Here is a 461,373-nt window from a genome sequence, read left to right as displayed (position 1 = left end):
GGATCCGGTGAGAGGTCCTGTTCCGGATTCCGGATGTGATTTGGATCATATGGATTGCTACTGATCTGGAACCAATTCTGGAAGTCCTCTTATAGTTCGCCCATGATGATGAATCGGGGCATCGTCGCAGGCGTTCTGGGGGCAGGTCTGCTCCTCGGGGCGACAGCGTGTAGCCAGCCCGCCGCAGATGACAGCAGCCTCTCCACCTCCATGCCGACCCTTCAGCTGGCCGCCCAGGGGGATCAGATCCGTTGGTGTGCAATCAATCCGGTGTACAGCGCCACCTACTACGTGATGGTCACCGGTGTTCCCACCGGCAGTGTGTGCGGCCAGGGGTCGGAGATCACGCAGGCCGAGTTCGATGACCTCGACCTCCAGGAGATCTGCACTGTGACCCTGCCCGGCGGCGGGACCGTCGAGGCCTTCGCCAACGAGCGCAAGGCGAGTGCCCGCCTGGCCCAGATCTACTGCGACAACGCCTGACATCCTGTGATCACCACGGCCACAGCCTGATCGGCGATCATCGAGCTGTGGCTGTGGTGATCAGATACTCCCATTCCATGGTGCCGTCGACGATGGCCTCGTCGGCGAGACCGGCCATCGCGGCATCGAGTGCGGCCACCTGCTCGGCGTCGTCGGCGATCCTGCGGTAGGCCGTGACGGTGGGCCCGTAGGCGGCCTTGAAGAAGTCGCGGAATGCCGCGCCATCGGCGAACGCCGACACCGTCAGGGACTCGGCGTGGCTCTCCAGATCCGCTTTGTCGCCGAAAAGTGTTGCGATGTAATCGGGATCGCCCCATCGGATGCCGGGCTGCGTGCCGGGAGGAAGAGGTGGAGCGTAGGGCTTCATCACCGCGAAGAGTCGGCCGATGAAGCCGGCAGGCGTCCAGTTGATCAGTCCGATCCGTCCGCCGGGGCGTGACACGCGCACCAGTTCGCGCGCACTGCGCAGATGGTCCGGGGTGAACATCACTCCCACGCAGGAGGTCACCACGTCGAACGAGTCGTCGTCGAACGGGAGATCCTCGGCATCGGCGGTGCGCCAGATGATCCCGAGATCGGGGTGACGCGTGCGGCCGGTCTCGAGGAGTTCGGGGGTCAGGTCGCTCGCCACGACATGTGCACCGGTGCGGGCCGCGGGTACCGCGACGTTGCCGGCACCGGCCGCCACGTCGAGCACCCGGTCCCCGGAACCGATGGCGGTGGCCTCGACCAGCCGTTCGCCGAGTGCGGCGATGACGTCGGCGACCGCCGGATAGTCGCCGGACACCCACAGTGCGCGATGGCGTGCCTTCACCCCGGTGTCGAATGCGGCGGTGGATGGTGTGGACATGGTGGTCACCTTCTGAGATCGATGATCGTTGGGACCCCTTCAGCATCCGTTCGCCGGCCCTCGGGTTGCCAGACCATGATCTGTAGTGGTGGCGGTACAGAATCTGTACTGGTCCTACCGCCGAGTCGGGTGTGTACTGAGACGCATCGACGGAGGTGGTCGTATGACCTCATATGGACAGTTCTGCCCGGTCGCCAAGGCGATGGAACTGCTCGACGAACGCTGGACGATCCTGATCGTCCGCGAACTCCTTTTGGGCAGTAGACATTTCAACGATCTGCGTCGCGGTGTCCCCAAGATGTCGCCGGCTCTGCTGACCAAACGGCTCCGCGGATTGGAGCGGGCCGGGGTGATCTGCCGGACCGAGATGGGCGGTCGCGTGACCTACACCCTCACCGGGATGGGACGGGAGCTGTCCGACGTGGTCGACGCCCTCGGAACGTGGGGCACCCGATGGATCGGCGAACTCGGTGACGCCGATCTCGACCCCCACCTGCTCATGTGGGACATGCACCGCACCATCCCGATCGAACAGTGGCCGCGGCGGCGCACCATGATCGCGTTCCGCTTCCCCGACATCCTCGGCAAGGCGGGTATGTGGTGGCTCGTCGTCGACGAGGGGCGTGCGCAGGTGTGCGACTTCGACCCCGGCTACGAGTTGGACGCCACCGTGGTCACCGACCTGCGCACGCTGACCGAGGTGTGGCGCGGCGACACCGATTGGCACACCGCGCTGCGTGAACAACGTATCGAGATCCAGGCACCACCGGCTGTCGGCCGCGACGTCCCCCGATGGATCGGACAGGGCAGCTCGGCCGCCATCCCGCGACCTGCCTGATCGGTGTGCAGAGGTGACCCAACCCTGCCAGATGCGCACGTCCTGGCAGGGCTGGGTCCCATCTGTGGGAACGGGGCCGTCGGTGTCCGGTTACACGTCGAAGCTGGCGTCGGTCTTCCCGGTGACGTTCATCCCTGAGGTGATCGTCGGATACCTGCTTCCGGCACCCTCCTGCACACAGGTCGGCAACGTCTCGATCAGGGTGTCGTAGTTCGGCTGGCAGAAGAACGGTAACGAGATCCGACGGCTCTCGGGTCCTTGCGTGGTCGGCAACTGGACGCGATGGAGCGTCGATATCCACCGATCGTTGGTCCACCGCGCCATCAGGTCACCGATGTTGACCACGAACGAACCGGGGATCGGGTCGACCGCTTCCCACCGGCCGTCGACACACACCTCGAGTCCGCCCACCGCATCGGGTTGGTAGAGCAGGGTGAGGCTGCCGTAGTCGGTGTGTTCGCCGACCCGGATCTGTCCCGGCTCAGGGGTTTCGGTGATCGGGGGGTAGTGATTGGCGAAGAGATTGCTGATCGGCCGGTCCACCATGGCGTCGAAGTGGTGCTCGTCGAGTCGCAGGGCCAGCGCGAACAGCTGCATCATCTCGAAGGCGAGGGACTCGATCTCGTGGTAGTACTCCTCCCAGGTCTCCCTGAACCCCGCGGGGGAGGCAGGCCAGATGTTCTCGGCAAAGTAGCCGAACGTCTGTGCCTGCGTGAACCATTCGTCGTCAGTGGGTACGTCGGGTAGGCCGATCGAGAAGAACTCCACCAGATCGCCCGGAGTCATCACCCCACGGGTACGGGCCAGGGCCCGCTTCTTGGGTGGGATGTAGCCGCGACTCGAATGCCGGTCCCCGAGGACCAGCATCTTCTGCTCCTCGGAGAGATCGAAGAACTCGGCGGTGACGTCATACATGCGTTGCAACAACGACGCCGGGATGCCGTGGTTGACCACGGCGAGGAATCCGATGTGCTGGTTGGCGTGGTCGATCTCGGCTGCCACGTCGAGTTTCTCGGTGTGGCCGGATCGGGCGCGTGCGAGGTCGACGACGGGGATGGAACTGGTGATCATGGGAGGTACTCCTCGGTCGAGATGGGCCATCCGGTACGGAGTTTCGAACGTGGATGTGCATAGGACAAGGTCTTCGATGTGGTCAGCCCCAAGTGGACCAGGGCTTCTGCTTGTGCCACCGCGGCGGCAACACCGTCGACGACGGGCACCCCGAGCTCCTCCGACACGGTGGCGTCGAGGCCGGCCATCCCGGCGCATCCGAGCACCAGTGCTTCGGCGCCGCGGTCGATTGCTCGTATACCGGCCTGGCACAGTGCTTTCACCGTCGTGTCATGTTCGGCTTCCAGGGCGAGCACCGGGATGTCGGCGGCCTCGATCGTTGTGCACCGCTCGAGGAGGCCGGCCGTTCGGAGGCTGTCACGGATCTGTGCGCAGGCCCGTGGCAGGGTGGTCACCACGCCGTAGGTCGGTGCGAGGAACTGCGCGAAGGTGGCGCCGGCCTCGGTGACGTCGACCACCGGGATGTCGAGGAGTTCCCGTGCGCCCTCCCTGCCGTGCTCGCCGAATCCCGCCATGACCACGGCGTCCACACGGGCGGGCAGCGTGTGCATCCGGTCCAGCACGGCGGCCGCCGTCACGAAGCTGTCGTAGTAGCCTTCGGCGGACTCCGGACCCCACAGTGGATGGAGTGCGATGATCTCGGTGTCGGGGCGGGCGCTCCGTTGCGCCTGTGCTCCGATCGCCGCGGTCATCGGTTCCGATGTGTTGCAGTTCATCACGACGATCCGCCGGCTCATGCGGCGTTCTCGCTGTTCGTTGCGGCCGGAGCGGGTGTGCGCTGCGGCCAGGAGATCGCGGTGTGGACCACGGCGGCGATGCCGGCACCGATCGCCCATGAGAATGCCGCCCAGCCACTGAATGCCGGGACCAGGGCGAGGATGGCCGCCGGTACGGTCGCCACCACAGTGGCGATGAGTGCGCGAGGGTTGAATCCACGCAGGTAGTGGTACTTACCCGTCGGGCTCTCCGTGTACAGCTCGTCGACGTCGACGTGGCCGCGCTTGATGATCCAGAAGTCGGTGATCAGCACTCCGAACAGCGGACCGAGGAATGCGCCCAGGCCACCCACGAAGTAGGCGATCGACTCGGGGTTGTTGTACAGGTGCCAGGGCAGCGGCAGCACCGAGAGGACCGCCGCGATCAGTCCGCCGCGGAAGAAGGTGATCTGCTTGGGAGCGAGGTTGGCGAAATCGTATGCACACGAGATGAAGTCGGCGACGATGTTGATCCCGATGGTGGCGATCACGAACACGAGCGCCCCGATCAGGATGGCGGTGGTGCTGTCGGTCTTCTGGATCAGCTCCACCGGATCGGTGATGGCCTCGCCGAAGACGGTGATGCTGGCCGACGTCACGGTGACCGACACGATCGCGAACAGGATGAAATTGACCGGGAGACCGAAGAAGTTGCCGCGCACCACGGTCTTCGCATCCGGTGCGAGACGACCGAAATCGGCGAAGTTGACCAGGAACGTCGCGAAGAAGGAGACGTTCAGGGCGATCGCGGCCACCATGCCGTGGGTGAGTGCCCAACCGTGGGCCTGATGGGGACTGAGGTCGAACGAGATGTTGCCACCGGCCTTGATGATCATCCACACCATGAGCACGAACATGACGATCCACACCGCGGGCCCGGCCCAGTCCTGGAACTTGCGGATCGCCTCCATACCGCGTCGGACGACGAGAAGCTGGATCGTCCACATCAACGCGAAACAGATCCAGCCGAGCGCATGCAACCCCAGGAACTGCGGTTTGGTCAGCGGTTCGAAGAACCCGAAGTTCAGTCGTAGCAGGGCGATCTGGATACCCGTCGACCCGAGATAGGTGAGGATTCCGTAGTAGATGACGGCGATCGTGGCCCGGATGAGGGCCGGGACGTTGGCGCCCCAGATACCGAAGCTCGACCGGGCGAGCACCGGGAACGGAACTCCGGTGCGCTGACCGGCGAGGCCACTGAGGTTCATCAGACCCCAGATGATGAGGACACTCACTGCCAATGCGATGAAGACCTGAATGCCGTTGAGCCCCATGAAGAACAGGGATGCGGCAAAGGTGTAGACGGTGATCGAGTGGATGTCCTGCATCCACATCGCGAAGATGTCGTAGACCTTCCAGGTGCGCTTTGCCACCGGCGCGAGGTCGGCGTTGTGGAGACGGGGTGAATAGTCGGCGTGTGCGATCTCGATATCACCAGATGCGGCGGCCGACTGTGCTGGTCCGGCGTCCGATGTCGGGGACGTCGAGGACCGAGGTGTTTCGATGGACATGGGAATTCTCCATGGCGGTACGACCCGCAGAGTGCGGGCGACAGGATGAGGGCGGTCGACGAGACGACCGGGAAACGTCCCACAGGACAAGGTGGGACGTCGACGAGTGCACCGTCGGAGGCCGGCAGCGCCGATCCGACCGTGAACAGAATTACCTGCGGTGAGGCCAGAGAATTGCAGAACGCGCCCGACCCAGATCCAGCGAGAGCATCGCGAGTCGCGGGCGCTGGAACGCTGTCGCGCGTAGACAGTCCTCAACGGTGAACGTGATGCCACGTATCGCCATCGGGACCTCCGCGCGGATGTGTCAGGGACAGTGCACCGACGGTAGCGGCCGTGCGCTACGGCCCGGTTGCCCATTGTGTCGGGCATGTGAACGCCCGGGTGGCGCGACCATCCCTACCTGCCGATAAGGGTTTCTCGTATTTCGTCGTCACCGGCACCGCCCTAGCGTGGAGCTATCCCGGCGGCCGACCAGTCCACGGCCACCTCGGGCCGCACGTACCGCAGAGGAGAAGCCATGACGACGCCGACCATCGAGGAACTCGCCGCACGAGTCGAGGTGCTCGAGGCCGAAGCCGACATCCGGCGCCTGCAGGCCCGCTACATGTTCCTCTGCGACACCCCGTGCCCCGAGTACGGCATCACCGACGACGCCGACCGCATCGAGCTGATCCTCGCGCTCTATACCGAGGACGCGATCTGGGAAGGTGTCGGCGAGTACTACACCGACCAGTTCGGCCGGCTCGAGGGCAAGCAGGCGCTGCGTGAGCACTTCCAGCGGTTCTGGGGCGAGAAGCAGGATCCGGCGCTGCTGCTCAACGCCCACTACCTGACCAGCGAGCAGATCCACGTCGACGGTGACACCGCCGAGGCCCAGTGGATTCACATGCAGCCGTGGCTGTTCTCCGACGGCACCGGCCTGCTGCGGTCGAGCCGCCTCAACAACGCCTTCCGCAAGGTCGACGGGCGATGGCTCATCTCCCGGACCCGCACCGAGAACGTCTTCGTCGCACCGCTGCCCGACAAGTTCGCCGACGCCTACCCGAGCTCGTCGGTCCTGCTGAAGCCGTGACCGCCGTGGCGTTGCCGGTGGTGCACGTCGTCGACGACGACGACGACCTACGGCAATCGGTGACCTTTCTGCTCCGAACCGTCGGCATCACCGCACTGACCTACCCGGACGCGTCGGCGTTCCTCGACGAGTTCGATCCGGAGGAACCCGGTGTGGTGGTGGTCGACGTCCGCATGCCCGGGATCAGCGGATTCCAGTTGCAGGAGATCCTCAACGAGCGCGACTACCCGGCGCCGGTGATCTTCTGCTCTGCACACGGCGACATCGCCATGTCGGTGCGCGCGATCCGCGCCGGGGCCGTCGACTTCCTCGAGAAGCCTTATGGCTCACAGCGAATGCTCGAGGTGGTGCAGATGCACCTGGCGAAGGCCAACCAGCTCTTCGTCCAACGTGCCGAACGTCGTCTGGTGGAGGAGCGGGTCGGTCGACTCACGCCCCGCGAGCGGGACGTGCTGCGGCTGGTGGTCGGCGGACTGTCGAGCCGGATGATCGCCCGGGATCTGGGTACCACGGTGAAAACCGTTGACGTCCATCGGGTCCGGATCAAGTCCAAGACCGAATCGGACAGCCTGTCGACGCTGGTGCACGACGTCCTGGTGCATCGCGTCGCATTGTGAGCGCGGGGTCACCCGATTGTCGCGACCCGTGATCGCCATGGATGGTCGAGCCGGGACCGAGCCCCTGGGCGAGGACCCGTGTCGAGGCCCCGCGAGCCGACGGTGTTCGCAGCCGCGTCTGACGTGATCGCCAGAGCCGGAGCCGCGCCTACTGGGACGGCAACCCGAACCCGAACACCGTGCCGCCCCCGGCGCGTGGTCGGTTCCAGATGGTGCCGTGCTGGCGCGTGATGATCCGATAGCTCAACGCCAATCCGATTCCGCTCCCGTGTGCCTTCTCGGTGAACGATTCGTGGAACGGGTCGCGGTTGAGGCCCCGACCCTGGTCGTCGACGGTGAAGATGCCCTCCCCGCCGGTATTCGACGTCGTGATCACCACGGGTGTGGCGGTGTCACCGCACGCGACCATCTCGTCGACGGCGTTGAAGCACAGGTTGAGCATCACCTGGCCCACCAGGACCCGTTCGCAACGCACCCACACGGGCTGCTCGGAGAGCCGCACCTCGATCGGGACGCCGGTGGGCCCCGACCGTAACTGCATGAACGGCAGGCACTCCCGCACCACGTCGTTGAGGTCGACGACCTGCTCGACGTGTTCGAGGTGTCCGACGTAGGCCCGCACGGTGTTCACGATGGTGGCGGCGCGGGCGATCTGTTTGCTCGCCAGCTCGAGGCCGCTGTCGATGTCACTGCAGGTGTCGGCGTCGAGGCGTTCGGTGCCGGCGAGGGAGCGGGAGAATCCGCGGACTCCGGTGATGAAGTTGTCGGCGGCGGCGAGTGGTTGGCCGAGTTCGTGGGCGATGGCCATCGCCATGTCGCCCATGGCGTTGTAGCGCGCCAGGTAGTTCTCCTGGTGCAGCGCGAGCTCTCGCACCTCCTCCTCGCGGATGCGGTCGGTGATGTCGTGCAGGATGATCAGATACCGCTGTGCGGCGAGCTCGGGAAGCCGTTCGACGCTGCCCTCCAGCCAGATCGGGGTGCCGTCGCGGTCGATGAGCAGCTGCAACGGATGCAGCGGACTGGTCGCCGCCACCACCTCCGACCAGGTCGACGGTTGACCGTTGACCCGGATCTGGGTGCACGACATGAGGGTTCGCCCGATGGGGGAGACCGTGGTGCGGTCGGGGAACAGATAGCCCAGTGCGGTGTCGGTGGCCGCCTGGATCGAGCCGTCCTGGGCGACGGTCAGCGCGATGGTCGACGTGTGCTGGGTGAGCATCCCGACATGGGTCTCGGTGAGCCGCTCGGCGCGCTCGGTGGACAGCTCGCGCTCGATGTCGCGGTACTGGACCATCACCGCGGGGCCCTGGGACAACTCGACCCGGGTGGCGAAGGCATCGCACCGGAAGACCCGGCCGGACTTGGACCGTAGATGCCACTCCACCCGCGCGGCGCCTCTGTCCAGGGCCTGGTTGAGCAGGGCGCGGGCCACCACCCTGTCGTATTCGCGGGCCGGTTTGCTGATGTGGTTGGCCCGCAACTGGAGCAGCTCGGCCAGTTCCACCTCCAGCATCCGGCACGCGGCCGGGTTCGCCCACACGATCTGCAACGACTCCGCATCGTGCAGCAGGATGCAGGTGTCGCCGGCCTCGAGCAGTGCGAGATGGTCGTCTGCGGTCAGCGCAGCACACGGCACCACGTCGGTCATGGAGTCAGCCTAGATCGGCCCCGCGCACCACGCAGTCCGCAAAACGACTAGGCGTGGTTAGGAAATCACCTACGCGAAAGGCCGACTTTGCTGATCGACACCGCGCCGGGTGAGTTCGTAGCCTCGCAGTGGTACAGCCACGACGAGCAGGAGATCCAACCCATGACCGCGACACTCGAACCATCCACCGTCACCTGGGATTCGGTGCTCGCCGAACTGGCGCAACGCCGCTCGGAGTTCCACGCCCAGCACTATGTGCCGCGTGATTTCGTGGAGAAGTTCATCCCGCTCGGCGTGTTCCGGGCGGCCGCACCGATCCGCTTCGGTGGTGAACCGATCCCGCCGGCGCAGTTCCTGCAGCTGATCGAGCGGGTGGCCCGGGTCGACGGGTCGACCGGATGGATCATCGCGTTCGCGTCGTCGTTGACCTATCTGGGTGCACTCCCGCTCGACACCCAGGCCGAGATCTACCGGGACGGCCCCGACATCGTCTGGGCCGGAGGTCTTTTCCCGATGCAGCCGGCTCCGCTGCGAGACGGTCGCTATGTGATCAACGGTCGCTGGAAGTACGCCAGCGGCTGTATGGGTGCCGACTACGTCGGCGTCGGCCTGCGCGATGAGAGCGCCGGTGGCAAGCCGCGTGCGGCGGTCCTGCGACCCGATCAGGTCACCTTCGTCGACGACTGGGACGTCACCGGGATGGCCGCGTCGGGATCGTTCGACGTGATCGTCGAGAACGTCGAGGTGCCACAGGAATGGACCTTTGTGCGCGGCGGCGGTGAGACATTCATCGACGATCCGCTCTACCGGTACCCGCTGATCGCCTACCAGGCGCAGGCCCACGCCGCGGTGGGCCTCGGTGTGGCCCAGGCGGCACTCGACCAGGTGCGTGCGGCCGGATCGCGCACCGGTGTCACCGGCGCGCCGCCGCTCGCCGCACGTGCGTACTACCGCACAGAGTTCGCGAAAGCGTATGTGGCGCTGAACTCCGCGCGTTCGTTCTACCTCGATGTGGCCGACGAGGTGTGGCAGACCGTCGTCGCCGGTGATCCGGCGAGCGACGAGCAGATCGCCCGGATGCGGTTGTCGGCGGCCAACATCGCCGATACCGCCGCCGACGTGGTGGGACGCCTGTGTGCGGTGTCGGGGGCGGCGATCATCAACAACGGCCATCCCATGCAGCTGCTCCGGCAGGATGCGATCGTCCCGCAGTTGCACGCCACCCTCGGCCAGGCGATGTACGACGGTGCGGGATCGGTACTGCTCGGTCAGGAGCCGGTGATCCCCGGATTCCTGTGACGGTTCTCGCCCTGCACGACCCCGGGAGTGCCCGTACCGTTGGTACGGGCACTCCCGTCGTTCTGGGCGCCACCGACACCGACTCCCGGATCCCCCTGCCGGCACACGGACGGCTGCTAGGAATCCCTGTACGCGGGGTACGGGAAAGTTATGTTTCCGCCGACTCGCACAGTGAAGTGCCCCGGGTTGCGTAACGATGGACACGACATGAAGTCGACGGCAACGACGCCGCGGCATCACTTGTGAAGATCAGAGGAAACAGTCAGTGTCAGAACACAGCCCGGTGTCCACAGGGGTTCCCGCGAGTGCGGCACCAAAGTCCAGCTTCAGGCGCCTGGCCTTCGCCAGCGGCGTCGGAACATCCCTCGAGTTCTACGATTTCGCGATCTACGGCACCGCCACCGCGCTGGTCTTCAGCGACACCTTCTTCAAGACCAACGACGCCTGGTTCAGCACCTTCATGGGTCTGGCCACCTTCGGCATCGGATTCCTGATGGCGCCGATCGGCGCTATCCTGTTCGGGTGGGTCGGTGACACCTACGGTCGCAAGAAGGCCCTCACCCTGACCTTCATCGGAATGGGTGCGGCCACCGTCCTGATCGGTCTGCTGCCGACCTACGCGCAGATCGGGGTGGCGGCACCGCTGCTGCTTGTCCTGTGCCGCATGGTGCACGGGCTCTGTCGTGGTGGTGAGACCGGCGGTTCGGCGGTGCTCGCCATCGAGCACGCCCCCGACGGGAAGCGCGCCCAGTACGGCGTCTTCACCGCACTGGGCAGCCCCGTGGGCACCATCCTCGCCAACATCGCGTTCGCGCTGGTCCTGCTGATGCCGGCGACCATGGTCGACGACTGGGCCTGGCGTCTGCCGTTCCTGGTCGGCGGTCTGGTCCTGGTGCTGGGCATCTGGATTCGTAAGGGCGTTGCCGAGAGCCCGGTGTTCAAGGCGATGGTCGCCGAGCACGGCGAGGAAGAGCTGCGCAAGCGGGTTCCCGCACTCACCGTCATCCGCACCAACTGGCGTCGGCTGGCGCTGGCCGCAGGTGTCAACGTCGGCCTGAACTCCACCACCTTCGCCCTGTCGATCTTCATGCTCTCCTACGCCACCGCCAAAGCCCCTGACGGACTGGATCTCCCGCGTACCGCGATCGTGTACGGCAGTATCGCCGCGCTGGTGATGCACGGTGTCGCCAACGTCATCGGTGCGCTCCTGTCCGACCGCATCGGACGACGTCCGGTGATGATCGCCGGCGCCGCATCGTCGGTGGTCGCGGCATTGTTCATCTTCCGGCTGGCCCAGACCGGCACCGTGGCCGCCGTGGTCACCGCGCTGGTCATCGGATTCTTCTGCACCGGCTTCCTGTTCGGCCCGATGTACACCTACTTCACCGAACTGTTCCCGCGGGAGCAGCGGCAGACCGGTATGGGCATCGCCTTCCACGTGGGTGCCGTGCTCGGTGGCGGTATCTCGCCGCTGATCGCCAACCGGATCATCGCCGGTACCGGTGACGCCGCCAACATCGGCTACTACCTGGCCGTCATGCTGACCATCTCGCTGCTGTGTCTGCTCGCCCTTCCCGAGACCGCACCGGCGCGACTGGCCGCCAAGGCCCGCCGGGCGGGTGCCACCGAGAAGGAGTCGGTGACCGCATAGCCACCACCTTCCGGTCTGACGCTCGCGTCGGCGGTCGGCAAACGGAAACGGACCCTGCAGAGGCACATCGGTGCCTCTGCAGGGTCCGTTTCCGTTTGTGAGTGTTCCCCCCCTGCGATCGGTCGGTTGCGCTAGATCCCGTACTCCGCAACCCAATCGACGAACATCTGCCCGGTGGGGAAGGTGAGTCCGCCGAAGTTGTCGAGCTGCAGCGCCAGGTGCATCGACCGCGGTGGCAGCCGGTTCACGTCGGTGCTCCGCGCCCACTGCACACCGTCGCGGTACACCGCGATGTACTGCGGGGTCCATTCGACGGCCCAGGCATGCCAGTTGGTGGCGTCGCCCCAGGTGGTGTGGGATTCGACGTTGTTGGCCGCGCCGTAGTGCAGGTTGTACTGCACGGTGCTGCGGGTGGCGTCGGCGATCTCCATGAAGTCCACCTCGCCGCCGACCGGCCAGTCCTCGGCGTCGGGCCACAGCAGTGCGACCGCATGCCAGGTGGGGGAGGCGACGGTGGCCCGTGAGCAGATCTCCCACCGGCCGTACTTGCGTCCACCCCACTTGGGGGTCACCCCACCGGACGTGCCGTCGATGGTGGACGTGATGGTCAGCGCCCCATCGGAAATGGAGACCGCCGACGGGCTCCGGCGGCCGTTGCCGTCGTGACCGGCGCCGTCGTAGGCGCTCCAGTTCGACAACGACGAGAAGCCGTCGTAGTGCTCGGCGGTTCCCCATCCGTGGGTGGAGGCTGCGGTGGTGGTGCAGCCCGCAGTCGACGACGACGACCCGAGGTCGAGGGCCTCGGCGTCGGGGGTGTTGACGTAGGTGAGTGCGGCGGCGGCGATTCCGGCGGCGAGCAGCGGCCGGAGTGCGGTCGTGAGAGTGGCGAACACAACTGCGAATCTAGCAGAAACGGATGAACCGGAAAAGGCGTCCGACCTCACGACAATGCATGTGCCGCAACATCATTCGGTATCCGACATATCTGTGGAATCGCGGTCGGCAGACTTCTGCCCGGCGGCCTCGTCGACGACCGGTGTCTCGGTGGCGTCGTCTGCGGTGCCCGACTCGGCTGCCGAAGAATCGCCTTCGGTGTCGGCCTCTTCACCGGTGGCCGGCTCGGTCTCCGCGGCGGGTGACTCGGTCTCGGTGGTCTCGGTCTCGGGTGTCTCGGTCCCGGTGGTCTCGGTCTCGGGTGTCTCGGTATCGGTCGACCCCGCGGCCGGCGTCTCGGTGTCAGGTGTCTCGGCTTCGGGGGTCGCGACGACCGGTGTTGCGACAGTGGAGGACTCGACCGCGGTGGACTCCGCGGCAGCGCTCACGCGGGCCACGTTGGTGGCGGTGGTGGTGGTCGGCGAGGTCACATAGCCACTCAGTGCGTCCTCGAGCTTGTCGACCTCTTCCTCGTCGGTGCGGATCCACCGGTTCCAGGTGTGTGCGCCGTCGGTGTAGATGAACTGCACCGGGAGGTCGAAGATCTCGGCCTGGATGTTGAGTAGCACCGTCGACGCGAAGGAGATCACCTCGAGTCCCACGCCGATCGCGACGTGCAGGATGCCGCCCTGGGCCATCATCTCGTCCCATTCGGCCTGCGAGGCCGGCAGACCGTTGCCGGTGGAGACGATGATGGTCTGGCCGTTGGCCTTGGCCTGCATGATCTGGGCGGCGACGTCGTTGGCGGCCCATGAGTTACCGGGCAGCAGCGGGTTGCCCCACATGCCGTCGAATCCGTTGCCGACGCCCTGACGGCTGGACAGGATGAACGGCACCGCGAAGTACCCGAAGATGTTGTCGGTGTGGTAGTACCCCGAGCGTGACACCGCCACCGAGAACACCTCGGGGTACTTCAGTGCCAGGTTGATCGCCTGCCCGCCCGAGATGGACAGTCCGGAGATCGCGTTGCCGGAGGTGTCGACATCGAAGTTCTGGTTCAGGAACACCGGGAGTTCTTCACCCACAAAGGTTTCCCACTGCGGGTTGAAGTCGCCGTTGCCTTCGTAGTTGCTCAGCGGGTTGCCGTTGTTGTCGACCGGCGTGGACTCCCAGTTCGCCGACCACGTGGTGGCCGAATCGGGGATCGACACCAGGGTGTAGCCCGTGTCGTAGAGGTCGCCGCGACCGTTGGCGATCGGATCGCTGAGCTGGCCCAGGAAGTAGACGGCCTGCTCGGGCTGTCCGGCCTGCTGATCGGACGGCCGGACCTTGACCGTCACGGTGGTCTGCATGGACTCCGACCAGACGTAGCAGGTCTGCACGTTCTGGGCGCGATCGGTGTCACTGGTGAAGTAGCAGCTCGCCGAGGTGCGCTCGACGGTGGGATCCACCGCGAACGCCGGCCCGATTCCGCTGCCGAGTCCGATCGCTGCGGCCACGACCGCTGCGGCCACCGATCGCCGACGACGGCGGGCGGAGCGGGATCGGAGGGCGACCGGCGCGGTCGTCTCACTCGACAGGGTCATGGCAATGTCACCTCAGGTCGTTCGGGCACCTCGATTTCGGACAAACCCTACATGGTGTTGGTTAGGCAAACCTAACTGAGGTCCTGTATGGGCTGCTGCCGTCGCACCCGCGCGAGAGTCCACAGTGAGATTCCGGCCGCCCCCACCGACAGCAGATCCGACTCGGTCAGGCCGTTGGTCCTGGTGAACGTGACGAGCGTCGCACCCTCGATCGGGCCGTTCCAGATCACCCACGCCACCGCGACGACGAGCAGCGTGACCGCCGCGCGCACACTCGGGCGCAGCAGGGTCCACAGCCCGCAGGCGAACAGCAGGTTGAGCAGGACCAGGGCATGGAAGATATCTGGTGAACGCATCGTGAACAATCATGCCCGGTTCGGCGATGCGCCGCCGTGTGCGCCGGCGCGCGCGGCACCGGTCGCCGGCGGTCCGGACCGGAGCGGTGGCGGCCCCGACAGCGACCAGTTCTGCCGAGGGGTACTTCCCACTGCTAACGTGCTGAGGTCTGAGTAGACGAATCCCATTGGGATACCACAATCTTCGGGGAGATTGAGATGAAGACCAGCTATGCAGTCCGGATCGCCGGGGTCGGCCTGGCCGCCGCGATCGGGACCACCATCGTGGCCGCACCGGCGCCCGCCGCACCGTCGAGTGCACCGGGCGCGGTCCAGGTGGCCGCCGCGAAAGTGAACTGGACCGACGTCAGCAAGGGCGCGTCGGCCGTCGGTGACAAGCGCAACGCCCAGGCGGCCCAGTGGGTGCTCGCCAAGCATGCGGCCACCCCGGTTGCCGCCGACAAGAGCAACGTCAAGCAGTCGGTGCTGGCCGCCAGCGCCTACGGTGACGTCGCCGAGCCGATCGTCACCGACGCCGCCAACCCGTCGGTGGGCACCGCCGCCGGTTCCACCGGATCGTCGGACTCCGGTTCGGGCTCGTCGGGCTCGAGCACCGGCTCATCGACCGGATCGCTCGACCTCGGGTCGTCGAACGGTTCGGCGGAGGTCTCCTACAACGATCTGAAGGCGATCCTCGAGACCTACTTCGCGAGCTTCGACTGGTCGGTGGTGACCATTCCGCTGATCGCCACGGTGTTGCAGGCCCAGGGTGTCCCGTCGGTCATCGCCACCCCGTTGGCCACGCTGATCTGGCAGGTCATCGAGACCACGTTCCCGGCATACGCGAACTGATCTGTGTCTATCCGTCGGTAGACGACCCGCCCGCGGACGCCGCGAGCCCGTCGATGAGTGCCGCGAGATACTTCTCGATCCGATAACCGTGGGTGTAGTCGTCCCAGTTGTCGAACAGCTGCCGGACCGCCGGATAGTCGGTGAGTTCGTCAGGATCGGGGGTGTAGATCGCCACCTCGTCGCCGCGGCGTTCGCGGGCGGTGATGTTCCACTGGAGTTCGGTGGTGATCAGGAACCACGACGTGCGCCACAGACCGAAGGCGGTCTCGTGGTCGAGGCCGAGTTCCATTCCCGCAGACAGATAGATCTCGGCCTGCTCGAACTCCGGCATCCCCACCACGGTCCCGGTCCGCAGCACATCCGACACCCACGGGATGGCATCGAGCTTGGTGTACATGTCCATCGCCTGCGCCAGCAGCCGGTCGCGGGGCGACCCGGTGTAGGTGTCCCAGACGATCCGGTGACCCATCTCGCCGATCACCATCGACAACAGGACCGTCTTGTTGGGGACGTGGTAGTACAGCGTCATCGGCCGCAGCCCGACGTCGGCGGCCAGACGTCGCATGTTGAGTGCCTCGACGCCGCCGGCATCGAGGATTCGAATGGCGGCGTCGACGATGGCGTCCCGGCGAAAATCCGGTGGGGGAAATGCCATGTTCAACATCCTCACCCCTGGCGGTCGTGACGTCCACACCCAGATGGGGTGGTTCTGCGAAAACTCCGCTCCGGCAGTGCTTGACCGACAACCCACCGCTGTCGGTTGTCCCGGTCTCCTGGATGATCAGCGTGTATCCGATTGTTCTGCGGGCATTCGTTGTGGTTTGAACCTCGACGTGCGACCCTGCGCAGAGATCAATCCGACAAACAGGACCAGACCACGCGAGGAGTGTCATGACGTATCCACCGACCGGTTCGGGGGAGCCACAGAACCCGGGGGACCAGCCACAGTACGGGGGCCAGCCACAGTACGGGGATCCAGCCCAGTACGGGCAGCCCACACCTCCGCCCGGCGGGTACAACTCACCGCCCCCGTCCGGTTCGTACCCTCCGCCGTCGTACGGTGCCGGCCAGCAGCCGCCGCCGTATCCGTCGCCGGCCACGGGCATCCCGACGCCGACGACGCTCGATCTCGGCGAGGCCCTGAGCTACGGCTGGAACAAGTACAAGGCCAACGCGCTCAACTGGATCCTGTTCGCCGTCATCTCTTATCTGATCCTGGGCCTGATCACCGCTGCCATCAACGGATTCTCGTCGTCGCCGAGCCTCGGCCAGAACATCGTCTCCAGCCTGGTGTCGGGCATCCTGGGCGTGCTGATCCAGGCCGGGTTCACCCGCGGCGCCCTCGACGAGCTCGACGGCCGCAAGCCCGCGCTCGGCGACTTCGTCAAGTGGAACAACCTCACCGCGGTGTTCATCGCCGCGATCCTGGTGTGGCTGATCACCACGGTCGGCTACTTCCTGCTGGTGATCCCGGGCCTGATCGCCACGTTCTTGCTCTGGTACACCATCGCTTTCGTGATCGACCGCAACCTGGCGCCGGGTGATGCGCTCAAGGCCAGCTTCGATCTGACGAGCAAGAACGTCGGCTCGCTGCTGCTGCTCGCGGTCGTGGTTGTCCTGCTGAACATCGTCGGCGCCCTGCTGTGCCTGGTGGGTCTGCTCGTCTCCGGGCCGGTCACGCTGATCGCCTCGACCTATGCCTACCGGGTGCTCTCGGGTGGGGCCGTGAGTCCCGCGCAGTAGGCCGCGCCGGCAGGCTCTCACGTCGACGGCACCGACCGATGAGGTCGGTGCCGTCGACGATTCCGGACCAGGCTAGCGGTCCCCGCGTGACCGCGCGTTCCGTGCACCGGGATTCGTTCGTTCGCCCCACAAACGCCCCGTGAGATTCCTCCGTTCGTGCGACTGATCCGAGCCCTGTGCGCTGGATACGCTGGCGTCTCGACTCAGACGGTCCAAGGAGCGCGAGACATGACGTGGCAGTCCCCGTCCGGCATTCGCCGCATCCACATCGACGGCAACGAACGTCCGGCGACGCCGCCGGCCGGCCCCGGCGTGACCCCCGCTGCCCCGTTCCCTCCTGCCTCGTTCCCTCCTGCACCGGTCCCACCCGGCCCGCCGCCCAACTCGCCTCCGCCCGAGTCGCATGGCGACATGCGAGAGGCGGATCGGATTGCGGCCCAGGCACGTCGGGATGTTGCCGAGCTCTCCGCCCAGATGGCTGCGGTCGGTGACGCCATCGGGGGACTGCTGTCCGGGGCCGATGCGCAGTGGGCGGAACGGGCTCGGGCTGCCCGGGCCGATGCCGACGCGCACCGCGCGTCCGCCCATGCCGACATCGATTCCGCCGCCGATCGTGACAGCAACCGCGCGCGGGGCCTGCTCGCGGCGGCTGTGGCCGAGCTCGCGCCCTCGGCCGCCGGCGCCGGGTGGTCCGATGACTGGTCGGCTGTCGCCGCCACCTTGCCGCGGTACCTGCGGGTGGGGCGTTTCGCCACTTCTGGTGGCGCCACGGACCGTGATGCGGGTTCGGTACCCGAGGACGTTCCGGCACTGGCCCCGTTCCTGCTGTCCACCGGCTGGTACCTGAAGGGCGACAGATCCGACACCGCGGCCCTGACACAGAGTGCCCTCCTGCGACTGGCCGCGATGGTTCCCCTGCGGCACTTACGATTTCACGTTTTCGATCCGAGGATCACCGGAGTCACCAGCGGGTTGGCGCCCCTACGGTCGGTGAGCCCGGGTACCCTGCCGACACCCCTGCACTCGGTGGGGGAGTTCCGCGAGGTGCTCGCTGCGGTGGCCCGGCAGTCCACTGGGAATGCCGAGCTCATCGCCTCCCATCACCTCGGTGACCTCGGCACGCTGTGGGAGTCGGAGGGGCTACCCACCGGTGACGTCGCGGTGATCGTGGTGCTCGACTATCCCACGGGTATCGACGACGTCACCCACGATCTCCTCGTGCGGCTCGCCGAGACCGGGCCCGCGCGCGGGGTGTCGCTGCTGGTCGTCGCCGATCCGACGGGAAACGCCGCTCGGGGCGTCAAGCCCAAGGAACTCGCCCGCGCCCTCACCGTGCTCGACCACCGAACCGGGCACTGGGCAGTCCCCGGACTACCTGCCGCCGTACCCGTCGTCGACGAGGGGCCGCCGCCGGCGAGTGTGGTGCAACCGGTGCTCGCCGAGGTCATTCGTCGTACCTCCGACACCAAGGGGCCGGTCATCGGACTCGGCGAGCTCATCGACCGCTTCGTCGACGATCCATGGCGTGAGACCGCCGACGACGAGATCGAGGCCGTCATCGGCCGCAGCGGCCGTGAGCCGCTGACGATCTCGCTGCGGTCGGAGAACCCGCCGCATCCCAATGTGCTGATCGGCGGTGCGGTCGGTCAGGGCAAGTCCAACCTGCTGCTCGACATCGTGTACTCACTCGCCGCCCGATACGGCCCGGATCAGCTGGAGATGCTGCTCCTCGACTTCAAGCAGGGCCTCGAGTTCAAACGTTTCGACCGCGACGAGAACGGCGAGAACTGGCTCCCGCACGCCCGCATCCTGTGTCTGGAATCCAACAAGGCGTTCGGGCTGGCCGTGCTGAACTTCGTCAACGACGAGATGGTGCGCCGCGCCGAGCTGTTCACCCGCACCCGCACCAACGGCTTCAGCCGCTACCGTGCCACCACCGGGGAACCGATGCGCCGCATGCTGCTGATGATCGACGAGTTCCAGGTGCTCTTCGACGGGCACGACGACATGACCACCGAGGCGGTCCGGCTGTTCGAGAACATCGTCAAGCAGGGGCGCGCCTTCGGCATCCACGTGCTGTTGTCGTCGCAGACCGTGTCCGGTATCTCCGGATTCCAGGTCAAGGGCGACTCGATCTTCGCGCAGTTCCCGATCCGGGTGTCGCTCAAGAACACCCGCGAGGAGTCCGAGGCCATCCTGTCGCGGCACAACACCGCTGCCGCCGAGCTGACCTACCGCGGTGAGGTGATCGTCAACCGTAACCTCGGCATGGCCGCCGACGGGGCCAACGAGCGGGGCATCGCCGCCTACGCCGATCCGGACCTCCTCACGCGGGTCCAGTCCCGACTGTGGCGCCGGGCGGCCGAGGACGGCCCGGTGGCGGAGCCATGGGTCTTCCTGGGACGCAGTCACGCCCAGTGGCCGCAGCGTGTCCCGGCCGGCCATCCGGGCACCAGCATCGGCTGGCTGGGACGGCCGCTGGCGGTCACCGACCAGCCCGCCGTCACCGACTTCGATGCCGACGGTGACAGTTCGGTGGTCCTGCTCGGTAGCGGTGACGACGTCGCCGCGACGGTCATCACCTCGCTGGTGCTCACCGCCACGTCGGCGTGGGAACGGGGAAGCCGGGTGGTGGTTCTCAACGGCCACCCCGATTCGGTGACCGCGCCGACCGGATTTCTGGAGTTGCTGCGACCGACCATCGAAAGTCGTGGACACACACTGGAGATCGTCGAGCGCGATCAGATCGTTGCCGCATTGCCGGACCTCGTGGACGTCACCACTCGGGTGATGGTGGTGGGTCTCGGTCTGCACCGGGTGGACCTGACCACCGAGCTCGGTACCGATCCGGTCACCTACGAGACCACCACCGCCGCCGATCTCCTCAAACGGATCACCGGCGGGCACGGGCGATCCCGCGCGTCCTTCATCGGTTGGTGGCCGCAGCTTCGGGCACTCACCGACGCCCTCGGCTACGACCACGCCGGCGTGGGCACCTATGTCCTGCTGCGGGTGGGCATCGACGATCTGCGGTCGGTGGCGGGTCCGCACGCCATCCCGCCGGAGGGGGCACCACGGATCGGTGTGTTCCACCGCAACGACGACCACGGTCTGCTCGAAGTGATCCCCTTCGGGCCGGTCGATCCCACGATCACCTTCGAGGCGACCCGATGACGCGAGCCGGTGACGACTACCTCGCCGCACTCACCACGCTGGTGGAGATGCCCACCCGGGTACAGGAACAGAAGGCAGAAGTCGATCGGATTGCCGCAGAGCGGATCTCGGTGGTCGATGCCGATGGGCGGCGGACACGATCGCAGTACGAGGCCCTCGATTCCCGGCGCAACCAGGTCCAGCGCGACGTCGCGGCCCTGAGCCGGGATGTGGGAGGGGGTGCCCCACCGGCGGGTGGATCGCCTGCGCCGGTGCGGTTGTCGACGACGCGCGAGATCGAGGCCGCATTGTCGGACATGGCCGCGCGCACGCGACAGGTCCGGCAGAACTGGGACTGGGCCCAACGCTATCGGCAACGCGCGGCACAGCAACCCGCTCCGCCACCGCCTCCCCGGGTGGTCGCGCCGCCACCGCCGCCGCCCGCTCCGGTACCGCCGCCGGTGCCGGCACGCCGGCAGCTACCACCATGGGCCATCGCCGCCCTGGCGGCGGCCCTGCTCGCCATCCTTGTCCTCATCGTCGTTCTCGTGCTCTAGCCGGAGGAGTTCCGTTGCTCAACAAGACGTTCCGACGTGTGGCCGCCACCAGTGGGGCCGATGTCACCCAGATGATGGCCGCACGCAAGACCACGACGGCCGGACCGGCGGTGTCGCCGATGCTGCGACAGCAACGGCTACGGCCACGTACCGCCGCCCTCCTCGACGTCGTCCGGCAACTCGACGCCACCGCCGACCCGCACGTCTACCGCGAGATCATGCAGTGGATCACGCAGGAGTACGAGGCGCGACAGGGTGGCTCGCTGATGGGGCTGTTCGCGAAATGTCACCTCGGTCCGCCCTACGTCGACCATCGCCTGGACCTGTTCGGTTCGATCTGTGAACACTTCTCGCGCGCCGACCCGGTGCCCATGCCCTACGCGCAGGCCCGCGGGCTGGCGCAGTCGGGTGCCTACGCCTACATCGAGCTGTACTCCGACAGCGCGATGGTCCCGATCCTGCCCGACGGAACCGCGGTGGAATTGTGACCGCGTGCACCCACACCTGTTCCAGCTCTACCGAACCCAAGGAGCACCATGTCTGACCTCGATGCGTCGAGGGTGGCCGGCGCCATCCAGTCCCTGAGTCGCGACCTGTCCCGCGTGAACGACAACATCCTGCAGGTCGCCGGCGCCGTCGACGGAGTGCATGCGGAGGTGGGAACGGTCAAGGCCGACCTCAACTCCACCCGCGGTGATCTCATCGAACTGCGAAAGCGGTTCGAGGAGTACGTGGTTCAAGCAGAGCGCACCGCCGCCGTGCAGCGATCGGAAACGGTGCTGGGCAATGTCGAGGCCGAACTCGACCGGGAGTACGGCCATTACAGCCTCGTGCGCCGTACCTCCATCGGCACGCTGCAGGCCTTCGACATCGGCAACGTCACCAACCGCACCGTGCAGCAGGTCAGCGAGGAGCTGATGATCCAGACGCCCCGGTACTGGCTGGCCCCGGCGCTGGTGGCGCTGGCCGCGTGGTCGCGTGACGATCAGGAGCTGTGCAAGAAGTCGGTGGACGCGGCGTTTGCTCGCGACCCGGCGAAGGTGGGGTTGTTCTTCGCGCTGGTCCTTCGTCGGCAGGGCCGCATGGAGTCGGCGACGCGCTGGCTCAAGCACTTCCTGGCCTCCCTCGATCCACGATCGTTGGGCCGCGAGTTCGCCGTCATCCTGGAGGCGACCGCACAGGATGCCTTCGGTTCACATGGCCGACAGCTGGTGAGCGACACCCTGATCGAATGGAATGCGGTGTTGCGTACCGATCCTGAGGTCACCCGGAAGCAGATCTCGATGTGGCGCGACGAGATCGCCATCCATCGTGGCATCCTCGACGTGAAGCTGTATCCCCATCTGTCGCAGACCAGCCCGCAGTGGCCCGCACTGAAGGATCTCCTCGAGCACGCCTCGGCGCACGGCAACATGATCGACAAGTACCAGGCGGTGCGCGACGCCTCGGTGCAGCTGACCGCCGACATGGCCGACCGTCTCGACGACATCCTCGAGACCTTGGTGACCGAGTACGACGCAGAGGAACTGCCGTATGCGCGGGAGGTGATCTACCACAAGGCGGTGATCGAGCACGACGGTGACCTCGAGCGCGCCAAGGAGGCCGCCGATGCGCTGAACACCGCACTCGAGGAGACCATGGACCTGGTGAGCCTGCAGACCGAGACCGCCATCCGCCCAGAGCTTCTCGGCGCCACGGTGAGCACGCAGCAGGTGGCCGTCGGGGTGGGTAGGGACGACCTGAAGCAGGCCATCAACGTCTACTCCGTCGAGTACCGGCGCGGATACGTCGACAATGTCGACATCGAACTGAACTCCACCCACTCCAACTTTGCCGTGAACTTCGGGTTCCCCGGGTGGGCGTCGAACTCCGCGGTACCGCAGCAGCAGGCCGAGCAGGATCTCGCCGCCCGGTGGGACGCGACGCTGGCCACGTACATGGCGGGTGTGCGGTTCAAGGAGCTCAACTATCTGATCGGTGCGGTGATCTTCCTGGTGGCTACGCTGGTCGGCTTCCTGATCGGCGCAGCCGCAGGTGTGGTGTTGCTGCTCCTGTCCGGGATCGGTGTGGGCGCATGGCTGTTCCTGAAGAAACGGGCTGCCGACCAGAAGTATCAGGAGGCCCAGAACATGCGTGATCAGGCGGTGCGGTTCTCCATCGACGTCTACCGGGCGGCGATGGCGGAGTTTGTGGACGTCAAGATCGCCTACCACGAAGAAGACGCCAAGCAGGCCCAGCTGAGCCGACTGGTGGAGACCTGGCCGACCACGGTGGGCCGTCGTGACGAAGCAGGAGCGGTCGCAGGATGAACACCCCGAACTGGAACAACAACGGACCCGTCGGACCGCGTTCACCGCAGCCGGGTGTGCCACGACGGCCGGGCCCGGCGCCGCAGAGCGGGTGGCCGGGCCCGACCTCGGGTCAGGGGCCCGGTGGCCAGGCCCCGCCGGCCGGCTGGACGCCCCCTGCCACCCCGCCTCCTGCCACCCCGTCCCCGGCCTCACCGCCTCCTGTCACCCCGCCCCGTGCTGCCTCGCCGACCCCGGCGGCGCCACCTCCCGCGGCGGCGGCACCGCGGCCGGCGCCACCTGTCGTACCGGGAGGGGTGGGCGGTGAACCCGTGGTCCGCCGTCCCGGTCGTCGATTCCTGCCGCCGGCACCACCGGAACAGCAGTCCACCCCGGTGGTGTCGCGCGACTTCACGCGGACGCGGCGCAGCACCAATGCCGATGCGCAGAAGCTCAGCCGCAAACGCAAGATCGCCGGTGACCTCCCCGCGTGGGATCCGATGCCGCCCGGTGAGACGCTGGTGTCGCGACCGGTCCGGTCATGACCACCTCGCAGTACGAGATGTGGGTCGAGACACTGCGTCGCTGGCGCACCGATCCGTCCACCGACCTGTCGCGGCTGCCGCTCCTACAGGCCGATTCGTTGCCGGTGCAGGCATACCAGCGACTGTTCGTGCACCTCGGTGACGCAATCCAGACGATGATGAACGACTTCGCGGAGAAGTTCGCCCGCGACCTGGGTGCGGCGCGTTCAGAACACGACATCGCCCGGACACTGGTGAACGCCCGGCCGCAGCTGGCGCGCCGCATCCAGCTGGCCCGCCACCCCGGTTTGCCGCCGGAGGTCCAGCGGCCTCTGCTCGAGGCGGCCGAACGTGACCTGCGTGCGTTGCAGCAGGAGCTCGAACAGGGTTTCACCGGACCGTCGAGCCGTTACGGCAGCGATCGGGGCGCCGCGGAGCGGCTCTTGCACCTGGCCCGGCAGAACAGCTTCACCGCGATCCTCGCGCCCGGATTCCCGCTCGAATCGTTGTTCAACGCCTCCGGGGCGGTGCCGGCGGCCCCGGCCCCGGGTCGGGCTCCCTCCCCGCCATCGCCGCCATCGCAGTCGTCCCCGCGGGTCCCGATCCCGACGCGTCCAGGACCGGTCCGTCGCCGCGTCTTCTTCGGTGACGCCGCACCCGGCGCGCACCCGAGTCAGTAGAGGAAGTCATGCCCAACGGTTACGAAACCGCCGAGCAGATCCGCAGACTGCTCAAGGCCCGGGTCCCGCTGATCGTCGTCCGGACCTCGGAGAGCACTCGCGGACTCGACCTGATCTTCGCCGTCGCCGGCGAGTTCCGGTCGATGTCGTTCCACGCGCACTCACGGGCCAAGGGCCTCTACGAGGTGGGCTCGATGATGCCGGTGAGTGACGATCGGTCGTTTGTCGGCGCACTCGACTTCGCCACGTCGACCTTCGCCGCTCGCAGCCACGCGAACTTCGTGTTCTCCGATGTCGACGAGCTCGACGCCGACTCGGGCACCGCCCGCCACATGGCCGAGATGGTGCGGCTCGCCGAAGAGCGCCAGGGCTCGCTGATCGTGTTGTCGTCCGGCCCGGTGTGGTCGGGGCTGGCACGGTTGGGGATGACGGTGACCCTCGACCTGCCCGACGTCGACGAGCTCTCGCAGGTGGTCGACGCGATCGTCGAAGACCACCGTGCGGTGATGGCCGTCGAATGGCATCACGACGAGATCCGGCGTGCCGCAGAGATCCTGGTCGGCGTGACCCAGACGGAGGCGATCAACGCGCTGACCAGTCTGCTGGCCAAGGGGTCGCTGATGCGCGACGACGTCGAGGAGCTCTCGCAGTTCAAGGACCAGATCTTCGGCGACCTCAACGGAATCGAACGCATCCAGCTGCGAGAGAACGACTATCAGGTGGGTGGTCTGACCAAACTGCGTGAGTGGCTCCAGATTCGGGAAGCGCTGATCAAGGCCGACCTCACCAACTCGCCGCTGCGACCCCCACGCGGGGTGCTGCTGGTGGGGGTTCCGGGTTGTGGAAAGTCACTGAGCGCCAAGGCCATCGCCCACCAGTGGCGGATGCCGCTCTACCGCCTGGACATGGCGTCGATCCTCGGCATGTACGTGGGTATGTCGGAGAATCGGTTCGCCGAGGCACTTGCCGCGGCCGATCGCGTCGCACCCTGTGTGCTGTGGGTCGACGAGATCGAGAAGGCACTGGCCAGCGGGTCGGGTGACTCGGGTACATCGCGCCGTCTGATCGGTCAGTTCCTGTTCTGGCTGCAGGAGTCGCACTCCAAGGTCTTCTTGGTCGCCACGGCCAACGACGTGACCAGCCTGCCGCCGGAACTGTTGCGCAAGGGCCGATTCGACGAGCTGTTCTTCGTCGACCTCCCCGACGCCGAGGACCGCCGCGACATCCTGACGCTGTACTTCCGCAAGTACCTGTCGATGGACCCGTCCCCGTATCTGCTCGACGAGCTGGTCGGTGTGAGTGAGGGATTCGCCGGTTCAGACCTCGACGCCGCGGTCCACGAGATCGCCACCAGCGCATTCATCACGGGCGCCCAGCCCACCGAGGCCCTGATCATCCAGGTCTTCGCCAACGTGGTGCCGTTCAGTCGCACCAATCCCGAAGAGGTGGAGCTGATCCGGGCGTGGGGCCGTGACCGCGCCCTGCCTGCGGGACGTCCGCGCGACGACCTCAATCACGAGCCCGGACGCGGTCCCGGCCGTCGGGTCATCGTCTTCAACTGAGGAGTGTGCACGTGTCGGAACTACAGAAACTGAAGGCCACCATCGACGGCCTGGCCAACGGGGCCAAGCAGACCGGTGGCAGCCTCGGACAGTTCAGGTCCAAGTTCACCTCGCAGATGTCGCAGGTGCGGGCTGCGATCGGGGGGAGTGCCCAACGCAAGGACCAGGAGGTCATCAACGCCCTCGAGGCCGCCAACAAACAGGTGGCCACCGCGATTGCGGCGCTGGAGAACGCGGCAAAGGTCGCGAGCAACTACGGCAAGTCGCTCTGAGGCGCGCGTGACCCATCCCGACCCCGACGCGCTGGACCGGGCGGCGGCCGAGCTCGAGGCCCTTGCGGCCGAGGCACTCCGGTGTGCCGGACGGGCGCGTGAGGTGGCCCCACACGTCGACCGGATGGCGGATCGGACCGTCGCTGCCATCAGCGGCAGCGCCACCGGAAAGGACCGTCAGATGGTGGCACATCTGACGGCCGCAGACGGTCTCGGCAAGAATGCCGCGGCCGGGTTCGCCCAGGCGAACAAGATGGCCGCGGCGCTGGCCGCCCAGGCCCGCAGGCAGGCCAGGCAGGCGCGAGTGGACGCCGAGGCGAACCGGCGACAGGGGACGCGTCGGTGAGTTCCCATCTGGAGCAAGTGGCCGAGTCGGTGCGCCAGATCGCCGCGAGCACTGCGCAGCCGCAGGACATGCTGCGTGAGGTCGCACGCTCCGGCCACCGTCTTCGTGACCAGGCGGCGGCGCTGCAGAAGACGATCGACACCCGGGCCCTGGCCGCGCAACTGGACGCCGCGAGCGCCGACGTACGCAAGGCGTCCAACGCGATTCACGTCTTCACCGGCGACGCCACGGCCTTCGCCGATCGGCTCGCGCGCAATTCCGGTGCCGGTGCCTTGTCGGTCACCGCGCACGCACTCGGCGACATCGCCGCGGGGGCGCTGTTCGCCACCGTTGCGATGGCCGGTGCGCTGCAACCCTACTGGGACGTGGTCAGCACCATGGCCGACATGAATGCGGGCGATCGGGGTGCCGCCACCGAACTGATCCAGAAGAAGGCGGCCGGCGACATCCTCGACGCCGCGCCGGACAACGATCCGCCGCGGCGTCGCCGGATCCCCTGATCGAGGCACGCCCACACGGGCCGAGATACCTCGTCTCAGGGGATCTGTTCGGTCCCGCTGTGACCGGATCAGCGGAAGTGGATGACGCCGCGGATGTTTCGTCCGGCGCGCATGTCGTCGTAGGCGTCGTTGATCTGGTCCAAACTGTATGTCTTGGTGACCAGTTCATCGAGTTTGAGCTTGCCTGCACGGTACATGTCGAGCAGCATCGGCATGGCCTCGCGAGGGGACTTCATGCCGTACAGCGCGCCCTGGATACGTTTCTGCATCATGGCCAGGTTGTTGGCGTTGAATCCCGGGATGGGTCCGGCCTCGTTCTCCGGGCTGATCCCGGTGACCACCACGGTGCCTGCCTTGCGCGTCGCGGCAAGCCCTTCACCGACGAGTTCGTTGGTGACCAGACCGGCGGTCAGGATCACCACGTCGGCACCCTGCCCGTTGGTCAGGTGGGCGACACGCTCGGCGGAGTCGGCAAAGGAACCGAACGACTCGTCGGCGCCGAAGTCGAGCGCCCACTTCTGCTTGTCGGCAACCGGATCGATCGCGATGACGTGGGCGGCGCCGCTCTCGCGTGCACCCTGGACGGCGTTCATCCCGACACCGCCGACGAGCACCACGTCACCGCGTTGCACGTTGCCTGCGGTGGTCGCCGATCCGAAGCCCGTCTGCACCCCGCAGGCGACCAGACATGCGATCTCCAGGGGGACGTCCTTGGCGATCTTGATCAGTGAGAGCTGGTCGTAGACCTGCTACTCGGAGAAGGTGCCGAGCAGCCCCATGGTCGCGACGTCGAGGCCGTCGTCGCTGTGGATGCGGAACGTGCCGTCGAGTTGGTGACCGATCATGATCAATGCGCCGTTGTCGCACAGGTTCTGCATCCCCGATGCGCACCAACGACATTTGCCGCACGACGGGATGAACGAGGTCAGGACGTGATCGCCGACCTCGAAATCGGTGACGCCGGGGCCCAGCTTGCGGACGATGCCCGCCCCCTCGTGGCCGCCGATGGTCGGCAGGTGTGCGGCGCTGATGTCGCCGTGGGAGACGTGATCGTCGGAGTGGCACAGACCGGTGGCCACCATCTCGACGAGCACCTCCCCGGTCTTCGGCTCGTCGAGTTCGACCTCTTCGACCGACCAGGTGCCCGGTGCTTCCCGAAGCAACGCTGCTTTGGTTCTCATGGATCCGCTCCTATCGTGTGCCGGCGACGTACCGCTATGACCTATGGCCGGTTCGCCATATGAATGTGATCCACACCAGATGTCACACTGTGACAAAACCGCCTCCCCTTGCGTGAAGTGCCGCCGGAGGTGCGTGTGGGGGCACGAGTGGGTGATGATGGCCCGATGGGTTCGGGTGAGGGTGAGGTCGATGGGGGTGACCCTGTCGATCAGGGGACAGGGGCGGCCGTCCCCTGCATGCCAGGGTGAGTTGAGTCCAGCACTTCACAGCAACTCCGCAGCAGGGCGAGATACGGATCAACCCCACCATGACGATCTCCACCATCATTCCGGTCGAGGACAATGACCACATGGTCTCCACCCACCCTCGAGCCGACGGCCCCCGCCGCCGACGCGTGTTCAGCCCCTCCGACAAGCTCGCGCACCTGGCCGCGTACGAGCAGGCATGCGAAGACGGCCGCGGCGGGGCCTACCTGCGACGCGAAGGCCTCTACTCGTCGTTGATCAGCGAGTGGCGCAAGCAACGCGACGCCGGGGTCCTCGCCGGCAAACCCGCCGGCACGAAGGTCGGCAAGCTCACCGCCGAACAGGCCGAGATCGCCCGCCTCACACGGGAGCTCGCCCAGGCAAACAAACGGCTCACCACCACCGAAGCTGCCCTGGATATCATGGGAAAAGCACACGCTCTCTTGGAATCACTTTCCGAGAGAGCGGACTCGGACGACAAGCCGACCACGCGTTGACAGCGGCGTGGAACGAATTGACCGAGGCAGGGGTGTCGACGAGAACGGCCAGCGCGTTGACCGGTGTGGTCCGTTCAACGGCGGTCCGGCACCGCACTGCCGCGACCGCACCGACACCGCCGGCGACGCCCACACCCACACCCGCAGTCGAGCCGCCGAACAAGCTCACCGCACTCGAACGCCTGCGCATCCTCGAGGTGCTCAACAGTGATCGGTTCGTCGACCAGGCGCCGCTCGAGATCTACGCCCAGCTACTCGACGACGGCATCTACCTGTGCTCGGTGTCGACGATGTACCGCATCCTGCGTGAGAATGCCCAGGTCAACGAACGTCGCAGGGTTGCCGGGCATCCAGCGAAGGCGTGCCCCGAACTGGTCGCGACCGCGCCCCGGCAGGTGTACTCGTGGGACATCACGAAACTCGCCGGGCCGGTGAAGGGCCAGTACTTCGACGCGTACGTGATGATCGACATCTACTCGCGTTACATCGTCGGCGTGCACGTTCACGCGCACGAATCAGGTGTACTGGCAAGAGAACTGATGGAACAGATCTTCGCGGTACACGGCATCCCGCAGGTGGTGCACGCCGACCGCGGTACGTCGATGACCAGCAAGTCCGTCGCGACGTTGCTCGCGGACCTCGAGATCACCCGATCGCATTCACGGCCACGGGTCTCGAACGACAACCCGTATTCGGAGGCGGTGTTCAAGACCCTCGAGTACGGTCCCGGTTTCCCGGAACGGTTCGGATCACTCGGTGCGGCAAGGGAATTCATGATGCAGTTCGCCGAATGGTACAACCACGAGCATCGCCACAGCGGTATCGGGCTGCATACCCCAGCCGACGTCCATTTCGGTCTGGCGGCCGGCAAGGCCGCTGATCGCCGGCAGGTGCTCGATGCCGCCCGTGTGCGGTACCCGCACCGCTTCGGCACCACGGCGCTGCCGAAGATCCTGGCCCTGCCCGATGCAGTGTGGATCAATCAGCCGGCCGATGGATTCTCTGGCCGCTGTGGAGGCTGAAATGACAGTCGCGTAACACCTGCTGGACTCAACTCCCTTGACAAGTTCCGGTCCGGCGTTGACCAACGCGCATGCGCTCGCCGCATGTGCTCAGGAACTGTTTCTGCGCGACGGCTTCGAGCAGACCACGGTGGCCGACATCGCGCGTGCGGCCGGGGTCAGCTCACGCACCTTCTTCCGGTACTTCCCCGCCAAGGCCGACGTGGTGTGGGTCGAGTCCGACGCCGAGATCGCGGTCTTCCGTGAGGCGATGCACGCGGCGCCCGAGGGTGCCGACGTCTGGCGGGCGGTCGCCGACGCCATTGCCGCCGCCCTCGACCACGGCGACGCGGAGGAGACCTGGGCGCGTCACCGTGCCGAACTCATCCTGCGCGAGCCCTCGGTGCAGGCCCAGGCGGCGGTGATCTGCGCGCAGTGGCAGTCATCGATCGCCGAGTTCGTCGCTGCCCGGATGGGGATCGAGCAGTCGTCGGCACCCGCGGTGGCGATCGCCTACGCGGGGGTCGCGGCCTCCCGCGGGGCGCACGAGCTGTGGCTGTCGCAGACGGGACTCTCGTTGAGCGAGTGTGTCTTCCGCATGTTCGAGCTGATGCGTCCGGCGATCTCGACGGGCATCGGCTGACTCCTCGGGCCCCTCCACCGAACAGCAGACACAGAATCGGGAGAAATCGGACACACGCTTCTCCGGGCCGATCGGTGTCCGTAGCATCGGAACCGCTTGACCTGGAGGTTTGCGATGTCCTCAGCCTGGGAATCGGGTCGGAGGCCACCATCGGATGCCGAGATCGTCGCGGCCCTGCTCGACGGTGACACGGAAGCACTCGGTGTGGTCTACGACCGTTATGCATCGGCGCTGCACACCTTTGCCTACTCGATGGTGCGCAGCCGCGATCGTGCCGCCGACGTGACGCACGACAGCTTCGTCGTGGCCGCCGCGCGCATCCATCAACTCCGGGACCCGGACCGGTTGCGGCCCTGGCTGTATGCGATCGTCCGGTCGGAGTGTCTGCGCAGCCTGCGTGGGTCCAAACGCGAAGTGGCATTCCAGGACTGGCACGACACCGGCGTCGACGACGAGGCCGACGCCGATCTGCGCCGCGACGAGATCCGGGAACTGGTGCGCGATGCACTCGGTGGGCTCTCACCCAAGGGCCGCGAGATCGTGGAGCTGAGTCTGCGCCACGACCTCGACAATGCCGAGATCGCCGCCGTCCTCGGGGCGAAGCCGACCCACGTGACGGCGTTGACCTCCCGTGCCCGCCGATCGTTGGAACGCAGCCTGGGCGCGCTGCTCGTCGCGCAGGCGGGCGGGGTGGGCTGTGACGATCTCACCGACGTCCTCTCGTCCTGGGATGGGGAATGGACACCGTTGTGGCGCAAGCGGATCAGCAAACACATCGACGACTGTCCGGTCTGCCTCGGGGAGCGCCGCCGACGCTTCCACCCCGCCGCCATCCTGATCGCACTGCCGCTGCTGGCGGTTCCGGTGGGACTCAAGGTGCGCACCGTCTCCGACGCCGAACCGCAACTCGTTGCGGCCGTCCGGCATCCGGGAACGGCGCAGGCCGCCACCCCCGAGGCCCCGATACCGGATGCGCTCGATTCCCGGATCGCGCCGCCGCCGGTCACGATGAGCGGCAACGATCCACGGCCCGATCGCAGACACCGATCGCCGACCGACATCGCCGGTCGCGCGGCGTGGACCTATCCCGTCGCAGACCCGCCGCGTCGTCGGTGGATGATCCTGTCCGGTGTCGCGGCGCTGCTCATCGTCGTGATCGTGGGATCGGCGCTGTTGCTCACCGTCCCCGGCGATCCGCCCAGCCCCGTACCCGCGGTGGATGTCGACGCCCCGGCCACCGCGACGGTGGGGGAGCCGCGCACCTCACCGCCCGGGGGCCACACCGCACGACACGGGGTCCCCGTCGCCGGCGGGACCGAACTCGTCGCGACCGGATGCCGGGCCACCCGGATCGCAGCCGGCGACGTCTCCTCCACCGGTCTCGGCGCAGTCCGCACCGCCGCCTCCGGTATCCCAGCCGCCTGCACCTCAGCCGCCGGTGTCGGTGCCGCCCGAGGTGGCGCCTGCCGTCCCCGACCCCGCGCCGGTGGTGCCCGACGAGCAGGAGCCCGACCCCGGTCGGATACCCGACGGAGGGGGACCCGCCTTCGATCCACGCATCCAGTGCACGGTGTGCGGTTCGCTGGTGTCGCCGCCGGGTATCTCCGGGAACCAGCCGCCGGTGGTCAACTGATCGAGAAAACTTCTCCGGAAAAAGTTGTTGCATCCCGCCGGGGTGCCGACTCCCACCTCTGACGGTCGAACCAGTCGGCCGCAGAACGAGGAGTCTCCGATGACCACCACCCTCACCACCACCGGCCGTGTCTTCCTCGGTGTCGCCGCCACCGCCGCCCTGATCGGCGGAGGAGCCGGGATCGCCACAGCCGAGGGCCCCCTGGGGCCGGACGTACAGATCGACGATCGCGGAACACTCGTCGCCCCGGCCGACCCCGAACCGCCGACACCGGACCTGCCGGATCTGCGGGTCGAGTGCCCGAGCTTCGGATGCCCGCAGGCCGGCGGAAACGGAACGGGCGGCGACACCGACGAGGACGATCCCGATGACGGCCCGGTCGACGGCGGTCGGGTCACCGATGGCTCGGACGGTGGAGGTACCACCGGCAACTCGGGCTCGGGCGGCACCCACAACGGCACCGACACCGACACCGGCAACTCCGGCACCGGCAACAATGGCACCGGCACCGGGACGGGCAGCACTGGGGGCACCGGCAGTGGGGGCGCCGGCAACGGGGGCGCCGGCACCAACCCGAATGCCCCGCGGCCACCGGCTCAGCGGGCGCCACGCCCGTCGGTGCCCACGGCTACCGCACCCGCGGTCACCGTGCCCGTCACCCGGGCGCCCGAGACCACCGGGAAGGCCGGTCGGGTCCGCTTCGACACCGGCGGCGGACACGAACTCCCGGTGGCCGTCTTCGCCGGTGGCGCAGTGATCTTGGTGGGCGCGGGTGCGGCATACGCGGCTTCTCGTCGGCGTCGGCACTGAATCCGTGCCTCGGCGAGGAGAACGTCATGACCACGAGATCACTGTCGTCGATGATCGCGGCCACCACCGTCGTGATCGGCGCGCTGCTGGTGATGATCGCCTGCGCGTCAGGCACATCCACAGAAGCCGTGCGAACCGGAACGGTGGTGGCGGGGAGCCTGGCCGGCGCATCACCGATCACCGCGCCACAAGGAGATCCGGTACACGTCGGTGTCCCGGCGGTCGGTATCGACGCCGCCGTCCGGCCGATCATCGGCACCTCGGGTGAGGTGGACCCGCCGACCAATGGCGACGCGTGGTGGTGGACCGAGCGAGGACGACCCGGCTCCCGCGACACCGTCTTCATCGCCGGACACACCCTCGACGGCGGGGGCGGAGTGTTCGGGCGGCTGCGCGGCGTGCACCCCGGCGCGCAGATCCGCGTCGACACCACCGCCGGATCGAGGATCTACCGGGTGGATGCCACCGCTGTGTACAGCAAGAGTCAGCTCGAGCAGTATGACGAAGTGTGGCAGGCGGTTCCGGGACGCCTGATCCTGGTGACATGCCGGCTCGACGCGGCCGGCGGATCCACCGACGACAACCTGCTCGTGTACGCGAGTCTGACCCGGTGATCGACGAAGAGAATTCGAGAACAACATCGGGTTCGTGATCGGGTCAGTGCGTCACGGCACGCCGACCGTCGCAACACCGGGAAGCGACGGCTGTCCGGCATTCGGGTAGGCCGCCGATCCGGTCACCTGGATCGACAACAGTGCCTGACCGCCGCCGGGGTGGATGACCGCAGCGGTGGGCGCCGCATCGAGGAAGTACGGGCAGGGTTTCACGGTGACACCACCGGAGCGTCCCGTGGCCAGGCTGACATAGCCGATCCGGACCAGGGCGCCGCCTGCCGAACTCGAGCAGATCGACGGGGAGGCGGGTGCGGAGACGCGTAGTTCGCCGGCCTTGCCAGTCGTCTGTGCGGTGACCGAGGCAAAGTACGGTCCGGGGACCACCAGGCCGCTGACCGCCAGCGCCGAGGCCGGGATCTGGTAGACGGTGACCGGTGCGGCGTGCGCGGTACCTGCGGCGGGGACGGCGATCGCGGCCGCGGTGGCGGCTACGGCCGCTCCGGTGACGAGCCGACGTGTGGTGAGCATGGGCGGACTCCTCCGAGGTGCGGTGACAAGGACTCACCCGGTTTGTCGGCCATGTCGTGATCTGCGTTACACCGTCGCGCTCCAGCGGGCACCGCGGGTGTCGCCGATCCGGACTACCAGAAGTGGTTGCCGAGGGTTGAGGCGACATCCGGCGAAGTGGTATCACTGCGCGCAATCCGACGGCCTCGGCGAGCGGAAACCACGTTCTGCGGCGTCGGGACCTACGAAGCAGCCGTCGACAACGCGGGCTGCTCTGCGGCACTGCTACATCGGAGCTGAGAGGTAGGTGGACTTCTCCGATGATGCGCGTTGAGCGTGCGAGACCGCATCGCCGATGGTATCGGTCAGATATTGGGAGATAGGTTCGACGGCTGCGCGAAAGCGTTCCAACTGTGGTTCATTCAAGCGCTCGCCTCCGAAGACGCTGACGACGATCCGGTCGACCTCGGCGAGAGCCGCATCGATCTTCTCATCGGGCATCGGAGGACGGTCGCCGGCAACCCCCTGTTCTGCCAGATCGCCAATGAGGCGGATGGCTTCATCACGCAACAGACCCGATGACCCACGTCGATGGGTCCCGGCTACCACGTCATTCAAGAACCCGAGTGCACCGACGCGCAATTCCCGGGCATTCATCGGGAGGCCCTCGATCAGGCGAGTCAGCTCCGGCTCGACGTTTGCGGGGGCTGACTTGTCGGCGTCAAGGATCTCGGCCAGATGTAGGAGATAGCGCGCCACACTGAGCTGGCCCACTACTCCAAAGCTGGTCGCGCGCAGTAGATCAACCGGGGTGGGGGGCACGTGGGACCATTGTTGCCCGAACCGAACCACGGCCAACAGCGAGGTGGCCGACCGATAGATGTCCGAGTGTGGTTTGGGGAACAGAGTAATCAGGACGTCCTGGTCGTCTCGGAGCTCGACATCGCCGCGGTCTGGGTATGCCACTTGGACAGCAAGAATCCGTGCAAGCACGGATGCGAGGGCGTCATCGGGAATCGTGCGTCCGGCTTCTCCGTGGTCGCGTAGTGCCCGCACGACGGTGTGTATGGCACTCACCTCTTCGTCTGCGGAGTTCATCAACAGAGCATGGGCGCGGTTCGCATGGAACTGTGCCATTGATTCTGCTGGCCAATCAGCTAGTGCGGCAGCATACTTGGATTCCTGGAGTTTGAAGTCGTGTACCCGCATCAGGTTTGCAACCTCGGCATCTGGTTCCGGTGATTGACGCACGAGAAAGCGTGCTGCGGTGGCGGCGAGCCGCGCACTCTGCAATGCCGCAGGTATCAGCGCGGCGTCGGTCGAAGAGTGCTTGCACGTTTCCAGAGCTTCCTCAGCGAACATGAGTGCATCTCGCGCACCGCCGGGAATCGTCAGGTGGGACTGCGCAACCGCACACGCTGCTTCGGCGTGCTGAATCGGGGTGCTCTGAGCCATCTTCTCGTAGAGCCGCATTCGGCCGGCCAAGTCTGCAGGCTTGGTTTGGGCGAGTTCACGCCGTAGTCGTCGACCCGGGTCCCCAGTGCGCGCAGCGTGCTCAGTATGTGCGCGGGCCCGATTGGCAACCTCGGTTGGGACAGGTGTCTCGGTGGAGCGAAGGCGTTCGCTGAGAGCCGCATACATGGCGTTGACTGACCCACCGAACGCATTGGACACCGTTGTCGGCGACTTGTGAGCCGCAGCCGCTACTGCGCGGAAGCTGATGGACTCCAGGCTGGTCCCGTTGTCGAGGTGGTCGAAGACCAGCTTCTCGACGGTGTCGATGATCTCAGTTCTGGTGCGCTGTCGTCTGAGAGCACCGGTTCGGACCCGCCAGTCTTGAGTCATACGTCCACCCTTTACGTTCATTTTGAGTCCAATTTGGACGATGAAACTATTAGACCGGACATCTACCGAGGCGTCCACAGTGCGCATAGCTTGGGTTACGTCAGATCGAGTCACCAATGATGAGGAGTTGGACATGGACACAACGATGCGATCCCGTCGCGGTGAACTGCGTACCGCGAGTGCACGGGTCGTGGTGGTCGTCGCGATGCTCTTGGCCGTGATGGTCGGTAGTTGCTTCGTGGTGAGCAGTTCGGCGCATGCTGCTTCTCCACACAACCTGGGGCAGCCGACTTGGACGGACTGCGGACCTGACGTGTGCACGAAGTATTGGAGCGTCGAGCGGACCAAGAATCTCTATCAATCGATCGACACCTGGCAATGGTCCACCGCACGCGTGCTCGAAACCGGTGTGAACCTGGTTCTGGCGATAGTGACACAGCGATCCCAAGCGAGCACTGACGGGTTCGAGTCGTCGCTGCGTGAGGCCAACGTCCGTGACGGGTGCCTGCAGTTCGCGTGGCGCAAGGACGGCGCGGGCAGCGGTGTCTATGGGTGGACAGGCCACCCCGACTACTGCGGCTCGGAGAATGCGCGGTACGACAGCGTCAGCCGAGTGGCCTGACGGGCATCCCCTGCGTTGCCATCGGCGCTCAAAGTGATGTGGCTGTCGCTGAGAAGGCGACAGCCACATCGCCACGAGAGCGCAGGGGGCGTGGACGTGATGATGGTTCGTCTCGGACCTGACTAGACTCGGTCGCGCGGTGACTTCGAGGATCGAGAGGTGAGGGGAAGTGCGTGTATCCCATATCAGGGCGAGTAACTGGCGGAACTTCAAACAACTCGACGTAGCGATTGGTGACCGTCTCTTCGTAGTGGGCCCGAATGCTTCCGGCAAGTCGAATTTCCTGGACCTTTTTAGGTTCCTGGGCGATGTGGCAGCCGGGTCTGGTGGCGGGTTGACATCCGCCGTTGAGAAAAGGGGGGGACTCAGCAAGGTCCGCAGCCTTTTCGCCCGCAATCATCAGGGGGGGAGACTGGTCGTCGATGTCGAGTTGCAGGATGGTGACGTCACGTGGCGATATCTCCTCAAGGTTCGTGGAGAGAAAGGCGGACGGAATCGTCCAGTCGTCGACGAGGAGATCGTCGAACGCAATGGTTTGGTGATTCTCAAACGCCCTGACGAGGATGACCAGCAGGATCGCGAACGACTGACCCAGACCCATCTGGAGCAGATCGGAGCGAACCAACAGTTTCGTGCGTTGGCCGAGTATTTCGGCCGGGTTCGGTACTTCAACCTCGTTCCGCAGGTGATTCGTGATCAGCTGACACTTGGCTCGGCTGGCACCGATCTGTATGGCAGCGCGTTCATCGCCGAGATCAATGCGCTGCCATCCAAGACACAAGCAGCACGATTGCGACGTATCCAAGAGGCGCTTCAGTCGGCGGTGCCATACTTCGAGTCATTGAAGCTCGAGGTCGATCCTGCAGGCCGACCACATTTGGTTGCCGGATACCGAAATTGGCGAGACACACTCGCGCGACAGAGTGAGGCGGAGTTCTCTGATGGCACATTGAGGCTCATCGGCTTGTTGTGGACGTTGGTGAGTGCGCCGACGACAGGTGGGATTCTTCTGCTCGAAGAGCCAGAGCTCTCATTGAACTCGGCGATCGTCAGGACCCTGCCGTCCGTACTGGCAATGGCCCAGCGCGACAGGTCGACGCAGATGGTGCTGTCTACGCACGCTCCCGAGCTCCTTGACGATGAAGGGGTGTTGCCCAACGAGATACTGGTGCTGCGAGTGACCAAGGACGGCACCAGTGCCACGCTATTGTCGGAGATCGCAGACGTTGCCGACGAGCTGGCCGCAGAGCTCCCCACCTCGGAGATCGTAGACGGATTGATCTCGCCGCAGGATTTGTCAGGGTTGGTCAAGACTGTGGCGGCTCGCTGACAGTGGTGGTCAACGTTGCAGTTGAAGGGGAATCTGATCGGGAGGCGGCCAAAGCTGTCATCAAGTGTGTAGGCCACCAGGTTGGCAAAGTCGTGGTGGCAGGCGGCAAGACAAAGCTCGACCCGAAGATTCCTGGTTATTGTGCGGCAGCCCGCAACGACAACTGGGTCGTCTTCCGTGATTCCGACGGTAAGTGTCCCGTTGAGCTCAGAGCGACGCTCGGCGACGCGCTGCCCACGCCACCGAACTCCCGGTTTGCGTTGCGCATTGCTCATTCGATGACTGAAGCCTGGCTACTTGCGGACACGGTCGGCTTCTCGGAGTTCTTTCATGTCAAAGCGAGTCAGATTCCGCGTGAACCGGAGAAGTTGGCACACGCCAAACAGACTGTCCTCGATCTTTGTCGTAACTCGAGGTCACGGGGGATTCGGGGTGACCTCGTCGCGGCGGGTACAAAGACAGGTCCGCTGTATGTTCCTCGCATCAACGAGTTTGCCGGGACACGTTGGGATGTCCGGGCCGCTGCCGAACGTAGCCCCAGCCTGGCGCGGGCGCTCATCGCGATCGCTGACCTGCCGAGATAGCGCAGATCGGCAATGCGCGGTTGAGTCTGGCCTCACGCGGTTGGTGCGGTGGTACACGGTCACCTGTTCATGACCACTCCTGATGATCGGCGATCGGTATCGGCCGTTCGTATGCTTGATGGTCCTCCGAATGAGGGAATCACGGCGGGCCGAATGTGACGGTGCCGCAGATGGATTCATACCTTCAGACGATTGAGGTTTGTCTGATGCGCCGGAAGTATTGGCGCCATGCTCTCGCATCGGAGCGAGTTTCCATCTTCTCAGTTCGTCTATCGGGCAGGATTCTTCATGATTGACACTCGACGTTGTGTTGTCCCGCAAGTAGATCCCGTAGTGCTGCGATCGGGGGTTGGTGTGCGCAGGCGCATCGAGCCACGGGTCTGGCTGGGTTCCGGTGCACTCGCCCTGGGGATCGGGGCAGCGGCGTTCGTCGGCGCCGGCGATGCGCACGCCGCGGACGATACTGCCTCGGAGTCGTCAACCTCGGTGGAGGAGGCCGTCGACAGTACCGGAAGCGAGCCCGCCGGGAACGCCACCTCGGATACCCCGTTCGGTGCCGTCGAAGGCGACGGCGAGACTGCGCCGGTGGAGTCGGTGGACGTGCCTGCGGAGGATGCTGCGACCGCAGAGGACGCGACGGATGACTCCGCTCCTACTCCTGTCTCGGATGACGTACCCGAGCTTCTCGCCGAGCCCGAGGCTCCGCAGATGGAGATTCCCGCCATCCCGCCCACAGCTGACGCGCCGGCCGACGACGCCGATGGTTCGGTTCCCGCGTCAGCGACCGTGCCCAGCGACACCGTACGTGGGCCGGGTGCCGAGACCGGTCGGGCGTTGGAGGTGACACCTTGGGAGGCAAATGGGTTCGCGTGGACCAATAGTGGTTCCTACCGGGTTCCGGCGATCAGTGGACTGTCCTCTGCGCTCGGAACGGGCTGGATCAGTGCGATGTCGGAGGGCGCCGATGTCCCGTTGCCTGCACCGGTGACCCCGACTCTGCTCGCATCCCCGGTCGCCACAACAACCACATCTCGACCACGGCACACCGGCTCCAACGGTGCGGTGTTCCTGGGTGGAACCTATCTCGAGCTGGGTGTCAGTGCCTTGGGGTCGTTCGGCAGCTCCGGCCGGCCCGCCGGCTTCTATGGCCCCGGCTCCTCGATCGGGTTGGTCGCCGACCTCGATGGATTCGGGACCGGTGACGGGAATGTGCTCGACTTCGCCGTACCCGATACGCCGGAGGAACGATGGTCGGTGGGCTACAACGGAAGTCGCTACGGTGGCTTCAGTGCGTTGAACGGCAACGCGGGGAATGCGGGGTTGACCGGGTCCACCACCACCGATCTCTCGACCGACACCACGCTGAGCGCCCAGACCGTGAGTGTGGTCGACGGTGTACTGCAGGTGACGCAGACGCACTCGTTCGAACCCGATGACACCGCAGTCAAGACCACGGTCACCATCACCAATACGTCAGATCAGACCCTGACCGATGTGACCTACATGCGCTCGATCGATCCGGACAACACCCGGGCCGTGGGCGGCAGCAACTCCACGATCAACACCATTGGCGGGCAGTACGCGACCGACCGGTTCTCGATGGTGAGCGCAAGCAGCTTGCCCGGGGACGGCTATGCGACCGCTACCGGCCATCCGGCAGTGATGTACTACTACTCCACCGACGGGCGCGCCAAGGTCTACACGGGTGGCTTCAGGAACTACAACCCGTATGAGTATGCGTCGGGAAGTCAGGGAACCGGATACACGACCACATCCGACGACGCGATCGGCATCGTGTTCCAGGTTGGCGATCTTGCTCCCGGAGAGTCGGTGACTTTCACGTACTACACCGGTGTGTCGGCAGGTGTCGATCCCGAGACGATCATCGATGAAGTCGGCGTGGAACCAAAGCGGTCGCCGATCCGTGATTTCGGATTCTCAGCCGGTGACGGTCCGATGCAGCAGGTCAACGCCATTCTGCGCGGCAGCGCCTTCAATGACATGATCAATGGCGTAGGCAACCTTGCCGCGATCTTCGGATGGGGAAAGATCGGCAACGCAGCCGATGCCATCGCGATCGGACTGAACCTCGCCGACGGCAATGTTGCCGGGGCATTCTGGCAAGGCCTACAGGCAGGCGGTGACCTGGTGATGAACGCGGGGTCGACGCTGGTCAAGTCCGGTACGGCAATCGGTAGGTTCATCGGAGTCCCGGTGTTCCTGGGTGGTGCCGCAGTCACGACATGGAGCTACGTGGCCGAGCAGGCGACGTACACCGACTGGAGTTCTGCCGACGACACCTTCGCGTACGCGCAGGACCATCCCGGCGAGGCTGCGCTGGCCGCAGCTCAGGCGGTCGGGACTGTCACTGCCGATCTCGGGTCGGCAATTCTCGGCTCGTGGATTCGGTGGTAGCGACCACCCGGTCACTCGTCAGCCTGTGATGAGACGCTGATGTGCGTGAGTGTTCCGCGGAACACTTCTGTCGGTGCTCGCTCGTAGGATTGCGCACATCAGTTCGACAACTGGGGGTGCGGGTTCATGTTCACATCATCTGCCGACGTCGAGGTGCTGTTCGACGGAACGCCACCGGAGGATCTGTCGCGGACCGAACTCGGCGATCGGCTGGTCGGGTACGCCTCGCAGATCACCGCGATGACGGCGCAGTTCCTGGCGTATCTGGCCGAGTTCGACAAACGTCGTGCGTGGGCTGATGCGGTGGGCGTGACGTCGTGTGTGCACTGGTTGTCGTGGCGGACCGGTATCTCCAGGCGGACGGCGCACGAGTATCTGCGGGTGGCGCGGGCGTTGGCGGAGTTGCCGTTGGTGACCGAAGCCTTTGGGCAGGGGAGGCTCTCGTACTCCAAGGTTCGTGCCATCACGCGGGTCGCGACACCGATTCGGGAACGCGAGCTGGTCAACATCGCGATGGCCTCGACCGCCAAGCAGGTCGAAGACCTGGTCCGGGCGACACGCACGATCGACCGGCGGCGTTCCGGGGAACGCTCCGAGTTCACTCAGTCGACCGGCTCGTGGAAGTGGCACGACGATGGCAGCCTCTCGGTCTCGATGCATCTCACGGCTGGTGATGCGGCACAGTTCCTTGCCGGCGTGACGCGCGCCGAGTACGAGCGCACCCGGGTCGATGGTGACCCGGACCTACCCTTGGATCTGGAGGACCCCGAGACCGCAGCCGCGTACGAGCAGGTCGCCGAGACCGTCACCGAACCGACGAATCGCTATGAGCGCATCCAGCGCGACAAACAGCTGTGGCGCAACGTTCCGTCGGAGATCGCACCGGCGGTGTTGGTGATGGCCGGTATCGCGCAGAGCTCCATCGAGGTTCCGGAGCTCGCGCCGACTGCCGAGGTGATCGTGCACATGGGCGACGATCACCTCACCCCGACACTGGCCAAAGGCGACGGCACCGACACGGGTCTCGTCGACCCACACCTGGAGCACGGTCCCGCGCTGTCCGAGGCGGAGGCCGCAGAACTTGCGTGTTCGGCTGCAGTGCGCGAGGTGACCCACGACAGAAACGGTGCGGTTCTGAACTTCGGGCGGAAGCGGAGGCGGCCGACGCTGACCCAGATCAAGGCGATCGTTCAGCGCGATCACACGTGTCAGACCCCGGGCTGTGAGCGTACCGGGCACTTGCACATTCACCATGTCGTCGCGTGGGCGCTCGGGGGCCGTACCGATCTCGACAACCTGATCCTGTTGTGCTCCGAGCATCATCGTGCGTTGCATCGTGGCGAGTTCGGTATCGAGGCGCTCGGTATGCAGCAGTTCGTCTTTCGTGCACCGGATGGCACCGAGATGTCGGCGACACCACCACCCACCGCGGCGCCTCCGGGATGGAGGCCGAACCCCCGGATATCGGCGGACGCCGTATCCCCGCGTGGTGGTGGCCGCCGACTCGACCTCGTGCACGCCACCGACGTCATCTATGCCAACTGGGCGTTGCGGGCAGCGCGCCAACGTGCCGTGGAACAAGAAGAACAACGGACTGTGGCGGCGTGAGTGTTCCGCGGAACACACAAGACCGTCACGTCGGCGTCCCGTACGAGTAGCTCGCCGACCTCGTTCCCATCGGCGGCGGAGTGACGCGCTCGGCAGCAAGGGATTACATTGCTGCCGGAGTTGACAGTGCCATCGAGTGGATAGGTGGAGCCAGATGATGGGTGATCATCAGAAGCCATATCCCCTCCACCTCAGGATCACTTAGTCTCATCCGATGACCATCGACGAGCCGTACTCCGATCGCCGCCGGGTGCTCGCTCGGCAGTGGGATGAGCTGGTCGACGAGATCCGGTCGCTCGACGGCTTCGAGACGTTCTTCGATCCGCCTGATGTTGACGATCTGCTGACTGCGGGTGTCAACGGGCCGGTGATCGTCGTGAACGTGAGTCGATGGCGATGTGACGCGTTGGTGGTCGCCGACGGCGCCATCGACGTCGTACCACTTGCCGACATGACTCTCGAGGATGCGCAGCGGCGCACTGCCCGCCATTTCGAGAATCTTGTATGGCATACCGCGACGCTGAATGGCATTGATTCTGCGCGAAGGGAATTCAACACATCGCGCTCACCCGCTGCTGCGCGTGGCGTCCGCGACGCGACGGAGGCGCAGTACCAGGCTCGGATCAAGCTGAACGAGGATCTCGCGGACACTCTTTCGTGGCTGTGGGACGTGCTCGTCGAGCCTCTGGGGAAGTACCTGGTCGACAGGACATCGCGCGTGTGGTGGAGCCCCACGGGACCGCTCGCGGTGCTCCCGATTCACGCCGCCGGATCGCCGTCATCGGGATGGCTCGTCGATCGGGTTGTCTCGTCGTATGCGCCGAGCCTTCGGTCACTGATCGCCTCACGTGGCGCACAGCCAACCGGCAACCCGACGGGATCGCGGTTCGGGATCATCTCGACTCTGGGGGACACCGATCACCTCCTCGGCGTTGCTGGTCCCCTCCGTGAGCTCGTGGGCCCGGAGCTGCTCGTATCGTCAGGGTCTGCCACCGTCGCCGAGGCGCATCGTGTTCTCGCCGAGTGCACCAGCGTCCACTTCGACTGCCATGCGATCCAGAATCTGTCCGCCCCTGGTGACGGTGGGTTCATCCTGAAGGACGGCATGCTGCGGGTGTTCGAACTCGCACGGACGGTCGCAAGCCGCGAACTTGCCGGTCTGGCGGCCTGCGACACCGCAGCCGGTGGATCAGAACTCTTCAACGAGTCGATCACATTGGCAACTGCGCTGCACTACAGCGGATTCCGACACGTGGTCGGTGCATTGTGGGAACTGCGCGATGACGTGGCCCGCACCGTCTTCGCGGATCTCTACCGAGACCTTGTCACCGCGGATGGGCTCGTCACCGCGCACACCGGCGCGGCAGTCAGCAGGATCGTGCGCGCCTTGCGATCTGCCAAACCCGACGACCCCTACACTTGGGCGTCGTTGATCCACCTCGGCCCGTAGGGGAGCAGACGATGACCGAACTCGAGTACATCCAGACCCCCGGGGATCCTCACGGATGGTCGGTGACCGCAGCCCGGAACTTCACGGGCATCACAAATCCGAACGCGGACGGCGTCACCGCGACGGGCAGCTGCCCCCGCTGCTGCCATCAGATGCAGACACTTCTCACCGACACGGTCTACCGCAACGTGGCCCCCGGTGGTGGCACGGCAGACAGGGGGGTCGCGATGGTCTGCGACTGTCGGGTCGACCATCCCGGACATCCAGAAGGAGAGTCCGGTTGTGGAGCATTGTGGTCACTCCGGTACGAGATCTCCGAAACCGGCGTTGCCTTCCACAGTGTCAGCATCGCTGAATCGGACGCCGGCGCAGTACGTGCGGATGCGCACGCGTTGCGAAGCGCCGGCGAGGGTGAGCTCGCCGCGGTGCGGTCGGCGGCGTCGTCGTGGTCCAAGGGCATCGGGGCGGCGGTCATCGCGCTACTCGGTTTCGGACTCGTCACCGGACCGTCGGACATCAGCGATCTGACACGCGTCGCCTCGATCGCGGTCGGGGTCCTACTCGCGGTTGCTTTGGTGGCCGGGGTGGTATCGGTCGGCTTTCTCTTCCGGTCCGCCTACGGTGCGCTCAAGCCAGTATCCACGCCGCAGGATTCGCCGCCCGGACAGAACGCCGTCGCACTCTCTGACCACACCGAAGCCGTGGGGCGCCTTGGGCGGCTGCGTTGGGGATTGTTTGCCGCCGGTGTCGGTGTGACGATGCTGGTCGCGGCGGTGGGTGTCACGTGGTACGGGCCCGCGCCGTCGGAACCGGTCCTGCGGATCGTGGATCGAACCGGTGTTGCGTGGTGTGGTGCAGTCCAGGCCACCCACGACGGAACGGTGGCTCTCGACGCCGGTGGCACCACGGTGACCGTGAATCTCGACGGCGCCACACAGATCCAGGTCCTGGGCGAGTGCCCGGCAACCGGATAGCTCACAGATCCCGGCGTGCGGCGGCCAGCGATGCCAGCCGTCTGGCCATTCCCGGATGCGACCGACGCAGCCGATGCACGTCGCCTCGCGTGTCGAGATCGGACCTGAGCACCAATGATCTGCCGCGCTCGAGCATCGCGAGCGCCTCCTGAGCGTCGTCGTGGTGGAGCGCCGCGGCCGCGCCGTCGGCGGCGGTGTCGGCGTGGTCAGTGAGTCGGAGGAGTCGACTCAGCGGATCGATCCCGTGCCAGGCGAGCTCGGCAGTGTCAGCTATCGCTGCCGAGTACGCCGCCATCGATGTGTTCCAGTCGGCGCGCTGTGCCGCGTGGACAGCGACCTGTAGTCGAGCCTCGGCGCGCAACGGGATGGGGGTCGACTCCGCATCCGCCACCGTCCGCCATCGGGTTTCGGCATCATCGCCTTCGCTATCGGCGATCCGGGCAAGGATGGCCACGAACGCCTGATACTCGGAGCGACCGGGATCGGTTGCCACCAACGCCTTCTCGGCGATGTTGCGAGCCTGCTCGCCGTGCGTATCCGTCCACAGGCACTGGGCGAGGTTGGCGAGGAACGGTGCCTCGTCGATGTGCGATCTGTGGGCAGCCGCCAGCGCACGCTCGGCGTATCCGACGCTTGCCGACCGCCGCTCGGGATCGGAGGCCACGTCTGCGCGCAATCGCGACAGCAGCGCCACATTCGACAACACGTTGGGATCGTCCGGGAGGTGCCGGCACGCGAGTTCGGCGTAGCGCAAGGCTTCTGACAACTGCCCGGCATCGTCGGTGGCCTCGGCATAGGTGAGCAGGTGCATGGCGTGATTGGTCAGTGCCGACCCATACCGATGCGGTGTGGAATCGTCGAGGGCGTCGCATGCCCATCGCCCGAGCGTCACGCCGGTCGTCAGGGCGGGCAGGTCGCCCGACCAGTCGAACCAGGTCATGGCGCTGTTGGCGGCCTCGCTCAGTAGATCAGGACGGTCGAGATGATCGATCGGGACCGCCGTTGCAGCGCGCAGCGCGATCCGAAACGCCTCCTCGATCCGATCCTGGTCACCGCGAGCCACGCCATGCTCTCGCAGGATTGATGCCAGGTTGGCGAGTCGGGCCGGAGTGTCGTCGACTGCGTCGCGGGCGAGTTGTTCTGCTTCAGCAAGGAGCTCGACGGAGCCGACCGAGCTGAACCGTGTGGCCAGGGTGATCGCGAGGTTGGTTGCACGACCGGCGTAGTGCGGGCTGTCGAGGGCCGTGGCAACCACCGCACGTCGGCCAGTGGCCTCGGCTTCGGTGAGAAGCTCGGGGCGCGGCACGCGGCTGCGGAGATAGGCGGTGCACAGGATGGCGCCGCGCAGCGACAACCAGCCGGCCTGTGCATGAGTAGGTGGGGTGACCGCCTTGGCTGAGTATTCCAGTGCTGCCTCAAGATCGGCGGGCTGCTCGTGGCTTTCGAATCGGGTGTACAGCGCCGAGGCGAGATTGGCGTGATGATCTGCAGTGGGGGCGAGGTCGGCTGCCTCGCGCAAGAGCGTGACCGCACGGTCGAGATGATCGTCACTGCCGGTGTGCTCGGCGAGATGTAGGTGAGCGATGGCAAGATTGGCGGCTACCGGCGCAAGCACCCGGGCCGGCAGAGCTGGTGTGAGGTAGGCGGCGGTTCCGTGGTGGATCGCGAGGTGAAGATCGCGGACATCCTGTGACACCTCGAATCGGTCGTCGAGCATCCCGCACAGGGTACCGGCCGCCGACGCGAACTCGACTCCCTCGGTGTTCTTGGTGCGGGCAGAAAACCGATCGATATCGGTATTCGGATCCACCTCCTCTGGTTGAAGGAACTGTGGGGGAACGAGTTCGGGATGGTCGGGCAGCACACTCTGGTACCACTCACTGCACGCAGTGAGGGCGGCTTCGTCTGGTCCTTCCGGGAGGCGCATGTACCGCAGGAGGTGGTAGCTACCCAATAACGCCCGCTCATGCGGTGTCAACGATGGTGTGTTCACATGAAATCGGGATGATCTGGCGAGCAGGTCGGGATCGAGGACGGCATCGTCGTGCTCATCGGCCGAGGCGCTCACCGCAGCCGCGATGTCGCGGAGGACCGGGTCATATCGGGACGCTGTCATCGGCCGGCTCGCCGGTGGGTCCGCACCAGTCTGTGGAGAACAGCATCGTCGGTGGCGGTCCAATCGAGAGCCGTGAGGATCTGGCGTAGTTGCTCGGCCCGGGCCCAATGGTCGGGTGCGGCATGGCGCAGAGCGTCCGTTCTTCCGAGTCCGGTTGCGTTGTCGAGCACGATGATTCGTGCTTGATCGATTGCCGTGAGCGCGCCGCGAGGATCACCGGCGTTCAAGGCTGCCGCGGCGGCATCTTCCAAGAGCGTGTCGGCTTCCGAGATCGACGAGTGGTTGTCGCGAGGAGGACGCCAGGGACGTGTCGAAGCGACGGTGAGCGTGAGTGCCTGGTGATAGTCGGCAGCAGCGGTGTTCCAGTCGCCGAGTGAGGCCGAGACATGCGCGGCCATGGCTGCTGCGTTGATGCGCCAGAAGTCAGGACCGACACCCTCTTGCATCGCAGTCTGAAAGGCCTTGCGTGCAAGTAGTCTCCGCGACGGGGGCGCATCGTCGTCAAACAGTCCACAGCCGAGCTCGTAGAACATACGGGCACGGTCGGGATGGTCGGTGCCGATCACGGCTATCGCCGAACGGGTTCGGGCGGCGGCATCGTAGATGTCTGCCTCAGTGGTTGCGGTCTCGAACAGTGCGGTCGCAAGCGCGGCCACAGTGAAGGCGTATGTGAGCGGATCATCATCTCGTGCGGAGGTTTCGATCATCTCGTCGAGGATGGTCGCGGCCTGCGTGGCGTCGTCGGTCTCGAAACGATCGGCGCGTTCGAGCAGTGCGTGGGCGAGGTTCGCCGTGACGTCAGGGTCCGGATCGGGGATCTGTTCGAAGAGGTCCACGGCTCGGTCGAGGTCTGCTCGACGCCGGGTGCGTCGTGACAGACGGACCAGGGCAATCGCGAACGCATTGCGGCGTCGGTTGAGTTCGTGGCGGTCGAACGTGGGATCGGTGATCGATTTCTCATGGAGGTCAACGCTTTCCACGATGTCGTCCAGAGACTCTCCGGCGAGGTCGTAGCGCACCGCCAATCCCGACGCGAGTGCACTCTGTGCCTCGCCCACGCCCGTCCCAAGACGCTCGGCAATGCTTCGCGCAGTGCGGAACTCGGTGATGGCGTCATCCACGTCCTGCGAATCGCCGGACAGACGGTGGAGTTGAAGGTAGGCCGAACCCAGGTTGGCGTGATGGCGGGAACTCACGATATCCCCGGAGGAGCGATCTGCGCCGAGGGCAGTGCGGTAGTTGTGCACCAGAGATTGGAGTTCGGTGGGGTCCTGCCGGTGCCGCCGATGCAGGGCCAAGGATGTCAACGCCGCGAGCCCGGGGAGGTCACGCTCATCCTTGGTGCGTCCGTCCATCTCCGCTTGGACCTCTTTGGCGACGATTGTTGCCTTGTGCAGAACCTGCGACGACCCGGTCGTCTCGTGCAGCCTGAGCAGCGCGGTGAGCAGATTGGACGCACACGTGGCCCGGTCTGCGCTGCCTTGGGAGGCGAGTGCCAGCGCCCTGGTATGCAGTCGAATCGCCACCAGCAGGTGGGGTCGCGACGGCTCGAGCGGTGAGAGCTCCTCGAGCGCGCCGCCAAGATGGGACAGCACCGCGACCTTGTGCTTGTCTCGATCTTCGAGTAGCAAATTCGCGCCCGCGAGAATCCGGGCCGTATGGCGCAACCGCGCTACATCCTCGGACGTCGCAATGGATGTGGGCCAATGGCGGCAAGCGGTCCAGACGAGCCATTCCACTCGCACTCGCTTGATCACGCCGCCCACGTGTTGACAGTAGTGGTTCTGGAAGCAGCCGGGTGACAGGAACTGGCGCCACGTCGGGGAAATGCATGACCCGATCGGATGGGTGTGTGTTCAGCGGAACGCTGTGGGCTACGGAGCGTCGCTGTCCGACGCAGCTTCATCCACGGGCTCCGGGGGAGCGGGGTTCGCGTCTGGGTCGACCACCGTGGCAAGAGATCCTGCATTGGGTTCTGGTGCATCCTGGGTAGCCGGCATGTCTGGTGCGACAGGGCTATCGGGTGTGGCGGAGGCATCGACCTCGGGTGTTTCACCAGCGGTACCTGACTCCGGTAGCGCGTCCGGCTCTGGAGCCAGTGCTTCTTCCGAAGTAGGTGATTCGGCCGTGGTGGCCGCGATTGTGTCAGGCTCGTCCGGTGCCGTCGTATCGTCAGTTGTCGGAACCTCGGTGAGAGAGCTGAGAATAGTCGGCTCATTGGCGACGAGGGAAGCGGCACTGGCTGAGTCGGCGCTCGTGGTGGTGGTGGTCGGCAATTGGTATTTCTTCAGTGCGTCCTGAACCTTTTGCGCTTCTTCTTCATTGGTTCGTCCCCACCGTTGCCAGGTGTGGGCGCCGTTGGTGTAGATGAAGTCGACCGGCAGGCCGAGGATCGCGGCCTGAGCGTTCAAGATGACCGCGGACACGAAGGACACGAACTCGAGGACGCTGCCCATCACCGCCTCGCTGATTCCACCGAGGGCCATGAGTTCATCCCACTCGGCCTGGGAGGCGATCAGTCCGTTGCCGGTGGAGACGATGATGGTCTGTCCGTTGGCTTTGGTCTGCCAGATCCGGTCGAACACGTCGTTGGATGCCCAGGTGTTGCCGGCGCTGAACGGGTTGCCCCACATTCCGTCCAGACCGTTCGAAATGCCCTGACGTGACGACAAGATGAACGGGATGAGAATCCATCCGATCGGATTGTTTGTCTGGTAGTAACCCGACGTCGACAATGCGACCTTGAACAGATCGGGGTACTTCAGGGCGAGGTTCACCGCTTGTCCGCCGGAGATGGACAGGCCGACGATCGCGTTGCCGGTCTGGTCAATCGCGAAGTTCTCGTTCAGGTAGTCGGGGAGTTCTTCGCCGATGAAGGTTTCCCACTGCGGGTCGTAGGTATCTCCGCTGGAAGTGGTGAGAGGGCTTCCGTCAGAGTCGAGTGGGGGTGACTGCCAATTGGAGGACCAGGTACTCGTCGACCCGTTGATCATCACCAAGTTGTATTGCGTGCTGTATAGCGAACTTCCGGCACTGCCGCTGGGATCGTTGATCCCGCCGAGGAAGTAGACGGCTTGTTCTTGTTCGCCGGTGGGTTGATCGGATGGGCGGACCTTGACGGTCACATAGGTCTGCATCGACTCGGACCAGACCTTGCATGTCTGCACGTTGTTGGTGCGATCGGACGTGGACGCGAACGAGCACCCGGCCGAGGTTCTCGCGACCGTGGGGTCGACCGCGAAAGCCGGGCTGATCCCGGTGGCTAGTCCGATGGCGGTTGCGATGGTCACCGTTGCCAGCGTGAGTCGACGACTGGCGCGGCGGGGCGGCCGGGTTGCGAGCTGGGCCATGAGTGGATCGCCTTGTCTGGGTCGGGGATTCGAGCCGACACCGATGTCAGGTCCGGTCGGTGCGTGGCGTGATGCCGAACACGAATCCTAACCGGTCGTACGCGGAGACCGAAATAGTTCGTTCATGCGAACGGTGGAATGCAGTGAGGCAAGCGGTTCGGCGAGAAACACCTGCAATTCCGGAAATGTGTTTGGCAAGCAAAACCCTTATCCTCTGACGCATGCGTGGAATCATCCTTACCGGCGGAACCGGCGCATGGCTCCATCCATTACCCAAGGTGTCAGCAAGTAGACGGTGACCGTCTACGACGCGCCGATGATCTACTACCCGCTATCCGCGCTGATGCTTGCCAGTACCCAGGACGTTGGTCATCACTACCCCGAAGGACGCCCCGGCACTTCAGGGCTCCAGGGCAAGAGCGATCAGGTTGGTGTGAAAATCAGTTACGTGTAGCAGTCTGCGCTGGATGGCCTGCCCAAACGATCGCGCTGGGACAGACACATCGGGAATGATTCCGTGTCACTTGTCCTGGCCGACCAACATCTTCTACGGGCTCGGTCTGGGGACGTAGCTCGGAGGATTCGATACGAGATGACCGACGTGAACGCCCATTACCTCGACCATGATCCGGGCAACTTCGTCCGCACCGTTGAGCGGCGGCAGGGTCTCAAGATCGCCGTACCGGAAGAGGTGGCGTGGCGCTGCGGGTTTATCAGCGACGAGGAGCTGGTTGCGCGCGCGGAGAAGCTCACCAAGTCCGGCTATGGCACCTACCTTCTCAACCTGCTCGAACACCGCTGACGGTCGGAGCTTTCACCTCGGGAGTGGCGGCGATCATGCCGTCGATGAGCGCTGTGATGTAGACAGTGAGATCCGCATCCTCCGGTGCGGCGGACCCAGGGCTGTGAGCGCCAACTTCGGGGTCATCTCTCGTTTGCAATTGCGACGAGATGAGGAACCAGCACGCTCGCCAAAGCCCAGACGCTCGCTCTTCCGCGAACCCCATCGCAGTTGCGGTCGTCAGAAATGGGTCAGCCACGACGCAGGGGCGCGCACCCGCCTGTGTGCCCGCGCGGAGGACGTCGGGCATCCAGGTGATCGCTGCATACGTTCGGTACACCTCTGAGGCGTGTGCGATGAGTTGGTCTCGCGGCGACTCGTGGTCGTACGACCAGCGAATATGGCTGGCAGTGTCGGTGACGATCAGCGCCAAGAGCATTGCTTTGTTGGGTACGTAGTAGTACAAGGTCATCGGCCGCACGTTGAGGTCGGCGGCTAGTGCCCGCATGTTGAGTGCTGCGACGCCGCCGGTGTCGAGGAGGCCAATGGCTGCGGCGATGATCCGCGCACGTCGCGCGAGCGGGGGACCTGACACAGACGAACCACCATTTCCTGAGTGTGAACGTGGCCGCCCGCGGGCGAGCGTCGCCCGGTGTGCCGAGGGTTGTACGAATAGTGAATCAAATTCGACAGCAATCTTGCGCGATATCTGAATCAATCGATCCGGTCCGTATAGTGACGCGGGTCACGTTTCTACGAAACGTCGCCGGTGATTGAGTGTTGATCCACAACGATAGCTATCGCGAACCGCCGGGTCTGTCCTCCGGACGGACGAATCCACAATCTGATCCGGTCAGGATTAACCAACTGTTCACGTTCTTTGCTACAGTCCAGGGCTTCCGGGGTTCGGGATCGAAGGAGATATCGTGCGGACGTCGTCGCACCAAAAGCGTTGACATGCAACGCGAATCGTCACCTCTAGTGGTTTCCTCCTCGATCTGATCAGGTGAAACACGCTGTCATCTGAATCATTTGATTCGAAGACTCTGGATTGCCTGATTGCGCGCTGGGGCTTATCTTTTTCGTACACGTGCGAGTCGTTCGACTCACTTCGTATTCCGAACGATCAACCAGCCCACGGGCAGCAGGTTGCCTGAACCCCGGTTCAGGTCCCTGTAGGACTGAAAGGTGCCGCGCCGATGTCGCTTGGTGATCGACCGATGCAGACTGTTTGGGGGCAGTTGTGACCGCAGACCGGGATATCGACTTCAGTCAGGACATGCTTGCGACGTGCGCGGATGGGGCTCCCCGTCCCCGCGGCCGAACATGGGTAGGTGGGTACCTGCGGTCACTGGCTTGGACGGACGTATTCGTCGTGGTGGTCGCTGTGGGCGTCGCGCAGGCCGTGCGGTTCGGCGCGGGTTCACCGCTCGAACCGAACGGTGCCATCGGTGTGCCGGCGGTGCTCGTCTCGGCGGCGCTGATCGCAGCGTGGGTTCTCGCCTTACGGGCGTTCCAGACATATGACCGGCGGGTAATTGGATCCGGTCCGGAAGAGTACAGCCGCGTGATCACCGCCTGCTTGGCGGTCTTTGGAGTCCTGGCGATGGTCGATCTTCTCTTCCGGCTCAACATCGCACGTGGATTCCTCCTGATCGCCCTACCGATAGGGACCGTAGGGCTGGTGCTGTCCCGATGGGGCTGGCGACAGCGCTTGACGCAACAACGAGTGAACGAACGCAACCTCGAGCGGCTCCTCGTGGTGGGAGCGGTCGGGCAGTCGGCGCCGCTTGTGAAACGTTTCCTCGGGAATCCAGGACTTGGATACCGGGTAGTCGGTGTCTGCCTGCCGCCGAGCTGGAAGGGAACACCCGAGGAGATGCGTGTTGGCGACACGATGGTCCCAGTGTTCGGTGACTTCGACGACGTTCGAGATGCTGTCGCTCACACGGGGGCAACAACAGTGGCGATCACCTGCACGGAAGCTCTCGGACATCAGGCAATGCAGGATCTTATGTGGGATCTCGAAGGCATGTCCGTGGAGATGATGGTTTCGCCGGGTGTGACCGATGTCGCTGGCCCTCGGATGCTGGTCCGTCCTGTTGCGGGACTTCCCTTGCTACATATCGACAAACCGCGGTACGAGGGTGCCAATCGGTTCCGAAAGGCGGCCGTTGATAGGGCCGGCGCCATTTTCGGCCTCCTCTGTATCTCACCTGTCTTGATCGCCTTAGCAATCGCGGTCAAGCTGGATTCTCGCGGCCCGGTATTCTATCGCGCAACTCGGATAGGCCTGAACAACCAACCGTTCAAGATGTGGAAGTTCCGCTCGATGGTTCAGGACGCGGATCGGCTCAAGCTCAACCTCACACATCTGGATGAGGGCGCAGGTGTCCTGTTCAAAATGCGCGACGATCCACGCGTCACCAAGGTCGGGAGATTCATCCGTAGGTACAGCTTGGATGAGCTACCTCAGCTATTCAATGTGCTGGGCGGCTCGATGAGTTTGGTAGGTCCCCGACCCCCGCTGCCCGATGAGGTAGAGAAATACGACGGTCGAGTTGCACGGCGAATGCTGGTTAAGCCCGGTATTACCGGATTGTGGCAGGTGTCTGGTCGATCGGACCTGTCATGGGAGGAGTCGGTGCGGCTAGACCTTTCTTACGTGGAGAACTGGTCGATCATGCAAGACATCGTGATTCTGTGGCGCACCGCGCGGGCGGTCGTTGCGAAGGAAGGAGCATACTGACATGCGGATGGTTGTGCTTGGACTCGGCTATCTTGGAGCTACCCATGCCGCGTGCATGGCGGAGCTCGGCCACGAAGTTCTCGGCGTTGAGGTGATTCCAGAAAAGCGGGATTCTTTAGCTCGTGGTGAGGTGCCATTCTATGAGCCCGGGCTGCCTGAACTGCTGAAGAAGCACATCGACTCCGGCCAGTTACAGGTCTCCGGATCATACGCAGAAGCGGCAGATTTCGCCGACGTATTTTTTATTGCGGTTGGAACACCGCAGAAAAAGGGAGAGTACAGCGCTGATCTACAGTACGTAGATGCCGCGTTAGAAGAGCTCGTGCCACTCCTGACTCACGATGCGCTGATCTTGGGCAAATCGACGGTACCCGTCGGAACTGCTGCGAGACTAGCCGATCGCGCCGATGAACTGGCTAAGGACGTTTCCATCGAGATTGCCTGGAATCCGGAATTCCTGCGTGAGGGTTTCGCTATTCAAGACACCCTGCATCCCGACCGACTGGTTCTGGGAGCATTTCAGGGCGGCGTAGCGGAGACAGTGAGTCGCGAGATCTACAGCAGCCTTCTGGACGCGGGAATCCCGTTCATCGTGACAGACCCACCCACGGCAGAGCTTGTGAAGACATCTGCGAACGCGTTTCTTGCGACCAAGATTTCATTCATCAACGCCATCGCAGAGGTTTGTGATGCAGCCGGAGCCGACGTACGGGCGATCGCAAATGCTATTGGCTACGACGCCCGGATCGGGCGTCGTTTCCTCAATGCAGGACTGGGATTCGGTGGCGGCTGTTTGCCAAAGGATATCCGCGCGTTTATGGCTAGGGCGGGAGAGCTCGGTGCAGCTGAGGCTCTTTCATTCCTTCGAGAGGTCGATAGCGTCAACATGCGCCGGCGTACCCGAATGGTGGAACTTGCACGCGAGGTGTGTGGTGGCTCGCTCCTTGGCAAACGTGCTGCCATCCTGGGCGCGGCATTCAAACCCGAATCGGATGACGTCCGGGATTCTCCCGCACTAAACGTGGCCGGTCAAATTCAGCTCCAGGGCGCATCGGTGTCTGTGTACGACCCGAAGGCCATGGAAAACTCGCGTAGGATATTTCCCACTCTGGATTACGCAACGGGGGCGTTGAAGGCATGCGAAGGTGCAGATGTTGTACTAATTCTTACAGAATGGCAAGAGTTCATAGAACTTGACCCGGTGAAAACTGGGCAGGTCGTCAGGAAACCCAACATTATCGACGGTCGCATGTGCCTCGAAGCTGAGCGATGGGAAGATGCTGGGTGGGCCTACCGCACTTAGGCGGGCGGAAACCGTCCGTATCGAAAAAATGCGAATACCTTACGAACTAAGTAGAGAAGCATTTCCGGCGGAGTCACGTTCTCTGGACCAATTCAATCAATGACGAAGGAAATTTAGCTAATGCCAGGGCTGATTGTCCATGAATGGATCGAGAACTTCGGAGGTGCCGAAAAGGTACTTGACGAGATTCTCGACATTTATCCTGAGGACGATGCCTACTGCCTATGGAATGACGACCCAGATCGGTACGTGGGCTCCAGGATTCGCCAGTCACCTTTAGCGAAACTGCCGGCTAGCGGCCGAAAATCGGCTGCGGTTGTACTATCGCCGATGGTCTGGCGGACTTTGGCCAGATCCAACTATAATCGAATTATAGTTTCATCCCATCTCTTCGCGCACCATGCACGACTAGTTCCGAAACGTGATGTACCCAAGTATGTATTTGTCCATTCCCCAGCGCGTTATATCTGGGAGCCAAGCCTCGACCAGCGCGCGAGTCATCCCCTGTTTCGACTACCGGTCGCCTTCGCGCGGAAATTAGACAAATCAGCAGCGCAACTGGGCTATAAACTCTGCGCAAATAGTAATTTCGTGCGCAGCAGAATAAACCGCTGCTGGGATCGTGATGCTAGGGTAATATATCCGCCAGTAGACACCGAGCGCATAAGTGCTCGAGATTGGCGAGGCGACCTGCAAGGCGAGGACGAACGAAGGTTTGCCAGCCTACCAAGCCAGTTCGTCCTGGGGGCTTCAAGGGCGGTTCACTATAAGGGCTTGGACAAGGTACTCGAAGTTGCGAGAATTGCCGGTATCCCCGCGGTTATCGCCGGTGACGGGCCCGATCTTCCGAGAATACGAAGTTTGGCAAAGAACAGCCCTGTACCCGTGATATTCCTAGGGAGGGTCAGCGACGCTCTTTTGTATTCGCTGTATCAGCAGACAGCGTTGTATGTATTTCCTCCGGTCGAGGACTTCGGAATAATGCCAGTGGAGGCGATGGCTGCGGGCGCCAGAGTGCTCGTGAACATCGAGGGCGGTGCACGTGAGACCGTCCAAAATGGACTCACTGGTGCGGTCGCTGATTTCTCGGATACGGACTCGGTAAGGGACTCAGTCGAGATAGCGCTGGGTTGCGATCCAGATAGGAGCCGAGCACGCGCTGGCCAATATAGCAGGAATAGATTTCGACAGGAGTTTGCTGAGTGGACAAGCTCCTGACCGGCACATCAGCCACAGTACGCAGGTCTCGGAAGAATGCATTACGACTCTCGGGAATCGATTTGTATGGGGCCATCTGGTACATCGCTGGTCCCATCGTCATTGTCGCCTATTGCCTCCCGACGGCCCTCAAAATCTCTGATGCAGCACATGCTGTATTGATACTCCTATACGTCACGGTGTGTGCAGTCGGTGTGATCGACGGATTCGTCTCTGGGGCACGTATAGTCCAGATAACATACTTTGGTTTCAGTTTGGTCTGGTCAGGGATTCCTGTGGTGTACCAACTTGCTTCGGACACCCCGGCCTGGCGTGACTATTCCCTGTACAGCTACCGTGGAGTAGTTACGCAGGCCTTGTTGATTCACCTGCTGTCGGCGTGTGCGGTACTGTTAGCGATACGCTTGGCGCGCTTGTGGCGCCGGCCAATCTTTGTTGCTCCAGTACGTCGACTTCGCCGTCCGATAATGCCGGCATCTGTTCTGTACGTCGGAATAGCGATTGCGATTACTCCCGTAGTTCTGAGCGTGAGCGGCGGGATATCCGCAATGTTCACTTCTCGGGACACCCTTAAGGATGAGCTTCGCAACTCGGGTGTGATCGCGGCTGACTCGAGCCAGGCAATGCTGGGGTTCCTCAAGATTCTTCCTGGATCACTGGCATTGAGCGCAGCAATCCTAGTAATTGCTCATATGCAGATGAAGGACCGGGCTCGCGGTCGACGAGCCTGGTGGAAGAGCGAAGGCGCGATTCTGACACTTGGCCTATCGCTCGGACTCTGCGTGCTATACCTAAATCCTCTGACCAATACACGCTTCGTATCTGCAGGAGCGGTAATCTGTTTGTTGCTTGCGGCTATACGACCTCGGGGGCGTAAGGGAGGTCTAATTCTCGGCGCGTTTATTGTTCTTGGTTTTCAAGCGCTATACCCCCTCGCGAATATGTTCCGATCTTCCGAGTCGCTACGAGCAGGTCCCCAGTTCGACCCACGAGGGTTCTCTGGTCCTGACTATGATGGGTTTCAGCAGATTGTCAACACTCTTCTCTATACCCAGGATTACGGGCATACATACGGAGCGCACCTACTCTCTGGAGTTTTGTTCTTTGTACCACGGTCAATCTGGACTGGGAAAATGTACCCGGCATCGCTAGACATTGCAGAGGCACGTGGATACGATTTTACAAACTTGTCTGAGCCTCTTCATGCCGAGCTGTATCTAGAATTCGGGTTGGTTCCAATGCTCGCGCTAATGGCGATTGTAGGCGTGATCATTAGCCGAATCGACATCGGTTGGCTAGGCTCTCCAGGAAGCGCGTTGGCGATTATAGCGCCGTATGTAGCAGTCGCACAATACGGTTTGCTTAGAGGCCCGTTTGGCTCGCTAGCCCCGGTCTATCTGAGTACCATGATTCTTCTAGTTCTCGGGTTGGCGCTCACACAAAGAAGCCGGACTGGTAGATCATGAACGTCCAGTCGGTGGATACGAAAGTTCGGATGGGGAAGACCCATCGAATCCTTCGAGTGGGTCGGCGAGGGGGCGCCTTCCTGATTGTGCCACTAATCTCCACGGTGAGTGCACTTGTGGTGTTGCCAATCGTGAGCTCAAGATTTGGCGCAGACGGGTGGTCCGCACTGGGCGTGGGCCAGGCTGTGGGCGCGCTAGCGGGCGTCGCTATTGCTCTCGCGTGGCCAATAGTCGGTGCTCAACTGACTGCCGTCAGTACTCGCAAGGATGAACAAATCGAGATTGCTAGGTCAAGCTTCTCTTCTCGATTTGGTGTGCTCGTCGTGATAGCCCCAGTCGCTGTGTTGATTTCGATGATGATCGTGCCAAATTATCAGATCAGTGCAGGCATGTATTCCGTCTTCTTTGCGGCGAACGGATTGACATTTTCCTGGTATTACGCAGGGTCGGAGCAGCCATTTCTATTATTGCGAAATGAAGCGATTCCGCGTTTAATCGGATATCTCGCGGGGGCGGGAATAATTATCGCAGGTGGCGCGCTATGGTGTTTTTCTGCTTGTATGGTGGCGGTTTCGATAGTGATCATCATCCTAAACGTATCTTCCACGGTGGGTATATCCCACGTCAGGACGATCTTGCCCAATCGTGAAGACTTCAAGGTGGTCCGCCGGCAGTCGTTTGGCGGGATTTCCAGAACGATTGGTGCTCTAGGAATGTATTCCGGCGCGGTTGTGGTGGGAATCGCTAACCCGGCTGTTCTCCCTCTGTATACGGCCACGGATCAGCTCCAACGCGCGGTTGTCAACTTGGGAAGTGCTGGTCCGCAGGCGCTGGCTGGGTGGGCTGGGCGACGGAGTCGATCCCAGTTCACGCTAGTAGTGGCAGTCCGAAACGCTTGGGCAATCTCCTTCGCTATGGCATTGTTACTCATCTGCGGCTGGGTTCTGGCAGGAAACTTAGTTCTCACTCTTCTTTTTTCAGGGAAGGTAGAGCTTACGCTACTCGAGTTGTTTTGTTCGGGAATTTGTTTCGCGGTTATCTGTTCGAGTCAGTCTGTGGCGCTACTCTGTATGGTCCCGTTGAAGCTTCAAAGAGTTGTTTACCTGGCCTCGGCGGTATGTGCGGTACTATCCGTAATTGGCGCCCTGTTTGGGGCGGTATTCTGGGACTATATCGGAGCGGTCTCTGGGCTTTCTTCTGGATTCGTTGTTCTTTTGATCTGGTACTCGGTTGTCATATTTTTGAGTATTCGATCCGTTCGAAGAGAAGGAGCGAAAACTTGATCAAGGTTGCACACCTCAGTCATAGCCTGGAAATTGGCGGAGCAGAATTAGCGCTGCGTCGTGTCCTTGAGAACTCCAGATTGCTCTGGAGACCGTTTCTATTTGTTCCTGCATCGAATGCTACTGGTGATCCGTTTTCCGGTATGGGTTCAGATATCCGGGTGGTTAAGTGTGGCCCAACTCAAGCACCAGGCGGTTCGAAATCGATCTTTCTGGGGCTGGCACTATTGTGGAATGCGGTCAGGATGGCCATGGCCCTTCGCGGTAGTGCCGAATTTCGCGATGCTGACGTGGTCTTCGCTAACACTACTAGAGCGTCGGTGTATGGGAGGATTGCTGTTCTTTTTGCCCGCTCCCGCGTCTTTGGCGTACATATGCGCGACACGTGTACGCGAGATTCAATGGGTCGATTTGGATTCGCAATCTTCTCACGATTTGTGCTCCCGCGCGCAGACTTTGTTATTTCGAATTCGAGATATACGGAGCGTTCGGTGCTTCCATTCATTCGTTCCAGTTGTAAGTCCACGGTAGTGCCGAGTCCATCAGGGGTTCCCCGGGTTCCCGCGGCGCCGGAAGTGTCATCGGACGTTCGGCGGATCGGGATGGTTGCCCGGTTGGATGACTGGAAGGGGCAGGATCTCCTGCTGACTGCTTTTGCTGACACGGGGTTAGCCGCTAGCGGTTGCGTCCTGCTGTTCGCCGGAGCTCCTGCCTTCGGGCAGCAGACCTGGCGGGATCACTTGGAGGAGATGGTGTTAGAGCTGGGCCTGGACGGCTCGGTTAGGTTTGAAGGCCACGTAGATGATGTGACCGAGTTTATTGACTCGCTCGATATCTGTATCCAAGCATCGACTCGCCCTGAACCGCTGGGACAGAATGTCCTGCAGTATCTCTCGCGTGGAAAGCCCACGGTTGTTGCGGATATTGGTGGGCCGGCTGAGTGGGTGTTGGATGATGTGAATGGTTTGACCTTCGCTGCTGGGAGTTCGGCAGATCTGGCGGCCAAACTGCTGCGTCTATCAGACGGTGGCCTTAGGTACCGGCTGGGTTACAGTGCCCGCGAGACTGCTGGTCTCAGGACGGACTTAGAAGTGGCTTCAGAAATTGGCAGTCAATTGGTTTCTGTGTTCTTGAATTCAGGCGCTAGTTTGGAGGCCTCCTAGGTATGGAAAGGGCAGTGATGGTCGAGCGGGAACAAGGTGATGATTCGGAGGAGGGAGTGGTCTTGAGGCGCCCTTTCTCATACATTATTCGATCTTGTTGGTACATCGTCCTGGCGTCAATCTTGGTTTGTGCGTGTTTGGGATTGATTCTTAGTTTCGTAAAGAGCCCAACGTATGAGTCGTCGTCGGTTTTGTACGTGACATCGGGTGCGGATGATAATGCGCAGTCTGCCTACCAAGGCTCCTTGGCGTCGCAACAGCGTGTGAGCTCGTACGTCAAGCTCGTAGGATCGGACTCGATTCTGAGTCTTGCGGTTGGTCGAGCAGGTTCAGGTCTCGCGGTTGACGAAGCTAGGGAGTCGATTCGAGCGACCACGGAGCCGGGAACTGTCTTGTTGACGGTCATTGGTTCTGGCAAATCCCCGGAGGCCGCCGCTGCGCTTTCCAACGGTGTGGCGAACGCAATGGTGGAGTATGTATCGGAGTTGGAGCGTCCGAGCGATGACGGCTCGCCACTGGCAAAACTGACGGTTGTTTCAGAAGCGGTCCCGAACGGTGATCCAGTGAGTCCAAATACTCGGCTCTATTGTGTTATCGGTGCGGCGATTGGTCTGGTTCTGGGCGGAGCAGTTGTCGTGGTTCGCAATCGGTTGGATAACAAGCTGCGCGATCGTTCGCAGGCTACGGATGTAACTGGGGTTCCTGTTTTGGTTGAGGTCCCAGAGGATATTTCAGTTTCCGATGGCCTCGGTGTTGACTTCTCGACGGGATCGAGTTTGGTCTCGGAGAGTTATCGAAAGCTTAGGGCGAGCCTTGATTTCTTGGGGTTTGATGGGTCTGCTCGTTCAATTCTGATAACCAGTGCGGTGCCCGGCGAAGGTAAAACGTCGACGGCAGTCAATTTGGCAAAAGTGATCGCGGAGTCTGGTAGTTCGGTGGTCCTAGTCGATGCAGACATGAGGCGGCCAGCTGTTGCGCGTCGTCTTGGGCTGACATCGGAGATTGGGCTATCGGATTGTCTGCGTGGCGAGATTGATTGGGATCATGCACTTCAGAAACCTTTGCCCGGCTCGTCGCTGCAGGTCATCGCTGGGGGGCAATGTCCTCCGAACCCATCTGAATTGCTGGCGTCGGAACGAGCGCGTGGATTTTTCACGAAGCTAGAGGAACGTTTTGAATATGTCATTGTTGATTCTCCTCCCGTGATACCTGTTGTGGACGCTGCGTTGTTGAGTAGAATCTGCGATTCTGTTCTACTGGTTGCGCGAGTTGGCAAGGTCAAGATTGCTGAGCTTGATGCTGCGATAGAAGAGTTGGCGGCTGCCGATTCGCAGCCTCGTGGTTTGGTTCTTAACGGCGTGATGCCGGGTGAGGGTGCCTATTCATATGAGTACGGTAGTCCCTCAAAAGTCAGGGCGTGAATTCTCGTGAGGGTTATTCGTGTCTCCTTCCGTTATTGAAGACTGCTGGGCGTGTTCGTAGGCTGTTTATTCGAGGGAGAGGGTGCCGCTGGCAATCTGGTGGACGTTTGTTTGATCAGGATGTTTACCTTTGGCGTGCGGATTGGCTGGTCCGTCAATGACGAGTTTTGAACGTGAGTTGTCAGGTGAGTGAACCAACTTCGTTTGTGGTGAATAGTTCTCAGCGTGCTGTTTGGACTGCCCAGTCTGGGGATTGGTTGGTTCCGCTCAACGTGGTGCAAGTAGCAGAGCTTGTGGGGCCGATTTGCATCGCGGACTTCGTGAGATTTACTGGTGACGCAGTTAGAGCTGCTCTCTTCATGCAGGTGCGGTTCGAGGAGTCGGTGGATGGAGTGTCGGGCGTTTATGACCGGTATCTTCACTACCAGCCAGAGATAGTTGACCTTCGCGGAAACGCTGATCCGCGGGGGATATCGGTACTGGCCATGCGAGAGGACTATTCGCGCCCAGTCGATCCTCGCGTCGATCGAACAGCACGAGGCATCCTGTTCCAGCTCGCCGACGAACACTTCCTGCTCTACAACCGTGTCCACCATCTGATCACAGACGGGTACGGCGGCAAGGAGCGGATGAGTGAGGCCCTCCGCGCGTACTCGGCGGGGGTTGCCGGCGAGCCGTTGCCGGAGATCGAACCGGTGGACTTGGACCTTCCGGCTCGCGCTGATGCCGAGTACCGGGCCTCCCGGCGGTATGGCACCGATCGGGCGTACTGGCGTGAGGTGATGGAGGGCGTTGGGCTTCCACGATCGTTGGCACGGCGGGTTGCTCGGCCTGAGGCGGTAGCTCGGCGTGTCGCCGAACCGGTTCCCGACCGGACGATGGCTCTGTTGCGGCAGGTGGCCGAACAGCACTCGGCGATTCCGCCGGCCGTGATCGTGGCGGCCTGCTCGGCATACATGGCCCGGGTGGCCAGTGGCGACGAGGTGATCTTCCAGTTCCCGGTGGCCGCACGCACCACTGCTGCGTTGCGGCGGACGCCGTTGCCTGTCTCGAACGTGGTTCCCCTGCGGACCGGCGTCACCTCCGAGAAGACCGTCGCGGACGCTCTGGTGAGTGTCCGGACCGCGCTGATGGGCGCGTTGCGCCATCAGCGTTTCCGAGGTGAAGAGATCTGGGCCGACGTTGCGGCGGATGAAGAGAGCGGTCGCACCCCGCGCACCGATGCCCAGCTGCGGTCGGGACCGATGCTCAATCTGATGCTGTTCGAGCGTCAGATCCAATGCGGCGAGGCCATCGCCACCTACCATGTCCTCTCGACCGGCCCCGTCGAAGACATCGCCATCAACATCTACAACCAGGCCGGCGACGGAGACCCCGACGGCCTGATGCTCTGCCTCGACGCCAACCCCAACCGGTATGACGAGGCAGAGGTCGCCGAGCATCATCGCCAGTTCATGGCTATGCTCGACACCTTCGCCCAAGCCGTCCTCGACGCACCCGAAACGCTGGTCGACGACCTGCCACTGGTGGTCGACGAGCCGCGCGTCGTGGATCCCGTGGCTGTTGACGAGACCGCGTCGTCGGAGAGTGTCGATGAGTCGCTGCAGACGAAGCGGTGGTTCCGGCGGCGCAAGCGCAAGAACGAGAGTGAGGGCGGCCCGCATGGCGCGGACAGTCTCTCGCTCACTTGCGGTGTGTCCGGAACCCGGGTGGAGATGCCGGCCACGGCCGTCGAGATCATCATCGCCTCGATGGCGGAAGCCTTCGAGGACGTCGCCGACGGCGGCACGCTTGCGATCGACGTGGTGCCCGAACTGGGCCGAGTCCTGTCCACGGCGTACGGCGTTCGGGTGGTCGCGGATCGGGCGGAAGCCACCCACTGGATCACCACCCCGACCCGGCTGGCGAATGCGGCGTCGGAGACCCTCCCGCACACCGTGATCACGCTGGGCGAGCGGCTCTCCCCGGCACTCGCCGCGCATGTGGCCCGCGACCATCGACTCTACGACCTCGGCGGCCACCCCGAACTCCTCGGCGCCACCAACGCATCGCGGGTGGACGCCGACATTCCACTCGACCGGCCGCTGCCCTGGGGAGCCACCACCACGGCGTGCACACCGGTGGTACTCGACCACCGACTCCGCCCCGTACCACCCGGAATCACCGGAGAGCTGTACGTCATCGGCGCACCGGTGCTGGGCTATGCCGACGAATCAGGGATCACCACAGGATCATTCGTCGACTGCCCGTGGAGCCCCGCGCACCGAATGTGGCGCACCGGCGATCGCGGCCACCTCGAGGCGGGCACCGGGACCGTCGTGGTGGACCATCGGCCCGGAGAGATCGTGTTCCCGCAAGGCATCCGCGTGGACACCGCCGAACTCGCCCGCACCGCAGCACCCACAGACGGCGTCGTCGACGTGGTGATCGTCGACCGTGGCGATGAGCTGGCCGTGGGAATCGTGGCGCAGCGCGACGCCGACCGTTCCCGGGTACGCGCGGCAGTACGCCGACGCGTGAACGGTGCACTCCCGCAAGTACTGTGGCCCCGCCACGTCGCCGTGCTCGACACGCTGCCGGTCGATGACGCCGGCACACTGGACCGACCCGCCGTCGCCGAACGGATCGCGGCAACCCCCGAACCCGCGGCGCCCTACCGCGCCCCCGCGACCGACACCGAACGACTCGTCGCCGACGCCGTGACCGACATCCTCGGCGTCACCAACCCATCCATGGACGACGAACTGGTCAAACTCGGCGCCACCTCGCTGGCGTTCATGCAACTGGCCGTGCAACTCGGGCCCGCGCTCGGCGTCGTGGTCAGCATGCGCGACCTGGTGGACGTCACCACCCTCGGCGAACTCGCCACCGCGATCGACGCCGCCACACCGCGTCGGACCTCCGCCGACGGACAACCCGAATACCGGCCCACCCGCACCCAACACGAGATCTGGCTGCTCAACCGCGCCGACCCGCACGCCATCGTCTACCACCTCCCACTGCACCTCACCGTGGCGGCCGGCGTGGAGGTGTCGGCCGTACGGGCCGCACTGATCGACGTCGCCATCCGACACGAAGCACTCCGGACGATCCACCCCGACGTCGACGGCGAACCCGTTGCGCGCATCCGCGATACCGACGGACTCCGGGCGACCGCACCGATCAGCGAAGGCATCCTCGACGTCGCCGGTACCGAACGCGCCGTCGCCGCACCCTTCGACCTCACCGTCGACCTCCCATGGCGGGCGGTGATCGACACATCCGGCGACACCGTCGAGCTGGTGCTGGTGGCCCACCACATCGCCATCGATGAATGGTCGGTGCCGATCGTGCTCGGCGACTTCACCATCGCCCTCGACGCCCGCACCGCCGGACGCGCCCCGGAATGGGCAGACGAACCGATCGGATTCGGCGCCACCCTCGAAGCGCGCGCATCGTCGGACACCGGCGCCAGCGGACTGTATTGGATGCGTGCCCTGCGCGGTGCGCCGGAACGGCTCTCGCTGCCGGAACCGGCCCAGCGCACAGAGAACGGACTCACCTACGGTCCCGCCACCTATCTGACCCGGCACATCGACCCCGAGGTACGGCGCCGCGCCGAAGCACGCGCGCAGCAGGCAGGCACCACCCTCAACACGCTGCTCAGTGTGGCCCTCGCACAGACACTCTCGGTGTTCTGTGACACCGACGACGTCGTCTTCGGCATGCCCGTCGCCGACCGGCGCTCATCGGACGAACTGCAACAGGTCGGCATGTATGTGCAGACCGTTCCAGTACGGGTCACCGGGGTGCGGGAGATGGACGTCGACACCGCACTGCGCCGCGTCGGGGGAGTGGTCGGCAAGGCCGTACAACGCGCCGCGACCGCACCGAGCGGGCTACCCGATGTGGTGTTCGCCTATCACGGCGTAGACGTGGCACCCCCATCTGGTGGTGCCGGTGCGGTGCGCGCATTCGAGGGATTGCGGACATACCATGCGCGCGTTCCGCTGGAACTTGTTGTCGACGACGGGGAATCGCCGCTGGTGACGCTGGTTGTTGCCGGTGGAGTTGTCGACGCTGCTGCTGGACGCGCGATGGTTGAATACTTCGTGTCGTGTGTGGGTGGGTTGGGTTTGTCGTGTGGGTTGGGTGCCTCGGGTGACGGAGGTTTCGACACGGTCTCGGCTAGCGCCTCGTCCGGCTCAACCATCAATGGCTGTGCCTCGGGTGGCGGAGGTTTCGACACGGTCTCGGCTAGCGCCTCGACCGGCTCAACCATCAATAGCTGCGCCTCGTCCGGCTCAACCATCAATAGCTGTGCCTCGGGTGACGGAGGTTTCGACACGGTCTCGGCTAGCGCCTCGTCCGGCTCAACCATCAATGGCTGCGCCTCGGGCGCCTCGACCGTCAATGGCGGCGCCTCGACCATCGACAGCGGGGCCTCGACCGTCAATGGTGGCGTGGGCGTGGTGGCCGCGATCCGCTCGCATCCGGTTGGGGCTGCGGCCGTCGTCGGCGATGGGGAACACCTGACGTATGGGGAACTCGTCGGGCGGGCCGACGAGTTCGCGGCACGTCTGCGTGCGGGCGGGGTCCGTGACGGCGACCGCGTCGCCCTGATCATGGGGCGCTCCGCCGACACCATCGTCGCGATCCTCGGCACCCTGATCGCCGGCGCCGCCTACGTACCCATCGACCCCGACCACCCGACGACGCGGATCGAACACCTCCTCGCGGCCACGCAGCCGGCCGCGATCGTGCGCGACGGACTGCAGATCACCGACGGCCCGGGCCTGGGGACCGCCGAACGCATGCCGGGTGCGGCGTACATCATCCACACCTCCGGGTCGACCGGTGTGCCCAAGGGCGTGGTGGTCACCCTCGACAACCTTGCGGCACTGCTCGATGCGGAGCTCGGCCGACTCGGTGCGCGCGCCGACGACGTGTGGACGTGGGCGCACAACCACATCTTCGACTTCTCCGTGTGGGAGATCTTCGGCGCGTTGACCTCCGGCGGCTCCGTGCTGGTGTTGTCCACCGAGGTGCTGCGCGACCCGCGCCGCCTGGCCGCCACCCTCGACCGCCACGGCGCCACCCTGCTGTCGCAGACCCCGACGGCATTCGCCGCACTCACCGACCCGGCCGTCGTCGGTGCTGCTGCACTGAGCACGCTCCGCGTCGTCACCCTCGGTGGCGAGGCCCTCGCACCCGCCACCCTGCGGCATTGGGCCGCAACGCATCCCGACTGCCGGCTGGTCAACCTGTACGGTCCCACCGAGACCACCGTCGGTCTCACCACCGCCGAGGTCGACCTGACCGACGAACGCAGCGTCATCGGCACCCCGCTCGACCACGTCGAGTGGGCCGTGCTCGACGCCCGGCTGTGCCCGGTCCCGATGGGGGCGATCGGCGAACTGTACGTGTCGGGAGCCCACGTCTCCCACGGCTACCTCAACGCCCCCGCACTCACCGCCGCGCGCTTCGTCGCCGGACCCGACGGCACCCGCCGCTACCGCACCGGCGACCGTGTCCGCGAGATCGCCCCCGGCGTGCTCGCCTACCTCGGCCGCTCCGACGACCAGATCCAATTGCGCGGGCACCGCATCGAACTCGGCGAAGTGGCTGCCGCGCTGCGCGGCGTCGACGGGGTCGGTGACGTCCGCGTCCTCGTCCAGCCCGGTGCGCGCCCCGGCGACGAGCGGCTCGTCGCGTTTGCGACCGCCGACGGATTCGCCGAGCGCGACGCACTCGACGGACTCACCGAACCGGCCCTGCTCGCCGCCTGCGCCACACGGCTTCCCGCCCATGCCGTCCCCGCACGGATCGGCGTCGTCGAGGGCTGGCCGGTCACCCCCACCGGCAAGGTGGACAAGACCGCGCTGCTCGCCCAGCTCACCCACACCGAGACCACCCACACCGAGACCGCGCGGGCCCTCACCGACGACGAGCAGAGCATCGCCGACGCGGTACGCGAGATCGTCGGCGAGATGGCCGGCGAGCTCACCCCGCACACCAACTTCTTTGCCGCAGGCGGAACCTCGCTCTCGGCGGCACGACTGGCCGCCGCCCTCAACCGTGACGGACATGCCGTCGGTGTGGCCGACATCTTTGCCGACGCCACCATCGAAGGCCTCGCCCGCCTGATCGGCACCACCCCCGAGCAGCCGCTCCCGGCCCTCGCCGAGCACCGCGTCGAGCCCGACCGGCTACCGCTGACCCCCGAACAACTCGACCTGTGGCTGCGGTGGCGCGCCGAACCCGACTTCACCGGCTACCTGCTGCCCATCGCCCTGCCCACCACCGCCGACGCCACCACCCTCGGCGCCGCCCTGCGCGAGGTGTTGGGCCGCCACGACGCGCTGCACACCAGCTACCCCAGCCACGACGGCGTTCCCTACCAACAGCGCTGGGGCACCGAAGAACTCGACACCTTCATCGCGACGCACTGCACCGTCACCCGGGTGCACGACGAGGCCGAGCTGGGGGCCGTGTTCACCGAGGTCGCCACCCCGCTCGACCTGGCCGCGGCGCTCCCGTGGCGCATCCGGATCGTCGAGATCACCGATGCCGGCACCGGTCCGCGCGCCTGGATTCTCGGCGTCGTCCACCACATCGCCGCCGACGGCGAGACCCTCGCACTCCTGCGCGCCGACCTGCAGGCCGCACTCGCCGGGACACTGCCGCCCGCACCGCCCGTCGGCTACCGGCAGTACAGCCTGTGGCGTGCTGCGACCCTCGCCGCCCGCCACGACGAGCTCCTCGCACACTGGACCGCAGCCTTCGCCGAACCCGTGACGTCCCTGCGGCTCCCGGACATGAACCTGCAGGCCGTCGGGGGTGCCGCCACCACCGTGCACCGCGCCCGCCACACCCTCGACGCCGAGCTCACCGCCACCCTCGACCGCCTCGCCGTCGACCATCACACCAGCGGTTTCATCGTGGTGCACACCGCCCTCGCCGCCGTCCTCGCGCGGCAGAGCGGGGCCGGGGTGATCACCGTCGGTACCGCGGTGTCCGGGCGGATCGACCCGCTGCTGGCCGAACTGCCCGGACTGTTCGCCCGCGGCGTCCCGCTGCACACCCCGATCGACCTCGACGCCACCTTCGGGGCACTCCTGCGCGAGATCACCGGCATCGACGTCGGGGCCTTCGCGCACGCCGACCTGCCGCTCACCGAGATCACCGCCCTGGCCGACCCGGGTCGAGCCCGCGCCGGCACCCCGCTGTTCGAGGTGTCCCTCGGCGCGGTACCCGACGACCTGTTCGCGAACGACGCAGGCCCCGGCGGACTCTCGGCCGATGACCTCGCCGCCCTCGCCGTCCCGCTCTACGGGGTGGACGTGTCGGTGCACCGCAGCGGCGGTGCCCTGCACCTCACCATGACCTGCCGCGACACCGTCGCCACCGCCGCCCGCCTGGACGCACTGTGCGCGGCGGTGGTGGAACTGCTGTCTCGCGGTGTGGCACAGCCGGATCGGGTGGTCGGTGAGCTGCTGACCGGGACAGAGAGCGTTGTCCCCGAGGCGGCGGCGCCGGACATGCTTGCCGCACTGCTGGAGAGCGGACTACGGACGGCTCCCGATGCCCTCGCCGTGGTGGACACGCGTCACCCGGTGCCCGGATACGGTCCGCAACTGACCAACGCCCAACTCGATGCGGCATCGGCCGGGCTGGCACGCCTGCTGATCGCCCGGGGAATCGGCCCCGGTGATGTGGTGGTGCAACACCTTCGGCGGTCGGCGGTCGCCGTGGTCACCTCACTGGCGGTGGCCCGCACCGGAGCGGCCTTCGTCAACGTCGACCCGACCGACCCCGACGACCGGCGTCGGATGATCATCACCCGCGCCCGCCCGGCCGCCGTACTGACCCTCGACGCTGCCACGGTGCCCGCAGACGCCCCGGTGATCGTGGTGGACGAGACGGTGTGGGCGTCGTCGGAGATGCCGTTCGATGCGCGCGAACGTGTGCGACCGCTGACGGCCGACGACCTGGCCTATCTCACCTTCACCTCGGGAACCACCGGAACCCCGAAGGGGGTGCAGGTCACCCAGCGGGGGCTCGCCGGATTCGCGCGGAGCACCGTCGAACGCCTCGGCCTGCAGGCCGACGATCGTGTACTACACACCTACGCACCAGGATTCGATGCGCAGTTGATGGGGCTGCTGCCGGTCCGGGTGGCCGGCGCGACCATCGTGGTCTGCCCGCCCGAGGTGATCGCCGGCGACGACCTCACCCACCTGATCACCGACACTGCCGTGAGCATGCTGTTCACCACCCCGTCGGTGCTCGCCACCCTCGACCCGGCCGAGGTTCCCGGTGTGCGCCACGTCGCCGTCGGCGGTGAACCGCTCGGTGCGGGCCTGGTGCGCGACTGGACGCAGGGACGCTCGATCACCAATGAGTACGGGCCCACCGAGACCACCGTGGCCGTCACCTCCATCCGCTTCGACACCGCCGAAACCGGGGCCGACGGCATCGGGGGCATCGGGATCGGCGGCATCGGGATCGGGGCGGCACTGCCCGGCATCGGACTCCACGTACTCGACGCGGCGCTGCGCCCGGTGGGCGATCACACCATCGGCGAACTGTACGTCTCCGGGCCGGCCGTGGCGCGCGGGTACCTCGACGACCCGGCGCGCACCGCAACCACATTCGTCGCCGGCCCCGACGGCCGACGCCGCTACCGCACCGGCGATCTCGTCCACCGGCGCACCGACGGCACCCTGGTGATCCACGGGCGCAGCGACGACCAGGTCAAGGTCCGCGGAATCCGGCTGGAACCGGCCGAGATCGACGCCGCGGTGTCGGCGCAGGACGGCGTGGCCACCTCGGTCACCGCGGTCCGCGCCAACGGCGGCGGCGAGAAGGTCCTCGTCAGCTGGCTGGTGCCCGACCCCGGCCACACCGTCGACCTCACCGCGGTACGGACCGGCCTAGCGCAAGTGCTGCCGCGCAGCATCATTCCCACCCACCTCGTGGTGGTGGACGAACTGCCCGTCGGCCTCAACGGCAAGGTGGACATGACCCGGCTGCCCGAGCCGGTGGCCGATGGCGCGGCGTCGGAACTCGTCGGCGCCGCGCAAGAACTCGTGGCCGCGGTGTGGGCCGAGGTGCTCGACGTGGAACCCGCCGGGATCGGTTCCGGCACGGACTTCTTCGGGATCGGCGGGACATCGTTGTCGGCGACGCAGGTGACCTCGCGGCTGTCGGCGGCGACCGGCATCGACGTCGGGGTGCGAGTGCTGTTCGAGGCACGCACCGTCGCCGGGGTGGCCGCGCGACTCACGGTGTCCGGCGGTGCCGACGACGAAGCGGCCTCCGACGGAGTCGATCTGATCGTGCACCGCGAGATCGACGGGCCGGTACCCCTGGCATATCCGCAGCAGCGCATGTGGATTCACCATCGCTACGATCCCGACTCGACGGCCTACCATGTGCCACTGGTGCTTCGGCTCGGTGACGCGGTGGATGCCGAGCGGCTCACCACCGCGGTGGATGCGCTCGTCGCCCGGCATGCCGTGCTGCGCACCGTCTACCCGGACGTGTCCGGGGAACCGATGCAGCGGGTGCTCGCCGCCGGACCGCAGATGGCGGTGCGGGAAGTGGCCACGGCCGACGTCGACGACGCGATCGAGGAGTTCCTGGCGGCACCGTTCGACCTGGCCGTCGAACCCGGATTCCGGGTGGCGCTGTTCGTGGTTCGGGACGGCGACGGGGAGACCGATCGGGTGCTCGCGGCGTCGTTGCATCACATCGCCGTCGACGGCTGGTCCATGCGTCTGCTGTTCGAGGATCTGCTGCGTGGCTACGCTACGGGTTCCATCGAGGCGACAACCGCGTTGACGTATGCCGACTTCACGCTGTGGCAGGCGCAGCGGCTCGGTGACCCCGCAGATCCGGACAGCCGGTATGCGCGGGAGATCGGCTACTGGCGTGCGGTACTCGACGGTGTCGGGGAGCCGGTGCGGTTGCCGGGACTGCTCGAGATGTCGGGGCCTGCGGCCGGGCGGGCCGGACGGATCGTCGAACATCTCGATGCCGACGTCGCATCGAAGCTCGCCGAACGTGCGGATGAGCTGTCGGCGAGCATGTTTCACGTGGCACATGCCGCGCTGGTATCGGTGATCGGTGGATGGACCGGCCGACGGGATGTTGTTGTCGGCGTACCGGTGCACGGGCGCAGCGCTCCCGAATGGGAATCGGTGGCCGGCATGTTCGTGAACACCGTCGCGATCCGGACCGTCGTCGCCGACGATGCGCCGTTCGACGACGTCGTCGGCGTGGTGCGCGAAGCGGCGCTGGGTGCCGCCGCCCACGCGGAGGTGCCGTACGAGGCCGTCGCGCGCGCCGTCCGCCCCGATGCCGCCGGTGGCGACCCGCTGATCTCGGTACTTCTCGTCAACCAGGACGTGGTGCCCGAGGTGTCGGCGGGTGTCGGGGAGCTGGTGTCGGTGGTGGATTCGGCTGTCGACGTCGTCGATGCGAAATACGACATCGAGGTCGTGTTGTCGGCGTCGGGTGGATCTCCGGCGGGGCTCGACGTTCGAGTCGTGCACTCGGGTCGAGTGCCTGCCGTGGTGGCGTCGCGGTTCCTGCGCGTATTTGTGGAGGTCTTGGAGCGGGTTGCCTCGGGGGATGTCGGGGTGAGGCGTGCTTTTGGTGCGTTGGGTGCGTTGGGTGCCTCGGGTGGCGGAGGTTTCGACACGGCCTCGGCTGGCGCCTCGACCGGCTCAACCATCAATGACTGCGCCTCGGATGGCTCAAGTAGCAATGACAGTGCGTTGGGTGCCTCGGGTGGCGGAGGTTTCGACACGGTCTCGGCTGGCGCCTCGACCGGCTCAACCATCAATGACAGTGCCTCGACCGGCTCAACCATCAAGAACTACGCCTCGGGTGGCAATGACAGTGCCTCGGGTGGGGCGACCAGCAGGGGCTGCGCCTCGGGAGGCAATGGCGATGAGCTGGTTGCCGCGATCATGGCCGAGGTGCTCGGCGTCGATGCCGTTGGTGCCGATGATGACTTCTTCTCGATCGGCGGGTCGTCGCTGTCGGCGACGCGGGTGACCTCGGCGCTCGGCCGCGAACTCGGTGTCCGCGTCCCGACCCGCCTGTTGTTCGAGAATCCCAGCCCGGCGCTGCTCGCGGTGGCCGTCGACGGCCTGGCGGCCGAACCGGAGATCTCCACCCCGGTGGTGGCGGCCGGCGTCGACCTTCCGCTCGCGCCGACACAGCGTCGGATGTGGGTCACCGCGCAGATGCTCGGGCCGCTGTCGATCTATGCCGTGCCCGTGGTGGTTCCGGTGCCCGACGGCGTCGACGACCAGCGTGTGGCCGCGGCGATCGCGCACGTCGTCGACCGTCATCCCGCGCTGCGCACCCACTACCCGTCGAGTGCCGACGGGCCGCGGCAGCGCGTCATACCCGGCTGGCTCCCCGAGCTGCGGCGGGTGGCGATCGCGCACTTCGGGGCGGGGACCACCGACCCGGAGGCGTTGCTGTCGGTGTTCGGCCGGCCCTTCGACCTCGAGGCGGAACCACCGGTACGGGCCTGGATTCTGGTCGATGGCACCTCCTCGGCGGTGGTGATCGTGGCCCACCACATCGCCTTCGACGGAGAATCGGCGGCGGTGGTGGCCACCGAGCTGGGCATCCTGCTCAACGGTGGCGACCTGGGCCCGGCACCGCTGGGATTCGATGCGGTGTCGGCACGGATGATCGACGAGCAGGCGCGCACCCACACCGCCGACCTCGCGTTCTGGCGGCAGACCCTCGACGGCTACAGCGGCCGGCTCGACCTGGTGCCGCACCGTCCGGCGGCCCGCGACCTGCTCACCGCAAGCGTGGACATAGCGCTCGGCGGGGATCGCTCACAACGGATCGGGGAGACCTCACAAACCCTGCGCGCCACCGACTTCCACGTGCTGCACGCCGCGCTCGCGCTGGCACTCGGTGCGCAGGCCGGTGTCGACGACGTGGCGGTGGCCACCCCGGCGTCGATGCGCCGCGACACCGATGCCGCCGACGTCGTCGGCATGCTGGTCTCCACCGTGGTGTTGCGCAACCGGATTCCCGGTCGCGTCAGCATCGGCGACTGGGTGACCGCGGTGCGCGACGCCGACCTGGCCGCCTTCGATCACGCGCTCACCGCCTTCGACGACGTCGTGGCGGCGGTGGACCCGGTCCGCGAACCCGGACGGCACCCGCTGGTACAGGTGGCGTTCTCCAGCATCACCGCAGGACCGGACACTGTGACGCCCGGCGCCTTCGACGACGTGATCGCCGCCCGCAGCGAGTTCGACCTGCACGTGATCGCCGTCGACGACCGCGGACGCCGACGCCTTCGCCTGGAGTACGCACGAGACCTGTTCGACGAGAACATGATCGATGCCCTCGGTGCGCGGATACTGGCCGCCGTCGACGCCGTGGTGGGCGACACCGGGCGCACCCTGGCGAGCCTGGATCTGCTCGGCGACGACGAACGGGCCACCGTACGCGCCCACGCCACCGCCACCGATGCCGATCGGCCGCTGTTGCTCGCCGATCTGCTCGCCGATGCCGTGGCGCGGTATCCGCGCCGGGTCGCCGTCGACGACGGAGAACGGGTACTGACCTATCGGGGCCTCGACGACTGGGTGTCGGTGACTGCGCGAGCGCTGCGCGACAAGGGATTCGGTGCCGGTGATGCGGTGGCCGTCGGGGTGGCGCGCTCGATCGAATCGGTGGTGGCGATCTGGGCGATCAGCCGCATCGGTGCGGTGTGTGTCCCACTGGATGTGAGCTATCCGGCGTCGCGGCTCGCCCAGATCGTGTCGGCGTCGGGTGCCCGGGTGATCCACGCCGACGACATCCCCCGACGACCCGTCGACCGGGTTGTGCCGGAACCGATCACGCGGGTGTCGCCAGATGCGTTGGCCTACATCATCACGACGTCGGGGACCACCGGCGCACCGAATCCGGTGGGCGTCAGCCATCGGGGCGTGCACCGCATCGCCGGGCTCGGGGACGTGCGCGACCGCGATCGCGTAGGCATGACGATCAGCCCCGGATTCGATGCGACCTTCCACGACATGCTGCTGCCGCTGGCGACGGGGGCGACGCTTGCCGTGGTGCCCGCACAGATCATCGGCGGCCCGGAGCTGACCGCGTGGCTGCGGGATCAGCGGGTCAGCGTCTTCACCGCCACGCCGTCGGTGATCCGCACGCTCGATCCGGCGGCCATCACCTCGTTGCGTCTGGTGTACATGGGCGGTGAGGCGCTGACCACCGACCTCGCCGATCTGTGGTCGCCGTATGCGCAGGTGATCGACATCTACGGGCCCACCGAGACCACCGTGACCGTATCCACCGGGCACTACCGCCCGGGTGATCCGGTGCGGATCGGACGGCCGGTGCCCGGCGTCGGGTGCATCGTGCTCGACCCGTGGCTGCGCCCCGTACCGCCCGGCGTGGTGGGTGAACTGTATGTCTCGGGAAGCGGCGTCGCCCGTGGCTACCTCGGTGACCCGGCACTCACCGCAACACACTTCGTCGCCGGACCCGATGGACGTCGGATGTACCGGACGGGCGACCTCGTGCGGTGGGAGAGCGTCGCCGGTGCCCGGTCGACGGAAACGGGCGCCCGGTCAACGGAATCGAGCGCCCGGTCGACGGGATCTGGGGCCCGGTCAACGGAAACGGGTGCCCGGTCAACGGAAGCGAGCGCCCGGTCAACGGAAGCGAGCGCCCGGTCAACGGGGGTCGGGGAGCCGGCGATGGAGCTGGTGTACGTCGGGCGCGCGGATCGGCAGATCAAGATCCGTGGGCAGCGCGTCGAACCGGCCGAGATCGACGCCGTGCTGACCGGTGCCGGGGCAACCGGATCGGCCACCGTGCTGCGGGACGGCCCGGCCGGACCCGCCCTGGTGTCGTATGTGACTGCGCCGACCGTGTCGACCGTGGCCCTACGGGCCGCATGCCGTGCGGGCCTGCCGCGGCACATGGTGCCCGCGCAGATCGTCGTGGTGGACGAGCTACCCCGTACCGGCGCAGGCAAACTCGACGAACGCTCCCTGCCCGAACCGCAATGGGCGCAGTCCCGTCGCGCCCCCGCACCGGGTCCCGAGACCGAGCTGGTGGCGTCGTTCGAGGCCGTCCTGGAGGTGCCGGTGGGCGTCGACGACGACTTCTTCGCCGCCGGCGGCAACTCCCTGGCCATGCTGCTGCTGCGTGACGAGATCACCCGGCGGACGGGCGTGCAGCTGTCGGCGACCGATCTGTTCGCCCGCCCGACACCGGCCGAACTCGCCGCACTGATCGTCGACCCCACCCGGATGAGCAACGACCGCGTCGTCGAGCTGTCCGGTCCGGCAACCGAATCCGACGATGCGCCGATCGTGTGGTGTGTGCACACCGCGGCCGGGATAGTCGAACCGTTCCGGCCGCTCGCCGACGCGATGGAACATACGCGGGTGCTGGGGCTGCAACTGCCCGAACTGGTCGACCCGACGCTCGACCTCCCGGCCACCCTGCCCGAACTCGCCGCACGGCATGTCGCGGCCCTACGGTCGGCGCAACCGAGCGGACCGTACCGGCTGGTGGGCTGGTCGCTGGGCGGACTCATCGCCCACGAGGTGGCCCGACAGCTCGTCGACGCCGGTGAGCAGGTCACCCACCTCGCGCTACTCGACGCGCGTACCCCCGCCGAACTGCAGAGCGCTCCCGACGACGAGCTGCACGGGGAATCGCCGCTGCGGCAGGCGGCATTGCAGTGTGACCCCGACGCGGTGCGGCGCTTCGACGAACGATCCGAGGCGCTGGCTGCCGCCGCCCGAGGCTACGCGCTGGTAACCGCGGGAGTGGGTAAGGTTCTGTATCTCGCGGCCGCGGAGAATCCCGACCCGGACGCGTGGGCACGGGAGGTCGGAGACGGGGTCGAGGTGGTCCGTGTGGACGCCCGCCACGCCGAGCTGGGTGACCCAGGGGTACTGAAAACACTTGCGCGACTACTCGAGGAGGAGCAGCTGTGAGCGCACCGGAGGACCGTCCGACGTCGATCCTGTTCGTGTGCACCGGCAACATCTGCCGGTCACCGATCGGTGAGCGGGTGCTGCGCGACCTCGCCGCCTGGAGTGGCGCGCAGGTGACGGTCACCAGCGCCGGAGTGGGTGCGGCCAACGGGCAGCCGATGCACCCGTCGTCGGTGGAGGTACTCACCGAACACGGCTATGACGCAGCGGGATTCGAGTCGCGGTACCTGCGTCCGCAGATCCTCGAAGAATCCGACCTGGTGCTCACCATGACCCGCGAACACCGTGCCGCCTGCCAGCGTGCACTCCCGGCCAGGTGGCGCCGGATGTTCACCCTCGCCGAGTTCGTCAAACTGCTCGGCGATGCGCCCGCCGACGCGGAGGGACTCTCGGAGCTGGTCGCCGACCGCGGCCGGGTCGACACCAACGCCGACGACCTCGACATCGCCGACCCCATGGGCAAACCCACAGCCGAGTTCGAACGCTGCTTTGCCGAGATCGAACCGCTTGTCGGGTCGGTTGCCGCGTGGCTGGGCGGAGATGGGGAAGTGCTCGGGCGGGTGGGGGCGTTGGGTGCGTTAGGTGCCTCGGGTGACGGAGGTTTCGACACGGCCTCGGCTAGCGCCTCGACCGGCTCAACCATCAATGACAGTGCCTCGGGTGGGGCGACCACCAACAGCGGCGCCTCGGGTGGGGCGACCACCAATGACAGTGCCTCGGGTGGGGCGACCGGCAACAGCAGCGCCTCGGGTGGGGCAACCACCAACAGCGGCGCCTCGGGTGGGTCGACCACCAATGACAGTGCCTCGGGTGGGGCGACCGGCAACAGCGGTGCCTCGGGTGGGGCGACCGCCAACAGCAGTGCTTCAGGCGGGGAAGACACCAAGGATGGCGCCGTGGGCGGGAGTCACCGTCGTCGCAGGATTCTGATCGGTAGCGGCATCGTGGTGGCGCTGATCGTCGTCGTGGTGGGCTGGCTGGCGTACTCGGCGTTCGGGATCAAGTCCGATCTCGAGGCTGCGCGGGTCGACGCCAATGCCGCACGCAAGGCGGTGCTCAGCGGTGATCAGGATGCGGCGACGAGTCGTGCGCAGGCGGCGGCGTCGTCGGCGAAGAGTGCCTCCGATCGGGCGCACGGTGTGGTGTGGGCGGCGGCGGCGTCGGTGCCGTTGCTCGGCTCTCCGCTGAAGTCGGTGCAGGAGATGAGCGACACCGTCGCCGACTTCGCCACCGAGGTGCTGGTGCCCACCGCGGATCTCGGTGCGGCCCTGGACCCGTCGGAGCTGCGTCGGGGTGACACCATCGACACCGCTCCACTCGCCGCCGCCCAGCCGCAGCTGGCGAAGCTGGCCGCCGCATCCGACGTCTACGTCACCCGGGTGGAGGGGATCGATCCGAGCTGGCTGGGGCAGGTCGCCGACGCCCGCGACGAACTGTACGGCCTGGTCCACGACGCATCCGGCACCCTGAACGGGTCCAATGTTGCGGCGCAACTGCTTCCGGCGATGACCGGCGCGGACGGACCTCGCAACTACTTCGTCGCATTGCAGACACCGTCGGAGTCCCGCGGTACCGGTGGTCTGGTCGGTGGTTTCGCCATCCTCAATGCCACCAACGGGCGGCTGACCGCCCCGGAACTCGGCGCCAACAACGACTTCCGGTATCCCACCACCCCGCAGACCGATCTGGGCTCCGACTTCAACAGTCTGTATGCCACCTTCCGTCCGTACACAGACTTCCGGAATGCCAACATGTCGCCGAGTTTCCCTGATGCGGCACAGATCTGGATCGCGAACTGGCACGAGGTGACCGGCGAGCAGCTCGACGGTGCGATCGCGCTGGACCCCATCGCGCTCAGCTATGTGCTGAAGGTGACCGGCCCGCTGACCCTGCCGGGCGGGGAGAAGATCACCGCCGACAACGTCGTACCGATCACGCTGTCGACGTCGTATGAGCGCTTCGCCGACAACAACCAGGCCCGCAAGGACTACCTGCAGTCGATCTCCAAGGCCGCGGTGAAGCAGCTGTCGACGTTCAAGGGCGACACGTCGGCGCTGCTCGAAGCGCTCGGGCGCGGGGTACACGAACGACGGATCATGGTGTACAGCACCGATCCCGACGAAGAGAAGATCCTGCAGACCACCAACCTCGGCCACGAGATCGGCGACGTCGACGCACCGTATGCGTCGGTGACGATCCAGAATGCCGGCGGCAACAAGCTCGACTACTACCTGCGGCGCAAGCTCGAGTACGTGGCGGCCGGATGCAGCAGCGACAAGCGGGATTCGGTGATCACCATGCAGCTCACCAACACCCTCGACGACCTGTCACTGCCCGACTACGTGATCGCCCCCAACGGCACTGCCTTCCCGATCGACAAGGGCACCGCGCTGAGCAACGTGGAGTTCCTGCTCAGCAAGGGCGCCACCGTCAAGGGCGTGTTCGTCGACGACCAGGAGGTCCTCTACCAGGACGGCACCCTCGGCGGGCATCCCTATGTGGGTGCGATGGTGCAGGTGCCGCCCGGCAAGACGGTCACGGTGAAGGTCTTCGCCACCGAACCCACCTGGCCCGGTGAGGCCGTCGTACCGGTGCAACCGCTGGTGGACAACCCGGAGGTCACCGTCCGCGTCCCGGATTGTGGGTCATAGGTTTCGCCAGAAGGTGGTGGCGGAACGCGGGGCGTGTGGATCATCCACACGCCCCGCGTCAGCTCGCCAGGTTCTGGACGGGCTTGCGCTGACGCGGGCCACGATGGTGGCCGGCGCGAACGGTCGCGATGATCGTTTCCTCCGTCCGTGCCCAGTTGAACACCACGTCGGAGTAGGTGAGTCGCATCCGCAGATACCCGAGCCGGGCCGCGACCTGGTCACGGCGACGATCTTCGGCATAGTTCTCGGCGCCGGTGTGGTGGGCGACGCTGTCGACCTCGATGATGAGCCGGTCGCCGACGAGGAGATCGACCCGGCCGAGATCGGGGATGAAGACCTGCGGACGCACCTTGATCCCACGCCTGCGCAGGCGGAGCCGCACCAGTGTCTCGGTTCCGGACTGGGCCCGCCCGTCGGACAGATCCAGACAGCGTCGTACACGCTGTGGGGCACCGGTGAAGGCAGCGGTGACCTGGGCTGGTGTCAGAACTCGGGTGGACGGTTCGCGTGACAGGTCGAGCAGGGAGTCGACGACGATGACGATCCCCTCGTCGTCGAGGCATCGCAGTGCGTGGCGAAGGGCGGTCTGGGCGTCGTCGACGGCCGCGGTCACCGCGAACGGACGGTCATAGCTGCGGCAAAAACGGCGGGGATGCTCGGCATGGGCGCTGCGACCGCCCCGGATGTGGATCTCGCGCGGGTGGTCAGGAATCCACACGCCGTGTCGGGCGAGGGCCGTCAGGCAGGTGAGCGCACCGCCGAGCCGCACGGCCTCGACGAGTTGGATGTCGGCATCGGGAGTCGAGTACCAGCCGTGCCGGAGCTTGGTCAGCGTCTTGTCGGCGAGATGGTGCCTGATCGCGGTCTGGTCCAGGCCGAGACCGAGGAGCTGGGCCCAGGTGTACACGCCGTCGGAGAGCATGGGTCGAGTGTGGGGGAGTCCGAGGTCTGCACCGATCGTGCATACACAGGCTGTGGATCGCGGTTCGGTGGCGGTGCCGACTTCTGGTAGCTGCCAGAAGCCGGCGGTATCTCGTGAACCGTGCGGATAGTCCCATCGGCCCTCCGAACCCGTCCAGTTTGTGACAGAAGTGAATTCAATACGCCAAATAATCTGTACTGCTAAAGAAATGATGCGGTAACGAAAGGTCTTGCCGTACAGTCCTGTCCGGGTCGGGCCCAAAATACTTGTGAGGCGTTTCGTATGCGTGTGGGTGGACTGCGGTCGACGGTTGCCATGATGACGGCGGCAGCGGTGAGTGCATTGGCGCTCGGAATGGCCGGACCGGCCCATGCCGTCGACCCCGACCGGCTGCGGGACGGCTGCATCTGGCTGTCCGACGCCGACGAGGCCAACCATGTGCAGACGTGCACCATCCACTCCGAGGCGTTGGGCCGAGACGTCGTGGTGCAGATCCGCGCCTCCGACAATGCGGCCGGCTCGACCGAACACGCCGTGTACTTCCTCGACGGCCTGGGTTCCAACGACGAGTACTCGACGTGGTCGAAAGACGAGGCCGGGGCGCTCACCTCCTACAGCAGCGCCACCAACCTGGTGATGCCCGCCGGTGGCGCCGGCGAATGGATGACCAACTGGCAGGATGCGCCCACCGGCAGCGAGACCGCGCCGCAGTGGGACACCTTCATCGGCGACGAACTGCCCGCCTACCTGGACGAGAACTTCGACGTCGAGCAGACCGGCAATGCGATTGTCGGGGTGTCGATGTCGGGGGCGCCGGCGGTGATCATCGGGCTCAACCACTCGGACACGTTCATCGTGATGCGCTCCTACTCCGGCTACTACGAGACCAACAATCCGCTCGGCTGGATCCTGATCCCCTACATCCAGGGGGAGCGCGCCGACATCGACAACGGGTTGTCGGCGATGTGGGGACTGCCGTGGAGCTCCGGTAACCAGTGGGCTGCCAACGACGTCTTGACGCGCATCGCCGAGGCGAAGGCCAACGGCCAGACCGTGATCATCTCCACCGGCAACGGCCTGCTCACACCGAAGGAACTGGAGATCGCGTGGACGGTGCTCCAGGAGGCCGTCCGCGACACCCCCGAGCAGCTCCCCACCCTGCTGGCGGCCGCGGCATCGGGCATGGTGCTGGGCGTGACCCTGGAACTCGGGGCGCTGGTGTCGACGGCCATCCTCAACGTGGGCGCCGTCGCCCTGGATCTGCCGGTGGAGTTCCGATACTCCAACGGCGGGCACAACTGGTTCGCCTGGGCCCAGGGCGAGGACGAGGACGCCGCCCACATCGAGGATCTGCTCGGCATCACCTCGACCACCCAGACCGCCACGACCCAGACCGCCCCGACCCAGACGACGGCTGCGCGCTCATTGGCCGCTTCGGTGACGAGTGATCCTGCGGAGGCGAATGATCCGCCTGGTTCGAATGATGATGCGGAGCCATCCACTTCGGCGGTGGAGACCCCCGAGGTGACCGCGAGCCCGGCCACGGCGAACTCCGGGATCCCCGGGGCCGAGAATCCCGAGACAAGCGATAGGTCAGACGAGGGTTCTGAATCCGGCACGGTTACTGCTGGAACCGAGGAAACAGGGTCTTCGGAGACTGTTACGCCTGGGCCGACCGAGTCCACGGACGGCGAGATCTCTCGGGCGCCGTCCGACGCCGGCGTGACCTCGACCGCCACGTCATCAGTTCCGGACGCCGAATAGCCTGTGGTAGTGGAAATCTTGGGGCAAGAAAGAGGTGGCTGTCGTATCAGGCCTTGGGAATGACGCTGCCCAGTGAACTCGGTATCTCGCCGTTCACGATGTATTCGCCAATGGATCTTGCCTTGTAGATCGCTGGATTGTGGGACGAGATGGTGCGAGCGTTGCGCCAGTGCCGATCGAGTCCAAGATCTAGGTCGGTGGCAGTAGCGCTGGCAGCGTCGAAAAGCCGCCACGTTGCCTCGCCTGCGAGTCGGGTGTTGAGCACCTGGGTGGCAGCAGATCCAAGGACTACCGCCTGCAAGGAACTATCGGTGTGGGCGTGGTTGTGCGCGTCGAATGCTCGGGCCGTGGATTCGACGGCAGTACGCGCCGCAAACGCTGCCGTGCCGACCTCGCCGACGGTCTGTAGGACTTGGGGATCGTGGCGGGGCGAGTCGGACGTCGCCAATGGATATGTCCTGCGACGGCCACGGACCGTCTCGCCGAGATCATCGACGGCACGCCGCAGAATCCCGGCTTGCGTACTCGAATGCACCAGCTGGTAGAACGAGTTCAGGTATTCGGCGACGTCTGCAGAACTGCGGTCGAAGATATGGCCCTCCCTGACCTCGACCCGTTCGAAATAGGTAGTCCCGCTTGCGGTGAGGCGTTGCCCGAAGCCGTTCCAGTCGTCCACCACCGTGACCCCGGGATCATCGCGGCTCACGACCACCTCTGAGATACCGTCATCTCCGATGACGAGGACGTTGATCCAGTCCGAGTAGAGACTGCCCGTTGTGTAGAACTTGGTCCCGGACAAGAACACTCGATCGCCTTCTCGGTCGAGTGCTGTCGACGAGTCGATGATGGTGGTGGGTGCTGGGCGATCGGCGGTCCCGGTAGCGCTCACCGACGCGGCCGGGCCGAAAAGCTCTCCTCGGCCGGCGGCACGGAGGAGATCGTCGCGGACCGAACCGGATGGCAGGCCGATCAGGAACTCGACGAAGCCGAGGTGCCCGCGAAAGATCTGGACGAAGTTCGAGTCGGCAGATGCAAGACGAATCAGCTGCTCGGTCAACGTCGCGATCGAGGCTCCTCCGCCACCGAACTCGACGGGCACACGGAGTCGGCCGAGTCCCGCCGTTGCGAGCGCGCGTACATCCGGCTCCGGAGAGCGAGATGTACGCTCACGATCTGGTGCATCGACGTGGATCTGCGCGATCAACGGGTCCAGGGCCGACACGATGCGCGTCGAGGCGTCGCCGATGAAACCCTCTGTCGTGGTAACAATTTCATTGTTCGTTGCGGTCATGCGCGCTGTGTCACCTTGCGTAGTCGGGCATACTCGAGCCGCGGAAGGGACTCGAGGAGCTTCTGGGTATAGGGATGTCGAGGATTGTTGAAGACGTCGTCGGAGTCGCCTTGTTCGACCCCGCGTCCGTTCTGCATCACCAGGACACGGTCGCTCATGTGGTGAATGACACCGAGGTCGTGTGAGATGAACAGATAGCTGACATTCAACTGATCCTGGAGGTCAGTCAGGAGATCGAGGATCTGGGCCTGGATCGATACGTCGAGCGCTGAGACGGCCTCATCGAGGACCACCACCTCCGGATTGGTGGCCAAGGCGCGTGCGATCGCCACTCGTTGGCGTTGACCACCGGACATCCTCAGTGGCCACGATCGCACATGATGTTCGCTCAGCCCGACCATCTCAAGGAGTTCGACGACACGATCCTCCACACGAGTGGACTGTGTGGGGTCACCCAGGCGTACTGCGTCCGAGAGCACCCGTGAGACGTTCCACCGGGGGTCGAAGGAACTCAAAGGATCCTGATAGACGACCGAGATGCGGCGTCGAATGGCGCGCTGCGCCGCGCGATGGGCATCGCTCCACGCCTGCCCGCGGAAGAGTACAGACCCTGAGTCGGGTTGCACCAGCGATAGAGCGATTCGGGCGACCGTACTCTTTCCCGATCCGGATTCCCCGACGATTCCCAGGGTTTCGGCCTGGTCGAGGTGGAATGACACATCGTCGACCACGCGCCGTCGGACGCGGTCGGGTCCGCGATAGGACTTCACGACATTGCGAACTTCCAGCAGTGGTGTCGTAGCGTCAGCGAGAGTTTCGCGGGACCCGAAAAGCGCTGCAGCCGTTCGGCTCGGTGGTGTATTGCTCGACAGTCGGACACCTTTGGTGTGCTCGCTGGGTACTGCATCGATCAGCTGTCGGGTGTAGGGATGGCGAGGATCTCCCAACACGTCCTCGGCGGGGCCTCGCTCCACGATTTGTCCTCCCTGCATCACCAGGATCTCGTCGGCCATCCGCGCCACCACCGCGAGATCATGACTGATCAGGATCACTGTGGTACCGGCCTCGATCATGGTTTGCAGCACGTCGAGAACCTGCGCCTGGACAGTGACATCGAGCGCGGTGGTCGGCTCATCGGCGATTACCAACGACGGGTTGAGCGCGATCGCCGATGCAATCAGTGCGCGTTGTCGAAGTCCGCCAGACAGTTCGCCAGGCCGTTGACGCGCGCGGATCTCCGGCTCGGGCACACCGACCCGCTCGAGAACCTCGGCGACGTCCTGCGTGCGGTCGGCTCGGGTGCCGACACCGTGCAACGAGAAGGACTCCGCGATCTCCTTGCCGACAGGCCGGAGGGGATCCAATGAGACGAGGGCATCCTGCAGGATGAAGCCGATCTCCGAACCTCGGACCGCTCGCCACCACGAGTCGGAACGATCCAGGATGTTCTGCCCCTGGAACTCGAGAGTGCGGGCGTCGACGCTGGCCCCTTCACCCGACAGTCCCACGAGGGTTCGCGCGGTCACCGACTTGCCGGATCCGGACTCGCCGACAAGAGCGACGCACTGGCCCCGCCGGACCGTAAAGGAAACGTCCTTGACGACGTGAATCGGTGAAGATCCATTGCCGCCGAATGACACGTTGAGTCCTTCGACCCGAACTAGAGGTGTCTCGCCGTCTGTGGGGGTGTTGCCGGTGCCTTCGGGGCCGGTGATGGTGGCGGTCATCAGTGCGTAATCCCTTCGGAACGATCCTGGAAGTAGCGGCCGACTTGGGTGAACGCCAGCGCAGTGAACACGATGGCGATTCCGGGCATGACCTCCAGCCACCAAGCGGTGGTGATATCAGCCCGTCCGGAGTTGAGAAGTGCACCCCACTCCGGGGAGGGAGGCGCCACTCCGAGGCCGAGGAACGACAGCCCGGACGCCCACACGATGCTCTGGCCGACTCCGAGTGCCACCAGCGCCACCAGCGGGCGAAACGAGTTGGGAAAGATGTGCTGGGTGAAGATGGTCCGACGGTCGTGGCCCAATGCTTGTGCGGCCTCGACATAGGCAGAATCCCGCACTCCGAGTGCCTGCGCCCGGATCAACCGTGCATAGCCGGGAGCAGAACCGATACCGACCGCGATGATGAGACTCGCCTCAGAGGGGCCGAGGAGAGCCACGAATAGCAACGACAAGAGCAGCACGGGAAATGCCAGAAGGATGTCGAGTAGACGGTTGGTGGGTCCGGCAAGCCAGCGAGGGGTCAACGCGGCGACAAATCCGAGTAGCAGGCCAATCAGCAAGGAGAGCGCCATGGCGCCCAACCCGATCAGCAGGGAACTGCGGGTACCCCAGATGATTCGGCTGTACAGATCTCGCCCGACGCTGTCGGTACCAAACCAGTGCTGGCTCGACGGCGGGGCCAGCGTCTGTCCGAGGTCGACGGAGTACGCGGAATCGGTTGCCAAGAACTGAGGTGCGACCGCCGCGACCAGGATCAGAACGACCACGACGCCGGCCCCGACGGTCGAGAGTGGAACGGTTGCGACCACTGCGCGCAGGCGACTACGCGACTTCTGGATGACCGCGGCTGGAGCGTTCATCGACTGCCTCCCAGTCTGGGATCGATCACGGTGTAGATGACGTCGACGAGCAGGTTCACCGTCACGTATACCGCGCTGATCAGGATCACGATTCCCATGACGAGTTCAAAGTCCTTGTCCGACACTGATTTCACAAGCACTGCGCCGATTCCTGGTCGAGCGAACACCGATTCGACGAGTACCGCTCCGGACAACAATGCGCCCATTGCCCAACCAGACAGGGTGATCCCAGGGATCAACGCGTGCCGAAGCACATGCCGCAGCCTGACACCGTTGTCGCTCATGCCACGTGTCCGCGCCGACAACACGAACGGTTGACGAATGGCCCTGTCGAATTCGGTGCGGGTGGCCTGACCGATGAAGCCGGCGAGTGGTATGGCGAGAGTGAACGCCGGCAACACCGTGCCCACGAAACCGACACCGCCGATCACCGGGAACAGCCGAAGGTTCACGGCGAAGACGAGTAGAAGGATGACCCCCAACCAGTACTGCGGCAGTCCGGCGGTGATGGTCTCGACTGCCGAGCCGACGGTCTTGGTCCGGCGGCTACGTCCGGCAGTGAGCAACGTCCATGGAATCGAAATCAACCAGGCGAGCAGCAGAGCCGACACAGTGAGAGTGAGCGTGGGGCCGATCTGTTCACCGATGATTGCGGTCACCGGTCGTCGCAGCTCCCATGACGTTCCGAAGTCGCCGCGCAAGACGTTTGCCAGGTACGAGAAGTACTGAACGACAAGTGGTCGATCCCAACCATATTGGGCATCGACAGCGGCGATCTCTGCGGCACTCCGAGTGGTCGTCTGTCCGGACTGGATGTTGAGCACAATGGCGGCACGGTCACCTGGTAGCACCGACAGAACCACGAACGTGAGCGTGATCGCGCCCCACAGGACGAAGACCGCCGACCCCAACTTGGCGGCGACAACGGCAACCACCCGTCGCCCCTGCACTCGGGGCCCTGGCAGTTGTTCTGCGTCCACCACCTTCACGGTGCTGACGTCGGCGGCCGTCATCTATTGACTCCCATCCAGCTGGACGTCGGAGAACACTGGCAGGCCGTTACTGCCTTGGTCCTGCCAGAATCCCTTGAGATTCTTGGCGGTGACCACATTGTTGGTGAAGTCGTAGAATCCGATCGCGATCGCCTGGTCGTTGAAGTAACGTTGCAGATCCTGATACTGAGCCGCGCGGGCCGCTGGATCCGGATTGACCTGTGCTGCCATGATCTGCGCCTCGACCTGCGGGTTGTCGAAGAACGTCTTGTTATTGCCATTCGGATGTCCGGGAGTGCCTGCGCTGTAGACGATATCGAGGATATTCGGCGCGGGCCATACCCAATATCCGAAGTACAGCTCCAGATCGTCTACGCTCTGACCCTCACCCGCGAAGAGTTGAGTCATCGTCAGCGGAACCAGATCGAGCTTGAACCCGACCTTGCTGACCTGTTCCTGGACTGCTTGGAGTGCGGCGGTTCCGTCCTGGCTGACGATCGGACCGGCCCCGTAAGGCAGACGGACCACGAGCGGCTTACCATCCTTCTCGCGGACGCCGTCGGCGTTGAGCTTCCATCCTGCCTCGTCGAGAAGTTTTGCGGCCCTGGCTGGGTCGTATGCGTAGGTATCGTTGACGTCGAGGTAGAACGGGTTGGTATGGCTCATGGACCCGTTGGCATCGTAGTCCGCCGAGCCCTTGAACACCGCCTGGGCGATCTGCTTGCGATCGGATGCGTAGGCAAATGCCTGGCGTACCTTTACATCGGTGAACGGGCCACGGGCGACGTTGAACGAGAACGCCTGCTGCCGCCCACCGGTGACGTAATTGAAGGCCTGATAGTCCTTTTCTGCGGTGGCCCACTGATTGGCCGGCGGGTTGTAGACGGCTTGTGCCTGACCAGTGGTCAGCGCGCTCCACCGGGTGGTGGCGTCCGGAGCGAACTTCCACTCCAGGTACTTCGCGTACGCCGGACCCTGATGCTTGGCGTTCTGTGGAGCGGAGGCATAGGAGTCGTTCCGTTCGAACAGAATGGACTGGCCCTGCGACCACTTGCCGACCTTCCACGGTCCGGAACCGACCGGATACTGGCAGTTCTGGGCTTCCGAGTTGTGGCTCAACGCGGTCGGCGACTGAATTCCATAGTGTCCGTTGGCCAACACGCGCAAGATCTCCGGGTTGGGCTCGGAGAGGTGAAGGGTCACCTTGTCGGCGGAGTCTGCAGTGGCACTGGTCAGATAGGAGAAGCTGTTCCAGCCTAGGTTCTTGACCCAATAGTTCACGTTGGCGACCACGGCTTCGGCGTTCAACGGGGTGCCGTCGGTGAATGTGACCCCGTCCTTGAGTACGAACGTGACGTCCTTCCGGTCCGCCGAGGTACTCCACTCGGTGGCCAGCCAGGGAACGGGCTTGTCGCCATCCCAGCTGACGAGGGAATCGAACACCTGGCGTGACAGGTACGCCTGCTGAACCCAGCCACCCCAGATGCATGGTGGTTCTTGTTCGTGAACGTAAGTGATGGTCTCGGACTTGTCGGTGCCGGCGTCGGTGGTTGTCGACGCCGAGCAAGAGGCCAACGTGAGCGCTGCGGTCAACGCCGCGCTCGCGGTCAGTCCGACCTTCCAACGGGATTTCACCGTGGTGGTTCCTTTCCGGGTGCACGTACGTTGTCGTGCAATAGATCCTGATGTGCCGATGAGTAGTCGTGACGTAAGTCGTCGTCGGGTGTGCGAAGTCTGCGACTCAGGCGCGATCTCGTAGATCAGTGCCACTGAGCCACGCGCGGAACGGTGAGGTTCCGTTGAGGTCGTGATCCCCGATACTCACGAGTCGGTGGGGGACCGGATTGTGGCTGGCCAAAGTCCTGGCATTGCGCCAGTGGCGATCCAAGGAAATCTCCGCATCGAGCGCTGAAGCACCACCGACGTCGAAGAGACGCGTGGTGGCTGTCAAAACGAGATTGACGGCGACGACCTGAGCTCGGTACACCTCGACCTCGACCTCGTCGAGGAACTGATCGTTAGCGTCGTCGACGGAGATCGCGTGGTCGAGTTCATCGAGGCGGTAGGCGAGCTGACGGGTGAGCGAGGCTGCCGTGAACGCCGCGGCGCTGATCTCACCTACCACCGACTGCACTACTGGATCATGGGCTGGGACCGATCCAGATCCCTGCGCAAAGTAGCGACGCCGGCGGCGGACGTACTCGACGACGTCACGATGGGCCGCTCGGGCAACCCCCGCGAGAGTGGCGATATGCCAGTATTGCGCGAGCGACGTGCCATAGCTACCCGGCCCCTGGCTGTCGGGAAGTGGGGGAGTTGCTGTGGCATCGACAGCCCGGAACCGGGTGGTCCCGCTGACTGAGAGGCGCTGGCCGAATCCGTTCCAGTCGTCGAGCAACTCGACGCCGGGAGCACCGCGGGCAACCACTGCCTGGGTGATCCCATCGGTCCCTTCACCGGTGGTGACGATCCAATCGGCGTACCAGGACCCTGTGCTGTAGAACTTCTCACCGGACACCAGTCGGCGGCCGTCATCCGTGCGCGTGACCGTTGTCGAGAAGTGGCTGCGATTCTCCGCCGAGCGTTCCGTGTAGGCACCGCCGATCAGGTCTCCGTTCCCGATCCGACGAAGCCAGTCGTCCCGCTCAGGACTCTTTGGTGCCTGGCGCAGCATGTCCGTGTAAAGGAAATGCGCCCGTAGGATCTGGACGATGTTCGAGTCTGCTGCGGCCAGATCCACCAGCAGCTCAGAGAGTTCGACGAGGCTCACTGCACTGCCGCCAAATTCGACTGGAACCCGTAACGCGGTGAACCCGGCATCGGCGAGGTCGCGGACGAGACGGGTGGGGAGTTCGTGCGCCCGTTCGCGGGCAACCGCAGTGTCGGAGATCGTCGTGAACAAGGCATCGAAACGGGTGCGAAGCCTTCCTTGGACCCGGGAGGGTTGCTCGACCTTCGAGGTCATCCCTTGGCCCCGATGACATCAGCCAGTCGGATCTGCCGTCCGCGGTGCGTCGGGTCGAGCGCATCTCCCGAGCGAAACAGCTTGTTGCGCAGGGTTCCCTGATGGTACTCACGCTGTGCTAATCCGCGGTCCTGCAGCACAGGTACAACGTGGTCGACCCACTCGTCCCACCAACCGAGCGTGGTGATGGGTACAACGTTGAAACCGTCGACGCCGGATTCGACCCATTCGGCTACGTGGTCGGCGATCTGTTCCGGTGTACCGGCAAATCGACCGGGCAGGAGTCCCTGCGCGAGTAGATAGTCACGCCACGAGACTGACTCTGGTTCGTCCTGCGATTGCGCGGCTGCTCGGAAGATGGACCGGACGTGGTCGCCGAGTTGCGCCCTCTGAGCGAGCTCGGCAAGCGGCGTCTCCGGGTCGACCGACGTCAGGTCGACGCCGCTGCCACCACTCCAGAATGCCTGCAACGCTTCGAAATCGATGTTGTCTCGGAAATACTGTTGCTTACGCTTCGCTTCTTCCTCGGTGGATCCGATCACCGTGGACAAGGTGACGATCTTCTTGAGTGAAGCCGGATTGCGGCCCTTCTCGCGAGCCAGGGCGTCGAGTACAGCGATATCTTCGCGTGCGGTTGCGGGGGTCTGCGAGGGAAGGAAGGTTACCTCGGCGTTGTTGACCGCGAATTCGCGTCCTGCGGAGGAGTTTCCGGCTTGGAACAGAACCGGTGTGCGCTGCGGTGAAGGTTCGACGATGTGGGGTCCCTGGACCTGGTAGCGCGGCCCGACGTGATCGATTGTGCGGATCTTGTCGGGGTCGAAGAACCGGTTGGTGGCCGGATCGTGGATCACTGCACCGTCCTGCCAAGAGTGTTCCCAGAGTTTGTAAGTCACGTCTGCGTACTCCTGCGCCCACGCGTATCGCTCGTCGTGTCCGACGATCGAGTCGTAGCCGTAGTTGCGGAACCCGTTGGACAGGTAGGAGGTGACGATGTTCCAGGCGACGCGCCCGTCAGTGAAGTGATCCAACGATGAGAGTTGACGCGCAAAAGTGAACGGGTGACTTTGAATGATATTGCTGGTCACCGCGATTCCGAGATGCTCGGTTGCGTGTCCGAGCGCGGAGACAATGGTGACGGGATCTGGTTCGGGAAACTGTGATCCTGCGCGAATGGTGGTGGTGCCGTCACCGAAATCCAGGTCGTAGACCCCGACGACGTCGGCGATGAAGAGCGTATCGAACAATCCTCGTTCGAGTGTCTGAACGACATCGACGTAGGGATCGAGTTTGCTGTACCCGTATTGGACCGCGCCCTCCGGGGTACGCCAGAAGCCGTGGCTGTGATGGTTGGGCGTCAGGTGCAGGAACCCGTTGTAGATGGGCGGTCGGGACATGAGAAGGACCTTTACAGCTTGGGGGGTGACGAGGTGTAGGTGACAACGGGACGCGTCGCACCAGCACCGAGGCTCGGGGAAGCCGTGTGGACCAGTATCGACCGATTCCAGTGATACTTACAAAGGTTTCAATCAGGCGGAGAATTATGAATCATCACTTCATGTGAGACTGGGTCAATCGCTTCGGGTGCCTTTGGCGAGGTGCGTCACGCCAGGAATACGGTCGCAGTCGTCTCGCCGATGTTGCTGATCGTCGATCCTTGGGCGTGTTGGACCAGGACTGTGTCGCCGGTTCGGGCGAGTGATCGACTCGTGGGGTGCTCGACGCTCAGTGCCCCGGAACCGACGAGGATGGTCAGAGTGCCAGTTGGGCCGACTGGTGGTGTGAGAGTTGCGCGCGGGGCGAGTTGCAGGCTGCGTAGTCCCGCACGGGAAAGTGTGGTGGTCTCCATGTCGGTGGGTGCGAGTTCCTCGGGGATGCCCAACCGTCGTTCGATCCGGATGCAGTCGCGGGATGCGCCGCGGGCAAGCATATCCAGCGTCATTCCGAGTTGTTCGGCGACGTCGATTGCGGTGTCGAGCGATATGCCCAAGAGGCCTCGCTCTAGTTGGGATATCGCGCTGGCGCTCACACCCACGCGACGGCCCAGTTCGGTTTGGCTCCATCCACGTTCGAGTCGCGCTTTCCGGACCCCCTGGCCGAGCGTCCGTGCGCCGAGACTGGATCGTCGCGAGCCGCCAACTGTGAGGCCGGCATCGAGTGGTACGCGGGCGCGCCCGATGGATCGGCCATCCGCCCGGGTTGTGGTGACGGTTCCGTCGGCGACTTCGAGGACCACCTGCATGGTCCAGATCCATTCGGCTTGAGCCAGGCTGCCCGGATCGACCAGCCAGTGGCAGACCGTGTCGGATGAGCAGAACACGGCGTGGGCGACTCGGACGATCTCCGCGCTCAATGGTGATTCGGCGATCTCCGATCCCGATGCGGTGAGGTCGACGATGATCGCGGCGTCGGAAGGGAGTTCAGCTCTCAGTGATCCCAAATCTTGTGCATGGACAATGGTCGCGAGCCGGTGAGAGGCGGCACGAATGCGGGTGCGGATTCCCGTCACGTCGCCGTCGATCGACCATAGGATGTTTTCGCCGCCCACCAGCCGGCCGATGACCGAATCTAGCTGTGGGGTCCCGGTGCTGAAGGAGGCGGGAGCAGAGGGGCCGGTTCCGAGGCTGACCGTGTCCGCCATCGCTTGCTCCCTCGTGCGCTTCGATGTTGACATGTCGAGCACGAGACTAGCCCACCGCAATGGAGTGGGACTGCGTCCGCGACTATTGTCGGCCCAATGAGTGAAGGGTCTCTGCCGGCGTCAGATTCGGTGGTGGGCGCCGGAGAGGTCGGCTCCATCAACGGAATCGAAGTAGCGGCACGCGGGGAACTGTCCGCACGAATGGCCGATGTCTCCAGCGTCTCCCGGTTCAGTGGTCCGTGGACAGCATCCACTCAGTGGCTGGGTGGGTTTCGCGTGGCGGCAACAGCACGAGGCCACACGATAGACTTCGACGAGCCGGCGGACCTGACCGGACGCGACTCTGCGCCGACACCGCACGAGTATCTGTTGTCCGCAGTGGCCGCGTGCATCACTGACGGAATGGTCCTGCATGCGACCCTCGCAGGAGTGCAGCTGTCGGATCTTCGCGTGACGGTGCAAGCACGGTTCGACAACATCTTGCGGTGGGCTGGGTTGGTGGACCAGGGCAACCCAGGTTTCCACAGCCTCGAGATCAAGGGAGTTGTCGTCGCCGAGGCTGATGCCGATGTCCTCGACGCACTGTGGAGCAGGGCTGTATCTGGGTCGCCGGTGGCGCAGACCGTAGCGCGTCCCACCTCGCTGGTAACGAAACTCGAAGTGGTCGACGAGGTGTGATCGGAGAGTTCTAATCGAACTGTGTCCGCAACGCCCGCCGGTCGATCTTGCCCGGTCCACGGAGGGGGAGGGCGGCCACCGTCACCACCTCCCGGGGTGTGGCATACCTGCCGAGCCGGTCGGTGACGGCGTCCTGGATGCGGTGGGCATCCACCGTCATTCCCGGCGCCGGAACCACCACGGCCACAACCTTTTCCCCGAGCCGTTCGTCTGCGACGCCCACCACGGCACACTCGGCGACGGCCGGGTCGTCGGCGATGACGGCCTCCACCACCTGCGGGACGACGGTCAGTCCGCCGGTGGAGATGGCCTCGTCGGCGCGGCCGGTGATCTGCAGGACACCGTCGACGACGCGACCGAGATCGTCGGTGCGGAAGCTCCGGGCGTGTGCGAAGGCGGGATGGTCGGGCAGCAGCCGATAACCGTGCGCCACCATCGGTCCCGACAGCGACACCCGCCCCACGCCGTCGGGGCCGGCGTCGACGATCTCGATCTGCACACCGTCGAGCGGGATGCCGTCGTAGACACATCCGCCGGCGGTCTCGCTCATCCCGTAGGTCCGCACGAGCGGGATGCCGGCGTCGATCGCCTTGTGCAGCAGGGCCGGTGGGGTGGCGGCACCGCCGACCAGCAGGGCGTCGACGCCGGTGAGGGCGGCGACGGCGCGCGGCGAGTCGAGTGCCTTGCGCAACTGGGTGGGAACCAGCGAGGTGTAGCGGCGCGGACCGTCGAGCGCCTCGAGGGCGTCGGCGAAGGCGTCGGGGTGGAATCCCGCTGCCAGGTCGAGCACCGCCGGGGTGAAACCGGCTGCCAGCGAACGCAACAGCACCTGCAGCCCGGCGATGTGGTGTGGGGGCAGGGCCAGCAGCCAGGCACCCGGACCGCCGAGATGTGTTGCGGTGGCCTGCGCCGACGCGGTGAGGGTGGCCGCGGTGTGTTGTGAACCCTTGGGGGTGCCGGTGCTGCCCGACGTGGCGATCACCAGCACCACGTCGTCGTCGATCCCGGTCCCGATCCCGAACGCCCCGGTGAGCAGCTCCTGCTCACGGGGGTCGTCGGGGACCGGTGCGAACGATGCCTCACCGGCCAGCATGGCGCGCAGGTCGTCGAGCCGGTCGAGGACGGCAGGACCGGACGGAAGGAGAAGTGGCCGTAGGACTCTCAGGACTCGTCCTCGTCCGTGTCGGGTCGGTCCCCACCGTCCTCGGTGGTGTCGGTGTCGGTGTCGGCAGCCGGGTCACCGGGGGTGGCGGGCGGCGCCAGCGGCGAATCGTCGAACGGCCAGCCCTGGTCCTCCAGATAGGTGCGGACGCGCGAGATGTCGGTCTCGTGCGGCAGTTCCTGGGTGACCTCGGTGATCTTGACGCCCGCGTCGATCTTGGAGATCGGCTCGGGTGGGGGAGCCGACTCGGCGATCAGCTCGGACGACACCTGCTGGACCTCGTCCTCGGTCAGCTGGCGGCGCAGGATCGCCAGGAGTGGAACGTAATCGTGCTCGGGAACACCGTTGGGATATCCGGCGCGCAGCCATTCGATGATCCTGCTCACGAGGGATCGCTCGGCCATACGTCAAACCCCCTCTCCGTGGTGGACGGTGGCTATTGGGTGATTGTACGAAAGAACCCGGCCGCACTCCGAGGGGTGCGGCCGGGTGCTCGTCGTCTGTCGGGCTGTCACACCGCCGTGGTCGCGAGCGGCCAGCCGGCGGAGGCCAGCCGGCCTGCGACCTGGTTGATCTCGTCGTCGGTGGGCAGTTCGGAGGTGACATGCGCGATGGCGTCGCGGATGGCCTCCTCGGGCACCGGCACGTTGACGTCGTTGTCGCGGGCCAGGCGCAGTGCGACCTGGGTGACCTCGGTCTCGTCGAGTTCGGACCGGATCAGCAGGGCGAGCAGGGGCGGGAAGTCGGTGGACGGGATGCCCTCCGGGTAGCCCTTGCGAATCCAGCCGACCGCGGACTCGAACAGCGAGGGGTTGCTCATCGGTACCTTCTCAACAGTCTCTCGGGGGGCTACTTGTAGGCCCAGCTCGGGAAGATCTTGACGTCGGTGTAGTACAGGATCGTCTGGCGGGTGATCCACAGGATGCCGAACACGATGGCCGCCAGGACCAGGGCGTAGAGCACGTAGGCGGCGAACTTCAGTGCCGGGTTGGGGGCGGTGACGGTGCCGTCGGCGTTCGCGTCACCGGAGCCGGCGGCCTGCAGGCGCAACCCCACCGCGAAGATGGCCGGCAGACCCGCACCGAACAGCAGCCCCACGATCAGCACCTTGCCGATTGCTTCGAGAGTGTGCATCGTCGAAATCCTTTCGGGCCGGCGCTCAGGCGACCGGGGTGGACTTGGGCGAGTCGTTCAGCTCGGCCGGGATGAGGCCGGACTCCTCGTCCCATTCGGCGTTGACGTTGTTGGCGTCGATCTTGTTCTGCTGTGCACGCCAGTACATGAAGGCGGAGAGCGCCACGAGGATCGCGAAGATGACGATCGCGCCGAGGACGTTGCCGAGCAGGTGGGCGATACCGAAGCAGATCGCGCCGACGATGCCGGCGGCCGGCAGGGTGGTGACCCAGGCGATGGCCATGCGGCCGGCGACGCTCCAGCGGACCTGGGCGCCCTTCTTGCCGACACCCGAACCGAGGATCGAACCGGTGGCGACCTGGGTGGTGGACAGCGCCATACCGGCGGCCGACGAGGTGAGGATGATGGCGGCGGAGCTGGCCTCGGCGGCCATGCCCTGCGGCGAGGAGATCTCGACCAGACCCTTGCCGAGGGTGCGGATGATGCGCCAGCCACCGAGGTAGGTGCCCAGGGCGATGGCACCGGCACAGGAGAACACGATCCAGAACGGGAGACCGTGGCTGACGCTCGAGGCCTCGAGGTGGCCGGAGGCGATCAGCGCCATCGCGATGACACCCATCGTCTTCTGTGCGTCACCGGTGCCGTGTGCCAGCGAGACCAGTGAGGCGGTCGCGATCTGCCCGTAGCGGAAGCCGGCCTCCTTCTTGGACTCCATGATCTTCTTGGTGATCGCGAAGACCAGCCAGGTACCGCAGGCGGCGACGATGCACGCGATCACCGGCGCCAGCAGGGCGGGCACGATGATCTTGGAGATGATGCCCTCCCAGTTGAGGCCGGAGAGACCGAGAGCGGCGATACCCGAACCGATGAGGCCACCGAACAGGGCGTGGGAGGAGCTCGACGGCAGGCCGAACAGCCAGGTGAAGAGGTTCCAGAGGATGCCGCCGATGAGGCCGGCGAAGATGATCAACAGTGCTGTGGTGGCACTCAACCCGGCGATCAGCTCGCCTTTGTTGTCGCCGCTGGTCTGTTGGATTTTCAGGACGTCTTTGGTGATGGTGGCAGCGACCTCGACCGAGAGGAACGCACCCACCAGGTTCAGGATTGCCGACAGCCCGACGGCGACCTTCGGCTTGAGTGCGCCGGTGGCGATCGAGGTCGCCATGGCATTGCCGGTGTCGTGGAAGCCGTTGGTGAAGTCGAACCCGAGTGCTGTGATGACGAGCAGCACAAGGATCAGCATCTCTCCGCTCATGGGGACAATCATGCTTGCCCGGAGGTCGATTTTCCTAAACTTCGGAGCCCCGAAATCGCAGATGAATCAGTCCGTGACCTCGCCGTTTTCCTCCCCGTGAGTCAAGTTCACCAAGTGTTCACCTCGGTGACTCTCGGTGTCTATCGAGGAGGGAGTGGAACGAGCGCTCGGAAAGTCCTGCCCAGGGGGTGATTTCGTGTGGAAGAATCCGCGTCCATGACATCGATGACGTTGGGCATGCCGATCAACTACGCGGGCGACTTCCGCGAGACCATCGACAATCTCGCCGATTTCGAGGCTGCGGGTGTGGGGAGAGTCACGGTGCCCGAGGCCTACAGCTTCGACGCGGTGAGCCAGCTCGGCTACATCGCCGCCCGCACCGAGAAGATGGAACTGCAGACCGGCATCCTGCCGATGTACTCACGCACCCCCACGAATCTGGCGATGACCGCCGCCGGGCTCGACTACATCTCCGGCGGCCGCTTCATCCTCGGCATCGGCGCCTCGGGCCCGCAGGTCATCGAGGGCTTCCACGGCGTCAAGTACGACTACCCGGTGGGCCGTGCCCGCGAGAACGCCGACATCTGCCGCAAGATCTGGCGCCGTGAGAAGAGCGAGTACCAGGGGCGTCACTACACCCTGCCGCTCACCGAGGAGAACGGCGGCACCGGCCTGGGCAAGGCCCTCAAGATCATCAATCACCCGGTGCGCGACCGTATCCCGATGCTGCTGGCCGCGATCGGCCCCAAGAACACTGAGCTCGCCGCGGAGATGTTCGAGGAGTTCCAGCCGTTCCTGTTCCATCCCGAGTACGTCGACACCGCCTTCGGTCCGGCACTGGCCGCGGGCCGCGCCAAGCGTGATCCGGCACTCGGCGAGCTGGGCATCGTCGTGCAGGCGTCGGCGCTGATCACCGAGGACGCCGACCAGATCGAGAACGCCCTGCAGCTGGTCCGCCACCACGCGGCGCTCTACATCGGCGGCATGGGTGCGCGCGGCAAGAACTTCTACAACACCCTCGCCGTCCGCTACGGCTACGCCGACGAGGCCAAGCTGATCCAGGACCTCTACCTCGACGGCAAGAAGGCCGAGGCCGCCGCCGCGGTGCCCGAGGACCTGGTGCGGGCGATGAGCCTGATCGGACCGGTGTCCCTGGTGGCCGAACGCGTCGAGGCATTCCGCGGCGCCGGCGTCACCGTGATGCTCGCCTCGCCGGTGGCACCCACCCACGCCGAACGTGTCGAGGACATGGGTCAGCTGGCCGAGCTTGTGTGAGAGCCACGCGGACCCTGCCGTCGTCCTCGCGCTCGCATTCGACCCGTACCGGCAGGCCACCGTCGCCTACGAGCGGTCGGAGACGATCGGACGGGCCGAAGCCCTGATCGCCCTGGTCGGTGCGTGCCCCGATGTCCGGGTACGACGCCGTGGTGATCTGGACTGGCTGGTGTTCCTCGACAGCGACACCGGTCTGGACGACCAGCCGGTGTCGTCGTACGTCAGGAGACCGAGAGTCCTTGCCCGCCTGGGGGCGTCGACCGCCTCCTTGCCGGTCGCGGCCGGGGTGGCGCGGGACGCCGACCTTCCCGGGCTGCCGGTCGACCGGCTGATCCGCCTGGCCGACGCCGCGCTGGGTGAGGCGATCGGTGCGCATCACAGCACAGTGTTCGCCGATGTGCAGACCCTCGAGCGGGTGGCGGCCGCGGTGACGGTGGCGAGCCGCCTGGCCGCCGCCGGCGAGGACGAGTTCGTCGTCCACCATCAGCCGATCGTCGAGCTCGGGGATCGGCGCATCGTCGGGTTCGAGTCGTTGATGCGGTGGTCCACCGACGACGGTCTGCGGATGCCCGCGGACTTTCTGGAGGTGGCCGAACAGACGTCGATGATCGTGCCGATCGGACGCCACACCACCGAACGCGCGATCGCCGACCTCGCCGAGATCATCATCCCGCGGTACGGCGACGACGCCTTCGTCACGATCAACATGTCGATCCAAGAACTCGTCGCGGAGGGGAACGACCCGCACCTGGCCGGTGTGCTCCGGCGGCACGGGGTGAACCCGGCGAATGTCTGGATCGAGCTGGGCGAGACCCAGGTGATCACCGCCGACGGGCAGACGGCGGCGGTCATCGGCGATCTCCACGATCTCGGCTGCACGATCTGCGTCGATGATCTCGGTGCGGGATTCTCTGCGCTGCGTTACGTGTTCGACCTGCCGGTGGATGTACTCAAGGTGGACCGGTCGCTGATCTCGGCGCTCGGCGCCGGTGGCACCGCGAACGCGGTGGTGCGGGCGATCTGCGGCATCGCACGCGGCGTCGGCGCGACGCTGGTCGCCGAGGGGATCGAGAACGAGGAGACGCTCACACGTGTCGATGCGCTCGGCTTCGACCTGGGGCAGGGGTATCTGCTCGGCAGGCCCGCCCCGCTGACCGGCGCTACCGGCTGACCGGCGAGAACCGTTACGCCGCCTCCATGTCCGGGTCGCTCACTTGTCGCATCCGAGGACCGCGGCCTTGACCAGGCCACCGTACTGATAGGCGTAGACGTGTGACCAGAACGCGAACGACGACGGGTAGGTCCGCGGGACGGCCCGCATGACGACGTCGCCGTCGAAGCACTGACCGAAGATGTAGCGCGCGCGAACCAGGTGGTAGCGCCAGCTGATCACGATCACCGATGTCCAGCCGCGCTCCTCGGCCAGCTGCTGGACCTTCATCGCCTCACCGCGGGTGGTCGATGGGTCGGGGTCGAAGCAGATCACCTCGATGGTGTCGGTGCCCGCCGAGCAGACCCGTTGCATCAGTTGGGTGTTCGACTTGCTGTGATCGTCGAGATAGGGGTTGGAGATGACCACGGTGCTCGCATAGCCCTCCCGGGCGAGCTGCAGGCCGTAGTCCTCGCGCCCGTCGTGCTCTCCGCCGAGGACCACGATGGCGTCGGCGTGACGCAACGGATCGGAGTGGTCACGGTAGAACAGCTGGTAGCCGAGGCCGTAGAAGGCGGCGGTGGCCACGAGTGCGGCCACCGCGACGATCAGTCCGGCCCGCCGCCATCGTCGGCGGGCCGTCGACGGACCGGGCACGTCAGTAGTAGTAGGGATAGGCGTCCCAGTCGGGATCGCGCTTCTGCAGGAAGGCGTCACGGCCCTCGACGGCCTCGTCGGTCATGTACGCCAGGCGGGTGGCCTCCCCGGCGAACACCTGCTGACCCATCAGCCCGTCGTCGGTGAGGTTGAAGGCGAACTTCAGCATCCGTTGTGCGGTAGGCGATTTGCCGTTGATCTTGCGGGCCCACTCGATCGCGGTCTGCTCCAGCTGGGCATGGTCGACGACCCGGTTGACCGCACCCATCCGGTGCATCGTCTCGGCGTCGTAGGCCTCGCCGAGGAAGAAGATCTCGCGGGCGAACTTCTGGCCGACCTGCTTGGCGAGGTAGGCGCTGCCGTAGCCGGCGTCGAAGGAACCCACATCGGCGTCGGTCTGCTTGAAACGTGCATGCTCCCGCGAGGCGAGGGTGAGGTCGCAGACCGCGTGCAGGGAGTGTCCGCCACCGGCCGCCCAGCCGTTGACCACGGCGATGACCACCTTGGGCATGGTGCGGATCAGGCGCTGTACCTCGAGGATGTGCAGCCGGCCGCCCTCGGCCTTCGCGCGGGCCTCGTCCACGCCGCCGGCGCCGGCGGCGGTCACGTCGGAGTCGTGGGAGGTGGCGTACTGGTAGCCGGAACGTCCGCGGATGCGCTGGTCGCCGCCGCTGCAGAAGGCCCAGCCGCCGTCCTTGGGGCTCGGTCCGTTACCGGTCAGCAGGATGGTGCCGATGTCGGGGGAACGGCGCGCGTGGTCGAGGGTGCGGTACAGCTCGTCGACCGAATGCGGACGGAAGGCGTTACGGATCTCGGGGCGGTCGAAGGCGATGCGCACGATGCCATTGGCCCGACCCTCGCCGACGTGCCGGTGATAGGTGATGTCGGTGAGGTCTGCGAACCCGGGAACCGGGGCCCATTGGGCGGGATCGAACGGCTGCTCAGTCGCTGCGGAACTCATGGGTCAGAGCCTAGTCGGGCCGGCCGGTTGTATCCTCCAACGCATGGGAGAGGAGGGTCCCGCCCGGGGGACCAGACGACGGGGACAGACGCGTCGCCGCCTCCTCGATGCCTCGTTCGAGGTGTTTGCCGAACTCGGCTACGGATCGGCCTCGGTGGAGAAGATCGTCGAGCGTGCGGGCTTCACCCGAGGCGCCTTCTACTCCAACTTCGGGTCGCTCGAGGAGCTGTTCCTGGCGATGTGGGAGGACCGGTCGGCGGCGATGATCGGGGCCATCGGCACCGCGCTCGAACAGGCGGCGGTGTCCGAACCCGCCGGTGTCGACGACGTCGTCGAGCAGATCCTGGCGATGGTGCCGATCGATGCCCGCTGGTTCGGGATCAGCGCCGAGTTCACCGCGCATGCGCTCCGCGACCCGGCGTTGCGGACGGTGATCGCGCAGCGCGAGGCGGCGATCGCCGACGCCCTGCTGCCGATGGTGGTGGAGTTGCTCGGCTATCTCGGCCGGGTCATCCCGGACCCGGATGCCTTCGTACAGGCCATCATCGCCGTCCACGACGGCACCATGATGCAGGTCCTGCTCGACGACGATCTCGGCCCGGCGCTGCGTCGGCGGGCCGATCTGTTCCGGCATGTGGTGCTCGCCTACAGCGACGTCGCCGAGCGCGGGTCGCCTGCGGCCATGCGAGAAACCGACAGAAAATAGCCCTCGACCTCTGGCGATACACCAATGTATCCGATACGGTTTTGTATCCGTATAGGGGAGGAAGGCGATGCGGTGCGGGGGTCTCCCGTGCCGATCGCTGCGATCGAGGGGTTCGACGTGCGTGAAGACCGGCATTTCTCTGTCACCCGCCGCCAGGCGCTGCTGGCCGGCGGTGTCACCGCGGCGGCGGCCGGTGCCCTGCTGGGGACATCCGGGACCGGACCGGCATCGGCCGCGCCGGTGACGGGCGGGTCGAGGCACGACGCCGACGTCATCGTCGTCGGCCACGGATTGTCGGGCCTGGTGGCCGCCTGCGAGCTCGCCGACGCCCGCAAGAAGGTGATCATCGTCGACCAGGAGTCGGGCGAGAACCTTGGCGGACAGGCACATTGGAGCCTGGGTGGTCTGTTCTTCGTGGACTCGCCGGAACAGCGGCTGATGGGTGTGCGCGACAGCCATGACCGCGCCCGCCGCGACTGGTTCGCCACCGCAGGATTCGATCGCGGACCGAATCAGCCAGGCGGAGAGGACTTCTGGGCGCGACAGTGGGCCGAGGCGTACCTGCACTTCGCCGCCGGGGAGAAACGCGCTTGGCTGGCGGGGATGGGGATGGCGTGGATTCCGGTGGTGGGCTGGGCCGAACGCGGCGACGGCCGGGTGGGGCGTCCGGGTAACACGGTGCCGCGCTTCCACATGACGCTCGGCACCGGACCCGGGGTGGTCGAACCCTTCGTCCGTCGCATCCGTGAGGCGCAGGCCAAGGGGCTGGTGCGATTTCGGTACCGGCATCAGGTGGACGAGCTGATCACCTCCGGCGGTGCGGTCACCGGTGTGCGCGGTACCGTGCTGGCCGCCGACGACGCGCCGCGGGGCCACCGCAGCAATCGCACCCCCGCCGGCGACTTCGAACTGCATGCGCCGCTGGTGATCGTGGCCTCCGGCGGGATCGGCGGCAACCAGGCCACGGTCCGCAAGAACTGGCCCGCCCGGCTCGGCACACCGCCGGAGTTCATGGTGACCGGCGTACCCGCCCACGTCGACGGCCGGATGCTCGACATCTCCGAACAGGCCGGTGCACGGCTGGTGAACCGGGATCGCATGTGGCACTACACCGAAGGTCTGCGCAACCATTCACCGATCTGGCCGGCCCACGGCATCCGGGTGCTCGCCGCACCGTCGTCGATGTGGTTCGACGCGGCCGGGAAACGGTTCCCGTCGCCGGGGATCCCGAGCTATGACACCCTCGGCACGCTCGAACTGATCCAGAAATCCGGATACGGCTATTCCTGGTTCGTGCTCAACAAGCGGATCATCGAGAAAGAATTCGTGTTGTCGGGGTCGGAGCAGAATCCCGAACTCACGGCAAAGAATCTGCCGCTGTATCTGGCGAAACGGGCCACCGACGACGTGCCCGCACCGGTACAGGCCTTCCTCGACCGTGGACCCGATTTCGTGACCGCCCGCAGCGTGCCGGAGCTGGCGGGCAAGATGAATCGTCTCGCCGGATCGTCGCTCGTCGACGTCGGTGAACTCGAACGCCAGATCCGTCATCGGGATCGGGAGGCGGCCGATCCCCGCTCGAACGATCCGCAGATCCGAGGGATCCGCCGGTCGCTGGACTATCTGGGCGACAGCCTGATCCGGACCGTGCCGCTGCATCCGATCCTCGACCCGCAGGCCGGGCCGCTGATCGCGGTCAAGATGAACATCCTCACCCGAAAGACACTGGGCGGCTTGCAGACCGACCTGTCGGGACGGGTCATGGGGACCGACGGCAAGGTGATCGACGGGCTGCTCGCGGTGGGCGAGGCATCGGGTTTCGGCGGTGGTGGCGTGCACGGCTACCGCGCCCTGGAGGGGACCTTCCTCGGCGGATGCCTGTTCTCGGGCCGGCAGGCGGGACGGGCCGCGGCACGCATGGTGTGACGTTTGACTGCCATCGGATCGTCGGTGCCCGCCGGCAGCCGGCTGTGCAAGATCTGGGGAGGTTCTGACGCGTCGGAGTCAAGAGTCCGTTTGTTTGGCATCCTGGATGGGTGAGCACTTGGGCAACGGTTGCGGTCATCCTCGTGGTGTGGGTGGCGCTGTCGGTGGTCGTTGCGCTTGTGTTCGGTCGGATGATCGCCCTACGGGACCGTAAGGAGAGGCCGCGCCGACCACGTCGGGGGCATCCCGCGACGTCGGGCACCCACAATGGATCGCCGCATCGACACAGCAGCTGAACATCGGCTTCCAGCAGGTCGAGGACCGGCCCAAGTGGGCCTCGCCCGGTCGGTGCCGTCGAGGTGCCGATAGCGTAGCGGACATGAGTCCAGTCTCGCATTCAGAATGGGATCGCCCCGCGGACGCGTCGTCGCCGCATGAGGGCGGGTTCCGGGCGCAGATCGACATCTCGACCACGCGCGGTGGCCCACGCTATGGCGAGCTCAACGAGGAACTGCGGCGCCTGATGGATCTGGCGCGCTACGCCTGCCCGCCCGAGGAACTCACCGAGGCGATGATCGCGCAGGTCCGGGCGCTCAACGAGAACCTCGCGAAGGTTCAGGTGGACGAGTGGGAGACGCCCTCGGGGACGCGGATCGACCTGCCGTCGCGGGGCAACCTGACGTTGCCGCCCTATGTGGTCACCGACGGCGGACCGGACGGCGTGATCGCCGACGTCACCTTCCGGCCGTTCCATCTCGGCGGCAACAAGGCCGCGCACGGTGGACACATCGCCGTCGCCTTCGACGACCTGGGCGGTCTGGCGTCGGCGCTGAAGGTGGAGGGTGTGACACGCACGGCCTACCTCACCGTCGGCTATCGGTCACTGACCCCGCTGGACACGCCGCTACAGATGCGCACCTGGGTCGAGACCCTGGACGGCCGCAAGGCGTTCGTGAAGGGCACGTTGCACGACGGAGACCGGTTGTGTGCCGACGTCGATGCACTGTTCATCGCGCTGAAGCCCGGACAGCCGTGATCGGTTGACCATCTGATCGGTTCACGAGGCCGGTGCGAGTGGAATCCACTCGCACCGGCCTCTGTCGTATGAACGTGCGAAGGAAAGCGTTCTGGGTGTCCCCCAAAAAGATTACGACGGCGCCGAATTCGTATCTTCGGACGACGATTTGGCGCTGTGCGCCGTACATGTCCGGTGCTAGTTTGTGTCGGATTCGTCAGGTGTCCGGGATCACGGATTCCGGTGACTTCCTCCGCATTTGCGACATGACAAGGAACGGACAATGACAAAGTCCTCGGTCAAGAAACTCGGTCTCACACGGCGCGTCGTCGCCTCCTCGGGTATCGCAGCGGCATTGTTCGCGGCGAGTCCCGTCGCTGTCGCACTGGCCGACGACGGCGGGGCCGGTTCCGGTACGAGCGTCGAGAAAACGGATGACGGTACCGATTCCGTTGATGTGGAGGATGATTCCGGGTCGGGTGGGCCGGAGTCCGCGGATTCCGGCGCGTCGGGCTCCGGGACCGGCGATGCAGGTGCCTCGGATGGCGGGACGTCCGAGGCGGGGGCCGAGGGGTCGCCGGCCTCGACCGGTGTGCCCGGTGATTCCACGGCCGATGACACCGGGGAGACGGAAACGGCTGTCGCCGAACCGGTGTCGGGTGACCCATCCGAACCCGGTGCGACCGGTCCGGAACCGTCGACGACGACCAGCGTCCCGACCCAGGGTGCACCGGTCACCGGATCACAACTCGGATCGCCTGTCGTGGCGGACTCCGACGCCCACGACGCGCCCACCACGCCACCGCGGCATCGGCTCCCGGGCGGACGGCATACCGCCACACCCGCCCCGGCGGCCGCCGGGCAGCCCCGTACCGGTCAGGGGGCCGGGACCGTTGCCGGCGGGTCGGAGCTGATCGAGATCCCGGTGGGGGCGATCGAGTCGCCGGAGGAGCCGGAAGGGCTGATCGGCAAGCTGTTCTACCGGCTGACCGGCGGCAGTGGCACCGAAGGGCTGATCCTGGTCAACCAGGCCGCCGTGGTCGCCGGGGTGCTCAACCGGCGCAGCCGTCACGACGGATCGGACTACCTCGGACTGGTCGGACCGGGTGAGAAGCAGTTTATCCCCAAGGCCACCATCGCCGAACTGGTCCTCGGTCGGCACGCCCCGAAATCCGACCTCGAATCCTTCGACCTGACCGCGTCGAGTGTGCCGAATGCATTGGCGCGCAGCCTGATCGCGGTGGCCGCGCAGGTCGCACCGGATGACCGGTTCTGGCAGACCGACGATCCGGCCACGACCGGATACTGGCCTGCAGATGGTGTCGGCATACACGACGAGAACGTGTACTACACCGTTGACGACGGCGCGATCGTCGTGCACAACGACTCCGACCACGACATCGCGGTCAGCGTCTACTCGACCGCGGACGGCTCGACCCTGCAATTCGACGAGATCGTGGTGATCGGTGCAGGTCAGACCCACTCGTCGAGCGCCACCGACGATCGGTCCCGGGTCATCGTCGTCCAGGCACCCAAGGAGACCACGGGGCCGAATGCCGGTAAGGCGCAGATCTACGGTGCCATCCTCCGGGTCGCTCCGTCGGCAGGATCACCCGGGTACGTGCTCCCATACGACGCGTACTTCGGCGATGGTGTTCCGGGGTTGTCCGACCCGGTCTGGGGCCCGCTGGACCCCGATGATCACTTCTGGTCGCCCAACGAGGCCCTGACCGCGGCAGTGGCCGGCGACAACCACGGCGTGCACTACGGGTATTCCGCCGAGGACGGCACGATCACGTTCACCAACGACTCCGACGAGACGGTCGCGGTGGTCGCCTATGACGCGTTCCTGCAGCCGGTCGGCCCCGGGATGGCCATTCTGGCCCCCGGCCAATCGGCGACCCTCCAGGTGCCGCCCACCGGGCAGGTCGCGTACATGGTGCAGCAGGAACGGGATGCGTCGGGCGCCATCCGAATCATCGGCGCGCTCACCTCGGTCGACGGTCAGGTGTCGCCGGCGAGCGGTCAGTACCCGCTCAAGACCGATGCCGAGTATGCCCTCGATCCCGACGATCGCTTCTGGGATGTCAAGGAGGGTACGTCCAGCGTGAGCAACGGCGTGCTGCCGAGCACCATGGTGGGTGCCAACGGTGTCGCCGAAGGCATCTACTACACGCGCGATGGCGATATCGTCACGATCCACAACGACAGTGACCACGACATCGCCGTGAGCTGGATGGCGTACGACCACAGCCACTCGGAGTTCGTCGTCATCGCCCCGGGGGGGAACCTACGACGCCCCGGCCGCCGGTTCCGGGGGCACCGGCTTCGCCGTGGTCCAAGGTCCCAAGGCCACGACCGGCACCCATGCCGGTGTTCCGGTCGTCTACGGTGTCATCGCCCATTCGCCCGGCACGGTGCAGTCACTCGATCCGATCGCCGGGGACGGGAATCCCGCACTGACCCTGGGGGACTGGCGTGGTGTCGACCCGGGCGACCGGTACTGGACGCCGGCGGACTCCGACGAGACCAAGCTCGTCGCGAGCAACACGACGATCCCGCGTTTCGGCGATCGCACCACGCTGACCGGAGCAGGGGTGGCCTATGCCCTCGACGATGCCGGTCAGGTCGTGATCACCAACAACGGAACCGCACCGATCAGCGTGATCGAGTACGACTCCACGCATCAGCCCGTCGCCTTCCACCTGATCGAGGCCGGAGGTAGCCAGACCTTCACCCCCGACAGCGACGGCTACAACTACCGCACGACCGCGTATGTGGTTCAAGGGGAACGGAATGCGGCCGGTCAGCCGGTGCTGGCCGGGATCATCACGGCAGTTTCCAGCGGAGGCGATACGTGGTTGGACGGTGCGGACGGGACCGACTTCCCGACGAATGAGAGTCCATGGGTCCAGATCGCCCAGACGGGCACCACCACCGGCGTCCTGTACGGGTTCGATCCCGACGCCGACGTCATCACCTACTCGGTGTCCACCGAGCCCGAGCACGGCACGGTCACCTTGGCGCCGTATCTGGGCGGCAACTTCGCGGGGACCACTCTGTACGTGTACACCTATACGCCGAGTGCCGAGGCGGCCCATGCCGCGGCGGCCGGCGGTGCGACGCAGGACTTCTTCGAGGTGAGCTACACCGACGGGTACGGACAGGCCCAGACGATCCGGGTGGACGTCGGCATCGTCGGACAGAATGCCGGACCGGCGGGGCCGTCGGCGGTGTCCGGCGGCGAGACCGGCTCGCTGGGTGTGACCGATCCGGACGGCGACACCCTCACCTACGAGGTCACCACGCAACCGGGATCGGGTGGTGCGGTGGTCGATTCCTCCGGCACGTACACCTACATTCCGGCGACCGCACCGGTACACGGTGAGACACTGCAGGATTCGTTCGAGGTCACGGTGCGCGACGGACACGGTGGTGTCCTGGTGGTGCCGGTGTCGGTGTCGATCACGGCCAACCAGGCGCCCACGGTCACCGAGTTGGTGCAGGACGGGTACACCGGCACGATCGTAGCCGCCGATGCCGACGACGACGAGTTGCAGTTCGACGTCACTTCCGATCCCACGCACGGCAAGGTGGTCGTGGGGCCGGATGGGTCGTTCGTCTACACCCCGGATGCGGGGGTGGAACATGCCGCAGCCGGTGGTGGTGTGACGTCGGATTCGTTTGTGGTGACGGTCTCGGATGGGCATGGTGGGCTGACGCCGGTGACGGTGAACGTGGGTATCGACCCGGCCAACGAGTCGCCGAGCGTCGCCACCAGCCAGGGTGCGCCGTCGGCCGAGACCGGGGCGGTGGTGGTCTCGGTGGTCACCGCCGACGCCGACGCCGACGCAGTGACCGTCACGACGACCGATCCCGCACACGGCACCCTGACCGACAACGGCGACGGAACCCTCACCTACACACCGGATCCGGTCAAGCGTGCCGCGGGCGACTTCACCGACAGCTTCACCGTCACCGTCGACGACGGGCACGGCGGAACGACCACTAAGACGGTGACCGTCACGGTGACCAAGCCGGTCGTCGTGGAGCCGGAGCAGCCGACCCGGTCGGTGTTCGACCAGTTGGTGTCGGCGATCCGGTCCGGGTTCTCGTCGGCGGTGTCGCAGGCATGGCAGAGTTTCCTCACCTGGCTGCAGTCGCTGTTCGCGAACAACAACACCACCCGGGTGTGAGTGGGGCGGTGGCCGGGCGTTCGGGCCCGGTCACCGAATCCGTCTGTGTTCTAGGTGAGTTCCTGCGCGTCGATCCGGAAACCGGCGGCCCGCAGACGGTCCACCAGTGCCTCGCCCATCGCCGCAGCCGGCGTGAGCACACCGGTCCGGGCAGGCAGGGCGGCACGGTCGAGGGCCAGGGTCAGCGCGCTCTCGCCCAGCATCACCGCGGTGGCCTTGTAACCGGGATCGCCCTGGGCGCGCATCTGCGAACGGTAGCGGCGGCCGCTGCTGGTGCGGGTGAACGTCTGGGTGACGAAATGGCCCTTGTCCCTGCTCTTCTCGCTCGGTCCCTGCCCGGGGTCGGGGAGAACCTTGTCGAGGAGCCGACGGGTGGGGCCGAAGCTCATCGCCCCCAGGAAGGCCCCGGTACCCACGCCCACCACACCGGCGATCAGCGTCGAGAGTCCGGGCACGCCACCGACGTTCATCGTCTCGGAGTAGTGGAAGTCCGGGCCGTAGGCGCCGTCGAGCAGCGCATCGGACCGGCGGACGACGCGAGTGTTGTACGAGGACATGAAGAACGGGGCGAGCGTCCCCGACAACGACGGGTCGACCTTCTTGCCGCGGACGATCGCGATGTCGCTCGGCTCGCTCGACATCGACACCTTCGGGGTGTCGGCGGGTGTGCCCGAGAGTGCTTGCGGATTGAGCAGCAGCCGGCGGACCTGCGGGTCCTTGGCCTGCTCGGCGATCACGCGCATCGAATCGATGGTGCCGCCGGAGAGGCCACCGCGCATCGACCGCACCACCATGGTGGTGTCGGTGAGGGTGCCGGCGTCGTCGTCGGACACCTTGCGGTAGAGCACATAGGTGCCGAGATCGGACGGGACGGAGTCGAAGCCACAGGAATGGACGATGCGTGCGCCGGTCGCGACGGCCGTGTCGTGGGCCTTGGCGATGGAGAAGTGGACGAACGGCACCTCGCCGGTGAGGTCGACGTAGTCGGTGCCGGCCGATGCTGCGGCCACCACCAGGGCCTCGCCGTAGCGCAGGTACGGGCCGACGGTCGTGCAGATCACGCGGGTGCGGGCGACCATCGCATCCAGTGAGCTCGGTGAGTCGGCGTCGGCGACCACCAGCGGCCACGACGCCGCGGTGGCCGGGAGCCGGCGGCGCACCTCGGCGAGTTTGGTCTCGGTGCGCCCGGCCAGTGCGATCCGTGTCCCGGCGGGGGCGTGCTCGGCCAGGTAGCGGGCGGTCAGCTCGCCGACGAAGCCGGTGGCGCCGAAGACGATGACGTCGAACTCACGGTCGGACGATGAAGCTGTGGATTCCCCGTTCATGGTGCCGAGAGTAACCGTTACGCGACGTAGGTCACAGTTGCGCTAGGTACTCATCCGGCGGGCGGCCCATCGTGCCGCGAACGGCGCGACGAACAACATGAGCAGAACCCGCAGGATCTGCGCCGCGACCACGAATGCGACGTTCCCGCCGGCTGCGGTCGCCGCCGCCAGCACCGCATAGATGCCACCCGGGGTGGTGGCGAGATAGCAGTCGAACATGGACTCGTGCGTCCACACGGACAACAGCACGCCCAGTGCGGCACAGCCCACGCCGATCCCGACGATCAGGACGACTGCCAGGGGCAGCACCCGGCCGATCGCGCGCAGTCGGGGCATGGTGAAACCGAGCCCGGCCTGCCAGCCGATCACCGCATACGCCACGGCCAGCAGCACGGGGGAGACCTCGGCGTTCGCGGCGATGCCGGTCAGTTCGGCGACGGTGGTCAAGGCCATCGGGCCGAGCAGACCCGCGGCCGGCAGATGCAGCCGGCGCCCGAGCGGGGCGCCGATCCCGATGCACACGGCGAGCAGGAGCAGACCCCACGCCTGGTCGACGAGGCCCGGGCCCGCCGCGCTGACCGGTGCCGACGACGCACCGAACACCCACGACGAGATGATCGGGATGGTCACCGTGACCAGGGCGACCCGCAGATACTGGATGACCGCGACCATCCGCTCGTCGCCGCCGAGTTCGCGGGTCAGCGCGACCAGACCGGACGCCCCGCCGGCCACCAGTGCGAGCGCACCGGTCAGGGTGTCGACCTGTTTGTGCAGGCCCAGCAGGGTGCCGCCGGCCACCGACAACACCAGCGTGCCCAAACCCATGACCAGCACCGGGAACCACGACGACCCCAGGCCCGACAGTGTGTCCGGGTCGGCCATGGTGCCGATGAAGACACCGAGGACACCCTGCGCCGACAAGAAGACCGGTCGCGGGACGATCGGGGTGTCGGGGGTGTCGGTGTCGTCGGGGTTCGGGGCCGCGGTGGCCCGAGGTGCGTAACCCGCGATCGCGAGCACCGCTGCCACCACGAGGCCGGCGAAGAGGGCGGCGGCGTCGACGTCGGCGAGTTCGAGCAGAAACGTCCCGGCTGCGGTCAGCGTGATGAGCAGAATCCAGAGGGGCACCGGGTACAGGGTAGGGGTGCGTCCCCCGAATGTCCGGGTGCGGGGTGGGTGCCGGGTGGTGAGCACTTGGGAGGTGGTTGTGTTCCGGCGTGGGCTGCGGAGGTTTCGACGGCCGGTCGGCCTCGCTGCGCGAGGACGTCCTGCTCAACCATCAAATGGCTGCGGAGGTTTCGACGGACGGTCGGCCTCGCTAGCGCGAGGTCGTCCTGGTCCGTCGGATTGAGCTTGTCGAAATCAACGATCGATGCGGAAGTGTCGCGAAGAGTGTTGCGCGGCAGTCACGTTGATTGAGCCGACGAGGAGCGTAGCGACGAGTCGTGTCGAAATCTCCGTCGGCCGACGTTGGGAGGTGACCAGTTCTGAGGTGGGTATGTTCCAGCGCCAGGTGGCAGAGGTTTCGACGGCCGGTCGGCCTCGCTAGCGCGAGGACGTCCTGCTCAACCATCGTGTGGGGTGCGGAGGTTTCGACGGCCGGTCGGCCTCGCTGCGCGAGGACGTCCTGGTCCGTCGGATTGAGCTTGTCGAAATCAACGATCGATGCGGAAGTGTCGCGAAGAGTGTTGCGCGGCAGTCACGTTGATTGAGCCGACGAGGAGCGTAGCGACGAGTCGTGTCGAAATCTCCGTCGGCCGAGTTCGGGGGGTGACCACCTCAGAGGTGGTTGCGTTCCATCAAATGTCTGTGGGTGTGGCGGTCCCGAGGCTGAGTGCGCCGTAGGGCCGGGGAACGCCGCGTTGGTAGAACTGGTCGATGCCGGTGACCGTGAAACCGTTGTCGGCGAGCAGTTCCGGGATGTCGCGGGTGAGGTGGCAACCGCCGGCGACCCGCTTCTGGATCGGTTCGAGGCGTCGTTGCCACCGCTGTATCGCGGTGTCGGGTGCGTGGCCGTGTTCGAGGAAGCAGAATGACGCGCCCGGGCGTAGTACCCGGGCGAGCTCGTGCAGCGCGGCCGGCAGGTCGGCGATGGTGCACAGGGTGAACGTCGACAGCGCCGCGTCGAAGGTGTCGTCGCCGAACGGCAGCCGCTGCCCGTCGAGGCCGCCACGCTCGATCGGGACCGGGGAGCCGGCGACCCGGGAGCCGGCCATCTGCCAGGCGACGTCGGACGGTTCCACCGCCACCACCCGGGAGACGGCGTCGGGGTAGCGGCCGACGTTGCGGCCCGACCCGAAACCGATCTCGAGTACCTCACCGGACAGCCCGGTGCAGGTCCGGGCACGCAGGGGATCGAGCATCGAGGACCCGCAGGTCAGGTCGATGACGTGGGGCAGGACGCGGTCGTCGTAGAAACCCATCACCACCAGCCTAATACTGTGGGAGCCATGAATCCCTCGACTTTGCAGGCGCGGGTGATCGTCGACGAGATGATCCGTGGCGGTGTCCGCGAGGCGGTGCTGTGTCCCGGCTCGCGCAATGCGCCGCTCGCCTTCGCGCTGCATGCCGCCGACACCGCCGGACGGTTGCGGCTGCACGTGCGTATCGACGAACGGTCGGCGGGATATCTCGCACTGGGGCTGGCGGTGTCGTCGCGACGGCCGGTGCCGATCATCATGACCAGCGGCACTGCGGTGGCCAACATGAGTCCGGCGGTGTTCGAGGCCAACTATGCCCGCGTCCCGCTGGTGGTGGTCAGCGCGAACCGGCCGTACGAGTTGCTCGGGTCGGGGGCCAACCAGACCGTCGAACAGTTCGGCATCTTCGGCACGCAGGTGCGGGCGACGATCAGCCTGGGCCTGGCCGAATCCGATCTCGACACCAACAGTCAGTGGCGGTCGGCGGTGGGCCGGGTCCTGGCAGCCGCGCGCGGTGCCCGCACCGGCAACGCGGGCCCGGTGCAGTTCGACATCCCGCTGCGTGAGCCCCTCGTCCCCGACCCCGAGACCTTCCCCGACGACGACCTCGGGAGTTGCGCCGGCCGCCCCGACGGTATGCCGTGGACGCAGGCACCGGTCGGCAGACTCGACATCCCGCTGCCCATCGACCTGTCCGCCGACACCGTCGTCATCGCCGGTCACGGCGCCGGACACCATCCGGCACTCGACGGCATCCCGACCATCGCCGAACCGACCGCACCGCATCCGGCCACCCCGCTGCACCCACTCGCGCTCGACCACATCACGCCCCGGCAGGCGATCATCTGCGGCCGTCCCACCCTGCACCGCGGGGTGTCGCGACTGCTCGCCGACCCGCAGGTCAAGGTGTATGCGGTCACCACCGGCCCGCGCTGGCCGGACGTGTCGGGCAATGTCTACGCCACCGGCACCCGGGTCGAGGCGATCGCCGAACCCCGCGAGGATTGGCTCAAGGACTGCGCATCGGTGCACCAGCGGGTCCTCGACGCGGTGGATGCCGAACTCGACGCCCCCGGCTCGACGACCGGCCTGCACGTGGCGCGGGCGGTGTCGGCGGCGATGGGCCCCGGCGAGCAGCTCGTCGTCGGCGCCAGCAACCCGATCCGCGACATCGCCCTGGCCGGCCGGCTCGGGCCGGGGGTGACGGTGCTGTCCAACCGTGGGGTGGCCGGCATCGACGGCACCAACTCCACCGCGATCGGCGCGGCGCTGGCCCGCGACGCCGAACATCCGGGCACGCGGACCGTCGCGCTGATGGGGGACCTGACCTTCATCCACGACGCGACCGGGCTGATCGTCGGACCGGGTGAGCCGCGGCCGCACCGGCTGACGATCGTGGTGGCCAACGATGACGGCGGGGGCATCTTCAGCATGCTCGAGCAGGGCGATCCGCGGTTCAACACCGGCGCCTACGCCGGGGCCTACGAGCGGGTGTTCGGGACGCCGCACCACACCGACATCGCCTCGCTGTGCGCCGGATTCCACATCCCGCACCGGCTCGTCGGACTCGACGGACTGCCGTCGGCCCTGGCCGCCGACGCCGACACCGGTATCGAGGTGATCGAGGTGAGCACCGACCGCGACCGGCTGCGCGCGGTACACGCCGGGATCGGTGCGCGGCTGCGCTGAACGGGCTCCGGGACGGGGCTGAGTATCCTGGGCGACATGAGTCCGGTCATCCTGCGTCGTGTCCAGAAGACGCTGTTGGTGATCGGGCTGATCGTGACGGTGCTGTCGGCGTGCATCGTCGTCGCCGCCTATCGCAACGATGCGGCGATCGACGCGAACAAGGGCACCGTGATGGCCGACATCGTCTCGGCCGACCGCCTGCACGCCGTCGCCTACTTCCAGACCCCCGACGGGCAGATCGTCAGCCCGCGTCTTGGCCTGCTGTACCCGACGGAGCTGGGCACCGGACAGCGGATCAGCGTCGAATACGACACCACCAACCCCGACCTGGCACGCCCGGCCGGACGCGACTGGACGCTGTCGATCATCCCGGCGGCGTCGGTCGCGGTGATCGGCTGGATCGTGGTGGTGGCACTGATGCTGCTGATCGCCGAGGGCAACCGCCGGTGGGTGCGCTGGTCGCAGCGCCGGGCCGCCGCCGACGACGACGGGCCACGGCCCGAGCCCGGGCCGGCCGATGAGCGGGAGACCGTCGACGCCTGAGGGGTGAGGCCGTGTGACGCCGGACATTCGCGGACAGTTCGCGTCGGCGTCATGTCCGGCCACCACCACCGTCACCGCGTCTCGGGACGATGCCCTCATGCGCGTCGCGATCGTCGCCGAGAGTTTCCTGCCCCAGGTCAACGGGGTCGTCAATTCGGTGCTGCGGGTGGTGGATCACCTGGAACGCACCGGTCACACGGCCGTGGTGATCGCCCCGGACTCGGTCCGGGACGGCCACACCGCACCGCCACAGGTGGGTCGGCGCACCCCGGTCCACACCGTCCCGTCGATGCGGTTCCCCGGTGTGACCTCCCTGCCGATCGGGGTGCCCACCCCGGCGCTCTACCGCACGCTGCGCGACGTCCGCCCCGACGTGGTGCATCTGGCATCCCCGTTCGTCGTCGGCGGTGCCGGGGCGGTGGCCGCCCGCACGCTGCGGGTGCCCACGGTGGCGGTGTTCCAGACCGACGTCGCCGGATTCGCCGAGGCCTACAAGATGGAACTCGCCGGCCGCGCCGCCTGGCAGTACACCCGGCTGCTGCACACCCTGTGCGCGCGGACGCTGGTGCCGTCGTCGGCGACGATGGCCGAACTCGCCTCGCGTGGGGTGCCGCGGCTGCACCGGTGGGCCCGCGGGGTGGACACCGAGCAGTTCTCCTCGGCCCATCGGGACGAGCGGCTGCGGTCGGAGTGGACCGGGGGAGCCGACCGGCTGATCGTCGGCTTCGTCGGCCGGCTCGCCCCGGAGAAGCATGTCGAGCGGCTCGCCCCGCTCGACGCCGACCCCGGCGTGCAGCTGGTGATCGTCGGCGACGGCCCCGAACGTGCGCGGCTGGGCCGGCTGTGCCCGAATGCGGTGTTCACCGGCGAACTGCGGGGCGCCGAGCTGGCGCGCGCCTATGCGAGCCTCGACGTGTTCGCGCACGCCGGCGAGCACGAGACGTTCTGCCAGGCCATCCAGGAGGCCATGGCGTCGGGGCTGCCGGTGGTGGGACCCGACGCCGGTGGGCCGCGTGATCTGGTGACGCCGATGGCCACCGGGTTCCTGCTGGCACCCGGCGAGTACGAGGCGCGGATCGGTGAGGCCATCGACGCGCTGCGCGATCCGGTGCAGCGGACCGCGATGGGCCGGGCCGGACTCGCGGCGGTGCGCACCCGCACCTGGCCGGCGCTGTGCGAGGAACTCGTCGGGCACTACCGTGCGGTGATCGCCGAGAGCCGCGGCGAGGGCGGGTTGACGTCCGAGGGGATTCGGCTCGCCGGGTAGCGTGGTCGGCATGGCCGATACCGATCGTGCCGGCACCGATACCGCCGGCAACGACCACGAACACGTCGATCGCGCGAGTCTGGACAAGGATCCCGCCGAGGTGGCGGCGATGTTCGACGGCGTCGCCAAGCGCTACGACATCACCAACACCGTGCTGTCGTTCGCGCAGGATCGGCGCTGGCGCAAGGCGACCCGCAAGGCCCTGGCACTGACCCGCGACGACATCGTGCTCGATCTGGCGGCCGGGACGGCCGTCTCGACGGTGGAGCTCGCGTCGTCGGGGGCGCGGTGTGTGGCCGCCGACTTCTCGCTCGGCATGCTCAAGGCCGGGGCACAGCGCGACGTCCCGAAGGTCGCGGCCGATGCGCTGGCATTGCCGTTCGCCGACGGGTCGTTCGATGCGGCCACCATCTCCTTCGGTCTGCGTAACGTGCACGACGTCCCGCAGGCATTGAGCGAACTCCACCGGGTTCTCAAACCCGGTGGGCGCCTGGTGATCTGCGAGTTCTCCACGCCGACGCTGCGACCGTTCCGCACGGTCTACATGGAGTACCTGATGAAGGCGCTGCCGGCGGTGGCCACGCGGGTGTCGTCGAATCCGGCCGCGTATGTCTATCTGGCGGAATCGATCCGGGCGTGGCCCGACCAGTTCGGCCTCGGCGATCTGATCCGCGGCGCCGGATTCGACAACGTCCGCTGGGAGAACCTCACCGGCGGCATCGCGGCGATCCACTCCGGGGTGCGTGTCTGAGTCTCGTTGTTCTGCAACGGATATCAGGCAAATGGTGGGCGATCGTCCACGCGGCTGGAGAGGTGACCCACCGACCGCCAGGCCCGGGCGACGAGGTCGGCGTCGTCGGGGGTGATCAGGTTGCCCATGACGCGCACCACCATCGACATCAGACGCTGTGACCGGATTCCGGGGCGTCCCAGGATCGGCACGGTGCGCGGCATGGTGAGCAACCCGGCCAGGCGACGGGCTGCGGAGAACGCCGTGCCGTAGTGCTCGACGAGTTCGGCCCGCCACGCCTCGGTGTGATCGCCGGCGTCCAGACGTGCCACCGCCAGACGGGCGGTCTCCAAGGCGTAGTCGATGCCCTCGCCGTTGAGTGGGTTCACACATGCCGCGGCGTCGCCGACGAGCATCCAGTTGGGGCCGGCGACCCCGCTGACCGCCCCGCCCATCGGCAGCAGCGCGGATGCGATCCGCACCGGGTTTCCGGTGATCTGCCACTCGTCGCCGACCATCCGCGCGTAGTGCTCGAGGATCGGCCGCAACGCCATGCTCGCCGGTCGTTCGGCCGTGGCCAGCGCACCCACGCCGACGTTGAGCAGGCCGGTCGACCCGAGCGGGAACACCCAGCCGTAGCCGGGCAGCAACTCGCCGTCGGGACCGCGCAACTCCAGATGCGAGCCCATCACCCGTGCATCCGACAGCGGCGACGGCACATACGCGCGGGCGGCGACGCCGTAGGCGGTGTCGCGATGCCAGGTGCGCCCGAGGATCTTGCCCAGCCCGGACCGCACCCCGTCGGCGACGATCACCTGGCCGACGCGGATGCGGTGCCGCCCGGCCGGGGTGTCGAGGACGACCGAGGTGATCCGGCCGTCGTCGAGGACGACGTCGACGGCCTTGGCGGGTGCGGCCATCCGCGCACCGCGGCCGAGCGCGAACCGGCGGATCGCGTCGTCGAGTTCGGTGCGTGCGATGGCGCTGCCGTAGGTGGGGAAGCGGCCCGACGGCCACGGCACGTACACCGACCGTCCCCAGCCGTTGAGCTGCAGACCGTCCAGGCGCGGACGGCCGTCGAGCAGATCACCCATGCCCAGGGTGTCCAGCTCGGCCACCGCCCGCGGCGTCAGGCCGTCGCCGCAGGTCTTGTCGCGGGGGAAGGCGGCGGCGTCGGCGAGCACGACGTCGTACCCGGCGGCGGCGGCGTGGGCGGCGGCGGCCGACCCACCCGGACCCGCGCCGACCACCAGGACGTCGGCGGAGGTGGGGATGTCGATACGTGGCGCGTCGGTGGTCACCGGACAAGTATGTCGGCGCGCGGGTGGCCCACGTCGATCGGGCGGTGGGAGGGGCAACGGATAGGCTGCTTGCAGAAGTGCCCAGGCTCGGCGCGCCGACACCGGCGTCACGGGCAGGGCTGTCCACGTTCTCGAGGGGAGCGGCGCAACACGTGAAGTCGACATTCACCGGGGTAGACCTCGTGACCGACGAGTTCGCCGAGACGGTTCGATCGTCACTGGCGCGGGTCGAGGACCTGCTGCTGACCGAGCTGGCGTCGGGCGACGACGTGATGACCGAGGCGGCCACGCACCTGGCCAAGGCCGGCGGCAAACGGTTCCGGCCCATGTTCGCGATCCTGGCCGCCCAGTTCGGGCCCCAGGCCGGCAGCGACGACGTGATCACCTCGGCCACCGTCGTCGAGATGATCCACCTGGCCACGCTGTATCACGACGACGTGATGGACGAGGCGCCCATGCGACGTGGCGCACAGAGCGCGAATGCGCGCTGGACCAACTCGATCGCGATCCTCGCCGGCGACTTCCTGTTCGCCCGCGCCTCGCGGCTGGTGTCGACGCTGGGGCCCGAGGCGGTGCGGATCATCGCCGAGACCTTCGCCGAACTGGTCACCGGGCAGATGCGCGAGACCGTGGGTGCGGGGGAGGGCGTCGACCCGATCGACCACTACCTGAAGGTGGTGTGGGAGAAGACCGGCTCGCTGATCGCGGCCGCCGCCCGATTCGGTGCGATGGCCTCGGGTGCGTCGGCGACCGACACCGACCGGCTCTCGCGGATCGGCGACCTGGTCGGCACGGCCTTCCAGGTGTCCGACGACATCATCGACATCAGTTCTGCCACAGGCGATTCCGGTAAGACTCCGGGGACCGACCTGCGGGAGGGCGTGCACACCCTGCCGGTGTTGTACGCGGTGCGCGAGCAGGGCGCCGACGCCGACCGGCTGCGGGCGCTGCTGCTCACCGACTCCGGGGCGCCACGACCGCTGACCGACGACGACGAGGTGGCCGAGGCGCTGACGCTGCTGAACGCCTCGCCGGGGATGGCCGCGGCCCACGCCAAGATGGACGAGCTGGCCGCGCAGGCGCGTGCCGAACTCGCCCAGTTGCCCGACATTCCGGCCAATCAGGCGATGCGGTCGCTGGTCACCTACACCGTGGACCGGATCGGGTAGAGCGGGACGCAGACGTGCACATGGCGGGGGTAGGGAAACCAAACCGGACCCCGGATCGTTTGAGACACTGGATGGCGTTTGGCGCGCCAGGAGATCGAACGAGGGATTGATGCACTTCAACGGACTGAAAACGGCGGCCCTGCTGGGGTTGATGTCGGCGATCATCGTCGGGATCGGCGCAGCCTTCCGCAACCCCACCATCCTGTGGGGATCGGTGATCCTCGCGATCGCGGTGAACGGCTACGTGTATTTCAACAGCGCCAAGATGTCGTTGAAGGCGATGCACGCGCAACCGGTCACCGAGGTCGAGGCGCCGGTGCTGTACCGGATCGTCCGTGAGCTGGCGACGTCGGCGCGCCAGCCGATGCCCGCGCTCTACATCAGTCCCACCGAATCGCCGAATGCCTTTGCCACCGGCCGTAACCCGAAGAATGCGGCGGTGTGCTGCACGGCCGGTATCCTCCGCCTGCTCGACGAGCGGGAACTGCGTGCGGTGCTCGGCCACGAACTCTCGCACGTGTACAACCGCGACATCCTGATCTCCTCGATCGCCGGTGCGATGGCCGCGGTGATCAGCGGCCTGGCCAACTTCGCGATGTTCTTCGGGGCCTTCGGCGGCAACCGCGGCAACGGGCCCAACCCTCTCGTGCTGATCCTGATCAGCTTCCTCGGGCCGATCGCGGCGACGGTGGTGAAGATGGCCGTCTCGCGGTCGCGTGAGTACCAGGCCGACGAGTCCGGCGCCGAGCTCACCGGTGACCCCCTCGCCCTGGCGTCGGCGCTGGCGAAGATCTCCGGCGGCATCCAGGCCGCGCCGCTGCCGCCGCAACCCGACATCGCCGCCCAGCAGCACGCGATGATCGAGAGCCCGTTCCGGGCCGGCGATCGGATGGCGAAGATGTTCTCCACCCACCCGCCGACCGAGGACCGCATCCGCCGGCTGCACGAGATGGCCCGGCGCGGGACGGGCGGCAGCGCCCACTGAACGAGTTCGGGCGCCCGGTGAACGGCATGGGGTGCCCGGTCAACGGGATGGGGTGCCCACTGAACGAGTTCGGGCGCCCGGTCGACGGCTGGGTACGCAACAGCGCCCACCCGAGTCGTCGAGTGGGCGCTGTGGTCGGTGTGGCCCGAGGAGCCGGTGTGGCCCGGGAATCAGGGGCCACGGCCGGGCGGCGGTTGGGGTCTAGCGGTAGTTGACGAACTGCAGGGCGATCCCGAAGTCCTCGCCCTTGAGCAGTGCGATGACGGCCTGCAGGTCGTCGCGCTTCTTGCTCGACACCCGCAGCTCCTCGCCCTGGATCTGCGCCTTGACGCCCTTGGGGCCCTCGTCGCGGATCTTCTTGGAGATCTTCTTGGCGTGCTCGGAGTCGATGCCCTGCACGAGGCTGCCGGAGATCTTGAACTGCTTACCGGAGCCGACCGGCTCGCCGGCGTCGAACGCCTTGAGCGAGATGTCGCGGCGGATCAGCTTCTCCTTGAACACCTCGAGGCCCGCGAGGACACGCTCCTCGGCGTCGGAGGTGATGATGATCACCTCCTCGCCGGACCACGCGATGTCGGTGTTGGTGCCACGGAAGTCATAGCGCTGGGACAGTTCCTTGGCGGCCTGGTTGAGGGCGTTGTCGACTTCCTGACGGTCGACCTTGCTCACGACGTCGAACGATGAATCAGCCATGTCCGACAGCATAGCCGCGTTCGGTTGCCCCGCGACGACCCTTCTGACCAGCTGGTTTGCATTCCTGGGCGGGGGTCGTTGTATTGTTCTCAGGCGTTGATCGAACGGAGCTCGCGAGCCCCGGAGGATCGACACGGCAGGTTGCCCGAGCGGCCAAAGGGAGCGGATTGTAAATCCGTCGCGCAAGCTACATAGGTTCGAATCCTATACCTGCCACGACGTGGTTCTCGTCGTCCGCAACGAGCCCCGAAATCGCCCCGAACAGGCGATTTGGAGCTCAGACGGCCGAGTGTGTAACCTCGAAAAGGCTCTCGGGCCGGAAAGCATCAGCCAGATGCGCCACACCGAGAAACGCCCCCTTAGCTCAGTCGGCAGAGCGTTTCCATGGTAAGGAAAAGGTCGACGGTTCGATTCCGTCAGGGGGCTCGCTGGACTTGGATACCCGGTTCGGGTTTTTCAAGCCGCCATGGCGGTGTAGCTCAGCTGGTTAGAGCGCACGACTCATAATCGTGAGGTCGAGGGATCGAGTCCCTCCACCGCTACACAACTGCAGCGCCCGCGGCGGCTCGGTGAACACGGGAGCGCGAGCGAGACAAACAGCAAACCCGTGAAAGAAGGACACAGTGGCTTCCTCAACCGATGTGCGGCCCAAGATCACCTTGGCCTGTGAGGTGTGCAAGCACCGCAACTACATCACCAAGAAGAACCGTCGTAACGATCCCGATCGCCTCGAGATCAAGAAGTTCTGCCCGAACTGTGGCAAGCACCAGGCGCACAAGGAATCGCGCTGACCTCAGCGTCGGCGTTTCCGACACAGAGACAACACGTACGGACCGCCTCCACGAGGCGGTCCGTACGTGTTTTCGCCCAGTAGTGGGTGGCAGGGTGGCCTCACCGGCGCGGACCAGCCCTCGACGACCGACACGGCCGCAGCCCGGCCGGAGTGACGCAGGTAAGGAGCCCAGCATGTCGCAGATCACCGACGCCGAGATCCAGGAACGGATCGCGGCACTCAAGAACGGCGTGAAGCTCACCCCGGAGGAGATCGCCGAGCACACCAAGGAGATGGTGGGCTACAACTACACCGTCGACGACTACTACGAGGTCGGCCGGGAAGAGGTGCGCAAGCATGCGCGCGCGGTGCAGGACGACCATCCGGTGCACTGGGACGAGGAAGCCGCCAAGGCGATGGGGCATCCCGGCCTGATCGCCGCCCCGACCTTCGTGTCGGTGCTCGGCATCATCGCGCAGCGTCGTCTCTTCGAGGACATCGTCACCGGCTACGACCTGTGGCAGATCATGCAGACCGATCAGCGGCTGGTGTTCCACAAGCCGATCACCGTCGGCGATCGGCTCATCTGTGACGTCTCGCTCGACTCCTTCCGGCAGATGGCCGGCACCGACGTGATGGTGACCAAGAACGTCATCTGGAACCAGCACGACGAACCGGTGATGACCACCTGGACGTCGCTGGTCGCCCGACCGGCCGTCGAGGTCGATCCGGAGGTCGTCGACGAGCTCGAGCACGTGATGATGAACGTCGACCGCGAGCCGGTCCTGCCCAAGACCGTCCACGGACCGTTCGACCGGTACCACCAGCCCGACCCGGTGGTGGAGCCCAAGGCGTACAGCGCGATCTCCTTCGACGACCTCGAGGTCGGCCAGGAGCTGCCGCCGCTCACCAAGACGCTCACCCGCGGCAACCTGGTGAACTATGCGGGCGTGGCCGGCGATCCCAACCCGATCCACTTCTCCGACGAGGTGGCCAAGGTGATCGGGATGGAGACCGTCGTCGCCCACGGCATGCAGACGATGGGTCTGGGTGCGTCGTTCATCACCCGCTTCGTCGGTGATCCGGCCGCGATCTTCGAGTACAACGTGCGCTTCACCAGCCCGGTGTACGTCTACCCGGACACCTACGCGAACGTCGACTTCACCGGCAAGATCAAGTCGCTGGATCCCGAGACCCGTCGCGGCGTGATCGCGATCGTCGCCAAGCAGGGCGACCGCAAGATCTTCGGTCGCGCGCTGGCGCACGTGCAGTTCAACTGATCCGGCTGCGGACGGTGAACGCCGCGCAGGCGATCACCGCCAGACCGCCGATGACCAGCGCCGGGGTCGGCGTCTCGCCGAGCAGCACCACCGACCAGCCGACGCTGAGCACCGGCTGCACCAGTTGGGTCTGCGACACGGTGGTGATCGGGCCGATCGCCAGGCCGCGATACCAGGCGAAGAACCCGAGGAACATGCTGACCGCCGCGAGGTAGCCGAAGGCCGCCCACTGGCCGGTGGTGGCCTGCGGTGGATGGGCGACGACGTCGGCACCGGCGACCACCGCCATCACCGGGGCGGCGAGCACGAGCGCCCAGCAGATCGTCTGCCACGAACCCAGCTCGCGCGACATCCGCCCGCCCTGGGCGTAACCGATCGCCGCGGCGACCACCGCACCCGCGAGGTAGAGGTCGGCGAGACCTCCACCGGTGACCGACCCGTGGGCGAGCACGGTGAAGACGACGGTGACGAGCACCCCGGCCGTCGCCCCCACCCAGAACCGCGGGCTGGGCCGTTCGCCGGTGAGCAGTACCGCCACGACCGCCGTCGCGGCGGGCAGCACCCCGATCACGACCGCCGCATGTCCGGCGGGCACCTGTGGCAGGGCCATGGACGTGAGCAGCGGGAAACCCGCCACCACGCCGAAGGACACCGGGAGCAGCCGGATGATCTGTCGTCGCGTGGGCGGGCGCACGCGGCACGCCACGAGGACGGCGACGGCGAGCAGGGCGGCGATCACGGCGCGGCCGGCGGCGAGCTGGACCGGGGTGAGACCGGTGCCGCCGTCGTGCCGGACGGCGATCGCGGTGAACGGCACGGTGAACGAGAACGCCACGACACCGACCAGGCCCCACCCGATCCCGGACGACAGTCGGGGACCCGGCGATGCGGTGGGGGTGGATGACGACCGTGGACGTGTCGGCCCCGGCGGTATCACCGGGCCCGCCATCCCGATAGCGCTACTATGTTGATCCATGTCAGACGATAGCAGTGTGCGCATCGCGAGTCATCTGCGTTCGGTGGCTGCCGAACGCGGCCCCGGCGCGAAGTTGCCGTCGACGCGTGAACTCGCGGCGAGGTTCGGCGCGGGACCGGTGACGGTGCAGCGTGCGCTGGCGCGCCTCGTGGCCGAGGGGGTCGTCGAAACACGCTCGGGTGCAGGTACATACGTTCGGCGGGCGCCACGCGCCACGGTGTCCGGTGATCTCTCGTGGCAGACGGCGGCACTCGGGCCTGCACGCAGCGGGCCGTCGGCGGTGGGTTCGACGATGCGCTCGGTCCCGCACGACACCATCGCGCTGCACGGCGGCTACCCCGACACCACCCTGCTGCCGATGCGGGAGATCGCAAGCGCTTTCACGAGACTGACACGCGGCGGAGGCCGTCCCGAAGCGTTCGCCCGGCCGCCCACCGCGGGGCTGCCGGATCTGCGGCGCTGGTTTGTCGACGACCTCGACGCCGACGACTGGCGCGACTCCGATGCGCTGATCACCTCCGGCGGGCAGGCGGCGCTGGTGGCGACGTTCGGCGCGCTCGCGCGTCCCGGCGAGGCGATCGTCATGGAGTCGCCGACGTACTGGGGTGCGATCGCCGCGGCCCGGCAGGCGGGGCTGGTGATCGTGCCGGTACCGCGGACCGGTGGGGCGCCGTCGGCGGCCGATCTCGATGCCGCGTTCGCGTCGTCGGGCGCACGCCTGGCCTATGTACAGCCGAACTTCGCCAATCCCACCGGCGACGTCTGGACCGCGGCGCAGCGCGAGGCAATACTCGACGTGGTGCGGGCACATCGCACATTCCTGGTGGAGGACGACTGGGCGCACGACTTCGCGATGGACATCACACCCCGCCCGCTGGTGTGTGATGACACCGACGGGCATGTGATCTACATCCGGTCGCTCACCAAGAGTCTGTCGCCGACCGTGCGGGTGGCCGGGGTGCTCGCCCGTGGCCCGGCCCGCGCACGGATCGGCACCGCGCTGACCGTCTCGGATCTGTACGTCTCGCCGGTACTGCAGGCGGTGGCCCTCGACGTCGTGGCCCGTCCCGCCTGGCGCTCTCACCTGCACCGTCTGGCCCGGGCGCTGCAGGGGCGGCGTGATGCGCTGGTGTCGGCGCTGGCGGTGGGGGCGCCCATGATCGAGGTGCCTGCGGTGCCCCGTGGCGGGCTGAACCTGTGGGCGGCACTGCCGGCGCACACCGCGGACGGCACCCCGACCGACCCGGGTCTGGTGGCCGCGCGGGCCCTGGCCCTCGGCGTGGCGATCTCGCCCGGTCCGGAGTGGTTCCCGACCGAACCGACCGGTCCGTTCATCCGGCTGAACTTCGCCGCGGCGGGGCCCGAACGCTACGACGAGGCGGTCGCGATCCTGGCCGCGGCGGTCGATCCGGTGTGAGCCGGGACGTGCCGACGGGGGCATGACCAGCAGCGGGACGTCGCGAGCCGGGGCGTTTTGGGTTCCGTGGGGAAGGTGTTCTACACTGAAGTGTCTCGATTGATCTTGACTTGCGCGCTACCCCAAGGGTGGCGCGTTGGTTTTGTCAGAGGACCGCACTCGGCCGTAAGGTCGTGGACGGTTCCGTAGGGTGGATCGGGACAGGTGGTCGCACGGCCGGACGGGAGTGATCCCGCACCGGGCAGGTGACCGCAAAGGGGCGTAGCTCAACTGGCAGAGCAGCGGTCTCCAAAACCGCAGGTTGCAGGTTCAAGTCCTGTCGCCCCTGCCCTGGAGAGGGCACACGTTGACGAGAGGAACCTCGAAGGTGAGCAAGCGAGACCGAGCTGCCCGCGCCAAAGACGCCGGACAGGACGTCACGGCTTCGGCCGCCGACGAGCTCGAGGTCTCCGACGACACCGCCGCCGACGCGGCCGAGGGCACGGAGTCCGCAGAACTCCGGCCGTCCGGCAAGCGTTCGGGACGGGGACGCCGCTCGGCAGCGTCTGCCTCCGACACCGCCGATGACGACGCCGCTTCCGAAGGCGGGACCGCGGTAGCCGTCAAGGAACGCAAGAAGAAGGCCTCGCCGGAGGAGAGTCGGAATCCGTTCGTTCGGATCTGGCTGTTCCTGCAGCAGGTCGTCGCCGAACTGAAGAAGGTCATCTGGCCCACGCGGCGCGAGATGATCACCTACACGGTGGTCGTGCTGGTGTTCGTGATCGCCGTGACCGCCTTCATCTTCGGCATCGACATCGCTTTCGCCAAGGGCGTCCTCTGGCTGTTCGGCTAGCGACTCATCGCGGTGAGTCGTCCGGTCGGGCGTAGACGACGTCGACCGGAACTGTGAGAAAGAGGAGCGTGGGCAGCGTGAGCACCCCGGACAACATCGAATCGGCCGACGAGGCCGTCGTGGACGAGGCGATCTCCGCAACCGTCGACGAGACCGAGGACTCGGACGTCGAGGCCTTCGCCGACGACGCCGACGACGACATCGAGGCTGCTGACGCCGCCGAGGACGATTCCGACGAGGACGATTCCGACGAGGAAGCCGTCGAGGCCGAGGCCCCGGCCGAGCCCGTCGAGGAGGATCCGGTCGAGGAGCTGCGCAAGCAGTTGCGTCGCGCTCCCGGCGAGTGGTACGTCGTGCACAGCTACGCCGGCTACGAGAACAAGGTCAAGGCCAACCTCGAGACCCGCGTCCAGAACCTGGACGTCGGCGACTACATCTTCCAGGTCGAGGTCCCGACCGAAGAGGTCACCGAGATCAAGAACGGCCAGCCCAAGAAGGTCAACCGCAAGGTGCTGCCCGGCTACATCCTGGTGCGCATGGACCTCAACGACGAGTCGTGGGGCGCGGTGCGCAACACCCCGGGTGTGACCGGATTCGTCGGGATGACCAGCAAGCCGTCGCCGCTGAGCCTCAACGAGGTGATGCAGTTCCTGATGCCGCGCACCGAGGCCAAGAAGCCCACCAAGGCCGCATCGGTCGGCGAGAGTGTCGAGGCCGCAGCCGCCGCCGTCAGCGCCACCATCGAGGTGGACTTCGAGGTCGGCGAGTCGGTCACCGTCATGGACGGTCCGTTCGCCACCCTGCCCGCGTCGATCAGCGAGGTCAACGCCGAACAGCGCAAGGTCAAGGTGCTCGTCTCGATCTTCGGTCGCGAGACCCCGGTCGAGCTCGGATTCAATCAGGTCGAGAAGATCTGATCGGCGCCTGACAAGAGGTCCCGGGCCACTGCGTGACCGAGGGATCACCAGACTTCCACGCCTCCAGCGGACGTGGATCAGCAAGGAAACAACCAAGGAACACAGATGCCTCCCAAGAAGAAGAAGCTCGCCGGGATCATCAAGCTCCAGATCCAGGCAGGCCAGGCCAACCCGGCTCCGCCCGTGGGTCCGGCGCTCGGTCAGCACGGCGTGAACATCATGGAGTTCTGCAAGGCGTACAACGCGGCGACCGAGTCGCAGCGTGGCAACGTCGTGCCGGTCGAGATCTTCGTGTACGAAGACCGCTCGTTCGACTTCAAGCTGAAGACCCCGCCGGCCGCGAAGCTGCTGCTCAAGGCCGCAGGTCTGCAGAAGGGCTCCGGCGAGCCGCACGTCAAGAAGGTCGGCAAGGTCTCGATGGACCAGGTCCGCGAGATCGCCAAGACCAAGGCCGAAGACCTCAATGCCAACGACATCGACCAGGCCGCGAAGATCATCGCCGGTACTGCTCGGTCGATGGGTATCACGGTCGAGTGAGCTTGCGACCTCGCAAGCACACCGAGTGAGTTCGCGAACTCGCGAGCACACGAGGTTTGATCCAAACATTTTTCAGTGTGGGAGGGCCGGCTCGGTCCGCACCACCAACCCGCTGTGGTGATCACGGCGGAGAAGGAACAGAGCGATGAGCAAGAAGAGCAAGGCCTACCAGGCCGCGGCCGAAAAGGTCGACAAGACCAAGCTCTACAGCCCGCTGGAGGCTGCTGAGCTGGCCAAGGAAACGTCGTCGAAGAAGACCGACGCCACCGTCGAGGTCGCGATCCGGCTGGGCGTCGACCCCCGTAAGGCAGACCAGATGGTTCGAGGCACCGTCAACCTGCCGCACGGCACGGGTAAGACCGCCCGCGTGATCGTGTTCGCCGCCGGCGACAAGGCCGCCGAGGCCACCGCCGCCGGTGCCGACGAGGTCGGCGCCGAGGACCTGATCGAGAAGATCCAGGGCGGCTGGCTCGAGTTCGACGCAGCGATCGCCACCCCGGACCAGATGGCCAAGGTCGGTCGTATCGCCCGCGTGCTGGGCCCGCGTGGTCTGATGCCGAACCCGAAGACCGGCACCGTCACCACCGACGTGACCAAGGCCGTCAACGAGATCAAGGGCGGCAAGATCAACTTCCGCGTCGACAAGGCAGCCAACCTGCACTTCGTCATCGGCAAGGCATCGTTCGGTGCCGAGCAGCTGGCCGAGAACTACGGTGCGGCGTTCGACGAGATCATGCGTGCGAAGCCGTCTGCGGCCAAGGGCCGGTACGTCAAGAAGGTGACCGTCTCCACCACCACCGGTCCGGGTATCCCGGTCGACCCGTCGGTGACCCGGAACTTCACCGAGGCCGCTCAGGCCTGAGCGTCGTAAGATGTGAGACCCGCGAAGGGCCCGACACCACACGGTGTCGGGCCCTTCGTGCATGATCGGACTATTCGCCCACGCATGATCGACGACGACCGGTGCGGCGATGGAGATCCTTGGAGGTCGGTAGTGCTCAAGCGTTGGGTTCGTGGCGTGCCCGTACTCGTGGCGTTGCTCGTGTCGCTGGTGGTGTTGGTCGCCGGCTGTGGCAACTCCGACTCGGGGTCGGGGACGTCGACGAGCAGTGCGGCGGCGTCGGATATCGCGCGGATCGTGTCGCTGAGTCCGACCGCCACCGAGATGCTCTACGCGGTGGGCGCCGGCGACCAGGTGGTCGCCGTCGACGACCAGTCGGACTATCCGACGAACGCACCGCGCACCTCGTTGTCGGGGTACACCCCCAACGTCGAGGCGATCCTCGGATACGACCCCGACCTGGTGGTCCTCTCCGACGACAACAACGACGTCGTGGCCGGGTTGAAGGGCGTGGGTGTGCAGGTACTCGAACTCCCCGCGGCCAAGACACTCGACGACACGTACACCCAGATCGAGAAGGTCGGTACGGTCACCGGACACGAGCAGAAGGCCGGCGAGGTGGTGTCGTCGATGCGCACGCAGATCGAGGAGATCGTGCGCAGCGTACCCGAGCGTGAGGTGCCGCTGACCTACTATCACGAGCTCGACGACACCTTCTACACCGTCACCGACGACACCTACATCGGGCAGATCTACCGGATGCTCGGGTTGACGTCGATCGCCAAGGGACAGAACGGGTATCCGCAGCTGTCGGCGGAGTACATCATCGAGCAGGACCCGCAGGTGATCTTCCTGGCCGACGCCCAGTGCTGTGGGGTGACGCCGGAGAAGGTCGCCGCCCGCCCGGGCTGGGGTGACCTGCGTGCGGTGGTCGATCACGACATCTACGTCCTCGACGCCGACATCGCCAGCCGGTGGGGTCCGCGGATCGTCGACTTCATGCGGTCGGTCGCCCAGTTCGTCGCGGGCATCGACACCCAGCAGTGACCCGTCGCCACGTCGTCGTCCTGATCGGGGCGGTGGTCGTCCTGTTCGGCTCCTGTCTGCTGGCGGTGATGGTGGGACCGGCGGGATTGTCGGCCAAGGGGGTGCTCCTCGATCTGCTCGACGGTCTGCCGCTGATGGATGTGGAATCCGGGTTGTCCGGCAGGCAGCACATCATCCTGTGGGAGGTGCGGATGCCACGGGTGGCACTCGCGGTGCTCGTCGGGATGATGCTGGCCGTCGCCGGCGCCGCCTATCAGGGGGTGTTCCGCAATCCGCTCGCCGACCCCTATCTGCTGGGCGTGTCCAGCGGTGCCGGGCTCGGGGCGACCGTGGCGATCGTCGCCGGCGGGGTGATCGGATCGGTCGGGCTGCCGGTGGCGGCGTTCGTCGGCGGGCTGGTCGCGGTGGCCGCGACCTATGCGCTGGGCAGATCGGTCGGTGGGGTGCGGTCGGAGGTGGTGATCATCCTCGCCGGCGTGGCGGTCGCGGCGTTCGCCAATGCCATCCAGACCTTCCTGATGCAGCAGCACGACGACACCCTGCGGCAGGTGTACAACTGGATGCTCGGGCGGCTGGCCACCGACGGCTGGAACGACGTCGTGACGGTGCTGCCGTATGTGGCGGTGTGCGTGGTGATCATCGTGGCGTCGGCGCGGATCCTGGACGTGATGGCGGTCGGCGACATCGAGGCGTCGAGCCTGGGTATCCGGCCGGAGCGGGTGCGGCTGGGGCTGGTGTGCGTGGCCACCCTGGGGACGGCCGCGGTGGTCTCGGTGAGCGGACTGATCGGATTCGTGGGCATCGTGATCCCGCATGCCGTGCGGATTCTGGTGGGGCCGGGGCATCGGCTGTTGCTGCCGTTGTCGATGGTGGTGGGTGCGGCGTTCCTGGTGCTCGCCGATGTGGTGGCCCGGACGGCGATGGCGCCCGCGGAGTTGCCGATCGGTGTGGTGACCGCCGCGATCGGGGCGCCGTTCTTCCTCGTCGTGCTGCGCCGGACCGGGCGGGGGATGAGCTGATGGGCGACGGTCACGGGATGGGTGTCGACGCGGGCACCGGGAGCGGTGTGCGGTGTCGCGGGCTGTCGGTGGCGCGTGGCGCGGTGACGGTGCTGCACGAGATCGACCTGGAGATCGCGCAGGGGACCTGGGTGTCGCTGGTCGGACCCAACGGCTCGGGCAAGACGACGCTGCTGCACGCATTGGCCGGGCTGGTGCAGGCCACCGGGGAGATCGAGCTGGCCGGGGTGAGACCGGGCAGCAGCCGGCGCCGGGCGATCGCGCGGGCGGTGGCGCTGATGCCGCAGCGGCCGGTGGTGCCCGAGGGGACCACTGTGCGTGAGCTGATCGCATTGGGGCGCACCCCGCACATCCCGCGGTTCGGGGCCGAGACCCGCCACGACCGTGACGTGATCGACGACATCATCGCCCGGCTCGACCTGGAGGAGCTCGCATCGCGTCAGGCGACAGCGCTCTCCGGCGGCGAACTGCAGCGGGTGGTGCTCGCCCGGGCCCTGACCCAGCAGCCGCAGGTGCTGCTGCTCGACGAACCGACCAGCGCCCTCGACATCGGCCACCAGCAGCAGGTGCTCGACCTGGTCGACTCGCTGCGCGTCGAGGCCGACCTCACCGTGCTGGCCGCCATGCACGACCTGACCTCGGCCGCCCACTACGGCGAGCGACTGGTGTTGCTGGAACACGGCCGGATCGTCGCCGACGGAAAGCCGTCGGAGGTACTCACCGAGGAACGCATCGACGCCGTCTACGGCGCACGCGTGGAGATCCTGCACCGCGCGGACGGACCGGCGGTGCTGCCGTTGCGGTCGCGGGGTTCCGGGAGCTGATCGGTCAGGACACGGGTATGTGTCAGAGGTCACTGTTAGCGTTGCGACGTCACCTGATCGCGGATCCGGAGGAAACATGGCACTGAGGGAAGTCGAGTTCACGTCGAGCAACGGACGGGACACCATCTACGGCTGGATCTACGAGCCGGTGCGTCCCGCCCGCGGGATCATCCAGCTCGTGCACGGTCTGGGCGAGCACTCCCGGCGCTACCTTCGCTTGATCACCGAACTGCTCGACGCCGGATTCGTGGTGGCCGCCGACGACCATGCCGGGCACGGCAAGACGGCGATGACCTCAGGGGTGTGGGCCGACGCCGGTCACGGTGCCGACCGGGTCGTGGTCGACGACGAACGTACCCTGCGCGACGCCGTCCGCGAGTTGCATCCGGAACTGCCGTACATCGTCTTCGGCCATTCGTGGGGGTCGATGATCGCGCGTGGGCTGGTCGGCGGCGACAGCGAGCCGGTGGCCGGGCTGATCCTGTGCGGTATCGCCGCCGGAATCGGTGGCATCGAACATGTCCTCGACCGCGAAGCCCTTGCCGCCGAACCCGATCCGGAAGCGCCCGCCGGCGAGACCTATGTGGTCTCGGTGTTCGACGGCTTCATCTCCCGGTACGGGCCCGGCGCGGGGCCGACCGCATGGGTGGCCCGCGATCCCGAGGTCGTCGCCGATCACGCGATCGACCCGCTGAACAACTTCGGCGCACCGATGTCGGTGCAGTTCCTGCAGGGGTTCGTGGACCTCTACGACGAGGTGAACGCCGAGGACTGGTATCCGAGCGTCCGCGCCGATCTTCCGGTGCTGATCCTCGCCGGCGACGCCGATCCCGTCACGAACTACGGCGAGGGTGCCTACCACGTCGCCAACCGGCTGATCGAGACCGGCCATCCCGACGTACGGACCCGCGTCTACAGCGGCTTCCGGCACGAGGTGCACAACGAGCCGGAGATCCGCGACGACGTGGCCGGGGAGATCATCGCGTTTGCCGACCGGTGCGTGGACGCCGGCTGACCGGTGGTGTTCGGGACAGGGCCTTTCAGGACAGGGCCGACCCCAGCTCGTCGGCCCGCTCGACCAGTTCGCTGCCGTCACGTGCGCTGACCACACCGTCGCAGAATTCGGCGTAGTCGGCGAGGGCACACCCGGTCTGCCCCCAGTAGCGCGACGGTTCCGGGGTGACCCAGGCGACCCGATGGGCGCGGCGGGCCAGCGCGGCGAACAGGTCGACGCGTGGATCGAATCCGTTGCTGCGGGCGTCGCCGACGACGAGAACCGAGGTGCGTGAACCGATCAGGTCTCCGTGCGAGTCGAGGAGACCGACCAGCATGGTGCCGTAGTCACTGGTGGCGGCCAGGTCGAGGCCGTCGGCGGCCAGCACCGACGTCAGTGCGGCGTCGGGCGTGGCGGTCACCCCGGATCGCAGTGCATCGGTGACCAGGACGGGGGTGTCGACAAAGGCGATCACTTCGCAGCGGTCACCGTACCGGTGCAGGGTCTGCGCCAGACGGAGCAGGAACCCCGCCACCGGCCGCACCGACAGTGACACGTCGACCAGCAGGAGCAACCGGACCGGGCCGGGACGCTGCGCCCGCCGCCAGAGTTGCAGCGGCACACCGTCGGTGGGGATCGCCGCACGCATCGTGCGCCGCATGTCGAGCATTCCGCGGTCGGTGCGGCGGGTGATCCGGCGGGGTGCCCCGCGCATCCGTTGCACGAGCCGATGGCAGGCCCGGTCGATGTCGGCCTGGTCGGTGGCGTGTGCGGTCCCCGGATGGTCGGCGATGACCGGTGCGGCCTGGGTCAGCCGTGCCGCGAGTGCGTCGACGAATGCGGTGAGAGCCCGTTCCAGTTCGGCGCGCTGCCTGTCGTCGAGCCCCTCCGCACCGTCGGTGCCGTAGGCACTGCGGGCGTCGTAGGCGTCGAGAGCGGCCAGGATCGCCGCGGCGCCCTCCACGCCGAGCGGAATGCCGCGGACGCGGGCGGCCGCGCCGACGAGCTCGCCGACGGTCGACGAGTCGGCCTCGTCGACGTCGATCGTGTAGGTGACACCGCCGGCCACGGACTCGGTGTCGGCGTCGACGCCGAGTTGTTCGGCCCCCGCGGAGACGGTGAAGTCGTTCTCCTCGCGGTGGGCGCTCTCACCGTGCCGCTCGCCCGCATCAGGGTCGGAGGCCATCAGGTCACCGATCTCGTCGGTGTGTTCGTCCGCACCGATCCGGCGTCCGGCGCCGGTGAAGTCCTCGTCCCACACCACGTCGTCGGGAAGGTCGGCCGCGACGCCGCGCGGCCGGGGCAGCGTCTCGGCATCGGTCGCGTCGACGCCGAGGAACACCAGGGCGAAGGCGACACCGAATCCGGGGTTCTCGTGGACATATTTGACCGTGACCGACCGCAAAGCGGCGCACAGGGCTTCGGTGTCCGATCCGCCGACGATCGCCAGGACCCGCCGGATCTCGATCACCTCGGCCGGTGACACGCCCACCCCGCAGCGCCGCAGCGTTTGGCCGAAGACGGTGGCGATCACATCGAGTGTGACATCCCGCGGGGAGTCCGAAGGCGGTGCGGACCGGTGTGGGGCGGGTCGTCGTATGGTCACCATGGGCGGATCAGCGTCGGCCGTTGCTGCGGGCACGGCCGGCACCGAAGGCGGTGGCGGTGACCGATCCGGTGGCGGTGGCGCCATCGGCACCGACTGATCCCGGCGTCGCGGCGGACCGCGCAGCGTGAGCACCCTCCCGTAGCCGTCCGGAAGGTGCTGTGTCGGAATCGAGTTCGCGACGGACGACGTCGAGATCGGTGCCGAACTTCACCAGCAGCGACAACAGCGGTCGTCGGGTGTCGCCGGACCGGTCGTCGTCGGGAAGGGGGTCGCGGAGCAACGATGCGGCGCGGGCGGCGTCGATGACCTCGGCGATGGACGGGCTCTTGCGCAGCGGCAGGTCGCGCAGGCGGCGGGCGAGCTCGACGACCTCGGCGATCACCGAATCCTCGACCTCCGGGGCGCGTACGCCCACGATGCGGCGTTCCTGATCGGCGTCGGGATAGGCGACCTGGAAGTGCAGGCAGCGGCGTTTGAGTGCCGGTGACAGTTCGCGGGTGTCGTTGGAGGTCAACACCACCCACGGGGCCGAGCGTGCGGTGAAGGTACCGAGCTCGGGGACCGTGACCTGACGTTCGGCGAGCACCTCGAGCATCACCGCCTCCATCGACTCGTCGGTGCGGTCGATCTCGTCGACGAGCAGGACCGTCGGCGTGGCCGAGCGGATCGCGGCCAGCAGCGGCCGGGGAACGAGGAAGTCCTCGGTGTACACCCCGACATCGGTGCGCGCCAGGGCCGCCGACGCCGCGGACAGGCTGGGTTCGGCCGCCAGCTCGGAGCCGATCCGGTCCCGCAGCATCTGCACATGCAGCAGTTGCCGGGCGTAGTCCCACTCGTAGAGAGCACGCGACTCGTCGAGGCCCTCGTAGCACTGCAGCCGGATGAGATCCCGACCCGACGCTGCCGCAAGCGATTTCGCGAGCTCGGTCTTGCCGACGCCGGCCGGGCCCTCCAGCAGCAGCGGCCGGTCGAGCAGCGTCGCCAGATGTACCACGACGGCGAGATCGTCGGCGATGAGATATCCCTGGCCGCGCAGTGCCTCGGTGAGATCGTCGACGGTGTCGAAGGTGGTCTGAGTTGACGGGAGGAGTTGGGGAGTGGGGAGGGTCTGCGATTCGGGCATGGCTCCTCGGCGAAGGTCAGGCGGTGGGGACAGAGTGGTGGGGACAGGGTGATGGGACAGGGGTGCGGATCGGCCCGGGCGAGGAGGTCAGATCGATATGACCTCGCCCGGACCGACCCGCTGTCGGGAGTTGCTCAGGCTCCCGGTCTCGATGAGCGCTACCGGTGGCCGGCCCGTGGGCCGATCAGTAGCTCCCGGTCATGGCGTGGGTGACCATCGGGACGAGCGATTCGACGGTGCATTCACGCGGGTTGCCGGGGGTGCACCAGTCGCCCATCATGTGCTCGGCGATGGCGCGGATCTGCTTGTCGGAGGTGTCCATCGTCTCGCCGCGGCCCTCGTACTTGCCGGTGTTCATCCGGTTCTTGTCGTAGCTGTTGACGCTCAGCTGCCCGAAGTTGTCGGGGATACCGAGGTCCTTGGACAGGCGGATGGCCTCCTCGACCGCGGCGTCGGCGGCCTGCACGGTGGTCATCCGTGAGGTGTCGATGCCCAGCAGGGCGGCGATGTCGGCGTAGCGCTCGTAGCGGCTGGGCAGGTTGTACTCCCACACCCGCGGCAGGGCGATCGCGTTGTTCAGCCCGTGGTGGCTGTCGTAGAAGGCGCTGACAGCGTGTGACAGCGAGTGGATCAGGCCGAGACCGCCCGAGTTGAAAGCCTGTGCGGCAATGTATTGCGCGTGCATCATGCCGGTGCGTGCCTCGAGGTTGCGGGGCTCGTAGACCGCCGTGCGCAGGTGATCGCGGATCAGCTCGATCGAGTACTTGGCGTTGCCGAGCGACGGCGCGAAGTCGAGCCGGGACACGTAGGGCTCGCTGGCGTGGGCGAGGACGTCGAAGCCGCAGAACGCGGTGAAGTGCTCGGGGCAGCTGTAGTAGAGCAGCGGGTCGTCCATCGCGAGATCGACCAGACAGGTGTCGTCGAAGGCCACCCACTTGTGCGGCTGGTTCATGTCGGAGGTGTCGGTGATGACATAGGCCCACGAGGTCTCCGAGCCGGTGCCCGCGGTGGTCGACACCGCGATGTGCTTGGGGTTCTCCTTGTTGGTGGCCTTGGAGAAGCCCTCGAACTCGTTGATGTTGCGACCGTCGTGGGCGATAACCATGCGGGCACCCTTGGCGGCGTCGTGGCTGGAGCCACCGCCCACGGAGATGATGCCGTCGCACTTCTCCGACTGGTAGAGCGCCGCGGCATCCATGCAGTTGTAGTCCTTGGGGTTGGACTCCACCTTGTCGTAGAGCACCACGTCGACACCCTGGTACTCGATCTTGCCGACCAGCTCCTCGATGATCCCGGAGCCGCGCAGACCCGTCGTCATCAGCAGGACCCGGGTCATGCCGAGGTTCTTGGCCTCCACCCCCAGCATGTCGTGGGCACCGACACCGATCTTGGCGTTGGGGAACGGATGGAAGTCCTTGATCGGGAAGTCCCAGATCTGGTTCAGCTCAATGGCCATGTGGGTGAACTCCTTGGTTCGGCGAACTGCGTACACCTACGAGGGTGTGGCCTGGGTCATACCCAACACAAGAACACCTGAACATATACACATATGTTCAGACCCGATGGTGAGTGATCATCCTGTCCGAACCGTCAGGTCGAGGGACTGTGGTACCACTGGGAGCCGGATGGATGACGCCGGGTCGACGTGCGAGAGGGGGCGCCGTGAAGGTGGTGCTGCTCGGGACCGGATCGGCCGATGGCTGGCCGAATCCGTTCTGTCGCTGCGAGTCCTGCGCAGACGCGGTGCGTCACGGTGAGATCCGCGGACAGACCGCGGCGCTCGTCGACGATGTCCTGATGCTCGACATCGGCCCGGACGCACCCGGCGCCGCGGTACGTCAGGGGCATTCGCTGGCCGGCGTGCGTCATGTGCTGATCACGCACGCACACTCCGATCATCTCGGACCGCAGGCACTGCTGACCCGATCATGGGTCGCCGGGCTCGATGCGCTCGAGGTGTACGGCCCGGCCGATGCACTCGAGATGGGCCGCCCCTGGGTGGGGCCGGGTGACCCGGTGCGGTTCATCCCGGTGTCGGCCGGGGACCGGATATGTGTGGGGGAGTACGACGTGCGGGTACTTCCGGCGCGGCACAGCGTCTTTCGTGAGGGTGATGCGGTGCTCTACGACGTGGCCGGCCCGGACGGGACGCGCATGCTGTGGGCGACGGACACCGGGGTGTGGCCGGCCGGCTGGTATGCGGCCGTGGACGGTGCGGGGTTCGATGCGGTGTTCCTGGAGGAGACGTTCGGGGATCGGGGCGAGTTGTCGGCGGGACATCTGGGGCTGGCGGGTTTCGCCGAGGTGCTCGGGGAGTTGCGTTCGGTCGGGGCGGTGGATGAATCGTCGGACATCGTGGCCGTGCACCTGGGACACCACAATCCCGGTGTCGTCGAATTGCGGGAACGGTTGGCGGTGCTGGGTGCGCGGCCCGGCGTCGACGGGGAGGTGGTGATGGTCGGAGGTGGGCGGGGCGGGGCTCGGACGCTCGTTGTCGGGGGAGCGCGGTCGGGGAAGTCGCGATATGCCGAACACCTGATGCGTGCGCAGCCGGCGATCACCTATGTGGCGACCGGAGGCGGCTCCACCGATGATCCGGGGCGGGCCGACGATGGTGAATGGGCCGAGCGGATCGCCCGGCATCGGGCGGATCGGCCGTCGTGGTGGGAGACCATCGAGACCCACGATGTCGTCGGAGTGCTGCGGACGGCGGAGGCGCCGATCGTGATCGATTGTCTGGGAACGTGGTTGACCGCGCGACTGGATGCGCACGGGGTGTGGTTGGGTGGTGACATCACGCCGGTGGAGGCCGACGTCGAGGAGTTGTTGTCGGCGTGGCGGGACTGTGCGGTTCCCGTGGTCGCGGTGACCAACGAGGTCGGCAGCGGTGTGGTTCCAGGGTCGGCGTCGGGCAGATTGTTCCGGGATCTGCTGGGGCGGTTGAATGCCGCGGTGGCACAGGACTCGGATTCGGTGGTGCTGATGGTTGCCGGGCAGCCACTCGTGGTGCGGGGCGAATCGCCGGATACGCCCCGAGGTGACATACACCCGCGGGTGAATCCTCGGTGACAACCTCGGCGGCCGACGGGCGGTTCGCGACCAGATGCGATAGGACGGGAGGGAACGCTGTCGATCGGCCGAAACCCAGAGTCTTGATATATCTCAGAGTCTTGATCAACGAGGAGTTGCGATGAACGCCCACGGGACCAAACTGTCGATCATCGGGGCCGGTGCGGTCGGGACGGCGGTGGCATACGCATCGTTGATCCGTGGGGTGGCGCGCACGATCGCGCTGATGGACATCGACACCAAGAAGGTCGAGGCGGAGGTGCTCGACCTGTCGCACGGCCTGGAATTCGTGCCGCGCACCGACATCATCGGCGGCGACACGATGGACGTGGTGGCCGACTCCGATGTCGTGGTGTTCACCGCAGGCGCCAAACAGAAACCGGGACAGTCGCGGCTCGAACTGGCCGAGGCCACCATCGGGCTGACCCGCACGATCCTGCCGAAGGCCGTCGAGGTGGCACCGAATGCGGTGTTCATCATGGTGACCAACCCGGTGGACATCGTCACCAGTGCGGCCCTGAAGATCAGTGGGCTGCCGAACAATCAGCTGTTCGGCTCGGGCACCGTCCTGGACAGTTCACGCCTGCGGTTCCTGATCGCCAAGCATGCCGGGGTGGCCGTGCAGAACGTGCACGCATACATCGTGGGTGAGCACGGTGATTCCGAGATCCCGCTGTGGAGCTCGGCGTCGATCGGTGGTGTGCCGGTGACGGATTGGGATGCACTGCCCGGTCACGGCGCCTTCGACGAGGAGGTGCGGGATCGGATTGCGCACGAGGTGGTCAATGCCGCGTACAAGATCATCGAGGGCAAGGGTGCCACCAACTATGCGATCGGCCTCGCGGCCACCCGCATCGTCGAGGCCGTGCTCAAGAACGAGCACCGCGTACTGCCGGTCTCGACGCTGGCCACCGGTGTCGAGGGGCTCGACGATGTGTGTCTCTCGTTGCCGTCGCTGGTCGACCGCAGCGGCTGCGCACGCCGACTCGATGTGAGCGTCGACGACGCCGAGCGGGCCGGGCTGATGAAGTCGGCGCAAACCCTGCGGGAGATGCAGGCGCGCTTCGGATTGTGAGTTCGGGTTTCGGACGGCATCGGCACGCGAGTGCTCAGAGTCCGAGGCCTTCCAAGATCTCGACCAGGCGGGTTTCGATCGGCCCGACGGGGGTGATGACTTCCCGGATGGGGAGTCTCGTCTGTGTGTCTGTCGGGGTGATGTCGATGGGCGGTTCGATGTGGATGGGTGGGTCGAACACCTTGATCACCAGGGCATCGTCGTCGATCATGACGAATCCGTCGTCGGTGGTGCTGTCGAGAGTCACCTTGCCCGGCTGACCGGTACTGCTGGTGGTGGTGGTGGTGGTGTTGGTTTCGGTGCCGTGGATTTCGGCACGCACTTGCGCCAGGTGTGCCACATACTGTTGCCCGACATCCGGGAGCCGGTTGACCTGCTTCTCGTTCTGGGGTTGGCCGGGTTTCGCATTGCGTTGCCACCAGGTGCGGCCCTCATCCGGACCCGACCTGATTTTCCCGGTGGTGTACTGGCCGGGTTGATCACCGACCATCCGATGATGGGTGGGACACGCCGGTGCCAACTCGATGATGTCGGTCCGCCCGCCGTCGGCGAAGTCGTCGACTGCGTGATGGATTTCGACGTGTGCGGCGGCCCGGTCACATCCGGGTGCCGAGCAGTGATGGCCGTCGGGGGCGGAAAACAACATCAACCGTTGATGTTTGGTGGCTATCCGTTTCGCTTGCCCGAAGTACAGGGGGATCGCGGTGTGGTCTTTGAACACAGAGAGATACATTTGGGCGTCCGCGGCGAGATCCACCAGGTCTGACATGGGGATGAGGGTTCCGGTCGCGGTGATGGCGTATCCGGCTTCGCGGATCAGATCGTTCACATCGGTTTTGACGATCAATTGGATCGGGACACCCATGTTGGTTTTGCCGAGCATCCCGTCGGCGAGCACGGCGGTGAGCAGGGCGTTGACCGCATCGTGGTTGCGTTGGGGTTGGGTGCGCATGTCTTTGACCGCGGCAGCGTCCAATCCGTTGGGGTCGACGATTTCGGCGGTGCGGCTGTCGCCGTTCAGGCCGTTTGGTGTGTCGGGGTTGTTGACGCCGTGTTTGCCCCAGGCGGCGAAGAGTGTTTCGAGGCGGGCGCGCAGGATGGGGTCGACGTAGCCGGTCAGTTTGGACATGCCGTCGGCGCCTTGTTTGCCGAGGGTGATTCCGCGTCGACGGTCGCGGTCTTTCTTCTCGATCAACTCGCCGTCGGGGTCGATGTGGGCGATGATGCGGGAGCCGCAGGTGCCGAGTGCGGATGCCCCGAATTCGGTGGCGTGTCGGGCGAGGGTACGTTCCGCCGCAACTTTCTCGTCGTAGGCGGCGGCGAGGGGGATTTTCTTCAACCAGGACAGGGCGATGTCGATGTGGGTGGTGCCGGCGTCGCCGGAGGCGAACACTTTCGCGAGTTCGGGGTATTCGGCCTGGGTGGGTTCGCCGGTCAACGAGCGTTCGGGTTGGACGCGGTCCATCCGTTCGAGTCGGGCTTTGCAGTTGGAGGCGTGGAGTTCGGTGTCCATGAATGCGAAGATGGTGCGGTAGCCGCGGTCGCGGTGGATGTCTCGGTGGTTGATTTCGGTGATCACTCGGTCGCTTTGGAAGGTCAACCGGTTCAACGATTTTTCGGTGGTTTTCGCGATGGTGATCAGGGTGTCGGCGTCACTGGTGGTGAGGTCGGCGGCGGCGAGTAGGTCCAAGCCTTGCGTGATCAGGGCGACTGCTTGTGACACACGGGATTGGGGATCGGTTGTACCGATGTCGTTGGTCATCGACGCTCACCCCCCTGTCGCGTGAAGATCCTTTTATGATACAGGTGTGGCACTACTGACGATTCTGTGGGCACCCAACGGTGCGCCTAAAGCACGCAACGCCCTGTCTCCCATAATGTTTGGTTTGCGAAGACTAAACAGAAGGAGCAAGGCGTTGCGCACGACCACTGTACTGCAGAAGCTACTGGGAGTCGAGCACCTGACGGTGCTCGATGTGGAGTTTGTCGACAATGTCGGCACGTCGGGAGTAGTGGTGACGGTCCGGGCTCACGCCCAGACGCGATCTCGATGTCCTCGATGTCATAAGCGTTGTCCTGGATACGATCAGAGCAATCAGCCACGACGTTGGCGCCACCTCGACCTCGGTGGCTGGCGCTGCTATCTGCAAGCCTCGGTACGACGAGTACGGTGTCCAGAACACGGTGTGCTCACCGAAGAAGTGCCCTGGGCCAGGCCTGGGGCCAAGGTGACCAGGGCGTTCGACGACACTGCCGCGTGGTTGACCGCGCATTGTCCGGCAACGGCGGTGTGCGAGTATCTCCGCGTGTCATGGCGGACTGTGACCCGGAGCGTCGAACGCGTCGTCACTGACTACGTCGGAACTATCGACCGCCTGGATAACCTGCGGCGCATCGGTATTGATGAGATCGCCTACCGCAAAGGTCACCGATACCTGACCGTGATCGTCGATCATGACTCCGGCCGGCTGGTATGGGCGCGAGAGGGGGCCAGGAAGGAGACCCTGCACACCTTCTTCGATGAGCTCGGGGAGCAACGCACCGCGCAGTTGACCCATGTCAGCGCTGACGCCGCCAAATACATAGCGGTGGTCGTCGCCGAGCGCGCCCCAGACGCTATCTGGTGCATGGACCCGTTTCATGTGGTCCAGTGGGCGACAAAAGCTTTGGACCGAACCCGGCAACGAGTCATGCATCGGATCACGGGCCTGAGTAAAGTTGAGCGACGGAATCTGCGGTGGGCGATGCTGAAGAATCCAGAGAACCTGACCGATACCCAGTTGCATCTGCAGCACAAAGTCGTTTCTCGGGCAAACGATGAGTTGGCCCGCGCCTATCAACTCAAAGAGCAACTGCGGTATGTATTCCACGGCAAGCACAACGACCCCTGGCGGGCGATCGGGCGGTGGATCATCTGTGCTCGAGAGAGCGGGATCATCGAGATGCGCGGACTCGCCACCAGCGTCGAGGCGCAGAAGACTCAGATTTACAACTCGATCGTGAGTGACGTGTCGAACGCGCGGGTGGAAGCCACCAACACGCACCTTCGTGCAATCACGAAACGCGCATACGGATTTCATACACCCGAAGCCCTTATCGCGATGTCGACACTCACGCGGGGAGGTGCGTGTCCTACTCTCCCGCAGCGTAATTGACCCACAGAAAGATCAATAGAGCCACAGGTGTTCGATGGTGTGCGCAATGGGTTTGGGGTGGTGGGTTTTCGGAGCGTGTTGCAGGAGTTTTGCGAGTTGGGTTCTGCTCGATCGGTTACGCCCAGTGGGTGGTTGTGTTGTCGGATGTGGTCGTCACTCGAGGCGGCCTGCGGAGATTTCGACTCGGGTCCTCGCTGCGCTCGGTCCCGGCTCAATCAGCAAAAGAGCCCGGCTCAATCAGGCAATCAGCAAGCAGCGGTTGGTGGTTGAGCCGATGAGGAGCGTAGCGACGAGGCGTGTCGAAACCTCAGACGGCCGGGCTCGTCGACGTGACCACCTCGGAGGTGGTCACCACCCAGCGCATGCTGCGGAGATTTCGACTCGGGTGCTCGCTGCGCTCGGTCCCGGCTCAATCATCAATGCCTAGTGGGTGGTTGAGCCGATGAGGAGCGTAGCGACGAGGCGTGTCGAAACCTCAGACGGCCGGGCTCGTCGACGTGACCGTCTCGGCAGTGGTCGCCTCCCGGCGTGTGCTGCGGAGATTTCGACTCGGGTCCTCGCTGCGCTCGGTCCCGGCTCAATCATCAATGCCTAGTGGGTGGTTGAGCCGATGAGGAGCGTAGCGACGAGGCGTGTCGAAACCTCAGACGGCCGGGCTCGTCGACGTGACCGTCTCGACAGTGGTCGCCTCCCGGCGTGTGCTGCGGAGATTTCGACTCGGGTCCTCGCTGCGCTCGGTCCCGGCTCAATCACCAATGCCCAGTGGGTGGTTGAGCCGATGAGGAGCGTAGCGACGAGGCGTGTCGAAACCTCAGACGGCCGGGCTCGTCGACGTGACCACCTCAGAGGTGGTCGCTACCCGGCGCATGCTGCGGAGATTTCGACACGGGTCCTCGCTGCGCTCGGTCCCGGCTCAATCGGCAATGGTCAGTGGGTGGTTGGGCCGATGAGGAGCGGAGCGACGAGGCGTGTCGAAACCTCAGACGGCCGAACTCTGGGACGTGACCACCTCAGCAGTGGTCACCACCCAGTGCACGCTGCGGAGATTTCGACTCGGGTCCTCGCTCGGCTCGGTCCCGGCTCAATCATCAAATGGAGGTCTCCGGTTCAATCAGTTACGCCCAGTGGGTGGTTGAGGCTCGGGGGTGGTCGCCACCCGGCGCATGCTGCGGAGATTTCGACACGGGTTCTACTCGGCGGGTCGGCGACGGAGTGGTCGACCCAGGCGGCGGGGCGAATGTCTCTGCCCGGCATGTCGGTCAGGTCGGGGCCGGCGCGTCCGGGAGGGTGTCGCCGACGATCTGGCGAAGTGCCGCAACATGTCCGGCGAATGCATCCCGGCCGGCGGGGGTGAGTTGGGCACGGACGGTGCGGCGTCGGCCGGTGGTGGGACGTTCGGTGGTCACGTAGCCGGCCGTCTCGAGGGTGGTGAGTTGTTTGGACAGAGCCGAATCCGACAGGGCGAGGCGGTCTTTCAGATAGGCGAAATCGGCCCAGTCGGCGGCGGCGAGGGTGGCCATCAGCGACAGTCGGGTGCTGGGATGGATGAGCTCGTCGAAACGCGGTTCGGTCATGCCCGACGCACCCGGGTGCGGGGTCGCAGGGCGGCCAGGATGTCGGGTCCACCGAAGCCGATCACCGCGGCGACGACGATCCCCGCCCACAGGCTCGGGTGCGTGGTGCCGTCGGCCTGCAGGGCGAATGCGATGCCGATGGTGAGCGCGACGGCCGCCACCAGGATGCCGATCACGATCAGGGGGATGCGCCGGTCGGCGGTGTCGCGGGAGACCTGGAGTCGTGTGGTGCGCCGGCGGCCGTCGAGCAGGCGGGATGCGACTGTGGCATGTCCGGCGCCGAAGATCACGGTCGCGATGGTGGTGACCCACCAGGGTGCGAACTGCCCGATCGCGCCGAGCGCCACCCAGCCGCCGGCCATCGCCCACCAGTAGCCGCGGGGGAGTCCGATCTCGTCGGTGACGTGCTGGTGTGCGGTGGCCACGGCACCGAGGGCGGCGCGGGCCTCATCAGGGGAGATGTCGGACATGGGGACCTCCGGTAGATTCGGATCATTACTTTCCGGTCTGGAAAGTAGTCTGCTACTTTCCAGGTGGGAAAGTCAAGGATTCGCTGTCGGTCCGGATGCCGGGTGGGTGTCGGGTCGGTGGGGGACGGTCGAGAACTTCGAACGAATTCGGGCCCGAGTGGAACCAGACGGCGCTGGAAATAGTCTGATCTGTATGCGCGACGACAAGCTGCTGACCCGCATCGCCGGTCTGCTCCGGCAGGCCGAGAACACCGACAACCCGCACGAGGCCGAGACCTTCATGGCGGCCGCCCAACGGCTGGCGACCGCGTCGGCCATCGATCTCGCGGTGGCCCGAGCACATGATCCGGCCGCACGCAGTCGCACCACGCCGATATCGCGGCAGGTCACGATCGGCGAGTCGGGCAAGCGTGGACTCAAGACCTACGTGCTGCTGTTCGTGGCGATCGCGCGTGCCAACGATGTGACCGTCGACGTCGCGGGCAACTCCACATTCGTGATGGCCTACGGATACGAGGCCGATATCGACACCTGTGAGGCGCTGTACACCTCGCTGGTGGTGCAGATGGTCGCCGCCAGTGACGCCTACCTGCGGTCGGGCGACTACAAGCAGGAGATGTCGGCGCGGGTGGTCACCCGTGGACAGGGTTGGCGTGCACGCAAGGTGGTGGAACGAAAACCGTTGGCGCCCATCACTGCACGACTCAACTTCCAGTCCGCCTTTGCCGAGCGGATCGGCAAACGACTCGCCGAGGCGCGCGACGCGCAACGGGAGGAGGCGATCGCCGCGGAGACCGACGTGCCCCTCGCGGCCGACGGTACCGAGCGGATCGGCTCGTCGTCGACGGCGATCGCCCTGCGCAACAAGGAGCTCGAGGTCTCCGACTACTACCGGTCGGAATCACAGGCGCGCGGGACGTGGCGGCCGAGCAGTGCATCGGCAGGGTACTCGGAGGGGGCGCGCAAGGCCGGTGACCGGGCCGGACGCCGCGCCAAACTGGGTGCCGACCGCGAATTCGGCGCACCCCGCGGGCAACTCGGTTCCTGAGCGGCCGGCGACCGATGCCGGATGGTCAGGACACCGCCCGGATCAGCTGAGCGCGGTGTGCAGAGCGGTCTCGTAGCTCTCCTGCTGTTCCTGCGGGGTGTTGGCCGGGAAGCTCATCGTGATGTCGAGCAGCTGGAACGCATCGAGGTTCTCGCCCGCCCAGAGCTCGGCGCGACCGGTGGTGGGGAATTTCATCAGGGTGAACTGGTCGGTGGTGAGCGCGAGGGTGCAGCCGGCCTCGGGACACAGTTGCGTCGTCGCATCCTTGCGACCGGTCACCGGGCGCCCGGCCTCGGCGATGGCGTCGGCCAGCTGGTCCAGCGTGACCGGATCGACCTGGTTGCTGCGCAGCGCGGTCTCGACGGCACGCTCCTCACTCGGCGAACTGCATGCCGCGGCACCGAGAGCACCCAGCGCGATCAGACACCCTGCCACGGCGCGCCGAAGATGTGCGCGGGTCCGGTCCGCCGGGTGTCGGGACGAGATTACGGTCATGCGCCGATGCTAATGCGCTGTCGGGGTTCGGCGGCCGGAACGCCGGTGATCCGGGCGAGCCGACGACCCAGCGCGCCGTCGTCGACCACCACTGTGTGCACCAGCGTCGCCGACACCACCAGGACCGCCGCGTAGAGGAACAGCCAGCTGATCGCGACGAACACCAGGCCGAGGGTGCCGTAGTGCGCCAGGGTGTCGGACATGATGGCCGGCAGCACCACCCGGCTGCCCACCATGAGCACCGTGATCAGAAGGCTCGTCAGGGCGGCGTTCACCGCCAACAATCGCATCGGGACCTGCCGGGACACGAGCAGTCTGGGGATGACGATCCACGTTATCCACCAGACCGCGAAGGTGCCGACGAACTCCAGGATCACCCCGGCGATACCGAACCCGTTCAGTCGCACCCCGGACAAGCTGATCCGGTGCAACGGCACGATCAGGCCCTGCATGATCACCGCGATCGGGAGGACGAAGATGACCACCACCCACCGCCACCATCCGGTGGCGGGGAGCCGGTTGACGTGCCAGGTGTCGGTGAACATGCGGCCTAGGGCCCGGGACAGCGAGGTGGCGCCGGCGATCACCATCAATGCGCCGATCACCCCGAACGCGCCGAGGGTGGCATCGGTCTGGGCGGCCGGGATCGACACCCGGGACGGGTCCACACCGAATCCGTCGAACGCCTTGTCCAGGAACCGCCGGCCCACCGGGATCGTGGTCAGCAGGATGACGATCGGCAGCACCGATGTGAACGCCTGCGCCGCCAGGGTCATGGCACGGTCGGAGAGACCGGCGGTCACCACGTCACGCACGATGCGCATCGACAGGGCGGCGCCCGGTAGCGTCATGGCACGATCGGCCGCGACCCGGGCGCGGGCCCGCAGGATCGCCACCCGGCCCGACGGGGCATGCTCGGAGGGGGCTTGATCGGGTGCGGCCTGATCGGAAGGGGCCTGATCGGGCATGGGGACACCGACTCCTTCCGACGGGTGATGGTGCGATCGTAGTCGGGGACCGGCGAGGCGAGAGGACGGCGGCATGAGCCCACGTGACGTCGGGCGCGCTCAGATGTATGCCGCCGAACGCCTGGTGTTCCGGATGTTCGAGCGTGCCGGGTCGGCGCGGACCGTGCAGATCGCCGGCACCGAGCTGACCCTGCCCACCGAGGCCCTGTTCGGATCGGTCGATTCCGTCCGCGACTACGTGTCCCGGGTGGTGTCGATGCCGGCGGTGCTCGAGCGCTTTCCGCGATCCGGGGTGCCGGTCGCGGTGCGATCGCGTGGCGGATTCCGCTCGGCCGAGTACCGGCGGGTCGGCGGGCACGCCGAGATCGCCATCCCCGACACCCGAGAGGGGCGCTGGGCTCTGCGCGAACTGGTGGTGCTCCACGAACTCGCCCACCACCTCGACGACGGCGACGGTCCCGCGCACGGTCGCGGCTTCGTCCTCACCCTCACCGAACTCGTCGGGACCGTACTCGGCCCCGAAGCCGGATTCGTCTATCGCGTCATCCTCGCCGAGTCCGGGGTGCGATGAGTGGTCGAGTTCGCCGGTGGGCCGATCGTGTGGTTGCCGACATTCTCGTCTCGCCGGGTTTCGACTCGGGTCCTCGCGATGCTCGGTCCCGGCTCAACCACCAGATCATGGGGCTCGGTCAATCATGGTGCCGCCGTTGTTGGTTGAGCCGACGCGGAGCGTAGCGACAAGTCGAGTCGAAACCTCCGCCGGCCGGGTTCTGAACGTAACCACCGGGTTCGAGGTGGTCACCGACATCGTCGACTCGCCGGGCTTCGACACGGGTCCTCGCTACGCTCGGTCCCGGCTCAACCATCCAACGTGGTTGCGGCCGTCCTCGTCTCGCTGGGCCCGGATCGATCATCCAATGGTGTTGAGGGTGGGCGTATCTCGCTCGGTCCCGGCTCAACCATCCAACGTGGTTGCGGCCGTTCTCGTCATCCGGCTGATCCTGCCGGGTTCAGCTCCCGAAGGGGTCGTTCTGCTCGATCGGCAACTGGCACACGGTGGTTTCGGTTGCGCTCACCTGCTCTGCGAAGGCGCCGGCCGCCTGGAAGGTCAGGTAGCTCGGGTGGGCCGGATCGAGGACCAGACGCTGACGCCGGCCGCGGGCCTTGATCAGGTCGGGGACCACGGTCAGGTAGCGCGGGAAGCTGGCCGCGTACACGTCGACCCGCAGTCGGTGACCCGGCTCGATCACCGCATCGGTGGGGACCAGGTCGACGTCGATGCGGACCGGCTCGTCGGTGGGCACCGGCATCTTGCGCTTGCGGGACAGATAGTGGTGCGCGGCAACCAGGCTGCCATCGGAGGCATAGGTCGACGACGACGGATCGAGCGCCCGGTTGGACGCCGACAGTGCGCCGTTGCTCAACACGCGCGACGTGCCGTCGGGGGCGACATCGTTGACCGTGACCGCCCAGATTCCCTCGTGCGCGGTGGTCGCCACGTTCAGGCGCAGGTTCATCGCGCCGCTGAGCGTGACCGCCTCCTCGGCGGGGGCGGTGGTGAACGAGAGGGCACCGCGTTCCTGGAACCGGGCGTCGACGGTGAACTTCTCGCCGAACATCATCGTCACGCCTGCGGTCACCTGCGTCATGTCGCGGGACACCATGCCGCGGAGGTCCGGACGCACGTGCAGATCCGACACCGAACCGCCGGGGCTGCTGCTCAACGACCCGTCGTGCACGGCGTGGCCGGCGGTGTCGGACGACTCGTCGACCAGGTACAGCCGCTGCGGGCGCACCCCGTCACGGGGGAACGATGTGCCCGACGTCCACTGGCCGCCCTGCTGATGCATGGTGACCGGGCCGTAGAACTCGATCCCGTTGCGGTGGCCCTTGAGCCAGCGGTCGAACCAGGCGCGCTCGAGCACGTCGAGCCGGGGCGGGGAGAACCGTCCGCCGTGACCGAAGCCGACGTCGGCGTGGTAGCCGTCGCCGACCAGCATCTGCTTGCGGCCCGGCTCCATCTGCAGGCGCTCGTACACCCCGGTCGCGCTGCGGCCGAACAGGTCGTGCCAGCCGCCGACGGTGAACGTGGGCGCCTCGATCCGATCGATCTGCGGATCGCGCTCGTCGAAGTACGGGTCGTCGAAGATGCGGTCGTCGCGGGCGGTGAGGAATCCCCACAGCAGGGACGGCATCTCGGTGGCAGGTGAGGTGATCCGATCTCGGAACCAGCGCAAGGTGTTGCCGCGCACCAGATCCCGCATATATGTGGACGGGTTGGGCACCCACTTGAGGATGTTCACCGCCGACAGCCACAGCGGGATGAACGCCGACGGCATGCCGCCGGTGATGTAGACGTCGCGGACGATGTCGTCGCAGCCCTCGACCGCGAACACCGCGCCGAGTTCCGCGGGCCGCTTGTCGGCGGCCTGCAGTGAGTTGATCGCCGAGTACGACCAGCCGGCCAGACCCACCTTGCCGTTGCACCAGTCCTGCTCGGCGGCCCACGAGATGATCTCCACCGAGTCCTGCTGCTCGCGTTCGCCGAGGATCTGCCACTTGCCCTCGCTGGAGCCGGTACCGCGGACGTCGACGACGACCTGCACGTAGCCGCTGCGCACCAGGGTGCGGTTGATGCCGAAGACGTCGAGCACGCCGCCGGCGATGGTGCCGGTCAGCCGGGTCAGGCCGGCCAGGGCCGTACCGGTGGCGTCGATCGACGCCGACGCGCTGCGCACGGCCTTGCCGAGTACCGGTGCGTGCGTGGTGGCGTCGAGGAAGTCCACCGACGCCCGGTTGTAGGGGTTGATGTTGACGATCGCCGGGTAGGGCGTGAGCACGGTCTGGCCGAACCGGTTGGCGGGACGGATCACCGTCGCCCGCAGCTGGACGCCGTCGCTCATCTCGATCGTCACGTCGCGATCGATCACCACGCGCGGGTAGGTCTGCGGACCGTCGACGGCCTCACGCCAGCGGATGCCGTCGGCACCGCCGGTCGGATCGCCGAGGGGGAGTGTGCCGAAATGAGGTACCGACGCCGTCCCCCCAGAAGGGATGCCACCAGAAGGGACGCCTGCTGCCGGGGTTCCGGCCGCGGGGCGAGGCCCGGTGGAGAAACGGGCACTGGCAATCGAACGGGTATCGAGCTGGTACGTCATGGTGCATCACCACCCTGCCCAGGGTGCCGCCTACACGCCGATCGGGTATCGACGCTGGTGACACCGCTTCGTGTCGGTTCCGAACTACTGGAACCAGTCTTACACTTTGTGTTCCACATCACTCTGAGCGCCGACAGTAGTGCATTCGAGATATCGGATCGACAACCAGGGGGTGCTCAATATGGTCACGGGAGGTATCGCCGCAGGTCGGGGGCTTGGGCTGGATCCGGAAACCATCCGAACAGATAGGTCTCGCTGGGCGGGATCTGAGAACTCGGTATGGGCCGGCGCATCGCGGCGTGAGCGGAGCCGATTTGGACCGCCGGCAATCGTCGCGTACTCTTTGTTCTCGGTGTGACGTGCACATGTACGTCGTATCGGTTCAACCAGAGACCGTTGGTCATCGGGAGCGATCCCGATCGAAGGACGACGAGAGTCGGCGGCCCACGCAGGGAGAACGAGGAAGATCATCGCCGGTGTCCATCGTGACATCCGCGCATTGAGTACGCCCCGTGCCTTTCTGTGTGCCGGGGCGTTTGTCGTATCTCGGGCATCCCGACCGGTCTGCTGATGTGAACTCTGACCAACTCAATTCGAGTGATGAGGAAGGAGGCGAAGTATGGCCAAGTCTGACAAGGTGTCCGCAGTTGCGGAGATCGCGCAGCAGTTCGAAGGCGCTACGGCGACGGTTGTCACGGAATACCGTGGCCTGTCCGTCAGCCAGATCACCGAGCTGCGTCGCTCCCTCGGTGAGGGTGCAACCTACTCCGTCGCCAAGAACACCCTGGTGAAGCGTGCCGCCGAGAAGGCGGGCGTGGCAGGGCTCGACGAGCTGTTCACCGGCCCGACCGCGATCGCCTTCATCGAAGGCGAGCCGGTGGTGGCCGCGAAGGCGATCAAGAACTTCGCCAAGGACAACAAGGCTCTCGTCATCAAGGGCGGGTACATGGACGGCCGTGCGCTGTCCGTGGCCGAGATCGAACAGATCGCCGACCTTGAGACCCGAGAGGTCCTGTTGGCCAAGCTCGCCGGTGCCATGAAGGGCAACTTGGCAAAGGCTGCCGGCCTGTTCAACCAGCCGGCCTCGCAGGTGGCGCGCCTCGCCGCGGCCCTGCAGGAGAAGCAGCAAGCCGAAGCCGGCGAGTAATCCACTCACCGGTGTCACATGCGCTCTCGGCCTGCCGGGAGTCACAAACCCCCTTCCGGATCGGGGCCTGACCCGACCGGGACATACAGGAAGGACGCCACCATGGCGAAGCTCACCGCTGACGAGCTCATCGATCAGTTCAAGGAACTGACCCTGCTGGAGCTCAGCGATTTCGTGAAGAAGTTCGAAGAGGTCTTCGAGGTCACCGCCGCTGCTCCGGTCGCCGTTGCCGCTGCAGGTGCCCCGGCCGCCGCCGCCGAGGCCGCTGCCGAGCAGGACGAGTTCGACGTCATCCTCGAGGGTGCCGGCGACAAGAAGATCCAGGTCATCAAGGTCGTCCGCGAGGTCGTCTCGGGCCTGGGCCTGAAGGAAGCCAAGGACCTCGTCGAGGGTGCTCCGAAGGCTCTGCTGGAGAAGGTCGACAAGGACGCCGCCGAGGCTGCCAAGGCCAAGCTCGAAGAGGCCGGCGCCAAGGTCACCGTCAAGTAAGACCTTTCTTACTTCGCGATACCTCGCGAGCCCGGGATGGATTCTTCCGTCCCGGGCTCGTTCGTGTCTGGGGGCGGGTCCGTCTGTGACAGGACCGTCTGGGGTCGGCTCCGGGGGCGGTCGGGAATCGGGCCGATTCACCGTGGGACCACAGGTGTTTTCGGATATGCAAGCCGCGACGACTAACATGTGCCCGCGTGACTGCAGCCGTATCCCGCCGGGCGTTCACCGCCATCAACGTCATCGGGGCCATCGTGCTCGTGTTGGCGATCGCCCGCGTCTTCGGGCAGCCGTGGCTGTGGCATGTCGGCCCGGTCCGGTACTGGGGGCCGCCGGTGGATCTGCAGATCTACCGCTACGGCGGCCAGTTCCTGTTCCACGGGCAACCGCTCTACGACGGCCCGATGCCCCAGGCCAACGATTCCATCCTGCCGTTCACCTACCCGCCGTTCGCCGCGCTCTCGTTCGTCCCGATGAGCTGGCTGCCGGTGCGACTGGTATCGGTGATCTTCCTGATCCTCGGCTGTGCGCTCACCTGGTGGCTGATCCGCATCCTGCTGCGCCGCGTCGGCTGCGGTGACCTCGCGATCGGCTGGTCGATGATCCTCACCGGTGTGGCGCTGCAGCTCGAACCCGTCCGGATCACCCTCGACCTGGGGCAGATCAACCTGATCCTGGCGGGTCTGGTCATCGCCGACACACTGTGGGACAAACGCCCCGCATGGGCCGAGCCCTATCGGGGTCTGCTGGTCGGCATCGCCGCCGCGGTCAAGATGACGCCCGCGGTCCTCGTCATCTACTTCCTCGTACGCCGGCAGTGGCGGGCGGCGATCAACGTCGTCTTCGGGTTCGTGGCCGCCACCGGGATCGCCTGGCTGATCAACCCGTCGGATTCCTGGAAGTACTGGACCGAGACGGTCTTCGACCCGGACCGGATCGGCGGACTCGCCTTCGTCTACAACCAGGGCATCACCGGCGTCCTGGCCCGGATGGGTATGGCCGACCACGAACGCTCCCTGTGGTGGATGTTGCTCGGCGCCCTGGCCGGGCTCTACTGTCTGGTGCTCGCCTGGTACCTGGCCCGGCGCAAGGAGTACGAACTCTGCTTCCTGGCCGCCTGGGCGGTGGCCCTGCTGCTCACCCCGGCCGCCTGGATCCACCACTGGGTGCTCACCTCGGTGTTCATCCTGGTGTTCCTCGCCGTCGGTATCCGGGCCCGCAACCGGGTGTTCATCGCGCTCGGCGTGCTCGGTCTGATCGCCCAGCTGCCGGGGCCGTCCCTGTTCCTGCCGTCGTCGCAGCTGCGTGAACTCGACTGGACGTGGTGGGAGAACCTCTACGGCAACTCGTCACTGATCTGGTTGCTGCTGGTGCTGGCGGTGTCGTGGTGGCTGCCGCTGGCCCGCGTGCGCCGGGTATGGGAGCCCGCGGTGCCCGCCTCCACGGCCGCCGGCGACGGCGTGCCGCAGGTCACCGCCGGTGGTTCCTGAGGCCTGTTTCACCCACGCCCGGCCAATGGCGCCCGGCCCACTTTGCATGTCCCCGACAATCGGCTAATGTCATCGCGCGAGGGATAAGTTACCGGTTGGTAGATTTCCCTCACGGCCGCGCTGAGAACGGTTCGGTGTGATGAGGTCAGTCGGCTATCGGCCTGTCCGATACAGTGACCCCAGCCACATTTGTCGCCGGGTCGTGAGCCGTCGCACCGCGACGGCCACTGGGGGCAGCGATCGTCTGGGAGGAAACAGTGGGTGTAGAGGTCAGTGTCGAGGGGCTCACCAAGTCGTTCGGCTCGCAGAACATCTGGCGTGATGTGTCGTTGACGTTGCCGTCGGGTGAGGTCAGTGCGTTGCTGGGGCCGTCGGGTACGGGTAAGTCGGTGTTCCTGAAGACGCTGATCGGTCTGCTGCATCCGGAGCAGGGGTCGGTGGTGATCGATGGCACCGATATCACCCAGTGTTCGGCCAAAGAGCTGTATGAGATCCGCAAGCTGTTCGGCGTGTTGTTCCAGGACGGTGCGTTGTTCGGGTCGATGAGTTTGTATGACAACATCGCCTTCCCGCTTCGTGAGCACACGAAGAAGAAGGAGGACGAGGTTCGTCGGATCGTGATGGAGAAGATCGATCTGGTGGGTCTGGCCGGTGCGGAGGACAAGCTCCCCGGTGAGATCTCCGGTGGTATGCGTAAGCGTGCGGGTCTGGCGCGGGCGTTGGTGTTGGATCCGCAGATCATCTTGTGTGATGAGCCGGACTCGGGTCTGGATCCGGTTCGTACGGCGTATATCTCGCAGTTGTTGATCGATATCAATGCGCAGATCGATGCGACGATCCTGATCGTGACGCACAACATCAACATCGCGCGGACGATTCCGGACAACATCGGGATGTTGTTCCGGAAGGAGTTGGTGATGTTCGGTCCGCGGGAGCAGTTGTTGACCTCGGAGCAGCCGGTGGTCAAGCAGTTCTTGTCCGGTGATCGGTTCGGTCCGATCGGTATGTCGGAGGAGAAGGACGAGGCGGTGGCTGCTGCGGAGGCGGCGATGCAGGCTGCGGGTATCTCCGGTGGTGGTACGAAGGATGATTTCACCGAGATCATTCCGCAGGTGCAGCCGAATCCGGGTATGCCCGAGCGTAAGGCGGTGGGTCGGCATCGTCAGCGGGTGTTGGAGTTGCTGCCCAGCCTGCCGGCCAACGCACAACAGGCCATCCGCGAATCGATGGCGATGGAGGACGAGGTCCTCGCCACCAAGCGTGCCCACGAGCAGGGCCAGGGTCAGGCCGGTGCCGCCGAATGGACCACCGCCACCGCACCCGGCTCGGTCGCGGTCGCCGATGCGCCCACCGACGTCTACGACTTCGGCGGGAACGACGCCCCCACCCAGCAGTGGGAAACCCCTGCCGATGCCCCGACCGAACAGGTCGACACCACCAAGAAGCCACGACACGGCGACGGGCGGAGCTAACACACAATGGCCAATGCCACCACGCGTGGCGTCGACCGGATCGCAAGAGCGGGGACCGGTGCCCTCGAACAGACGGGCAACATCGTCCAGCTCTTCGTCGACGTCGCACGCCAGACCTTTGCGCGCCCGTTCCAGTGGCGTGAGTTCATCCAGCAGGCCTGGTTCATCGCCAGCGTCACGATCCTGCCGACGGCGCTCATCGCGATCCCGTTCGGCGCGATCGTCTCGCTGCAGACCGGCTCGCTGATCAAGCAGCTCGGCGCCGAGTCGTACACCGGCGCCGCCAGCGTGCTCGTGGTGATCCAACAGGGATCCCCACTGGTGACCTCACTGCTCGTGGCGGGCGCCGCCGGATCGGCCGTGGCCGCCGATCTCGGTTCGCGGACCATCCGCGAGGAGATCGACGCGATGCAGGTGCTCGGCATCAACCCGATCCAACGTCTCGTCGTGCCCCGCGTACTGGCCATGGTGCTGGTCGCGATCCTGCTCAACGGACTGGTCGCGGTGGTCGGCATCGGTGGTGGCTATTTCTTCAACGTCGTCGTCCAGGGCGGTACGCCGGGCGCCTACCTGGCATCGTTCGGTGCCCTCGCCCAGCTGCCGGACCTGTGGATCTCGACCGTCAAGGCCGCGATCTTCGGTGTCCTCGCCGGCGTCGTCGCCGCCTACAAGGGTCTCAACCCGAAGGGCGGCCCGAAGGGGGTCGGTGACGCGGTCAACCAGTCCGTCGTCATCACCTTCCTGCTGCTGTTCCTTGCCAACCTGATCATCACGGCGGTCTACCTGCAGATCGTCCCGCCGAAGGGGAGTTAGGCGTGACCGGTGGGGTGACGATCTCCAAGAGCCGTCCCGAGTACTACCTGTACGAGGCACGTAAACAGCTCGGCAAACCGTTGAAGATGCTCGACGGTGCCGGCGACCAGATGTCGTTCTACGGCCGCACCCTGGTGTGGATCCCGCGAACCCTGGTGCACTACACCCGCGAAGTGCTGCGACTGCTGGCCGAGGTGGCCTTCGGTTCCGGCGGCCTGGCCGTCATCGGCGGCACCGTCGGCGTGATGGTCCTGATGTCCGGGTTCACCGGCGTCGTGGTTGGCCTGCAGGGGTATGCGGCCCTCGACCAGATCGGTTCGCAGGCCCTGACCGGCTTCTTGTCGGCCTACGTCAACACCCGTGAGGTGGCGCCACTGGTGGCCGGCCTCGCACTGTCGGCGACGGTGGGCTGCGGTTTCACCGCACAGCTCGGTGCGATGCGTATCTCCGAGGAGATCGACGCCCTCGAGTCGATGGCCGTGCCGTCCATCCCGTTCCTGGTCAGCACCCGCGTGATCGCCGGCTTCATCGCCGTCATCCCGCTCTACGTCCTCGGCCTGCTGTCGGCGTATCTGGCATCCCGGGTGATCACCACCGTGTTCAACGGCCAGTCCGGTGGCTCCTACGACCACTACTTCAACCTGTTCCTGCCACCGGCGGACGTGTTGTGGTCGTTCGGCAAGGTGCTGGTCTTCGCGTTCGTGATCATCCTGGTGCACTGCTACTACGGCTACTACGCCAGCGGCGGCCCGGCCGGCGTCGGCGTGGCGGTGGGACACGCCGTCCGAGCGGCGTTGGTCCTGATCGCCGTCCTCGATTTCTTCCTGGGCCTCGCGATCTGGGGCACCACCACGACCGTCAGAGTGGGAGGTTAGGCCGTGGCGACCGTGCGCCGCCGACTCCTCGGCATCGCCTTCCTGGTCGTCGTCGCGTTGTTCTTCACGCTGACGATCATGAAATTCAACAAGTCGTTCACCGACTTCACCACCGTCACCCTCACGACCGACGCGATCGGCAACGCACTGCCGGCCAACGCCGACGTCAAGGCGCGCGGTGTGGTGGTCGGCGAGGTCCGCAGCGTGGAACCCTCCCCGGACGGCACCGTCGACGTGGAGCTCGGCCTCAACCCGTCGATGGCCGCGCAGCTGCCCACCTCGACCACTGCCCGCATCCTGCCCAAGACCCTGTTCGGTGAGCGGTACGTCGACCTGCAGGTCCCCACCAACGGTGGACCGGGCCTGTCCGACGGCGACACCATCGTCACCGACAAGTCCGGCAACGCCAAGGAAGTGCAGGAGCTGTTCGACAAGCTCCTGCCGGTGCTGCAGGCCATCCCGCCGCAGGACCTCAACGTCACGCTCACCGCGCTGTCGTCGGCCCTGCAGGGACGCGGCGAGAAGCTCGGCGCCACCGTCGAGGATCTCAACACGATCTTCTCGAAGGTCGACGACAACATGAGCGCACTGCAGGGCACCGTCCGCGGCCTGGCCAGCTTCTCCCAGACCTACTCCGAGGCGCTGCCCGACGTGATCGACGCCCTGGACAACCTGCGCATCACCACCAACACGATCAACGAGCGGCAGAACGACTTCCGCACCCTGATCTCGACCGTCGGCGTCGCCGCCACCGACACCACCGGCTGGCTGCAGCGCAACGGCGACAACCTCGTCGACCTGTTCGTCGACTCCGAGCAACTGCTCACCGGTCTGGCCAAGCAGTCGCCGACGTTCGTGTGCACGTTCCGCAACTTCGCGACCCTGATCCCGGAGTCCAAGAACATCGTCGGTGTGGGCACCCCCAACCCGGGTGTGCGCGTGAACCTGCAGTTCGTCAACCCACGCGGGCGTTACCTGCCCAACCAGGACGAACCACGGTTCTTCGACCTCGACCCGCCGGCGGTCTGCTACGAACCGGCCACCGACGGCCGACCCTTCCCGCAGTACCCGGGCGGTGGCCTGGCCGACGGCTCCTACCAGCCGCCGTCGCGTAATGCCGGTCCGCGCAACGTGAAGACGCTGCCGCAGCCGCAGTTCACCACCACCCCGGTCGGCACCATCACGTCGTCGCCCTACGACGACCCGAACTACCGGACGCAGCTCAAGGTGATCTACGGCAGCACCACCGGGACCCGCCCGGCCGACGTGCCGACCTGGGTCACCATGATCGGCGGGCCCGCGCTGTCCAAGGCGGAGGTACACATCCAGTGAGATCGATCGTGGCACCGCTGGTCAAGCTGATCACCTTCGCCGTGGTCACCGTGGTCGCGACGAGCCTGCTCGCGCTGACCATCGCCAACGCCGGCGGCGGCGGGAACAACAAGTACAGCGCCGTCTTCTCCGACGCCGCCATGCTCAACCCGGGCGACGACGTCCGGATCGCCGGTGTGCGCATCGGCCAGGTCACCGACGTGTCGGTGTACGAGCAGAACAAGGCGATGGTGAAGTTCAGCGTCGACCGTTCGGCGCTGCCCACCGGAACCCAGCTCTACATCCGCTACCGCAACCTCACCGGCCTGCGGTACCTGGCGCTGGAGAAGGGGGCGGGCGAGGCGTCGTCGACGGTCGGACCGGGACACACCTTCGGCACCGACCCGGCCAACGTCGACACCCATCCGGCGGTCAACCTGACCGAGCTGTTCAACGGCTTCAAGCCGCTGTTCCGGCAGCTGTCGGCCGCCGACGTCAACACCCTGTCCGATCAGCTCATCAAGATCTTCCAGGGTGAGAGCGACAACATCAGCTCGCTGGTCTCCAACACCTCGTCGCTGACCAACTCGCTGGCCGACCGGGACAAGGTGATCGGGGAACTGATCACCAACCTGACCTCGGTCCTCGACACGGTCAACAAGAACGACGAACAGTTCAGCTCCCTGCTGGACAACACCTCCAAACTGGTGAGCGGCCTTGCCGCACAGCGTGGTTCGGTGGGATCGGCGATCACCTCGGTGTCCAACCTGACCACCGTGACCGGGTCCATCCTGTCCCAGTCGCGGCCGGCCATCCAGGGCGACATCGCGGGTCTGAAGGCACTGTCCGACCAGATCAACGCCCGCAACGACGATGTCGCGGAGATCCTCACCAACCTGCCGGTGAAGCTGGAGAAGATCGGCCGGGCGGCGACGTTCGGCTCGTGGTTCCAGTTCTATCTGTGCGGTATCGACGTCGTCGCAGGCAACGGCAAGTCCACGCTGCTGACCCAGCCGCTGGTCCCGCTGCCCGACATCAACCACGTGCTCTACACCAGTGCGGCCACCCGTTGCTGGCGTGACGGAACGCAGCCAGGGGGGTGAGCGAGAACATGGCAGACCGCAACGACGACGCAGGGGAGAACATGAGCGAGGCGTCCAGCGCCGCACCCGCACCCGCACCCGCCGCGGCACACCCGCACCGGCGTTTCGCCGGGCGCCGCAGTCCGGTCAGCATCGGCGGGATCGGCATCCTGATCATGCTGATGGTGGCCACCTCCGCGTTCTACCTGAACTCGCTGCCCCTGATCGGGCAGGCCGCCACCTATACCGCCAAGTTCACCGAGGCCGCCGGACTCAAGGCGGGTAACGAGGTGCGCGTGGCCGGTGTGAAGGTCGGCGAGGTCAACGCCGTCTCGCTCGACGGGGACCGCGTCAACGTCGACTTCCGGGTGTCCAACACCTGGATCGGCAACCAGACCCAGGCGTCCATCCAGATCAAGACGGTGCTCGGGCAGAAGTACCTCGCACTCGTCCCGCGGGGCGACGAGGCCGCCGACCCGGACGTGCCGCTGACCGACACAGTCTCGCCGTACGACGTGATCGAGGCGTTCTCCGATGCCACCGATCAGATCCAGGAACTCGACACCACCCAGCTGGCCACCTCGATGCGCACGCTCAGCGAGGCCTTCTCCGGGACGTCGGGGGACATGGGGCCGGCACTCGAGGGCATCTCGCGGTTGTCCAACACCATCGCCAGCCGTGACCAGGAGGTGCAGAAGCTCCTCGAGGCCACCAAGCACACCTCGAAGATCCTGGCCGACCGCAACGAGGAGTTCGTCAAGCTCATCGCCGGTGCCGGACAGCTGCTCGACGAGCTGAACAACCGCCAGAAGAGCATCTCCGCGCTGCTGACCAGCACCACCACGCTGTCGAATGCGCTGTCGGGGATCGTCAAGGACAACCAGGCCCAGATCGGGCCCGCGCTGACCTCGCTCAAGGGCGTCAACACGCTGCTCAAGGAACAGAACGAGAACCTGCAGGCCTCGATCACCAACATGGCGCCGTTCTACCGGCTCTATGCCAACGTGCTCGGCAACGGTCGCTGGTTCGAGTCGGTGGTGACCAACCTCCTGCCGCCGGGTCTGCCGCAGCAGAACACCACCCGACTGCCCAACAAGACAGTCCTGCAGAACAACGGCGGAACAGAGGCCGGATGATGACCACTGCTCCAGATCTGACCAACACCTCCGGCCCCGGCCGGTGGTTCACCCCGCGGCACATCGTGTTCATCGTGCTCGGACTGATCCTCGCGCTGATCGTGGCGGGCGCCCTGTGGTGGGTGTTCTCCTCGATCGGCACCACCAAGGTGACCGCGACGTTCAAACGAACGGTGGGCATCTACGAGGGTTCGGACGTCCGCGTACTCGGCGTCGCCGTCGGCAAGGTGGACAAGGTGGAGCCCTCCGGCGACACCGTCAAGGTCACCATGACCGTCGACCGCGGCGTCGACCTGCCTGCCGATGTGCGTGCGGTGCAGGTCATCCCGTCGGTGGTCGCCGACCGCTACGTCCAGCTGACCCCGGCATACTCCGGTGGCCCCAAGGCCTCCGACAACATCACGTTGTCGGTGGACCAGACGATGGTCCCGGTGGAGATCGACGAGGTCTACAGCAGCGTGCAGAAGTTGTCGGAGGCCCTCGGCCCCAACGGCGCCAACAAGAACGGTGCGGTCAGCGATCTGGTCCGCACCGGCGCCGACAACCTGCAGGACAACGGTGCCAGGCTCGGGCAGGCCATCGAGCAGCTGTCCAAGGCCAGCACCACCCTGTCCGACGGCCGCGGGAACCTGGTCGACACGATCAAGAACCTCAACGTCTTCGTCGGGGCGCTGCGGGAGAACGACGCCCAGGTGCGTCAGTTCAACACCCAGATGGCCGATTTCAACTCCTTCCTGGCGGGGGAACGGGACCAGCTGGGCACCGCCCTCAACCGGCTGTCCATCGCGCTCGGCGACGTCGCCGGGTTCATCCAGGACAACCGGGAACAGATCGGGGAGACCCTCAAGGACCTCACCCCGACCACCCAGGCGCTGCTCAACACCAAGACGTCGCTGAAGGAGGTGCTGACGGTGCTGCCGCTGACGATCAACAACCTGATCAACGCCTACGACGCCGAGTCCGGCACCCTTGCGATGCGACTGACGATCCCGGATCTGCAGGACCTGATCGGCGCGCAGTGCAAGCTGCTCGACCTCGGTCAGCTGCTGCCGGGCAACCCGGCCGCCGTGCAGTTCTCCGACACGCTCGCGCCGCTGATCAACCAGTGCACGACGCTGGGCAGGCAGATCACCAACGGGGTGCTCGAACCGCTGCTGCCGGTGCTGCCCTTCGGCATCATGAGCAACAACAAGCTGCAGCGCTACCCGGTGCCGGGCACCGTCCCGGGGACGCCGAACCCGAATCTCAGCCCGGGTCCGACGAGCACACCGCGGTCGTCCACACCGGCACGGCCGTCGACCAGTCGGCCGGCGTCGGCGCCGACCACCGGAACAGGGGGAAACTGATATGCGCCGCATGCGTTTTCCCCGGATTCCGGCGCTGCTGGTGGGATTGCTGACCGTGCTCATGGTGGCCGGATGCAGCACCAACGGCATCCAGTCGATCCCGCTGCCCGGCGGCGTCGACGTCGGCGACAACCCGCGCACCTACCGGATCCAGTTCGCGAACATCCTGGATCTGGTCCCGCAGTCGGCGGTCAAGCAGAACGGCATCGCGATCGGCCGCGTCACCAAGGTCGAGGTCCCCGACAACGAGTGGTACGCGCTGGTCACCGTCAAGGTGAAGAACGAGGTGAACCTCTCCGACGAGGCGCGTGCCTCGATCCAGCAGACCTCGCTGCTGGGTGAGAAGTTCGTCTCGCTCGACGAGCCGAAGGACACCGAGGGTGCACCGCGGCAGAACCCGGACCAGGCGATCCCGCTGGACCGCACCCGCACCGCAACCGACATCGAGCAGGTGCTCGGTGCGCTCGCGATGCTCCTCAACGGCGGCGGCATCAACCAGTTGCAGCCGATCGTCAGCGAGCTGAACAAGGCGTTCGAGGGCCGGACCAACGAGTTCCGCGGTCTGATCGAGAACGCCGACAGCCTGATCGCCAGCCTGAACCGGCAGCGTGACGACCTGATCTCGGCGATCGACGGACTCGCGAAGCTGTCGACCCGGGCCAACAACCAGACCGAGCAGATCGAACGCATCCTGCAGCAGATGCCGGCCGGTGTGGCGGTGCTCGAGGAACAGCGCCCGCAGTTCGTCGACCTGCTGACCAAGCTGGACAAGCTGGGCGAGGTGGGCACCGATGTGCTCGGCCGTGCCCACGAGGAGATCGTCACCGATCTCAAGGCGCTGCGCCCGGTCCTGACCGAACTGGCCAAGGCCGCACCGGATCTGATCACCGCGGCCCCGCTGATGCTGACCCATCCGTTCCCGGACTGGCTGCTGCCGGGTGTGCAGGGTGACTCCACCAACCTGTTCATGACGCTGGATCTGCGGACCCTCAACCAGCTCGAGGCGCTCGGCGTGGGCCAGGGCAATCCGGTGTACTCGCCGCCCAAGCGGCACAACGTCCCGGTGAACCCGAAGAACCCGTACTACAACGGCAACGGCCCGCGGTACGGCTGGCCGACGATCACCCTGGTCCCGCCGGGTCCCGACTCGCGTCCGGGCCCCAACACCCCGCCGTCCGGCGGCACCTACCCGGCGTCGTTCGCCCCGACCCCCAAGCAGGGGCAGGGCATCCTGGACGGCACGCTGGCGACGATCGGAGTGCCCGCATGATCTCCCGCATCGCGAAGATCCAGCTGATCGTGTTCGCCGTGGTCGGCATCGTCGCCCTGGTGTACGTGGGCGCCAAGTACGCGCGCCTGGACAAGCTGGCCGGTGTCGGCACCTACAAGGTGACCGTCGAGATGACGGCCTCGGGCGGCATCTTCACCAACGCCGAGGTCACCTACATGGGCATCCCGGCCGGTCGTGTCGGACCGTTGACGCTCACCCAGAAGGGGGTCGACGTGACCCTCGACATGGATTCGGGCGGTCCGAAGATCCCCGCGGCGGTCAAGGCCGTGGTGGCCGAACGGTCGGCGATCGGTGAGCAGTACGTCGACCTGCAGCCGATGTCGGCGTCGGCGTCGGGACCGTATCTGGAGAAGGGGTCGGTCATCCCGGCCGAGAACGTCTCGCTGCCGCCGCCCCTGGAGGACGTGGTGAGCTCGGCGATCGACTTCACCGGATCGATCCCGGTGGACGACCTGCACACCGTGATCACCGAACTCGGCAAGGCGTTCAACGGGCAGGCCGACAACCTGACCCGGCTCGTCGACTCGCTGGACAAGCTGGCCGCGGCCGGCGCGGACAACATCGGCGACACCATCTCGCTGCTGCAGAACTCGCAGGTGGTGCTGGGTACGCAGGCCGAGCAGTCCGACGAGATCCTGAACTGGGCGCACAACCTGGACCTGGTGTCGGCGACGCTGGCCACCGCGGATCCGGATCTGCGACGTCTGCTGACCACCGGCACTGCGTCGGCGACGCAGCTGTCGGCACTGATCCAGAAGAACGGCGGCGACCTCGGCAAGGTCGTCGGCGACCTCGCAGAGGTGGCCCGCACCATCGAGCCGGCCACGTACACGACGTCGATGACGTTCGCGATGCTGTCGGCATTGTCGGCGGGCAGCCATTCCCCGGCGCCCGGCGACGGCCAGATCCACTTCGGTGTGGTGCTCGAGACCAACAACCCGGCGGCATGTACGCGCGGATACGAGAGCACCCAGAAGATGATCGACGAGATCAAGAAGAAGGACCCGACCTTCGACATCCGCTACGACGACTTCCCGTTCAACACGAACGCGTCGTGCACGGTGCCCTTCGGCAACCCGACCGGCGTGCGCAGCGCCAACCGCGTCGAGTACGCCAACCCGGACACCGCGCAGCCGTGGGACAAGACCCCCAAGAAGGATCCGGACCGTCTGAACCTGAATCCGCTGGCCACGCAGCTGGCGTTCCTGATGGGCGTCAAGGCGAAGCAGCCGGGTGGATTCGGTGACGGGCTGGGCGGCTGAGCGGATGAAGAGCTCTCAGGTCTGATCGGTACCGTGGCGCGCGACGGCGGCGGGGGTGACCCGCCGCGTCGCGGTCACGAGACGGGCATTCGGCCCGGTGAAGTGAGTTAGGACGGCGTGGCGAACAAGCAGGACAGCAGTACCGCAGGAAAGCAGACGGACCGGAGTGCGTCGATACGCACCATCGGCGGGGTGGTGGCCATCGTGGCCGTCCTCGCCGCAGCGGTATGCGTGGCGATCTTCGGGTACCGGGCATACGACGTGTACACCTCACAGGGCCCGACGCAGTCGGCCCGTGACGAGGCGACCGGCGCCGCCGAGCAGGCGATGCTGAACGTCACCACCATCGACCCCAAGGACATGGCGGGCTTCGACAAGCGGCTGGAGAGCAGCTTTGCCGGAGACGCCCTGACCCAGGTCCGCCAGCAGATCGTGGGCAGCCTGGAACCGACCCTGAAGCAGGCCGGTGACCAGGTGGGCTCGACGTCGTCGCGGATCGTGCGGTCGGCACCCACCGAGGTGAACGCCGACGAGAACAGCGCCCAGGTGCTGGTCTATCTCGCAGTGACGGGGAAGACCCCGGGCCAGGCCGCCGAGACCCCCAACACGATGGGTTTCCTGGTCGGGATGAGCAAGATCGACGGAACGTGGAAGGCGGTCAAGGTGACCCCGCTCGATGGCATCGCCGTGCAGCCGACCGAAAGTGCCCAGAACGGGAGCACCCCGTCCAGCGAGGCCCCGGCAGGGGGTAACTGATGGCGAACAAGCAACCGCGTCGGCCCGGCTACCGGCCGAAGGTGGCCGGCACGCGCCGTCCGACCGATGCCGCGGACACGACTGCCGCAGAGAAGACGGTCCCGGCGAAGGCCGTCCAGGCGAAGGCCGTCCCGGAGGCCGCCGTCGAGTCCACGACCGATGTGGCGGAGACGCCGGCCGAGATCACCGAGGTGATCGAGCCGCCCGCCGACAGCGGAGACCCCGACAGCGGAGACCCCGACAGCACCGGGGACGCGGAGTCCTCGACGATCTCACTCACCAAGCCGGACAACGGATCTGGTGATGCCGACGATGCTGATGCCGACGATGCTGATGCCGGTGATGCCGACGCTGATGACGTCGGGTCCGACGAGGCGACCGCCGGGCGGCCGGCCCCGACCGGCAAGACGCGCACGGTCGCGCGGGTGTCGACGATCAAGCCCCAGGCCAGGCCCGCGGCGTCGTCGTCACGATCGACACGTCCGGCCAGGGCTCCCCGGCCGGGCCGGACGAGCGGTTCGGGCCTGTTCTCGACCCGTCTGATCGCGATCCTGGCCGGTGTGGCCGCGGTGCTCGCCGTCGTGGCGGTGATCCTCGGATTCCATCCCGGGGTGACGATCGGGGAGAACAAGGCGTTCATCGACCAGACCGCCACCACCGACCTCACCGCGCAGGCGCAGACCAAGGTGTGCACGGCGATCGCCGCCGACGGCACCAAGGTCGACCAGTGGGCCGGCAAGGCCCGCGCGGTGCTGACCGGGCAGGCACTCAAGGAGTTCAACGACTACCTGCCGACCCAGAAGCAGTTGCTCGACCAGACCAAGGCCGTCGCCGAATGTCGGGTCGACGTGATCGGTGTCCGCGACCTCACCGGCAACGGTGACGGCGCGACGGCGGTGGTGCTGGCGAACCTGGTGGTGAGCGAGAGCGTCAACGGTCAGGCCACCAACAGCGGCACGCCGCGCACCCAGCTGCACATGGTCAAGCAGGGCGATCAGTGGCTCATCTCGCAGGTGGAAGCGGTCTGACATGGGTTTCTTTCCACAAATCGGCGCGTAGCGCTTGACGTGGGGGCTTCCGAGGGCCAATCTGTCACCAGCGATTCAGCGCAGGCAGCCACCAGCGCGAATCATTCTGCGAGGCGCCGCTTGACAAAGTGCGTCTGTTTCCTGCTATAGTTGGACGTTGCGCTGGCTGCCTCCTGTCCACCTAACGATCTTCCTTCCGGCCACTTCCTGTGAGCTGTGGGTATCGCCGTTCAGGTTGTCACCAGCGAACGGCCCACCCGGCCACGCTTACCGAAGCTAGGCAGACACATCGTGTTGGAAGGACGCACCTTGGCAGTCGATCGCCAGTCCACCTCAACCACCATCCCGGGCGCACCGCACCGCGCCTCGTTCGCGAAGATCAGCGAACCCCTGGAGGTACCGGGCCTCCTCGACCTCCAGCTCGATTCGTTCGAATGGCTTGTCGGGTCTCCCGAGTGGCGCGCGAAGGCGATCGCCCGTGGTGACGACAATCCCGTCGGCGGGCTCGAGGACATCCTGCACGAGCTGTCGCCCATCGAGGACTTCTCCGGCTCGATGTCGCTCTCCTTCTCCGAGCCGCACTTCGACGAGGTCAAGGCCTCCGTCGAGGAGTGCAAGGACAAGGACATGACCTACGCGGCGCCGCTCTTCGTCACCGCGGAGTTCATCAACAACAACACCGGTGAGATCAAGTCGCAGACCGTCTTCATGGGCGACTTCCCGATCATGACCGACAAGGGCAGCTTCATCATCAACGGCACCGAGCGTGTCGTGGTGAGCCAGCTCGTCCGCAGCCCCGGCGTGTACTTCGATGCCAACATCGACAAGTCCACCGAGAAGACCCTGCACACCGTCAAGGTCATCCCGAGCCGTGGCGCATGGCTGGAGTTCGACGTCGACAAGCGCGACACCGTCGGTGTCCGCATCGACCGCAAGCGCCGTCAGCCGGTCACCGTGCTGCTGAAGGCCCTCGGCTGGACCAACGAGGAGATCACCGAGCGTTTCGGGTTCTCCGAGATCATGATGTCCACCCTGGAGAAGGACAACACCGCCAACCAGGACGAGGCGCTGCTCGAGGTCTACCGCAAGCTGCGTCCGGGCGAGCCGCCGACCAAGGAGTCGGCGGAGAACCTCCTGGAGAACCTGTTCTTCAAGGACAAGCGCTACGACCTGGCCCGCGTGGGCCGCTACAAGGTCAACAAGAAGCTCGGTCTGACCGCCAACCCGATGACCGGTGAGTCGACGCTGACCCGTGAGGACATCGCGGCCACCGTCGAGTACCTGGTCCGTCTGCACGATGCCGACCCGCACACCGTCGGGTTCTCCACCGTGGCAGGCCCGGGCAGCCTCGAGGTGCCGATCGAGGTCGACGACATCGACCACTTCGGCAACCGTCGTCTGCGTACCGTCGGCGAGCTGATCCAGAACCAGATCCGCGTGGGCCTGTCGCGTATGGAGCGTGTCGTGCGTGAGCGCATGACCACCCAGGACGTCGAGGCGATCACCCCGCAGACCCTGATCAACATCCGCCCGGTCGTCGCCGCGATCAAGGAGTTCTTCGGAACCTCCCAGCTGTCGCAGTTCATGGACCAGAACAACCCGCTGTCGGGTCTGACCCACAAGCGTCGACTGTCGGCGCTGGGCCCGGGTGGTCTGTCGCGTGAGCGTGCCGGCCTCGAGGTCCGTGACGTGCACCCGTCGCACTACGGCCGGATGTGTCCGATCGAGACCCCTGAGGGTCCCAACATCGGTCTGATCGGTTCGCTGTCGGTGTACGCGCGGGTCAACCCGTTCGGCTTCATCGAGACCCCGTACCGCAAGGTCGTCGACGGTGTCGTCTCCGACACCATCGAGTACATGACCGCCGACGAGGAGGACCGCTACCTCATCGGTCAGGCGAACACCGCCTACGGTCTGGACGGTCACATCACCGACGAGCGCGTCCTGGTCCGTAAGAAGGGCTCCGAGGTGGAGTTCGTCGGCGCCGGCCAGGTGGAGTACCTCGACGTCTCGCCGCGCCAGATGGTGTCGGTCGCGACCGCGATGATCCCGTTCCTCGAGCACGACGACGCGAACCGCGCCCTGATGGGTGCCAACATGCAGCGTCAGGCCGTGCCGCTGGTGCGCAACGAGTCGCCGCTGGTCGGTACCGGCATGGAGCTGCGTGCCGCCGTCGACGCCGGTGACGTCATCGTGACCGGCAAGACCGGCGTGGTGGAGGAGGTCTCGGCCGACTACATCACCGTGATGGCCGACGACGGCACCCGCGACACCTACCGGATGCGCAAGTTCGCCCGCTCCAACCACGGCACCTGCGCCAACCAGCGTCCGATCGTGGACGAAGGGCAGCGTGTCGAGGCCGGTCAGGTCCTCGCCGACGGTCCGTGTACCGAGAACGGCGAGATGGCGCTGGGCAAGAACCTGCTCGTGGCGATCATGCCGTGGGAGGGCCACAACTACGAGGACGCGATCATCCTGTCGCAGCGCCTCGTGGAGGAGGACGTCCTCACCTCGATCCACATCGAGGAGCACGAGATCGACGCCCGCGACACCAAGCTCGGTGCCGAGGAGATCACCCGGGACATCCCGAACGTCTCCGACGAGGTGCTCGCCGATCTCGACGAGCGCGGCATCGTCCGCATCGGTGCCGAGGTCCGCGACGGCGACGTCCTGGTCGGCAAGGTCACCCCGAAGGGCGAGACCGAGCTGACCCCGGAAGAGCGTCTGCTCCGCGCGATCTTCGGTGAGAAGGCGCGCGAGGTTCGCGACACCTCGCTGAAGGTGCCGCACGGCGAGACCGGCAAGGTCATCGGTGTGCGCGTGTTCAGCCGTGACGACGACGACGATCTGGCCCCGGGTGTCAACGAGCTGGTCCGCGTGTACGTGGCCCAGAAGCGCAAGATCCAGGACGGCGACAAGCTGGCCGGCCGCCACGGCAACAAGGGTGTCATCGGCAAGATCCTCCCGCAGGAGGACATGCCGTTCCTGCCGGACGGAACCCCGGTCGACATCATCCTGAACACCCACGGTGTGCCGCGTCGTATGAACATCGGCCAGATCCTGGAGACCCACCTGGGGTGGATCGCCAAGGCCGGCTGGAACGTCGACGTCGCAGGTGGTGTGCCGGAGTGGGCGTCGAAGCTGCCCGAGGACATGTACTCGGCGGCCCCCGACACCAACACCGCGACCCCGGTGTTCGACGGTGCGCGCGAGGAGGAGCTGACCGGTCTGCTCAGCTCCACCCTGCCCAACCGTGACGGCGAGGTCATGGTCAACGGTGACGGCAAGGCGATGCTGTTCGACGGTCGTTCCGGCGAGCCGTTCCCGTACCCGGTGTCGGTCGGCTACATGTACATCATCAAGCTGCACCACCTGGTGGACGACAAGATCCACGCGCGTTCCACCGGTCCGTACTCGATGATCACCCAGCAGCCGCTCGGCGGTAAGGCCCAGTTCGGTGGCCAGCGCTTCGGTGAGATGGAGTGCTGGGCGATGCAGGCGTACGGCGCCGCCTACACCCTGCAGGAGCTGCTCACCATCAAGTCGGACGACGTGGTCGGCCGCGTGAAGGTGTACGAGGCGATCGTCAAGGGCGAGAACATCCCCGAGCCCGGTATCCCCGAGTCGTTCAAGGTGCTCCTCAAGGAGCTCCAGTCGTTGTGCCTGAACGTGGAGGTGCTCTCCAGCGACGGTGCGGCGATCGAGATGGCCGACACCGACGACGAGGACCTGGAGCGTGCCGCTGCCAACCTCGGCATCAACCTGTCGCGCAACGAGTCGGCCACGGTCGACGATCTCGCGAACTGACCGCCCTCACCACCACTGACAACAGAGCTCTGGAAAGGTAACAAGTGCTCGACGTCAACTACTTCGACGAACTGAAGATCGGTCTCGCCACGGCCGACGACATCCACAACTGGTCGTACGGTGAGGTCAAGAAGCCCGAGACGATCAACTACCGCACCCTGAAGCCGGAGAAGGACGGCCTGTTCTGCGAGAAGATCTTCGGACCGACTCGCGACTGGGAGTGCTACTGCGGTAAGTACAAGCGTGTCCGCTTCAAGGGCATCATCTGCGAGCGCTGCGGCGTCGAGGTCACCAAGGCCAAGGTGCGCCGTGAGCGGATGGGTCACATCGAGCTGGCCGCGCCGGTCACCCACATCTGGTACTTCAAGGGTGTCCCGAGCCGTCTCGGCTACCTGCTCGACCTGGCGCCGAAGGATCTCGAGAAGATCATCTACTTCGCCGCCTACGTGATCACCTCGGTCGACGACGAGCTCCGTCACAACGAGCTGTCCACGCTCGAGGCGGAGATCGAGGTCGAGAAGAAGACCGTCGCCGACCAGCGTGACGCCGACCTGAACGAGCGTCAGCAGAAGCTCGAGCAGGATCTGGCCGAGCTGGAGGCCGAGGGTGCCAAGGCCGACGTGCGCCGCAAGGTGCGCGACGGTGCCGAGCGCGAGATGCGCCGCATGCGTGACGCTGCGCAGCGCGAGCTCGACGGCCTGGCCGAGCTGTGGGACAAGTTCACCAAGCTCGCCCCCGGTGACCTGATCATCGACGAGAAGCTGTACCACCAGCTGCAGGACCGCTACGGCGAGTACTTCACCGGGTCCATGGGTGCCGAGGCCATCAAGAAGCTCCTCGAGAGCTTCGACATCGAGGCCGAGGCCGAGTCGCTGCGCGAGACCATCCGCAGCGGCAAGGGCCAGAAGAAGCTGCGTGCGCTCAAGCGCCTCAAGGTGGTTGCGGCGTTCCAGCAGTCCGGCAACTCCCCGCTGGGCATGGTGCTCGACGCGGTTCCGGTGATCCCGCCGGAGCTGCGCCCGATGGTGCAGCTCGACGGTGGCCGTTTCGCCACCTCGGACCTCAACGACCTGTACCGCCGCGTGATCAACCGCAACAACCGCCTCAAGCGACTGATCGATCTGGGTGCGCCCGAGATCATCGTGAACAACGAGAAGCGGATGCTGCAGGAGTCGGTCGACGCCCTGTTCGACAACGGTCGTCGTGGCCGTCCGGTCACCGGGCCGGGCAACCGCCCGCTGAAGTCGTTGAGCGATCTGCTCAAGGGCAAGCAGGGTCGTTTCCGTCAGAACCTGCTCGGCAAGCGCGTCGACTACTCGGGCCGTTCGGTCATCGTCGTCGGTCCGCAGCTCAAGCTGCACCAGTGTGGTCTGCCCAAGCTGATGGCCCTCGAGCTGTTCAAGCCGTTCGTGATGAAGCGTCTGGTGGACCTGAACCAGGCCCAGAACATCAAGTCGGCCAAGCGCATGGTGGAGCGTCAGCGCCCCGCCGTGTGGGACGTCCTCGAAGAGGTCATCGCCGAGCATCCGGTGCTGCTGAACCGTGCACCGACGCTGCACCGTCTGGGTATCCAGGCCTTCGAGCCGCAGCTGGTGGAGGGCAAGGCCATCCAGCTGCACCCGCTGGTGTGTGAGGCCTTCAACGCCGACTTCGACGGTGACCAGATGGCCGTGCACCTCCCGCTGAGTGCGGAGGCGCAGGCCGAGGCCCGCATCCTGATGCTGTCGAGCAACAACATCCTGTCGCCGGCGTCGGGTCGTCCGCTCGCCATGCCGCGTCTGGACATGGTGACCGGCCTGTACTACCTGACCACCCTCAAGGAGGGTGTGAAGGGCGAGTACCGGGCCGCGACCGCCGACGAGGCGGAGCAGGGCGTGTACTCGAGCCCGGCCGAGGCCATCATGGCCGTCGACCGCGGTGCACTGACCGTGCAGTCGCGCATCAAGGTGCGTCTGAAGGATCAGCGTCCGCCGGCCGAGGTCGAGGCCGAGCAGTTCCCGGACGGCTGGCGTTACGGGCAGCCGTGGACCACCATCACGACCCTGGGTCGGGTGATGTTCAACGAGCTGCTGCCGGCCGAGTACCCGTTCGTCGACGAGCAGATGCCGAAGAAGCGTCAGGCCGCGATCATCAACGATCTCGCCGAGCGCTACCCGATGATCGTCGTCGCACAGACCGTGGACAAGCTCAAGGACGTGGGCTTCTACTGGGCCACCCGTTCGGGTGTGACCGTGTCGATGGCCGACGTGCTGGTGCCGCCGGCCAAGGCGGAGATCCTCGAGCGTTACGAGGAGCGGGCCGACGGCCTGGAGCGCAAGTTCCAGCGTGGTGCGCTGACCCCGGACGAGCGTCGTGACGCCCTGGTGGAGATCTGGAAGCAGGCCACCGAAGAGGTCGGCAAGGTCATGGAGGACTACTACCCCGAGGACAACCCGATCATCATGATCCCGCGGTCGGGTGCCACGGGTAACCTGACCCAGGTTCGTAACCTGTCGGGCATGAAGGGTCTGGTGACCAACCCGAAGGGTGAGTTCATCCCGCGTCCGATCAAGTCCTCGTTCCGTGAGGGCCTGACCGTGCTCGAGTACTTCATCAACACGCACGGTGCCCGTAAGGGTCTGGCCGACACCGCCCTGCGTACCGCCGACTCGGGTTACCTGACCCGTCGTCTGGTGGACGTGTCGCAGGACGTCATCGTCCGCGAGACCGACTGTGGCACCGAGCGCGGCATCCTGGTGCCGCTGGGTGAGAAGCAGCCGGACGGCACGATCATCCGTGACGCGCACGTCGAGACCTCGGCGTACGCACGTACTCTGGCGTCCAACGCCGTGGACGTGAACGGCAACGTCGTCGTCGAGCGCGGCCACGACCTGGGTGACCCGGCGATCGAGGCCCTCCTCGGTGCCGGAATCGCAGAGGTCAAGGTGCGCTCGGTGCTCACCTGTGGCACCGGTACCGGTGTGTGTGCGATGTGCTACGGCCGTTCGATGGCCACCGGCAAGCTCGTCGACATCGGCGAGGCCGTCGGTATCATCGCGGCCCAGTCGATCGGTGAGCCCGGTACCCAGCTGACGATGCGTACCTTCCACCAGGGTGGCGTCGGTGACGACATCACCGGTGGTCTGCCGCGTGTCCAGGAGCTGTTCGAGGCCCGTGTGCCCAAGGGCAAGGCCCCGATCGCCGAGGTCTCCGGCCGGGTGCGTCTCGAGGACGACGACCGCTTCTACAAGATCACCATCATCCCCGATGATGGCTCGGAAGAGGTTGTCTACGACAAGATCTCGAAGCGTCAGCGTCTGCGTGTGTTCAAGCACGACGACGGCTCCGAGCGTCTCCTCGCCGACGGTGACCACGTCGACGTCGGTCAGCAGCTCATGGAAGGTGCCGCCGACCCGCACGAGGTGCTGCGCGTGATGGGCCCCCGTCAGGTGCAGGTGCACCTGGTCAACGAGGTCCAGGAGGTCTACCGCAGCCAGGGTGTGTCGATCCACGACAAGCACATCGAGACCATCGTGCGTCAGATGCTGCGTCGCGTGACGATCATCGATCACGGCTCCACCGAGTTCCTGCCCGGTTCGCTGGTCGAGCGGTCGGAGTTCGAGACGGCGAACCGTCAGGTCGTGTCCGAGGGTGGCGAGCCCGCCGCCGGACGTCCGGTCCTGATGGGTATCACCAAGGCCTCGCTGGCCACCGAGTCGTGGCTGTCGGCGGCGTCGTTCCAGGAGACCACGCGTGTCCTGACCGATGCGGCCATCAACAGCCGCAGCGACAAGCTGATCGGTCTCAAGGAGAACGTGATCATCGGTAAGCTGATCCCGGCCGGTACCGGCATCAACCGGTACCGCAACATCCAGGTCCAGCCGACCGAGGAGGCGCGCGCCGCGGCGTACGCCATGCCGGCCTACGATGACACCTACTACAGCCCGGACGGCACCTTCGGTGCTCCGTCGGGTGCTGCGGTGCCGCTCGACGACTACGGCTTCTCCGGTGGCGACTACCGGTAAACGGTTGTAGCGCAAGACAAGACGCCCGCCCCCACACTTCCGAGTGTGGGGGCGGGCGTTTCTGTGTGGTCGGGGTCTTCTCCGATGATCAAGCCGGGCTCTGTTCGATGATTGAGCTGAACTTGCGGTGGTTGCGTTGGCGAGTTCGGCTGTCTGAGGTTTCGACTCAGGTCCTCGCGATGCTCGGTCCTGGCTCAACTACCAAGGCTCAGTTGGTGATTGAGCCGGGACCGAGCCGGAAGGGCGAGGACCCGTGTCGAAATCTGGTGGGTCGAGGGTGTCGGTGGCCACGTGGGAGGTGGGTTGCGTACCGGGTTCGGCTGTCTGAGGTTTCGACTCAGGTCCTCGCGATGCTCGGTCCTGGCTCAACCATCCACGGTCAGTTGCCGAGTGAGCTGGGTTCGCGCTGGTTGCGTTGGCGAGTTCGGCCGTCTGAGGTTTCGACTCAGGTCCTCGCGATGCTCGGTCCTGGCTCAACCATCCACGCTCAGTTGATGATTGAGCCGGGACCGAGCCGGAAGGGCGAGGACCCGTGTCGAAATCCGGTGGGCCGAGGGTGTCGGTGACCACCTCGGTGGTGGGTTGCGTACCGAGTTCGGCTGTCTGAGGTTTCGACTCAGGTCCTCGCGATGCTCGGTCCTGGCTCAACCACCCATGGGGCGTTGGTGATTGAGCCGGGACCGAGCCGGAAGGGCGAGGACCCGTGTCGAAGTCTGGTGGGTCGAGGGTGTTGGTGACCGCCTCTGAGGTGGTTGCGTACCGGGTTCGGCTGTCTGAGGTTTCGACTCAGGTCCTCGCGATGCTCGGTCCTGGCTCAACCATCCACGCTCAGTTGGTGATTGAGCCGGGACTGAGCCGGAAGGGCGAGGACCCGTGTCGAAGTCTGGTGGGCCGAGGGTGTTGGTGACCGCCTCTGAGGTGGTTGCGTACCGGGTTCGGCTGTCTGAGGTTTCGACACAGGTCCTCGCGATGCTCGGTCCTGGCTCAACCACCCACAGGGCGTTGCCCGTTGAGATTGGATAGCGGTGGTTGGGTTGACGAGTTCGTCGCATTGCTCGTAGTCGGCTCAACCAACAACGCCCAGTAGATGATTGATCGGTGTTGCTCGTCAGAGGTCGGTGTCGGCCGACGGGAGGTCGTCGTCGAGTGAGGTCACATTGCCCTCGTCGTCGACGGCGGTGTCGTAGAAGCCGTCACCGTCGATGTCCAGGGCGATGGCGTCGGTCTCGCCGTCACCATCGGTGTCGAGCTCGGCGAGATCGGTGAGACCGTCGCCGTCGGTGTCGGTCTCGACCAGGTCGGCAACGCCGTCTCCGTCGGTGTCGCTGATCAGGGTCTCGGTGATGCCGTCACCGTCGAGATCGGCCTCGACGACGTCGATGATTCCGTCTCCGTCGGTGTCGTAGGCGATCGCGTCGTTGATGCCGTCGCCGTCGGTGTCCACATGCTGGCTGCTCATTGTCGTTTCCTTCGGGGTTGGGGTGTTGGTGCTTCTGTCTGGTTGGAGGGCTGCGGGGCGGGGAATGTTCCCGGTGTCGGCCAAGTCATCTGGAGAACCGACCCCCTGGCTCAGCGGAGATCTGCGAGCAGGTCGGCGAGGAGGGTGCGTGCCCGCGAGATGCGGCTGCGTACCGTCTGCAGGCCGATGCCCTGGACCTCGGCGATGTCGGCATACGAGAGGTCGCCGTAGACGCGCAGCACGAATGTGGCGCGGTAGGCGTCGGGCACCTGGGCGAGGGCGTCGGCGATCCGGTCGGCGACGACGATCTGGCCGGCGACGTCGACGTCCGCGGAGAAGTCCACGTCGTCGATGTTGTCGGCGTCGGATCGCTTGCGGATCTGTGCCAGTGCGGCATTGGAGGCGATCCGGAACAGCCACGTGGACAGTCGCGCGTCGCCGCGAAACCGGGGCAGGGCGCGCCAGGCGGCCACGAGTGCCTCCTGCAGCGCGTCCTCGGCGTCGGTGCGATTGCCCGTGGTGCGCAGGCAGATCGCCCACATCCGGTCGCGATGGGCACCGACCAGTTCGGTGAAAGCGGCCTCGTCGCCGGTCTGGGCGCGGGCGAGGAGTTCGGCCTCGGTGAGGTCGCCGGGGATCGGACGCACGCGCTCATCGTAGGGACGTCGACGACCCGGTACCCAGGCTTCGCGCCCGAAATGTCGGCAAACTGTATACCCGGGAATCTGGGGGTGGGTGGACTCAGAAGTCCAGGTCATCGCGGGTGTCGGGGTCGTCGGCGGCACCGGTGGGATCGTCGGCGGCCTCGTCCCACAGCGTGTCCGCATCGGCCGGCCAGCCGAGGTCCGACGAGGTGTCGTCGTCATCATCGTCGACCGAAACGGTCTCGGCGACAGACACTTCCGAGTCGTCGGAAGCCTGTTCGCCGGCCGGCTCGGTGAGCGAGTCGTCGGCCTCACGGTCGGGATCGAAGGCCGCCGACAACGCCGTGTCCCACGTGTCGGCGGGCACATCGAGGCCGGTCACCGGGTCGTGCTCGCCGATCCAGGTGTCGATGTCGGTGTCTTCGCTCATCGTTTCCCTCCCACGTCTGCGGTCATACTCTGTTGGAGTCCGGCCGGAGCGGAATAGTTCCCGGCGGGTGATCTCTCGACACGGAAGGCGGGTCGGTGGGCGAGCGTACGACTCTGCGCGGCAGGCTGGATGCGCTGCTCGACGAGGTCGCCACCATCACCGGCGACGACACCGGCGTCGCGGCATTGCGCGCCGGACTCGATGCCCCGCTCACGGTGGCCCTCACCGGCCGGGTCAGTTCCGGCAAGTCGACGCTGCTCAACGCGCTGGTCGGGGATCGCGTGGCCCCCACCGACCGCACCGAATGCACCAAGGTCGCCACCCTGTACCGGGCCGGCTCACCGTCGCGGGTCGAGGTGGTGGGCCTGGACGGGACCGTCACCGAGTTCCCGGGTCAGATGCGCGGCGACCTCGGCCGGCCGTCGTCGGAGATCGACCATGCCGTCGCCTACACCCCGTCCCGGCTGCTCCGCGACCACTTCCAGGTGATCGACACCCCCGGGCTGTCGGGGTTCACCGACACCGCCGAGACGGCGACCCGCCGCGTCTTCGCCGGAACCGGCAGCTTGCCGCGACCGGATGTGGTGCTGTTCCTGCTCGACGACGTCGGCGGTCCCAAGGCTGACGAGGTGGAGATCCTGCGCCGCTCGGGGGCATCGGCGCAGAACACCATCCTGGTGATCTCGCAGGCCGACCTCATCGCCGCCGACAACCCGATGCTCAAGGCACTCGAGATCGCCCGGCGCATCCAGCGGCGATTCCCGGCGACCGCCGGCGCGGTGGTGCCGGTGTCGGGGCTGATGGCCGAGGCCGGGATCTGCGGCGTCACCGAACGCGAGACCGCGCAGATCGCCCGCCGCGGCGACCTCGAGGACTGGGAGCTGTTCGCCGTCCTCGACGGATCCGAACCGGCCCCGCCGGGTCTCGACGTCGAGATGCTGGGCCGCCTCGAACAGCTCGTCGGGACCTACGCGATGGAAGCCGGCGGTGCGGCGGCCGCATCCGGGGCGCAGGCGTACTGCTCGTGGCTGCAACGGGTCTCGGGGATCGCCGACCTCCGGCAGGCGATCGGACGACGCTTCGTCGCCGTCGGTGACGTCCTCAAGGCCCGTACCCTGCTGGCCGACCTGCAGACCCTCGCCCGCCAGGAGCCGATGGTGCGCAACGGTTCCGGGGCATCGATCCGCACCGCCCTCGAACGTGCCGAGCTCGCACCGGAACTCCACCGGCTGCGTGAGGTGTCGGCGCTGGAGGCGCTGTCGCGGTGGCATCCGGACAGTGAGGTGTCTGCGGAGCTGGGACATGCTGTGGCGGTGCGTGATCCACGTATCCTGCTGGGTCTGCCGCCCACCGCGGGCCCCGCCGACGTCGACACCGCCGCCCGCACCCGCGCGATAGCCCATCGAACCGGTCGCGGGCGGGCGCGGACCTCGGCCGAACGGGAGGCGATGCTGGTGCTGGAACAGACCTATCAGTTGGTGCGACGCGGAATGTGGGGATCCTGATGGCGGCACCGGAGATCGACGTCGAGAAGAAGCCGGCGGCCGACAGCGCCGATGCCGTCCTGCGGTCCGCACTCGCGCTGCTGCGCAAACACGGTGAGATCGAGGTCGCCGACCGCGCTGAACGCGTGCGCGCCCAGCCCGCCCCGGACGGGGGAGTGGTGGTGGTCGGCGAGGTCAGCCGCGGCAAGAGCTCGCTGGTCAACGCACTCGTCGGACAACCGGGGCTGGCGCCGGTCGACGTCGAACTGGCCACCAGCGTGCACGTGCGGTTCGTCCCGGCCACCGACGAACTGCCGGTCGGCGCCGCCGACATCGAGTTCCCCGGCACCACCACACGGATCGACGCCGCCGACCTCGCCGACTGGGTGACCGTCGACGGACCGGGTGCCGGTGAACTCGACGAGACGGCGCTGCCCGTGGTGTCGGCGCGGGTGGGGATCGACTCCGCACTGTTGCCGGACACGATCATCGTCGACACCCCGGGGGCCGGGTCGATGATCCCCGAACACGCCGAGTCCGCGGTCGCCGCGGTGCGCGGCGCGGGGGTGCTGGTGATGGTCTGCGATGCGACCGCACCGTTGAGCGCCCCCGAACTGGACTTCCTGTCCCGGCTGGGCGCGGAACTGTCGGCGGTGGTCATCGTGGTCACCAAGACCGACCTCGTGATGCGCCAGTGGCGGGCGATCGTGACCGAGAACCGTGATCTGATCGCCCGGCACGCACCACGATTCGCACACGCACCGATCATCGGGGTGTCCACCCGGATCGCCGGGCAGGCGGCCGGGATCACCGACCCCGACCGTGCGGCCCGAGCACTCGCGGCGTCGGGCATCCCGGATCTCGTCGCCGCGCTGAAACCCCTGGTACGCAGCACCTCCACGGCACCGGAACGCAATGCGCTGCAGGTCGCGTTCACCGGACTCGACACCATACGCGCCCGGCTGCTCGTCGACCTGAAGACCGCGCGCGCCGCACCGGAGGTGGTCGCCGACGTCGAGACCGAACGTGCTCGCCTCACCGCGCTGAAGGACCACAAACGCGAGTGGGCGACGAGGCTGCAGCAGGATCTGGCCGCGCTGTCGGTGCGCGCCGACGACATGCTGCGCGAGGAGTTCGACGTTCTCCAGGATCGGTGGACCGCACAGATCGACCGGCTGCACTTCTATGCCGTGCCGCGGGCCTCGCAGCAGCTGGTGGGGCAGATGGTGGTGGATCTGGAGGCAGTGGCCCGGCGGGTCGGGCAGGCCTACGTCGACGGGATCGCCGACATCGCCGACGACCTCTTCGCCGACACCGAACTGCGTTCGTCGGTGCTCGACGGCCTGGCCGAGGCCACCGACGACCTGGAACTCCGTGGCGAGAAGAAGGTCTCGCCGTGGAAGAACCTGCTCGACCCGGTGCTGTTCAGCGTGATGGCCTCCGGTGGTCCGCTCGCGCTGATCCCCGGGATCGGGATGGTGGCCTTTCCGGTGTGGGCGGGGGTGGTCCTCGGTTTCCGCGCGGCCCGCGCGGGCAAGGAGAACCACCGGAAGTGGCTCACCAAGGCGGTCGCCGACATGAAAGGTGATGTCCGCTCGCAGCTCAAGGCGCTCAACGCGCAGGCCGCCGGTGATCTGCGGATCGCCTACGACGCGGTGCTGGAGAAGTCGCTCGCCGAGTCGGCACGGATCATCAACGAGGCCGCGGCGGAGTCCAAGAAGTCCGCCGAGGAACGGAAGCAGACCGCCGCCGACGTGCGCGCCCGGATCGGCACCGTCGACACGGTGCGCAAGAACATCATCACGGTGTTGCGACGCCCCGTGGGATGACGCAGAGTGAGGCGATGGACTCCGAGCGCAGGCCCGTGCTGTGCATCGACCTCGGCGCCACCGGTGTTGCCGCGGCCCGTCGGGTCGGCCGTGATGCGCCGGTCCCCGTGCCGCTGGGCCGATCCGGACCGACGATGCCGACGGCGGTGTTCGCCGACGGGTCGACGCTGGTGGTCGGCGAGGAGGCGTTGCGTCAGCGGGACCGCCGGCCGGACGCGGTGGAGGAGTCGCCCCGATCACGGATCGCCGAGGCCGACATCGAACTCGGTGACCGGCCCTGGCCTGTCGTCGACGTGCTCGCCACGGTGCTCGCCCACGTCCGGCGGGCTGCGGCGGATGCCGCGGGGGCGTCCGGGTCCGGGGCATTCGACACGGTGATCCTGACCCATCCCGACATGTGGGCCGGCCGCCGCACGGGTGTGCTGCAGGCCGCGGCCGAGCGGGCCGGGATCCGGCGCGAGCAGATCAGGCTCGTACCCCAATCCCTCGCAGCTGCCTGGTATCAGGCATATCGGGGAACCGAGGTGGGGGAGGGCCGGCCGGTCTGTGTGGTCGACATCGGTGCCGACACCTGCGATGTGAGCGTGCTGCACGCCGACGGCTCAGGGGGTTTCACCGTCACCGACGCTCACAGCGCCGCGGTTGCCGGCCGGGACATCGACGGCCGACTGACGGAGTGGGTACTCGAGGAGGCCGCACATCTCGATCCGGCTCTGCCCGAACTGATCCGGACGTCGGGGGAGGAGATCGCCCTCGCCGACGCCGTCCGCGCCGCCAAGGAGGCGCTGTCGGAGGCGGCGCAGACATCGGTGGTCCTCCCCGGCGTCGACCGGTCGCTGTTGCTGACCCGACGCGAGTTCGAGGAGATGATCGCACCCGTCGTCGCCCGGATCGTGGGCGTGGTGACCGATGCGCTCGCCGACGTGGACGGTGAGCCCGTGCTGTATCCGATCGGCGGGACGAGTGCGATCCCGGCGGTGGCCTCGGCGCTCGCCGCGATCGGGCGGGTGGTGCAGCACGATGATCCGAGAACCGTTGTCGCGCAGGGCGGTCTGCTCCCGCCGGTGACGGTGCGCCGAACCCCGGCGCGCGGAACCCAGGCGCGTGGAATACAGGCGGGTGGAACCCAGGCACCTGCTCCGATCGGTCACCGGATCACGGCGCCGGTCGTCGAGGCGGGTGCCGTCGTCGAGGAACTGCTCTGCGCCCCAGGTCAATCCGTGCGCACCGGGCAGCCGTTGGCCCGGATCCGGGTGGCACAGGGCGTTCTCGCCCTCGAATCCCCGGTCGACGGGGTGCTCGCCGCGATCGACCTGCGGCCGGGTGTACCGCTGCGGCCGGGAGTGGTGTTCGCCGCGATCGGCACACCCGGTCTGTCCCGCGAGACGTGGCCGGGTCTGCACCGGGTACCGGCGGTGCTCACGGCCGGTGACCGCCCGCGTGCACGCGGCGGGCGCCGCAGCGCACGCTGAACCGATCGCCGTCGAGATCACCTATTGCGCATACCGATACGGGAGATACTGGACGTTCCAGCGGTTGCCGTCGGGGTCGCTGAAGTACACGAAATGCCCCCAGGACTGGATGTCGACGTCGCTGACGTCCACGCCGGCGTCGACGAGTTGCCTGCGGGCGGCGTCGATGTCGGAGACGCACAGCATGTGCACGCCGGTGGTGGGTGCCGGGCCGTCGACGATGCCCTTGCCGAAGGCAATCGAGCAGCCCGATCCCGGCGGGGTCATCTGGACGAAGCGAACCTCGTCGGAGACGGTGTGGTCGTGATCGGGGTTGAAGCCGATCCGGGTGTAGAAGTCCTTGGCGCGATCCACATCGGTGACGGGGAGCAGCGCGACCTCGAGCGTCCAGTCCATGATGGTTCCTTCCCTGGTTGGCGGTGCGGTGATGCCGTGAATCCAGGGTGACGCCGATTGCGGACAGTCGCGGTCCTCGATCAGAGGGATTGTCGATGGTCCGACGTCGAGTACGAGGAGGGCCGGGTGCGGCGTCCGCGGACCAGGATGATGGTGGCGCAGGTGATGCCCATCAGGGTGATCTGGATCGGGAAGATGTATTCGATGGGTTCCCAATGCTGCAGACTCAGGAGCGTGATCAGGCCGTTGGCGATGCCGGCGAGAAAGACGACGGGCCGCTCGGTCTCAGGGCTGGTCCACGCCTTGCGCATGGTCGGCAGACCGGCCAGCAGGTCTGCGGCCGACGCCGCGATCACCGCAAGCAACGGGTTGTCGAAGGTCAGCCACAGGATCAGCGCGATCACCGAGGCGCCGCCGCAGACCAGGTCGAACGGTCCGATCTGCCAGAATCCGGACCGCGCCGCGAACGAGGCGATCAGGATCAGCGCCGGTCCCAGTCCGACGGCGAGCAGGAACACCGCGGGGAGGCCGACGCCGTCGGCGATCTGGGCGGCGAATCCGATCAGCGGGGCGAATGCCCACAGGAACCACGTCACGCGGTTGGGCATGACCTTGCCGCGCAGGGTGAGCACCGCATAGCGGAGGCTGCCGATCAGCGAGATCGCCGCACCGAGCCAGACGAAATGGGGGCTGATCATCTGGCCGGGGAGTGAGGCGGGATCGTCGCCGGCTCGTCGACGCCATCGATGGGTGCCACGTCTCGCTCTCCTGTACCGGTCGGGGACGGCAGTCCTCCGGCGAAGCCGGTCGAGAAAGCGTCGTGGTGTGCCCGACCAATGTAACCGGATCGGCCGCCCACCGTCGGCGCAGCCCGACCCCGCGGCGTCGTGGGAGTCCCGGCGGTCGTCCGGCACGCCGTGGAAGACCGGCACGCCCATCCGAGCCCTCGTCGGCGCCGAACACCCAGGTGTGCACCGAAGAGACGAATCGTCCACGCAGCGCGTGCCATCCGGTCGGCCTGTCGACCCCCACGGGCGAGATCTCCCCAGGGCCCTGGCATCGGCACGTCCCCACGGCCAGGAGGTACCGTGACCGACACCACTCCCACCGACAACCCGCTGCGGATCCTCGTCACCGGCGCCACCGGCTACATCGGTGGCCGGCTGACCCCGCGTCTCGTCGCCGCCGGGCACCGGGTGCGGGCCCTCGCCCGCAACCCCGACAAGATCAGTGACGTGCCGTGGACGGCCGACGTCGACGTCGTCCGCGGAGACCTCACCGACCCGGAGTCACTCGACGCGGCCTGCCGTGACGTCGACGTCGTCTACTATCTCGTGCACTCGATGGGGCGCGGGGCGTTCATCGACGCGGAACGCCGGGCAGCCGAGAACCTCGCCGAAGCCGCGCGCAAGGCCGGGGTCGGACGCATCGTCTACCTCGGCGGCCTCCACGAGCAGTCCGACCGGTTGTCGATGCACCTGCGCTCCCGACGCCAGGTCGGCGAGATCCTGATCGGCTCCGGGGTGCCGACGGTGGCGTTGCAGGCCGGGGTGGTCATCGGATCGGGGTCGGCATCGTTCGAGATGATCCGGCACCTGACGAACCGACTGCCGCTGATGACCACACCGCGGTGGGTCGACAACCACATCCAGCCGATCGCGGTGCGCGACGTGCTCCACTACCTGCTCGCCGCCGCCACCGCGCCGCTGGAGTGCAATCGCACCTACGACATCGGTGGCCCGGACGTCCTGCGCTACGGCGAGATGATGCAGATCTACGCCGATGTGGCAGGCCTGCACCCACGCCGGATACTCGTCCTCCCGGTTCTCACACCGAAACTCGCGGGTCTGTGGATCGGGTTGGTCACCCCGATTCCGCCCGCCCTGGGGCGGGCCCTGATCGAGTCCCTCAGCACCGATGCCGTGACCACCGAACACGACATCGACGCCGTCATCCCGCCACCGCCGGGCGGGACGACCGGATACCGCGACGCCGTGGCCCTGGCCCTGGCCCGGATCGAGAACGGCGACGTCGAGACCACCTGGGCGAACGCCTCTCCCGTGGGCGCGCCGGCCGATCCGCTGCCGTCGGATCCGGACTGGGCGGGCAACATCGTGCACACCGACACCCGCAGCATCGTCTGCGATGCTCCGATCGACCTGGTGTGGAAGGTCGTCGAGGGGATCGGCGGGGAGAACGGCTGGTACTCGTTTCCGCTGGCGTGGACCATACGGGGCTGGCTCGATCGGTTGACCGGGGGCGTCGGACTGACGCGCGGTCGGCGACACCCGCAGCGTCTGAACACCGGCGACGCCCTCGATTTCTGGCGAGTCGAACGCATCGAACGTCCGCACCTGCTGCGACTGCGTGCGGAGATGCGCACGCCCGGCGGTGCTTGGCTCGAATGGCATCTCGAGGCCGCCGACGAACAGCACACCAGGCTGCGTCAGCGAGCCGTCTTTTTTCCGAAAGGCCTTGCCGGGCAAGCCTACTGGTACTCGTTACTGCCGTTCCACGGGATCATCTTCACCGGGATGATCAGCAATATCGCCGGTGCCGCGAGGTCGGGCGGGTGAACGCCGGTCCGTCGGCTCACATCTGGCCACCGGCCGAGAGCCGCACCGCGGCCCGGGCCTGTGCGGCCAGGGCCGCGCCCGCACCGATCGGCCACCGGTGGGCGATGTACTCGCTCGCCTGGTCCACTCCGAGCTGTCGCGACGAGTTGCCGGTACGCAGCCAGAACTCGGGCGGGGTGTTCTTGCCGGGCCGGAGGTACACCGGTCGCGGCGACGGTCCGGCGATCACACGGCACACCGGCCGCGTTGTCGGGGAGTCGGGGCTTCCGGGGTTGTCGGGGGTTTCGGCGGTCGGGATCGCCTCGACATCCTCCACCGACACCTCCACGGCCGCTGCGGCGGTCTGCCCCAGCGCCGTGGTCAGCAGGTCACGCAGCCACAACTCGAAGCGGTCGGCGTCGGGGGTCTTGAGGGTGGCGTAGTCGGGGTCGAGTCCCAGCGGCGTGCCGGCGTCGTCGACCCCGATCAGCAGCGTGCCCCCGTCGGCGTTGAGGAATGCCGACACCGTCTTGACGATCACCTGCTCCATCTTGGGGTCCTTGGCCCCGGTCCGCATGTTGATGCGGGCCGACGACTTGAACTCCACCTGTGCCGACTCGCCCGCCGCGATCAGCTCGGGGATGCTCATCCGCAGGTCGCGCTGCAGGTGGGTGGCGATCGCCGCGTACACGGCGATCACCAGGATCGATCCGACCAGCGCGACGATCACCGGCAGCGGACTCCAGATCCGCAGCCGCGGGTCGATGGCGCCGGCGATGAACAGGCCCAGCGCGCTGCCGGCGATGGACAGCACGATCGCGGTGGTGCCGTCGAGGGTGGCGCGTCGGCGCAGCAGCCAGCGGGCGATGGCGCTGAAGATCCACGCCAGGATCAAGACCACGATCAGCGCACCGGCCGTCGCCCACAAGGGTGTCACCGAGTCGGGCACGTGCTCCATCGTCCTGCCTCCTGCTCCTCGTCCCCGGTCGCCTCGAGCGGGGTCTCCGAGCGACAAGTATCCCTTGCACTCCGCACCTCCACCGGGGCCGGGTGTGCGGTCTGACGGTTTTGTCGGTACCCGCCGCTAGTGTGAAAACATGTTCGACTACGCCGACCCGGAGGGCGACCTGACGCGTATCGCGCAGGCCGATGCTTCCGGGTTGGTGCTGGCGGGGCAGTCCGCGATGCGGTTGGAACGGCAGGCCGGGGCCCGCAAGATCCTGGCGGCGACGGCGTTGGCGCGGCAGACCTATGCGCAGGTGATGGAGCTGTGTGACGGCCTGAATGTGGCCGAGCTGCCGCAGAAGGCGGCGTTGCGGGAGGTCGCGTTGCGGTTCGAGGTGCCGGTCACCACAGCGGGTCGGTGGATCTCGTTGGGCGGCATGCTCGATGGTCTGCCGCGGGTGCGGTCGGCGTTTGTCGAGGGTGTGCTCTCCGAACACAAGGCCCGGATCGTTGCCGAGGCGCTGGTGTCACTCGATGACGAGGCCGATCTGGCCGAGGCCGTGGAGGTCGCGCTCGGGTTGGCGGCGACGGCGATCACCGGGTCGGGGTTGCGGGAGGAGCTGGAGAAGCTGCTGATCTCGCTGGATCCGGCGGGTGCGGCCGAGCGGCGTCGGGAGTTCGAGAAGCAGCAGGATGTGCGTATCCGCAAGGAATGTCATGGTCAGTCGACGATCGATGCGATGGTTCCGGTGCGCGATGCGGTGGTGCTCGAGGATCGGATTGCGGGGTTGGTGTCGGGGTTGTGTCCGGGGGATCCGCGGTTGCCGGGTCAGCGTCGGGTTGCGGCGTTGACGGCGTTGGTGCGTGGTGAAGGCCGGTTGGTGTGTGGGTGTGGTGATCCGGGTTGTCCGACGGCGGTGCGCCCGGATGCCGATGCCGTCACCGACACCGACATAGACGCTGATGCCGACGCCGATGCCGGTTCGGCTGTGGTGTCGACCGAACTCGTGGTGGCTCCGGTGCGGGCGGTGGTCGAGGTTGTGGTGGATGCGCCGACGTTGGCGGGTGTGGTGGGGGAGATGGTGCCGTTCATCCCGGGGTATGGGGTGATCGATCCGGATCTGGCGCGCATGATCGCTGCGGATGGCACGTGGCAGGGTTTGTATCGGGAGGCGCGGTTGGATCGTGCTTCTGGTGTGGTTGTCGCTCAGGGGGTTCGGAAGGGTCGGACGCGTCGGGCGGGGACGGTGGCGCCGGGGCATCTGGTGGCTGCGGGGCGGTTGGTGGTGCGGTCTCGGCCGCCGAATGTGGCGGAGATCGAGCATCTTTCGCCGATCGATCCGTGCGGGCATGGTGGGTTGGTGGTTCCGCCGCCGGGGGCGTTGGTTTATCAGCCGGGTGAGCCGTTACGGCGTGAGGTTGTGTTGACCGATCGGCGTTGTCGTGCGCCGTATTGTGATCGGGTGGCCGAGGGGTGTCAGCTCGATCATGTGGTGCCGTTCGATCATGTCGATCCTCGTTCGGGTGGGTGGACGATTGCCGAGAATCTGATTCCGTTGTGTGTTCCGTGTCATCAGTTCAAGCATGTGGGGATCTGGGTGCCGACGCTGTATCCGGGGCGGATTGTGGTGTGGCGCAATGTGGTGACCGGTGAGGTGTTGGTGACCGTACCGTGAATGGTGCCGGCCGTCGCCGCGTACCGCCCCGTCGCTACACCACCATCACGAAGAACATGATCGACATCCCCGCCGCCATGAACACCTGACACAGGTCACCGGCAAAGGACAGCACGTCGTCGGGGGCGCCGGGCTTGCGCCGACGATCGAAGTACAGGTAGAGCCACACTGCGGTGGCGATCGCGAAGCCGATGGCGAGCACCCAGTTCACCGGGGCGACGTAGCCGGGCTGGCCGGCCATGTGCATGTCGGACATGCCGGGCATGTCCCCGCCACCATGATCCGAATGGTCGTGCACCAGAACGATTCCCGGTGCCACCGTCGGGCCCGCCATATGCATGGTCGCCGAATCGTGGCCGGGCAGCAGCCCACCGTTCATCACCGCATACATCCACGCCATCGCGCCCATCATGGCCGCGTGATAGACCGCCGCGGCCCGCCCGAACACCGAGGTCGCCGGTGGCACGCACCCGCACTCGTCGGAGTTCCGCACCGACCCGGGGAACACCAGACTCACCAGGAACCACGCCGCGGCCAGGATGAAGAACACCATCGGCCCGGTCGTCGGCCAGTCCATGCTGAACGGCCACGCCATCACCAGCATCGCCACCGACATGATCAGGTGCAGCGCATGACCGACATACGAGCGCCACGGCATCGACCGCACCACGATGAGATAGAGGCACTGGGCTGCGGCGAGCCCGAACAGGATCGTGACGACCCAGCGGAGCAGGAGACCGTCGATCACCGTGCGACGCTCCCGGCCTCGACCCGACGAGAGGCAGCGATGCCCCGCACGGTGTCGACCATGACGAACAGAGCCAGCGGGAGACCGAACCACGGCACGTACCAGCCGATCACCGCGACCGCGGCGACCACCACGACCGCCTCGACCGGACGCAGCGAACCGAGCGCACCGCGCCCCGGGGTCTTGGGCAGACCACCCCCGGCGGGCCGGCGGCGCCACCACATCAGATAGCCGCGGACGATCACCGTCAGCAGGCCGATCGCCAGCAGGATCAGCACGATCTGGTTGATCACCCCGAACAGACCCATATGGGCGCTGATCGCCCACTTGGTGAGTTTCGCTGCGAGCGGCCACTGCGCGAAGTCCACGCGGTCGGTCACCGCGAAGGTGTGCGCATCCACTGCGATCGCATCGAAGTGGCTCGGATATCCGCGCGCATTCTCGGCCACCGACCACGCCGCACCGCCGGTCGCGGGCGGGGTGATCACCAGCGGACCGACCAGACCGGCATCATCGGCGGTCTGCAGTACCCGCGTGTAGTCGGCATCGGTCACGGTGTGCGCCGCCGCCGGGGCCGACATCCCGTCCATCCCCGCCATGCCGGCGTGCTCACCGGCGCCCGCACCGGCACCGGCCGACGTCGACACCGACGGCGAGGTCCACGACATCGCCGTACGCAACTGCGAGATGCTCTCACCGGCATAGCGTGACCAGCTCAGGCCCGACGCCGACAGCACGAGCAGGCCGAGGATGATCCACACCCCCACCGCACCATGCCAACTCAGTGTGCGACGACGCTTCGGGGCATCACGGTCGGGGACGAGCAGACGATTGGCCTTGTGTGTCCGCCGCCGATAACCGATCCACAGCACCAGACCACCGAGCGCCACCACCCACAGCCAGCTCGCCGCGATCTCGCTGTAGTTGCGGCCGACGTCGCCGAGATGGAGGTTGCGGTGCAGGTCGTCGAACCAGGCCCGCACCGGCAGCCAGTCGCCGTAGGTGGTCAGCGCACCGCGCACCTCGCCGGTGTACGGATCGACGAACACCGTCCGGGAACGGTCCTGCGGTACGTCGTCGACGGTCAGCACCACCCGTGTGGTGTCCCCGGCCCGCGGGGCGGGGGTCACCGAGGCGATGGTGCCCTCGGGATGGGCGGCACGTGCGGCGGCCACCTGGTCGCCGAGCGGCAACGTCGACGACCCGACGTGGTCGACGGTGAGCTCATGGCTGTAGACCGCCCGGTCGATCTGCGGGACCAGCACGTACAGCAGCCCGGTGATGGTCGCGACCAGCAGGAACGGGCCGATCAGGATGCCGGCGTAGAAATGCCAGCGCAGCAGCAGCGGACGCCAGCGGTCGGCGGCACCGCGCGGGCGGCGGCCGGGTGCCGGGGTACCGGCATCCGGGGTGTCCGCATCTGCGGTGTCCGCATCGGGCGTGTCGGCGGTGGGCGGGGCTGTGACCACGTCGTCGATCCTGCTTTCATCGAAAGGGCTGTCGAGAAGAGTGGTCGCTTCCGGGCCTCGGGCGGTTCCCGCCGGTGACGTGATCCGCATCACGACCCGTCGCGACCGGCCGTGAGGCCCTAGGCTCGGGAGATGGAGCCCGACGCGCCGATCACGATCTTCGGCCCCGACTTCCCCTTCGCCTACGACGACTGGCTGACCCATCCGGCGGGTCTGGGCACGGTGCCCGACGAGGCGCTCGGCACCGAGGTCGCGATCATCGGCGCCGGGATGGCCGGGATGACCGCGGCCTACGAGTTGATGCGGATGGGCCTCAAACCGGTGGTGTACGAGGCCGACCGGATCGGTGGACGGCTGCGTTCGGAGCCGTTCGTCGAGGGCGAGCCGGAGATCGCCGAGCTCGGCGGCATGCGGTTCCCGATCTCGTCGCGCTCGTTCTTCCACTACGTCGACACCTTCGGGCTGCGGTACTCGCCGTTCCCCAATCCGCTCACCGAGGCCGCGGGGAGCACCGTCATCGACATCGGTGGCCAGACTCTGTACGCGCGGACCCTCGACGACCTGCCGCCGATCTACCGTGAGATCTCCGAGGCCTGGGACTCCGCTCTGGAACGCATCGCCGGGTTCTCGGGGTTGCAGGCGGCCATCGCCACCCGGGACGTCGCCGAACTCAAACGGCGCTGGAATGCCCTGGTCTCGCAGTGGGACGATCGCAGCTTCTACGATTTCCTCTCCACCTCAACCGAATTCGGTTCCCTCACCTTCCGGCATCGGGAACTGTTCGGCCAGGTCGGATTCGGCACCGGCGGGTGGGATTCCGATTTCGGCAACTCGATGCTGGAGATCCTGCGGGTGGTGCTCACCAACTGCGACACCGATCAGTACCTCGTCGTCGGCGGTGCCGAACAGGTACCGCACCGGCTGTGGACCCATGCGCCGCAACAGATCACGCACTGGCCTGCCGGGACCAGTCTGTCGTCGCTGCATCACGGTGCGCCGCGCGCCGGGGTCCGGTCGCTGCGCCGGCTCGGCCCCAACCGGATCGAGGTCACCGACCGCTGGGGCGACACCCGCGAGTTCCCCGCGGTGATCGCGACCTGCCAGGCGTGGCTGCTGTCCACCGAGATCGACTGTGACGAAGCGCTGTTCAGTCAGGATCTGTGGATGGCGCTCGACCGCACCCGCTACATGCAGTCGTCCAAGACCTTCGTCATGGTCGACCGGCCCTTCTGGACCGATCGGGACCCGGTGACCGGCCGCGATGTGCTCAGCATGACCCTGACCGACCGTCTCACCCGCGGCACCTATCTCTTCGACAACGGTCCGGACCGGCCCGGCGTCATCTGCCTGTCGTACACGTGGATGAGCGACTCGCTCAAGGTGTTGCCGCATGCGGTGGAACGCCGTGTGGAACTGGCGTTGGCGGCGCTGCGCAAGATCTACCCCGACCTCGACATCGCCGAACACATCGTCGGCCGCCCGATCACCGTGTCCTGGGAGGACGACCCCCACTTTCTGGGGGCCTTCAAGGGCGCCCTGCCCGGGCACTACCGCTACAACACGCGCATGTACGGACACTTCCACGATCAGCACACCCTCCCGGCCGACGAGCAGGGGATCTTCATCGCCGGCGACGACGTCTCGTTCATGCCCGCCTGGGTCGAGGGCGCCGTGCAGACCGGACTCAACGCCGTCTGGGGAGTGATGACACACCTCGGTGGGCGTTCCCATCCCGACAATCCCGGACCCGGCGACGTCTACGACGCCCTCGGTCCCATCGACATCGGTAAGTGAGGACACCCGCCAGATGAGTGCACACACCGACCCGCTGCGACTGGCCCTGTGGCAGTGCGCACCGATCGACGATCCGACGATCGACGACGCAGATGTGGTGGAGCGCAATCTCTCCCGGCTCGAGTCGGTGCTCGTCGAGGTCGCCGGGCGTGCGGATGTGCTGATCACCCCGGAGATGTTCGTCTGCGGCTACCGCCTCGACGCCGCCCAGGCACGGGCCCGCGCCGATGCCGTCACCGGACCGATCGCGACGCGGGTGGCCCAACTGTGCACCTGGTACGGCGTCGCCGTGCTGTACGGGTGTGCCGAACTCGGCCGGCCCTCCGACCGACCGGATGCAGAAGTATCGGATGCACCGGTGTACAACGCGATCCGACTGGTCGATGCCGGCGGACGTCTCCTGGCCACCCACCACAAGACGCACCTGTTCGGCGACATCGACGCCCGTGCGGTCTCGGCGGGGTCGCAACCGCCGCCCGTCGTCGAGTTCGACGGCTGGAACCTCGGGCTGCTCACCTGCTACGAGGTGGAGTTCCCGGAGATGGTGCGCAGCCTCGCGGTGCGCGGCGCCGATGTGGTCTGCGTACCGACCGCCAACATGCCGGCCTACGACGAGGTGCAGCGAATCCTGTTGCCCGCCCGGGCACTCGAGAATCAGGTGTTCCTCGCCTATGCCAACCACGTCGGTGCCGAAGCCGATCTCGCCTACGGTGGGCTCAGCGAACTCCTCGGACCCGACGGCACCGTGATGGTGCAGGGCGACCGCGACGAGGAAGTGCTGTACGGCAGCTGCGATCGCGCCGAACTGGACCGCTCGCGGGCCGGGCACACCTATCTCGCCGACCGCCGGCCGGACCTGTACTAGATCCTGCGCATGCTCCGCGAGATCCGAAGTGGGGGTGCGTCGGCCAACCCCGTGGCCGGGACGGCACATCTCTACTCTGGGGCCAGGGCCGCGCTCTCGGCGTTTGGTTCGATCAGCGGCTGGTGCGCTTGCGGATCGCGAGTACGGCGAGAGCCGCCGAGGAACGAGTCACCCACCGTGGAACCGACAACCCCCGCCGAACACGTCCTCAAAGCTGCCGCCGAAGCCAGCAAGGTCTGCGACCTGCGCGCACCCAAGGTCGGGGGTGTCGTCGGGAGTGTATCGGCGGTTCGCGGAGCGTGGGTCGGGAGGCAGGGCGACACCGCCCCGTGTGGCCTGTGGTGGGTGCACTGGTTCGGCACGTCTGTCCGACGGTGGACGTATCCTTGCCGATGTGAGCGCGCCCAGCCCACACCGATACCGGTGGCTGCTGCACATCGACCTCGACCAGTTCCAGGTTGCGGTGGAACGTCTGCGCAGTCCGGATCTGGTCGGCGAGCCGGTGATCGTCGGCGGCAACGGAGACCCCACCGAGGCGCGCAAGGTGGTCACGTGTGCGTCGTATGAGGCCCGCGCACAGGGAGTGCGCGCAGGGATGCCGCTGCGCAGTGCCTACCGCAAACTGCCCGACGCGGTGTATCTCCCGCTCGACATGCCCGCCTACGACGCGGCATCGGCGCAGGTCATGGACACCCTGCGCGGCTTCGGCCATCCGGTGGAGGTGTGGGGCTGGGACGAGGCGTACATCGGGGTCGGCGATCTCGACGAGCCCGACCCGACCGCCGGATCGGCGCACGAGCAGCACGAGCAGATCGGGGACGCCCAGATCCTGCAGATCGCCACCGACATCCGGGCGGCCGTCGCGGACCGGTGCGGCCTGGCGAGCCGCGTCGGGATCTCCGACAACAAGCAACGCGCCAAGATGGCCACCGGTTTCGCCAAACGCGATGTCACCGGTGTGGCGTCGGGCCTGTCCCTCGACCTGCCGCCCAAGGTGTTCCTGCTCGACGCCCGCAACTGGATTCCGCTGATGGGCGGATCTCCACCCATCGACCTGTGGAGTGTGGGACCCCGCACCGCCGACAAACTCACCGACATGGGCATCACCACGGTCGACGCACTCGTCGCCACCCCGCGCGAGGTCCTGATCGAGCGGTTCGGGCCGCACCAGGGCAACTGGCTGTACGTGCTGTGCCGTGGCGGCGGTGACTCCACCATCACCGTCGAGCAGTGGGAGGCCAAGTCGCACTCGAAATCCCGCACGTTCCCGGCCGACCTCACCGACCCCGATCAGATCGCTTCCGCCGCAACCGAACTCACCGACGAACTCCTCGACCAGGTTCGTGCCGAAGGGCGCGTGGCATTCCGGGTGGCCGTCACGGTGCGAACCTCGACGTTCTACACCCGAACCAAGTCGAAGAAACTGCCCGCCCCGACCACCGACCGCGACGCCATCGTCCCGAATGTCGCCGGTCTGCTGACGAGATTCGACGAGGGACGCCCGATCCGGCTCCTCGGCGTCCGCCTCGACCTGGTCCCGGGAGACGATGAGAACAGGGCAGACGAGCAGAACAGGGAGGTCACGTCATGACCCGATGGTTCGGTATCGCGCTGATCGCGGTGGTGGCCGCGCTGGTCGCCACCCCGGCACACGCGAACGCCGCCCCGCTGCCGGTCACGTATTCGTTCCTCTCCGGAATCCAGGCGGAACTGGCCGACCCGGGCGGCTCACTGCCCGGGACCAACGACTTCGACTGCCGTCCCGGCCGCGACCATCCGCGGCCGGTGATCCTCGTCCACGGCAGTGGCGGTGGGCGCCAGACCAACTGGGGCACCCTCGCCCCCGTACTCGCCAACGCCGGCTACTGCGTCTATGCCCCCACCTACGGGGCACTCGGCGACGTGTGGCCGGTGTCGGCGCTCGGCGGCCTCGGCCCCAAACCCGACAGTGCCTGGCAGCTCAAGGAATTCATCGACCACGTCCGCGCCGCCACCGGCAGCGACCAGGTCGACATCGTCGGACACTCGCAGGGCACCGAGATCCCCACGTACTGGATGAAGTATCTCGGCGGCCGCGGGCACGTCGCCCACTACGTGTCGCTCGCACCGTACTGGCGGCAGGGCCCCGACGACGATGACAGCCGCGGCGAGGCGATCGCGGGATTCCGTACACTGCTGGGCGTTAGGCAACCCGCGCGGCCCGCATGTCCGGATTGTGTTGCACCGCCGCAAGATCTGGATTTCAACCGTGCGGTCCGCGAACCGACGCCCTACCTGCCGGGTGTGCAGTACACCAACATCGTGACCCGCGATGACGAGATCGTCACGCCCTATGACGTCGGCATCCTGGCCGGCCCGCCCGGAACGACGGTCCGCAACATCGTGGTCCAGGACGGCTGCCCGATCGACCACTCCGACCACATGTCGATCGTGGCCAACCGGCGGTCGTCGGCCATGGTCCTCAACGCACTCGACCCGGCGCACCCACGACCTGTGCCCTGCGTACCCGTGGCACCGGTACTGGGCGGGTGAGCGGCACGATCCGAGACGTGTCGAATTCCCTGTCGGCCGATGTCGGGTACGTGGCCGCGTCGGGCGTGTCACCACTCTGCGTGGGTTGCCGGGATTTCGACTCGGGTCCTGCTGAATCATCGTGTGGGGATGCGGCCGCCCGCTCGATCAGCGTGCGACGTAGGTGCTCATCATCCGCACGAAGGCGTCGACGGTCCGGTCCATCGAGGCCTTGTCGGCGGTCATCACATAACCCATGGTGAGGCCGTCGGTCACGGCGATGACGGTCGGCGCGATCTCCTCGGCCGGTGCCGACCAGCGGAAGCCGCCGATCCGGGCGAATTCGTGCAGCATCCGGATGACCAGCTCGTTGTAGCCCTTGTAGAGATGTGCGGCCAGCGGCTCCAGGCCGGGCGTGCGGCGGGCGAACAGACCCAGCGACAGCAGTGCGTACTCGCGGGTGGGGTTCTCGACGACGTCGTTGGCGAAGGCCTCGATCCCGGCGCGGGCCACATCCTCCGGCGGGAGATCGGCGATCGCCCCCTGCGACTCGAGGGCCTCGACACGTGCGGTGAGCGCGGCCAGCTCCTCGTTGATCCCGTGCTCGACGACGGCCGCGAGCAGCTCGTCGCGATTGTCGAAGGCGTAGAACAGGCCGGACTGGGGGACACCGGCCTCTTCGGCGATCCGCCGGGTGGTCGCATGCTCGACGCCCTCGGTCGCGATCACCCGCAGCGTGGCCTCGATGGTCAGTCGGCGTCGCTCCGCGACGGACAACCGCATGCTTTTGTTCCTTTCGGTCGGTGACACCCGGCCGTTCAGGTCGGAATGCTCCCGATGGCCGCGCCCGGATCGCCGGGCAGGATGGACAAATCCTAGCCTGACGAGTCCGGTCGGGAGGCGAGGGCCACATGCTTGCGCGCATGTGCGACGGCGTCGTCGAGTGAATCCATCAGATGATTCTCGTGGCGGAGGGAGTCGATCACGCCCACTCCGGTGAGCAGCGTGAGGTGGTCGGGCTGCACGCCCTTGATGATCACCGTGATCCCACGGGACTCCAGGTCGGTGACGATCTCGGCCAGGGTGTGCGCACCGGTGGCGTCGAGCATGCCCAGATGCGACATCCGGATGATCACCACCGACACCGGTGCGGCGTCGGCGCCCTCGCTGATCGTGGTGGAGATCCGCTCGGCCGCGCCGAAGAACATCGCGCCGTCGAGTCGCAGCAGCGCGATGTGCTCGTCGCCGGGCCGTGCCGGGCCCGGCAGCGGTTCGCGGGTCACGCTGGAGCGCCGGGCCACCTGGCGCAAGGCGAAGAATGCGGCGACGACGATGCCGATCTGCACCGCCTCGATCAGGTCGAAACACACGGTGACGACCGCGGTCAGCACGAAGATCGCCGCGTCGGAGCGGGTGGACCGCAGGATCTTGCGGATCGTCGACGCCGAGATCATGCGGAAGCTGGTCACCATCAGCACCCCGGCGAGGGCGGCGAGCGGGATCGTCGAGACCGGCCCGGTGGCGAGGTAGACCACGCCGAGCAGGAACACGGCGTGCACGATCGCCGCGACCCGGGTGCGGGCGCCGGACCGCACGTTGACCGCGGTGCGGGCGATCGCACCGGTCGCCGGCATCCCGCCGAACAGGCCCGACGCCATCGACGCCAACCCCTGGCCGGTGAGTTCACGGTCGGGGTCGTACGGCCCGGTCGGTGACATCGTCGCGGCCACCCGCGCCGACAGCAACGACTCGATCGCGGCGAGTGCGGCGATCGCGAGCGCGGCCCCCGTCAGCGACTGCAGGGCGGCCGGGTCGACATGCGGCAGCACCGGGGCGGGCAGCGACGACGGCAGCTCGCCGATGCTGGCCACGTCGATGTGGGTGAAGTGCACCACCAGGGTGACCACCACGATCGCGGTGAGCGATTCGGGGATGGCGCGGTGGATACGGGGGAGGACGGTCATGAGCACGGCGATCGCGGCGACCACACCGAGGGTGGCCCCGGCTGCGGCCCAGTCGGCGTGCACGATCACCGTCCACGCCGCGGGCAGGGTGCGCTCGCCGGTGGGGGTGGCCGCGGCGAAGGCCGCCGGGACCTGCTGCAAGAAGATGATGACCGCGATCCCCAGGGTGAAACCCTCGATCACCGGCCACGGGATGAAGGTCACCGCGCGGCCGAGCCCGACGGCCCCGGCGATCAGCACGATCAGCCCGGCGAGCACCGAGACCAGGGCGATACTGCCCAGACCGTGATCGGCGACGATCGGGGCCAGGATGACGGCCATCGCGCCGGTCGGACCCGACACCTGCACATGCGAACCACCGAAGATCGCGGCCACGAGCCCGGCGACCACCGCGGTGATCAGTCCCGCCGCCGCACCCACCCCCGACGAGATGCCGAAGGCCAGGGCGAGCGGGAGGGCCACCACCCCGACGGTGATGCCGGAGACGATGTCGATCTTCCACGACGACCGCAGACCCGCGTAGTCGCCGGGGCCGGGCAGCAGCCGGCGCAGCCGCCGCGCGGTGGTACCCATCCCGGCAGTGGCTGCCGGGGTCACGGCCGCGTGACCGGCGGCAGCGACGAGATGGCGTCGAGTTGCTCGCGCTGGGCCTGCAGGGTGTCGGCGAGGAAGGTGCGGGCGATCACCAGCAGCTCGGACACCTTCGGGTGCGCCAGCTCGTAGAAGACGGCGTTGCCGGTACGTTCGCCGCGCACCACGTGGTGGCGTTTGAGCACGGCGAGATGCTGCGACATCGTGGTCGGCCCGATGTCGATGATCGACAGCAGTTCGCTGACCGGGGTGGGGGCGTCGGCGGCACTGAGCACCTCGAGCACACGGATCCGTGCGGGGTGGGCGAGTGCCTTGAACAGATTGGCCTTGATCTCGTAGAGCGGCTGGTCGGGGCTCGGCTGACCGGTGAGCGGCACGGGGTACTCCAGGAGTCGGGATCGCGAGATATCGACGAGTCGATACCGAGGACCGTAGATGGCGGAATATCGGATTACGAAATAGCGAAAACCAGAATACCGCAGGTGGGCGGGTGGTCCCCCGTGCAGTGGACACCGGAACGGGGGACACCCGAACAGGGGACACCAGGATCGGGGACAGGGGCCTGCACCCCCGGGCGATCAGGCCCGGGGCACACGGACCCCGAGCAGATGGGCCTCCGGATCGGGGGCCAGACCGATCTCGGACCACTCGGTACCGATGGTGACCACCGCATACGCCGACGTCGGGAACCGCGGGATCTCGCCGTCGGGATCGAGGGTCAGCGCGGTCGCCGGCATTCCCGGTTCGTGTCCGACGACGAGGACCGTCGACGCATCGGCCGGGACATGGATGCGCAGTGATTCGAAGATGTCGCCCGGCGTACCGCCGTAGATGTCGTCGACGAAGGTGGTCGGTGCGGTGATGCCGGTGCGCTCGAGGGTCTGGCGGGTGCGGGTGGCCGTCGAGCACAGCACCGCGTCGACGCCGAGGCCCTCCTCGGCCATCCACTGCCCGGCCAGGGCGGCCTCCCGGATACCGCGGTCGGCGAGGGGACGCCGGTGATCGGTGACGCCGGCCGGGTAGGCGGACTTGCCGTGGCGCAGGAGGATGAGGGTGCGGGTCATGGCTGGATTATCTCCAGGTCACAAAGAATCCGGCACAGATCAGGGTGTCCTGGGGCAGTTGCCGGACCGATTTCTGCTCTAGCCTGGTGTGCGTGCATTCCTGGGTTCCCGCGCTGCTCGCCGTTCTGGCGGCGCTGCTGATCGCGTCGGGAACCGTCCTGCGGCAACGATCGTCCCGCGAATCCGGGGCGATCACCTGCGCGTGGTGGCTGGGCGCGGGGATCGCGATCTGCGGGTTCGCCCTGCAGGCCGCGGCCCTGGGACTGGGCTCGATCCTGCTGGTCCAGCCCCTGGTGGTGCTGGCCGTGCTGTTCGCCCTGCCGCTGGAAGCGTGGGCCGATCACCGTCACCCGGCTGCGCGGGAGTGGGTGTGGGGCGGGGTGCTGGTGATCTGCGTGGGCACCTTCCTGGTGATCGCGAGACCCGAGCCGTCGATGCGACGGCCCGACGACTTGATCATCTGGATCAGCGTGGCGTGCGTCATCGCGCTGGTGGTGCTGTGCGTGTTGTGTGCACGACGATCCAGCCCGCACTATCGGGCGCTGTTCTACGGGCTGGCGGCCGGCACCCTGTTCGGGGTCAGTGCGCTGCTGGTCAAGACGATCGTCTACCAGCTGATCCACCATCCGGCGCATATGCTGCTGCACCCCGAGATCTATCTGTTCGTGGTGGTCGCGACGGCGGCCGTGGTGGCCCAGCAGAAGGGGTTCGGCGCCGGTGATCTGCAGACGTCGTTCCCCGCGATGAACGTGATGGAACCGGCCGTGGCGATGATGCTCGGCGTGATCCTGCTCGGCGAGAACCTCAAGGTGTCGGTGCCGACGGCACTGTTCCTGGGGTTCGTCCTCGCGGTGATGATCCGCTCGGTGGTCGAACTCGCCAAGGAGTCGGCGGTCCGCTGCGGCCACCTGCCGGCCCCGGCGGTCAGCGCGGGACCGGCCGGGGTGGCCGGAGAGGACATGTCGATCAGGCCCTGACCTGAAAGGTCGGGATCAGACGTTCGCGGTCTCGATCACCGCGAGCAGTCCACGGGTCCACTCGGTGGCCTGGACGCTGGGCTTGACCGGCGACGAGTTGTCGTGGCGGGCGTGCTCGCCGACCTGGGTGGCGCCGCGTGCGGTGAGCTTCTCGGCGATGATCTCGCCACCGCGGTTGAAGGTCTCGCCGTAGACGGTGTCGCCGAGTCCGAAGACGGCGAATCGCAGGCCGGTCAGATCGGGGGCGACGGCCTCGAGCTCGTCGGCGAACGGCTCGGCGCCGGTGGGCAGCTCACCCTCGCCGTAGGTGGAGCAGACCACCACCAGGAAGTCTGCCGGGTCGAGATCCTCCACCGCGAACTCGCTCATGTCGTAGATCGACGGATCGTGGTCGGCGGCGAGAACGTCGGAGATGGCGTCTGCGGCGAGTTCGCAGTTACCGGTCTCGGTGCCGTAGAGGATGACGACGGCCATGTGGTGCTCCTTCGAGGGAAAAGTCGTGGCAAACAGTACTGAGGGTACCCTAAGCGTCCGCTCGCCGGGATTCGCCCCTTCACAGAAATACTTGGATGTCCTAGTATTAGCTCTGTCAGTCAGGAAATCTCCGACAGAAGTCCAGGTGATCTCGCGGTGAGCGCAACTTCTTCCCTTCCGACCATCCCGCACTACCTCGACGGCGCCAAGGTGACCGTCGACGGGGGACGGCACGCAGACGTCTTCAATCCGAGCACCGGTGCGGTCGCCTCGCGCGTCCCGCTGGCCACGACCGATGAGGTCGCCGCCGCGGTCGCCACTGCCAAGGAAGCCCAAAAGGAATGGGCCGCTTGGAATCCGCAGCGTCGTGCCCGCGTGATGATGCGTTTTGTCGACCTCGTCAACAAGCACGCCGACGAGCTGGCGACCCTGCTCTCCCTCGAGCACGGCAAGACCCATCCGGATGCGCTCGGCGACATCCAGCGCGGCATCGAGGTGATCGAGTTCTCGATCGGCATCCCGCATCTGATCAAGGGTGAGTTCACCGAGGGTGCCGGCAGCGGGATCGACGTGCACTCGGTGCGTCAGCCGCTCGGCGTCGTCGCCGGGATCACCCCGTTCAACTTCCCGGCCATGATCCCGCTGTGGAAGGCCGGACCGGCCCTGGCCTGCGGTAACGCCTTCATCCTCAAGCCGTCCGAGCGTGATCCCTCGGTGCCGGTGCGCCTGGCCGAGCTGTTCACCGAGGCGGGCCTGCCCAACGGTGTCTTCCAGGTCGTCCACGGCGACAAGGAGGCCGTCGACGCGCTGCTGACCCATCCCGACGTCAAGGCCCTCGGCTTCGTCGGCAGCTCCGACATCGCCCAGTACATCTACGAGACGGCCGCCGCCAACGGCAAGCGTTCGCAGTGCTTCGGTGGCGCCAAGAACCACATGATCATCCTCCCCGACGCCGACCTGGATCAGGCCGTCGATGCCCTCATCGGCGCCGGTTACGGCAGCGCCGGTGAGCGCTGCATGGCGATCAGCGTTGCCGTCCCGGTCGGTGAGCAGACCGCAGAACGGCTGCGCGCCAAGCTGATCGACAAGGTCAATGCCCTGCGTGTCGGGCACAGCCTGGACCCCAAGGCCGACTACGGCCCGCTGGTCACCGCCGCCGCCCTCGAGCGTGTGAAGGGGTATATCGGCAAGGGCGTCGAAGAGGGTGCCGAACTGGTCATCGACGGCCGCGAGCGCGCCGCCACCGAGCAGACCTTCGACGACAACGATCTGTCGAACGGCTTCTTCATCGGCCCGACCCTGTTCGACCACGTCACCAAGGACATGGTGATCTACACCGACGAGATCTTCGGCCCGGTGTTGTCGATCGTGCGTGCCGCCGACTACGAGGAGGCCCTCGCCCTGGCGTCGGATCACCAGTACGGCAACGGTGTCGCGATCTTCACCCGTGACGGCGACGCCGCCCGCGACTTCACCGCACGGGTCGAGGTGGGCATGGTGGGCGTGAACGTGCCGATCCCGGTCCCGGTGGCGTACTACACCTTCGGTGGCTGGAAGCGTTCGGGCTTCGGCGATCTGAACCAGCACGGTCCGGCGTCGATCCAGTTCTACACCAAGACCAAGACCATCACCTCTCGCTGGCCGTCGGGTATCAAGGACGGCGCCGAGTTCGTCATCCCGACGATGGACTGAGGCATCCCGACCATGACGACCTTCGCCGACCGCGGCATGGCCGGCGGACTCGACGCCGACGAACGGGTGATCGTCGAGACCGCCGCCGACTTCGCGGCCAAACGACTGGCGCCGTTCGCGCTGACATGGGATGCCGAGGACCACTTCCCGGTGGCCGAGCTGCGCGAGGCCGCGCAGCTCGGCATGGGGGCGATCTACTGCTCCGAGGATGTCGGTGGATCGGGTCTGCGCCGCCTCGACGGGGTGCGGATCTTCGAGCAGCTCGCCTACGCCGATCCGGCCGTCGCGGCCTTCCTGTCCATCCACAACATGTGCACCTGGATGGTCGACCGGTACGGCACCGAGGAACAGCGGGCGCAGTGGGTGCCCAGGCTCGCGAGCATGGAGACCATCGCCAGCTACTGCCTCACCGAACCCGGTGCCGGTTCGGATGCGGCCGCGCTGGCCACCCGCGCCGAGCGGGTGGGTGACGAGTACGTCCTCACCGGCGTCAAGCAGTTCATCTCCGGTGCCGGCACCTCCGACCTGTATGTGATCATGGCCCGCACCGGTGACGCCGGACCCAAGGGGATCTCCACGTTCCTGGTCGAGAACGGTTCACCCGGACTGAGTTTCGGGGCACAGGAACACAAGATGGGATGGCACGCCCAGCCCACCGCACAGGTGATCCTCGACGAGGTCCGTGTGCCGGCGTCGGCCCTGCTCGGGGCCACCGAGGGGATCGGGTTCGGCATCGCGATGAACGGCCTCAACGGCGGCCGGCTCAACATCGCGGCGTCGTCGCTCGGTGGCGCGCAGGCGGCCTTCGACAAGGCAGCCTCCTATGTGGCATCGCGAAAGGCCTTCGGGCAGAACCTGATCGACGAGTCGACCATCCGGTTCACGCTCGCCGACATGGCCACCTCGCTGCAGACCTCCCGGCTCATGCTGTGGCATGCGGCGTCGGCCCTCGATGCCGGAACCGCCGACAAGGTGGAGCAGTGCGCGATGGCGAAACGCTACGTCACCGACGCCTGCTTCACCGTCGCCGACCAGGCGCTGCAGCTGCACGGCGGATACGGGTACCTCAACGAGTACGGAATCGAGAAAATCGTCCGGGATCTGCGCGTGCATCGCATCCTGGAGGGAACCAACGAGATCATGCGCGTGGTCCTCGGACGTTCCATCGCCTCGAGGTTCGCGGGCAAGTGATCACACGGATTCGACACACACTAGGGGAGTTTCGGCAATGACGACGATCGCCTTTCTGGGTCTGGGCAACATGGGCGGGCCGATGGCCGCCAACCTGGTCGGGGCAGGACACACGGTGCACGGGTTCGACCCGGTCCCGGAGGCGGTGAAGACCGCACAGGCCAACGGGATCGAGACCTTCCCGACGGCGGTGGAGGCCGTGGCCGCCGCCGAGGTCGTGATCACGATGCTGCCGAACGGGGCACTCGTCAAGAAGGTCTACGACGACATCCTGCAGGTCGCACCCACCGGCGCGCTGTTCATCGACAGCTCGACCATCTCGGTGGCCGACGCCCGGGACATCAACGCCAAGGCGGCCGAATCCGGCTACGCCCAGATCGACGCCCCGGTCTCCGGCGGCGTCAAGGGGGCGGCGGCGGGCACCCTGGCGTTCATGGTGGGCGGTACCGACGAGGCGTTCGCGGCTGCCCGCGGTACCCTCGATCCGATGGCCGGCAAGATCATCCACTGCGGTGCCACCGGCGCCGGTCAGGCCGCCAAGGTGTGTAACAACATGCTGCTGGCCGTCCAGCAGATCGCCGTGGGCGAGGCCTTCGTCCTGGCGGAGAAGCTGGGGCTGTCCGATCAGGCGCTCTACGACGTCGTCACCGGTGCCACCGGCAACTGCTGGGCCATCGAGACCAACTGTCCGGTCCCGGGCCCGCAGCCGACGTCGCCGGCCAACAACGAGTACAAGCCGGGCTTCGCCACCGCACTGATGAACAAGGATCTGGGGCTGGCGATGGATGCCATCGCCGACACCGGTTCCCGTGCCCCGCTCGGCACCCACGCCGCACAGCTGTACAAGGCGTTCGCCGAGCAGCACGCCGATCTGGACTTCAGCGCGATCATCACCGCACTGCACTGAAGTCACGCCGCTGAAGAAACACCGCTGCGATCCGGCAGCGGCCCCGTCAGACCGCAAGAGCGCCCGTCCCGAATCACCGGGGCGGGCGCTCTCGCGTGTGCGGAGCAGTCCCCGCTCAGAAGTCGCCGTTGTGCTTGCGCAGCGACTGGATGGCACCGACCAGTCCGGTCATCTCCTCGTCGGACATCCCGACGTCGGCGAAGACCTCGTCGTTGAGCGTGCGGGTGGCGTCCTCGACGGTCTTGCGTCCCAGGTCGGTGATCTCGACGAGGGTGGTCCGGCCGTCGGTGGGATGGGGCAGCCGTGCGACCAGCCCGCCCTCCTCGAGCCGCCGGATCGCATGGGTGACGCTCGTGACGTGGACCTGCAGGCGGTCGCTGGCCTTGGTGATGGGCAGTGCGCCCTGCCGTGAGAACGCCAGCAGCCGCAGGAGCTCGAAGCGGGAGAAACTCAGGTCGAAGGGCCGGAGCGCGGTCTCGACGCGGGCGAGCAGGATCTGGTGTGCACGCATCACCGACGTCACCGCCACCATGCCGTCGGCGACCTCGCCCCAGCCGGCCGAGGTCCAGTTGTCCCGCGCCTCGGCGATGGGATCGAAATCCATGCTGCGCCCTGCCATGACAACACCCTAATCGGCCGACGTCGCCGCCGGTCGAAGGTGTGCCGTCGCGTTTGCCCGTGTCGGCAACCTTCGGGTCTGCTGTCGATGTCCTATGAATGGCGGACGTGGGTCTTGTCCCCACTCGGTGTGGGAACCCGACGAGGATTCGTGGGTTTGATCGGAAAAACCGGGCATTCGTTGTGGGGTGCGTCCAAAAACTATTTAGTACCGCTAGTAAAACAATGTCGTCCATATCGAAAATCGGGCGATCTGGGGGTTTACCCGAAAGTATAGTGGGACTCGGTAAGAGTGGGTGTGCGGTAACGGTGGGAGATGTGTCGGTTTTCGGTGGTATCCGGATGGGTGTCCATCGGCGCAGTTCGGTTTATTTCTGGTGCGGTGGTGCAAGAATTGTCGTCACCGTTTCGGTCGGGGGGCCGAGTATTCGAGCGGCTGGTCCGGTGGGGTCCGCGGTCGCGTCATTCGATTGAAAGACGCATTGCCACAACATGTTTGGCGATGTGTTATGGACGATATCCGGTGCGCCGTGTTGTCGGATCGGGCCGAATTGTCCAGGTGAGATCGTTTGTAGTCCGTTCGTAGTCGGCGACGTCGAAAATTGTTGTTAGCGAATATTGGCACGAGTAGGGTCTCGTTTTATCGACGGGTCGACAGCTCTCCATGGACCCACTTCGTTTCAATGACGACGTATGGAGGTCACGTGACCATTTCCGACAAGGGATTCGCCACCACGCCGCTGAATTTCATTCCGAACGAGCGCACTGCGCCCGGTTTGCCGGCGGGCGTGGACTCCCTGCCCCTGTCCAGCGCCCAGCGCGGGATCTGGTTCGCCCAGCACGTCGCCGGCGACCTGCCTATCTCGGTGGCCCAGTACGTGGAGATCGAGGGCGCACTCGACACCGCACTCCTCGAAGTGGCCTGCCGGACCACCGGCCGGGAGTTCGGTTCCGGGAACCTGCACCTGGTGGAGATCGACGGTGAACCGCGCCAGTATGTGGACGACGAGCGCGGTGCACCCGTGTACATCGTGGACCTGCGCGGCATGGACGACCCCATGGCGACCGCGCACCGGCTGATGCTCGAGGACTACAGCCGGCCCCTGGACCTGCTGGTCGACGACCTCATGGTGAGCATCATCTACCAGGTAGGCGTCGACCATCACCTCTGGTACCTGCGTGCCCATCACATCGCCCTCGACGGATTCGCCGCCATCACGATGGTGCGGCGGATCACCGAGCTCTACAACGCCGGGATCCGTGGTGAGGTGGCACCGCCGTCGAAGGCCGACGAACTCGCCGAGATCATCGCGCAGGACTCGTCGTATCCCGGATCGGCCCGCTACGAGAACGACCGGCAGTACTGGAGCGACCATCTCGCCGACGCGCCACCGGTGGTCAGCCTGGCCGGCCGGCTCGGCAAACCCACACTGCACCCGGCACTGGTGAGCACCCCCATCCCCGCCGACACCGCCCGCCTGCTCGACGACGCGGCGCACGAGGGCGGCGGGGTGACGCCGGTGATCGTCGCGGCCTTCGCCGCCTACCTGGCCCGGATGACCGGTAGCGCCGAGGTCCTGCTGAGCCTTCCGGTCTCGGGCAGGCATTCGGCGGTGCTGCGCCGGTCGGGGGGAATGATCGCGAACGTGGTGCCGCTGCGCGTCCCGGTGGCCGGATGCACCCTCGACGAGGTGATCGCCCGGGTGAAGGGCGAGCTGATGAGCGCGCTGCGCCGCCAGCGGTACCGCCAGGAGGACATCTTCGCCGACATGGGTATCGCCCGTGACGAGACCGCATCCTTCGGGCCGGCGGTCAACCTCATGATGGTCGACAGCGAGGTCGTGCTCGGTGACGTCACCGGCCGGCTGCACGTGCTGACCTCCGGGCCCACCTCCGACCTCTTCGTCAACATCTACCCGGGTGCGGGCAAGGACAGCACGCACATCGACTTCCAGGGCAATCCGAACATCTACACCCCGGCCGAGCTCGCCGGTCACCACCGGCGTTTCCTGATGTTCCTGCACGAGTTCCTGAGCGGTCCGAGCGACCGTCACGTGGGCCGGCTGGCACTGCTCGACGAGCAGGAACGCTCGGCGCTGCTCCCCGTGCGCGGCGGGGCGGCAACGGCACCGCGGCTGCTCCCCGACATCCTCGCCGACACCGTGCGCCGGCACGCCGATGCGATCGCGATCTCGTCGGAGACCGGGACCCTGACCTATCGCGAACTCGACGCCGCCTCCGCCCGGCTGGCCCGCAGGCTGATCGCCGAGGGCTGCGGTCCGGAGACGGCCGTCGCGATCGTGCTCCGACGCTCCGCGCTGTCGGTCACCGCGGCCTGGGCGGTCGCCAGGTCCGGCGCCACCATCGTGCACGTCGATCCGGCCCAGCCGATGCAACGCATCGAGCACATCCTCGCCGACAGCGGCGCCGACGTGGCGATCACCGTCGACGAGTACACCGACCGGTTGCCGGGATCGACGCGCCCGGTGATCGTCGACGGTGACACGGTCGGCAGCGACGGGACGGTGACAGGTGCAGGGACGCCGATCGATGATGCCGACCGCATCCGGCCGGTGCGGCCGGGCAACGTCGCATACATGACCTACACCTCTGGGTCGACCGGTGTGCCCAAGGGCGTGCAGGTCACCCACGGTGGGCTCGCCGACCTGATCGCCGACCGGACCGACGCCTACCGCCTGGACCACACCGCACGGGTGTCCTATGCGCTGTCACCGAGTTTCGACGCCTCGATCGAACAGTTGCTCACCTGCTTCGCCAACGGTGCGGCCCTGGTGATCGTGCCGCCGGAGGTGATCGGTGGTGAGCAGCTGACCCGCCTGCTCGCCGACGAGCACATCACCCACCTGACCCTGACGCCCACCATGCTGGCCACCGTCGAACCCGAGGCGCTGACCGATCTGCGGACCGTCGTGGTGGGCGGCGACCGATGTGCCCCGCACATCGTCGGACGCTGGACCCGGTGCGCGACGATGATCAACGAGTACGGGCCGACGGAGGCGACGATCACCGCGTCGAGTTCGGTGATCGACCCGTCGGCCGACCTCACCGCCGGCAGCCCGGTCCGCGGTGCGTCGGTGATGGTCCTCGACCCCATGCTGGCGCCGGTTCCGGTGGGCACGGTCGGCGAGGTGTATCTGGCCGGACCGGGACTGGCGCGCGGCTATGCGCACATGTCGGCCTCGACCGCGGCCCGATTCGTGGCCCATCCCCACGGTGCCCCCGGTGAGCGGATGTACCGGACCGGCGATCTGGCACGCTGGGTCGGCGATGCATCGCAGGTGTCGCTGGAGCTGTTGGGGCGCACCGACTTCCAGTTGAAGATCCGCGGATACCGGATCGAACCGGGTGAGATCGACACCGCACTCACCGGACACGCCGGGGTGGAGGCGTCCATCACGGTGCCGGTTCGCAACAACATCGGCGCGACCGTCCTGGCGTCCTATGTGGTGCCGGTGGGCGATGCCCGGGTCGAACCCGCCGAGCTGGAACGTTTCGCGCGCGAATGCCTTCCGCCGCACATGGTCCCGGCCGTGATCACGATGATGGACGACCTGCCGGTCAACGCCTTCGGCAAGGTCGACCGCAAGGCGCTGCCCGACCCGGTCTTCGCCTCCGCGGCGAGTGGACGGATGCCCTCGACGCCCCGGGAAACCGAACTGGCACAGCTGTTCTCCGAGGTACTCGGAGTGCCGCGGGTGGGCGCCGACGACAGCTTCTTCACCCTCGGCGGCGACAGCATCCTGTCGATCCAGCTGGTGGCCCGGGCCAAGGCGAGCGGACTGGCCTTCTCGACCCAGGATGTGTTCGAGCACAAGACCGTCGCCGCCCTCGCCGCCGTGGCCACCGATCTCACCGACGACGCGGGGCTGCCCGAACTGCCCGGCGGTGGCGTCGGATCGATCCCGCTGTCGCCGATCATGCATGCGATGCTCGACCGCGGACCCGTCGACCGTTTCACCCAGGCCGCCCTGGTGGAACTGCCCGACGGTCTCACCCGTCCCGACCTGGTGCGTGCGCTGCAGGCACTGGTGGACCACCACGACATCCTGCGCGCGCGGCTCGTCGACGGGCAGCCGGGCGAGACCCACATCGAGGTCGGTGCCCCGGGGACGGTCGACGCCGCGCAGGTGCTGGACCTGGTGTGGCTCGACCGGCGTGACGCCGACGAGATCGACCATCACCTGCAGGTCGCGGCCGATACGCTCGATCCGCGCGCCGGTGCGATGATCCGATTCGTGTGGATGTCCGAGGCCGACGACACGCAACCGGATCTGATGTGGCTGGTCATCCATCACCTCGCCGTCGACGGGGTGTCGTGGCGCATCCTGCTCACCGGCCTCGCCCAGGCCTGGCAGCAGATCGCCGGCGGCGCCGACCCGGCACTCGGTGACCCGACGACGTCGGTGCGCCGGTGGGTCCACGGCCTGCTCGAGCACTCGTCCGAGCGCACCGCCGCCGAGCTCGATCGGTGGACCGCGGTACTCGAACCGGGGGAGCGGCTGCTCGGCGATCGTGGGCTCGACCCCGATCGCGACGTGCTCGCCACCGCCGGATGCGTGCGGATGCGCATGCCGGCCGAGGTCACCGAAGCGGTCCTCACCACCGTCCCCGCCCGGTTCCACGGCGGCGCCAACGACGCGCTGCTCGCCGCCCTGGTGCTCGCGCTGGCGCGGTGGCGCCGGCGCCACGGTGTCACCGGCACCACCGGGATCGACGAGCTGATCGCACTCGAGGGCCACGGCCGCGAAGAGGCCGCCGTGCCCGGGGCCGACCTGACCGGGACGGTCGGATGGTTCACCTCCCGTTTCCCGGTCCGGCTCGACCTCGACGGCGTCGACGTCGACGATGCCTTCGCCGGCGGGGCCGCCGCAGGACAGGCGATCCGGCAGGTGAAGGAACAGCTGCGGGCGGTGCCCGACAACGGGATCGGTTTCGGCATGGTCCGGTACCTCGACCCGGTGGGTCGCGCCGAACTCGGCGGCCGGGCCGAACCACAGATCAGCTTCAACTACCTGGGCCGGGCCGGCACCGGTGACCACGCCGGTCCCTGGGCGCCGTCCGGCGAGTTCGACTCGCTGGTCGGCACCGGTGCGCCGCAGATGGCGCTGCCGGCGGTCCTGGACATCAACGCGATCGCGGCACCGGGGCCGGACGGTCTGGAACTCGATGCGACGTGGGAGTTCGCCTCGCTGGTCCTGCGCCACGACGACGTCGAGGAACTCGCCGGTCTGTGGGCGCAGGCCCTCGAGGCACTGGCCCGGCATGTGCGGGCCGACGACGCCGGCGGGCACACCCCGTCGGACTTCGGTCTGGTCGCCACATCGCAGACCGAGATCGACGGCTGGACCCGCGAGTATCCGTCGCTGACCGACGTGTGGCCGCTGACCGCACTGCAATCGGGGCTGCTGTTCCACGCGCTCTACGACGATGCGCTCGAGGCGTCGGATCACATCGCCCGCGAGGACGGCTACACCGTGCAGGCCGAACTGACCCTCGGCGGATCGGTGCACCCCGACCGGATGCGGCGGGCCGCCCAGCGGCTCGTCGACCGGCACGACAGCCTCCGGGTGGCCTTCGTCGAGACGGGGACCGGGCCGCGCCAGCTCGTCCTGCGCGACGTCGAGGTCGACTGGACCGACTCCGACGTCACCGGCATCGACGACCCCGGGGAACGGGAACGGCAACTGCGCCGGCTCGTCGCGGAATCGGCGGCCCCGTTCGACCTCGCGCATCCGCCGCTGCTGCGCTTCCACCTCATCCGCGTCGCGCGGGGGGCCGACCGTGGCGCCGACCGGTACCTGCTGGTGCTCACCAATCACCACATCGTGCTCGACGGCTGGTCGGCGCCGCTGCTGATCCACGAACTGTTGCTGCACTACATCGCCGACGGCGAGCCGGCCGAACTGCCGCAGCCGCGGTCCTTCCGCGACTACCTGCTGTGGCTGCACTCCCGAGACCACGACGCGGCGCGTACGGCGTGGCAGGAGATGCTCGCCGAGATCGAGAGCCCGACACGCCTGACCGGTGCCGCCGGCACGACGGCCGGCGGCGACATCGGCGAGACCGAGATCGTCCTCGATCCGGCCACCACCGACGCGATCCTCGGCCTCGGACGCACACACGGGGTCACCGCCAACACCTCGATCCAGGTGGCCTGGGCCCTGGTGCTGTCGGCGATGACCGGGCGGACCGACGTGGTGTTCGGCAACACGGTGTCCGACCGTCCGGCCCACATCCCCGGCATCGAGCGGATGGTGGGACTGTTCATCAACACCCTCCCGGTGCGGGTCCGCCTCGATCCCGCCGAGAGCATCGTCGAACTGCTCGCCCGCACCCAGACCGAACAGGCCGCGTTGCTCGATCACCGGCACGTCGGGCTGGCCGAACTGCAGCGGACCACCGGCGTGGCCGACATGTTCGACACCGTGACGGTCCTCGAGTCCTATCCGGTGGACACCGATGCGGTGGGGCAGACGCTGGCCGATGCCGGGCTGCGCTGGGTCGATCTGGTCGCCCACGACGCCACCCCGTACCCGGTCAGCCTCCAGGTCACCCCGCCGCGCCCGGGCACCGCGGGCGCCGGGAGCCGTGGCGACTCCGCCGGCGACACACCCGGCGGGTACGTGCTCACCGTGCGGTACGCCGTCGACCGCATCGACGCCGAGGCCGCCGGGGCCCTGCTCGACCGCTTCGTCGGGCTGCTGCGTCAGATCGCCACCGATCCGGGCCGCAAGGTCGGTGCGGTGACCTCGTGCGGGCACGGCGAGCACGCCGAGCTGTCGGCGGCCGGGACGACCGGCGAATCCGGCGCGTCCCCGCAGCCGGTCCGGCTGCTGCGTGACATCCTCGCCGACTCCGCCCGCCGGCACCCGGATGCGGTGGCGGTGCGTGCCGACGGCACCACGCTCACCTACCGCGAACTCGCCCACCGGGCCGATCGGGTCGCCGCCGAACTCATCCGGCGCGGTGCGGGTCCGGAATCCTTCGTCGCACTGGCCGTTCCGCGTTCGGCGGACCTCGTCGTGGCGATCTGGGCGGTGGCACGAACCGGTGCCGCCTTCGTCGCCCTCGATCCGGGCAACCCCGCACACCGTCTCGCCGAGCTGATCTCCGACGCGGGCTGCACCCTCGGGGTGACCCGGGCCGCCGTCACCCCGAACCTGCCGGCCGGAGTCGACTGGCTGGTGCTCGACGCACCGGCCGGCCGCACCGGGTCGGCCGGGACGGGGTCGGGCGGGACCGGCCCGGACGATGCCGTCACCGCCGCGATCGCCGCCGACGGACTCCGGCCCGACAATGCCGCCTACCTGATCTTCACCTCCGGTTCCACCGGCAAGCCCAAGGCCGTTCTGATCAGCCACCGGGGACTGGCCGATCGTGTTGCCGCACAGGCCCACTCCTTCGGGGTGCGCCCCGGCTCGACGGTGCTGCAGGTGGCGTCTCCGGGGTTCGACGCCTGCGTCTCCGAGGTGCTGCTCGCCCTGGGCAACGGCGGTGCTCTCGTGGTGGCACCGCCCGACGTGTACGGCGGTACCGATCTCGAGGAACTCGCTCGGGCAGAACACATCTCGCATGCGATCATCACCCCGTCGGCACTCAACACGATGGACCCGGCGCGGCTGGCGCCGACGGCGACCATCGCCGTGGTCGGTGAGGCGACCGGCGCCGACATCGTCAACCGGTGGTCGCCGGGCCGACGCCTGATGAACCACTACGGCCCGACCGAGGCCACCATCTGGGCCACCGGGGCCGACGACCTGGCCCCGGGCCGGCCGGTGACCATCGGCCGGCCGATCCAGGGTGTGTCGGTGTCGGTGCTCGACGCCTGGCTGCGGCCGGTCCCGGTGGGGGTGGCCGGTGAGCTCTACCTCGGCGGTCCCGGACTCGCCCGCGGATACCATGCCCGCCCGGGCATCACCGCGGCACGTTTCGTCGCGGACCCGAGGTCGGCGACCGGCGAACGGATCTATCGCACCGGCGACTCGGTGCGGTGGGTGCGTGGCCGGGACGGCCTCGAGCTGGACTATCTCGGACGCAACGATCAGCAGGTCAAGATCCGCGGACTGCGGATCGAGACCGGCGACATCGACGCCCATCTCGGCCGTCATCGGGAGGTGGCCCAGGTCGCCACCGTGGTCCAGCCGGGACCGGCGGGTCAGCCGGTGCTGGTGTCCTATGTGGTCGGCGCACCGGGACAGACGCTGGACGTCGGGGCGCTGCACGACGGACTCGCCGACACCCTGCCGCAGTACATGTCGCCCGCCGCGATCGTCGAGCTGGAGTCGATGCCGTTCACCCGGACCGGCAAGATCGACCGGAAGGCGCTTCCCCCGTGGGACTTCCGTTCCGAGGAAGAGGGCGGCCGGGCGCCCTCGACACCGGCCGAGGTGGTCTTCGCGCAACTGTTCGCCGAGGTCCTGCGCCTCGACCAGGTCACCGCCGACAGCAACTTCTTCACCCTCGGCGGCGACAGCATCGTCTCGATGCAGCTGGTCGCGCTCGCCAAGGCCGCCGGATTCGCCATCACGCCCCGCGATGTCTTCGAGGCCAAGACGGTGGCCGCCATCGCCGAACTCGCGGCCCTGCGCAGCGCCGACGACACCCCGGTACCCGACGCGCCGGTCTCGGCCTCGGACCCACGGTTCGCCGACGTCGAGGACGCCGATCTCGAGGCGCTCCGGCACCGCTATCCGACCCTGTCGGAGGTGTGGCCGCTGTCGCCGACGCAGGCGGGAATCCACTTCCACTCGTCACTGGACCCCGATGCCCGTGACAACTACACCGTGCAGTCGACCATCGCCTTGTCCGGCGACGTCGACGGTGCGCGGCTGCGCCGGGCCGCGCAGGCCCTCGTCGACCGCCACGACATCCTGCGCGCCGGATTCGCCGAGACGTCCCGGGGCCCGCGCCAGATCGTGGTCACCGACGCCGAGGTGGCCTTCCGTGAGATCGATCTGGTCGGTGACGTCCCCACCGCGAGCGCCGAGCGTGTCGTCGCCGAGAGTGCTGCTGCCGCTTTCGATCTGAGTGTCCCGTCGCTGATCCGGTTCACCCTGGTCCGCCGTGACGTGGGCTCGTTCGTGCTGCACATCACCAACCATCACGTGATCCTCGACGGCTGGTCGATGCCGCTGCTGATGCGTGAACTACTCGAGTACTACGGAGATCCCGAGCGCATCGCGGTGGCCGGGCCCGCACCGTCCTACCGTGACCATCTGGTCTGGCTGGCCGGGCAGGACCACGAGGGTTCGACGACCGCCTGGGCGCAGGCCTACGCCGATGTCGAGGCGCCCACCCGGGTCTCCCGTGGCGGTGCGGCGATGGCCGATGCCGCCGTCGGCGAGGTCGTCGTGGAGCTCCCCGCCGAGGAATTCGGCCGATTGCGTTCGGTCACCGCCGATTCCGCGGTGACCATCGGCACCGCACTGTCCACCGCGTGGTCGCTGGTCCTGCGGGTGCTGACCGGTGAGACCGACGTGATCCTCGGTTCCGCGGTCGCCGGCCGGCCACCGGCATTGCCGGGTGCGGAGCAGGCGCTGGGCATGTTCTTGAACACGGTGCCGGTCCGGGCGCGGCTCGAACCCGCATTGTCGTTGCAGGAGTTGCTGATCCAGGTGCAGGAGGGCAATGCGCGGCTGCTCGACCACCACTACGTGGGGCTGCCCGCCATCCACCGTGCCGCCGGCGTCTCCGATCTCTTCGACACCGCGCTGGCGTTCCAGTCCTTCCCGCTGCATGCGGCGGCCCTGCAGCAGCTGGTCGACTCGGCGGGACTGCGGGTCGACGGCATCAGCGGTATCGACGCGACCCCGTATCCGCTGAGTGTGGTCGTCGCACCGAATCTCGATGCCCGCAACCAGACCGAGGAACCGACATCCGACGGCGCCGACGACGGCAGGCAGGGCGGCCCGGCACTGACCATCACCCTGCGGTACCGGCGTGACGAGTTCGACGCGGGACAGGCCCGCGAGATCGTCGACCGCTTCGTCGAATACCTGACCTGCATCGCCGCCGAGCCCCAGACCCGGCTGGGGATGCTCGCCCAGGCCGTGGAGGGTGTCCAGTGGCCGCGGAGCGCCACACGTGATGCGGCGGAACCGGATTCGCTCACCCTGGGCGAGATCCTCACCGCGTCCGCCCGCCGTGCCCCCGAGGAGATCGCGGTGCGCAGCGGGGACACCGGGATGTCCTATCGCGAACTCGACGAGCAGTCGAACCGGCTGGCCCGCCACCTCCTGCGGCATGCGCACGGACCGCAGGGCGTGGTGGCGTGTGTGCTGCCACGATCGCCGCAGGCGGTCGTCGCGATCTGGGCCGCGGCCAAGGCCGGTGTGCCGTTCCTGCCGATCGACCCGGGCCTGCCCGCCGAACGCGTCGGCTTCCTGCTCACCGATTGCGCGGTGACGCTGGGGTTCACCCTGGCCGACGTGCGTGACGGTCTGCCCGGCGGAGTCGACTGGCGGGTGCTCGACGAGCAACGCACCGTCGACGACCTCGCCGCAGAGGCGGCCGCGCCGGTCACCGACGCCGAGCGCGGCGGCCCGATCCGCCTCGGCGACACCGCCTATGTGATCTACACGTCCGGCTCGACCGGCACCCCCAAGGGCGTGCGCGTCAGCCATCGCGGCCTGGCACACCTCGTCGCCGCACAACGCCGGGTCCTCGACGTCGGCCCCGCCGCACGGGTACTGCAGGTGGCCTCACCGGGATTCGACGCCTCGGTGTTCGAACTGCTGATGGCACACGGATCCGGCGGACGCCTCGTGGTGTCGCCGGCCGACGTCTACGGCGGACCCGAACTGGCCGAACTGATCCGCCGCGAGGCCGTCACCCACGCCGTCCTGACCCCGTCGGCGCTGGCCACGGTGCCGACCGACCCCGAGGACGACGAGGCCGACGCCCACCGCACGGGACCGGCCACCCTGCGGGTGCTGGCCACCGCGGGTGAGTCGGTCGGCCCGCAACTGATCGACCGGTGGGCACCGGGCCGCATCATGGTCAACCTGTACGGGCCCACCGAGTCCACCATCTGGGCGACCGCGAGCGAACCCCTCCATCCGGGTGGACCGGTCACGATCGGCACCGCGGTGGGGCCGGTCGGCGTCACCGTCCTCGACACCTGGATGCGGCCGGTGCCGCAGGGCATCGCCGGCGAGCTGTACCTGGTGGGCCCCGGTCTCGCCGACGGCTACATCGGCAGGCCCGGGACCACCGCGACCCGGTTCGTGCCCTGCCCGTTCGGTGACCCCGGTGACCGGATGTACCGGACCGGCGACATCGTCCGACGCAACGCCGATCACCAACTGGAGTTCGTGGGCCGCAACGACTTCCAGGTCAAGGTGCGTGGCACACGCGTCGAGGTGGGCGAGATCGACGCTCTGCTGGGCGAGCGCGACGACGTCGACTACGCCGTCACCATCGGACGCAGCCGCGCCGGTGCCGGGGCCGGGCACATGCTGGTCTCCTATGTGGTGGCGGCGCCGGGGACAACACTGTCGAGCACCCGGCTGCGTGCGGCGCTGGCCGAGAAACTGCCCGCCTACATGGTGCCGGCGGCGGTCGTCGTCCTGGACGAGATCCCGATGACCCGCACCGGCAAACTGGACCGGGCGGGCCTGCCCGAGCCGGTCTTCGCCGCAAGCGAGTTCCGGGCGCCGGCGAACCCGATGGAAACGGCGGTCGCCGCCGCGTTCGAGCATGTGCTCGACGTCCCGCGCGTCGGCGCCGACGACGACTTCTTCGCCCTCGGCGGCGACTCGCTGAGCGCCTCGGTGGTCGTCGCACGGCTCGGCGAGGTGGTCGGCACACGGGTTCCGGTGCGCGCGGTGTTCGATGCACCCACCGTCGGTGCGCTGGCGGTCCTGGTGGGGTCGCTCGACGGCGGCGGACGTATCCCGCTGACCGCCGGACCCCGACCGGAACTGGTGCCGCTGTCACCGGCACAGCAACGGATGTGGTTCCTCAACCGGATGGAACCGGAATCGGCCGCCTACAACATCCCGGTGATCCTGCGACTGTCCGGACGGCTCGACGTCGCCGCGCTGCGGGACGCGCTGTCGGATGTGACCGCGCGGCACGAGGTGCTGCGCACGATCTATCCCGACACCGCCGGCGAGCCGCGGCAGCAGATCCTGGATCGGGCCCCGACCGAGGTGGACGTGCAGACGGTGGCGGCGGCCGCGGTCGCCGACACCGTGGGCGAGTTCGTGCGCCGCGGATTCGACGTGACCGCCTACGTGCCGATGCGGGTGGCGCTGTTCGAGATCATCGACGGCGAGCCGTCCGGCCGGGTCGCGGAGGGGGCGGCGGACCGGACCGCCGAGTTCCTGCTGGTGCTGGTGGTCCATCACATCGCCGGCGACGGACAGTCGATGGTGCCGCTGTCGCGCGATGTGATGACGGCCTATGCCACGCGCCGCGACGGCCGCGCCCCCGGATGGGAACCGCTGTCGGTGCAGTACGCCGACTACGCCCTGTGGCAGCGCGAGGTGCTCGGTGCCGCCGAGGACGCCCAGTCGCTGATGCGCGCGCAACTCGACTTCTGGCGGAGCTCGCTGGCCGGGGCACCCGATGTGCTGGATCTGCCCACCGACCGGCCACGGCCCGCGGTGGCGACCTTCGCCGGGGGGTCGGTGCCGGTGGAGATCGGACCGGAACTGCACTCCCGGCTGCTCACCCTCGCGCGTTCGCGTGGAGCCTCGCTGTTCCTGGTCCTGCACGCCGCCCTGGCGACCGTGCTGGCACGGCTCGGCGGCGGCGACGACATCGTCGTCGGCACACCGGTCGCCGGTCGCGGTGAGCCGGGGCTCGACGACCTGGTCGGGATGTTCGTCAACACCCTGGCCCTGCGGACCGCCGTCACCGGCGACGAGTCCTTCGCCGAACTGCTCGACCGGGTGCGCGACGCCGACCTGCAGGCCTTCGAGCACGCCGACGTCCCCTTCGAGCGGATCGTCGAGGAACTCAATCCCGAACGCTCCACCGCCCACCATCCGCTGTTCGGGGTGGCCCTCGCGCTGCAGAACCTGTCGAAGGTCCACGTGGAACTGCCCGAGGTGACCGTCTCGCGGGCACAGGCCGACACCGGGATCTGCCAGTTCGACCTGCAGCTGGTGATCGCCGACGAGTACGGAACCGACGCCAACGGGAAACCCGTCGTCGCACAAGGTATCTCGGGAAGCATGATGTTCGCGCGCGACCTCTTCGACGCCGACACGGTCGCCGGATTCGTCCGCCGCCTCCATCGGGTCCTCGAAGCGGTCGTCGACGATGTGACGACGCCGATCGGCGACATCGACTGGCTCGACACCGACGAACGCACGACGCTGCTCTCACAGATCGGACCCCGCACGACGACATCGCCGACGCTGCTGCCGGCGGTGTTCGCGGCGGCGGTCGAACGCAACCCCGACGGTGCCGCGGTGATCTCCGGTGAGACCGTGCTGTCCTACACCGAACTCGACCGCCGGTCGAATCGCCTGGCACGCCACCTGATCGGCCTCGGCGCAGCTCCCGAACGGCCGGTGGCGGTCGCGATCGAGCGGTCGGCGGAATCGGTGGTGGCCTGGTGGGCCGTGGTCAAGACCGGTGCGCCGTACGTGCCGGTGGATCCGCACTACCCGAGCACACGGATCGAGCAGATGGTCTCGGATTCGGGTGCGGTACTGGGAATCACCACATCGGACGCCCGCGTCGTCCTCCCCGACACCCTCGACTGGATCGTGCCCGCGGATATCGACGTGGCCACCCGGATCGACGGCCTCGCCGCGACACCGATCGGGCAGGACGAGCGGGTACACCCGGTGCGTGCCACCAACACGGCCTGGGTGGTCTTCACCTCCGGCTCGACCGGGGTGCCGAAGGGGGTGGCCGTCAGCCACGCCGGCATCGCCGACTACCTGTCCACCCTGCACGTCGACGCCGAGATCGGTGCCACCGCACGCGTGCTGCACTTCGCCTCACCGTCGTTCGACGCGTCACTGTTGGAGATCCTGCTCGCGGTGAGCGCCTCCTCGGCGCTGGTGGTGGCCCCCACCGGGATGCGCGGCGGCGACGAGCTGGCCGATCTGCTTCGCACACAACGGGTCACACACGCCTTCGTCACCCCTGCCGCGCTGGCCTCGGTGGAACCCGACGGGCTCGAGCACCTGCGTGTGGTGATGTCCGGCGGTGACGAGGTGCCGACCGATCTGGTGACCCGATGGCTGGAGGCCGATCCGGCCCGCGCCCGGCAGTTCCGGGTGCTCTACGGTCCGACCGAGACCACCGTCGTCGCCACCGCCACCGAACCGCTGCAGGTGGGCGAACGCTCCACCATCGGTGCGCCGTTGGCCGGGATGCAGGCACTGGTGCTCGACGCCCGGATGCAGCCGGTACCGGTCGGCGTCGCCGGCGAACTCTACCTGGCCGGGCCCGCCCTGGCACGCGGCTACCTGAACCGGTCCGGCGTCACCGCGTCGCGATTCGTGGCACATCCCTTCGGCCGGCCCGGACAGCGGATCTACCGCACCGGCGACGTCGTCCGCCGCAACCGCGCGGGTGCACTGGAGTTCATCGGCCGCAACGACTTCCAGGTCAAGATCCACGGATTCCGGGTGGAACTCGGGGAGATCGACGCCGCCCTCGGCGCCTACGCCGACGTGTCCTTCGCGACGACGGTGCCGCGCCGGGACGACGCCGTCGGGGTGCGTCTGGTGTCCTATGTGGTGCCCGCACCCGGTGCGGTGGTGGTGGGGGAGAAGCTGCGGGCCCTGCTCACCGAGACGTTGCCGTCCTACATGGTGCCGTCGGCGGTGATGGTCCTCGACCGGGTCCCGCTCACGCCGAGCGGCAAACTCGACCGCAAGGCCCTCCCGGCCCCGATGATCACCACGCGGGCGTTCCGGGCGCCGGCCTCGCCCGTCGAGGAGATCGTGGCCGGTGTGTTCGCCGACGTCCTGGGTATCACCGGCGGTGTCGGCGCCGACGACGACTTCTTCGAACTCGGCGGCAACAGTCTGGCCGCCACCCGGGTGGTCGCCAGGATCGGTGCGGCCCTCGACACCACGGTGCCGGTCTCGATGATCTTCGAGGCGTCCACGGTGTCGAAGCTGGCCGCACGGGCCGAATCCCACACCGACACCGGCCGGATCGCGCTGGTCGCACAGGATCGGCCGGAACATATCCCGCTGTCCTATGCGCAGCAACGGATGTGGTTCCTCAACCAGATCGAACCCGATTCCTCCGCCTACAGCATCCCGATCGTGATGCGGCTGTCCGGCGAACTCGACCCCGATGCGCTGCAACTGGCGATCGACGACGTCGTCACCCGCCACGAGGTGCTGCGGACGGTGTACCCGTACGTGGCCGGGGAGCCCAGCCAGCTCGTCCTGCCCGCCGCCACCGCACGCGTGGTGATGGCGGTGTCGAAGGTGTCGGAATCCGAGCTGTTCCACGAGGTCTCGGAACTCATGCGGATGCCGTTCGACGTCACCGCCGAGGTGCCCATGCGGGTGCGGCTCTATGGTCTCGGCGGTGGCGAGTGGGTGCTGGCCGTGGTGCTCCACCACATCTGCGGTGACGGTTCGTCGTTGACCCCGCTCGCCCGGGACATGATGACCGCCTATGTGGCCCGCGCAGAGGGCAACGCCCCCGGATGGGTGCCACCGGCGGTGCAGTACGCGGACTATGCGATCTGGCAGCGTGCGGTCCTCGGGTCCGCCGACGACCCGGAATCGACGCTGCGCGCCCAGATCGACTACTGGACAGGACAACTGGCCGACGTGCCCGCATTGATCGAGCTGCCGGCCGATCGCCCCCGCCCGGCGACACAGTCGTTCGCCGGTGCCGGTGTCCCGCTGGCCGTCGGCGCCGACCTGCACGCCGCCCTCCAGGTGATCGCACGGGAACACAATGCGACGCTGTTCATGGTGTTCCACGCGGCGCTGGTCGCCCTGCTGGCCCGGCTGGCCGTCACCGACGACGTGGCGATCGGAACCCCGTACGCCGGACGTGGCGAGCGTGAACTCGACGATCTGATCGGAATGTTCGTCAACACCCTCGTGCTGCGGACACAGATCCGGGACGGGATGTCGTTCGGCGAACTGATCGAGGACGCACGGGACACGGATCTGGCGGCCTTCGGACATGCTGACGTCCCGTTCGAGCGGCTCGTCCAGGAACTGAACCCGGTCCGGTCGGACGCCTACAACCCGCTGTTCCAGGTGATGCTGGCGTTCCAGAACGTCTCGACCACCGCGATCGAACTGCCCGCACTGTCGGTGGAGGCCGTCGAATCCGATACCGGGATGTCGATGTTCGACATGCAGGTGACGGTGTCGGACAGCTACGACGACACCGGGGCACCGGCGGGGATCGCCGGCGAGATCACCTTCGCCACCGACCTGTTCGACGCCGCCACGGTGACCACGTTCGCCGAACGGCTGCTGCGGGTGCTCACCGCGCTGTCGGCCGATCCCGGCCGGTCGATCCACGACGTCGACCTGCTCGACGCCGCCGAGCGTGAGGCGGCCCTCGTCCGCTGGAATGCGACCGATCACGCCGTCGACCCCGCGGAGACACTCGCATCGCTGTTCGCCGGCGCGGCCGCCCGATTCGCCGACGGCCCGGCCGTCACCGCCGGGGACCTCACCCTGACCTACGCCGAGTTCGCCGGTCGGGTCAACCGACTGGCGCGGTGGCTGGTCTCCCGCGGGGTCGGTCCCGATGCCCTGGTCGCCATCCGGATGCGACGTTCCCTCGACCAGATCACCGCGATGTATGCGGTGCATGCCGCCGGTGGCGGCTACATCCCGATCGACCCGGACCATCCGGCCGACCGGATCGGCCACATGCTCGGCTGCGCCGACCCGGTGGTGGTGCTGACCACGCTGGACGGGATCGAGTTGTCGGGGTTCGACGATTCGCCCCTGACCGACGACGACCGGGTCACCGCGGCCGATCCGGATGCCCTGGCCTACCTGCTGTTCACCTCCGGGTCGACCGGACGGCCGAAGGGCGTTGCCATCTCCCATCGTTCGGCGGTCAACCAGGTGCGCTGGATCAGCGACGAGTACGCCCTGACCGGCACGGACGTGGTGCTGCAGAAGACCCCGTCCACCTTCGACGTCTCGGTGTGGGAGATCTTCGGGACCCTCGCGGCGGGTGCGCGGCTGGTCGTCGCCCGTCCGGACGGTCACACCGACCCGGACTACCTCGCCGAGGTGATCGACACCGAACGGGTCACGCTCACCTCGTTCGTCCCGTCGATGCTCGCGGTCTTCGCCGATGCGCTCGCCCCCGAGGCGGCCACGGTCGATCCGGGTGCGTCGGGGAGATCGTTGGACTCGTTGCGGGCCCTGCTGGTGGCCGGTGAGGCGTTCGGCCCCGACGTGGTTGCCGCGGCCCATCGTGCACTGCCCGCGGTGGAACTCCACAACCTCTACGGCCCCACCGAGTTCACCGTGCACGCGACGTCGCATCAGGTGGGTGCGGACGACCACGGGGCGGTGCCGATGGGCACCCCGGTGTGGAACTCCCGGGCCTACGTCCTCGATTCCCGGCTCTGCCCGGTGCCCCCGGGTGTGACCGGTGACCTGTACCTGTCGGGTACCCAGGTGGCCCGCGGCTACTTCGGTCGGACCGGCCTGACCGCCGAGCGTTTCGTGGCCGATCCGTTCGTCGCCGGCGAGCGGATGTACCGTACCGGCGACCTGGTGCGCCGTCGGTCGACCGGGGAGCTGGAATACCTGGGCCGCAGCGACTTCCAGGTGAAGTTGCGTGGCCTGCGGATCGAGCTCGGTGAGATCGAGGCGGTGTTCGCCGAGCATGAGAGCGTGGCACGGGCGGTCGCGACGGTCACCGCGACCGAGCGGGTCGAGTACCTCGTCGTCTATCTCGTGCCCGCGGCCGGTGCCACCGTCGACACCGCCGAGGTGAGTGCGTTCGCGTCGACGGCACTGCCGGGCTACATGGTGCCGACGGCCGTGATGGTCCTCGACACGGTGCCGCTGACGGCGTCGGGCAAGCTGGACCGGGCCCGGCTGCCCAAGACCGCGCGGCGCACCGACGAGTTCCGGGCACCGGCAACGGAGTTGGAGGGCGAGATCGCGCGCACCTTCGAGGATGTGCTCGGGGTGGCGCGGGTGGGGGCCGACGACGACTTCTACGCGCTGGGCGGCAACTCGCTGACCTCGGTTCGGGTGGTCAACTCGCTGAAGAACGAACTGCACGTGGAGATCCCGATCCGCTGGATGCTCTCCGACTCGAGTCCGGCCGACCTCGCACGGCGGATCGAGGCCGGTATCCGCAACGGCGGCACGGTGTTCGAGACCGGTGACGGTGGTGCCGCAGACGACGCCGGCAGCGGGCTCGGACTCGACGTGCTGCTGCCGATCCGGACCGGTGGTGACAAGCCGCCGCTGTTCTGCGTCCACCCCGCATCGGGGCTGGCATGGTGCTATCAGACGCTGGGCAGGCAGATCCCCGACGACCGGCCGGTCTACGGTCTGCAGGCGCCTCAGATCGGCGGGGAGGACCCCGGCCCGACATCGGTGTCGGCGATCGCCCGGCGCTACTTCGACGAGATCCGTACGGTGCAGCCGCACGGCCCATACCACCTGTTGGGGTGGTCGCTGGGTGGGGTGATCGCACACGCCGTGGCCGCCGAGATGCGGGCGGCGGGTGAAGAGGTGGCCATGCTGGCGATGCTCGACGCGGAGGCCGATGCGATCGACACCTCGGAGATCGTGGAGATCACCGCGGGTGAGCTGATCAGCAATCTCGGACCGGTCCTGGGTATCGACTTCGTCAGTTCCGATGCCACCGCAGAACAGGCGGCCGCGCAGATCACCGAGCATCTGGGTGAGGGCTTCGGGGTGGACGCCGCGACGATCCAGCGCCTGACCGATGCCTACAACCTGCTGCTCCGGGCGACGGGTGACTGGGAACTCCCGGTTGTCGACGTCGACCTCCAGTTCTTCACCGCAGTCCGTGACCGTCGTCCCGACGCCCTGGGGCATCCGGGTTGGCAGCCGTTCGTTGGTGGTGTCATCTCGAATGTCGACGTCGATTGCGATCACCTGTCGATGACCGAGAACGAGGCGATCATCACGATCGCCGAGATCCTCGAGCGGCGAATGGGTGCCGAACAGCCTCGCTAGCACGCCTTCCGGGGCTAGCGTTTGGAGAAATGGCCATTTCACCATCGAGAAATGAGGTCGTCCATGAGTAGATCCGGCACCACGGTCACCGCCCGCCACATCAGTCCCGGCAATCACCGCGTCCGCAGTGTCACAACCGCCGCGGTGGGGTGTGTGATGGCCGCGTCGCTGACGATGACGGTGACCGCCATCGCCGATGCCCGGCCGTCGGGCGCGCCGCCTGATGCGGTGAGCACACAGACCGGTGTCACCTATGGGATCGCTCGCCTCGACGCCGCGACGACGCTCGTCGCATCCACCGATCCCACTGCCGTGAGGATCTGGCCGACTCCGGATCTGACCGTTTCACGTGTGACGGTGGCGGCCCCGGCAGCGAACCCGGATGAGATCCGGATCGGCAATCTCCGTCTGCATCGTCCGGGAGCGGTGCCGCCGCAGGTCGCGACGCAGGTCAGTGAGGCTTCCGGTGTTCTGGTGCAGGGGATCTCGGATGTTCTGCACAGTAACGGTGTTCCGGAGGCCCGGGCCGACAAGGTCGCCGAGAAGATGGTCGGTGACGCAGTGGTCGGTGGCGTGATCGGCGGTGCGGTCGCATCCCCGATCGCCCTCGCTGTCGGCGCCGTCGTCGGCGGCGGGCTCGGTCTGATCTTCGGTATCCCGTTCCTGCCCACCGGCCTGGTCGTCGGGCCCCTGGTGGGTACGGCCCTGGTCGCCACTCTGGTCGCCCTCCCGGCCGTGGCGGCAGGAGTCGTCATCGGTGCCGCACACGGATACGAGAAGGGATGGACCGTTCCACTCGATCCGCCCCGTTCGCAATCGGAACCCGCTCCGACGGCGCGTGGTGGCACGAACACTGCACGCCCGGCGGCACAACCCGCCTCCGCACCCGCGGTGAGGACCGAGGCGTCCGTGCCCACTCCGGCAGTGCGACCGGTTTCGGCCACCACACCCGCCGACCGGCGTGACCCGGCCGCCGGGTGCTCGCTGCTCCGGATGACGGAGGTTGCTTTGCGGGGCGGGGCTATCGGCAGCTGCTGACCGGATCAATCGTCAACGCCCACTGGGTGGTCGAGCCGACGAGCGTTCGTGTGCTTGGTTCGGGCTCGATCATCCACTGGCCGTTGATGATCAATCTGACGAGTACAGCTCGTTGACTCGTTTCAGGGCTCAATCAGCAACCGCTCGTTGGTGGTTGAGCCGATGAGGAGCGAAGCGACAAGACGTGTCGAAACCTCAGACAGCCGACGTCACCAACGTGACCACCTCCGAGGTGCTCACCACCCAACGTAGGCTGCGGAGATTTCGACTCGGGTCCTCGCGATGCTCGGTCCCGGCTCAATCATCGTAGAAGGCGCGGATCAATCAGCAACCGCTCGTTGGTGGTTGAGCCGATGAGGAGCGTAGCGACGAGGCGTGTCGAAACCTCCGCCGGCCGAACTCGCCAACGCAACCACCTCCGAGGTGCTCACCTCCCAACGCAAGCTGCGGAGATTTCGACTCGGGTCCTCGCGATGCTCGGTCCCGGCTCAATCATCGCAGAAGGCGCGGCTCAATCGGCAACGCCCCATTGATGGTTGAGCCGATGAGGAGCGAAGCGACAAGACGTGTCGAAACCTCCGCCGGCCGAACTCGCCAACGCAACCAGCGGAGGTCCCGACACACCACTATCTCTATGAAGTTCTCAAAGAACACAAGCTTCTACAAAGGTCAGGCAGCATTCGGTAGTTCGTCGGCAAACCGCCTGTTATACGCCGGAATCGGACGACGACGCCGATCCACCACCTCCGGTGGAATCAACCACGGATGCGCATCCGGCCCCATGTAGACATCCCACCCGTTGTGATGCACATCGGCATGACACGACGCACACAGTAGACACCCATTGGCAAGGTCGGTGGCACCACCATCCGACCAATGCGCGATGTGATGGGCCTGCGTGCGGGACGCCGGGGCACCACACTTGATACAACACCGATCCCGCTCGAACAGGGCTCGCCGCTGCGAAGCGGTGAACAACCGTTTCGACCGTCCCATATCCAACGGGACCCGCTCACCGTCGACGATGGTCATCACCACCACGCCGTCACAACTGGTTTCGAGCAGGGTGCTGTGGGTGATCGACCCACCGAACGCCAACGCCGACTTGTCGGGCGCATCCGCGGGGACCGACAGGTTGATCAACGCCGCAGGTAGAGCGGTCACCGACCGTTCCCCCGCACCAGCGGCCATGTCCAAAACCATCTCCAACGCATCCGCGCGACGTCGAGGCGCTTCACGCGGATCTTTCGAACCATCCGGTTGCGGGACCGGCGCCGACAGCTTCTCGATCGCCGTCGCCAACTTTTCCCCGACAACAACATCCAGACTCCCCGAGACGGCGACCCGCCCATCATCGGTCCGCCCGATATCCAGGGCATTCAGATTGCGGTCCTCTTTCGCTGGACGTCCGCCCTCGGTGTCATCAGCATGATGGTCACCAAGCTGATGCGCTCGTGCCATCACCTCAGCAGGCTTGGCCCCCGACAACACCTGCGCCAACAGATCACCCTCGAACTCGGCCCAGGTTTCGGCGGTCGGGGGTTCGCCGGCACGCAAGCCGATCTGGTTGAGTCCGCGCACGATCGCATCCACATGCTCGCCCGAGATCGCACCGTCGGCGGCGTGTTTCAGTGTGCGTTCCACGACCGCTGAGGTGCCGATCCGCTGCATCCGCGCGGCGACGGCGGGCGCGAGCCCCATCTCGATCAGCAACGCGATCGGTTTGTGCCCGTGATTCTGTGCGACCTCCAGCCGGTCGAGATGCCCGGCGCCGGCGGCGGTGAGTGAGTCGACGAGGTTGCGTATGGTGACCAGTTTCTGCATGTCCGTGAAGACGATCTGCCCGGTCTGATCGTCGTCGAAACGACAATTGGTGAGTGTGTCGATCACGGTGTCCAGCTCCCCCTGCATGTGTTCCATTGTAGCGAACGTATAGGCGATGAGCGCGCGAATTCGCAAGTAGAACAAGATTTGTGGATAAGTTGTGAAAGCTGTTTACCCTGGGGGTTCGGGTTCGCCTGTGGGGTTGTTGGGGACATTGTCGGCTGCGGAGATTTCGACACGGGTCCTCGCCCTTCCGGCTCGGTCCCGGCTCAATCAGCAACGGGATCGCGGCTCAATCAGCAAGTCGCCGTGGATGGTTGATCCGATGAGGAGCGTAGCGACGAGGCGTGTCGAAACCTCCGGCGGCCGACGTCGCCAACGCGCCCCCCTCCGAGGTGGTCACCACCCAGCGCAGGCTGCGGAGATTTCGACTCGGGTCCTCGCGATGCTCGGTCCCGGCCCAATCATCGTGGATAGAGCGGCTGAATCATCAACGGGCCGTGTGTAAGGCGTGTCGAAACCTCAGACGGCCGGGCGCGCCGATGTGACCACCTCGGAGGTGGTCACCACTCAACGCCAGCTTGGGAGATTTCGACTCGGGTCCTCGACGATGCTCAATCCCGGCTCAATCATCTACGGGCGCAGGGTTACTACTTCAGTATGGCGGAGATGGCCTCGATGATCGTGTCGACGAACTCGGCTGCGGTCCGGTCGGCGAGTTCTCTGCGTTCCTCGTCGGAACGAACCATGATCACCGATTCGACCAGCCGGAAGGGGAGTAGCCGACGAGGGTCGTCGGCATTGCCGATGGCCGCGATGGCGAGGGTCTCGTAGCAGTCGGCCAGCTCGATCCGGGCGGAGCGGAAATCGGCGTAGCGATCGTCGGCGACCTCGGGCAGGAGGTACAGCGAGCCCAGGTTCCACTCGGCGTCGACGAGTTGCTGGCTGTCGAAGCGCGTGAGATCGAGAAGTCGGGCGAGTGCCGGACCGTCGGCGGTCAGCAGCGTCCGTGCGTGGTCGAGCGAGGCGAGCACGGTGCTGTCGAGCAGCGTGGCGAGGATGTCGTCCTTGTTCTTGAAGTAGTGATACATCGAGGCCTGCCGGATGCCCACGGCCTCGGCGATCATCCGCGTCGACGTCCCGCTGTATCCGTGCCGCACGAAGAGTTCGGCGGCGGCGTCGAGGATCTCCTCGCGGCCGGTGGTTCCTCGGCGGCGGGGCTCGGTGAGTCGCGGTCTGCCGGGGGTCGGCGTGGTGCGGGACCGAGTCGCGGAGGAGGTCATCTGCGCACCATAAGCCCACCTTCTCGGGCGTTAACGTGCCCGACATCGACGTTTTCGAGACCGCAACATTTCTGTCGGACGGCAGGTTCTTTCCGTGCGCAACTGTGAACTAGTTGAACCTGCATGTGCATGCGCTATAAGTCGTGTTCTACTATCTCAGCTTGCCCTCAGGAAACAGGAGATGGTGATCACATGACGAAGCCGAAGCCCCCTCGGTCATACACCAGATCGATCGTTGCGCTCATAACCTTGCTCTCCGCGCTTGTCCTTGCCTTCGGCTCGGCAGTAGGCGCTGGGGAGTCGAAGGCAGCGGTCCTTCCCGGATTCCCTGACGCAAGCGGGTCGATCGGGGATGTTATCGCTGCGCTGGCCAACAACGGCCTGACGCAAGGGCTCGCAGAGCAGTGGCGCTTCGAACTGTGCTCGTCCACGTCTGACGGCGGACCGGCGAATGGCGGTGCCGACTGCACGGGATCGACGGGCGCCGGCGTGGCGGTGGTGCTTCCGTCGACGATCGATCTGGTGCCGGACGGGGTGTACAAGGTCAGCCAGTCGCTGTTCAATGCGGTCCCGGACTGGTTGGTGGGGAGCGACGGCAAGGTCCTCGGCGTCACCGTCCCCGTCCCGGACGCCGCAGTTGCAGACGGCAGCGCAAAGGTGATCGGTGACGGATTCCAGTTCGCGCTGGCGTCCGGTGGTGGCAACGCCACGGCGATCGCCTACCTGCCGATCAGTGTCGCCACGGCCGGTGCCAGTGACGGTCGCACGGCGTTCGCCTTCGCTCTGGTCGGCACCGCGAATGCGTGGACGACCAGCAAGATCCCGGTCGAGATCTTCACGCTTCCGCTCGCAGGCGATGCCGGACTGCCGGCGATCCAGCACGTCAGCTGCTACGGCGGCCTCGCGGTCGGCTACGCGGAGAAGGTCGGCGCGTGCGCGAACGTGCTGGGCACCTTCGATTTCAAGTTCGACCAGTTGCAGTCCATCCCGCAGGTGCAGTTCGCCCTGACCGACCCCACGGCCATCCTCGCGGACCCTGCCGACACGCTGGCCGGCGCGCTGGACGGACTGTTCAACGGTCGCGGGCTGTCCCTCAGCAAGGACGTCGTCCGTCTGTCCCTCGGCGGTTCGTCGATCATCGCGCTGACCAGTGACTACGGCATCTCGGAGCCGGTCACCATCGACTGGCTGGGCTCGCGGATCACGCTGTTCCCGACCGCGAACATCAACGGCGCCGACCGCCCGAACCGTCTGGCCCTGCCGACCATCGACCTCGGCGACTTCGACAGCACCCAGATCCTGCCGGTCACCTCCATCCCGGAGATCGAGTTCCCGTTCGGTCTGCCGACCGTCGGTCCGTTCACCTCGTCCACCCCGGCCCTGACGGGCGCGGCCACCACCTCGGCCACCACCCGGTCGGTAGCGGCGCGGTCGGTGTCGTCGAGCACCGCGACGTCCACCACGACCCGCTCGCAGCTCGCCGCGATCCCGACGACCACCGGTTCCGACGACGCCGACGACACGCCCGCGACGAGCACCACGACGACTCGGACCACGACGACATCGCCGTCGACCTCCGAGCCGACCACCTCGGAGCCGTCGGGCACCGACACCGACCCGTCGGACACCGACAGTGCCGACCCGGATTCGGGCGAGAACGCCGACACAGACTCCGGTACCGAGTCCGACGGCACCGACACCGACGGCACCGGCAGCACCTCCGCCGACACCCGTGGTGAGACCCCGGTCGCCGACGCCGCCTGATCGATCCCGCTCGCGGAGACATGTCCCGCGGGCCGCACCGGAAGTGTGCGGTCCGCGGGACATTCTCGTGGACGGAGAAGCCACGGTCCCGATGATCGGGGTCTTGACGACCCGGCCCTTGACCTTGACACCATGTCAAGGTGTGGACTCGTCGTCAGGAGGTGAACGATGATCCCCATCGACCCGATGACCGACCCATCCACCGGCCCGACGAGCGCCCGGATCGCGTCGGCGTTGTCCGCCGACAACCCGTCCACGCGATTGTCGGCCGCCCTGGCGGCGGGCACCGATCCCGACCCGTCGCTGATCGGCGTCCTCGTCGAACGCAGCGGCGTGGAGCCGGACTTCTTCGTCCGCGACATGCTGGTCTGGGCGCTCACCCGTCAGCCGGTGGACCTCACCGTGCCGCATCTGGCCGAGGCCGTCCGGTCGGCGAGTCCGCAGATGCGCAGCCAGGCGTTGCACACGTTGTCCAAGATCGGCGCGCCGTCGACGTGGGGGCTGATCACCGCGGAGCTGCTGCACGACCCCGACGACGACGTCGCCCGCAGCGCCTGGCGCGCCGCGGTCGTCCTGGTCCCCGACGACCGGCGCCTCTGGCTGGCCGACGAACTGTCGACCGAACGCGGCCGCGGCGGACGCGAGGTGCGCAAGAGTCTGCGGCGCGCACAACTGGCGCTGAGTGCGCAGTTCCGATGAGGAGCCGGCATGCGCATCGGTGAGGTCGCCCGGTACTCCGGGGTGAGCACCCGGATGCTCCGGCACTACGACAGCCTGGGTCTGGTGTGCCCGAGCGGCCGGACGAGCGGGAACTACCGCGAGTACACCGACGACGACGTCCGCCGCATCTTCCACGTGGAGGGGTTGCGATCCCTCGGGATGTCGTTGCGGCAGATCGCCGATGCGCTCGCCGACCCCCAGTTCACGCCGGACACCCTGGTGGGTGATCTGATCCGCGCCACCGAGGAGCGCCTGCGGCGCGAACGTGAACTCCTCGACCGGCTGCGCGCCGTCGACGCCGCGGCACCCGACGACTGGACCGACGTCCTGCGGATCGTGGCGCTGATGCGTGAGCTCACCGCCGCCGACGCAGGCCGCAGGCAACGCGCTGCGCTGAGTCCGCCCGACGACGCCCTGCCGGTCGGGTTGCTGGTCGACGCGGTGCTCACCGAGGAAGAACCCAACGCCGCCGGCGCGCTGCAGTGGGCGCTCTCCCGCGGAGCGCACGCGGGCGACGACGTCGTGGACGGACTCCGGACGGGTCTGCACTCCGACGATCCGGCCGTCCGGCTGCGCGCGGTGCGGGCGCTCGCCGAGATCGACGGTGAGCGGGCCACCGAGGTGCTCACCGAGGCCCTCGCCGACGCCGACGCACAGATCAGCGGTCTCGCCGCCCGCACGGTCGGCCGGCGTGGGGGCCTCGCCGCGGTCCCGCGCCTGCTCGACCTGGTCATCGGCGGTGTCACCGACGTCGAGGCCGCCGAGATCCTCGGCGCCATGACCTCGGACGGGTCCGGGACTGCGCTCGCCGACCGGATCGTCGGCGAATTGACCGCCGAACTGGCCGCGCACCCCGCCGACACCGCACTGCGGATCCGGCTCACCCAGGCGCTGGTGGAGATCCCGGGCGAGGCCGCACGGTCGGCATTGCGCATCCTCGCCACCGACGCCGACGCGGTGGTCGCCCGAATCGCCGCCGCGTCGCCGTCGTTTCGCGAGCGGTGAGCACCGCCCGGTTCGATACAGTGGGCAGGGCATACCCGCCCATCGCAGCGTGCCCAGGGCCGCTCGCCGAACCAGGAGACGGACGGACCCATGGCCATCGACCCGAACAAGAGCAAGGCGCTCACCCAGGTGGTGCGCCAACATCCGGTGATGAGTGTGCTCGCGGTGTCGCCGGGAATCGCGATCTTCGTGCTGCTCTGGATCTTCGGTGCCGAGTGGCTCGCCATCATCTTCGCCCTCGCCGCCCTCGGCGGCGGCTACTACCTGCTGACCCGGCAGAAGTAGATGGCATCCATCCGCGTCGACAGCTGGATCTGGGCGATCCGCCTCACCAAGACCCGCTCCGCCGCCGGTGCCGCCTGCCGTGCCGGACACGTCCGGGTCAACGACGTCACCGCCAAACCGGCCCAGCATGTCGCCGTCGGCGACCGTGTCCAGGTCCGGCTCGACGGTCGTGAACGCATCGTCGAGGTGACCAAGCTGATCGCCAAACGGGTGTCGGCGCCGCTGGCCGCCGAATGCTACATCGACCATTCGCCGCCGCCACCGCCGCGGGAGATCGTCGCCTCGCAGCCGCGCCGCGATCGCGGTGCGGGACGGCCCACCAAACGCGAACGCCGTGACCTCGACCGTTTCCGCAGCACCGGCGGACTCCTGGGGCTGATCGTCACGATGGTCGCGGTGGCATTGCTGTTCAGTTCGTGTTCGTCCGGCTCGGACAGCACGGCGTCCGGGGCACGCAACACCCCCGAGGCGCCGGGGCCGGCCGGCGGCGGACCGTTCTTCGGCGAATGCGGTGGTGTCACCACCGAGGAGGTCAGCCGGCTCACCGGGTTCGGTGCGATGACGCTGAACATCGACAATCCGTCGGCCTGCGAATGGGGGGTCGGGATCAGCCGGACCGGTGCGGTGGCCTCGTTCAACTGGTACCGGGGGTCACCGATCGGCCGGGAGCGCGCCACCGAACAGCTCTCGCGTGAATCCACCACCGACATCGACATCTCCGGACACAAGGGCTTCATCGCCTACGACACCGGGATCTGTGAGATCGGGATCGCCTTTGGTGCCGACTTCTTCGAATGGTCGCTGAGTCGCGGGCTGGTCGCCTCCGGCGAGGCCGCCGACACCCAGGCCATCTGCGACGCGGCGAAACAGTTGGCCACCATGTCGATCGAGCGTGCGAAGTGATGCGCGGGAGCTGCCGCCCGGCGGTCTGGCTGGCGATCCTCGCGGTGATCGTCGCCGTGCTGGCAGGCTGTGCCCGTGACGTCGACGGGGATGCGGTCGCGGTGGGGCAGGGCGGACAGAACACCTCCGGCAACGTCGACACCGACCAGTACGACCAGCTCACCCTGGAATGTCAGATCCTCAGTGACGCACAGATCGCCAAGGCGGTCGGCGGGACGTCGGCGTCGTCGACCTTCAACGGCGCCATCTGCCGCTGGATCGTCGACGGTCCGGTCGCGGCCAACGTGACCTTCAACTGGTTCGAGTGGGGAAACCTCAACGTGGAGAAGGACACCGGCAAGAAACTCGGGTATGTCACCGAGAACGTCAAGGTCGTCGGTCAGGCCGCGTTCACCCAGAGGGATCCCCGGCGGCCCAATGTCTGTGGCGTCACCACACGCGCGCCGAGCCGAGGTGTGTTCACCTTCTGGGTGGAACCGATCGGCGGGTCGGCATCGGCCGATCCGTGCGCAGCGCCGACCAAACTCATGGAACTCGTGCTCAACGGTGGGCAATAGGCCTGCGGGAACGAGAGCCGACACGACACACCGGGGGAGACCATGCGGGACAATCTGTTCGGGATGAGCTCGGCTGCATGCGCGATCGTCGCCGCCGCACTGGTCACCGTCGGGGCCGGCGCCGTCGGGGCCGGTTCAGCCACTGCGGCACCGCCGTGTCCGGTAGTGGTCACCGCGCCGCAACCGATCACCGCACCGGGGGCCGGCTGGGCCGAGAACCTCCTCGCCGACGCCGACGCCGACGCCGACGCCGACGGCGGGCTGTGGGTGAGCCGCACGTTCTCGAACACGGTGGAGCACTACGACTCCCATGGTTCGCGCACCGCCTCGATACGCGTCGACGCCCCCGGCGCGATCCGGCGCGGACCCGACGGCCTGCTGTATGTCGCCACCGGGGACTCCACGGTCAACATGCTGCCCGGTACCGCGCTCACCGGAACCATCGTCACCGTCGATCCGACGGTGCGGCAGCCGGTTCCACGGGTCTTCGCCACCGGCCTCGGGATGCCCAACGGACTCGCCGTCGCCGACGACGGTGCGGTCTACGTCGCCGACGGCCGGCTCGGGCTGGTGCGGATCACTCCCGGCGGCCGGATCGACACCGCATGGTCGGCCGCCGCCCCGAAGAACCTCGCACCCACGTCGACGGTCGACGGTACCGGCGTCAACGGTGTGGCCCTCGTCGGCGAGAACCTCTACGTCACACTGACACTCAGCGCCACGGGGCGAGTCCTTCGGGTGCCGCTCGACGACCCCGCACGGACATCGGTCGCCGCCGACCTCACCGCGCCGCTGCCGGGGATCCTCGACGATCTCGTCGCCCTCGACGAGCACACGCTCGCGGTCGCATCCACCACCGGGCAACTGCACATCGTCGACCTCACGACCCGGCAGGTGTGCACCTCCTCGGTGGGCACCCCGCTCACCTCGGTGGCCACCGTCCCCGGAAGCCCGCGAATCCTCTTGGCGGGCAGTGAGACCGGGCAGATCCTGCGCCTGTACCTGCGCTGAACCGCGGAGGGGTCGACGGGTTCAGGGCCGCAACAGGATTCGCGGTCAGTCGGCGCGCCGCGTCACCGACACCGTCGCGGCCACCTGCAGGACCTCGGGATCGTCGGCCGAGGGCATCAGCATCCACACCAGCAGCTGATCGGGCTCACGCACCCGGCGCAGCGTGATCGGGGTGCCCGGCACGATCGGCCGCAGGTACTCGATCACCAGTCGGTGCGGACCGTCGATCAGGTCGGCGTGTGCGATCAGCTCGTCCTCGACCGCCTCCAGATAGGCGGCGTTGTTGAGGTGTTTGAACGGGTCGAAGTCGGTGCTGCGCAGCACATGTTCGCGGTCGGGTGCAGCCACCACGTCGGGGGCCGGCGGCTGCTCGGGATTCATCGCGCGCCACCGCAGCCGGTGCTCGTCGGTCATCGACGAGAGCACCTCCAGCGACCGGTCGGAGATCCGGGAGGGCATGCCCTGGTCGTTGACGTTGATCCAGAACGCCTCGGTCTCGATCAGTCCCGGTTCGCGTGCCTCGGGGTTGAAGCGGTTGGTCTCGTGGTCTGCGGTGAGCCGGACGCGCATGTTGGACCAGCGGGTCGACAGCGACCCGCACCAGCGTTGCGCGGTGATCGAGGCGGGCCAGGAGAACGGCCGGATCACGTCGATGACGGTGCGCCGTACGACCCAGAACGGGTCGAGGTCGCCGAGGTCGCTGGCCTCGAGGTTGTCGTTGGCCGCGTCCTGCAGGTAGCGCGCGACGGCGTCGAGCCGCACCCGCATCTGCTGATCCACGTCGCCGGTGCGGACGCGATAGCCGACCTCGAAGTACCGCGCACCCTCTTTGCGATCCGGTAGGTCGGCGAGCATGTCGGGCTCAGATGCGGTCACGCGGACACGATACCCAGAGTGACACACATCGCAGCGTATAGGATAGTGTCAGCCACGAAACTAGAACACGTTCCATGAGGACTGAGGCAAGGAAACCCCAGATGGCGCATGTGATCACACGACCGTGTTGCAACGACTCCTCGTGCGTGAGTGTGTGCCCGGTGAACTGTATCCACCCCACACCGGACGAGCCGGAGTTCCTCACCGCGGAGATGCTCTACATCGATCCGGAGACGTGTATCGACTGCGGGGCCTGCATCGACGAGTGCCCTGTCGAGGCCATCGTCCCCGACGACCAGCTCGAGGAGCGCGACGAGCCGTATCTGCAGATCAACGCGGACTACTACACCGACCACGACGTCGAGGGCGGACTGGTGCCGCCGAAGAAGGCGCCGCAGTTGCCGGACCGGCCGTTGCACGTCGCGATCGTCGGTGCGGGCCCGGCCGCGTTCTACGCCGCCGAGGAGCTCGTCCGCCGGCCGCAGGTCGCCGTCGACATGTTCGACCGGCTGCCCACCCCGTACGGTCTGGTCCGCGCCGGTGTGGCCCCCGACCACGCCGCCACCAAGGGGGTCGAGTCGACCTTCGCGTCGGTCGCCGCCAAGAAGAACTTCACCTACTTCCTCAATGTGGAGGTGGGCAAACACATCAGCCAGGACGAGCTCGCCGACCGCTACAACGCGGTGGTCTACGCCTCCGGCGCCCCCACCGACAAACGCCTCGGCATCGAGGGGGAGGACCTGCCCGGTTCGCTGCCCGCCACCGAGTTCGTGGCCTGGTACAACGGCCATCCCGACCACGCCGACCTCGCCGTCGACCTGTCCGGTGAGCGGGCGGTGGTGGTCGGCAACGGCAACGTCGCCCTCGACGTGGCCCGAATCCTGGTCAGCGACCCCGACGAGCTCGCCACCACCGACATCGCCGACCACGCACTCGAGGCGTTGCGCGATTCGTCGATCACCGAGGTGGTGCTGCTGGGCCGCCGCGGCATCGCCCAGGCCGCCTACACCAACAGCGAGTTCCTGGCCCTGGGCGACGTCGAGGGCGTCGATGTGATCGTCGATCCCGACGAGCTCACCCTCGATCCCGCGTCGCAGGCCGCCCAGGACGACGGGACGCTCGACTCGACGATCGCCACCAAGATCCGCCTGGCCCGCGAGTTCGCCGAGCGCCCCACGACCCCCGGCAACAAGCGCATCGTGTTCCGCTTCCTCACCTCGCCGGTGTCGATCGCCGGCGACGGCAAGGCCGAGACCGTGCGCTGCGTGCGCAATGTCTACGTCGACGGTTCGGCGCGTGCCTCGATCACCCCGACCGAGGAGACCTTCGACGTCGATGCGTCGATCGTGCTGCGCGCCATCGGCTATCGGGGTGTGCCGATCACCGATCTACCGTTCGACGAGTCGGCCGCGGTGGTCCCCAACACCGCCGGCCGGGTGCTGACCGCCGCCGACGGCGACGTCATCCCCGGGTTGTACGTGGCGGGCTGGATCAAGCGTGGAGCCACCGGCGGCATCGGCCGCAACCGGATGTGCGGGCACGAGACCGCCGGTTCACTGCTGGCCGACTTCATCGCCGACGCGCTGCCCGAACCCAAGACGAGTCGCGACGACGTCCCCGCCCTGGTCGCCGACCGCGGTGCCGCGCGCATCGACCTCGCCGGGTGGAAGCGCATCGACCAGGCAGAACGCGGCGCCGGCAAGCCCACCGGACGGCGACGTGTGAAGCTGGTGGACATCGGTGCGCTGGAGAACGCCGCCACCGAGGACTGAACCCGCCCGACCGATCACCTCAGTAGGATCATCGAATCGCCACAGAAGGGGGGACGTGTGCGCGTCGCACTGTTGTCCTACCGCAGCAAGCCGCATTGCGGAGGCCAGGGTGTCTACGTCCGGCACCTGAGCCGGGAACTGGCACTGCTGGGCCACCAGGTGGAGATCTTCTCGGGGCAGCCGTACCCCGAACTCGACCAGTCCGCGATCGATGCGGGTGTCGTCCTCACCAAGGTGCCGAGCCTGGGACTCTACGAAGAACCCGATCCGTTCCGCACCCCCCGGCTCGCCGAGTACCGCGACTGGATCGACCTGCTCGAGGTCGGAGCGATGTGGACCGCGGGCTTCGGTGAGCCGCTGACGTTCTCGTTGCGGGCGGCCCGGCTGCTCGCCGACCGTCGCGACGACTTCGACATCGTGCACGACAACCAGTGCCTCGGCTACGGCCTGCTGCGCATCCAGCAGGCGGGGTTCCCGCTGATCGCGACGATCCATCATCCGATCACCCGCGACCGCACCCTCGCGGTGAAGGCGGCGAAGGGCTGGCGCAAGATCACCGCGTGGCGCTGGCATTCGTTCCTGCGGATGCAGGGGCTGGTGTCGCGGCGGATCCCGGAGCTGCTGACCGTCTCGCGCAGCAGCGAGGTGGACATCCGCAAGGCCTTCGACATCCCGGCCGGCCGCATCACCACCATCCCGCTCGGCGTCGACACCGAGGTGTTCACCCCCTGCGCCGAGCGTATCCCGGGTCGCGTGGTGTGTGTGGCCAGTGCCGACGCCCCGCTCAAAGGGGTCTCCTATCTGCTCGAGGCGATCGCGAAACTCGCCTCCGAACGCGACGTCAGCCTGACGCTGGTGTCCAGGCTCGACCCCGACGGGCCGTCGGCGAAGCTGATCGACGAGCTCGCCATCGGTGACCGCGTGAACGTCGTGTCCGGGCTGACCGACGAGGAGATGGCCGAGTTGCTCGCCACGGCCGAGGTCGCCTGCGTGCCGTCGCTGTACGAGGGGTTCTCGCTGCCCGCCGTCGAGGCGATGAGCTGCGGCACCCCGCTGGTGGCGACCCGCGCCGGGGCCATCCCGGAGGTCGTCGGCACCGACGGGTGCGCCGCGACGCTGGTGCCGCCGCGTGACTCCGGTGCCCTCGCCCAGGCGATCGGCCGGTTGCTCGACGACGCCGACCTGCGGTCGGCGATGTCGGTGGCCGCACGCGAGCGGGTGGAGGAGCGCTACAGCTGGGCCGCGGTCGCGGCGAAGACCGCTGCGCACTACCAGACGGTCTTGGACAAGGCCGGGTTCGACAGAGCAGGGCTGGAGAAGGCCGGGACCACCCGGGCACAGACAGAGGGGACAAGTGCGTGCTGACAGTTGACTTCGACCGATTGGGTGTCGGACCGCAGACCAAGGCGATCGACATCGGGGCCGGTCAGGGCCGCCACTCGTACGAGATGTTCCGTCGCGGTGCCGACGTGATCGCCTTCGACCAGTCCGAGTCGGATATGGCCGACGTCGCGGAGATGTTCGACGCGATGATGGCCGAGGGGCATGTGCCGGCCAGCGCCAAGGCGCGCGCCGAGGTGGGTGACGCCCTGCGGCTGCCCTACGCCGACAACTCGTTCGACGTGGTGCTGATGTCGGAGATCCTCGAGCACATCCCGTCCGACGAGGCCGCGATCGCCGAGATGGTGCGCATCCTCAAGCCGGGCGGCATGGCCGCGGTGACCGTGCCGCGGTACTGGCCGGAGAAGGTGTGCTGGGCGTTGTCGGACGAGTACCACGAGGTGGAGGGCGGGCACGTCCGCATCTACAAGGCCTCCGAACTCGCCGGCAAGCTCACCGCGGCGGGCCTCGAGGTCACCGGCACCGACCACGCGCACGCCCTGCACGCCCCCTACTGGTGGCTCAAGTGCGCGGTCGGCGTCGACAACGACGACAACCTGCTGGTCAAGGGCTATCACCAGCTGCTCGTGTGGGACATGATGAGCAAGCCGTGGCTCACCCGGGTCGGTGAGCAGGTGCTCAACCCGGTGATCGGGAAGTCGGTCGCGCTGTATCTGCGTAAGCCGCAGTGACGGTCGGTCGATGACTACCGCACCGGCGGTCGCCGGTGTGCTGACGGCCCAGCAGGTCGTCGCCACCGGTTCGGCCATCGTCGGCATGCAGGAGGAGTCGGGGGCGCTGCCGTGGTTCCCGGGCGGCAAGACCGATCCGTGGGATCACGTCGAGTCGGCGATGGCGCTGAGCGTCACCGGCTTCGTCGCCGAGGCCGAGGCCGCCTACGACTGGTCACACCGCCATCAGCGCCCGGACGGTTCCTGGCCGATCACGATCGTGCAGGGTGAGATCACCGATCCGGGCATCGACTCCAACTTCTGCGCCTACATCGCGGTGGGGGTGTGGCATCACTACCTCATCACCGGCGACACAGCGTTCCTCGAACGCATGTGGCCGGTGGTGTGGTCGGCGATCGACCTCGTCTGCCGCTTCCAGCGACCCGACGGCGCATTCCGGTGGGGTGGCGACCACCGGACCCACGCGATGTTCGACGAGGCACTGATCACCGGCAACGCCAGCATCTACCAGTCGCTGGACTGCGCGATCCGGATCGCCGCCGAGATGAGACAGCCCGACGACGACTGGGTGCGTGCCCTCGACGCCCTCGACGACGCGTTCACGACCCGCCCGGAGGTCTTCGAGAAACCGTCCGAGCATTCGATGGACTGGTACTACCCGGTACTCGGCGGGGCCATCCGCGGGCGGGCGGGACAGGAACTGATCGCGCGGCGCTGGGACGAGTTCGTGGTGCCCGGGCTCGGCATCCGCTGCGTCGACCATCGGCCGTGGGTGACCGGTGCAGAGACGAGCGAACTGGCGCTGGCCCTCGACGCGCTCGGTGACACCGCCGACGCGATCGAGCTGATCTCCTCGATCCAGCATCTGCGTGATCCGGACGGCTCGTACTGGACCGGTCTGGTCTTCGACGACGGCAAGCGCTGGCCGGTGGAGAAGAGTTGCTGGACGTCCGGGGCAGTGGTCCTCGCCGCCGATGCGGTGAGCCGTACGACGGCGGGCAACGGGATCTTCCGCGATGCCGGCCGGAGGCTCGCGCCGCGCGTGTAGCGATCCTCGGGTGTGTCGATCCCCGAGTGGTGGGTTCCGGACAGCCCCTCGATGTCCGGAACCCGCCCCCCATTTCGCCAAGCGTGCTCTCGCCGTCCCCCTCTCTGGACGGCGAGAGCACGCTCCCCCGACGACTCGATCCGTCACCCGCTGGGCTCCGGAGGAGTAACACCATTCCATCTCCTCCGGGGCAACCGGATCCAGTACATGTCCGGAAAACACGGTGAAACACCAGATCAGCGGGGGTGACGAGTTTTCCGGTCCGGAAAACACACCCCCCGTCACACCGGAAACGCGACCTCGGGGTGGGCGTGACGATGGCGAATTTCGTACATTCGTTGAGTGCATGCGCCGCTGTCGGGCGCGGCGGGAAAGGAACCATGGCGACGGGTCGCTCCACCGCATCCGTGTCTGCGTCCGCGGCCGATGCGGCCGGGCGGTTCGGGGCGCAGCTGCTGGCGTTGTTCGCCGCGGCCGGGTCGCCGACCCTCGCGCACACCGTCAAGGGGGCCGCGCGCCTGGCCCCGGGGCGCGCCGATGTCACCGTCCAGCGGCTGTCGGACTGGCGGCGCGGACGTCATCTGCCGGCGAGCTTCGAGACCCTCGAACCGGTCCTCGCGTGGTTGATCCTGCAAGCCCAGTCGAAGGGTGCCGACGCCGCGCCGCTCACCGAATGGGAGCGGTGGTGGTCGGCGTCGCGGGCCCCGCGCTCGGCCGACCGGATCACCTCGCCGGGCACCGTCGGCGCCTCCGATGCGGGGTCCGACGCCGAGGACATCCCGGCCGCGGTGTCGCCGTACCGCGGTCTCGACGCGATGACCGCCGCCGACCACGAGGTGTTCTTCGGGCGGGACCGGGTGCTGTCCCGACTGGCCGAACTGGTCGAGGCCGCCGACGCCGAACGCGGCACCACCCCGGCCCTGGTGATCGTGACCGGGGTGTCCGGGGCGGGTAAGTCGTCGCTGTTGCGGGCGGGGATCGCGCGGATCGCGGCCGGCGGCGAACGCACCGGCCGTACCCGCGTCGAGCGCAACTGGCAGGTCGACACCCGGCTGGCGGTCAACCTCGTCGCCGACACGGAACCGGTGGAGCGCGGGCCCGAGCGCGAACCGGGACCCGCCGGTGTGGATGTGGGCGCCGGTGTGGATGTGGGCATCGGGGTGGATGTGGATGCCCCGGACCTGACCGTGCACGTCGTCGACCAGATCGAGCAGGTGATGGTGGGCGAATCGCTGCACGCCGAGCCGGTGCAGCGACTGATGGAGGCCCTGGCCGCGCTCGCCGCGGTGCCGGGCAACGTGGTGGTGGTGGGCGCCCGCGCCGACATGTACGAGATGTGTTCGGTACTCGAGCCGCTCGCGACGGCCTGGCAGCAGCGTTCGATCGTGGTGCCGCCGATGACCGACAAAGAGCTCGAAGACGTGATCGGGGCGCCTGCCCGCAGCACCGGCATCCGGGTCGACAAGGGTCTGGCCCCGACCATCCTGTCGGATCTGCGCAGCCTGTCGGGTCGACGTGGCCCGATCGAGGACCGCGCCGGGCAGTTGCCGCTGGTCGCCCATGTGCTGTCGGTGATGTGGGAGCGGCGCGGCGGCGGCATGCTCACCGTCGCCGGCTATCACGCCGCCGGTGGCGTCGGCTCGGCGATCTCGGAGACCGCCGAGGCCACCTGGTCGGGTCTCGACCCGGGCCAGCGGACGGTCGCCGAACGGCTGCTGCTGTCGCTGATCCACGTCTCCGACGGGGTCACCGCCCGCCGGCCCCGCACCCTCGCCGAGCTCAGCGCACTGGGCGACGATCCGGCCGCCACGGTGGCGGTGATCGAGATCCTGGCCGAATCACGTCTGCTCACCGTCTCCGACCAGCAGGTCCAGATCATCCACGACGTGGTGCTGACGGCGTGGCCGCGTCTGGACGACCTGCTCGAGAAGGTCCGCGACCTCGCGCCCGTCTACGAGCGGGTGACCTCCGACGCCGCCGAATGGGACCGGCAGTCCCGGGACACCTCGTTGTTGTACAACCCGGCGCGGACGGCGTGGGCCGAGCAGGTCGCCGACGACCCGATGCTCGCGGCCACCGCCCGCGACTTCCTGGACACGTCCCGGCGCAATGCGGAGATGCAGCGGCGTCGACGACGCTGGGGGATCAGTGCGGTGGTGCTGCTGGCGGTTATCTCGGTGGTCGCCGCGATCGTCGCGATCGGCTCCAACATCGCCCTCGGCCGCGAGAGCGACAGCGCCCGGTTCTCGGCATTGTTGTCGTCGGCGGGCCGACTGGCACAGACCGATCCGGGTCTGGCCGCGCAGCTGGCGGTGGGGGCGTGGCGAATCCATCCCGACGACCCCATCGCCCGGATGCGGGTGCTGCAGACCCAGCAGTTGCCGCTTCCGGCGCCGGCCCGGCAGGCGCATGCCGGGGCGATCTACGACATGAGCATCGACCAGCAGACCGACCTGCTGGCCACCGCCAGCTACGACAAGACGGTCCGGTTGTGGTCGACCGCCGAGCCCAACGACATCGTCGCCGCATCACCGCCGATGGGCGGGTACTCGTCGTTCGTCACCTCCGTGGCCCTGGCACCCGGCGGCAAGCAGCTGGCATCGGCCGACGGCGACGGGCACATCGCGGTGTGGGATGTCGCCGACGTCGCCCATCCCTCCCGGACGGCCACGCTGACCTCGCCGTTCGGGTCGGGTACCGCCTACATCCTGCGCTACGACCGCACCGGCCGGACCATGGTGTCCACGCACGACAACGGGGTGGTCACCCTGTGGGACACCTCCGATCCCACCGGCTACCGGCCGGTGTCGGCGGTCCGCGGCTTCGGTGGCCCGGTCCGCACGGTCGCGACCAGCCCGACCGCCCCGCTCGCGGTGGTCGGTTCCGACGACGGGACGATCGGCGTCATCGACATCGCCGATCCCGCGACGCCGGTGATGATCGCCCGCATCGCCGACGGCATCGACAGCGGCTGGCATTCGGTGGCGATCTCACCCGACGGACGGCTGCTGGCGAGTGGACGTGACGACGGTACGGTCGCGGTGTTCTCCCTGGCCGATCCCCGGTCGCCCCGCCAGCTCGGCCGGGTCCGCGGGCACGGTGCGGCGATCTGGACGGTCGGATTCTCCGGTGACGGTCGCGCGATGGTGTCGGCGGGGATCGACGGCGTCGCCCGGCGTTGGGATGTGTCCACCGACGGTGACGCCGCCTCACCCAACATGCTCACCGAACTCGGTGTCCCGATGCGCACGGTCGGTGGCTCGTTCTTCACCGCGTTGGAACTGCAGCCCTACACCGTGCTCACCGCGGGAGGTGCGGGCAGCGTGCAGGCGTGGGACATCCCCCGCGCCCCGACCCCGGCGCACAGCCTGCCGATCACCCGGACCTCGGTGAGCCCCGATGACCGGACGCTGGCGACCAGTGGCGCCGATCAGCGCATCCTGCTGTGGGATCTCACCTCGGGAACACCCACCGAACTGTCCCAGATCCGGCGTCCGCTGCGGCCCAGTGGCGGCTACGTCACCGCGTTCGACCGTTCCGGTGAGGTCCTCGCCACCGCGTTCACCGGCGGCGGCGAGGTGGACCTCTACGACATCTCCGACCGCGCCAGGCCCACACCGATCGCGACGCTGCACCTGGGAACCCGCCATGCCTTTCCCCTGGCCTTCTCCCCAGACCGCGACATCCTGGTGACCGGGGCCGGTGACAACACCGTGCAACTGTGGGATGTCACCGAGCCGAATGCGCCCCGGTCCCTCGGGTCGCCGATCGCGGCGGCCGAGGGCTTCGTCGAGGACGTCGCGTTCAGTCCGGACGGCAGGAGTATCGCCGTCGCCGATGCGCGGCACCGGATCACCCGCTGGGATGTGTCCGACCCGGCCGCGCCGAAGCAGGTGCAGGTGATCACCTCCCACGACAGCGCGGTCAACGCCGTCGAGTTCAGCCCGGACGGCAGATACCTCTACGGAGGCGCCGACGACCAGCAGATCTCGGTGAGCGAGGTCGGTGTGGGGCAGAGCACCCCGGTTCTCGTGCCGGCCGGCCTGCGGGTCACATCGCTGTCGATCGCGCAGAACGGGACGACCCTGGTGGTCGGCGGTACCCAGACCATCCAGCTCTGGGACATCTCCGATCCCGCCCGGCCGGCGCCGATCGCCCCGGACGAGTCCATCACCTCCGAGTCGGTGTACGTGCGCGAACCCACCATCGACAGTCACGGGATCATCTACGCCGGCGGGGCCTCTGACCTGCAGTGGTGGACGATCGACGTCGACGCGGTGGCCGCGCGGGTGTGCAACTCCGGTGGGCGGATCGACGAGGCGACCTGGAACCAGTTCGCCGAAGGGGTCAGGTTTCCGGAAATATGCCTGGACTAGTGTCCAGTCGTCTGTCTATGGTGAAGCCATGGACTTCGGGATCGTGCAATTCACCAGTGACCGTGGCCTCGCGCCGCAGATCCTGGCTCCGTTGATCGAACAGGCCGGCTTCGCGTCGTACTTCGTGCCCGAGCACGGCCACATCCCCACCCGCCGCGACGCCGCGCACCCTCAGACCGGTGACTCGTCGCTGCCCGACGACAGGTACATGCGCACCCTCGACCCGTGGACGACGCTCGCCGCGGCCGCCGCGGTCACCGAACGAATCCGCCTGGCCACCGCGGTCGCCCTGCCGGTGCAGTCCGATCCGATCACCCTGGCCAAGACCCTGGCCACCCTCGATCATCTCTCGGGCGGACGCGTCACCCTCGGTGTCGGATTCGGCTGGAATCTCGACGAACTCGCCGACCACAAGGTCCCCCCGAAGCGCCGCCGCACCATGCTCCGCGAGTATCTCGAGGCGATGCGTGCGCTCTGGACCGACGAAGAAGCCGAGTATCACGGCGAATTCGTCGACTTCGGGCCCAGCTGGGCGTGGCCCAAGCCGCCACAGGGCACGCTGCCCACGCTGGTCGGTGCCGCGGGCAACGAGAAGAACTTCAAGTGGATCGCCCGCAGTGCCGACGGGTGGATAACCACCCCCGGTGAGGCCGACATCGAGGGATCGGTGAAGCTGCTGCAACAGATCTGGTCCGACGCCGGCCGCGCCGGTGACCCGCAGATCGTCGTCCTCGACTTCAAGCCCGTCGCCGAGAAGCTCGACGCCTGGCGGGATCTCGGCGTCACCACAGTGCTGTACGGCCTGCCCGACGACTCCGTCGAACGCGCATCGGCCTACCTCGCCAAGCTCGCCGGGAAGCTGGGAATCGCGCCCGCGACCGTGGGATAGCGGTCTGCAACGGCTGTTGGTGGTCGATGACGCCTGCTGTGGTTGAGTTGGTGGCCACCTCGGAGGTGGTCGCCTCCTGACGTGGGCTGCGGAGATTTCGACTCGGGCCTCGCCTTTGCGGCTCGGTCCCGGCTCAATCATCAACGGGCCGTTGGCGAGGCGTGTCGAAACCTCCGTCGGCCGATGTCGCCGGCGCTTATCCGTCGTCGGCGAGTGCCTTGATCCTTCCGAGGAGGTCGGGGTAGCGCCGCATGTGTGCGCCACCGTTGAGATCGATCGCCGATCCGGTCATCCAGCCCGACGCGGGGGAGGCCAGAAAGGCGATGGTGTCGGCGACGTCGCCGGGTGTACCGGCCCGGCCGAGTGGGGTGTTCTCCAGATACTCCTCGCGAAGTCCCGGAATGAACGAGATGCCCTCGGTCAGTGGTGTGTCCACCAGTCCTGGTGACACCGCGTTCACCCGAACACCCCGCTCGGCGAGCTCGAGTGCGGCGACCTCGACCAGCATGAGCACCCCGGCCTTCGCCGCGCAGTAAGCGGCCATGCCGGTGCCGGGCTGGCGACCGTTGAGCGAGGCGACACAGACGATCGATCCGCCGTCGACGATCCTCCGACCGGCATGCTTGAGGACCAGGAACGTTCCCGTCAGGCACACGTCGACGGTGGTCTGCCACGCCGACAACTCGAGGTCGACGATCGGCCCGGGCATCGACAGTCCTGCACAGTTCACCACCACCGCCACGTCGTCGAGAGCGGTGAAACCCGCGGCCACGGAACGCTCGTCGGTCACGTCGAGATACAGCCAGTCGCCGCCGATCTCGGCTGCTGCCGTGCGGACTGCGTCGGCATTCACATCTGCGACGACGACGTGATGCCCGGCAGCGGTGAGTCGATCGGCGGCGGCGCGCCCGATCCCGGACGCGCCACCCACCACCACCGCGGTACTCATCCGACCGGACCATCCACCGGATCGACGGTGAGATGCCGTGTGAGGAACAGGATCTGATGGGCGAGAGCGGTGCCGAACCACGAGTCGTCCGACTCGGCGAAGATGTCGAAGTGATCGCACGGATAGTGCCTGACCTCGGCCCGGGCGGCAAAGGCGGCCTTGGCGGCAGCCTGGGGCGGTGCGGCACCGTCGAAGTCGGCGATCTGTACCAGGACGGGCGCGTCGACGTCGGCGGCATGCCGGTCGGCGCGATATGCGCCGAGTTCCAGACCCACCGCCGCATCCACCTCGTTGCGCCAGCTCGGGCCGGCGATCCGCAGGTAACTGTCCAGGTAGCCGGGGGCGGTCAGTGCGGCCTTGTCTCCCGGCGCGCCGACGACGGGCATCATCAGCGGTCGCCGACCCAGTTTGCCGCCCACCGCGCTGCCGATCCCCAGTGCGGTGGAGCGCAGGATCGCCGCAGCACCGGCGGTGGGGTAGTTGTGGATTCCGGCGGCCACACCACTGACCATCGGGACCATCGAGATCACCGCGGCCACATCCGACCGTCCCTCGGCAGTGCGGGCCAGCTCGGCGCCGACCACCAGAACGTGACCACCTGACTGCGAGAGTCCCCACAGCACAACCCGTTTCGGGTCGACGCCGGGCTGCCGGACGGCGGCGTCGATCGCGGCGTGGTAGTCGGCGATCTGGCCGGTCATCGACACCTGCTGGCGGGGCTCGCCACCGGACAGGCCGAAGTTGCGGTAGTCGAAGGCGAACACCGCCAGGCCGGCGGCGGCCAGGCCCCGAGCATAGGGTTCGAGCCCGGAATCCTTGGTGCCGCAGAAACCGTGGGCCATCACCACCACCGGGACGCCCGCGGCGCCGGCGAAGGGTGAGTCGGCGGCGGCGTCGAAGAACCAGGCATCGCACTCGGTGCCGGCGGAGACGAAGCGAACGGTGCGGCGGGTGTCGGTGCTGGTCATCGGGTCTCCTGCAGGGTCGGCTCGGCCGGCTGGGTCACGTGGGCCCAGTGCATCGGTCCGAGGTGGTCGGCGCGGGCGCGACCGGCGGGGATCTCCTTGGTGCGCATGTCGTGCTCGTACAGGTAGTAGTCGACCTGCTGGGTGTGCCGGGCGCTGGGAACCATGTGGCCGGAATAGAACTCGCGCTCCTCGACGATCACCCGGCGCATGTCCTCGACCGGTGGCAGCCGGTAGGCGCCGATCGCATACGAGCCGATCAATCGGGCCTGGCATTCGACGAACGGGAACAGTGTCGGCGTCGCCTGGGCGAAGCCTGCGAACACCAGATCGTCGACACCCGGGTAGAACATCCGCTTGTACAGGTCGATCTTGTTGTCCGGCGCCGACAGGAAATCGGGATCGAAGAACGGGAAGGTGATGTTGTATCCGGTGGCGTAGATGATGATGTCGAAGTCGCCGCTGGTGCCGTCCTCGAAATGGACGGTGTCACCGTCGAATCGGCTGATGTTGGGTTTGGCGGTGACGTCCCCGGAACCCAGCCGCAACGGCAGCTCCACCGACTGTGTGGGATGTGCCTCGAAGAACTTGTGATTGGGTGTGGGCAGGCCGTAATCCTCTGGCCGCCCGGCGGTCACGGGCTGCATGACCTGCATGAACTTGCGCTGCCACGAGAACGGGATGTGCGGCGATGTGTGGTAGAACCGGTCGGCGGGTTTGCCGCCGAAGTACTTCGGCACGATCCACGCACCCGACCGGGTCGACAGCGTCAACTCGTTGCGCAGGGCCTTCGACGACAACTCGACCGCGATGTCGGCGGCACTGTTGCCCAGGCCGACCACCAGGATGCGTTTTCCGGTGAAGTCGTGCGGGGTGCTGATGTCGATGTAGTGGTGTGCATGCATCTCGATGCCGGCGAAGGTGCCCGGGAACGTGGGGTACCGCGGATCCCAATGATGACCGTTGGCGACGACGAGCAGATCGAACCGGCGTAGCTCCCCACGCTGCGTCTGTAGTTCCCAGCCGCCGTCGTCGAGGTGCCGGGCATGGGTGACCCCGTTGGTGAACTCGATGTTCTCGCGCAACCCGAAGGCGTCGGTGTAGGAGTCGAGGTACTCCTTGATCTGCGTGTGATGTGGGAAGTCCGGATACTCGTCCGGCATCGGGAAGTCCTTGAACGACAACTGCAGCTTGGACGTGTCGATGTGCAGCGACCGGTAGGCACTCGAATGCCCGTTGGGATTGCCGAAGGCCCAGTTGCCGCCGACCCGGTCCGACGACTCGAAGCACGTGTACGGGACTCCGTAGTCGGCGAGCATCTTGCCTGCGGTCAGGCCGCTGATACCCGCCCCGATCACCGCGGTGCGCGGAAGACGTGCGCGCATGGTTCCCCCTCAGGTGGTGTTGACAGATCTATGAAACTGTCTACTCCTCCTCGGCGTACCCGGTGGACACTTTCGCGAAAATGTCTACCGGGGTTGTTAGAGTCGGGCCATGGGCCCTGCGCAGACCGATACCGACACCGAGACCGACACCGCGGTCAGCGTCACCGATCGACTGCTCGACGCCACCGAGAAGCTGCTGGCCGAGCACGGGATCCGGGCCACCACGATGCAGCAGGTCGCCGAGGTGGCGGGGGTGTCACGGGCATGGCTGTATCGGCACTTCCCGGACAAGCGGGCGATGGTCGGCGCGGCCATCGTGCGGCTGACCGCCTCGTTCTGGACCGACGCCCGTGCCGAACTGTCCACGATCGACGGGTTCGCCGGCCGCCTCACCGCCGGGGTGCGGATCGGCCGCGGCGCCTACGACGACCCGGGTACGCTCCTGCTCCGGCTTCGCACCGACGAGCCCGACGAGTATGCGGCATGCGTGGATGTCGGTGTCGCGGCGCTGATCCCGGACCTCGCCGCCTTCTGGCGCCCCTTCGTCGACGAGGCGATCACCGGCGGTGAGCTGCACTCCGGCCACGATCCGGCCGAGGTCGCCGAGTGGGTTGCGCGCGTCCTGATCAGTCTGGGCACCATGCCGAGCGCGACGGTCGACGCCGATGACCCGGTGTCGGTGCGGCGGCAGATCGATCGATATGTCATGCCGGCGTTGCGATCTGCGCCGTGATGGGCCCGGACGTGCCGTGGGGTGCCCCGATGTGCCCGGCACGACACGGGCCGTGGGGCAGGTGCATCGAGCACCACGCCGCACGGCCCGGGGTATGTCGATCCGACGTCACCGACCGCGTCGGGAGAACTTCTCCTTGAACTGGTAGACCTTGATCGCCACGGTGGTGAGGATCTTCTGGACAAGGGTCGGTTCCGGGGCCTGCTCGGACATGGATTCTCCTGTTCGCTACGGGTTCGCCAGATCAATGAACCCGGCTCGGCGGCGCCGTCGCAACGACAGGTCCCGGTAGGCGATTCCGGGCGGACACGAAGGGGGCGGGCGACTACTTCGGCAGCGGTCGGCCGACCACCCCCGAATCGCGGCGCAGCACCCGCAACGACCCCTCCACCCGCACCTCGGTGAACTGTCCGGTGGCCAGCGCCTGACAGTAGATCTCGTACGGCGGGCGTCCACCGTCGGCGGGATCGGGGAAGACGTCGTGGATCAGCAGGGCACCGCCGATGCGCACCCACGGCGCCCAGCCGTCGAGGTCGTTCTGCGCGGCCTGCATCGAGTGACCGCCGTCGATGAACACGAAGTCGGCGGGTTTGCCCCACGCACGCGCAGCCGTCGTCGACGGGGCGAGCATCCCGATCACCGTCTGCTCGAGCCCGGCGTCGAACATGGTGCGGCGGAAGCGAGCCGACGTGTCGAGGGTGCCGGCATGCGGATCGACCAGGGTGGGGTCGTGGTACTCCCAGCCCGGCTGGTGCTCTTCGGAACCGCGGTGATGGTCGACGGTCACCAGCACCGCGCCGGTGGCCTCGGCGGCCGAGCCGAGGAACACCGTCGACTTGCCGCAGTAGGTCCCGATCTCCACGCCGACCTTGGTGGACTCGGCCTGGTCCAGGTAGTCGACGGCGATCTCGAACAGGGTCTGGGCCTCGTCGAGCGGCATGAATCCGGGCGCGTCGGCAGCGACCTGGAGACGTTCGGGTGAGGGGGCGGCGAGCGGCGTCGAGGCCGACGAGGCGGTCATGATCGACGATCCTAGCGTTGCCAAGCATGCGTTTGGTCGGCTCCGCGTAGGGTGAGCAAGCATGAGAGCTCAGGTACTCACCGCAGAGACCGGTCCGTCCGCGCTGGAACTCGTCGACGCCCCCGATCCGATGCCGGCCGACGGGCAGGTTCTCGTCGACATCAAGTCGTGCGGGATCTGCTTCCCGGACCTGCTGATGAGCCAGGGCAAATACCAGCTCCGCATCCCCACACCGTTCACCCCGGGTACCGAGGTCGCGGGTGTGGTGCGGTCGGCCCCCGAGGGTTCGGGCTTCTCCGCCGGCGACAACGTGCTCGTCGCGTCGGTGGTCGGTGGATTCGCCGAGCAGGTCGCCGCGGCCCCCGAGCAACTGCTGCCCATGCCCGACGGCCTCACCTTCGACGAGGGTGCCGCACTCGGCATCAACTTCCAGACCGCGCTGTTCGCCCTGAAACTGCGCGCCCAGACCGCCCCCGGTGAGATCGTCGGCGTGCTCGGTGCCGCGGGCGGTATCGGTGTCGCATCGATCCTGGTCGCCAAGGCGATGGGCGCGCAGGTGGTCGCCATCGTGCACCGCACGGGCGCCGAGGACCTGCTGCGCTCGCTGGGCGCCGACCACGTCGTCGCGCTCACCGACGGCTGGGGCGAGAAGCTGCGCGAGTTCGCGCCGGAGGGCGTCGACGTGATGATCGACCCGTCGGGCGGTGACGTCTTCGACGAGGCGCTGCGGCAGGTGGCCCCCGACGGCCGGTATGTGGTGATCGGTTTCGCCGCCGGCGGCATCCCCACCGTCAAGCTCAACCGGGTGCTGTTCCGCAACATCGCCGTCGTCGGTGCCGCGTGGGGCGAGTACGTGCGCACCCATCCGGGCGTCCCGGGTCTCCTGCACGACGAACTGACCGAGATGATCGCCGCCGGACTGCGCCCGCCGGTCAACGTCACCTACCCGCTCGAGGATCTGTCGCAGGCGTTGACCGATCTCGCCGAGGGGCGGATCCTGGGGAAGGCGGTCGTCCACATCAACGACTGACAACCGGGCAGACCGACCACCGGCCGACCGCACGACAGGGGTGGCCGGGAACGCCGATCAGGGGAACGTCATGTGCCGCAACATCACCGAACTGCGGGGGCTCGAGCCTCCGGCCACCGAGGACGAGATCACCGCGGCCGCGGTGCAATACGTACGCAAGGTGAGCGGTGTCCGGCATCCGTCGGCGGCCAACGCCGATGCCTTCGACGCGGCGGTCTCGGCGGTCGCCGCGGCCACCCGTGAACTGCTCGCCGAACTGCCGGCGCGACGGCAACCACCGAAGACGGTGCCGCCGTTGCGCCGGCCGGAGGTACAGGCCCGGATCGCGGCGCGGGGATGACCGGCGTCGTGTGATCGCCGACCGGCGGGCGCCGACGGGTCAGTCGCCGTCGACGCGTCCGGGGTAGGTGGCCCGGCGCGCGGCATGCATCGGGCAGTAGTGCATCGGGTTGTCGCGCTCGTCGACCGGCGGCAGATTGCGCGTCGGGGTCTCGACGAGGGGTGCGTTCATCGGCACCCGGCCCTGCACCCGATCCCAGGCATCGCGCGGACGGGGATGGCGCAGATAGCGTTTCGGCAGCATGCGGTGCATCACCAGGTTCACCACCCGGCCGAGCAGGGTGAACATCCGCTCGTCGCGCTCGGTCCACTCGAGGTTCATCAGTTCCCGGATGGGCTCGTCGTAGAACCCGGTGGTCAGCCACAGGAAGAACTTGGCGTTCCGCTCGGCGATGTGCTTGCGCCAGATCGACTTCGGGATGAACCGGAGGAACGGCGGCGGTGGCAGCAGGGAGATGTCGAGGACCGTCCGGACCGATTCGTGGTCGCGGAGAACGTTGCGGCACATGTGGTCCCAGTACTCGAGGAAGTCCTCGTAGGTGTCCGGGACCGGTCGCATGGACACGCCGTACTGGGCGTACCAGGCCTTCGACTCCTCGAACAGCTGCCGTTTCTGGTCCTCGGTGAGCCACGGTCCCATGCGTTCACACAGCCGCACGTTGCCGTACCAGAAGGTGGCATGTGCCCAGTAGAAGACGTCGGGGTCGAGTGCGTGATAGCGCGAACCGTCGGGCATGGTGCCCTTGACCGTGCGGTGATAGTCGCGCACCTCGTGACCGGTCTCGGCGCCGGCCACCGAATCGAAGACGACGCCGCTGATCGGGTACAGCGACCGCAGGAGCCGCTGCCAGCGTTCCCCGAAGAAGTCGGAGTGATCCCACACGGCCTGACCGAGCTTGGGATGCATGTTCTGGATGGACCCGGCCCACAGCCCCTGCAACATGCCGGTCCAGGTGCCCCAGATCTGCCAGGTCAGCGAATCCGGCCCGAGTGGTGCGTACTCGACCGGGGGGTCCGCGGGGGTCGGCGCGGGGCGGACGTCGTCCGCAGGGCTCGGCGCAACCTGTGTCATGAGACGAAACTCTAGAAGCGTCTCAACATAGTGTCAACCGTCACAGTGGTGGGCCGGGACGGTCGCGGGCTGTCCGGACCTGCGGTCAGTCCTCGACGAAGCGCACCCGATCCCCGGCGGCCAGTTGTGCGGCCCGGCCCGACGCCGAGGCGGTGAGTACCGCGACGACGGGGTATCCGCCGGTCACCGGGTGGTCGGCCAGGAAGATCACCGGCTCGCCGCCCGGAGGGATCTGCACCGACCCGTGGGCCACACCCTCCGACCGCAGCTCCGGCATGTCCGCGCGGTGTCGCAACACCGGTGCGGCCGAACCCGTCGGGCGCGTCACCCGAACCCCGACACGATTGCTGTGCGCGGTGGCCACCCACTCGCCGGTGAACAGGCCGGACGGGTCGGCGAGATACCCCCGCCGCGGTCCGGCCCGGGTCGTCAGCCGGGTGACGTCGGGGTGGGTGGAATCCAGTGGCGCCTCGGTCGCCGCGGGCCACGGGCCGTGCAGGTCGCCGACGCCCACCACGTCGCCGGGCGACAGGGGAGCGGGCCCGAGGCCGGACAGGGTGTCGGTGGACCGGGACCCGAGGGTGGTCGCGACGTCGAATCCGCCGCGTACGGAGACATAGGTCCGGCACCCGTGCGCCGGGGTGCCCAACGCCAGCTCGGCGCCCGCGGGAAGTGGTACGGCGGTACCGACGGCCACCGACAGGCCGCCGGCGCGGACCGGTACCGGGGCGCCGGTCACCGCGACCAGCACGGTGGTGTCGGTCCGAATCCGCAGACCGCCCAGGGTGGCCTCGATGACCGCGGCCGAGTCGTCGTTGCCGACAAGGCGATTCGCCAGATCCATCGAGGGCCGGTCGGCCGCCCCCGACCGCGGCACCCCGACATGGGCATATCCCGGCCGGCCGCGATCCTGGATGGTGGCCAGCGGGCCGGGGGCGACGATCTCGATCAGGGTCACTTCTGCCGTCCGGTCACGTCGTCGAAGATCACCGTCATCCCCGCCGACAATGTCGAGGGATTCGGGGCATGTTCGTCCCACAGGATGATGTCGGTGTGCCCCAGGAGATTCCATCCGCCCGGACTCTGTCGCGGATACACCGCCGAGTAGCCGGCCGCGATGGCCACCGACCCCGCCGGGACGCGGGTCCGCGGTTCGTCGCGCCGGCCGATCCGGGTGAGTGGATGGTTCGGGTCGTCGGCCGGCACCAGATACCCGAAACCCGGTGCGAAACCCATGAACTGGACACGCCACCGGGTCTGGGAATGCATCCGGACCACCGTGTCGACGCCCACGTCGAGTGCCCCGGCGACCGCCGCCAGGTCGTGGCCGTCGTAGTCCACCGGGATCCGGACCTCGTCGGCCCCGGCGTCGGCGGTTCCGGCGGAACCTGTTCCGGCCGAACGCAATACCCGACGGAGGCCGAGGCGATCGACACCCGAGCCGGATTCGAACTGCACGAGCACCGTCTCGGCGCTCGGCACGATGTCGGTCAGGGTCGGCAGCTCGCCCGCCGCCCACGCCGCCCGCAGCCGATGGTCGGTGTGTGTCACGGCCAGTGCCGCATCGGGTGCACCGGCGAAGTCGAGCAAGACGGCATCCGGGCCCGCGGGAAGCTCGCTTCTCGACAGCTCGCTCATGGACACCGAATCTACTCCCGCGCCCACGGGCGGATGGCACACTGAGCGTCGTGAACGTGCGGCGCCCCGGGAGCGCACCCCGATGAGGGAGATCGTGGTCTGCGGTGAGGCGCTCGTCGACGTCGTCTCCACCGCTTCGGCGAGCCCGTCCGATGGACTGGCGCCCTTGCAGCCGGCGCTGGGCGGGGGACCGTTCAACGTGGCGATCACCCTGGGCCGGCTGGGCAGTGCGGTGTCGTTCTGCTCGGCGGTGTCCACCGACGACTACGGCGAGGCCATCATGGCCGCACTGTGGCATTCCGGGGTGGGCACCAGCCTGGTGCAGCGGCGTCCGGAGGCCACGCCGCTCGCCTTGGCCACCATCGGTTCCGACGGCGCCGCGCACTACACCTTCTACCTCGACGGCACGGCATCGCGCCTGGTCGACGACCCGGGGCCGTTCGCACCGACCGCCTCTGCGGTGTGTTTCGGCACGTTGTCGCTGGTCCTGGAACCGGGTGCGACGGTGTACGAGACCATCCTGCGGCGCAGTCACGCCGAGGGCCGCCTGGTGGCCTGCGATCCCAACATCCGCGCCGCGGTGATCTCCGACCCGGACGCCTACCGTCGCCGCTTCGCCTCCTGGATGGACGCGGTCGACATCGTCAAGCTCTCCGACGAGGACGCGTCCTGGCTCGCGCAGGGGCCGTCCGGAAGTCGTCCCGAGGACTGGATCTCCGCGGGTGTGGCCGTGGTGCTCGTGACCGCCGGCGCCGACGGCATCGACGTGATCACCGCCTCCGGCAGGAATCATGTCCCGGCCCCGCCGGTGAGTGTCGCCGACACCATCGGCGCAGGTGACAGCATCATGGGGGCGGTTCTGCATCGCGTCGACCGGCTGGGGGCGCTCTCGTCGCAGGCGGCTGCCGGCCTCTCCGACGACGCCTGGACCGAGATCGCCGCCCATGCCACCGCTGTGGCGGCGGTCACGGTGTCACGCCCCGGTGCGGACCCTCCGTGGGCGAGCGAGCTTCGAACAGACTACGTTTAATACTCAAGAGTCCTGAACGGACGAGAAGGAAAATCTCGCACCTGAACGAAGGGGTCCACGAGTGTCCGCTGAAACGGTTCCCACCGGCGCGCAAACATCAAAGCCGGAGACGGCGACGTTCACCTACCCGGGCGGGACGCTGGATCTCCCGATCCTGGCGGCCAGCGAAGGCAGTGACTCGGTCGGCCTCGGCAAGTTCCTGTCGGAGACGGGTCTGACCACCTTCGACGGTGGTTTCGTCAACACCGCGTCGACGAAGTCGGCGATCACCTACATCGACGGTGACGCCGGCATCCTGCGCTACCGCGGTATCCCGATCGACCAGCTGGCCGCGAAGTCCACCTTCATCGAGGTCAGCTACCTGCTGATCTACGGTGAGCTGCCGACCACCGGCCAGCTCGAGGAGTTCACCAACAAGATCCAGCGGCACACCCTGCTGCACGAGGATCTCAAGCGGTTCTTCGACGGCTTCCCGCGCAACGCCCACCCGATGCCGGTGCTCTCCAGCGCCGTCAACGCGCTGAGCGCCTACTACCAGGACTCGCTGGACCCGAAGGACCCGGAGCAGGTCGAGCTGTCGACCATCCGCCTGCTGGCCAAGCTGCCGACCATCGCGGCCTACGCCTACAAGAAGTCCGCGGGCCAGCCGTTCCTCTACCCGGACAACTCGCTGTCGCTGGTCGAGAACTTCCTGCGGATGACCTTCGGCTTCCCGGCCGAGCCCTACGAGGTCGACCCCAAGGTGGCCAAGGCCCTCGACATGCTGTTCATCCTGCATGCCGACCACGAGCAGAACTGCTCCACCTCGACGGTGCGCCTGGTCGGTTCGTCGCAGGCCAACCTGTTCACCTCGATCTCCGGCGGCATCAACGCCCTGTGGGGTCCGCTGCACGGTGGCGCCAACCAGGCCGTGCTCGAGATGCTCGAGGACATCAAGGCCGCCGGTGGCGACACCAAGGCGTTCATGGCCAAGGTCAAGAACAAGGAAGACGGCGTGAAGCTCATGGGCTTCGGGCACCGCGTCTACAAGAACTACGATCCGCGTGCGGCCATCGTCAAGAAGACCGCCGACCAGATCCTCGAATCGCTGGGCGTGCAGGACGATCTGCTCGACATCGCCAAGGGTCTCGAAGAGGTCGCCCTCAGCGACGACTACTTCATCGAGCGCAAGCTCTACCCGAACGTCGACTTCTACACCGGCGTCATCTACCGGGCGATGGGCTTCCCGACCCGCATGTTCACCGTGCTGTTCGCCCTCGGCCGTCTGCCCGGGTGGATCGCGCACTGGCGTGAGATGAACGCCGACCCGACCACCAAGATCGGTCGCCCGCGTCAGCTGTACACCGGCTACACCGAGCGCGACTACATCGGCCTCGGCGAGCGCTGAGCGTTCCCGGCGCTACTCGAACCGACTCAAAGGAGAGTCCCGTGAGCAGTACCAAGCCCGAGGTCGAATTCCCCGAGGGCCCGGCCCCGGTCGAACTCGAGGTCACCGACCTCGTCGTCGGTGACGGCGACCAGGCGCAGCGTGGCGACGTCGTCGACGTCCACTACGTCGGCGTCGACTTCGAGTCCGGTGAGGAGTTCGACTCCTCCTGGGATCGTGGTCAGTCCGCCCGTTTCCCGCTGGAGCGGCTGATCCCGGGCTGGCAGGAGGGCATCCCCGGCATGAAGGTCGGCGGTCGTCGCCGGCTGACCGTGCCGCCGGAGCTCGCCTACGGTCCGGCAGGCGGCGGACATCGTCTGTCCGGCCGCACGCTGGTCTTCGTCATCGACCTGCTCGGTGTCGGATAGGCCATCTCGACCCATCCCGACGACGTCGGTGCCGCAGACATGTCGGCACCGGCGTTGTTGTGGTTTCGGCGGGACCTGCGCATCGGCGATCTGCCCCCGCTGGCCGCGGCGGCCGGCGACGGCCGGGCGGTGCTGCCCTGCTTCGTCCTCGACCCCCGGCTCGAACGGTCGGCGGGCGACCGGCGCCTCGCCTTTCTCCTCGACTCGTTGCGCGCCCTCGACGATTCGCTGCACGGCCGGCTCCTGGTGGTCCGCGGACGACCGGAGACCGAGATCCCACGGTTGGTCCGTGCCGTCGGCGCCGGTGCGGTGTACGCCGGACACGATCCCTCACCGTTCGGCCGGCGCCGCGACGCCGCCGTCGCCGCGGCCCTGGCGCACCCGGACGGTGACAGCGGTGCCGACCGTGTCGTCCTGGAGCTGATCGGTTCGCCGTATCTGGTGTCGCCCGGGCGGATCCGCAAATCCGACGGTGACCCGTACAAGGTGTTCACACCGTACTTCCGGCAATGGCAGGCACACGGGTGGAGACTGCCGGCCGCCACGTCGAGCGATCAGGCGCGCATCGTCGACCCCGACGACGTCGAGGCGTCCGGGCGCGTGCGCATCCCGCCGGCGCCGGTGGCCTCGCCGATGCGCGCCGGTGAGGCCGCGGCGGCCGCACGATGGCAGGACTTCGTCGGTTCCGGGCTCGCCCGCTACGCCGAGGACCGCGACCGCCCGGATCTCGATGCGAGCAGCCGGATGTCGGCGTACCTGAAGTTCGGCAACATCCACCCCCGCACCATGGTGGTCGACCTGTTCGGGCCCGGCACTCCCGGTTCCGACAGCCCCGGCGCCGGTGCCTATCTGCGGGAGCTGGCCTTCCGCGACTTCTACGCCGATGTGCTGTTCCATTGGCCGGAGTCGGCCTGGCACAACTGGAATCGGGGTTTCGACGAGATCGAACTCGACACCGATGCGGCCGCACGGGCGCGTTTCGACGCCTGGCGCGCGGGCCGGACGGGCTTCCCGCTGGTCGACGCGGGGATGCGAGAGCTGGCCGAGACCGGGTTCATGCACAACCGGGTCCGGATGCTCACGGCGTCGTTCCTGGTCAAGGATCTGCATCTGCCGTGGTGGTGGGGTGCGCGATGGTTCCTCGACCAGCTCGTCGACGGCGACATCGCCTCCAACCAGCACGGCTGGCAGTGGGCGGCGGGCACGGGAACCGATGCCGCACCGTACTTTCGGGTGTTCAACCCCGCGACCCAGGCGAAGCGATTCGACCCGCACGGCCGCTACGTGGCGCGCTGGGTGCCGGAGTTCGGGACCGACCGCTATCCGGAACCGATCGTCGACCATCAGGCCGAACGCGCCGAGGCGCTGCGCCGGTTCGGTGGTCTCTGAGCGCCTCGGATGGACGAGCAGGAGCAGGCCCTGCGCCCTCGGGACGGGGTCATGGGATGGCCGGTGGCGGGCGCCTGACGGCCCGTCGTAGGCTGTGGGGGCGTCACCGATGCACTCGGTGGCGCCAGATCGTTCGTATGCCCCTCTCACACAGCAGGAGCGCCCAGTGGGCGCTCCTGCTGCATACGAGCCGGCCGGGTCAGCGGGTCATGCTCAGGGCCTCCCGGAACGACACCCGGGTGCCGGTACGCAGGATCGACCGCTGGTAGATGCGGGCGGAGAGCCAGGTGGCCAGCAAGCATGCCGCGATCATCAGCACGACGGTGACGATCACCTGCACCACGTCGGTGTCGCCGGTGGCGATCCGGATCGGCATCAGCACCGCACTGAACGGTGGAATCCAGCTGAGCACCGTGATGAACGTGGAGTCGAGGGCCTGGATGCCGAAGATCCCGGCGTACAGCACCGCCAGGGAGAGCACGGTCAACGGGGTGATCGCCGAGTTCAGCTCCTCCTGCCGGGAGACCAGGGCACCGGTCGCGGCGTAGAGGATCGCGAAGAACAGGAAGCCGAGGACGAACCACACCAGGACCGCCGCGAACATGCCGATCGCCGTGCCCGCGATGGTGAGCAGGCCGGTGGCGGCACCGGCGATCAGTGCGGTGGCGCCGAGCAGCACCACCTGGACCAGGGCGATCAGGCCGATGCCCAGGATCTTGCCCCACAGCAGATGCAGCGGTTTGACGGTCGCGAGCAGGATCTCCACGATGCGGGAGGTCTTCTCCTCGACCACACCCACCGCCACCATCGCGCCGCCGGTCATGATCGCCATCATCAGCAGGATGGAGCCGACGAGGGCCACCACGATCCGTTGTCCCTCATCGGGTTTGGTCGGTGAGGTCTCCTCGGTGCGGATGGTGGCGCGGGGCAGTGACGCCGGATCGACCCCGTGTTCGGCCAGACCCGCGGCCAGGACCGACTGATCGATCGAGGCGTGCACGATCCCGGCCAGGGTGTCGTCGACACCGGATTTGCCGAGCAGGACGAACTGATCGGACGGGCCGGCGACGATCGCGGCGTCGAGATCTTCCGAGGACACGTCGTCGCGGGCCTGCTGCTCCGACGGCACGGTCACCACGTCGATCGGGGTGCCTGCGGCCTTCCCGGATGCCTCGAGGGTGGCCGACAGGCCCGGGGCGTCGCCGACGAGTCCGACCCGCTCGGTACTCGGGCCGCCGCCGGACAATGCCGACCAGATGATCGAGCCCACGATGATGATGAGCATCAAGGCGCCGGTGGTGATCACGAAGGATCGGGTCTTGGCTCGGGTGACGATCTCGCGCCGGGCGATCAGCCAGATCGCGGAGGACGCCGATGGGGCACTCATGCGGTGACCACCTCTCGGAACAGGTCGGTGAGCGACGGGGTGGACGTGGTGAACCGGTGGACCGGTCCGACGGTGAGGGCGGCGGCCAGGACCTGCTGGTCGTCGACGACAGCCGGGTCGACGCGCAGTGCGGTGGTCGGGCCGTAGTCGGCGGTCAGCACGCCGGGCAGACCATCGGCCCAGCGCCGGTCGGTGGGCGGGCCGGTCACCTCCAGGGTGACGCCGCCGCGGGCCCGCAGATCGTCGACGGCTCCGATGGCGCGCATCTCGCCGCGGGCGACGATGCCCACCCGATCGCACAGCCGTTGTACGAGGTCGAGCTGATGGGACGAGAAGACCACCGGGATGCCCTCGCCGGCCTTCTCCTGGAGGACCTCACTCATCACATCGACGGCCACCGGGTCGAGTCCGGAGAACGGTTCGTCGAGCACCAGGACGGTGGGATCGTGGATCAGGGCGGCGGCCAGCTGCACGCGCTGCTGGTTGCCGAGGGACAGGTCGCCCACGTTGTCGTCGAATCGTGCTGCCACGCCGAGCCGGTCGGTCCAGTGGCGGGCGCTGGCGAGGGCGCCGGCGGCACTGAGCCCGTGCAGCCGGGCCAGGAACTGCAGCTGCTCACCGACTTTCATCTTGGGATAGAGCCCGCGTTCCTCGGGCATGTAGCCGATCTTGCGCCGGGTGACGAGGTCGATCGGCTTGTCGCCCAGGCGTACCTCGCCGGAGTCGGCGGCGAGCACGCCCAGGATGATCCGCATCGTGGTGGATTTGCCGGCACCGTTGCTGCCGACGAATCCGAAGATCTCGCCGGGGCGGACATCGAAGGTCATGTCGCGCAATGCGATCACATCCCCGAAACGTTTGTGCAGGCCGTCGACGGCCAGGATGCCGGTCATCGGTGAGGTCCTTTCTGATCGGCCGGATGGAGATGGGCGGGGTCGAGATGAGTGGGGTCGCGCGGGGCGGGGTCGAGGTGACCGGGGGTGTCTGGCAGGGCTGGGATCACCTCGTAGTCATCGGGATCCGGGTCGGCCATCCACCAGGCGATGAGCATCGACGGCAGCACCCCGGCGCTCAACAGCAACGACACCAGCAGGATCGCCACCCCGTACACCGTCTGACCGGCCACCTCGTCCTGCACCGACAGCCCGATCAGGACGAGGTACGGGATGAACATCAGGGTGAACAGGACGATGAATGCCAGTGATCGCGCCGAATTGCGCTGTGCCAGTTGGATCTCGTCGAGGGCGGTGACCGGTGCGTCGCCGATCGAGCCGGTGATGATGCGCAGGATTCGCTGCCAGACGAGGGTGGCCAGGGCGCCCCCGACGAACGGGATGACAAACCAGGTCTTGTCGAAGAACGCCGGGACGGCGCCGAGCAACATCACCAGAACGCTGGTCATCTGGGCGATCACGACCCGGCGGTAGGTGCGTCGGTTGCGCCAACTGCGTAGCCGGCCGGCGTTGCGCGCGGTGAATCGTTGATGCCGTTCGCCGCGCCAGGCGTCGAAGCGGCGCCAGAACACCGGTTGTGCTTCCTCGGGTATCGCCGAGTTGGGGTCGTACATCGTGCACCTCCACCAGGGACGGTTGCTCGTGGACTGGGTTGTGATCCGCCTCAGGTGGGCGTACCGGCGTCGGGGACCGGTCGCCGATACAGTTCGGCCGACATCGCCCCGAACTCCGACCGGCTGAAGACGGCCTCGACCGGCAGGTCGAAGACGTCGCAGATCCGGAAGGCCAGATCGAGACTGGGGTAGTGATCGCCCCGCTCCAGCGCTCCGACGGTCTGGACGTTGACACCGACCAGTTCGGCCAGCTGAGCCCGGCTCATCCGACGCTCGGCGCGCAGCACGCCGAGTCGGTTGAAGATGGGGAGCTTCTCGCCCCGCCTGACCGGACTCACCCATCCGATTGTTGGGAAAACCCAACAGAATGTCAAACAGTCTGGACTTCGAGCAGGTCGGCGACGGTGCGGGCGGCCTCGCGGCCCGCCCGGTTGGCACCGATCGTCGACGCCGACGGGCCATACCCGAGCAGTTGGATACGCGGGTCGTCGGCGACGACGGTGGCCAGGCGCCCGGTCATGGTGATCCCACCGCCCGGCCCGCGCAGCCGCAGCGGCGAGAGATGGTCCAGTGAACTGCGGAAACCGGTGTTCCAGAAGATGACGTCGACGTCCAGTGCGGTCTCGGCGGTGCCGTCGGATCCCGTACCGCCGCAGTCCCAGCACACGCCGGTCTCGGTGATCCGCGTGAACATCGGCCGCCAGGTGAGGATGCCGTCGCGGCGCGCTGCGTCGATCGCCGGTGTCAGGGCCAATCCGGTCACCGAGACCACCGACGTCGGCGGCAGCCCCGCGCGAACGCGCTCGTCCACACGGGCGACGGCCGCACGGCCCTTCTCCGCGGTGAACGGCGTCGGATCGAACGACGGTTCGCGGCGCGAGCACCAGAACGTCTGCACACCCGGGGCGTTTCGGGCGATCTCGATCAGCAGCTGGACGGCCGAGATGCCGGCACCCACCACCAGGACGCGCTTGCCCGCGAACTCCGCGGGGCCGGTGTAGTCGTGGGTGTGCAGCTGCCGCCCGCCGAAGTCCTCGATCCCGGGGATGTGCGGGATGAACGGGCGATCCCAGGTGCCGGTCGCGTTGATCAGCGCACCCGTGGTGATCTCGGTGGGCTTCTCGCCGGCGGGATCGGGCCGCAGGTGCACGCGGAAGCCGTCCCCGTCTCGTGCCACCGACCGGACGTGCACCGGCCGTTCCACGTGCAACCCGAACCGCTTCTCGTACTGCGCGAAGTAGTCCGGGACCGCCGTCGACGCCGGGTAGGCATCACAGTCACCACCGAGCGCCTCGACCAGCCCGAACCCGGGCAGATCGTGTACCCGGTTGGCGGCCGCGAGGGTCAGCGTCGGCCAGCGGAACTGCCAGGCGCCGCCCGGGCCGGGGGCGTGGTCGAGCAGTTGATAGCGGTCGCCGAGCCCGAATCGATGCAGGAAGTAGGCCGCCGACAGGCCGGCCTGGCCGCCGCCGATGATCAGCACGTCGGTGTGGGTGCGCACCGGGCCAGCCTGTCACGGACCGGCCACCGGCACGAACGGGCCCGCCGCGAATCCGCCACACCGATCGCGCCGGGCGCACCTGCGCGGGCGCGGGTGGGTAGGCTCTGGGGCCATGATTGCCAGCAGTGTCGACGGTGCCGTCACGACCATCACGCTCGATCGTCCGGACAAGCGCAATGCCCTCAACGACGATGTCCTCGCGGGCATCGGCGACGCCTTCACCGCCGCGGTCGACGGCGGATCGCGGGTCATCGTGCTCACCGGTGCCGGAACGGTGTTCAGCGCCGGTGCCGACCTGTCGGGTCCGGTGTACGAGCCCGGATTCCTCGACAAGCTCGTCGCCACTCTCCAGCGGATCGAGGCCACCCCGGTCCCGGTGATCGCCGCGCTCAACGGCGCCGCCCTCGGTGCCGGCCTGCAGCTGGCCATGGCCGCCGATCTGCGGGTCATGGCGCCGGATGCCATCGCCGGTATCCCGGCTGCGAAACTCGGTGTCGCCGTGGACGAGTGGACGATCCGTCGGTTGGTCTCGCTGGTCGGTGCGGGGCAGGCGAGCGGCATGCTGATCGGCTGTGAGCCGATCTCCGCCGACAGGGCGCACACCCTCGGGTTCGCCAACCGCATCGGCGATCTCGCCGACGCCCAGCACTGGGCCGCCTCCATTGCCGAACTGGCGCCACTGACCCTGCAGCACTACAAGATGGTGCTCAACGGCGACGGCGCCCGCAACGACCCGCCCGCCGACCGTCAGGCCGCCATGCTCAAGGCCTGGCAGAGCGAGGATCTCGCCGAGGGGCGGGCCGCACGCACCGAGAAGCGCAAGCCCAACTTCTCCGGAAAGTGATTCCGACACACCGAATTTCGGACATTTCCGACGCCGGGCCGATCGGCCCGGCGTTACGTGTCGGAAACGCGGCGGCGAGCCCGGCGTAACCGCAGCTTTCTAGCGTTGGCCCAATCCGTGACCGGAAGGAGACGACGTGTCGAAGGATCACCACGGGGTGGACGAATTCACGGCCGAGATCGGCGAGATCGAGAACGCCGAACACGGCATCATCGCCACCGGCGCCCAGGCGGCCGCCGCACGCGAATCACTCGAGGACTACACGTTGCGGTTCGCACCCCGCAGCTACCGCAAGTGGGGGCCGGGCGTCGTCGCCATCTCCGCACTCGGCGGCATCGCCTACCTGGCCGACTTCGCCATCGGCGCCAACATCGGCATCGCCAACGGAACCGGGAACGCCCTGTGGGGCATCCTGTTCTTCGCCGTCGTCATCGTGCTCACCGGCTACCCGCTGGCCTACTATGCCGCCCGCTACAACATCGACCTCGACCTGATCACCCGCGGCAGCGGATTCGGTTACTACGGTTCGGTTCTCACCAACGTCATCTTCGCGTCGTTCACCTTCATCTTCTTCGCCCTCGAAGGATCGATCATGGCGCAGGGGCTTCTGCTGGGGCTCAAGATCCCGCTGTGGGTGGGCTATCTGCTGTCGTCGGTGCTGATCATCCCGCTGGTCATCTACGGTATGAACACCCTGGCCAAACTGCAGGTGTGGACCACCCCGCTGTGGCTGGTGATGATGGTCCTGCCGTTCGCGTACCTGGTGATCAAGCATCCGTCGGCGATCGGTGACTTCTTCGCGTTCAGCGGTGTCGACGCCGACGGCAACCCGGCGGGCAAGGGAGTCAGCTTCGCCGGGACGATGCTCGCCGCCGGTGTGTGCCTGTCACTGATCGCGCAGATCGCCGAACAGATCGACTACCTGCGGTTCATGCCGCCGCGCACCCCCGACAACACGCGCAGGTGGTGGATCGCCACTCTCACCGCCGGACCGGGCTGGGTGTTCTTCGGTGCGATCAAGCAGATCGTCGGACTGTTCCTGGCGGTGTACCTGATCGGTATCTCCGTCGACAACGCCGGCATCGCCAACCAGCCGGTGCACCAGTTCGTCGAGATCTATCAGGACTTCCTGCCGCACTGGCTGGCATTGACCCTCGCGGTGATCCTGGTGGTGATCTCGCAGGTGAAGATCAATGTCACCAACGCCTATTCGGGGTCGCTGGCGTGGACCAACGCGTTCACCCGCGTCACCAAGACCTACCCGGGCCGGCTGGTGTTCCTGTTCTTCAACGTGATCATCGCCATCGTGCTGATGGAGGCCGACATGTTCAGCTTCCTCAACAACCTGCTGAACTTCTACGCCAACTGCGGTATCGCGTGGATCGCCGTCGTCGCCTCCGACATCGCGATCAACAAGTACCTGCTCGGCATCTCGCCCAAGCAGCCCGAGTTCCGGCGGGGCATGCTCTACAACGTCAACCCCGTCGGCTTCGGTTCCCTGATCGTGGCCGCCGGTGCGTCGATCCTGGTGTACTTCAACGTCTTCGGCGATGCGATCCAGCCGTACTCGCCGCTGGTCGCGCTGATCCTCGCGGTGGCACTGCCCCCGGTGCTGGCCCTGGCCACCGGCGGCCGCTACTACCTGCGGCGCACCGACGACGGCATCGACCTGCCGATGTACGACGAGCACGGCAACCCCAGCGATGCGAAGCTGATGTGCTGCGTCACCGGCATCGAGTTCGAGCGGCCCGACATGATCGCCTCCGCGGTCCCCGGCCCGAACGGCGAGAAGCAGTACATCAGTTCCCTCGCGCTGAGCTGCGACCGCTCCGGTGAGCACGTCCTGCCCGCACAGCCGGTGCCGTCCTCGACCACCGATCTCACTGCCGTTGCATCCGAATCCGCTTCCGCAGAAGCCGATGACGATGCGATGACTGCCGACGGTGTCACGAAGGACGGTTCAGCGGTGGATGGGCCCTGAGGTCCGATGTAGCGGCGAGGCGGTGCGTTCGTGTCGTTCGGCGATCAGTTGTGCGGCAATCGACACGGCCACCTCCGCCGGGGTGTGTGCACCCAGGTCCAGGCCGAGTGGGGAGCGCAGCCGCCCCAGCTGATCGTCGTCGACCCCGTTCTCCCGCAGGCGTTCTGCCCGGTCGGTGACAGTCCGTCGGGAACCGAGCGCACCGATGAAGGCGATGTCGGGGCAGGAGAGCGCCACCTGCAGGGTGGGGACGTCGAACTTGGCGTCGTGGGTCATCACGCACACGCACGTCCGGTGATCGACGCGCCCGGCCGAGATCTCCTGCGCCAGATAGCGGTCCGGCCACATCGTGATCACCTCGTCGACATCGGGGAAGCGTGCCCGGGTGGCGAACACCGGTCGTGCATCCACCACGGTGACCCGATACCCCAACGAGGTGCCCATCGATCCGAGTGCACGGACGAAGTCGTTGGCGCCCACCAGGATCAACCGCGATCCGGGGGCAAAGGTGTGCACGAAGGTCCGCGGCCGCGGCATCGCGTCGGCCTCGGGGGTCTCGCAGTCGTCCACACCGACGACGCCGCTGCGTCCGGTGCGCAGCAGATCGTCGATGTCGTGACCGAGACCGGGAGACGACGACGGTGTCCGCGTGCTGGTCAGCTGCCAGCGGGGCGACCCGCCGAGCGTGGTGGTCCAGGCGATCGGGATATCGGCATCGAGCGCATCGGCGAGCTCGTACAGTTCGGGTAGCTGCCGATCGGTCACCCGCTCGGTGAACACCTCGAGCTCTCCGCCGCAGGTCAGGCCGATCCCGATACCTTCCGGTTCGGCGACCCCGAAGTGCTCGATCACCGCCACACCGTCGGCGAGTACCTGTTCGGCGGTGCACACCACCGCCGACTCGACACATCCGCCCGACAGCGATCCGATCACCTCACCCGACGCCGTGACCAGCATCGACGCCCCGACGCCGCGGGGGGAGGCCCCCGTCGTCGTGATCACGCGGGCAAGCGCCACCGGACCGGCGGCCAGGCGGTCGATCAGGGCGGGTAGTACGTCACGCATCTTCTCAGTGTCCGCCCGTGCATGTGAGATTGCGAATCGGCGGGGATCGGTGCTGATCGAGGCTTCCGAGGTGGTCACCACCCAGCGTCGGCTGCGGAGATTTCGACTCGGGTCCTCGCGATGCTCGGTCCCGGCTCAATCAGCCACTGAGCGTTGGTGGTTGAGCCGATGAGGAGCGGAGCGACGAGGCGTGTCGAAACCTCCGGCGGCCGAATCGCTAACGTGACCACATCGGAGGTGGTCGCCACCCGACGGTGGCTGCGGAGATTTCGACTCGGGTCCTCGCGATGCTCGGTCCCGACTCAATCAGCAATGGGAGGTTCTCGTTCAATTGTCCACTGGCTGTTGGTGGTTGAGCCGGTGAGGAGCGGAGCGACGAGGCGTGTCGAAACCTCCGGCGGCCGAATCGCCAACGTGACCACCTCTGACGTGGTCACCACCCGACGGTGGCTGCGGAGATTTCGACTCGGGTCCTCGCGATGCTCGGTCCCGACTCAATCAGCAATGGGAGGTTCTCGTTCAATTGTCCACTGGCTGTTGGTGGTTGAGCCGGTGAGGAGCGGAGCGACGAGGCGTGTCGAAACCTCCGGCGGCCGAATCGCCAACGTGACCACCTCTGACGTGGTCACCACCCGACGATGCTGCGGAGATTTCGACTCGGGTCCTCGCGCTGCTCGGTCCCGGCTCAATCAGCAACGGGCCGTTGACGAGGCGTGTCGAAACCTCCGGCGGCCGGGCTCGTCAACCCGGCCACCCCCGATCCCAGCCCAATCGGCAAGTGTGCTCAGGCGCCGAGTACCCGATCGAGGTAGTCGTTGGTGAACACCCGATCGGGGTCCAATCGGTCACGGACGGCCAGGAATTCGTCGAAGCGAGGGTAGGCCGAGCGGAGGTACGCGGCGTCGCGGGTGTGCATCTTGCCCCAGTGTGGCCGACCGTCGTGTGCGGTCATGATGGCTTCGACGTCGGCGAAATAGGCTGCGGTGTCTGCGGCGTCATCGTTGATGTAGCGATGCACCGCGATGTAGCCCGAGTTCCGCCCCGACGCCGTCGACAGCATCAGATCGTCTGCGGCGGCGGCGCGCACCTCGATCGGGAAGCTCACCCGGTATTTGCGCCGCCCGATCATCGACCGGATCTCGCGCAGAGCGCCCGGAACCGCGTCGAGGGGCAACGCGTACTCCATCTCACGGAACCGGACATTGCGCTCGGAGATGAACACCTTGGTCGAGGAGTCGGTGTAGGTCCGCGCCGACAACACGCGCCCGGAGATCTCGTTGATCGTCGACGCCGTCACGGGAAGCCGTGCGCTCAGTTCGCAGAGGAGCCCGAAGGCCCTGTTGCTCAACAGTTCGTCGTCGATGTACCGGCGGATCGCGCTCGGACCCGACGGCGCGACCACACCGTCGAGGCGGGTGTTGATCTTGCCCAGGGCCCGATTCGAGTGCGCGAACATGTAGAACTCGTGGTGATCGTGCTCGGCGACCCGGTCGAGGAAGCCGTCGATCGCATCGTCGATGTCGAGAGGACGCTCATCGGCCCGGATGGAGAACGCCGGAACACACTGCAAGGTGACGTCGACGAGCAGACCCAGTGCGCCCAGTCCGAGCGCCACCGCCGGCAGGTCCGGACTGCCGGTGTCCACAGTGACGATCTCACCGGTACCGGAAATGATGGTGGCGGAAACGATCTGGGTGCTGATCCCACCGAAGGCCAGTCCGGTGCCGTGCGTGCCGGTGGAGGTGGCACCGGCGATGGTCTGCCGGTCGACGTCGCCCAGGTTGGCCATCGCCAGGCCGTGTGGGGCCAGCAGTCCGGGGATCTCGTGGAGATGGGTTCCGGCCCGCAGCGTCACCTGGCGGAGTTCGGGTTCCACCCGCACCAGCCCGCGCATCCGCGACAGCTCGATCTGGATCGACGGGGCCGCAGCGATCGGGGAGAAGCTGTGACCGGCACCGACGGCCTTGATCCGGTCACCCGTGGAACGGCACTCCGTCACCAGCGCTGCCAGGTCGTCGGCACCGCCGGGTGACAACACCCTTCCGGGCTGACACTCCACGGTGCGTCCCCAGTTGACCCAGGTCACAGGAATACCTTCCCCTCTCCACGGTAGGTCGGGACGACGGACTCGACATGAGCCGAACCGTCGTCGGTGCGGGTGATCAGGGCGACTTCCCGCGCACGTTCACAGATCTCGCCGGACTTCGTGTGCCGGAACCAGACCCGGTCACCTATTCTGAGCCCATCCACGCCGGGTCCGTGCAGCGGGGTCTGCACCTCTCCGGCCGCCTCGGTCCCCACGTACTCCAGCTCCGGCGGCCAGACCGGTCGGGGCAAGCGGTCGGGGGCCGGCGGGCCGGAGGCGATCCACCCTCCGCCGGCACACGTGACGAAGCCGGGCGCAGGAGTGCGCACCACGTCGAGACCGAAGGCCATCGCCGGTGCCGGCCGGAAATGCCGGTAGTTGTCGAACAGATGCCCACCGAAAACGCCACTGCCTGCGGCGATGTCGGTGATCGAGGACTCGCGGCCGGTGGCCTCCAGCGAGCCGGTGCCACCGGCGTTGACGATCTCCAGCGGGGCGATCGCCCGCAGCGCGGCGATCACCTTTCCGCGCCGACGGCGGATCTCGGCCATCGACGTGCGCTGCATCAGCGACACCGCGGCATTGGTGAACCGCTTTCCGCGGACGGCGTTTCCGACGCCGGCGACCTGTGCCTCATACGACATCACGCCGACGAGATCGAATCCGTCACGTCGGACGATGTGGCGACCCAGTTCCAGTGCCTGATCGAGGTCGTGGACGGGGGAGCGCCGCACGCCGACGTGCAGCCGCCCGCCGAGCAGACGCAGCGATGCGTCGAGGTCGATCGCCACACGCACCGACGGCCGCCGGCCCGCCGGCACCACCGAGTCGATCAGGTCGAGATGGGCGACGTCGTCCACCAGCAACGTCACCCGCGACAAGGCGAGCTCGTCGGCGAGCAGACCGGCCAGTGCCGACCGGCGAACCGTCGGATATCCCATCAGGACATCGGTGATCCCGGATTCGGTTGCCAGCCATCGGGCCTCGTCGACGTCATAGGCGAGCACCCCGGCGAAGCCCGGACGGTCGAGGAGATCAGAGATCACCGACCGCACCCGAACCGACTTGGACGCCAGGCGGATCGGCACGCCGTCGGCGCGTCGCAGCAGGTCGGCGACGTTGTGTTCCAGGGCGCCCTTGTCGACGACCAGTGCCGGACTGTCGATCCCGGCGGCGGTGACGGCGTCGGTGAACCCCTGCCAGTACGTGTGGGGAGCCTGCTCCCACCAGGGCGTGGATGACGGTGTGATCGAACCCGGCGGGGTGGGGGAGAGCGGGTCAGGCATCGGCTGCATGTGACATAGTCTGCCGGACAAGTGATTCCACCAACAGTTGCATCACATGGTCGTCGGCGGTGCTCAGGTAGATCAGCGTCACAGAGATCAGGGTGCCGATCAGCACCGGTGCGATCTCCGAGGTCGGCTGGGTCCAGCGCACCCCGGCGTGCTGGGCGGCGGCGTCGAGTCCCTTGGCGGCCACCGCATACAGGTTCTCGTACATCCGCTGGCCGTACCGCTGCAACTCGGGATGATTGTGCGCATAGATACCGAGCGAGATGGTCGCCTGCAGACGGCCGGGATCGGCCTTCAGCATCGACAGGAAGGCCTGCAGCTGGCGCCGCATGTTGGCCTCCATCACCTCCAGATCGGCGCCCTCGTCGAGATCTCCGGTGGGCAGGATCGCGGCCAGCATCTGATCGATGTCACTGGGGACCGCGGTCTCCATCACCGCACCGAGCAGGGCGGTGCGGGACTCGAACGCATAATGGAAACTCGCGAGCGGCATATCGGCGTGCGCGCAGATCCGCCGGGTGGTCGCACCCTCGACCCCGTGGTCGGCGATCACGCGGTAAGCCGATTCGACCAGCGCCGCGCGCCTCTCGGTGACAGACATCCGGGCCAACGAACACCACTTCCGACGGCATGCGTACCGGCACATGCGCGAGAACAGGTTGCAGCCGCAGATGCTACCAACAAGGCGCCACCGGTGGTCGCGGTCGACGCTGCGGCATCCGGTTGCCGACCACCCGCTGCGCCGACCGTTACCCTGAATCCCGTGACCGCATCCATCGAGAAGTCCGCCGCCGCGATCGTCGGTCGCGCGGTCAGCACCGTCGGTGGACTGGGCCTGCGGGCAGCCGGTGCGACGGTCGACACCCTCGCCGGTGCCGGTCTTCCCGCCGCCCGCGCGCTCGGCGCCGACGCCGAATCGATCTGGCACTACGTGTCCGGCTCCCCGAACCTCGAGGGCGTCACCTTCAGCAACCCCGAGGCCCCGTCACCACGGGTGTCCGGGGAGTTCAAGGTGGCGATCGACATGGCCCGGCGTCCCGGCCGTCCCACTCGCACCATCCGGGTCGACACCCCCGCCCTGGCCGCCGACGTCGAACCCCGTGCCCTTGCGGCGACCTGGTTCGGCCACGCGTCGGTCCTCGTCGAACTCGACGGCCTACGCATCCTCACCGACCCCGTGTTCGGCCGGCGGTGCTCGCCGACGCAGACGGTCGGCCCCGCACGGCTGCATCCCTGCCCGGTGACCGTCGCCGACCTGCCGCCACTCGACGTGGTCCTGATCAGTCACGATCACTACGACCACCTCGAGATGGACACCGTCGCGCGGATCGCCGCCACCCAGCCCGGCGCGATGTTCGTGGTCCCGCTGGGTGTGGCCGCGCACCTGGTGTCGTGGGGCGTGCCGCCCGAGCGCATCCGGCAGGCCGACTGGTGGGGCACCGTCGAGATCACCGGCGCCGGCGGCACCACCGTGGACTTCACGTGCGGTCCCGCCCGGCACTTCTCCGGCCGCGCCTTGCAGCGTGACCTCACCCAGTGGGCCAGCTGGGCGGTCGTCGGCCCCACCCACCGCGTCTTCTTCTCCGGCGACACCGGTTACACCGAGCGGTTCGCCGACCTCGGTTCGCGGCTGGGCCCCTTCGATCTGACACTCATCGCCGTCGGTGCCTACGATCCCGTCTGGCCCGACGTCCACATCGACCCCGAGGAGGCAGTCGCGGTGCATCGGATGGTGTCCGGTCCGGCTGGGACCGACGCAGTGATGATCCCGATCCACTGGGGGACGTTCTCCCTGGCACGGCACCCGTGGGCGGAGCCGATCACCCGGCTGCTGCCGACCGCAGGCCGCAACGCGACCACCGTGATGGTCCCGCAACCCGGCGGCACCATCGACCTGACACATCGTGTCGGCACCGGTCTGACCGACCCGCAGTGGTGGGAAGCCTCGGCGTGAGCGAGATGATCGACGAGCAGGCCCAGACCCGCGGCCTGAGCTCGCAGGAGGTCGCCGACCGTGTGGCCGCCGGGCAGGTCAACTCCATGCCCGACCGGTCCGGACGCAGCGTCCGCGACATCGTCCGGTCCAACGTGTTCACCCGGATCAACGCGATCCTCGGTGTGCTGTTCGTCATCGTGGCATCCACCGGATCGCTGATCAACGGCCTGTTCGGCCTGCTGATCGTGGCCAACAGTGGGATCGGCATCATCCAGGAGATCCGCGCCAAACGCACTCTCGACCGGCTGGCCATCGTCGGCCAGACCCGGCCCAAGGTGCGCCGCAACGGCACCGTCGGCGAGGTCCCGCCCGACGAGGTGGTCCTCGACGACATCATCGAGATCGGCGCCGGCGACCAGGTCGTCGTCGACGGCGAGGTGGTCGAGTCGTATGTGCTCGACGTCGACGAGTCGCTGCTCACCGGCGAGGCCGACGCCATCGACAAGGCCCCCGGCGACAAGATCCTCTCCGGCAGCTTCGTCGTCAGCGGGTCCGGTGCGTACCGGGCCACCAAGGTCGGCGCCGACGCCTATGCCGCGCAGCTCGCCGCCGAGGCCTCCAAGTTCACGCTGGTCTCCTCCGAACTGCGGTCGGGTATCGACCAGATCCTCAAGGTGATCACCTGGCTGCTCATCCCGGCCGGTGTCCTCACCATCGTCAACCAGCTGTTCATCAGTCAGAACGGCATCAAGCAGTCGCTGCTCGGCATGGTTGCCGCGCTGGTCCCGATGGTCCCCGAGGGGCTCGTGCTGATGACCTCGATCGCGTTCGCGGTGGGCGTCGTCCGGCTCGGTCAGCGGCAGTGTCTGGTGAACGAACTGCCCGCGATCGAAGGTCTGGCGCGGGTCAACGTGGTGTGTGCGGACAAGACCGGCACGCTCACCGAGAACGGTATGCGTCTGACCGAGGTGGAGCCGGTCGAGGCCGCCGGCCCGCCGGCCGGGGTGACCGCCGAGCAGGCACTGGCCGCGCTCGCCGCCCACGACCGCAGCCCCAACGCCAGCGTGCTGGCACTGGCCGAGGCCTACCCCGACGCACCCGACTGGACCGTCACCGCACTCGAACCGTTCACCTCCGCCAAGAAGTGGAGCGGGATGTCGTTCGCCGACGCGACCGGCGCCGACACGGGCAACTGGATTCTCGGCGCCCCCGACGTCCTGCTCGATCCCGACAGCGAACCCGCCCGCCGGGCCTCCGATCTCGGTGCCGCGGGCCTGCGCATCCTGCTGTTGGGCTGTACCGACGTGCCGGTGAACACCGAACCGGCCGCCGGCGCCAACACACCCGGCACGCTCACCCCCGTCGCCCTGGTGGTGCTCGAACAGCGGGTGCGCGACGACGCCCGTTCCACCCTCGACTACTTCGCCACCCAGCACGTCGACGTCAAGGTGATCTCCGGCGACAACGCCCGCTCGGTGGGGGCGGTCGCCCAGTCCCTCGGGCTCGGTTCCCCGGACACCTCGGTGGATGCCCGCGAACTGCCCACCGACATCGACCGGCTCGCCGACGCCGTCGAGGACGGCGTCACCTTCGGCCGGGTACGCCCCGACCAGAAGCGGGCGATGGTGGCCGCCCTGCAGTCCCGCGGCAACACCGTCGCGATGACCGGCGACGGCGTCAACGACGTCCTGGCCCTCAAGGACGCCGACATCGGCGTCGCGATGGGTTCGGGCTCGTCGGCCGCCCGGTCGGTGGCGCAGATCGTGTTGCTGGACAACAAGTTCGCCACCCTGCCGTATGTGGTGGGCGAGGGCCGGCGCGTCATCGGCAACATCGAACGCGTCTCCAACCTGTTCCTCACCAAGACCGTGTACGCGGTGTTGCTGGCCCTGTTCGTCGGCATCGCCGGTGTGGCGGCCAAGATCTTCGGTTTCGACTCGCTGAGCTACCCGTTCCAGCCGATCCACGTCACCATCTCGGCATGGTTCACCATCGGTATCCCGGCGTTCGTCCTGTCGCTGGCCCCGAACAACGAGCGGGCCCGCAGCGGATTCGTCAAACGTGTTCTGACGCAGGCCGTCCCGAACGGGATCATCGTCGGGATGGCGGCCTTCGTGACCTATGTGATCATCAACCCCGGCGGTGCCGGCGTCAGCCTCGGCGGCGACTCGGTGGACCTGCCGCCCGAGCAGACCCAGGCGGCCACCGCCACGCTGATCTGTCTGATCGCGGTGGCGCTGTATGTGCTGATGGTGGTGGCGCGGCCGTACAACTGGTGGAAGGTGGTGCTGATGGTGATCTCGGTGCTCGCCTACGTGATCATCTTCAGCTGGCCGTGGACGCAGGAGATGTTCAAGCTCGACTCGTCCAACTGGCAGATGAACTCGGTGGCCTTCATCGCGGCCGCGATCGGCATCGTGTGTGTGGAGATCGTGTCACGGGTGCTGCCCCGGATCGTCGGCACCGATTCCGACGACGCCGATGGCACCGCCGGCGAGCTCGTCCACGACTAGACTCGGGGCCGCACCCGGGCGGCCCGGTACGTGGCCACGACGATTCCTGCACGACGATTTCACCGATGACGATCGAGGAGACGACTCTGATGGACCTCAAGGGACTGGTCGACAAGGCCAAGGAGACGCTGCGCAAGAACCCGAGCCTGATCGAGAAGGGCGGCGACGCCATCGACAAGGCGACCGGCGGCAAGTACGCCGCGCAGGTCGACAAGGCCCAGGACGCCGCCCGCAAGGCGGTCGGAGCAGAGGGCCAGCAGCCCGCGGCCCAGCCCGAGCCCAAGCCGGAGTAGTCTCCGCCCATCCGGCAGATGATCACCGGCCGGCCCGCGGATGTCGGCGATATGCCGACACCGTCGGGTCGTCGGTGATCCAGTAACGCCACGCGTTCTCGGCTGCATGGCGCACGCCCACCCGGGGTCCGGTGCTCACCGGGAGACCTCCCGGCGGGCCGTCGCACAGCCAGACGTCGCCGTCGGAACCGAACAGATCGGTGCCCAGGTCGGCTGTGGTGATCCCGGCCGCCCGCGCCAGATTGCCCGGTCCCCGGGCCAGCGCCGCCACCTGCGGCGCGCCCCCGCGTACCGCAGCCCGACACTCCCGGGCCGTCGCCACCCCGTCGATCACCTCGCCGGCGCGCAGCAACACCGCCGACGCCTGCCCGTCGACCCCGGTCACCACATTGGCGCAGTGATGGCCGTGGATTCGGTACACATACAGCCGGCCGGGCGGGCCGTACATGATGGCCGAGCGCGGGGTGCGCCGAAAGGCGTGGGAGGCCGGGTCCAGTGGGCCGGCATAGGCCTCGACCTCGGTGATCCGGAGGGTCACCCCGTGCGACATCAGTTGGGCGCCGAGCAGCAGTCGCGCGGCGACGTGGACGTCGAGACCCGCACCGATTGCGGACACTCGCTGTGAGATCACCGATCCCACCGGTTAGGCTTCGTCACCATGGCCAAGACGAGCGACTCCATCGAGGTTGAGCTGTCACCGGAGGATACCTGGTCGGCGGCGACGGACCTCGCCCGATTCTCGGAGTGGCTGGTCCTGCACGACGGCTGGCGCAGCCCGGTGCCCGGGCCGGCCGAGCTCAGTGCCGGGACCAAGGTGTCGTCGGTGGTCAAGGTCAAGGGCACCCGAGTGCGGTTCGACTGGGTCATCGACACCTACGTCGACGGCAAGCAGGTCCGCCTCAAGGGGTCCGGCAAGGGTGGGGTGAAGGCGAAGCTCGACCTCGCGATCGCACCGGTCGCGGCGGGGTCGATGGTCACCTTCACCGTCGACCTCGGCGGACTCCCGTTGATGGGGCCCGTCGGGAAGGCGGCAGCGATGGCGGTATCGGGGGATCTGCACAGGTCGCTGGTCACCTTCCGTGAGCTCTTCGGCTGAATTACCCAGGGGGAAGTGAACAATGGGGCGTCACAGCTCTGATTCCGGCGAGTCCGGACCGATTCGGCCGCGCCGTGACGACACGGGCGACACCGGGCGTAACCGTGCGTCGGATACTGGTCGTAACCGTGCGGCCGACACCGGCCGCAACCGTGCGTCGGACACCGGGCGCAATCGTGCGTCCGACACCGGGCGCAACGCTGCGGCCGGGACATCGTCGACCGGTCAGTTCGGTTTCGACCATCGCGAATCCGGGTCATCACATCGGGGCGCGTGGCTGTGGGGTCTCGGCGCACTGGTGATCGTGGCGGCCCTCGTCGCCGGGATCGTGATCTGGAAGACCGTCGGTTCCGACGGGTGCGGCGACCGGACATCGGTGAATGTGGCCGCCGACCCCACCATCGCCTCGGCACTCGGTGACGCGGCGGGGCAGGTCTCGTCGCACACCTGCTACGACTACAAGGTCACCTCGGTGGCCGGCGCCGACGCACCGGGCCTGCTGACCAGTGGCGACGCCGGCCCCGATCTGTGGGTGCCGGACTCGCAGCTGCAGGCGCGTCGGGTGACCACCCAGGTGCGCCATGAGCTCGACCTGGTCTCGGAGTCCCTCGCATCCACCCCCACCGTCGTGGTCGGCAAGGAACTGCCGGAGCTGACCAGCTGGGTGCAGGTGATGAAGCTGCCGGATCTGCGGACCGGCAGCCCCGTCGACACCAGCACCGGCGACGCCCCGATCGTGGGTGCACTCGCCGAGGTCGACGCGGGCAAGCTCACCGAGAAGCAACTCGTCGAGGCGATGTCGGTGCTCGCGATCCAGCAGAACAATGCGCGCCTGGCCAACGACAACGAGGGCACGCGGCTCAACCTGGCCAACACCTCGACGGTGCCGGTGGTGACCACCGAGCAGCAGTACATCATGTTCATGCGCACCCACCAGGGGTCGCAGCTGAAGTTCGCGATCCCCGCCGACGGCACCGTGATGCTCGACTACCCGCTGGTGAACACCGCGGGCACGGCCCGTCACACGACCGCCGACGAGGCGGGCAAGGCACTCGCCGACGCCCTCGCCGGTTCGGATGGAGATCGGTTGGGGCAGGCCGGTTTCCGCAAGCCGGGCGGCGACCCGTATCCGGGTGACCATCCCTACGGGACGGGGCAGCCGGTCAAGGTGCTCACCCTCAAGGACCCCGATCAGGTCGACAAGGCGCTGCGGCAGTGGCAGGTCCTCGGTGTACCGATCCGCACCCTCGTCGTCCAGGACACCTCCGGGTCGATGGAGGCCACCGTCGGGTCGTCGACGCGGGCGCAGTTGCTCATCGACGCGTCGCTGACCGGGTTGAAGATGTTCCCGAACAACGCGATGGTCGGCGGCTGGGCGTTCTCGATCGACCGTGGGCCGAACGGTGAGGACTGGACCGAACTGAGTCCGATCCGTCGTCTCGACGCCACGGCGGCCGGTGGGGGAACCCACCGGGAGGAACTGGTCGCAGCGGTCCGCAAGGGCCTCTCGCCCGCGGAGCTGGGCGGGTCCACCGGGCTCTACGACACCACCCTTGCCGCGTTCAAGGAGGTGCAGGACACCTACGACCCGAACTACTCCAACAGCGTCATCATCATGACCGACGGCGAGAACGAGGATCCCGACAGCATCTCCCTCGACGGGTTGCTCGCCGAACTCCAGAAGCGGCAGGACCCGGCCCGTCCGGTGCTGATCCTGACGATCGGGATCTCCGAGGACACCGACACCGAGGCGCTCAAGCAGATCGCCGAGGCCACCGGTGGCACCACCTACGTCGCCAAGACCGCGACCGACATCGGCTCGGTGTTCGTCAACGCCATCCAGGCCCGGGTGGAGGCCGCCGGCCGCTGACGTTCGCGGAGTCCCCGGCGGAGTTCGCCGCCGGAGAGTTTTCTGGGGATCCCCTATGAACCTCGGCGTTGGGATAGGCGAATCGCGGGGGTTTTGTCCACAATGGGGAACCATGACCAAGAACATCCGGACCGCGGTCCGTAAAGATGATCTGCGGTCGGTGACGCGAACCGGGTCGGTGGTGGCCGCCGTCGCCGCCATCGGCCTGGCCACCGCGGCCTGCGGATCCGACGACGCGTCGGCCGCCGACGAGACCACCGCATCGACCACGTCGGCGACGGCGTCGGCCGACACCTCCGCCGCCGCGGGAACCTCCGACGAGTACAAGAACGGCACCTACACCGCCGTCGGCCACTACCAGTCGCCCGGCGGTCAGCAGCAGATCGGTGTGACGGTGACGTTGTCGAACTCGACGATCACCGCACTCGAACTCGACCGGAGTCAGACCAAGGGCACCTCGGCGCAGTTCCAGGAGAAGTTCGCGAGCGGCATCGACGCGCTGGTCGTCGGGAAGAACATCGACGACCTCGACGTCTCCAAGGTCGCCGGGTCGTCGCTGACCTCGGGCGGCTTCAACGATGCCATCACCCAGATCAAGACCGACGCCCTCGCCTGACGTCGACTGGCGGTTCGAGGCGATCGGCACCGTCTGGGAGATCACCACCGACGCCCCGCTGTCCGACGCCGCCCGCGCCGAGGTGCGCGCCGAGATCGACCGGATCGACCGGGTGTGGTCGCGGTTCCGCGACGACTCGATGGTCGCCGAGATGGCGCGTACACCGGGCCGGTATCCGGTGGCCGCCTCGGACGCGGCGCTCCTCGACTGGTATCGCCGGCTCTACGAGATCACCGCGGGTGCGGTGACCCCGTTGGTCGGCGCCACCCTCGCCGACGCCGGATACGATGCGCAGTACTCGCTCACCCCGGAGTCGACGATCGCCCCGGTACCCGCCTGGGACGACGTGATCGAGTGGCGGCCGGGGGATGTCGCCGGCGCCGCCGGGGAACTGGTGGTGCGTCATCCGGTTCTGCTCGACATCGGTGCCGCCGGAAAGGGTTTCGTCGTCGATCGGGTGGCCGCCGTCGTCGCCGCACACACCGGCGGTCCCCATGTCGTCGACGCCGGTGGAGACATGGTGATCTCCGCCCGGGAACATCCGGTGCGCATCGCCCTGGAGCATCCCGGGGATCCGCGCAGGGCGATCGGCGTCGTCGAACTGTCCGGCGGGGCGGTGTGCGCCTCGGCACCCAACCGGCGTGCCTGGGCCGACTGGCATCACATCGTCGATCCGCATACCGGTAGGCCCACCCGAGAGGTCTTGGCCACCTGGGTGTTCGCCGACGAGACGACGACCGGCCCGGCGATGACCGCCGACGGGCTGGCCACCGCACTGTTCTTCACCCCGGCGACCGCACTGCAGGCGCGTCTCGGTGCGCCGCAACCGAACCGTCGTCCGGGCGCCACACCCACCGACATCACCTGGACCGCGCTCGAGAAGTCCGGCGGCACCACCGCTTTCGGGCATGTGATCATTCACCACAGCGGCGTCGTCGAGCACACCGCGATCCCTGGATTGGAGTTGTTCCTGTGACCGGATTGCTGCCTCGGTGGTCGGCCCGTCCACGTTGGCTCACCATGCACCGGGCGGTGCTCGGTGCGCTGATCGTCCTGACCGTGATCGCCCTGCTCGTCGCCGCCTTCGACGACGAGTTCGCGTATCGTCCTGGCGCACTGTTGCTCTCGCTGGTGTTGTCGTTGGTCACCTCGGCGGTGGTGAGTTGGGTGTGCTCGGCCGTCGTCCGGGTACCGCCGGGCGCCGATTCGTGGGCGATCACCGCGCTGATCCTGTTCTTCCTGATGCCGGGGGTCACCGACGCCGCATCGGGATGGTCGATGGTGATCGCCGCCGGCACCGCCGCCCTGAGCAAGTATGTCCTGGCATGGCGGCGCCGGCTGGTGCTCAATCCGGCGGTGGTCGGCGCACTCGTCACCTATGCGCTCGCCTATGCCGGGGTGGAAGTGGCCGGGGCAGTGGTCAGCTCACCGGTCTGGTGGATCGCCGCGGAACCGCTGTTCTGGCCGATGCTGATCATCGGCGTGCTGCTGGTGAGCGTGCTGCGCGAGTGGTGGACGGTCGGCATCTTCGTGATCGCGACCCTCGCCACGGTGGGAGTGCTGCAGCTGACCGAGGGTGGCCAGGACCTGCAGTTCGTGTTCGTCTCCGCCCCGACGATGTTCCTCGCGGCGATCATGCTGCCGGAACCGTTGACCTCCCCGAGTACCCGGGTACACCGGGCGATCTACGCGATCATCGTCGCGGTCCTGGCGAACTGGCAACAAGTCTTCGAGATCACCGATTCCTACACTCTCGAGTTCGTCCCGCAGATCGCCCTCGGCGTGGGCTGCGTGTACGCCTTCGTCGTCCGGCTGATCACCCAGCGAGGTGCCGGCCGGGTGACCTTCGATGTCGAGATCGACGAGATCGCCGCCGGTACCCACCGGATTCGGGCACGCTCGGCGCAGCCGGTGGCGTTCCGGCCGGGCCAGTGGGCCACGCTCAGTGCCCCACAATGGTCGGCGCCGCTGTGGCATCGGACCCGACGGGTGTTCTCCTTCGCGGCGGCTCCCGGCGAGAACCCGACCGAGTTCGCCTTCACCGTCGGCGGTTCGGAGGTGTCGGCGTTCAAACGTGACCTGATCCACCGTGGCGGACGACTCCTCCTCGACGACATCGGCGGCGACTTCGTCGCACCCCGTCACCCGGGCGCCCACCCGGTCGTGCTGCTCGCCGGCGGGATCGGGATCACCCCGTTCCGTGCTATGGTCCGCCAGTTCACCGGCGATGCCGGGCAACGGGACCTGGCGTGGCTCACCGTCATCCACGTGATCCGGGAACAGGAACGTTCGGTGTTCGACGACGACCTCGATGCCGTCCGTGCCGCCGGCGGCCGCGTGGAGGTGGTGGTGGCCGACGACGGCGCCCTGCCCGCCGATCTGCCGTTCACCCGCGACGGGGCCCACTACTACATTTCGGGGAGTCCCGAGTTCGTGCACGCGACCTCGGCAAGGGCACGTTCGGCCGATCCGGCCGTGCGCCTGCGGTTCTGGCGGCTACACACCGACAGCTTCCTGGGATACTGACGCCGGCTGCGGCCACCCTCAGTGGTCGAGCCGATAGTTCGTGGTGAGGGATTGGTGGTGAGCCGGCCCGTCGCGAGAGCAGGATTGGTGGTTGAGCCGGTTCTTCGCGATAGCGAAGCACCGTGTCGAAACCTCTGTCGGCCGACCTCGGATCCGGCCGACCTCGAATCCAGCCGACCTCGGATCCGGTCGTGCCCAGGGGCACGCGTCCTGGTGGTCACTCGTCTTGGGCCATGCGGTGCAGCACCGACAGCACCCGTTCCATGACCGGGGTCCGGCGGCCCGCGAGGTGCGCGGCGACCAGATCGATCGACGTCGCCGGGAGCAGCGCGGCGTAGTGGACGCCGGCCAGGTCGAGGGCGGAGGTCGGTTCGGGAACCACCGCGACCCCGAGCCCGGCGGCCACCAGCGTGACGAGCGTCGACGTCTCCGACACCTCATGTCGCACTCGCGGGACCTGCCCGGCGTCGGCCCACATCTGGGCGACCACCGTGTTCATCACCGACCTGCCGTGCCCGGCGTGGGCGATCACGTCGTCGTCGACGAGGTCTTCCACCGACAACACCGTCCGGCCGGCGAGGGGATGTCGGTCGGGGAGGGCGACGATCAGACGGTCGCGGCGCACGGGTTCGACGACGAGCACCTCTCCCTTCACCGGTGGACGGAGCAGTGCGAGGTCGATCTGTCCGGTCTCCAGTGCGGTCAGCTGATCCGGTGCGAGCATCTCGCCGCGGACGCTCACCTCGACGCCCGACAGCTCGTCGCGCAGGGTTCGGACGAGCCGGGGGAGCAGCGAGTACGTCGCCGACCCCACGCAGCCGATCGTCAGATGTCCTTCGAGGCCTTCGGCCACCCGCCTGGCCTGGGCGCCGGCGGCGTCGACCGCCTCGAGGATCTCCACCACGCGCGGGAGGTAGGTGGCGCCGGCCGGGGTCAGCTCGACGCGACGGGTGGAGCGGGTCAGAAGTGCCACGCCGAGCTCGTCCTCGAGCTGACGGATCTGCTGGGACAGCGGCGGCTGGGCGATATGCAGACGCTGGGCGGCGCGTCCGAAGTGCAGTTCCTCGGCCACTGCCCGGAAATATCGCAGGTGACGCAGCTCCATGTCGCGAGCCTACCCGGTTGATACTCTAGAGATATCAATAGCGTCCAAATCGATACTTCTCAATATGAGAGCTGGCTCATACCCTCGATGTATGGCTACCGGAACCGACATCGTCATCTGTTCACCACTCCGTACCCCGGTCGGTCGGATGGGTGGGGTGCTGGCATCGCAGACCGTCACCGACCTCGCGACCACGCTGCTGCGTGAACTCGCCTCGCGGACCGGACTCGGCGAGGGCGATGTCGACGACGTGATCCTCGGCCAGGGCTACGCCAACGGGGAGTCGCCGGCGATCGGCCGGATGGCCGCCCTCGACGCCGGACTCGGCGTGGGCGTTCCCGGCATGCAGGTGGATCGCCGGTGCGGCTCGGGCCTGCAGGCCGTCCTCAGCGGCGCCGCCCAGGTCGCCTCCGGCGGAGCATCGCTGGTGATCGCCGGCGGCGCCGAGTCGATGTCGAACGTCGAGCACTACGCGCTGGGCCTGCGCACCGGCATCCGGCAGGGCGGCGTCGAACTCATGGATCGACTCGACCGCGGTCGCCTGACCGCCGGCGGGTCGTCGCATCCGATCCCCGGTGGGATGATCGAGACCGCCGAGAACCTGCGTGCCCGTTATCATCTCGGCCGCGCTGAGCAGGACGAGTTCGCCGTGGAGTCGCATCGTCGGGCGATCGCCGCACAGGACGCCGGGAAGTTCGACGACGAGATCGTGCCGGTCACCATCCCCGGCCGCCGCGGCAAGCCCGATGTGGTGGTCGAGCGCGACGAGCATCCGCGGGCCGACGCCTCCGTCGAGGGACTGTCCAAGCTGCGCGCGATCCGCGCCAAGATCGACCCCGACTCCACCGTCACCGCCGGCAACGCCTCCGGGCAGAACGACGGCGCGGCGATGTGCGTGGTCACCACCCGCGCCGAGGCCGAACGCCGCGGCCTCACCCCGCTGCTCGCGCTGAAGTCGTGGGCCGTGACCGGTTGCGCGCCCGAGGAAATGGGCATCGGACCGGTCGGTGCCACCGCCGCCGCCCTGCAGCGCGCCGACCTGACCCTCGACGAGATCGACCTCATCGAACTCAACGAGGCCTTCGCCGCCCAGGTCCTCGCCGTCCTCGCCGAGTGGAAGATCGACGCCGGCGACGAACGCCTGAATCCCAACGGTTCCGGAATCTCGCTGGGGCACCCGATCGGTGCCACCGGCGCCCGCATCCTCGCCACCGCTGCCCACGAGGCGCGTCGACGGGAATCGAGGTACGTCCTGGAGACCATGTGCATCGGCGGCGGCCAGGGCCTCGCCGCGATCTTCGAGGCGATCCGATGAGCGCCGTCGAGGTGGCCGCCCACATCAGCGGCCGCGAGGACGGGCCCGTCGTGGTGCTGTCGAACTCGCTGGGCTCCGACCACCGCATGTGGGATGAGCAGATCGCCGAGCTGGACAAGCACTTCCGCGTCGTCCGCTACGACACCCGCGGTCACGGCGCCTCGCCGGTACCGGCCGGGCCGTACAGCATCGACGACCTCGCCGACGACGTCATCGCCCTGCTCGACCGGCTCGGTGTGGCCAAGGCGCACATCGTCGGACTGTCGCTCGGCGGTATGACGGCGATGCGACTGGCGGTCCGCAACCCCGAGCGCGTCGACCGGGTGGTGCTGTTCTGTACCTCACCGCACATGCCGCCCGCCGACGCCTGGAAGGACCGGGCCGGCGGCGTCCGTTCCGACGGGACCGCGTCGATTGCCGAAAGCGTTGTCAGCCGCTGGTTCTCGCCCGGATACCTCGCCGACCCGGCCAACCGGGCCGCCGTCGAGCACTACCAGTCGATGGTCGCCGCCACCCCCGACGAGGGCTACGCCGGATGCTGTGAGGCCATCGCCGGGATGGACCAGCGCGCCGAGATCGGTGCGATCACCGCCCCGACGCTGGCCGTCGCCGGCGCCGACGACCCGGCCACCCCGCCCGCCACACTCGCGAGCATCGTCGAATCCATCGCAGGCGCAAGCCTTCTCGTCGTCGACGATGCGGCGCACCTCGCGCCCGCCGAACAACCCGCCACCATCACCCCCGCCATCATCGAACACCTGGAGCAGTCATGAGCATCGACAAGGTCTTCGGATCGGCCGCCGAGGCCGTCGCCGACATCCCCGACGGATCCAGCCTTGCCGTCGGAGGATTCGGACTCTCGGGAATCCCGAAGTTCCTGATCGACGCCCTGCTCGCCCAGGGCGCCAAGAACCTCACCATCGTGTCCAACAACTGCGGTGTCGACGGTGCCGGTCTGGGCCTGTTGCTCGAGGCCCGCCGCATCGACAAGGTGATCGCCTCCTACATCGGCGAGAACAAGGAATTCGGCCGCCAGTTCCTCTCCGGCGAGGTCACCGTCGAACTCACCCCGCAGGGCACCCTCGCCGAGCGGATGCGCGCCGGCGGCAGCGGGATCGGGGCATTCTTCACCCCCACCGGTGTCGGCACCCTCGTCGCCGAGGGCGGCCTGCCCTGGCGCTACAACGCCGACGGTTCGGTGGCCTTGTCCAGCCCGGCCAAGGAGGTCCGCACCTTCCACGGCACCGAGATGGTGCTCGAGGAGTCGATCGTCACCGACTATGCGCTGATCCGGGCGGCCGTCGCCGACAAGGCCGGAAACTGCTGCTTCCACGCCGCCGCACGCAACTTCAACCCGCCCGCCGGCATGTCGGGCCGCACCACCATCGTCGAGGCCGAGAAGGTCGTCGAGGTCGGCGAACTGGGCCCCGACCAGATCCATCTGCCGGGCATCTTCGTCAAGCGTGTCGTCGCACTCACCCCGGACCAGGCCGCCGACAAGGGAATCGAGCACCGCACCATCCGGCAGCGTCCGGAAGCCGCGGGCGCACCCGCCTGAGCGCCGCCACCCCAACCTTTCCCACCCGAGGAGAACCATCATGAGCTGGAGCCGCACCGAGATGGCCGGCCGCGCCGCACGCGAACTGCGCGCCGGTGACTACGTCAATCTGGGCATCGGCCTGCCCACCCTGATCCCCGATGAGTTGCCAGACGACTCGGGGATCATGCTGCACGCCGAGAACGGCATCCTCGGCGTGGGCCCGTTCCCGTACGACGAGGACGTCGACCCCGATCTGATCAACGCCGGCAAGCAGACCGTGTCGGTGCTGCCCGGCGCCAGCTACTTCGACTCCGCCACCAGCTTCGCCATGATCCGCGGCGGCCACGTCGACGTCGCCGTCCTCGGTGGCATGCAGGTCTCTGCCGGTGGTGACCTCGCCAACTGGATGGTGCCCGGGGCGATGGTCAAGGGCATCGGCGGCGCGATGGATCTGGTCAACGGTGCCGGACAGGTGATCGTGCTGATGGAGCACGTCACCAAGAAGGGTGCACCCAAGCTGGTCGCCGAATGCTCGCTGCCGCTGACCGGCCGGCACGTGGTGTCCCGGGTGATCACCGACCTCGGTGTCTTCGATGTCACCGGAAGCGGATTCGACATCGTCGAATACGCGCCAGGTGTCGACTTCGCCGAGGTCGAGGCCAAGACCGGTGCCCCGGTGGTCGACAAGACAGGCATCGCCGCCTGACTCGTGTTGTGCTCAACCGTCGTGTGACAGGTGACTCCCGGCTGTGGGTTGCGGGGATTTCGACTCGGGTCCTCGCGATGCTCGGTCCCGGCTCAATCATCGAAGGTAGTTTGGGCTCAATGAGACGCTGTCCGTTGGTGGTTGAGCCGACGAGGAGCGTAGCGACGAGGCGTGTCGAAACCTCTGTCGGCCGAATTCGGTGGCGTGACCACCTCGGAGGTGGTCGCTTCCTGACGTCGGGTTGCGGGGATTTCGACACGGGTCCTCGCGATGCTCGGTCCCGGCTCAATCATCAACTGGTGGTCGGTGGTTGATCCTGCGGTGGTCGCTTTCTGGCGTCGGGTTGCGGGGATTTCGACTCGGGTCCTCGCGATGCTCGGTCCTGGCTCAATCATCGAAGGTAGTCTGGCTCAATCAGCCACTGTCCGTTGGTGGTTGAGCCGACGAGGAGCGTAGCGACGAGGCGTGTCGAAACCTCTGTCGGCCGAATTCGGTGACGTGACCACCTCGGAGGTGGTTGCTTCCTGACGTCGGGTTGCGGGGATTTCGACTCGGGTCCTCGCGATGCTCGGTCCCGGCTCAATCATCAACTGGTGGTTGGTGGTTGGTGGTTGAGCCGACGAGGAGCGTAGCGACGAGGCGTGTCGAAACCTCTGTCGGCCGAATTCGGTGACGTGACCACCTCGGAGGTGGTCGCTTCCTGACGTCGGGTTGCGGGGATTTCGACTCGGGTCCTCGCGATGCTCGGTCCCGGCTCAATCATCGAAGGAAGTCCGGCTCAATCATCGAAGGTAGTCCGGCTCAATCATCGAAGGAAGCTGGGCTCAATGAGCGACTGTCCGTTGGTGGTTGAGTCATCAACTCCTCCGCAATTCGACCCGGCCCGTCATCTCCGTGACGCTGCGAGTTCGGCCCGCGACCGGACGCCGAGCTTGGCGTAGATCCGGGTGAGGTGGTACTGCACCGTCTTCGGGGAGATGTACAGCTGGGCGGCGACCTCTCGGTTCGACAGACCCTGGGCCACAAGTGTTGCCACCGCATCTTCCTGCGGGGTGAGGTCGACGATGTCGCGATCGGTGCGGGCGGTGTGCAGCCCGCCGGCCTTGATCTCCCGATCGCAGCGCTCCACATAGGTGGTCGCGCCCAGCGACAGGTAGATCTCGCGGGCGGTGCTCATCACCGCATCGGCGGCGCGGCGCTTCCCGGCGCGACGCAGCGTCTGGCCGTAGGCGAAGTTCACCCGGGCCAGGTCGTGTCGTAGCGGGGAGCCGTCGAGGAAATCCAGGGCGGCGACAAATGAGCGCTGCGCGGCATGGATGTCACCCTCGGCGCCCAGCAGCCTGCCCCGCGCATAGGCCAATCGTGCACGGGCAGGGAGATGTCCACGCTGCTCGGCGATCACCTCGTGTGGGGTGAGCAATGCATCGGCGGCCTCGAGCTGTCCGTCGATGACCAGTGCATTGGCGAGGATGTCCACCCACGTCCACCAGCCGGGCTCGACCAGCGCCGGGGTGCTCTGCGCCAACAGCCGCACCGGTTCCAGCATCCGGATCACCTTGCCGTAGTCGGCCTGAGCCTCGGCCAGCTGCGCCCGCGCCAGCAAGGTGGGGACCCGCATGATCTCGTAGTCGCCGATGGGGCCGGCGGCCTCGGCCACATCCGACTCGGCCGCATCCCAGTCGCCACGCAGTGCATGGATCTGCGTCGCCGTGTAGTTCAGCAGGGGAGTGGTGAGGTCGATACCGCTGTCATGCGCCAGGCGTCGCCCCCGTTCGGTGATCTGCAATGCCTGATCCCACTCGCCGGTGAGGAACTGTACCCGTGCCAGCCACGCCATCGCCCACAGCGAGATCCGGTTGGAGCCACCGAGGTTGGCCATCGCCACCGCGGATTCCAGGCTGCTGCGGGCTGCGGTGACATCACCGGTGCCCAGTTGCAGCCAGCCCCGGCCCATCGTGACCCGCTGCGCCTGCGCCCCGGCCCGGACCCGCTCGGCCAGTTCGTCATACGAGGCGAAGGCGAGGTCCGGCCGACCCGACCACGCCTGCCCCAGACCCCGAATGCTGGCGGCCTCGATTCCCGCCGACGACGAGTCCCCGGCCATGGCGATCGACCGTTCTGCCCAGGTGACGAGTTCGGCTCCCTGACATCGCACCAGATGGTGCAGCACATATCGTTGCGCGATCACCGCGGCCACCTCCGGTTCGCGATCCCGGTTGACGATCGCCCAGGCACGATCCAGGCGCACCTGCGCCTCGGTGGACCGGCCGCGCAGGATCGCCAGATAGGCCAGGGTGACACTGCGCATCGCGGTCTCACGCAGGCTCTCGACGGTCGGGACCAGGGCGGCCGCACCGACGCAGTCGCCTGCCGCGAGCCGTGCATCGACGGCCCGGATGATGCGTTGTTCGCGCAGTAGGGGATCGGCGGTGAGCCGCCCGGACTGGGAGAACAGTTCTGCGGCCTGCGCCCACGCCCCGTCACCGCCGCGCTCGTAGGCGAGAAGGTCGAGCTGATCGGCGAGATCGGCGTCCGGGGTGGGGGTGGCCGCCACCAGATGTCGCAACCTCACGATCGGATCGTCGACGAGTTCGGCGGCACGCCGGTGCATCTCACCGACCCGGGCGATCCCCATCACCTCGAGCACGGCAGCACCGATCAGGGCATCGGCCGGCCGGGGCTGCAGGTCGGCGGGGGTGAGCGCCGCCGGTGCGACGACGAGCTCCGTCGCCCGGGCGTCGTCGAGCGCCCCCAGCACGTCGTCGACGTCGGCGAGTCGTACTGCGAGAGCGAAGGACTCGGGATCGTCGACCACGACGATCGCCTCGATCAGGGTGCGGGCGGGTGTCGGGCACGCCTCGAGTGTCGAGGCCACCTGTGCCACCACCCGACGTGGGGCGGGCAACGTCATCTCCGACCGTGCCCACTGATGGGGCGGTACCTCGTCGAGCAGGGCGATGACGTCGCGGGGATTGCCTCCGGTGTGCCGGGTCAGACGGGTGATGACCGCCGGATGCACCACGCGCCCACGCCGGGTCGCCATCTCGGCCACCGCATCGCGATCGAGACCGTCGAGCCGCAGGACATCGGCGAGCAGGGCCTCGATGGCCGGCGTCTGGCGGGTCACCGCCAGGACGGTGAACACCGGGTCGGCGGTGTCACCATGGGAGCGTGTCTCGAGCACGCCGGGATCGAGGGTGTCGGCGTCGTCGATCACCCGGATCGGCAGCGACAACTCGCCGGCCCGGTGGACGAGCCGGCGCAGCAGCGTGCTCTTCCCGATCCCGGGCGCCCCGACCACCACGAGTGGGGCCGCGACGGGAGGGACCGCGCCGCCCGGATGTGCGGCGCGGTCGAGGATCTCCGCGACCTCCCGATCGCGACCGACACAGCCGGCCTCGATGATCACCCGGTCAATCCTAGGTGCGCGCACCCCCGTCCACCGGAGGTGGCGCACATCGGGGGCGGCTATCCGAGATCCCCGCCCGCGACCGGCAGCACCGTGCCGGTGATGTAGGACGCCTCCTCCGAGGCCAGGAAGCAGATCGCGGCCGCCTGCTCGTCGAGAGTTCCGTACCGCTTCAGCAGCGACGACGAGACGGTCTGCTCGATATGTGCATCGAACCACTGCTGGGTGGTGGGGTCGGTGGGCGTGGGTGTGCCCCGCGAGATCCGGCGCGGCGGCGCCTCGGTGCCGCCGGGTGCGGTGGCCACCACACGGATACCGTGATCGGCGTACTCCATCGCCAGCGATGCGGTGATCGCGTTGATCCCGCCCTTGGCCGCCGAATACGGAATCCGGTGGATGCCGCGCGTGGCCGCCGACGAGACGTTGACGATCACACCCGACCCGTGCTCGACCATCGACGGCAGCACCGCCCGGCAGGCGTAGAGCGTGGTCATCAGCGACCGGTCGATCTCGGCGCGGATCTCGGTGTCGGAGAACTCCACGAACGGTTTGAAGTTGATCGCCCCGCCCACATTGTTGACCAGTACGTCCACCCGGCCGAAGCGTTCGATCGCGGTGGCGACCACCGACGCCGCACCCTCATAGGTCTCGAGATCGGCGAGGACGGCGGCTGCCCGGCCACCGTCGACGGCCAGCGAATCCACCAGATCGCGAACCAGTTCGGAGCGGTCGGCGCACACGACGGCACCACCTTCGGCGGCGATCCGGCGGGCCGTCTGCTCACCGATGCCCTGCGCCGCACCGGTCACCACCACCACCTTGCCGGCGAACCGGCCGGGCGTGACGAACCGCGGCCGGCGATGGGCCATCTCGTCGGCCATCGCCCGGCGCATGGTCTGCTTGGACCGGTCGGCATGTGCCGAGATCAGCCCCCGGGCGGCGTCGCGATCGCCGGAGGCGAAGGCGGTCACGATGTCGAGGTGATCCTGCGCGCACAGCGGATGACACCATGTGGCATTGCGCAACACCTCGCCCATCCGGCCCTTCACCCCGAGTGCCTGGTAGGCGTCGAGCAGATGCTCGTTGCCGGTGAGGGTGAACAGATAGTCGTGGAAGGCCGCGTTGGTCTCGGTGTATTCGGCGGCGTCGACGAAGTGATCGTTGTCGACGTAGGGCACGGTGGCCTCGGCGAGCAGCCGGTATCCGGCGAGCTGACCACTGGTCAGCCGGCCGAAGGTCAGTTCCAGCGCACCGAGTTCCAGGGCGGCCCGCGCCTCGAACAGTGCGTCGGACTCGTGGACGCCGGGATGCTCCTCACCGATCACATATCCCTGTGCGGTGACCGTGGGTTCGCCGATCTCCGGCACGGCATCCGGTTCGGCCGGCCGGGTGGCCACCGGATCGGGTGCATGACCGGCGTGCGCAGGTGGTTCGGCCGCAACGGATTCGGCATCCGGGATCCCCGATGGGGTTGTGGCCACGAACATCTCCTGACCGGCGATCGCCCGGCCGTCGCCGACCGGCAACAGCGAACCGCCGGCGTCGACACCCGAGGTTGCCGAACCTGCGGTCGGCCACACCTGCTGGCCGGCGATGCTGCCGATCCCGGTGTCGGCGGCGGTGTGTCGCTCACCGGTCCACGCCGACAACACATTCGGTGCCAGGATCTGCTGACCCGCGATCGCTCGACCGTCACCGGTCTCGAGGAGTTCGTCGGCGAGAGCGGGGGCGACGGCACTCGCCGGTGCGGTCTCCGGTGTCTCGCCGGCCTGCGCTGCGGCGCCGGCCGGTACGGCGAGGGCGAATTTCTCGTAGTAGAAACCCACCGGTTCGATACCGGCGTCGACGACGTGGCGGCGCACCGACTCCACCATCGGCGGCGGACCGCACAGATAGAGTGCGACGTCGCCGTCGTAGAGATGGCGCGGTTCGATCAGGCTCATCACGTAGCCCTTGTTGACCGCGGCGCTGTCCGGGTCGGACACACAGTGATCCCAGGTGAAACCGGGCAGTTCGCGGGCGAAGTACTCGATCTCGTCGAGCGCTACCAGGTCGGTGTCGGTGGACACGCCGTAGATCAGATGCGCCTTACGGGGGCTCTTGTCGGTGTGCAGTGAGCGCAGCATCGACAGGATCGGTGCCAGCCCGGTGCCGCCGGCCAACAGCAGCACCGGACGTGACGACTCCCGCAGGAAGAACGAGCCGTGCGGGCCGGTGAAGCCGATGGTCTCGCCGCGGCGGGCGCGGTCGGTGAGGTAGGTCGACATCGCGCCGCCCGGGGTCAGCTTGATCAGGAAGACCAGCCGCTCCTCGTGCGGGCCGTTGGCGAACGAGTAGGAGCGGCGCAGCATCTCGCCCGATCCGTCGTCGGTGCCGGGGACCGCGAAGTTGACGTACTGGCCGGGCAGGAAGGCGAGGTCGGCGCGGTTGGCGATCTCGATCTCGAGCCGCATGGTCGACTCCGACAACCGGTCGAGACCGACGACGGTACCGGTGAACTCGCCGGCCGCGGTCTTGGCGATGTCGGAGGTCGCCGCGATCTGCAGCACCAGATCCGATTGCGGTTTCATACAGCACGGCAAGGCGTAACCGGCGGCGCTCTCGTCCTCGGAGAGGGCGTCGTCGATGTAGATCCCGCCGTCGTACTCGCCGGACTCACAGAACGCCTTGCACGTTCCGCAGGCGCCGTCACGGCAGTCGAGCGGGATGTTGATGCGCTGCCGGTAGGACGCGTCGGCGACGGTCTGGTCTTCGCGGCAGGTGATGAAGCGGGTCACGCCGTCCTCGAAGGCGAGTGCGACCTGATGTGTCGGCGCGGCCGCGGGCGATGCCGCCCGGGCGCCGGTTTCGGTGGTGGCGGTCATGTCGGGTCCGCCTCTCAGAAGTGGTAGACATCCACCACGTGGTGGATGTAGTCGTTCTTGAGCACCACGGTCTTGCGCCGGATCAGCGGTGACGGTCCGGAGAAGTCGATCGTGTAGAACGAGGTGCCGTAGTACGGGTCGACGGTGTTGTAGCGGAAATACATGGTGTGCCAGTTGAATCGGATGTCGACGAGGTCTCCGCGACGCTCGATCACCTCGACGTTGGTGATGTTGTGGCTGGTGCGCGGCTCGGGGATCGACGTCGCCGACGACCGTTCGGTGCGGATGCGGAAGACCCGGTCCTCCAGACCGCCCTTGTTGGCGTAGTAGATCAGCGAGATGTCGCGCTGCGGGTTCTCGACGAGGCGGTCGTCGTCGGTCCAGGCCGGCATCCAGTAGACGACGTCGTCGGCGTAGCAGTCCAGCCACTTCTCGAACTCGCGGTCGTCGAGGTGGCGGGCCTCGCGGTAGAGGAACTGCTCGATCATGTTCTGGGTGATCAGCGTGGTCCCGGTGGGTGTGTCGGTGGCGGGGGTGTTCTCGGTGGTGGTCATGATGGTGTCCTGTCCGGAAAAGCGTTGGCGACGAGGTGGGTTCGGGGAACGCGCCGCATCACGCCTGGGCGGCGGCGTCTTCGGCATCGGCTGCCGCGGTCATCGTCTGCAGCCAGTAGCCGTGCTGCACCGGGTACAGCCCTTCGTCCTCGTTGCGCACACCCGCCGACACGATCCCACTCATGCCGAGGCTGGTGGCCACCTCGTCGGGACCCGAGAGCCAGTGCTGTGCACCGCGACTCATGTCGTTCCACGGGGCGGCGGTGGCACGGAAGGTGAGCTGGCACGACCGGAACTCCTCGAGATCGTCCGGGGTGGCCATGCCGGAGGCGTTGAAGAAGTCCTCGTACTGCCGGATGCGGTGGGCGCGTGCCTCATCGCTCTCGCCCTTCGGGGCGATGCAGTAGATCGTCACCTCGGTCTTGTCCGGTGCGATCGGCCGGAAGTGCCGGATCTGCGTCGAGAACTGGTCCATCAGATACACATTCGGGTACAGGCAGAGGTTGCGTGACCCCTTGACCATGAATTCGCCCTTGGCATCGCCGAATTGGGATTTGAGCTCGTCCATCTTGTCCCACAGCGGGCGGTCCTGCGGGTTGGCGGCCCAGGTCCACAGGCACAGGTGTCCGTGCGGGAACGACCAGTACCCGCCACCGGATTTGCCCCAGCCGCCGGCGTCGAGGGCCTTGGTGTCGTTCTTTGACTCGCCGGTGTTGCGGCGGGAGGTGGTGGCGGCGTAGTTCCAGTGCGTGGCGGTCACGTGGTAGCCGTCGGCGCCGTTCTCCGCCTGCACCTTCCAGTTGCCGTCGTAGGTGTAGGTGGAGGAGCCGCGGAGCACTTCGAGGCCCTCCGGTGACTGGTCGACGAGCATGTCGATGACGGTGCGGGTGTCGCCGAGATGCTCCTCGAGCGGCAGGACGTCGGGGTTGAGGCTGCCGAACAGGAAGCCCCGGTAGTTGCCGAACTTCGCCACGTGGGTGAGGTTGTGGGAACCGTCGACGTCGAAGGTGTCCGGGTAGCCGGCGCCCTCGGGATCCTTGACCTTGAGCAGGGTCCCGTCGTTGCGGAAGGTCCAGCCGTGGAACGGGCAGGTCAGGGTCATCCGGTTGTCGGTCTTGCGCCGGCAGATCATCGCGCCGCGGTGGGCGCAGGCGTTGATCAGGCAGTGCAGTTCGCCGGACTTGTCGCGGGTGATCACCACCGGCTGACGGCCGATGTAGGTGGTGAAGTAGTCGCCGGGCTCGGGGAGCTGACTCTCGTGCGCCAGGTAGATCCAGTTGCCCTCGAAGATGTGGCGCATCTCCAGCTCGAAGATCTCCTCGTCGGTGAAGATCCGGCGATTGGCGCGGTAGATGCCGGCGTCCCGGTCGTCGATCACGGCGTCGGACAGGACCTGGCGGACGTGCGCGGTCACCGACTCTGCGGGAGTGGTCGGGGTGGGCCGATCGGTGACGGTCATGAATACCTCCTGAAGTGGGCTGTACTCCGACCCTCCCAGCACGTGGCGCCCGTCACACCAGGGCTATTGCCAGTCTTGGCCAAGCATCCCATTGATCGATCTCATCGATGAATAGGCCGAAACTGTGTCCTTGTCTCGTATCTATCTGGGGTTTACCGTGAGGTCATGCGTGGTGTTGATCACAGTGCACCGCGAGGGTGATCACAACGAGGTGACCACCGAGGTCCGAAAGGGTATTGACCATGGAGCTGCGGCATCTGCGCTACTTCGCAGCCGTCGCCGAGACCTGCCATTTCGGGCAGGCGGCGGCGATGCTGCACGTGGCCCAGCCGGCGCTCTCCTATGCGATCCGTCAGCTCGAGTCCGAGCTCGACGTCACCCTGTTCACCCGCACCACCCGGCAGGTCGCGCTCACCCCCGCCGGTGAGTTCCTCAAGACCGAGGCCGACCGTATCCTCGCCGACGTCGACACCGCCGTCGACGGGGTCCGTCGCATCGCCGCAGGCCGCAGCGGTGTGGTGCGACTGGGGCTGACCGGCATCGCGGCCTTCTCGCATCTGCCGCGGATCGCCCGGGCGGTCAAGCAGGCCCTGCCCGACGTCGAACTGCGGATCTCGTCGGACATGCTCACCCCGATGCAGTGCACCGCCCTGCAGTCCGGTGAACTCGACCTCGGGGTGCTGCGCCCGCCGGTGGTGGGCGACGGCTTCGAGGTCCGCACCATCGACGTCGAGCCGCAGGTTCTGGTGGTCTCCGCCGATCATCGCCTCGCCGTCGAACCGGTGATCTCGATGGTCGACCTGCGCAACGAGCCGTTCGTCATGTACGACAGCCGCGACTCGGCGGTCAACGACGCCACCGTACGCAGCTGCCGGCGCGCCGGCTTCGTTCCCCAACGGGCCCACGACGCGTCGGGCACCCCGGTGCTGCTGGCGCTGGTCGCCGCCGGTCTGGGCGTGGCCGTCCTGCCCGCCTCGGTGCGGGCACTTCCGCTGGACGGTCTGGTGATGCGCGAGCTGACCGATGCCGCCTCCACCGACATCGCGCTGGCCTGGACGGCCGGCAACCCCAACCCCGTCGTCGACGCGGTGGCCCGGGTCATCGGCGACGCCTTCGGGCCGACCGATGCAGCCGTACACACCGGATCGGCCGCCCCGACCGACACGACCACCCTGTCCACGGCGCAGGTCACTGCGCACCCGATGAGAGAGATCCGATGAAGATCACCGCGATCGAGGCGATCCCGTTCGCCATCCCGTACCGCAAGCCGTTGCGTTTCGCCTCGGGCGAGGTGTCGGTGGCCACGCATGTGCTGGTGCGGGTACACACCGACGACGGGATCGTGGGTGTGGCGGAGGCGCCGCCGCGCCCGTTCACCTACGGCGAGACCCAGCAGGGCATCGTCGCGGTGATCGAGACGGTCTTCGCGCCTCAGCTGATCGGGCTGACCCTGCTCGACCGCGAGCAGATGGTCGCCTCGCTGGCCCGCACGATCGGCAACCCCACCGCGAAAGCTGCTGTGGACATGGCGATCTGGGATGCGCTCGGCAAGACCCTGAAGCTGTCGGTGAACGAGATGCTCGGTGGCTACACCGATCGCATGCGGGTCAGCCACATGCTCGGCTTCGACGAGCCGGCCAAGATGGTCGCCGAGGCCGAGCGCATGCGCGACACCTACGGCATCGCGACGTTCAAGGTGAAGGTCGGCCGCCGGCCGGTCGGCCTCGACACCGCGGTCGTGCGGGCGTTGCGCGAGCGTTTCGACGACCAGATCGAGCTCTACGTCGACGGCAACCGCGGCTGGACCGCCGCCGAATCGCTGCGCGCGATGAAGGAGATGGCCGACCTCGACCTGCTGTTCGCCGAGGAACTGTGCCCCGCCGACGACGTGCTCGGCCGGCGGTGGCTGGTCGAACAGCTCGACATCCCGTTCATCGCCGACGAGTCGGTGCCCACCGCCGCCGACGTCACCCGCGAGATCCTCGGCCGGTCGGCCACCGCGATCAGCATCAAGACCGCGCGCACCGGTTTCACGTGGTCGCGGCGCGTCCATCACCTGGCCGAGGGTCTCGGCCTCGAGGTGGTGATGGGCAACCAGATCGACGGCCAGGTCGGCACCGCGTGCGCACTGGCCTTCGGTTCGTCGTTCCAGCTGACCTCGCGGTACGCCGGCGAGCTGTCGAACTTCCTCGACATGAGCGACGACCTGCTCACCGAACCGCTGCAGATCCGTGACGGCCATCTGCACACGTCGTCCGAACCCGGGATCGGCATCGAGATCGATCCGGAGAAGCTCGACCGCTACCGCGTCGACCGCTGATCCACCACGCAGACCGCAGCCCGACCCGCCCCGCAGACAGGAGAACCACCGATGCTGTTCCACGTTCGCATGGACGTCAACATCCCCAACGATCTCGATCCCGAGGTTCGCGCCGAGACCGTTGCCCGGGAGAAGGCGTACTCGCAGGACCTGCAGCGATCGGGTAAGTGGCCGCACATCTGGCGGATCGTCGGTGAGTACTCGAACTACTCCATCTTCGACGTCGCCGACAACAACGAGCTGCACGACGTCCTGTCGGCGCTTCCCCTGTTCCCCTACATGGACATCAAGGTGACCCCGCTGGCCACCCATCCGTCCGACATCGCTGCGGGCTGACCGGCCCTCACCCACAGCATCAGCCCAGGCCAACACACCCGAAGGAGTACCCAAGATGACGAACACCGTGGACACCAGCTTCGATGCCGAGGTGACCGCCAAGGCCGCCGAGTCCGGCGCCAACGCCTCGGCCCGGTTCCAGGAGCGCATGGCCAGCGTGGGTGGACGCTTCGGGCGTGATCGACACCGCCCGTGTCGATTACCTCGCCACCAAGGTGGTCAAGGCCCTCAACGACATCGTGATCGAGGACAAGGTCAGCTACGAGGAGTACAACGCTCTGAAGGCGTGGCTGATCAAGGTCGGTACCGACGGTGAGTGGCCGCTGTTCCTCGACGTCTGGCTCGAGCACTCGGTGGAAGAGGTCGCCAACGCCCACCGTGAGGGCAGCAAGGGCACCATCGAGGGCCCGTACTACCTGTCGGGTTCGCCCGAACTCGGTTGGAACGGAACCATTCCGATGCGTGACGACGAGCCGGGCACCCCGATGGTGTTCGCCGGTCAGGTGCGTGCGGTGGACGGCACCCCGCTGTCCGATGCCAAGGTGGAGCTGTGGCACGCCGACGACCTCGGCTTCTACTCGCAGTTCGCTCCGGGGCTGCCCGAGTGGAACCTGCGCGGCACCTGGATCACCAACGCCGACGGCCGGTTCGAGATCCACAGCCTGCGTCCGGCGCCCTACCAGATCCCGACCGACGGTGCGTGCGGCGAGCTGATCGCCGCGGCCGGCTGGCATGCGTGGCGTCCGGCCCACCTGCACTTCAAGGTGAGTGCCCCCGGGTACGAGCTGATCACCACCCAGCTGTACTTCCCGGGTGACCCGCACAACGACGACGACATCGCCTCGGCCGTCAAGCCCGAGCTGATGCTCGACCCGCGTGACGCCCCGAACGGTGAGGGTGTCCTCGTCGACTACGATTTCGTCCTCGATCCCGAGGCCTGATCTACCACCGCCCGTTGCTCGGTGGTCACTGACGAGGCGGGGCGACGAATCGAGAAGAACTCCTGCCCTTCTCGATTCGTCCCCCGCCTTGTTGCATATCCGGTCAGTCGCATATCCGGCAAGAAGGTGTTCCCATGCTCGTAGCCCCCACAACTCTCGTCGCGGCGACCTCCTCCGACGATCTCGCCGCGGCCCGCGCCCAGGCCTCGTCGTGGCGGTCGACCGAGATCGGGATCGCCGACCGTGATCTCACCGATGCCGCGCTGGCCGATCTGATCGCCACCGCCGCGGCGTTCGGCGAGGACTCGTTCGCGCGGGCGGTCACCGCGATCGTGTCGGCGCGGGCCGGATCGTTCCCGGTGATCCCGCATGTCGATGCGGCCACCGAGATCTTCCGCAGCTTCTTGCGCCACGACCTGATCGACGGATGGCTCTACGTGCGGGAAACCGATGGCTATCTGCATCCGTATCTGGTCATGGACATCTCCATGGAGCATGCCGACCGCACGCACGGACCGCGGATCAAGTTCACCATGGAGGCCGACAATGCGACGGTGAAGCGGCCGTCCCGCAAACCACGGCTGCTGGTGTTCGAGGAGACCGAGATCGTCGGGAAGTCGCCCGGCGATGTGCTGGTGTCCGGTGGCGCCTACAAGGAGACGGCCGAGCTGAAGGCCGAATACCAGGCGCGCCGTGATGATTACCAGCGAATCATCGACGAGGGGTTCGGGCGCCAGTTCCGTTACACCGGTCGGGTCATCCGCACCGACGACTACCGTGCACCCAACATCCGGGAGAACCGCAAGGTGGTGCACGACGTGGCGACGTCGGAGATCGCGGCGTTGCGGATGGTGGCGCCGTCGATCCTGTTCGACGACGGGGACTACGGCACGGTCCCGGTGATCACCGCGGTGCGTGTGTTCGATCTGGGTGCCCAGGACTTCCTCGACGTCAACACCGGTGACCTCACCGAGTACGCCTATGACGCCGACCTGCAACACAAACTGGTGTTGCCGGATGAGCAACGCGAACTGCTGAACATCCTGACCACCGACATCTCGGTCTTCACCGGCGACATCATCGACGGCAAGTCGGCAGGCAATGTGATCCTGGCGAAGGGCCGGCCCGGTGTGGGCAAGACCTTGACCGCCGAGGTGTACGCCGAGGTGACCGGCCGTCCGTTGTACTCGATCCATTCCGGATCTCTGGGTGTGACAGCCGAATTGGTGCGCAAGAACCTGGAGGTGATCTTCGACCGCGCCAAGCGGTGGGATGCGGTGCTGCTGCTCGACGAGGCCGATGTGTTCGTCATGGAACGCGGACTCGACCTCGCGCAGAATGCCATCGTCGCCGAATTCCTGCGCACTCTGGAGTATTTCGACGGCCTGCTGTTCCTGACCACCAATCGTGTGGACGGTGTGGACGAGGCGATCCTGGCGCGCTGCGCCGCGGTGATCGAGTACAACCCGCCGTCGGCGAAGGACGCCCGACAGGTCTGGCAGATCCTGGCCGCAGGCAACGACGTCGTGCTCCCCGAGGACCTGCTGGACGATCTGGTCGGCGGCTTCCCCCAGATCACGCCCCGAGACATCAAGATGCTTCTCCGCCTTGCCCTCCGGATGGCCAAGCATCGGGGCACCGAACTCGACGCCGCCGTCTTCGCCAGCAGCGCCGCATTCCGTGGCCTGCACTACGTTCCCTACGACGAGCGCGAGTTGCTGCGGTAGGGGCGACGGACCAGATCGTCGGCGTGACCACCTCTGAGGTGGTCGCCACCCGGCGCTGGCTGCGGGGATTTCGACTCGGGTCCTCGCGATGCTCGGTCCCGGCTCAATCATCAACCGGGCGTTGGTGGTTGAGCCGATGAGGAGCGTAGCGACGAGGCGTGTCGAAACCTCGGACGGCCGAGTTGCCGGGGTGACCACCTCGAACGTGGTTACCACTCGACGTTGGGTGCGGAGATTTCGACTCGGGTCCTCGCGATGCTCGCTCCCGGCTAAATCATCAACTGAGCGTTGGTGGTTGAGCCGATGAGGAGCGTAGCGACGAAGCGTGTCGAAACCTCAGACGGCCGACGTCGCCGGCGTGACCACCTCGAACGTGGTCACCACCCGACGCTGGCTGCGGAGATTTCGACACGGGTCCTCGCTTCGCTCGGTCCCGGCTCAATCATCAACCAGGCGTTGGTGGTTGAGACGATGAGGAGCGTAGCGACGAGGCGTGTCGAAACCTCAGACGGCCAAGTTGCCGGCGTGACCACCTCGAACGTGGTTGCCGCCAGACGTTGGCTGCGGAGATTTCGACTCGGGTCCTCGCGATGCTCGGTCCCGGCTCAATCATCGAACATTGCGCACCTCTGAGGTGGTCGCCACCCGACATTGGGTGCGGAGATTTCGACTCGGGTCCTCGCTTCGCTCGGTCCCGGCTCAATCATCAACTTGCTGTGGGTGGTTGAGCCTGAATCCACCGATCCGGTTTCAACGGTCGGATGAATGATGTTGGAGCCCTTGACCCCGATACCAACCCGATAAAGACACGTGTGTGTACCGCCGATCTCCAACGTCGGCCTGTTTCACCAGGTTTCAGATCAGGGCCACACACGGCCGAATGGTCAGGTCAAACACCAGGATTTCAATGAACAGTACTGGCATACAACCGATTCCACTCCACTTCCCAGGGCCACCCAGCCGGTAGATGTAACGACAAACGACGTGCCGACGACGAAATCCGCGCCGGTACCCCGATCAACGCACGCCGGATCGTGGTCGTGGTCGCACGCATCAATGATCCACCGGCCACGGTGGCCGCTGCCCGGGTGAGGTTGAACGCCATCACCGCACACGCCAACCACGCGGCGTTGGCAGAGAACTTCCCCGAGGGCATGTGGGCCATCGCCGAGGCCTTCAGATCGGCATGGACCTGCTCGATGATCGCGTGATGACGGTGCACACGATCAGCGACGACTTTGTCGGTGGTCATGTCGGTGGTGAAGAACGCATGGTGACGATACACATCGAACAACGAGTCACCATCAGGATTGAGGGCCAGGACCCGCCGCACGATCAACCGACCCGGAATCGGGGCCCGGGTACGCCCAGGTTTGACCGGTGTGGACGGTTTACCGACGAACCCGTCGAAGGGAACCTCGGCCACCTCGGCGGTACGCACCAGCTGCCCGTCTGTACCAACCTGGGTGGGGTTGGCCAGGGTGATCGTGGTCCACGCCGAGTCATCGATCGTGGAGATCGCGGTGGTCACGTTGCTGTACAACCGCACCGTCAACGACACCTGTGCCCCAGCCCGGTGGGCTGCGGCGACCAGGTCGTGGGAGTAGAACGCGGAATCACCCCGAACCAACACCGGCACCTCTCGTCCGGCCGGCCACGCCCGACGCAGGGTGTTCAACGATCGGGTCAACAGGTCGGCGGCTCCGCGCACCGAGTTACACGACCCGCCCCGCAGGCGGTGACCGAGGATGATCGGGGCCCGATCGGCGGTGGTGGCCGTCACCATGAGGGCGTTGATCCCACGGACCCCGCTGTAGCCGTATTTCGCGCCTTGTTTCTGGTGGCCGTAACACTGGTTGATGGTGTCGTCGAGATCGACCAGTACCCGTTCACCAGCAGGGTTGAGGAGGTGGGTGTGTTCGATCAGGCCGGCCAACAGGCGGGTGGCGATCGCCTCGTACTGGGCGACCGTGCCGCGGGTGGAAGCCCGCAGAAACGTGCCCAGCGTCGACGGGGCGTGGGTGTGGCCGTAGATCGTGCCCATCCCGCCGTGGCCGATGATCGACAATCCGTCGATGGTGTCGGCGCCCATCACCATGCCCATCACGATTGCTGAGAGTTTCCGGCCGGCGTTGGCGCCGGTATCGGTGGGGATGGTCAACCACTGATCGCCGAGTTCTTGCAGGCCACACGTTTGGGCCAGACGCATCACCGGTACCACCCCGGCCGGCCCGATCAGGTTGCGGTCATCGAATGATGCTGACTTTACCGGCAAGGTGTGGCAGGATCGCATCTGCGAGATGCCCTTTCTTTGTGTGTGGGTCGAACCTTCGATAAGTCTGATTCTCACACTCGGACAGGGCATTTCGTGTTTCCCACGCCGTTTCGGGCCCAGGTTTTTCCATCTGGATCGGTGGATTCAGGTTGAGCCGATGAGGAGCATAGCGACATCGAAGGCCGCCCACCTCGATCATCGCAGACTGACCACACCAATCATCAACTGAGCGTCGGTGGTTGAGATTGAGCGTGCTGCTGTTTCCCTTGACGCTCGGCCAATGCGCGAAGGAAGAACAGCAGGTTGGCGGGTCGTTCGGCCAGACGGCGGACGAAGTAGCCGTACCACTGGCTGCCGTACGGGATGTACACCCGCACCTGTGCGCCGGCGTCGGCCAGCCGACGCTGCTCATCGGAACGGATTCCGAAGAGCATCTGGTGCTCCCAGGATTCCGGGGACCTGCCGGACTCGTGCGCAAGGGCCTGGGCTGCCTCGATCATCGTCGGGTCGTGACTGGCGACCATGGGATGGCCGTCGCCGTGCATCAGGATTCGCAGACACCGCAGATAGGAGTCGTCGACCTGGGCGTGGGTGTCGAATGCCACCGACGGCGGTTCGGCATAGGCACCCTTGCACAGCCTGATGCGTGCCCCCGACGCGGCGAACTCGCGGCAGTCGTCCTCGGTGCGACGGAGATAGGCCTGCAAAACGGTCCCGAGATCGTCGAAGTCCCGGCGTAGTTCCCGCACGATGTCGAGTCGCTCGGAGACGGTCGAGTGGTCCTCGGCGTCGATGGTCACCAGCACCCCACGGCTGTGCGCGGCCGCACAGATCGTTCGGGCGTTCTCGGTCGCTGTCTTGCGGCCGTGCCGAGGGAGTGACTGGCCGAGCGCGGTCAGCTTGAGCGACACCTCCAGACGCCCGGAACCCGACGCCTCCAACCCTGACATCGATTCCAGGACAGACAGATATGCTCTCACCGTCGTATCGGCGTCGGCCTCGTCGACGGTGGCCTCCCCGAGGTGGTCCACGCTCACCGACAACCCGCCGGCGAGCGACGCCGCCACCGCCGACAGCACGTCGTCCTGGGTCTCGCCGGCCACGAACCGGTCCACCACCCGAGCGGTGACCGGCAGGCGCGTCGCCGTGTTCTTGATGTGGTCGGCGGCCGCGGCCCGCAGGATCACCGGTCGCAGAATCGAATCGAACGCGGTGCTCATCGCGCAGCCATGTGCGGATAGGCGGATGCGGTGGGCGGGACGAAGGTCTCCTTGATGGTCCGGGTGGAGGTCCACCGCATCAGATTGGCCTTGGAGCCGGCCTTGTCGTTGGTGCCCGACGCGCGACCGCCGCCAAAGGGCTGCTGGCCGACGACGGCCCCGGTGGGCTTGTCGTTGATGTAGAAGTTGCCGGCCGCGTTGCGCAGGATGTCGGCGGCGGTGGCCACCGCCGACACCTCACCGGCGATGATCGATCCGGTCAGCGCATAGCGTGCTGTCGAGTCCACCAGATGCAGTGTGTCGGTGTAGGTGTCGTCGTCGTAGACATGCACCGACAGGATCGGGCCGAAGTACTCGGTACTGAACGCCTCGTCGGTGGGGTCGTCTCCGAGGAGCACGGTCGGCCGGACGAAGTATCCGGTGGTGTCGTCGCTCGTGCCGCCCACCGCAACCGTCATCGTCGGTACCGTCTTGGCGCGGTCGATGGCGGCCACCGACTTGTCATAGGCGCGGCGATCGATCAGTGCCGAACCGAAGTTGCCCAGATCCCGGACGTCACCGTAGGTGAGTTCGTCGGTCTCGCCCAGGAAGTCGTCACCCATCCGGTCCCACACCGAGCGTGCGATGTAGGCGCGTGACGCGGCCGAACACTTCTGGCCCTGATACTCGAAGGCGCCGCGGATCAACGCCGTACGCAGGACATCCGGATCTGCCGAGGCGTGGGCGACGATGAAATCCTTCCCACCGGTCTCGCCGACCAGACGCGGATAGTTGCGGTACCGGTCGATCCGCGCACCCACCTCCCGCCACAGGTGCTGGAAGGTGGCCGTCGAACCGGTGAAGTGGATGCCGGCGAGATCGGGATCGGTCAGCGCCACCTCCGACACCGCGTGCCCGTCGCCGTGCACGAGGTTGATCACCCCGGGCGGCATCCCCGCCTCCACCAGTACCTGCATGGTCAGTTGTGCCGAATACGCTTGTGTCGGTGAGGGCTTCCACACCACGGTGTTACCCATCAACATGGGCGCGGTCGGCAGATTGGCCGCGATCGCGGTGAAGTTGAACGGGGTGACGGCATAGACGAATCCGTCGAGTGGACGATGATCGAGGCGATTCCACACCCCGGGTGACGAGACCGGCTGTTCGGCGAGGATCTCGCGGGCGAATGTGACGTTGAACCGCCAGAAGTCGACGAGTTCACATGGCGCGTCGATCTCGGCCTGCTGCACGGTCTTCGACTGGCCGAGCATGGTGGCCGCGGCGATCCGCTCCCGCCATGGCCCCGACAACAGGTCCGCCGCACGCAGCAGCACCGCGGCCCGATCATCGAAGGGGGTGCGGGCCCAGTCCTCGGCCGCATTGCGTGCGGCGTCGATCGCGGCACGCGCGTCGTGGTGGGTGGCGTTGCGGATGGTGCCGAGCACCTCGTGGTGTGCATGCGGTTGTACGACGGGAACGGGATCGCCGTCACCGGAATGGGCGACGCCACCGATGACGTGCGGCAGGTCGCGGGGTTCGGCAGCACTCTGCGCGGTCAGTTCGCCCGTGATGCGCTCGCGCTCCGGGGTGCCCGGAGCATAGGTGTGGACGGGCTCGTTGGACGGTCGGGGAACAGTGGTGATGGCATCCATACCTCAGTGCAGCAACCAACGGATCGTCCCGATATGTCCGATCGGCACAAGATCGGACGTTGGTCTTGTCGGATAGGACGAACAGTTACCGGGAATCCGGACCTGCACCGGTCTAGCGTGGGGACATGGGCCACCCGGAGACCACCCCGCTCGACGGCGTCGAGCTGGGGCGTCTGCTGCTGGCCCTGGACCGGACCGTCGCCACGCTGGTGACCGCGCCCGCCGGGCTCGACAGGCCGATCGCGGAGCTGGCGATGCTCGATGCCGACGACGTCGAGCTCGGGCTCGGTCGGGGTGCACGCGGGGCCCAGCTGTTTCTGCTGGTCGGTGTGGGCGGGGCGGCGGCGATCGAATGGCTCGACGGACTGGGCGGCCCACTGCCGGTGGCATTGATGGCCAAGGCACCCACACCTGAGGTGGTGGAGCGCGCCGCGGCACGGGGCGTCGCGGTGATCGCCGTCGACCCGCACGCCCGGTGGGAGCGGGTGTATCACCTCGTCAGCGCGGTGATCGACGCCGCGGCCGCCACGATCGGTGCTGGGGAGTCGATGCTGCAGGGACATGTGGGTGATCTCTTCGAGCTCGCCGCGGAGGTCGCGCGCCGGACCGGTGGCCTGATCAGCATCGAGGACGAACGCTCGCATGTGCTGGCCTACAGTTCGGCCGGCGACGAGGCCGACGAACTGCGCAGACTGTCGATCCTGGGGCGGGAGGGTCCGCCGGAGATGCTGGCATGGTTGCGTCAGTGGGGGGTGATGGATGCGCTGCGGACATCGGCGACGGTGGTCACCGTGGACGCCCGCACCGACCTCGGCCTGCGTCCCCGCCGCGCGGTGGCGATCCGTGCGCCCGTCGTCGGCGGCACGTCGGGGGAGCGGCGCATCGGGGAGTTCCTCGGCGTGGTGTGGCTGCAGCAGGGCGATGCCGAGCCCGCGGCCGACGCCGACGAGGTGCTGATCGGTGCCGCGGCGGTCGCCGCGCGGGTGATCGTCCGCCGACGTGCCGCGGGTTCCGGCCACGACGACCTCGTCCGGCGGCTCCTCGGGGTGCGGGGCGGCCCGGTCGCCGGCCAGCACCTCGGGACCGAACTGGGCATCGATCCGGTGGCACCGGTCGTGGTGGTGGGATTCGGTCCCGACGACCCGGCGACGGTGTCGGTGACGTCGGGGCAGATCTCGGCACTCACCCTGCACGCCAGCGCCTTCAGTCCGTTGTCGGTGACCACGACGGTGGGTGCACGTGCCTACGTGGTGTTGCCGTCGGTGGAACCGCCGGCCGCACAGGCGTGGGCGCAGACCGTCGTCGACGCCACCCGCCGACAGTTCGGTCTGGCAGTGCGTGCCGTGATCGCCGGTCCGGCAACCGGTGTGGGGGAGGTGCCGGAGCTGCGGGTCCAGGTCGACAGGGTGCTCGACGCCGCGGGCCGGGCGGGTGACCTGATCGATCCGGTGACCACGGTGGCCGCGTCCCGGACCGGTGTGGTGTTGGGGTCGATCGTCGAATTGCTCTCGGAAAACCCGGATCTCGTCGATCCTCGGGTGCGCGAACTCGCCGACGCCGACGCCCGTGGCGGCAGTGAGTTCGTGGTGTCGTTACGGGCCTACCTGGATCGGTTCGGCGACGTGCGGGCGGCGGCGGCCGATCTCGACGTCCACCCGAACACGCTGCGCTACCGGATTCGGCGACTCCAGACGGTCACCGGAATGGATCTGGCCGACCCGGCCACCAGGGTGGTGGTGGCGTTGTCGTTGCGGGTGCTCATGCCCCCGCACCGACCGGGTCGGCCAGATCTGTTGTGACGGTGTGGATCAGAGGATGGTCAGCATCTCGCTGTAGGTGGGCAGCGGCCACAGGTCGTCGGCCACGATGCTCTCCAGTCGGTCCGATGCGACGCGCACGTCGTTCATCACCGGGATCAGCGACTTCAGGGCGTACTCGGCCTCGGTCTCGACGGTGTCACCGTGGAAGCCGCCGATGGCCTCCTCGAGGATGTCCATCTTGTCGTTGAGCTCGCTCACCGCGACGGTCATCGTCTTGAGCACCGGGGTCTCCATGTCGACCCCCGCGGCCTTCAGGCTGGCCTGGGTGCCGGCGAGTTCGCCCATGTAGCGGGTGGCCGCGGGCAGGATCATGGTCTTGGCGACCTCGAGGGTCTCCTTGGCCTCCACCAGCAGGGCCAGGGCGTACTGCTCGAGAACGACCTCCTTGCGTGCCTTGAGTTCTCGCTCGGAGAGGATGCCGTAGCTGCTCATCAGCTCCTTGATCGCCGGCTCGTCGAGCTGGGCCATCGCGTCGACGGTGGTGCGCAGGTTGAGCAGTCCGCGGGTGGCGGCCTCCTCCTGCCATGCATCGGAGTAGCCGTCACCGTTGAACACCACCTTGCCGTGCTCGACGATGATCTCCTCGAGCACCTTCTGTACGGCGTCGTCGAAGGTGAGGCCCTCCTCGGCGGACTTCTCCAGGCTGGTGCAGACATAGTCCAGCGACTCGGCGAGCATCGCGTTGATCGCGATCATCGGATCGGCGATCGACTGGTTGGAGCCGGGTGCCCGGAACTCGAAACGGTTGCCGGTGAAGGCGAACGGGCTGGTGCGGTTGCGGTCACCGGCGTCGGCCTTGAGCGGCGGCAGGGTGTCGACGCCGAGTTCGATGACGCCGGAGGCCTTGCTGGCCTTGGCGCCGCCCTTGGCGATCTGGTCGAAGACGTCGGCGAGCTGCTCACCGAGGAAGATCGAGATGATCGCCGGCGGGGCCTCGTTGGCGCCGAGGCGGTGATCGTTGGATGCCGAGGCGATCGAGGAGCGCAGCAGACCGCCGTACTTGTGCACACCGCGGATGATGGCCGCACAGAACACCAGGAACTGCTCGTTCTCGTGCGGGGTGTCACCCGGGTTGAGCAGGTTGCCCTGGTTGTTGTTGCCGAGCGAGAAGTTGACGTGCTTGCCCGAACCGTTGACGCCGGCGAACGGCTTCTCGTGCAGCAGACAGACCATGCCGTAGCGTTCGGCCACCTTCTTCATGGTGGTCATCATCAGCTGCTGGTGGTCGTGGGCGAGGTTGGACTTCTCGAAGACCGGGGCGATCTCGAACTGGCCGGGGGCCACCTCGTTGTGCCGGGTCTTGGCCGGGATGCCCTGTTTGAACAGCTCGCGGTCGAGCTCGATCATGAAGGCCAGCACACGATCCGGGATGGCGCCGAAGTAGTGGTCGTCGAATTCCTGGCCCTTGGACGGCTTGGCGCCGAACAGGGTCCGGTTGGCGGTCATCAGGTCGGGGCGGGCGAAGTAGAAGTGCCGATCGATCAGGAAGTACTCCTGCTCGGCGCCCGCATAGGACACGACGGTGTCGATGTCGGTGTGGCCGAACAGCTTCAGCAGTCGCATCGCCTGCTTGCTCATGGCCTGCTGGCTGCGCAGCAGCGGGGTCTTCTTGTCGAGGGCCTCACCGGTCCAGGAGATGAAGATGGTGGGGATGCACAGCGTGTTGCCCTTGGGGTTCTCCAGGATGTACGCCGGGCTGGTGACGTCCCAGCCGGTGTAGCCGCGGGCCTCGAAGGTGCCGCGCAGGCCGCCGTTGGGGAAGCTCGAGGCATCCGGCTCGCCCTGCAGCAGGGTCTTGCCCTGGAACTCGGCCAGCGAGGCACCCGAGGAGTCGGGCTCGAGGAACGAGTCGTGCTTCTCGGCGGTGAAGCCGGTCAGCGGGTAGAAGACGTGCGCGTAGTGGGATGCGCCCTTCTCGATGGCCCAGTCCTTCATCGCCGAGGCGACGTAGTCGGCCAGGGTGGGATCGAGCGGAGCTCCCTTGTCGATGGTGGCCGAGACCGCCTTGAACACGTGCTTGGGGAGGCGCGACTTCATCACCGAGAGGGTGAAGACGTTGCGGCCGAATGTGTCGGCGAGCGGCTCGGCGAAGCCCTCGTCGTCCATCTCGTAGGTGGTCACGGCCTCGATGGCCTGTCGGCGCGACATGCTGCCACTCATGGGTACTCCTGGGGGATTTCGGTCCCGCTCTCCCCGGGGGCCTGGGTGGCCCCGGGCAGGGCACGGGCGTTGTGCAAGCGATACGACGCTATGAGTGGCAGGTACCCGCATCGTTGCGTGAATGTGACGCCCGTGAAAACTAGGTTTGTCTCCCCGAATGCGGAATGGTCAGTGGTCGACGTCGGCGCGGGTGATGGTGATCGCGGCGATCACGATGCCGATCACGATGCCGATCACGGTGTCGAGGACGCGGTCGACGGCGGCGTCGGGGCTCAGGTGGGCGCCGATCCCGGTCAGCAGCAGCGCCATCGGGGTGACGACCACCGAGCACAGTGCGTAGTTGACGGTGGAGAAGATCTCGGCGGCGACCTGGAAGACGACGATCGCCACGACCGCACCCCAGTAGCCGAGCGGCAGGGCGAGCAGGATCGCCGCGATCACGCCGCCGACGACATTGCCGATGAGGCGTTGCACACCGCGGCGGACGGTGAGGTGATAGGCCACACCCTGCATGGCGGCGACGCCGCCCATGGCTGCCCACATCGGATGGGCGAGGCCGATGGCGGTGGCGATGCCACCGGCGATCGCGGCGGCGACGGTGATGCGTCCGGCGGTGAAGAGCAGGTGGCGGTGTGCGGCGCGGGTGCGGCCGCCGGCGAGTGCCACGCGCAGCGATTCGCGACGCGGCTTGTCGGCGTCGGTGCGGGCCAGGCCCAGCAACCACGGGGCGATCGAGGCCAGGATGCCGACGACGGCGCCGATCGCGGTGGCGGCGGTGGCATAACCGATGCCGGTGGTGGCCGCGGATGCCGCGGCACCGTTGGCGGCGAACATGATGATCACCGCTCCCGGTCCGACGATGTGCAGTGAGGTCATCAGGTACACCGATGCGCCGCCGAGCAGGGAGATCACGATGATGTCGACGACCATCGACGAGGAGTACGTGCCCAGCGTCCCGCCGATCGCGACCGAGGCGGTCAGGGCGGCGCCGATCACCAGCAGCCGGGGTAGACGGACCGGGTAGGGGTCGGGCCGGCAGAACGCGGAGATCAACGCGCCCAGTGCGGCGAGGCCGGCGACATCTCGATGACCGGTGAGCCCGCCCACGATCATCACCAGTGCCACCGCGATGCCGACGCGGATCGGCACCGCGTATCCGATCCGGGAGAACTCCACGGTCGCGATGTCCCGCCAGGTCTGCGCCCGTACCCAGTGCCGCACCGCATCGCCGCGCAACGAGCGGGCCGATTCGGCGGCGGCCGGTTCGAGTGGGGCGGATGCGGACACGACGGGGGTGGTGGGGGTGGACGACATAGAATTACTTTAGCACTGTTTTACTAGTGAAGTATTTCGAATGACGAAGACGATGAGGGATTATGATTGCCCAGGTGACCGAAACCACCGATGTCGTCGACCATGTCCTCGGTGAGTGGGCCCGCGCCTATCCGGATCTGGACATGTCGCCGGTGGGCATCCTCGGCCGCGTCCAGCGCATCGCCTCGGTCACCAGCGCACGCCTCGATCGCAACCTCGAGGTACACGGCATCACCCGCTCGGAGTTCGACGTCCTCGGTGCACTCGTGCGCGCCGATCGACCACTGCGCGCCAGCGAGGTGGTGTTCACGACCATGCTCAGCGGGGCGTCGGTGACCAAGATCAGCGACAGCCTGTCCCGCCGCGGCCTGCTCGAGCGGCACAAGTCCGAACGGGACGGTCGGGTGGTGCTGCTCACGTCCACCGACGCCGGGCGCGCGCTGGTCGACCGTGAACTCCCGCGACGCCTCGACGACGACCGGCAGGTCCTCGACGGACTCGACGACGCCGAGCGCGCGGCCCTGACCACACTGCTGCGCAAGGTGTCTCTGTCGCTGGGGGAGTGACCACGATCGGGATGCGCGGGTCGGGATTCGCCGTCGCGACGACACCGGAGACGCCGACGCCGCCGGTGCCGATCAGCCCGGGGTCGGCGCCTGTGCGTCGCGTTCGGCGAGCATCGAACCCATCAGACCGACCTCTTTGGTCTGGCCGTTGACGGTGTCGAGCACCGACTCGCGCACCGCCGCCGTCGTCACCAGGGGCAAGGCGGTCTGTGCCATCGCGATCCCGCCCTGATGATGGCGATACATCAACTCCAGGAACAGATTCTCGGCGGCAGTGCCCGACAACGATCCGAGCTGGGTGAGCTGTTCGGTGGTCGCCATACCCGGCATGTCATGCCCACCACCGTGATGGTCCCCCGGGTGGTGGTCCGACATGCCCGACATCTGATCGGTACCGGGCATCCAGGCCATCGGCTCCGGATTCTCCACCGGTTGCCCGGCCATCCGGAGGCGACCGATCATCGTGCCGAGTTCGTACTGCTGCGATTCGGAGATCTGCCGCGCCAGCAGCCGGACGCCCGGATCGATCCCCTCACGATCGATCGACTTCGCCATCACCACCGCCTGCTGGTGATGGGCGACCATGTCCTGCATGTACGCGATCTCCACGGCCGACGGCGACGGGGACGACTCCGCCGCAACGGTTCCCACCGTCGCACGGAGCAGCCAGCCGGTCGCCATCGCCACTGCGATCACCACGGCGGCACCGGCGCCGACGACGACGCGGCGTCGCATCACGAACCCACCGTCGACTGCTGGTCCGGCGGCGGTGTGTACGCCGACGCCGACAACTCGAGGACCTGGAAACCGTTGTCGGCGCAGGTGGCCCAGAGCTGACGGCCGCGCCACTCGGGCGGGGAGGCGCACCAGTCGGTACTCAGGTCGCCCATCACCCGGCCGGTGCGGGAGCTGCGGGCCTGTCCGGGATCGAACTGTCCCGAGGCCAGCGACTGCAGTACCGCCGGGACGCTGAGCAGCGGCACGCCGGCCACCGACAACAGCGCATGCGGGGAGTTGCTCAGGCTGCCCTCCTGCCCGGTACGCGCGGGCGGGTTGTAGTAGGCGATCTCGCGGACGTCGAACGGGTCGCGGACGTCGAAGACCCGGATGCCCGACGAGAACCATCCGCAGGCGAGGGCCGTCGGGTTCGCGGGCCGGTCGGCGGCGCAGTAGTGCGACTCGTAGGCGAACAAGCCACCACCCGCCGACGAGGCGGTGGCCGAGTCCACGTTCTGCCGCAGGTTGATCGCCAGCTTGAGTTTGTTGACGATCCGCGGGCGGGTCGGCGTCGACACGTCGATGAGCTTCACGCCGCCGGAACCGCCCTCGTCGACGGTGAACAGATACTGCTTGCCGCCGTAGGTCACCGGCACGCTGTGCTGGGTGGCCCACCCGTCGGTCCAGGTGAGCTCGGCCAGGCGCCGCACCTGCGGATTACGGTCGCGGCGCTGCACCGCCGACACATCCCACACCGTGATCCCGCCGAAATTGCTTGCCAGATAGAGCCGATTGCCGTCGGCGCTCACACCGATCCCGTGGGTCGACAGTCCGGTGAGGCCCTGCCAGAGCACGCGCGGCCGGCTGGGCTCGGAGAGATCGACGGCGCTGAGGAATCCCGGACCGAGCCCCGACGCCCAGTAGGTTCGGCCGTCCGGGGAGAACCCGCCCTCGTGCGCCGAGATCGGCAGCGGTGCAGCGGTGCCACCCACCTCGGGATTGAGGAGTTTGGGTGCGGCACAGTCGGATACGTCGTAGACGGCCATCAGTCCCGCGCCGAAGAGTGCGGGCACGCCGGTGCCCACCAGGAGTTCGCTGCGCCGGTTGGCCTTCAGCGACTCCCAGGTGCCGGCGAGCATGGCGGGTGCGGTGAGTGTGGCGCTGTGGCGCGGCCGGGCCGGGTTGGACGCGTCGATCACCTGTACGCCGGCGGCGGGCCCGACGAGACTGTTGGGAAACAGGCTCCCCATGTAGGCGCACGAACCGATGCTGGTGGAGGTGATCCCGCCGCCGTGGCCGGTGTACGCGCCGATCCGTCGCATGTTGCACGAGTACCCGGCGCGCGTGGCCCCGGAATCACGCTGGGCGGCAGGAACATCACCTTGTATCCCGGGTTCGGGATGTGAGGCGCCATCACATTTCGCGGTGCCGACCGCCTGACTGCCGGCCGGATCCGCCGACGCCGGGGAGGTGACGCCGCCGAGCACGATCGCCGCAGTCGTGGCCGCGACCGCGAGAGTGGTCAACGATCGGTGTGGCGCCGACCGGGCACGTCCGAATGGCCGCTGCCGTCGTCGATGAAGCATCACTGTCCCCCTGTGCACGGTGTCCCCTTGGCGCGTTGCCCGCCGGTGTGCTGTGATGTGGCATCTCCGGATGTCGGATGGTGCCCCAAACCACAACGCTGTGAGATCTTGACACATACCCCGACTGCTGTCTAGTTTGAGTGCGAATCACAGACGCCGTGTGCTGCCCGAAGACGTGGGCCGCGGTGTGGCGCCCCGACGGGGTGGGGCGCATCTTCTTGTCGCACAGAACAACTGGGCTCAGCCCGGTGATGATGGGGGTTTGTCATGTCTGCTGTCTCGCGGTCTACCGAAGGGCGGCCTGCCGTCTCGCGATCGGGGTTGTCGCGCAGGGGCTTCCTGGCGGGTGCGGCGACCGCCGGTGCGGCGGGTGTGATCGCGACGACCGCGGGGGTCGGGCCCGGATACGGTGCTCCGGCACGGGTGCGCACCACACGCGAGGATCATCGCGTGGTGGTCATCGGATCCGGTTTCGGTGGCGGTGTCGCCGCCCTGCGCCTCACCCAGGCCGGGGTGCCGGTCGTGTTGCTCGAACGGGGGCGGCGCTGGGCCACCGGACCGAATGCCACCACCTTCCCGAGCGCGACCAACCCGGACAAACGCATCCTCTGGCATCGCTCCACCCCGCAGGTGTTCGGCCGTCCGCTGGCCGTGGACCCCTACGTCGGGCTGTTCGAGTCCATTGCCACGCCCACCATGACCACCATGGTGGCCGCCGGACTCGGTGGCGGATCGCTTGTCTACCAAGGGATGACGCTCAAGCCCATCGAGTCGGTGTTCACCTCGCACTTCCCGTCCGGGATCGACTGGCATGCCATGGACACCGTCTACTATCCGCGCGTGGAGAAGATGCTCGGGGTGGCCACCGCGCCCGACGCGCTGATCCGCACCCCCAACTATCGGGTGGTCCGCGAGTTCGCGGCGCACGTGCGCAAGGCCGGCCTGCCGCTGCAGAAGATCCCGATGCCGATCGACTGGAACTATGCGCTCGCCGAGATCGCCGGCAAGATGAAGCCCGCCTACACCAACGGTGACGGTGCGATCGGAGTCAACAACGGCGGTAAGCACAGCGTCGACGTCACCTATATCGCGGCCGCGGAGAAGACCGGCCGGCTCGACGTCCGCACCCTGCACGAGGTCACCGACATCCGCCGAGAACGTAACGGCAAGTGGACTGTTCACGTCGACCGCACCGACGAGTCCGGTCGGGTGCTGGAGCAGAAGATCCTCACCGCCGGTGCGCTGATCATGGCGGCCGGATCGATGGGCACCACCAAGATGCTGGTGCGGGCGCGGGCGACCGGTGCCATCCCCGACCTGCCCGACACCCTGGGCACGGGGTGGGGAACCAATGCCGACCGCATCTACGTCTGGAACAACCCGGCCGCGCAGTTCGGTGCGGCACAGGGCGGTCCGGTGGTCTACGGCAGCCCCAACTGGTCCGACCCGGCCAATGCGTTCACCATCATCCAGGCATCCATCCCGCCGCTGCCGGTGGACACCCACTCCACGATGATGGTGGCCTACGGCGTCTCCGCTGCCCGCGGACATTTCGTCTACGACTCGGCCCGGGACGAGGCCTCGGTGCAGTGGCCGCACGAGGGGGACAGCCGGATTCAGAATCGGTACATCCATCCGACGGCGGTCAAGATCGCCGGTCCCGGGTCCACCCTGCTCGACACCAACGGCATCGTGCCGTCCACCTGGCATCCCGTCGGTGGCGCCAACATGGGTGTCGCCTGCGACCTCGACGGCCGGGTGAAGGGGCAGCGCGGCCTCTACGTCGTCGACGGCGCACTGATGCCGGGCAATTCGGCGGCGTGCAACCCGTCGATGACCATCGCCGCGATCGCCGAACGGGCACTCGACAACATCGTCGCCCGCGACATCGGTTCGATCATCTGAGGGGTCGCCCATCGGACGGCGTCGGTCATCTGATGCCGGTGATCGCCGGGTGCCGGTCGTGGACGAGGGGTCGCGGCCGGCGCCGGGTCAGCCGACGTCGAGGGCGGTGATCGCCGGGCGCAGCCACATCTCGAGGAACTCGCGCATCTCGTCGTCGGTGCGCGCGGTGTCGTCGACCACCACCAGCGACAGCCCGAGCAACGACACCATGTCGACGATCTGCTCGACGTAGGGCTCGTACTGGGGCTGGCGGGCGGTCATCGGCCGGAGGAACTCGGTGACCACCGCGCGGGTGCGTTCCATCGCCCCGTCGTCGAAGAACGGGTGGAAATCCTGGGCCGACATCAGCGTCGACATCACCGGGTGGTTCATCGACATCGACCGTCCCGCGACGAGGAACTCGATGAGGTAGTCGGTCAGGTCGGTGATGCCGTCGATCCGGGTGTGCACCTCCGACATCAGGGTGGTCGCGAGTTCGGCGAGCGACTGCGAGACGAGGTCTTCGCGGGACCCGAAGATCGAGTACACCGTCTGCCGGGACACCCCCGCCGACTTGGCCACGGCGGCGATGCTGGCGGCGGCGAAACCCTGATGGGCGATCAGGTCGATCGTGGCATCGATGATCTTGGTCCGGGATCGCATACCGGACATTATCGCCTGTGGGGATCGTGACATCGGCGGATGGCAGGGTTCGTGCGGGCGTGGGATCCCGATCACATAGGCTGTGCCCAGTGATGTCACCGCGGCCCCGGCCGCTGCCGTGACATCGGCGAACAGGGGAGGTCAACGATGCCAGGAGTCAGTCATTCGTCCACCGTGGCGGTCCCGCGCGAGCGGGTCTTCGCGTATGTGAACGACTATGAGAACGTGCCGAGATACATGTTCGGCATCTCCACGTTCAACCCGCTCACCGAGATCACCAGCGGTAAGGGGTCCACGTTCGAGGCCGCACTCGAGGTCGGGCCCAAGACCCTGCGGTCGACGGTGGAGACCACGGACTGGGTGGAGAACGAGCTGATCGAACTGACCTCCATCGCCGGATTCGGCGCCGACACCCGATGGCATTTCACCGACACCGCCGACGGCGGCACCGCGGTCGGGGTGGAGTTCCGGTACGAGCTGCCCGGCGGGCTCGCCGGGCGCGCACTCGGTGCGTTGCTCGGGCCGTTCGCCGGCCAGGCGATCCGCCAGACCGAGGTCAACCTGCGCGAGCAGATCCGGTAGGGCGGCGCCGTGAGCTCGATGTTCTCGCTGCCGCGGGTGTCGCCGACCGCAATGGTGTCGGAGTTGCTGCAGCGGCGCAGTCTGCTGCCCAAGTCGGTCGAGGACGCGATCGCCGGACCCGGCCGCGACGTCGACGGGCTCACCGTGCTGGTCACCGGTGCGTCGGCCGGGATCGGGCGTGAGGCCGCACGACAACTGAGTGCTCGCGGCGCCGACGTGATCGCGGTGGCCCGGCGGGAACCGGAACTCGCCGCCCTCGCCGAGGAGACCGGCTGCCGCTACCGCACCGCCGACCTGTCCGACGAGGCCGACGTCGACCGGCTGCTCACCGACCTCACCGACGAGCGCATCGACGTGCTGGTCAACAACGCAGGCCGGTCGATCCGCCGATCGGTGATCGACTCCACCGACCGGCTGCACGACTACCGGCGGACGATGGCGATCAACTACTTCGCCGCGGTGCAGCTGACCCTCGGGCTGCTGCCCGGCATGGTGGAGCGTGGAAACGGGCAGATCGTCAACGTCTGCACCTGGGGGCTGATGGCGCACACGTTCCCGCGTTTCTCGGCCTATGCGGCGTCGAAGAACGCGCTGGCGATCTTCGGGCGCAGCCTTAACGCCGAGCGGCCGCACCCCGGGGTGAGCGCCACCAACATCTACTATCCGCTGGTCCGGACCGAGATGATCACGCCGACCGCCGAATACAGCGATGCCCACGCACTGAGTGCGGAGGAGGCCGGCTCCTGGATCGTCCGGGCGATCACGCATCGGCCCGCGCAGGTGGCACCGGCCGCGGTCCGCACGGTACTGCCGATGCTCGACTACCTCTCGCCGTCGATCACCGACCGAGCTATCAACGGTCTGACCTGAGGACCGATCGACCTGCGGATTCCGGCCCGAAAGGTGCCGTCTGGCCGGAGTTGGCACAGAATTCTCTCGCATCGTCGGCCGCTGTGAGCTAATGTCGGTCTCGCGACTGGCGTAGCCGGAGTCCACCGGCAAGGAGCACCGTTCCCCGACATCGTCCGCCTGGGTGTCGAACCGTAAGTGAAGGAACGTGCCATGTCGCAAGACGCTGCACCAGCCGCGGCTCAGACCCCGGATGCCAACGCCGACAAGCCCCGTCGTCACCATGTGGTGATCATCGGATCGGGCTTCGGTGGTCTGGCCGCCGCCCGACGACTCAACCGCGCCGACGTCGAGATCACGATGATCGCGCGCACCTCGCATCACCTCTTCCAGCCGCTGCTCTATCAGGTGGCGACCGGTCTGATCTCGCAGGGCCAGATCGCACCACAGGTGCGGGTGGTGCTGGCCAAGCAGCAGAACGTGCAGGTGATCCTCGGCGACGTCGACACCATCGACCTCACCTCGCGAACGGTCACCTCGCGCACCATGGGCCGGATCACCGAGGTCACCTACGACAGCCTGATCGTCGCCGCCGGCGCCGGCCAGTCGTACTTCGGCAACGACCATTTCGCCGAGTTCGCCCCCGGCCTCAAGACCATCGACGATGCGCTGGAACTGCGCGGCCGCATCCTCGGTGCGTTCGAGCAGGCCGAGCTGTCGGATGATCCCGAAGAGCGCGAACGGCTGCTGACCTTCGTGGTCATCGGCGCCGGCCCCACCGGCGTGGAGATGGCCGGACAGATCGTGGAACTGGCCGACAAGACCCTGGCCGGGGCGTTCCGCAACATCGATCCGACCGAGTCGCGGGTGATCCTGCTCGATGCGGCATCGGCGGTGCTCCCGCCGTTCGGGCCGAAACTCGGTGCGCGCGCGGAGAAGCGACTGCGTTCGCTCGGCGTGGACGTGCAGCTCGGTGCGATGGTCGTCGACATGGACTACCACGGGTTGATGGTCAAGGACGCCGACGGCTCGGTTCGTCGGATCGAGGCGCAGTGCAAGGTGTGGTCGGCCGGTGTCGCCGCGAGCCCGCTCGGCCGTCAGCTCGCCGAGCAGAGCGGGGTGGAGCTCGATCGCGCCGGCCGCGTGAAGGTGCAGCCCGATCTGTCGATCCCCGGTCACGCCGAGGTGTTCGTCGTCGGCGACATGATGGCCATCGACGGGGTGCCGGGTCTCGCGCCGGCAGCCAACCAGTCGGCCCGCTACGCCGCCGACACCGTCCTCGCCCGGATCAAGGGCAACTACAGCAAGCGCCCGCCGTTCGAGTACTGGGACAAGGGGTCGATGGCCACCGTCGCACGTTTCGCCGCGGTCGCGAAGATCCCGGTGCCCGGCACCGACAAGCACATCGAGTTCGCCGGTTTCTTCGCCTGGGTGGGCTGGTTGTTCCTGCACCTGCTCTACCTGGTGGGCTTCCGCAACCGGTTCACCACGTTCATCGACTGGACCTTCGCATTCACCTCGCGGGCCCGCAACCAGATGGCCGTCACCGAACAGCAGGTGTTCGCGCGCAACGTGATCGAGAAACTCTCGGAGGTCCGCGACGACGAGGACGACGAGTTGGGCGCAGCCTGAGACGATGTGACGCCGCCTTTGCGGCTCGGTCCCGGCTCAATCATCCACTGAGCGTTGGTGGTTGAGCCGGTGAGGAGCGTAGCGACGAGGCGTGTCGAAACCTCCGGCGGCCGAGTTGTCAAGGTGGCCACGTCGGAGGTGGTTGCCTCTCGACGTTGGCTGCGGAGGTTTGTGCTCAATCATTCACTGAGCGTTGGTGGTTGAGCCGGTGAGGAGCGTAGCGACGAGGCGTGTCGAAACCTCCGGCGGCCGGGTTGTCAAGGTGGTCACGTCGGAGGTGGTCACGTCTCGACGTTGGCTGCGGAGATTTCGACTCGGGTCCTCGCGATGCTCGGTCCCGGCTCAATCATCAACTGAGCGTTGGTGGTTGAGCCGATGAGGAGCGTAGCGACGAGGCGTGTCGAAACCTCCGGCGGCCGGGTTGTCAAGGTGGTCACGTCGGAGGTGGTCACGTCTCGACGTTGGCTGCGGAGATTTCGACTCGGGTCCTCGCGATGCTCGGTCCCGGCTCAATCATCGATGGGGGTCTCGGCTCAATCATCAACTGGGCGTTGGTGGTTGAGCCGGTGAGGAGCGTAGCGACGAGGCGTGTCGAAACCTCCGGCGGCCGGGTTGTCAAGGTGGTCACGTCGGAGGTGGTTGCCTCTCGGCGTTGGCTGCGGAGATTTCGACTCGGGTCCTCGCGATGCTCGGTCCCGGCTCAATCATCGATGGGGGTCTCGGCTCAATCATCCACTGGGCGTTGGTGGTTGAGCCGGTGAGGAGCGTAGCGACGAGGCGTGTCGAAACCTCCGGCGGCCGAGTTGCCAAGGTGGTCACGTCGGAGGTGGTTGCCTCTCGGCGTTGGCTGCGGAGATTTGGGCTCAATCGGCAACTGGGCGTTGGTGGTTGAGCCGGTGAGGAGCGTAGCGACGAGGCGTGTCGAAACCTCCGCCGGCCGAGTTGTCAAGGTGGTCACGACGGAGGTGGTCACCTCGCGACGCGAGCTGCGGAGATTTCGACTCGGGTCCTCGCCTTTCCGGCTCGGTCCCGGCTCAATCATCGATGGGGGTCCCGGCTCAATCAGCAACGGGTTCCCGGCTCAATCATCAACGTGGAGTGGGTGGTTGAGCCGATGAGGAGCGCAGCGACGACGCGTACCGAAACGCGGTCATTGCTTGTAGTTCGCCAGGAACTTGCCGATTCGGCCGATGATCGCCTCGAGGTCGTCGGCGTGAGGCAGGGTGACGATCCGGAAGTGGTCGGGGTGGGGCCAGTTGAAACCGGTGCCCTGCACGATGTGCAGCTTCTCCTGCAGCAGCAGGTCGAGGACGAAACGCTCGTCGTCGTGGATCTGGTAGTACTCCCGGTCGATGCGCGGGAAGGCGTACAGCGCGCCCTTCGGCTTGACGCAGGAGATGCCGGGGATGTCGTTGAGGGACTCCCACGCGCGGGTGCTCTGCTCGTAGAGCCGACCACCCGGGGCGGTGAGCTCGAAGATGCTCTGCCGGCCGCCGAGGGCCACCGGGATCGCATGCTGCGCCGGGACATTCGCACACAACCGGAGGCCCGCGAGCATGGTCAGACCCTCGAGGTAGCTTTCCGCATCGGCCATCGGACCCGACAGTGCCATCCAGCCCGAACGTAGACCGGCGCACCGGTACACCTTGGACAGGCCGCCGAAGGTCACGCACAGCACATCCGGTGCCAGTGACGCGGTGCTGACATGGGTGGCACCGTCGTACAGGATCTTGTCGTAGATCTCGTCGGAGAACACGATCAGGTCATGACGGCGGGCGAGGTCGAGGATCTGCTCGAGCACTTCGGTGGGGTAGACCGCGCCGGTGGGATTGTTCGGGTTGATCAGCACGATGGCCCGGGTGCGGTCGGTGATCTTGGCGGCCATGTCGGCGAGGTCGGGGTACCAGTCGGACTGCTCGTCGCACAGATAGTGCACCGGGGTGCCGCCGTTGAGGGCGGTGGCCGCGGTCCAGAGCGGGAAATCCGGTGCGGGGATGAGGACTTCGTCGCCGTTCTCGAGCAGCGCGGTCATCGCCATCATGACCAGTTCGGAGACGCCGTTGCCGAGGAAGACGTGCTCGACGTCCACGTCGAAGCCGCGGGTCTGGTAGTACTGCGCCACCGCGCGGCGCGATTGCAGCAACCCCTTGGACGTGGAGTAGCCGGTGGTTGTCGGCAAGGTGCGGACCATGTCGGAGAGGATCTCCTGTGGCGCATCGAGACCGAACTCGAGCGGATTGCCGGTGTTGAGCTTCATCACATGATGCCCCTCGGCCTCCAGTCGAGCCGCGGTTTCGGCCACCGGGCCCCGGATCTCATAGGAGACCCCCGAGAGCTTGCTCGACTGCTTGAGCTGCATGAACGTTCCTTCCTGGAATGGCGACGCGCTCATTCTACTTGGTCGACCCAAGTGGTTGCTTGGAATATCCAAGTAAGCGCTACGATGGACAGCATGCCACGCCGGAGCTATCAGCACTACTGCACCATCGGACGGTCCCTCGACGTCGTCGGGGACCGCTGGAATCTGCTGATCGTGCGCGAATTATGCGGTGGCCCACGCCGATACAGTGACCTGTTCGCCGATCTCCCCGGCATCAGCACCGATGTGCTCGCCGCGCGGCTCCGCGATCTCGAGGCCGACGGCGTGCTGATGCGACGTCGGATGGCGCCGCGTGCGAGTGCCGCAGTGTACGAACTCACCGAGGACGGCCAGCGGTTGCGGCCCGTCCTCGCCGCATTGTCGGACTGGGGCACCGATCGCCTCGGCGACCGCGGCAGCAAGGATGCCGTCCGCGCCCACTGGCTGGCCCTGCCCCTGGCACGGGCGATCGCCGGCCGGCGGCCCGACGCGACGGTCAACGTGCACCTCGGTGGTGAACCGCCCTTCCACATCCTGTGCGCCGGTGGACAGGTGGAGTACCGCGACGGCGAGGTCGCCGATGCCGACGCGGAACTGCACCTCGATGTCGACACCGCGGTGGAGATCGCACTCGGGAAGGCCGACGCCGAGATCTGACCGGCTCGGGAGTGGCGTGACCAGGGCAGCGCAGCTGATGGGGCAGGAGGTGGTGCGCCCTGAGGGTGCACTGCGCGACGCTAGTATGACCGCATGTACGGTCCGGGTGCAGTGGAGCGATAGCGGAATGGCTGGTCGACCCGGACGTAAGGAAGAACTGCTCGCCACCTTCACCACGCATGTCGCCCGACGAGGGTACGACCAGACCAATCTCGGTGACATCGCCGCGGAGTTGGGTATGTCGAAGGGCACCATCGTTCACCACTTCGGGACCAAGGCGCAGATGCTCCGCGACCTCGAGAAGAAGTATGTGACGCGTCGACGTGCCGAGTTGGACGTGATCTGGCGGCGCCTGGATGCGCCCGCCGATCGCGTGGCCGCCGTCATCTACGCGAGTGTGCGGTATCACGTGATCGATCGCGCGGCCACCGTCGCCACGCAACGCGAGGTCATCCAGCTCGACGATGATCCCGAGATGCAGGCGATTCGTCAGGTGCGCACGGATATCGAGCGGTTGGTGCGCGATGAGATCGCTCGCGGGATCACCGCGGGAATCTTCCGTCGGGTCGATGCCGATGTCGCGACGATGCAGATCTTCGGTGCCACGCAATGGATGTGGACCTGGTTCGATCCGGCGGGGTGGCAGTCGGCGGAATCCGTCGGTGCTGCGATGGTCGACGTGACGCTCGGTGGGCTGCTGGCCGACCGGTGTGGCCTGGCCGAGCTGGCCGATCCGGCGGGCCGGGTCGGCCGAGTCGTTCGGGAGTGTCTCGCCGCGGCCGGCCCGGATTCGCCTGCCGCGCACACGCGTGACGCCGTGCGTCGCGGTGGCGAGGGGCCGGGTGCTCCGACGCCGGTGTGAGCGGCGCGGTCACAGATGTTCGGTGATCCGTTCGGCAACAACGGATCACGCCATGCAGGTGCCGATCACCTGAGGATTGCGCGCGCGGCGCGCTCACGTTCGGCGACGGCGTGGGCGTGCGCCTCCTCCTCGGAGGTGGTCACGGCGAGCAGTGCTGTGCCGGGTCCGGTCGACGGTGAGCGCTTGACCTGGATTCGGAAGCTGATCGCGGCGGCCACGAATGCGACGCCCGCCCCGACGGCGAGGCCGATGATGGCGCCGGTCGCCGCGCCCGATGCGGATTGGAAGAGGAACAGCCCGAGCAGCAAGAAGCCGACGAGGGCCAGTACGTAGGCGATCAGTGCGGGCGGGACGGGGGTGGACTTGTGTTGGGTGGTCATGACAACTCCTCGTGTGGTCGGTGTGGGTTGCGCGGGGGTGCGCTCGGCGATGGCGCGCAGGGTCTGTGCGGGATGGGCTCGCGTGACTCGCGGGGGCCATAGTGTCGCTACATGCTCTGTATCGATACATTTATTGTAGCGCTATTTGGGGCCGATTGCACTGCGGTAACCTGCATGAACTGCATAGGTCAGCAGGACAAGGGGTTTCGACGGCAAGGGGTTTCGAGAAATGGTCGACCGGCAGTCAGGCGGTACCGTCCGGCCCGAGGTGCGGGGCACTGCCGATGCCAAGATCGCTGCCGCGACCCTGGAACTGTTGCGGACGAAGGGGCCGGCCGCGGTCACCATCGACGGTGTGGCCGGGCGCTCCGGGGTGGCCCGGACCACGATCTATCGCCGTTTCTCCGGCCGCGACGAGATGCTCGCCGCGGCGCTGCTGGCCGTCGGCGTCCCCGATCCGGAGGGGGTCGGCGAGTCCGACGTCGAACGTCTGCGATGGGTGATCGAGAACGCCGGTGGACTGATCTTCGACGGGATCGGGCTCGGCGGTATCGCCGCGCTGGTGACCGGGGTGGATCCGCAGTTCACCGAGGTCTTCCGGCGCATCCTGGGCGTGCACCTGGCGGCATTGACCGAGTTGCTGGCGCGTGACCACGAGCGGACCGCCGACGGGCGCTTCGTCGAGATGCTCGTCGACGCGGTGGTCGGTGCGCTGGTGGCCGAGCACGCCCGCACCGGTGAGATCGCCGACGGCTGGACCGATCGCCTGCTCGACTTCTTCACCCCGGTGTTCCAGGCGCACATGACCGGCGGGAGCCGATAGCTCGCCGCCGGTCATGGCATTCGCAGATGAGGTTATGCGGGAACGGATTTCGTCGTGGCTTCCCGTCGCGTGGCGATCCAGAACAGCAGGCTTCCGCCGATCAGCCAGCCGGCGAGTACCAGCAACGGCCGGGTGATGCCCGCGCCGTCGAAGAAGGCGAGGTCGCGCAGCAGGGTGCCGGTGGCGCCGGGTGGCAGCATCTGACCGATCGTGCCCCACGGCGTGGGCAGCATCTCCGGGGCGCTGGTCAGCCCAGACAACGGATTGCCCAGCAGGATCAGCAGGACCGCGGCGATACCCAGGCCGGCACCACCGAACAGGCTCTTCAGGCCGAGGACGGTCATCGCGGTGGCGGCGATCCCGAGCACGGCGCCCAGGGAGGTCAGCCAGTAGTTCCCGTCCAGGGTGCCCACGACGAACTGCAGGGTGGCGGTCAGGCCCAGGCCACCGACCACGGCGAATGCGCCGACGGCGATCAGGCGATGGCGGGTCGTCCGGATGGTGAAGAGGATCGCGACGGCGCCGATCCATCCGCCCAGGGCCATCGGCAGGGCGCCGGCGGCCAGGCCTGCGCCACGGGGGTCGTCGGCCGGGAAGCTGCGCACGTTCTCCACGGTGGCCGTGGTCCCGTTGGCGGCGGCGACCTGCTCACCCATCTGCTGGACGGCGGTGGCAGCGGAGGCGCTTGCGGCCGTGGCGACCAGGACGTCGACCTCGTGGCCGGGGGTGAGGACCACCGCCCCGTAGATCTTGCGGTCGAGGATGGCCGCGCGTGCCGCGTCGGCGTCGTCGTATCGGCTGAAGTCGAAGCCGTCGGCCTTCGATTCGAGCTGTGCGGCAGCGGGTTCCGGTGCCACGATGCCGACCTGGATGCCGTGTGCGCCGGTGTTGACCGCGGGCAGCGCGAACGCCAGCAGGAGGACGCCCAGCAGGACGGTGAGGCCGACGACGAGTCCGACGACGTGGCGCAGGTCCTGCTCGGAGGTCTCGGTGGTGTCGGCAGTCCGGGCGGCCTCGGGGGTGCGTAGGTCGGGATCGGGGATGTCGGGTGCGGGGACGTCGGTGGTGGACATGTCGCGCTCCTCGGGGTGAGTGACCGGTCACCGTTAGATACGGTGCGTTTCTTATGTGGTCAACGTAGGCTATTCCCGCAGCGTGCACAAGTCCCGAATCGACGAACGGAGGACCACGGTGGCCGGAACCCGACGACGCGGCGCGGAACTCGAGGACGCCATCCATCGTGCGGTCCTCGACCAACTCGACGCCCACGGATACGCCGGCATCACCTTCGAGGGAGTCGCCGCCGCGGCCGGTACGAGCAAACCCGTGCTGTACCGGCGCTGGCCCACCAAGGCCGAACTCGTGTTCGCGGCGCTGCGCACCATGATCCGCCAGATCGTGCTGGCGGTCCCCGACACCGGGACCCTGTCGGGGGATCTGTCGGCGGCGTTGGGTGCCGTCCGCGACCACCTCGACACCTTCGACCGACGGACCCTGCTCGGACTGATCGCCGAGGTCGACGAGCGCACGGCGGATGCGTTGCGGCAGATGCTCTTCGACGTCGGGGCGCGCGTCGTCACACCGATTACGCAACGCGCTGCCGAGCGGGGTGAACTGGCCGACATGTCACTCCCGGACTGGCTGCTGGCCGTCCCGTTCGACCTCGCCCGCCACGACCTGCTGATCACCGGGGCGCTACCCGACGAACGGATCGAGGCGATCGTGACCGCCGTGGCGCTCCCGGCGTGGCAGAACTGGGCCGGATGACGTGCGTTCCGATCGCCCCACGTGGTGCATTGCGGTCTGGGCCCCTGGCTGAAGTAGACTCCCGGTGGCGGTCGGTGACCGGTGGTCAGCGCCATCCGCTCTCGTAGCTCAGGGGATAGAGCACGGCTCTCCTAAAGCCGGTGTCGCAGGTTCGAATCCTGCCGGGAGCACCAAGCCCCGGCGCGTCTGCGCTACGGTGTCCTGCGTGGCCTCCCCGAACGTTCAGACAGTCCTCGTCACCGGCGCGACCAGCGGAATCGGTGCCGAGGTGGCCAGGCAGATGGTGGCACGCGGACACCGCGTGTACGGCACCAGCCGCAACCCCGACACCGTCGCCGACCCCATTCCCGGCGTCACCTATGTCCGTCTCGACAACGCCGACTACGCGAGCGCCGACAGCTGTGCCGCCGAGGTCGGCGACGTCGACATCCTGATCAACAACGCGGGGGAGTCGCAGGCCGGGGCGCTCGAGGACACCCCGATGAGCGCCGTCGAGGACCTGTTCACCGTCAACGTCTTCGGTCCGATCGCCCTCACCAAGGCGGTCCTGCCGGGAATGCGCACACGCCGCCGCGGCACCGTGGTGATGGTGGGGTCGATGCTCTCGAGCTTTCCGGTGGCCTTCCGCTCCAACTATGCGGCCACCAAATCGGCGCTCAAGGCGTATGCGCTGGCCACCCGCCGAGAGGTGGCGCCCTACGGCATCCGGATGATCAGTGTCGAACCCGGGACCATCGCCACCGGCATCGGCGACCGCCGCAGTATCCACATCGCCGACGGCTCGCCGTACGCCGCCGAGTACCAGACCCTGGCGGCAGCCACCCGCCGTAACGAGGACGAGGGGATCGACGCCGCGACGATGGCCTCGGTGATCGTCGACGCCGCACTCGCCGACCATCCGAAACCCTTCTACGCCAAGGGCAACCGTGCCGAGATCGTGTTCCTGTTGCGTCGGCTGCTGCCGCGTCAGGTGATCCTCGACTTCACCGCACGCAAACATGGCCTGCCGCGGGTCTCGATCTGATCCATGCGAATCACTCTGCGCCTCATCGGGATCGGACCCGGCGGACCCCGACAGCTCACCCTCCAGGCGATCGATGCGATGGCCGACGTCGACGCCTTCCTCGCCCTCGACAAGGGGGCGGTCAAGAGCGGACTCCTCGACGCCCGGCGAGAGATCTTGGAACACCATGCTCCGCAGGGGTATTCGGTGATCGAGATCCCCGACCCGCCCCGTGACCGGCACCCCGCCGACTACGACGCCGAGGTGCGCCGCTGGCATGCCGCGCGTGCCGATCTGATCGCCCGGATCCTCACCGAGCAGGTCGGGGACGGCGGTGTCGCCGCCTTCCTGGTGTGGGGCGACCCGGCGCTCTACGACTCCACCCTGCGGATCGCCGACGACCTCGCCGCCCGCGACGATCTCGAGCTCTCCGTCGAGGTGATCCCCGGTGTGACCAGCGCCAGCGCCCTGACCGCGGCGCACCGGATCGTCGCGCACCGCATCGGCGAACCCATCCACATCACCACCGGGCGCCGCCTCGCCGACACCCCGGCCGGCGCCGACGGCAACCAGATCGTCATGCTCGACGCCGATCTCGCCTTCCGTCACACCGCCGATGCCGACGACCACATCTGGTGGGGTGCCTATCTGGGCACGCCCGACGAGATCCTGATCGAGGGTCGGGTCGGCGACGTCACCGACACCATCGTCGCCGCGCGCACGGAGGCCCGCGAACGGATCGGCTGGATCATGGACATCTACCTGCTGCGCAAGACCCGCAGCTGACGCGACACCCCGGTCACCACACGACTTCGGCCAGGACCTCCAGGATCGGCTCGGCCAGTTCGGGGCGGCAGATCACGAAGTCCGGCATGTATGGTTGCGGCTGGTTGTAGACGATCGCCGCCCCGTCCAGGCGGCTGCAATGCAACCCGGCCGCCTGCGCCACCCCCACCGGTGCGGCGTTGTCCCACTCGTACTGTCCGCCGGCGTGGACATAGGCGTCGGCGTCGCCGCGCACCACCGCCATGGCCTTGGCGCCGGCCGACCCGATCGGCGTCATCTGCAACCCGAGACGCTGCGCGACCAGGGTGACCTCATACGAGGTGCCCCAGCGCGAGACCGCGATCCGGCCGGACGGCTGCGCGGGCGGTGCGTCGACGGTGTCGGTGCGAAAGACCTCCCCGGCGGCCGGTAGCGCCACCGCGGCGTCGATGACCTGGCCGTCCTCGGTCAGGGCCACATGCACCGCCCAATGATCGCTGCCGGCGGCGAACTCGCTGGTGCCGTCCAGGGGGTCGATGATCCACACCCGCCGGGCGCTCGCCCGGTCACCGACGTCGCGCGCCTCCTCCGACAACACGGCATCGTGGGGACGGTGCCGGCGCAGCACCGCCCCGATCCAGGCCTGGGCGAGCGCATCGCCTGCGTCGCCGAGCATCCGGCCGCCCAGCAGGTCGCCGGAGCGCACCCCGAGCAGGATCTCTCCGGCTCCCTCGGCGATGCGGGCGGCCAGCTTGGCGTCGGAAAGGGCGGAGATCATCTGTTCACTAGAGCACACTGGAGACATGCCGGAACTCCCCGAGGTCACCGCGATCGCGGATTTCGTCGACGGCCGTGCCGCCGGACTCCCGATCCGGCGCGTCGACGTCGCATCACTGTCGGTACTCAAGACCGCCGACCCGCCGTACACCGCCCTGGTCGAGCGCATCATCGAATCGGTGGGCCGCGTCGGGAAATACCTGATCATCCGGACCGTCCCGGGGCCGGAGCACCCCGGCGCCGACCCGGTGCTGTTCCTGGTCATCCACCTCTCCCGGGCCGGCTGGCTGCGCTGGGCCGAGGACCTCTCGCCCCGACCGCTGCGCCCCGGCGGCAAGAGCCCGATCGCGCTGCGGGTGCACTGCGGACTGCCGGGGGAGGGATTCGACGTCACCGAGGCCGGCACTCAGAAACGCCTCGCGGGCTGGATCGTCCGGGATCTCTCGGAGGTCGAACGCATCGCGACCCTGGGCCCCGACGTGCTGGCGCTGAGCCGCGACGAGTTCGCCGACATCCTCGCCGGCGCGGGCGGACGGATCAAGAACGTCCTCACCGATCAGCGAATCGTGGCCGGGGTCGGCAACGCCTACTCCGACGAGATCCTGCACGCCGCCGAGCTCTCCCCGTTCGCCACCGCCAAGACGCTCACCGCAGACCAGGTCGACACCCTCTACCAGGCCATCCACGATGTCTTCACCGACGCCATCGGACGTCTCGAGGGGCAGCAGGTGGCGAAGCTCAAGTCGGAGAAGCGAACCGGACTGAAGGTGCACGCCCGTACCGGTCTGCCGTGTCCGGTGTGCGGCGACACCATCCGCGAGGTGTCCTTCACCGACCGCTCCTTCCAGTACTGTCCGACCTGCCAGACCGGCGGCAAGGTGCTCGCCGATCGTCGGATGTCGCGGCTGCTCAAGTGAACTCGCCCGATCCGCTCGTGGCGATGCTGCGGTCGGCGGGATGTGTCTTCGCCGAGGACGAGGCGACGATCCTGCGGGACGCCGCCGGCGGCGATGCCGGACTGCTGCAACGGTTGTGTGCCCGCCGGATTCACGGGGAACCACTCGAGCACGTCGTCGGCTGGGTGGCCTTCGCCGGACGGCGGCTGTCCGTGGGGCCGGGGGTGTTCGTGCCGCGTCGGCGGTCGGAACTGCTGGCCGCGGTGACCCTCGGCGCGGCCGCATAGATCCGGGAACCGACTGTGCTGGAGGACTATTGCGGGGTGGCTCCGATCGCGGCGACCGTGGCCGCCCATCTGCCGGCCGCTCACGTGCATGCCACCGACATCGACGAGCACGCCCTGGTCCACGCGCGCCGCAACGTCGGCGACGATCGGGTGTATCGCGGGGACGGACTGGCCGGTGTGCCCACCGATCTGCGGGGTGCGATCACCGTACTCGCCGCCGTCCCGCCGTATGTGCCGGCCGGGGCGCTGGCGCTGCTGCCGCACGAGGCCGCCGAGCACGAACCCCGCCGGGCGCTGCTGGCCGGCGCCGACGGGCTCGACGAGGTGCGGCGGCTGATCGTCGACGCGCACGCCTGGCTCGCCCCCGGCGGGCATCTGGCGATCGAGATGAACACCACCCAGGCCGACGTCATCGCCGCCGAGGCGGGTGAGAACCACACCGTCGCCCGCTTCGCCGACGCCGACGGCCAGACCGCCGTCCTCCGTCTCACCTGCACCGGCGGGTGAGTGCCACCCGATCTGACCGTCGGGTAGGTTGGCTGCCGTGACCCGCGACAAGATCCTGATCACCGGCGCCAGCTCCGGACTCGGCGAGGGGATGGCCCGCGCCTTCGCCGCCCGAGGCCGCTCGCTGGGCCTGGCCGCCAGACGCGCCGACCGGCTCGAGGCCCTGGCCGAGGAGATCGGCCCGTCCGCCGCGGCGGTTGCCGTCGCCCCGCTCGACGTCACCGACGTCGACTCGGTGCCCGTGGTCTTCGGGCGGTTGCGCGACGAGCTCGGTGGACTCGACCGGGTGATCGTGAACGCCGGCCTCGGTAAGGGTGCGCCGATGGGCACCGGCAAGATGCACGCCAACCTCGAGACCGTGCAGACCAACCTGATCGGTGCGATCGCCCAGGTCGAGGCCGCGCTGGAGATCTTCCGGGCACAGGGCCACGGCCATCTGGTGCTGATCAGCTCGATGAGCGCGGTACGCGGACTGCCCAAGGCGCAGACCGCGTACTCGGCGTCGAAGGCCGGACTCACCGCGATCGGCCAGGGGCTGCAGGCCGAGTTCGCGAACTCGCCGATCACCGTGTCGATCGTGCTGCCGGGCTATATCGAGACCGACATCAACCGCGGGGTCAAGACCGCGATGATGACCGACACCGACACCGGGGTACAGGCCCTGGTCAAGGCCATCGAGGCGGAGAAGGCGTATGCGCCGGTCCCGGCGTGGCCGTGGGTGCCGATCGCCGCGGCCCTGCGCCTGCTGCCGTCGGCGATCACCCGCCGGATGATCTGAGGCGCGGCTCGCGGCCGGTGAGGGATCAGCCGGCCGGTGCCGGTGAGTTCGGCGTCGCCGAGGCGGACGAGACCGGCGTCGGGGTACCCCACACCACCGGATCGGATTTGAAGTCGTACGACGCGTCGCCGGTGGTGTCGGCCCAATAGATGACACTGCCGAGTTCCTGATCCGGATCGGCATAGGCCACCAGGCAGGTGGCATAGGACTCGCCGCGCTTCATCTTCTCCGGCGGCTCCGGGTTGGCGCAGGCGGTCAGCGGCACCGACGGCGGCAGCGTCAGCGCCGGGGTGCGCCCGTCGGTGCTTCCGGCGAAGCCGACCACCGTGGGGGCGACGGCGGGTTTGACGCTCAGCGCGGTGACGGTCAGATAGATGAAATACGCCTTGCCGCCCTGCGTGGCATCGTCCGGGACGCCCGTACCAGGAGAGATGCCGGTGACCGTGTACATCGCGGTGGCACCGGCCGGGGCGAAGGCATTGGCGGGCAGCACCGCGGTGGCACCGAAGTCCAGCGTCGCGCCGGGGGTGGTCCGGGCGGCGGCACCGGCGGGTACCGTCACCGACGCCGACGTCGGGAACGACGACGTGGCCGGCGCCGTCGAGGGCTCCGACGTGGAGCAGGCGGTCAGTGCGGTGGCCAGGGCGGCACCGGTCAGCAGTACACCACCGACCGGCCGCAGGGCTCGGGTACGACGCAACAACACAGGCGAGGTCACCTGCGTAAGGTAACCGATGTGGCGGGATTGCAGAGTCAAGTGGTCGGCGACGGGGCGTTTCAGATATTCGGTGGTGAGGACGCCGCGCGACTCGACGAACTGCTCGCCGACGTCTTCGGACGCGACGACATCGCGGTGCTGGCCGCCGACTGGCGCGGCATCGTCTACTTCACCCTCGCCGACGACGAGGAGGCCGACCCGGACACCGTGATCGGCTTCGACGCCTCGAGTGGCAGCTCCGGACCGCTGGCCACCGTCGACGAGGTGCTCGCCGCGGTCGGCGACGGTGACATCGCCGAGGCCGTCGATGCCGAGAGCTTCGCCGAATGGCGCGAGATGACCGGCGCCCCGCCCCTGACACTGGGCCAGTGCGTACCGCCGGTGATGCCGGAATTCCTCGGTGGCGACCCGGCCGAACGCGCGGCCGAGGCCGGAGACCTGATCGGCCACGTCGCGGCGTCGGCGACGCTGATGGGCCGGCTCGAGGAACTCGGTGTGGCACCCGGCGACGAGATCCCCGAGGAGATCTTCGACGCCGGGCGCTGGCAGTGAGCCGCCGGGTCTAGGCCTGTCGGCCACGCTGGGTGCGGTACCACCGCACCAGCTCGTCGGTCGACGAGTCTGATTGCGCCACAGGTGCTTGCGCATCGGTGATCACCCCGAGCAGTTCGATCGCCTGGGTCTTGCCGAGTTCCACACCCCACTGGTCGAACGGGTTGATCCCCCAGATCGCGCCCTCGACGAAGACCTGGTGCTCGTAGAGGGCGATCAGCTGTCCGATCACCGACGGGGTGAGTTCCGGTGCCAGAATCGACGTGGTCGGACGATTGCCGGGCATCACCTTGTGCGGCACCACATCCGGCGCGACACCCTCGGCGGCGATCTCCTCGGCGGTCTTGCCGAAGGCCAGCACCTTGGTCTGGGCGAAGTAGTTGCTCATCAGCAGATCGTGCATCGAGCCGGGCTCGCCGTCGGCCTCGCCGTGTGCCGACAGCACGGGGAGATCATCTGTGGGACGGGCGAATCCGATGAAGTCGGCGGGAACCATCCGGGTGCCCTGGTGCAGCAGCTGGTAGAACGCGTGCTGGCCGTTGGTGCCCGGCTCACCCCAGAACACCTCGCCGGTGTCGGTGGTGACCGGCCGGCCGGTGGCGGTGACCGACTTGCCGTTGGACTCCATCGTCAGCTGCTGCAGGTAGGCCGCGAAGCGTGCCATGTCATTGGAGTAGGGGAGCACCACCCGCGACTGGGCATCCCAGAAGTTGCTGTACCACAATCCGATCAGGCCCAGGATGACCGGCGCATTGGCCTCCAGGGGTGCGGTGCGGAAGTGCTCGTCGACGAGGTGGAAGCCCGCGAGGAACTCACCGAACCGTTCGCGGCCGACGGCCGCCATCACCGACAGCCCGATCGCCGAGTCCACCGAGTAGCGGCCGCCGACCCAGTCCCAGAAGCCGAACATGTTGGCCGTGTCGATCCCGAAGGCCGCGACGCGGTCGGCGTTGGTGCTCACGGCCACAAAGTGTTTCGCCACCGCATCGGTGCCGGCATCCAGGCCGGTGAGCAACCATGAGCGCGCCGCGGCGGCATTGGTCAGGGTCTCCAGCGTCCCGAAGGTCTTGGACGCGATGATGAACAGCGTCGTCTCCGGGTCGAGGTCGGCGAGCGTGGCCACCAGATCGGCGGGGTCGACATTGGAGACGAAGTGGCAGCGGATGGGGGTGTCTACGTAGTGACGCAGGGCCTGATAGACCATCACCGGACCGAGATCGGACCCGCCGATGCCGATGTTGACCACATCGGTGATCGATTTGCCGGTGTGGCCCTTCCATTCTCCGCTGCGCAGCCGATCGGTGAAGGCTCCCATCGCATCCAGGACCGCATGCACGTCGGTGACGATGTCCTGTCCGTCGACGACGAGTTCGGCGTCGGCCGGCAACCGCAGCGCGGTGTGCAGGACGGCGCGGTCTTCGGAGGTGTTGATGTGGGCGCCGGCGAACATCGCGTCGCGACGCTCCTCGAGTCCGGCCTCGCGGGCCAGCGCGAACAGCAGATCGAGGGTCTCGCGCAGCACCCGGTGTTTGGCGTAGTCGATGTGCAGATCACCCACGTCGACGGTGAGTTCGCGTCCGCGGGCGGGATCGGCGTCGAAGACCTCCCGCAGATGCAGGGAGTCGACCTGCGCCTGATGGGCGGTGAGCGCCTGCCAGGCCTCGGTTGCCGTGATGTCGGGGTTGTCGGTCGTGTTGCCGTCGGTACCGTCGAGGTCACTGGTCATGCTCACCACCCTATGTGGTGGTGAGACTCGTGGCGATACGACATTTGTGGCGCACGCCACACGATCCGGGGGCTGTGTGGGTGGCCGGGTCAGCGCCCGAGCGGGCCCCGGCCGAGCCGTAGCAGCAGCATCGCGAGGGTGTGTCCCTCCTGGCCGAGCTCGGCGAACCGGTCGAGCACCTTGACCTCACGGCTGTGCACCAGCCGCGGTCCGCCCGATGCCATGCGCGCGGCACCGATCTTCTTCGACACGGCCGATCGTCGCTTGACGGCGGCCAGGATCACCGCGTCGAGGCGGTCGATCTCGCCGCGCAGGACGTCGATGTCATCGCTGAGGGCCGACACGTCGGACTGCAGCTCGTAGTACGACAGATCGATCGAGTCCGCGAACGAGCCCGACGATCCGCTGGTGGGGTCTGTCACTCCGCCGATTTTGCCACGCGGCTTTCGGGCCGGGGACACTGGTGGCCATGCCCAGCCCGCGGACGGTGCCGTCCACACCCGATCATTGCGACCGACCATCGGCCTCGGAGACGGCATCGCCGTGGCGATTGGCCCTGGTCGCGCCGTCGGTGCCGGTCCTGGTGGCGATCGCGCTGATCGTGGCGCAACTGGTCATCCGCGGATGGCTGGCGGGCACCGGGAACTTCTACTGGGACGACCTGATCCTGATCGGCCGCGCGTCCACGCAGCCGATCCTGTCGTGGGAGTTCCTCGGGCACTCACACGACGGGCACTTCATGCCGGCCGCGTTCCTGGTGGCCGGTGTCTCCACCGTGCTCGCCCCGGTCACCTGGGCGTTGCCGGCGGCCACCCTGGTGGTGCTGCAGGCGATTGCGTCCCTGGCGGTGTGGCGGATGATCCGCACCGTCGTGCCGCCTGCGGCCGACGGGCCCACCTCCCGGCGTGATCTCGCCGCGCTGGGGGCGCTGGCGTTCTATCTGTTCACACCGATGACGGTGGCGGGTTTCGTGTGGTGGGCGGCCGGGCTGAACACGCTGCCGATGCAGGCGGCGATGGCCTGGATCGTCGCCGATGCGGTGATCCTGGTGCGCGGCGACGTCGACCCGCGGCGCGCCCGCCTGATCGTCATCCGGTCGGCCGTGGTCTTCGTGGTGGCGCTGGCGTTCTTCGAGAAGTCGCTGTTCATCCTGCCGGTGGCGTTCGCCGCCGCCGTGCTCGCCGCGCGGTTCTCCGATCGGCCGCCGCTGACCGTGGCCTTCGTCCGGGGCCGTCGGCTGTGGACGGTGCTCGGCATCGTCTTTGTCGCGTGGGCGCTGGCGTTCGTCTCGATCTCTGACGCCACCGCCGGCGAGCACTCGATCTCGCAGACCGCACATCTGGTGTGGCGGTCGATCGACAACGCCGTGGTGCCGTCGCTGGTCGGTGGTCCGTGGGACTGGCAACGATGGGTGCCGAGCCCGCCGATGGGTTTCGCGCCGGTCTGGATGATCGTGGCGGGCTGGGTGCTGGCGGCCGCCCTGGTGGTGGTGGCGGTGCGTCTGCGGACCGGTGCGATCGCGGTGCTGATCTGTGCGGCGCTCTACGTGGTGGTGGCGCAGATCCCGGTGATGTGGAACCGGTCGTCGGCCAACACCGCACTGGAACTCGCCCAGACCATGCGCTACCTGCCCGATTCCGCGTTGGTGCTGACCCTCGCCGCGGCGCTGATCATCGGTGCGCCCGCGCGCCGCGATGTGCCGGCCGCACCACGGCACGCGCGCGTCGACGACACCTCCGAGTCGCCGATGACGGCGCCGGCCGTGCCGGCCGGTCTGCTCGTCGGCGCGGTCCTGTTCGCGTCGTCGATGCTGTCGCTGGCGTCGTACCAGTCGTCGTGGACCGACGACCCCACCGGGCCGTATCTGGACAACGCCACGCGCGCGCTCGCGGCCAATCGCGATCACCGGATGTTCGATCAGCAACTGCCGCTGGAGGTGCTGCTGCCGGTGGCCTTCCCGGAGAACCAGATCAGCCACACCTTCGGTCGGGTCTCCGACCGCCCCGAGTTCGGGGGGTGGACCGATCGGCTCAACGTGCTCGACCCCGCGGGCAACCTCACCGCCGGCGCGGTCACCCCGCAACGGACGATCGTCGCGGGCCGGGGGACCTGCGCACGGCCCGAGCTGACCGGTCCCGCCGACCTGCGCCTCGACGGTCCGCTGCTGCGCTGGCGGTGGACCCTCGCGTTGACCTACTGCGCCAACCGGTCCGGCGAGGTCGAGTTCTCCCTCGACGGCGGGAGCCCGATCCGGGTGCCGGTCACCGCCGGACTGCACGCGGTCTATGTGCAGCTCGACGGTTCCGGGACCGCCGTCCACGTCCGGCCGATCACCGCCGGGCTCGCCCTGCACACCGGTGAGGGTCGTGTCGGTGAGGTGGTCGACGCCGCCCTGCTCGGCGGGTGAAGTCCGGTGGCCGGGCGCCTCAGCTCTCCTGTTCGGCCAGGTACACGGTGATCTTGTCGCCGAGGCCGGCCTGGATCACCATCGCCTTGAGGGCGTCGACCGTCTTCTGTTCGGGGCTGTAGTAGACGATCCGGCCGTCACCGGCGGCCGACGCCTGCTTGGTCATCTGGTCGCGCAGGGTGGCGGTGCCCGACCAGGACGGGTCGAAGGTGGTGCCGGTCACGTGGTCGGAATAGCCGGGGGCGAAGGCCACCAGATAGGCGCCACGGGGACCGTAGCCGTCGAACAGGTAGTCACCGCGCTTGATCACATAACTGCTCGGCAGGCCGGCGATGTAGAAGTTGTACCTCGCGGCGTCGGGCCGCTTGGTGCCGGTGCGCTGCATCGTGAACTGGCGTTGTGTGGCCTCCACGTTGGACTTCAGATAGTCGGCCAGGTCTTCGGTGCCGTAGTCCAGGAACGGCAGATAGGTCAGCTTCACGTTGGGGCGAATCGAGCCGCCGCCGGCACCGAGGTTGGTCGCGACACACCGGGTGCTGCCGGTGCGGCCGAAGTCGACGCGGACCACCGGCGTACACGTCCCGCCGACCGCACCGGCCGGCTGCGAGTTGACGGCGAAGTTGATCGTGAGGCCGTAGTTGACGTGCCCGGGAACGGCGTCGTCGTTGTTCTGCGGGGTGCCCGACACGGTGAAGTCGTAGCCGCACGCGACGTTGGTGCAGTCGCCGGTCTGCTTCCAGTCGAGGATGCCGAGCCGGGCGTTGGGCAGGTTCTCCAGCAGCATGCCGGGGGCCGGGACCGAGCCGAGCTGGGTGGTCAGCCCGCGCTGGCCGTCGAACACGGAGTTGAGCTGGTCCACCGGCAGCGGGGTGACGTCGGTGTCGAGCTGATAGGTGGTCCGGCCACTGGGGGTGGCGTACTCGCCCTTGATGTGGGTGATCGCCTTGGTCGACGGGTCGAAGGTGATCTCCCACTTGCCTGCGCGCACCTTGTTCTCGGCGAGTGTCTCGATCGGCGGGTCGGAGGTCGGCCAGAAGCGGGCGTCGGGGGTGTTGGCGTTCGGTGCGGCCAGCTCGGCGCCGAGGGTCGGCGGCGACACGAGGTCGGCGTTGCCGATGCGACCGGCCATGATCTGCGGGGACAGGATCGAGCCCAGCGACGGCATGGCCCACTCGGCGCTGGCCCACACATTGTCGAACGGGGCGAGGTCGACATCCTTCAGGGTGTCGGCCGACAGCAGTTTCTGCCAGAAGGCGGTCGGCCCCTTCGCGAAGCCGTAGTTGCCGATCTGGGTGTAGTCGGCGCGCTGGCCGTCGACGGTGACCTGGCCCGACGCATTGTTGGACAGGGTGACCGTCAGGTCGCTGAGCTGGTAGGTCTCGGTGGAGCTGCCGTACTTCTGGACGAGGGTCCCGTTGTAGCGGGCGCCGGGGCTGCTGCCGTACTGGAAGGCCACCTGGTCGAGACTGGACTGCGCGCGGAACGCCGGTGTCGCCTCTGCGGCTCCCGACGCACTCCACGGGATGAACGACAGCACCAGGGCGACGATCACCGCCACGGCGCCGATTGCGGACAACAGCAGGGCAAAAACCTTCGTCGAGTTCGTCATGGCTCGTTTCCTCGGTGGTCGCTGCACGGCGGCTGATCAACACTAAACACGACATCGCCCGCGCGGGACACCTTTGCCGACGCGAACGAATGACGCGTCGGATCGTTCCACAGCGGGTTCCGGCGCGTCCGGGGCTGTCGGGGTCCCGGGGTAGCCTGAGATACCGATGACCAGTTCTGTTCACCCCGCTTCCCGCCGCCCGGCCCAGTCTGTGTCGGCGCGTCCCGTCGATGCCGCCGGGAGTCCCGCCGACGACCGTGTCGCCCGTCTGCTCGACGGGCTCAACCCGCAGCAGCGTGAGGCGGTGGTGCATTCGGGTCCGCCGCTGCTGATCGTGGCCGGTGCCGGATCGGGTAAGACCTCTGTGCTCACCCGGCGGATCGCCTATCTGCTCGCCGCCCGGGATGTGACGCCGGGACAGATCCTGGCGATCACCTTCACCAACAAGGCCGCCGCCGAGATGCGCGAGCGTGTCATCTCGCTGGTCGGTCCGCGCGCATCGTTCATGTGGGTGTCGACCTTCCACTCGACCTGTGTGCGCATCCTGCGCGCCCAGTCGGCGCTGCTGGCACCGATGAACTCCAACTTCTCCATCTACGACTCCGACGACTCCAAGCGTCTGCTCGGGATGGTGATCGGCGATCTGCAGCTCGACCCCAAGAAGTTCGCGCCTCGCGGGGTGGCGGTGAGCATCTCGAATCTGAAGAACGAACTGATCGACCCCGATCAGGCACTCACCGATGCCGGTGACGAGCCCACCGCGCGCACGATCGCCCAGATCTACGGCGAGTACCAGCGGCGGCTGCGGGCGGGCAATGCCTTCGACTTCGACGACCTGATCGGCGAGACCGTCGCCCTGCTGCAACGTCACCCCGAGGTGGCCGAGTACTACCGGCGTCGGTTCCGTCACGTCATGGTCGACGAGTACCAGGACACCAACCACGCGCAGTACGTGCTGATCCGTGAGCTCGTCGGTCTCGATGCCGGTGCCACCGCTGCGGCGGTGCCGCCGTCGGAGCTGTGCGTGGTGGGTGACGCCGACCAGTCGATCTATGCGTTCCGTGGTGCCACGATCCGCAACATCGAAGAGTTCGAGCGCGACTTCACCAACGCGGAAACCATTCTGCTGGAACAGAACTACCGCTCGACGCAGACCATCCTGTCGGCGGCGAACGCGGTGATCGCGCAGAACCCGAACCGGCGCGAGAAGCGTCTGTGGACCGATTCCGGTGACGGCGAGCTGATCGTCGGGTTCGTCGCCGAGTCCGATCGCGACGAGTCGATGTTCGTGGCCACCGAGATCGAACGGCTCACCGACCACACCATCGGCGGCGCCCAGAGCAACACCTACGGCGACGTCGCCGTGTTCTACCGCACCAACACCGGGTCACGTGCGCTGGAGGAGGTGTTCGTCCGGCACGGCATCCCCTACAAGGTGGTCGGCGGGACCAAGTTCTACGAACGCAAGGAGGTCCGCGACATCGTCGCGTACCTGCGTGTGGTGGCCAACCCGGACGATTCGGTGAGTCTGCGTCGCATCCTGAACACCCCCCGACGTGGTATCGGCGATCGTGCCGAGGCCTGTGTGGCCGTCCATTCGGAGAACCGGGGGATCTCGTTCTACCAGGCGCTGGTGGAGGGTGCGGCCGGTCAGGTGGCGCTCCTGAACACCCGCGCGGTCAAGCAGATCGGCGGATTCGTCGACCTGATCGAGGGATTGCGCACCGACTTCCTGGTGACCTTCGCGGCGGAGGGTGAGGCCGAGTCCGACACCGCCGTGATCGATGCGACCGAGGAGGCCGCCGACATCGGTGAACTCGTCGACGCGATCGTCGACCGCAGCGGGTACCGCGCCGAGCTCGAGGGTTCGAGTGACCCGCAGGACGGTGCCCGCCTGGACAACCTCAACGAGTTGATCTCGGTGGCACGGGAATTCAGTCTCGAGGCCGCCGAGGCGGCAGCCGAGCTCGACGAGGAAGAGCAGCAGATGCGCGAGGGGGAGCCCGAGCCGGGTTCGCTCGCGGCCTTCCTCGAGAAGGTGGCCCTCGTCGCCGACGCCGACCAGCTGCCCGACGAGGGCGAGGGTGTGGTCACGTTGATGACGCTGCACACCGCCAAGGGCCTGGAGTTCCCGGTGGTCTTCGTGACCGGTTGGGAGGACGGGCATTTCCCGCACATGCGTGCCCTCGGCGATCCGAACGAACTGAGCGAGGAGCGGCGACTCGCCTATGTCGGCATCACCCGCGCCAAGCAGCGGCTGTACCTGACCCGTGCGCTCACCCGTGCATCCTGGGGTCAGCCGGTGTCGAATCCGGAATCCCGTTTCCTGCAGGAGATCCCGCAGCACCTGATCGAATGGCGTCAGACCGAGCGCCGTCGGTCGGGCCGTGGCCACGGTTCCTCCGGCGGGGTGTTCGGCCGCGGTGACTCAGCGCGCAGCGATTCCGGTCGGGGACTCGGCCGGGCGTCGTACTCCTCCGATCCCAACCGTGGGCGCAACAAACAGGTGAACTACGAGATCGGTGAGCGGATGAACCATCCGAAGTACGGTCTGGGCAAGGCCGTCGCCAAGGAGGGTAACGGTCCCACCGAGCGCGTCACCTTCGACTTCGGTGGCGGCGTCGGCCGTATGACGTTCATGACCCTGGGTGGTCTGCCAGGGGAGAAGCTGTAGCGCGATCCACCCGGGTTGGCCATCGGTCAGCCGACTCGGAAGTGGTTGCGGACAAGTGTGTGTCACGGTAGCCCGACTTAAAACATAAGCGGTGCACGGTGGTTGAGCCGGGACCGAGCGGAGCGAGGACCCGTGTCGAAACCTCGGTCAGTCGACGTTGGATGTGGTTGCGGACATGTGTGTGTTACGGGGTTTCGACGGTCGGTCGGCCTCGCTGCGCGAGGACGTCCTGCTCAACCATCGAGGGGGGTGCGGTGCACGGTGGTTGAGCCGGCCATCGGTCGGCCGACGTCGGAAGTGGTTGCGGACAAAAAGGGATCTCGCGGTATCCCGGCTCAAAACGTGAGCGGTGCACGGTGGTTGAGCCGGGACCGAGCGGAGCGAGGACCCGTGTCGAAACCTCGGTCAGCCGATGTCGGGTGTGGTTGCGGACATGTGTGTGTTACGGGGTTTCGACGGCCGGTCGGCCTCGCTGGGCGAGGACGTCCTGCTCAACCATCGAGAGGGGTTGGGGTGCAAGGTGGTTGAGCCGGCATTGGTCGGCTGACGTCGGATGTGGTTGCGGACAAGTGTGTGTCACGGGGTTTCGACGGCCGGTCGGCCTCGCTGGGCGAGGACGTCCTGCTCAACCATCGAGGGGGGTGCGGTGCACGGTGGTTGAGCCGGCCATCGGTCAGCCGACGTCGGAAGTGGTAGCGGACAAGAGGATCTCGCGGTATCCCGGCTCAAAACGTGAGCGGTGCACGGTGGTTGAGCCGGGACCGAGCGGAGCGAGGACCCGTGTCGAAACCTCTGTAAGCCGACTTCGGATGTGGTTGCGGACATGTGTGTGTTACGGGGTTTCGACGGCCGGTCGGCCTCGCTGGGCGAGGACGTCCTGCTCAACCATCGAGAGGGGTTGGGGCGCACGGTGGTCGAGCCGGCCATCGGTCAGTCGACGTCGGGTGTGGTTGCGGACATGTGTGTGTCACGGGGTTTCGACGGCCGGTCGGCCTCGCTGCGCGAGGTCGTCCTGCTCAACCATCGAGAGGGGTTGCGGTGCCGACCATCGGTCAGCCGAGGCCGGGCTTATCCGCCGTACGACGGCAGTTTGATGCCGTGAGTGGCGAGCCAGGGTGCCGGGTCGATCTTGGTGACACCGTTCTTCCACACCTCGAAGTGCAGGTGCGGTCCGGTGGAGAAGCCCTCGTTGCCGACCAGGGCGATGGTCTGCCCGGCGGTCACGTGCTGGCCTTTCTGGACCAGCACACCGGAGGAGGACATGTGGCCGTACATGGTGACGGTGCCGTCGTCGGCGCGTACCTGTACCCAGTTGCCGTAGCCCGACGCGGGACCGGCGTTGATCACGACACCGTCGGTGACGGCGTGGATCGGGGTGCCGAGGGGGCAGGCGAGGTCGATGCCGCCGTGGAAGCTGCCCCAGCGGTTGGCGAACAGCGAGGTGAATGCGCAACCGGGCTTGGAGAAGTCGATCGGGGTGGCGAACAGCGGGCGGCTGGCGGCGGCCTCGCGGGCGGCCTCGGCGGCTGCGAGCTGCTTGCCGACGACCAGCTGGTCGCTGTACATGCTGGTGTCCTGGTCCGACGCCGACATCGCGACGCCCGGGCCGGTGTCGACGGCCGGTGCGGCGTCGCCGACATTGGCTGCCGGAACCGGTGCGCCGGTGGGGGTGTTGTCGGAGGTGCCGACATGTGCGGCGGCGGCGAGTGCGGCACCTGCGGCCACGGCGACGAGCGCGGCACGTCCGCCACGCAGTGCGTGCGGCGGTGCGGCGATGCGGTGCTTGCCGCGCGACCGGACGGGCGCGCCCGCGGAACGTCGGGTGAAGTCGAACTCGGGGGTCTCGGTGACCTCGCCGACGTGCTCGTCGGGCTCGGTGTAGGTGTCGAGGTGTGCGCCGTCGACATCGAACGGGGCCTCGTGGCGGTACCGATCGAATTCACCCTCGGGGATCAGGATGTCCTGGGTGATCTCGGCGGTGGATGTCCGGCGGCGGGTCGACCAGTCGTCGTTGTCCCAGTCGTAGCGCTCGTCGACCTCATCGGTGATGACCGGGATGATGGTGGTCAGCTCTTCGGCGCCCGGGTATCCACGTCCCGCCAAGTCGTTCACCTCATCTCGTTCGTGCGCTTCGGGGCCGGCGTTGGCGGGACCTGTGATCCGGGTCGGAACCCGGCGTCTGGTGGTCCGTGACGACCCGCGACTGCATGCCGACGGTAACGAAATGATTGCGGCAAGTCCAACGTTCAGACGGTGAAATGGCCTAAGTTGTGAGTTGAGTCACAGAATGGTGACAGTCCTCGTACTGGTGGCAATCGACACTATTCTATGGCAAATTCTCGGCATTTCGGGGCGAGATCGGGGCCGAAATGCCGCCTGACCGGCGAGTAAGGTGCCGTATCGCCTGCCGAGCGAGTGATCTGTCGCACAAGGATCGGAGGTTCTGTCAAGGCGATCGGGGGGCAGGTTTAAAGTCCGATATGGCCCGCGTTACATCCACCGAGGGCCGGCAAAATCTACGAGATGGTGAGCTGAATGGATCTCTTCGAATACCAGGCGAAGGAACTGTTCGCCAAGCATGGGGTTCCCACCACACCCGGGCGGGTGACCGACACTGCCGCCGACGCACGGGCGATCGCCGAAGAAATCGGCAAGCCTGTGATGATCAAGGCACAGGTCAAGACCGGCGGACGTGGCAAGGCAGGCGGCGTGAAGTTCGCCGCAACCCCTGACGACGCGCAGACCCACGCCGAAAACATCCTTGGTCTCGACATCAAGGGTCACATCGTCAAGAAGCTGCTGGTGGCCGAGGCCAGCGACATCGCGGAGGAGTACTACATCTCCTTCCTGCTCGATCGCGCCAACCGCACCTACCTGGCCATGTGCTCGGTCGAGGGCGGCATGGAGATCGAAGAGGTCGCCGCGACCAAGCCCGAGCGTCTGGCCAAGGTCGCCGTCGACGCCGTGAAGGGTGTCGATCTGGCGTTCGCGCGCTCCATCGCCGAGCAGGGTCACCTGCCCGCCGAGGTGCTCGACGCCGCAGCCGTGACCATCCAGAAGCTCTGGGAGGTCTTCGTCGCCGAGGACGCACTGCTGGTCGAGGTGAACCCGCTGGTGCGCACCCCCGACGATCAGATCCTGGCCCTCGACGGCAAGGTCTCGCTCGACGCCAACGCCGACTTCCGTCAGCCCGGCCACGAGGAGTTCGAGGATCGCGACGCGACCGATCCCCTGGAGCTCAAGGCCAAGGAGAACGACCTCAACTACGTCAAGCTCGACGGTGAGGTCGGCATCATCGGTAACGGTGCAGGTCTGGTCATGTCGACCCTGGACGTCGTCGCCTACGCCGGTGAGAACCACGGTGGCGTCAAGCCCGCGAACTTCCTCGACATCGGTGGCGGCGCCTCGGCCGAGGTCATGGCCGCAGGCCTGGACGTCATCCTGAACGACGAGCAGGTCAAGAGCGTCTTCGTGAACGTCTTCGGTGGCATCACCGCATGTGACGCCGTCGCCAACGGCATCGTGGGTGCGCTCGCCAAGCTCGGCGACGAGGCCAACAAGCCGCTCGTCGTGCGTCTCGACGGCAACAAGGTCGAAGAAGGCCGCAAGATCCTCGCCGATGCCAACCACCCGCTGGTGACGCTCGCCGAGACCATGGACTCCGGCGCCGACAAGGCCGCCGAACTGGCGAGCAAGTGAGGTAGAGCCAATGTCGATCTTCCTGAACAAGGACAACAAGGTCATCGTCCAGGGCATCACCGGCGGTGAGGGAACCAAGCACACCGCCCTGATGCTCAAGGCCGGCACCAACGTCGTGGGCGGCGTCAACGCCCGCAAGGCCGGCACCACCGTGTCGCACGTCGACGCCGACGGCAACGCCGTCGAGCTGCCGGTGTTCGCCTCGGTCGCCGAGGCCATGAAGGAGACCGGGGCCGACACCTCGATCGCCTTCGTCCCGCCGAAGTTCTCCAAGGACGCCATCATCGAGGCCATCGACGCGGAGATCCCGCTGCTCGTGGTCATCACCGAGGGCATCCCGGTGCAGGACTCCGCGTACGCGTGGGCCTACAACGTCGAGAAGGGCGCCAAGACCCGCATCATCGGCCCGAACTGCCCCGGCATCATCACCCCGGGTGAGGCACTGGTCGGCATCACGCCGAACAACATCACCGGCAAGGGCCCGATCGGACTGGTCTCCAAGTCCGGCACCCTGACCTACCAGATGATGTACGAGCTGCGTGACCTCGGCTTCTCCACCGCCATCGGCATCGGCGGCGACCCGGTCATCGGTACCACCCACATCGACGCCATCGAGGCGTTCGAGAAGGACCCGGAGACCAAGCTGATCGTCATGATCGGTGAGATCGGTGGCGACGCCGAGGAGCGTGCCGCCGACTACATCCAGGCCAACGTCTCCAAGCCGGTCGTCGGCTACGTCGCGGGCTTCACCGCGCCGGAGGGCAAGACCATGGGCCACGCCGGCGCCATCGTGTCCGGCAGCTCGGGCACCGCGCAGGCCAAGAAGGAAGCCCTCGAGGCCGCGGGCGTGAAGGTCGGCAAGACGCCGTCCGAGACCGCCAAGCTGGCTCGCGAGCTCTTCGACAAGCTCTGACACCAGACCCGTAGATCGAGAACTCCCACCCACCCCGCGATCCGGGGTCGGTGGGAGTTCTTGTCTGTCCAGGGGGTCGGGCTCGGCGGTGCGCGCGTCTACCGGGTCGTGGTGTCCGCGAGCCGGCTCAGTCCCTTCTCGAAGTCCTTGCCGAGGATCCGGTCGAACAGTCCCAGTGGGGCGGCGATCCGGCTGAACACCGAGTGGTCGCCGGTCATCGTCCAGGTGACCACCGAGGTGCCGTCGTGTTCGGCGATGTCGAAGGTGCTGGTGCTCGTCGAACGCATCGGCTTCTCGAAGCGGACGCGGATCGAGACGCGTGACGGTTGGGTCGCGTCCACGACCTCCATCTCACCGGCGCCGGCCTTACGGTTGCCCGACCACGCATACCGGGCGCCGGGCCCCTGCTCGGCGCCGGAGTACGTGCGCTGCAGCGCGGGGTCGAGATCCTCCCACGGGGACCAGTCGACCCAGCGATGGAGATCGACGATGTGCGGGTAGATCCGGGCGGCGGGTGCGGCGATCGTGGTACTTCGGGTCACGCGGTAGGTGCCGGACATGACTGCTCCTTGACGGTGTGGTGTGGTGTCCGAGGTATCGACTCGACCGGTCCTCAGAACTCATCGGTACCCGGGAACCGCCGACCCGCGTCCTCCATTGTCGCCACCGGGCTCTGGCCCGGCGCTGTATCGGTGTCTGTCAATATAGACATATGTCGATACATGACCCGGCGGCGTGCTGTGCTCCCTTGTCCTCCGAGCCGCTGTCGGCGGCCGACGCGGCGATGCTGACGCCACTGTTCAAGGCGCTCGCCGATCCGGTGCGGCTTCGGTTGCTGAGCTCGGTTGCCAGTCACGTCGGCGGTGAGGCATGTGTCTGCGATATATCGTCCGGTGTCGATGTCACGCAGCCGACGATCTCCCATCATCTGCGAGTGCTGCGCGAAGCGGGGCTTCTCGAGTCCGAGCGTCGTGGGACATGGGTGTACTACCGGGTTGTTCCGTCTGTGCTGCAACGACTCTCGTCGTTCTTTCTGATCGATCATGAGGCGTCGATGATCGGATCGGTCTGTGAGGACGGGCGGTGACGGGCGCTTCGGCGGTGGCCGCCGGTCGTGATGTCGTCGTCGGGAAGCTGTCGGTACTCGACCGGTTCCTGCCGGTGTGGATCGGTGTGGCGATGGTTGTCGGCCTCGGTCTGGGGCGGCTGGTGCCCGGTGTGGACACGGCGATCTCAGCGGTCTCCGTGGACGGGATCTCGCTGCCGATCGCGATCGGACTGCTGGTGATGATGTATCCGGTGTTGGCGAAGGTTCGCTACGACCGACTCGACACCGTCACCGGTGACCGCAGACTCCTGGTCTGCTCGCTGTTGCTGAACTGGATCGTCGGACCGGCGGTGATGTTCGTGCTGGCCTGGCTGATGCTGCCCGACCTGCCGGAGTACCGGACCGGGCTGATCATCGTCGGGCTGGCCAGGTGCATCGCGATGGTGATCATCTGGAACGACCTCGCGTGCGGGGACCGCGAGGCCGCTGCTGTACTGGTGGCGATCAATTCGGTGTTCCAGGTGATCATGTTCGCGGTGCTCGGCTGGTTCTATCTGTCGGTGTTGCCCGGCCGGCTCGGACTGGATCAGACCACCATCGACACCTCGCCGTGGGAGATCGCGAAATCGGTGCTGATCTTTCTCGGAATCCCGCTTCTCGCAGGGTTCCTCACCCGGCGCATCGGGGAGAGGGTCAAGGGGCGCAGCTGGTATGAGACGAAACTGCTGCCGCACCTCGGGCCGTGGGCGCTGTACGGGTTGTTGTTCACGATCGTGATCCTGTTCGTCCTCCAGGGCCATCAGATCGTCTCCCGTCCGTGGGACGTCGCGCGGATCGCGCTGCCGCTGCTGGCGTACTTCGCGATCATGTGGGGCGGCGGATACCTGATCGGTGCGCTGGCGGGGATGGGCTACGAGCGGACCACGACCTTGGCGTTCACCGCGGCCGGCAACAACTTCGAGCTGGCGATCGCGGTGGCCATCGGCACGTACGGGGTGAGTTCGGGACAGGCGCTCGCCGGTGTGGTCGGCCCCCTGATCGAGGTCCCGGTGCTGGTCGGTCTCGTCTATGTGTCGTTGGCGCTGCGTTCCCGGTTCCCTGTCGCGGCAGGTCGGGGCGCCCAGGAGACGAGCGGAGGAGCCGCCGATGCACGGTGAGGAGACGGCGACCGCGGTGCCGAAGGTGTTGTTCGTGTGTGTGAGCAATCGCGGGAAATCAGTGATGGCCGAAGGGCTTTCCCGACAGCACGCGACGGTGTTCGAGGCGTCGTCGGCAGGAACGATCGCGAAGGTGGACGACACGGTCAATGCGATGTCGGCAGAGGTTCTCGCCGAGGTGGGCGTCGACATCGACGGCCACCGGCCCCGACAACTCACCGACGACATGATGCGTGCGGCGGACCTGGTGGTCGCGATCGGTACCGCGGCCCGGATCGATCCACCCGACGGGGTGCGGGTCGAGGTGTGGGACACCGACGAGCCGTCGGTGTGTGGCATCGACGGCCTCGAGCGGATGCGGCTGATCCGCGACGACATCGCCGCCCGGATCAGCGCCTTGGCCGCCTGTCTGGGTACCGACGTCTCGTCCTGAACCTCGGTCAGCAGCAGGCGGGCGGCGTGGCCGATGCTTGCTCGGCGGCGGCGCCACCGCCGCAACACGATGTCGCTGTGGCCGATTGGTCGGTGGCGAACTGGTTCCGGCCGACGCCGAACGACTCCGAGTCGGCCAGCACCGTGTAGATCTCCCACTTCTCCTGGTCCGGCCCGGTGGCCCACACCTTGTCCTGGGTGGCGAAGCAACAGGTCGTGCCGATCTCTTCCTCGGTGAGCAATCCCGCCTGCGACAGTCGGGTGATCTCGGCATACACCGAGTCGGAGGACTCGACCTCCACGCCCAGATGGTTGATCGACCCGCCCTTGCCGGGATTCTCCATCAGCACCAGCTTCACCGGCGGGTCCGAGACCACGAAGTTCGCGTATCCGGGCTTGAGTTTTGCCGGTTCGACGGCGAACAGCGACGAGTAGAACCGCACCGCGGCATCCAGGTCGTCGACGTTGAGGGCCAACTGCAGACGAGACATCCCAACCTCCAGGTATGTGACATATATCGAATCACCGACGCCTCCGGTGTACGTACCTTTGCGACATATGTCAAATGGTCGGTAAGGTGGGAACATGCCCAAGGCGCTGCCCGTCATCGATCTGTCCGCACCGGTGTGTTGTGCGCCGGTCTCGGCTGCGCCGCTCGACGACGCGGCGGCGCTGGAGATAGCGTTGCGGCTCAAGGCGCTTGCCGATCCGGTACGCCTGCGGCTGATGTCGATCCTGCTGACCTCCGACCAGGGGCAGATGTGCACGTGTGATCTGGCGTCTGCGGTGGGCGTGGCGGAGTCGACGACCAGCCATCATCTGGGGCAACTCCGCAAGGCGGGGATGGTGAGCTCGCGGCGACAGGGGATGAACGTGTATCACGCGGCGAACGCGGAGGCGTTGGACGCGTTGCGGTCCACGTTGGTGACCTGCTGCTAGACAGCGACCCCGGTGTTTCGCTGCGGGCTCATCGGTGTGCGTCCCGGGTCGTGGCCGCGGGCCGGACCCCGGCGGCCAGGGTCTCGTCGAGCCAGTCATACACCGTCGCGTCCCAGGCCATCTGGCCGAGTCCGCCGCAATGGCCCGAGATCCCGGTGGCCGGGTCGGGGTCGACATAGACGCTCCCGGGTGCGGTGAGTGCGTCGAACAGCATCCGTCCGTGTCCGCCCACCGGATCGCCGAAGGACTCCACGATCATCGTGGGACAGGCGATCTCGTGGATGCGGTCGGTGAGCGTGAACTTCCGGAGCTCGGCGAAGTAGTCCGCGATGGCGGTGAGACCGTGGCAGGCCATCCGGGATCCGAAGAACTCGGCCCGCTCGCGGCTGATCCTGGTCAGTGCGGTCATCAGCGGCGCCGCCACCCGGCCTCGCCATCCCACCGGGATCTTCGCCCCCATGTCGGGTTGCGCGGGATCGCACACCAATGCCGCCACCCGCGGCTCTCCGGCCACCCCGCGTGGGGCCAGATATCCGGCGAATGACCGGCCGACGACGGCGATCCGTGCGGTGTCCACATCGGGCACCTCGACCAGCCAGTCGAGGATCTGGGACAACACCACCTCGTAGTCGGGGCGGAAGTAGAGGCGATCGACGACCAGTGACGCTCCCTGCCCGGGGCCCTCGACGCTGAGCACGGTGTATCCGCGCGCGAGTGCCCCCTGCGCAAAGCCCCACCCGGATTCGGCGGTCGAGTCGTAGCCGCACGGCATCACGATCGTCGGCCGCCGCCGGCCCTCGGTCTCGGGGCCGGGCCGGAACATCCATGCGTGAACACCCACGCGCACACCGTTGTCCGCCTCATACGGGATGGTGACGGCCTCGGCGACGACGGGACTGCCGGTGTGCCCGAGCAACTCCATCGCCTGGGCGAAGGTGTGGGCGTGTGCCTGATAGGCATCGCGCAGACGCTGGTCGTCAAGATCGGAACGGAGGAAGAAGTAGGCCTGCCGGTAGTACTCGCTCGCCCGCAGGTAGGCCTGCTGGGCCGAGACCAGATGCCCTGCGACATGGGCACGTTCGGCGATGTCGCGCAGCGACTCGGCCCGATCCAGCCAGCGCCGGTGCCACCGTTCGGGTCGGTAGCGGTTGCCGATGGCGCGGGCCGTCGTGAACGCCTCACCGAGATCGGCGGCGCCGACCGCGGCGGCCTGCAGGGTGCGCATGAACTGTCCGTCGAACTCTTCGTCGGCGAATGCCAGTCGGTCGTTCATGGTGTTCTCCTCGGATGTGACCGGTGGTGAAGCGTGAGGTGCGCCCCGGGGCGCGCAGGTCACCTGGATGGCGCGCGGTGCGGGGCCGTCGAGAGCGCGGCGCCGCGCCGGTGAGGCGACGACGAGACCGCCGAGTGCAGGATCTCGGTCACCGCGGCTCCTCGGTGACCCGGTCGCGGGATCGGTTGTTCGGTTCGAGTCTAGACAGCGGCGGTGGCCGGCGGAGGCGTCTTGGCAGGTCGTTCGGGGTGCGTAGGAGATCGGCTGTGGGACACCGGTGCCGTCGTCAACCGCCTCGTGTCCCGGTGCCGCACGCAGTACCGTGACCGGATGGCAGAGGAGTTGCCGTCGACCCGGAACGATCCGCGCCGACGCTGGGCGGCACGGGCATCGTTGCTGATCCTGGGTGGGATCGGGGTGTTCCTGATCGCCGTGGCCGGGGCGTGGGGTGCGATCAGTCTGCTGGTGATCACCGTGATCTGTGCGGTGGTGGCGATCTGTGCGGCATTCTGGTTCGTGACTCGCGGCGGTGTGTTGCGTTGGGCCGCAGCTTTTCTCGTTGTTGTCGCGATCGGCGTCGTGGGGGTGGCGTTCATCTGGACGGGCCTGCTCGTCGAGGTGATCGCCGCCGCGGCGGCGGGCGTGGTCGCAGTGGTCTGCGCGCGCTGTGCCCTGCGCGTCGACACCGTGCCGGGAATGCCGGAACTACCGGCCGCAGCCGTCGGGCATCCGTTCCTGATCATGAACCCGCACTCGGGTGACGGCAAGGTGGAGAAATTCGATCTGGTGCGCCGAGCCGAGGAACTCGGAGCCGAGGTGGCACTGCTCGAGGGCCCCGGCGTGCAGGACGTGACCCGGTTGGCCCGCGATGCCCTCGCCCGCGGCGCGGATCTGCTCGGCGTGGCCGGTGGGGACGGCACGCAGGCGCTGGTGGCGGGCGTGGCCGCCGACCACGGGGTGCCGTTCATGGTGATCACCGCGGGGACCCGCAACCATTTCGCGGCCGACCTGGGCCTCGACCGGGACGACCCGGCACGATGCCTCGACGCACTGACCGACGGTGTGGAACTCCGCGTCGATCTGGGGCGCATCAACGGCCGTCGCTTCGTCAACAACGCATCGTTCGGCGTCTATGCGGAGATCGTGGAATCCGACGGCTACCGCGACGCCAAGACGAGCACCGCGATCACGATGCTGCCCGACCTGGTGGCCGACGACCGCACCGATCTGGTCGTGCGGGCCGGCGACTCGGTGATCACCGGCCCGCACGCGATCCTGGTGAGCAACAATCCCTATGGGCGGGGCGGTCCGGTCGCGATGACCCGCCGCGACCGCCTCGACACCGGCGTGCTCGGTGTGATCACCGTGTCGGTCACCGGTGCCCGCACCGCGTTGGGGATCTTCGGCGCCCGGCACACCGAGGACATCACCCGGCATGCTGCGGGCACGGTGGTGGTCGACGGGGACGGGGCGACGATCCCGGTGGGTGTCGACGGTGAGGCGCTGGAACTCCGGACGCCGGTGCGGTGCGAGATCGAACCCGGCGTCCTGCGGGTCCGCGTTCCCCGTGAGCGCCCGGGCGTCACACCGGTCACACACCTGCAGTGGCGTCGGCTGTGGCGGGTCGCCTGGCCCCGTGCGCGGTCGTGAGCGTCACGGGTCCTGATCGTCGTCGGAGCGGCCCTTGCCCGCAGTCGGGGTGGACGGCGCTCCCGGTGCCCGTTGCGGGATGCGTCCGGTACCGAACAGTGCCGCGATCGCCAGCAGGGCCGACACACTCAGCGCCACCCGCAGGGCCATCAGCCGGGAATCGGCGTTCACCTCGACGATCGCGTCGGCCGCCGAACCCGTGACCCCGGCCTCGGCCAACGACTCGTGCAACTGGGTGGTGGAGACGAACGGCACCCCGGACGCCAGTTCGGTGGTGGCCTGCTCGGCGACCGAGGCGGGGACGGCGGGATTGTCGTCGATCCCGGAGAGCACCGAGGAGGTCAGGGTGGCGATCAGTACCGAGCCGATCAGTGCGGTACCGAGTGACGCGCCGAGATTGGTTGCGGTGTTCTGCAATCCGCCGACCTCGGTGCTGTGGTCGTCGTCGACCGCCGACACCGTGACCGCACCGAGCTGCGACGACAACGCCCCGAGTCCGAGCCCGAGGAAGAGCATCGGGATGAGCACGACCGCGGCGTTCGCGCCGGGATCGATCCCGGCCACCAGCAGTCCCACCCCGATCACCATCGAGAACAGGCCGAGACGGATCACCCGCCGGGGACTCGCCTGCGGCCAGAGCTTCGGGATTCCGATGGCGGCCGCGATGAGCGCGATCGACAGCGGGAGGATGCGTACGCCCGTACCCAATGCGCTCAGTTCCAGGACCACCGACAGGAACAGCGGGACGGTGAAGAACACCCCGGCCTGAACGGTGAACTGGGCGAAGAACATCGTCAGGCCACCGGTCAGCTGCCGATTGCGCAGCAGGCTCACGTCGACCAGCGGTTCCCGGCCGGTCTCGGTGAGATGGGCCTGCCGATGCACGAATCCGTACATCACCACCATGCCGACGCCGACCAGCCAGATCGTCGGCGACACCCCGAGGATCTCCGGCCCGCCCGGCGTGGGCCGCACCCACCCCCATTCGCCCGAACGCAGCACACCGAAGACGATCATGCCGAGGCCGATGATCGACGCGAGCGCGCTGATCACGTCGAGGTGTCCCGGTGTGGGTGGGGTGTCGACGACGGTCCGCAGGGCGAGCAGGATCACGACGACCACCACCACCTCGCCGACGAACACCCACCGCCACGAGGCGAAGGTGGTCAGCGTGCCACCGAGCAAGGGGCCCACCGCCACGGCCATCGCGCCGGCGGCGGCCACCAGACCGTAAGCGGCGGTGCGTCCTTCGGCCCCGACATTGGAGGCCACCAAGGACACGATGGCCGGCATGATCAGCGCCGCACCGATGCCCTCGAGCAGGGACCAGCCGAGCAACAGGACGGGCAGGTTCGGTGCCAGCGCCGTGATCAGCGACCCGGCGCCGTAGATCACCAGCCCGACACCGAAGGCGCGGCGTCGCCCGATCATCCCGCCGATCTTGCCGCCGGTGATCATCAGCGTCGCCATCACCAGGGTGTAGAGGGTGATCGCGGTCTGCACGCCCGTGATCGTGGTGCCGACGTCCTCGGCGACGGTCGCCATCGACACGTTCATCACCGAGCTGTCGAGGGTCATGAGGAACTGCCCGGCGGCCAGCACCATCACGACGAAGCCCGAATTGCGTGCGGTACCCGTGGTCATGCGCCTCACCCCGTCATAGTCGGCGGACGCCCCAGTATGTGCCTGCCGCCGCGTCTGGCGCAGGAGAACGCTCGTGTGCCGGCATCCGAACCCGACCGTCGGACCTGACACCCGTGAGATACTTTCTCGGTGAACGACCAGCGCTCGCGGGGACCGGTGGCGGCCCTGCTCGGACTCCCCGGCCAGATCGCCGGGGCGGCCGTGGCCATGACGCAGGAATCCTTGACGGTCACCATCCGCACCGTCGTCGAGACCTTCACCCGATCGATCGACATGACCTCCCTGATCGTCGACAACATCGACCTCGACCGGGTGATCGGCGCGGTCGATCTGAACGCCGTACTCGCGGGGGTCGATCTGGACGCGCTGCTGGCGAGGCTCGACCTCGACGCGCTGCTCACACAGATCGATCTGGATGCGCTGATCGGGCGTCTCGACCTCGGCCTGATCGTCGACGCCCTCGACATCGACGCCATCATCGGCAAGGTCGACGTGGGTGCGATCATCGACCGGGTCGACATCGCGGCGATCATCGACCGGGTCGACGTCGACGACATCGTCGCACGGGTGAGCATCGACGAGATCATCGCGCGGATCGATCTGATCGGTCTGGCCGACGACATCATCGACGGGGTGGACCTGCCCAGCATCATCCGCGACGCCAGTACCTCGGTGACCTCGGATGTGGTGGAGGACGTACGCGGCACCAGTGAACGTGCCGACGATGCGGTCGCCGATCTGGTCAACCGGATCCTGCGGCGCAAGGTGGCGCAGGCGCGCGCCGAGGCGCTGGAGCCCACCGATGGCTGAGCCGCGGCACGTGCCTTCTGAACATCATGCGGCCCACCATGTTCCACCCCGCGACACCGACCGCACCGCCGGTGTGGTGAGCCGGGTGATGGCTGGGTTCATCGACCTGCTCGTGGTGGTCACGATCATGACGATGTTCTATCTCGGCGCGTTGCTGGCGCGGCTGATCATCCAGGTGCACGCCTTCACCCTTCCCAACGTGAACTACTTCTTCACCGCCGGTGGGTTCATCGGGATCTCGGTGGTGTACCTGACGTCGTGCTGGGCGGTCTCGGGCCGGACACTCGGCGACGTGGTGATGGGTCTGCGGCTGGTGAGCCGGAAAGGCAAACCGCGCGTGCGGTTTCCGGTCGCACTGCTGCGGGCCCTGCTGTGCGTGTTCTTCTCCGTGGGCCTGCTGTGGGTGGCCGTGGACCGCCGACGCCGCTCGGTGGCCGACCTGATCGTACGGACCCGGGTGGTGTACTCGCGGTGACCGCGGCACGGCTGTCGGCGGTGGAGCTGATCACGGCGGTGGTCGACGACGGCAGCTGGCGGTCGTGGGACGACCCCGGTGCGGTTGCCGCGGTGGCCGATCGGCCCTATGCCGAAGATCTGCGGCGGGCCGCGGAGAAGTCCGGCGGGGACGAGTCGGTCCGTACCGGACGGGCCGAGATCACCGGTGTGCCGGTGGTTCTCGTCGTCGGGGACTTCTCCTTTCTCGGCGGGTCGATCGGCTGGGCCGCCGGTCATCGGATCACCACCGCGATCCGTCGGGCCACCGCCGACCGGCTACCGGTGCTCGCGTTCCCGTGTTCGGGCGGCACCCGCATGCAGGAGGGCACCCCGGCATTCCTGGAGATGGCCGCGATCAGTGCCGCGGTCCTCGACCACCGGGCCGCCCATCTGCCGTACCTGGTGTATCTGCGCCACCCCACCACTGGCGGGGTGTTCGCTTCGTGGGGATCTCTCGGGCAGATCACATGGGCCGAACCGGATGCGCTCGTGGGCTTTCTGGGTCCCCGGGTGGTGCAGGGACTGACCGGGGAACCGGTACCGGCGGGGGTACAGCGATCGGAGAACCTGCTCCGGCATGCGCTGGTGGATGCGGTGGTACCGACCGCCGAGGTGCGCGCACGGCTCGCACAAGTGCTGGGACTGCTGGCCGGACCGGCGGATCCGCGGGTGCCGGAACCTGCCGCAGAGAGCATTGTGGTTGCGGACTCCGCTGTGGTGGACTCCGCTGTGGTGGAATCTGCTGCGGCGCAGTCGCCCGCCCGGGGCGCGGGGTCGGCATGGGCGGCGGTCACCGCCACGCGGCTCCCCGGACGCCCCGGCGTCCGTGCGCTGCTGGCCGGGGGTCAGGCCGCGATCCTCGCCGACGACGGACCTATCCTGCTGGCGCTGAGCCGATTCGGTTCCCACACCGCGGTCGTGATCGGACAGGACGCCGAGGTGCAGCGGGCGGGGCGGGCGATCGGACCCGCGGACCTGCGCCTGGCCCGGCGCGGACTCGCCCTGGCGAAGGATCTGCGGCTGCCCGTGGTCGCCGTGATCGACACCTCCGGCGCCGAACTGTCGGCGGATGCCGAAGAGCAGGGGGTGGCCCGGGAGATCGCCTGGTGTACGGCCGAACTCGTCGCACTACCCACCCCGACGGTATCGGTACTGGCCGGTCAGGGTGCCGGGGGAGCGGCGCTCGCGCTGTTTCCCGCCGATCACCGGATCGCCGCCGACGATGCGTGGCTGGCGCCGCTACCACCCGAAGGCGCCAGTCTGATCGTGCACCACGACACCGGCCACGCCGCCGAACTGGCCGCACGCCAACACATTCTGGCCACCGAACTCGCCGGTGTCGGGGTGATCGACACGGTGGTGCCGGCCGCCGGGCTGCGCGCGGCGATCGGCCAGGCCCTGTCGGACATCGCGGCGCCGTCGCCGACAGCCCGGATACGGCTGCCGGAGAAGAACAACGGCGGGCACCGGCCACAGTCGGAGGGGGCCGGATGACCCGCCGTATCCTCGCCGTCGGTGCGATCGTGCGCGACGACGCCGGGCGGTTCCTGTTGGTGCAGCGGGCGCGGGACCCGCAGGCCGGGTGCTGGACGGTCCCCGGCGGCAAGGTGGAGCCGGCGGAGACGCTGGAGCAGGCGGTGATCCGTGAGATCGCCGAGGAGACCGGAATCGACATCGAGGTGGGCCGGCGGGTGTGGGTGGTCGACATCCCCGACGGCGACGACGTGGTCTTCGAGGTCCATGACTTCCTGGCCACCCCGCTGGGCACCGACGTCACCGCCGCGGACGACGCCGCCGACGCCGGATGGTTCACCCCCGACGAGATGCGCGCGTTACCTCTGACCACCGGCCTGATCGAGCACCTCGATCGTCACGGACTGTTGTGACGACGGTAGGATTCGCCGGCGACGTTGCGGCAGGGAAGAGGGCGGACATGGGTGTGACACGAACGGGTACGGCACGTCGGGGCCACTGGGCGCGCCGGGGCGCGATGCTGCTGGTGGCGGCGGGTATGGCCGGTGCGGTGGCAGCCTGCGGGAGTTCCGACGACGGGAGCGCTGCGGCGTCGGAGTCGTCGTCGGTGGCCGTGCCCGCATCGGGTGCCCTGTCGGGACAGTGGCGTGGTGACTGGCAGGTCGACGGCAAGACCACAGAGGCGCACCTACTCGTCGTCGGCGACGATCCGTTCCTCGCGACCCTCGACGTCCAGGGTGCGTGCGGCGCCACCTGGACGCAGAAGTCCCGCGACGGTGACACCGTGACCGTGGACACCACCGTCACCTACGGTCAGTGCAGGTCACAGCCGTGGACGCTGACCGTCGGCCCCACGACCATCACCGCCACCGACGGGCAGACCTCGGTCGAGTTCACCCGGAGCTGACCGGCCTGCCGGTGTTCGGGGACTTTCGCTCGCCGGGATTCAAACCCCGACGAGCCGAGTCGGTGCAGGTCGGGGCGGTGACCGGCCCGGGGCAGGCCGACGGGTGGTTCGGTGACCGGCCCCGGCAGGGCTAGCGTCCGAGATGTCGTCATCCGACTCCTTGGAGGTCATCGTGCGTTCGCGCATTCTCGCAGTCCTGCTCATGGTGGTGTTCGCCGGAACCCTGCTCACCGCATGTGGCAGTGACGATTCGTCGACGATCAAGATCGGTGTCGCCGACGCCTCCGAGTCGTACTGGAAGGTGTTCACCGAGAAGGCATCCGCCCAGGGGATCGACGTGAAGCTGGTCAACTTCACCGACTACAACCAGCCGAATCCCGCACTGGCGGAGGGTGAGTTGGATCTCAACGAGTTCCAGCACCTGCTGTACCTGGCCACCTACAACGTCAAGAACAACCAGGACCTGGTGCCGATCGGCGCCACCGCGGTCTACCCGCTGCCGTTGTACTCCAAGCGCTACCAGGCCGTCGCCGACATCCCGCAGGGTGCCCAGGTGGTCATCCCCAACGACCCCACCAACCAGGCCCGCGGACTGCTGGTGCTCGAGCAGGCCGGACTGATCACGCTGACCACACCGGGCAGCCCCTTCTCCACCCTCGCCGACATCGACCAGAGCCGATCCAAGGTCAAGGTCGTCGCCGTCGACGCCGGGCAGACCGCGGCCAACCTGGACTCCGTGGCCGCGGCGATCGTGAACAACAACTACGCCACCTCGGCAGGTCTGACGGCCAAGGAGGTCATCGCCTCCGACGACCCGAACGCCCCTGCCGCGCGCCCCTACATCAACGCCTTCGTCGCCCGTGCCGCCGACAAGGACAACCAGACCTACGCCAAGCTCGTGCAGATCTACCACGATCCCGAGGTCATCGCCGCGGTCAAGGAATCGCTGGGTGACGCCGGTGTGATCAAGGACAATCCGGCGTCGGAGCTGCAGCAGACCCTCACCGAGCTCGAGGCATCCGTCAAGGCCGATGGCTCCTGAGCGGCCGGGGGCGGTGGCCCCGTCCGACGGTGTGGCGATCGAATTCCAGGATGTCGGAAAGCGTTTCGGCAAGCACGCCGATCCGGTGCTCGACGGGGTCACGCTCCGGATCGGTGCCGGTGAGATCGTCGGCGTCATCGGGCCGTCGGGGGCCGGCAAGTCGACGCTGGCCCGCCTGATCAACGGACTCGAACGACCCACCAGCGGAAGGGTTCTCGTACACGGCCGCGATCACGGCGGTGCACGCGAGAAGGAACTGAACGCACTGCGCACCCAGATCGGCATGATCTTCCAGCAGTTCAACCTGTTCAACTCCCGAACCGTGGAGGGCAACGTGGGTTTCGGGCTGCAGGTGGCGGGGGTGCCCGCGGCCCGGCGCCGCGAGCGGGTCGCCGAGTTGCTGGAGTTCGTCGGGATCGCCGACAAGGCCAAGGCGTGGCCGGCCGCGTTGTCGGGTGGACAGAAGCAGCGCGTGGGCATCGCCCGGGCCCTGGCCACCTCGCCGTCGATCCTGATCGCCGACGAGGCGACCAGCGCCCTCGATCCACAGACCACCACCGACACCCTGGAACTGTTGCGGCGCATCAACTCCGATCTGGGCACCACCATCGTGGTGATCACCCACGAGATGGATGTGGTCCGCGAGGTGTGCAGCCGGGTCGCGGTGCTCTCGGGCGGCCGGCTCGTCGATCACGGCGACGTGTACGACGTCTTCGACCGACCGAACTCGGAGGTGACCCGGGGACTCGTGCGGCATGCCGTCGCCGGAACTCCCGACGAGAAGCGGCTGGCCGTGCTGCGTGACCGCCACCCCGGCCGGCTCGTCACGGTGGACATCCGCGACACCCCCGATCAGTTCGATCTGCCCGCACTCGCGGTCCGCCACGGGGCGGCGGCGTCGGTGATCCACGGCGGCATCGTCGATCTGGGTGGCCGTCCCTTCGGCGCCTTGACCTATGAACTGACCGGTGACCCCACCGGGGTGACCGAGGTACTCGCCGGAAGCCGTTCGGCGGCAGGCGTCGTCGTCCACGAGGCGGTGGCGTCATGAGCGCGACGACGGTGCTGGCCGCCGACAGCGGGTTCCTGCGGGTCTTCGACGACGATCTGCGGCCGCTGCTGATCGAGGCGATCTGGGAGACCCTCGAACTGGTCGGCGTCACCCTGCTGATCGGTGGTCTGCTGGGCCTGGTGATCGGTGTGGTGCTGTATGCGACCAGTCCGGGGAATCTGTGGTCCAACACGTGGATCTTCAACGGGCTCAACGTGGTCGTCAACATCATCCGACCCATTCCGTTCATCATCTTCATCACCGCGATCGCCCCGCTCACCAAGGCCGTGATGGGTACCCGGATCGGTACCGAGGCGGCGATCTTCCCGATGACCCTGATGGCGATGGTGGTGATCGGCCGCGTCGTCGAACAGAGCCTGGTGTCGGTCGATCCCGGGGTGGTCGAGGCCGCCCGGGCCGCCGGTGCGAGCAGGCTGCGCACGCTGGTCACCATCGTGGTGCCGGAGGGGTTCGCCCCGCTGGTCCTGGGCTACACCTTCATCTTCGTCGCGATCGTCGACATGTCGGCGATGGCCGGCTACGTCGGCGGCGGCGGCCTCGGCGACTTCGCCTTCCAGTACGGCTACCAGCAGTTCGACTGGAAACTCACGGTGGTGGTGATCGCATTGCTGGTCATCCTGGTGCAGGTGGGGCAGTACTTTGGCAACTGGCTCGCCCGCCGGGCGCGCCACCGATGACCTGACGCAACGCTCTTCCCGAAGGAGTCCCATGGCCGAGCTCTTGCCCCTCGACCCCGACCAGCTGTTGACCACCACACGGTCGGTGCGTAAACGGCTCGACCTCGAACGCCCGGTGCCGCTCGAGATCGTGCGCGAGGCCCTCGAGGTGGCTTTGCAGGCGCCGACCGGCAGCAACAGCCAGACGTGGCACTGGATCGTGCTCACCGACCCGGAGCTCAAGCGGAAGGTCGGCGAGTACTACGCGCGCTCGTTCGCGGTGTACTCCCAGAACCAGGCGCCGCGTGACGAGACCGGTCAGCGGGTCGCGTCGAGCGCGCAGTACCTCGCCGACGTGATGGGGGAGGTGCCGGTCCTGGTGATCGGCGCGATCTACACCGGTGGCGATCTGCCCGCGGGCAACCAGTCCGGGGTGTGGGGGTCGCTGCTGCCCGGCGCGTGGAGCCTGTCGCTGGCATTGCGGGCGCGCGGCCTCGGTTCGGCATGGACGACGCTGCATCTCGCCTACGAGAAGGAGATCGCCGAGCTGCTCGGCATCCCGAAGGGAATCCACCAGGGTGTGTTGCTGCCGGTGGCCTACACCGTGGGCACCGACTTCAAACCCGCCGGCCGCAAACCGCTCGACGACGTGCTCCACATCGACGGCTGGTGATCGCCGGGCGGCCGATCCGAGCGGGCCGTCGGATCGGTGCCGGTAGAGTCCAAGATCACCATGTCCACCGCATCGAACTCCGCCGACGGCCCCGCGCCTGACACCACCGATCCGGCACGTCCGGTCACCAAGCGGTCGGCCGCGAAGGCCGCCCGTCGCGCCGAGCTGCTCACCGCGGCGGCCCGGCAGATGGCCGAGCGCGGATTCGCCGGGGTGCGGTTGGAGGACATCGGTGGTGCGGCGGGTGTCAGCGGTCCGGCGATGTACCGGCACTTCGCGTCGAAGGTCGAGTTGCTCGACGAGATGCTCCTCGACATCAGCCGCCGCCTGCACGACGGTGGGGCCGCGGTGGTCGATCAGGGTCTGCCCGCGGCGCAGACCCTCGACGCGCTGATCGCCTTCCACATCGATGTGCTGGTCACCAAACCGGATCTGATCGCCGTGCAGGACCGGGACCTGACGTCGATGACGCCCGACGCCAATCACGAGGTGCGGCGACTGCAGCGGCTGTACGTCGAACGCTGGGTGGACGTGGTGCTGGCGCTGAGCGCCGAGAACGACGAGATCCCGCTGCACCGCGACGAGGCCCGGGTGCGGGTGCACGCCATGTTCGGCCTGCTCAACTCGTCCCCGAGGCTCCCCGCCTTCCCCGCCGATCGACTACGGCAGTTGCTGTCGGCGATGGCGCTCGCAGCTTTGCGTGTGCCGTCCGCCGGCATGAGTGAGAATCCCGATTGCTGATCGAGCCGGAACCCAATTTGCTGATTGAGCCGGGACCGAGCGTAGCGAGGACCCGTGTCGAAATCTCCGGAGTGTGGGCTGGGTGGTGACCACTTTTTAGGTGGTCGCGTCCCGAGGTCGGCTGTCTGAGGTTTCGACTCGACTTGTCGCTTCGCTCCTCGTCGGCTCAACCATCAATGGCTCCTTGCTGATTGAGGGAGAGGCTCGGGCGATGATTGAGCGGGGACCCCATTTGCTGATTGAGCCGGGACCGAGCGTAGCGAGGACCCGTGTCGAAATCTCCGGAGTGTGGGCTGGGTGGTGACCACCTCGGAGGTGGTTGGGTTGGCGAGGTCGGCTGTCTGAGGTTTCGACTCGTCTTGTCGCTTCGCTCCTCGTCGGCTCAACCATCAATGGCTCCTTGCTGATTGAGCCGGGACCGAGCGTAGCGAGGACCCGTGTCGAAATCTCCTCGGAGGTGGTCGCGTCCCGAGGTCGGCTGTCTGAGGTTTCGACTCGACTTGTCGCTTCGCTCCTCGTCGGCTCAACCATCAATGGCTCCTTGCTGATTGAGCCGGGACCGAGCGTAGCGAGGACCCGTGTCGAAATCTCCGCAGGATGCGCTGGGTGGTGACCACCTCCGAAGTGGTCGCGATCCGAGCTCGGCGGTCTGAGGTTCGTCGAGGTGACCACATTCGACGAGGGACGCGGCGCGGACCGGCACCGTCCGGCCGAATGACATCGGGCGGATTTCGTCTACGGGATCGACCGTCACCTTCTAGTCTGACCGGGACATATGCGCGCCGCTCGAGTCGAAGGGGAGATCAGACGTGAATCCAGGGGAACCGACCACCGGGCAGCAGTGGCAGCCGACCACCCAGCAGCCCTCCGGGCAATGGGGTGCGCAGCCCGGGGCGGTGCCGCAGGCCGGACCGCCGCAGGGCGTGCCCCCGCAGGGACTGCCCCCGCAGGGTGTGCCCCAGCCGGGCACCATGGGCTGGGGTGCACCGCAGCCGCCGGCCCGGCAGTTCGACGCCCGGACCCAGCTGCCGTCGCTGCTGTTGATCGCGGCCACGGTCGCCGGGGTGGTCACCTACTTCATGGGATTCGTCAGCTGGGTGGGCATCAACAACGTCAGCGACCGAGAACTCGAACGCTGGGGCGACGGCTACGCCGCCGGGAACAACGGCATCCCGGGCTTCCTCTCCTACGAGATCGTGCTCAATCCGGGCAAGTTCCTGATCATCCTGGGGGCCGTCGCCGTGGCCACCGGTCTGGCGCTGGTACCGCGGTTCCGGCGTGGCGTCCCGTTCCTCGCGGTGATCGCCGCCGGCGCCTGGCTGGCCCTGTTCGCAGCCGCCCTCACCGTCACGACCGCCCCGGTCCTGAACATGGGGGCCGGGGCGATCGTGGCGCTGATCTTCGGTTTCCTACAGGTGGCGCTGCTGATCGGAGCGGCCGTCCTCGACGGGCTCGCCCGCAGGCCGTGACCCGTCGGATCGGGCGGTCCGTCAGATTTCCAGAGCTGCTCGGCGCGTTACCAATTCGGCGTGATACCGCTCGACGTTGGCCATCTTGATGCCCTCGTAGCCGCGGATCATGTCGGGTAGGGCGGCCAGTTCGGTCAGTGCCGGCACCTGCGCGTCACCGACGGTGCCGTCGGACCATGCGGTGAGGATCGCGTCGACGAGGTCCCGGTACTCCACCACCAGGGCTCGTTCGGTCCGTCGGATCTCGGTGCGGCCGAACGGGTCCAGTGGTGTGCCGCGCAGCTTCTTCATCCGCGCGAGGGTGCTCATCCCCGGCTTCGCCCACCGTCCCAGGGACATCTTGTTCTTCATCCCCATCGACCGCAGGGTGGGCGGATGCAGCCGGATGGCGACCTTCGCATCCGGCCCGAACTCGTCGGCGATCTGGGCGGCGAAGCCGGCGTCGGCGGTCAGCCGGGCCACCTCGTACTCGTCCTTGTAGGCCATCAGCTTGTACAGGTGACGGGCCACCGCGTCGAGCACGGTGATCCCGATTCCCGAGCGGACAACCCGGTCGAGGACGTCCAGATAGTCTGCGGCGTAACGACGGTCGGCGTAGGCGACGAGCTCGTCGACCCGCAGCGCGATGGTGTGGGTGAGATCCTCGTCGAGGACGCCCATCGCGCGAACCTGCTCGCGGGCTTCCGAACTCGGTTCGGGTGTCGCGGTGCCCGGATGCCGGCGGGCGATCTCTGCGGTCACCGCCCCCGGGTCGACGATCATCTGCCTGCCCCACCGGAATGCGGCGATGTTGGCCTCCACCGCGACCCCGTTGGTGCTGATCGCCCGTTCGATGGACGCGGCGGTGATCGGCAGCGATCCGGTCTGGTAGGCGGCGCCGACGGCGAGCATGTTGGCGTACTGCTCGTGCCCGAGCAGTGCGGTGCTCAACTCGCCGGGATCGAGATAGACGGTGCGGGCCATCCGTCCGTCGATCGCATCGTGGATCTGCGCATCCGACGGGAATCCGACCGAGGTGTCGATCACCATGGCGCCGGTCGGGATCCGGGTGGTGGCCACCACCGCGGTGGTCCGCTCCGGCGCGGCGACCTTGAGGTTGACCGGGTCGGAGCCCACCAGTGCGTCGCACGCCAGGTACAGGTCACAGGTGCCGGAGGCGACCTTGGCGGCCAGCTCGATGGGCCGCGCGGAGATCTTCAGATCGCCCACCACCGCACCGCCCTTCTGGGCGAGCCCGGTCATGTCGACCGTACGCGCCGACAACCCGTCGAAACTCGCCGCGGTGGCCAGCACCTGACTCAGGGTCACCACCCCGGTGCCACCGATCCCGGTGATCCGGACGGTGGACACATCCGTGCCGGTGAGGACACGCCGCGCCGGTTCGGGGAGATCGTGCTCGGCGACCAGGGTGGGTGCGGCGGCCACCTCACGGGTGCCGGGGGTGACGGTGACGAACGACGGGCAGTCGCCGGCCAGACACGAGTAGTCCAGGTTGCAGGAACCCTGATCGATCTGGGTCTTGCGACCGAACTCGGTGGACACCGGGTGCACCGACAGGCAATTCGACTTCTCGCCACAGTCACCGCAACCCTCGCAGAGCCGCTCGTTGATCATCACCTTGGTGGTGGGGGTGGGCAGCACACCGCGCTTGCGCTTGCGCCGCTTCTCGGCGGCACAGTGCTGATCGTGGATCAGTACGGTGACCCCGGGTACGGTCGCGAGCTCGGCCTGGACGTCGGCCAGTTCGTCGCGCGGACGCACCAGCACACCGGGTGCCAGGTCGTTGCCGATCGTGCGCGACACGTCGTCGGTGGTGACCACCACCTTCGCGACACCCTCGGCGAGCAGCAGCCGGGTGAGCCGGTCGAGTCCCATCTCGCCCACCGGGTCCTGGCCGCCGGTCATCGCGACGGTGCCGTTGTAGAGCAGCTTGTAGGTGATGTTCTCGCCGGAGGCGACGGCGGCGCGCACGGCGAGCGAACCGGAATGCGCGAAGGTGCCGTCACCGATGTTCTGCACGAAGTGATCGGCGGCGACGAACGGCGCCATGCCCAGCCACTGCGCACCCTCGCCGCCCATCTGGGTGATCCCGGCGATGTTGCCGACCTGGTGCGGGTCCATCAGCAGAACCATGGCGTGACAACCGATCCCGGCTCCGACGAGGGTGTTCGACGGTGTGCCGTCGGGGCCGACGGGCATGGTGGTGGAGGAGTTGTGCGGGCATCCCGAGCAGTAGTACGGCGTGCGCACCGCCAAGGGCAACTCGATGCGGGTGCGGCGTCGTGAGCTCTGGTCGAGCCAGTCGATCGCGGCGTCGACGTGATGATGGCGGGCCAGGCGGACGGCCAGTCCGCGGGTCACCGCGTCGACGTCGAGCTCACCGAAGCGTGAGAACAGCGTGGAACCGTTCTCGTTCTCCTTGCCGACGATGTGCGGGGCGATCGGGCTGCGGTAGTAGATGTCGCGCATCATCGTCTCGATGAAGTCACGCTTCTCCTCCACCACGATCACCTCGTCGAGGTGTCCGGCGGCGGTATCGGTGAGGAACCGGTCGAGGATCTCGCGCTCGAGCGGATAGACCATGCCCAGCTTGAGGATTCGGATCCCGAGGCGATGCAGGTCGGTCTCGGTCAGTCCCATCAGGTGCAGGGCCTCGCGGACGTCGAGGTAGGTCTTGCCGGCCGCGACGATCCCGATCCGGTCGTCGCCGGAGCGCACCACGATCTTGTTGATCCCGTTGAGCCGCGCGTACTCCCGTGCCCGCGGGAGCCGGATGGTGAGCTGATTCTGTTCGAGCTCCATCAGACTCGCGCCGAGCAGTCGTCCGCTCGGGATGTGCGGGCTGCGGCCGAGCGCGCCGTGGTCGGGGACCACGCGGGTGGGGTCGACCTGCACCGTCGACGCGCCGTCGGCGACGTGCGCGGCGATCTTCAGCGAGGTCCACAGTCCGCTGACCCGGCTCATGTGGGCGGCGTGCACACCGAGGTCGAGGATGTCCTGGGAGTCGGCGGGGTAGAGGATCGGGATGTAGAGATCGGCGAGGGCCATCTCCGAGGCACACGGCACGGTGGAACTCTTGGCGCCCGGATCGTCGCCGACCAGCGCGACCGCCCCGCCGTCGGGATGGGTGCCGATGATGTTGGCGTGCCGCAGGGCGTCGGTGGCCCGGTCGAGCCCCGGGGCCTTGCCGTACCAGTAGCCGACGACGCCCGTGCGGGTCTTTCCGGTGCCGTCCGGGGCGAGGTCGGTGACCTGTGCGGCGACCTGCGAACCCATCACCGAGGTCGCCGCGATCTCCTCGTTGAGGCCGGGGCGATGGACGATGTCGAGGGGTTCGAGCAGGGCCCGGCGGCGGGCGAGCTCGAGGTCGTAGCCGGCCAGCGGAGAGCCCTCGTAGCCGGAGATGTAGGACGCGGTGCGCAGATCCATCCGGCGGTCGACGAGGGCACGGTCACGCACCATGCGGACGAGTGCGGCGATGCCGCCGAGGAAGACGGTGCCCGACTCGCGGACGTAGCGGTCGTCGAGGCCGCTGGTCGCTGGGGCATGCGGGGCGAGGGTCATGGGTTCTACCTGGCCTTCTGTTGTTCTCCGTGACCGCCTGCGGGTGTGCCGCGGCCACGCGGGGTGGTGAGTCCCGGGGTGGGGGACTCAACCACAGGGTACGAAAAAACGTGACTGGCGTCACGTCACAAGCGGAGAATGGGTCACCGGGTGACATCACGTGTGGTGTGCGCTACAGTTCTGCTCAGTTAATCGCCACTAACCGAAAGGGAGATGGTGGGTTCCACGATCACCGCCCGCGACGCATCGCGGGAGTCGCACCTGACCAACGTCGCCACCCTGCGTGAGCGACTGGGCGCCATCGCGCAGGGCGGCGGCCCCACGGCGCGGGACCGGCACGTCTCCCGCGGCAAGCTGTTGCCCCGGGACCGCGTCGACGGCCTGCTCGACGTCGGATCACCGTTCCTCGAGGTGGCCCCGCTCGCCGCCTACGAGATGTACGACGGCAAGGTGCCCTCGGCGGGCGTGATCGCCGGCGTCGGCCGCGTGGCCGGCCGCGAGTGCATGGTGATCGCCAACGACGCGACCGTCTCCGGTGGCACGTACTACCCGATCACGGTCAAGAAACACCTGCGGGCACAGGAGATCGCCGCGGCCAACCGGCTGCCGTGCATCTACCTCGTCGACTCCGGCGGTGCCATGCTGCTGCAGCAGGACGAGGTCTTCCCCGACCGCGAACACTTCGGCCGCATCTTCTTCAACCAGGCCACCATGAGTGCCGCGGGCATCCCGCAGATCTCGGCGGTCCTCGGTTCGTCCACCGCCGGCGGCGCCTACGTCCCGGCGATGAGCGACGAGACCGTGATCGTCCGTAATCAGGGCACCATCTTCCTGGCCGGTCCGCCGCTGGTGAAGGCCGCCACCGGCGAGGACGTCACGGCCGAGGACCTCGGTGGCGGCGCCATGCACTCCTCGGTCTCCGGCGTCACCGACCACCTGGTCGACAACGACGAGCAGGCCCTGGCCAAGGTCCGCGAGATCGTCGCCACCCTCGGCCCGCGTGACCCGGCGCAGTGGGAGCTCACCGCCCCGCGCCCGGCGCCCCGGCCACAGACCGACATCTACGACGTCGTCCCCACCGACCCGCGTACCCCCTACGACGTGCGCTCGGTGATCGAGATCCTCGTCGACGGCGGCGAGTACACCGAGTTCAAGGCGAACTACGGCACCACGCTGGTCACCGCCTTCGCCCGCCTGCACGGACATCCGGTCGGCATCATCGCCAACAACGGTGTGCTGTTCAGCGAATCCGCCCTCAAGGGCGCACATTTCATCGAGCTGTGCGACCAGCGTCGGATTCCCCTGATCTTCCTGCAGAACATCACCGGCTTCATGGTGGGCCGCGCCTACGAGGAGGGCGGCATCGCCAAGAACGGCGCCAAGATGGTCAATGCCGTTGCCTGTGCCCGGGTTCCGAAGCTGACCGTGATGATCGGCGGGTCCTTCGGTGCGGGCAACTACTCGATGTGCGGGCGAGCCTACTCGCCGCGCTTCCTGTGGAGCTGGCCCAACGCCCGGATCTCGGTGATGGGTGGACCGCAGGCCGCCGACACCCTGGCGACGGTGCGCCGCAACCAGATCGAACGGTCGGGCAGCGAGTGGTCGGCCGACGACGAGGAGACCTTCAAACAACCGATCCGCGACCAGTTCGAGCGGCAGTCGGATGCCTACTACTCCACCGCGCGACTGTGGGACGACGGCATCATCGATCCCGCCGACACCCGAACGGTGCTCGGCCTCGCACTCGAGACCTGCCGGTATGCACCACTGTCCGAGCCCCGCTACGGCGTCTTCCGAATGTGAGATGAGCAGCCACATGTCGACGACCTCCGACCTTCCCGTCACCACCCCCACGTCCTCGCCGGGGGCGGCCGATTCCGTTGCGCCGCGGACCATCCGCACCGTGCTGGTGGCCAACCGCGGCGAGATCGCCTGCCGCGTGATCGCCACCCTGCGCCGCCTCGGACTCCGCAGCGTCGCCATCTACTCCGACGCCGATGCCCACGCCCGGCACGTCCGTGAGGCCGACACCGCCGTCCGGCTCGCCTCGGTACCCGGTGCCGACCCCGCCCGTCCGGCGGGCGGCTACCTCGACATCGGTGCGGTGGTCGGTGCGGCCGCGGCCACCGGTGCCGACGCCGTGCACCCCGGATACGGATTCCTTTCCGAGAACCAGCAATTCGCCGCCGCACTGGACGACGCGGGGATCGTGTTCATCGGACCGCCCGCGGCCGCCATCGCCACCATGGGCGACAAGATCACCGCCCGCGCCGCGGTCTCCGACCGTGATGTCCCGGTGGTCCCGGGCCTGTCCCGGCCGGGACTGACCGACGCCGACCTCGTCGCCGCGGCCCCCGACATCGGCTTCCCGGTGCTGATCAAACCCAGCGCCGGTGGCGGCGGCAAGGGTATGCACCGCGTCGACGACCCGGCCGGGCTGCCCGACGCCCTGGTCCGCGCACGCCGCGAGGCCGCCGCGGCCTTCGGTGACGACACGCTGTTCCTGGAGCACTTCGTCGACACCCCGCGGCACATCGAGGTACAGGTGCTCGCCGACACGCACGGCACCGTGATCCACCTCGGCGAACGCGAATGCTCCCTGCAGCGCCGGCACCAGAAGGTGATCGAGGAGGCGCCGTCGGCGCTGCTGGACGCGGCCACCCGCGAGCGCATCGGGCAGGCCGCCTGCGACGCCGCACGCAGCGTCGGCTACACCGGCGCGGGCACGGTGGAGTTCATCGTCTCCGCCCACCGGCCCGACGAGTTCTTCTTCATGGAGATGAACACCCGCCTGCAGGTCGAGCACCCGGTCACCGAGCTGGTCACCGGAATCGACCTGGTGGAACAGCAGATCCGGGTGGCCCGTGGCGAGGAACTGGCCATCGCACAGTCCGATGTCACCCTCACCGGCCACGCCATCGAGGCCCGCGTCTACGCCGAGGACCCGGCCAACGGCTTCCTGCCCACCGGCGGTGAGATCGTCGCGCTCGCCGAGCCCGACACCACCCCCGGTCAGGGTGTCCGGCTCGACTCGGCGATGCTCCCGGGTCTCGTCGTCGGCAGCGACTACGACCCGATGCTGGCCAAGGTGATCGCCCACGGTGACGACCGCGCCGAGGCACTCGAACGGCTCGACCACGCTCTCGGGCAGACCCGGGTGCTGGGCGTGGTCACCAACATCGACTTCTGTCGTCACGTGCTGGCCCGCCCCGAGGTGATCACCGCAGACCTCGACACCGCACTGCTCGACCGGCTCGTCGTCGACTACACCGCACCCGCACCGGCACCCGAGGCGCTGGCCCTGGTCGGCCTGGCCCGCGTGGGCAACCGCGATCCCGGTGACGTGTGGCAGTCGGCGGTCGGCTTCCGGGTGGGCGCACATGCGCCGGTGATCAGCCGGTTGTCGGCCGGTGACCACCACCGGACGGTGTCCACACTCGTCGAGTCCGCCGACGACCGGTGGGTGGTGGCCGAGGTGACCATCACCGATCCCGACGAGAACGCCGAACCCTGGTCTGCGCGGGTGGAATACCTCGCGCAGCACGCCACCGGAACCGGACGCACCGCACGGCTGGTCGTCGACGGCGTCAGCCAGCAGTGGTCGCTGGCCGAGGTCGGCGACCAGTGGTGGGCCGCCGGACCCGCGGGCACCTGGATCGTCGAACTGACCCGTACCCTGATCGAGGGCGCCGACGACGAGGCCGCCGGAGATGTCCTGAGCCCCATGCCCGGCACCGTCGTCGCGGTGTCGGCGGCCACCGGCGACGAGGTCGCCCAGGGTGCCCCGGTGGTGGTCGTGGAGGCGATGAAGATGGAGCACACCCTGACCGCCCCGGTCGCTGGCACCGTCACCGTCGCGGTGTCGGTGGGCGACAAGGTGGCCGCCGGCGCCACCCTCGCACACGTTCGGCGAGACGACGAACATGCCACGGACACACCATGATCACCCCGGTCACCCGCACACATCCCCACGCATCCCGACCCCGGAACGGAGTCCATCGATGGAACTGACCCAGGAATACACCGACCTGATCCACACCGTGCGCGACTTCGCGCAGTCGGTGGTGGCACCGGTCGCCGCGAAACACGATGCCGAACACAGCTTCCCGTACGAGGTCGTCGCCCAGATGGGCAAGATGGGGCTGTTCGGCCTGCCCTTCCCCGAGGAGCACGGCGGCATGGGCGGCGACTACTTCGCCCTCGCCCTGGCCCTGGAGGAACTCGGCAAGGTGGACCAGTCGGTGGCGATCACCCTCGAGGCCGGGGTGAGCCTGGGTGCCATGCCGATCCACAAGTACGGCACACCCGAGCAGAAGGAACGCTGGCTGCCCGACCTCACCTCCGGGGCCGCCCTCGCTGGATTCGGGCTCACCGAGCCCGGGGCGGGCTCGGACGCCGGGGCCACCGCCACCACCGCCGTCGACGACGGGGACTCGTGGGTCGTCAACGGCGCCAAGCAGTTCATCACCAACTCCGGCACCGACATCACCTCGCTGGTCACCGTCACCGCCGTGACCGGTACCAAAGACGATGGCCGCAAGGAGATCTCGACCATCATCGTGCCGGCGGGCACGCCTGGATTCACCGCCGAACCGGCCTACAACAAGGTCGGCTGGAATGCCTCGGACACCCATCCGCTGACCTTCGTCGACGTCCGCGTACCCAAGGAGAACCTGCTCGGGGAGCGTGGCCGCGGCTACGCCAACTTCCTGTCGATCCTCGACGAGGGACGCGTCGCGATCGCCGCGCTCGCCACCGGTGCCGCGCAGGGCTGCGTCGACGAGAGCATCAAGTACGCCAAGGAACGACAGTCGTTCGGCCGCCCGATCGGCGAGTACCAGTCGGTCTCGTTCGCGATCGCCCGGATGGAGGCGCGCGCCCATGTCGCCCGGACCGCCTACTACGATGCGGCGGCGAAGATGCTGGCGGGCAAGCCGTTCAAGAAGGAGGCATCGATCGCCAAGATGATCGCCAGCGAGGCCGCGATGGACAATGCCCGTATGGCCACCCAGATCCACGGCGGCTACGGCTTCATGAACGAGTACCCGGTGGCGCGACACTACCGCGACTCCAAGATCCTCGAGATCGGTGAGGGCACCACCGAGGTGCAGCTCATGCTGATCGCCCGCGAGCTGGGCTTCGCATGAGCACCGGCGAGATCGACACCGCCGCGGGCACCCCGATCCGGATCACCCAGCGCGGACTGTGGTTCGAGGAGTTCGCCGAGGGCACGGTCTACGAGCACCGGCCCGGCCGTACCGTCACCGAGGCCGACAACGTCCTGTTCACCACACTCACGATGAACACCCAGGCATTGCACCTCGACGCCGCATGGTCGGCCACCCAGCCCGGCTTCGACGGTCAGCGGCTGATCAACTCGATGTTCACGCTGTCGACCATCGTCGGGCTGTCGGTGTCGCAGCTGACCCAGGGCACGCTGGTGGCCAACCTCGGTTTCAGCGAGGTCGCCTTTCCCGCACCGCTGTTCGCCGGGGACACGATCTACGCCGAGACCGAGTGCACCGGAAAACGCGAATCCCGGTCCCGTCCCGGTGAGGGCGTGGTGAACTTGGTCCACGTCGGCCGTAACCAGCACGGGCAGGTCGTGGCGCGCGCCGCCCGGGCCACCCTCGTCCGCAAACGCCCCACCGAGGAGTCCTGACGTCATGACGACGCCGAACACCGTCGAATCCCTCGAACATTCCTGGATGCCACCGGGACCGGCCATGCTGTTCTGTCCGGCCGACCGGCCCGAGCGGTACACCAAGGCCGCCGAGCGGGCCGACGTGGTGATCCTCGACCTCGAGGACGCGGTGTCGCCGGACAACCGCGACGACGCCCGCGCGGCGCTGATCGCCCACCCGCTCGACCCCGATCGCACCGTCGTCCGGATCAATCCGGCCGGCACCCGCGATCACGCCCGTGATCTGGCCGCCCTCACCGACACCCACTACCGGGTGGTGATGCAGGCGAAGGCCGAGACACCGGAGACGATCACCGCACACGGCCTGCAGACCATCGCGCTCGTCGAGACCCCGCTCGGGGTGGTGGCCGCCAACCAGATCGCCGCGGCGGTCAACTGCATCGGATTGATGTGGGGTGCCGAAGACCTCGTGGCCGGGCTCGGCGGCAAGTCCAGCCGCTTCGGTCCCGGCGAACCCGACCCGGGCACCTATCGCGACGTCGCCCGCTATGCCCGTGCCCAGGTCCGGCTGGCCGCGGCGGCCACCGGCAAGTTCGCCGTGGACGCCGTGCACCTGGACTTCCGTGACGAGGCCGGGCTGGTCGCCGAGGTGACCGATGCGGTCGCACTCGGCTATGCCGCCACCGCCTGCATCCACCCGTCACAGGTGCCGACCATCCGTGCCGGCTATCAGCCGACCGACGACGAGATCGCATGGGCGCGACGCGTCGTCGACGGCTCCGAGGAGTTCCACGGCGGTGTGTTCAGCATCGACGGACAGATGATCGACGGCCCGGTACTGCGCCAGGCCGAGGCGGTGCTCTCCCGCGCCGCCGCCACCCCCTGACCCACCCGACCGCCGGAACGTACTGGCACACAGAGGAAGTGAACCAGAATGGCCGAACTGTCCCACGCCCGTGGGGAATCCGAGCCCGCACTGTTGGGTGAGACCATCGGGCAGACCCTGGCGCGCACGACGGCCGCCTTCGGTGACCGCCTCGCCCTGGTCGACGCGCCCGCCCGGCGTCAGTGGACCTACACCGAGTTCCGGCGCGATGTGCTGGCCCTGGCCGCCGGTCTGCTGCGGCTCGGCGTCGCCGCCGGCGACCGGGTGGGTCTCTGGTCACCCAATCGAGCCGAGTGGGTGCTCACCCAGTACGCCACCGCCGAGATCGGCGCGATCCTGGTGAACCTGAACCCGGCCTATCGTCAGCACGAGCTCGAGTACGCGCTGATCCAGTCGGGTAGCAGTGTGGTCTTCGCCGCCGAACGGTACAAGGACTCCGACTATGCCGGCATGCTCGACGCGGCACGCCCGCAGGCCCCGGAGCTGGGCACGGTGGTGCTGTTCGAGTCGCCGGAGTGGGCCGATGCCAACCGGGAGGCGTCGGCCGACGAGCTCGACGCCGTGGCCGCCCGCGCCGCAACGCTGACCGCCGACGATGCGATCAACATCCAGTACACCTCGGGCACAACCGGTTTCCCCAAGGGTGCCACACTCACACACCGCAACATCGGCAACAACGGGTACCTGGTGGGGGAGTTGCTGAACTACTCCGAGACCGACGCGATCTGTATCCCGGTGCCGTTCTACCACTGCTTCGGGATGGTGATGGGAAATCTCGCGGCCACCAGTCATGGTGCGGCCATGGTGATCCCGGCGCCGACCTTCGACCCGGAGGCCACCCTGGCCGCCGTCGCCGAGTACGGCTGCACCAGCCTGTACGGGGTACCGACGATGTTCATCGCCGAGCTCGCCCTGCTCGATGCGGGTGCCGACCACGACCTGTCGACCCTGCGGACCGGCGTCATGGCCGGGTCCCCCTGCCCGGAGTCGGTGATGCGGCAGGTGGTCGACCGGATGCACATGAGCGAGGTGTCGATCTGCTACGGCATGACCGAGACGTCCCCGGTGTCCACCCAGACCCGCGTCGACGACACACTGGAACTGCGTGTCACCACCGTCGGCCGGGTCGGGCCGCACCTGGAGATCTCGGTGGTCGACCCGATGACCGGCGAGATCCTGCCGCGCGGTACGACCGGTGAGTTCTGCACTCGTGGTTACAGTGTGATGCAAGGGTATTGGAACAATCCGGAGAAGACCGCCGAGGCGCTGCGGCATGCGCCGGGCGATGCCGACGGGCAACCGTGGATGCGTACCGGAGACCTCGCGGTGATGGATCCGAACGGCTATGTGCGGATCACCGGCCGGATCAAGGACATGGTGATCCGGGGTGGCGAGAACATCTATCCGCGGGAGATCGAGGAGTTCCTCTACACCCATCCCGACATCCTCGACGCACAGGTGATCGGTGTTCCCGACACCACCTACGGCGAGGAACTGATGGCGTGGATCCGGATGCGTGACGGCGCACTCGAACTGACCGCCGAGGACGTGCGTGCGTTCGCCACCGGCAAGATCGCCCGCCACAAGATCCCGCGATATGTGCACGTCGTCAAGGAGTTCCCGATGACGGTGACCGGTAAGGTACGCAAGGTACAGATGCGCGAGGAAGCCGTCGAGATCCTGGGGTTGTAGCGATGAGCGGTGAGACCGGTTCGACGACGCCGTCGCGGCGGACGCAGATGGATGCGTTCGGCGACCGCGTGGCAGAGGAATTCGGTGTCACCGCCGACGGCTACGACGAGCTGTGGACGTGGTCGGTGACCCATCCGGCCCGGTTCTGGCGTGCGGTCTGGCAGTTCTTCGATCTCGACGCGATCGCCGGGCCGCTCGCCGACGGCGACGGCGCGGTGCTGGCGTCGGCACAGATGCCCGGGGCGCGGTGGTTCCCCGGGGTCCGCCTCAACTACGTCGACGCGATCCTGCGGCACGGCCACGCGGCCGGTGCCGATGCAACCGCCGACCGTCCGGCGATCATCGGCGTCGACGAGGACGGGGTGCGCACCGAGATCACCTGGCGGGCGCTGCCGGGTCTGGTCGGCGCCTTCGCCGCCACCCTCCGCGAACTGGGGGTGACCGAGGGCGACGTGGTCGCCGGCTACCTGCCCGACATCGGCGAGGCGGTCGTCGCATTCCTGGGGGCGGCGTCGCTCGGGGCGATCTGGTCGGGATGCGGCCAGGACTACGCACCGGCCGGGGCGGCCGGCCGGCTCGCGCAACTGGCGCCCAAGGTCCTGGTCACCGCCGACGGCTACCGGTACAACGGCAAGGACATCGACAAATGCGCCGACAGCGCCGAACTCGCCGCGTCGCTGCCCGGTCTGGTCGGACACATCGTCGTCGGGGATCCCACACGGCAACCCGCGGGTACCGCCCGGATGCTGTCCTACGACGACGCGGTGGCGCCGGGACGTGCGCCGGTGGCGCCGGTACCGGTGGACTTCGACCATCCGCTGTGGGTGCTGTTCAGTTCGGGGACCACCGGCCGGCCCAAGGGGATCGTGCACGGACATGGCGGGGTGGTACTCGAACACCTCAAGGCGGCCGGGCTGCACGCCGACCTCGACGCCGGTGACGTCTTCTTCTGGCAGACCGCGCTGAGCTGGATGATGTGGAACTACCAGATCGCCGGACTGCTGTGCGGGTCGACCATCGTCTGCTACAGCGGTTCTGCGCTGCACCCCGACGCCGACCGGCTCTGGCGCGTCGTCGCCGACGAGAAGGTCACCTGGTTCGGGACCAGTCCGGGCCAGCTCCAGGCGTCCCGCAAGGCGGGCCTGGTTCCCGGACGTGACCACGACCTGTCGGCACTGCGCACCATCGGCAGCACCGGATCCTCGCTCGCCGGTGACCTGTTCGACTGGATCGACACCACGGTGGCACCGGGACTGCCGGTCTCGTCGATCAGCGGTGGTACCGACGTCGTCACCGCGTTCGCCGGCGGATCGGTGGGGGTGCCGGTGGTGGCCGGAGAACTCTCGGTGCGCTATCTCGGTGTGGCACTGGAGAGCTGGGCGCCCGACACCACCCCGCTGATCGGGGAGGTGGGCGAGATGGTGATCACCGCACCGATGCCGTCCATGCCGGTGGGATTCTGGCAGGACGACGACGGAGTGCGTTATCGCGCAGCCTATTTCGACCATCATTGGACCGGGGACGGGGCCCGTCGTACACCGGTGTGGCGGCACGGTGACTGGGTGACGGTGACCGACCGGGGCTCCCTGGTGATCCACGGACGCAGCGATGCCACGTTGAACCGCAACGGGATCCGGATGGGCTCGGCCGACATCTACGAGGTCGTCGAGGGGATCGACGAGATCGCCGAGGCCTTCGTGCTCGGCGTCGACGGACCCGACGGTGCCTACTGGATGCCGCTGTTCGTCACACTCGTCGGCACGGCCGAGGTCGACGACGAACTCACCGCCCGGATCGCCCGCGAGATCCGGACACGACTGTCGCCCCGGCACGTACCCGACGAGGTGATCGCGGCCCCGGGAATCCCGCACACGCGCACCGGCAAGAAGCTGGAGGTGCCGGTGACCTCGATCCTGGCCGGACGTCCCGTCGACATCGATCCGCGGTCGATCGACGACCCGACCCTGATCGGGTGGTACTCGCAGCGAGGTGCCGAACACCGATGGTGACCTGCGGCGTCGTCGACGGCGAGTGCTCGCCGGCCGGTCGGTCCCTGTGGCGGACTCGGCAGATGTATTAGCGTGGTCGGCAGTGCGCCCGGGGGCGTGAGACATCGCATGAGTCCGACAATCGGATCAGTCTGGAGAAATCAGATGACCTATCAATCCGGAGGACCGGGCTACGGGCAGCAGCCCGAGTCGGGGCAGAACTACGGCCAGCAGGGGTACGGCCAGCAGGGATACGGCGACCAGTCGTACGGGTCGCAGCCCGGATACGGGCAGGATTCGTACGGGCAGCAGGCCGCGGGCCAGCAGGGCTACGGTCAGCAGGGCTACGGCCAGCAGGATTACGGCCAGCAGGCGCCGGGCCAGCAGGGGTACGGCCAGCAGGCGCCGGGTCAGCAGGGGTATGGCCAGCAGGGGTACGGGGATCAGCCGTACGGGGCCCAGCAGGGCTACGGCTACGGCCAGCCCGCAGCCGCACCCAAGCAGCCGTTCGCCGGCGTCCCCCCGATCGTCGCACCGGCACTGGCCGGCACCATCGGTGTCCTCGGCCTGGTGGTGCTGTTCTGCGGATTCGCCGCGGGCTGGACGGTCGACACCGGGCGCGGGTCCGAGTCGATCCGGCTGCTCTCGAGCGACCTCGCCGGCGCCTACGGTGTCGTCGTGCTCGTCGCGGCACTCGCCTTCACCGGCCTGATCAAGGGATTCCGGGTGGCGCCGCTGGTCGCCGCCGGTGCCACCGCGGGCATGCTCCTGACCATCCTCACCTACGCGGGCGCCGACACCTCCAGCCAGTTCGGAATCGAGCTGAGCCACGGGGCGGGCGCCATCATCCTGCTCGTGCTGTCGATCCTGAACTTCCTGCTCGCGATCGCATGGCTGTTGATCGACCTGGGTGTCCTCAAGACCGCGGGCGTCGAGACCGCCGCCGGATCTGCCGCCGCGACCCCGGCCACCGCGGCCGCTGCGGGCGTCGCCTCCACCCCCGGTGTGACCTCCACCCCGGGCACCGCGACCCCGGGCACCGCTGCGCTGCCGTCGGCCGACGCCGCGACCACCTACGGTGCGGCCCCGTCCTATGGCAGTGAGTCGTCCTACGGGTCCTATGGGGCCGGTTCGACCTACGGTGCGGGCTCGTCGGCCGCCGGGGCCGCGGGCTATGGCTCGCAGCCGGGTGCCGCTCCGACCTATGACCCGTCGTCCTACGCCGGCTACGGGCAGGCCCAGCACGCCGCGCCGTCCGGATCCACGTCCGCGTCGGACACCCCGTCGACCCCCGAGACGCCGGGCGCAGCGGCGAGTCCGCAGGCCGGTGCCGAGGGCGTGCCGGGTGCCGAGGGTGCCACCGCGGTGTTCAAGAAGCCGGAACCGCCCCAGGCCGGCAGCTGACCACGCGCGCCGGTTGACCCCGCGCGCCACAGATCGATCACCTCGGCCCCGGACCCGCCACGTGCGGTCCGGGGCCGGGGCATGTGATGGGCCGAACCCCGGGATGCGGACCGGGACCATATCGGACATTCGGTGCGATTGGTCGCTTTCTGGGTTCGGACCGGCGCGTCGGTGTGACCTCAGGAGTCCCACGTGTCACGCTCGACCCGATGCCCACGATCAGATCAGTCTCCGCCGCCGACAGCCTCGCGACCCGACTCCGTGAGGCGCGTCGGGCTCGCCGTGAACACGGTGGCCGACCCGAACGTGGCGCGCGTGAACTGATCCTCATCGCCTTCGGCGTCCCGCTGATCACCGTGTCGGTGGCGGTGCTGATCATCCTGGCCGTACAGCTGATGGCCGGGGGCGCGCTGTCGGCGGTGCCGTCGGCGGTCGCCGCGTGCTGGCTTGCGGTGCACCAGGTCCCGATCACCTTCGGCGGTGTCACCATCGGGGTCCTGCCGATCCTGCCCACCCTGCTCGTCGCCGCCGGGACCGCGCTGATCGCCGGGTCGGCGAGCCGCACCCGGCACGGCACCGAACGGCTCACCGTCATCGTCGCGGCCGTGGCCGGTCCGCTGCTGACCACCGCGATCTGCCTCGCCGTGGTGATGGACGGGTCCTCGGTGATGCCGATCCAGAGCCCCAACGCGCTCGGCGCCTTCGGACAGACCCTGCTCGTCCACGTCGTCGCCGCCCCGATCGGCGTACTGCTCGCCAATCGCGACCTCGTCGACGCCCGGCTCACCGACGGCGATCGCCGCGGCATCCGCTACGGCGTGGTCGCCGCGCTCGCCCTCTTCGCCGCGGGCGGCATCCTCGTCCTGCTGCGCCTGCTCCTCGCCTGGACGTCGGTGGGGGAGATGATCGGCGACGGCTACGACTTCGACGGCTACCTCGGCCTCACCGTGCTGTCCATCCTCTACCTGCCGAACCTCATGATCGGAGCCGCAGCCGTCCTGGTCGGTTCCGAGGCCCATCTCGGCGCGGTGTCGGTGGATCTGTTCGCGGCCCGCGGCGGGGCGGTACCGCCGCTGCCCGCCCTGGCGATCCTGCCCGCCGACGTCGTCGCCTGGGCGCCGATCGGGCTCGCCGTCCCCGCCGTGATCGCCGTCGGCGTCGCCTGGCGGTGCCGGTCGACCGATCTGGCCGTCTACGCCCGCAGCCTGGCCGTGACCGCCGCGGTGGCCGCCACGATCATCGTGGTCCTCGGACAGCTCTCCGGTGGCCGGCTCGGTGAGGTCGGCGGTGTCGGGATCACCATCGCCACCGCCGGGGTGTTCACCATCGGGTGGATCGTCGTCGCCGGCGTGATCGTCGCGCTGGTCCACAACGTGTTGCCGTGGCTGCGGTCCGGCCGCACAGGGGCCGGCCGGCCGGGCCGGGGCAGGTCCGGTGCGGTGGCCACGTCGACCGAGACCGACGACGGCTTCGACGAGATCCTCGATGACGACGACACCGAGTCCACCGACTACGACGACACCGACCACGACTCCACCGACACCGACTACGACGACGACCAGCTCGACGTCGACGGTTTCGGGGATCACGAATACGGGGATCACGAATACGGGGACGCCGAGTCCGGGGACGGGTACGACACCCGCGGCGAGTACGCGACGTCTGCCGCCGACGACGCCGGTGGCCTCGCCGGCGATGCCGAGGCAGGGTCTGCCGACCGGATCGACGGGCACCACGACCCCGCCGGGCGCGGCGCGGGCCCCGACGCGTCCCGGGACACCGCCGCCCACTAGGCTCTATGCCGTGAACCCCCCGTCATCCGCATCGAGCGCCGCCGCGCGCGCATCGGTCGTCGTGATGGCCTCGGGTACCGGGTCACTCCTGGAAGCGTTGCTGGCGCGGGCGGACGAACCGCAGTCGCCGTTCGCGGTCACCGCGATCGTCGTCGACCGTGACTGCCGCGCCGGTGAGATCGCCGCCGAACGCGGCATCCCCCTGGTCGTGTGCAAGCTCCGCGACCACGCCGACCGGGACGCCTGGGACACCGCACTGCGTGACCACGTGGCCGCGCTCGCCCCCGACTGGGTGGTGACAGCGGGGTTCATGAAGATCCTCGGGGACCGATTCCTGGGCCGTTTCGCCGGCCGGATCGTCAACTCGCACCCGGCCCTGTTGCCGGCGTTCCCCGGCGCCCACGGCGTCGCCGACGCACTCGCCTATGGCGTCAAACTGACCGGCACCACCGTGCATCTGGTGGATTCCGGGGTCGACACCGGTCCGGTACTCGCGCAGACCGCGGTACCGGTCGAGGTGGACGACACCGAGGAATCGCTGCACGAACGCATCAAGTCGGTGGAGCGCGTGCTGCTCGCCGACGTGGTGACCGATCTTGTCACCCGAGGAGTTGTCATCGACGGACGAAAGGCCCACATTCCGTGAACGCACCGAGCACTGACGCGACCCGCCGCCCCATCCGCCGCGCGCTGGTCAGCGTCTACGACAAGAGTGGGCTCGCGGATCTGGCGAAGGCCCTCAAGGATGCCGGCGTGGAGATCGTCTCCACCGGCTCCACCGCCAAGACCATTGCCGCCGAAGGTGTTCCGGTGATCGAGGTGTCGGAGCTGACCGGCTTCCCCGAATGCCTGGACGGCCGGGTCAAGACCCTGCACCCCAAGGTGCACGCCGGCATCCTCGCCGACAGCCGCAAGGACTCGCACGTCGCCCAGCTCGCCGAACTCGGTGTGGCGCCGTTCGATCTCGTCGTGGTCAACCTGTACCCGTTCACCCAGACCGTCGCCTCGGGCGCCACCCCGGACGAGTGCATCGAGCAGATCGACATCGGTGGCCCGTCGATGGTGCGCGGTGCCGCCAAGAACCACCCGACCGTCGCGGTGGTGACCAACCCCGGTGACTACGACGCCGTGACCGCGGCCCTCGCCGGCGGCGGGTTCAGCCTGGCCGAGCGACAGCAGTTGGCCGCCAAGGCATTCCGACACACCGCCGATTACGACGTGGCGGTCGCCTCGTGGATGTCGAGCGTGGTGGCCCCGCCGGTCGCCGACGCCGAGGGCAAGCACGAGCCCGACAACTCGCGTTTCCCGGAGTGGGCCGGTGCCACCTGGTCGCGCTCGACGGTGCTGCGCTACGGCGAGAACCCGCACCAGTCGGCGGCGCTGTACCTCTCCAACTCCGACTACCACGGTCTGGCCTCCGCCGAGCAGCTGCACGGCAAGGAGATGAGCTACAACAACTACACCGACTCCGACGCCGCCTGGCGCAGCGCACACGACTTCGACCAGCCGGCCGTCGCGATCATCAAGCACGCCAACCCGTGTGGCATCGCGGTGGGCGCCGACATCGGTGAGGCCCACCGCAAGGCACATGCCTGCGACCCGGTCAGCGCCTACGGCGGTGTGATCGCGGCCAACCGGGAGATCACCGTCGAGATGGCCGAACAGGTCGCCGAGATCTTCACCGAGGTCATCATCGCCCCCGGTTTCGCCGACGGTGCGCTGTCGGTGTTGCAGCGCAAGAAGAACATCCGCATCCTGCGGGCCGTGCCGCCGCAGCGCGCCGGGATCGAGACCCGACCCATCTCCGGCGGACTGCTGATGCAGCAGCGCGACGTGCTCGACGCCGCCGGCGACGACCCGGCCAACTGGACGCTGGTTTCCGGCGCCCCGGCCACCCCGGAGGTCCTCGCCGATCTCGAGTTCGCTTGGCGTGCTTGCCGTTCGGTGAAGTCCAATGCGATCCTGCTGGCCAAGGACGGTGCCTCGGTGGGCGTCGGTATGGGGCAGGTCAACCGCGTCGACTCCGCTCACCTGGCCGTCAACCGTGCCGGTGAGCGTGCCGCCGGCAGTGCCGCGGCATCGGATGCCTTCTTCCCGTTCCCGGACGGCCTGGAGGTGCTCATCGCCGGTGGCGTCACCGCGGTGGTGCAGCCCGGCGGTTCGATCCGCGACACCGAGGTGATCGAGGCGGCGTCGGAGGCGGGCATCACCCTGTACCTCACCGGTGCCCGGCACTTCGCCCACTGATCCGTTGATCGGGCGCCCGAACACGTTCATCGGGCGCCCGATTCTCTTCACCGTGCCCCCGATCCCGTTGACCGGGCGCTCGATCGCGTTGACCGGGCCCTCGATCCCGTTGACCGGGCGCTCGATCGCGTTGACTGGGCGCTCGTCCGCGTTGACTGGGCCCTCGTCGGCGTTGACCGGGCGCTCGTCGGCGTTGACTGGGCCCTCGTCCGCGTTGACCGGGCGCTCGTCCGCGTTGACCGGGCGTGACGGGCGTCGCCGGTGACCATTCTGCAGTTCGCACTGCTCATCCTCGCGGGCTTCGGTGCGGGCCTCATCGGCTATGTCACCGGCATGGCCTCCCTGGTCAGCTATCCCGCCCTGCTCGCCGTCGGGCTGAGCCCCATCTCCGCCAACATCACCAACACCGTCGCACTGGTGTCGGTGGGCGTCGGCAGTATGAGCCAATCGGGGCGTGTGTTGCTCGACGGCGACCGGCGTCGGCTCGGAATCGGCGTCGTCGCCGCCCTGATCGGCGGCACCATCGGGGCTCTCGTGCTGATCCTCGCGCCACCCGACTCGTTCCGGATCATCGTGCCGTACCTCGTCGCCCTGGCGTCGGTGGCGCTGCTCGCCCAACCCCGGCTGCGTCGGATCGCCTCGAAACATGCTGACCGGCCCTGGATCTGGTACATCGGCCTGGGCATCATCTCGATCTACGGTGGCTACTTCGGCGCCGGCGCCGGAATCGTGCTCTTGGCCCTCGCCCTCGTCGTCACCAGTGAACCGCTCTGGCGCGCAACCCTCTTGAAATCACTGTTCCTGGGCGTGGCGAATCTCGTGGCCGCCATCGGCTTCGCCTTCTCCGGTCACGTGCACTGGGTTGCCGCCCTCGCGATGGCGATCGGCTGCCTGGTCGGCGGCTGGTGCGGACCACCTGCCGTGAAACGTCTTCCCGCCGAGCCGCTGCGGATCGCCGTCGGAATCGGGGGACTGGGTCTGGCGCTCTGGCTGGGTATCCGGGGCTGACCCGCCGGCTCACCCGGCTCACCCGGCTGCCGCGGTTGCCGCGGTTGCCGCCCAGAATCAGGCCACCCGGAATCGGCCACCCAGAATTCGGACATCATCGCAGCCGTAGGACGATATTTCCTCACCGAGATGTAAACCCTGTTGCCGATGCACCATCGCGAATAGACATGCCTGGTGACTTTGTTCGTAGACATCACCGCCGACGAGGAACGCGGCGGGCAACCGGGTGCGGAGAAGACCGACACCCGGTCGCGGTGGCGCACCATCGCACTTCAGGTGGGCCTCCCGCTGCTGTCGCTGGTGCTGTTCCTGGTCGTGTGGCAACTGATCGCCATCAGCGGAGTGTGGACCGAGACCTTCGTCCCGCGACTCGGCACCGTGTGGCAGGCCTTCGTGGACATGTCGACCACCCACGACGGCGTGATCGGCTACGCCGGCTACTACTGGTGGGAACACCTGTACATGACATTGCGCCGAGTACTGCTCGGTGTGGTGATCGGCGTCGCCGCCGGTGTGCTCCTGGGTCTGGTCATGGGGTCCATTCCGTGGGTCCGCCGGCTGCTCGAACCCTGGCTGACCTTCCTGCGGGCACTTCCGCCCCTCGCGTACTTCTTCCTCCTGGTCATCTGGCTCGGCATCGACGAGGCACCCAAGGTGACCCTGCTGGCCCTGGCCGCGTTGCCACCCGCGGCGGTGGCGACGACGGCAGCGGTCGGCGCGGCGCCGGTGGCACTGGTCGAGGCGGCACGCGCACTGGGCGCCTCCCGTCGTGAGGTGATCACCGACGTCGTCGTCCCGGCCGCCCTGCCGGAGACGTTCACCGGAATCCGGTTGTCGGTGGGCATCGCATACTCATCGGTGGTCGCCGCCGAACTCTTCAACGGCATCCCCGGTATCGGCGGTGTCGTCAAGGACGCAAGCAATTACAACAACACCCCCGTGGTACTCGTCGGAATCGCCCTGATCGGACTGTCCGGTCTGATCATCGACGCCGTACTCCGGGTGATCGAGCACCGCACGGTGCCCTGGCGCGGAAAGGCCTGACCTCTCATGACATCTCAACTCCGACGATCCCCGCTGCGTACGGTGGCCGCACTCGTCGCCGCCGTCACCGCGGTCCTGCTCGCCCTGGTGGGCTGCTCGGTGGACAAGTCCGGCGCGGACTCCGGGAAGCCGACGATCCGCCTTGCCTACCAGTCCTTTCCGAGTGGCGACCTGATCGTCAAGAACAACAGGTGGCTGGAGGAGGCACTCCCGGACTACAACATCAAGTGGACCAAGTTCGATTCCGGTGCCGACGTCAACACCGCCTTCGTCGCCAAGCAGATCGACTTCGGCGCAATCGGATCCAGCCCGGTGGCACGTGGCCTCTCACAGCCGCTGAACATTCCGTACCAGGTGGCCTTCGTCCTCGACGTCGCCGGCGACAACGAGGCGCTCGTCGCCCGTAACGGCACCGGCATCAACACTGTCGCCGACCTCAAGGGCAAGCGGGTGGCCACCGCCTTCGCCTCGACCGCGCACTACAGTCTGCTCGCCGCACTCGAGCAGGCCGGGGTCAAGCCCGCCGACGTCGACATCATCGACCTGCAGCCGCAGGCTTCGCTGGCCGCCTGGCAGCGTGGCGACGTCGACGCCGTCTACACCTGGCTGCCCACGCTGGACGAATTGCGCAAGGACGGAAAGACTCTCATCACCAGCCGACAGCTCGCCACCGACGGAAAGCCGACGCTGGACCTCGGTGTGGTCGCCACCGACTTCGCCAACGCCCATCCCGACGTCGTCGACACCTGGCGCAAGGTGCAGGCACGGGCGCTCACTGTGATCCACGACGATCCGCAGGCCGCCGCCGAGGCCATCGCAGCGCAGTTGGGCACCACCCCGGAGGACGCCGCCAACCAGCTGAAGCAGGGAACCTATCTGACGCCGGCCGAACTGGCCACGCCCACCTGGCTCGGTACCGAGGGCAACCCCGGCAACCTGGCCGAGAACCTGCACAGCGCAGCGGTGTTCCTCGCCGGGCAGCAGCAGATCCCGTCGGCACCGCCGCTGTCGACCTTCCAGGCCGCGCTCTACACGAAGGGATTGCCCGGTGTCCTCGAACAGTCCTAGCCCGGCGGTCACCGGCCCCACCCCTGGGGCCGCGAGCGACACTCGGCCGGAAACAACTGCGAGAAAAGCGATCTCACTGTCCGGTGTCTCGCAGAGGTACGGATCCGGGGCTTCGGCGGTGACCGCGGTGGGACCGGTGGACCTCGACGTCGCCGAGGGCGAGTTCCTCGTCCTGGTCGGCGCGTCGGGCTGCGGCAAGTCCACGCTGTTGCGGCTGATCGCGGGGTTCGAGCCGCCGACTGCCGGTGAGGTGCTGGTCGGGGGAGCGGCCCCGGTCCCGGGGGTCACCTCCGGTGTGGTGTTCCAGCAGCCACGTCTGTTCCCGTGGCGCACCGTCGGCGGCAACATCGACCTCGCGTTGAAGTATGCGCGGGTGCCCAGGTCGGAGCGCGCGGCCCGCCGCGACGAACTCCTGGCACGGGTCGGGCTCACCGACACCGCCGACCGTCGCATCTGGGAGATCTCCGGTGGTCAGCAGCAGCGCGTGGCCATCGCCCGGGCGCTCGCCGCCGAGACCTCGCTGCTGCTGCTCGACGAACCGTTCGCCGCATTGGATGCGCTCACCCGAGAGACCTTGCAGGAGGATGTGCGGTCGGTCAGCGCCGATCTCGGCCGCACCAATGTGTTCGTCACCCACAGCGCGGAAGAGGCGGCCTTCCTCGGCTCGCGGATCGTCGTGTTGACGTCACGGCCCGGAACGGTGGCCCTCGATCTCGCCTCGCCGATCCCGCGGACGGGTGTCACCGCCGACGAGGTCCGTGACTCGCCCGAGTACACCGTGCTGCGCACCCAGATCGCGACCGCGGTGAAAGAAGCTGCGGTGGCAGGAACTTCGGCAGGAGGAGCCAGATCATGACCACCACTCACGTTCGGAGCACACCCCACGCACAGACCGCCGGGGGAACCGTGACCTCCGGTGTCGAGTTCGACATCGACGAGTTCGGCCCCCGATTCGGCGCCGAGATCCGCGGCGTGGACGTCGCCTCGGCGTCCGACGACGAGGTCCGCGCGCTGCGTCAGGCACTGATCGACCACAAGGTGATCGTGCTGCGCGACCAGCGGCTCGACGACGCCTCGCACATCGAATTCGGTCGCCGTCTCGGCGATCTCACCTTTGGTCATCCGGTGTGGAACAGCGGCGACGTGCCCGACGAGGTGTACGAGCTCGACAGCGCCGACAACGGATTCGCCGACGTCTGGCACACCGACGTCACGTTCATGCCGCGACCTCCGGCCGGCTCGATCCTGCGTCCGGTGGTCTTGCCGCGCAACGGCGGTGACACCAACTGGGCCGACGCCGAGCTCGCCTACGAGTCGCTCTCGGCGCCGGTACGTGACCTCGTCGACGGGCTGACCGCGACCCACGACGGCAACCGCGAGTTCGGCTACTACCTCAAGCATCGTCGTGACGGTCACGGAAACGTCTGGGATGGAAAGGAAGTCACCGCGCTGGCGCCGGTCAGTCATCCGGTGGTGCGGGTGCATCCGGAGACCGGCCGCAAGGCGCTGTTCGTCAATCCCGGTTTCACCTCGCACATCGACGGGGTCTCCGACGCCGAGAGCCGGGCGATCCTGGATCTGCTGTACGCCCACATCACCAAGCCCGAGCACATCGTCCGGCACCGGTGGCGGCTGGGGGATCTGGTGCTGTGGGACAACCGCAACACCCTGCACTACGCCAACCGCGACTACGGCGACAATCGGCGCGTGATGCACCGCATCACCCTGCGTGGCGACGAGCCCGTCGGACCTCGCTGACGCCCGGTCAACGGAAACTGGCGCCCGGTCAACGGAATCTGGTGCCCGGTCAACGGAAACTGGTGCCCGGTCAGCGGGATGTGGTGCCCGGTCAACGGAAACTGGCGCCCGGTCAACGGAAACTGGCGCCCGGTCAACGGAATTCGGTGCCCACTCGACTCGAGTGGGCACCGAAACTCGTTGAGTGGGCGCTTCTTCTCGTTGAGTGGGCGCTCGATCTCGTCGACCGGGCATTCCTTCGCCTTCGCCTTCGCCTTCGCCTTCCGCTTCGCCTTCGCCTTCACTGTCATCGGTTGCGGCTGCCGGCGTTCCGCGATCCACCCACGGACCGTATTCAACCAATGGGTTGACAACATGCGTGACCCGGCGCACACTCGTATTCAACCGAATGGTTGAGGAGGATGACGTGGAGGACGACGGACTGTCCAAGGTGTTCGCCGCACTCGCCGACCCGACGCGACGCGACATGGTCGCCCGGCTCGCGGTCTCCGATGCGACGGTCGGTCAGCTCGCCGCCCCCTACGACGTCAGCCTCCAGGCGGTGTCCAAGCACCTCAAGGTGCTCGAGGACGCCGGTCTGGTGACCCGCACCCGTTCGGCACAGACCCGCCCGGTTCACCTCGAAGCGGAGGTGTTCGACCTCATGACCAAGTGGATCGAGCGGTACCAGAAGCGCGCCGAGGAGCGATACCAGCGTCTCGACGCCCTGCTGGCGGAGATGAACGACGACGCGCCGCCGCATCGTCGAGACGAACCCACCTCACGAGGAGAAGCATCATGAGCCCCACCACGCGCTACCCGCAGGCCGCCATCGAGGCCGATCCGACGGTCCCGATCATCCGCATCACCCGTGACTTCCGGGCCACCCCCGCACAACTGATGCGCGCCCACACCGACCCCGACCTGTTCATGTCCTGGGTGGGCCCCGACTCGATCAGCAGCAAGGTGATCGAGTGGGATGTCCGCAACGGCGGCAGCTGGCGATACGTCTCCACCGACGGCAACGGCGAGTACGGATTCCGAGGGTGTTTCCACACCGTCACCGACGACACGATCGTGCAGACCTTCACCTTCGAGGGCATGCCCGACGCGGTGTCGCTGGAGAAGTTGTGGTTCGAGGATCTCGGCGACGGCACCACCCGTCTGCACGCCCAGTCGCTGTGTGAGTCCTTCGAGGACCGCGACGGATGGCTCGCCTCCGGCATGGAGGTCGGTGTGAACGAGGGATATGCCCACCTCGACCGCATCCTCGAGGCCGGCGAGGTCTGATCCGGTGCCCGCACTCATCGACCTGTCCGCAGCCGATCGGCACCGTGTGATCGCCGCCGGCTTCGGCACGGTCGCCGACGCGGTGGACGATTGGGATCGACCGGCACCGGTCGACGGCTGGGCGGCCCGCGACGTCGTGGCACACCTGGTGGGGTGGATGACCGGATTCCTCACCGCCGGCGGTGTCGAGGTACCCGCAGCGCCGGCACTCGATGATCCGCCGGCCGCGTGGCGAGCCCACACCGAACACATCCAGGCACTGCTCGACGAACCGATCGCGCAGTCGGTCTTCTCCCATCCGATGGTCGGTGACCTCCGCCTGGCCGATGCGATCGACCGGTTCTACACCAGCGATGTCTTCATGCACACATGGGATCTCGCCGCGGCAGCCGGCCGCGCGGCCGATCTCGATGCTGCCTTCGCCGCGCATCTGCTCGACGGGATGCGGCCGATCGACGAGGTCCTGCGGAGCTCCGGTCAGTACGGGCCCGCGGTCCCCGTCGCCGACGACGCCGACCCGGTCACCGCACTGGTCGGCTTCATCGGACGCGATCCGGCGTGGCGGGGCCCGGGTGGCCCGGCCGCATGACACCGCCGGTCGGGACGTGATGGCATGGCGCGCGCCACAGTACGGAGTACCGTGGTCGGGGTGGCAGAGGACTTCACCATCGGAACCACCGAAACCCGTCATCCGTCCCCGCGAACGTTGGGTGAGCTGCGTGCCAGTGGCCACGTGCAGCGCAGCGTGCGCGACGAGATCCGTAACAACCTGCTGACCGCCCTGCGCGAGGGCCGCGACCCCTGGCCGGGCATCGTCGGCTTCGAGGCCACGGTGGTCCCGCAGCTCGAACGCGCGCTGCTCGCCGGGCATGACGTGGTCATGCTGGGCGAACGTGGCCAGGGCAAGACCCGCATCCTGCGCACGCTGGTGGGTCTGCTCGACGAGTGGACGCCGGTGATCTCCGGCTCCGACCTCGGCGAGCATCCCTACGAGCCGATCACGCCCGCGTCGATCCGCAAGGCCGCCAACCTGCTCGACGACCTTCCGATCGAATGGCGTCACCGCAGTGAGCGCTACAGCGAGAAGCTGGCCACCCCCGACACCTCGGTCGCCGATCTCGTCGGCGACGTCGACCCGATGAAGGTCGCCGAGGGTCGTAGCCTCGGTGACCCCGAGACCATCCACTTCGGTCTGATCCCGCGGGCCCACCGCGGCATCGTCGCCATCAACGAACTGCCCGACCTGGCCGAGCGCATCCAGGTCGCCATGCTCAACGTGATGGAGGAGCGCGACATCCAGGTCCGCGGTTACACCCTGCGGCTGCCCCTGGACGTGCTGGTGATGGCGAGTGCCAATCCGGAGGACTACACCAACCGCGGCCGCATCATCACCCCGCTCAAGGACCGCTTCGGCGCCGAGATCCGCACCCACTACCCGCTGGAACTCGACGACGAGATCGAGGTGATCGAGCAGGAGGCCGACCTCACCGCAACGGTGCCGACCTTCATCACCGAGATCCTCGCTCGGTTCACCCGCCACGCCCGCGACCACCCGTCGATCGACCAGCGTTCGGGTGTGTCGGCCCGGTTCTCCATCGCCGGTGCCGAGACCGTCGCGGCCGCCGCGCTGCACCGCTCCGCGGTGACCGGCGAGGATGTCCCGGTGGCCCGCGTGGTGGACCTCGAGTCGGTCATCGAGGTGCTGCGCGGCAAGATCGAGTTCGAGTCCGGCGAAGAGGGCCGCGAACTGGAGATCCTCGAGCATCTGTTGCGGAAGTCGGTGGCCGACACCGTCCGTGCCCACCTCGGGGGTATCGACATGGCCGCACTGGTGCATGCGCTGGAGGAGGGTGATCCGGTGGTCACCGGAGACCGGGTGACCGCCGCGGAATTCCTCGACTCGCTGCCCGATCCCGACGGCGTGACCGGTGTCCTCGACGCGATCGGCGAGCGGCTGGAGGCGACCTCCGACGGTGAACGCGCCAGTGCCGTCGAGCTGGCGCTCGAAGGACTGTTCCTGGCCCGGCGGATCGGCAAAGAGGCCGACGAGTCCGGCCAGACCATCTACGGCTGATCCAGATCCAGGGGGCATCACCCATGGTGCAGAAGAACTTTCACCGATCCCGCTATCAGCGGTACACCGGCGGACCGGATCCGCTTGCGCCGCCGGTGGATCTGCGGGAGGCGCTGAGCGAGATCGGTGACGACGTGATGTCCGGGGTGAGTCCCCAACGGGCACTTCGGGAATTCCTCCGACGCGGCAGTGCCGGCACCGCCGGCCTCGACCGTCTGCGCGAGCAGGTCAACCGACGTCGGCAGGAACTGCTGAAGAACCGCAACCTCGACGGCACCTTCGCCGAGATCCGCGAACTGCTCGACCGTGCGGTCCTCAACGAGCGCAAGCAACTCGCGCGTGATCTCGACGACGACGCACGGTTCGCCGAGATGCAGATCGGCTCGCTCCCACCGTCCACCGCGCAGGCCGTCGAGGAGCTGTCGGAGTACCGGTGGCGCAGCCCGGAGGCCGCCGCCGACTACGACAAGATCAAGGATCTCCTCGGCCGGGAACTGCTCGACCAGCGGTTCGCCGGGATGAAGGAGGCCCTGGAGGGTGCCACCGAGGCCGACCGCCAACGCATCTCGGAGATGCTGGCCGACCTCAACGAACTGCTCGACGCCCACAATCGCGGCGAGGACACCACCGAGCAGTTCGAGAAGTTCATGGATTCTCACGGCGAGTTCTTCCCCGAGAATCCGCGCAGCACCGAGGAACTCATCGATTCACTCGCCCAGCGTGCGGCCGCCGCCCAGCAGTTCTACAACTCGCTGACCCCGGAGCAGCGTGCCGAGCTCGATCAGCTGGCACAGCAGGCCTTCGGTTCACCGGATCTGATGAACCAACTGGCGCAGATGGATTCGGCGTTGCGGCAGGCACGTCCAGGCCTCGGATGGGACGACGGACAGCAGTTCTCCGGAGATCAGCCGATGGGACTCGGTGAGGGTGCCGCAGCGCTGCGCGACATCTCCGAACTCGAGGCGCTCTCCGAACAGCTCTCCCAGCAGTACGCGGGCGCCCAGATGGACGACATCGACATCGACGCGCTCGAACGGCAGCTCGGGGAGCAGGCGGGCGTGGACGCCCGCACCCTCGTCGAACTCGAGAAGGCGCTGCGTGAGGAGGGATTCTTCGACCGCGCCGCGGACGGCCGACTCCGGTTGAGTCCCAAGGCGATGCGGCAACTCGGGCAGGCGATCTTCAAGGACATCGCCGAGGACATGTCCGGGCGCGGGGAGCGGCAGACCCGCAACACCGGGCTGCTCGGTGAGCCGACGGGGTCGACCCGGGAGTGGGCCTACGGCGACACCGACCCGTGGGATGTCTCGCGCACCGTCGCCAACGCGGTGCTGCGGACCGCAGCGGAAGGGCATCCGACCTCGCGCGATCATCCCGGCGTGCGGATCGACGTCCGGGACGTGGAGATCGCCGAGACCGAGGCCCGCACACAGGCCGCGGTGGTGCTGCTCGTCGATACCTCGTTCTCGATGGAGATGGAGGGCCGCTGGACGCCGATGAAGCGCACCGCGATCGCGCTGAATCACCTCATCTCCACCCGATTCCGCACCGACGAACTGCATCTCATCGCATTCGGCCGGTACGCGCGGTCGATCGACATCGCCGAACTGACCGGACTGCAACCGCGGATGGAGCAGGGCACCAACCTGCATCACGCACTGTTGCTGGCGCAGCGTCATCTTCGGCGGTTCCCCAACGCGCAGCCCGTCGTCCTGGTGGTCACCGACGGTGAACCCACCGCGCACCTCGATCCCAGCGGCGAGCCGTTCTTCTTCTACCCGCCGCATCCGCAGACCATCGCCCTGACCGTCCGCGAGCTCGACCACGTCGCCCGGCTGGGTGCACAGGTCACGTTCTTCCGGCTGGGCGACGACCCGGGTCTGGCCCATTTCATGGATCAGATCGCCCGGCGTATCGGCGGACGGGTGATCGCCCCCGACGTCGACGGCCTGGGGGCCGCGGTGGTGGGGGACTATCTGCGATCGCGCCGGGGTCGCCGGCGCGGCTGAACACCCGGATCGGTCGGGGTGGTCAGGCGGTCACCAGGCCGGCGGTTGCCCGGTGGGTGGCTGCCCGGTGGGTGGGTGACCGGTGGGCGGATAGCCCGGCGGATATCCGGGCGGGGCGGCCGGCGGGGTCTGGTCGCGGTTGCGCCGGTTGCGTCCGACCACCCACAGGATGATGCCGACGATCGTCACCAGCAGACCCAGCCCGCCACCGAACACCGCGAGCAGGACGCCGCCGACCCCGGAGAAGACACCGCTCAGGGACAACGGCGGCGCACCGACGGCGTACCCGTCGCCGCAGTCGATCACGTAGTCGCCGGCAGCGGTGATCCGATACTGGGCGAAGGACCGGACGGTGGTGTTGTCGAAGGTGAACGAGCCCGACTGCATCGTCGACACGCGTTCGACGCCCGGACCGGTCACCGCGCAGGTCGGCAGCGGATCGGAGTAGGGGCCACTGACCGTGCCGGGAGCGTAGAGCGTGAGCTCGGTGTCGGCGTCGAGATGCCGGGTGACCGAGCCGTTGATCGCGAACGCCTGGGAGGTCTGGTCGGCGACCTTGCCGAATCCGTTGACCGCCAGGATCACCCCGACCACCACGCAGATCAGCATGAGAGCAGCGCCGAGCCACGTCAGGACCTTGCCCACACCAGCCATGTGCCGATGGTCGCACACAACCACGACAAACACCCCACAACTCCCGCCCCGGTATCAGGGTGGGACTCAGGGTGTTCACTCATGTCCCGGCCGGGCACGCGCGTCTACCCTCACTGTCGTGACCAGCGCACCCGAACCCCCCGCCTCCGACGACGGCCATTCGCGGATGCGGGCCGCCGACGCCGATCGTGAACTCGTGCAACAGATCCTGGCCGCAGCCCTGACCGGCGGGCACCTGACGGCCGCGGAGTACGAGCAACGGTCGGGGCGAGCGGTGCTGGCGAAGACCTTCGGTGACCTCGACACCCTCACCGACGACCTGCCGGTCACCCAGCTCGGGGTGGCCCTGCCGCAGCCCGGTGACCCCTACCCGAGCCGGGTGTCGTCGGGCAGCGGACGTGAACCGATCCGCAGTCGGCTGGCCATCCTGTCCGGGAGCGAACTCACCGGCGCGGTCCCCGTCGCCGAACATCTGTCGGCGACGGCGATCCTGGGCGGGGTCGAGATCGACCTGCGTGAGGTCGAGTTCACCGCACCCCATCTGACCATCCAGTGTCTGGCGATCATGGGCGGCATCGACATCGTCGTGCCACCCGACGTCGCCGTGGAGATCGGCGGCGGCGCGATCATGGGCGGATTCGGCGGGGGCAAGGCCGCGGGCCCGGGCACCCCGGGTGCACCCACCGTGCACATCACCGGGTTCGCGGTGATGGGTGGCGTGGAGGTCAAGCGCAAGGAACGCGGCGTCGGCGGATGGGCCCAGCGGTGGGGGTGGAGCTGAGCCGGCCCGTCAGGCCAGCAGCCACGCGATGATCATGATCACCGGGATCGAGGCGAGGGTGGTGATCAGCGCGGTGTCGCGGGCCAGGACCTGGCCGCGCCGATAGCGCGTCGCATAGACCAGGACGTTCTGTGCGGTCGGCAGGGCCGCGATCACGACCTGCGCGAACAGTTTGTGGCCTTCCTCGCCGAAACCCCATCGTGCGATCACGTACACGAGTGCGGGCATCACGATCATCTTGAGCACCGTCGCCAGGGCGATGTCGCGGCGCGGACTCTGTCCCTTCTTGAACACCGCGACACCGGTCAGCGACATGCCGAAGGCCAGCAGTGCTCCCGGCACCGAGGCGTTGCCGAGCATCTTGAGCGGTTCGAGGACGGCCTGCGGCGGCATCCAGCCGATCACCGAGATGGCGATGCCGACCAGTCCGCCGATGAGGATCGGATTGGTCAGCGGCAGGATCACCGCGTCGCGCAGCGGATTGCCGCCGCCGCGCTGTAGTGCGGTCTTGTCCAGGGTGACCAGTGCCAACGGTGAATAGATCAGGATCTGGAACAGCAGCAGCGGGGCGATGAACGACGCGTCGTCGAGTACGAAGATCGCGATCGGCAGCCCGAGATTGACGCTGTTCACATACGACGACGACAGTGCGCCGATCACCACTTCGGGGGTCTCGCGATGCAGCACGAGTTTGGCGATCAGGAAGTAGAGTGCGCCGATGGCCAGGGCACTGCCACCGGCGATGACCAGGGTCGACGAGAAGATCACCGACAGATCGGTGGTGATCAGCGAGTAGATCAGCAGTGCCGGGGTGCAGACGAAGAACACCAGCCGGGAGAGCACCTCATGTCCATGGTCGCCGAGCGCGCCGGTGCGGCCCAGGACCACCCCGACGCCCACCATGATGAAGATGACGGTGAACCCGGAGATGACGCCTGACACCCGGGAGAGTCTAGGACGCCGGTGGACCACGGTCCGAATCGTGGCCGGGTCCGTGCGGTGACGGTCGGTCGAATGATCCGCGCCGTCGAGGTGTGGGGTGATCACAGGCCGGTTGGCTAGGCTGGCCGCGACCCGGATGTCGGCGGCGAGATGCCTCGCGTCGCAGAGATCAAGGACTCCGCAGGGTCCAGGACGGCACAGAAGTCCCGGACGCCGTGACGAGCAGGAGGGCTCATGTCCGCACCCCATGACGGTCCGACCGGTGATCCGGCCGAGGACCCCACCAGGATCAACCCGGTCCCGAACGATCCGGGGACCCCCGATCTGTTCAAGAAGCCGGCGCCGGACCCGCCGGCATACGGTGACGCCTCGGAGTTCCAGCCGACGCAGCTCGGACCGAATGTCGTGCCGCCGGTTCCGCCCGTTCCACCGCAGTCGCCGCTGCCGCCACCCTCCTACGGCGCCCAGCCGGAGACCCCGAACGTCTACGGGACCCCGCCCGGGTATGGGACGCCGCCGCAGGGCGACCCGTATGCCCAGGGTCAGTACGCGCAGGACCCGTACGCGCAGTACGGGACTCCCGGCTATGGCACGCCCGGATATGGCGCCCCCGGTTATGGCGCCCCCGGTTATGGCGCCCCCGGTTATGGGACGCCCGGATACGGTGCGCCGGTCAGCCCGCCGAACAACAGCAAGGCCACCGCCTCGATGATCTGCGGCATCGCCGGCGTGGTCTTCAGCGTGGCGGGATGCTGTTTCGCCCTGGTGTTCTTCGTTCCGATGGCGCTGGGAATCGTCGCGCTCGTCACGGGAATCAAGGCGCGCACCGAGATCGAGGCATCGCAGGGCCGCGAAGGCGGCTCGGGGATGGCCATGGCCGGCATCATCACCGGTGCGATCTCGGTGGTGCTGGGTGTGGTGGCACTGGTCTTCCTGATCGTCGGGACCGGCAGTTACCTGGTCAATCTGTAGCAGTCGATGTCGGTGTCCACCGGCGACGATCGGGCCGTTTTGGATCCTCGGCGCCGCGCCAGGTAGTCTGGTCGGGTTGCGTGACGCGCCCGGTTGGCTGCGTGCGCGCCGACCAGCTGGAACCATCCCCCTCGCGGAGTGGATGACTTCTGGTGAAGATCACGTAGAGAAGGGCACGATCATGGCTGTACCGAAGCGCCGGATGTCGCGGGCGAACACCCGCAGCCGTCGTTCGCAGTGGAAGGCGGACAACCCGGCATTGCAGGAGGTGAAGGTCAACGGCGTTGCGCAGCGCATCCCGCGTCGCCTCGTCAAGGCCGTCCAGGCCGGCGTCATCGATCTCGATCGTCGCTGACCCGACCGACCGGTCCACGACCGGTCCACGACCGGTTCGCGAACTCACGCCGAACGCCCCGGAATCATCCGGGGCGTTCGTCGTGTCCGGGGCAGGTCCGCGCACCCTCGTCTGACACGATGAGTGGGTGCTGCTGCAGGTTCTCAACACCGCCGGTATCGCGGTGTTCGCGGCGTCGGGCGCCGTCCTCGGTGTTCGCAAGGATTTCGACCTGTGGGGCATCCTCACCGTCGGTGTGCTGACCGGTGTCGGCGGCGGCATCCTGCGGGATGTGCTGCTGGGCATCACACCACCGGCGTCGATCGACAACTGGACCCCGATCTGCACCGCCGCCATCTCGAGTCTTGTGGTGTTCTTCTTCCATCCGGCGTTCAGTGAGCTCCGCCGGATGATCCTCGTGCTGGACGCATTCGGCATGGGACTGTTCGCGACGACGGGTGCCGGGGTCGCACTCGATGTCGGGGCCAGTGCCTTCGCCGCGGTGCTGGTGGGCATGCTCACCGCGATCGGCGGCGGCATCCTGCGTGACGTCCTGGCCAACGAGATCCCGCTGCTGCTGCAACCGGCCGACCTGTATGCGATCCCCGCTCTGCTCGGTTCGGCACTGTTCGTGACGGGGGAGAGACTGGCACCGCAATGGCATGCGTGGTGGGTGGTCGCGGCGGTGATCCTGGCGACCGGGCTCCGGTTGCTGGGCCTGGCATTCCACTGGACGTTGCCGACAGCGCCGACGCGGACCTGGCCCCGACGCTGGACCCGGTGACCGCGGGTCTTGCGATCAGCGCGGTGAAAACCCCGGTTCACCGATACCGTGACGGCCTGATGGTCGTAACGTCGCCGGGGTGCTGGGGGAACACATGTCTCGGGGTCATCGGTCGGTCGGCAAACGTCTCGTCGTGCGCGCGACGATCCTGCTGTGCAGCCTGGCCGTGGTGGTCACCGGCGGGGTCCTCACGAGCGCGGTATCCGACGCCGCGCCGACGACGAGCGGCGTCGGACGCGGCGCGGGCAGCGTCACCCAGGCGTATCTGACCGGGGCGACGCCCGGGGCGTCGGTGGTGCTGCGGGATGCCGCCGGGACACGGGTCGGGGCCGGCCATGTGGACCGGCTCGGCTCGTTCCTGGTGCGTGAGCTCGCTCCGGGTGGCGGCTACCGCTTCGAGGTGGGTGGCCGGAGTGGCAACTCCTTCGCGGTACTCGGCGAGGCGCCGCCACCGACAGCCCAATTCGGCCAGGCCCTGCGACCCGGGATGAACTACATCCGGGTGCGTGACGGCATCACGCTGGCGGCGATGGTGCGACTGCCGGTGGGCAAGACCCTCGCCGACGGCCCGTTCCCGACGCTCGTCGAGTACTCCGGCTACCAGATCGCCGCACCCGGTGACTTCGTGCTCGGGGCGTTGGGATCACTGGCGCGGCAACCCGATCCACGCTCGCCGGCCATCAGCACCATGCTGGGTGGGATCATCGGTCCCACTGCCGGTTTCGCGACGGTGAACGTCGCGATGCGGGGCAGCGGCTGCTCCGGAGGGGCGTTCGGCCTCTTCGACCTGCCCACCACCTACGACGGCTATGACGTCGTCGAGACCGTTGCGCGCCAGCCGTGGGTGGCCCACCACAAGGTGGGCATGGTGGGGATCTCGTTCTCCGGGATCTCGCAGATCGCCGTCGCCGGGACGCGGCCGCCGAGCCTGGCGGCGATCGCCCCGATGAGCATCACCGACGATCTCTACTCCACCGGGTTCCCCGGCGGGATCTTCAACACCGGCTTCGCAAACACGTGGCTGGCCGAACGGCAACGTGACGCCGCACCCGCACCGGCCGGGGGCCAACCCTACCCGCGGGTGGCGATCGCAGACGGCGACCGGATCTGCGCCGATAACCAGCGACTCCGGCTGCAGTCGGTCGACGCCGAGCGTCTCGTCGCCGACAACCCCACGCGCACACCGTCGGTGCACGACCACCGGTCACCGTCCTGGTGGGCGTCGCGGATCACCGTTCCGGTCTACCTCGCCGGCGCCCTGCAGGACGAGCAGACCGGTCCGCAGTGGACCGCGATCATCCCGCGACTGGCACACAATCCGAACGTGTGGGTCAAGATGATCAACGGATCGCACTTCGACTCCACCCATCCGCAGATCCTCGGACCGTGGAACGAGTTCCTCGACATCTTTGTCGCCCACCGTGTCCCGACCCCGAAACCTGCACTGACCGCGCTCGGCCCGGTGCTCTACGAGGCCACCAGTGGCACCCCGGGCCGGCCGATCGTCACCGCGCGTCATCCCGATGCGGGGTCGCTTTCCCGTGCCCGGACACTGTTCGCGCAGGACCCGCGGATCCAGGTGTTCTTCGGCAACGGCACCGGCACCGTACCGCCCGGCAACATGAGTGCCCCGTGGTCGGCCGGGTTCTCGTCGTGGCCACCGGCTTCGGTGGGTGACGGTCATCGCCTGGCGCTCGGGGTCGGCGGAACCCTGGGCGGGACCGGCGGATCGGGCCAGGTCTCCTTCCGTCCCGATCCGTCGGCGCGACCGGCCGGCACGCTGGACGTGACCGGACCGTCGATGCTGCCGTGGAAGGCCCGCCCACCCTATGACTGGGCGCCGATCCCCGGGCAGGCCGGCGTCGGATTCACCAGTGCGCCACAGCAAACCGACACCACCGTGGTCGGTCCGGCGAGTCTGGACCTGCGGCTCGCGTCGTCGGCACCCGACACCGACCTACAGGCCACCGTCTCCGAGGTGCGGCCCGACGGTCGGGAACAACTGGTCACCACCGGCTATCTGCGGGCGTCGTTGCGGGCCACCGACGATGCCGCCACCGCGCTGCACCCCGCGCGCGATTGGCTTTCGCCGCAACCACTTCCCTCCGGGTTCAGCACCGCACGGATCTCCCTGGAACCGATCGCCTACACCTTCCGCGCCGGATCGCGGATTCGGGTCACGGTCACCGCACCCGGTGGGGACCGCACGTCGTGGCGGTTCGACACCCCGGCCACCGGCGGCCGCATCGTCGACACCCTGGCGCTGGGCCCGGGCGGGTCGTCACTGGTGTTGCCGGTGGTGCCCGGACTTCGGGCCGGTAGCCCGTCGGCGCCCTGCGAAGGTCTGCGCGGTCAGCCGTGCCGGATCTACACGCCGGCGTTCAACGGGGGATAGCGAACGGCCACCGTGATCGCGTCTGATCGGTGGTCGAGCGGGTGTCGTCGCTTGGGTTTCGTGCTGCTCGTTGGTGGTTGAGCGGGTCGTCCTCGCGTAGCGAGGTCGCCCGGTTGTCGAAACCTCTGTTGGCTGTGGCGGGGAGGTGGCCGGTTGTGGGGTGGTCGCTGTGCGTTGGCGGCCGGTGGAGGTTTCGACGGCCGCGTCGTCGCTGGCGCTCCTTGCTGCTCAACCATCAACTGGGGCACGGTGGTTGAGTGGCTGGCCGTGGCTTGGGCTTCCGTGCTGTTCGTTGGTGGTTGAGCAGGTCGTCCTCGCGCAGCGAGGTCGCCCGGTTGTCGAAACCTCTGTTGGCTGCGGCAGGGGGTGGCCGCTTGTGGGGTGGTCGCTGTGCGTTGTCGGCCGGTGGAGGTTTCGACGGCCGCGTCGTCGCTGGCGCTCCTTGCTGCTCAACCATCAACTGGGGCACGGTGGTTGAGTGGCTGGCCGTGGCTTGGGTTTCCGTGTTGTTCGTTGGTGGTTGAGCAGGTCGTCCTCGCGCAGCGAGGTCGCCCGGCCGTCGAAACCTCCGCAGCCATTTGATGGAACGCAACCACCTCTGAGGTGGTCACCCCCGAACTCGGCCGACGGAGATTTCGACACGACTCGTCGCTACGCTCCTCATCGGCTCAATCAACGTAATAGGCGTGCAACACTCTTCGCGACACTTCCGTCTCGATGGTTGATTTCGACAAGCTCAATCCGACGGACCAGGACGTCCTCGCGCAGCGAGGCCGCCCGGCCGTCGAAACCCGGTGAGACAAGAGCGTTGGCGACCACCCCGTGGCTTCGAGTGGGGTGAACCTACTGTGCGATCAGCTTGTTCACCGTGCGGTTGACGAAGTTGGGGATGAACTTCGCGGCATTGCCCAGGACCAGGGTCTGGGTGCCGACGGAGTAGCTGGTGCGGTGCAGGAGCCGGTCGGCGCGGGTCGGGTGCACCGACTCGTAGACCTTCTCGGCGATCTGTTCCGGGGTGATCCGCACGCCGAGGGTCTGGGTGGACTTGGCGCTCGGGTCGGCCAGTGCGGTCTTGGCCCACAGCGGCCAGATGCTGACGACGCGGATGTCGTCGTGCTCCCACTCGAGTTCGAGCGCCTCGGTGAGGCCGGCGACGTAGAACTTGGTGGCGCTGTAGGTGGCGATCCCCGGCTGGCCGTAGATCGCCGACGCCGATGCGATGTTGACCAGGTGTGCGCCCGGCGTCTTCTTGAGATACGGGTAGGCGGCCTGTGCGCCGAGGGTGACGCCGAGGGCGTCGATGTCGATCTGTGCGCGGACGGCGTCGGGGGAGATCTCGTCGAGGCGGCCGGCCTTGAGGATGCCCGCGTTGTTGTCGAGGACGTCGAGGGTGCCGCCGGTGTGCGAGGTGAACTCGGCGAGGGCGTCGGCCCACTGCTGCGGGTCGCGCACGTCGAGGCGGCCGGTGATGAAGCCGGGATGGTTGGCGGCGACCTTGTCGAGGGCGTCCTGATCGACGTCGTAGACGCCGACGGTCCAGCCCTCACGGGCGAAACGCTGTGCGGTTGCCAGTCCGATACCGGCCGCACCGCCGGTGACGAAAATCGATGACATTGGCTCTCCTGCCCTTGTGACCTGCGTCGATGATGTTTCGCGAGAAACTTACTCGTCAGTATAGTCCGCTGTCTGTTTACTGGGTCACACTCCGCTGCTATCTTGACAATATGCGTTGATATGACATCGTTCGTTGTCATACCGATCTGCGGATCACCCCGATCCGCGAACCGATGTCACACCAGATGTCACCCCCGATGCCGTAGCGGCATCCCCGACACGGAGGCACACAGCGACATGACCACCGCGATGAACCGCAGCAACCACTCCGACTCCCACACCGACGACCTCGGCACCGTCATCAGCATGCGGGACGAGGGCACCGAGGAGGTGTCGGCACGCCTGCTGGCATCGGCGGCGCGACTCTCGCGTAATGCGATGACCGAGATCGACTGGTCGTTGCCGATGGACCCCACCAAGTACGGCTGCAGCCCGGAATGGTCGTCGCTCTACGGCACCGACTACTGGGACGAGCTCACCGAGGAACAGCGGATCTCGGTGACGCGGCACGAGTTCGCGTCGATCATGTGCATCGGCATCTGGTTCGAGATGATCCTGCAGGAGATGGTCGTCCGCGATCAGTACCTCGGCGACTACCACGGCTCGGAGTTCCAGTTCGCCCTCGTCGAGATCGCCGACGAGTGCCGCCACTCGATCATGTTCGCCAAGGCCAGCGAGAAGATGGTCGGCACCTCCTACAAGCCCAAGCGGATCGTCGGCAAGCTCGGCCGACTCTTCAAGGCCACGGCCAAGAACGAGGTCGCCTATGCCGGCATCCTCGTCGCCGAAGAGGTCCTCGACGTCTTCCAGCGCGGCTGCATGCGCGACGAGCGGGTCCTCGACTTCATCCGCACCGTCAACGAGATCCATGTGCTCGAGGAGTCGCGGCACATGAAGTTCGCCCGCGAAGAGGTTCGCGAGTCGGTCAAGGGGATCGGCTGGGCCCGCCGACAGTTCAGTGCGCTCGTGATCGCCATGGGCGCCTACATGATCGTCACCAGCCTGGTGCAGAAGAAGGCCTACGCCGACGCCGGACTCGACGCCGATCGTGCCCGCCGCGAGATGCTGGGCAATGCGCACTTCCACTCGATGATCCGCAGCAGCTGCACCCACCTGATGGAATTCCTCGACGAGGTGGGCCTGCTGACCCGCCCGGCGATGCGCTACTACCGGAAAGCGTTCATGCTCTGATGTTCGTCATCACCCAATCCTGTTGCAGCGACGCAGGATGCGTCTCGGTCTGCCCGGTCAACTGCATTCATCCGACACCGGAGGAACGCGGTTTCGGCAGCTCTGACATCCTGCACATCGATCCCGAGGCGTGCATCGACTGCGGTGCCTGCGCCGACGCCTGCCCGGTGGACGCGATCTTCCCCGCCGACAAGCTCGGCCCGCGTGATCAGGTCTTCATCGACATCAACGCCGACTACTACAAGAACAACCACGACGTGCGGTCGGGGTGGTCGCCGATCGGCACCACCGACGACGCCGACGACCGTCCCTCGATCAGCTACCCGGAGATCCCGAAACTGCCTGCCGGACTGCGGATCGCGCTGGTCGGGACCGGCCCGGCCGGTGGCTATGCACTGCGCACCCTGCTCGACCGCACCGAGGCGCAGGTCACCGTGATCGACCGCCTGCCCACCGCCGGTGGACTGGTGCGTGCGGGAGTCGCGCCGGATCACCCCGGCACCAAGGGGGTGCTGCGGGGCTTCGACCTGCTCTACCGCGACCTGAAGGTCACCATGGCCACCAACGTCGAGGTGGGCGACCCGGACACCCCGCGTGACGACCGCGTCGGCGTGGTCTCACCGGCCGAACTGGCCGACCATTTCGACGCGGTGTTCTACGCCGTCGGCGCGAGTCAGGCCCGGCGCCTGGGTGTCCCGGGTGAGGACCTGCCCGGTTCCACCTCGGCCACCGACCTCGTCGCCTGGTACAACGCCGTGCCCGGTGCCGACGCCGCACCGCCGATCCGGCGCAACACCGCCGACGACCCGGCCTCCGGTCGTGCCGTCGTGGTGGGTACCGGCAACGTGGCCCTCGACGTGGCCCGCATCCTGGTCTCGCCGCCGGAACTGTTGGCCACCACCGACATCGCCGACCGCGCGCTGGCGTTGCTGCGGGAACAGAACGTCCACGAGGTGGTGCTGCTCGGCCGCCGCGACCAGGCCAACGCGGCCTACACCTCCGCCGAATACCGTGCGCTGTCGACGATCCCGGGAGTCGAGGTGGTGGTCCACGACGACCCCGACCCCGACACCGAACTCCCGGACTTCTCGGCACCGGCGTCGGCGCAGCGTCGTCGGATCGTGTTCCTGTTCCACTCCGCACCCGAGGAGATCATCGGCGACGGCCGCGTCGAGGGGGTCGTGGTGACCTCCGGGACGCGACGACACACCATTGCCGCCGATCTCGCGGTACGGTCCATCGGCTACCGGTCGGTGCCGATCGCCGGACTGCCCTTCGACTCCGGCCGCGGCGTCTTCCCGAACACCGACGGCCGCCTGCTCGCCGACGACGGCACGGTGATCCCCGGTGCCTACGTCCTCGGCTGGGCCAAGCGGGGACCGAGCGGGGGGATCGGCGCCAACAAGCAGTGTGCGCAGGACACCGTCGAGGAGTTCCTCGCCGACGCCGCCGCCGGGAAACTGGTGCGCAGCACGCGTGGGCCTGAGGAGTTCGCGGCATTGCTGCGCAGCCGGACCCGCCAGGTGATCGGGTACCGGGGGATGCGGGCCATCGACCGGATGGAACGCCGCCGCGGTGCTGAGCAGGGCCGTCCGCGCGTCAAGTTCACCCGGGTCGCCGACATGGTGGGGGCTGCCGGGTTGCGCAAACGCTGACCGGCGGGCGGTCTCACGACGGCCCGATGCCGCGAGTGAGGTGAACACAACTGGGATGTAACACCGGGGCAAGTCGCCCTTCACGTGGGCTCGGGACCCTGGCGTCATGTCCAGTACTCCGCACTTCCTGCAGGGCGTGTTCGCGTTCACCGGATCGGGCCTGTCCAAGCCCGTACCGATCGACCCCACCCTGACCTATGTGGTGCCGCCGGGGATGACCGTTCAGCCGCTGTACTTCCGGGGAGGGAACAGCAGCGACGAACTCGTCCACGTGACACTCATGCGCGACGGGAAACCCATGCGGATGTTCCCGATGGGAGCGCGCAGCGCGGTCAACGTGCCGCTGCGGGTGGTGGAGGACGTCGACCCGGACTCGGTCCTCGAACTCGTCCTCGCCGCACCCGAGGGGTGTGCCGGTGAGGTCGTGATCGACTTCGGAATGGTCATCATCTGATGGCCGACGGTGCGCCGCGTCGGCGGCTGGTGGTGGTGGGCAACGGGATGGCCGGTGCCCGCACCGTCGAGGAGATCCTCACCCGTGGTGGTGCCGAGCAGTTCGACATCACGATGATCGGCGACGAACCCTACGGCAACTACAACCGCATCATGCTCAGTCATGTGCTGGCCGGCGAGACCACCGTCGACGACGACGATCTCATGCTCAACCCGATGGCCTGGTACTCCGAGAACGGGGTCACCCTGCACGCCGGCGACCGGGCGGTCTCGATCGACCGGTTCGCCAAGACCGTCACCTGCGAGAGCGATCGGGTCATCGCCTTCGACGTGCTGATCATCGCGACCGGCTCGCATACGTTCTTCCCCAACATGGACGGCCTGCGCGAACCCGACGGCCGGCTCGCGCGTGGGGTTTTCGGCTTCCGCACCATCGCCGACACCAACGGCATGCTCGACATGGCCACCTCGCGTGATCACGTACGTGCGGTGGTCATCGGCGGCGGATTGCTCGGCCTCGAGGCGGCCTATGGCCTCAAGACCCAGGGTGTCGCCGTCGACGTGGTGCATTCGCCCGGGCACCTGATGAACCAGCAGCTCGACGAGCGCGGCGGAAAGGTGTTGCGCAACAAGATCGAAGAGCTCGGCGTGGGTGTGTACACGGGTAAGCGCACCACCGCGGTGCTGCGCGACGGCACCGGCGCGGTGTCAGGGGTGGGATTCACCGACGGCGGATCGCTGCCCGCCGACATGATCGTGGTGACCGCCGGCATCCGACCCAATGTCGAGATCGCGCGGAGTGCCGGTCTCGTCGTCGAACGCGGCATCGTCGTCGACGACCAGATGCGGTGCGAGGACGAGGGATTCATCTACGCGGTCGGCGAGTGTGCCCAGCATCGCAGCGAGGTCTACGGGCTGGTGGCGCCGCTGTGGGAGCAGGCGGTGGTGCTCGCCGATGTGATCACCGGGGCCGATCCGCAAGCGGAGTACCACGGTTCGCGGCTGACCACCAAGCTCAAGGTCGCCGGTGTCGACGTCGCGGCGATGGGTGTCAAGGGACCCGAACGTGAGGACGACGAGTTCGTCCAGTTCTACGAACCCCGCTCGGGTATCTACAAGAGCGTCGTGGTGCGCGACAACAAGCTGATCGGAGCGATGCTCCTCGGCGACATCTCCAAGGCCAACTTCCTCACCCAGGCCTTCGACGAGAAGGTGCCGCTGCCTGACGAGCGCATCTCGATGCTGTTCGACATGGGCACACCCAGTGCGCAGACCGGTGCCGCCGAACTCGCCGACGATGTCCAGGTGTGCAACTGCAACGGCGTCACCAAGGGTGATCTCGTGGCATGTGTCCGCGGCGGCTGCACCAGCGTCGCCGAGGTGTGTGCGGCCACCCGCGCCGGCAAGGGCTGTGGATCGTGCAAGGGCCTCGTGGCCGACATCGTCGAATATGCGGCAGGTGACGCGCTGACCGCCGACGCCGCCGCGGACTGGTATGTGCCGGCCATCCCGCTGACCAAACCCGAACTGATCGACACCATTCGGCGGCAGGATCTCCGGTCGGTGAGCGAGGTGTTCGCCGCGCTCGCGCCCGACGGCGAGGACGCCGCATCCAAGATGCCGCTCGCCTCGTTGCTGCGGGTCGTCTGGGGTGCCGACTGGCGACGCGAACCCGGTGCGTTGTTCGTCAACGACCGCGTACACGCCAACATCCAGCGCGACGGCACGTTCTCGGTGGTACCGCAGATGAAGGGCGGGGTCACCTCGCCGGACCAGTTGCGCAAGATCGCCGACGTCGCAGAGAAATACGACATCCCGATGATCAAGGCCACCGGCGGCCAGCGCCTGGATCTGTTGGGGGTCAAGAAAGAAGACCTGCCGAAGGTGTGGGCGGACCTGGATATGCCGTCGGGATACGCCTACGGCAAGAGCTTCCGCACGGTGAAGACCTGTGTGGGAACCGACTATTGCCGCTTCGGACTCGGGGATTCGACATCGCTGGGCATCGCCATCGAGTCCCGGTTCCAGGGCCTGGAGACCCCGGCGAAGCTCAAACTCGCCGTCACCGGCTGTCCGCGCAACTGTGCCGAGGCCCTGTGCAAGGACTTCGGGGTGGTCGCGGTGGGCGACGGCCGCTGGGAGATCTACGTCGGCGGGGCGGCCGGCGCCCACATCCGCAAGGGGGATCTGCTCGCCACCGTCGACTCACCGGAGGAGGTGGTTCGCCTGTGCGGCTTGTTCATCCAGTTCTACCGCGAGAACGCCAAGTGGCTCGAACGCACCTATGCGTGGGTGCCGCGGATCGGGATCGAGGAGATCCGGGAGATCGTCGTCGCCGACCGTGACGGCGTGGTCGCCGGACTGCAGGAACGTATCGACGACGCCGTCGCCGGCTACGTCGATCCGTGGCTCGACCGGCAGGAGCCGAAGTCGGCGGCCCAGTTCACCTCGGCGCTCCCGTTGCTGCCGCTGCCCCAGGTGCCGGTCCGATGACCGCCGTCGACCCGCAGACCGCCCCACCCGTCGCAGTGGGTCCCGATACCGACCTGATGCCGGGCGAGGGACGCGCATATGCGGTGGGGGACAGGCAGGTCGCGGTCTTCCGGATGACCGACGGGACCCTACGGGCGACGTCGGCGGTGTGCCCGCACAAGGCCGGTCCGCTGGCCGACGGCCAGTTCGACCTCGGCAAGGTGGTCTGCCCGCTGCACCAGTACGCCTTCTCCTTCGCCACCGGCGCCTGCTCGACCGACGGGATCGGCACCGTCGAGACCTACCGGGCCGACGATCGTGACGGCCAGATCGTGGTGTGGGTCTGACACTTCGATGACAGCGTGGTCATCGATGTCCCGGACGGCACCGACACCACACACCGGGTGCATGGGGGCCGGTGTGTGATGGGGTGGCGTCCGGGATTTCTGTTCTCGGATTGTGTTGGTTTCTGGTGGTTGAGCAGGACCCCTACAGTGGTTGAGCAGGACCACTACGGTGCTTGAGCAGGGACTCCCTACGGTGGTTGAGTAGGGACTCTCTACGGTGGTTGAGCAGGGACCGAGCGGAGCGAGGACCCGTGTCGAAACCTTGGTGAGCCGAGCGCGATAGGCAACCAGGAGAAACTATCGCCGCTCCCGCGTGAGTTGGCTTTGGTGGTTGGGCAGGGACTCCCAGCGGTGGTTGGGCAGGGACTCCCTACGGTGGTTGAGCAGGGACCGAGCGGAGCGAGGACCCGTGTCGAAACCTTGGTGAGCCGAACGCGATAGGCAACCAGGAGAAACTATCGCCGCTCCCACGGCCGCCGGGCAAGCCACCGTAACGCGTCGAAGTCGCCGTCGACCAGCGCCTTGCGTTTGGCTCGTGACCAGCCCTGGACCTGCTTCTCAGCCTTGTACGCCTCGCCGATGTCGACGAACTCCGCGAGGTAGGCGACACGCACCGGGCGTCGTCGGCGGGTGAAGGCTGCGCCGACACCGGCGTTGTGTTCGTGGAGTCTTCGCTCGATATTGCGAGTGCTGCCGACGTAGTAGCTTCCGTCGGCGCATTCCAAGATGTACATGAACGCGCTCATGGGAACACTGTCGCCGATCGCGGGCCGCGACTCCGCCGACGTCGGAGTCAAATGTGGATGACGACGTTGATGGGGATGAGTGTGGTGATCGACGGCGTCAGCGGCGGTGGTGGTCACCTGACGGGGTAGGTGACAGAGGTTTCGACACGGGTCCTCGCTTCGCTCGGTCCCTGCTCAACCATCGTAGAGGGGTCCTCGCTTCGCTCGGTCCCTGCTCAACCATCGTAGAGGGGTCGTCGCTTCGCGTGGTTCTTGCTCAACCATCGTGGGGGGCGTCGGTTTGCTTGTCGTCGGCTCTGTCACCGTTGGGGGTGGGTGGCAGAGGTTTCGACACGGGTCCTCGCTTCGCTCGGTCCCTGCTCAACCATCGTAGAGGGGTCGTCGCTTCGTGCGGTTCTTGCTCAACCATCGTGGGGGGCGTCGGCTCTGTCACCGTTGGGGGGTGGGTGGCAGAGGTTTCGACACGGGTCCTCGCTTCGCTCGGTCCCTGCTCAACCATCGTAAGAGGGGTCGTCGCTTCGTGCGGTTCTTGCTCAACCATCGTGGGGGGCGTCGGCTCTGTCACCGTTGGGGGGTGGGTGGCAGAGGTTTCGACACGGGTCCTCGCTTCGCTCGGTCCCTGCTCAACCATCGTAAGAGGGGTCCTCGCTCATGCGGTTCTTGCTCAACCACCGTAGAGGGGTCCTCGGTTCGCGCGGTTCTTGCTCGACCACCGTAGGGGTGCTCAACCATCGTGGTCCTCGCTCCGGTCAGTACACATCCCGTACGTACCGCTTGTCGGCGGCGAGGGCTTTGACGTAGGCCTCGGCACTCTTCGCCGACAGCTTGCCATGTTGGGCGACAATGCCTTTGAGTGCCTCGTCGACGTCCTTGGCCATCCGGGAGGCGTCGCCGCACACGTAGACGTGGGCGCCGTCGTGGAGCCACCGGTAGAGCTCCTCGCCGTGCTCACGCATCCGGTCCTGCACGTAGATCTTGCGATCCTGGTCGCGAGAGAACGCCACGTCGAGGCGTGTGAGCAGGCCGTCGGAGAGCATCGACGTCATCTCGTCGCGGTAGTAGAAGTCGGTGGCCGAGTACTGTTCCCCGAAGAACAGCCAGTTGTGGCCCTCGTGGCCGCGTGCCCGACGCTCGTTCAGGAAGCCGCGGAACGGGGCGATACCGGTACCCGGGCCGATCATGATGGTGGGGGTGTCCGGGTTGGCGGGCGGGCCGAAATGGGTTGCCGACGTGACGAACACGCCGATGTCCTGCTCGTCGTCGGCGTGGTCGGCGAGGAAGGTCGAGCACACTCCGCCGCGGGTTTTTCCGGCGTGGTCGTAGCGCACCGTCGACACGGTCAGCTGTACCTCGTCGGACCGCTCCAACGGGCTCGACGAGATCGAATACTGCCGTGGGGTGAGGGATTTGAACACGTCCACCCATTCTTCGGCCGAGGCGTGCACCGGGAACTCCGACAACACGTCCACCACCTGGCGTCCCCACGACCAGTCGTTGAGCTGTTGCTTGTTTCCGGGCATCACCAGGTCACGCACCTGCGACGCACCGTTGCGTTCGGCCACGAAGCGCATGAGATCCGGTGTGATCTTGGCGAATTCGACGCGCTCGCGCAGTGCGCGGCGGAGGGTCATCGGATCGCCCCAGGCGGTCACCTTCTCGTCGCCGCTGAGTCCGGTCACGGCGAGCCACTCGTCGATCAGGGTGTGGCTGTTGAGCGGCCACACGCCGAGCGCATCTCCGGCGGTGTAGGTGAGCTCGTCGAAGGGCAGCTCGAAAGCGAAGTTGCGCACGTCCTTCTGTGATCCGGCGCCGTTGAGCCGCACGTTCCGGGTCAGTCTGGTGACATAGGGATTCTTGCGCGAGTAGGCCGGTCCGGTCCGGATGGCCGGTGCCGCAGCAGAATCGGCGGGCTCGCTGACCACCACGACGCGATCGTCGGTGACCTCGGAGGTGGGTGCCTTGGCGCTCATCGCCACGATCACCTGCTCCAGCCAGCCGCCTGCGGTCTCCTCGTAATCGGGTTCGCACTCGGCACGATCGGTGATCCGCCGACCACCCAGCGCATCGAGTCGTTCGTCGAGTTTGCGTCCGTGGCCGCAGAAGTCGTCGTAGCTGGAGTCGCCGAAGGCGAGTACCGCGTAGTTCACCCCGGACAGGTTCGGGGCGTCGTCGCCGCGCAGGACATCCCAGAACGACGACCCGTTGTCGGGCGGCTCACCGTCGCCGGTGGTGGACGTGACGAACAGCGTGGTCCCCGACAACGCGCTCACGTCGACCTGGTCCATCTCGCGGAACACCACATCGCGACCGGTGGCCTTGACGCGCTCCGCGCAGGCCGCGGCGAACTCCTCGGCATTTCCGGTCTGCGACGCCCACGCGACGGTCACCGTCTCCGTTGCGGTCTCGGCGTCGACGATCTCCCCGTCGGGAGTGGCCGGGCCGAGACCCGGTGCGCCACCGGCGGGCAGCGCCATTGCCGCACCGATGATGTTGCTACGCGCGAACATCCCGGCCAGGATTCCGCCGACCCAGCTGCGGATCTCGGGGCGCAGTGGGGCATCGGGTGGGACGGTGGGGGCACCGGTGGGATTGGCCCGCACCCCGGCGACGAGACCGGCGAGGTAGATCCGCTCGGACTCGGTGGGCTGCGGGGCGGCGACGTCGGCCACCCCGAGCGAGGCGGCGAGCACATCGAGCACGTCCGGACTCCATCTGTGGGTTTCGGTGGGGGAATCGGATTCGGTTGGCGCCGAGCCGGTGTCGGTGATGCCGGGCTCGTCGGTGGGGACGGCGACCCTGGTGAGGGTCACCGCGCACACCTTGAACTCCGGTTGCTGCGACGCCTCGTCGATCGCGTCGGAGGTCACCGCATTGATCGCGAGGTGCTCGCCGAACGAGTCGTTCCAGTGGAACGGGACGAAGCAGTTGCCCGGCCGTACCCTGTCGGACACCTGGGCCGGCAGCACGGCTCGCCCGCGTCGCGACGCCACCTCGACCTTGTCGGCGGCGCCGATCCCGAGACGTTCGGCGTCGTCGGGATGGATCTCGACGAACGGCCCGGGATTGAGCTTGTTGAGTTTGGCGACCTTGCCGGTCTTGGTCATGGTGTGCCACTGATGTGCCAGCCGACCGGTGTTGAGCAGGATCGGGTAGTCGTCGTCGGGCATCTCCGCGGGTGCGATGTGCGGCCGGGCGAAGAACTGCGCGCGACGATTCGGGGTCGCGAACGCCAGCCGCGGCACGGTGCCGTCGGGCAGCGTGTGCAAGGTCTGGCTGACCCCGTCGTTGAGATAGCGGATGGGATTGCGGGCACCGTCGGCGGTGGGGTCGGGCCGATCCGCCGACGGCGGCGGGCACGGCCACTGCATCGGGGTGCTGCGCAACCGCTCGTAGCTCACCCCGCGCAGGTCGTAACCCGTCCGGGGATTGGCGAACTCCTGGATCTCGGTGAAGATCTCCTCGGCGCTGTGGTAGTCGAATGCCTCGCCGTAGCCCATCTCGGTGGCGATCCGTGCGATGAGCTGCCAGTCGGGCAACGCCTGCCCGGGTGCGGCGACGGCCGGTTCGAACAGGGTGAGATTGCGTTCGGAGTTGATCATCACGCCGGTGGACTCGGTCCACAGTGCGGCGGGCAGGATGACGTCGGCGTACTGGTTGGTCTCGACGTCGACGAAGGTGTCCTGGGCGATCACCAGCTCGGCACGTTCGAGGCCCTCGATGACGGTCTTGCGGTTGGCCACCGTCGCAACGGGATTAGTGCAGATGATCCAGCACGCCTTGATCTCGCCGTCGGCCATCCGACGGAACATGTCGATGGTGCCGCCGCCGAGCCGGGTGTGCAGGGTGCCGGCGGGCACTCCCCACCGCTGCTCGACGAAGGCGCGGTCGTCCTCGGCGAGCACCGCACGCTGACCGGGCAAACCCGGTCCCATGTAACCCATCTCGCGTCCGCCCATCGCATTGGGCTGCCCGGTGAGTGAGAACGGTCCGCTGCCCATCCGGCAGATCGCACCGGTGGCCAGATGAAGGTTGATGAGCGCGTTGGTGTTCCAGGTGCCGTGCGTGGACTGGTTGAGCCCCATCGTCCAGCAGCTCATCCAGTTCTCGGCGGTGCCGATGAGTTCGGCGGCCCGGCGCAGATCGGCCTCGTCGACCCCGCAGATCTCGGCCACCGCCGACGGCGGGTACTGCGCGGCGAACTCCGGCATCTGCTCGAAGCCGTCGGTGAACTCGGCGATGAAGTCGGGGTCGGTGTGGCCGTTCTCGACGATCAGGTGCAGCAGACCGTTGAGCAGGGCGAGGTCGGTGCCGCCGTTCACCTGCAGGAACAGGTCGGCCTTGTCGGCGGTGGCGGTGCGCCGCGGATCGACGACGATGAGCTTGGCGCCGGCCTTGACACGATCCATCATGCGCAGGAACAGGATCGGGTGGCAGTCGGCCATGTTGGCGCCGATCACGAAGAACACGTCGGCGTTGTCGAAGTCCTGATACGAGCCGGGCGGGGCGTCGGAACCGAGCGACTGCTTGTACCCGGTGCCGGCGCTGGCCATGCACAGACGCGAGTTGGACTCGATCTGATTGGTGCCGATGAACCCCTTGGCGAGTTTGTTGGTGAGGTACTGCGCCTCCAGGGACATCTGCCCGGACACATACAGCGCCACCGCGTCGGGGCCGTGCTCGTCGACGATCGCCCGCAACCGGTGTGCGGTGTCGGTGATGGTGGCGTCGATGTCGGCGGGTTCGGGGTTGGCCCCGCGATGGGCACGCACCAGCGGCGTCTCGAGGCGGCCACCGGCGTTGAGCATGTCGGCGGTGGTGGAACCCTTGGTGCAGAGCCGGCCGAAGTTGGTGGGATGGTCCTTGCGGCCACCGGCCTTGATCACCCGCAGCGGCAGGGCGCCGGGCGCGGCGTCGTCGGAGAGTGCCAGGTCCATGCCGCACCCCACGCCGCAGTAGGCGCAGAGGGTGGATCGCGTCGCGGCACTCGTCACGCCACCCAGGATTCGCGGCCTGTGTTTCGCGACTCGGTTGTCACGGTTACGCGACCGTCACCGTGATCTCACACGGCGCCGCGCGGCGTGTGCGGCCGCATGGCCGACCACCGATTCCGCTGGTCATCCTGTGGTCTGGGTCATATTCGGGTGGTCGGCGGAGGGTCTCGACGCGACGTCGGCGGGCTGCTCGGACATCCGGGGTGGGTGGCGGGTGGTCCCAGGATCGCCCGGCGAGGCCATTTCTGCCGGACGAACTGCCCAGATGACGCCCGCGCGTCGCTCAGCGGTCTCTTAGTCGATGCCGATAGAACTGTATGTATGCGCATCCTGGTGGTCGACGACGATCGTGCTGTTCGTGAGTCCCTCCGACGGTCGCTGACGTTCAACGGATACACCGTCGACACGGCCGGTGACGGCATCGAGGCCCTGGAGAAGATCGTCGCCGAGCGCCCCGACGTCGCGATCCTCGACGTCATGATGCCCCGGCTCGACGGGCTCGAGGTGTGTCGCCGGCTCCGGTCCACCGGTGACGACCTGCCGATCCTGGTGCTCACCGCCCGCGACTCGGTGTCCGAGCGTGTCTCCGGGCTCGACGCCGGTGCCGACGACTATCTCCCCAAACCCTTTGCGATGGAGGAGCTGCTGGCCCGTCTGCGCGCCCTGTTGCGGCGTGCGGGCCCCGAGGACGGCGTCGATTCGGAGACCCTCACCTTTGCCGATCTGTCGCTCGATCCGGTGACGCGCGATGTGTTCCGGGCCGAGCGCCAGATCAGTCTCACCCGTACCGAGTTCGCCCTGCTCGAGATGCTGATGGCCAATCCCCGGCGGGTGCTCTCGCGCAGCCGGATCCTCGAGGAGGTGTGGGGTTACGACTTCCCGACCTCGGGTAACGCCCTGGAGGTCTACGTCGGTTATCTGCGTCGCAAGACCGAGGCCGAGGGCGAGTCGCGGCTGATCCACACCGTGCGCGGCGTCGGATACGTCCTGCGGGAGACCCCGCCCTAGTGAGTGCCTCCGGTCATTTCCGTCAGGTCGCCGACGCCGACACGCGTGCGGGTGACCCGCACCGCGGCGCCACGTCGACCATCGAGACCGATCACCGATCCCGTTCGACGTGGTGGTCGCGGCTGCGTGAGCGCCGCCGTCTCGGTGAGATGCGGGCGCCGCTGTTGCTGACCCGGTCGGTGTCGTTGCGGCTGCGCGTGACCGCGTTGTCGGCGACGGTGGTCCTCGCCGCGGTGACCCTGATGGGTGTGGCCGCCTACTTCGTGGTCTACCGCGCGCTGTACAACGAGGTCGATGCCGGTCTGGAGAGTCGCGCCGACGGCATGACGGTGCTGGCCAAGAGCGGTGTGCTGGCCAAACGGCCGGACACGCTGGTCACCGGCACGGTGTTCTCCACCAGCATCTCGATCATGTTGCTGAACCCGTCGGGTGTGGGCCCCTACATCGGGGACGTGCCCTTCGGCGACGTCGAACGCAAGATCGCGGAGTCGGACAACGTTCCCGGCGCCAATCCGCAGAGTCTGCGCACCGTCGACAACAGCCGCGTGCTGGCCCGCAAGCTCGACGACGGCAGCACGTTGATCCTGGCGCAGTCGCTGGTCCGTACCGACCGCATCCTCAAACGTCTGGCATGGGTGCTGCTCGTGGTGGGTTGTGGCGGTGTGGCGCTGGCCGCGTTGGCCGGCACCACGGTGGCCCGCGCCGGGCTGAGACCGGTGGCCCGGTTGACCCGGGCGACGGCACGGGTGGCCCGCACCCAGGACCTGACGCCGATCCCGGTGACCGGCAAGGACGAGTTGGCCCATCTCACCGAGAGTTTCAACACGATGCTGCAGGCGGTGGCCCAGTCCCGCGATCAGCAGGCACGGCTCGTCGCCGACGCCGGACACGAGCTGCGGACGCCGCTGACCTCGCTGCGGACCAATCTCGAACTGCTGATCGCCTCGAGCGCGCCCGGCGCACCCGCGGTGCCCGCCGCCGACATGGTGGAACTGCGCTCGGATGTGATGGCACAGATCGAGGAGCTCTCGACGCTGGTCGGCGACCTGGTCGACCTCGCCCGCGCCGACGCCCCCGAGGTGGTGCACGAGGAGGTCGATCTCACCGAGGTGATCGAGGGTGCACTCGAGCGGGTGCGGCGCCGGCGCACCGATGTGGAGTTCGACGTCACGATGGTGCCGTGGTTCGTCTTCGGCGACCGGCAGGGCTTGTCCCGGGCGGTGCTGAACATCCTGGACAACGCCGCCAAGTGGTCGCCGCGCGGGCGGCACGTCGCGGTGTCGCTGGTCCAGGTGGCGCCGGGGTCGGCCGAACTCGCCGTCGCCGATGCCGGGCCGGGGATTCCGCCGGAGGACCGGGTGCTGGTGTTCGAACGGTTCTATCGCTCCACGCAGTCCCGCTCGATGCCGGGGTCCGGTCTGGGGCTGGCGATCGTGCGGCAGGTGGTGGAACGTCTCGGCGGCAGTGTGCGCGCCGAGCAGTCCGATCTCGGTGGGGCACTCATCCGAATGACATTGCCGGGCAGACCGGCTCCGGCGGAACCATCTCCGCAGGTGGTTCGTCAGTAGGGATGGAAGCGACTTCGAGTTCCGTCGACCGCCCGGATGGTTCATCCCCTAGGGTTGTCTGCGCGGTAGGCGCGAAGCGTCGAGTCCCGGTCTGACCTGGTCGGGACACGGATGTTGATCACGACAGATATGGGGTAGACGACCATGACGGGTGGAGGTTCGCACCGCGGCCCCTTCGACGGCGAGAACGACCCGGGCCGCCCCGGGCAGTCAGGGCAGCCGGGTGGTCCCAACACGGGCGGGTTCCCGGCCAGTGGCGCACCGTGGGAACGCGGCGCCAGCTTCGGTGAACCGACGACCCCCGGTTCGCCGGGCGGCTATCCCGGCTCGGCCCAGGCTCCTGGTGCCACCCCTCCGCCCGGTGCCACCCCGCCCCCGAGCGCGGCGCCCACCCAGTACGGTTCGCCCGCAGGGGTGCCTCCGACGAGTCGGTTCGGCACGAATCCCTATGGCACACAGCCGACCTCGGGCTTTCCGTCCGGTACCGGTCCGATTCCGGCGGTCGGCTCCCCGGCCGGCGCTTTCGGGGATCCGGCCAATCCGGCCGGAGGTCCGGCGCAGCCGCCGGCGAAGAAGAAGTCCCGCGCCGGGGTGGGTGCGGCACTCGTCGGCGGTGCCCTGGTGGTCGGTCTGATCGCCGGCGGTATCGGCGGCTATGTCGGTTCGCGACTCGACGACGACTCGTCGTCGACGGTGGCCAGCAGTCAGCCGCTCGGCGGCGATCCGAGTGCCACCGACACCCAGCCGGTGCAGGCCCCGGCCGGCTCCACCCAGGAGGTGGCCGCCAAGGTGCTGCCGTCGGTGGTGTCGATCGAGGTGGTCTCGGGTAACGAGCAGGGCAGCGGATCGGGTGTGGTGCTGACCGCCGACGGCGTGGTGATGACCAACAACCATGTGGTCAGCGGCTCCGACGGTCGCCCGGCGAGCAAGGTCACGGTGAACTTCTCCGACGGTTCCCGCGCATCGGCACGGGTCCTCGGCACCGACGCGATCTCCGACATCGCGGTGCTCCAGGTGGACAAGACCGGTCTGACGCCGATCCAGGTGGGTACCTCCAAGAACCTCGCCGTGGGCCAGGACGTGATCGCGATCGGCGCGCCGCTGGGCCTCGACGGCACCGTCACCACCGGCATCATCAGTGCCCTCGACCGTCCGGTGTCGACGTCGCGGGAGGGCGGCACCACCTCGGTGATCGACGCCATCCAGACCGACGCCGCGATCAACCCCGGTAACTCCGGTGGCGCGCTGGTCAACGCCCGCGGTGCGCTGATCGGGATCAACACCGCCATCGCGACCCTCGGCGGGCAGACACAGCAGAGCGGCAGCATCGGCCTGGGCTTCGCGATCCCGATCGATCAGGCGATGCGGATCGCCGACGAGCTGCGCCAGACCGGTAAGGCCACCCACGCCGGACTCGGGGTGTCGGTGCGGCCGAGCGGCGACTCGACGACACCGGGGGCATTGGTCTCCGAGGTCACTGCCAACGGACCGGCGGCCGCGGCCGGAATCCCGAAGGGCGCGATCATCACCAAGGTGGACGATCGCACCATCACCTCCGGCGATGCGCTGGTGGCCGCTGTGCGCTCGCACGCACCGGGAGACCGTGTGACGGTCACCTACCAGGTGGGTGGGCAGACCCGGACCGCCCAGGTCACGCTGGCGACGCTGGAGTCGAACTGAGGCGACGCCGACGAGCGATCGACGAACGCAGACGTGCCGACCACATCCGTCGGTCGGTGAGAGAGGATGAAGGTCATGACGAGTGATTCGGACTTTCAGGTGATCGGTACCGCCGCGACCGGCGATCCCGGTTTCGGGGCGCCGGAGGAGGGGATCACGCCGGAGGTGGATCCGGCCGATGTGGTGGCCGCCGACGCCGCGGCGCGGGAGTTCGCGGACCGTCAGACGCGCGGATCGGCAGGGCTGGGCGGTGACGAGGTGGGCCGGGCCCTGGTGGTGGTCGTCGACGATCGCGTGGCGCACGGTGAGACCGAGAGCCCGCTGGGTCCGTTGGTGGGCGAGTTGCTCGCCGAGTCCGGCTTCCACGTGGACGCGACGATCGTGGTGTCGGGGGACGAGGTGGAGATCCGCAACGCCCTCAACACCGCGGTGATCGGCGGTGTCGATCTGGTGGTGTCGGTCGGCGGAGTGGGCGTGGGCGCCCGGGACGTGACGCCGGAGGCGACCGAAGCACTGCTGGATCGTCGTCTGCGCGGCATCGAGGAGGCGGTCCGCAGCTCCGGTCTGGCCGCCGGAGCGACCGACGGCGGACTTTCGCGCGGGCTGGCCGGAATCTCCGGTCAGACCCTTGTGGTCAACATCGCAGACTCGCGTGCGGCGGTCCGTGACGGAATGGCGACTGTTGCCCCATTGGCGAAATATGTGATCGCCAACATCAGCGAGTTCTGAATCCCGCCGATCATGAGCAACGACGAGCAGGGTTCGGCGCGCTCGGAATCGGAATCCGGATCGCGCGGGAGCGGTGAGGCGGGTCACGATGTGACCCACCCCGCTCCGCGCGCCGAGGACGGCCCCGACCCCTCGTCCGGCGGCGTGACACGCCGTCCCGTAGGGGAATCGGCAAAGGCCAGACGGAATGCGCGCCGCAGTCGGCACCGGGATGAGGTCTTCGGCAACGACCTTCCGGATACGACGCAGGATGAACGTGGCGAAGATCACAATTCGATCTCGAGATCTTGGTACGACGAGCAGCGTCCGCCTCATTACGAATGAGCAACTGTCAATGCGGGCGGTGAGTTCAGCCAGTTTTCCTGCTGTTTACTTTGGCATTGGTGAATTATTCATGCGTCCTTCTGCATGTCCGCTGAATCGAAGCTGAGACACGGCTGATTTCTGCTGTTGCCCTCTTTGTGACCTCTCAGATACGGTTCCGCAGGACAGCTAACCGGCGTCGGCGTTCACTTCGTGGATGCCGGGGAGTCGGTGTCCTGTGGAATACGGGTGTGTTCCGCAGCGATGGCGGGGAGTGTTCACGCCGCGGTTACACAGTGAATTCTCATCTGTAACCGGAGGCGGTGAGGATTCCCGCGAGCCGTCAGGGTCACCTGTCGGATACGGATACGTGTCCGACGGATAACAGCCGAATCCTGTGAGAGGGAACGAATGAGCAAGTTCAGCAAGCTTGGGCTGCGCCGTGCTGCGGGGGCATGCGCCGTCGTCGCCGCTGCCGCTGTGGGCGTGGCCGGCATGGGTGCAGGGCACGCCGAGGCCGCGCCGCTGCAGAGTGGTTACAAGTCGGCCAGCGGTCTCGACGGTGAGAAGGTCCAGACCTGGCGCAAGAACGAGTCCCAGTACTCGGTCGCCCGTGTCGCCGCCAACGGCCTCGGCCGCACCGCGCTGGTCTCCGGCACCTACACCACCAAGGCGACCGAAGGCGTCGGCGGCAAGCTGTACGTGGGCTTCCTCGTCGGCTGCCAGGTCGACGTGGGCGGCATCAGTGCCGGTGGCACCTCGGGTATCTCCGCCACCCTGGGCGCTGCTCCCTCGATCAGTGCCAGCGGCTCGCTGAGCATCCCGCTCGCCCCGGGTGAGGCCTCCCTCTACGGCGTGACCTCCAAGTCCCTCAAGGACGGCAACGCCACCATCCAGCTGTCGGACTTCGAGCTGGAGTTCCCGAACTGCGGTGGCTACGCCTCGGCACGTTCGGTGGTCCTGACCCGCGCGGTCACGGGCTACGAGGTCAACGACGACGACGACACCATCGACGGCTCGGGCACCCTGATCCAGTCGACCCTGTACGGCCAGCCCTTCTTCGTCAGCTGACGAAGCAGATAACCCAGTAACTCGAGTTTTCTCTGCTTCCTAGGCAGATCTACATTCCACGAAGGGGAATCATGAACAAGATCATCACCCGCCGCGTGGCTGCGGGCGTCGGTCTCGCCGGCGCCGCTGTCATGGGTGTGAGCGCCCTGGGCACCGGTGCTGCGGCTGCCGGCCCGGTGGCCGGCACCACCATCACCAAGACCCTGGTCGACGGCACCCCGGTCAAGATCCAGCTGTTCGACCAGAGCGTCAACTACCAGAAGTCGATCGTCGAGTCGTTCAACCTGGTCCGTGAGGTCTGGGTCTCGGGCAAGGTGCGCGTCACCGTCGGCGGCAAGGCCGAGGGCGGCACCATCGCCGCCGGTTACATCGTCGGCTGCCAGGTCAACGTCGGCGTCAGCAGTGACACCGAGGCCGGAACCGGTGCGGGCGCTGAGCTGAGCTCCGGCGGCGCCATCACCCCTAGCTCTGAGACCGGCGGCAGCGCAGGCGCCAGCCTGTCGCTCGGCCCCGGCCAGGCCGGCACCGTGTGGCTGATCAACACCACCGACAGCGACGACGATTCCGTCAACGACTACACCTTCACCGGCAGCCAGGGCGGCGTCGCCTACAGCCAGGAGACCTTCAAGGTGTCCAACTGCGGTGGCTACGCCGAGGCCAAGGCCAAGGTCAAGGTGACCGTCGACACCGGCTCGGTCAAGGGCATCGTGACCCTGTACGGCAAGCCGTTCAGCCTGGGCTGATCGCACACCGTGCGCTCTCCGCTGCGATGACAGCGGCGCCATAGGGCAAAGCTCAAGGGCGGGAACCGGAATCCGGTTCCCGCCCTTGTGCATGTCCGGAGGTCGCCGAGCTCGTCGGTGGCCTGAGACGGCGGCTTCTTCGAGAAGTGTTGTCTCGGAGTGGCGTCGAGCGGATGCTCGGCGAGAACGGTTCTCCGACATCCCAACACGGCCACCACCGCGCGGGGGCGGGCCCACCGAGACGACGACCGCCCACCATGTGCGCGTCGGGGGAGAACACGTGGTGGGCGGTCGGGCGCGGTGCTCGAACGAACCGCGCATCGGTCCGGGTGTTGCGACCGACATCTACCAATCTACGAGCCGTACCTTGCCGTCGGATCGGGCCGGGCTGTGAGGCCGCTGGCAACTGCCGGGCGGTGGCGGTGGACGACGACGAGCGGCCCGCGTCGTGGACGCGGGCCGCTCGGTCAACTCGGTGCTGTACTCGAACTCGGTGCTGTACTCGAACTCAGGCGGTATTCGATTGTGCCGTATGGCCTTGCGCACGAGGCCGCTCAGCGGGAATGGCGTCCCGGGCCGTCGGGCGGGTAGTCGCCGGGGTACTGCTCGCCGGGATAGGTCTCGCCCGGGTACGGCTGGCCTGCCGGCGGGTAGTTGCCGGGCGGCGGGTACGAGCCGCCCTGCGGGGCACCGGCCGGCGGATAGTTGGCCGGCGGCGGGTAGTTGCCGGGAGCCGGCGGCGGAGTGGGAGCGCCCTGGGGAGGGAACCCGGCGCCGGGTGTGTACGGCGACTCCGGGACGATCGGCCCCGACGGGGCGGGATCGCTGTACGGGGTGGGCTCGCCGTAGGGGGCGGCAGGCGGGGGTGTGCTGATCCGCGTGGTCTCGGGCAGTGGCGCCACGGCGGGCGGCGGACCCGACGGCTTGTCGAAGGCGGCGGTCGCCTTCGCCGCGGCGGCCTCCTCGTCGGCAGCAGCCTTGGCGGCAGCGGCCTTCTCGGCGGCGTCCGGGTCGAGCAGGTCGCGGATCTCGGTGAGCAGGTCGACCTCGGTGGCCACGAGCTCCTTCTCGCCACCGAAACCGGCGAGCGAGGCGAGCTTGTTGTACGGCAGGATGATGATGAAGTACACCACCGCCGCGATGATCAGGAAGTTGATCGTCGCGGTGATCACCGAACCGAGATTCACAAAGGTCGACGGCTTGTCACTGATGATGTTGAAGCCGAGGCCGGCAGCCTGATCAGGGCTCCACGGGATGGTGTTGATGATCGGCTGGACGATACCGTCGGTGAAGGCCGTGACGATGGCCGTGAAGGCGGTGCCGATGATGACCGCCGTGGCCAGATCGATCACATTGCCTTTGAGTATGAAGTCCTTGAATCCCTTGAGCACGTTCCGGTCCTCTCCTGATCGGTTCCCTGCGCTGGGGTATCCATGCCGGGTGGCGCTCCGATGGGCACGGACGTGGTGAACACTCTATCCAGGATCGTAACCGAGCCTGCGTATTTCGTTCCGCCGCGTTTTTCGCATGTCTTCGCCTGATCAGGCGATCAACTCGAGTGGTCGATACCGGGGTCGCCGACGACGATGCCGGTCGTGGCAGATCGTCAATGCAGGACCACGGCGAGCGGCACATCGAGACCGATCGCGGCGACCCGATGTGCGGCGGTCTCGGTCATCGCCAGCAGCACCGGCGCAGCGCCGGCCGCCCGGGTCGGCCCTGCCGCCGTCGGGGCCGCGACCAGCGCGACCACGGCGTCACGGGCCACCACCGAGGTCTCGGCGGTGAGCACATCGACCACGTCGCCGGTGCGCAACACGGTGGTCACGGCGTCGTCGTCGAGCCGTACCGGCACCAGCCGGGCGGACGGATCTCCGGTCAGTTGCATCGGGAGCCGCGCCGAGAGCAGCCGTGCATCGGTGACGATCTCCCCGGCACGGATCGGCCCGGTCACGGTACGGCCGTCGGCCTCGGCGGCCATCAGGAGCGCGCCGTCGGGCACCAGATCCACCGGAATCGGTGTGGCGCGCAGATCAGATCCGGTCAGGATCTGCCCCGGCGCAAGCTCGTGGGCGGCCACCATCACCGATGTCGCGCGGGTACTGCGCGCTCCGCCGAGCCCGACGACCACCGCGACCACCACGATGACGATCGCGACGGCGCGCCGCAGCAACACCGACCTCGTCCATCCCGGCCGCAGCGCATGGGCGATCCGGTCGCGAAGTCGCGGGGAGAGGGAACCGGCGCGCGGGCGGAGATCCATGCGGCCGACGGTATCGGCGACGACGGGGTGCGCGGGCCCGCCGACCGCTCTTGTGGACAACCGCCGGAGGCAGGGGAGTTGTCCACAGATCCACCTCGATTGGCGCGGCGGACCGGTAACGGGGAGAATGGGCGACCAGGTGTGCCGGGAAGTCTGGTCGGCCCGTCCCGGTGATCGGGGCGGATGTGATGCGAACCGTGCGCGTTCGCCGGACCGATCAGGAGCCCCGAGGTGCCAGCCGATTCCGCCGCATCGAATCCCACCCCGCCGCATCCGGCCCGTCCTTCTGGCGTCGCGGTGCGTCGTGCGCGTCTGCGCAGCGCCCTCGCCCTCGACACCACCAGCGGGATCCTGCTGCTGGCTTTCGCCGCGGTCGCGGTGATCTGGGCCAACACCCCGTGGCGCGAGGTCTATCACGACCTTCTGGCCATCGAGGTGGGGCCCGAGTCGCTGCACCTGCACATGTCATTGGGGCAGTGGGCCGCCGACGGTCTGCTGGCGGTGTTCTTCTTCGTCGTCGGCGTGGAACTGAAGCAGGAGTTCGTCGCCGGGAGTCTGCGTGACCTGCGGCTCGCCGGTGTCCCCATCGTCGCGGCGGTGGCCGGGATGATCACACCCGCCCTCTGCTATGTCCTCGTCGTCGGGCTCGCGGGGGAGACCTCGGGCCTGCACGGCTGGGCGATTCCCACCGCCACCGACATCGCATTCGCGCTCGCGGTCCTGGCGTTGTTCGGGCGGGGGCTGCCGGTGGCGTTGCGGACCTTCTTGCTGACCCTTGCCGTGGTGGACGATCTGCTCGGCATCATCGTGATCGCCACCGTGTACACCGACTCGATCGACGTCGTGATGCTGCTCGCGGCGATCGGTGCGGTGGTGGTGTTCGCGATCGTGGTCCACCTGTCGTGGTCGGCGCGGTGGCTGCTGTTGCCGATCGCGCTGGTGGCCTGGGGCTTCATGCATGCCTCCGGGGTGCATGCGACGGTGGCCGGCGTCCTGCTCGGGTTCGTCGTCCCGGCGCGGGCGATCCGCGGTGAGCGGCTCAGCCGTACCGAACTCCTCGGCGAAGGCGTCCGGCCGTGGTCGGGTGCGGTGGCGGTACCGCTGTTCGCCTTCGCCGCTGCCGGGGTGTCGGTGGTCGGTGGCTCGGGCTCGATGATCCAACCGGTGTCCATCGGGATCGTCGTGGGTCTGGTGGTCGGCAAGATCGTCGGGGTGTTGGGGGCGACGGCGCTGATGACCCGGTTCACGCCGCTGCGGCTGCCCGACGCGATCGGGCTGCGTGATCTGCTGCCGGTCGGCATGCTGACCGGGATCGGGTTCACGGTGGCCCTGCTGATCGCCGAGCTGTCGTTCGACGCCGACTCGCCGCACGTCTCGGCGGCCAAGGCCGCGATCCTGGTGGGGTCGGTGATCGCCGCGGTGATCGGTGCGGTGATGCTGCGCTGGGATGCCCGCAAGATGCGTGATCCCGACATGAACCGGGACGATGTCTGCGACCACGACCTCGACGTGATCGGGGGCAGAACAGCGCCCTGACCGGCGCCGTTGGTCGCTGTCGTTGGCACTCGGAATGATCGAGTGCCAGTTTCGGTTAAACTATCCGAGTCATCGACGTTTCTTGTGGAGGTTTCAGGTGCCCACCTACTCGTACGCGTGCACGGAGTGCGACAACCAGTTCGACATCGTCCAGTCGTTCTCCGACGACGCGCTGACCGAGTGCCCGCAGTGCACCGGCCGGCTGCGCAAGCTGTTCAACTCGGTGGGCATCGTGTTCAAGGGCAGCGGCTTCTACCGCACCGACTCGCGCAACGGGTCGTCGGCATCGGAGACCAGTTCCTCCTCATCGAAGTCGGAGTCGACCTCGTCGAGCACCTCCTCGAGCGATTCCTCGTCGTCGAGCAGTTCGTCGTCGAGCACCACCACCTCGGCGGCTCCGGCCTCCGCCTGAGTTCCCGATTCACCCGCCGGACATGTCCGACGGGTGAATTCCCGGCGACTTCCCGGATTTCCGGTTCGGCAACGTGTACGAAATGCGTTCCGTCGACCAGATGAATTCCGGATGGTGATTTTACTTCGACCTCGGTCAATGGGATCGAATGCCGTTGCTGTTCCTCGTTGCTCTGCTAGCGTTTGCTGCGTTGCGCCCTCGTCGGGACGGGCGTGTACCCACGAGCAAGGAGTCTGCAGATGGCTGCACAGAAGACCAACCGAATCCGAGTTGCCGGCGGAGCCGCCGCACTGATCGCCGCCGGTGCGCTGAGCGTTGCGATGGCCGCTCCGGCATCGGCGAATGTGACCTCGGTCGGCATCGACACCCCGTCCGGCTACGGATCATCTGAGGGCGTGTACGGCGCAGGATGCTCGTACAAGGTGTCGGCGAAGGTCAGCTCGGTGGTGGCTAAGGACAAGGTGACGTTCTCTGTGACGCCCGCCGGTGGGAGTCCCACTCAGTTCGCTGAGGTCGAGCCGACTGAGGGCGGCAGCAATACCGTGACGGCGACCTGGAAGCCGAGCGCACCTGGTGTGTACACCATCACCGCCTCGCAGAACGGCAACGCCAAGACCGTCGACAATGTGAAGGTCGCCAATGGCATCCAGCTCCCGGATTGGTTCTGGGGCGGCAACTGCCTGATCACCGGCTAGTCCATCACGAGTCTTCCGCACGGCGGGATCACCTGACACAGGTGGTCCCGCCGTCGGCGTTCCGGGGTCCTGCGGCTCACCCCAGCCGACGGAACCCGCCGCCGGGGGTGAGGGCCCATCCCATCGGGATGTCGTGGGGGTCGCCGGGGAGTTCGTCGACCACCTCGTGGTCGTAGACCACCGCAACCAGCTCGGCGGCGGTGCGGTGGATGGTCCGGTCGTAGTAGCCGGCACCCCGGCCCAGGCGAACGCCGGCCGCGTCGACGGCTAGTGCGGGCACGAAGATCACCGATGCGATGTCGATGGCGTCCACGCCGAGCGGCCCGCCGGCCGGCTCGAGCAGACCCCAGCGGCGTCGTTCCAGAGATGACGACGGATCGTAGGCGACCCAATTCAGCGGGGCCGGATCACCGTCGGGGACGACGGGCAAAAGCACGGTGGCGCCGAGTTCGGCAAGTATGTCGAGAAATCTCACAGATCCGGGTTCGGACCCCACCGGAACGTACGCTCCGACGGTCTCACCGGAGATCGCAAACGGGCTCTCCGACAACCGTTTCACGAGTTGCTCGGCCGCATTTTCGCGGAATTCCCTGGTCATTTGCGCGCGGCGATTCGAGAAATCGGCGCGCAGCCCGGTTTTCGACATCTTGATCCACTTCTGCCCGTCGGCTGAGTCACACCCGGTCTCCCAGGATTCCGCAACCCTTTGTGTGGCTGGTTCCCGGCTCCCGAGATTAGGGTGTTCCCCATGACGCCCAGCGTGAGAGATCCGAACGAGTTCCCCGAGTACAGCGATGTGCCGGACACCCCGCCGATCCCGCGTACCGCTGTGGTGCCCGCCGCCGGTCTGGGCACCCGTTTCCTCCCGGCCACCAAGACGGTGCCCAAGGAACTGCTCCCCGTCGTCGACACCCCCGGTATCGAGCTCGTCGCGGAGGAGGCCAAGGCGGCCGGTGCCGAGCGTCTGCTGATCATCACCTCGCCCGGCAAGGACGGTGTGGTCGCGCACTTCGTCGAAGACCTGGTGCTGGAGAACACCCTCGCCAAGCGTGGCAAGGCCGCGATGCTCGCCAAGGTCCGCAAGGCGCCGTCGTTGCTGGACGTGGCGTCGGTGGTGCAGGAGAAGCCGCTCGGCCTCGGTCACGCCGTCGGCTGTGTGGAGCCCTACCTCGACGACGACGAGGACGCCATCGCGGTGCTGCTGCCCGATGACCTCGTGCTGCCCGGCGGTGTGCTCGAGGTGATGGCCCGGACCCGTGAGCGTCGCGGCGGGTCGGTGCTGTGCGCCATCGAGGTGCCCGGCGACCGGATCAGCGCCTACGGCGTCTTCGACGTCGAGGAACTCCCCGACGCCAAGAACCCCAACGTCAAGCGCCTCAAGGGCATGGTGGAGAAGCCGGCACCCGAGGATGCGCCGTCGAATCTGGCCGCCGCGGGCCGCTACATCCTCGACCGCAAGATCTTCGACGCGCTGCGCCGGATCGAGCCCGGGGCCGGTGGTGAGCTGCAGCTGACCGATGCCATCGCACTGCTCATCGAGGAGGGCGAGCCCGTGCACGTGGTGGTGCACCACGGCACCCGCCACGACCTGGGCAACCCGGGTGGCTACCTGAAGGCGGCCGTCGACTTCGCGCTCGACCGTGACGATTACGGCCCGGACCTGCGGGAGTGGCTGGAGAAGCGACTCACCGACGACTGAAACCCGGTGCGGGGTGCCTCCGCGCGCCTCCGTGGCTATTCCGGTGTGACGTCCTAACGTCTACAGAGGCCGCTTGTGCGCCGGCCGATGACGACGAGCCGCGAGTGAGGTGAGATGCGTTCGGTTGAGGATCATCTGACGTTGGTGACCGCAGCCGCGGTCGCACCCCGCCCGGTGCGGGTCGCCATCTCCGAGGCGCAGGGTCTGATGTGTGCCGAGGAGGTCGTCACCGAACGACCCATGCCGGGCTTCGACCAGGTCGCCGTCGACGGTTATGCCGTCCGCGCGGTGGACGTGGGGCTCGCCGGTGTGGAGGCCCCTGCCGATCTCGAGGAGTTCGACGCCGGCGGCGTCGAACTGGTCGACCTCACCGCCGGTGAACCGATGATCGTGTCGATGCCGGTGGTCGGACAGGTCGAGCCGGGCGCCCGCACCCCCACGCGGCTGCAGCCGCGGCAGGCGGTGCGCGTGGAGACCGGAGCGCCCATGCCCACCCTCGCCGATGCGGTGGTGCCGGTCCGCTGGACCGACGGCGGCGAGTCCAAGGTCAAGATCGGTCACGGCGTCGAGAGTGGCGACTATGTGCGCCGCATCGGCGACGACGTACAGCCCGGGGATGTGGCCGTGCGTGCCGGATCGATCATCGGTCCCGCCCAGGTCGGTCTGCTCGCGGCGGTCGGCCGCGCCCGTGTGCTGGTGCATCCGCGGCCGCGGCTGTCGGTGATCTCGATCGGTTCCGAACTCGTCGACATCGACCGCTCGCCCGGACCGGGCCAGGTCTTCGATGTCAACAGCTATGCCATCGCCGCCGCCGCCCGTGACGCCGGCGCCGACGTCAACCGCGTCGGCATCGCCGAGCGGGACAGCTCCCGGATGCGGGAAGTGGTTGAGGCGCAACTCATCCGGTCGGAGATCGTGGTGATCTGCGGTGGCCTCGGCGGCGAGGCCGGACGTGCCGTCGTCGACGCCCTGTCCGATCTCGGTGACCTCGAGGTGGTGCGGGTGGCCATGCATCCCGGCTCCGTGCAGGGATTCGGCCGCCTCGGCCGCGACGAGGTGCCCACCTTCTTGTTGCCCGCCAACCCGGTCAGTGCGCTGGTCTCCTTCGAGGTGATGGTGCGCCCGCTGATCCGGATCGCGCTGGGCAAGCGTCAGCCGATGCGTCGGGTGGTCACCGCCCGCACCATCGGCCCGATCGCATCGGCCAAGGGGCGCAAGGGATATCTGCGCGGCCAGCTGATGCGTGAGGAGCGCACCGGGGAGTATCTGGTGCAGGTGCTCGGGGCGTCGCCCACCGGGTCGTCGCATCTGCTCGCCGAGCTCGCCGAGGCCAACTGTCTGATCATCGTCGAACCCGACGTCGAAGAGCTCGGCATCGGTGACGAGGTCGAGGTGGCCTTCCTCGCCCAACGCGGCTGACCGGCGCCGACCGTCGGGGTGAACAAGTTCATTTCTGCCCGGTTACCTGCCCGACGTGTCGCGGCCACCCCCTAGACTCCCTGTTGTGTTCAGGTGGTTGAGTGGCGATCCGGTCAGTCCGGGATGGCCGGCGACGCTCGGTCCGTTGGGCACGCGTGCGGGGGCGGTCACGGTTCGGCCGGTCAAGCTGCGTGACGCCAAGGACTGGAGCGACCTGCGGATCCGGAATCAGAACTCCTTGCTGCCCTGGGAACCCACCGGGATCGGGTCCTGGGCGTCGCGACATCAGACGAGTTCGTGGCCACCGCTGTTCGCGGTCCTCAAATCCGAGGCCAAGAAGGGCAACCTGCTGCCGTTCGTGATCGAGGTGGACGGCAACTATGCCGGGCAGCTCACCGTCGGCAACATCCAGCGCGGGGCGGTGCGTACCGCCTGGATCGGGTACTGGGTGGACGACGGATATGCCGGCAAGGGGGTGGCCACCGCGGCGGTGGCCCTCGGGGTGGACCATTGCTTCGGTCCGGTGGGACTGCACCGGCTCGACGCCACCGTGCAACCGGCCAATGTGGCCTCGCAGACCGTGCTCGGCAAGGTCGGCTTCCGCAAGGAAGGGCTGCTGGAACGGTATATGGACGTCAACAAGAAGTGGCGTGACCATTTCCTGTTCGCGCTCACCGTCGAGGAGCTCACCGAGAGTGCGGCGCAACGGCTCGTCCGCACCGGACGCGCGAGTTTTCTCTGACCGTCGGCGCACCCGTGACGGTCCGGCGCCGTCGGCCCGCTTCGGCCGATCGGTGCCGGTTGTCGGGGGTGCGGTCTAGGTTGACCGCATGCCGCCACTGGAGATCGTGGTCCGCGGGACCGCACGAGGAAAGTACGCGCCCGAGCGGGCAATCGTGTCGCTGAGCGTGGGAATGTCGGGGGAGCAACGGGATTCGGTGTACAACCGGGCCGTCGAGGTGCGCTCGCGTCTGGCCGCCGAACTCGACGACCACGTCGAGCGGCAGGTCGCGGTGCGATGGACCGGCGATTCGGTGTGGGTACGGTCGTACCGTCCCACCGATCGCGACGGCCGGTTGCAGCCGCCGGCCTATGCCACCGACTTCGGGGTGGAGGCCGAGTTCACCGACTTCGAGGCGCTGAGCCGGTTCATCGACTCGTGGGCCGTGCGTGACGGCGTGAACGTCGGAACGGTGCGGTGGAAGCTGCGCGCGGAGAGCCGGCGGCGTCACGAGGCCGACCTTCGCCGCGAGGCGGTGGCCGATGCCGTGGCCAAGGCGCAGGCCTATGCCGATGCGGTGGGATCGGGGCCGGTGGTCGCGGTCGCGTTGTCGGATCCGGGGATGCTCGGGGACGGGCCGTCGGCGCGTGGTGGCTACGATATGGCGTTGGCCGCCACGGACGGCGGCCCGCCGTCGGTTTCGGTGGATCTGCGTGCCGACGACATCGACATCTTCGTCGCCGTCGACGCCCGGTTCGTCGCGGACGGGGCCGGCGGACCGGTCGGGTGACCGCGACACTCTGAGAAACCCGTGTGAAGTGCTGGAATATTCCGGTGTGTCGGCGCGTCGGACGGGCATGTGGGCGTCGGAGCCATAGATTGTGGGGTGGTCCGATGTAACCAGAGTGAAAGAAAGGGACAGTCATGCCGAATTCCGTACTGTGGGTCTGCCTCGTCGCGGTGTGGCTCTTCGTGCTGGTCCCGATGGTGATCAAAGGCCGCCCGCAGGTGAAGAAGTCCACCGACGTCGCCCGCGCGACCCGGCTGCTGCATCGCGGCGGAACCCGGACCCGCAGCGCCCGTCGTCGGGCCGCGGGATCGCACCCGCACGACCCCGAGTGGAAGTCGCAGCGTCGGACCACGACCCGCACCGCCGGTGCGACCGCGGTGATCGACGAGGCCGACACCGAGCGGGACGACGCCGACACCGATCTCGATGCCGCCGATCTCGATGTCGAGACCGGCGAGAAGGCGACGGAGAAGACCACGGTGGCATCCGAGGCCACCGACGGCGTCGAGGACACCGCCACCGACGCCGCCGACTCCGATGCTGCGGACTCCGACGCCGCCGACTCCGACGCCGACGTGCTCACCGGTGTTGTCGAGGACGGTGCAGACGCTGCCGATTCCGACGAGGATGTGCGCGTGACCGTGACCCACGTCGAGATCGACGTGGTGGAGGTCGAGGTGGACGTGATCGAAACCGTCTCGGCTGCCGGCGTCGAGGAACTCACCGAGGATGCCGAGTACGAGGACGACCTCGCCGAGGATGCCGAGTATGACGACGATCTCGACGACGACGCCGAGTACGACGACTACGAGGATTCCGAATACGAGGACTCGGAGTACGACGAGTACGAGGACGACGTCGACGATGCGGACGCCGAGTACGACGACGATCTCGAAGACGATGCCGAGTACGACGACGATCTCGATGACGAGTACGACGAGTACGAGGACGAGGAACCGGTGAAGCCCGACACCAAGAAGTACGAGGCCGAGGCCGAACCGGCTGCGGCCAAGGCGGAGAAGACAACCGGACGTCGGAGCCCGTACTCGCCGGAGGCCGGCGCGGATCGGTTGCGCTACAAGGAACGTCAGCGTGTGAGCATCGGCCTGATCGCGTTGGTGATCGTCGCGGTGATCGCCGGGGTCGTGCTGGGCACCCTCGGGTGGATCGCCACCGGCGTCACCGTACTGATGCTGGTGGGCTACCTGTTCTACCTGCGTCGAACGGTCAAGGCGGAGCAGCAGATCCGTGCACAGCGCGCCGCCCGTGCCCGTCGTGCCGCCCGCGCCGAGGCCGAACGCCTGGCCCGGCAGGAGCGGGTGCCGGAGTTCGCGGCGACGCCTCCGCCGCCGCGGCTGCGTCGCCCGGGTGGGGCCGTGGTGCTCGAGATCGACGACGAGGACCCGGTGTTCGACCATCTGCCACCGTTCCAGCGGCGTCGGGTCATGCGCGAGGACCCCGACTTCAGGCAGGCAGTGGCCGGCTGACGGTGATCGCATCCGGGTGTGTGGCAATCCATGCACGCCCGGTTCGCGCCGCCCGGCACAAGGCAAGGCGCTCACCGACATACAGGGTCGGGGCGCCGAGGATCGGAATCCACGACAACGTCGAGAACGGGGGCGTCGCCTGCGGGCGGCGCCCCATTTCGTTGTCTGCGCGCCGCAGGATCTGCGCCACGTCCCAGAGACTGCCGACCACCGACCGCGTCTGGCGACGCGGCGCATGCGGCGGGGGAGTGACGGTCAGCTCGTCGGGCAGCTCGCGTCGGCACAGCACGGAGGCGAGCAGCCGGATCTGCTGATCGCGGTCGGTGACACCGTATTCGCGGGCGATGGCGATCAGCATCACCGCTTGGTTCGCGAAGCCGAGCGACGTGCTGAGCGGGAAGAATCTGGTCCACGCCCCGAACACGCCGGGGTAGGCCACCGCGACGGTGTTGACCGTTCCGAGCCGGCTGATCCACCAGTCGGCCCGTTCGTTCATCGACCGCTGTGACCAGCCCTGGGTACCTGGCCAGTCCGCCACGTCGAGCACACCGGCCGCCACATGCCCCGCCCGCGCGATCGGGGAGGTGTGCTCATCTGCGGAGTCGAAGGTGTGGGGTTTGAGTCCGAGGGGATCGGCGCCGGCCAGTACGTCGAGCATCGGATCGATCACCGAGATCGCCGCGTCGAGGGCCTTCACCAGCTGCTTGTCGCTCATCTGGGCCACGTCGCCCAGCGTACACACGGACTCGACAGGCCCCTGACCAGCCGTTTATGAACTCCGGTCAGGGTGCTGATAAGGTGTCTGAGGTTGGTCGAGAGACCGGCACGGGGCTATGGCGCAGTTGGTAGCGCGACTCGTTCGCATCGAGTAGGTCGGGAGTTCGATTCTCCCTAGCTCCACCATTTGTTCCGCACTCAAAACATCGTCCTCAGAGATGCTCAGTGCGGGCTTACTCAAAAGAGACGCGTGAGAATCGGTCGGTCCTCCTTCGGGAGGGCCGACTTTCTTTTGACTGACAGTGATGGCTCTCCATCGTTCTTGGATGTCGAGGAGATCGTCGAACTCATCGGTGAGCCTGTGTCCGGTGACTTCGTCGTCCTCAATGTAGAGCCACGTGAAGATCGCCTGGTTGAGTTGACGGCGGACGTGGTCGGAAGTTGTCGCATAGAGCGCTCGAGTGTCGGCGATCAGTTCGAGGCAGGCCCGGATGAGGCCGATGGTCAGGACGCCGGTGGCGATGGGCTGGAACGGCGCCGACCACGGCTCGCATACGATTACAATCACGGTTGCCGAGATCGCACCAGGGAGAGCTCTGTTGGCACACCCAAGAAACCTGCAAGCGCACCAGCTACCACCGTCGATGACAACCCCACGCGTATGCACAACGCGATCCCCAGAACGACGCGAGTGTGGGCCACAGGGTGACGGCAACGGCCAGTCCTGACACCTCGAATACTGAGGTGGGGCGTGCTCAGCGCGTAGCGGCGAGGTAGGCGTCGCGCAGCGCGTTCGTAATTCTTCCCCGTGCGGACACGTCGTAACCGTGTGCGGTCTCCCACTCGCCTATCTGTGCGGCACCACTCGTCACTGTGCGACTGGAGGCCGTGGACTCGGATTCCCGAAGAGCGCGTTGCGAGGTACTCCCCCGGCGGCGTTCGCCGACGCGGGTGGAGGACGCGAGATGTGTGGCGAGGGGGATGGTGCCCGTCTCGATTTTGTCGAGGTTCGCGCTGGAGACATCCGGCCTGTACGCAACACCATTCCAGGACCAGTCGACGGAATGAACGTCGTCAATCTCGAGCAGGGTGCCGTCGAGATCGTCGATAATGGTCGGCAGTTCAACTCGTGCCACGCGGTGCAGAGTAGTCCATCGCAACGTTGACGTGAGGTTGGCGAGCCCTTGCAGCGTATCTTTCGCTCGGTGAGCACGTCAGAAGCGCATGGTCACTCTTGGCTACGAGAATAGATGTTGAGCTTCGTGCCTGTCAGTGCCGAAGGTGCTGTCGGCATGCTCTGCCCGGACCCAGTGTGCAGTGCTCTTCGCTACGAGATTTTGGTGCCCATTCTCGGAGTGTCTCCGCATGAATTCTCTCCGGTCCGGTCCGTCCGCTTATCGCCCTACCAGCACGGTTTCGAAATTGGCGAAAGCAATTCCCATCTTTAGGGTGACGAATTCCACGGGCCGTGATTGGGTGCCCAGGTCAGTTCAGAATCTGGCACCACGCATCCACGGTGGTGCACTGATGGGGGTAAGGGGTGGCGTCATGGTGAGCGATGGAAGTTGGGCGTGGGGACGATCGGGGCTGACAGGCGTGTTCGCCGCGCTCGCGGTGGCCGCGTCGGTGATCGGGGCGGGTGTATCTGATGCTGCCCCGAGTTCGTCCGCTGACCAACAGACAACGAAACGCACGGATGACGGCTGGGTCGTGTCGGCGGTCAAGTCGCATGAGCAGGTGCGTTCGGTGCCGCCCCTTAATCAGTCACCATGGACGAGAGAGGGTTTCCTGACCCTCAAGGGTCAGGGTGTCATCGCGGGGACGGGGTCGGTGCCGGTGCAGGCGGGCACTGTCGCAGCAGGGTTTCAGATCGGCTGCAATACCGATGTCACCTCGGGTGCCACGGTCGGTGTGTCGGGTGGGCCGTCGGCGCAGATGAACATCTCCTATCCGCCGGCGGTGGTGATCGGGGCGACGGTCACCCCGAACATCGCCACCACTCTGCGGCCGGGCACGATCGCCGATATTCCGTTCGGGTCGAAGAAGATGCAGACCGGGAAAGCCGGCATCACCGTCGACGGGATGCATGTGAAGGTCGATGGCTGTCTGGGGCCGGTCGCGCTGCGTGCGTACGTGACGGTGAGCGTGTCAACAGCGTTGAACGACAACACGATCAACGTGTACGGAAAGCCGCACTACCTCTGACCTGTCGTCGTTGTCATCCGCAGCGTCGTGCGTGGCCGTGCAATGCGCGAGGTACGACGTTCCTCCACCTCGGTACTTGAATCTTCTCTACGAAGGGCTCTGATCCCGAATGACTGCTCCCACTTCGTCCGTTCCAGGTGGCGCGCATCGCCGTGACGCCGACGCCGTGACCACCGAACTCCCCACAGAACCCGACACTGCCGATCACCTGTCCGCTGAGACGGACGCCGCAACAGAAGCCGGGGACGCATCCACTGGCGGAGGGGTGCCGGTATTGAAGGTGGTGTTGTTTCTCGCCGGTTGTGCGCTGCTAGTGCTGGCGGCGGCGAACCTGTCGAATCTCGGTGAGTGGTCGGAGCGGTGGGGTGTGATCCCGGTGTTCCTCGTGTTCTTTCTCGTGATGTCGATCGCCGGACGCTGGTTCTGGGCTGGTGCGGACGCGATCCTCGGTGCTCTGATGTGGGGCAAAGACAAGTGACCCGCAGCGGCCTGCAACACCCAGACCACTCAGAAGGGCCGGCGACGGCTGAACCTCGCCTGGGGCGTCACCGAACACCGCGCCGTCGCCTCGGCGCCGGGCTGCTGGCCGCCGCGGTGCTGACGATCGGCGGCGGAGCGACCGTGGCCGCGTTGGGAACCGATCCGGCGCCGGCACATGCGGATGCGTTGTGTGATCAGATGCGCGCCCAGTACGGGTCGAACTGGCCGTGTATCTCGGTACCCACCAACACCTTCCAACCGACCACGAACACACCGGCACCCACAGCCGGCGCCGACGGCGCGGGATCGGGTGGCCCGCAGGTCGGCTCCAATATTGGGCCGGGCCCGGGCGAAGGCAACGGCACACCGATCGTGACTGTGCCCAGACAGGCTGTCCCGCAACCACCCGCTGCCGGTGGCGACGGTAACGGCAGCTCCGCGCCGACCAACTCGAACACTGGCGGCGTCCGTCCGACCGCACCGCAACCGGTACCACCAGGCGACAACACCGTGCAGATTTCGGTGGTGCCCACTACCGCTGCCCCTGCGGTGACGACGGTACCGGGTGCAGTGTCGGCAAACCCGCAGCTTAGCAACCCGCCACGGGTGTTGGATTCGGGATCGACACAACCGGACATCCCGCTCGCGGCTTGGGTCGTGGCGGGTGCGGCGGCATTCGCGGCGGCGAACCCGCGGGTACGGCGCGCAGCCATTGGAGGCGGGTCGGCGAAGTCGGGAAGTTCTGATGCTCCGCAGAGTGTTGGGGGTGGCCGCTTCGGTTATGTTCAGGCTGCAGCGATTCGGCCGCAACCGGGTCCCGACGATCCGAAGGCAGATGCCCGCGTGGACAACGAGGATCACGATCCGCCAGCAAGCAGCAGTACCAGCGGTAGCGGCGACAACGCGAATACAAACGGCAGTGGTGGTACGGGCGGAGACTCGCAGTTCACACCACAGTCCCCTCTGGCTGCCGCGTCGCCTGCCCCTGCTCCAGCGCCCGAGCCAGCGCCCGAGCCAGCTCCTGCTCCTGCTCCTGCTCCTGCTCCTGCTCCTGATGTTGAGCCGTCTCCTGATCCGCAGGCCGAGCAGCCGTCGTTCACGTTGCCGAATTCCGTGGCTCCTGGCGGCGACAAGGGGATCGAGGCTGACCCGGTCTTCTTCCTTATCGATGACGCTGCTGAAGCTGCGATTCTTGCCCTCTTGCTCTCCGCCATCATGGCCGCGATCATCAGCGAATACGGCTGGGAGTGGGTACGTACCCACCCCGACCAACTGCCCGATCTGATGATCGACAAGCTTCCTGGATGGCTCGCCGACCAGGTCGATAAGGTGAAGGATTGGATCAGTCAGTACTTCACGAAGAACAATGAACCAGGAGACGGCAATAGCGCGGATGTGCCCCATCCCGAATGGGGGAGCGGTAACCACACAAACCAGCTACCGACGAGCGGTGATGTACCATACGTGCCGCCGCGAAACATCCAGCGAAATCCGGACGGATCTCCAGTTCCAAATAACGGTAGTTTTCCCGACAAGAAGGGCCGCATATGGACTTGGGACAAATCCGGGCACGGTGGTGGACACTGGGATGTCACCGACCCGAAGACAGGTAAGCATGTCAATGTATATCCGAACGGGCACACACGATGAAATCTGATAGTCGGAGCTGTGATTCAGGGTTTGATCTACCCGGTTGGGCCGATTCTCGGCTGGTGGTGCGAGTTGTCGGACGCGGTGATGAGCCTTTCGTGATCAGTGGCAATCCGCACACGTTCCGAGGGCTGGTTAGCCTGTTCAGCCTTCGTGACCGTGTCGGTCAATCTGCGCATCCTCGCGACATCATTGTGCAGTCGGAGTACGCGCGCGGGTACTTGTCAGGTTATCTGTCAGGAAACGAACCAGCTCCTCCATCCACGGGGTTGTTAGAAGGACCCCGGTGGAATCGTGAGCGGGACTACTTTCACGCGTTTGAGCGTGAGTTGTCGGTGGAGCGCGGAGGGTTGTTCGCGGTGAACGCCGTGTCCGCAGCCGACCCTACAGCCGACCCATTCGACCTTCTGGGCAACATGTTCGACGCTCTCGAAAGCACGTCGGGGTTCTGGGCGTCAGCACGATGGGTACCCGTCAGTGCTGACCACGTGCCAGGGGTGCGTCTTCGTACGGCGGAGGACGTCCGGAATATCGACGCGTGGTTGACGCCACCGATGGCGCTGGAGGGTCGATTTCCCCGGCACGATATCCGTGTGGTCAACGCGGATCACATGGGTGTGGTCGGTGGCGCGGTAGAGCTGGTCATCCGTGTCGTGACCGGTGATGACGAATCACTGGACCGTCTGGCAGTGACCATAAATATCGAACGACCTAAGGTATTGCATGGTGCTGTCAGTGGTCAGAGGTCGCCCGATGAGACAGCGTTGAGGGCCGTGTTGAATGCTGTGGTTGAAGGAGTTCGCCCGGACGTTGCCTCGGTGTCCGGCGGCGCACCACTTCTCGCATGTAATGGCTTCGGGCTCGATCCTGCTGGCGATGGCGAGCTGATCACAGGTATTCCTGGCTGGCTTACATACCTGGGACCGCGCGTTAGACACCACATCGACGGTGCAACGTTAGACCCGGGAGAGTTCAGTGCGAGTCCATCGAGCGGAGGACTGCTTGTCGAGTACATTGACGGGTTGTTCGCACTCGGTGTCGACGATGCAAACCGGATAGCAGCAGCGCTTGACGTTGAGGTCGACTAGCTGTACTTCCCCGTGAGGTTGTGAACACGGGCTGAGGGAGTCAGTCCGCCGATGCCGGTGTGGGGTCGGTGATGATTGTAGTGGTGGATCCATGTTTGGTAGGCCAGGGCACGGTCGCTCTCGCTGGTGTAGGGGCGGGCGTAGGCCCATTCAGCGGCCAGGGTGCGGTTGAACCGTTCGACTTTCCCGTTGGTCTGCGGCCGGTACGGCCTGGTCCTCTTGTGCTTGATGTTCTCACCCGGCGCCGCAGCGAAATCCTTTGAGCGGTAACATGACCCGTTGTCAGTCATTACCGCGGTGACGGTGACCCCGATACCGGCGAAGAACGCATTTGCACGGAGCCAGAACCCTGCGGCGGTCTCTTTACGTTCGTCATCAAGGATCTCCGAGTAGGCCACCCGGGAGTAGTCATCGACCGCGTGGTGTAGGTACCGGTACCCGCGGGAGCTCCTGGCCCCACGCCGGGCGGCTCGATCACGGGAACGGCCGGCTTCGCGGTCAGCGGCCGAGCCACGCCCATGCACACGCCAGCCGCCGCCGTCAGGGATTGTGCCTTGCTTCTTGATGTCGATATGGACCAGTCGGCCGGGCCGGTCGACTTCGTATCTCTTGGCTTTGGGTTTGCGGACCGGTAGTCCGGTGGCCTGATCCAGGTGTGCCAGCAGCGGCATGTGGTAGCGGGCCAGGACCCGGCCGACGGTCGACCGCGGTATGTGCAGGTGATAGGCGATCCGGTGTGGCCCCCACCGTCGGGTGAAGCGCAACCCGATGATCCGGCGTTCGGTGCGTTGACATAGCCGCGCTGGTGAGGATTCGGGACGGGAGCTGCGGTCGGTCAGCGGCTCACCGGCCCGGTAACGCTCCGCTTAGCGTTTGGCTGTGGCCGGTGAACACCCGAACCGTTCAGCGGCCCGCCGCAGGGGCCAGCCGTCATCGACGACCAGGGATGCAAGACGGCGACGCCCTTCCGGGGTCAGGGGTGCGTTAGCGTGGGTCACGAAGACCTCCGTGGCTAGATGGTGAGTGTGGTAACCCACATCCTGCCCGGAGGTCTTCGCCTCATCTCAGATGTTCACAACGTGTCGGGGAAGTACAGCTAGCAGCCCACAAGCCGAAGTCCGGCGTGTGAGTTCACGTGGGACACGCCAACTCTTTTCGTTTCCGCTTGTCGTGCCCAGCAACCGGGAACCAGATCAGTACGCGGGATGGTGTTCGATCGGCGATCAGTGCGCAACCTTCAACCCGATCACCCCGGCGACGATCATCGCGATGAACAGCACCTTCAGCAGTGTCGCCGACTCGGCGCCGGTGGCCATGGCGAAGACGACGGTAAGCGACGCCCCGATGCCCACCCACACCGCGTATGCGGTTCCGGTGGGCAGGGTCCGCATCGCAAATGCCAGCCCCGCCATGGACGCCACGAGTGCGACCACGAAGACGATGGTCGCCGGCCATCGCGACAGACCGTCGGATCTGCCGAGCGCTGTGGCCCACACCGATTCGAGGACACCGGACAGGATGAGAACGATCCACGCCATGACGATTCGACCTCCGCGCGCGCCGTCTTGTCGTGGGGCCGGGTACGGTGCACCTCGTCCGGGGTGCGGTTCGCGCACCTGAATCCCGACCCTAGCAAACGTCAACTGCCGGTTGCGGGCTCGTCGTATCCGGCGGTCGCGCCGACCAGGGTCTTGACTTCAACCGAACTTGAACTCCGATCATCGTCGCATGACACACGAACTGCTGCACCGCATCGACAAGTTCTCCGTCCCGGCCGAGGCGAGGGACGAGTTCCTGGATCAGATCAACGCAATCCACCGACTCCTCGGCCGGCAGCCGGGAATCCTGCGCAACGAAGTCGCCCAACTCGTCCAGGGCGACAGCACTTTCGACGTCGTCACGATGGTGGCCTGGGAGTCGAGGGCGGCAGCCGAGGCCGCGGGCCGGGCAATCGCCGACGACGCCGCGGCGCGAGGGTTCGACCGCATCGCCTTCATGCAGCGACTCGGCGTCACCGGCGATTTCGGAACCTACGTCATCGCGTGATCTGCGTGTGGCCCAGCACGGGGAAGCGGGTCGGTGGTGCAGCTGATCTGGCACCATCGTCTCCGTGACCCGCACCGGCCCCACCCGAACCCTCGCCCGCGCAGCACTGATCGGTGGGCCCGTTCTCGTCGGAGCGGCGGCGGTGGCGCGATTCGCGGCGACCAATCTCTGCACATTCCGGCGGGACTGGTGGTCGGTGCTCGCCGCCGGGTACACCGAGAAACAGGTCGTCGTCGACGGTGTGGTGATCAACTACGGGGAGGGGCCGGCACGCGGGAAGCCGCCACTGCTGTTGATCCACGGGCAGGCGTCGGACTGGAAATCGTACGCTCCTGCGCTGCCCGAACTGGCCGCAATGTTTCACGTGTACGCCGTCGACGTCCCCGGCCACGGCGGCTCGGACCGGATCGCCGATGGCTACACCGCCACCGGAATCGGTGCGCTGCTGAAGCGATTCGTCGACGACGTGATCGGCGAACCGGTCGTCCTCTCCGGCCACTCCTCGGGTGGGCACCTCGCCGCATGGCTTGCCGCGAATGCTCCCGATGACGTCACCGCAGTCCTCCTCGAGGACCCGCCGATGTTCACCACACTGCTTCCGCGCGCCGAAAAGACGTGGAACTGGGTCGATCTGGCGACCTGCTGCCACTCGTTCCTCACCGCTGACGACACCGACTTCGTCCGCTACTACTGGGTCCACCAATACATGTGGAAATACTTCGGGGCCGGCGCCGACCGAATCCGCCGGCTCGGAACCAGATCCCGCGACCGGCATCCCGATCGTCCGCTCGCCCTGTGGTGGTGGCCGGTCAACAACCTGCTCCGCAGTATGCAGACCTACGACCCGGTATTCGGGGACGCGTTCTACACCGACAGGTGGGACGAGGGTTTCGACCATGAGTCGACATTGAAAGCTGTTGTTCAGCAGACGATCTACGTGCACACCGCAGTGGACTTCGACGGCGACATCCTCCGTGGGGCCGCCTCCGACGACGACGCGGCCCGGATCGCGCAGTTGCTCCCGAACGCGAGGCTGGTGCAGACCGACACCGGCCACGGCTTCCACGACGAGGACCCCGCGCACTTCGTACGGCTGCTGGACGAACTGCGTCGGTGAGGCCGGCGTTCACCGTTCCACATGAGATGACGCGCCAACACTGTTACGCTCCCCGAAATACTTGATCGAACGATCGACATCGGGGTCGAGGAATGCCCGTGTCCACGCGGGTGACAGGGTTGTGACGAGAGTGAGAGGTGAGCATGACTTCTGGTGTGACGCGGCGTCGATTCTTGTCGGGCAGTGCGATGGCGGCCGGGGCCGCGGCAGGTGCGATGACGTTCGGCCGGGGGTCGGCACAGGCTGCACCCGTCGACGGCGAGGTGGACGCGATCGTCGTCGGAGCCGGTCTTTCGGGTCTGGCCGCGGCGAAGTCTCTGGTCGAAGGCGGTGCGTCGGTCGTCGTCCTCGAAGCGCGTGACCGGCCGGGCGGTCGCGTCCACAACATCACCTCGCCCAAGCTGGGCGCCACCCTCGATGCCGGAGCCGAGTTCATCGGCCCGACCCAGAACCACATCGCCGCGCTCGCCAGGGAATACGGCGTCGCCACCCTTCCCACCTACAACACCGGCGACAGCATCTTCTTCGACGACGGTCGGGCACAACGGATGTCGGCGTCGGTTCCGTTGCCGCTGATCCCCGACATCGGGCAGGCCGGACCGGCACTGGCCCGCGCCCAGGCCGACGCGCTCGCCGGGTTCCCGGTGGGGGAGCCGTGGAAGCATCCGCATGCGCGCTACCTGGACTCGCTGACCTGGAAGCAGTACACCGACCAGATGGTCTCCACCCAGTCGGCCCGCGACCTGATGCAGATCGCGATGTCGGCGCCGTTGTCGGTGCGACCGGACGAGGTGTCGGCGCTGTACTTCCTCAACTACATCGCCGCATCCGGCGACGAGAACAATCCCGGCACGCTGATCCGACTGCTCAGTACCGACGACGGCGCACAGGAGCGGCTCTTCGTCGGCGGTGCCGCACAGATCCCGCTGCGCATGGCCAAGGCGCTCGGTGACCGCGTGGTCTACAATGCTCCGGTCCGCTCGATCTCGTGGAACGGCAAGCGGGCCACGGTATCCAGTGATCAGGGCACCTTCACCGGGCGCCGCGTCGTCGTCGCCATGTCGCCGGCCATCAGCGGCCAGATCGACTACCGGCCCGGCCTGTCGGCGGCCCGTAAGGGGCTGCACCGCGGCTATCACATGGGTGCGGTCAGCAAGTTCGCCGCGCTCTATCCCACGGCGTTCTGGCGCAAGAAGGGGCTCTCGGGCCAGGTCTACGGCGACGGCCGGCCGATCGACGTGACCTTCGAGTCCTACACCGAGGGTCACCACATCCTGATGGGCTTCATCTCCGCCGACGCCATGCGCCGCCTCGACCACCAGCCCGAGTCGGTGCTGGTGCGCGAGTGTATCGAGAACTTCGTCGACTACTTCGGCCCCGAGGCCCGCGACTACCTCGACCATGGCGTCTTCAAGTGGGATCTCGAACCGTGGTCCAAGGGCGGACCGGTGGCGGTCAGCTCGCCGGGCACCCTCACCCAGTACGGGCCCGCCCTGCGCGATCCGGTGGGCCCGGTCCACTGGGCCGGCACCGAGACCGCCGACTACTGGACCGGCTACATGGACGGTGCGGTGCGCTCCGGGCAGCGCGCGGCCCGCGAGGTCCTCGGCGTGCTGTCGTGAGATCCGCGCGCGCCGGGCTCGGAGGTCAGGCGACCGTCGCGATCCCGAGGCTCGGGAAGAAGTAGCAGGTGGCATCGCCCTTCTTGATCGATCCGTAGATCGCCGAGAGCACCGTGCCCTGACCGGTCGCGACGATCCCGCCGCGAACACCGTTGGACGGGATCACATTGAGCTTCGACTTGAACTCGGTGAGTAGCGGGTTCGACGCGGAGATGCCGGCACGTGCGGCGACGGCGTCGACCAGTACGTCGGTGAGTCCGCCCATGGGCGCGCCGAGACCGCCCTGGAAGGTGTTCACGTTCAGCCAGGCGACCTGCATCCCGGACTTGTCGCCGGAGTCGTCGAAGGTCCCGACCGGTACGAACCCGTACAGGATCTCGCCGGCCCGGACGGCATTGAGGTCGACGCCGAGGATGGTCAGGTCCTTGACGAGCGGCGTGTACGGGCCGGGAATCGCGCCGCCGATCGCCGACGGGAAGGTGAAGTCGGTGCACGCACCGATGGTGGGCGTGAACGGGGTGATGCCCAGCTGGTCGAGTAGGGCGTTCGCCGCCTCGATGCCGTCGATCGCGCCGGCGGCCTGCGTCGGCGACGGCGTGATCGCGTCGAGGGCGCGTTTGGCGGCCAGCGCTTCGGCCGAGACCGGCGGGGCGGCGTCGGCGGTGGCGGGTGCGATGAGTGCACCGCCGACCAGCGCGACGGACGCCGCGGCCGCGACCAGCATGTGGCGAAGAGTCGATTTCATGATGGACCTCCATGGGTGATGACCTCGACCCCCGATCGAGAGTTATTGTGGCCCTGTATCGGGCGTCCTCGGGGCGAAATCGGGTGAAACCGGACGGTTTGCGACCGATTCCTGGAAACGTCTCATCGTTTGGAGGAGCAGTTGTAGCTTCGGATCATGAGAACCAGGGGGATCCTCATCGCCGTCCTGTCCGCTCTTGCCGCGATAGCGGCGCTCGTCGGACCGGGTGGCGGTGTGGCCCGTGCCGATCTGCCGGTCCAGTACAGCTTCCTGAGTGGTATCCCGGGCGAGCTGACCCATCCGGGCGGATCGCTGCCCGGTTCCAACGACTTTCACTGCAAGCCATCCGCCGAGCATCCCAATCCGGTTGTGCTGGTGCATGGTACGGGCGGATCGCAGCAGACCAATTGGGGTACCTATGTCCCGCTGCTGAAGAACGAGGGGTACTGCGTCTTCGCGCTCACCTACGGTCAGATCACCGGCGCGCCATGGCCGATCAGTGCCATCGGCGGAATGGGGCCGATGCAGGATTCGGCAGCCGAACTCGGCCGCTACGTCGACAAGGTCCTCGCCGCCACCGGTGCGGAGAAGGTCGACATCGTCGGACATTCGCAGGGAACGGCGATACCGGACTACTACGCCAAATATCTCGGCGGCGCCGACAAGATCGACAAATACGTCTCCCTGGCGCCACTGTGGAACGGGACCAACACCTTTGGCGCAGGACTGTTGCTACCGCTCGTCCGGCAACTCGGGGTCAGTGCCGAACAGCTGCCGATCTGCCAGGCGTGCGGGCAATTCGACCCGAAGTCGCCGTTCGTGACCGAACTGCGCGCCGGTGGTGTCTACCTGCCGCACATCACCTACACCAACATCGCCACCCGCTACGACGAACTCGTCGTGCCCTACACGTCCGGGCTGGAGCCGGGCGGCGCGAACGTGCACAACATCGTCGTGCAGGACGGATGCCCCGTCGACTACTCCGAGCACGCCGGTGTCGCCGGGTCGCGACGGGCCGCGTTCTTCGTGCTCAATGCCCTCGATCCAGATCATCCGAGACCGGTCCCGTGTGATCGGGCCGCACCGATCACCGGCAGTCCGTTCTAGCGGGCGTGCCACCCGCGCCTGCGGGGTGAGCGGCTCCGTCCCCGTCCGGCCCCGACCCGATTAGCCTACGATGTAGGTTATTCAGGTGTCGATCGGAAGGGGAACCGCATGAAGATCACGATCCTGGGTGCCACCGGCAATGTCGGGTCGGCGACGATGCGCGAGGCCGTCGCCGCCGGACACGAGGTGGTCGCCTATGTCCGACGACCCGATGCGGTCGAGAAGCTTCCAGGGGTCACGGTGGTCGCCGGTGACGTCGACGATCCGATCGGTCTGGCGGCGGCGATCAGGGGCGCCGATGCGGTGATCGCGGCGGTCACCGGTCCCACCAAGGACACCACGTTCACCCAGCGGACGCTGCCCGCCATCGTCGCCGCCATGGAGCAGGCCGGCGTCGCCCGGCTGGTCCAGGTCTCGGCCTTCGGCGTCGGCGACACCGCCGACAAGGCGTCCTGGTTGGCGCGCCTGATCTACCGCACCGTGCTCGGCAAGTTCTTCGCCGACAAGGCCGCCGCCGAAGGTGTCCTCACGGATTCGACGCTCGACTGGGTCATCGTCTACCCGGTCAACCTGAAGAAGGGCGCTGCCGTGAAGGACTGGGCGGCACTGCCTCTCGAGAGAGTTGCCCGGGTTCCGGGATTGCCGACACTGCCGTTTGCCAATGTGGCCGCGACGTTGGTGGAACTCGCCGGGAGTACGCGCCTCGATGCGCGCCGTATCCTCGTCACCACGGCATCCGGGTGGAAGGGGAACTGACATGAAAGTCCATCACCTCAACTGCGGAACCATGCATCCATACGCGGTTCCCGACGGATTGGTCTGTCACGTCCTGCTCGTGGAGACCGACGACGGCCTCGCCCTGGTGGACTCGGGTTTCGGTCTGCTCGACGGTCTGCAGTGGAAGACCCGGATGGGCTCGACCAGCCGATTTCTGCGCCCCGAGTACGCCGACGCCGAGACCGCGATCCGGCAGGTCGAGGCCCTCGGATACGACCCACACGATGTCCGCGATATCGTCCTGACCCACTTCGACGGTGATCACATCGGCGGTGTCGACGATTTCCCGTGGGCGCGTGTGCATCTCACCGCCGATGAGGTCGTTGCCGCCCGGGCCCGTGCCACCCTCGTCGAAAAGCGCCGCTACCGGGAGGGGTTCATCGACGAGCTGACCGTGGTCGGTCACTCGCCGAGCGCCGCCGAACCCTGGCGGGGATTCCCCGCCGCGACCGAACTGACCGACATCGCCCCCGGAATCGTGCTCATCGCCCTTCCCGGGCATTCTCGCGGTCACGCCGCGGTGGCCGTCGACGCAGGCGATCACTGGACCCTGCATGTCGGGGACAGCTTCTATCACCACGGTCAGGTCGACCGAACCGGCGGCGTCCCGGTGGCGTTGCGCGTGATGGAGTCCCTGGTCGCCCGCGACCGCGCCAGGGTTCGGGCCAATCATGAACGGCTGAGCGAACTCTGGGCCGAACACGACGCCGACCTCATCCTGGTGAACGCGCACGATCCCACGCTGCTGCGGGCTGCGCAGGTCGCCGCGGGCCGTCCGTAGGCGTCCGCTTCAGTCCGCCTCGCCGATATGCCTGTGCCGCCGGAATGCGGCCACGACGCCATCGGCAACACGGTGTGCGATCTCGTCCGGCCCGTACTCGAACCGGGTCGGCTGATCCGGCCCGAAGATCAGGTCCTGCTGCAGGATTGCCAACGCCGTGCGAACGGCGAAGTCCAGATCGCGTGCGGCGGCATCGTCCTCGTCGGGATGGGCGGCGGTGCCGTCGACTCCGATCGAGTGGTGCAGCGCTGTCGCCAGTCGGCGCGAGATCTGCTTGGTGAGTTCGGAGGCGCGTCGATAGACCGTCGGATTGTCCGACAGCAACATGCTGCGCAACAGCCGATGGTTGGTTCGGTAGAGCTCTGTCCACTCGGCGACCTCATGCCGAATGAACGCCTCGTCGTCGGCATCGATGCCGGTGATGGCGCCGGTCGGGCTCGTTGCAGTCTCCGCTGCGCGTCTGATGAAACGCGCGTGGAGCTCGAGTAGCAACGCCGTCTTGTCCGAGAATCGAGCGTAGATCGCGGGCGGTGCACATCCTGCCTTCGCCGAGATCTCGGCGATGGTGATCTCCTCGAACGGCTTCTCGGCCAGGAGTTCCTCGGTGGTCGTGACGATCCGCTCCATGGTGGCGCGGCTTCGGGCCTGCCGCGGCGCGATGACCTGGGTGTCGGTGGCTCGCTGTGCCATAGCGCCACTCTAGATCACCGGGGGGTTGACTAAAACAGTAGTGTCACTACAGTATGGCGTGACGGGGATCTCACGGTTCTGAGATCCGTGGCTGCCCAGCTGAATTGCCGGGTCGATTCGTGACGACAACAAGGTGGTGAACTGATGACACACGCGGTCATCGTGGTGGGTGCCGGTCCCGTCGGTCTGGGTGCTGCACTGGAACTGGCACGATTCGGCGTCCCGACCGTCGTTCTCGAAGCGCGCGACCGGCCGTCGGGGCATCCCAAGACGCGGAACTTCAACACCCGCACCATGGAGATCGCCCGCGGGTGGGGCACGCTGGTCTACCACCGCTTCCGTTCGGTCGACACCCCGCCCGGGTGGAAGAGCCCGATCCGGTTCTTCGACACCGTGACCGGCCGGGAGTTCGGGTCCATCGACAGCCGTGGCTTCGCCGGTCCCGGCCCGTCGGTCAGCCCGGCATTGCCGGTGATGTCCTCACAGGACCTGCTCGAATCCATCCAGCGTGACGCCGCGCGCGCCACCGGACTGGTCGACCTCCGGTTCGGCCACCGGGTGACGCATGTGGAGCGCGGAATGGCGGACGCCGACGCCGACGCCGCGGTGCTGGTCACCACCTCCGGCGGTGAAACCTATGAGCTCACCGACGCGGCGATCGTGGCGGCCGACGGTGTGGACAGCTTCGTCCGGTCCTGCGTGGGTGCTGAACTCGAAGGCCCGCAGAACATCCACCACTTCGTCAACTGCTACTTCCATGCACCACTCGAACAGCACGTCGCCGACCGCACGGGAGTGCTCCTCTACGTGGCCAACCCGGACGCATACGGGGTGCTGCAGCCCCTCGACGCAGCAGGCCGATGGCTGTGCCAGATCACCGTCAGAGCCGACGACTGGGATCGGGAACGATGGCCGGCGCAGCGGGTCGTCGACTGGGTCCGGGCGGCCGTCGGTGTCGACGACGTCGAGGTGGACGTACGCAGTGTCGGGACCTGGCGGATGAACGTCACCATCGCCGACCGGTTCGTCCACGGCCGTGTGGTCCTGTGCGGCGATGCGGCACACCAGTTCCCGCCGACCGGTGGCCTGGGTGTGAACACCGGTCTGCAGGGGATGCACAACGCGATGTGGAAACTTGCGATGGTCGTCCTGGGGCATGCCGACCACTCCTTGCTCGCCACCTACGACGACGAACGCCGTGCACCTGCGCGACGGACCGCCGATCAGAGCTACGTCAACTTCCAGAACGTCACCCGCATCGGTGCCGCCGAATACGGTCTCGGCGACTCCGGGCTGACGGCCGCGGAGGTCATCGCCGAGACACGAAGGTACGGAAACCATCTCGGCGTCGAGTTCGGAACACACTACACCTCGGATGCAGTCGTCCCCGACGGATCGTCACCGCCGGGTGTCGATGACGACTACTCCGACTACCAGCCGTCCGCGGTGCCCGGTTGCCGTGCCCCGCATGTGTGGCTCGGCCGCGACCGGGAGGTCTCGACGCTGGACCTGTTCGGCGCCGGGTTCACCGTACTGACCGGTCCGGACGGTCCGGAATGGCATACCGCCGTTGCACAACTGCGGGCAGACCGTCGGGTTCCGGTGGTCGGCTACACCATCGGCTCGGTGGGCCTCACCGACACCGGGGACTTCTTCGGCGCGTACGGGATCGGCGCAGCCGGGGCCGTGCTGGTGCGACCCGACGGCTACATCGCCTGGCGTTCACCGGAAGGATCGCTACGCGGCGGAGGCGAACTCATCGATGCGGTGGACAAGATCCTGGGAGGACGTGCATGAGTGACGTGATCGTGGTGGGTGCGGGGCTGGCCGGACTGGTCGCCGCACACGAACTCACCTCCCGCGGAAGGTCGGTCACCCTGGTCGACCAGGAGAACGCGCACAACCTCGGCGGCCAGGCATTCTGGTCGTTCGGTGGACTGTTCCTGGTGGACTCGCCCGAACAACGACGGCTGCGGGTACGCGATTCGTTCGAACTCGCCTGGAACGACTGGCTCGGCAGCGCGGGATTCGACCGCCTCGACGACGAGGACCGGTGGGCTCACCGCTGGGCCCGGGCCTACGTGGAATTCGCTGCAGGGGAGAAACGTTCGTGGATCGCCGAGCAGGGGATCGAGCTGACACCGATAGTCGGCTGGGCCGAACGAGGAGATCTCACCGCAGGTGGTCACGGCAACTCCGTCCCCCGGTTCCACGTCGCATGGGGCACCGGGACCGGTGTGGTCGCCCCGTTCGTGGCCAGTGCGCAGCGGGCCGGCGACCAGGGGCTGCTCACGTTCTGTCATCGGCATCGGGTGGACGAGCTGATCGTCGACCAGGGGGCGGTCACCGGGGTCCGCGGCCGGATTCTCGCACCCGACGACGCACCCCGTGGCGCGCCATCCACCCGCGACGAGATCGGCGACTTCGAGCTGCATGCGCAGGCCGTCATCGTCACCACAGGCGGGATCGGGGCGAATCATGATCTGGTGCGCCGATTCTGGCCGGAACGGATGGGAACGGCACCGCGCCACATGATCTCCGGGGTCCCCGCCTATGTGGACGGCCGCGGGCTGGAGATCGCGGCGCGAGGCGGTGCTCGCCTGGTCAACCGGGATCGGATGTGGCACTACACCGAAGGACTGCACAACTGGAATCCGATCTGGCCCGCGCACGGCATCCGAATCCTGCCCGGGCCGTCGTCGCTGTGGCTGGATGCGCTCGGCCGGCGGTTGCCCGCGCCGTGTTTTCCCGGCTATGACACCGTCGGTACGCTGCAGTACCTGCGCACCGCCGACGGCCTCGCCGAGCACGATCATTCCTGGTTCGTCCTCACGCGACGGATTCTGGAGAAGGAGTTCGCATTGTCGGGGTCGGAACAGAATCCGGATATCACCGGCGGCAGCAAACGGGAGGTGATGCGTTCCCGGCTCGCCCGCGGCATCCCCGGTCCGGTGAAGGACTTCCAAGAGCAGGGTGCCGACTTCGTCACCGCCGGCACGATCGAGGAGCTGGTGGCGGGGATGAACGCGCTCACCGAGCAGCCGCTCCTCGACGCCGTCACCGTCCGTGAACAGATCGAGCAGCGAGATCTGCAAGTGGCCAATCCGTTTGCCCGGGATGCGCAGATCCAGGGCATCCACAACTCGCGGCGCTATCTCGGTGACCGGCTCAGCCGGACCACGGCGCCACATCGACTGCTCGACCCGGACAACGGTCCGCTGATCGGGGTCAAACTCCACACCCTGACCCGAAAAACGCTGGGCGGCATCCAGACCGATCTCGACTCTCGGGCACTTGGGGCCGACGGCGAACCCGTCGACGGGCTGTACGCCGCCGGTGAGGTCGCCGGCTTCGGCGGTGGGGGAGTCCACGGATAGAACGCACTCGAGGGCACGTTCCTCGGTGGCTGTCTGCTGTCGGGGCGGCAGGCCGGTCGCGCCGCGGCGCGGAGTGTGCTCTGATGGCCGCGCCGGGACTGTTCACCATGCTCCGCGGCCTCCGGGCCCCGTCCCTGGCCCCGTGGAGACATCTCGAATCACCGCCGGCGGCAGCGGGTTCCGCGGGAGGGGTGCAGGTTCGGTTCCTCGGCGTGTCGACGTTGCTGCTGACCGACGGCACCAGCACGATCCTCACCGACGGATTCTTCACGCGGCCGGGTCTCGTGCGGGTGCGCGCCGGCCGTGTCCGCCCCGACCGCACCGTGATCCGCGCCGCGCTCGACCGCTTCGGGATCGGTACGGTCGACGCCGTGTTCGTGGTGCACTCGCACTACGACCATGCCCTCGATTCGGCCGACGTCGCCGAGATGACCGGGGCCCGCCTGCTCGGCTCGGCCTCGATGCGCAACATCGCGCGGGGGCATGGCTTCCCCGATGATCGTTTCGACCTCGTCGCCCTCGGTGAACCACGTCGGATCGGAGCGTTCACGCTGACCGCGCTACCGGCCGAGCACAGTCCGGGTGACCTCGCACCCGGATCGATCGATGCGCCGATGTCGCCGGGCGCCAAGGCCACCGACTACCGGACCGGGGACTGCTACACACTGCACATCGAGCACCACGGGCGGGAGCTGATGATCCACGCCAGCGCCAACATGCGGGCCGGTGCGATCACCGGACGCCACGCCGAGACCGTCTATCTCGGCATCGGGGTACTCGGCAAACAGACCCTGGGCTTGCGGGATGCGTACTGGCAGACCTTCGTCACCGACACCGGTGCCCGCACGGTGATCCCGATCCACTGGGACAACTTCACCCGCGGGCTGGACCGGCCACTCACACCGCTGCCGGAGTTCTTCGACGACTTCACCACGAGTATGGAGTTCCTGACCTCGCGAGCCGATGGCGAGGGAGTGCGACTCGAGCTACCGGTGCTCGGACGGGTCACCGATCCCTTCGTCGAGACGTACTCGTCCTGAGTGGGATTCGGGATCTCGGTCCGACCCCGACCGGGGTCGCATCCGCTCGAGCGCGTCGAGCATGATGTGCAGGCCGAACTCGAACTCCGCCTCGTGATCGCACACCGCGAGATCGGCTGCTGCGGTGGCGACGGCGGGCAGCCCCGATGCGGCCAGATCGGCCCGACGCTGCTCGCCGGCCACCGGATCGCCGACGCCGAAGGTGGGGCCGGCATCCACTTCACGGAGCAGCGTGCCGAGCAGGAAGGCCAGCGCGGTACGCATCGCATGCACTGCCTGATCTGTGGGAAACCCTTGGGCCAGTAGTGGTTCGAGTACCGCTTCGATGGGTGCCAGCGCGGCCCGTGAGGTGAGCTGGCGGGTGAGCACGACCGGCGCGGCCTTCGGATGCTGGAGCATCGCCTGCCGGAACTCCCGCGCGCGCATCTCGATGTCGGCGCGGGGATCTCCCGACGACGACGTGCCGGCGAGCTCGGCCAGCAGGAGTTCGGCGAGCCCGTCGAGGATTCCGTCCTTGCCGTCGACGTGGTTGTAGAGGCTCATCGGATCGACGTCGAGCTCCTTGGCCACCCGGCGCATCGTGATCGCGTCGAGTCCCTCGGCGTCGACGATGGCCAGGGCGGTGTGCAGGACGCGATCGCGCGTGAGGGCCTTGCGGCTGCCGCGGGGCGGGCGGCCACGGCGTTTGGCGGGAGCAGGCTCAGGCGCGGAATCCACCCGACCAGTCTGCCCGACCCGCCTCACGCCGCGCCCGTCTGCTCGGCCGCCGGGCGCGATCAGCCCAGTGCCGCCATGATCTCGGCAAGAGCCGCCGGATCACCGCCGACCAGGTTCGCGTCGATCTCCTGGATCGGGTTGGACCCGTCCCAGTTGTCGGCGGCCAGCCTGACCAGGTCGAACACGAACTTCTTGGTGCCGCCGACGTCGGAGATCTCCACCACCGTTCCCGGATGATGCTCGGTCTCGAAGTAGGCGAAGCGGCCGTCGGCACCACCGATCTGGCCTTCCTGACCGACGGTGAAACCCGCGGCCAGGGCGCGGTCGTAGAGGCCTTGGTAGTCCTCGGTCCAGTACGCCAGGTGTTGCACGCCCTCGTTTCCCGCCGCGAGGAAGTCGCGGTACATCGACGGGGCGTCGCCGACGGGACAGATCAGTTCGATCTGCACGCCACCGCTGTTGGCGATGGCCACGTCCATCGCCATGTCCGACCGTTCGCCGCGATAGGTGAAGTTCTGTGGCCGAACACCTTTCAGGTAGAACCAGGGTCCGACCCCGGTGGCGAGAAAGCCGCGCATGGATGCCTCCACGTCGCGGACGACGTAGCCGATCTGGGCGATGCCACCGAAGATGGTGGCCACCGGGTCCGGGGCCGGATCGGGGGTGGTGTGTGCGGCCGAGAAGTCGAGCACCACCTTCCCGACGCCCTGCCCGGACCGCAGGTGCTGGGCTGCCGCGAGTGCGTCGTCGGCGTCGAAGACCCGATCCAGACGCGGGGAGATCGCCCGGCTCTCGACGGCGGGCAGGACGTGTGCGGTCAGGGCGCCGACGACCGCGGCGAGCTCGGCCCGGGTGCGGATGGAGAAGGTGGTGCCGAGCAGCCGCTGGCGCCGGAACGCGACGGTGTCGAGGTCGAGCTCGGTGCCCGTACTGGCGAGGCGTCCGATGCTGACGATGGTGCCGCCGATCGCGGTGGCCGCGGGCAGCGCGGCGAACAGCGAGCCGCCGACGTGGTCGAGGGTGATGGTCGCTCCGGCGCCGTCGGTGGCGGCGAGGACCACCTCCGCGAGATCTTCGGTTCGCGTGTTCACGGTGACGTCGGCGCCGGCGTCGACGAGGGCCTGGCGTTTGGCGTCGGTGGTCGTCGTCGCGATCACGGTGGAGGCGCCGAGGGCCTTGGCCATCTGTACCCCGATCAGCCCGATCGACGAGGTGGCGCCGACGATCAGGACCGAATCGCCCGCGGTGAAGCCGGCCTGTGTGACCAGCGCGTCGTGCTCGGTGATCAGCCCGACCGGTAGCGAGGCGGCCTCGGTGAAGTCGAGGCCGTGGGGGATCGGGACGACCAGGCGCGGATCGCAGATCGCGGTGTCGGCGAAGGCGCCGACGGTGATGCCCATGACCGGGGTGCCCGCGGGCAGGTCCGGGCTCAGCAGGCTGCCGTTCTCGACCACCCCGGCCACCTCCATACCCGCGGTGAACGGTCCGTCGCCCTGGGAGTTGGCGGTATAGGTGCCCTCGAGGGCGTAGAGATCGGCCCGGTTGACCCCGGCGGCCATCACCCGGATCCGGAGCGCGCCGAGCTGTTCGGGAGGTGCGATGTCCTCGCGGACCCAGTCCGGGCCCTTCCCGCCGATGAGTGCACGCATGGTGTTACCCGCTTTCGTCGTCGACGTCGGACTCCCGGCGTCGGATCTGTCAGACAGGTCACAGAATAAACCTACTGCGTAGGTATTAACAGAGGCGCGAATCGTCGTCGTGTTCAGAAACCAGGGGAAGCTCGACCGTTCAGAAACCAGGGGAAACCGACCGTTCAGAAACTAGGGGAAGCTCGCCTTCCCCTGGTTTCGTCACCGTCCCCGAGTTGCAACACGGGGATGGTGACGAAAGTCGGGGAAGGTTCACTTTCCCTGGTTTCGGCAAAGCGGCCGGGAGGGTCGACGAACGGGCGTCGGAGGCGCGACCTTCCCCGACTTTCGGGACCTTCCCCGACTTTCAGGCGATGCCGACAGCGCGTAGGCCGGCGGCGGTCGCGGCGGCGAGGATGACGACCGCCGCGATGGGTGCCCGGCAGATCGCGGCGATCACGCCGACGGCGACACCGGCGGGGCGAGCCCAGCCGGCGAAGTCGTGGCCGGCGTAGATCGCGCCGGTGGCGGCGACGGCGAGCAGCAACACGACAGCGGCGCGGTCCATGAGTGCGGCAATCCTCGGCGACACCGACATCCGGCTGCGCAGTGCGGGGCCGGCGATCCGCAGCAGGTAGGTGCCGAGGGCGAGGGTGGCGACGCCGATCACCACCGACATGCTGTGGCTCATCCGATCTCCTCCTCGACCTTTTCGTCAGAACTTCTGTGCGCGTTGCCCATTCGTACGGTGAGCAGAACGCCGACCAGCGCGATCAGCACCGGCACGCCCGGTGGGACGAACGGCACGGCGGCCAGTGCGGCACCGGTGCCGATCAGCGCTGCTGTGGCGGTGGACTTCTCGCGCAGTGCCGGGATCGCGAGTGCGGCGAGTAGCGCGGGGAACGCGGCGTCGAGGCCCAGGACGTCCGGGTCGGCCACCATACTGCCGAGCAGTGCGCCGAGTGCGGCCCCGGCCGGCCAGCAGGCCAGGATGCCCACGCCGCACACGAAGAACACCGCACGTGCCCGACGCCGGTCGGTCTCCGGTGCGGTCAGTGCGGCGGTCTCGTCGTTGATCAGATGGGCGCCGATCAGCATCGACGGTCCGCGGTCGAGGTGACGGCCCACGGCGAGGCCGTATCCGAGGTTGCGGGTGTTGACCAGCAGTCCGGCGGCGGCGCCGAGCAGGGGTGCGCCACCGGCGGCGAGCACGGCGACGAAGACGAACTCCGACGATCCGGCCAGGACCACCACCGCGATGATCGTCAGCTGCCACCAGCTCAGCCCCGCGCCGTGGCCGGACACCCCGTACGACATCCCGATCACCATCACCGACAGGCACATCACCGCCACGGTGCGAATGGTGGCGCCGTCGAGATCGCGCCAGGGGGCGCGCACGGCAAGTGTTCTGTCCGGCGAACGCATGTCTACTAGAATGAACACCATGACAGGTGTTCGTCAAGATGGACGATCGTCCGGCGAACCGGACGATCCGGCTGTACGGACCGATCCGAGGCAACAGCTCGACCCGAAACAGCTCGTGGCTGCCGGTCTTCGGCGCGAGCGGGCGCGGGCGGGGCTCTCGCTCGGCGAGCTGGCGCGGCGGGCGGGTGTCGGCAAGTCGACGCTCTCCCAACTCGAGTCCGGCGTCGGCAATCCCAGCGTGGAGACGATGTGGGCGCTCAGTACCGCGCTGGGCATCCAGTTCTCGGCCCTGCTCGACGCACCCGAACCACGCGTCGAGGTGATCCGCGCAGGGGAGGGGCCGGTGATCGCGGCCGCCGACGCCGACTACCTGACCACTCTGCTGTCGTCGGCGCGGCCCGGGTCGCGGCGCGATCTCTATCTGATCCGGGCCGAGCCGGACTCGCCGCGCCGGTCGCTGCCGCACGCTCGCGGCATCGTCGAGCACGTGGTGCTCAGTGCGGGGCGGGCGCTGGTGGGGCCGGTCGACGATCCGGTCGAACTCGCACCGGGTGACTACATCTGCTATCCCGGCGATCTCCCGCACATCTTCGACGCACAGGAATCCGGCACCGTCGCGGTGCTGATCAGCGAGGCCTTCTGATCCGGCGAGGCCGTCCGGCCGTCTCGCGGACGGCCGGGGGTGTCAGGGTTGTGGCGCGTGCCGGCTGCGGGCGTCGGCGAGCCGACGGTTGAGACCCAGGGCCAGCCACGGCCGGGCGCCCCAGGCCATGCATCGTCCGGCCAGGAGTGACGGCGCGGCGGCGAACCGCCCGTGCGCGGCCAGTACCACCGAGATCGGGTCGATGCTGATGTGGACGTCGGCGGGTTCCGGATCGGTGGGATCGATCTCCAGGCGACCGTCGCGGAACTGATAGACGATCCGCTCCCCGGTCCGCCGGATTCGGATGTCGTAGGTGGCCGAATGACCCGAGCAGACGTGGTGGTCTGCCCACGGCCGGAGGAGCTCGTGGCCGCCACGGGTGACCATCGGTGCGATCATCGGGTCGATCGACCACTGCCGCCCGAGTGAGCGTGCGATGTCCCGGCCGCGAATGGCCATCTCGCCGATCAGGATTCCCAGGGCGGCGTCGGCCCGGACGCGGCGCTGCCCGGCGATCCGCATCATCGGCACGCGTGCGCCGAAGTGGCCGACGGTGTCGAGCAACTCGGCGAGATCGGCCCGGAACATCTCGGTCAGTCCGCGGATGTCGCGGGTGGGCAGATTGGCGATCTGCTTGGCATAGATGTCGTTGAGAAACCTTGGGTGCGAAGGCCATTCGTCGGCACCGTGGGTCAGTGCGAGGTAACGGGCCGGCTCGGAGGCCACATGCCCGACGCAGTCGGCGAGTGACCATCCGCGATGTGACTCGACGCGGACGTCGGGGGCCTCGACGTCGTACACCAATGCGGCAAACCGGTCACCCAGTTCCTGTGCCGCATCGATGTAGTCGAAACGGGAGATCGTCTCGCGCATCGGTGGCTCACCCCCCCATCGCACGGACGACGTTACCCGGATGGCAACAAATGTGCATCGACCGATCCACAACGATTTGATAGCGATCGATGGATCTATGGACGACGGATTCCGGATGGCCGCCGTAGCGTGGCAGCCATGACCTCGCCGTATCGCCGCAGCACCTCGGTCGCCGATCTCAGCGACCTGCCACCCGGCCTCCGCGACGCCCTGCGCAACCACGCGCACTCGCACCAGCTCGCCATCACCGACGGACTTCCCGCCTGGCTCACGCGCAGCGAGAACCCGCCGTCGTATTCACTTCTCGGGCGTGCGTTCAAGCGTCGGGCGAACACCGCCGACCCCGACGCCGAGCACCAGACGCTGGTGATCGTGCATCCCACCCACCTGATCGTCGCCATCTCGGGTGCGGTGCGCGGCGAGAGCGTGCTGTCCGGACCGCTGGTCGCACTGTCGGTCGCACGCCGGTCCATCCCGCACGCCGACCGCGTATCCGACGCCGAGGCGGGCCTGAGCATCACCGGACTGCGCATCGAGTCCGGCGACACCGGTTCCTTCTACGTCGGACTCGGGCCCGAACCGGCCGGGCAGGAGTGCGCCGACGCGGTGCGTGCGGCGATCGACGCCGCCAAGAACCCGGGCTGACCCGGGTCCGGTGCCCGGCTCAGCCGCGCCCGACGCGCAACAGGGTGCGGCGGGGCCGGGCGGTGCGGGTGCGCGGCAGACGGCCGGCCTCGAGATCGGCCAGCAGCGACGTGACGGTCTCGGTGGAGTCGGTCTTGTTGGTCCCGATGAACCCCGACGGTCCGCGCTTGATCCAGCCGGTGACGTACATGCCGGGGACGGGGCCGTCGGCGTCGACGATGCGTCCGGCGCGATGCCGGATGGTCCCGGTGGACTCGTCGAAGGGCAGGCCGGGCACCGGTCGGCCGCGGTAGCCGATCGCGGCGAGCACCAGACCCGCCTCGAGACGCTCGGTGCTGCCGTCGGGACGTGTCACCGAGATCCCGCCGACCCGGCCGTTGTCGACCTCGAGATGATCCGGGGTGCGGTCGAAGGCGAAGCGGATGTGCGGTTCGGTGGGCACCGGGCGTGCGGCGATCTCGCGCAGCAGCCGGAGTTTGGTGCGGGTGGTGGGATCGGTGGCGATCGTCGGGTCGGGTACCTCGGCGGCGTCGACGGTCACCGGGATGCCCCCGTCGACCAGTCCGACCAGCTCCGGCAGGGTGAACGCGGCGTGTTCGGCGCCGCGACGGCCGAGCACCGTGACACGTCGGACGCCCGATGTGCGCAGCGCGGTCAGCGCGTGGCGGGAGATCGGGGTACCGGCCAGGTCGTCGGGGTCACGCACCAGGATGCGGGCCACGTCGAGGGCCACGTTGCCGGTGCCGATCACCACGGCCTCGCGGACCCGGAGGCCGACGGCGAGATCGGTGAAATCGGGGTGGTCGTTGTACCAGCCGACGAACGACGTGGCGCTGGTGACGCCGAGGGCCTCGGCGCCCGGCAGGGTCAGCGGGCGGTCGGTGGGGGCGCCGCCGGCCCAGATCACCGCCGAATGCCGCGCCCGCAGCTCGGCCAGGGTCACATCCCGGCCGACCTCGGTGCGCAGGCGGATCTCCAGTGCGGGATTGCTCGCGACGTCGTCGAACAGTCGCATCACCGTGCGGGTGGAGCCGTGGTCGGGGGCGACGCCGAAGCGGGCCAGGCCGAACGGACGGTCGAGCCGCTCGTACATGGTCACCGAGACCTGGTGGTGTCGTAGCAGTTCGTCGGCGGCGTACATCGCCGACGGCCCGGAACCGACGATCCCGATCGACACCGGGCCGTCGACGGCCAGCCCCTCGGGATGGCCCACCGGTGCCAGCGGCAGCCGCCGGCCTGGGTCGACCGGGAAGCGGGCGGCGGTCAGACCCAGCGGATCGGCCATGTCGAGCGTCGACGTATCCGGTTGCGGCGCATACATCTCGGCGTTGATGTCGACGAAGCGCTCCTGGCCGGGCGTCAGGCGGTGCGACGGGGTGATCGCCCCGACCGGGCAGGCGGTGACGCAGGCGCCGCAGTCGACACAGGTGTTGGGATCGATGTAGAGCATCTCGGCGATCCCGAAGTCGGGTTCGTCCGGGGTGGGATGGATGCAGTTGACCGGGCAGGCGTAGACGCAGGAGGCGTCGCCGCAGCACGCCTGGGTGACGACGTGGGGCATCGGTGGATCAGCTCGCGGTGTAGGTGGGTTCGCTGCGGTAGCGCGACTTGCGACCGGAGATGCCCAGGACCCGCCACAGCGGGCGCGAGACCGGGTTCATCAGCCCGCACTGGTCGGCGAGCATCCGGACGTCGCCGAAGACGTTGCGCAGCACACGCTTCGACTCGGCGGACTTCCAGAAGATCTCGCGCATCACCTCGTCGGGCACGTCGAACTGACGGCGGAACCCGCGCGGCGGCACCATGATCGCGCCGGCCAGTACCCGCATGGTGATCGGCATCGCCAGCGACAGCATGAAGCGCTGCACCGGGCCCTTGGCGGGCACGGTCTCACGCAGGTGGTGATGGGCGAAGGAGATGTGGCGGGCCTCCTCGGCGACGTGCAGCTGCATCACCGCGGCCATCGCCGGGTGCAGGTCCTCGCTGATCCGCAGGAAGTCCTTCTGCAGATGGTCGATCGGCTCCTCGCCGCCGAGTACGCCGAAGAAGAAGACGGTCGGGAAGATGGTGGAGGCCAGCGGGACCAGCGGGGAGAACCGGCGGTAGTATTTCTTGGCGCCCGGGACGTCCATGCCGACCCGGTTGACCAGCTCCTGGAACATCAGGGTGTGGTTGCACTCCTCGCGCGACTCGTGCGTGGTGTACCGGAACTCCTTGGCGCCGTTGGGCAGCGAGAAGCTGTACTGCATCAGACCGCGGATCAGGATGGACTCGAACTGCAGGCCCACCTTGGCGACATTGGCCTGCCGCCACATGCCGATCGCGATCTGCTTGTCCTGCGGCTGCGCCTGGTACCACGGATGACGGCCGATCGGGTCGACCTCGTAGGACAGGATCCAGCGGGGGTCGTCGGGGACGACGGCCATCTCCGGGGCATCCCAGTCGATGTCGATGTAGGGGTCGAAGTTGCGGTGCACCGACGCGGCCGACAGGTCGTCGAGGACCTGCAGGTAGTCGTTGTCCACGTCGGATTTGGCATGCTCGGGCTCGTAGCGAAGCGCTTCGGTCATCGTGAACTCCCGGTGTGACGGCGGCGACGGTGGACGGCGGCCGCATGGTGACAATGTGCGTTGTCATAGACGGTAACCCGGGTCACTCTATGCGTCAATACGCGATGTAACGGTCGGCGATGATCGGCTCCGCCGCGGATCGCCGGCGGCTTTGCGGCACGATATCTGGCATGGAGCAGATCCTGATCGTGATCGGCGTGATCCTGTTGATCACCGCTGTGGTGGAGATCGGACCCAAGGTGCACGTGCCGTCGGCGCTGGCCCTGGTGGTGATCGGTGCGGTGATCGGCATCCTGCCGGTGGTGCCTGCGGTACACCTCGATCCCGAATGGATCCTGGTCGGCGTGCTGCCGCCACTGCTCTACGCGACGGCGGTCCGGATGCCGGCCATGGAGTTCCGGCGTGACTTCGGCGCCATCTCCGCGCTGTCGGTGGTGCTGGTGCTGATCAGTGCACTGGTCCTCGGGCTGTTCTTCTGGGCCGTGGTGCCGGGGATCTCGCTGGCCACCGGTGTCGCGCTGGGTGCCATCGTCAGCCCCACCGATGCCGTCGCCACCGGTATCGCCAAGAAACTCGGGGTGCCGTCGCGGGTCACGGCCGTACTCGAGGGGGAGAGCCTGCTCAACGACGCCTCGGCGCTGGTGCTGTTGCGGGCGGCCGTCGCCGCGATGGCCGCGTCGATCTCCTTCGGCGGTGTGGTGCTCAACTTCTTCTACTCGGTGATCGTGGCCGTGGTGATCGGTGCGGTGATCGGCATGCTGAACCTGCGGGTGCGTGCGCGGATCACCGATCCCGCGGTCAACACCGCCATCTCGTTCACCGTCCCGTACCTGGCCTATCTGCCCACCGAGGAACTCGGCGGTTCCGGTCTGGTCGCCGCGGTCACCGCGGGCCTGATCACCGGTGCCGGGGCCGTCCGGCACCTCACCTCGCGGCACCGCATCTCCGACACCCAGAACTGGAAGATGGTCGAGATGCTCGCCGAGGGCGGCGTCTTCTTCCTGATGGGCCTGGAACTGTGGGGTCTGATCGTCGACGTCGGCAACGAGCACGACGGTGTCCAGCATGCGGTGTGGCTGGGGATGGCGGCGCTCGGCGTGACGCTGCTGGTGCGTGCGGTCTATGTGGTGCCACTGGTGTGGTGGCTGGAACGACGCCGCCTGCGCGGTGAGGCACTGCGTCCGGTCCTGGAGGGGTTCACCGCCACCCCCACCGTCGCGACCGAGCCGGAGGCCCGTGGGCTGCGTCGCCGATTCTCCCGATGGCAGTGGCGGTTCCGGTTCGGCTCCCGCCGTGATCCCGACCTCGGCGGGATGACGGTGGTCTCGCCGGAGACCGCGGGCCGGATCAACGCGCGGGTCACCCGTGCACTCGCCGACATCGACTACTACGACGACGCACCGATCGGCCCCAAGGAGGCGACGATCGTGGTGTGGGCGGGCCTGCGCGGCGTCGTCACGGTGGCCGCGGCGCAGACCCTGCCCACCGACACCCCGGCGCGGTCGTTGCTGGTGCTCACCGCATTCGTGGTCGCGGCGGCGTCGCTGCTGATCCAGGGCGGCACCTTGTCGTGGGTGATCCGCAGTCTGCGGTTGCCCGACACCGCCGGCGACACCCGCGCCGAGCGCCTGCGTCTGCGCGCCGAGATGGACCAGACCGTGCAGCAGGTGATGGCGACCTCCGACACCGTCCGGGACGTGCCGTGGCTGCGCGACCGCATCGAGCAGGCCAACCGCGAGGCCGACGACGACGAGGACGGCGTCGGCAGCGGGGCCACCTTCGGGCTCAGCAACACCGAACGCGCACAGATGCGGGTGGTGCGCCGCGAGATCATCAAGGCCCAGCGTGCGGACCTGTTGCGGATGCGGCGGCAGGGCAAGTACTCGTCGGAGACGTTGTCCAAGGTGCTCAGTCAGCTCGATGCCGAGGAGATCAGTCTCGATCTGCAGGGCGGATAGCGGGCGTCACCGCCGGGACTCGTACGGCAGCAACGCCATCTCGCGGGCGTTGCGGATCGCGGTGGCGACCTGTCGTTGCTGTTGCGGGGTGAGTCCGGTGAGCCGGCGCGAGCGGATGCGTCCGCGGTCGGAGATGAAGTGCCGCAGCGTGGCGACGTCCTTGTAGTCCACCGGGTCACGGCCGGTCGCGGTGATGCCGAGGGCGGTCAGCCGGTTGTGTGTCCGCGTCGAGGGTTTGGGGTCGCGGACTGTTCGCTTCTTGCCCGTCGATCTCTTCATGGATGCTCCTGTGATGGTGTCGGGTGAGGGGTCTGGTCACCAGCTGGACTTGCGGATGCCCGGGAGTTGGCCGCGGTGGGCGAGTTCGCGGAACCGCACCCGCGACAGCCCGGCCTTGCCGATGAAGCCGCGGGGGCGGCCGTCGACGGCGTCCCGGTTGCGGATGCGCACGGGGCTGGCATCGCGGGGGAGTGCCTGCAGCCGGCGCCGGGCGTCGGCGCGGGTGTCGGCGTCCGCGGCCGGATCGGCGATGATCTGCTTGTACTCGGCCCGGCGGGCGGCGTACCGCGCGACCGTGGCCTTGCGGTGCTCGTTGCGGATGATCTTGGCCTTCTTGGCCATCAGCGGTCCTCCTTGAACTCGACGTGGCGGCGTGCGACGGGGTCGTACTTGCGCAGCACGAGGCGATCGGGGTCGTTGCGCCGGTTCTTGCGGGTGACGTAGGTGTACCCGGTTCCGGCGGTGGAGCGCAGCTTGACGATCGGACGGATCTCGTTGCGCGCCATCAGATCTTCTCCCCGCGTGCCCGGAGCTCGGCCACCACCGACTCGATCCCGCGCCGGTCGATGGTCTTGATTCCCTTGGCGCTCACGGTGAGTGTGATGTACCGGTCCTCCGACGGCAGCAGGTAGCGGCGGCGCTGGATGTTGGGGTTCCAGCGGCGATTGGTGCGCTTGTGTGAGTGCGACACCTGTTTGCCGAAGCCGGGTCGGCGCCCGGTCACCTGGCAGTGTGCGGACATGCCCATCTCCTTATTGGTAACGATTGGCGTTAATGCATTCGGCACGCTACCGTGGCGAGAAGCTAAATGGAAATCGTTGTCAAAAGTTGAGGTGAGTGGTGGAGATCGAACCGAACGGCCCCGACCCGGCGCCGCGTACGCCGGTGATCCTGGTGGCCGGCCTCGACCCCGCGGCGGGTGCCCGCGTCGCCGATGCCCTGGTGGTGGCCGGTACGACGCTGGTCCATCACGACCTCGGGGCGGTGGCATCCGGGAGGGTGATGCGGACGGTCAGGTCGGTCGACCTCGACGGCGCGGAGACCGAGACCGTCACCGAGGTCACCCTCGAACACGGCTGCGTCTCGTGCACCCTGCGCCTGGACCTGCTGCCGCTGCTCCGTCGCCTGCACCGTCGTGAATCGGTGGAAACGATTGTGGTGCATCTCGATTCACTACTCGAACCGGAAGCGGTCTGCTGGGCCGTCGAGCATGTGACGGTCTCGGACATGCCGGGCTTCGTCGACGGTCCGGCCGGTCGTGACGTCGAGGTCTCGGCCACGATCGCATGTCTGGCCGAGTCGGACTGGCTGACCAGCGCCACCGGCGAGATCACCGTCGGCGAGGCCGGACTCGGCGCCGTCGACGACGAGCGCACCCTCGCCCAGGTGGCCGTCGGTCAGGTCGCCTTCGCCGACGCGCTCGTCGTGCAGGGGGCCGATCCGATGATGCGGGACCGGTGGGAGACCGCCCGGCTGATGGCCGTCCTGCGCCGGCTCGCCCCCGGTGCGCCGATGATCATGGAGATCGCGCAGCGCCCGCTGACCGCGCTGATGGCGACGCAACTGCTGCGGGCGATCCCCGACGGTGCGCGCCGCGGCCGGATCGACGGTCCGCATGATCCGCTGCTGCGCGGACAGCCGCCGCTCGAACCCGAATGTGGTGTCGGGATGGTCGAGTTCGCCGCCGACCGGCCGTTCCATCCGGATCGGCTGCACGCGGCGTTCGACGTGCTGCTCGACGGCGTGGTGTGTGCTCGCGGCCGGTTGTGGCTGGCCAACCGGCCCGACGAGGCGCTGTGGCTCGAATCGGCCGGTGAGGCACTGCAGGTCAGCGCCGGCGGTCCGTGGCTCGCCGCGATGGACGAGGACGACCTCGCCGCCGTCGATCCCGAACGTCGCGCGATGGCCGGCCTGCGATGGCATCCCGAGTTCGGCGACCGGCACAGCGCCGTCGTGGTGCTGTGCCACCGCGCCGACCCGGACGAGATCACCCGCGCCCTGCAGGCGGCCTGTCTCGACGACGCGGAGATGGCCGACGGCCAGGCGCTCTGGATGGCCTACCCGGATCCCCTCGGCCATGCCCACGCCGACCCGTGCGACCGCTCCGATCCGGCCGACCTGCGCCTGCCCGTCGCCGACACCGACGGGACGGGGCCCGACACCGACCGGGCCCGGCACGACACCGACATCACCGACCCCTACCGAGAGGACCCCCGATGAAACCCGGCATCCACCCGCCCTACCGCCCTGTCGTCTTCCGCGACGCCTCCACCGGCACGCAGTTCCTGACCCGGTCGACCCTCACCTCCGCCGACACCGTCGAATGGACCGACGGCAACACCTACCCGCTGGTGGTGGTCGACGTGACCAGTGATTCGCATCCGTTCTGGACCGGCGCCGCGCGGCTGGTCGACACGCAGGGCCGTGTCGAACGGTTCCGGAGACGGTATGGGGACCGTGCGCGCGGCTGATCCGCACCGACCTGCGGTGGCGGATCAAAACCGCTGGTAGACAGGGCTGTCACCGTCGTCGACACGGTGTCCTCCGTTCGATCGGTTAGCGGGTTCAACGCCTGCCCGCCGGGTTAGAGTTGCTTGCACTCACGCACCCGCTCTCACCCTGGAGGATCATGCGTCTCCACGACTCGCGCCGGTCCTCGGCCCGGCCGGTCACGGCCGCACTCGTGGTCGGCGGCGCCGGGCTGTCGGCGACGATGGCATCGGCGGCCACCGAACCGGTCCGGGCCCCGGTCGCCGCCGGCACACAATCCACACCACCCCCGGTGACCACCACG

The 461,373-nt window shown here is 67.4% G+C and carries 372 protein-coding genes, 6 tRNA genes, 5 pseudogenes and 1 riboswitch (1 of these 384 running past the window's edge); of the genes and pseudogenes, 248 read left to right on the top strand and 135 right to left on the bottom strand.

The annotated features are described in order from the left end of the window. Window positions 1–102: 102 nt before the first annotated feature. Complete coding sequence (locus tag Q9K23_RS08050; RefSeq protein WP_020790462.1) at window positions 103–483, top strand: hypothetical protein; 381 nt, start codon at window positions 103–105, stop codon at window positions 481–483. A gap of 37 nt (window positions 484–520) precedes the next feature. Here the strand turns inward: Q9K23_RS08050 and Q9K23_RS08045 are convergent, their stop codons facing one another. Next, window positions 521–1,333 (bottom strand): class I SAM-dependent methyltransferase, encoded by an 813-nt coding sequence (locus Q9K23_RS08045; RefSeq protein WP_053777091.1) that lies wholly within the window; start codon window positions 1,331–1,333, stop codon window positions 521–523. A 163-nt stretch (window positions 1,334–1,496) separates the two neighbouring features. Here Q9K23_RS08045 and Q9K23_RS08040 point away from each other — a divergent pair, with 163 nt between their 5' ends. Then, window positions 1,497–2,171 carry a helix-turn-helix domain-containing protein gene (locus tag Q9K23_RS08040; RefSeq protein WP_053777078.1) on the top strand — a complete coding sequence of 225 codons (675 nt, stop codon included), beginning with the start codon at window positions 1,497–1,499 and terminating at the stop codon, window positions 2,169–2,171. A gap of 90 nt (window positions 2,172–2,261) precedes the next feature. Here Q9K23_RS08040 and Q9K23_RS08035 read toward each other — a convergent pair whose 3' ends face one another. Genes Q9K23_RS08035 through Q9K23_RS08025 form a run of 3 tightly spaced genes read right to left on the bottom strand, consistent with a single transcriptional unit; the run spans window position 2,262 to window position 5,508 of the window. Next, entirely contained in the window at window positions 2,262–3,242 is a 981-nt protein-coding gene (locus Q9K23_RS08035; RefSeq protein ID WP_053777077.1) for a 2OG-Fe(II) oxygenase family protein, read from the bottom strand. Continuing rightward, window positions 3,239–3,979, bottom strand: coding sequence for an aspartate/glutamate racemase family protein (locus Q9K23_RS08030; protein ID WP_020790465.1), 741 nt, complete (start codon window positions 3,977–3,979; stop codon window positions 3,239–3,241). Before Q9K23_RS08030 ends, Q9K23_RS08035 begins: the two co-directional genes overlap by 4 nt. Next, window positions 3,976–5,508 carry an NCS1 family nucleobase:cation symporter-1 gene (locus Q9K23_RS08025; RefSeq protein WP_020790464.1) on the bottom strand — a complete coding sequence of 511 codons (1,533 nt, stop codon included), beginning with the start codon at window positions 5,506–5,508 and terminating at the stop codon, window positions 3,976–3,978. Before Q9K23_RS08025 ends, Q9K23_RS08030 begins: the two co-directional genes overlap by 4 nt. 520 nt (window positions 5,509–6,028) lie before the next feature. On the opposite strand from Q9K23_RS08025, the gene Q9K23_RS08020 reads away from it, so the two are divergent. Next, window positions 6,029–6,583, top strand: coding sequence for a nuclear transport factor 2 family protein (locus tag Q9K23_RS08020; RefSeq protein ID WP_020790468.1), 555 nt, complete (start codon window positions 6,029–6,031; stop codon window positions 6,581–6,583). Then, the gene (locus Q9K23_RS08015; RefSeq protein WP_020790455.1) at window positions 6,580–7,200 is read left to right on the top strand and encodes a response regulator; all 621 of its coding nucleotides are present in this window, start codon (window positions 6,580–6,582) and stop codon (window positions 7,198–7,200) included. Before Q9K23_RS08020 ends, Q9K23_RS08015 begins: the two co-directional genes overlap by 4 nt. Window positions 7,201–7,348: 148 nt before the next feature. Here the strand turns inward: Q9K23_RS08015 and Q9K23_RS08010 are convergent, their stop codons facing one another. After that, window positions 7,349–8,848 carry an ATP-binding protein gene (locus Q9K23_RS08010; RefSeq protein ID WP_020790466.1) on the bottom strand — a complete coding sequence of 500 codons (1,500 nt, stop codon included), beginning with the start codon at window positions 8,846–8,848 and terminating at the stop codon, window positions 7,349–7,351. 162 nt (window positions 8,849–9,010) lie between these two features. On the opposite strand from Q9K23_RS08010, the gene Q9K23_RS08005 reads away from it, so the two are divergent. Continuing rightward, window positions 9,011–10,147 (top strand): acyl-CoA dehydrogenase family protein, encoded by a 1,137-nt coding sequence (locus tag Q9K23_RS08005; RefSeq protein WP_053777089.1) that lies wholly within the window; start codon window positions 9,011–9,013, stop codon window positions 10,145–10,147. 265 nt (window positions 10,148–10,412) lie between these two features. Beyond that, a complete protein-coding gene (locus tag Q9K23_RS08000; RefSeq protein ID WP_082365849.1) occupies window positions 10,413–11,798 on the top strand; it encodes an MFS transporter in 1,386 nt (461 codons plus the stop codon). A gap of 131 nt (window positions 11,799–11,929) precedes the next feature. Here Q9K23_RS08000 and Q9K23_RS07995 read toward each other — a convergent pair whose 3' ends face one another. The 3 genes from Q9K23_RS07995 to Q9K23_RS07985 all read right to left on the bottom strand — a co-directional run bounded on the left by Q9K23_RS07995 (window position 11,930) and on the right by Q9K23_RS07985 (window position 14,613). Then, window positions 11,930–12,691 (bottom strand): glycoside hydrolase family 16 protein, encoded by a 762-nt coding sequence (locus tag Q9K23_RS07995; protein WP_020790457.1) that lies wholly within the window; start codon window positions 12,689–12,691, stop codon window positions 11,930–11,932. A gap of 72 nt (window positions 12,692–12,763) precedes the next feature. Beyond that, entirely contained in the window at window positions 12,764–14,257 is a 1,494-nt protein-coding gene (locus tag Q9K23_RS07990; protein ID WP_053777075.1) for an alpha/beta hydrolase-fold protein, read from the bottom strand. Between the two features lie 71 nt (window positions 14,258–14,328). Beyond that, window positions 14,329–14,613 carry a hypothetical protein gene (locus tag Q9K23_RS07985; RefSeq protein ID WP_053777074.1) on the bottom strand — a complete coding sequence of 95 codons (285 nt, stop codon included), beginning with the start codon at window positions 14,611–14,613 and terminating at the stop codon, window positions 14,329–14,331. A gap of 198 nt (window positions 14,614–14,811) precedes the next feature. On the opposite strand from Q9K23_RS07985, the gene Q9K23_RS07980 reads away from it, so the two are divergent. Further along, the gene (locus tag Q9K23_RS07980) at window positions 14,812–15,444 is read left to right on the top strand and encodes a hypothetical protein (protein WP_053777073.1); all 633 of its coding nucleotides are present in this window, start codon (window positions 14,812–14,814) and stop codon (window positions 15,442–15,444) included. Window positions 15,445–15,451: 7 nt separating this feature from the next. Here the strand turns inward: Q9K23_RS07980 and Q9K23_RS07975 are convergent, their stop codons facing one another. Continuing rightward, complete coding sequence (locus Q9K23_RS07975) at window positions 15,452–16,099, bottom strand: TetR/AcrR family transcriptional regulator (RefSeq protein ID WP_160319595.1); 648 nt, start codon at window positions 16,097–16,099, stop codon at window positions 15,452–15,454. A 236-nt stretch (window positions 16,100–16,335) separates the two neighbouring features. Here Q9K23_RS07975 and Q9K23_RS07970 point away from each other — a divergent pair, with 236 nt between their 5' ends. From Q9K23_RS07970 to Q9K23_RS07920, 11 genes are all read left to right on the top strand, one after another. Beyond that, window positions 16,336–17,187 carry a putative membrane protein gene (locus tag Q9K23_RS07970; protein WP_020792136.1) on the top strand — a complete coding sequence of 284 codons (852 nt, stop codon included), beginning with the start codon at window positions 16,336–16,338 and terminating at the stop codon, window positions 17,185–17,187. Between the two features lie 228 nt (window positions 17,188–17,415). Then, the gene (locus Q9K23_RS07965) at window positions 17,416–20,361 is read left to right on the top strand and encodes an FtsK/SpoIIIE domain-containing protein (protein ID WP_082365847.1); all 2,946 of its coding nucleotides are present in this window, start codon (window positions 17,416–17,418) and stop codon (window positions 20,359–20,361) included. Continuing rightward, a complete protein-coding gene (locus tag Q9K23_RS07960) occupies window positions 20,358–20,897 on the top strand; it encodes a hypothetical protein (RefSeq protein ID WP_305950465.1) in 540 nt (179 codons plus the stop codon). Before Q9K23_RS07965 ends, Q9K23_RS07960 begins: the two co-directional genes overlap by 4 nt. Window positions 20,898–20,911: 14 nt before the next feature. Next, window positions 20,912–21,385: a hypothetical protein gene (locus Q9K23_RS07955; RefSeq protein WP_053777071.1), complete on the top strand. Its 474-nt coding sequence runs from the start codon at window positions 20,912–20,914 to the stop codon at window positions 21,383–21,385. A 48-nt stretch (window positions 21,386–21,433) separates the two neighbouring features. Further along, entirely contained in the window at window positions 21,434–23,206 is a 1,773-nt protein-coding gene (locus Q9K23_RS07950; RefSeq protein WP_020792750.1) for a hypothetical protein, read from the top strand. A gap of 296 nt (window positions 23,207–23,502) precedes the next feature. Next, window positions 23,503–23,730 carry a hypothetical protein gene (locus Q9K23_RS07945; protein ID WP_053777069.1) on the top strand — a complete coding sequence of 76 codons (228 nt, stop codon included), beginning with the start codon at window positions 23,503–23,505 and terminating at the stop codon, window positions 23,728–23,730. Continuing rightward, complete coding sequence (locus Q9K23_RS07940; protein ID WP_053777068.1) at window positions 23,727–24,389, top strand: hypothetical protein; 663 nt, start codon at window positions 23,727–23,729, stop codon at window positions 24,387–24,389. Before Q9K23_RS07945 ends, Q9K23_RS07940 begins: the two co-directional genes overlap by 4 nt. 8 nt (window positions 24,390–24,397) lie before the next feature. Further along, a complete protein-coding gene (locus Q9K23_RS07935) occupies window positions 24,398–25,951 on the top strand; it encodes an AAA family ATPase (protein ID WP_020790169.1) in 1,554 nt (517 codons plus the stop codon). Between the two features lie 11 nt (window positions 25,952–25,962). Then, complete coding sequence (locus tag Q9K23_RS07930) at window positions 25,963–26,223, top strand: hypothetical protein (protein WP_053777088.1); 261 nt, start codon at window positions 25,963–25,965, stop codon at window positions 26,221–26,223. Window positions 26,224–26,230: 7 nt separating this feature from the next. Next, window positions 26,231–26,569, top strand: coding sequence for a hypothetical protein (locus Q9K23_RS07925; RefSeq protein ID WP_053777067.1), 339 nt, complete (start codon window positions 26,231–26,233; stop codon window positions 26,567–26,569). Then, complete coding sequence (locus tag Q9K23_RS07920; protein WP_152972713.1) at window positions 26,566–27,069, top strand: hypothetical protein; 504 nt, start codon at window positions 26,566–26,568, stop codon at window positions 27,067–27,069. The genes Q9K23_RS07925 and Q9K23_RS07920 overlap by 4 nt, the downstream gene beginning before the upstream one ends. Before the next feature lie 68 nt (window positions 27,070–27,137). Here Q9K23_RS07920 and Q9K23_RS07915 read toward each other — a convergent pair. Further along, window positions 27,138–28,250, bottom strand: a pseudogene (locus tag Q9K23_RS07915) (NDMA-dependent alcohol dehydrogenase). A 308-nt stretch (window positions 28,251–28,558) separates the two neighbouring features. Here Q9K23_RS07915 and Q9K23_RS07910 point away from each other — a divergent pair. The 5 genes from Q9K23_RS07910 to Q9K23_RS07890 all read left to right on the top strand — a co-directional run bounded on the left by Q9K23_RS07910 (window position 28,559) and on the right by Q9K23_RS07890 (window position 33,694). After that, window positions 28,559–30,015 (top strand): IS3 family transposase gene (locus Q9K23_RS07910; RefSeq protein WP_305950464.1). Its coding sequence is split into 2 segments (ribosomal slippage): window positions 28,559–28,928 and window positions 28,928–30,015, totalling 1,458 coding nucleotides; the frame shifts between segments, so codons are not numbered across the junction. Window positions 30,016–30,052: 37 nt separating this feature from the next. Next, window positions 30,053–30,637, top strand: coding sequence for a TetR family transcriptional regulator (locus Q9K23_RS07905; RefSeq protein WP_305950463.1), 585 nt, complete (start codon window positions 30,053–30,055; stop codon window positions 30,635–30,637). Between the two features lie 114 nt (window positions 30,638–30,751). Beyond that, the gene (locus Q9K23_RS07900) at window positions 30,752–32,332 is read left to right on the top strand and encodes a sigma-70 family RNA polymerase sigma factor (RefSeq protein ID WP_053778871.1); all 1,581 of its coding nucleotides are present in this window, start codon (window positions 30,752–30,754) and stop codon (window positions 32,330–32,332) included. Between the two features lie 37 nt (window positions 32,333–32,369). Next, window positions 32,370–33,080, top strand: coding sequence for a hypothetical protein (locus Q9K23_RS07895; RefSeq protein ID WP_053778870.1), 711 nt, complete (start codon window positions 32,370–32,372; stop codon window positions 33,078–33,080). Between the two features lie 26 nt (window positions 33,081–33,106). Beyond that, complete coding sequence (locus Q9K23_RS07890; RefSeq protein WP_020794510.1) at window positions 33,107–33,694, top strand: class F sortase; 588 nt, start codon at window positions 33,107–33,109, stop codon at window positions 33,692–33,694. Window positions 33,695–33,745: 51 nt separating this feature from the next. Here Q9K23_RS07890 and Q9K23_RS07885 read toward each other — a convergent pair whose 3' ends face one another. Both Q9K23_RS07885 and Q9K23_RS07880 read right to left on the bottom strand, forming a co-directional pair. Beyond that, the gene (locus Q9K23_RS07885; protein ID WP_053778869.1) at window positions 33,746–34,222 is read right to left on the bottom strand and encodes a hypothetical protein; all 477 of its coding nucleotides are present in this window, start codon (window positions 34,220–34,222) and stop codon (window positions 33,746–33,748) included. Between the two features lie 264 nt (window positions 34,223–34,486). Continuing rightward, window positions 34,487–36,046, bottom strand: a complete 1,560-nt coding sequence (locus Q9K23_RS07880; protein WP_152972946.1) for a hypothetical protein — start codon at window positions 36,044–36,046, stop codon at window positions 34,487–34,489. A gap of 133 nt (window positions 36,047–36,179) precedes the next feature. Here Q9K23_RS07880 and Q9K23_RS07875 point away from each other — a divergent pair, with 133 nt between their 5' ends. The 5 genes from Q9K23_RS07875 to Q9K23_RS07855 all read left to right on the top strand — a co-directional run bounded on the left by Q9K23_RS07875 (window position 36,180) and on the right by Q9K23_RS07855 (window position 42,605). Beyond that, window positions 36,180–36,668: a hypothetical protein gene (locus Q9K23_RS07875; protein ID WP_053778867.1), complete on the top strand. Its 489-nt coding sequence runs from the start codon at window positions 36,180–36,182 to the stop codon at window positions 36,666–36,668. A gap of 169 nt (window positions 36,669–36,837) precedes the next feature. Beyond that, the gene (locus Q9K23_RS07870; protein ID WP_053778866.1) at window positions 36,838–37,998 is read left to right on the top strand and encodes an ATP-binding protein; all 1,161 of its coding nucleotides are present in this window, start codon (window positions 36,838–36,840) and stop codon (window positions 37,996–37,998) included. 5 nt (window positions 37,999–38,003) lie between these two features. After that, window positions 38,004–38,582 carry a DUF4276 family protein gene (locus tag Q9K23_RS07865; protein ID WP_222838402.1) on the top strand — a complete coding sequence of 193 codons (579 nt, stop codon included), beginning with the start codon at window positions 38,004–38,006 and terminating at the stop codon, window positions 38,580–38,582. Window positions 38,583–39,791: 1,209 nt separating this feature from the next. Beyond that, complete coding sequence (locus Q9K23_RS07860; protein WP_152972944.1) at window positions 39,792–40,997, top strand: hypothetical protein; 1,206 nt, start codon at window positions 39,792–39,794, stop codon at window positions 40,995–40,997. 126 nt (window positions 40,998–41,123) lie between these two features. Then, entirely contained in the window at window positions 41,124–42,605 is a 1,482-nt protein-coding gene (locus Q9K23_RS07855) for an HNH endonuclease signature motif containing protein (RefSeq protein WP_020789849.1), read from the top strand. A 103-nt stretch (window positions 42,606–42,708) separates the two neighbouring features. Here the strand turns inward: Q9K23_RS07855 and Q9K23_RS07850 are convergent, their stop codons facing one another. Next, complete coding sequence (locus Q9K23_RS07850; RefSeq protein WP_020789847.1) at window positions 42,709–43,095, bottom strand: hypothetical protein; 387 nt, start codon at window positions 43,093–43,095, stop codon at window positions 42,709–42,711. Here Q9K23_RS07850 and Q9K23_RS07845 point away from each other — a divergent pair. After that, a complete protein-coding gene (locus Q9K23_RS07845) occupies window positions 43,057–44,055 on the top strand; it encodes a CHAT domain-containing protein (protein ID WP_305950462.1) in 999 nt (332 codons plus the stop codon). The genes Q9K23_RS07850 and Q9K23_RS07845 overlap by 39 nt on opposite strands. A gap of 11 nt (window positions 44,056–44,066) precedes the next feature. Beyond that, window positions 44,067–45,029 (top strand): hypothetical protein, encoded by a 963-nt coding sequence (locus tag Q9K23_RS07840; RefSeq protein WP_020790435.1) that lies wholly within the window; start codon window positions 44,067–44,069, stop codon window positions 45,027–45,029. A 1-nt stretch (window position 45,030) separates the two neighbouring features. Here the strand turns inward: Q9K23_RS07840 and Q9K23_RS07835 are convergent, their stop codons facing one another. From Q9K23_RS07835 to Q9K23_RS07825, 3 genes are all read right to left on the bottom strand, one after another. After that, window positions 45,031–47,145, bottom strand: coding sequence for a hypothetical protein (locus tag Q9K23_RS07835; RefSeq protein ID WP_020790438.1), 2,115 nt, complete (start codon window positions 47,143–47,145; stop codon window positions 45,031–45,033). Further along, a complete protein-coding gene (locus Q9K23_RS07830; protein WP_152972943.1) occupies window positions 47,142–48,911 on the bottom strand; it encodes a hypothetical protein in 1,770 nt (589 codons plus the stop codon). The genes Q9K23_RS07835 and Q9K23_RS07830 overlap by 4 nt, the downstream gene beginning before the upstream one ends. 108 nt (window positions 48,912–49,019) lie before the next feature. Beyond that, complete coding sequence (locus Q9K23_RS07825; protein ID WP_053778861.1) at window positions 49,020–50,435, bottom strand: alpha/beta hydrolase-fold protein; 1,416 nt, start codon at window positions 50,433–50,435, stop codon at window positions 49,020–49,022. A 281-nt stretch (window positions 50,436–50,716) separates the two neighbouring features. On the opposite strand from Q9K23_RS07825, the pseudogene Q9K23_RS07820 reads away from it, so the two are divergent. After that, a pseudogene (locus tag Q9K23_RS07820) lies at window positions 50,717–51,297 on the top strand (sugar phosphate nucleotidyltransferase). On the opposite strand, the gene Q9K23_RS07815 reads toward Q9K23_RS07820, so the two are convergent. Then, the gene (locus tag Q9K23_RS07815) at window positions 51,275–51,871 is read right to left on the bottom strand and encodes a TetR family transcriptional regulator (protein ID WP_020791756.1); all 597 of its coding nucleotides are present in this window, start codon (window positions 51,869–51,871) and stop codon (window positions 51,275–51,277) included. The pseudogene Q9K23_RS07820 and the gene Q9K23_RS07815 overlap by 23 nt on opposite strands. A 684-nt stretch (window positions 51,872–52,555) precedes the next feature. On the opposite strand from Q9K23_RS07815, the gene Q9K23_RS07810 reads away from it, so the two are divergent. From Q9K23_RS07810 to Q9K23_RS25175, 8 genes are all read left to right on the top strand, one after another. Next, window positions 52,556–54,025 (top strand): sugar transferase, encoded by a 1,470-nt coding sequence (locus Q9K23_RS07810; RefSeq protein WP_053778880.1) that lies wholly within the window; start codon window positions 52,556–52,558, stop codon window positions 54,023–54,025. 1 nt (window position 54,026) lies between these two features. Beyond that, window positions 54,027–55,328, top strand: a complete 1,302-nt coding sequence (locus Q9K23_RS07805; protein WP_053778859.1) for a UDP-glucose/GDP-mannose dehydrogenase family protein — start codon at window positions 54,027–54,029, stop codon at window positions 55,326–55,328. 120 nt (window positions 55,329–55,448) lie between these two features. Further along, window positions 55,449–56,546 carry a glycosyltransferase gene (locus Q9K23_RS07800; RefSeq protein WP_305950461.1) on the top strand — a complete coding sequence of 366 codons (1,098 nt, stop codon included), beginning with the start codon at window positions 55,449–55,451 and terminating at the stop codon, window positions 56,544–56,546. Window positions 56,547–58,116: 1,570 nt separating this feature from the next. Further along, window positions 58,117–59,295: a hypothetical protein gene (locus Q9K23_RS07795; protein ID WP_160319646.1), complete on the top strand. Its 1,179-nt coding sequence runs from the start codon at window positions 58,117–58,119 to the stop codon at window positions 59,293–59,295. After that, on the top strand, window positions 59,292–60,458 hold the full coding sequence (locus tag Q9K23_RS07790; protein WP_160319645.1) for a glycosyltransferase family 4 protein: 1,167 nt from the start codon (window positions 59,292–59,294) through the stop codon (window positions 60,456–60,458). Before Q9K23_RS07795 ends, Q9K23_RS07790 begins: the two co-directional genes overlap by 4 nt. 392 nt (window positions 60,459–60,850) lie before the next feature. Further along, the gene (locus tag Q9K23_RS07785) at window positions 60,851–61,879 is read left to right on the top strand and encodes a polysaccharide biosynthesis tyrosine autokinase (protein ID WP_261978140.1); all 1,029 of its coding nucleotides are present in this window, start codon (window positions 60,851–60,853) and stop codon (window positions 61,877–61,879) included. A gap of 359 nt (window positions 61,880–62,238) precedes the next feature. After that, a complete protein-coding gene (locus Q9K23_RS07780) occupies window positions 62,239–76,866 on the top strand; it encodes a non-ribosomal peptide synthetase (protein WP_152972942.1) in 14,628 nt (4,875 codons plus the stop codon). After that, window positions 76,863–79,517 (top strand): DUF4012 domain-containing protein, encoded by a 2,655-nt coding sequence (locus Q9K23_RS25175; protein ID WP_348533960.1) that lies wholly within the window; start codon window positions 76,863–76,865, stop codon window positions 79,515–79,517. Before Q9K23_RS07780 ends, Q9K23_RS25175 begins: the two co-directional genes overlap by 4 nt. Before the next feature lie 58 nt (window positions 79,518–79,575). On the opposite strand, the gene Q9K23_RS07765 is transcribed toward Q9K23_RS25175, so the two are convergent. Continuing rightward, window positions 79,576–80,439, bottom strand: coding sequence for a DUF559 domain-containing protein (locus tag Q9K23_RS07765; RefSeq protein WP_020790048.1), 864 nt, complete (start codon window positions 80,437–80,439; stop codon window positions 79,576–79,578). Window positions 80,440–80,757: 318 nt separating this feature from the next. On the opposite strand from Q9K23_RS07765, the gene Q9K23_RS07760 reads away from it, so the two are divergent. After that, window positions 80,758–82,203: an alpha/beta hydrolase-fold protein gene (locus tag Q9K23_RS07760; protein ID WP_305950460.1), complete on the top strand. Its 1,446-nt coding sequence runs from the start codon at window positions 80,758–80,760 to the stop codon at window positions 82,201–82,203. A 46-nt stretch (window positions 82,204–82,249) separates the two neighbouring features. On the opposite strand, the gene Q9K23_RS07755 is transcribed toward Q9K23_RS07760, so the two are convergent. From Q9K23_RS07755 to Q9K23_RS07720, 8 genes are all read right to left on the bottom strand, one after another. After that, entirely contained in the window at window positions 82,250–83,494 is a 1,245-nt protein-coding gene (locus tag Q9K23_RS07755; RefSeq protein ID WP_020790055.1) for an acyl-CoA dehydrogenase family protein, read from the bottom strand. Continuing rightward, complete coding sequence (locus Q9K23_RS07750; RefSeq protein ID WP_305950459.1) at window positions 83,491–85,221, bottom strand: ABC transporter ATP-binding protein; 1,731 nt, start codon at window positions 85,219–85,221, stop codon at window positions 83,491–83,493. The genes Q9K23_RS07755 and Q9K23_RS07750 overlap by 4 nt, the downstream gene beginning before the upstream one ends. Then, the gene (locus Q9K23_RS07745) at window positions 85,221–86,084 is read right to left on the bottom strand and encodes an ABC transporter permease (protein WP_053778855.1); all 864 of its coding nucleotides are present in this window, start codon (window positions 86,082–86,084) and stop codon (window positions 85,221–85,223) included. Before Q9K23_RS07745 ends, Q9K23_RS07750 begins: the two co-directional genes overlap by 1 nt. After that, window positions 86,081–87,097, bottom strand: coding sequence for an ABC transporter permease (locus tag Q9K23_RS07740; protein WP_020790051.1), 1,017 nt, complete (start codon window positions 87,095–87,097; stop codon window positions 86,081–86,083). The genes Q9K23_RS07745 and Q9K23_RS07740 overlap by 4 nt, the downstream gene beginning before the upstream one ends. Continuing rightward, window positions 87,098–88,711, bottom strand: a complete 1,614-nt coding sequence (locus tag Q9K23_RS07735) for an ABC transporter substrate-binding protein (protein ID WP_053778854.1) — start codon at window positions 88,709–88,711, stop codon at window positions 87,098–87,100. It abuts the gene before it with no gap. Between the two features lie 106 nt (window positions 88,712–88,817). Continuing rightward, entirely contained in the window at window positions 88,818–90,041 is a 1,224-nt protein-coding gene (locus tag Q9K23_RS07730; protein ID WP_053778853.1) for an acyl-CoA dehydrogenase family protein, read from the bottom strand. Next, window positions 90,038–91,435 (bottom strand): NtaA/DmoA family FMN-dependent monooxygenase, encoded by a 1,398-nt coding sequence (locus tag Q9K23_RS07725; protein ID WP_020791849.1) that lies wholly within the window; start codon window positions 91,433–91,435, stop codon window positions 90,038–90,040. Before Q9K23_RS07725 ends, Q9K23_RS07730 begins: the two co-directional genes overlap by 4 nt. A gap of 206 nt (window positions 91,436–91,641) precedes the next feature. Then, the gene (locus Q9K23_RS07720) at window positions 91,642–92,679 is read right to left on the bottom strand and encodes a helix-turn-helix transcriptional regulator (RefSeq protein WP_020791847.1); all 1,038 of its coding nucleotides are present in this window, start codon (window positions 92,677–92,679) and stop codon (window positions 91,642–91,644) included. A gap of 96 nt (window positions 92,680–92,775) precedes the next feature. Between Q9K23_RS07720 and Q9K23_RS07715 the strand changes: the two genes are divergently transcribed. Continuing rightward, entirely contained in the window at window positions 92,776–93,357 is a 582-nt protein-coding gene (locus Q9K23_RS07715) for an OsmC family protein (RefSeq protein ID WP_053778852.1), read from the top strand. Between the two features lie 10 nt (window positions 93,358–93,367). Here the strand turns inward: Q9K23_RS07715 and menE are convergent, their stop codons facing one another. The 5 genes from menE to Q9K23_RS07690 all read right to left on the bottom strand — a co-directional run bounded on the left by menE (window position 93,368) and on the right by Q9K23_RS07690 (window position 96,908). Then, a complete protein-coding gene (menE, locus tag Q9K23_RS07710) occupies window positions 93,368–94,450 on the bottom strand; it encodes an o-succinylbenzoate--CoA ligase (protein WP_053778851.1) in 1,083 nt (360 codons plus the stop codon). A gap of 68 nt (window positions 94,451–94,518) precedes the next feature. Further along, window positions 94,519–94,923 (bottom strand): DUF3349 domain-containing protein, encoded by a 405-nt coding sequence (locus tag Q9K23_RS07705; protein ID WP_020790248.1) that lies wholly within the window; start codon window positions 94,921–94,923, stop codon window positions 94,519–94,521. Between the two features lie 107 nt (window positions 94,924–95,030). Beyond that, on the bottom strand, window positions 95,031–95,339 hold the full coding sequence (locus Q9K23_RS07700) for a DUF3349 domain-containing protein (RefSeq protein ID WP_020790246.1): 309 nt from the start codon (window positions 95,337–95,339) through the stop codon (window positions 95,031–95,033). A 29-nt stretch (window positions 95,340–95,368) separates the two neighbouring features. Next, window positions 95,369–95,653, bottom strand: a complete 285-nt coding sequence (locus Q9K23_RS07695) for a hypothetical protein (protein WP_020790245.1) — start codon at window positions 95,651–95,653, stop codon at window positions 95,369–95,371. 25 nt (window positions 95,654–95,678) lie between these two features. Further along, window positions 95,679–96,908 carry an inorganic phosphate transporter gene (locus Q9K23_RS07690; protein ID WP_174519059.1) on the bottom strand — a complete coding sequence of 410 codons (1,230 nt, stop codon included), beginning with the start codon at window positions 96,906–96,908 and terminating at the stop codon, window positions 95,679–95,681. Window positions 96,909–97,124: 216 nt separating this feature from the next. Here Q9K23_RS07690 and Q9K23_RS07685 point away from each other — a divergent pair, with 216 nt between their 5' ends. Further along, the gene (locus Q9K23_RS07685) at window positions 97,125–98,183 is read left to right on the top strand and encodes an LLM class F420-dependent oxidoreductase (RefSeq protein ID WP_020790247.1); all 1,059 of its coding nucleotides are present in this window, start codon (window positions 97,125–97,127) and stop codon (window positions 98,181–98,183) included. Beyond that, on the top strand, window positions 98,176–99,354 hold the full coding sequence (locus Q9K23_RS07680) for an EAL domain-containing protein (protein ID WP_053778850.1): 1,179 nt from the start codon (window positions 98,176–98,178) through the stop codon (window positions 99,352–99,354). Before Q9K23_RS07685 ends, Q9K23_RS07680 begins: the two co-directional genes overlap by 8 nt. 39 nt (window positions 99,355–99,393) lie before the next feature. On the opposite strand, the gene Q9K23_RS07675 is transcribed toward Q9K23_RS07680, so the two are convergent. Then, window positions 99,394–99,945, bottom strand: a complete 552-nt coding sequence (locus Q9K23_RS07675) for a YdcF family protein (RefSeq protein ID WP_261978144.1) — start codon at window positions 99,943–99,945, stop codon at window positions 99,394–99,396. Window positions 99,946–99,991: 46 nt separating this feature from the next. Continuing rightward, complete coding sequence (locus Q9K23_RS07670) at window positions 99,992–100,951, bottom strand: 1,4-dihydroxy-2-naphthoyl-CoA synthase (protein ID WP_053778849.1); 960 nt, start codon at window positions 100,949–100,951, stop codon at window positions 99,992–99,994. A 43-nt stretch (window positions 100,952–100,994) separates the two neighbouring features. Between Q9K23_RS07670 and Q9K23_RS07665 the strand changes: the two genes are divergently transcribed. From Q9K23_RS07665 to Q9K23_RS25170, 5 genes are all read left to right on the top strand, one after another. Next, the gene (locus Q9K23_RS07665) at window positions 100,995–101,657 is read left to right on the top strand and encodes a TetR/AcrR family transcriptional regulator (protein WP_053778848.1); all 663 of its coding nucleotides are present in this window, start codon (window positions 100,995–100,997) and stop codon (window positions 101,655–101,657) included. Between the two features lie 240 nt (window positions 101,658–101,897). Continuing rightward, complete coding sequence (locus Q9K23_RS07660; protein WP_305950539.1) at window positions 101,898–103,583, top strand: FAD-binding dehydrogenase; 1,686 nt, start codon at window positions 101,898–101,900, stop codon at window positions 103,581–103,583. Window positions 103,584–103,962: 379 nt separating this feature from the next. Beyond that, window positions 103,963–104,619, top strand: a complete 657-nt coding sequence (locus Q9K23_RS07655) for a PaaI family thioesterase (RefSeq protein WP_053778847.1) — start codon at window positions 103,963–103,965, stop codon at window positions 104,617–104,619. Window positions 104,620–104,881: 262 nt separating this feature from the next. Beyond that, window positions 104,882–107,323 (top strand): hypothetical protein, encoded by a 2,442-nt coding sequence (locus Q9K23_RS07650; protein ID WP_053778846.1) that lies wholly within the window; start codon window positions 104,882–104,884, stop codon window positions 107,321–107,323. Further along, window positions 107,229–108,794 carry an Ig-like domain-containing protein gene (locus tag Q9K23_RS25170; RefSeq protein WP_315972039.1) on the top strand — a complete coding sequence of 522 codons (1,566 nt, stop codon included), beginning with the start codon at window positions 107,229–107,231 and terminating at the stop codon, window positions 108,792–108,794. Before Q9K23_RS07650 ends, Q9K23_RS25170 begins: the two co-directional genes overlap by 95 nt. Window positions 108,795–108,844: 50 nt before the next feature. Here the strand turns inward: Q9K23_RS25170 and Q9K23_RS07640 are convergent, their stop codons facing one another. The 3 genes from Q9K23_RS07640 to Q9K23_RS07630 all read right to left on the bottom strand — a co-directional run bounded on the left by Q9K23_RS07640 (window position 108,845) and on the right by Q9K23_RS07630 (window position 112,542). Next, the gene (locus Q9K23_RS07640; RefSeq protein WP_053778845.1) at window positions 108,845–110,119 is read right to left on the bottom strand and encodes a saccharopine dehydrogenase NADP-binding domain-containing protein; all 1,275 of its coding nucleotides are present in this window, start codon (window positions 110,117–110,119) and stop codon (window positions 108,845–108,847) included. Window positions 110,120–110,161: 42 nt separating this feature from the next. Continuing rightward, window positions 110,162–111,247, bottom strand: a complete 1,086-nt coding sequence (locus tag Q9K23_RS07635; RefSeq protein WP_053778844.1) for an AbrB family transcriptional regulator — start codon at window positions 111,245–111,247, stop codon at window positions 110,162–110,164. Between the two features lie 671 nt (window positions 111,248–111,918). Then, a complete protein-coding gene (locus Q9K23_RS07630) occupies window positions 111,919–112,542 on the bottom strand; it encodes a class I SAM-dependent methyltransferase (protein ID WP_053778877.1) in 624 nt (207 codons plus the stop codon). A gap of 27 nt (window positions 112,543–112,569) precedes the next feature. Between Q9K23_RS07630 and menD the strand changes: the two genes are divergently transcribed. From menD to Q9K23_RS07610, 4 genes are all read left to right on the top strand, one after another. Further along, the gene (gene menD / locus Q9K23_RS07625) at window positions 112,570–114,228 is read left to right on the top strand and encodes a 2-succinyl-5-enolpyruvyl-6-hydroxy-3-cyclohexene-1-carboxylic-acid synthase (RefSeq protein ID WP_305950458.1); all 1,659 of its coding nucleotides are present in this window, start codon (window positions 112,570–112,572) and stop codon (window positions 114,226–114,228) included. Between the two features lie 36 nt (window positions 114,229–114,264). Further along, window positions 114,265–114,771 (top strand): DUF3592 domain-containing protein, encoded by a 507-nt coding sequence (locus Q9K23_RS07620; protein WP_305950457.1) that lies wholly within the window; start codon window positions 114,265–114,267, stop codon window positions 114,769–114,771. A gap of 97 nt (window positions 114,772–114,868) precedes the next feature. Further along, window positions 114,869–116,038 carry a glycosyltransferase family 1 protein gene (locus Q9K23_RS07615; protein ID WP_053778876.1) on the top strand — a complete coding sequence of 390 codons (1,170 nt, stop codon included), beginning with the start codon at window positions 114,869–114,871 and terminating at the stop codon, window positions 116,036–116,038. A 10-nt stretch (window positions 116,039–116,048) separates the two neighbouring features. After that, a complete protein-coding gene (locus Q9K23_RS07610) occupies window positions 116,049–116,789 on the top strand; it encodes a demethylmenaquinone methyltransferase (protein ID WP_053778875.1) in 741 nt (246 codons plus the stop codon). Between the two features lie 23 nt (window positions 116,790–116,812). Here the strand turns inward: Q9K23_RS07610 and Q9K23_RS07605 are convergent, their stop codons facing one another. Beyond that, the gene (locus Q9K23_RS07605) at window positions 116,813–118,069 is read right to left on the bottom strand and encodes a geranylgeranyl reductase family protein (RefSeq protein WP_053778843.1); all 1,257 of its coding nucleotides are present in this window, start codon (window positions 118,067–118,069) and stop codon (window positions 116,813–116,815) included. A 152-nt stretch (window positions 118,070–118,221) separates the two neighbouring features. On the opposite strand from Q9K23_RS07605, the gene Q9K23_RS07600 reads away from it, so the two are divergent. Together Q9K23_RS07600 and htpX are read left to right on the top strand one after the other, a co-directional pair. Next, window positions 118,222–119,238, top strand: coding sequence for a polyprenyl synthetase family protein (locus Q9K23_RS07600; protein WP_053778842.1), 1,017 nt, complete (start codon window positions 118,222–118,224; stop codon window positions 119,236–119,238). Between the two features lie 109 nt (window positions 119,239–119,347). Further along, window positions 119,348–120,223, top strand: a complete 876-nt coding sequence (gene htpX / locus Q9K23_RS07595; RefSeq protein ID WP_053778841.1) for a zinc metalloprotease HtpX — start codon at window positions 119,348–119,350, stop codon at window positions 120,221–120,223. Between the two features lie 201 nt (window positions 120,224–120,424). Here htpX and Q9K23_RS07590 read toward each other — a convergent pair whose 3' ends face one another. Beyond that, window positions 120,425–120,916 (bottom strand): YajQ family cyclic di-GMP-binding protein, encoded by a 492-nt coding sequence (locus Q9K23_RS07590; RefSeq protein ID WP_053778874.1) that lies wholly within the window; start codon window positions 120,914–120,916, stop codon window positions 120,425–120,427. A 135-nt stretch (window positions 120,917–121,051) separates the two neighbouring features. On the opposite strand from Q9K23_RS07590, the gene Q9K23_RS07585 reads away from it, so the two are divergent. The 5 genes from Q9K23_RS07585 (at window position 121,052) to Q9K23_RS07565 (ending at window position 122,968) form a co-directional block, all read left to right on the top strand. Continuing rightward, a tRNA-Tyr gene (locus Q9K23_RS07585) sits at window positions 121,052–121,132 on the top strand. A 137-nt stretch (window positions 121,133–121,269) separates the two neighbouring features. Next, window positions 121,270–121,342, top strand: a tRNA-Thr gene (locus Q9K23_RS07580). A 42-nt stretch (window positions 121,343–121,384) separates the two neighbouring features. Then, window positions 121,385–121,458: transfer RNA gene (locus Q9K23_RS07575), tRNA-Met, on the top strand. A gap of 81 nt (window positions 121,459–121,539) precedes the next feature. After that, complete coding sequence (rpmG, locus tag Q9K23_RS07570) at window positions 121,540–121,707, top strand: 50S ribosomal protein L33 (RefSeq protein WP_003929651.1); 168 nt, start codon at window positions 121,540–121,542, stop codon at window positions 121,705–121,707. A gap of 175 nt (window positions 121,708–121,882) precedes the next feature. Continuing rightward, window positions 121,883–122,968, top strand: coding sequence for a fused (3R)-hydroxyacyl-ACP dehydratase subunits HadA/HadB (locus Q9K23_RS07565; RefSeq protein ID WP_053778840.1), 1,086 nt, complete (start codon window positions 121,883–121,885; stop codon window positions 122,966–122,968). On the opposite strand, the gene Q9K23_RS07560 is transcribed toward Q9K23_RS07565, so the two are convergent. Next, entirely contained in the window at window positions 122,961–123,944 is a 984-nt protein-coding gene (locus Q9K23_RS07560) for a DMT family transporter (protein ID WP_261978133.1), read from the bottom strand. The two genes, Q9K23_RS07565 and Q9K23_RS07560, sit on opposite strands and share 8 nt — an antisense overlap. Here Q9K23_RS07560 and Q9K23_RS07555 point away from each other — a divergent pair. From Q9K23_RS07555 to Q9K23_RS07510, 10 genes are all read left to right on the top strand, one after another. Next, window positions 123,943–125,361: a PLP-dependent aminotransferase family protein gene (locus Q9K23_RS07555; protein WP_305950456.1), complete on the top strand. Its 1,419-nt coding sequence runs from the start codon at window positions 123,943–123,945 to the stop codon at window positions 125,359–125,361. The genes Q9K23_RS07560 and Q9K23_RS07555 overlap by 2 nt on opposite strands. 255 nt (window positions 125,362–125,616) lie before the next feature. Then, window positions 125,617–125,689: transfer RNA gene (locus tag Q9K23_RS07550), tRNA-Trp, on the top strand. Window positions 125,690–125,728: 39 nt separating this feature from the next. Then, window positions 125,729–126,193 (top strand): preprotein translocase subunit SecE, encoded by a 465-nt coding sequence (secE, locus tag Q9K23_RS07545; protein ID WP_020794517.1) that lies wholly within the window; start codon window positions 125,729–125,731, stop codon window positions 126,191–126,193. A 77-nt stretch (window positions 126,194–126,270) separates the two neighbouring features. Then, complete coding sequence (gene nusG / locus Q9K23_RS07540; RefSeq protein WP_305950455.1) at window positions 126,271–127,110, top strand: transcription termination/antitermination protein NusG; 840 nt, start codon at window positions 126,271–126,273, stop codon at window positions 127,108–127,110. 105 nt (window positions 127,111–127,215) lie between these two features. Next, on the top strand, window positions 127,216–127,647 hold the full coding sequence (rplK, locus tag Q9K23_RS07535) for a 50S ribosomal protein L11 (RefSeq protein ID WP_053778837.1): 432 nt from the start codon (window positions 127,216–127,218) through the stop codon (window positions 127,645–127,647). A 145-nt stretch (window positions 127,648–127,792) separates the two neighbouring features. Continuing rightward, window positions 127,793–128,509 (top strand): 50S ribosomal protein L1, encoded by a 717-nt coding sequence (gene rplA / locus Q9K23_RS07530; RefSeq protein WP_020792535.1) that lies wholly within the window; start codon window positions 127,793–127,795, stop codon window positions 128,507–128,509. 156 nt (window positions 128,510–128,665) lie between these two features. After that, window positions 128,666–129,535 (top strand): ABC transporter substrate-binding protein, encoded by an 870-nt coding sequence (locus Q9K23_RS07525; RefSeq protein WP_020792536.1) that lies wholly within the window; start codon window positions 128,666–128,668, stop codon window positions 129,533–129,535. After that, window positions 129,532–130,554, top strand: coding sequence for an iron ABC transporter permease (locus tag Q9K23_RS07520; protein ID WP_305950454.1), 1,023 nt, complete (start codon window positions 129,532–129,534; stop codon window positions 130,552–130,554). The genes Q9K23_RS07525 and Q9K23_RS07520 overlap by 4 nt, the downstream gene beginning before the upstream one ends. Further along, window positions 130,554–131,378, top strand: a complete 825-nt coding sequence (locus Q9K23_RS07515; protein WP_305950453.1) for an ABC transporter ATP-binding protein — start codon at window positions 130,554–130,556, stop codon at window positions 131,376–131,378. The genes Q9K23_RS07520 and Q9K23_RS07515 overlap by 1 nt, the downstream gene beginning before the upstream one ends. Window positions 131,379–131,454: 76 nt before the next feature. Continuing rightward, on the top strand, window positions 131,455–132,393 hold the full coding sequence (locus tag Q9K23_RS07510) for an alpha/beta hydrolase (protein ID WP_053778833.1): 939 nt from the start codon (window positions 131,455–131,457) through the stop codon (window positions 132,391–132,393). 25 nt (window positions 132,394–132,418) lie between these two features. On the opposite strand, the gene Q9K23_RS07505 is transcribed toward Q9K23_RS07510, so the two are convergent. The 3 genes from Q9K23_RS07505 to mdo all read right to left on the bottom strand — a co-directional run bounded on the left by Q9K23_RS07505 (window position 132,419) and on the right by mdo (window position 136,560). Continuing rightward, window positions 132,419–133,981 carry a VWA domain-containing protein gene (locus Q9K23_RS07505; RefSeq protein ID WP_053778873.1) on the bottom strand — a complete coding sequence of 521 codons (1,563 nt, stop codon included), beginning with the start codon at window positions 133,979–133,981 and terminating at the stop codon, window positions 132,419–132,421. 7 nt (window positions 133,982–133,988) lie between these two features. Beyond that, window positions 133,989–135,104, bottom strand: coding sequence for a MoxR family ATPase (locus tag Q9K23_RS07500; protein ID WP_053778832.1), 1,116 nt, complete (start codon window positions 135,102–135,104; stop codon window positions 133,989–133,991). 184 nt (window positions 135,105–135,288) lie between these two features. Beyond that, complete coding sequence (mdo, locus tag Q9K23_RS07495; protein WP_053778831.1) at window positions 135,289–136,560, bottom strand: NDMA-dependent methanol dehydrogenase; 1,272 nt, start codon at window positions 136,558–136,560, stop codon at window positions 135,289–135,291. Window positions 136,561–136,766: 206 nt separating this feature from the next. On the opposite strand from mdo, the gene Q9K23_RS07490 reads away from it, so the two are divergent. Further along, a complete protein-coding gene (locus Q9K23_RS07490) occupies window positions 136,767–138,173 on the top strand; it encodes a bifunctional adenosylcobinamide kinase/adenosylcobinamide-phosphate guanylyltransferase (RefSeq protein ID WP_020790761.1) in 1,407 nt (468 codons plus the stop codon). Window positions 138,174–138,294: 121 nt separating this feature from the next. Then, window positions 138,295–139,248 (top strand): L-lactate dehydrogenase, encoded by a 954-nt coding sequence (locus Q9K23_RS07485; RefSeq protein ID WP_020790762.1) that lies wholly within the window; start codon window positions 138,295–138,297, stop codon window positions 139,246–139,248. A gap of 34 nt (window positions 139,249–139,282) precedes the next feature. On the opposite strand, the gene Q9K23_RS07480 is transcribed toward Q9K23_RS07485, so the two are convergent. Continuing rightward, the gene (locus tag Q9K23_RS07480; protein ID WP_305950452.1) at window positions 139,283–141,010 is read right to left on the bottom strand and encodes an HNH endonuclease signature motif containing protein; all 1,728 of its coding nucleotides are present in this window, start codon (window positions 141,008–141,010) and stop codon (window positions 139,283–139,285) included. A gap of 115 nt (window positions 141,011–141,125) precedes the next feature. Between Q9K23_RS07480 and Q9K23_RS07475 the strand changes: the two genes are divergently transcribed. Next, window positions 141,126–142,403, top strand: coding sequence for an ISL3 family transposase (locus tag Q9K23_RS07475; RefSeq protein WP_261977629.1), 1,278 nt, complete (start codon window positions 141,126–141,128; stop codon window positions 142,401–142,403). A 1,259-nt stretch (window positions 142,404–143,662) separates the two neighbouring features. Here the strand turns inward: Q9K23_RS07475 and Q9K23_RS07470 are convergent. Continuing rightward, window positions 143,663–143,977: a transcriptional regulator gene (locus Q9K23_RS07470; protein WP_053778230.1), complete on the bottom strand. Its 315-nt coding sequence runs from the start codon at window positions 143,975–143,977 to the stop codon at window positions 143,663–143,665. Beyond that, complete coding sequence (locus tag Q9K23_RS07465) at window positions 143,974–144,447, bottom strand: hypothetical protein (RefSeq protein WP_020792532.1); 474 nt, start codon at window positions 144,445–144,447, stop codon at window positions 143,974–143,976. The genes Q9K23_RS07470 and Q9K23_RS07465 overlap by 4 nt, the downstream gene beginning before the upstream one ends. 193 nt (window positions 144,448–144,640) lie before the next feature. Between Q9K23_RS07465 and Q9K23_RS07460 the strand changes: the two genes are divergently transcribed. After that, the gene (locus Q9K23_RS07460; protein ID WP_053778229.1) at window positions 144,641–145,495 is read left to right on the top strand and encodes a DUF2786 domain-containing protein; all 855 of its coding nucleotides are present in this window, start codon (window positions 144,641–144,643) and stop codon (window positions 145,493–145,495) included. A gap of 42 nt (window positions 145,496–145,537) precedes the next feature. On the opposite strand, the gene Q9K23_RS07455 is transcribed toward Q9K23_RS07460, so the two are convergent. Together Q9K23_RS07455 and Q9K23_RS07450 are read right to left on the bottom strand one after the other, a co-directional pair. After that, window positions 145,538–145,990 (bottom strand): hypothetical protein, encoded by a 453-nt coding sequence (locus tag Q9K23_RS07455; protein ID WP_053778228.1) that lies wholly within the window; start codon window positions 145,988–145,990, stop codon window positions 145,538–145,540. Next, window positions 145,987–146,958 carry a YhjD/YihY/BrkB family envelope integrity protein gene (locus Q9K23_RS07450; RefSeq protein ID WP_082366046.1) on the bottom strand — a complete coding sequence of 324 codons (972 nt, stop codon included), beginning with the start codon at window positions 146,956–146,958 and terminating at the stop codon, window positions 145,987–145,989. Before Q9K23_RS07450 ends, Q9K23_RS07455 begins: the two co-directional genes overlap by 4 nt. Window positions 146,959–147,031: 73 nt before the next feature. Between Q9K23_RS07450 and Q9K23_RS07445 the strand changes: the two genes are divergently transcribed. After that, window positions 147,032–147,529 carry a TIGR04338 family metallohydrolase gene (locus tag Q9K23_RS07445; protein ID WP_305950451.1) on the top strand — a complete coding sequence of 166 codons (498 nt, stop codon included), beginning with the start codon at window positions 147,032–147,034 and terminating at the stop codon, window positions 147,527–147,529. A gap of 439 nt (window positions 147,530–147,968) precedes the next feature. On the opposite strand, the gene Q9K23_RS07440 is transcribed toward Q9K23_RS07445, so the two are convergent. After that, complete coding sequence (locus tag Q9K23_RS07440; protein WP_020793775.1) at window positions 147,969–150,116, bottom strand: CocE/NonD family hydrolase; 2,148 nt, start codon at window positions 150,114–150,116, stop codon at window positions 147,969–147,971. Between the two features lie 619 nt (window positions 150,117–150,735). Between Q9K23_RS07440 and rplJ the strand changes: the two genes are divergently transcribed. From rplJ to Q9K23_RS07360, 16 genes are all read left to right on the top strand, one after another. Continuing rightward, entirely contained in the window at window positions 150,736–151,263 is a 528-nt protein-coding gene (gene rplJ, locus Q9K23_RS07435) for a 50S ribosomal protein L10 (RefSeq protein WP_020791136.1), read from the top strand. A 102-nt stretch (window positions 151,264–151,365) separates the two neighbouring features. Next, on the top strand, window positions 151,366–151,752 hold the full coding sequence (gene rplL, locus Q9K23_RS07430; protein ID WP_020791138.1) for a 50S ribosomal protein L7/L12: 387 nt from the start codon (window positions 151,366–151,368) through the stop codon (window positions 151,750–151,752). Window positions 151,753–151,949: 197 nt separating this feature from the next. Then, complete coding sequence (locus Q9K23_RS07425) at window positions 151,950–153,242, top strand: glycosyltransferase 87 family protein (RefSeq protein WP_305950450.1); 1,293 nt, start codon at window positions 151,950–151,952, stop codon at window positions 153,240–153,242. 257 nt (window positions 153,243–153,499) lie between these two features. Then, window positions 153,500–154,714 carry an ABC transporter ATP-binding protein gene (locus Q9K23_RS07420; RefSeq protein ID WP_053778227.1) on the top strand — a complete coding sequence of 405 codons (1,215 nt, stop codon included), beginning with the start codon at window positions 153,500–153,502 and terminating at the stop codon, window positions 154,712–154,714. Between the two features lie 6 nt (window positions 154,715–154,720). Further along, a complete protein-coding gene (locus tag Q9K23_RS07415) occupies window positions 154,721–155,527 on the top strand; it encodes an ABC transporter permease (protein ID WP_020789721.1) in 807 nt (268 codons plus the stop codon). 2 nt (window positions 155,528–155,529) lie between these two features. Further along, the gene (locus Q9K23_RS07410; protein ID WP_020789723.1) at window positions 155,530–156,402 is read left to right on the top strand and encodes an ABC transporter permease; all 873 of its coding nucleotides are present in this window, start codon (window positions 155,530–155,532) and stop codon (window positions 156,400–156,402) included. Between the two features lie 3 nt (window positions 156,403–156,405). Next, complete coding sequence (locus Q9K23_RS07405) at window positions 156,406–157,734, top strand: MCE family protein (RefSeq protein WP_020789717.1); 1,329 nt, start codon at window positions 156,406–156,408, stop codon at window positions 157,732–157,734. Continuing rightward, window positions 157,731–158,816, top strand: coding sequence for an MlaD family protein (locus Q9K23_RS07400; protein WP_020789720.1), 1,086 nt, complete (start codon window positions 157,731–157,733; stop codon window positions 158,814–158,816). Before Q9K23_RS07405 ends, Q9K23_RS07400 begins: the two co-directional genes overlap by 4 nt. A gap of 41 nt (window positions 158,817–158,857) precedes the next feature. Then, window positions 158,858–159,931: an MCE family protein gene (locus Q9K23_RS07395; protein WP_053778233.1), complete on the top strand. Its 1,074-nt coding sequence runs from the start codon at window positions 158,858–158,860 to the stop codon at window positions 159,929–159,931. Then, window positions 159,931–161,277 carry an MCE family protein gene (locus Q9K23_RS07390; RefSeq protein ID WP_305950449.1) on the top strand — a complete coding sequence of 449 codons (1,347 nt, stop codon included), beginning with the start codon at window positions 159,931–159,933 and terminating at the stop codon, window positions 161,275–161,277. Before Q9K23_RS07395 ends, Q9K23_RS07390 begins: the two co-directional genes overlap by 1 nt. A 10-nt stretch (window positions 161,278–161,287) precedes the next feature. Continuing rightward, a complete protein-coding gene (locus Q9K23_RS07385) occupies window positions 161,288–162,547 on the top strand; it encodes an MCE family protein (RefSeq protein WP_053778232.1) in 1,260 nt (419 codons plus the stop codon). Next, on the top strand, window positions 162,544–163,830 hold the full coding sequence (locus Q9K23_RS07380) for an MlaD family protein (RefSeq protein WP_020789718.1): 1,287 nt from the start codon (window positions 162,544–162,546) through the stop codon (window positions 163,828–163,830). Before Q9K23_RS07385 ends, Q9K23_RS07380 begins: the two co-directional genes overlap by 4 nt. A 117-nt stretch (window positions 163,831–163,947) precedes the next feature. Next, a complete protein-coding gene (locus tag Q9K23_RS07375; RefSeq protein WP_020789724.1) occupies window positions 163,948–164,586 on the top strand; it encodes a hypothetical protein in 639 nt (212 codons plus the stop codon). Next, on the top strand, window positions 164,586–165,614 hold the full coding sequence (locus Q9K23_RS07370) for a hypothetical protein (RefSeq protein ID WP_053778226.1): 1,029 nt from the start codon (window positions 164,586–164,588) through the stop codon (window positions 165,612–165,614). Before Q9K23_RS07375 ends, Q9K23_RS07370 begins: the two co-directional genes overlap by 1 nt. A gap of 309 nt (window positions 165,615–165,923) precedes the next feature. Further along, window positions 165,924–169,421 (top strand): DNA-directed RNA polymerase subunit beta, encoded by a 3,498-nt coding sequence (locus tag Q9K23_RS07365; RefSeq protein WP_020791287.1) that lies wholly within the window; start codon window positions 165,924–165,926, stop codon window positions 169,419–169,421. A 44-nt stretch (window positions 169,422–169,465) separates the two neighbouring features. Continuing rightward, window positions 169,466–173,425, top strand: coding sequence for a DNA-directed RNA polymerase subunit beta' (locus Q9K23_RS07360; RefSeq protein WP_059038388.1), 3,960 nt, complete (start codon window positions 169,466–169,468; stop codon window positions 173,423–173,425). Window positions 173,426–174,533: 1,108 nt separating this feature from the next. Here Q9K23_RS07360 and Q9K23_RS07355 read toward each other — a convergent pair. The 3 genes from Q9K23_RS07355 to Q9K23_RS07345 form a co-directional block, all read right to left on the bottom strand. Continuing rightward, window positions 174,534–174,884: a thrombospondin type 3 repeat-containing protein gene (locus Q9K23_RS07355; protein ID WP_020790926.1), complete on the bottom strand. Its 351-nt coding sequence runs from the start codon at window positions 174,882–174,884 to the stop codon at window positions 174,534–174,536. 110 nt (window positions 174,885–174,994) lie between these two features. After that, window positions 174,995–175,531 carry a sigma-70 family RNA polymerase sigma factor gene (locus Q9K23_RS07350; protein ID WP_020790927.1) on the bottom strand — a complete coding sequence of 179 codons (537 nt, stop codon included), beginning with the start codon at window positions 175,529–175,531 and terminating at the stop codon, window positions 174,995–174,997. A gap of 94 nt (window positions 175,532–175,625) precedes the next feature. Next, window positions 175,626–175,958 carry a hypothetical protein gene (locus Q9K23_RS07345; RefSeq protein WP_020790928.1) on the bottom strand — a complete coding sequence of 111 codons (333 nt, stop codon included), beginning with the start codon at window positions 175,956–175,958 and terminating at the stop codon, window positions 175,626–175,628. Window positions 175,959–176,053: 95 nt separating this feature from the next. Between Q9K23_RS07345 and Q9K23_RS07340 the strand changes: the two genes are divergently transcribed. From Q9K23_RS07340 to Q9K23_RS07330, 3 genes are read left to right on the top strand one after another with little or no spacing between them, the layout of a single operon-like run. Then, window positions 176,054–177,463 (top strand): GTPase, encoded by a 1,410-nt coding sequence (locus Q9K23_RS07340; RefSeq protein ID WP_053778225.1) that lies wholly within the window; start codon window positions 176,054–176,056, stop codon window positions 177,461–177,463. Continuing rightward, window positions 177,463–179,271, top strand: a complete 1,809-nt coding sequence (locus Q9K23_RS07335) for a dynamin family protein (RefSeq protein ID WP_305950448.1) — start codon at window positions 177,463–177,465, stop codon at window positions 179,269–179,271. Before Q9K23_RS07340 ends, Q9K23_RS07335 begins: the two co-directional genes overlap by 1 nt. Beyond that, window positions 179,268–180,743, top strand: coding sequence for an Hsp70 family protein (locus Q9K23_RS07330; protein WP_152972856.1), 1,476 nt, complete (start codon window positions 179,268–179,270; stop codon window positions 180,741–180,743). The genes Q9K23_RS07335 and Q9K23_RS07330 overlap by 4 nt, the downstream gene beginning before the upstream one ends. 21 nt (window positions 180,744–180,764) lie before the next feature. On the opposite strand, the gene Q9K23_RS07325 is transcribed toward Q9K23_RS07330, so the two are convergent. Then, on the bottom strand, window positions 180,765–181,139 hold the full coding sequence (locus Q9K23_RS07325) for a VOC family protein (RefSeq protein WP_020793361.1): 375 nt from the start codon (window positions 181,137–181,139) through the stop codon (window positions 180,765–180,767). 80 nt (window positions 181,140–181,219) lie between these two features. Continuing rightward, window positions 181,220–181,837, bottom strand: a complete 618-nt coding sequence (locus tag Q9K23_RS07320; RefSeq protein WP_053778223.1) for a hypothetical protein — start codon at window positions 181,835–181,837, stop codon at window positions 181,220–181,222. A 390-nt stretch (window positions 181,838–182,227) separates the two neighbouring features. On the opposite strand from Q9K23_RS07320, the gene Q9K23_RS07315 reads away from it, so the two are divergent. Then, window positions 182,228–183,715, top strand: a complete 1,488-nt coding sequence (locus Q9K23_RS07315; RefSeq protein ID WP_020793359.1) for an SDR family oxidoreductase — start codon at window positions 182,228–182,230, stop codon at window positions 183,713–183,715. Between the two features lie 16 nt (window positions 183,716–183,731). Here the strand turns inward: Q9K23_RS07315 and Q9K23_RS07310 are convergent, their stop codons facing one another. After that, window positions 183,732–184,652 (bottom strand): RNA-binding domain-containing protein, encoded by a 921-nt coding sequence (locus Q9K23_RS07310; RefSeq protein ID WP_053778222.1) that lies wholly within the window; start codon window positions 184,650–184,652, stop codon window positions 183,732–183,734. A gap of 139 nt (window positions 184,653–184,791) precedes the next feature. Here Q9K23_RS07310 and Q9K23_RS07305 point away from each other — a divergent pair, with 139 nt between their 5' ends. Next, window positions 184,792–186,315: an HNH endonuclease signature motif containing protein gene (locus Q9K23_RS07305; protein WP_305950447.1), complete on the top strand. Its 1,524-nt coding sequence runs from the start codon at window positions 184,792–184,794 to the stop codon at window positions 186,313–186,315. A 34-nt stretch (window positions 186,316–186,349) separates the two neighbouring features. Here Q9K23_RS07305 and Q9K23_RS07300 read toward each other — a convergent pair whose 3' ends face one another. Further along, window positions 186,350–187,063 (bottom strand): DUF5134 domain-containing protein, encoded by a 714-nt coding sequence (locus Q9K23_RS07300; RefSeq protein WP_020789429.1) that lies wholly within the window; start codon window positions 187,061–187,063, stop codon window positions 186,350–186,352. Next, window positions 187,060–188,532: a PepSY domain-containing protein gene (locus tag Q9K23_RS07295; protein ID WP_261978050.1), complete on the bottom strand. Its 1,473-nt coding sequence runs from the start codon at window positions 188,530–188,532 to the stop codon at window positions 187,060–187,062. The genes Q9K23_RS07300 and Q9K23_RS07295 overlap by 4 nt, the downstream gene beginning before the upstream one ends. A 132-nt stretch (window positions 188,533–188,664) precedes the next feature. Between Q9K23_RS07295 and Q9K23_RS07290 the strand changes: the two genes are divergently transcribed. From Q9K23_RS07290 to Q9K23_RS07275, 4 genes are all read left to right on the top strand, one after another. Continuing rightward, window positions 188,665–190,326, top strand: coding sequence for an NAD(P)/FAD-dependent oxidoreductase (locus Q9K23_RS07290; protein ID WP_053778209.1), 1,662 nt, complete (start codon window positions 188,665–188,667; stop codon window positions 190,324–190,326). A gap of 13 nt (window positions 190,327–190,339) precedes the next feature. Beyond that, a complete protein-coding gene (locus tag Q9K23_RS07285) occupies window positions 190,340–191,191 on the top strand; it encodes a carbon-nitrogen hydrolase family protein (RefSeq protein WP_053778208.1) in 852 nt (283 codons plus the stop codon). 394 nt (window positions 191,192–191,585) lie between these two features. Continuing rightward, window positions 191,586–192,782 carry a DNA polymerase IV gene (locus Q9K23_RS07280; protein ID WP_053778207.1) on the top strand — a complete coding sequence of 399 codons (1,197 nt, stop codon included), beginning with the start codon at window positions 191,586–191,588 and terminating at the stop codon, window positions 192,780–192,782. Further along, window positions 192,779–193,723: an alpha/beta fold hydrolase gene (locus tag Q9K23_RS07275; RefSeq protein ID WP_020791039.1), complete on the top strand. Its 945-nt coding sequence runs from the start codon at window positions 192,779–192,781 to the stop codon at window positions 193,721–193,723. The genes Q9K23_RS07280 and Q9K23_RS07275 overlap by 4 nt, the downstream gene beginning before the upstream one ends. Before the next feature lie 147 nt (window positions 193,724–193,870). Here the strand turns inward: Q9K23_RS07275 and Q9K23_RS07270 are convergent, their stop codons facing one another. The 4 genes from Q9K23_RS07270 to Q9K23_RS07255 all read right to left on the bottom strand — a co-directional run bounded on the left by Q9K23_RS07270 (window position 193,871) and on the right by Q9K23_RS07255 (window position 197,321). Next, on the bottom strand, window positions 193,871–194,485 hold the full coding sequence (locus Q9K23_RS07270; protein WP_020791041.1) for a TetR family transcriptional regulator: 615 nt from the start codon (window positions 194,483–194,485) through the stop codon (window positions 193,871–193,873). A 92-nt stretch (window positions 194,486–194,577) separates the two neighbouring features. Continuing rightward, window positions 194,578–196,239, bottom strand: coding sequence for a SulP family inorganic anion transporter (locus Q9K23_RS07265; protein WP_305950446.1), 1,662 nt, complete (start codon window positions 196,237–196,239; stop codon window positions 194,578–194,580). 20 nt (window positions 196,240–196,259) lie between these two features. Next, on the bottom strand, window positions 196,260–196,634 hold the full coding sequence (locus Q9K23_RS07260) for a metalloregulator ArsR/SmtB family transcription factor (RefSeq protein WP_020792017.1): 375 nt from the start codon (window positions 196,632–196,634) through the stop codon (window positions 196,260–196,262). Window positions 196,635–196,835: 201 nt separating this feature from the next. After that, entirely contained in the window at window positions 196,836–197,321 is a 486-nt protein-coding gene (locus Q9K23_RS07255) for a histidine phosphatase family protein (RefSeq protein ID WP_020792018.1), read from the bottom strand. 92 nt (window positions 197,322–197,413) lie between these two features. Here Q9K23_RS07255 and Q9K23_RS07250 point away from each other — a divergent pair, with 92 nt between their 5' ends. Beyond that, window positions 197,414–198,298, top strand: a complete 885-nt coding sequence (locus tag Q9K23_RS07250) for a DMT family transporter (RefSeq protein ID WP_020792019.1) — start codon at window positions 197,414–197,416, stop codon at window positions 198,296–198,298. A 15-nt stretch (window positions 198,299–198,313) separates the two neighbouring features. On the opposite strand, the gene Q9K23_RS07245 is transcribed toward Q9K23_RS07250, so the two are convergent. Further along, the gene (locus Q9K23_RS07245) at window positions 198,314–198,772 is read right to left on the bottom strand and encodes a flavodoxin family protein (protein WP_020792020.1); all 459 of its coding nucleotides are present in this window, start codon (window positions 198,770–198,772) and stop codon (window positions 198,314–198,316) included. A gap of 156 nt (window positions 198,773–198,928) precedes the next feature. Between Q9K23_RS07245 and Q9K23_RS07240 the strand changes: the two genes are divergently transcribed. Genes Q9K23_RS07240 through mmsB form a run of 3 tightly spaced genes read left to right on the top strand, consistent with a single transcriptional unit; the run spans window position 198,929 to window position 202,562 of the window. After that, window positions 198,929–200,464 (top strand): CoA-acylating methylmalonate-semialdehyde dehydrogenase, encoded by a 1,536-nt coding sequence (locus tag Q9K23_RS07240; RefSeq protein ID WP_053778206.1) that lies wholly within the window; start codon window positions 198,929–198,931, stop codon window positions 200,462–200,464. A 12-nt stretch (window positions 200,465–200,476) separates the two neighbouring features. After that, window positions 200,477–201,655, top strand: a complete 1,179-nt coding sequence (locus Q9K23_RS07235; RefSeq protein WP_020792016.1) for an acyl-CoA dehydrogenase family protein — start codon at window positions 200,477–200,479, stop codon at window positions 201,653–201,655. A gap of 37 nt (window positions 201,656–201,692) precedes the next feature. Next, window positions 201,693–202,562: a 3-hydroxyisobutyrate dehydrogenase gene (mmsB, locus tag Q9K23_RS07230; protein WP_020792015.1), complete on the top strand. Its 870-nt coding sequence runs from the start codon at window positions 201,693–201,695 to the stop codon at window positions 202,560–202,562. Window positions 202,563–202,677: 115 nt separating this feature from the next. Here the strand turns inward: mmsB and Q9K23_RS07225 are convergent, their stop codons facing one another. Beyond that, window positions 202,678–203,181, bottom strand: a complete 504-nt coding sequence (locus Q9K23_RS07225; RefSeq protein WP_053778205.1) for a MarR family transcriptional regulator — start codon at window positions 203,179–203,181, stop codon at window positions 202,678–202,680. Between the two features lie 703 nt (window positions 203,182–203,884). On the opposite strand from Q9K23_RS07225, the gene Q9K23_RS07220 reads away from it, so the two are divergent. Both Q9K23_RS07220 and Q9K23_RS07215 read left to right on the top strand, forming a co-directional pair. After that, entirely contained in the window at window positions 203,885–222,340 is an 18,456-nt protein-coding gene (locus Q9K23_RS07220; RefSeq protein ID WP_348533958.1) for an amino acid adenylation domain-containing protein, read from the top strand. A 63-nt stretch (window positions 222,341–222,403) separates the two neighbouring features. Continuing rightward, a complete protein-coding gene (locus tag Q9K23_RS07215; RefSeq protein WP_261978048.1) occupies window positions 222,404–223,378 on the top strand; it encodes a hypothetical protein in 975 nt (324 codons plus the stop codon). Window positions 223,379–224,047: 669 nt separating this feature from the next. Here Q9K23_RS07215 and Q9K23_RS07210 read toward each other — a convergent pair. Further along, complete coding sequence (locus Q9K23_RS07210; protein WP_261978047.1) at window positions 224,048–225,289, bottom strand: HNH endonuclease signature motif containing protein; 1,242 nt, start codon at window positions 225,287–225,289, stop codon at window positions 224,048–224,050. A gap of 563 nt (window positions 225,290–225,852) precedes the next feature. Then, complete coding sequence (locus tag Q9K23_RS07205) at window positions 225,853–226,485, bottom strand: TetR/AcrR family transcriptional regulator (RefSeq protein ID WP_053778203.1); 633 nt, start codon at window positions 226,483–226,485, stop codon at window positions 225,853–225,855. A 489-nt stretch (window positions 226,486–226,974) separates the two neighbouring features. On the opposite strand from Q9K23_RS07205, the gene Q9K23_RS07200 reads away from it, so the two are divergent. The 7 genes from Q9K23_RS07200 (at window position 226,975) to Q9K23_RS07170 (ending at window position 232,730) form a co-directional block, all read left to right on the top strand. Beyond that, window positions 226,975–228,249, top strand: a complete 1,275-nt coding sequence (locus Q9K23_RS07200) for a hypothetical protein (RefSeq protein WP_020792390.1) — start codon at window positions 226,975–226,977, stop codon at window positions 228,247–228,249. Window positions 228,250–228,417: 168 nt separating this feature from the next. After that, window positions 228,418–228,948, top strand: coding sequence for a HEAT repeat domain-containing protein (locus tag Q9K23_RS07195; protein WP_348533957.1), 531 nt, complete (start codon window positions 228,418–228,420; stop codon window positions 228,946–228,948). 9 nt (window positions 228,949–228,957) lie between these two features. Beyond that, window positions 228,958–229,974, top strand: coding sequence for a MerR family transcriptional regulator (locus Q9K23_RS07190; protein WP_305950444.1), 1,017 nt, complete (start codon window positions 228,958–228,960; stop codon window positions 229,972–229,974). Between the two features lie 90 nt (window positions 229,975–230,064). Then, entirely contained in the window at window positions 230,065–230,259 is a 195-nt protein-coding gene (locus Q9K23_RS07185) for a putative membrane protein (protein ID WP_020794291.1), read from the top strand. Further along, on the top strand, window positions 230,260–231,162 hold the full coding sequence (locus Q9K23_RS07180) for a DUF3558 family protein (RefSeq protein ID WP_053778200.1): 903 nt from the start codon (window positions 230,260–230,262) through the stop codon (window positions 231,160–231,162). Beyond that, window positions 231,162–231,719 carry a DUF3558 domain-containing protein gene (locus tag Q9K23_RS07175; protein ID WP_053778199.1) on the top strand — a complete coding sequence of 186 codons (558 nt, stop codon included), beginning with the start codon at window positions 231,162–231,164 and terminating at the stop codon, window positions 231,717–231,719. Before Q9K23_RS07180 ends, Q9K23_RS07175 begins: the two co-directional genes overlap by 1 nt. Before the next feature lie 63 nt (window positions 231,720–231,782). Beyond that, on the top strand, window positions 231,783–232,730 hold the full coding sequence (locus Q9K23_RS07170; protein ID WP_152972854.1) for a hypothetical protein: 948 nt from the start codon (window positions 231,783–231,785) through the stop codon (window positions 232,728–232,730). Between the two features lie 45 nt (window positions 232,731–232,775). Here Q9K23_RS07170 and Q9K23_RS07165 read toward each other — a convergent pair whose 3' ends face one another. Further along, complete coding sequence (locus Q9K23_RS07165) at window positions 232,776–233,585, bottom strand: acyl-ACP thioesterase domain-containing protein (protein WP_053778197.1); 810 nt, start codon at window positions 233,583–233,585, stop codon at window positions 232,776–232,778. Window positions 233,586–233,707: 122 nt separating this feature from the next. On the opposite strand from Q9K23_RS07165, the gene Q9K23_RS07160 reads away from it, so the two are divergent. From Q9K23_RS07160 to Q9K23_RS07135, 6 genes are all read left to right on the top strand, one after another. Further along, window positions 233,708–235,378: an FAD-dependent oxidoreductase gene (locus tag Q9K23_RS07160; RefSeq protein WP_053778196.1), complete on the top strand. Its 1,671-nt coding sequence runs from the start codon at window positions 233,708–233,710 to the stop codon at window positions 235,376–235,378. A gap of 57 nt (window positions 235,379–235,435) precedes the next feature. Next, window positions 235,436–236,743 (top strand): glycosyltransferase family 4 protein, encoded by a 1,308-nt coding sequence (locus Q9K23_RS07155; protein ID WP_053778195.1) that lies wholly within the window; start codon window positions 235,436–235,438, stop codon window positions 236,741–236,743. After that, window positions 236,737–237,450 (top strand): class I SAM-dependent methyltransferase, encoded by a 714-nt coding sequence (locus Q9K23_RS07150; protein WP_020790243.1) that lies wholly within the window; start codon window positions 236,737–236,739, stop codon window positions 237,448–237,450. Before Q9K23_RS07155 ends, Q9K23_RS07150 begins: the two co-directional genes overlap by 7 nt. 10 nt (window positions 237,451–237,460) lie before the next feature. Next, window positions 237,461–238,498 (top strand): hypothetical protein, encoded by a 1,038-nt coding sequence (locus tag Q9K23_RS07145; RefSeq protein ID WP_020790241.1) that lies wholly within the window; start codon window positions 237,461–237,463, stop codon window positions 238,496–238,498. A 380-nt stretch (window positions 238,499–238,878) separates the two neighbouring features. Then, on the top strand, window positions 238,879–242,874 hold the full coding sequence (locus Q9K23_RS07140; RefSeq protein WP_305950443.1) for a hypothetical protein: 3,996 nt from the start codon (window positions 238,879–238,881) through the stop codon (window positions 242,872–242,874). Window positions 242,875–242,902: 28 nt separating this feature from the next. Beyond that, complete coding sequence (locus Q9K23_RS07135; protein ID WP_020791276.1) at window positions 242,903–243,763, top strand: LLM class F420-dependent oxidoreductase; 861 nt, start codon at window positions 242,903–242,905, stop codon at window positions 243,761–243,763. A gap of 196 nt (window positions 243,764–243,959) precedes the next feature. Here the strand turns inward: Q9K23_RS07135 and Q9K23_RS07130 are convergent, their stop codons facing one another. Genes Q9K23_RS07130 through Q9K23_RS07120 form a run of 3 tightly spaced genes read right to left on the bottom strand, consistent with a single transcriptional unit; the run spans window position 243,960 to window position 247,062 of the window. Further along, the gene (locus tag Q9K23_RS07130) at window positions 243,960–244,712 is read right to left on the bottom strand and encodes an SDR family NAD(P)-dependent oxidoreductase (RefSeq protein ID WP_020791274.1); all 753 of its coding nucleotides are present in this window, start codon (window positions 244,710–244,712) and stop codon (window positions 243,960–243,962) included. Next, a complete protein-coding gene (locus Q9K23_RS07125) occupies window positions 244,709–245,680 on the bottom strand; it encodes an alpha/beta hydrolase (protein WP_020791275.1) in 972 nt (323 codons plus the stop codon). The genes Q9K23_RS07130 and Q9K23_RS07125 overlap by 4 nt, the downstream gene beginning before the upstream one ends. Continuing rightward, window positions 245,677–247,062 carry an NAD(P)-binding domain-containing protein gene (locus tag Q9K23_RS07120; protein WP_053778194.1) on the bottom strand — a complete coding sequence of 462 codons (1,386 nt, stop codon included), beginning with the start codon at window positions 247,060–247,062 and terminating at the stop codon, window positions 245,677–245,679. Before Q9K23_RS07120 ends, Q9K23_RS07125 begins: the two co-directional genes overlap by 4 nt. Before the next feature lie 109 nt (window positions 247,063–247,171). Here Q9K23_RS07120 and Q9K23_RS07115 point away from each other — a divergent pair, with 109 nt between their 5' ends. After that, window positions 247,172–247,795, top strand: coding sequence for a TetR/AcrR family transcriptional regulator (locus tag Q9K23_RS07115; RefSeq protein WP_053778193.1), 624 nt, complete (start codon window positions 247,172–247,174; stop codon window positions 247,793–247,795). Between the two features lie 325 nt (window positions 247,796–248,120). On the opposite strand, the gene Q9K23_RS07110 is transcribed toward Q9K23_RS07115, so the two are convergent. After that, complete coding sequence (locus Q9K23_RS07110; protein ID WP_053778192.1) at window positions 248,121–248,816, bottom strand: class I SAM-dependent methyltransferase; 696 nt, start codon at window positions 248,814–248,816, stop codon at window positions 248,121–248,123. A gap of 61 nt (window positions 248,817–248,877) precedes the next feature. On the opposite strand from Q9K23_RS07110, the gene Q9K23_RS07105 reads away from it, so the two are divergent. Both Q9K23_RS07105 and Q9K23_RS07100 read left to right on the top strand, forming a co-directional pair. Beyond that, window positions 248,878–249,846 (top strand): NADPH:quinone oxidoreductase family protein, encoded by a 969-nt coding sequence (locus tag Q9K23_RS07105; RefSeq protein ID WP_053778191.1) that lies wholly within the window; start codon window positions 248,878–248,880, stop codon window positions 249,844–249,846. 70 nt (window positions 249,847–249,916) lie between these two features. After that, on the top strand, window positions 249,917–250,186 hold the full coding sequence (locus tag Q9K23_RS07100) for a DUF2277 domain-containing protein (RefSeq protein WP_053778218.1): 270 nt from the start codon (window positions 249,917–249,919) through the stop codon (window positions 250,184–250,186). A 39-nt stretch (window positions 250,187–250,225) separates the two neighbouring features. On the opposite strand, the gene Q9K23_RS07095 is transcribed toward Q9K23_RS07100, so the two are convergent. The 3 genes from Q9K23_RS07095 to Q9K23_RS07085 all read right to left on the bottom strand — a co-directional run bounded on the left by Q9K23_RS07095 (window position 250,226) and on the right by Q9K23_RS07085 (window position 252,895). Next, the gene (locus Q9K23_RS07095) at window positions 250,226–251,257 is read right to left on the bottom strand and encodes an oxygenase MpaB family protein (protein ID WP_020792359.1); all 1,032 of its coding nucleotides are present in this window, start codon (window positions 251,255–251,257) and stop codon (window positions 250,226–250,228) included. Window positions 251,258–251,342: 85 nt separating this feature from the next. Continuing rightward, window positions 251,343–252,215: a biotin-dependent carboxyltransferase family protein gene (locus tag Q9K23_RS07090; RefSeq protein WP_053778190.1), complete on the bottom strand. Its 873-nt coding sequence runs from the start codon at window positions 252,213–252,215 to the stop codon at window positions 251,343–251,345. Beyond that, the gene (locus Q9K23_RS07085; protein WP_053778189.1) at window positions 252,212–252,895 is read right to left on the bottom strand and encodes an allophanate hydrolase subunit 1; all 684 of its coding nucleotides are present in this window, start codon (window positions 252,893–252,895) and stop codon (window positions 252,212–252,214) included. The genes Q9K23_RS07090 and Q9K23_RS07085 overlap by 4 nt, the downstream gene beginning before the upstream one ends. A gap of 82 nt (window positions 252,896–252,977) precedes the next feature. Between Q9K23_RS07085 and Q9K23_RS07080 the strand changes: the two genes are divergently transcribed. The 4 genes from Q9K23_RS07080 (at window position 252,978) to Q9K23_RS07065 (ending at window position 257,108) form a co-directional block, all read left to right on the top strand. After that, window positions 252,978–253,925 carry a carbohydrate kinase gene (locus tag Q9K23_RS07080; RefSeq protein ID WP_020791983.1) on the top strand — a complete coding sequence of 316 codons (948 nt, stop codon included), beginning with the start codon at window positions 252,978–252,980 and terminating at the stop codon, window positions 253,923–253,925. Between the two features lie 61 nt (window positions 253,926–253,986). Next, window positions 253,987–255,312, top strand: coding sequence for a citrate synthase (locus Q9K23_RS07075; RefSeq protein ID WP_082366041.1), 1,326 nt, complete (start codon window positions 253,987–253,989; stop codon window positions 255,310–255,312). Between the two features lie 41 nt (window positions 255,313–255,353). Then, window positions 255,354–255,719: an FKBP-type peptidyl-prolyl cis-trans isomerase gene (locus tag Q9K23_RS07070; RefSeq protein ID WP_020793402.1), complete on the top strand. Its 366-nt coding sequence runs from the start codon at window positions 255,354–255,356 to the stop codon at window positions 255,717–255,719. Window positions 255,720–255,758: 39 nt separating this feature from the next. Beyond that, complete coding sequence (locus tag Q9K23_RS07065) at window positions 255,759–257,108, top strand: deoxyribodipyrimidine photo-lyase (protein WP_053778188.1); 1,350 nt, start codon at window positions 255,759–255,761, stop codon at window positions 257,106–257,108. 199 nt (window positions 257,109–257,307) lie between these two features. On the opposite strand, the gene Q9K23_RS07060 is transcribed toward Q9K23_RS07065, so the two are convergent. Genes Q9K23_RS07060 through Q9K23_RS07040 form a run of 5 tightly spaced genes read right to left on the bottom strand, consistent with a single transcriptional unit; the run spans window position 257,308 to window position 261,563 of the window. Next, complete coding sequence (locus Q9K23_RS07060; RefSeq protein ID WP_020791852.1) at window positions 257,308–258,495, bottom strand: ABC transporter permease; 1,188 nt, start codon at window positions 258,493–258,495, stop codon at window positions 257,308–257,310. Continuing rightward, a complete protein-coding gene (locus Q9K23_RS07055) occupies window positions 258,492–259,388 on the bottom strand; it encodes an ATP-binding cassette domain-containing protein (RefSeq protein WP_053778187.1) in 897 nt (298 codons plus the stop codon). Before Q9K23_RS07055 ends, Q9K23_RS07060 begins: the two co-directional genes overlap by 4 nt. Next, a complete protein-coding gene (locus Q9K23_RS07050; RefSeq protein WP_305950442.1) occupies window positions 259,385–260,062 on the bottom strand; it encodes a hypothetical protein in 678 nt (225 codons plus the stop codon). Before Q9K23_RS07050 ends, Q9K23_RS07055 begins: the two co-directional genes overlap by 4 nt. Before the next feature lie 50 nt (window positions 260,063–260,112). Beyond that, a complete protein-coding gene (locus Q9K23_RS07045; RefSeq protein WP_020793465.1) occupies window positions 260,113–260,400 on the bottom strand; it encodes a helix-turn-helix transcriptional regulator in 288 nt (95 codons plus the stop codon). A gap of 32 nt (window positions 260,401–260,432) precedes the next feature. Further along, entirely contained in the window at window positions 260,433–261,563 is a 1,131-nt protein-coding gene (locus Q9K23_RS07040) for an NAD(P)-binding domain-containing protein (protein WP_305950441.1), read from the bottom strand. Window positions 261,564–261,675: 112 nt separating this feature from the next. Here Q9K23_RS07040 and Q9K23_RS07035 point away from each other — a divergent pair, with 112 nt between their 5' ends. Together Q9K23_RS07035 and Q9K23_RS07030 are read left to right on the top strand one after the other, a co-directional pair. Then, window positions 261,676–262,407, top strand: coding sequence for an enoyl-CoA hydratase (locus Q9K23_RS07035; RefSeq protein WP_020790773.1), 732 nt, complete (start codon window positions 261,676–261,678; stop codon window positions 262,405–262,407). A 136-nt stretch (window positions 262,408–262,543) separates the two neighbouring features. Further along, entirely contained in the window at window positions 262,544–264,388 is a 1,845-nt protein-coding gene (locus Q9K23_RS07030) for a putative membrane protein (protein WP_020790775.1), read from the top strand. On the opposite strand, the gene Q9K23_RS07025 is transcribed toward Q9K23_RS07030, so the two are convergent. From Q9K23_RS07025 to Q9K23_RS07010, 4 genes are all read right to left on the bottom strand, one after another. Then, a complete protein-coding gene (locus Q9K23_RS07025) occupies window positions 264,368–265,453 on the bottom strand; it encodes an XdhC/CoxI family protein (RefSeq protein WP_020790776.1) in 1,086 nt (361 codons plus the stop codon). The two genes, Q9K23_RS07030 and Q9K23_RS07025, sit on opposite strands and share 21 nt — an antisense overlap. Window positions 265,454–266,237: 784 nt before the next feature. Then, complete coding sequence (locus Q9K23_RS07020; RefSeq protein WP_020790771.1) at window positions 266,238–267,539, bottom strand: D-arabinono-1,4-lactone oxidase; 1,302 nt, start codon at window positions 267,537–267,539, stop codon at window positions 266,238–266,240. Next, complete coding sequence (locus Q9K23_RS07015; protein WP_053778215.1) at window positions 267,536–268,789, bottom strand: alanine racemase; 1,254 nt, start codon at window positions 268,787–268,789, stop codon at window positions 267,536–267,538. Before Q9K23_RS07015 ends, Q9K23_RS07020 begins: the two co-directional genes overlap by 4 nt. Window positions 268,790–268,817: 28 nt before the next feature. Then, complete coding sequence (locus Q9K23_RS07010) at window positions 268,818–269,432, bottom strand: TetR family transcriptional regulator (RefSeq protein WP_053778182.1); 615 nt, start codon at window positions 269,430–269,432, stop codon at window positions 268,818–268,820. A 162-nt stretch (window positions 269,433–269,594) separates the two neighbouring features. Between Q9K23_RS07010 and Q9K23_RS07005 the strand changes: the two genes are divergently transcribed. The 3 genes from Q9K23_RS07005 to Q9K23_RS06995 all read left to right on the top strand — a co-directional run bounded on the left by Q9K23_RS07005 (window position 269,595) and on the right by Q9K23_RS06995 (window position 273,573). Next, window positions 269,595–270,785 (top strand): MBL fold metallo-hydrolase, encoded by a 1,191-nt coding sequence (locus Q9K23_RS07005; RefSeq protein WP_053778181.1) that lies wholly within the window; start codon window positions 269,595–269,597, stop codon window positions 270,783–270,785. Window positions 270,786–270,790: 5 nt separating this feature from the next. Next, window positions 270,791–273,280 carry an HAD-IC family P-type ATPase gene (locus tag Q9K23_RS07000; protein ID WP_053778214.1) on the top strand — a complete coding sequence of 830 codons (2,490 nt, stop codon included), beginning with the start codon at window positions 270,791–270,793 and terminating at the stop codon, window positions 273,278–273,280. Between the two features lie 89 nt (window positions 273,281–273,369). After that, window positions 273,370–273,573, top strand: a complete 204-nt coding sequence (locus Q9K23_RS06995) for an antitoxin (RefSeq protein WP_053778213.1) — start codon at window positions 273,370–273,372, stop codon at window positions 273,571–273,573. Window positions 273,574–273,595: 22 nt separating this feature from the next. Here Q9K23_RS06995 and Q9K23_RS06990 read toward each other — a convergent pair whose 3' ends face one another. Continuing rightward, window positions 273,596–274,201, bottom strand: a complete 606-nt coding sequence (locus tag Q9K23_RS06990) for a DNA-3-methyladenine glycosylase (RefSeq protein WP_053778212.1) — start codon at window positions 274,199–274,201, stop codon at window positions 273,596–273,598. A gap of 30 nt (window positions 274,202–274,231) precedes the next feature. Between Q9K23_RS06990 and Q9K23_RS06985 the strand changes: the two genes are divergently transcribed. The 5 genes from Q9K23_RS06985 to Q9K23_RS06965 all read left to right on the top strand — a co-directional run bounded on the left by Q9K23_RS06985 (window position 274,232) and on the right by Q9K23_RS06965 (window position 279,681). After that, the gene (locus Q9K23_RS06985; protein WP_020791933.1) at window positions 274,232–274,669 is read left to right on the top strand and encodes an SRPBCC family protein; all 438 of its coding nucleotides are present in this window, start codon (window positions 274,232–274,234) and stop codon (window positions 274,667–274,669) included. Between the two features lie 22 nt (window positions 274,670–274,691). Then, window positions 274,692–276,539 (top strand): VWA domain-containing protein, encoded by a 1,848-nt coding sequence (locus Q9K23_RS06980; RefSeq protein ID WP_020791934.1) that lies wholly within the window; start codon window positions 274,692–274,694, stop codon window positions 276,537–276,539. A gap of 112 nt (window positions 276,540–276,651) precedes the next feature. Further along, complete coding sequence (locus Q9K23_RS06975) at window positions 276,652–277,155, top strand: FMN-binding protein (protein WP_053778180.1); 504 nt, start codon at window positions 276,652–276,654, stop codon at window positions 277,153–277,155. Continuing rightward, a complete protein-coding gene (locus tag Q9K23_RS06970) occupies window positions 277,118–278,131 on the top strand; it encodes an FAD:protein FMN transferase (RefSeq protein WP_020793714.1) in 1,014 nt (337 codons plus the stop codon). Before Q9K23_RS06975 ends, Q9K23_RS06970 begins: the two co-directional genes overlap by 38 nt. A gap of 44 nt (window positions 278,132–278,175) precedes the next feature. Then, entirely contained in the window at window positions 278,176–279,681 is a 1,506-nt protein-coding gene (locus Q9K23_RS06965; protein WP_053778211.1) for an oxidoreductase, read from the top strand. A gap of 217 nt (window positions 279,682–279,898) precedes the next feature. Here Q9K23_RS06965 and Q9K23_RS06960 read toward each other — a convergent pair whose 3' ends face one another. Continuing rightward, on the bottom strand, window positions 279,899–280,786 hold the full coding sequence (locus tag Q9K23_RS06960; protein ID WP_053778179.1) for a LysR substrate-binding domain-containing protein: 888 nt from the start codon (window positions 280,784–280,786) through the stop codon (window positions 279,899–279,901). A 91-nt stretch (window positions 280,787–280,877) separates the two neighbouring features. On the opposite strand from Q9K23_RS06960, the gene Q9K23_RS06955 reads away from it, so the two are divergent. From Q9K23_RS06955 to Q9K23_RS06940, 4 genes are read left to right on the top strand one after another with little or no spacing between them, the layout of a single operon-like run. Next, a complete protein-coding gene (locus Q9K23_RS06955) occupies window positions 280,878–282,101 on the top strand; it encodes an acetyl-CoA C-acetyltransferase (RefSeq protein WP_053778178.1) in 1,224 nt (407 codons plus the stop codon). Continuing rightward, complete coding sequence (gene pcaD, locus Q9K23_RS06950) at window positions 282,098–282,874, top strand: 3-oxoadipate enol-lactonase (RefSeq protein WP_053778177.1); 777 nt, start codon at window positions 282,098–282,100, stop codon at window positions 282,872–282,874. Before Q9K23_RS06955 ends, pcaD begins: the two co-directional genes overlap by 4 nt. Beyond that, complete coding sequence (locus Q9K23_RS06945) at window positions 282,871–283,659, top strand: CoA transferase subunit A (RefSeq protein WP_020792268.1); 789 nt, start codon at window positions 282,871–282,873, stop codon at window positions 283,657–283,659. The genes pcaD and Q9K23_RS06945 overlap by 4 nt, the downstream gene beginning before the upstream one ends. 40 nt (window positions 283,660–283,699) lie before the next feature. Then, window positions 283,700–284,347: a 3-oxoacid CoA-transferase subunit B gene (locus tag Q9K23_RS06940; RefSeq protein WP_020792261.1), complete on the top strand. Its 648-nt coding sequence runs from the start codon at window positions 283,700–283,702 to the stop codon at window positions 284,345–284,347. A gap of 886 nt (window positions 284,348–285,233) precedes the next feature. Here the strand turns inward: Q9K23_RS06940 and Q9K23_RS06935 are convergent. From Q9K23_RS06935 to benA, 4 genes are read right to left on the bottom strand one after another with little or no spacing between them, the layout of a single operon-like run. Then, window positions 285,234–287,756: a LuxR family transcriptional regulator gene (locus Q9K23_RS06935; RefSeq protein ID WP_053778176.1), complete on the bottom strand. Its 2,523-nt coding sequence runs from the start codon at window positions 287,754–287,756 to the stop codon at window positions 285,234–285,236. Window positions 287,757–287,815: 59 nt separating this feature from the next. Continuing rightward, window positions 287,816–290,620: a benzoate 1,2-dioxygenase electron transfer component BenC gene (benC, locus tag Q9K23_RS06930; protein WP_053778175.1), complete on the bottom strand. Its 2,805-nt coding sequence runs from the start codon at window positions 290,618–290,620 to the stop codon at window positions 287,816–287,818. Between the two features lie 14 nt (window positions 290,621–290,634). Next, complete coding sequence (benB, locus tag Q9K23_RS06925) at window positions 290,635–291,174, bottom strand: benzoate 1,2-dioxygenase small subunit (RefSeq protein ID WP_053778174.1); 540 nt, start codon at window positions 291,172–291,174, stop codon at window positions 290,635–290,637. A gap of 58 nt (window positions 291,175–291,232) precedes the next feature. After that, window positions 291,233–292,633, bottom strand: a complete 1,401-nt coding sequence (gene benA, locus Q9K23_RS06920; protein ID WP_020792271.1) for a benzoate 1,2-dioxygenase large subunit — start codon at window positions 292,631–292,633, stop codon at window positions 291,233–291,235. Window positions 292,634–292,875: 242 nt separating this feature from the next. Here benA and Q9K23_RS06915 point away from each other — a divergent pair, with 242 nt between their 5' ends. The 5 genes and pseudogenes from Q9K23_RS06915 to Q9K23_RS06895 all read left to right on the top strand — a co-directional run bounded on the left by Q9K23_RS06915 (window position 292,876) and on the right by Q9K23_RS06895 (window position 297,957). Beyond that, a complete protein-coding gene (locus tag Q9K23_RS06915) occupies window positions 292,876–293,853 on the top strand; it encodes a LysR substrate-binding domain-containing protein (protein WP_082366040.1) in 978 nt (325 codons plus the stop codon). After that, complete coding sequence (locus Q9K23_RS06910; RefSeq protein ID WP_020791428.1) at window positions 293,850–294,953, top strand: enolase C-terminal domain-like protein; 1,104 nt, start codon at window positions 293,850–293,852, stop codon at window positions 294,951–294,953. Before Q9K23_RS06915 ends, Q9K23_RS06910 begins: the two co-directional genes overlap by 4 nt. Before the next feature lie 51 nt (window positions 294,954–295,004). Continuing rightward, window positions 295,005–295,289: a muconolactone Delta-isomerase gene (gene catC, locus Q9K23_RS06905; protein ID WP_020791421.1), complete on the top strand. Its 285-nt coding sequence runs from the start codon at window positions 295,005–295,007 to the stop codon at window positions 295,287–295,289. A 55-nt stretch (window positions 295,290–295,344) separates the two neighbouring features. Then, a pseudogene (gene catA / locus Q9K23_RS06900) lies at window positions 295,345–296,230 on the top strand (catechol 1,2-dioxygenase). A gap of 134 nt (window positions 296,231–296,364) precedes the next feature. Further along, the gene (locus tag Q9K23_RS06895; protein ID WP_020791423.1) at window positions 296,365–297,957 is read left to right on the top strand and encodes an ATP-binding protein; all 1,593 of its coding nucleotides are present in this window, start codon (window positions 296,365–296,367) and stop codon (window positions 297,955–297,957) included. Between the two features lie 904 nt (window positions 297,958–298,861). On the opposite strand, the gene Q9K23_RS06890 is transcribed toward Q9K23_RS06895, so the two are convergent. The 3 genes from Q9K23_RS06890 to pruA all read right to left on the bottom strand — a co-directional run bounded on the left by Q9K23_RS06890 (window position 298,862) and on the right by pruA (window position 303,083). Next, window positions 298,862–300,250 (bottom strand): IS1380 family transposase, encoded by a 1,389-nt coding sequence (locus tag Q9K23_RS06890; RefSeq protein WP_305950440.1) that lies wholly within the window; start codon window positions 300,248–300,250, stop codon window positions 298,862–298,864. Window positions 300,251–300,453: 203 nt separating this feature from the next. After that, entirely contained in the window at window positions 300,454–301,452 is a 999-nt protein-coding gene (locus Q9K23_RS06885; RefSeq protein ID WP_020791398.1) for a proline dehydrogenase family protein, read from the bottom strand. Beyond that, complete coding sequence (gene pruA, locus Q9K23_RS06880; protein WP_020791399.1) at window positions 301,449–303,083, bottom strand: L-glutamate gamma-semialdehyde dehydrogenase; 1,635 nt, start codon at window positions 303,081–303,083, stop codon at window positions 301,449–301,451. Before pruA ends, Q9K23_RS06885 begins: the two co-directional genes overlap by 4 nt. Before the next feature lie 125 nt (window positions 303,084–303,208). Between pruA and Q9K23_RS06875 the strand changes: the two genes are divergently transcribed. Continuing rightward, complete coding sequence (locus Q9K23_RS06875) at window positions 303,209–304,882, top strand: PucR family transcriptional regulator (RefSeq protein ID WP_305950439.1); 1,674 nt, start codon at window positions 303,209–303,211, stop codon at window positions 304,880–304,882. Between the two features lie 9 nt (window positions 304,883–304,891). Here the strand turns inward: Q9K23_RS06875 and Q9K23_RS06870 are convergent, their stop codons facing one another. Beyond that, window positions 304,892–307,063 (bottom strand): glutamine synthetase III, encoded by a 2,172-nt coding sequence (locus Q9K23_RS06870; protein WP_053776909.1) that lies wholly within the window; start codon window positions 307,061–307,063, stop codon window positions 304,892–304,894. Between the two features lie 168 nt (window positions 307,064–307,231). Further along, window positions 307,232–308,377 (bottom strand): FUSC family protein, encoded by a 1,146-nt coding sequence (locus tag Q9K23_RS06865; protein ID WP_082365817.1) that lies wholly within the window; start codon window positions 308,375–308,377, stop codon window positions 307,232–307,234. A 62-nt stretch (window positions 308,378–308,439) separates the two neighbouring features. Between Q9K23_RS06865 and Q9K23_RS06860 the strand changes: the two genes are divergently transcribed. Next, window positions 308,440–308,943: a MarR family transcriptional regulator gene (locus tag Q9K23_RS06860; RefSeq protein WP_020792916.1), complete on the top strand. Its 504-nt coding sequence runs from the start codon at window positions 308,440–308,442 to the stop codon at window positions 308,941–308,943. A gap of 72 nt (window positions 308,944–309,015) precedes the next feature. Here the strand turns inward: Q9K23_RS06860 and Q9K23_RS06855 are convergent, their stop codons facing one another. Both Q9K23_RS06855 and Q9K23_RS06850 read right to left on the bottom strand, forming a co-directional pair. Further along, window positions 309,016–309,678, bottom strand: coding sequence for a DUF305 domain-containing protein (locus tag Q9K23_RS06855; RefSeq protein WP_020792920.1), 663 nt, complete (start codon window positions 309,676–309,678; stop codon window positions 309,016–309,018). Further along, entirely contained in the window at window positions 309,678–311,246 is a 1,569-nt protein-coding gene (locus Q9K23_RS06850) for a hypothetical protein (RefSeq protein WP_020792918.1), read from the bottom strand. The genes Q9K23_RS06855 and Q9K23_RS06850 overlap by 1 nt, the downstream gene beginning before the upstream one ends. A 267-nt stretch (window positions 311,247–311,513) precedes the next feature. On the opposite strand from Q9K23_RS06850, the gene Q9K23_RS06845 reads away from it, so the two are divergent. Beyond that, window positions 311,514–313,151: a GMC oxidoreductase gene (locus Q9K23_RS06845; protein ID WP_053776908.1), complete on the top strand. Its 1,638-nt coding sequence runs from the start codon at window positions 311,514–311,516 to the stop codon at window positions 313,149–313,151. Between the two features lie 87 nt (window positions 313,152–313,238). Here the strand turns inward: Q9K23_RS06845 and Q9K23_RS06840 are convergent, their stop codons facing one another. Continuing rightward, on the bottom strand, window positions 313,239–313,793 hold the full coding sequence (locus Q9K23_RS06840) for a TetR/AcrR family transcriptional regulator (protein WP_053776907.1): 555 nt from the start codon (window positions 313,791–313,793) through the stop codon (window positions 313,239–313,241). Between the two features lie 147 nt (window positions 313,794–313,940). Between Q9K23_RS06840 and Q9K23_RS06835 the strand changes: the two genes are divergently transcribed. From Q9K23_RS06835 to Q9K23_RS06825, 3 genes are all read left to right on the top strand, one after another. Further along, window positions 313,941–314,375, top strand: coding sequence for an SRPBCC family protein (locus Q9K23_RS06835; RefSeq protein ID WP_053776906.1), 435 nt, complete (start codon window positions 313,941–313,943; stop codon window positions 314,373–314,375). An 18-nt stretch (window positions 314,376–314,393) separates the two neighbouring features. Beyond that, window positions 314,394–315,245, top strand: a complete 852-nt coding sequence (locus tag Q9K23_RS06830; protein ID WP_053776905.1) for an SDR family NAD(P)-dependent oxidoreductase — start codon at window positions 314,394–314,396, stop codon at window positions 315,243–315,245. A gap of 192 nt (window positions 315,246–315,437) precedes the next feature. Then, entirely contained in the window at window positions 315,438–316,856 is a 1,419-nt protein-coding gene (locus Q9K23_RS06825; RefSeq protein WP_053776932.1) for an NAD(P)/FAD-dependent oxidoreductase, read from the top strand. A gap of 281 nt (window positions 316,857–317,137) precedes the next feature. On the opposite strand, the gene Q9K23_RS06820 is transcribed toward Q9K23_RS06825, so the two are convergent. Both Q9K23_RS06820 and Q9K23_RS06815 read right to left on the bottom strand, forming a co-directional pair. After that, window positions 317,138–317,308, bottom strand: a complete 171-nt coding sequence (locus tag Q9K23_RS06820; RefSeq protein ID WP_305950438.1) for a hypothetical protein — start codon at window positions 317,306–317,308, stop codon at window positions 317,138–317,140. A 698-nt stretch (window positions 317,309–318,006) separates the two neighbouring features. Next, window positions 318,007–319,215 carry a pyridoxal phosphate-dependent aminotransferase gene (locus Q9K23_RS06815; RefSeq protein WP_053776931.1) on the bottom strand — a complete coding sequence of 403 codons (1,209 nt, stop codon included), beginning with the start codon at window positions 319,213–319,215 and terminating at the stop codon, window positions 318,007–318,009. 93 nt (window positions 319,216–319,308) lie between these two features. On the opposite strand from Q9K23_RS06815, the gene Q9K23_RS06810 reads away from it, so the two are divergent. Together Q9K23_RS06810 and Q9K23_RS06805 are read left to right on the top strand one after the other, a co-directional pair. Next, on the top strand, window positions 319,309–319,872 hold the full coding sequence (locus Q9K23_RS06810) for a helix-turn-helix domain-containing protein (RefSeq protein WP_053776904.1): 564 nt from the start codon (window positions 319,309–319,311) through the stop codon (window positions 319,870–319,872). 127 nt (window positions 319,873–319,999) lie between these two features. Continuing rightward, window positions 320,000–320,734 (top strand): TetR/AcrR family transcriptional regulator, encoded by a 735-nt coding sequence (locus tag Q9K23_RS06805; protein ID WP_082365816.1) that lies wholly within the window; start codon window positions 320,000–320,002, stop codon window positions 320,732–320,734. Window positions 320,735–320,799: 65 nt separating this feature from the next. On the opposite strand, the gene Q9K23_RS06800 is transcribed toward Q9K23_RS06805, so the two are convergent. Then, window positions 320,800–321,114, bottom strand: a complete 315-nt coding sequence (locus Q9K23_RS06800) for a hypothetical protein (RefSeq protein ID WP_020793422.1) — start codon at window positions 321,112–321,114, stop codon at window positions 320,800–320,802. 268 nt (window positions 321,115–321,382) lie between these two features. Here Q9K23_RS06800 and Q9K23_RS06795 point away from each other — a divergent pair, with 268 nt between their 5' ends. Further along, on the top strand, window positions 321,383–321,937 hold the full coding sequence (locus Q9K23_RS06795) for a TetR/AcrR family transcriptional regulator (protein WP_053776930.1): 555 nt from the start codon (window positions 321,383–321,385) through the stop codon (window positions 321,935–321,937). Window positions 321,938–321,969: 32 nt separating this feature from the next. On the opposite strand, the gene Q9K23_RS06790 is transcribed toward Q9K23_RS06795, so the two are convergent. Continuing rightward, on the bottom strand, window positions 321,970–323,010 hold the full coding sequence (locus Q9K23_RS06790) for a hypothetical protein (RefSeq protein ID WP_261977826.1): 1,041 nt from the start codon (window positions 323,008–323,010) through the stop codon (window positions 321,970–321,972). A 118-nt stretch (window positions 323,011–323,128) separates the two neighbouring features. Here Q9K23_RS06790 and Q9K23_RS06785 point away from each other — a divergent pair, with 118 nt between their 5' ends. The 4 genes from Q9K23_RS06785 (at window position 323,129) to cobF (ending at window position 325,493) form a co-directional block, all read left to right on the top strand. Beyond that, window positions 323,129–323,704, top strand: coding sequence for a TetR/AcrR family transcriptional regulator (locus tag Q9K23_RS06785; RefSeq protein WP_020789977.1), 576 nt, complete (start codon window positions 323,129–323,131; stop codon window positions 323,702–323,704). A gap of 97 nt (window positions 323,705–323,801) precedes the next feature. Continuing rightward, window positions 323,802–323,877 (top strand) — tRNA-Arg (locus Q9K23_RS06780). A 32-nt stretch (window positions 323,878–323,909) separates the two neighbouring features. Continuing rightward, on the top strand, window positions 323,910–324,728 hold the full coding sequence (locus tag Q9K23_RS06775; protein WP_020789975.1) for an SDR family oxidoreductase: 819 nt from the start codon (window positions 323,910–323,912) through the stop codon (window positions 324,726–324,728). A 3-nt stretch (window positions 324,729–324,731) separates the two neighbouring features. After that, a complete protein-coding gene (gene cobF, locus Q9K23_RS06770) occupies window positions 324,732–325,493 on the top strand; it encodes a precorrin-6A synthase (deacetylating) (protein WP_020789979.1) in 762 nt (253 codons plus the stop codon). A gap of 13 nt (window positions 325,494–325,506) precedes the next feature. On the opposite strand, the gene Q9K23_RS06765 is transcribed toward cobF, so the two are convergent. Continuing rightward, window positions 325,507–326,250, bottom strand: coding sequence for a 3'(2'),5'-bisphosphate nucleotidase CysQ (locus tag Q9K23_RS06765; RefSeq protein WP_053776902.1), 744 nt, complete (start codon window positions 326,248–326,250; stop codon window positions 325,507–325,509). Window positions 326,251–326,275: 25 nt separating this feature from the next. Between Q9K23_RS06765 and Q9K23_RS06760 the strand changes: the two genes are divergently transcribed. From Q9K23_RS06760 to Q9K23_RS06745, 4 genes are read left to right on the top strand one after another with little or no spacing between them, the layout of a single operon-like run. Then, window positions 326,276–327,166, top strand: a complete 891-nt coding sequence (locus Q9K23_RS06760; protein ID WP_020794361.1) for a DNA-formamidopyrimidine glycosylase family protein — start codon at window positions 326,276–326,278, stop codon at window positions 327,164–327,166. Then, window positions 327,163–327,432: a hypothetical protein gene (locus tag Q9K23_RS06755; RefSeq protein ID WP_261977824.1), complete on the top strand. Its 270-nt coding sequence runs from the start codon at window positions 327,163–327,165 to the stop codon at window positions 327,430–327,432. Before Q9K23_RS06760 ends, Q9K23_RS06755 begins: the two co-directional genes overlap by 4 nt. 36 nt (window positions 327,433–327,468) lie before the next feature. Then, window positions 327,469–327,939 carry a hypothetical protein gene (locus Q9K23_RS06750; protein WP_261977822.1) on the top strand — a complete coding sequence of 157 codons (471 nt, stop codon included), beginning with the start codon at window positions 327,469–327,471 and terminating at the stop codon, window positions 327,937–327,939. Window positions 327,940–327,967: 28 nt separating this feature from the next. Further along, window positions 327,968–328,717 (top strand): SDR family oxidoreductase, encoded by a 750-nt coding sequence (locus Q9K23_RS06745; RefSeq protein ID WP_082365815.1) that lies wholly within the window; start codon window positions 327,968–327,970, stop codon window positions 328,715–328,717. A gap of 25 nt (window positions 328,718–328,742) precedes the next feature. On the opposite strand, the gene Q9K23_RS06740 is transcribed toward Q9K23_RS06745, so the two are convergent. Continuing rightward, window positions 328,743–329,435, bottom strand: coding sequence for a hypothetical protein (locus tag Q9K23_RS06740; protein WP_305950437.1), 693 nt, complete (start codon window positions 329,433–329,435; stop codon window positions 328,743–328,745). 18 nt (window positions 329,436–329,453) lie between these two features. Between Q9K23_RS06740 and Q9K23_RS06735 the strand changes: the two genes are divergently transcribed. After that, window positions 329,454–329,987 (top strand): hypothetical protein, encoded by a 534-nt coding sequence (locus tag Q9K23_RS06735; RefSeq protein WP_053776901.1) that lies wholly within the window; start codon window positions 329,454–329,456, stop codon window positions 329,985–329,987. Window positions 329,988–329,997: 10 nt separating this feature from the next. On the opposite strand, the gene pgi is transcribed toward Q9K23_RS06735, so the two are convergent. Next, the gene (pgi, locus tag Q9K23_RS06730) at window positions 329,998–331,713 is read right to left on the bottom strand and encodes a glucose-6-phosphate isomerase (protein ID WP_053776927.1); all 1,716 of its coding nucleotides are present in this window, start codon (window positions 331,711–331,713) and stop codon (window positions 329,998–330,000) included. Between the two features lie 89 nt (window positions 331,714–331,802). Then, entirely contained in the window at window positions 331,803–332,135 is a 333-nt protein-coding gene (locus Q9K23_RS06725) for a chorismate mutase (RefSeq protein ID WP_020792201.1), read from the bottom strand. 47 nt (window positions 332,136–332,182) lie between these two features. On the opposite strand from Q9K23_RS06725, the gene Q9K23_RS06720 reads away from it, so the two are divergent. Next, window positions 332,183–334,120 (top strand): hypothetical protein, encoded by a 1,938-nt coding sequence (locus tag Q9K23_RS06720; RefSeq protein ID WP_261977819.1) that lies wholly within the window; start codon window positions 332,183–332,185, stop codon window positions 334,118–334,120. A gap of 19 nt (window positions 334,121–334,139) precedes the next feature. Here the strand turns inward: Q9K23_RS06720 and Q9K23_RS06715 are convergent, their stop codons facing one another. Continuing rightward, complete coding sequence (locus Q9K23_RS06715; RefSeq protein WP_053776900.1) at window positions 334,140–335,729, bottom strand: hypothetical protein; 1,590 nt, start codon at window positions 335,727–335,729, stop codon at window positions 334,140–334,142. A gap of 166 nt (window positions 335,730–335,895) precedes the next feature. Here Q9K23_RS06715 and Q9K23_RS06710 point away from each other — a divergent pair, with 166 nt between their 5' ends. Continuing rightward, window positions 335,896–338,403, top strand: a complete 2,508-nt coding sequence (locus tag Q9K23_RS06710) for a UvrD-helicase domain-containing protein (protein ID WP_053776899.1) — start codon at window positions 335,896–335,898, stop codon at window positions 338,401–338,403. A gap of 1,068 nt (window positions 338,404–339,471) precedes the next feature. Here the strand turns inward: Q9K23_RS06710 and Q9K23_RS06705 are convergent. Beyond that, window positions 339,472–340,452 carry a M23 family metallopeptidase gene (locus Q9K23_RS06705; protein WP_305950538.1) on the bottom strand — a complete coding sequence of 327 codons (981 nt, stop codon included), beginning with the start codon at window positions 340,450–340,452 and terminating at the stop codon, window positions 339,472–339,474. Between the two features lie 486 nt (window positions 340,453–340,938). On the opposite strand from Q9K23_RS06705, the gene sucC reads away from it, so the two are divergent. Both sucC and sucD read left to right on the top strand, forming a co-directional pair. Further along, window positions 340,939–342,102 (top strand): ADP-forming succinate--CoA ligase subunit beta, encoded by a 1,164-nt coding sequence (sucC, locus tag Q9K23_RS06700; protein ID WP_020790868.1) that lies wholly within the window; start codon window positions 340,939–340,941, stop codon window positions 342,100–342,102. Between the two features lie 10 nt (window positions 342,103–342,112). After that, window positions 342,113–343,015, top strand: a complete 903-nt coding sequence (gene sucD, locus Q9K23_RS06695; protein WP_020790863.1) for a succinate--CoA ligase subunit alpha — start codon at window positions 342,113–342,115, stop codon at window positions 343,013–343,015. Window positions 343,016–343,113: 98 nt separating this feature from the next. Here sucD and Q9K23_RS06690 read toward each other — a convergent pair whose 3' ends face one another. Beyond that, on the bottom strand, window positions 343,114–343,575 hold the full coding sequence (locus Q9K23_RS06690; RefSeq protein ID WP_020790869.1) for an SRPBCC family protein: 462 nt from the start codon (window positions 343,573–343,575) through the stop codon (window positions 343,114–343,116). A gap of 152 nt (window positions 343,576–343,727) precedes the next feature. Here Q9K23_RS06690 and Q9K23_RS06685 point away from each other — a divergent pair, with 152 nt between their 5' ends. From Q9K23_RS06685 to Q9K23_RS06675, 3 genes are read left to right on the top strand one after another with little or no spacing between them, the layout of a single operon-like run. Continuing rightward, entirely contained in the window at window positions 343,728–344,102 is a 375-nt protein-coding gene (locus Q9K23_RS06685; RefSeq protein ID WP_053776897.1) for a metalloregulator ArsR/SmtB family transcription factor, read from the top strand. After that, window positions 344,099–345,220 (top strand): ACR3 family arsenite efflux transporter, encoded by a 1,122-nt coding sequence (gene arsB / locus Q9K23_RS06680; RefSeq protein ID WP_261977817.1) that lies wholly within the window; start codon window positions 344,099–344,101, stop codon window positions 345,218–345,220. Before Q9K23_RS06685 ends, arsB begins: the two co-directional genes overlap by 4 nt. Beyond that, entirely contained in the window at window positions 345,210–345,653 is a 444-nt protein-coding gene (locus tag Q9K23_RS06675) for a low molecular weight phosphatase family protein (RefSeq protein ID WP_020790867.1), read from the top strand. The genes arsB and Q9K23_RS06675 overlap by 11 nt, the downstream gene beginning before the upstream one ends. A 7-nt stretch (window positions 345,654–345,660) precedes the next feature. On the opposite strand, the gene Q9K23_RS06670 is transcribed toward Q9K23_RS06675, so the two are convergent. Next, on the bottom strand, window positions 345,661–346,143 hold the full coding sequence (locus Q9K23_RS06670; protein WP_020790866.1) for an ArsI/CadI family heavy metal resistance metalloenzyme: 483 nt from the start codon (window positions 346,141–346,143) through the stop codon (window positions 345,661–345,663). A gap of 94 nt (window positions 346,144–346,237) precedes the next feature. Between Q9K23_RS06670 and Q9K23_RS06665 the strand changes: the two genes are divergently transcribed. After that, window positions 346,238–346,591, top strand: coding sequence for an Rv2640c family ArsR-like transcriptional regulator (locus Q9K23_RS06665; RefSeq protein ID WP_020792730.1), 354 nt, complete (start codon window positions 346,238–346,240; stop codon window positions 346,589–346,591). Between the two features lie 28 nt (window positions 346,592–346,619). Here Q9K23_RS06665 and Q9K23_RS06660 read toward each other — a convergent pair whose 3' ends face one another. Further along, window positions 346,620–347,864, bottom strand: coding sequence for a CocE/NonD family hydrolase (locus Q9K23_RS06660; RefSeq protein ID WP_053776896.1), 1,245 nt, complete (start codon window positions 347,862–347,864; stop codon window positions 346,620–346,622). Window positions 347,865–348,194: 330 nt separating this feature from the next. On the opposite strand from Q9K23_RS06660, the gene Q9K23_RS06655 reads away from it, so the two are divergent. Then, window positions 348,195–349,514, top strand: coding sequence for a diacylglycerol kinase family protein (locus tag Q9K23_RS06655; RefSeq protein WP_053776924.1), 1,320 nt, complete (start codon window positions 348,195–348,197; stop codon window positions 349,512–349,514). A 3-nt stretch (window positions 349,515–349,517) separates the two neighbouring features. Here Q9K23_RS06655 and Q9K23_RS06650 read toward each other — a convergent pair whose 3' ends face one another. Further along, window positions 349,518–351,158, bottom strand: a complete 1,641-nt coding sequence (locus Q9K23_RS06650) for an MFS transporter (RefSeq protein WP_020792894.1) — start codon at window positions 351,156–351,158, stop codon at window positions 349,518–349,520. Between the two features lie 129 nt (window positions 351,159–351,287). On the opposite strand from Q9K23_RS06650, the gene Q9K23_RS06645 reads away from it, so the two are divergent. The 11 genes from Q9K23_RS06645 (at window position 351,288) to Q9K23_RS06595 (ending at window position 360,496) form a co-directional block, all read left to right on the top strand. Beyond that, entirely contained in the window at window positions 351,288–351,968 is a 681-nt protein-coding gene (locus tag Q9K23_RS06645) for a hypothetical protein (protein ID WP_020792895.1), read from the top strand. Further along, entirely contained in the window at window positions 351,961–352,443 is a 483-nt protein-coding gene (locus Q9K23_RS06640; RefSeq protein WP_053776895.1) for an RDD family protein, read from the top strand. The genes Q9K23_RS06645 and Q9K23_RS06640 overlap by 8 nt, the downstream gene beginning before the upstream one ends. Next, window positions 352,440–353,957 carry a carboxyl transferase domain-containing protein gene (locus Q9K23_RS06635; RefSeq protein WP_053776894.1) on the top strand — a complete coding sequence of 506 codons (1,518 nt, stop codon included), beginning with the start codon at window positions 352,440–352,442 and terminating at the stop codon, window positions 353,955–353,957. The genes Q9K23_RS06640 and Q9K23_RS06635 overlap by 4 nt, the downstream gene beginning before the upstream one ends. Beyond that, a complete protein-coding gene (locus Q9K23_RS06630) occupies window positions 353,954–354,349 on the top strand; it encodes an NUDIX domain-containing protein (RefSeq protein ID WP_053776893.1) in 396 nt (131 codons plus the stop codon). The genes Q9K23_RS06635 and Q9K23_RS06630 overlap by 4 nt, the downstream gene beginning before the upstream one ends. A 47-nt stretch (window positions 354,350–354,396) precedes the next feature. Beyond that, entirely contained in the window at window positions 354,397–354,843 is a 447-nt protein-coding gene (locus Q9K23_RS06625; RefSeq protein WP_305950436.1) for a hypothetical protein, read from the top strand. Window positions 354,844–355,015: 172 nt separating this feature from the next. After that, window positions 355,016–355,885, top strand: coding sequence for a MetQ/NlpA family ABC transporter substrate-binding protein (locus Q9K23_RS06620; RefSeq protein WP_053776923.1), 870 nt, complete (start codon window positions 355,016–355,018; stop codon window positions 355,883–355,885). Then, window positions 355,875–356,936, top strand: a complete 1,062-nt coding sequence (locus tag Q9K23_RS06615) for a methionine ABC transporter ATP-binding protein (protein WP_053776892.1) — start codon at window positions 355,875–355,877, stop codon at window positions 356,934–356,936. The genes Q9K23_RS06620 and Q9K23_RS06615 overlap by 11 nt, the downstream gene beginning before the upstream one ends. Next, complete coding sequence (locus Q9K23_RS06610) at window positions 356,933–357,634, top strand: ABC transporter permease subunit (protein ID WP_053776891.1); 702 nt, start codon at window positions 356,933–356,935, stop codon at window positions 357,632–357,634. Before Q9K23_RS06615 ends, Q9K23_RS06610 begins: the two co-directional genes overlap by 4 nt. A gap of 31 nt (window positions 357,635–357,665) precedes the next feature. Continuing rightward, entirely contained in the window at window positions 357,666–358,286 is a 621-nt protein-coding gene (locus tag Q9K23_RS06605; RefSeq protein ID WP_020792824.1) for a nitroreductase family protein, read from the top strand. Window positions 358,287–358,346: 60 nt separating this feature from the next. Beyond that, on the top strand, window positions 358,347–359,027 hold the full coding sequence (locus Q9K23_RS06600) for a TetR/AcrR family transcriptional regulator (protein WP_053776922.1): 681 nt from the start codon (window positions 358,347–358,349) through the stop codon (window positions 359,025–359,027). 809 nt (window positions 359,028–359,836) lie between these two features. Beyond that, window positions 359,837–360,496: a DUF5336 domain-containing protein gene (locus Q9K23_RS06595; RefSeq protein ID WP_053776890.1), complete on the top strand. Its 660-nt coding sequence runs from the start codon at window positions 359,837–359,839 to the stop codon at window positions 360,494–360,496. 21 nt (window positions 360,497–360,517) lie between these two features. On the opposite strand, the gene Q9K23_RS06590 is transcribed toward Q9K23_RS06595, so the two are convergent. Beyond that, window positions 360,518–364,060, bottom strand: a complete 3,543-nt coding sequence (locus Q9K23_RS06590) for an indolepyruvate ferredoxin oxidoreductase family protein (protein WP_020791918.1) — start codon at window positions 364,058–364,060, stop codon at window positions 360,518–360,520. A gap of 213 nt (window positions 364,061–364,273) precedes the next feature. On the opposite strand from Q9K23_RS06590, the gene Q9K23_RS06585 reads away from it, so the two are divergent. From Q9K23_RS06585 to Q9K23_RS06485, 21 genes are all read left to right on the top strand, one after another. Beyond that, complete coding sequence (locus Q9K23_RS06585) at window positions 364,274–365,863, top strand: carboxyl transferase domain-containing protein (protein WP_053776889.1); 1,590 nt, start codon at window positions 364,274–364,276, stop codon at window positions 365,861–365,863. Window positions 365,864–365,876: 13 nt separating this feature from the next. Further along, entirely contained in the window at window positions 365,877–368,003 is a 2,127-nt protein-coding gene (locus tag Q9K23_RS06580; protein ID WP_305950435.1) for a biotin carboxylase N-terminal domain-containing protein, read from the top strand. A gap of 58 nt (window positions 368,004–368,061) precedes the next feature. After that, window positions 368,062–369,207: an acyl-CoA dehydrogenase family protein gene (locus Q9K23_RS06575; RefSeq protein WP_053776888.1), complete on the top strand. Its 1,146-nt coding sequence runs from the start codon at window positions 368,062–368,064 to the stop codon at window positions 369,205–369,207. Further along, on the top strand, window positions 369,204–369,722 hold the full coding sequence (locus tag Q9K23_RS06570) for a MaoC family dehydratase (protein WP_020792804.1): 519 nt from the start codon (window positions 369,204–369,206) through the stop codon (window positions 369,720–369,722). Before Q9K23_RS06575 ends, Q9K23_RS06570 begins: the two co-directional genes overlap by 4 nt. 4 nt (window positions 369,723–369,726) lie before the next feature. Continuing rightward, window positions 369,727–370,590 (top strand): CoA ester lyase, encoded by an 864-nt coding sequence (locus tag Q9K23_RS06565; protein ID WP_020792805.1) that lies wholly within the window; start codon window positions 369,727–369,729, stop codon window positions 370,588–370,590. A 48-nt stretch (window positions 370,591–370,638) separates the two neighbouring features. Continuing rightward, on the top strand, window positions 370,639–372,282 hold the full coding sequence (locus Q9K23_RS06560) for an AMP-binding protein (RefSeq protein ID WP_053776887.1): 1,644 nt from the start codon (window positions 370,639–370,641) through the stop codon (window positions 372,280–372,282). Between the two features lie 2 nt (window positions 372,283–372,284). Further along, the gene (locus Q9K23_RS06555; RefSeq protein WP_053776886.1) at window positions 372,285–374,291 is read left to right on the top strand and encodes an acetoacetate--CoA ligase; all 2,007 of its coding nucleotides are present in this window, start codon (window positions 372,285–372,287) and stop codon (window positions 374,289–374,291) included. 144 nt (window positions 374,292–374,435) lie between these two features. Next, window positions 374,436–375,674 (top strand): DUF5336 domain-containing protein, encoded by a 1,239-nt coding sequence (locus Q9K23_RS06550; RefSeq protein WP_305950434.1) that lies wholly within the window; start codon window positions 374,436–374,438, stop codon window positions 375,672–375,674. A gap of 209 nt (window positions 375,675–375,883) precedes the next feature. Next, a complete protein-coding gene (locus Q9K23_RS06545; RefSeq protein WP_305950433.1) occupies window positions 375,884–377,467 on the top strand; it encodes a DUF6350 family protein in 1,584 nt (527 codons plus the stop codon). Window positions 377,468–377,531: 64 nt separating this feature from the next. Continuing rightward, window positions 377,532–378,113 carry a phosphoribosylglycinamide formyltransferase gene (gene purN / locus Q9K23_RS06540; RefSeq protein ID WP_261977832.1) on the top strand — a complete coding sequence of 194 codons (582 nt, stop codon included), beginning with the start codon at window positions 377,532–377,534 and terminating at the stop codon, window positions 378,111–378,113. Next, window positions 378,110–379,714 carry a bifunctional phosphoribosylaminoimidazolecarboxamide formyltransferase/IMP cyclohydrolase gene (purH, locus tag Q9K23_RS06535; RefSeq protein ID WP_020791856.1) on the top strand — a complete coding sequence of 535 codons (1,605 nt, stop codon included), beginning with the start codon at window positions 378,110–378,112 and terminating at the stop codon, window positions 379,712–379,714. The genes purN and purH overlap by 4 nt, the downstream gene beginning before the upstream one ends. Before the next feature lie 261 nt (window positions 379,715–379,975). Beyond that, the gene (locus Q9K23_RS06530; protein ID WP_020791854.1) at window positions 379,976–380,722 is read left to right on the top strand and encodes a sulfite exporter TauE/SafE family protein; all 747 of its coding nucleotides are present in this window, start codon (window positions 379,976–379,978) and stop codon (window positions 380,720–380,722) included. Between the two features lie 174 nt (window positions 380,723–380,896). Further along, the gene (locus tag Q9K23_RS06525; RefSeq protein ID WP_053776883.1) at window positions 380,897–381,766 is read left to right on the top strand and encodes an ABC transporter permease; all 870 of its coding nucleotides are present in this window, start codon (window positions 380,897–380,899) and stop codon (window positions 381,764–381,766) included. 6 nt (window positions 381,767–381,772) lie between these two features. Further along, window positions 381,773–382,834 carry a glycine betaine ABC transporter substrate-binding protein gene (locus Q9K23_RS06520; RefSeq protein ID WP_053776882.1) on the top strand — a complete coding sequence of 354 codons (1,062 nt, stop codon included), beginning with the start codon at window positions 381,773–381,775 and terminating at the stop codon, window positions 382,832–382,834. A gap of 70 nt (window positions 382,835–382,904) precedes the next feature. Then, window positions 382,905–383,690 carry an ABC transporter ATP-binding protein gene (locus Q9K23_RS06515; protein ID WP_261977831.1) on the top strand — a complete coding sequence of 262 codons (786 nt, stop codon included), beginning with the start codon at window positions 382,905–382,907 and terminating at the stop codon, window positions 383,688–383,690. Continuing rightward, window positions 383,687–384,592, top strand: coding sequence for a TauD/TfdA family dioxygenase (locus Q9K23_RS06510; protein ID WP_053776880.1), 906 nt, complete (start codon window positions 383,687–383,689; stop codon window positions 384,590–384,592). Before Q9K23_RS06515 ends, Q9K23_RS06510 begins: the two co-directional genes overlap by 4 nt. A 388-nt stretch (window positions 384,593–384,980) precedes the next feature. Continuing rightward, on the top strand, window positions 384,981–385,373 hold the full coding sequence (locus tag Q9K23_RS06505) for a metalloregulator ArsR/SmtB family transcription factor (protein WP_053776921.1): 393 nt from the start codon (window positions 384,981–384,983) through the stop codon (window positions 385,371–385,373). Next, a complete protein-coding gene (locus Q9K23_RS06500; protein ID WP_020790709.1) occupies window positions 385,370–385,861 on the top strand; it encodes an SRPBCC family protein in 492 nt (163 codons plus the stop codon). Before Q9K23_RS06505 ends, Q9K23_RS06500 begins: the two co-directional genes overlap by 4 nt. Beyond that, the gene (locus Q9K23_RS06495; protein ID WP_053776879.1) at window positions 385,821–386,450 is read left to right on the top strand and encodes a hypothetical protein; all 630 of its coding nucleotides are present in this window, start codon (window positions 385,821–385,823) and stop codon (window positions 386,448–386,450) included. Before Q9K23_RS06500 ends, Q9K23_RS06495 begins: the two co-directional genes overlap by 41 nt. A gap of 24 nt (window positions 386,451–386,474) precedes the next feature. Beyond that, window positions 386,475–387,935: a sigma 54-interacting transcriptional regulator gene (locus Q9K23_RS06490; protein ID WP_053776878.1), complete on the top strand. Its 1,461-nt coding sequence runs from the start codon at window positions 386,475–386,477 to the stop codon at window positions 387,933–387,935. Between the two features lie 23 nt (window positions 387,936–387,958). Beyond that, entirely contained in the window at window positions 387,959–389,944 is a 1,986-nt protein-coding gene (locus tag Q9K23_RS06485; protein WP_053776877.1) for a VWA domain-containing protein, read from the top strand. A 30-nt stretch (window positions 389,945–389,974) separates the two neighbouring features. On the opposite strand, the gene Q9K23_RS06480 is transcribed toward Q9K23_RS06485, so the two are convergent. Continuing rightward, window positions 389,975–390,598: a hypothetical protein gene (locus Q9K23_RS06480; protein ID WP_152972687.1), complete on the bottom strand. Its 624-nt coding sequence runs from the start codon at window positions 390,596–390,598 to the stop codon at window positions 389,975–389,977. A gap of 118 nt (window positions 390,599–390,716) precedes the next feature. On the opposite strand from Q9K23_RS06480, the gene Q9K23_RS06475 reads away from it, so the two are divergent. Beyond that, window positions 390,717–391,379, top strand: a complete 663-nt coding sequence (locus Q9K23_RS06475) for a DUF1707 domain-containing protein (RefSeq protein WP_053776875.1) — start codon at window positions 390,717–390,719, stop codon at window positions 391,377–391,379. Between the two features lie 9 nt (window positions 391,380–391,388). Here the strand turns inward: Q9K23_RS06475 and Q9K23_RS06470 are convergent, their stop codons facing one another. Continuing rightward, complete coding sequence (locus Q9K23_RS06470; protein WP_053776920.1) at window positions 391,389–392,321, bottom strand: AEC family transporter; 933 nt, start codon at window positions 392,319–392,321, stop codon at window positions 391,389–391,391. A 234-nt stretch (window positions 392,322–392,555) separates the two neighbouring features. Between Q9K23_RS06470 and Q9K23_RS06465 the strand changes: the two genes are divergently transcribed. From Q9K23_RS06465 to Q9K23_RS06450, 4 genes are all read left to right on the top strand, one after another. Continuing rightward, window positions 392,556–393,293 carry a DUF4190 domain-containing protein gene (locus Q9K23_RS06465; RefSeq protein WP_020791418.1) on the top strand — a complete coding sequence of 246 codons (738 nt, stop codon included), beginning with the start codon at window positions 392,556–392,558 and terminating at the stop codon, window positions 393,291–393,293. A 181-nt stretch (window positions 393,294–393,474) separates the two neighbouring features. Beyond that, complete coding sequence (gene rpmF / locus Q9K23_RS06460; RefSeq protein WP_053776874.1) at window positions 393,475–393,648, top strand: 50S ribosomal protein L32; 174 nt, start codon at window positions 393,475–393,477, stop codon at window positions 393,646–393,648. Between the two features lie 127 nt (window positions 393,649–393,775). After that, window positions 393,776–394,411, top strand: a complete 636-nt coding sequence (locus Q9K23_RS06455) for a trimeric intracellular cation channel family protein (RefSeq protein ID WP_020791419.1) — start codon at window positions 393,776–393,778, stop codon at window positions 394,409–394,411. Between the two features lie 133 nt (window positions 394,412–394,544). Further along, a complete protein-coding gene (locus Q9K23_RS06450) occupies window positions 394,545–396,806 on the top strand; it encodes a CocE/NonD family hydrolase (protein ID WP_305950432.1) in 2,262 nt (753 codons plus the stop codon). An 843-nt stretch (window positions 396,807–397,649) separates the two neighbouring features. Here Q9K23_RS06450 and Q9K23_RS06445 read toward each other — a convergent pair. Then, window positions 397,650–398,420: an SDR family oxidoreductase gene (locus tag Q9K23_RS06445; protein ID WP_020789904.1), complete on the bottom strand. Its 771-nt coding sequence runs from the start codon at window positions 398,418–398,420 to the stop codon at window positions 397,650–397,652. Between the two features lie 237 nt (window positions 398,421–398,657). Here Q9K23_RS06445 and Q9K23_RS06440 point away from each other — a divergent pair, with 237 nt between their 5' ends. From Q9K23_RS06440 to Q9K23_RS06420, 5 genes are all read left to right on the top strand, one after another. Beyond that, window positions 398,658–399,611, top strand: coding sequence for a diiron oxygenase (locus tag Q9K23_RS06440; RefSeq protein WP_053776873.1), 954 nt, complete (start codon window positions 398,658–398,660; stop codon window positions 399,609–399,611). Further along, window positions 399,611–401,266, top strand: a complete 1,656-nt coding sequence (locus Q9K23_RS06435; protein ID WP_053776872.1) for an FAD-dependent oxidoreductase — start codon at window positions 399,611–399,613, stop codon at window positions 401,264–401,266. The genes Q9K23_RS06440 and Q9K23_RS06435 overlap by 1 nt, the downstream gene beginning before the upstream one ends. 106 nt (window positions 401,267–401,372) lie before the next feature. Continuing rightward, a complete protein-coding gene (locus tag Q9K23_RS06430; RefSeq protein ID WP_020790157.1) occupies window positions 401,373–401,720 on the top strand; it encodes a hypothetical protein in 348 nt (115 codons plus the stop codon). Next, window positions 401,720–404,212, top strand: a complete 2,493-nt coding sequence (gene nirB, locus Q9K23_RS06425; protein WP_020790155.1) for a nitrite reductase large subunit NirB — start codon at window positions 401,720–401,722, stop codon at window positions 404,210–404,212. The genes Q9K23_RS06430 and nirB overlap by 1 nt, the downstream gene beginning before the upstream one ends. Next, window positions 404,209–404,538 carry a Rieske (2Fe-2S) protein gene (locus tag Q9K23_RS06420; protein ID WP_020790156.1) on the top strand — a complete coding sequence of 110 codons (330 nt, stop codon included), beginning with the start codon at window positions 404,209–404,211 and terminating at the stop codon, window positions 404,536–404,538. Before nirB ends, Q9K23_RS06420 begins: the two co-directional genes overlap by 4 nt. A gap of 455 nt (window positions 404,539–404,993) precedes the next feature. On the opposite strand, the gene Q9K23_RS06415 is transcribed toward Q9K23_RS06420, so the two are convergent. Together Q9K23_RS06415 and Q9K23_RS06410 are read right to left on the bottom strand one after the other, a co-directional pair. Further along, on the bottom strand, window positions 404,994–405,284 hold the full coding sequence (locus Q9K23_RS06415; protein ID WP_053776918.1) for a GIY-YIG nuclease family protein: 291 nt from the start codon (window positions 405,282–405,284) through the stop codon (window positions 404,994–404,996). A gap of 749 nt (window positions 405,285–406,033) precedes the next feature. After that, window positions 406,034–410,275 carry a bifunctional nitrate reductase/sulfite reductase flavoprotein subunit alpha gene (locus Q9K23_RS06410; RefSeq protein WP_261977812.1) on the bottom strand — a complete coding sequence of 1,414 codons (4,242 nt, stop codon included), beginning with the start codon at window positions 410,273–410,275 and terminating at the stop codon, window positions 406,034–406,036. Between the two features lie 321 nt (window positions 410,276–410,596). Here Q9K23_RS06410 and Q9K23_RS06405 point away from each other — a divergent pair, with 321 nt between their 5' ends. From Q9K23_RS06405 to Q9K23_RS06375, 7 genes are all read left to right on the top strand, one after another. Next, window positions 410,597–411,283, top strand: coding sequence for a response regulator transcription factor (locus tag Q9K23_RS06405; protein ID WP_053776870.1), 687 nt, complete (start codon window positions 410,597–410,599; stop codon window positions 411,281–411,283). Window positions 411,284–411,432: 149 nt separating this feature from the next. After that, window positions 411,433–412,851 (top strand): HAMP domain-containing sensor histidine kinase, encoded by a 1,419-nt coding sequence (locus tag Q9K23_RS06400; RefSeq protein WP_152972695.1) that lies wholly within the window; start codon window positions 411,433–411,435, stop codon window positions 412,849–412,851. Between the two features lie 144 nt (window positions 412,852–412,995). Then, window positions 412,996–414,531, top strand: a complete 1,536-nt coding sequence (locus Q9K23_RS06395; protein ID WP_053776869.1) for a trypsin-like peptidase domain-containing protein — start codon at window positions 412,996–412,998, stop codon at window positions 414,529–414,531. Between the two features lie 66 nt (window positions 414,532–414,597). Next, a complete protein-coding gene (locus Q9K23_RS06390; protein ID WP_082365813.1) occupies window positions 414,598–415,260 on the top strand; it encodes a molybdopterin-binding protein in 663 nt (220 codons plus the stop codon). A 12-nt stretch (window positions 415,261–415,272) separates the two neighbouring features. Then, window positions 415,273–415,584: a hypothetical protein gene (locus Q9K23_RS06385; RefSeq protein ID WP_261977811.1), complete on the top strand. Its 312-nt coding sequence runs from the start codon at window positions 415,273–415,275 to the stop codon at window positions 415,582–415,584. 390 nt (window positions 415,585–415,974) lie between these two features. Continuing rightward, window positions 415,975–416,634, top strand: coding sequence for an MspA family porin (locus Q9K23_RS06380; protein ID WP_053776868.1), 660 nt, complete (start codon window positions 415,975–415,977; stop codon window positions 416,632–416,634). A gap of 71 nt (window positions 416,635–416,705) precedes the next feature. Beyond that, window positions 416,706–417,377, top strand: coding sequence for an MspA family porin (locus tag Q9K23_RS06375; protein ID WP_305950431.1), 672 nt, complete (start codon window positions 416,706–416,708; stop codon window positions 417,375–417,377). Between the two features lie 554 nt (window positions 417,378–417,931). Here Q9K23_RS06375 and mscL read toward each other — a convergent pair. Both mscL and Q9K23_RS06365 read right to left on the bottom strand, forming a co-directional pair. Further along, a complete protein-coding gene (gene mscL / locus Q9K23_RS06370; RefSeq protein ID WP_059036599.1) occupies window positions 417,932–418,768 on the bottom strand; it encodes a large conductance mechanosensitive channel protein MscL in 837 nt (278 codons plus the stop codon). A 215-nt stretch (window positions 418,769–418,983) separates the two neighbouring features. After that, window positions 418,984–419,640: an SAF domain-containing protein gene (locus Q9K23_RS06365; RefSeq protein ID WP_053776867.1), complete on the bottom strand. Its 657-nt coding sequence runs from the start codon at window positions 419,638–419,640 to the stop codon at window positions 418,984–418,986. 297 nt (window positions 419,641–419,937) lie between these two features. On the opposite strand from Q9K23_RS06365, the gene nhaA reads away from it, so the two are divergent. From nhaA to Q9K23_RS06350, 3 genes are all read left to right on the top strand, one after another. Next, window positions 419,938–421,176 (top strand): Na+/H+ antiporter NhaA, encoded by a 1,239-nt coding sequence (gene nhaA / locus Q9K23_RS06360; protein WP_053776915.1) that lies wholly within the window; start codon window positions 419,938–419,940, stop codon window positions 421,174–421,176. A gap of 97 nt (window positions 421,177–421,273) precedes the next feature. Further along, window positions 421,274–421,588 carry an FmdB family zinc ribbon protein gene (locus Q9K23_RS06355; protein WP_020791224.1) on the top strand — a complete coding sequence of 105 codons (315 nt, stop codon included), beginning with the start codon at window positions 421,274–421,276 and terminating at the stop codon, window positions 421,586–421,588. A 239-nt stretch (window positions 421,589–421,827) separates the two neighbouring features. Then, window positions 421,828–422,283: a hypothetical protein gene (locus Q9K23_RS06350; protein WP_020791227.1), complete on the top strand. Its 456-nt coding sequence runs from the start codon at window positions 421,828–421,830 to the stop codon at window positions 422,281–422,283. A gap of 76 nt (window positions 422,284–422,359) precedes the next feature. Here the strand turns inward: Q9K23_RS06350 and Q9K23_RS06345 are convergent, their stop codons facing one another. Further along, the gene (locus Q9K23_RS06345) at window positions 422,360–422,929 is read right to left on the bottom strand and encodes a 5-formyltetrahydrofolate cyclo-ligase (protein WP_020791226.1); all 570 of its coding nucleotides are present in this window, start codon (window positions 422,927–422,929) and stop codon (window positions 422,360–422,362) included. 102 nt (window positions 422,930–423,031) lie between these two features. Here Q9K23_RS06345 and Q9K23_RS06340 point away from each other — a divergent pair, with 102 nt between their 5' ends. From Q9K23_RS06340 to glpR, 5 genes are all read left to right on the top strand, one after another. Then, complete coding sequence (locus tag Q9K23_RS06340) at window positions 423,032–423,982, top strand: UTP--glucose-1-phosphate uridylyltransferase (RefSeq protein WP_053776866.1); 951 nt, start codon at window positions 423,032–423,034, stop codon at window positions 423,980–423,982. A gap of 114 nt (window positions 423,983–424,096) precedes the next feature. Next, entirely contained in the window at window positions 424,097–425,401 is a 1,305-nt protein-coding gene (gene glp, locus Q9K23_RS06335; protein ID WP_053776865.1) for a gephyrin-like molybdotransferase Glp, read from the top strand. Between the two features lie 85 nt (window positions 425,402–425,486). Continuing rightward, window positions 425,487–426,143: a GNAT family protein gene (locus tag Q9K23_RS06330; RefSeq protein WP_020790421.1), complete on the top strand. Its 657-nt coding sequence runs from the start codon at window positions 425,487–425,489 to the stop codon at window positions 426,141–426,143. A gap of 88 nt (window positions 426,144–426,231) precedes the next feature. Continuing rightward, a complete protein-coding gene (locus tag Q9K23_RS06325) occupies window positions 426,232–426,912 on the top strand; it encodes an SIMPL domain-containing protein (protein ID WP_053776864.1) in 681 nt (226 codons plus the stop codon). 134 nt (window positions 426,913–427,046) lie between these two features. Then, entirely contained in the window at window positions 427,047–428,399 is a 1,353-nt protein-coding gene (gene glpR, locus Q9K23_RS06320; RefSeq protein WP_053776863.1) for a gephyrin-like molybdotransferase receptor GlpR, read from the top strand. Here glpR and Q9K23_RS06315 read toward each other — a convergent pair. Beyond that, window positions 428,377–429,123 carry a hypothetical protein gene (locus Q9K23_RS06315; RefSeq protein ID WP_053776862.1) on the bottom strand — a complete coding sequence of 249 codons (747 nt, stop codon included), beginning with the start codon at window positions 429,121–429,123 and terminating at the stop codon, window positions 428,377–428,379. The genes glpR and Q9K23_RS06315 overlap by 23 nt on opposite strands. A gap of 103 nt (window positions 429,124–429,226) precedes the next feature. On the opposite strand from Q9K23_RS06315, the gene Q9K23_RS06310 reads away from it, so the two are divergent. After that, window positions 429,227–429,302, top strand: a tRNA-Ala gene (locus tag Q9K23_RS06310). A gap of 569 nt (window positions 429,303–429,871) precedes the next feature. Here Q9K23_RS06310 and Q9K23_RS06305 read toward each other — a convergent pair. Beyond that, window positions 429,872–430,252, bottom strand: coding sequence for a histone-like nucleoid-structuring protein Lsr2 (locus tag Q9K23_RS06305; RefSeq protein WP_020792863.1), 381 nt, complete (start codon window positions 430,250–430,252; stop codon window positions 429,872–429,874). 460 nt (window positions 430,253–430,712) lie between these two features. Between Q9K23_RS06305 and Q9K23_RS06300 the strand changes: the two genes are divergently transcribed. The 4 genes from Q9K23_RS06300 to Q9K23_RS06285 all read left to right on the top strand — a co-directional run bounded on the left by Q9K23_RS06300 (window position 430,713) and on the right by Q9K23_RS06285 (window position 434,539). After that, a complete protein-coding gene (locus Q9K23_RS06300; protein WP_020792860.1) occupies window positions 430,713–431,321 on the top strand; it encodes an MspA family porin in 609 nt (202 codons plus the stop codon). Window positions 431,322–431,487: 166 nt separating this feature from the next. Next, entirely contained in the window at window positions 431,488–431,799 is a 312-nt protein-coding gene (locus Q9K23_RS06295; protein ID WP_053776860.1) for a hypothetical protein, read from the top strand. Window positions 431,800–432,644: 845 nt separating this feature from the next. Next, window positions 432,645–433,451 (top strand): hypothetical protein, encoded by an 807-nt coding sequence (locus Q9K23_RS06290; protein WP_160319589.1) that lies wholly within the window; start codon window positions 432,645–432,647, stop codon window positions 433,449–433,451. Window positions 433,452–433,810: 359 nt separating this feature from the next. Then, window positions 433,811–434,539, top strand: a complete 729-nt coding sequence (locus tag Q9K23_RS06285; protein WP_152972682.1) for a hypothetical protein — start codon at window positions 433,811–433,813, stop codon at window positions 434,537–434,539. Here the strand turns inward: Q9K23_RS06285 and Q9K23_RS06280 are convergent. Both Q9K23_RS06280 and Q9K23_RS06275 read right to left on the bottom strand, forming a co-directional pair. Then, a pseudogene (locus Q9K23_RS06280) lies at window positions 434,536–435,537 on the bottom strand (IS481 family transposase). The gene Q9K23_RS06285 and the pseudogene Q9K23_RS06280 sit on opposite strands and share 4 nt — an antisense overlap. Window positions 435,538–435,762: 225 nt before the next feature. Then, complete coding sequence (locus Q9K23_RS06275) at window positions 435,763–436,077, bottom strand: multidrug efflux SMR transporter (protein ID WP_053776859.1); 315 nt, start codon at window positions 436,075–436,077, stop codon at window positions 435,763–435,765. A gap of 16 nt (window positions 436,078–436,093) precedes the next feature. After that, window positions 436,094–436,160: riboswitch (guanidine-III (ykkC-III) riboswitch) on the bottom strand. 107 nt (window positions 436,161–436,267) lie between these two features. On the opposite strand from Q9K23_RS06275, the gene Q9K23_RS06270 reads away from it, so the two are divergent. The 3 genes from Q9K23_RS06270 to Q9K23_RS06260 all read left to right on the top strand — a co-directional run bounded on the left by Q9K23_RS06270 (window position 436,268) and on the right by Q9K23_RS06260 (window position 439,324). After that, window positions 436,268–436,585 carry an antibiotic biosynthesis monooxygenase gene (locus Q9K23_RS06270; RefSeq protein WP_053776858.1) on the top strand — a complete coding sequence of 106 codons (318 nt, stop codon included), beginning with the start codon at window positions 436,268–436,270 and terminating at the stop codon, window positions 436,583–436,585. 64 nt (window positions 436,586–436,649) lie between these two features. Next, window positions 436,650–437,702: an alpha/beta hydrolase gene (locus Q9K23_RS06265; protein ID WP_020790445.1), complete on the top strand. Its 1,053-nt coding sequence runs from the start codon at window positions 436,650–436,652 to the stop codon at window positions 437,700–437,702. A gap of 143 nt (window positions 437,703–437,845) precedes the next feature. Continuing rightward, window positions 437,846–439,324: an FAD-dependent oxidoreductase gene (locus Q9K23_RS06260; RefSeq protein ID WP_053776857.1), complete on the top strand. Its 1,479-nt coding sequence runs from the start codon at window positions 437,846–437,848 to the stop codon at window positions 439,322–439,324. Between the two features lie 25 nt (window positions 439,325–439,349). Here the strand turns inward: Q9K23_RS06260 and Q9K23_RS06255 are convergent, their stop codons facing one another. Next, the gene (locus tag Q9K23_RS06255) at window positions 439,350–440,069 is read right to left on the bottom strand and encodes a hypothetical protein (protein WP_053776856.1); all 720 of its coding nucleotides are present in this window, start codon (window positions 440,067–440,069) and stop codon (window positions 439,350–439,352) included. A gap of 156 nt (window positions 440,070–440,225) precedes the next feature. Between Q9K23_RS06255 and Q9K23_RS06250 the strand changes: the two genes are divergently transcribed. The 3 genes from Q9K23_RS06250 (at window position 440,226) to Q9K23_RS06240 (ending at window position 442,734) form a co-directional block, all read left to right on the top strand. After that, window positions 440,226–441,176, top strand: coding sequence for an alpha/beta fold hydrolase (locus Q9K23_RS06250; protein ID WP_020790305.1), 951 nt, complete (start codon window positions 440,226–440,228; stop codon window positions 441,174–441,176). 108 nt (window positions 441,177–441,284) lie between these two features. Further along, the gene (locus tag Q9K23_RS06245) at window positions 441,285–441,932 is read left to right on the top strand and encodes an NAD(P)-binding oxidoreductase (RefSeq protein WP_020790307.1); all 648 of its coding nucleotides are present in this window, start codon (window positions 441,285–441,287) and stop codon (window positions 441,930–441,932) included. Between the two features lies 1 nt (window position 441,933). After that, window positions 441,934–442,734 (top strand): MBL fold metallo-hydrolase, encoded by an 801-nt coding sequence (locus Q9K23_RS06240; RefSeq protein WP_053776855.1) that lies wholly within the window; start codon window positions 441,934–441,936, stop codon window positions 442,732–442,734. Window positions 442,735–442,743: 9 nt separating this feature from the next. Here the strand turns inward: Q9K23_RS06240 and Q9K23_RS06235 are convergent, their stop codons facing one another. Then, window positions 442,744–443,424 carry a TetR/AcrR family transcriptional regulator gene (locus tag Q9K23_RS06235; protein WP_020790304.1) on the bottom strand — a complete coding sequence of 227 codons (681 nt, stop codon included), beginning with the start codon at window positions 443,422–443,424 and terminating at the stop codon, window positions 442,744–442,746. Window positions 443,425–443,568: 144 nt separating this feature from the next. On the opposite strand from Q9K23_RS06235, the gene Q9K23_RS06230 reads away from it, so the two are divergent. The 3 genes and pseudogenes from Q9K23_RS06230 (at window position 443,569) to Q9K23_RS06220 (ending at window position 447,841) form a co-directional block, all read left to right on the top strand. Next, window positions 443,569–445,221 carry an FAD-dependent monooxygenase gene (locus tag Q9K23_RS06230; RefSeq protein WP_020790308.1) on the top strand — a complete coding sequence of 551 codons (1,653 nt, stop codon included), beginning with the start codon at window positions 443,569–443,571 and terminating at the stop codon, window positions 445,219–445,221. Next, a pseudogene (locus tag Q9K23_RS06225) lies at window positions 445,218–446,885 on the top strand (FAD-binding dehydrogenase). Before Q9K23_RS06230 ends, Q9K23_RS06225 begins: the two are co-directional and overlap by 4 nt. Then, window positions 446,885–447,841, top strand: a complete 957-nt coding sequence (locus Q9K23_RS06220; protein ID WP_187343530.1) for an MBL fold metallo-hydrolase — start codon at window positions 446,885–446,887, stop codon at window positions 447,839–447,841. The pseudogene Q9K23_RS06225 and the gene Q9K23_RS06220 overlap by 1 nt, the downstream one beginning before the upstream one ends. Here the strand turns inward: Q9K23_RS06220 and Q9K23_RS06215 are convergent. From Q9K23_RS06215 to Q9K23_RS06200, 4 genes are all read right to left on the bottom strand, one after another. After that, a complete protein-coding gene (locus Q9K23_RS06215) occupies window positions 447,788–448,558 on the bottom strand; it encodes a TetR/AcrR family transcriptional regulator C-terminal domain-containing protein (protein ID WP_082365807.1) in 771 nt (256 codons plus the stop codon). The genes Q9K23_RS06220 and Q9K23_RS06215 overlap by 54 nt on opposite strands. A gap of 59 nt (window positions 448,559–448,617) precedes the next feature. After that, window positions 448,618–450,207, bottom strand: coding sequence for a zinc-binding dehydrogenase (locus Q9K23_RS06210; RefSeq protein WP_305950430.1), 1,590 nt, complete (start codon window positions 450,205–450,207; stop codon window positions 448,618–448,620). Window positions 450,208–450,553: 346 nt separating this feature from the next. Next, window positions 450,554–450,877: an AzlD domain-containing protein gene (locus tag Q9K23_RS06205; protein ID WP_305950429.1), complete on the bottom strand. Its 324-nt coding sequence runs from the start codon at window positions 450,875–450,877 to the stop codon at window positions 450,554–450,556. Then, on the bottom strand, window positions 450,874–451,611 hold the full coding sequence (locus Q9K23_RS06200; RefSeq protein ID WP_261977809.1) for an AzlC family ABC transporter permease: 738 nt from the start codon (window positions 451,609–451,611) through the stop codon (window positions 450,874–450,876). Before Q9K23_RS06200 ends, Q9K23_RS06205 begins: the two co-directional genes overlap by 4 nt. Window positions 451,612–451,630: 19 nt before the next feature. On the opposite strand from Q9K23_RS06200, the gene Q9K23_RS06195 reads away from it, so the two are divergent. Further along, window positions 451,631–452,254, top strand: coding sequence for an XRE family transcriptional regulator (locus tag Q9K23_RS06195; RefSeq protein WP_053776912.1), 624 nt, complete (start codon window positions 451,631–451,633; stop codon window positions 452,252–452,254). 42 nt (window positions 452,255–452,296) lie between these two features. On the opposite strand, the gene Q9K23_RS06190 is transcribed toward Q9K23_RS06195, so the two are convergent. Next, on the bottom strand, window positions 452,297–453,127 hold the full coding sequence (locus tag Q9K23_RS06190) for a maleylpyruvate isomerase N-terminal domain-containing protein (protein ID WP_053776851.1): 831 nt from the start codon (window positions 453,125–453,127) through the stop codon (window positions 452,297–452,299). Between the two features lie 138 nt (window positions 453,128–453,265). Here Q9K23_RS06190 and Q9K23_RS06185 point away from each other — a divergent pair, with 138 nt between their 5' ends. Then, on the top strand, window positions 453,266–453,772 hold the full coding sequence (locus Q9K23_RS06185; protein ID WP_053776850.1) for a hypothetical protein: 507 nt from the start codon (window positions 453,266–453,268) through the stop codon (window positions 453,770–453,772). A 19-nt stretch (window positions 453,773–453,791) separates the two neighbouring features. On the opposite strand, the gene Q9K23_RS06180 is transcribed toward Q9K23_RS06185, so the two are convergent. Then, window positions 453,792–455,333 (bottom strand): 4Fe-4S binding protein, encoded by a 1,542-nt coding sequence (locus Q9K23_RS06180; protein ID WP_053776849.1) that lies wholly within the window; start codon window positions 455,331–455,333, stop codon window positions 453,792–453,794. A gap of 7 nt (window positions 455,334–455,340) precedes the next feature. Then, window positions 455,341–456,342 carry a diiron oxygenase gene (locus Q9K23_RS06175; protein WP_053776848.1) on the bottom strand — a complete coding sequence of 334 codons (1,002 nt, stop codon included), beginning with the start codon at window positions 456,340–456,342 and terminating at the stop codon, window positions 455,341–455,343. Window positions 456,343–456,512: 170 nt separating this feature from the next. Here Q9K23_RS06175 and Q9K23_RS06170 point away from each other — a divergent pair, with 170 nt between their 5' ends. Continuing rightward, entirely contained in the window at window positions 456,513–458,300 is a 1,788-nt protein-coding gene (locus Q9K23_RS06170; RefSeq protein ID WP_053776847.1) for a cation:proton antiporter, read from the top strand. Window positions 458,301–458,306: 6 nt separating this feature from the next. Here Q9K23_RS06170 and rpsR read toward each other — a convergent pair whose 3' ends face one another. From rpsR to rpmB, 4 genes are read right to left on the bottom strand one after another with little or no spacing between them, the layout of a single operon-like run. Next, complete coding sequence (gene rpsR, locus Q9K23_RS06165; protein WP_020793647.1) at window positions 458,307–458,579, bottom strand: 30S ribosomal protein S18; 273 nt, start codon at window positions 458,577–458,579, stop codon at window positions 458,307–458,309. Window positions 458,580–458,615: 36 nt separating this feature from the next. Beyond that, entirely contained in the window at window positions 458,616–458,921 is a 306-nt protein-coding gene (gene rpsN / locus Q9K23_RS06160; RefSeq protein WP_053776846.1) for a 30S ribosomal protein S14, read from the bottom strand. Further along, a complete protein-coding gene (gene rpmG / locus Q9K23_RS06155) occupies window positions 458,921–459,085 on the bottom strand; it encodes a 50S ribosomal protein L33 (protein WP_020793770.1) in 165 nt (54 codons plus the stop codon). The genes rpsN and rpmG (Q9K23_RS06155) overlap by 1 nt, the downstream gene beginning before the upstream one ends. Then, window positions 459,085–459,321, bottom strand: a complete 237-nt coding sequence (gene rpmB / locus Q9K23_RS06150; RefSeq protein ID WP_053776911.1) for a 50S ribosomal protein L28 — start codon at window positions 459,319–459,321, stop codon at window positions 459,085–459,087. The genes rpmG (Q9K23_RS06155) and rpmB overlap by 1 nt, the downstream gene beginning before the upstream one ends. 98 nt (window positions 459,322–459,419) lie before the next feature. Here rpmB and Q9K23_RS06145 point away from each other — a divergent pair, with 98 nt between their 5' ends. The 3 genes from Q9K23_RS06145 to Q9K23_RS06135 all read left to right on the top strand — a co-directional run. Continuing rightward, entirely contained in the window at window positions 459,420–460,799 is a 1,380-nt protein-coding gene (locus Q9K23_RS06145) for a GTP-binding protein (RefSeq protein ID WP_261977806.1), read from the top strand. Further along, complete coding sequence (locus tag Q9K23_RS06140) at window positions 460,796–461,050, top strand: type B 50S ribosomal protein L31 (protein ID WP_053776845.1); 255 nt, start codon at window positions 460,796–460,798, stop codon at window positions 461,048–461,050. The genes Q9K23_RS06145 and Q9K23_RS06140 overlap by 4 nt, the downstream gene beginning before the upstream one ends. Before the next feature lie 158 nt (window positions 461,051–461,208). After that, on the top strand, window positions 461,209–461,373 hold the 5' portion of the coding sequence (locus Q9K23_RS06135) for a hypothetical protein (protein ID WP_305950428.1). Its footprint extends 105 nt past the window's final position; only the first 165 of its 270 coding nucleotides appear in the window; the start codon lies at window positions 461,209–461,211; its stop codon lies beyond the right edge, outside the window.

This window comes from Gordonia sp. NB41Y (genome assembly GCF_030718915.1).
Taxonomy (GTDB): domain Bacteria; phylum Actinomycetota; class Actinomycetes; order Mycobacteriales; family Mycobacteriaceae; genus Gordonia; species Gordonia desulfuricans.
This window is presented reverse-complemented; position numbering and strand designations above follow the sequence as displayed.

What these genes read in the sequence shown, in the direction of transcription:
- Q9K23_RS08050 (WP_020790462.1), top strand. Translation starts at nt 103, where the DNA reads ATGATGATGAATCGGGGCATCGTCGCAGGCGTTCTGGGGGCAGGTCTG.
- Q9K23_RS08045 (WP_053777091.1), bottom strand. Translation starts at nt 1,333, where the DNA reads ATGTCCACACCATCCACCGCCGCATTCGACACCGGGGTGAAGGCACGC.
- Q9K23_RS08040 (WP_053777078.1), top strand. Translation starts at nt 1,497, where the DNA reads ATGACCTCATATGGACAGTTCTGCCCGGTCGCCAAGGCGATGGAACTG.
- Q9K23_RS08035 (WP_053777077.1), bottom strand. Translation starts at nt 3,242, where the DNA reads ATGATCACCAGTTCCATCCCCGTCGTCGACCTCGCACGCGCCCGATCC.
- Q9K23_RS08030 (WP_020790465.1), bottom strand. Translation starts at nt 3,979, where the DNA reads ATGAGCCGGCGGATCGTCGTGATGAACTGCAACACATCGGAACCGATG.
- Q9K23_RS08025 (WP_020790464.1), bottom strand. Translation starts at nt 5,508, where the DNA reads ATGTCCATCGAAACACCTCGGTCCTCGACGTCCCCGACATCGGACGCC.
- Q9K23_RS08020 (WP_020790468.1), top strand. Translation starts at nt 6,029, where the DNA reads ATGACGACGCCGACCATCGAGGAACTCGCCGCACGAGTCGAGGTGCTC.
- Q9K23_RS08010 (WP_020790466.1), bottom strand. Translation starts at nt 8,848, where the DNA reads ATGACCGACGTGGTGCCGTGTGCTGCGCTGACCGCAGACGACCATCTC.
- Q9K23_RS08005 (WP_053777089.1), top strand. Translation starts at nt 9,011, where the DNA reads ATGACCGCGACACTCGAACCATCCACCGTCACCTGGGATTCGGTGCTC.
- Q9K23_RS07990 (WP_053777075.1), bottom strand. Translation starts at nt 14,257, where the DNA reads ATGACCCTGTCGAGTGAGACGACCGCGCCGGTCGCCCTCCGATCCCGC.
- Q9K23_RS07985 (WP_053777074.1), bottom strand. Translation starts at nt 14,613, where the DNA reads ATGCGTTCACCAGATATCTTCCATGCCCTGGTCCTGCTCAACCTGCTG.
- Q9K23_RS07980 (WP_053777073.1), top strand. Translation starts at nt 14,812, where the DNA reads ATGAAGACCAGCTATGCAGTCCGGATCGCCGGGGTCGGCCTGGCCGCC.
- Q9K23_RS07975 (WP_160319595.1), bottom strand. Translation starts at nt 16,099, where the DNA reads ATGGCATTTCCCCCACCGGATTTTCGCCGGGACGCCATCGTCGACGCC.
- Q9K23_RS07970 (WP_020792136.1), top strand. Translation starts at nt 16,336, where the DNA reads ATGACGTATCCACCGACCGGTTCGGGGGAGCCACAGAACCCGGGGGAC.
- Q9K23_RS07965 (WP_082365847.1), top strand. Translation starts at nt 17,416, where the DNA reads ATGACGTGGCAGTCCCCGTCCGGCATTCGCCGCATCCACATCGACGGC.
- Q9K23_RS07960 (WP_305950465.1), top strand. Translation starts at nt 20,358, where the DNA reads ATGACGCGAGCCGGTGACGACTACCTCGCCGCACTCACCACGCTGGTG.
- Q9K23_RS07950 (WP_020792750.1), top strand. Translation starts at nt 21,434, where the DNA reads ATGTCTGACCTCGATGCGTCGAGGGTGGCCGGCGCCATCCAGTCCCTG.
- Q9K23_RS07940 (WP_053777068.1), top strand. Translation starts at nt 23,727, where the DNA reads ATGACCACCTCGCAGTACGAGATGTGGGTCGAGACACTGCGTCGCTGG.
- Q9K23_RS07935 (WP_020790169.1), top strand. Translation starts at nt 24,398, where the DNA reads ATGCCCAACGGTTACGAAACCGCCGAGCAGATCCGCAGACTGCTCAAG.
- Q9K23_RS07900 (WP_053778871.1), top strand. Translation starts at nt 30,752, where the DNA reads ATGTCCTCAGCCTGGGAATCGGGTCGGAGGCCACCATCGGATGCCGAG.
- Q9K23_RS07895 (WP_053778870.1), top strand. Translation starts at nt 32,370, where the DNA reads ATGACCACCACCCTCACCACCACCGGCCGTGTCTTCCTCGGTGTCGCC.
- Q9K23_RS07890 (WP_020794510.1), top strand. Translation starts at nt 33,107, where the DNA reads ATGACCACGAGATCACTGTCGTCGATGATCGCGGCCACCACCGTCGTG.
- Q9K23_RS07885 (WP_053778869.1), bottom strand. Translation starts at nt 34,222, where the DNA reads ATGCTCACCACACGTCGGCTCGTCACCGGAGCGGCCGTAGCCGCCACC.
- Q9K23_RS07880 (WP_152972946.1), bottom strand. Translation starts at nt 36,046, where the DNA reads ATGACTCAAGACTGGCGGGTCCGAACCGGTGCTCTCAGACGACAGCGC.
- Q9K23_RS07875 (WP_053778867.1), top strand. Translation starts at nt 36,180, where the DNA reads ATGGACACAACGATGCGATCCCGTCGCGGTGAACTGCGTACCGCGAGT.
- Q9K23_RS07855 (WP_020789849.1), top strand. Translation starts at nt 41,124, where the DNA reads ATGTTCACATCATCTGCCGACGTCGAGGTGCTGTTCGACGGAACGCCA.
- Q9K23_RS07845 (WP_305950462.1), top strand. Translation starts at nt 43,057, where the DNA reads ATGACTCTCGAGGATGCGCAGCGGCGCACTGCCCGCCATTTCGAGAAT.
- Q9K23_RS07850 (WP_020789847.1), bottom strand. Translation starts at nt 43,095, where the DNA reads ATGGCGGGCAGTGCGCCGCTGCGCATCCTCGAGAGTCATGTCGGCAAG.
- Q9K23_RS07840 (WP_020790435.1), top strand. Translation starts at nt 44,067, where the DNA reads ATGACCGAACTCGAGTACATCCAGACCCCCGGGGATCCTCACGGATGG.
- Q9K23_RS07835 (WP_020790438.1), bottom strand. Translation starts at nt 47,145, where the DNA reads ATGACAGCGTCCCGATATGACCCGGTCCTCCGCGACATCGCGGCTGCG.
- Q9K23_RS07810 (WP_053778880.1), top strand. Translation starts at nt 52,556, where the DNA reads ATGCTTGCGACGTGCGCGGATGGGGCTCCCCGTCCCCGCGGCCGAACA.
- Q9K23_RS07805 (WP_053778859.1), top strand. Translation starts at nt 54,027, where the DNA reads ATGCGGATGGTTGTGCTTGGACTCGGCTATCTTGGAGCTACCCATGCC.
- Q9K23_RS07800 (WP_305950461.1), top strand. Translation starts at nt 55,449, where the DNA reads ATGCCAGGGCTGATTGTCCATGAATGGATCGAGAACTTCGGAGGTGCC.
- Q9K23_RS07780 (WP_152972942.1), top strand. Translation starts at nt 62,239, where the DNA reads ATGCAGGTGCGGTTCGAGGAGTCGGTGGATGGAGTGTCGGGCGTTTAT.
- Q9K23_RS07765 (WP_020790048.1), bottom strand. Translation starts at nt 80,439, where the DNA reads ATGCTCTCCGACGGCGTGTACACCTGGGCCCAGCTCCTCGGTCTCGGC.
- Q9K23_RS07760 (WP_305950460.1), top strand. Translation starts at nt 80,758, where the DNA reads ATGACGGCGGCAGCGGTGAGTGCATTGGCGCTCGGAATGGCCGGACCG.
- Q9K23_RS07755 (WP_020790055.1), bottom strand. Translation starts at nt 83,494, where the DNA reads ATGACCGCAACGAACAATGAAATTGTTACCACGACAGAGGGTTTCATC.
- Q9K23_RS07750 (WP_305950459.1), bottom strand. Translation starts at nt 85,221, where the DNA reads ATGACCGCCACCATCACCGGCCCCGAAGGCACCGGCAACACCCCCACA.
- Q9K23_RS07745 (WP_053778855.1), bottom strand. Translation starts at nt 86,084, where the DNA reads ATGAACGCTCCAGCCGCGGTCATCCAGAAGTCGCGTAGTCGCCTGCGC.
- Q9K23_RS07740 (WP_020790051.1), bottom strand. Translation starts at nt 87,097, where the DNA reads ATGACGGCCGCCGACGTCAGCACCGTGAAGGTGGTGGACGCAGAACAA.
- Q9K23_RS07730 (WP_053778853.1), bottom strand. Translation starts at nt 90,041, where the DNA reads ATGACCTCGAAGGTCGAGCAACCCTCCCGGGTCCAAGGAAGGCTTCGC.
- Q9K23_RS07725 (WP_020791849.1), bottom strand. Translation starts at nt 91,435, where the DNA reads ATGTCCCGACCGCCCATCTACAACGGGTTCCTGCACCTGACGCCCAAC.
- Q9K23_RS07720 (WP_020791847.1), bottom strand. Translation starts at nt 92,679, where the DNA reads ATGGCGGACACGGTCAGCCTCGGAACCGGCCCCTCTGCTCCCGCCTCC.
- Q9K23_RS07715 (WP_053778852.1), top strand. Translation starts at nt 92,776, where the DNA reads ATGAGTGAAGGGTCTCTGCCGGCGTCAGATTCGGTGGTGGGCGCCGGA.
- menE (WP_053778851.1), bottom strand. Translation starts at nt 94,450, where the DNA reads ATGCTGGCCGGTGAGGCATCGTTCGCACCGGTCCCCGACGACCCCCGT.
- Q9K23_RS07705 (WP_020790248.1), bottom strand. Translation starts at nt 94,923, where the DNA reads ATGGCCGAGCGATCCCTCGTGAGCAGGATCATCGAATGGCTGCGCGCC.
- Q9K23_RS07700 (WP_020790246.1), bottom strand. Translation starts at nt 95,339, where the DNA reads ATGAGCAACCCCTCGCTGTTCGAGTCCGCGGTCGGCTGGATTCGCAAG.
- Q9K23_RS07695 (WP_020790245.1), bottom strand. Translation starts at nt 95,653, where the DNA reads ATGCACACTCTCGAAGCAATCGGCAAGGTGCTGATCGTGGGGCTGCTG.
- Q9K23_RS07690 (WP_174519059.1), bottom strand. Translation starts at nt 96,908, where the DNA reads ATGAGCGGAGAGATGCTGATCCTTGTGCTGCTCGTCATCACAGCACTC.
- Q9K23_RS07685 (WP_020790247.1), top strand. Translation starts at nt 97,125, where the DNA reads ATGACATCGATGACGTTGGGCATGCCGATCAACTACGCGGGCGACTTC.
- Q9K23_RS07670 (WP_053778849.1), bottom strand. Translation starts at nt 100,951, where the DNA reads ATGAGTTCCGCAGCGACTGAGCAGCCGTTCGATCCCGCCCAATGGGCC.
- Q9K23_RS07665 (WP_053778848.1), top strand. Translation starts at nt 100,995, where the DNA reads ATGGGAGAGGAGGGTCCCGCCCGGGGGACCAGACGACGGGGACAGACG.
- Q9K23_RS07655 (WP_053778847.1), top strand. Translation starts at nt 103,963, where the DNA reads ATGAGTCCAGTCTCGCATTCAGAATGGGATCGCCCCGCGGACGCGTCG.
- Q9K23_RS07650 (WP_053778846.1), top strand. Translation starts at nt 104,882, where the DNA reads ATGACAAAGTCCTCGGTCAAGAAACTCGGTCTCACACGGCGCGTCGTC.
- Q9K23_RS07640 (WP_053778845.1), bottom strand. Translation starts at nt 110,119, where the DNA reads ATGAACGGGGAATCCACAGCTTCATCGTCCGACCGTGAGTTCGACGTC.
- Q9K23_RS07630 (WP_053778877.1), bottom strand. Translation starts at nt 112,542, where the DNA reads ATGGGTTTCTACGACGACCGCGTCCTGCCCCACGTCATCGACCTGACC.
- menD (WP_305950458.1), top strand. Translation starts at nt 112,570, where the DNA reads ATGAATCCCTCGACTTTGCAGGCGCGGGTGATCGTCGACGAGATGATC.
- Q9K23_RS07620 (WP_305950457.1), top strand. Translation starts at nt 114,265, where the DNA reads ATGAGTCCGGTCATCCTGCGTCGTGTCCAGAAGACGCTGTTGGTGATC.
- Q9K23_RS07615 (WP_053778876.1), top strand. Translation starts at nt 114,869, where the DNA reads ATGCGCGTCGCGATCGTCGCCGAGAGTTTCCTGCCCCAGGTCAACGGG.
- Q9K23_RS07610 (WP_053778875.1), top strand. Translation starts at nt 116,049, where the DNA reads ATGGCCGATACCGATCGTGCCGGCACCGATACCGCCGGCAACGACCAC.
- htpX (WP_053778841.1), top strand. Translation starts at nt 119,348, where the DNA reads ATGCACTTCAACGGACTGAAAACGGCGGCCCTGCTGGGGTTGATGTCG.
- Q9K23_RS07590 (WP_053778874.1), bottom strand. Translation starts at nt 120,916, where the DNA reads ATGGCTGATTCATCGTTCGACGTCGTGAGCAAGGTCGACCGTCAGGAA.
- Q9K23_RS07565 (WP_053778840.1), top strand. Translation starts at nt 121,883, where the DNA reads ATGTCGCAGATCACCGACGCCGAGATCCAGGAACGGATCGCGGCACTC.
- Q9K23_RS07555 (WP_305950456.1), top strand. Translation starts at nt 123,943, where the DNA reads ATGTCAGACGATAGCAGTGTGCGCATCGCGAGTCATCTGCGTTCGGTG.
- Q9K23_RS07560 (WP_261978133.1), bottom strand. Translation starts at nt 123,944, where the DNA reads ATGGATCAACATAGTAGCGCTATCGGGATGGCGGGCCCGGTGATACCG.
- rplK (WP_053778837.1), top strand. Translation starts at nt 127,216, where the DNA reads ATGCCTCCCAAGAAGAAGAAGCTCGCCGGGATCATCAAGCTCCAGATC.
- rplA (WP_020792535.1), top strand. Translation starts at nt 127,793, where the DNA reads ATGAGCAAGAAGAGCAAGGCCTACCAGGCCGCGGCCGAAAAGGTCGAC.
- Q9K23_RS07515 (WP_305950453.1), top strand. Translation starts at nt 130,554, where the DNA reads ATGGGCGACGGTCACGGGATGGGTGTCGACGCGGGCACCGGGAGCGGT.
- Q9K23_RS07510 (WP_053778833.1), top strand. Translation starts at nt 131,455, where the DNA reads ATGGCACTGAGGGAAGTCGAGTTCACGTCGAGCAACGGACGGGACACC.
- Q9K23_RS07505 (WP_053778873.1), bottom strand. Translation starts at nt 133,981, where the DNA reads ATGGTGACCATACGACGACCCGCCCCACACCGGTCCGCACCGCCTTCG.
- Q9K23_RS07500 (WP_053778832.1), bottom strand. Translation starts at nt 135,104, where the DNA reads ATGCCCGAATCGCAGACCCTCCCCACTCCCCAACTCCTCCCGTCAACT.
- mdo (WP_053778831.1), bottom strand. Translation starts at nt 136,560, where the DNA reads ATGGCCATTGAGCTGAACCAGATCTGGGACTTCCCGATCAAGGACTTC.
- Q9K23_RS07485 (WP_020790762.1), top strand. Translation starts at nt 138,295, where the DNA reads ATGAACGCCCACGGGACCAAACTGTCGATCATCGGGGCCGGTGCGGTC.
- Q9K23_RS07480 (WP_305950452.1), bottom strand. Translation starts at nt 141,010, where the DNA reads ATGACCAACGACATCGGTACAACCGATCCCCAATCCCGTGTGTCACAA.
- Q9K23_RS07475 (WP_261977629.1), top strand. Translation starts at nt 141,126, where the DNA reads ATGTTTGGTTTGCGAAGACTAAACAGAAGGAGCAAGGCGTTGCGCACG.
- Q9K23_RS07470 (WP_053778230.1), bottom strand. Translation starts at nt 143,977, where the DNA reads ATGACCGAACCGCGTTTCGACGAGCTCATCCATCCCAGCACCCGACTG.
- Q9K23_RS07465 (WP_020792532.1), bottom strand. Translation starts at nt 144,447, where the DNA reads ATGTCCGACATCTCCCCTGATGAGGCCCGCGCCGCCCTCGGTGCCGTG.
- Q9K23_RS07460 (WP_053778229.1), top strand. Translation starts at nt 144,641, where the DNA reads ATGCGCGACGACAAGCTGCTGACCCGCATCGCCGGTCTGCTCCGGCAG.
- Q9K23_RS07455 (WP_053778228.1), bottom strand. Translation starts at nt 145,990, where the DNA reads ATGACCGTAATCTCGTCCCGACACCCGGCGGACCGGACCCGCGCACAT.
- Q9K23_RS07450 (WP_082366046.1), bottom strand. Translation starts at nt 146,958, where the DNA reads ATGCCCGATCAGGCCCCTTCCGATCAGGCCGCACCCGATCAAGCCCCC.
- Q9K23_RS07445 (WP_305950451.1), top strand. Translation starts at nt 147,032, where the DNA reads ATGAGCCCACGTGACGTCGGGCGCGCTCAGATGTATGCCGCCGAACGC.
- Q9K23_RS07440 (WP_020793775.1), bottom strand. Translation starts at nt 150,116, where the DNA reads ATGACGTACCAGCTCGATACCCGTTCGATTGCCAGTGCCCGTTTCTCC.
- rplJ (WP_020791136.1), top strand. Translation starts at nt 150,736, where the DNA reads ATGGCCAAGTCTGACAAGGTGTCCGCAGTTGCGGAGATCGCGCAGCAG.
- rplL (WP_020791138.1), top strand. Translation starts at nt 151,366, where the DNA reads ATGGCGAAGCTCACCGCTGACGAGCTCATCGATCAGTTCAAGGAACTG.
- Q9K23_RS07415 (WP_020789721.1), top strand. Translation starts at nt 154,721, where the DNA reads ATGGCCAATGCCACCACGCGTGGCGTCGACCGGATCGCAAGAGCGGGG.
- Q9K23_RS07395 (WP_053778233.1), top strand. Translation starts at nt 158,858, where the DNA reads ATGAGCGAGGCGTCCAGCGCCGCACCCGCACCCGCACCCGCCGCGGCA.
- Q9K23_RS07390 (WP_305950449.1), top strand. Translation starts at nt 159,931, where the DNA reads ATGACCACTGCTCCAGATCTGACCAACACCTCCGGCCCCGGCCGGTGG.
- Q9K23_RS07385 (WP_053778232.1), top strand. Translation starts at nt 161,288, where the DNA reads ATGCGTTTTCCCCGGATTCCGGCGCTGCTGGTGGGATTGCTGACCGTG.
- Q9K23_RS07380 (WP_020789718.1), top strand. Translation starts at nt 162,544, where the DNA reads ATGATCTCCCGCATCGCGAAGATCCAGCTGATCGTGTTCGCCGTGGTC.
- Q9K23_RS07370 (WP_053778226.1), top strand. Translation starts at nt 164,586, where the DNA reads ATGGCGAACAAGCAACCGCGTCGGCCCGGCTACCGGCCGAAGGTGGCC.
- Q9K23_RS07355 (WP_020790926.1), bottom strand. Translation starts at nt 174,884, where the DNA reads ATGAGCAGCCAGCATGTGGACACCGACGGCGACGGCATCAACGACGCG.
- Q9K23_RS07345 (WP_020790928.1), bottom strand. Translation starts at nt 175,958, where the DNA reads ATGAGCGAAGACACCGACATCGACACCTGGATCGGCGAGCACGACCCG.
- Q9K23_RS07335 (WP_305950448.1), top strand. Translation starts at nt 177,463, where the DNA reads ATGGCGGCACCGGAGATCGACGTCGAGAAGAAGCCGGCGGCCGACAGC.
- Q9K23_RS07330 (WP_152972856.1), top strand. Translation starts at nt 179,268, where the DNA reads ATGACGCAGAGTGAGGCGATGGACTCCGAGCGCAGGCCCGTGCTGTGC.
- Q9K23_RS07325 (WP_020793361.1), bottom strand. Translation starts at nt 181,139, where the DNA reads ATGGACTGGACGCTCGAGGTCGCGCTGCTCCCCGTCACCGATGTGGAT.
- Q9K23_RS07320 (WP_053778223.1), bottom strand. Translation starts at nt 181,837, where the DNA reads ATGATCAGCCCCCATTTCGTCTGGCTCGGTGCGGCGATCTCGCTGATC.
- Q9K23_RS07310 (WP_053778222.1), bottom strand. Translation starts at nt 184,652, where the DNA reads ATGGAGCACGTGCCCGACTCGGTGACACCCTTGTGGGCGACGGCCGGT.
- Q9K23_RS07305 (WP_305950447.1), top strand. Translation starts at nt 184,792, where the DNA reads ATGTTCGACTACGCCGACCCGGAGGGCGACCTGACGCGTATCGCGCAG.
- Q9K23_RS07290 (WP_053778209.1), top strand. Translation starts at nt 188,665, where the DNA reads ATGGAGCCCGACGCGCCGATCACGATCTTCGGCCCCGACTTCCCCTTC.
- Q9K23_RS07285 (WP_053778208.1), top strand. Translation starts at nt 190,340, where the DNA reads ATGAGTGCACACACCGACCCGCTGCGACTGGCCCTGTGGCAGTGCGCA.
- Q9K23_RS07275 (WP_020791039.1), top strand. Translation starts at nt 192,779, where the DNA reads ATGACCCGATGGTTCGGTATCGCGCTGATCGCGGTGGTGGCCGCGCTG.
- Q9K23_RS07270 (WP_020791041.1), bottom strand. Translation starts at nt 194,485, where the DNA reads ATGCGGTTGTCCGTCGCGGAGCGACGCCGACTGACCATCGAGGCCACG.
- Q9K23_RS07265 (WP_305950446.1), bottom strand. Translation starts at nt 196,239, where the DNA reads ATGGGTACCACCGCGCGGCGGCTGCGCCGGCTGCTGCCCGGCCCCGGC.
- Q9K23_RS07255 (WP_020792018.1), bottom strand. Translation starts at nt 197,321, where the DNA reads ATGACCCGCACCCTCATCCTCCTGCGCCACGGCAAGTCCGCCTACCCG.
- Q9K23_RS07245 (WP_020792020.1), bottom strand. Translation starts at nt 198,772, where the DNA reads ATGGCCGTCGTCATCCTCTACGGCACCGAGACCGGTAACTGCGAACTC.
- Q9K23_RS07235 (WP_020792016.1), top strand. Translation starts at nt 200,477, where the DNA reads ATGACGACCTTCGCCGACCGCGGCATGGCCGGCGGACTCGACGCCGAC.
- mmsB (WP_020792015.1), top strand. Translation starts at nt 201,693, where the DNA reads ATGACGACGATCGCCTTTCTGGGTCTGGGCAACATGGGCGGGCCGATG.
- Q9K23_RS07225 (WP_053778205.1), bottom strand. Translation starts at nt 203,181, where the DNA reads ATGGCAGGGCGCAGCATGGATTTCGATCCCATCGCCGAGGCGCGGGAC.
- Q9K23_RS07215 (WP_261978048.1), top strand. Translation starts at nt 222,404, where the DNA reads ATGAGTAGATCCGGCACCACGGTCACCGCCCGCCACATCAGTCCCGGC.
- Q9K23_RS07210 (WP_261978047.1), bottom strand. Translation starts at nt 225,289, where the DNA reads ATGCAGGGGGAGCTGGACACCGTGATCGACACACTCACCAATTGTCGT.
- Q9K23_RS07205 (WP_053778203.1), bottom strand. Translation starts at nt 226,485, where the DNA reads ATGACCTCCTCCGCGACTCGGTCCCGCACCACGCCGACCCCCGGCAGA.
- Q9K23_RS07195 (WP_348533957.1), top strand. Translation starts at nt 228,418, where the DNA reads ATGATCCCCATCGACCCGATGACCGACCCATCCACCGGCCCGACGAGC.
- Q9K23_RS07190 (WP_305950444.1), top strand. Translation starts at nt 228,958, where the DNA reads ATGCGCATCGGTGAGGTCGCCCGGTACTCCGGGGTGAGCACCCGGATG.
- Q9K23_RS07185 (WP_020794291.1), top strand. Translation starts at nt 230,065, where the DNA reads ATGGCCATCGACCCGAACAAGAGCAAGGCGCTCACCCAGGTGGTGCGC.
- Q9K23_RS07180 (WP_053778200.1), top strand. Translation starts at nt 230,260, where the DNA reads ATGGCATCCATCCGCGTCGACAGCTGGATCTGGGCGATCCGCCTCACC.
- Q9K23_RS07175 (WP_053778199.1), top strand. Translation starts at nt 231,162, where the DNA reads ATGCGCGGGAGCTGCCGCCCGGCGGTCTGGCTGGCGATCCTCGCGGTG.
- Q9K23_RS07170 (WP_152972854.1), top strand. Translation starts at nt 231,783, where the DNA reads ATGAGCTCGGCTGCATGCGCGATCGTCGCCGCCGCACTGGTCACCGTC.
- Q9K23_RS07165 (WP_053778197.1), bottom strand. Translation starts at nt 233,585, where the DNA reads ATGCTCGCCGACCTACCGGATCGCAAAGAGGGTGCGCGGTACTTCGAG.
- Q9K23_RS07160 (WP_053778196.1), top strand. Translation starts at nt 233,708, where the DNA reads ATGGCGCATGTGATCACACGACCGTGTTGCAACGACTCCTCGTGCGTG.
- Q9K23_RS07145 (WP_020790241.1), top strand. Translation starts at nt 237,461, where the DNA reads ATGACTACCGCACCGGCGGTCGCCGGTGTGCTGACGGCCCAGCAGGTC.
- Q9K23_RS07140 (WP_305950443.1), top strand. Translation starts at nt 238,879, where the DNA reads ATGGCGACGGGTCGCTCCACCGCATCCGTGTCTGCGTCCGCGGCCGAT.
- Q9K23_RS07135 (WP_020791276.1), top strand. Translation starts at nt 242,903, where the DNA reads ATGGACTTCGGGATCGTGCAATTCACCAGTGACCGTGGCCTCGCGCCG.
- Q9K23_RS07130 (WP_020791274.1), bottom strand. Translation starts at nt 244,712, where the DNA reads ATGAGTACCGCGGTGGTGGTGGGTGGCGCGTCCGGGATCGGGCGCGCC.
- Q9K23_RS07125 (WP_020791275.1), bottom strand. Translation starts at nt 245,680, where the DNA reads ATGACCAGCACCGACACCCGCCGCACCGTTCGCTTCGTCTCCGCCGGC.
- Q9K23_RS07120 (WP_053778194.1), bottom strand. Translation starts at nt 247,062, where the DNA reads ATGCGCGCACGTCTTCCGCGCACCGCGGTGATCGGGGCGGGTATCAGC.
- Q9K23_RS07115 (WP_053778193.1), top strand. Translation starts at nt 247,172, where the DNA reads ATGGGCCCTGCGCAGACCGATACCGACACCGAGACCGACACCGCGGTC.
- Q9K23_RS07110 (WP_053778192.1), bottom strand. Translation starts at nt 248,816, where the DNA reads ATGACCGCCTCGTCGGCCTCGACGCCGCTCGCCGCCCCCTCACCCGAA.
- Q9K23_RS07105 (WP_053778191.1), top strand. Translation starts at nt 248,878, where the DNA reads ATGAGAGCTCAGGTACTCACCGCAGAGACCGGTCCGTCCGCGCTGGAA.
- Q9K23_RS07100 (WP_053778218.1), top strand. Translation starts at nt 249,917, where the DNA reads ATGTGCCGCAACATCACCGAACTGCGGGGGCTCGAGCCTCCGGCCACC.
- Q9K23_RS07095 (WP_020792359.1), bottom strand. Translation starts at nt 251,257, where the DNA reads ATGACACAGGTTGCGCCGAGCCCTGCGGACGACGTCCGCCCCGCGCCG.
- Q9K23_RS07085 (WP_053778189.1), bottom strand. Translation starts at nt 252,895, where the DNA reads ATGAGCGAGCTGTCGAGAAGCGAGCTTCCCGCGGGCCCGGATGCCGTC.
- Q9K23_RS07080 (WP_020791983.1), top strand. Translation starts at nt 252,978, where the DNA reads ATGAGGGAGATCGTGGTCTGCGGTGAGGCGCTCGTCGACGTCGTCTCC.
- Q9K23_RS07065 (WP_053778188.1), top strand. Translation starts at nt 255,759, where the DNA reads ATGTCGGCACCGGCGTTGTTGTGGTTTCGGCGGGACCTGCGCATCGGC.
- Q9K23_RS07060 (WP_020791852.1), bottom strand. Translation starts at nt 258,495, where the DNA reads ATGAGTGCCCCATCGGCGTCCTCCGCGATCTGGCTGATCGCCCGGCGC.
- Q9K23_RS07055 (WP_053778187.1), bottom strand. Translation starts at nt 259,388, where the DNA reads ATGACCGGCATCCTGGCCGTCGACGGCCTGCACAAACGTTTCGGGGAT.
- Q9K23_RS07050 (WP_305950442.1), bottom strand. Translation starts at nt 260,062, where the DNA reads ATGTACGACCCCAACTCGGCGATACCCGAGGAAGCACAACCGGTGTTC.
- Q9K23_RS07035 (WP_020790773.1), top strand. Translation starts at nt 261,676, where the DNA reads ATGATTGCCAGCAGTGTCGACGGTGCCGTCACGACCATCACGCTCGAT.
- Q9K23_RS07025 (WP_020790776.1), bottom strand. Translation starts at nt 265,453, where the DNA reads ATGCGTGACGTACTACCCGCCCTGATCGACCGCCTGGCCGCCGGTCCG.
- Q9K23_RS07010 (WP_053778182.1), bottom strand. Translation starts at nt 269,432, where the DNA reads ATGTCTGTCACCGAGAGGCGCGCGGCGCTGGTCGAATCGGCTTACCGC.
- Q9K23_RS07000 (WP_053778214.1), top strand. Translation starts at nt 270,791, where the DNA reads ATGATCGACGAGCAGGCCCAGACCCGCGGCCTGAGCTCGCAGGAGGTC.
- Q9K23_RS06995 (WP_053778213.1), top strand. Translation starts at nt 273,370, where the DNA reads ATGGACCTCAAGGGACTGGTCGACAAGGCCAAGGAGACGCTGCGCAAG.
- Q9K23_RS06985 (WP_020791933.1), top strand. Translation starts at nt 274,232, where the DNA reads ATGGCCAAGACGAGCGACTCCATCGAGGTTGAGCTGTCACCGGAGGAT.
- Q9K23_RS06980 (WP_020791934.1), top strand. Translation starts at nt 274,692, where the DNA reads ATGGGGCGTCACAGCTCTGATTCCGGCGAGTCCGGACCGATTCGGCCG.
- Q9K23_RS06975 (WP_053778180.1), top strand. Translation starts at nt 276,652, where the DNA reads ATGACCAAGAACATCCGGACCGCGGTCCGTAAAGATGATCTGCGGTCG.
- Q9K23_RS06970 (WP_020793714.1), top strand. Translation starts at nt 277,118, where the DNA reads ATGCCATCACCCAGATCAAGACCGACGCCCTCGCCTGACGTCGACTGG.
- Q9K23_RS06965 (WP_053778211.1), top strand. Translation starts at nt 278,176, where the DNA reads ATGCACCGGGCGGTGCTCGGTGCGCTGATCGTCCTGACCGTGATCGCC.
- Q9K23_RS06960 (WP_053778179.1), bottom strand. Translation starts at nt 280,786, where the DNA reads ATGGAGCTGCGTCACCTGCGATATTTCCGGGCAGTGGCCGAGGAACTG.
- Q9K23_RS06955 (WP_053778178.1), top strand. Translation starts at nt 280,878, where the DNA reads ATGGCTACCGGAACCGACATCGTCATCTGTTCACCACTCCGTACCCCG.
- pcaD (WP_053778177.1), top strand. Translation starts at nt 282,098, where the DNA reads ATGAGCGCCGTCGAGGTGGCCGCCCACATCAGCGGCCGCGAGGACGGG.
- Q9K23_RS06945 (WP_020792268.1), top strand. Translation starts at nt 282,871, where the DNA reads ATGAGCATCGACAAGGTCTTCGGATCGGCCGCCGAGGCCGTCGCCGAC.
- Q9K23_RS06940 (WP_020792261.1), top strand. Translation starts at nt 283,700, where the DNA reads ATGAGCTGGAGCCGCACCGAGATGGCCGGCCGCGCCGCACGCGAACTG.
- benC (WP_053778175.1), bottom strand. Translation starts at nt 290,620, where the DNA reads ATGACCGCCACCACCGAAACCGGCGCCCGGGCGGCATCGCCCGCGGCC.
- benB (WP_053778174.1), bottom strand. Translation starts at nt 291,174, where the DNA reads ATGACCACCACCGAGAACACCCCCGCCACCGACACACCCACCGGGACC.
- benA (WP_020792271.1), bottom strand. Translation starts at nt 292,633, where the DNA reads ATGACCGTCACCGATCGGCCCACCCCGACCACTCCCGCAGAGTCGGTG.
- Q9K23_RS06915 (WP_082366040.1), top strand. Translation starts at nt 292,876, where the DNA reads ATGGAGCTGCGGCATCTGCGCTACTTCGCAGCCGTCGCCGAGACCTGC.
- Q9K23_RS06910 (WP_020791428.1), top strand. Translation starts at nt 293,850, where the DNA reads ATGAAGATCACCGCGATCGAGGCGATCCCGTTCGCCATCCCGTACCGC.
- catC (WP_020791421.1), top strand. Translation starts at nt 295,005, where the DNA reads ATGCTGTTCCACGTTCGCATGGACGTCAACATCCCCAACGATCTCGAT.
- Q9K23_RS06895 (WP_020791423.1), top strand. Translation starts at nt 296,365, where the DNA reads ATGCTCGTAGCCCCCACAACTCTCGTCGCGGCGACCTCCTCCGACGAT.
- Q9K23_RS06890 (WP_305950440.1), bottom strand. Translation starts at nt 300,250, where the DNA reads ATGCGATCCTGCCACACCTTGCCGGTAAAGTCAGCATCATTCGATGAC.
- Q9K23_RS06885 (WP_020791398.1), bottom strand. Translation starts at nt 301,452, where the DNA reads ATGAGCACCGCGTTCGATTCGATTCTGCGACCGGTGATCCTGCGGGCC.
- pruA (WP_020791399.1), bottom strand. Translation starts at nt 303,083, where the DNA reads ATGGATGCCATCACCACTGTTCCCCGACCGTCCAACGAGCCCGTCCAC.
- Q9K23_RS06875 (WP_305950439.1), top strand. Translation starts at nt 303,209, where the DNA reads ATGGGCCACCCGGAGACCACCCCGCTCGACGGCGTCGAGCTGGGGCGT.
- Q9K23_RS06870 (WP_053776909.1), bottom strand. Translation starts at nt 307,063, where the DNA reads ATGAGTGGCAGCATGTCGCGCCGACAGGCCATCGAGGCCGTGACCACC.
- Q9K23_RS06865 (WP_082365817.1), bottom strand. Translation starts at nt 308,377, where the DNA reads ATGTCGTCCACCCCCACCACCCCCGTCGTGTCCGCATCCGCCCCACTC.
- Q9K23_RS06860 (WP_020792916.1), top strand. Translation starts at nt 308,440, where the DNA reads ATGATTGCCCAGGTGACCGAAACCACCGATGTCGTCGACCATGTCCTC.
- Q9K23_RS06855 (WP_020792920.1), bottom strand. Translation starts at nt 309,678, where the DNA reads ATGCGACGCCGCGTCGTCGTCGGCGCCGGTGCCGCCGTGGTGATCGCA.
- Q9K23_RS06850 (WP_020792918.1), bottom strand. Translation starts at nt 311,246, where the DNA reads ATGCTTCATCGACGACGGCAGCGGCCATTCGGACGTGCCCGGTCGGCG.
- Q9K23_RS06845 (WP_053776908.1), top strand. Translation starts at nt 311,514, where the DNA reads ATGTCTGCTGTCTCGCGGTCTACCGAAGGGCGGCCTGCCGTCTCGCGA.
- Q9K23_RS06840 (WP_053776907.1), bottom strand. Translation starts at nt 313,793, where the DNA reads ATGCGATCCCGGACCAAGATCATCGATGCCACGATCGACCTGATCGCC.
- Q9K23_RS06835 (WP_053776906.1), top strand. Translation starts at nt 313,941, where the DNA reads ATGCCAGGAGTCAGTCATTCGTCCACCGTGGCGGTCCCGCGCGAGCGG.
- Q9K23_RS06830 (WP_053776905.1), top strand. Translation starts at nt 314,394, where the DNA reads ATGTTCTCGCTGCCGCGGGTGTCGCCGACCGCAATGGTGTCGGAGTTG.
- Q9K23_RS06825 (WP_053776932.1), top strand. Translation starts at nt 315,438, where the DNA reads ATGTCGCAAGACGCTGCACCAGCCGCGGCTCAGACCCCGGATGCCAAC.
- Q9K23_RS06815 (WP_053776931.1), bottom strand. Translation starts at nt 319,215, where the DNA reads ATGCAGCTCAAGCAGTCGAGCAAGCTCTCGGGGGTCTCCTATGAGATC.
- Q9K23_RS06810 (WP_053776904.1), top strand. Translation starts at nt 319,309, where the DNA reads ATGCCACGCCGGAGCTATCAGCACTACTGCACCATCGGACGGTCCCTC.
- Q9K23_RS06805 (WP_082365816.1), top strand. Translation starts at nt 320,000, where the DNA reads ATGGCTGGTCGACCCGGACGTAAGGAAGAACTGCTCGCCACCTTCACC.
- Q9K23_RS06800 (WP_020793422.1), bottom strand. Translation starts at nt 321,114, where the DNA reads ATGACCACCCAACACAAGTCCACCCCCGTCCCGCCCGCACTGATCGCC.
- Q9K23_RS06790 (WP_261977826.1), bottom strand. Translation starts at nt 323,010, where the DNA reads ATGTCCACCACCGACGTCCCCGCACCCGACATCCCCGATCCCGACCTA.
- cobF (WP_020789979.1), top strand. Translation starts at nt 324,732, where the DNA reads ATGCGAATCACTCTGCGCCTCATCGGGATCGGACCCGGCGGACCCCGA.
- Q9K23_RS06765 (WP_053776902.1), bottom strand. Translation starts at nt 326,250, where the DNA reads ATGATCTCCGCCCTTTCCGACGCCAAGCTGGCCGCCCGCATCGCCGAG.
- Q9K23_RS06760 (WP_020794361.1), top strand. Translation starts at nt 326,276, where the DNA reads ATGCCGGAACTCCCCGAGGTCACCGCGATCGCGGATTTCGTCGACGGC.
- pgi (WP_053776927.1), bottom strand. Translation starts at nt 331,713, where the DNA reads ATGACCAGTGACCTCGACGGTACCGACGGCAACACGACCGACAACCCC.
- Q9K23_RS06720 (WP_261977819.1), top strand. Translation starts at nt 332,183, where the DNA reads ATGCCCAGCCCGCGGACGGTGCCGTCCACACCCGATCATTGCGACCGA.
- Q9K23_RS06715 (WP_053776900.1), bottom strand. Translation starts at nt 335,729, where the DNA reads ATGACGAACTCGACGAAGGTTTTTGCCCTGCTGTTGTCCGCAATCGGC.
- Q9K23_RS06710 (WP_053776899.1), top strand. Translation starts at nt 335,896, where the DNA reads ATGACCAGTTCTGTTCACCCCGCTTCCCGCCGCCCGGCCCAGTCTGTG.
- sucC (WP_020790868.1), top strand. Translation starts at nt 340,939, where the DNA reads ATGGATCTCTTCGAATACCAGGCGAAGGAACTGTTCGCCAAGCATGGG.
- sucD (WP_020790863.1), top strand. Translation starts at nt 342,113, where the DNA reads ATGTCGATCTTCCTGAACAAGGACAACAAGGTCATCGTCCAGGGCATC.
- Q9K23_RS06690 (WP_020790869.1), bottom strand. Translation starts at nt 343,575, where the DNA reads ATGTCCGGCACCTACCGCGTGACCCGAAGTACCACGATCGCCGCACCC.
- Q9K23_RS06685 (WP_053776897.1), top strand. Translation starts at nt 343,728, where the DNA reads ATGTCGATACATGACCCGGCGGCGTGCTGTGCTCCCTTGTCCTCCGAG.
- Q9K23_RS06675 (WP_020790867.1), top strand. Translation starts at nt 345,210, where the DNA reads ATGCACGGTGAGGAGACGGCGACCGCGGTGCCGAAGGTGTTGTTCGTG.
- Q9K23_RS06670 (WP_020790866.1), bottom strand. Translation starts at nt 346,143, where the DNA reads ATGTCTCGTCTGCAGTTGGCCCTCAACGTCGACGACCTGGATGCCGCG.
- Q9K23_RS06665 (WP_020792730.1), top strand. Translation starts at nt 346,238, where the DNA reads ATGCCCAAGGCGCTGCCCGTCATCGATCTGTCCGCACCGGTGTGTTGT.
- Q9K23_RS06660 (WP_053776896.1), bottom strand. Translation starts at nt 347,864, where the DNA reads ATGAACGACCGACTGGCATTCGCCGACGAAGAGTTCGACGGACAGTTC.
- Q9K23_RS06655 (WP_053776924.1), top strand. Translation starts at nt 348,195, where the DNA reads ATGGCAGAGGAGTTGCCGTCGACCCGGAACGATCCGCGCCGACGCTGG.
- Q9K23_RS06650 (WP_020792894.1), bottom strand. Translation starts at nt 351,158, where the DNA reads ATGACCACGGGTACCGCACGCAATTCGGGCTTCGTCGTGATGGTGCTG.
- Q9K23_RS06640 (WP_053776895.1), top strand. Translation starts at nt 351,961, where the DNA reads ATGGCTGAGCCGCGGCACGTGCCTTCTGAACATCATGCGGCCCACCAT.
- Q9K23_RS06630 (WP_053776893.1), top strand. Translation starts at nt 353,954, where the DNA reads ATGACCCGCCGTATCCTCGCCGTCGGTGCGATCGTGCGCGACGACGCC.
- Q9K23_RS06625 (WP_305950436.1), top strand. Translation starts at nt 354,397, where the DNA reads ATGGGTGTGACACGAACGGGTACGGCACGTCGGGGCCACTGGGCGCGC.
- Q9K23_RS06615 (WP_053776892.1), top strand. Translation starts at nt 355,875, where the DNA reads ATGGCTCCTGAGCGGCCGGGGGCGGTGGCCCCGTCCGACGGTGTGGCG.
- Q9K23_RS06610 (WP_053776891.1), top strand. Translation starts at nt 356,933, where the DNA reads ATGAGCGCGACGACGGTGCTGGCCGCCGACAGCGGGTTCCTGCGGGTC.
- Q9K23_RS06605 (WP_020792824.1), top strand. Translation starts at nt 357,666, where the DNA reads ATGGCCGAGCTCTTGCCCCTCGACCCCGACCAGCTGTTGACCACCACA.
- Q9K23_RS06600 (WP_053776922.1), top strand. Translation starts at nt 358,347, where the DNA reads ATGTCCACCGCATCGAACTCCGCCGACGGCCCCGCGCCTGACACCACC.
- Q9K23_RS06590 (WP_020791918.1), bottom strand. Translation starts at nt 364,060, where the DNA reads ATGACCCTCGCCCCGCATGCCCCAGCGACCAGCGGCCTCGACGACCGC.
- Q9K23_RS06585 (WP_053776889.1), top strand. Translation starts at nt 364,274, where the DNA reads ATGGTGGGTTCCACGATCACCGCCCGCGACGCATCGCGGGAGTCGCAC.
- Q9K23_RS06580 (WP_305950435.1), top strand. Translation starts at nt 365,877, where the DNA reads ATGTCGACGACCTCCGACCTTCCCGTCACCACCCCCACGTCCTCGCCG.
- Q9K23_RS06575 (WP_053776888.1), top strand. Translation starts at nt 368,062, where the DNA reads ATGGAACTGACCCAGGAATACACCGACCTGATCCACACCGTGCGCGAC.
- Q9K23_RS06570 (WP_020792804.1), top strand. Translation starts at nt 369,204, where the DNA reads ATGAGCACCGGCGAGATCGACACCGCCGCGGGCACCCCGATCCGGATC.
- Q9K23_RS06565 (WP_020792805.1), top strand. Translation starts at nt 369,727, where the DNA reads ATGACGACGCCGAACACCGTCGAATCCCTCGAACATTCCTGGATGCCA.
- Q9K23_RS06560 (WP_053776887.1), top strand. Translation starts at nt 370,639, where the DNA reads ATGGCCGAACTGTCCCACGCCCGTGGGGAATCCGAGCCCGCACTGTTG.
- Q9K23_RS06555 (WP_053776886.1), top strand. Translation starts at nt 372,285, where the DNA reads ATGAGCGGTGAGACCGGTTCGACGACGCCGTCGCGGCGGACGCAGATG.
- Q9K23_RS06550 (WP_305950434.1), top strand. Translation starts at nt 374,436, where the DNA reads ATGACCTATCAATCCGGAGGACCGGGCTACGGGCAGCAGCCCGAGTCG.
- Q9K23_RS06545 (WP_305950433.1), top strand. Translation starts at nt 375,884, where the DNA reads ATGCCCACGATCAGATCAGTCTCCGCCGCCGACAGCCTCGCGACCCGA.
- purN (WP_261977832.1), top strand. Translation starts at nt 377,532, where the DNA reads ATGGCCTCGGGTACCGGGTCACTCCTGGAAGCGTTGCTGGCGCGGGCG.
- Q9K23_RS06520 (WP_053776882.1), top strand. Translation starts at nt 381,773, where the DNA reads ATGACATCTCAACTCCGACGATCCCCGCTGCGTACGGTGGCCGCACTC.
- Q9K23_RS06510 (WP_053776880.1), top strand. Translation starts at nt 383,687, where the DNA reads ATGACCACCACTCACGTTCGGAGCACACCCCACGCACAGACCGCCGGG.
- Q9K23_RS06505 (WP_053776921.1), top strand. Translation starts at nt 384,981, where the DNA reads ATGGTTGAGGAGGATGACGTGGAGGACGACGGACTGTCCAAGGTGTTC.
- Q9K23_RS06500 (WP_020790709.1), top strand. Translation starts at nt 385,370, where the DNA reads ATGAGCCCCACCACGCGCTACCCGCAGGCCGCCATCGAGGCCGATCCG.
- Q9K23_RS06495 (WP_053776879.1), top strand. Translation starts at nt 385,821, where the DNA reads ATGCCCACCTCGACCGCATCCTCGAGGCCGGCGAGGTCTGATCCGGTG.
- Q9K23_RS06490 (WP_053776878.1), top strand. Translation starts at nt 386,475, where the DNA reads ATGGCGCGCGCCACAGTACGGAGTACCGTGGTCGGGGTGGCAGAGGAC.
- Q9K23_RS06485 (WP_053776877.1), top strand. Translation starts at nt 387,959, where the DNA reads ATGGTGCAGAAGAACTTTCACCGATCCCGCTATCAGCGGTACACCGGC.
- Q9K23_RS06480 (WP_152972687.1), bottom strand. Translation starts at nt 390,598, where the DNA reads ATGGCTGGTGTGGGCAAGGTCCTGACGTGGCTCGGCGCTGCTCTCATG.
- Q9K23_RS06465 (WP_020791418.1), top strand. Translation starts at nt 392,556, where the DNA reads ATGTCCGCACCCCATGACGGTCCGACCGGTGATCCGGCCGAGGACCCC.
- rpmF (WP_053776874.1), top strand. Translation starts at nt 393,475, where the DNA reads ATGGCTGTACCGAAGCGCCGGATGTCGCGGGCGAACACCCGCAGCCGT.
- Q9K23_RS06445 (WP_020789904.1), bottom strand. Translation starts at nt 398,420, where the DNA reads ATGTCATCGATTTTCGTCACCGGCGGTGCGGCCGGTATCGGACTGGCA.
- Q9K23_RS06440 (WP_053776873.1), top strand. Translation starts at nt 398,658, where the DNA reads ATGACCACCGCGATGAACCGCAGCAACCACTCCGACTCCCACACCGAC.
- Q9K23_RS06435 (WP_053776872.1), top strand. Translation starts at nt 399,611, where the DNA reads ATGTTCGTCATCACCCAATCCTGTTGCAGCGACGCAGGATGCGTCTCG.
- Q9K23_RS06430 (WP_020790157.1), top strand. Translation starts at nt 401,373, where the DNA reads ATGTCCAGTACTCCGCACTTCCTGCAGGGCGTGTTCGCGTTCACCGGA.
- nirB (WP_020790155.1), top strand. Translation starts at nt 401,720, where the DNA reads ATGGCCGACGGTGCGCCGCGTCGGCGGCTGGTGGTGGTGGGCAACGGG.
- Q9K23_RS06420 (WP_020790156.1), top strand. Translation starts at nt 404,209, where the DNA reads ATGACCGCCGTCGACCCGCAGACCGCCCCACCCGTCGCAGTGGGTCCC.
- Q9K23_RS06415 (WP_053776918.1), bottom strand. Translation starts at nt 405,284, where the DNA reads ATGAGCGCGTTCATGTACATCTTGGAATGCGCCGACGGAAGCTACTAC.
- Q9K23_RS06405 (WP_053776870.1), top strand. Translation starts at nt 410,597, where the DNA reads ATGCGCATCCTGGTGGTCGACGACGATCGTGCTGTTCGTGAGTCCCTC.
- Q9K23_RS06400 (WP_152972695.1), top strand. Translation starts at nt 411,433, where the DNA reads ATGCGGGCGCCGCTGTTGCTGACCCGGTCGGTGTCGTTGCGGCTGCGC.
- Q9K23_RS06395 (WP_053776869.1), top strand. Translation starts at nt 412,996, where the DNA reads ATGACGGGTGGAGGTTCGCACCGCGGCCCCTTCGACGGCGAGAACGAC.
- Q9K23_RS06390 (WP_082365813.1), top strand. Translation starts at nt 414,598, where the DNA reads ATGAAGGTCATGACGAGTGATTCGGACTTTCAGGTGATCGGTACCGCC.
- Q9K23_RS06385 (WP_261977811.1), top strand. Translation starts at nt 415,273, where the DNA reads ATGAGCAACGACGAGCAGGGTTCGGCGCGCTCGGAATCGGAATCCGGA.
- Q9K23_RS06380 (WP_053776868.1), top strand. Translation starts at nt 415,975, where the DNA reads ATGAGCAAGTTCAGCAAGCTTGGGCTGCGCCGTGCTGCGGGGGCATGC.
- Q9K23_RS06375 (WP_305950431.1), top strand. Translation starts at nt 416,706, where the DNA reads ATGAACAAGATCATCACCCGCCGCGTGGCTGCGGGCGTCGGTCTCGCC.
- Q9K23_RS06365 (WP_053776867.1), bottom strand. Translation starts at nt 419,640, where the DNA reads ATGGATCTCCGCCCGCGCGCCGGTTCCCTCTCCCCGCGACTTCGCGAC.
- Q9K23_RS06350 (WP_020791227.1), top strand. Translation starts at nt 421,828, where the DNA reads ATGGCTGCACAGAAGACCAACCGAATCCGAGTTGCCGGCGGAGCCGCC.
- Q9K23_RS06345 (WP_020791226.1), bottom strand. Translation starts at nt 422,929, where the DNA reads ATGTCGAAAACCGGGCTGCGCGCCGATTTCTCGAATCGCCGCGCGCAA.
- Q9K23_RS06340 (WP_053776866.1), top strand. Translation starts at nt 423,032, where the DNA reads ATGACGCCCAGCGTGAGAGATCCGAACGAGTTCCCCGAGTACAGCGAT.
- glp (WP_053776865.1), top strand. Translation starts at nt 424,097, where the DNA reads ATGCGTTCGGTTGAGGATCATCTGACGTTGGTGACCGCAGCCGCGGTC.
- Q9K23_RS06325 (WP_053776864.1), top strand. Translation starts at nt 426,232, where the DNA reads ATGCCGCCACTGGAGATCGTGGTCCGCGGGACCGCACGAGGAAAGTAC.
- glpR (WP_053776863.1), top strand. Translation starts at nt 427,047, where the DNA reads ATGCCGAATTCCGTACTGTGGGTCTGCCTCGTCGCGGTGTGGCTCTTC.
- Q9K23_RS06275 (WP_053776859.1), bottom strand. Translation starts at nt 436,077, where the DNA reads ATGGCGTGGATCGTTCTCATCCTGTCCGGTGTCCTCGAATCGGTGTGG.
- Q9K23_RS06270 (WP_053776858.1), top strand. Translation starts at nt 436,268, where the DNA reads ATGACACACGAACTGCTGCACCGCATCGACAAGTTCTCCGTCCCGGCC.
- Q9K23_RS06260 (WP_053776857.1), top strand. Translation starts at nt 437,846, where the DNA reads ATGACTTCTGGTGTGACGCGGCGTCGATTCTTGTCGGGCAGTGCGATG.
- Q9K23_RS06255 (WP_053776856.1), bottom strand. Translation starts at nt 440,069, where the DNA reads ATGAAATCGACTCTTCGCCACATGCTGGTCGCGGCCGCGGCGTCCGTC.
- Q9K23_RS06250 (WP_020790305.1), top strand. Translation starts at nt 440,226, where the DNA reads ATGAGAACCAGGGGGATCCTCATCGCCGTCCTGTCCGCTCTTGCCGCG.
- Q9K23_RS06245 (WP_020790307.1), top strand. Translation starts at nt 441,285, where the DNA reads ATGAAGATCACGATCCTGGGTGCCACCGGCAATGTCGGGTCGGCGACG.
- Q9K23_RS06240 (WP_053776855.1), top strand. Translation starts at nt 441,934, where the DNA reads ATGAAAGTCCATCACCTCAACTGCGGAACCATGCATCCATACGCGGTT.
- Q9K23_RS06235 (WP_020790304.1), bottom strand. Translation starts at nt 443,424, where the DNA reads ATGGCACAGCGAGCCACCGACACCCAGGTCATCGCGCCGCGGCAGGCC.
- Q9K23_RS06230 (WP_020790308.1), top strand. Translation starts at nt 443,569, where the DNA reads ATGACACACGCGGTCATCGTGGTGGGTGCCGGTCCCGTCGGTCTGGGT.
- Q9K23_RS06220 (WP_187343530.1), top strand. Translation starts at nt 446,885, where the DNA reads ATGGCCGCGCCGGGACTGTTCACCATGCTCCGCGGCCTCCGGGCCCCG.
- Q9K23_RS06210 (WP_305950430.1), bottom strand. Translation starts at nt 450,207, where the DNA reads ATGCGTGCACTCATCGGCGGGAAGGGCCCGGACTGGGTCCGCGAGGAC.
- Q9K23_RS06205 (WP_305950429.1), bottom strand. Translation starts at nt 450,877, where the DNA reads ATGAGCCACAGCATGTCGGTGGTGATCGGCGTCGCCACCCTCGCCCTC.
- Q9K23_RS06200 (WP_261977809.1), bottom strand. Translation starts at nt 451,611, where the DNA reads ATGCGTTCGCCGGACAGAACACTTGCCGTGCGCGCCCCCTGGCGCGAT.
- Q9K23_RS06195 (WP_053776912.1), top strand. Translation starts at nt 451,631, where the DNA reads ATGACAGGTGTTCGTCAAGATGGACGATCGTCCGGCGAACCGGACGAT.
- Q9K23_RS06190 (WP_053776851.1), bottom strand. Translation starts at nt 453,127, where the DNA reads ATGCGCGAGACGATCTCCCGTTTCGACTACATCGATGCGGCACAGGAA.
- Q9K23_RS06185 (WP_053776850.1), top strand. Translation starts at nt 453,266, where the DNA reads ATGACCTCGCCGTATCGCCGCAGCACCTCGGTCGCCGATCTCAGCGAC.
- Q9K23_RS06180 (WP_053776849.1), bottom strand. Translation starts at nt 455,333, where the DNA reads ATGCCCCACGTCGTCACCCAGGCGTGCTGCGGCGACGCCTCCTGCGTC.
- Q9K23_RS06175 (WP_053776848.1), bottom strand. Translation starts at nt 456,342, where the DNA reads ATGACCGAAGCGCTTCGCTACGAGCCCGAGCATGCCAAATCCGACGTG.
- Q9K23_RS06170 (WP_053776847.1), top strand. Translation starts at nt 456,513, where the DNA reads ATGGAGCAGATCCTGATCGTGATCGGCGTGATCCTGTTGATCACCGCT.
- rpsR (WP_020793647.1), bottom strand. Translation starts at nt 458,579, where the DNA reads ATGAAGAGATCGACGGGCAAGAAGCGAACAGTCCGCGACCCCAAACCC.
- rpsN (WP_053776846.1), bottom strand. Translation starts at nt 458,921, where the DNA reads ATGGCCAAGAAGGCCAAGATCATCCGCAACGAGCACCGCAAGGCCACG.
- rpmG (WP_020793770.1), bottom strand. Translation starts at nt 459,085, where the DNA reads ATGGCGCGCAACGAGATCCGTCCGATCGTCAAGCTGCGCTCCACCGCC.
- rpmB (WP_053776911.1), bottom strand. Translation starts at nt 459,321, where the DNA reads ATGTCCGCACACTGCCAGGTGACCGGGCGCCGACCCGGCTTCGGCAAA.
- Q9K23_RS06140 (WP_053776845.1), top strand. Translation starts at nt 460,796, where the DNA reads ATGAAACCCGGCATCCACCCGCCCTACCGCCCTGTCGTCTTCCGCGAC.